Origin of the sequence: Streptomyces sp. NPDC090106 (assembly GCF_044747265.1) — a bacterium.
Lineage (GTDB): Bacteria > Actinomycetota > Actinomycetes > Streptomycetales > Streptomycetaceae > Streptomyces.
On the sequence record NZ_JBIVDS010000012.1, the window covers coordinates 1 to 368,888 of the forward strand.

General features: G+C 72.2%; 254 protein-coding genes and 8 pseudogenes. 133 read left to right on the forward strand and 129 right to left on the reverse strand.

The annotated features are described in order from the left end of the window. Together ACIPSE_RS33210 and ACIPSE_RS33215 are read left to right on the forward strand one after the other, a co-directional pair. Window positions 1–141: pseudogene (locus ACIPSE_RS33210) on the forward strand (esterase); the annotation flags it as partial. A 199-nt stretch (window positions 142–340) separates the two neighbouring features. After that, window positions 341–937 carry a carboxypeptidase-like regulatory domain-containing protein gene (locus ACIPSE_RS33215; protein WP_401669999.1) on the forward strand — a complete coding sequence of 199 codons (597 nt, stop codon included), beginning with the start codon at window positions 341–343 and terminating at the stop codon, window positions 935–937. A gap of 4 nt (window positions 938–941) precedes the next feature. On the opposite strand, the gene ACIPSE_RS33220 is transcribed toward ACIPSE_RS33215, so the two are convergent. Then, a complete protein-coding gene (locus ACIPSE_RS33220; RefSeq protein WP_401670002.1) occupies window positions 942–2,192 on the reverse strand; it encodes a hypothetical protein in 1,251 nt (416 codons plus the stop codon). Further along, the gene (locus ACIPSE_RS33225) at window positions 2,189–2,749 is read right to left on the reverse strand and encodes a hypothetical protein (RefSeq protein ID WP_401670004.1); all 561 of its coding nucleotides are present in this window, start codon (window positions 2,747–2,749) and stop codon (window positions 2,189–2,191) included. Before ACIPSE_RS33225 ends, ACIPSE_RS33220 begins: the two co-directional genes overlap by 4 nt. 185 nt (window positions 2,750–2,934) lie before the next feature. On the opposite strand from ACIPSE_RS33225, the pseudogene ACIPSE_RS33230 reads away from it, so the two are divergent. Then, window positions 2,935–3,096: pseudogene (locus ACIPSE_RS33230) on the forward strand (signal peptidase I); the annotation flags it as partial. Between the two features lie 43 nt (window positions 3,097–3,139). Here the strand turns inward: ACIPSE_RS33230 and ACIPSE_RS33235 are convergent. Beyond that, window positions 3,140–3,808 carry a TetR/AcrR family transcriptional regulator gene (locus ACIPSE_RS33235; protein ID WP_401670007.1) on the reverse strand — a complete coding sequence of 223 codons (669 nt, stop codon included), beginning with the start codon at window positions 3,806–3,808 and terminating at the stop codon, window positions 3,140–3,142. Window positions 3,809–3,909: 101 nt separating this feature from the next. Between ACIPSE_RS33235 and ACIPSE_RS33240 the strand changes: the two genes are divergently transcribed. Together ACIPSE_RS33240 and ACIPSE_RS33245 are read left to right on the forward strand one after the other, a co-directional pair. Beyond that, on the forward strand, window positions 3,910–4,872 hold the full coding sequence (locus tag ACIPSE_RS33240) for a zinc-binding dehydrogenase (RefSeq protein WP_401670009.1): 963 nt from the start codon (window positions 3,910–3,912) through the stop codon (window positions 4,870–4,872). A 192-nt stretch (window positions 4,873–5,064) separates the two neighbouring features. Beyond that, a complete protein-coding gene (locus ACIPSE_RS33245; protein WP_401670012.1) occupies window positions 5,065–6,051 on the forward strand; it encodes an alpha/beta fold hydrolase in 987 nt (328 codons plus the stop codon). Window positions 6,052–6,068: 17 nt separating this feature from the next. Here ACIPSE_RS33245 and ACIPSE_RS33250 read toward each other — a convergent pair whose 3' ends face one another. From ACIPSE_RS33250 to ACIPSE_RS33325, 16 genes are all read right to left on the reverse strand, one after another. Next, the gene (locus tag ACIPSE_RS33250) at window positions 6,069–8,981 is read right to left on the reverse strand and encodes a non-ribosomal peptide synthetase (RefSeq protein ID WP_401670014.1); all 2,913 of its coding nucleotides are present in this window, start codon (window positions 8,979–8,981) and stop codon (window positions 6,069–6,071) included. 94 nt (window positions 8,982–9,075) lie between these two features. After that, a complete protein-coding gene (locus tag ACIPSE_RS33255; protein WP_401670017.1) occupies window positions 9,076–9,900 on the reverse strand; it encodes an SDR family oxidoreductase in 825 nt (274 codons plus the stop codon). Further along, the gene (locus ACIPSE_RS33260) at window positions 9,897–10,631 is read right to left on the reverse strand and encodes a thioesterase II family protein (protein WP_401670020.1); all 735 of its coding nucleotides are present in this window, start codon (window positions 10,629–10,631) and stop codon (window positions 9,897–9,899) included. The genes ACIPSE_RS33255 and ACIPSE_RS33260 overlap by 4 nt, the downstream gene beginning before the upstream one ends. A 76-nt stretch (window positions 10,632–10,707) precedes the next feature. After that, window positions 10,708–11,502, reverse strand: coding sequence for a thioesterase II family protein (locus ACIPSE_RS33265; RefSeq protein ID WP_401670023.1), 795 nt, complete (start codon window positions 11,500–11,502; stop codon window positions 10,708–10,710). Beyond that, on the reverse strand, window positions 11,499–12,845 hold the full coding sequence (locus ACIPSE_RS33270) for a pyridoxal phosphate-dependent aminotransferase (RefSeq protein ID WP_401670026.1): 1,347 nt from the start codon (window positions 12,843–12,845) through the stop codon (window positions 11,499–11,501). Before ACIPSE_RS33270 ends, ACIPSE_RS33265 begins: the two co-directional genes overlap by 4 nt. Beyond that, window positions 12,842–14,308: a KamA family radical SAM protein gene (locus tag ACIPSE_RS33275; RefSeq protein ID WP_401670028.1), complete on the reverse strand. Its 1,467-nt coding sequence runs from the start codon at window positions 14,306–14,308 to the stop codon at window positions 12,842–12,844. The genes ACIPSE_RS33270 and ACIPSE_RS33275 overlap by 4 nt, the downstream gene beginning before the upstream one ends. Before the next feature lie 40 nt (window positions 14,309–14,348). Then, window positions 14,349–14,561 carry an MbtH family protein gene (locus ACIPSE_RS33280; protein WP_401670029.1) on the reverse strand — a complete coding sequence of 71 codons (213 nt, stop codon included), beginning with the start codon at window positions 14,559–14,561 and terminating at the stop codon, window positions 14,349–14,351. A 6-nt stretch (window positions 14,562–14,567) separates the two neighbouring features. Continuing rightward, window positions 14,568–19,580, reverse strand: coding sequence for an amino acid adenylation domain-containing protein (locus tag ACIPSE_RS33285; RefSeq protein ID WP_401670031.1), 5,013 nt, complete (start codon window positions 19,578–19,580; stop codon window positions 14,568–14,570). 14 nt (window positions 19,581–19,594) lie between these two features. Continuing rightward, complete coding sequence (locus ACIPSE_RS33290; RefSeq protein WP_401670033.1) at window positions 19,595–20,332, reverse strand: class I SAM-dependent methyltransferase; 738 nt, start codon at window positions 20,330–20,332, stop codon at window positions 19,595–19,597. A 65-nt stretch (window positions 20,333–20,397) separates the two neighbouring features. Beyond that, the gene (locus tag ACIPSE_RS33295; protein WP_401670036.1) at window positions 20,398–21,657 is read right to left on the reverse strand and encodes an MFS transporter; all 1,260 of its coding nucleotides are present in this window, start codon (window positions 21,655–21,657) and stop codon (window positions 20,398–20,400) included. Further along, window positions 21,654–22,100: a pyridoxamine 5'-phosphate oxidase family protein gene (locus ACIPSE_RS33300; RefSeq protein WP_401670039.1), complete on the reverse strand. Its 447-nt coding sequence runs from the start codon at window positions 22,098–22,100 to the stop codon at window positions 21,654–21,656. Before ACIPSE_RS33300 ends, ACIPSE_RS33295 begins: the two co-directional genes overlap by 4 nt. Before the next feature lie 53 nt (window positions 22,101–22,153). Next, window positions 22,154–23,386 carry a PLP-dependent aminotransferase family protein gene (locus tag ACIPSE_RS33305; protein WP_401670042.1) on the reverse strand — a complete coding sequence of 411 codons (1,233 nt, stop codon included), beginning with the start codon at window positions 23,384–23,386 and terminating at the stop codon, window positions 22,154–22,156. Between the two features lie 10 nt (window positions 23,387–23,396). Further along, entirely contained in the window at window positions 23,397–26,759 is a 3,363-nt protein-coding gene (locus tag ACIPSE_RS33310; RefSeq protein ID WP_401670044.1) for an AMP-binding protein, read from the reverse strand. Further along, entirely contained in the window at window positions 26,756–27,832 is a 1,077-nt protein-coding gene (locus ACIPSE_RS33315; RefSeq protein WP_401670046.1) for an LLM class flavin-dependent oxidoreductase, read from the reverse strand. The genes ACIPSE_RS33310 and ACIPSE_RS33315 overlap by 4 nt, the downstream gene beginning before the upstream one ends. Further along, window positions 27,829–28,563, reverse strand: coding sequence for a class II aldolase/adducin family protein (locus ACIPSE_RS33320; RefSeq protein WP_401670048.1), 735 nt, complete (start codon window positions 28,561–28,563; stop codon window positions 27,829–27,831). The genes ACIPSE_RS33315 and ACIPSE_RS33320 overlap by 4 nt, the downstream gene beginning before the upstream one ends. Next, window positions 28,556–29,920 (reverse strand): SUMF1/EgtB/PvdO family nonheme iron enzyme, encoded by a 1,365-nt coding sequence (locus ACIPSE_RS33325; protein ID WP_401670050.1) that lies wholly within the window; start codon window positions 29,918–29,920, stop codon window positions 28,556–28,558. Before ACIPSE_RS33325 ends, ACIPSE_RS33320 begins: the two co-directional genes overlap by 8 nt. A 1,638-nt stretch (window positions 29,921–31,558) precedes the next feature. Between ACIPSE_RS33325 and ACIPSE_RS33330 the strand changes: the two genes are divergently transcribed. Next, on the forward strand, window positions 31,559–32,608 hold the full coding sequence (locus tag ACIPSE_RS33330) for a LuxR C-terminal-related transcriptional regulator (RefSeq protein ID WP_401670052.1): 1,050 nt from the start codon (window positions 31,559–31,561) through the stop codon (window positions 32,606–32,608). A gap of 46 nt (window positions 32,609–32,654) precedes the next feature. On the opposite strand, the gene ACIPSE_RS33335 is transcribed toward ACIPSE_RS33330, so the two are convergent. The 4 genes from ACIPSE_RS33335 to ACIPSE_RS33350 all read right to left on the reverse strand — a co-directional run bounded on the left by ACIPSE_RS33335 (window position 32,655) and on the right by ACIPSE_RS33350 (window position 35,857). Next, on the reverse strand, window positions 32,655–33,209 hold the full coding sequence (locus ACIPSE_RS33335; RefSeq protein WP_401670055.1) for a hypothetical protein: 555 nt from the start codon (window positions 33,207–33,209) through the stop codon (window positions 32,655–32,657). Between the two features lie 286 nt (window positions 33,210–33,495). Then, the gene (locus tag ACIPSE_RS33340; protein ID WP_401670057.1) at window positions 33,496–33,768 is read right to left on the reverse strand and encodes a response regulator transcription factor; all 273 of its coding nucleotides are present in this window, start codon (window positions 33,766–33,768) and stop codon (window positions 33,496–33,498) included. A 142-nt stretch (window positions 33,769–33,910) separates the two neighbouring features. Continuing rightward, complete coding sequence (locus ACIPSE_RS33345) at window positions 33,911–34,114, reverse strand: hypothetical protein (protein ID WP_401670059.1); 204 nt, start codon at window positions 34,112–34,114, stop codon at window positions 33,911–33,913. Window positions 34,115–34,363: 249 nt separating this feature from the next. Beyond that, window positions 34,364–35,857: an amino acid adenylation domain-containing protein gene (locus ACIPSE_RS33350; protein WP_401670061.1), complete on the reverse strand. Its 1,494-nt coding sequence runs from the start codon at window positions 35,855–35,857 to the stop codon at window positions 34,364–34,366. Between the two features lie 515 nt (window positions 35,858–36,372). Between ACIPSE_RS33350 and ACIPSE_RS33355 the strand changes: the two genes are divergently transcribed. Further along, the gene (locus tag ACIPSE_RS33355; protein ID WP_401670063.1) at window positions 36,373–38,574 is read left to right on the forward strand and encodes a BTAD domain-containing putative transcriptional regulator; all 2,202 of its coding nucleotides are present in this window, start codon (window positions 36,373–36,375) and stop codon (window positions 38,572–38,574) included. A gap of 72 nt (window positions 38,575–38,646) precedes the next feature. Here the strand turns inward: ACIPSE_RS33355 and ACIPSE_RS33360 are convergent, their stop codons facing one another. The 7 genes from ACIPSE_RS33360 to ACIPSE_RS33390 form a co-directional block, all read right to left on the reverse strand. Beyond that, window positions 38,647–39,924, reverse strand: a complete 1,278-nt coding sequence (locus tag ACIPSE_RS33360; RefSeq protein ID WP_401670066.1) for an MFS transporter — start codon at window positions 39,922–39,924, stop codon at window positions 38,647–38,649. Next, complete coding sequence (locus tag ACIPSE_RS33365; protein WP_401670069.1) at window positions 39,921–46,745, reverse strand: amino acid adenylation domain-containing protein; 6,825 nt, start codon at window positions 46,743–46,745, stop codon at window positions 39,921–39,923. The genes ACIPSE_RS33360 and ACIPSE_RS33365 overlap by 4 nt, the downstream gene beginning before the upstream one ends. A gap of 102 nt (window positions 46,746–46,847) precedes the next feature. Then, window positions 46,848–47,591 (reverse strand): hypothetical protein, encoded by a 744-nt coding sequence (locus ACIPSE_RS33370; protein WP_401670072.1) that lies wholly within the window; start codon window positions 47,589–47,591, stop codon window positions 46,848–46,850. Continuing rightward, window positions 47,588–50,281: a type I polyketide synthase gene (locus ACIPSE_RS33375; RefSeq protein ID WP_401670074.1), complete on the reverse strand. Its 2,694-nt coding sequence runs from the start codon at window positions 50,279–50,281 to the stop codon at window positions 47,588–47,590. The genes ACIPSE_RS33370 and ACIPSE_RS33375 overlap by 4 nt, the downstream gene beginning before the upstream one ends. Continuing rightward, the gene (locus ACIPSE_RS33380) at window positions 50,278–54,669 is read right to left on the reverse strand and encodes a MupA/Atu3671 family FMN-dependent luciferase-like monooxygenase (RefSeq protein ID WP_401670077.1); all 4,392 of its coding nucleotides are present in this window, start codon (window positions 54,667–54,669) and stop codon (window positions 50,278–50,280) included. The genes ACIPSE_RS33375 and ACIPSE_RS33380 overlap by 4 nt, the downstream gene beginning before the upstream one ends. After that, window positions 54,666–55,439 carry a TylF/MycF family methyltransferase gene (locus ACIPSE_RS33385; RefSeq protein WP_401670080.1) on the reverse strand — a complete coding sequence of 258 codons (774 nt, stop codon included), beginning with the start codon at window positions 55,437–55,439 and terminating at the stop codon, window positions 54,666–54,668. Before ACIPSE_RS33385 ends, ACIPSE_RS33380 begins: the two co-directional genes overlap by 4 nt. Beyond that, window positions 55,436–57,142 carry a non-ribosomal peptide synthetase gene (locus ACIPSE_RS33390; RefSeq protein WP_401670082.1) on the reverse strand — a complete coding sequence of 569 codons (1,707 nt, stop codon included), beginning with the start codon at window positions 57,140–57,142 and terminating at the stop codon, window positions 55,436–55,438. Before ACIPSE_RS33390 ends, ACIPSE_RS33385 begins: the two co-directional genes overlap by 4 nt. A 341-nt stretch (window positions 57,143–57,483) precedes the next feature. Between ACIPSE_RS33390 and ACIPSE_RS33395 the strand changes: the two genes are divergently transcribed. From ACIPSE_RS33395 to ACIPSE_RS33445, 11 genes are all read left to right on the forward strand, one after another. Further along, a complete protein-coding gene (locus tag ACIPSE_RS33395; RefSeq protein ID WP_401670085.1) occupies window positions 57,484–59,340 on the forward strand; it encodes an asparagine synthetase B family protein in 1,857 nt (618 codons plus the stop codon). A 93-nt stretch (window positions 59,341–59,433) separates the two neighbouring features. Continuing rightward, entirely contained in the window at window positions 59,434–61,017 is a 1,584-nt protein-coding gene (locus tag ACIPSE_RS33400; protein WP_401670088.1) for a condensation domain-containing protein, read from the forward strand. After that, window positions 61,014–62,864: an MFS transporter gene (locus ACIPSE_RS33405; RefSeq protein WP_401670092.1), complete on the forward strand. Its 1,851-nt coding sequence runs from the start codon at window positions 61,014–61,016 to the stop codon at window positions 62,862–62,864. Before ACIPSE_RS33400 ends, ACIPSE_RS33405 begins: the two co-directional genes overlap by 4 nt. A gap of 242 nt (window positions 62,865–63,106) precedes the next feature. Further along, window positions 63,107–64,348, forward strand: a complete 1,242-nt coding sequence (locus ACIPSE_RS33410; RefSeq protein ID WP_401670094.1) for a condensation domain-containing protein — start codon at window positions 63,107–63,109, stop codon at window positions 64,346–64,348. A 278-nt stretch (window positions 64,349–64,626) separates the two neighbouring features. Then, window positions 64,627–65,643, forward strand: coding sequence for an amino acid--tRNA ligase-related protein (locus ACIPSE_RS33415; RefSeq protein ID WP_401670096.1), 1,017 nt, complete (start codon window positions 64,627–64,629; stop codon window positions 65,641–65,643). Between the two features lie 61 nt (window positions 65,644–65,704). Next, window positions 65,705–66,550 carry a methyltransferase domain-containing protein gene (locus tag ACIPSE_RS33420; RefSeq protein ID WP_401670099.1) on the forward strand — a complete coding sequence of 282 codons (846 nt, stop codon included), beginning with the start codon at window positions 65,705–65,707 and terminating at the stop codon, window positions 66,548–66,550. A gap of 66 nt (window positions 66,551–66,616) precedes the next feature. Beyond that, entirely contained in the window at window positions 66,617–67,501 is an 885-nt protein-coding gene (locus ACIPSE_RS33425) for an FAD binding domain-containing protein (protein WP_401670102.1), read from the forward strand. Further along, window positions 67,498–70,359 (forward strand): molybdopterin-dependent oxidoreductase, encoded by a 2,862-nt coding sequence (locus ACIPSE_RS33430; RefSeq protein WP_401670104.1) that lies wholly within the window; start codon window positions 67,498–67,500, stop codon window positions 70,357–70,359. The genes ACIPSE_RS33425 and ACIPSE_RS33430 overlap by 4 nt, the downstream gene beginning before the upstream one ends. Then, complete coding sequence (locus ACIPSE_RS33435) at window positions 70,356–71,612, forward strand: His/Gly/Thr/Pro-type tRNA ligase C-terminal domain-containing protein (RefSeq protein WP_401670106.1); 1,257 nt, start codon at window positions 70,356–70,358, stop codon at window positions 71,610–71,612. The genes ACIPSE_RS33430 and ACIPSE_RS33435 overlap by 4 nt, the downstream gene beginning before the upstream one ends. After that, complete coding sequence (locus ACIPSE_RS33440; RefSeq protein WP_401670108.1) at window positions 71,609–72,724, forward strand: LD-carboxypeptidase; 1,116 nt, start codon at window positions 71,609–71,611, stop codon at window positions 72,722–72,724. Before ACIPSE_RS33435 ends, ACIPSE_RS33440 begins: the two co-directional genes overlap by 4 nt. 57 nt (window positions 72,725–72,781) lie before the next feature. Then, entirely contained in the window at window positions 72,782–73,906 is a 1,125-nt protein-coding gene (locus ACIPSE_RS33445) for an XdhC family protein (RefSeq protein ID WP_401670110.1), read from the forward strand. On the opposite strand, the gene ACIPSE_RS33450 is transcribed toward ACIPSE_RS33445, so the two are convergent. From ACIPSE_RS33450 to ACIPSE_RS33505, 12 genes are all read right to left on the reverse strand, one after another. Continuing rightward, window positions 73,829–75,136, reverse strand: a complete 1,308-nt coding sequence (locus ACIPSE_RS33450) for an MFS transporter (protein WP_401670112.1) — start codon at window positions 75,134–75,136, stop codon at window positions 73,829–73,831. The genes ACIPSE_RS33445 and ACIPSE_RS33450 overlap by 78 nt on opposite strands. Further along, the gene (locus ACIPSE_RS33455) at window positions 75,133–76,203 is read right to left on the reverse strand and encodes a GntG family PLP-dependent aldolase (protein WP_401670115.1); all 1,071 of its coding nucleotides are present in this window, start codon (window positions 76,201–76,203) and stop codon (window positions 75,133–75,135) included. Before ACIPSE_RS33455 ends, ACIPSE_RS33450 begins: the two co-directional genes overlap by 4 nt. A gap of 13 nt (window positions 76,204–76,216) precedes the next feature. Further along, complete coding sequence (locus tag ACIPSE_RS33460; RefSeq protein ID WP_401670117.1) at window positions 76,217–77,692, reverse strand: lyase family protein; 1,476 nt, start codon at window positions 77,690–77,692, stop codon at window positions 76,217–76,219. Further along, window positions 77,689–78,927, reverse strand: a complete 1,239-nt coding sequence (locus tag ACIPSE_RS33465; RefSeq protein WP_401670120.1) for an ATP-grasp domain-containing protein — start codon at window positions 78,925–78,927, stop codon at window positions 77,689–77,691. The genes ACIPSE_RS33460 and ACIPSE_RS33465 overlap by 4 nt, the downstream gene beginning before the upstream one ends. After that, window positions 78,924–79,994 carry a pyridoxal-phosphate dependent enzyme gene (locus ACIPSE_RS33470; RefSeq protein ID WP_401670123.1) on the reverse strand — a complete coding sequence of 357 codons (1,071 nt, stop codon included), beginning with the start codon at window positions 79,992–79,994 and terminating at the stop codon, window positions 78,924–78,926. Before ACIPSE_RS33470 ends, ACIPSE_RS33465 begins: the two co-directional genes overlap by 4 nt. A 14-nt stretch (window positions 79,995–80,008) precedes the next feature. Beyond that, window positions 80,009–80,923, reverse strand: a complete 915-nt coding sequence (locus ACIPSE_RS33475) for a GHMP kinase (RefSeq protein ID WP_401670126.1) — start codon at window positions 80,921–80,923, stop codon at window positions 80,009–80,011. 52 nt (window positions 80,924–80,975) lie between these two features. Beyond that, complete coding sequence (locus tag ACIPSE_RS33480) at window positions 80,976–85,406, reverse strand: amino acid adenylation domain-containing protein (RefSeq protein WP_401670128.1); 4,431 nt, start codon at window positions 85,404–85,406, stop codon at window positions 80,976–80,978. Next, window positions 85,403–88,678 (reverse strand): amino acid adenylation domain-containing protein, encoded by a 3,276-nt coding sequence (locus ACIPSE_RS33485; RefSeq protein WP_401670131.1) that lies wholly within the window; start codon window positions 88,676–88,678, stop codon window positions 85,403–85,405. Before ACIPSE_RS33485 ends, ACIPSE_RS33480 begins: the two co-directional genes overlap by 4 nt. Before the next feature lie 6 nt (window positions 88,679–88,684). Then, the gene (locus ACIPSE_RS33490; protein ID WP_401670134.1) at window positions 88,685–90,250 is read right to left on the reverse strand and encodes an amino acid adenylation domain-containing protein; all 1,566 of its coding nucleotides are present in this window, start codon (window positions 90,248–90,250) and stop codon (window positions 88,685–88,687) included. After that, window positions 90,244–102,315 (reverse strand): amino acid adenylation domain-containing protein, encoded by a 12,072-nt coding sequence (locus ACIPSE_RS33495; protein ID WP_401670136.1) that lies wholly within the window; start codon window positions 102,313–102,315, stop codon window positions 90,244–90,246. The genes ACIPSE_RS33490 and ACIPSE_RS33495 overlap by 7 nt, the downstream gene beginning before the upstream one ends. Window positions 102,316–102,325: 10 nt before the next feature. Continuing rightward, window positions 102,326–102,511 carry an MbtH family protein gene (locus tag ACIPSE_RS33500; RefSeq protein WP_401670139.1) on the reverse strand — a complete coding sequence of 62 codons (186 nt, stop codon included), beginning with the start codon at window positions 102,509–102,511 and terminating at the stop codon, window positions 102,326–102,328. 157 nt (window positions 102,512–102,668) lie between these two features. Next, window positions 102,669–102,929: an acyl carrier protein gene (locus ACIPSE_RS33505; protein ID WP_401670141.1), complete on the reverse strand. Its 261-nt coding sequence runs from the start codon at window positions 102,927–102,929 to the stop codon at window positions 102,669–102,671. Between the two features lie 574 nt (window positions 102,930–103,503). Here ACIPSE_RS33505 and panD point away from each other — a divergent pair. Further along, window positions 103,504–103,923: an aspartate 1-decarboxylase gene (panD, locus tag ACIPSE_RS33510; protein WP_401670144.1), complete on the forward strand. Its 420-nt coding sequence runs from the start codon at window positions 103,504–103,506 to the stop codon at window positions 103,921–103,923. Window positions 103,924–104,054: 131 nt separating this feature from the next. Further along, complete coding sequence (locus ACIPSE_RS33515; protein ID WP_401670147.1) at window positions 104,055–104,720, forward strand: nitroreductase; 666 nt, start codon at window positions 104,055–104,057, stop codon at window positions 104,718–104,720. Window positions 104,721–104,866: 146 nt separating this feature from the next. Here ACIPSE_RS33515 and ACIPSE_RS33520 read toward each other — a convergent pair whose 3' ends face one another. Next, a complete protein-coding gene (locus ACIPSE_RS33520; RefSeq protein ID WP_401670149.1) occupies window positions 104,867–106,789 on the reverse strand; it encodes a lamin tail domain-containing protein in 1,923 nt (640 codons plus the stop codon). A gap of 323 nt (window positions 106,790–107,112) precedes the next feature. On the opposite strand from ACIPSE_RS33520, the gene ACIPSE_RS33525 reads away from it, so the two are divergent. Beyond that, window positions 107,113–107,931 (forward strand): SAM-dependent methyltransferase, encoded by an 819-nt coding sequence (locus ACIPSE_RS33525; RefSeq protein WP_401670151.1) that lies wholly within the window; start codon window positions 107,113–107,115, stop codon window positions 107,929–107,931. Between the two features lie 35 nt (window positions 107,932–107,966). On the opposite strand, the gene ACIPSE_RS33530 is transcribed toward ACIPSE_RS33525, so the two are convergent. Next, on the reverse strand, window positions 107,967–108,302 hold the full coding sequence (locus ACIPSE_RS33530) for a hypothetical protein (RefSeq protein WP_401670154.1): 336 nt from the start codon (window positions 108,300–108,302) through the stop codon (window positions 107,967–107,969). A gap of 95 nt (window positions 108,303–108,397) precedes the next feature. On the opposite strand from ACIPSE_RS33530, the gene ACIPSE_RS33535 reads away from it, so the two are divergent. Continuing rightward, window positions 108,398–109,375 carry a hypothetical protein gene (locus ACIPSE_RS33535; RefSeq protein WP_401670156.1) on the forward strand — a complete coding sequence of 326 codons (978 nt, stop codon included), beginning with the start codon at window positions 108,398–108,400 and terminating at the stop codon, window positions 109,373–109,375. Between the two features lie 31 nt (window positions 109,376–109,406). Here the strand turns inward: ACIPSE_RS33535 and ACIPSE_RS33540 are convergent, their stop codons facing one another. Continuing rightward, complete coding sequence (locus tag ACIPSE_RS33540; RefSeq protein WP_401670159.1) at window positions 109,407–109,907, reverse strand: MarR family winged helix-turn-helix transcriptional regulator; 501 nt, start codon at window positions 109,905–109,907, stop codon at window positions 109,407–109,409. Between the two features lie 213 nt (window positions 109,908–110,120). Between ACIPSE_RS33540 and ACIPSE_RS33545 the strand changes: the two genes are divergently transcribed. After that, window positions 110,121–111,551 (forward strand): DHA2 family efflux MFS transporter permease subunit, encoded by a 1,431-nt coding sequence (locus ACIPSE_RS33545; protein ID WP_401670161.1) that lies wholly within the window; start codon window positions 110,121–110,123, stop codon window positions 111,549–111,551. Between the two features lie 198 nt (window positions 111,552–111,749). Here ACIPSE_RS33545 and thpR read toward each other — a convergent pair whose 3' ends face one another. After that, window positions 111,750–112,346 carry an RNA 2',3'-cyclic phosphodiesterase gene (thpR, locus tag ACIPSE_RS33550; protein WP_401670163.1) on the reverse strand — a complete coding sequence of 199 codons (597 nt, stop codon included), beginning with the start codon at window positions 112,344–112,346 and terminating at the stop codon, window positions 111,750–111,752. 311 nt (window positions 112,347–112,657) lie between these two features. On the opposite strand from thpR, the gene ACIPSE_RS33555 reads away from it, so the two are divergent. Further along, the gene (locus tag ACIPSE_RS33555; RefSeq protein WP_401670600.1) at window positions 112,658–113,185 is read left to right on the forward strand and encodes a fluoride efflux transporter FluC; all 528 of its coding nucleotides are present in this window, start codon (window positions 112,658–112,660) and stop codon (window positions 113,183–113,185) included. Further along, on the forward strand, window positions 113,182–113,556 hold the full coding sequence (locus tag ACIPSE_RS33560) for a fluoride efflux transporter FluC (protein ID WP_401670166.1): 375 nt from the start codon (window positions 113,182–113,184) through the stop codon (window positions 113,554–113,556). The genes ACIPSE_RS33555 and ACIPSE_RS33560 overlap by 4 nt, the downstream gene beginning before the upstream one ends. A gap of 44 nt (window positions 113,557–113,600) precedes the next feature. Here the strand turns inward: ACIPSE_RS33560 and ACIPSE_RS33565 are convergent, their stop codons facing one another. The 10 genes from ACIPSE_RS33565 to ACIPSE_RS33610 all read right to left on the reverse strand — a co-directional run bounded on the left by ACIPSE_RS33565 (window position 113,601) and on the right by ACIPSE_RS33610 (window position 125,215). Beyond that, window positions 113,601–115,031, reverse strand: coding sequence for an SMI1/KNR4 family protein (locus ACIPSE_RS33565; RefSeq protein ID WP_401670169.1), 1,431 nt, complete (start codon window positions 115,029–115,031; stop codon window positions 113,601–113,603). Between the two features lie 250 nt (window positions 115,032–115,281). Further along, window positions 115,282–116,133: an LppX_LprAFG lipoprotein gene (locus ACIPSE_RS33570; protein WP_401670172.1), complete on the reverse strand. Its 852-nt coding sequence runs from the start codon at window positions 116,131–116,133 to the stop codon at window positions 115,282–115,284. A gap of 294 nt (window positions 116,134–116,427) precedes the next feature. Beyond that, window positions 116,428–116,940 carry a RidA family protein gene (locus tag ACIPSE_RS33575; protein ID WP_401670175.1) on the reverse strand — a complete coding sequence of 171 codons (513 nt, stop codon included), beginning with the start codon at window positions 116,938–116,940 and terminating at the stop codon, window positions 116,428–116,430. Then, window positions 116,937–117,953, reverse strand: coding sequence for a phosphotriesterase (locus tag ACIPSE_RS33580; protein WP_401670178.1), 1,017 nt, complete (start codon window positions 117,951–117,953; stop codon window positions 116,937–116,939). The genes ACIPSE_RS33575 and ACIPSE_RS33580 overlap by 4 nt, the downstream gene beginning before the upstream one ends. Window positions 117,954–117,986: 33 nt before the next feature. Then, the gene (locus tag ACIPSE_RS33585) at window positions 117,987–119,006 is read right to left on the reverse strand and encodes a hypothetical protein (protein WP_401670180.1); all 1,020 of its coding nucleotides are present in this window, start codon (window positions 119,004–119,006) and stop codon (window positions 117,987–117,989) included. A 28-nt stretch (window positions 119,007–119,034) separates the two neighbouring features. Beyond that, window positions 119,035–119,682: a cysteine hydrolase family protein gene (locus tag ACIPSE_RS33590; RefSeq protein WP_401670183.1), complete on the reverse strand. Its 648-nt coding sequence runs from the start codon at window positions 119,680–119,682 to the stop codon at window positions 119,035–119,037. 73 nt (window positions 119,683–119,755) lie between these two features. Further along, window positions 119,756–120,751, reverse strand: coding sequence for an ABC transporter permease (locus ACIPSE_RS33595; RefSeq protein ID WP_401670186.1), 996 nt, complete (start codon window positions 120,749–120,751; stop codon window positions 119,756–119,758). A gap of 49 nt (window positions 120,752–120,800) precedes the next feature. Next, entirely contained in the window at window positions 120,801–121,664 is an 864-nt protein-coding gene (locus ACIPSE_RS33600) for an ABC transporter permease (protein ID WP_401670188.1), read from the reverse strand. Between the two features lie 64 nt (window positions 121,665–121,728). Next, window positions 121,729–123,540 carry an ATP-binding cassette domain-containing protein gene (locus ACIPSE_RS33605; RefSeq protein ID WP_401670191.1) on the reverse strand — a complete coding sequence of 604 codons (1,812 nt, stop codon included), beginning with the start codon at window positions 123,538–123,540 and terminating at the stop codon, window positions 121,729–121,731. 58 nt (window positions 123,541–123,598) lie between these two features. Next, window positions 123,599–125,215, reverse strand: a complete 1,617-nt coding sequence (locus tag ACIPSE_RS33610; protein WP_401670193.1) for an ABC transporter substrate-binding protein — start codon at window positions 125,213–125,215, stop codon at window positions 123,599–123,601. 257 nt (window positions 125,216–125,472) lie between these two features. Here ACIPSE_RS33610 and ACIPSE_RS33615 point away from each other — a divergent pair, with 257 nt between their 5' ends. From ACIPSE_RS33615 to ACIPSE_RS33675, 13 genes are all read left to right on the forward strand, one after another. Then, a complete protein-coding gene (locus ACIPSE_RS33615) occupies window positions 125,473–126,813 on the forward strand; it encodes an amidohydrolase family protein (protein WP_401670194.1) in 1,341 nt (446 codons plus the stop codon). After that, window positions 126,810–127,565 (forward strand): TetR/AcrR family transcriptional regulator, encoded by a 756-nt coding sequence (locus tag ACIPSE_RS33620; RefSeq protein ID WP_401670196.1) that lies wholly within the window; start codon window positions 126,810–126,812, stop codon window positions 127,563–127,565. The genes ACIPSE_RS33615 and ACIPSE_RS33620 overlap by 4 nt, the downstream gene beginning before the upstream one ends. A 132-nt stretch (window positions 127,566–127,697) precedes the next feature. Beyond that, window positions 127,698–128,999, forward strand: coding sequence for an NtaA/DmoA family FMN-dependent monooxygenase (locus ACIPSE_RS33625; protein WP_401670198.1), 1,302 nt, complete (start codon window positions 127,698–127,700; stop codon window positions 128,997–128,999). 115 nt (window positions 129,000–129,114) lie between these two features. After that, complete coding sequence (locus ACIPSE_RS33630; RefSeq protein WP_401670201.1) at window positions 129,115–129,558, forward strand: GNAT family N-acetyltransferase; 444 nt, start codon at window positions 129,115–129,117, stop codon at window positions 129,556–129,558. A gap of 135 nt (window positions 129,559–129,693) precedes the next feature. Further along, window positions 129,694–130,485 (forward strand): IclR family transcriptional regulator, encoded by a 792-nt coding sequence (locus tag ACIPSE_RS33635; RefSeq protein WP_401670203.1) that lies wholly within the window; start codon window positions 129,694–129,696, stop codon window positions 130,483–130,485. A gap of 313 nt (window positions 130,486–130,798) precedes the next feature. After that, on the forward strand, window positions 130,799–132,520 hold the full coding sequence (locus tag ACIPSE_RS33640) for a hypothetical protein (RefSeq protein ID WP_401670206.1): 1,722 nt from the start codon (window positions 130,799–130,801) through the stop codon (window positions 132,518–132,520). Continuing rightward, window positions 132,517–133,203: a hypothetical protein gene (locus tag ACIPSE_RS33645; RefSeq protein WP_401670208.1), complete on the forward strand. Its 687-nt coding sequence runs from the start codon at window positions 132,517–132,519 to the stop codon at window positions 133,201–133,203. Before ACIPSE_RS33640 ends, ACIPSE_RS33645 begins: the two co-directional genes overlap by 4 nt. Next, window positions 133,200–134,216, forward strand: coding sequence for a dipeptidase (locus ACIPSE_RS33650; protein ID WP_401670210.1), 1,017 nt, complete (start codon window positions 133,200–133,202; stop codon window positions 134,214–134,216). Before ACIPSE_RS33645 ends, ACIPSE_RS33650 begins: the two co-directional genes overlap by 4 nt. Window positions 134,217–134,346: 130 nt before the next feature. Further along, entirely contained in the window at window positions 134,347–135,795 is a 1,449-nt protein-coding gene (locus tag ACIPSE_RS33655; RefSeq protein WP_401670212.1) for an MFS transporter, read from the forward strand. 159 nt (window positions 135,796–135,954) lie between these two features. After that, window positions 135,955–139,458 (forward strand): CHAT domain-containing protein, encoded by a 3,504-nt coding sequence (locus tag ACIPSE_RS33660; RefSeq protein ID WP_401670602.1) that lies wholly within the window; start codon window positions 135,955–135,957, stop codon window positions 139,456–139,458. A gap of 35 nt (window positions 139,459–139,493) precedes the next feature. Then, entirely contained in the window at window positions 139,494–140,147 is a 654-nt protein-coding gene (locus ACIPSE_RS33665; protein WP_401670214.1) for a DUF6338 family protein, read from the forward strand. A gap of 930 nt (window positions 140,148–141,077) precedes the next feature. Further along, window positions 141,078–141,500 carry a hypothetical protein gene (locus ACIPSE_RS33670; protein ID WP_401670216.1) on the forward strand — a complete coding sequence of 141 codons (423 nt, stop codon included), beginning with the start codon at window positions 141,078–141,080 and terminating at the stop codon, window positions 141,498–141,500. Window positions 141,501–141,912: 412 nt separating this feature from the next. Then, a complete protein-coding gene (locus ACIPSE_RS33675) occupies window positions 141,913–142,335 on the forward strand; it encodes a hypothetical protein (protein WP_401670219.1) in 423 nt (140 codons plus the stop codon). Window positions 142,336–142,440: 105 nt separating this feature from the next. Here ACIPSE_RS33675 and ACIPSE_RS33680 read toward each other — a convergent pair whose 3' ends face one another. The 5 genes from ACIPSE_RS33680 to ACIPSE_RS33700 are packed head-to-tail and all read right to left on the reverse strand — an operon-like array spanning window position 142,441 to window position 147,665. Next, window positions 142,441–143,361 carry an STM4011 family radical SAM protein gene (locus ACIPSE_RS33680; RefSeq protein WP_401670221.1) on the reverse strand — a complete coding sequence of 307 codons (921 nt, stop codon included), beginning with the start codon at window positions 143,359–143,361 and terminating at the stop codon, window positions 142,441–142,443. A gap of 9 nt (window positions 143,362–143,370) precedes the next feature. Further along, entirely contained in the window at window positions 143,371–144,708 is a 1,338-nt protein-coding gene (locus ACIPSE_RS33685) for an STM4012 family radical SAM protein (protein ID WP_401670224.1), read from the reverse strand. Continuing rightward, window positions 144,705–145,520, reverse strand: coding sequence for an STM4013/SEN3800 family hydrolase (locus ACIPSE_RS33690; protein WP_401670604.1), 816 nt, complete (start codon window positions 145,518–145,520; stop codon window positions 144,705–144,707). The genes ACIPSE_RS33685 and ACIPSE_RS33690 overlap by 4 nt, the downstream gene beginning before the upstream one ends. Window positions 145,521–145,527: 7 nt before the next feature. Then, window positions 145,528–146,709: an STM4014 family protein gene (locus ACIPSE_RS33695; RefSeq protein ID WP_401670226.1), complete on the reverse strand. Its 1,182-nt coding sequence runs from the start codon at window positions 146,707–146,709 to the stop codon at window positions 145,528–145,530. Beyond that, entirely contained in the window at window positions 146,706–147,665 is a 960-nt protein-coding gene (locus tag ACIPSE_RS33700) for an STM4015 family protein (protein WP_401670228.1), read from the reverse strand. Before ACIPSE_RS33700 ends, ACIPSE_RS33695 begins: the two co-directional genes overlap by 4 nt. A 163-nt stretch (window positions 147,666–147,828) precedes the next feature. On the opposite strand from ACIPSE_RS33700, the gene ACIPSE_RS33705 reads away from it, so the two are divergent. The 6 genes from ACIPSE_RS33705 (at window position 147,829) to ACIPSE_RS33730 (ending at window position 152,425) form a co-directional block, all read left to right on the forward strand. Beyond that, entirely contained in the window at window positions 147,829–148,155 is a 327-nt protein-coding gene (locus tag ACIPSE_RS33705; RefSeq protein WP_401670230.1) for a hypothetical protein, read from the forward strand. A gap of 57 nt (window positions 148,156–148,212) precedes the next feature. Continuing rightward, on the forward strand, window positions 148,213–149,388 hold the full coding sequence (locus ACIPSE_RS33710) for a DUF6745 domain-containing protein (RefSeq protein ID WP_401670233.1): 1,176 nt from the start codon (window positions 148,213–148,215) through the stop codon (window positions 149,386–149,388). Window positions 149,389–149,621: 233 nt separating this feature from the next. Then, on the forward strand, window positions 149,622–150,773 hold the full coding sequence (locus tag ACIPSE_RS33715) for an anion permease (protein WP_401670234.1): 1,152 nt from the start codon (window positions 149,622–149,624) through the stop codon (window positions 150,771–150,773). A gap of 16 nt (window positions 150,774–150,789) precedes the next feature. Continuing rightward, complete coding sequence (locus ACIPSE_RS33720; protein WP_401670237.1) at window positions 150,790–151,032, forward strand: hypothetical protein; 243 nt, start codon at window positions 150,790–150,792, stop codon at window positions 151,030–151,032. Between the two features lie 20 nt (window positions 151,033–151,052). Then, on the forward strand, window positions 151,053–151,955 hold the full coding sequence (gene ppk2 / locus ACIPSE_RS33725) for a polyphosphate kinase 2 (protein ID WP_401670240.1): 903 nt from the start codon (window positions 151,053–151,055) through the stop codon (window positions 151,953–151,955). Between the two features lie 92 nt (window positions 151,956–152,047). Further along, window positions 152,048–152,425 carry a nuclear transport factor 2 family protein gene (locus ACIPSE_RS33730; protein ID WP_401670243.1) on the forward strand — a complete coding sequence of 126 codons (378 nt, stop codon included), beginning with the start codon at window positions 152,048–152,050 and terminating at the stop codon, window positions 152,423–152,425. A gap of 254 nt (window positions 152,426–152,679) precedes the next feature. Here the strand turns inward: ACIPSE_RS33730 and ACIPSE_RS33735 are convergent, their stop codons facing one another. Continuing rightward, a complete protein-coding gene (locus tag ACIPSE_RS33735; RefSeq protein ID WP_401670620.1) occupies window positions 152,680–152,910 on the reverse strand; it encodes a hypothetical protein in 231 nt (76 codons plus the stop codon). On the opposite strand from ACIPSE_RS33735, the gene ACIPSE_RS33740 reads away from it, so the two are divergent. Then, on the forward strand, window positions 152,887–153,786 hold the full coding sequence (locus ACIPSE_RS33740; protein WP_401670606.1) for a helix-turn-helix transcriptional regulator: 900 nt from the start codon (window positions 152,887–152,889) through the stop codon (window positions 153,784–153,786). The two genes, ACIPSE_RS33735 and ACIPSE_RS33740, sit on opposite strands and share 24 nt — an antisense overlap. Window positions 153,787–153,860: 74 nt before the next feature. Here the strand turns inward: ACIPSE_RS33740 and ACIPSE_RS33745 are convergent, their stop codons facing one another. After that, a complete protein-coding gene (locus ACIPSE_RS33745; RefSeq protein WP_401670245.1) occupies window positions 153,861–154,295 on the reverse strand; it encodes a nuclear transport factor 2 family protein in 435 nt (144 codons plus the stop codon). Window positions 154,296–154,483: 188 nt separating this feature from the next. On the opposite strand from ACIPSE_RS33745, the gene ACIPSE_RS33750 reads away from it, so the two are divergent. Continuing rightward, a complete protein-coding gene (locus ACIPSE_RS33750) occupies window positions 154,484–155,377 on the forward strand; it encodes a helix-turn-helix transcriptional regulator (protein ID WP_401670247.1) in 894 nt (297 codons plus the stop codon). 84 nt (window positions 155,378–155,461) lie between these two features. Here the strand turns inward: ACIPSE_RS33750 and ACIPSE_RS33755 are convergent, their stop codons facing one another. After that, entirely contained in the window at window positions 155,462–158,707 is a 3,246-nt protein-coding gene (locus ACIPSE_RS33755) for an AfsR/SARP family transcriptional regulator (protein ID WP_401670250.1), read from the reverse strand. Window positions 158,708–159,051: 344 nt separating this feature from the next. Continuing rightward, a complete protein-coding gene (locus tag ACIPSE_RS33760; RefSeq protein ID WP_401670253.1) occupies window positions 159,052–160,068 on the reverse strand; it encodes a LacI family DNA-binding transcriptional regulator in 1,017 nt (338 codons plus the stop codon). A gap of 284 nt (window positions 160,069–160,352) precedes the next feature. Between ACIPSE_RS33760 and ACIPSE_RS33765 the strand changes: the two genes are divergently transcribed. The 4 genes from ACIPSE_RS33765 to ACIPSE_RS33780 all read left to right on the forward strand — a co-directional run bounded on the left by ACIPSE_RS33765 (window position 160,353) and on the right by ACIPSE_RS33780 (window position 165,243). Further along, on the forward strand, window positions 160,353–161,663 hold the full coding sequence (locus ACIPSE_RS33765) for an ABC transporter substrate-binding protein (protein ID WP_401670257.1): 1,311 nt from the start codon (window positions 160,353–160,355) through the stop codon (window positions 161,661–161,663). 101 nt (window positions 161,664–161,764) lie between these two features. After that, the gene (locus ACIPSE_RS33770) at window positions 161,765–162,736 is read left to right on the forward strand and encodes a carbohydrate ABC transporter permease (protein WP_401670259.1); all 972 of its coding nucleotides are present in this window, start codon (window positions 161,765–161,767) and stop codon (window positions 162,734–162,736) included. A 13-nt stretch (window positions 162,737–162,749) separates the two neighbouring features. Beyond that, complete coding sequence (locus ACIPSE_RS33775) at window positions 162,750–163,691, forward strand: carbohydrate ABC transporter permease (protein ID WP_401670261.1); 942 nt, start codon at window positions 162,750–162,752, stop codon at window positions 163,689–163,691. Window positions 163,692–163,782: 91 nt separating this feature from the next. Then, complete coding sequence (locus ACIPSE_RS33780; protein ID WP_401670264.1) at window positions 163,783–165,243, forward strand: GH1 family beta-glucosidase; 1,461 nt, start codon at window positions 163,783–163,785, stop codon at window positions 165,241–165,243. 163 nt (window positions 165,244–165,406) lie between these two features. Here ACIPSE_RS33780 and ACIPSE_RS33785 read toward each other — a convergent pair whose 3' ends face one another. From ACIPSE_RS33785 to ACIPSE_RS33800, 4 genes are all read right to left on the reverse strand, one after another. Continuing rightward, entirely contained in the window at window positions 165,407–166,051 is a 645-nt protein-coding gene (locus ACIPSE_RS33785) for a response regulator (RefSeq protein ID WP_401670266.1), read from the reverse strand. A gap of 4 nt (window positions 166,052–166,055) precedes the next feature. Continuing rightward, complete coding sequence (locus ACIPSE_RS33790; RefSeq protein WP_401670268.1) at window positions 166,056–167,378, reverse strand: sensor histidine kinase; 1,323 nt, start codon at window positions 167,376–167,378, stop codon at window positions 166,056–166,058. A 170-nt stretch (window positions 167,379–167,548) separates the two neighbouring features. After that, window positions 167,549–168,772 carry a hypothetical protein gene (locus ACIPSE_RS33795; RefSeq protein WP_401670271.1) on the reverse strand — a complete coding sequence of 408 codons (1,224 nt, stop codon included), beginning with the start codon at window positions 168,770–168,772 and terminating at the stop codon, window positions 167,549–167,551. Between the two features lie 188 nt (window positions 168,773–168,960). Beyond that, the gene (locus ACIPSE_RS33800; RefSeq protein WP_401670274.1) at window positions 168,961–169,191 is read right to left on the reverse strand and encodes a hypothetical protein; all 231 of its coding nucleotides are present in this window, start codon (window positions 169,189–169,191) and stop codon (window positions 168,961–168,963) included. A 269-nt stretch (window positions 169,192–169,460) separates the two neighbouring features. Between ACIPSE_RS33800 and ACIPSE_RS33805 the strand changes: the two are divergent. Beyond that, window positions 169,461–169,880 (forward strand): annotated as a pseudogene (locus ACIPSE_RS33805) (4-hydroxy-2-oxovalerate aldolase); the annotation flags it as partial. Between the two features lie 55 nt (window positions 169,881–169,935). Here the strand turns inward: ACIPSE_RS33805 and ACIPSE_RS33810 are convergent. Then, window positions 169,936–170,121 (reverse strand): hypothetical protein, encoded by a 186-nt coding sequence (locus tag ACIPSE_RS33810; RefSeq protein ID WP_401670277.1) that lies wholly within the window; start codon window positions 170,119–170,121, stop codon window positions 169,936–169,938. Between the two features lie 710 nt (window positions 170,122–170,831). On the opposite strand from ACIPSE_RS33810, the gene ACIPSE_RS33815 reads away from it, so the two are divergent. Then, entirely contained in the window at window positions 170,832–172,982 is a 2,151-nt protein-coding gene (locus tag ACIPSE_RS33815) for a LamG-like jellyroll fold domain-containing protein (protein WP_401670279.1), read from the forward strand. Between the two features lie 154 nt (window positions 172,983–173,136). On the opposite strand, the gene ACIPSE_RS33820 is transcribed toward ACIPSE_RS33815, so the two are convergent. Beyond that, window positions 173,137–173,817 (reverse strand): class I SAM-dependent methyltransferase, encoded by a 681-nt coding sequence (locus tag ACIPSE_RS33820; protein ID WP_401670282.1) that lies wholly within the window; start codon window positions 173,815–173,817, stop codon window positions 173,137–173,139. 278 nt (window positions 173,818–174,095) lie between these two features. On the opposite strand from ACIPSE_RS33820, the gene ACIPSE_RS33825 reads away from it, so the two are divergent. After that, window positions 174,096–174,509, forward strand: a complete 414-nt coding sequence (locus ACIPSE_RS33825) for a peptidase inhibitor family I36 protein (RefSeq protein WP_401670285.1) — start codon at window positions 174,096–174,098, stop codon at window positions 174,507–174,509. Window positions 174,510–174,731: 222 nt separating this feature from the next. On the opposite strand, the gene ACIPSE_RS33830 is transcribed toward ACIPSE_RS33825, so the two are convergent. From ACIPSE_RS33830 to ACIPSE_RS33870, 9 genes are all read right to left on the reverse strand, one after another. Further along, a complete protein-coding gene (locus ACIPSE_RS33830; protein ID WP_401670287.1) occupies window positions 174,732–175,490 on the reverse strand; it encodes a GntR family transcriptional regulator in 759 nt (252 codons plus the stop codon). Between the two features lie 101 nt (window positions 175,491–175,591). Next, a complete protein-coding gene (deoC, locus tag ACIPSE_RS33835) occupies window positions 175,592–176,254 on the reverse strand; it encodes a deoxyribose-phosphate aldolase (RefSeq protein ID WP_401670609.1) in 663 nt (220 codons plus the stop codon). A gap of 166 nt (window positions 176,255–176,420) precedes the next feature. Then, on the reverse strand, window positions 176,421–176,876 hold the full coding sequence (rbsD, locus tag ACIPSE_RS33840; RefSeq protein ID WP_401670289.1) for a D-ribose pyranase: 456 nt from the start codon (window positions 176,874–176,876) through the stop codon (window positions 176,421–176,423). A gap of 112 nt (window positions 176,877–176,988) precedes the next feature. Continuing rightward, window positions 176,989–178,581, reverse strand: a complete 1,593-nt coding sequence (locus tag ACIPSE_RS33845) for a sugar ABC transporter ATP-binding protein (RefSeq protein WP_401670292.1) — start codon at window positions 178,579–178,581, stop codon at window positions 176,989–176,991. Next, window positions 178,581–179,606, reverse strand: coding sequence for a sugar ABC transporter substrate-binding protein (locus tag ACIPSE_RS33850; protein WP_401670294.1), 1,026 nt, complete (start codon window positions 179,604–179,606; stop codon window positions 178,581–178,583). Before ACIPSE_RS33850 ends, ACIPSE_RS33845 begins: the two co-directional genes overlap by 1 nt. Before the next feature lie 242 nt (window positions 179,607–179,848). Next, the gene (locus ACIPSE_RS33855; protein ID WP_401670297.1) at window positions 179,849–180,886 is read right to left on the reverse strand and encodes an ABC transporter permease; all 1,038 of its coding nucleotides are present in this window, start codon (window positions 180,884–180,886) and stop codon (window positions 179,849–179,851) included. Further along, window positions 180,883–181,800, reverse strand: coding sequence for a ribokinase (locus tag ACIPSE_RS33860; RefSeq protein ID WP_401670300.1), 918 nt, complete (start codon window positions 181,798–181,800; stop codon window positions 180,883–180,885). Before ACIPSE_RS33860 ends, ACIPSE_RS33855 begins: the two co-directional genes overlap by 4 nt. Window positions 181,801–182,001: 201 nt before the next feature. Beyond that, on the reverse strand, window positions 182,002–182,691 hold the full coding sequence (locus tag ACIPSE_RS33865; RefSeq protein ID WP_401670303.1) for a hypothetical protein: 690 nt from the start codon (window positions 182,689–182,691) through the stop codon (window positions 182,002–182,004). Next, the gene (locus ACIPSE_RS33870; protein WP_401670306.1) at window positions 182,688–183,923 is read right to left on the reverse strand and encodes a 2-isopropylmalate synthase; all 1,236 of its coding nucleotides are present in this window, start codon (window positions 183,921–183,923) and stop codon (window positions 182,688–182,690) included. Before ACIPSE_RS33870 ends, ACIPSE_RS33865 begins: the two co-directional genes overlap by 4 nt. 355 nt (window positions 183,924–184,278) lie before the next feature. On the opposite strand from ACIPSE_RS33870, the gene ACIPSE_RS33875 reads away from it, so the two are divergent. Further along, the gene (locus tag ACIPSE_RS33875; protein WP_401670308.1) at window positions 184,279–186,120 is read left to right on the forward strand and encodes an APC family permease; all 1,842 of its coding nucleotides are present in this window, start codon (window positions 184,279–184,281) and stop codon (window positions 186,118–186,120) included. Between the two features lie 353 nt (window positions 186,121–186,473). Further along, the gene (locus tag ACIPSE_RS33880) at window positions 186,474–186,692 is read left to right on the forward strand and encodes a hypothetical protein (RefSeq protein ID WP_401670311.1); all 219 of its coding nucleotides are present in this window, start codon (window positions 186,474–186,476) and stop codon (window positions 186,690–186,692) included. Window positions 186,693–186,787: 95 nt separating this feature from the next. On the opposite strand, the gene ACIPSE_RS33885 is transcribed toward ACIPSE_RS33880, so the two are convergent. After that, a complete protein-coding gene (locus ACIPSE_RS33885) occupies window positions 186,788–187,792 on the reverse strand; it encodes an Lrp/AsnC family transcriptional regulator (RefSeq protein WP_401670314.1) in 1,005 nt (334 codons plus the stop codon). Window positions 187,793–187,898: 106 nt separating this feature from the next. Here ACIPSE_RS33885 and ACIPSE_RS33890 point away from each other — a divergent pair, with 106 nt between their 5' ends. The 4 genes and pseudogenes from ACIPSE_RS33890 to ACIPSE_RS33905 all read left to right on the forward strand — a co-directional run bounded on the left by ACIPSE_RS33890 (window position 187,899) and on the right by ACIPSE_RS33905 (window position 193,568). Continuing rightward, window positions 187,899–189,338, forward strand: a complete 1,440-nt coding sequence (locus tag ACIPSE_RS33890; protein ID WP_401670316.1) for an MFS transporter — start codon at window positions 187,899–187,901, stop codon at window positions 189,336–189,338. Window positions 189,339–189,376: 38 nt separating this feature from the next. Next, a pseudogene (locus ACIPSE_RS33895) lies at window positions 189,377–190,710 on the forward strand (L-serine ammonia-lyase). Between the two features lie 97 nt (window positions 190,711–190,807). Further along, window positions 190,808–192,046, forward strand: a complete 1,239-nt coding sequence (locus ACIPSE_RS33900) for an amidohydrolase (RefSeq protein WP_401670318.1) — start codon at window positions 190,808–190,810, stop codon at window positions 192,044–192,046. 79 nt (window positions 192,047–192,125) lie between these two features. Then, window positions 192,126–193,568: an amidohydrolase gene (locus tag ACIPSE_RS33905; protein WP_401670321.1), complete on the forward strand. Its 1,443-nt coding sequence runs from the start codon at window positions 192,126–192,128 to the stop codon at window positions 193,566–193,568. Between the two features lie 94 nt (window positions 193,569–193,662). Here the strand turns inward: ACIPSE_RS33905 and ACIPSE_RS33910 are convergent, their stop codons facing one another. Continuing rightward, complete coding sequence (locus tag ACIPSE_RS33910) at window positions 193,663–194,397, reverse strand: TetR/AcrR family transcriptional regulator (protein ID WP_401670323.1); 735 nt, start codon at window positions 194,395–194,397, stop codon at window positions 193,663–193,665. A 234-nt stretch (window positions 194,398–194,631) separates the two neighbouring features. Between ACIPSE_RS33910 and ACIPSE_RS33915 the strand changes: the two genes are divergently transcribed. Further along, window positions 194,632–195,720 carry a zinc-binding dehydrogenase gene (locus ACIPSE_RS33915; RefSeq protein WP_401670325.1) on the forward strand — a complete coding sequence of 363 codons (1,089 nt, stop codon included), beginning with the start codon at window positions 194,632–194,634 and terminating at the stop codon, window positions 195,718–195,720. Window positions 195,721–195,777: 57 nt separating this feature from the next. On the opposite strand, the gene ACIPSE_RS33920 is transcribed toward ACIPSE_RS33915, so the two are convergent. From ACIPSE_RS33920 to ACIPSE_RS33930, 3 genes are all read right to left on the reverse strand, one after another. Then, the gene (locus tag ACIPSE_RS33920; RefSeq protein ID WP_401670327.1) at window positions 195,778–196,350 is read right to left on the reverse strand and encodes a hypothetical protein; all 573 of its coding nucleotides are present in this window, start codon (window positions 196,348–196,350) and stop codon (window positions 195,778–195,780) included. A gap of 168 nt (window positions 196,351–196,518) precedes the next feature. Continuing rightward, complete coding sequence (locus ACIPSE_RS33925) at window positions 196,519–198,261, reverse strand: esterase (protein ID WP_401670330.1); 1,743 nt, start codon at window positions 198,259–198,261, stop codon at window positions 196,519–196,521. Between the two features lie 289 nt (window positions 198,262–198,550). Then, window positions 198,551–199,828: an oxygenase MpaB family protein gene (locus ACIPSE_RS33930; protein ID WP_401670332.1), complete on the reverse strand. Its 1,278-nt coding sequence runs from the start codon at window positions 199,826–199,828 to the stop codon at window positions 198,551–198,553. Window positions 199,829–199,968: 140 nt separating this feature from the next. Between ACIPSE_RS33930 and ACIPSE_RS33935 the strand changes: the two genes are divergently transcribed. Then, a complete protein-coding gene (locus tag ACIPSE_RS33935) occupies window positions 199,969–200,532 on the forward strand; it encodes a TetR/AcrR family transcriptional regulator (RefSeq protein WP_401670335.1) in 564 nt (187 codons plus the stop codon). Here ACIPSE_RS33935 and ACIPSE_RS33940 read toward each other — a convergent pair. Continuing rightward, the gene (locus ACIPSE_RS33940) at window positions 200,507–200,791 is read right to left on the reverse strand and encodes a helix-turn-helix domain-containing protein (protein ID WP_401670612.1); all 285 of its coding nucleotides are present in this window, start codon (window positions 200,789–200,791) and stop codon (window positions 200,507–200,509) included. The genes ACIPSE_RS33935 and ACIPSE_RS33940 overlap by 26 nt on opposite strands. After that, window positions 200,788–201,156 carry a VOC family protein gene (locus ACIPSE_RS33945; RefSeq protein WP_401670338.1) on the reverse strand — a complete coding sequence of 123 codons (369 nt, stop codon included), beginning with the start codon at window positions 201,154–201,156 and terminating at the stop codon, window positions 200,788–200,790. The genes ACIPSE_RS33940 and ACIPSE_RS33945 overlap by 4 nt, the downstream gene beginning before the upstream one ends. Before the next feature lie 63 nt (window positions 201,157–201,219). Here ACIPSE_RS33945 and ACIPSE_RS33950 point away from each other — a divergent pair, with 63 nt between their 5' ends. After that, the gene (locus ACIPSE_RS33950) at window positions 201,220–201,693 is read left to right on the forward strand and encodes a MarR family winged helix-turn-helix transcriptional regulator (protein ID WP_401670340.1); all 474 of its coding nucleotides are present in this window, start codon (window positions 201,220–201,222) and stop codon (window positions 201,691–201,693) included. Between the two features lie 88 nt (window positions 201,694–201,781). Here the strand turns inward: ACIPSE_RS33950 and ACIPSE_RS33955 are convergent, their stop codons facing one another. The 3 genes from ACIPSE_RS33955 to ACIPSE_RS33965 form a co-directional block, all read right to left on the reverse strand. Next, window positions 201,782–202,168 carry a hypothetical protein gene (locus ACIPSE_RS33955; RefSeq protein ID WP_401670342.1) on the reverse strand — a complete coding sequence of 129 codons (387 nt, stop codon included), beginning with the start codon at window positions 202,166–202,168 and terminating at the stop codon, window positions 201,782–201,784. A 303-nt stretch (window positions 202,169–202,471) separates the two neighbouring features. Then, window positions 202,472–203,143 (reverse strand): hypothetical protein, encoded by a 672-nt coding sequence (locus tag ACIPSE_RS33960; protein WP_401670344.1) that lies wholly within the window; start codon window positions 203,141–203,143, stop codon window positions 202,472–202,474. Between the two features lie 270 nt (window positions 203,144–203,413). Beyond that, window positions 203,414–204,274: an SDR family oxidoreductase gene (locus tag ACIPSE_RS33965; protein WP_401670347.1), complete on the reverse strand. Its 861-nt coding sequence runs from the start codon at window positions 204,272–204,274 to the stop codon at window positions 203,414–203,416. 88 nt (window positions 204,275–204,362) lie between these two features. On the opposite strand from ACIPSE_RS33965, the gene ACIPSE_RS33970 reads away from it, so the two are divergent. Beyond that, window positions 204,363–205,091 (forward strand): TetR/AcrR family transcriptional regulator, encoded by a 729-nt coding sequence (locus tag ACIPSE_RS33970; RefSeq protein WP_401670350.1) that lies wholly within the window; start codon window positions 204,363–204,365, stop codon window positions 205,089–205,091. Window positions 205,092–205,331: 240 nt separating this feature from the next. Continuing rightward, the gene (locus tag ACIPSE_RS33975) at window positions 205,332–206,213 is read left to right on the forward strand and encodes an alpha/beta fold hydrolase (protein ID WP_401670352.1); all 882 of its coding nucleotides are present in this window, start codon (window positions 205,332–205,334) and stop codon (window positions 206,211–206,213) included. 111 nt (window positions 206,214–206,324) lie between these two features. On the opposite strand, the gene ACIPSE_RS33980 is transcribed toward ACIPSE_RS33975, so the two are convergent. Further along, window positions 206,325–206,987 carry a hypothetical protein gene (locus tag ACIPSE_RS33980; RefSeq protein WP_401670355.1) on the reverse strand — a complete coding sequence of 221 codons (663 nt, stop codon included), beginning with the start codon at window positions 206,985–206,987 and terminating at the stop codon, window positions 206,325–206,327. Window positions 206,988–207,308: 321 nt separating this feature from the next. Between ACIPSE_RS33980 and ACIPSE_RS33985 the strand changes: the two genes are divergently transcribed. The 3 genes from ACIPSE_RS33985 (at window position 207,309) to ACIPSE_RS33995 (ending at window position 209,790) form a co-directional block, all read left to right on the forward strand. Further along, window positions 207,309–207,875, forward strand: a complete 567-nt coding sequence (locus ACIPSE_RS33985; protein WP_401670358.1) for a hypothetical protein — start codon at window positions 207,309–207,311, stop codon at window positions 207,873–207,875. A gap of 86 nt (window positions 207,876–207,961) precedes the next feature. Beyond that, complete coding sequence (locus ACIPSE_RS33990) at window positions 207,962–209,086, forward strand: sensor histidine kinase (RefSeq protein WP_401670361.1); 1,125 nt, start codon at window positions 207,962–207,964, stop codon at window positions 209,084–209,086. Between the two features lie 74 nt (window positions 209,087–209,160). Continuing rightward, window positions 209,161–209,790 carry a response regulator gene (locus ACIPSE_RS33995; protein WP_401670614.1) on the forward strand — a complete coding sequence of 210 codons (630 nt, stop codon included), beginning with the start codon at window positions 209,161–209,163 and terminating at the stop codon, window positions 209,788–209,790. Between the two features lie 44 nt (window positions 209,791–209,834). Here ACIPSE_RS33995 and ACIPSE_RS34000 read toward each other — a convergent pair whose 3' ends face one another. Together ACIPSE_RS34000 and ACIPSE_RS34005 are read right to left on the reverse strand one after the other, a co-directional pair. Further along, window positions 209,835–211,250, reverse strand: a complete 1,416-nt coding sequence (locus ACIPSE_RS34000; protein ID WP_401670363.1) for an amidase — start codon at window positions 211,248–211,250, stop codon at window positions 209,835–209,837. A gap of 145 nt (window positions 211,251–211,395) precedes the next feature. Next, entirely contained in the window at window positions 211,396–212,145 is a 750-nt protein-coding gene (locus ACIPSE_RS34005) for an SDR family NAD(P)-dependent oxidoreductase (RefSeq protein WP_401670366.1), read from the reverse strand. A gap of 380 nt (window positions 212,146–212,525) precedes the next feature. Between ACIPSE_RS34005 and ACIPSE_RS34010 the strand changes: the two genes are divergently transcribed. The 3 genes from ACIPSE_RS34010 to ACIPSE_RS34020 are packed head-to-tail and all read left to right on the forward strand — an operon-like array spanning window position 212,526 to window position 216,117. Next, on the forward strand, window positions 212,526–213,881 hold the full coding sequence (locus ACIPSE_RS34010; protein ID WP_401670368.1) for an aspartate aminotransferase family protein: 1,356 nt from the start codon (window positions 212,526–212,528) through the stop codon (window positions 213,879–213,881). After that, entirely contained in the window at window positions 213,878–214,600 is a 723-nt protein-coding gene (locus ACIPSE_RS34015) for a TSUP family transporter (RefSeq protein WP_401670370.1), read from the forward strand. Before ACIPSE_RS34010 ends, ACIPSE_RS34015 begins: the two co-directional genes overlap by 4 nt. Window positions 214,601–214,653: 53 nt before the next feature. Beyond that, window positions 214,654–216,117, forward strand: a complete 1,464-nt coding sequence (locus tag ACIPSE_RS34020; RefSeq protein ID WP_401670373.1) for a PLP-dependent aminotransferase family protein — start codon at window positions 214,654–214,656, stop codon at window positions 216,115–216,117. Window positions 216,118–216,175: 58 nt separating this feature from the next. Here the strand turns inward: ACIPSE_RS34020 and ACIPSE_RS34025 are convergent, their stop codons facing one another. Continuing rightward, on the reverse strand, window positions 216,176–217,651 hold the full coding sequence (locus ACIPSE_RS34025) for an MFS transporter (RefSeq protein WP_401670375.1): 1,476 nt from the start codon (window positions 217,649–217,651) through the stop codon (window positions 216,176–216,178). A 101-nt stretch (window positions 217,652–217,752) separates the two neighbouring features. Here ACIPSE_RS34025 and ACIPSE_RS34030 point away from each other — a divergent pair, with 101 nt between their 5' ends. Next, window positions 217,753–218,754 carry an Lrp/AsnC family transcriptional regulator gene (locus tag ACIPSE_RS34030; protein WP_401670378.1) on the forward strand — a complete coding sequence of 334 codons (1,002 nt, stop codon included), beginning with the start codon at window positions 217,753–217,755 and terminating at the stop codon, window positions 218,752–218,754. 60 nt (window positions 218,755–218,814) lie between these two features. On the opposite strand, the gene ACIPSE_RS34035 is transcribed toward ACIPSE_RS34030, so the two are convergent. Continuing rightward, window positions 218,815–219,723, reverse strand: a complete 909-nt coding sequence (locus ACIPSE_RS34035) for an alpha/beta fold hydrolase (RefSeq protein ID WP_401670381.1) — start codon at window positions 219,721–219,723, stop codon at window positions 218,815–218,817. A 70-nt stretch (window positions 219,724–219,793) separates the two neighbouring features. Continuing rightward, complete coding sequence (locus tag ACIPSE_RS34040) at window positions 219,794–221,116, reverse strand: MFS transporter (protein WP_401670384.1); 1,323 nt, start codon at window positions 221,114–221,116, stop codon at window positions 219,794–219,796. 427 nt (window positions 221,117–221,543) lie between these two features. On the opposite strand from ACIPSE_RS34040, the gene ACIPSE_RS34045 reads away from it, so the two are divergent. Continuing rightward, window positions 221,544–222,539, forward strand: a complete 996-nt coding sequence (locus tag ACIPSE_RS34045; protein WP_401670386.1) for a LacI family DNA-binding transcriptional regulator — start codon at window positions 221,544–221,546, stop codon at window positions 222,537–222,539. A gap of 195 nt (window positions 222,540–222,734) precedes the next feature. Here the strand turns inward: ACIPSE_RS34045 and ACIPSE_RS34050 are convergent, their stop codons facing one another. Further along, complete coding sequence (locus tag ACIPSE_RS34050; protein WP_401670388.1) at window positions 222,735–224,939, reverse strand: MMPL family transporter; 2,205 nt, start codon at window positions 224,937–224,939, stop codon at window positions 222,735–222,737. Window positions 224,940–225,060: 121 nt separating this feature from the next. Here ACIPSE_RS34050 and ACIPSE_RS34055 point away from each other — a divergent pair, with 121 nt between their 5' ends. Then, window positions 225,061–225,642: a TetR family transcriptional regulator gene (locus ACIPSE_RS34055; RefSeq protein WP_401670390.1), complete on the forward strand. Its 582-nt coding sequence runs from the start codon at window positions 225,061–225,063 to the stop codon at window positions 225,640–225,642. A 54-nt stretch (window positions 225,643–225,696) separates the two neighbouring features. Here ACIPSE_RS34055 and ACIPSE_RS34060 read toward each other — a convergent pair whose 3' ends face one another. Next, window positions 225,697–226,401, reverse strand: a complete 705-nt coding sequence (locus tag ACIPSE_RS34060) for a TetR/AcrR family transcriptional regulator C-terminal domain-containing protein (RefSeq protein ID WP_401670392.1) — start codon at window positions 226,399–226,401, stop codon at window positions 225,697–225,699. 93 nt (window positions 226,402–226,494) lie between these two features. Here ACIPSE_RS34060 and ACIPSE_RS34065 point away from each other — a divergent pair, with 93 nt between their 5' ends. The 5 genes from ACIPSE_RS34065 (at window position 226,495) to ACIPSE_RS34085 (ending at window position 231,256) form a co-directional block, all read left to right on the forward strand. Beyond that, a complete protein-coding gene (locus tag ACIPSE_RS34065) occupies window positions 226,495–227,607 on the forward strand; it encodes a hypothetical protein (RefSeq protein ID WP_401670395.1) in 1,113 nt (370 codons plus the stop codon). 12 nt (window positions 227,608–227,619) lie between these two features. After that, window positions 227,620–228,180, forward strand: coding sequence for an ester cyclase (locus ACIPSE_RS34070; protein WP_401670397.1), 561 nt, complete (start codon window positions 227,620–227,622; stop codon window positions 228,178–228,180). Between the two features lie 26 nt (window positions 228,181–228,206). Continuing rightward, the gene (locus tag ACIPSE_RS34075; protein WP_401670398.1) at window positions 228,207–229,832 is read left to right on the forward strand and encodes a zinc-binding dehydrogenase; all 1,626 of its coding nucleotides are present in this window, start codon (window positions 228,207–228,209) and stop codon (window positions 229,830–229,832) included. After that, complete coding sequence (locus ACIPSE_RS34080; RefSeq protein ID WP_401670401.1) at window positions 229,829–230,629, forward strand: MBL fold metallo-hydrolase; 801 nt, start codon at window positions 229,829–229,831, stop codon at window positions 230,627–230,629. Before ACIPSE_RS34075 ends, ACIPSE_RS34080 begins: the two co-directional genes overlap by 4 nt. Before the next feature lie 276 nt (window positions 230,630–230,905). Next, window positions 230,906–231,256: a hypothetical protein gene (locus ACIPSE_RS34085; RefSeq protein ID WP_401670402.1), complete on the forward strand. Its 351-nt coding sequence runs from the start codon at window positions 230,906–230,908 to the stop codon at window positions 231,254–231,256. A 27-nt stretch (window positions 231,257–231,283) separates the two neighbouring features. Here ACIPSE_RS34085 and ACIPSE_RS34090 read toward each other — a convergent pair whose 3' ends face one another. After that, window positions 231,284–232,231: a LysR family transcriptional regulator gene (locus tag ACIPSE_RS34090; protein ID WP_401670404.1), complete on the reverse strand. Its 948-nt coding sequence runs from the start codon at window positions 232,229–232,231 to the stop codon at window positions 231,284–231,286. Between the two features lie 168 nt (window positions 232,232–232,399). Here ACIPSE_RS34090 and ACIPSE_RS34095 point away from each other — a divergent pair, with 168 nt between their 5' ends. From ACIPSE_RS34095 to ACIPSE_RS34110, 4 genes are all read left to right on the forward strand, one after another. Next, window positions 232,400–232,915, forward strand: coding sequence for an SRPBCC domain-containing protein (locus ACIPSE_RS34095; RefSeq protein ID WP_401670406.1), 516 nt, complete (start codon window positions 232,400–232,402; stop codon window positions 232,913–232,915). Window positions 232,916–233,125: 210 nt separating this feature from the next. After that, on the forward strand, window positions 233,126–233,551 hold the full coding sequence (locus ACIPSE_RS34100) for a PPOX class F420-dependent oxidoreductase (protein ID WP_401670408.1): 426 nt from the start codon (window positions 233,126–233,128) through the stop codon (window positions 233,549–233,551). Window positions 233,552–233,655: 104 nt separating this feature from the next. Then, the gene (locus ACIPSE_RS34105) at window positions 233,656–234,378 is read left to right on the forward strand and encodes a hypothetical protein (protein ID WP_401670411.1); all 723 of its coding nucleotides are present in this window, start codon (window positions 233,656–233,658) and stop codon (window positions 234,376–234,378) included. A gap of 122 nt (window positions 234,379–234,500) precedes the next feature. Next, the gene (locus ACIPSE_RS34110; protein WP_401670414.1) at window positions 234,501–235,154 is read left to right on the forward strand and encodes a class I SAM-dependent methyltransferase; all 654 of its coding nucleotides are present in this window, start codon (window positions 234,501–234,503) and stop codon (window positions 235,152–235,154) included. Between the two features lie 59 nt (window positions 235,155–235,213). Here the strand turns inward: ACIPSE_RS34110 and ACIPSE_RS34115 are convergent. From ACIPSE_RS34115 to ACIPSE_RS34125, 3 genes and pseudogenes are all read right to left on the reverse strand, one after another. Then, window positions 235,214–235,327 (reverse strand): annotated as a pseudogene (locus ACIPSE_RS34115) (oxidoreductase); the annotation flags it as partial. Between the two features lie 229 nt (window positions 235,328–235,556). Continuing rightward, window positions 235,557–235,991: a DUF6924 domain-containing protein gene (locus ACIPSE_RS34120; RefSeq protein ID WP_401670417.1), complete on the reverse strand. Its 435-nt coding sequence runs from the start codon at window positions 235,989–235,991 to the stop codon at window positions 235,557–235,559. A 76-nt stretch (window positions 235,992–236,067) separates the two neighbouring features. Next, window positions 236,068–236,478, reverse strand: a complete 411-nt coding sequence (locus tag ACIPSE_RS34125) for a DUF6924 domain-containing protein (protein ID WP_401670419.1) — start codon at window positions 236,476–236,478, stop codon at window positions 236,068–236,070. 374 nt (window positions 236,479–236,852) lie between these two features. Between ACIPSE_RS34125 and ACIPSE_RS34130 the strand changes: the two genes are divergently transcribed. The 4 genes from ACIPSE_RS34130 to ACIPSE_RS34145 all read left to right on the forward strand — a co-directional run bounded on the left by ACIPSE_RS34130 (window position 236,853) and on the right by ACIPSE_RS34145 (window position 245,353). After that, window positions 236,853–240,152, forward strand: a complete 3,300-nt coding sequence (locus tag ACIPSE_RS34130) for a BTAD domain-containing putative transcriptional regulator (RefSeq protein WP_401670422.1) — start codon at window positions 236,853–236,855, stop codon at window positions 240,150–240,152. A gap of 148 nt (window positions 240,153–240,300) precedes the next feature. Further along, window positions 240,301–241,653 (forward strand): ricin-type beta-trefoil lectin domain protein, encoded by a 1,353-nt coding sequence (locus tag ACIPSE_RS34135; protein WP_401670425.1) that lies wholly within the window; start codon window positions 240,301–240,303, stop codon window positions 241,651–241,653. Window positions 241,654–241,672: 19 nt separating this feature from the next. Beyond that, window positions 241,673–244,027: a BTAD domain-containing putative transcriptional regulator gene (locus ACIPSE_RS34140; RefSeq protein ID WP_401670428.1), complete on the forward strand. Its 2,355-nt coding sequence runs from the start codon at window positions 241,673–241,675 to the stop codon at window positions 244,025–244,027. A gap of 51 nt (window positions 244,028–244,078) precedes the next feature. After that, window positions 244,079–245,353 carry a S8 family serine peptidase gene (locus ACIPSE_RS34145; protein WP_401670430.1) on the forward strand — a complete coding sequence of 425 codons (1,275 nt, stop codon included), beginning with the start codon at window positions 244,079–244,081 and terminating at the stop codon, window positions 245,351–245,353. A gap of 78 nt (window positions 245,354–245,431) precedes the next feature. Here ACIPSE_RS34145 and eccCa read toward each other — a convergent pair whose 3' ends face one another. Then, window positions 245,432–249,406, reverse strand: a complete 3,975-nt coding sequence (gene eccCa, locus ACIPSE_RS34150) for a type VII secretion protein EccCa (RefSeq protein WP_401670432.1) — start codon at window positions 249,404–249,406, stop codon at window positions 245,432–245,434. Window positions 249,407–249,843: 437 nt separating this feature from the next. Here eccCa and eccD point away from each other — a divergent pair, with 437 nt between their 5' ends. The 10 genes from eccD (at window position 249,844) to ACIPSE_RS34200 (ending at window position 270,338) form a co-directional block, all read left to right on the forward strand. Then, window positions 249,844–251,238, forward strand: coding sequence for a type VII secretion integral membrane protein EccD (eccD, locus tag ACIPSE_RS34155; protein WP_401670435.1), 1,395 nt, complete (start codon window positions 249,844–249,846; stop codon window positions 251,236–251,238). 98 nt (window positions 251,239–251,336) lie between these two features. Beyond that, the gene (eccB, locus tag ACIPSE_RS34160; protein WP_401670438.1) at window positions 251,337–252,884 is read left to right on the forward strand and encodes a type VII secretion protein EccB; all 1,548 of its coding nucleotides are present in this window, start codon (window positions 251,337–251,339) and stop codon (window positions 252,882–252,884) included. 120 nt (window positions 252,885–253,004) lie between these two features. Beyond that, window positions 253,005–253,349 carry a hypothetical protein gene (locus ACIPSE_RS34165; protein WP_401670441.1) on the forward strand — a complete coding sequence of 115 codons (345 nt, stop codon included), beginning with the start codon at window positions 253,005–253,007 and terminating at the stop codon, window positions 253,347–253,349. A 42-nt stretch (window positions 253,350–253,391) separates the two neighbouring features. Then, window positions 253,392–253,697: a WXG100 family type VII secretion target gene (locus ACIPSE_RS34170; protein ID WP_401670443.1), complete on the forward strand. Its 306-nt coding sequence runs from the start codon at window positions 253,392–253,394 to the stop codon at window positions 253,695–253,697. A gap of 91 nt (window positions 253,698–253,788) precedes the next feature. Continuing rightward, on the forward strand, window positions 253,789–254,220 hold the full coding sequence (locus ACIPSE_RS34175; RefSeq protein ID WP_401670445.1) for a type VII secretion system-associated protein: 432 nt from the start codon (window positions 253,789–253,791) through the stop codon (window positions 254,218–254,220). Between the two features lie 57 nt (window positions 254,221–254,277). Then, entirely contained in the window at window positions 254,278–256,914 is a 2,637-nt protein-coding gene (locus ACIPSE_RS34180; RefSeq protein WP_401670448.1) for an AAWKG family protein, read from the forward strand. Window positions 256,915–256,954: 40 nt separating this feature from the next. Continuing rightward, window positions 256,955–257,401, forward strand: a complete 447-nt coding sequence (locus ACIPSE_RS34185; protein ID WP_401670450.1) for a YbaB/EbfC family nucleoid-associated protein — start codon at window positions 256,955–256,957, stop codon at window positions 257,399–257,401. 59 nt (window positions 257,402–257,460) lie between these two features. Beyond that, the gene (locus ACIPSE_RS34190) at window positions 257,461–257,796 is read left to right on the forward strand and encodes a hypothetical protein (protein WP_401670453.1); all 336 of its coding nucleotides are present in this window, start codon (window positions 257,461–257,463) and stop codon (window positions 257,794–257,796) included. 16 nt (window positions 257,797–257,812) lie between these two features. Further along, complete coding sequence (locus tag ACIPSE_RS34195; protein ID WP_401670455.1) at window positions 257,813–269,113, forward strand: hypothetical protein; 11,301 nt, start codon at window positions 257,813–257,815, stop codon at window positions 269,111–269,113. A gap of 112 nt (window positions 269,114–269,225) precedes the next feature. Continuing rightward, complete coding sequence (locus ACIPSE_RS34200) at window positions 269,226–270,338, forward strand: type VII secretion system-associated protein (RefSeq protein ID WP_401670457.1); 1,113 nt, start codon at window positions 269,226–269,228, stop codon at window positions 270,336–270,338. 93 nt (window positions 270,339–270,431) lie between these two features. Here the strand turns inward: ACIPSE_RS34200 and ACIPSE_RS34205 are convergent, their stop codons facing one another. The 5 genes from ACIPSE_RS34205 to ACIPSE_RS34225 all read right to left on the reverse strand — a co-directional run bounded on the left by ACIPSE_RS34205 (window position 270,432) and on the right by ACIPSE_RS34225 (window position 281,711). Then, the gene (locus ACIPSE_RS34205) at window positions 270,432–273,848 is read right to left on the reverse strand and encodes a right-handed parallel beta-helix repeat-containing protein (protein ID WP_401670459.1); all 3,417 of its coding nucleotides are present in this window, start codon (window positions 273,846–273,848) and stop codon (window positions 270,432–270,434) included. Between the two features lie 212 nt (window positions 273,849–274,060). Next, window positions 274,061–277,348 carry a BTAD domain-containing putative transcriptional regulator gene (locus tag ACIPSE_RS34210; RefSeq protein ID WP_401670461.1) on the reverse strand — a complete coding sequence of 1,096 codons (3,288 nt, stop codon included), beginning with the start codon at window positions 277,346–277,348 and terminating at the stop codon, window positions 274,061–274,063. 1,329 nt (window positions 277,349–278,677) lie between these two features. Continuing rightward, window positions 278,678–278,962 carry a hypothetical protein gene (locus tag ACIPSE_RS34215; protein ID WP_401670464.1) on the reverse strand — a complete coding sequence of 95 codons (285 nt, stop codon included), beginning with the start codon at window positions 278,960–278,962 and terminating at the stop codon, window positions 278,678–278,680. Window positions 278,963–279,046: 84 nt separating this feature from the next. After that, entirely contained in the window at window positions 279,047–280,411 is a 1,365-nt protein-coding gene (locus ACIPSE_RS34220) for a cation:dicarboxylate symporter family transporter (protein WP_401670467.1), read from the reverse strand. Window positions 280,412–280,544: 133 nt separating this feature from the next. Further along, window positions 280,545–281,711 carry a mandelate racemase/muconate lactonizing enzyme family protein gene (locus ACIPSE_RS34225; protein WP_401670469.1) on the reverse strand — a complete coding sequence of 389 codons (1,167 nt, stop codon included), beginning with the start codon at window positions 281,709–281,711 and terminating at the stop codon, window positions 280,545–280,547. Window positions 281,712–281,829: 118 nt separating this feature from the next. Between ACIPSE_RS34225 and ACIPSE_RS34230 the strand changes: the two genes are divergently transcribed. Then, complete coding sequence (locus ACIPSE_RS34230) at window positions 281,830–282,513, forward strand: GntR family transcriptional regulator (protein ID WP_401670472.1); 684 nt, start codon at window positions 281,830–281,832, stop codon at window positions 282,511–282,513. A 28-nt stretch (window positions 282,514–282,541) separates the two neighbouring features. On the opposite strand, the gene ACIPSE_RS34235 is transcribed toward ACIPSE_RS34230, so the two are convergent. Then, entirely contained in the window at window positions 282,542–283,114 is a 573-nt protein-coding gene (locus ACIPSE_RS34235; protein WP_401670474.1) for a TetR/AcrR family transcriptional regulator, read from the reverse strand. Between the two features lie 145 nt (window positions 283,115–283,259). Here ACIPSE_RS34235 and ACIPSE_RS34240 point away from each other — a divergent pair, with 145 nt between their 5' ends. The 3 genes from ACIPSE_RS34240 to ACIPSE_RS34250 all read left to right on the forward strand — a co-directional run bounded on the left by ACIPSE_RS34240 (window position 283,260) and on the right by ACIPSE_RS34250 (window position 285,479). Continuing rightward, complete coding sequence (locus tag ACIPSE_RS34240) at window positions 283,260–284,186, forward strand: NmrA family NAD(P)-binding protein (protein ID WP_401670476.1); 927 nt, start codon at window positions 283,260–283,262, stop codon at window positions 284,184–284,186. Window positions 284,187–284,468: 282 nt separating this feature from the next. Next, a complete protein-coding gene (locus ACIPSE_RS34245) occupies window positions 284,469–285,062 on the forward strand; it encodes a hypothetical protein (protein WP_401670478.1) in 594 nt (197 codons plus the stop codon). A gap of 57 nt (window positions 285,063–285,119) precedes the next feature. After that, window positions 285,120–285,479, forward strand: coding sequence for a hypothetical protein (locus tag ACIPSE_RS34250; RefSeq protein WP_401670480.1), 360 nt, complete (start codon window positions 285,120–285,122; stop codon window positions 285,477–285,479). Between the two features lie 139 nt (window positions 285,480–285,618). On the opposite strand, the gene ACIPSE_RS34255 is transcribed toward ACIPSE_RS34250, so the two are convergent. Continuing rightward, window positions 285,619–286,446, reverse strand: a complete 828-nt coding sequence (locus ACIPSE_RS34255; RefSeq protein ID WP_401670482.1) for a hypothetical protein — start codon at window positions 286,444–286,446, stop codon at window positions 285,619–285,621. 558 nt (window positions 286,447–287,004) lie between these two features. On the opposite strand from ACIPSE_RS34255, the gene ACIPSE_RS34260 reads away from it, so the two are divergent. After that, the gene (locus ACIPSE_RS34260; RefSeq protein ID WP_401670484.1) at window positions 287,005–287,661 is read left to right on the forward strand and encodes an SMI1/KNR4 family protein; all 657 of its coding nucleotides are present in this window, start codon (window positions 287,005–287,007) and stop codon (window positions 287,659–287,661) included. Between the two features lie 106 nt (window positions 287,662–287,767). Here ACIPSE_RS34260 and ACIPSE_RS34265 read toward each other — a convergent pair whose 3' ends face one another. Together ACIPSE_RS34265 and ACIPSE_RS34270 are read right to left on the reverse strand one after the other, a co-directional pair. Further along, the gene (locus tag ACIPSE_RS34265; protein WP_401670487.1) at window positions 287,768–288,868 is read right to left on the reverse strand and encodes a saccharopine dehydrogenase NADP-binding domain-containing protein; all 1,101 of its coding nucleotides are present in this window, start codon (window positions 288,866–288,868) and stop codon (window positions 287,768–287,770) included. A 48-nt stretch (window positions 288,869–288,916) separates the two neighbouring features. Further along, window positions 288,917–289,876: an NADP-dependent oxidoreductase gene (locus ACIPSE_RS34270; protein ID WP_401670489.1), complete on the reverse strand. Its 960-nt coding sequence runs from the start codon at window positions 289,874–289,876 to the stop codon at window positions 288,917–288,919. A gap of 88 nt (window positions 289,877–289,964) precedes the next feature. Here ACIPSE_RS34270 and ACIPSE_RS34275 point away from each other — a divergent pair, with 88 nt between their 5' ends. The 3 genes from ACIPSE_RS34275 to ACIPSE_RS34285 all read left to right on the forward strand — a co-directional run bounded on the left by ACIPSE_RS34275 (window position 289,965) and on the right by ACIPSE_RS34285 (window position 292,478). Beyond that, window positions 289,965–290,531 carry a TetR/AcrR family transcriptional regulator gene (locus ACIPSE_RS34275; RefSeq protein WP_401670491.1) on the forward strand — a complete coding sequence of 189 codons (567 nt, stop codon included), beginning with the start codon at window positions 289,965–289,967 and terminating at the stop codon, window positions 290,529–290,531. Window positions 290,532–291,015: 484 nt separating this feature from the next. Then, window positions 291,016–291,864, forward strand: coding sequence for an oxidoreductase (locus ACIPSE_RS34280; protein WP_401670493.1), 849 nt, complete (start codon window positions 291,016–291,018; stop codon window positions 291,862–291,864). Continuing rightward, window positions 291,864–292,478, forward strand: a complete 615-nt coding sequence (locus ACIPSE_RS34285) for a TetR/AcrR family transcriptional regulator (protein ID WP_401670495.1) — start codon at window positions 291,864–291,866, stop codon at window positions 292,476–292,478. Before ACIPSE_RS34280 ends, ACIPSE_RS34285 begins: the two co-directional genes overlap by 1 nt. Window positions 292,479–292,570: 92 nt before the next feature. Here ACIPSE_RS34285 and ACIPSE_RS34290 read toward each other — a convergent pair whose 3' ends face one another. The 4 genes and pseudogenes from ACIPSE_RS34290 to ACIPSE_RS34305 all read right to left on the reverse strand — a co-directional run bounded on the left by ACIPSE_RS34290 (window position 292,571) and on the right by ACIPSE_RS34305 (window position 297,019). After that, on the reverse strand, window positions 292,571–294,046 hold the full coding sequence (locus ACIPSE_RS34290) for an oxygenase MpaB family protein (RefSeq protein ID WP_401670498.1): 1,476 nt from the start codon (window positions 294,044–294,046) through the stop codon (window positions 292,571–292,573). Further along, window positions 294,043–294,762 (reverse strand): polyprenyl diphosphate synthase, encoded by a 720-nt coding sequence (gene uppS, locus ACIPSE_RS34295; protein ID WP_401670616.1) that lies wholly within the window; start codon window positions 294,760–294,762, stop codon window positions 294,043–294,045. The genes ACIPSE_RS34290 and uppS overlap by 4 nt, the downstream gene beginning before the upstream one ends. Window positions 294,763–295,255: 493 nt before the next feature. After that, window positions 295,256–295,617 (reverse strand): annotated as a pseudogene (locus ACIPSE_RS34300) (IS5/IS1182 family transposase); the annotation flags it as partial. Window positions 295,618–296,419: 802 nt separating this feature from the next. Further along, the gene (locus tag ACIPSE_RS34305) at window positions 296,420–297,019 is read right to left on the reverse strand and encodes a hypothetical protein (protein ID WP_401670500.1); all 600 of its coding nucleotides are present in this window, start codon (window positions 297,017–297,019) and stop codon (window positions 296,420–296,422) included. Between the two features lie 875 nt (window positions 297,020–297,894). Here ACIPSE_RS34305 and ACIPSE_RS34310 point away from each other — a divergent pair. After that, window positions 297,895–298,086, forward strand: coding sequence for a DUF5133 domain-containing protein (locus tag ACIPSE_RS34310; protein ID WP_401670503.1), 192 nt, complete (start codon window positions 297,895–297,897; stop codon window positions 298,084–298,086). Between the two features lie 695 nt (window positions 298,087–298,781). Here the strand turns inward: ACIPSE_RS34310 and ACIPSE_RS34315 are convergent. Then, the gene (locus ACIPSE_RS34315) at window positions 298,782–299,411 is read right to left on the reverse strand and encodes a hypothetical protein (RefSeq protein ID WP_401670505.1); all 630 of its coding nucleotides are present in this window, start codon (window positions 299,409–299,411) and stop codon (window positions 298,782–298,784) included. 87 nt (window positions 299,412–299,498) lie between these two features. Here ACIPSE_RS34315 and ACIPSE_RS34320 point away from each other — a divergent pair, with 87 nt between their 5' ends. Beyond that, complete coding sequence (locus ACIPSE_RS34320) at window positions 299,499–300,089, forward strand: SMI1/KNR4 family protein (RefSeq protein WP_401670508.1); 591 nt, start codon at window positions 299,499–299,501, stop codon at window positions 300,087–300,089. Between the two features lie 166 nt (window positions 300,090–300,255). Here ACIPSE_RS34320 and ACIPSE_RS34325 read toward each other — a convergent pair whose 3' ends face one another. Continuing rightward, complete coding sequence (locus ACIPSE_RS34325; RefSeq protein ID WP_401670510.1) at window positions 300,256–301,116, reverse strand: YhjD/YihY/BrkB family envelope integrity protein; 861 nt, start codon at window positions 301,114–301,116, stop codon at window positions 300,256–300,258. A 307-nt stretch (window positions 301,117–301,423) separates the two neighbouring features. Here ACIPSE_RS34325 and ACIPSE_RS34330 point away from each other — a divergent pair, with 307 nt between their 5' ends. Then, on the forward strand, window positions 301,424–301,588 hold the full coding sequence (locus tag ACIPSE_RS34330; RefSeq protein ID WP_401670512.1) for a hypothetical protein: 165 nt from the start codon (window positions 301,424–301,426) through the stop codon (window positions 301,586–301,588). Window positions 301,589–301,705: 117 nt separating this feature from the next. On the opposite strand, the gene ACIPSE_RS34335 is transcribed toward ACIPSE_RS34330, so the two are convergent. After that, on the reverse strand, window positions 301,706–302,305 hold the full coding sequence (locus ACIPSE_RS34335; protein WP_401670513.1) for a TetR/AcrR family transcriptional regulator: 600 nt from the start codon (window positions 302,303–302,305) through the stop codon (window positions 301,706–301,708). 62 nt (window positions 302,306–302,367) lie between these two features. Here ACIPSE_RS34335 and ACIPSE_RS34340 point away from each other — a divergent pair, with 62 nt between their 5' ends. Beyond that, window positions 302,368–303,201, forward strand: coding sequence for an SDR family oxidoreductase (locus ACIPSE_RS34340; protein WP_401670515.1), 834 nt, complete (start codon window positions 302,368–302,370; stop codon window positions 303,199–303,201). Between the two features lie 276 nt (window positions 303,202–303,477). On the opposite strand, the gene tnpA is transcribed toward ACIPSE_RS34340, so the two are convergent. Beyond that, window positions 303,478–303,876: an IS200/IS605 family transposase gene (gene tnpA / locus ACIPSE_RS34345; protein ID WP_401670618.1), complete on the reverse strand. Its 399-nt coding sequence runs from the start codon at window positions 303,874–303,876 to the stop codon at window positions 303,478–303,480. A gap of 81 nt (window positions 303,877–303,957) precedes the next feature. On the opposite strand from tnpA, the gene ACIPSE_RS34350 reads away from it, so the two are divergent. Then, window positions 303,958–305,172 (forward strand): RNA-guided endonuclease InsQ/TnpB family protein, encoded by a 1,215-nt coding sequence (locus tag ACIPSE_RS34350; protein ID WP_401670518.1) that lies wholly within the window; start codon window positions 303,958–303,960, stop codon window positions 305,170–305,172. Between the two features lie 202 nt (window positions 305,173–305,374). Here the strand turns inward: ACIPSE_RS34350 and ACIPSE_RS34355 are convergent, their stop codons facing one another. Then, window positions 305,375–306,034 carry an NADPH-dependent F420 reductase gene (locus tag ACIPSE_RS34355; protein WP_401670521.1) on the reverse strand — a complete coding sequence of 220 codons (660 nt, stop codon included), beginning with the start codon at window positions 306,032–306,034 and terminating at the stop codon, window positions 305,375–305,377. Window positions 306,035–306,608: 574 nt separating this feature from the next. Between ACIPSE_RS34355 and ACIPSE_RS34360 the strand changes: the two genes are divergently transcribed. Further along, window positions 306,609–307,367, forward strand: a complete 759-nt coding sequence (locus ACIPSE_RS34360; RefSeq protein ID WP_401670523.1) for a DUF732 domain-containing protein — start codon at window positions 306,609–306,611, stop codon at window positions 307,365–307,367. Window positions 307,368–307,561: 194 nt separating this feature from the next. On the opposite strand, the gene ACIPSE_RS34365 is transcribed toward ACIPSE_RS34360, so the two are convergent. Next, a complete protein-coding gene (locus ACIPSE_RS34365; protein WP_401670526.1) occupies window positions 307,562–308,209 on the reverse strand; it encodes a hypothetical protein in 648 nt (215 codons plus the stop codon). 317 nt (window positions 308,210–308,526) lie between these two features. On the opposite strand from ACIPSE_RS34365, the gene ACIPSE_RS34370 reads away from it, so the two are divergent. Further along, window positions 308,527–309,999, forward strand: a complete 1,473-nt coding sequence (locus ACIPSE_RS34370) for a NucA/NucB deoxyribonuclease domain-containing protein (protein ID WP_401670528.1) — start codon at window positions 308,527–308,529, stop codon at window positions 309,997–309,999. Window positions 310,000–310,413: 414 nt separating this feature from the next. Here ACIPSE_RS34370 and ACIPSE_RS34375 read toward each other — a convergent pair whose 3' ends face one another. Then, a complete protein-coding gene (locus ACIPSE_RS34375) occupies window positions 310,414–310,950 on the reverse strand; it encodes an AAA family ATPase (protein ID WP_401670531.1) in 537 nt (178 codons plus the stop codon). A gap of 65 nt (window positions 310,951–311,015) precedes the next feature. Further along, window positions 311,016–311,356 (reverse strand): annotated as a pseudogene (locus ACIPSE_RS34380) (IS630 family transposase); the annotation flags it as partial. A gap of 575 nt (window positions 311,357–311,931) precedes the next feature. Here ACIPSE_RS34380 and ACIPSE_RS34385 point away from each other — a divergent pair. Next, window positions 311,932–312,585: a hypothetical protein gene (locus ACIPSE_RS34385; RefSeq protein ID WP_401670534.1), complete on the forward strand. Its 654-nt coding sequence runs from the start codon at window positions 311,932–311,934 to the stop codon at window positions 312,583–312,585. A gap of 181 nt (window positions 312,586–312,766) precedes the next feature. Here ACIPSE_RS34385 and ACIPSE_RS34390 read toward each other — a convergent pair whose 3' ends face one another. Beyond that, on the reverse strand, window positions 312,767–313,759 hold the full coding sequence (locus tag ACIPSE_RS34390) for a helix-turn-helix domain-containing protein (protein ID WP_401670535.1): 993 nt from the start codon (window positions 313,757–313,759) through the stop codon (window positions 312,767–312,769). A 136-nt stretch (window positions 313,760–313,895) separates the two neighbouring features. Between ACIPSE_RS34390 and ACIPSE_RS34395 the strand changes: the two genes are divergently transcribed. Continuing rightward, window positions 313,896–314,432 (forward strand): peptidoglycan-binding protein, encoded by a 537-nt coding sequence (locus ACIPSE_RS34395; protein WP_401670538.1) that lies wholly within the window; start codon window positions 313,896–313,898, stop codon window positions 314,430–314,432. Window positions 314,433–316,104: 1,672 nt separating this feature from the next. Continuing rightward, window positions 316,105–316,986, forward strand: a complete 882-nt coding sequence (locus ACIPSE_RS34400) for a calcium-binding protein (RefSeq protein ID WP_401670541.1) — start codon at window positions 316,105–316,107, stop codon at window positions 316,984–316,986. 247 nt (window positions 316,987–317,233) lie between these two features. Here the strand turns inward: ACIPSE_RS34400 and ACIPSE_RS34405 are convergent, their stop codons facing one another. The 4 genes from ACIPSE_RS34405 to ACIPSE_RS34420 all read right to left on the reverse strand — a co-directional run bounded on the left by ACIPSE_RS34405 (window position 317,234) and on the right by ACIPSE_RS34420 (window position 320,119). Continuing rightward, complete coding sequence (locus ACIPSE_RS34405; RefSeq protein WP_401670543.1) at window positions 317,234–318,271, reverse strand: aldo/keto reductase; 1,038 nt, start codon at window positions 318,269–318,271, stop codon at window positions 317,234–317,236. Between the two features lie 97 nt (window positions 318,272–318,368). Beyond that, window positions 318,369–319,250, reverse strand: a complete 882-nt coding sequence (locus ACIPSE_RS34410) for a sulfurtransferase (protein ID WP_401670546.1) — start codon at window positions 319,248–319,250, stop codon at window positions 318,369–318,371. Next, the gene (locus ACIPSE_RS34415) at window positions 319,247–319,681 is read right to left on the reverse strand and encodes an OsmC family protein (protein ID WP_401670548.1); all 435 of its coding nucleotides are present in this window, start codon (window positions 319,679–319,681) and stop codon (window positions 319,247–319,249) included. Before ACIPSE_RS34415 ends, ACIPSE_RS34410 begins: the two co-directional genes overlap by 4 nt. A 9-nt stretch (window positions 319,682–319,690) precedes the next feature. Beyond that, on the reverse strand, window positions 319,691–320,119 hold the full coding sequence (locus tag ACIPSE_RS34420; RefSeq protein WP_401670551.1) for a transposase: 429 nt from the start codon (window positions 320,117–320,119) through the stop codon (window positions 319,691–319,693). A gap of 201 nt (window positions 320,120–320,320) precedes the next feature. Between ACIPSE_RS34420 and ACIPSE_RS34425 the strand changes: the two genes are divergently transcribed. The 19 genes and pseudogenes from ACIPSE_RS34425 to ACIPSE_RS34515 all read left to right on the forward strand — a co-directional run. Then, complete coding sequence (locus tag ACIPSE_RS34425) at window positions 320,321–321,943, forward strand: ABC transporter substrate-binding protein (protein WP_401670553.1); 1,623 nt, start codon at window positions 320,321–320,323, stop codon at window positions 321,941–321,943. A 4-nt stretch (window positions 321,944–321,947) separates the two neighbouring features. Then, window positions 321,948–322,877, forward strand: coding sequence for an ABC transporter permease (locus ACIPSE_RS34430; protein ID WP_401670556.1), 930 nt, complete (start codon window positions 321,948–321,950; stop codon window positions 322,875–322,877). A gap of 1 nt (window position 322,878) precedes the next feature. Beyond that, window positions 322,879–323,787 carry an ABC transporter permease gene (locus ACIPSE_RS34435; RefSeq protein ID WP_401670558.1) on the forward strand — a complete coding sequence of 303 codons (909 nt, stop codon included), beginning with the start codon at window positions 322,879–322,881 and terminating at the stop codon, window positions 323,785–323,787. Then, window positions 323,774–325,447 (forward strand): dipeptide ABC transporter ATP-binding protein, encoded by a 1,674-nt coding sequence (locus ACIPSE_RS34440; protein ID WP_401670561.1) that lies wholly within the window; start codon window positions 323,774–323,776, stop codon window positions 325,445–325,447. The genes ACIPSE_RS34435 and ACIPSE_RS34440 overlap by 14 nt, the downstream gene beginning before the upstream one ends. A gap of 31 nt (window positions 325,448–325,478) precedes the next feature. Then, window positions 325,479–326,936 carry an NtaA/DmoA family FMN-dependent monooxygenase gene (locus ACIPSE_RS34445; protein ID WP_401670563.1) on the forward strand — a complete coding sequence of 486 codons (1,458 nt, stop codon included), beginning with the start codon at window positions 325,479–325,481 and terminating at the stop codon, window positions 326,934–326,936. Beyond that, entirely contained in the window at window positions 326,933–328,300 is a 1,368-nt protein-coding gene (locus ACIPSE_RS34450) for an NtaA/DmoA family FMN-dependent monooxygenase (RefSeq protein ID WP_401670565.1), read from the forward strand. Before ACIPSE_RS34445 ends, ACIPSE_RS34450 begins: the two co-directional genes overlap by 4 nt. A 10-nt stretch (window positions 328,301–328,310) precedes the next feature. Continuing rightward, the gene (locus ACIPSE_RS34455; protein ID WP_401670568.1) at window positions 328,311–329,324 is read left to right on the forward strand and encodes an aldo/keto reductase; all 1,014 of its coding nucleotides are present in this window, start codon (window positions 328,311–328,313) and stop codon (window positions 329,322–329,324) included. A 503-nt stretch (window positions 329,325–329,827) separates the two neighbouring features. Continuing rightward, window positions 329,828–332,539, forward strand: a complete 2,712-nt coding sequence (locus ACIPSE_RS34460; RefSeq protein ID WP_401670570.1) for an AAA family ATPase — start codon at window positions 329,828–329,830, stop codon at window positions 332,537–332,539. A 128-nt stretch (window positions 332,540–332,667) separates the two neighbouring features. Beyond that, window positions 332,668–342,006: a type I polyketide synthase gene (locus ACIPSE_RS34465; protein WP_401670573.1), complete on the forward strand. Its 9,339-nt coding sequence runs from the start codon at window positions 332,668–332,670 to the stop codon at window positions 342,004–342,006. Between the two features lie 14 nt (window positions 342,007–342,020). After that, window positions 342,021–355,043, forward strand: coding sequence for a type I polyketide synthase (locus ACIPSE_RS34470; protein WP_401670576.1), 13,023 nt, complete (start codon window positions 342,021–342,023; stop codon window positions 355,041–355,043). 184 nt (window positions 355,044–355,227) lie between these two features. Continuing rightward, a pseudogene (locus tag ACIPSE_RS34475) lies at window positions 355,228–361,323 on the forward strand (type I polyketide synthase); the annotation flags it as partial. A gap of 2 nt (window positions 361,324–361,325) precedes the next feature. Then, window positions 361,326–362,114: an SDR family NAD(P)-dependent oxidoreductase gene (locus ACIPSE_RS34480; RefSeq protein ID WP_401670579.1), complete on the forward strand. Its 789-nt coding sequence runs from the start codon at window positions 361,326–361,328 to the stop codon at window positions 362,112–362,114. Window positions 362,115–362,179: 65 nt separating this feature from the next. Beyond that, entirely contained in the window at window positions 362,180–362,614 is a 435-nt protein-coding gene (locus ACIPSE_RS34485) for an ester cyclase (protein WP_401670582.1), read from the forward strand. A 74-nt stretch (window positions 362,615–362,688) separates the two neighbouring features. Next, complete coding sequence (locus ACIPSE_RS34490; RefSeq protein WP_401670584.1) at window positions 362,689–363,105, forward strand: nuclear transport factor 2 family protein; 417 nt, start codon at window positions 362,689–362,691, stop codon at window positions 363,103–363,105. Between the two features lie 173 nt (window positions 363,106–363,278). Beyond that, entirely contained in the window at window positions 363,279–364,934 is a 1,656-nt protein-coding gene (locus tag ACIPSE_RS34495; protein ID WP_401670587.1) for an ABC transporter substrate-binding protein, read from the forward strand. Then, entirely contained in the window at window positions 364,931–365,869 is a 939-nt protein-coding gene (locus ACIPSE_RS34500) for an ABC transporter permease (protein WP_401670590.1), read from the forward strand. The genes ACIPSE_RS34495 and ACIPSE_RS34500 overlap by 4 nt, the downstream gene beginning before the upstream one ends. 2 nt (window positions 365,870–365,871) lie before the next feature. Further along, window positions 365,872–366,735, forward strand: coding sequence for an ABC transporter permease (locus ACIPSE_RS34505; RefSeq protein WP_401670593.1), 864 nt, complete (start codon window positions 365,872–365,874; stop codon window positions 366,733–366,735). After that, window positions 366,732–368,540 carry a dipeptide ABC transporter ATP-binding protein gene (locus ACIPSE_RS34510; RefSeq protein WP_401670595.1) on the forward strand — a complete coding sequence of 603 codons (1,809 nt, stop codon included), beginning with the start codon at window positions 366,732–366,734 and terminating at the stop codon, window positions 368,538–368,540. The genes ACIPSE_RS34505 and ACIPSE_RS34510 overlap by 4 nt, the downstream gene beginning before the upstream one ends. 28 nt (window positions 368,541–368,568) lie before the next feature. After that, the coding region (locus ACIPSE_RS34515) for a methylmalonyl-CoA mutase family protein (RefSeq protein ID WP_401670597.1) at window positions 368,569–368,888 on the forward strand (320 nt) is incomplete at its 3' end.

Consider the following 368,888-nt stretch of genomic DNA (forward strand, 5'->3'; position numbering starts at 1 on the left):
GTTGCGGTGACCGCGGTGCGGTTCCAGGGGATCATCCACGACTTCGTGATGCTCAACGCCCTGCGCGGGACCCACGCCGCCGAGGCCGCGATCGAGCTCGCCGTCCGCACCCTGCACGGCGCCCTCCACCCGGCGGCGTGACGCCCGTGTGACGGCCCCGGCGCCGGGGGTCCGGTACGCGACGGTGACGGCGCCGGGCCGACGGTACGCCGCTCGCCCCATCCTCCGGTCGGCCGACCCGAGGATGGGGCGAGCGGCGTATTCGTGGGCGAGGTCGTCCGCCGCGCATTGACCGCCGATGCGCGGCCGAGGAACGTGAGCCGCACACGCGGGGGGCGGTATGAAGCCGATACGCGGCAGGCCGACACGTCGGTGGGCGCTCGTCTGGACCTTGGTCGTCCTCATGTACGGCACCCTGTCGCTCCTCAGCGCCTGCGGGGGCTCGCCCGACGACGTCGCGACCCCGGCGGACCGGAGCTCGGGGCGGCAGGACACCGGCGGCGAGGACTTCGGCAGGGACGACCTGGACGGTGACCTCGGCGGGGCGGACGCGGGGGCGACCGGGGGATCCCCGGACGAGGGGGCGACGTCCGGCCAGGGCGAGGGGTTCGACGAGGAGGGAACCGACGGCGGGTACAACTCGGGCGTCGGGCAGAACACCGTCTCCGGTGTGGTCGTCGACGCTTCGGGCAACCCGGTCGAGGGCGTGCGGATCACCTTCTACACCGTGCCGCGCACCGGCTTCTACCAGACGTACACGGCGATCGACGGCTCGTACACGTACCGGCTTCCGGACGGCGTCTACCAGACCTTCGCGTTCTACGGCGACCCCGGCACGGAGACGGACAACTTCTACCCGGTGGGTCTCGGGGCCGGCAGCTCCTTCACCGTCCCGCCGAGTCAGGAGATCGACTTCGGGTGGGGGCCGCAGGACTGACGGTTCACCACCCGGCGGTCGCGGTGAGCACCAGGGACACCGCCGCCGCCGTCAACGGCCACAGCAGCCACCGTCGCCGTCCGGCCACCAGCGCCGACGCGGCCAGGACCTCGCCGACCACGGCGAACGCCGTCGCCACCGCGAGCAGCAGGCCTCGGTCGCCGCTCCGCTGCGCCAGGTCCACCTGGTGGTTCTGGTCGACCGTGAGCGCCTGCTCGTCCGAGGGATCGGCCCGCAACGCGCTCACGACCACCGCGTCGACCCCGTCATCGCCGGCGGGGAGGCGGGCCATGTACGCCGAGATGTCCCCGACGGTCGCCACGAGGCCGCGTTCCGCGTCCGCCAGCCGTGCCTCCTGGCCCGCGGTCACAGGATCCGGGGCATCGAGCGACGCCAGTTCCCGCGCCTCCGCCCGCAACGCGGTCGCGATGACCTCCTGCCGGGTCAGGAGCCGGAACGCCTGCCACTGTCCGCTCACCGCGATGTCCGTGCGCACCTGCACGGCGCGGCGCGCCGCCTCGGCCTGTGCCCGCTGCTCGCTGCCGGCCGCGTAGACCTGTCCGAGCGGCAGCAGGAACAGCAGCGCGACGATCAGCAGGTGCAGTCCCACGGCCGGCCGGGAGGCGGGTCGTGCCGTCGCGGGCTGCGGGATCAGTTCGAGCCGGCGCAGGACCCGGCGGGCACCGGGTACGGGAGGCCGCCGCCACGCCACGGGACGCAGGACGTTCGCCGCGACGAGCGCCGCCACCACGGCGGCGACGGCGACCAGCACGGACCCCAGTGCCCAGGCCGCCCAGCCGTCCCCCGATCCGAGCGCGGCGTCGGGGTCCAGGTCGTAGAGCCCGGGGGAGGCGGCCTGGCGGTCACCGAGCCGACGCGGCAGGTCGTAGCCGAGGCCCGGGCGGAAGGACGACTCGGTGAAACCGGTCGAGTTCCGCAGCACGAAGCCGGTCTCCGAGGCGATCGTGTACTGGGAGGCGGCCAGCCGTCCGTCGTTCTTCAGTGGCGTCAGCGCGTCGGTCTCGGCGCGGGCCACGGCCACGCGGAACGCCTGGGGGCCCTCGACGCCGTACACCTGCCGCACGTCCTCCTGCACCGCGGCCTGCCGTTTGATCTCCTGCCGTACGGCGTCCTGGTAGGCGCCCCCTGCCTGGCTGAACTGCCAGGTCGCCAGGAGCGTCGCCGCCGTCACGACGGTGATGAGGGCGATCTGTACCCGGATCCGAGGGCTGAAGCGCCCGGGGTCCGAGGTCACTGCGGCACCCGCTCGTACGTGACCGTGTTGCCGTTGCTGCCGGTCAGGCTCAGGGTGCCGTCCGAGACTCCCCATACGTACTGCTCGGGATCGAGCGAGGAGGGCTGATCGGTGTAGTCGTCCTGTGGGGAGCGCGGGTCCTCACGGGAGCGGGTGGCGGTGAGGGGCCGCAGGAGGAGGTTCCGGCCTTCGGCCCGGGCCGTTCCCTCCGCGATGAACGTGATCTTGAAGATGCCCTCGGGGATCGGCTGGGTGACCAGACCGGCGTACTTGTAGCGGCCGTCGGAGGTGAAGCGGTACGCGATGGTGGCGGTGTCGTTCTTCTCCTCGATACTGCGCCAGGACCCTACGAGGGCGCCGGGAAGCACCGCGCCCGGGACGGACGCGGTGGCCCCCGGGCCGCCGGGACCGGCGGAGGCCGTCGCCGTCGTGGCGGGAACCGGAGGCGAGCTGCGGTGAGGTGCGGGCCCGTCCCCGGTGGAGCAAGCCGTGCCGCCGAGTAAGGATGCGAGGACCGCGAGACCGAGAAGGGTGCTTGGAGCCGCTGTCTTCCCCACGGGTTCCCCCTGCCCGTACGGCCGTCGGCACGGGCGCGCCGACGTTGCCGCGAACGTAGCAGCGGGGGACACCGACGAGAGCGGCGACGGCCGGAGATGGGCTTCCCGGCGGAGGACCGGTCACGTCACCGGGCGCAGGCGGAGTACCGCCGGGGCGTGGAGCGGGCCACCGGGCGGCTGCTGGCGGTCGCTTTCGCGTCGAACTGCCCGGCCGTAGCGTCCTCTTGGCGGAGCAGGGCGACTACGTCGTATGGGGGCGCGGGGTCGATCACTCGTGGTTCGCCGAGGAGGAGTCGGTCGTACTGACCGTCCGGTGGCCCTCCGTGCCCGGATACGCGGCGACTTGACGGGGACGGACGGTCCGGCGGCCGTCCGTGAGGTCATCTCGTCCTACGACGCACCGGGCGTCGGCGCGAACCGGCCGCCCAGCCAGTCGGGTCGGGACGGCCTCGTCGCGTCCAGGAGAGGCGTGGGCGCCGTCGGGTCGGACGGGGTGCGGAACGCCTCGATGACGTAGGCGGCGAAGCGGCGGGAGGCCGCGAGCCGGGCGGCGGGCGGAGCGTCATGGAGGCCGCGGTGGGCCATGAGCACGAGGGTCAGGTCGTCGGCGACGAAGTCGGGGCGGAGCCGGCCGGACCGCTGCGCGCGGCGGGCCAGCTCGGCGACCGCGCGTGAGGTCCGTTCCCGGTCGGCGGCGAAGTCCATGGCGGCGGGGTAGCTCGTCATGAAGGCGTCGGCGAACCCCCTGCTGTGAGCGTGGAGTTCGCAGATCTGCTCGATCAGGACGCGGAAACCGCGCCATGGGTCGGGGTCCGCGAGGGCGTCCTGGACGGCGGTCCGGCAGGCGCGCCGCTGCTCGGCGAAGGTCTCCGCGATCAGCGCCTGCTTGGTCGGGAAGTGCCGGTACAGCGTGGCGGGGCCCACGCCCGCCTGCCGGGCGACCTCGCGCACGGGCGCGTCCAGACCCTGCTCGCCGAACACCGCGCGGGCGGCCTCCAGGATGCGGGCCCGGTTCTCGCGGGCGTCGGAGCGCACGGTGTGAGGCAGATCGGCGGTCATGGCATCTCACTTTAGCCAAACGGACGGGTGCGTCCGTTACGGTCCGGAAGCGCTGGCGCCACCCCGCGCACCCTTTCCCTTGGCCCATCTGAGGAGCAGTGATGAAGGCCGTCCTGATCAGGGAGTTCGGAGACCCCGATGGCCTGGAGGTCGTCGACGTGCCCGTACCTCCGCCCGCCCCGGGGCAGGTGCGCATCACCACCGAGGCGATCGGGGTGGGCGGCGTGGACGCCGTGATCCGCCGGGGAACGCTTGCCGCCTACGGCTTCAGGGAAGGCCACCTCCTCGGCAGCGAGGTGGCCGGAACCGTCAGCGCGCTGGGGGAGGGCGTGGACGCCTCCTGGAAGGGGCGGCGGGTGTGGGCGTTCACCGGCCTGTCCGGCGGATACGCCGAGCACGCCGTCGCCTCCGTCGCGGACGTCCTCGCGTTGCCCGACGGGCTGACCGGCGTGGACGCGGTGGCCCTCGGCGGCTCCGGAGTGGTCGCCCACTTCGCCCTGGACCGCGCCCGTCTCGCGCCCGGAGAGACGGTGCTCGTGCGGGGCGCCGCGGGCAGCATCGGGATCACGGCCGTCCAGCTCGCGGCCCGGGGCGGTGCGGGCGCGGTGGCGGTCACCACCTCCTCGGCGGAACGCGGCGCCCGCCTGCGCGACTTGGGCGCGACCCATGTCCTCGACCGCTCCGGTGACGGCGGCTCCGACGCGCTGCCGGGCTTCGACGTGGTGATCGACGTCGTCGCGGGTCCCGGCCTTCCCGGCTTCCTGGACAGGCTGAACCCCGGCGGGCGGTACGTGGCCGTCGGTGTCGTCGGCGGGCAGCCTCCCGCGGACTTCGGGATGCGGCTGATGGACGGCTTCCGCAGGTCGCTGTCGTTCGCCACCTTCAGCTCCGACACCGTGCCGGGACCCGACCGGCAGGCCGTGCGGGCGGCCCAGTTCGCCGAGGCGGCGAAGGGCGGGCTGCGCACGGTCGTCCACCGGACGCTGCCGCTCGACCAGGCGGCCCTCGCCCACCGTGACATGGATGAGGGGAGGGTGTTCGGCAGGGTGGTGCTGACTCCGTGACCGCGGCCTGCCGACGAAGGATCTCCTCGCGACGGCCGTCACTCCGCCCACTCCTCCGCCCACTCCTCCGCCCACCCCTCCTGCGACTTCCTCCTGCGTTGTTGCCGAATCGGCAAGCCCGATCGCGTCGGACCGTCGCCGCGCCGCATGATCGGGACGGACCCGCGTCCGCCCGCGACCCGAGGAGAGCCCATGCAGCCCGAGCCGACCGCCGTACTCCGCCACCGCACCGTGCCGTCCCCGGCCGGGCGCCTGCACCTGGTCGAACAGGGCACCGGCCCACTGGTCCTCCTCGTCCACGGCTTCCCCGAGTCCTGGTACTCCTGGCGGCGCCAGCTCCCGGCCCTCGCCGCCGCCGGATACCGGGCGGTGGCGATCGACGTGCGTGGCTACGGCCGTTCCTCCAAGCCCGCCGCGCTCGACGCCTACCGGATGCTCGACCTCGTCGAGGACAACGTCGCCGTCGTGCGCGCCCTGGGCGAGGAGAACGCGGTGGTCGTCGGTCACGACTGGGGCTCCAACATCGCCGCCACCTCCGCCCTGATCCATCCGGAGGTGTTCCGCGCGGTCGGCCTGCTGAGCGTTCCGTACGCGCCGCCCGGCGGTCCCCGTCCCACCGACGTCTTCGGCCTGATCGGCGGACCCGAGCAGGAGTTCTACGTCAGCTACTTCCAGGAGCCCGGCCGCGCCGAGGCGGAGATCGAGCCCGACGTCCGGGGCTGGCTCGCGGGCTTCTACGCGGCCCTGTCCGCCGACACCATGCCTGCCGAGGGCCGCCCCGACCCGCACTTCGTCGCCGCCGGCGGCTCGCTGCGCGACCGCTTTCCCGTCGACACGCTTCCGTCCTGGCTGAGCGAGGACGAACTCGACTTCTACGCCGGGGAGTTCGAGCGGAGCGGGATCACCGGCGCGCTCAACCGCTATCGCAGCATGGACCGCGACTGGGAGGACCTCGCCCCGTACCGCGGAGCCCCGATCCGCCAGCCCTCCTTGTTCGTCGGCGGCGCCCTGGATGCCTCGACCACCTGGATGTCCGACGCCATCGACGCCTACCCCGCCACCCTGCCCGGCCTGTCCGCCTCCCGTCTCCTGAAGGGCTGCGGCCACTGGATCCAGCAGGAGCGCCCCGACGAGGTCAACGAACTGCTCACGGAGTGGCTCGCCGCACTCGACGCGTGACGCCCCGCCCCGCCGACTCAGGTGGTCGCCCGCCGGTCGCTGACCAGGCGGATGAACTGGGCCGCGGTCGAGTGGTCGTAGAACTCCCGCACCGAGGGTTTCGGCAGCTGCCTCCTCTGCAGCTCGGAGAGGGCGCGCACCACCAGGAGCGAATTGCCGCCCAGCTCGAAGAAGTTGTCGTCGGGCCCCACGTCCGTCTTGAGGAGACGACTCCAGATGCCCAGGACGTCCTCCGCGACGGTGGTCGCGGGCGAAGGGTGTTGTGGGTCCGCCGGGGTGGGCTCCGCGCTGTGCGGGCGGGCTGCGGGGATCGGGGACAGGGGCACCGGCAGCCGTGAGGCGTCCAGCTTTCCGTTGGCGGTGAGCGGCATCGACGGCACCGGCGTGAACGTCGCCGGGACCATGTAGTCGGGCAGGAACCGGCCCGCCTCGGCCAGGACGTGACGGGGATCGGCGGACCCGGACAGCACGCCGTATGCGTCGATCCTGCTGCTCGCGGGATCGCCGGGGATCTCCTGCCGTACCAGCACGGCCGCCTCGTGCACCGAGGGGGCGGCGAGCAGGACGGCGCGGATCTCCTCCCGCTCGATCCGATGGCCCCGCAGTTTCACCTGGTGGTCGGAGCGGCCGAGGTGGTCGATCCGCCCGTCCGGGCGGAGCCGCCCCAGGTCGCCGCTGCGATAGGCGCGTTCCCCGGTGAGAGGGTCGGCGCCGAACCGGTCGGCCGTGAGGTCGGGCTGTCCCAGGTAGCGGTCCGCCAGCCCGGCTCCCGCCACCCAGAGCTCGCCGGTGGGACCCGGCGGCAGGAGCCGTCCCGAGCGGTCGCGGACCGACACGGACCAGCCCGGCAGGGCGCGGCCCACCGAACGGGAGTCGTCCAGGACGTCGCGCGGTGTCATCGTGTGCGCGGTCGTGTGCACCGTGGTCTCGGTGATGCCGTACATGTTCACCACCCGGCACCGGCTGGGGGAGTGCCGCGCGAACCAGGGCGCCAGCACGCGTGCGGGGAGCGTCTCCCCACCGAGGACGACCAGCCGCACGGACAGCTCGGGGGCCGGGCGGTCGGCCGATCGCAGATCGGCGCGGACGAGCGGACCGAACGCCGAGGGAGTCTGGTTCAGGACGGTGACGCGCCGGGTCGCCAGCAGCGTGTGGAACTCGTCGGGGTCGCGGGTGACCCAGTACGGCGCGACCACCAGGCGGCCCCCGGTCAGCAGACACCCCCAGATCTCCCAGACGGAGAAGTCGAAGGCGCTGGAGTGGAAGAGGCTCCAGACGTCGTCAGGGCACAGGCCGAAGTCCTCCACCGTCGCCCGCACCAGGGCGCCGACGGCACTGTGCGGCACGGCCACCCCCTTGGGGCGCCCGGTCGTCCCGGAGGTGTAGATCACGTACGCGTCCGAGCGCGCGTCCGCCGTGGACTCGACGGGACACGCGGCGCCCGGAGCCGGATCCGTACGAGCGGTGAGCAACTCGTCCGGGGTCACGGTCCGTACGCCGTCGACGTCCGGGAACCCCTCCGTCGTGGTCACCACGACCCGCAGGCCCGCGTCCCCGACGATGTGCCGCAGGCGCTCCGGCGGATACCGCACGTCCATGGGCACATAGGCGCAGCCGGCCTTGAGGACGGCGAGGAGAGTCGGGACGAGGGCGATCCCCGGATCGAGGCAGACACCCACCCGGTGTCCCGGGGCCACCCCGAGGGCGCGCAGCCCCGCCGCCAGTCGGTCGGCCCGGTCGTCGAGTCGGCGATACGTCAGTTCCGTGCCGTCAGCCTCCAGCGCGACGCCGTCCGGTCGGCGGCGGGCCATCGCCGCGAAGGCGTGGTCGATCCGCTCGCTCGTGCTGTGCGGGCCGCCGGCTCCGCCGAGTGCGAGGACGCGCCGGGTCTCGTCCGGCGCCAGGAACGGGACGTGCGACACCGGTTCCGGGGTGGGCAGTTCGGCGAACGAGGCCGTGAACTGCGTGACATGGGCGCAGAACTGCGCGGCGATCTCCGGGGCGATGCCGCCCTCGTCGTACCAGCAGGTCCCCGCGAGCGTTCCGTCCGGTCGCGGGGTGAGGTACAGGGAGAGCGGGAAGAGCGGTGCCAGACACGGGAGGTACGCCGCCGTCTCCTCGGCGTCGCCGAACACGACACCGACGACCGGCGTGCCGGAGGCGGGCACGGGCTCCGCGCCGCATTCCGCGAGGAGCCGGGACAGGGGCTGCTCCTCGTCGACGGTCACGCGGTGCACGAAGCCGCCGTCGTCCTCAGGGCCGCGGTACGGGCCGCCGTCCCGTGCCATGGTGCCGATCTCGACCAGGCCGTTCTGGCTGTAGCGGGCCAGTGTCAGGGCCAACGCGCCGAGCAGGTGCCGTCGTTCGGCTCCCGCGGTGAACGGCACGGCACCGATCGTCCCCGCGCGGCGAGGGTCGCCGAGACCCCATTCGGCACTCGCCGTGGACGGGACCGCCGAGGGGGCTCGTGGTGCGACGAGCGCGGGCGTCTCCGTAGCCGACGGCCCGAGCAGGAGCAGTGTCGCCAGCCGGCGCAGCGCCGGGTACGGCAGCTCCGAGCGGACGGCCACCAGGACGAGATCGGCCACGCCGTCGGCGTAGGCCAGCACCACGGCACGGACCGGAGGACGGCCGGGGCCGATGGGACGCCGTGCCTCGTCGTGCGCGCGCTGCCGGGCCAGGACGTCCGTGTGCCCTGTCGGCACCGGCGTGACCCAGAGGTGCGGATCGACCGGTACGGAGGTGCGGGCGGCCCCGACCGCGAGGTGGTGGCGCAGCCGGGCCACGTCGAGGGCGCCGGGCACGCGGACCACGAGGCTGTGGCAGGCCCGCCCGTGCGCGCGGGGGCGGTGTCCGAAGGGCTGCCGTTGTCCGGCCGCACGCGCTCCGTCGGTGAGCGGAGCGCGCGAACTGGTGACGTTCGTCGTCATGGCATGTCTCCGGTCGGTCGTGAACGGGCAGCGGTGGAGGGGCGGTCGGGACGCGGCGAGGCCGGTCCGGCGGGTCGGCGGCCGGTAACTCCGTTCAGCGCGCGGTGAAGCCGCCGTCGACGGTGAGGACGCTCCCCGTGACCTGGAGCGAGTCGTCCCCGGCCAGCCAGAGCGCCGCTCCCGCCACCGTCGCGGGGTCGATCAGGGCGTGCATCGGCTGGCCCTGGAGGAACGCCTCGGCGTGGTCCTCCGTCGGTACGTCGAGGGAGCGCGCGATCTCGGAGAGCATGCGGCCCTCGACCACGGGATCGTCACGCACCGAGCCCGGGCAGAGGGCGTTGACCCTCACCTGGTGGGGCGCGTAGTCGAGAGCGGCGGCCCTGGTCAGACCGATCAGGCCGTGCTTGGCGGCTACGTATCCGGCGAAGTGCCGGTACCCGACCAGGCCCGCGGTCGAGGACACGTTGATGATGCTGCCCCACCGCTGCTCCACCATCGCCGGTGCCACCGCCTTCGTCAGACGCCAGGCACCCGACAGGTCGACGTCCAGCATGAGCGACCACTCGGCCTCCTCGATCTCATGCACCGGACGGCCCGAAGGGGCGGCGATCCCGGCGTTGTTGAGGAGCACGTCCACCGCACCGAACCTGTCCAGTGCCCCGTCGACCACGGCCTGTACCCGTACGGCGTCACGGACGTCGACGTGTTCGACCACGACGGCGCTTCCGTGGAGTCGGCACAACGCGGCGGTGTGCTCCAACTGCCCGCCCGAGCCCAGCGGGTAGGGCACCTCGGCCAGGTCCCGGGCGATGTCGAGGAGCAGCAGATCGGCGCCCTCCCGCGCGAACCGGACCGCGCACTCACGTCCCAGCCCCCGCGCCGCGCCCGTGATGAGGGCGGTCCTGCCCTTGAGGGTCATGGCCCGTCTCCCTCGCCCCGGTTCACGGCTGGTGTGCCCGCGGCTGCGGCGTGCAGCACCGGGTCCGCGGTGTCCGCGAGGTACATGTGTCCGCCCGGCGGCTCCGTGTAGGTGAAGGGACCCGTGGTGACGTGACGCCACTCCTCGGCCTCCTCGCGGGAGACGAGGGTGTCCTCGGCGCCGCGCAGCACGGTCACGGGGACGGCCAGGGGCCGGCGGTCGGAGGGCCGGTAGCTCTCGTGCATCGTGACGTCGGCGCGCAGTGTGGGCAGGAGCAGTTCGCGCAGGTCGGGGTCGTCGAAGGCCTCGTGGCGGTAACCGGCGAAGTCCTGCACCCGTCGCAGGAACTCCTCGTCGTCGACGGCGACGGTCCGCTCCCGCCGTCCCGCCCAGGGCGGCGGGGAACCGCTGACGACGAGATGGCCGAAGGCGGGGTGCCCGCCGCGTTCGAGTTCGCGGGCCACCTCGTAGGCGAGGACCGCGCCGAGGCTGTGCCCGAACAGGGCGACCCGTGAGCTGTGCGCGGTCCGTTCGAGGACCTGGGGTGTCAGTTCCTTCACGGCGTCGGCGACATCGGTGAACGGACTCCGGTGGAACTGCTCCTCACGTCCCGGCAGTTGGAGGGGCGCGACCTCCACGCCGGGTGACGGCAGCTTCCGCCAGGCGCGGAAGAAGCTCGCTCCCGCTCCGGCGAAGGGGAGGCAGACGAGGGTGACGTGGTCGGACGGCATGGCTCCTCGCAAGGCGTTGGCGGGTCGTGGCGGGCCGGACGGTGTCGGTGCGCGGGGTGGAGGGGGAGGCCGCCGGTCATCCTGGGGCGTCCCCTCGGTCGGAGTCGAAAGGCCCGGTCAGCCGGCCGAGGGCCTTCGCCACCCGCGCGGTGACCTGGGTGCCGTGCGTGTTCACGAACAGATGTCCGCCCGAGACGGGCGCGTGGGTGAAGTCGCCGGTGGTGAACCGGCGCCAGGACGCCGTGCGCTCCGCGTCCGCGATCGGATCGTCCGTCCCGTACAGCGCCAGCACCGGGCTGTCGACGGCCCGTTCGCCCAGGTACTGCCGGTCCCCGGCGAGCATCGCGTCGGCCCGCAGGACGGGCATCACCACCTCGCGCAGTTCCCGGTCGTGCGACAGCGCGCTGTCGATGCCTCCGGCCCAGCGGAAGGAGGCGAGGACCTCGTCGTCCGTCCACGCCTCGGTCGGCCGCTCGTCCGTGGGGAAGGGCGCGGGATCCGCCCACGGCGGGACGCGGGCGGCCACCACGAGGAGCGACGGCGCGGACCTCGACGGGAAGACCTCCTGCGCCACGTGCGCGGCCAGGGTCGCCCCCAGACTGTGCCCGTACAGCACAAGAGGCCGGTCCGGTGCCAACACCGCAACCGCGCGGGTCAGTTCGGTGACCTGCTCCTTCAGATCGGTCGTCGGCGGGACGTGGAAGCGGCCTTCCCGTCCTGCCAGATGGGCCGCCCGGACGGTCCCCGCCGCGGACAGTGCGTCGGGCCACTGCCTGAACACGCTGGGCCCGCCTCCGGCATACGGGAAGCAGACGATGTCGGCGCCGGTCGCGCGCGGGCCGGAGAGACGGCGGAGCGGCGGCAGGCTCATGCCGGCCTCCGGTGCGGGGAGCGCGATCGGCCTCCGGGTGACGACAGGGCGGCGAACGCGGCGTCCAGGGCGCGCAGCTGTCCGGCGATCCACGGAAGCCGCAGCGGATCGGCCGAGTGGAGTGCGGCTGTCCGCTGCTCCGCGTCCTCGCCGTAGAGCATGCTCGTGGCGGCGCGGAAGCGCAGGGCCGTCGCGGTGTCTCCGAAGTGGTGGCCGCCGAGGACGGCGACTCCCGCCTGCTTGAGCAGGTGCTCCTGGAAGGATGCGGAGTCCCGCACGCCGTGCCGGGCGAGCTCCCCGCGCAACGGCTCGAAGTCCGGGTACACGTAGAAGCCCGCGTCGGGAGGACGGCACCGGGCGCCGTGCGCCACCAGGAGGGCGTGCACCGCGGCTGCGACGACACCGTGCAGACGTGCGGAGGCGGCCAACCGTGCCCGGACCGGGGGTGGTTCGGCCAGGGCGTACGCGGCCACCTCCTGCATCGGGCCGGGGGGTGTCGACCAGATCTCGCTGGCCACCGAGAGCACCCGGTCACGGAGGCGGCGCCCGCGGGAGCCGGCCGGGAAGCGGGCCAGCCCGATCCGCCAACCCCCCAGCGCCAGGCTCTTGCTGAGCCCGGTGAGGACCACCGTGTGCTCGGGGGCCACCGAGGCGGGGCTGAGAAAAGGCCGGTCCGGGGAGTGCGGGAGATCCCGGTAGATCTCGTCGGACAGGACGGTCACCCCCTCGTCCCCGGCGAGCTCGCACACCTCGCGGACCAGATCCGGAGCGGCGGTCGTGCCGGTGGGGTTGTCGGGGACCGTCAGGACCAACGCGCCCGCCCGGGTGCCTCCGTCCGCGCGGCGCAGACCGTGCAGCACCTGCCGCAGCGCCTCGGGTTCGGGCACGCCGCCGCACCGGTCGGGGATCGGGATCCGGTGGACCCGGCGGCCGAACAGCGTGGCCTGCGGCGCGTACGTCACCCAACTGGGGTTCGGCAGCAGGACATCGCCGTCGAGGGCGGCGAAGAGTGCCGCCAGCAGGGGTTTCGATCCCGGGGCGAGGACCACCTGTCCGGGCCTGGTGGGCAGCCCCCGGCGCGCGAAGTAGGCGGCCCCGCCGCGGCGGACGGCCGCGTCGCCCGCGACCTCGCCGTAGTGGGTGCGGGTGGCACCGGCCGTGAGGCGCTCCACGAGTTCGGGCAGTACGGGCAACCGGGCCTCGCCGAAGCCGAGGTGCACCAGCGGTTCCCCGGCGGCCCGCCGTTCGGCGACGACACGGTCCAGGGCCAGGTTGGGGGAGACCCGCCAGGTCCGGGCAGGTCCCGGATCCACCGGGGCCGTGGGGGTGGTCTCGCCGTTCATCGGCCCTCCAACGGTTCTACGGCGACGGGATGTGCCTGTGCGGCGGTGCCGAGGAGCGGGGCGGCTGCCGGACGGCCGGGCCGTGCGGGGCCGCCGCTCGCCGCCGGGGCGGTACGGAGCCCCGGGTCCTCGGGCGAGGCCGTGTCCGCGTGCAGTGCGGCGGCGATGTCCGCCGGTACCGTCGTCTTGTCCGGGCGGAGTCCGTCGATCCACGCGGCGCCGTCGTCGTGGTGGAGGAGGAACGGACGGCCCACCAGCCCTGGATCGCGGGCCTGCACCAGCCGGCACTGGAAGAACCGGCCGTGCGGAAGGGCGAGTTCGCCGTCCAGCACGATCTTCCCGGCGGACGTCGACATCACCGGTCCGCGAACCGTCCGGGCCAGACCCGGAAGCCGTTGGTAGGCCTGCCGGAACAGCTCCACGGCCCGCGCCAGCGGAACCTCGAAGTAGCGGTGCGGGCCCGTGTCACGGGCGACGAACATGTAGTACGGCACCGCACCCGCCGCGCTCTCCGCCCGCCACAACCGCGTCCACGCCTCCACGGTGTCGTTGACGTGCGCGACCAGGGGCGCCTGGCAGTGGACGACCGCCCCTGTGGACCGGATCCGCTCCAGCGCACGGCGCGCGAGGTCCGTCGTGAGTTCCCGCGCATGGCTGAAGTGCGCCATCACGGCCAGCGTCCGGCCGGTACGGGTCACCGCCTCGAACAGCCGCAGGACGTCGTCGCTGTCCCGGTCGGTGACGAACCGGGCGGGCCAGTACGCCGGCGCCTTCGTCCCGATCCGCACCGTACGGACGGTCCCCACGTCGAGGAGCGGCATCAGATGGCGGCGCAGCGGTTCGGCCGCCATCATCAGCGGATCGCCACCGGTCACCAGGACGTCACTGACCTCGGGGCGCTGCCGGAGATAGGACACCAGCCGCTCCGGGCCGGGAGCGGCGAACCGCAGCTCCGTGTCGTCCACGAACTGCGCCCACCGGAAGCAGTACGTGCAGTAGGCATGGCAACTCTGGCCCTGCGCCGGGAAGTAGAGCACCGTCTCGCGGTACTTGTGCTGGACGCCCGGCAGCCGCTCGCCCTCCGTGAGCGGGACGTTGAGCTCGCGCTGGCCCCCGGGGTGAGGGTTGAGGGCCGCCCGGATCCGGCGGACCGTGTCGAGGCGCAGCCGGTCCGACGGCGCCCGGGACGCGACCTCGGCCAGCGCGCGTTCCTGCGGGGCGGACAGCATTCCCGGCTGCGGGAAGACCAGTTGGAACAGGGGATCGGCCGGCACGTCGGACCAGTCGATGAGTTCGGACAGGACGTAGTCGTTCACCCGGAAGGGCAGGACCAGGGAGAAGCGCTCGACGGTCGCGCGCACGCTGTCGGACAGTCCGTAGCGGGCGGCCACCCGGTCGAGGTTCCTCGGCCCGTAGGCGCGGTACGGAGCGGGACCGGCCGGACGACTCGCTGCGGCTTCCATGTGCCTTCCTTCCCCCGGCAGACGCCGGTGGTCCGGCCGTTCACTCTCCGGCGCGCTCGCGCACACCGCGCGGACGCATGTCCGTCCACACCACGTCGATGTGGTCCACGCACTCCTGCCTGCTCCCTTCGAAGCCGGTGGGTGTCCAGCCCGCCGGCAGGTGTTTCGTGGTGGGCCACAGGGAGTACTGCTCCTCGTCGTTGACGACCACCGCGTAGCGGTCGAAGGGGTCGTCGTCGGTCGATGCGGTCATGTGCGATCACCTGTGCCTTCGCCGAGGTCCGGGGGCGGCTTCCGCTTCGGGCCCGTGGTCTCGTGCCGTCTCGATCCGGGCGGCGATGCCCGCGACGGTCGGCTCCTCGAAGAGCAGACGCAGCGGGATCTCCGCGCCGCCCAGCGCTTCTCGCATCGCCGCCACCACCCGGGGGGCCATCAGCGAATGCCCGCCCAGTTGGAAGAAGTCGTCGTGCGCGTCCACCTCCGCACGCCCCAGGGCGTCCGCCCAGATCCGGGCGACCGTCACCTGGACGGAGCCGCGCGGGGCGACGCGTCCCGTCCCGGGCCCGAGGGGCGCGGTGTCCGGTTCGGGCAGCGCGGACCGGTCCAGCTTGCCGTTGGCGTTCACGGGCAGCGCGTCCAGGACCGCGAACACCGACGGAACGGAGTGCTCGGGCAGCAGAGTCCGCAGATGCGCGCGCAACTCCCCGGAGCCGGGCGGCGGAGCGTCCGGCGCGGCGGTCACGTACGCGACGAGACGTGCGGCAGGTCCCTGCCCGCGCGCGACGACCACCGCACCCCGCACCGCCGGGTGCGCGAGCAGCGCCGTCTCGACCTCTCCGCACTCGACGCGCACCCCGCGCACCTTGACCTGGTGGTCGGCCCGCCCGGCGAACTCCAGCACCCCGCGCGCCGACCAGCGGGCACGGTCCCCGGTGCGGTACATGCGCGCCCCGGGCGCCCCGAACGGATCGGGGAGGAACCGGTCGGCGGTGAACCCCGGCCGTCCCAGATACCCCCGGGCCACCCCTGCGCCCGCCAGATACAGGTCACCCTCGGCGCCGGGCGGCAGCGGACGCAGCCTGCGGTCCAGGACATGGACGCGCGTGTTGTCCATGGGGCGCCCGATGGGCACGGCCCGCTCGTGGGGTCCGGTCACCGGCTGGAACACGCTGTCGCCGCTGACCTCGGTCGCCCCGTAGAAATTGACGAGCCGGGCACCGGGCAGGGTCCGCGCGAACCGCTCGGCCAGCGCGGGCGGGAGGACCTCGCCGTCGGCGATCCACAGCGTGCACGCGGCCAGACGCTCGGCCGGCGGACCGGCGTCGAGCAGCGCGGCGAGCATGCTCGGCACCATCATGACCCGCCCGACCCGCCGTTCGGCGAGGAGCTCGGTCAACCGGACGACATCCCCGGCCTGTTCGGCGTCGGCCAGCACGACGTGACCTCCGTGCGCCAGCATGCACAGGATCTCCGTCGAGCCGTCCACGAAGTTCATCGACGACTTGGCGCACATCACGTCACCGGTCCGGATCGGGAAGGCGCGCCCGAACCACAGCAACCGGTTGACCATCCCCAGATGCGTCCCGGCGACACCCTTCGGGGTGCCCGTCGAACCCGAGGTGTACAGGACGTAGGCCAGCTCCCACGGGTCGAGTCCCGCATGGTCCGGATCGGCCGAGGAGGCACCGTCCGTGAGCGCCGGATCGTCCACGACGACGGTGAGGGCGGGGGTGCCGAGGTCGCCCGGGCGGACCGTGTCGCGCTGCGAGCGCGTGGTGAGCAGCACCGCGGGGCGGGCGTCGGCGAGCATATGGGCGAGGCGCGCGGCCGGATAGTCCGGATCGAGCGGCAGATACGCGGCACCGGACTTCAGTACGGCGAGCAGCGCGACGACCGTGTCCAGGGAGCGGGGCAGTGCGAGCGCCACCAGCTCTCCCGGGCCCGCGCCGAGCGCGCGCAGGCGGTGGGCGAGCCGGTTGGCCCGGAGGTTGAGCTGCGCGTAGGTCAGCGTGGTGTCGTGGAAGGTGACCGCGGCGGCGTCCGGGGTGCGGGCCACCTGCTGTTCGAGCAGCTCCGGGAGCGTCGTGCGGGGGAGCGGGGCGTCGGTGTCGTTCCAGTGCCGGATGCGGGCGTGTTCGTCCGGCAGGCACAGGTCGAGGTCGGCCAGCCGGGTGTCGGGCCGCATGGCGACCGAGGACAGCAGGTGCTGGAAGCGGCGGGCCATCGCCTCGACGCGCTCGGGGGCGAACAGGTCGGTGCGGTAGACGAGATGGCCGGTGAGCGGGCCGTCCCGGTCGACCAGATGGCATTCGAGGTCGAACCGGGTGGTGGCGGAGGCGATGTCCAGCCTCTCCGCGCGCAGCCCCTTCAACCGCACCGTCTCGACCGGTGTGTTGAGGAGCTGGAACATGACCGGGGCGAGGGGGACGCGGCCCAGGTCGCGCTGCGGTGACAGCTCCTCCACCAGCCGTGCGTAGGGCAGGTCCTGGTGCGCGTACGCGTCCAGCGCGCTCTCCCGGGTGCGGCGCAGGAGTTCCGTGAAGGTCGGGTCGCCGGTGCAGTCGGCCCGCAGGACCAGCGTGTTGACGAAGAACCCTATGAGGTCTTCGAGTTCGGGCTCGGTCCGGCCGGCGATGGGGGTGGCGAGGGGGACGATGTTGCTCTGAGCGGTGTGCGACAGGAGGACGCCCATGGCGGCCAGCAGGGTCATGAACAGGGTGGCGTCGTGGGCGCGTCCCAGGTCGCGCAGCCGGTCGGCGATCGGTGCGGGGACCTCGAAGGCGACCGTCGCGCCGTGCTGTCCGGCGAGCGCGGGTCGCTCGTGATCGGTCGGCAGGTCCAGCGAGTCGGGCAGGTCCGCCAGCCGTGCGCGCCAGTACGCCGCCTGCTCCGTCAGGGGTCCGCTCTCCAGCCGTTGCCGCTGCCGGACGGCGAAGTCGGCGTACTGGAGGGGCAGAGGCGTCGGCTCGGGGGACTCGCCCGAGGCGAACGCCGCGTACAGGAAGCCGAGTTCACGCCACAGGACGCTGTCCGACCACGCGTCGAAGACGATGTGGTGCACCACCAGGCCCAGCACGTGGTCGTCCGGCCCGAGCCGGTACAGCGACACCCGCAGCAGCGGTCCCGAGCGCAGGCCGAACGGCCGCGCCCCGTCGGCCGTCACCGCCTCATGGGCGGCGCGGAGCGGATCGGGTGACGCGGACAGGTCGGTCACGGGCAGCTCGACGGGTCGAGGCGCCCGGACCTCCTGGCGGGGGCGTCCGCCCGTCGTGGGAAACACCGTGCGCAGGGCCTCGTGCCGGGCGACCAGCGCACTCAGCGCCGCGCACAGCGCCTCGGTGTCGAGGCCGCCGCGCAGACGCACCGCGCTCGGGATGTTGTACGTGGGGCGACCGGGCGTGAGCTGGTCCAGGAACCACAGCCGCTGCTGCGCGAAGGACAGCGGTACGTCATCGGCGCGAGGCCCGGACCCGGAGGAGGCGGCACGCGGAGCCGCCTCGGGCGAGGCCCGCCGGACGGCCCGGGCGAGGCCGCCGACCGTCGCCTGCTCGAACAGGGTCCGCACCGCGAGAGCGGTCCCGAAGGTCCTGTTGACGCGCGAGATCAGCCGGGTGGCCAGCAGGGAGTGTCCGCCGAGGACGAAGAAGTCGTCGTCACGACCGACCGACGGGACGTCGAGGACGGTGGCGAAGAGAGCGGCCAGGGTCTGTTCGTCCTCGTCGAGGCCGGACACCCCGTCGGATGCCGGACCGGGTGACGGGAGCGCCGGGCTCCGTGACGGAACCGCTGCCGCCGGGCCCCGCGACCGGGACACCGGACCGGACGGCCCCGCCCCGGCCTCGACGCCGGGCGCCCGCTCGCCGTCCGGCCGGTCCGGGCGCCCGGGCGTCGCGCGTCCCGGGAGGCCGACCTCCGCCAGCCGTAGACCCGGATCACCGACCGCACGGGTCAGGAACCGCTGCCAGCTCTCCGCCAGCAGCAGCGCGGTCGACCGGTCGAAGAGCTCGCGGGAGTACTGGAGCGCACCCGCCATGCCGGACGGGGCCCGCGGGCTCCCGCGCTCCCGCACGTGCAGGGCCAGGTCGAACTTGGCCTCCTCCAGCTCCACCGGCAGGGCCTCGTCCCGCAGCCCGTGCAGCTCCAGGCCGCCCTCGACGCCGTCGTTGAGCGTCACCATGGTCTGGAAGAGGGGATGCCTGCCGAGCACGCGGGGCGGGTTCAGCGCCTCCACCAGCCGCTCGAACGGCAGCTCCTGATGGTCCACGGCATCCAGGAGCACCTCACGCGCCCGCCCGAGCAGATCCCGGAACGTGGGGTCACCGGAGGTGTCCACGCGCAGGACGAGCGTGTTCACGAAGAAGCCGACGACCTCGTCGAGCGCGGTGTCGTTCCGGCCCGTGACCGGCGTGCCCACCGGGACGTCCGGGCCCGCGCCCAGCCCGGTCAGGGTGCCCGCCCACGCGGCGAGGGCGACCACGAGGAGACTCGTGCGCTGCTCCCGCGCCAGGTCCACGGCCCGCCGGTGCGTCGCGGCGTCGACGGTCACGGGCACCGACCCGCACCGAGCCGCCGCCCGGCCCGACCTCGGCCGGTCCACCGGGAGCGGTACCTCGTCGGGCAGACCGCGCAACGTCTTCTCCCAGAACGCCAGCTCCCGGGCTGCCGTGCTCGACGGGTCCGACTCCTCGCCCAGGCAGGCCCGTTGCCAGCGCGCGTAGTCCTGGTACCTGACCTGGACGTCCGCCCAGCCCGGCTCCGCTCCCTCGCACCGGGCCCGGTAGGCGTGGCGCAGGTCGCGCAGCAACGGGCCCAGGGACCAGCGGTCCACCGCGATGTGGTGGAACGAGAGCGCCAGCACGCTCTCCCCGGGCGCCACGGTGAACAGCCTCACCCGGACCGGCGCATCGGCCGCCAGGTCGAAGGGGACCCGGACGAACCCGCCCACATCGGCGGCCAGTCGGCTCTCCGTCGTGGCGGCCACCGAGAAGACGCTCGCGGGCGGAAGGACCCGCTGCCGCGGTACGCCGTCCACCGACGGGAAGACGGTCCGCAGACTCTCGTGCCGTTCCAGGACGTCCCCCACGGCGGACGCCAGGGCCGCGACGTCCACCGTGCCGCGCAGCCGCCAGACGAACGGTGAATGGTAGGCGCCGCCCTCACCGAGCTCCCCGGCGAACCACAGGCGCCGCTGCTGGGAGGAGAGCGGGGCCGTGTCCGACCGGGGCCGGCCGGCGAACCCGGCCAGTGAGGGGGGAGAGGACCTGTGCGCCATGAGAGCTCCCGCTGTCAGCCCGTGGGCTTCTGGTAGACGGACACGTGCATTCCGGCCCCGGTGAACCGCTCGCCCTGCCAGCCGCCCCAGCGGCCGGACAGGGGCAGCCCCGCCAGTTCGCCCATCAGGTCCAGCTCCGACGGCCACACATAGCGGTAGGCGAGGGGGTGAAGACGGTTGCCCGCCTCGGTCATGACGACCTGCTGACGGTCGACCCGCTGGTGCACCGGATCATGGGTGGCCGCGAACAGGACCAGCCGGTCCAGGCCCACGCTCAGCGTGTGCATCGACTGGCGGTCCGTCAGGAGATAGGGCTGGGGCACCGACAGCTGGAGCACGAACACCCCGCCCGGGGCGAGGACTTCGGCGGCGCGCCGGAAGCAGCGCACCTGCTGCTCCTGCGAGAGCAGCAGCAGGAAGGTGTTGAAGACGCAGTAGACCAGGTCGAACGGACCCTCGGCCGGGACGTCGGCGAAGTCCCCCACGACGACCCGCACTTCGCCCCCGGACAGCTTGCGCTCCAGCTGGTCCGCCATCGCCCGCGACCCCTCGATGCCCGTCGTGCGGACACCCCGGCCCGCCAGGGGGATCGCCACCCGCCCCGTCCCCACGCCGAGTTCGAGCGCGCTGCCGTCCTTGGCGTACCCGGCGAGGAACTCGGTGGCCTCCGCCTCGTCCGTCGCGACGGCCCAGTCCTGGAGGTCGTAGTCCGGCATGGTGTCGCCGAAGGTGGCCGCGTTCCAACCCCGCACGGTGTTCTCCCCTCACGTCGACGGGTCCTCCCCGTCGGCCCCCTCCCCGGTGGAGGGGGCCTCCTTCAGGTCCTGGGTGCCGGTACGGAACGGCGATCGCGCAGGCGGGCTCCGGCAAGCGGCACCAGCGCGAGAGTGAGCAGCGTCGACACCAGCAGGGCGCCCCGGGTACCGGCCGCCACCACCAGGGGCCCCGCCAGCAGCAGCCCCACCGGCCCGGCCAGCGCCGAGCCCGCCGCCCACAACGTGAGCACGGGCTGCTGCTCGGCCGGATCCAGCACCGACTGCACGAACGTGTAGACGACCGGCACGAACGGGGCGTACACGACACCCCCGACGAAGAAGACGACCGCCGCGACGGGCACCGACGGCGCGAGCGCCAGCAGACCGGGCACCAGCGCCCACAGCGCGATGACCCCCACCAGCAGCCGCTGCTGCGGAAGCGCCCGCAGCGCGTTCGTCGCCATAGCCCCCACCAGCGCGCCGACGCCGAAGCCGCCCCAGATCACGCCGAGGGCCGTGCCCGAGCCGCCGAGCCCGCCGTCCACCAGCAGCGGCAGCGCCACCTCCACCGGCATGTAGAACAGGTTGAAGCAGAACACCACGACGAACAGCCGGGCCGCGACGGGCACCCGGCCCAGCACGCTCCAGCCGGACGCCGGCAGCGTCGTCCCCTCCACGGACCCGGCGCGCGGCGGAACGGCCAGCCGCACCGCCCCCAGCAGCACGAGGAAACTGACCCCGTCGAACACGAGCGCCCAGCCCGGCTCGGTGGCCGCGGCCAGGACCCCGCCCAGGAAGGGGCCGGCGGCGTACAGCGCGAGATTGCTCGTCGTGCCCAGCAGGGAGTTCACCGCCAGCCGTCCCGCCGGGTCCACCTGCGCCGTCGCGATCAGCCGACGGCTGCTCAGCGCGGTCATCCGCAGGACCGAACCGCACAGCAGGGCGAGGACGAGCGGCACGAGCGTCAGCCGGTCGCACAGGGCCAGCACACCGAGGCCGGTGAACAGCGCCGACCGCAGCAGACAGTCACAGACGACCAGCGCCCGCGGCGGGATCCGCGCCTTGCTCAGCCCGACGGCGAAGGCGAACGCGGTCCCCAGGACGTACGGGGCGCTCTCGACGAGCGAGACGGCCACGGCCGCCGAGGTCTCGCCCCGCACACGCAGCGCCAGCAGCGGCAGCGCGCTCAGCAGCATGCCGTCGCCCAGGTTCGACACCAGGTCCCCGGCGAGGAACACCGGCAGCCGTCCGCCGCGCAGGACACGACGGTACGTCCATGCCTCCCCCGCCTCGCGCGTCGCCCGGTCCGCCGTCACCGTCACACCTCGACCGTTCGCACGTCGGGGATCTCCCGGGCCGGCGACGGCCGGAAGGACTGGTCCCTGACCGTCAGCCGGCGCGGAGTCAGCCGCGCCCAGCGGACACCCCGGTCGCCGGGGTCGCCCGCCATGCTGAACCGCGCGTCCCAGGACGCCTCGTCCGGTCCCAGATAGCGCCGCAGCTTGCGCCGCCCGCGCGCGGTGTCGAAGGGCAGCACCTCCCCGGTGCCGTCGGCGACGACCTGCCGGACCGTGCCGGTGACCAGGTCGCAGGTGTCGACGGTCAGCGCGAACGCCGGATCGGCCGCCAGGTGCCGCTCCAGACGCGACCAGGGCCCGGTCAGCACCCAGAACGCCTCCTGCTCCCACAGGAACCACACCGGCCGGACCACCGGCCCGGCCGTGGCCAGCCGGGCCACCAGGGGCCGCGCCAGGAACTCCGCCACGGGGAACGGGGCCTCCTCGAGCGACGGGAGCCTGTCGCCGAGGCGGACGACCCTCACCGCGGGGTCCGTTCCAGGGCCCGGGCCAGCCGGGACCCGGCGGTGGCCATGTCCTCGGGCGCGGCGCAGGAGAACGAGAGCCGCAGGGTGCTGTCGTCCGGGTCCCGCGCGAAGAACGTCCGGCCGGGAACGAACGAGACGTCCTCCCGCAGCGCCTCGCGCAGCAGCGCGGTGGCACTGGCGCCGTCGGCGAGTCGCGCCCACAGGAAGAAGCCGCCGTCCGGCACGTCGAAGCGGAGCCGCTCGCCCAGCGCCTCGCGCAGCGAACCGACCAGGACGTCACGCCGCCGCCGGTAGACCTCCCGGGTCACGGCGAGGCGCGCCGCCAAGGCCCCTGGTGGCCGGACCAGTTCGTGCACGATCCGTTCGAGGAAGGTGGAGTTCCCCAGGTCCGCCGCCTGCTTCACCTTGTTCAGCACGGAGACCAGTGCGGGCGGCGCGGTCAGGTGGCCCAGCCGCGCCGCCGGGAAGAGCGTCTTCGAGAAGCTGCCCATGCGGACCGTCGCGGCCGACAGCGCGGCCAGCGGCGGCAGCACGGGTCCGCCCTGCCCGTAGGCGAGTTCGGCGTAGGGGTCGTCCTCCACGAGCAGGAAGCCGAACCGGGACGCCAGGGCGACCAGCCGCTCGCGCTGCCTCATGGAGAGGCTGAGTCCGGTCGGGTTGGCGAAGTTCGGTACGACGTACAGCAGTTTGGGCCGCAGGCCCCCGCGCAGTGCCTCCTCCAGCGCGCTGAGGCCGTCGTCCGTCGCCAACGGGACCGCCACCACGTCGGCTTCGAAGAGCCGGAACACCTGGAGGGCGCCCACATAGCTGGGCCGGTCCACGACCACCACGTCCCCGGGGTCGAGAACGGCCTTGCACACCAGGTCGAGCGCCTGCTGCGAACCGTGGGCGAGGACGGTGGCGTCGGGTGCGACCGGGCGGCCCAGCAGCCGGCTCAGGTCGTCGGCGATCCACTCCCGCAGCGGCCACAGCCCTTCGGTGTCCCCGTACTGAAGGGCGTCGGGCTGCGCGAGGACCTGGGTGACGGCGTGCGCGACCTCGGCCGCGGGGAACGTCTCGGGAGCCGGGCTGCCCGCCGCCAGCGCGGTCATGCCGGGCGCGTCGGACAGACGCAGGACCGTTCCGACGGCCGAGGCCGCCAGGCCGCCGGTGCGCAGGGCCAGCCCCGCCGCGGCGGGCGCGGGCGCCGTCGACGACCGGGGGCGCAGGGTCGCGGGTTCGGACACGGGCTGCTCCTCATCCTTGGGCTGCGGGGCCGTCGAGGTGGTCCCGCCGCAGACGGGCCACGAACGCGGCGAGGGTGTCGGTGTCGAAGACGAGCCGGACCGGTACACGCACCGCGAACCGTGCGCGCAGGACGACCACGAGCCGTGCGGCGGCCATCGAACTCCCGCCCCGCTCGAAGAAGTTGTCCCGCGCGGCCACGGTGTCGACGCCGAGGACGTCGGCCCACACCGCGGCCACCTGCCGTTCCAGCGCGGTGGGTGGCGCGTCCGGGAGCGGAGCGTCGCGAGGCGCCTCGGGCAGCCGGGGCGCGGCAGCCGGGGGCAGGACGTGGTCCGGAAGGGTGGCGAGAGGAGCGTCGGGCTCCTCGACCAGGGTGCGCAGCGTGTCGAGCACGTCCTCGGACAGCCGGGCGGCAACGGCCGGTTCGAGCCGTGCGAGGTCGTGCTCGACACGCTGGACCCACCCACCGGGAGTCTCGTTCCAGTACACGATCAGATCGGCTTTCGGTGCCCTGCTGGGCAGTTGGCCGAGCCGCCAGCGCACCCCGTCGGCCGCCGTCGCCTCGCCCGGGAGCCGGTTGTGCAGGAACATGACCTGTGTGTACGGCGGATACGCCGACGGACCCCGCTGGACCGAGGTCGTGCGCCGGACGATGTCCTGGAAGGGCACCGACCGGTGCGGCCAGGTCTCCAGCGCGATCCGCCGCACCTCCGCCAGCAGGGCGCGTCCGGTCGTCCTCGCGTGCAGGGGGACCGTCAGGGGCAGCAGATTGACGAAGAACCCCATGCGGTCGGTCTCCTCGTCCGTGCGGACGGAGACCGGCGCGGTGATCGTCAGTTCGTCGTGGGCGTGCAGCGGTCGCAGGGCCACCGTGAGGCAGGCCGCGCCGACGACGAACGGGGTCACGCCCAGCGATCCGGCGAGCGCCCTCATCCCGGTGACCAGCGCGTCGGGCAGCTCGCGTTCGACGACCCCCAGACGCTCGGCCCCACCGGGCGCGGCGACGGGCTCGGGCCACACATGGGGGCGGGTCTGCGCCAGGGCGTCCAGCCACTTCCGCGTCGCCGGACCGCTCGCGGGTGCCCGGCCCCCCGTCTCGGGCGGCGGGCCGGGCACGGGCGCCGCGGGGCCGGAGGGGTGCGCCGCGGCGTCGTAGAGGGTGACGAGGTCGTGCAGGAAGATCTCCGCCGACCGTCCGTCCCACACGATGTGGTGCACGGCCACGGCCAGCACCGCCCCGGTCGGCGCGGCCTGGCTCCGGTACAGACGCATCCGCAGCAGCGGCGCCCGGGTGAGGTCGAAGGGTGCCAGCAGCCCGTTCGCGGCCAGGTCCGCCAGGAGTTCCTCGTCGGAGTCCCAGGTCCGTTCGGCCTCGGGGAGTCCGGTGTCCGCCTCGGGGAGCACCGTGCGCACGGGGCCGGTCCCGTCGACGCCGAAGACCGTGCGCAGTCCGGGAGTCCGGGCCACGAGGTCCTGCACGGCGGTCCGTAGCCGGCGGACGTCGACCGGCCCGCTCAGCCGAAGCGTCAGGACTTCCACATAGTGCGCGCCGGTGGGATCGAGCTGCTCCAGGAACCACATCCGTTCCTGCGTGCCCGTCATCGGCAGGCGTGCCGCGGTCCCGTCCGCGGCGGGTGGCCGTGCGGGGTGGACGGTGACGTCCTCGGACGTCCGGTCGATGCCGTCGTCGGGCCCGCCGTCCCGCAGCGCCGCCGCTATCGCGATCGGGGTGCGCTTCTCGAACAGCAGCCGCATGGGCAGGGAGACGTCGAAACGCCGGAGCAGCAGGGCCCGGACCCGGGACAGCCCCAGCGAGTCGCCGCCCAGGGCCAGGAAGTCGTCGTGTCCGCCGACCGGGCGGCCGGTCCCGAGCACCGTCCCGAAGGCGCCGGCCACTTCCCGCTCCGTCGCGTCCAGCGCGCGCTCGCCCTGTTCGGGCAGACGGTTGGCGGGCGTCGGCGCGGGGAGCCGTGCGCGGTCCAGCTTGCCGCTGGGCAGCAGCGGGAGAGCCGTCGCGCGCAGGTACGCGGTCGGCACCATCGCGCTGGGCAGGCGCAGCGCGAGATGGGAACGGAGCACGTGCGGGACCACCTCGCCGCCCGCGTGCGCCACGACGTGGCAGACCAGCCGGGCACGCCCCGAGGCGTCCCGCCACACCGACACGGCCGCCGCGGCCACCGACGGATGCGCCAGAGCGACCGCCTCGACCTCGGTGACGTCCACCCGCACCCCGTCGATCTTCGTCTCCCGGTCCCTGCGCCCCAGCGGGACGAGGTTCCCGTCCGGGTCCGTCCGGACCAGGTCGCCGGTGCGGTACATACGTCCGCCGCCGCCCGCGAACGGGTCGGGCAGGAACCGCTCGGCCGTCAGACCCGGCCTGCCCAGATACCCGTGCGCCAGCCCGGCCCCGCCCACGTACAGCTCGCCCTCGGCGCCGGGAGCGACCTGGCCGAGACGGTCGTCCAGTACGTACAGCCGGGTGTGCGCGATGGGTGTGCCGCAGGTCGGCAGGCCCGACGGGGGAGGGGTGCGGGGCAGCCGGGCCACGGCACGGACGCCGGTCGTCTCGGTGACGCCGTAGGAGTTGACGACGTCGAAGGGGAGTCCGCGAGGCCAGGCACGCAACTGCTCGCCGCCGGTGACCAGCAGCCGCAGGGCGCCGGTGGAAGGCCAGCGCAGGCCGAACAGCCGCTCGCCCAGGGAGGTCACGACGACGCTCCAGCCGACCTCCTGCTCCACCAGCCAGTCCCGTGTCGTCCCGGCGTCCCATTCGGTGCCCTCCGGGGCCACCCGGACGCAGACCCCGGCCGCCAGCGACGACCACAGCTCCCAGCGCGAGAGCGCGAAGCCCGGTGAGGAGAGCCAGCTGCCCCGGCCGAGGCCGCCGAGCCCGAAGGCGCGCGCCGTCCACCGTGCCTCGTTGACGATCCCGGAGTGCGGTGAGCCGACGGCCTTGGGGGTGCCGGTGGAGCCTGAGGTGAAGAAGACGTACGCGAGCCCCGTGTCGGTGCCGGCCTGCCGCCCGCCGAGCGACTCGACGTGCCCGCCGGGCCCGGCCAGGAGGTCGCAGCGGGCCGTCTCCATCATCCGCTCGGCCCGCAGCCGGGGCAGAGCGGGGTCGACGGGGACACAGACGGCACCCGCCTTCCAGCAGGCCAGGACGGTGACCACCTGCTCCACCGAACGGGGCATCCGCACCGCCACCACGTGCCCGCCCGACCCGTCGGGGCGCAGCCGGCGGGCGAGGTCCGTGGCCCGCCGCTCCAGCCCGGCGAAGTCGAGGTCGCCGTCCGCCCCGGACAGCGCCGGTCTGCCCGGATGACGGGCACCGGCGAGGGCCACCAGGTCCTCGACCCGGTGCGGCGCCGTCATGAGGGGTCCGGATTCGCCGACCCCAGCCGGGGCAGGACCTGGGAGCCGAGCAGGGTCACCGAGCGCAGCGCCTCCTCGTGACCGATGTCGCCGTAGCGGATGTGGAGGCTGGCCTCGGCGTCCGGATAGAGCTTCGCGACCTGGCGCAGGGCTTCCGTCACCTCGTCCACGTCTCCCGCGATGGCGGTGCCCGCGGCGAGCAGGTCCGCGAAACGGGTGTCGCGGGCGGCGGCTTCCATCTGCTCGTACCCCGGGTACTGCTCGGAGGTGACGCCCCGCCAGGCGGCGTACGCGGCGAGCTGTTTGGTCCGGTAGTGCTCGAAGTGCTCCTCGGCGCGCTGCCTGGCCTCCGTCGCGTCCTCGGCGACGTAGCACTGGTAGCTGACGTGCAGACGGGCCGTGCCGGGATGGCCGGCCTCCTCCCACGCGGCCCGGTGGATCCCCAGCAGCTCCACGAGCCGCTCGTGACGTGCCACGACCGGGATGACCATCAGGTGGTAGCCGCGCTCGCCCGCCCAGCGGAAGGAGTCCGGCGACACCGTCGCCGCCACGAAGACGGGGGGCCCGGGTCGCTGCACGGGTACCGGCAGCAGCCGCGGCAGCGGACCGAACCGGTGGAACGCGCCGTCCCAGCGGAAGGAGTCCTCCCGCCACAGCCGCTCCACCGCGGCCACCCCCTCCTGCATCCGGGCGCGGCTCTGCGACATCGGGATGCCGAAGGCCTCGAACTCCGAGGGCAGGAAGGCCCGGCCGAACCCCGCGTCCAGCCGCCCGCCGGAGAGGTTGTCCAGCATCGACAGCGAAGCGGCCAGCTTGACCGGATGCTGGAAGGCGGGCACGACCGCCCCCGTGACCAGCCGCACCCGGCGCGTCCTGGCGGCGACCGCGCCGAGGAACAGCACGGGGTCGGGGCTGTAGCCGCCCCACTCGTGGAAGTAGTGCTCCACGGCCCGGACATGGCTGAAGCCCAGCGCGTCCGCCGTCTCGCACACCTGGAGACACGACGCGTAGTAGTCCTGCGCGGGTTCCTCCGACGGGCCCACCGTGGGCAGGAAGGTCAGCCCCACCCTCATGGCCGCCGCCCCCCGGCCGCCGACTCGTACAGATTGCGGTACTGCAACTCGGCGTACTCCAGGCCGGCCAGCGTCGCCGCGGTCGGCTCGGCCACCTCGTGCGGCACGACCACCGGCTTCCCGGCCGCCTCCGCGAGGAGTTGGACCTGCGCGGCCCGCTCCATGGTCACGAACAGCCAGGCGGCCTCCGCGACGGAGCGCCCGCCGGTGATGAAGCCGTGGTTCTGGAGGATCACCGCGCTGCCCGAACCGAGCGTCGCGGCCACCGCCTTGCCCTCCTGACGGTCGTTGACGAGACCGTCGTACCGCGCGTACACGTGGTGCCGGCCGTACAGGGCGCACGCGTCCTGGGTGATCGGGTCGAGCACGCGGCCCAGGGCCGACCACGCCTTGCCGCAGGGCGAGTGCGTGTGCGCGAACGCTGTCAGGTCCGGCCGGGCGCGGTGCAGTTCGCCGTGGAGCGGGTCCACGGCCGGGTTGAGCGCGCCGCGTCCCCGGCTGACCTCGCCGTCCGGGTCGATCAGCAGCAGGTCCTTGGGCCGCACCTGATGGAAGTCGAGGCCGAAGGGATTGACCCAGTAGTGCCCCGGCCTGCCGGGGTCACCGACGCTGATGTGTCCGGCGATCCCCTCGCTGTACCCGAGGACGGCGAAGAGGCGGATCGCCTCGACGAGTTCCTGCTTCAGCTCCTCGGTCCGTACGGCGGCCTCGTCCGCCAGCCGCTCATCCATGACGCCGTGCCTCCTCCCCGGTCGCGTCGTACGCGCACCGGAATCCGACTTCGTTGTGCCGATCGGTCAGCAGGTCCTTGCCGCGGTAGAACGTGGTCAGACAGACGGGCGGCGAGGTCCAGGTCCCGCCGCGCAGCACGTGGAACGCCTCGGGCCGGTTCATGAACTCGCTGCTCCTGCGGCCCTTGAAGAAGGGGGCCATGTCCGACCGGCTGAAGAAGTTCGTACGGGTCAACTCCCAGACGTTCCCGGCCATGTTGAGCGTCCCGTAGGGCCCCGCCCCCTCGGGCAGCGCGTCGGCGGCGACGACGGGATGATCCGGCTGGTCCAGGCGCGTGCCGACCAGGAGCTCCTCCAGTGCCGCCAGGTCGGCCGGGGTGTCGCATTCGTAGGCCGAGGCGACGAACTGGGCCCTCTTGGGGTCCCAGGTGTCGCCCCACGGGTAGCGGCGGCCGTCGGTTCCGCGGGCGGCCTTCTCCCATTCGTCCTCGGACGGCAGCCGGCCCCCCGCCCATCGGGCGAACGCCCAGGCGTCGTACCAGTCGATGCCCACCACGGGGAACCCGGGTTCGTTGAAGCGCGGATCACGCCGGTGGGCGGGGGTGTGGTCCTTGTCCTCCGGCTGGTCGGGATGCGCGAACTCGCTCGTCCCCCGTGCGTCGGCCAGGAACTCGTCGTAGCGGGCGTTGGTGACCGTCGTGCGGTCGATCCAGAACGCGGGGAGCTCCACCGCGCGCAGCGGGTTGTCGCCGCTGTCCATCTGGAAGGGGCCGACCTCGGTGGAGTTCGCGCCGGCGACGAAGGGTCCGGCGGGCACGAGGACGGCGTCCCGCAGGTCGCGTTCGCGGACGGCGGCGGCCACACTCGCGTGCTTGTCCGCGAAGTGGGAGTCCTCAAGTGCCCGCAGTTCACCGGGATCCCTCGACCCGAAGAAGTCCAGCAGCGCCTTCTTGGTGAAGGCCGCCCCGCAGCCGACCGGTTTGCGGGCGTATCCGGGGCGCGTGAAATTGCTGGGCCACCCGGAGATCCTGATCATGTGCTCGACGGCTTCGGGCAACCGGTGACGGCCCGCCGCCCGGATCGCGGTGAACGCCACCCAGTCGACGTCGTCGTGGGTGGCGGAGCAGATCGCCTCACGGGCCGCCGCCGAGTCCGTGAAGCGCGCGGCGAGGGTCTCCACGGCGATCCTGCGGATGTTCCAGTCGCCGTGCCCGGTGCTCCACCCCACCAGCTCGCGCAGGAGTTCCTCGGAACCGGGCTGCCGGCCGAGCCGCTCCTCCAACTCGCCGAGCCGGGCCGCGTATGCACGGTCCTGGAGCCCGTCGAGATCCGCCTCGCCCACCAGATCCTCGAACACGCGCGTCTCCCCTCTCGTCGTGCGGCAGTGCCGGGTGGCGCAGTACCGGGCGGCTGTCTGCCGGCCACCCGGTACAGCGGGCATGTCACGCGGTGATCACCACTTGGTCGCGGCCTCGCCCGCTTCGCGGGAGCCGAGGAAGTCCTCGTTCGTCATGAGCTGCCTCCTTTCCGTGGATCGCCGTCCTGTCCGACCGCTGGGCGCGGTGGCTCATGGGGGAGGGGCGGAACCGCCCGCGGGAATCAGAATTTCTTCGGGCCTGCCCGGGACAACGGAATTCGCTCGTATTGGCGTCCGAAGCGACAGGGCGGTCGCTGCCCTGTGGAATCCGAGGGCCGTGTGAATGGCCCCCGCCGGCCGTCACCTCAAGATGCGCCGAAAGGGAAAGAGGAGGAAAACACTTCGGAATGGTTCATGCCGCTGTCGGACATCGCATCGCCCCCGTAGGTCGCGCTGAAGTGTTCGGCCGTCATGAACAGGCGGTCCCCGCTGGTCAATGCGGGGAGTGCAGCCGCAGGGAATCCAAAACAACTGTGCGGGAACCGAGTTGATCGTGTCGAATGCGCCCGTGAATGTCTTGCGATCCCGACGGTCTCGGTCGCCGATCTCAGCCGATCCAATTGTTTGCTGGACCCTACCCGTGCACAAGTTCGGGTGTCAATCAACGAGTTGAGCGTGTCCGGAATCGAACGAGGGCTGCCATTTGACTCGTGTCACACTCGGAACAATGGTTTCAGTGCGTCCGGCGAACCGGCTTTCTCGATCGTTTTCCCTCTTTCAGCACTTCGAATGGGGTGGGCGGTCCCCATGGGAAAGAAAGGTTAAAAGTTCGTGCCGGAATAAATCCGGGCAGGTCAGGTGACGTGCCAGTGGCACATCCACCCTCGGCGCACGGCTGCTCCGGGGACCCGCGCGCTCCCCTCGCGCGGCGTGCCGGATCCCGCCGCACGTCACGACCTCGGCGTCCGGATCGGCTGACTTCGGTCGGTCGCCCCGACGCTCCCCGCCGGGGTGGGGACGAGGTCGCGGGTGCCCGCCGCGCGGCGCGCCGGGCGGCGGCCATTGTCATGTCCGCTTGCCTACCAGGACGCTATGGTTGTCTCTGCCCAGCGAGGGACCGGTTGCGGCACGGGCGACCACCGGTGAGGGCCGGTGGCGGTGTGTCGACCGGGGGTGGGTTTGGCGACAAGTGAGGCTGGACCGGGCTGCGTTGGGGAAGTTTCCGATACGTCTCCAGTGCGGTCGGCTGTGTCGTGCGGTGCCGGGCCGGAGGGCTCTCGCCGACGACGCGGTGAACACTCGTCGGACTATCGGCCCGTCCGGTGCATGCGGGCCGACCTGGGGAACGGATGCGATGACCACACGACACCTTCTCGACCCCGACGGAGGAGACGCCTTGCCACCCATGACCGTCGCCGACCGGTTCGGCTCGACGCGAGTCGCCTCCTGTTCGCACAGAGGCCGCAGAGGTCACATGGTTCCCGAACGCGCCGGTCAGGACCGGGCGAATCGATTCCCCGGCCGCCGTTCGGACCGCCCGTCCTCCCTCGCGCCGCCACCGCCCCACGAGCCGGTCCCGGGAACAGGCGGCGGCGTGTGCGGCGTTCCCGCGTTACTCGTCACGGAGAGGGGACGGCGTTGAGGCAGGAGGCCAAGAGCCAGCCCTTCGATGTCGGTGACCGGCTCGGTGCCGAGGAGGTGGCCGTCTACCGATGGCTCGCCCTGCACCGGCAGTTCGACCTCTCCCGGATGGCCGCGGAACTCGCGCTCGGCGAAGCCTCGGTGCAGCGCGCCGTCGACTCGCTCCTCCAGATGGGCCTGCTCCAGCGGCACGCGGAGGACGACCAGGTGATGAGGGCGGTCGACCCGCATCTGGCCGCCGCCTTGGCCACCGCCCCGCTGGAGAGATCCATACGCGAGCAGCAGATCTCCCTGCGCGCCTTCCGCGACCAGTTCGCCCAGCTCTCCTCGCACTACGAGGAGGGACAGCGCGCCACCCCCGCTCCCCTCGACACCATTCCCGCGCTGCCCGAGGTCCGGGTCGCCCTGGACCGCGCGGCCGAACTGTGCCGCGAGGAGATGATCACCGTCCAGCCGGGCGGCACACGGGCACCCGAGGTGCTCAAGGACGCGCTGGCCAGAGACGGTGAGATGCTCGCCCGCGGCGTGCGGATCCGCACGCTCTACCACCACACCGCGCGGTTCAACAGCCCCAGCCAGGCGTACGTCGCCATGGCCAGCGCCCTCGGAGCGGAGTACCGCACCGCCCACCAACTCTTCGGCCGGATGATCGTGTTCGACCGGGAACTGGCCTTCCTGCCGGATCACAAGGGGACTTGGGGCGCGGTCGTCATCCGCGAGCCTTCGGTGGTGCACTTCCTGTGCGAGCTCTTCGAGCAGGCGTGGACGGAGGCTCAGCCGTTCTCCGACGCGGCCACCGACGGACTGGAGGCCGTGGCCAAGGACCTCGACCGCACCATCCTGCGGCTCCTCGCGACCGGGCGGAAGGACGAGACGATCGCGCGGCGCCTCGGCATGTCGCTGCGCACCACGCGCAAGCACATCGCCGACATCATGCAGACCCTGGGGGCGGAGAGCCGCTTCCAGGCCGGATTCGCCGTCGCGACACGGGGGTTGCTGGACGACGACGATCCCGACGGCGAGGACACCGGTCCGCAGGACGAGTAGCCACGTACGGCCAACAGGTTCTTGATGAGGTGTGCTTGATGGAGCGTCAGCCGGGCTCGCCCAGCAGGAGTTCCATCAGGACCGTCGGAGTGTGGACGTCCAGGAGGGCGTAGGCGTGGTCGCGGGGCACGAAGAGTGTCCCGCCCGCGCGAAGGCGCAGGTCCACGGTGCTTCCCGGAGTGCCGTCGGTGCGGGTGAGCCTGCATCGGCACGCGCCTTCGAGCACGGTCACGATGTACTCGACCGTGCTCGACGCCTGTTGTGCGCCGACCGACATGGAGCGCATGAACCGGAAGGAGGGGCGGACCCTCAGCTCCAGCAGCGATCCGAGCGCCGCGGCCAGCAGCAGCGGTTCCGTCTCCTCTCCCGGGGAGCCGGGCTCCTGTGGACAGGTGTCCGGCCGAGGCGGTGCAGCGTCGGAGGCGTAGGGCCAGCGCTCCTGGTGATAGGCGACTCGCGCGATGCGCAGCAGTTCCGGCAGCGTCTCGGAGTCCTCGGGCCACAGCAGTGCCGGTCCCCGGTCCCCGTTGGTCGCGACGCACAGCGCCAACTCCTGGACAAAGGACTCAAGCGGCTTCACCAGCCGTCTGGGCTCAGGCACAGCTCTGACTCTCCGATCTCGCGTCGGCCCGATCCCTTGCGAGGGGCTTGTGGGCACCGTCGAGTCGGCTTCGTCTTCGTTCGCTTCCTCCGGGACCCAGATGTCCCGCTGCCGTCCGACGGCGGTGTGAGAGGCATTGTGGCGTTCGCGTCACGAAACATGTAGTCACGTGTTCGCGCCACACAGCGGGTTGTGCGGGAGTTCGGGGCGGGCGGCACGCAACCGCCCGGTGGGGCCGACGGTCGGTCTCTGTCCGTGACCGTCGGCCCCACCGGGCGGTTGCTCCTCACGCCTGAGGAGGTGTCGTGCGGTTCTGGTCCTGATCCTGCTCATGGTGCTCGGCCGCGGCGATGGCGAGGCGCAGCAGATGGACCCGGCTCCGGGCTCCGGACTTCTCCCGGATCCTGCGTAGGTAGGTGTCGATGGTGTGGGGACTCAGGTCCATCCGGCGTGCGATGGACGTGTAGGTGAGGCCGTCGGCGAGGTGTCGCAGGACCTCACGCTCACGGACGCTCAGTGATGCGAGAGCTTCGGCGACCATCGTTCGACGTATGTCCATTCCGTGTTTCCTCGTCGCGGGGGAACCCTGACGCGGGCCGGCCCGCCCCCGGCGGAAGGGCGGACTGGTCCTTTCTCGGGAGGTGCGGGGAACCTGCGTGCCGGAGGTCTTCCGGATGTGCGCAGCACCCCGCGTGCCCGGCTCAGCCCCAGCCGCTGTCGTCCGTCGGGTTCGCCGTGCGCAGCTGGTCCAGTGCGACGGGGGGCTCCACACTGCCCCAGCCGCTGTCGCCGGCGACTACTACGGCGACGGCGGACTGAAGGGCTGAGCTCTGTGCGCCGGATATGGCGCCGAGGGCGAGCAGCGCGACTGCGATCACTGTGGTGACGGGACGGCTGACTTTCACTTTTGCTCCTGTGTTCTGGCGATAAGTGCGGAGGTTCCGGGTTGTGATCCCCGCTGACTCAAGGTTCTCCAGAGCGCGACTCGCAGACCATGGGGGAAGGTGCTCACCAACCTGTCCGACAGCAAAGACGAACGGGTAGCGAAAAGAGCGAAGTGGGCGAAACGGGTGTGAACGGACTGTGTGAGAGGCGTAGTTCGAAAGAATTCGAGCCGGAGAGGCGGCCCCGGAGAGGTGTGGCGGGCACTGGCGTCACCGGGTGCGGTGGCGGCGGGCGCCGGCGGTCTTCTCCAACGCGCCGCGGTCCAGCTTGCCGCTGAGGGTGAGCGGCAGCGTGGGCAGCGGCAGGAACCTGGCGGGCACCATGTGCGTCGGCAGGAACGCCGCCAACTCGGCGGGCAGGCGCTCGGCGAGCGTGTCGTCGGCCTCGTCGCGAGGGACGAAGCACGCGACCAGCATGGGTTCCCCGCGCGGGCTGGGCACCACCACCACGGCACCCGAGGACACCCCCGGGCAGGAGAGCAGCCGGCTCTCGATCTCTCCCAGCTCGACCCGCATGCCGCGCACCTTGACCTGGCCGTCGGCCCGGCCCAGACAGCGCAGGGTGCCGTCGGCCTCCCGGACGGCGAGATCCCCGGTCCGGTACCAGGTGCGGCCGTCGGTATCGCGGACGAACGCTCGCCCGGTCAGCTCGGGGCGCCCCAGATAGCCGTCCGCGATACCTCCGGCGAGGAAGATCTCTCCGGTCTCCCCGTCGGCCACCGGGCGTCCGTCGGCCCGCAGGTCGACGTCGACGTGCGGGAGGGCGCCGCCGATCGGGGTCCCCGGGGCGTCCCGCCGGGCCAGCGTCTGCGGGGTCAGCTCCTGCCAGGTCGCGTAGACCGTGCCCTCCGTCGGGCCGTACAGATTGTGGTACGTGGCGTCGGGGGAGAGCCCCAGCTCGGCCCAGCGGGAGACCACTGCCGGTTCCACCGGCTCGCCCGCCAGCAGCACACGGCGCAACGCGGGGAAGGACGCGCCGGTCCGCTCGGCGGCGTCGAGCAGATAGCGGAAGACGGTCGGCACCTGGCTCAGGACCGTCGCCCCCTCTTCGGCCAGCAGGGCGGCGAGACGGCGCGGATCCCGCAGCGCCTGCTCGGGCACCGCCAGCAGCCGGGCGCCGGTCACCAGCGGAGCCCACGACTCCGCCAGACTCACGTCGAAGCAGGGGGAAGTGGACTGGGCCCAGACCTCGTCGGCGCCGAGGCCGAACGACGACACGAAGCCGAGGAGGAAGGCCGCCAGGCTCTCGTGCGACATGACCACACCCTTCGGGCGGCCCGTGGAGCCCGAGGTGTGGATGACGTAGGCGGTTCCGCCGGGCGCGGCCGGTGCCGGTGGGTCCGCCGCCGGCCGCGTGCTCAGGGCGAAGCCCTCGCCGGGGCCGGGCTCGACCACGGTACGGGCCCCGGCGTCGGCGAGGACGAAGTCCTGGCGCGGCTGCGGATAGGACGGGTCCACCGGCACGTAGCCGCAGCCGTGCCGCCAGATGCCCAGCACCGCCGCGTAGACCCGCCAGCCGCGCGGCATGCGCATCCCCACCAGCTCGCCGGGCCGGACGCCCGCCTCCGCCAGCATCTGGCGTATCGTTTCGGCAGCCTCCCCCAGTTCGCCGTACGTGACATCCCGCGAGGAGTCCGTGACGGCGACCCTCTCCGGATGGCCGGCGATGCTCTTCTCTACCCAGACGTCGACCCGGTCGCCCATGCCGTCGGACCACCCTTCCCTTGTGTGACACCCGTGGTGCGCCAGGCACCGTCGGCGGGACGCTAGCCACCCGTCGGAGCCAGGTCAACACGTTCCGTAGTCGTTCCGGACAGGTGGCCGCGATGGGTGCGCCGGCGGGTGGGAGGCGCGAACGGCCTGGGAGCTGCCGAGTCGGGTTGCCGTGCCCGGCGAGGAGCCGCGCGGAACGAGAGGGTGGGGAGAGGTGCCGGAACCGGAAGGGAACCGGGGTGTCCTCCTGATGTCCCGTCACCGCCTGCCGGGTGTGCGGGAGGAGGCGGCCGGGGAACGGGTCCTCGCCCCGAAAGCCTGTCCGTGAAGCGGTACTTGTCACCGATCAGGGCTTTTCGCACCCCCGTTACCTTGCTGCCGTGCAGGTCGGTGAGGCGGCTGCGGCATGGCTCGGGCCGTCCGCCCCGGTGATCGTGGAGGACCGGCAACAGCCGGACACACCACGGCGACGCACGCCGGGGACGTACCAGAGGCCGGAGACGCCCATGCCCCAGCACGAACTCCCGAAGCCGGATCCCGAGGCCGCGCACGGACCGGTGTTCAAGGTGCTCGGCCCCTTGGAGGTGTGGGACGGGGATCGCCGGGTCAACCCGGGCGGCGTCAGACAGCGTCACGTGCTGGCGACACTGCTGATCCACGCGGACAGGGTCGTTCCCGTGAACCGTCTGATCCGCGCGGTATGGGACGAGGAAGCGCCGTACACGGCGGGCAACCAGGTCCGCAAGATGATCTGGAACCTGCGCCGCAGGCTTCCCGACTCCGTGCGCATCCTGACCGAACCACCCGGCTACCGGCTCGTGCTGAGCGAGGGCCAGCTCGACGCCCGTACCTTCGAGACCCTGCTGGTCCGTGCCGGGACGGACGTCACCGAGGGACGCGCCGACGAGGCCGTCGAACATCTCTCCCACGCCCTGGACCTGTGGCGCGGTCGTGCCCTGAGCGGACTGAGCGGCGCCGTCGTCGGCTCCGGCGGCCGGGACCTCGACGAACGGCGCCTCATCGCCACCGAGCGGCTGGTCGACCTGCGGCTGCTGCGCGGCGAGGCGCGCGCACTGGTGCCCGACCTGTACTCACTGGTCAGCGCCCATCCCCTGCACGAAGGGCTGCGGGAGCGGCTCATGCTGGCCCTCTACCGGATCGGGCGGCGCGCGGACGCGCTGACGGTGATGGCTCAAGGGCGCGCGGAACTGGTCGAGTTGGGCATCGAGCCGGGCACCGGCCTCTGCCGTCTCCAGGAACGCATCCTTCGGGACGATCCGAGCCTCACGCTTCCTGAACCGGAGCCGCGGGAGCCCCAGCAGGAGCGTGAGAGGGAGGAAGAGCCGCAGGCCGCATCGGAACCCGAGCCCGTACTCGGCTCCGCACCCGAGCCCGTATTCGGCTCCGGACCCCAGCCCCGGTTCCAGCCCCAGACCCGGTCCCCGCGCCGGTTCCGGTCCCCGTCCGGCGACGGGGCCGGGTCCGAACCCGCTCTCGTACCGGCGCCCGGCACTGCGGGAGACGTCCCACCCGCCGGGGGGACGACCTCCGTGAGGTCCGCCGGCCGAGGCCAGGACCACGGCAGTCTGCCCTACGACCTCAAGGACTTCACCGGACGCCGCCGGGAACTGGACGCCCTGCTCGCCCTCGGCGCCGCCGTCACCGACAGGGCCCCGACGATCGTGACCCTCACCGGGATGCCCGGTGTGGGCAAGACCGCCCTCGCCGTGCACGCCGCCCACCGCCTGGCCGCCGCCTTTCCCGACGGACGGCTCCACCTCGACCTCCAGGGGCTCACCCCGCACAGCGGACCCCCCACCCTCGCGGAGGCGTTGCGGCATCTGCTGCTCACCCTGGGCACACCCGCCGCGGACGTCCCCGACGACCTCGACGGACGGTTGATCGCCTGGCGGCGGGCCGTGGCGGGCCGGCGGGTGCTGATGATCCTGGACGGGGTCATGGACACCGCGACCGTACGCCCGCTGCTGCCCGGCACCGGCGGCTGTCTCGTGGTGGTGACCAGCCGTACCGTCATCGGCAACCTCGACGGTGCCGTCCCGATCCATCTCGGCCCGCTGTCCGAGGAGGAAGCCGTCGGGCTCCTCGGCAGCATCATCGGCACGCACCGGATCGCCGACACCGCCGAGGCCCGTGACCTCGCGGCCGTCTGCGGGCGGCTCCCGCTCGCGCTGCGGATCATGGGCACCCGGCTCAACAGCCGCCGCGCCTGGAGCCTCGCCCAGGCCGTCGGACGGCTGCGCCGCCACGACCTGCGGCTGCGAGAACTCACCCTCGCCGACCGCAGCGTGGCCACCGGGATCGGCCAGTGCTACCGGGGACTGAGCCCCGCCCAGCAGCGCATGCTGCTCGCCCTGCGCGCCGCGCCGACCGGCAGCATCGACGAACGGACCGCGGCCCGGCTCGCGGGTGTCAGCGCCGCCGAGGCGGAGGACGCGCTCGAAGGGCTCGTCGACGCCTGCCTGTTGCAGTCCCTCCCGCAGCCCGGCGGGTACGCCCTGCCCGAACTGGTCCGCAGTTTCGCCGTCCAGGAGTCGGCCAGGCCACGCCCGGGCGCGGCGCCCGCACAGGCGCAGCTCCCGCCCCGGCCCGGGCCCCGGCCGGCGGAGAGCCGTTCTACCTCGTCCGGAAACCGGCCCAGGTCCGACGGCGCACGGCGCCGCGGCGCGGCCAGGCGGTCCGCGGCCTGAGTCGTCGGTGCGCGGCCCCCGGGAACGAGGGTGGCCCGCACGGGCGTCGTCTGACCGGCCGTGGCATCAGGGTCAGGGCCTCACGGCCGTGGCGGTTCGCACCGTGTCCTGGCGTGGCAGCGCGGTGCGCAGCGGCAGCAGAAGGAGACACGCCCCCGCCATCCCGACGGCCCCGACGAGCATGGCCGTCGGGGCCCCGGCGCGGTGCCCGAGCCAGCCGCCGGCCAGTCCGCCGAGCGGCGCCACCCCCAGGACGACCGTGCGGATCGAGGCGTTGACCCGGCCGTACAGCTCCGCCGGGGTCAGCGTGGTGCGCAGGGTGCGCTGGGTGACGTTGAAGACGATGACGAGGGCGCTCGTCACGAAGTGGGAGCCCGCCACCAGGAACGGCACCGCCGGGCCGGGCGCGAGGACCGCGGCCGGCACCGCGAGTCCCGCGGCGCCGGCGAGGGCCAGCGTCGCCCACAGGGTCCTCGTCGTGCCCAGCCGCCGGGCCGCGCCGCCCGCCACCAGCGCGCCCGCGAAGGCACCGGCACCGGAGGCCGCGTAGACCGTGCCGATCCAGGACGCCGGGAGTTCGAGGTCGCGGGTGAGGAACACCAGAAGCGGCGGTTCGCCCACGAACAGGAACAGGTTGAAGACGGTGGTGGCGAGGGTGACGGCCCGCAGCGGACGGCTGCGGGCGACGAAGGCCGCGCCGATCCGCATCTCCTCCCACAGGGCCGTCCGAGCCCCGTCCTTCCGCCGTGGTCCCTCCGGCCGCCGCGCCGGCCCCTCCTCGGGAAGCCGCCGGGTGAACAGCGCGGACAGCATGTAGGCCCCCGCGTTGCACAGCAGCGCCCACGGCCCGGTGAGCAGCTGGACCGCCGCACCGCCCACCGAACCGCCCACGATCGTCGCCCCCGACGCCGTCAGCTCGAACCGGGCGTTGGCGCGGGCCAGGTCCTCGGGGGCGACCAGCGTGGGCAGACAGGCGCTGTACCCGACGTCCGACACCGCGCCCTGGGCGCCGATCAGCAGGGCCAGCACCGCCAGCAGGGGCAGCGAGAGCACCTGGCACACGGCCGCGACGGGCACCGCGAGGAGCAGTGCGGCACGCACGAGATCGGCGCCGATGAGCAGCCGCCGACGGGAGTGACGGTCCACCCACACCCCCGCGAAAGGGCTCACCACCAGGTGCGGCAGGGTCCCCGCCGCGCTCAGCAGCCCCAGTTCCATGGCGTCGGCGTGCAGGGTCAGCGCACCGACGAGCGGCAGGGCGACGACGGTGACGTTCGCGCCGAACTGGGACGCGGTCTGGGCCGCCCACAGATGGCGGAAGGCGGAGCCGCGCCGCGGAGGCGGGTTCATGAGCGGCTCGTCTCCTCGACCAGGTCCGCGAGCACGCGCGGATGCCGGACCAGGCCCTGGTGGTCGGTGTCGACCTCCCGCACCTCGAAGTCGCCCGTCACACGGTCGCGCCAGCGCCGTACGTCCGCGTCCGGGACGTCCCTGCTGCGGTGGAACAGCAGCCCGCCGTCGTACCGGGGCGGCCGGTACCGGCTCAGCGCCCGCAGGTGCGCCCGGAAGACCGCGAAGTCCGAGTCCGGCGCCTCGCGCGCATGGCGTTCGCGCGTCTCGGCCTCCGACGGCGGGTGCCCACCGGGGAAGGCGCTGTCGAGGACCGCCAGCAGCGTCACCTTCTCGCCCCTGGCCCGCAGGCGCGCCGCCAGCTCGAAGGCGACCACCCCGCCGAAGGACCAACCGCCCAGCCGGTAGGGGCCTTCGGGACGGACCCGCAGGATCTCCGCGAGGTGGACCTGCGCCACCTCCTCCACGGATCCCAGCGCGCGGGACATGCCGAGGGCGTGGAGGGGAACTCCCGAGGCCGCCAGTTCGCGGTAGCAGAGGATGGTCCCGCCGACCGGGTGCACCATGAACAGGGGGTCGCGCTCGCCGGTCCGGCCGTCCAGCAGCGCGGCCTGGAGGGCCGGCGTCGAGTGGTTCAGGACCGCGCCGACCGGCAGCCGCTCCCCGAACTCCTCCTGGAGCAGCCCGATCAGCCGCAGGGCCGCCAGCGAGTGCCCGCCCGCCATGAGGAAGTCGTCGTGCGCCCCGATCGGGCCACGGCGCAGGGCCCGCTCCCATACGGCCGCCACCCGCGCCTCCGTGGGAGTCCTGGGCGCCGTCCACGTGGCGCGGCCGGTGTCGGGGCGCGGCAGCGCGGCATGGTCCAGCTTGCCGTGGCGGGTCAGGGGCATCCGGTCCAGCGGGACGACGACCGAGGGGACCTGGTGCTCGGGCAGCAGGGTCCGGGCGAACCGGATCAACTCGCACGGCTCGGGCGGCGCTTGTCCCGCGACGCGGTCGGGCGCCTCCTGCTCGTCGCCGGATGCCCAGGTCACGTACGCGACCAGGCGGTCGCCGTCGGCCGTGACCGCGCAGTGGCGGACCGCCGGGTGCCGGGTCAGGGCGGCCTCCGTCTCACCCGGCTCCACCCGGAAGCCGCGGATCTTGACCTGCCGGTCCGCGCGGCCCACGAACTCCAGTGCGCCGCCGGGCAGTCGCCTCACCAGGTCGCCGGTCCGGTAGACCCGCCGCGTGGTCCCGTCGGGCAGGCGGATCAGCGGGAAGGAGCGCGCGGTCGCCTCGGCGTCACGGTGGTAGCCCAGCGCCAACTGGGGCCCCGCGATGTGCAGTTCACCCGCCACCCCGAAGGGGACGTCCCGGCCGTGCCGGTCCAGGACGTGCAGAGCGACGCCGTCGACCGCGCGGCCGATGGGCACGGCGTCCCCGTCCCCGGGGGCACAGCGCCACCAAGTGACCTCCACCGCCGCCTCGGTGGGGCCGTAGAGGTTGAACAGCGCGGTGTCGGGGAGAGCGGCCAGGAAACGGTCCCGGAGCGGGCGCGGGAGGACTTCGCCGGTGCACAGCACGCGGGTGAGGCTTGTCTCCTCGGCCGCGTCGGGGTCGTCGAGGAACGCGTCGAGCGCGGACGGCACGAAGACCGCGGCGGCGATCCGTTCCGCGCGCACCAGCCGGGACAGGGCGCCGGGAGTGCGAGGCACGTCCGGTCCGGCCACGACGACCGTGCCGCCCGAGGTCAGCGGCCAGAACAGCTCCATCACCGCGACGTCGAACGTGCACGCCGTCTGGTGCAGCACCCGTTCCCCGGGCGACAGCGCGAAGGTGCTCCGCAGCCACGACAGCAGGTTGCCCACGGCTCCGTGCGGCACGACGACCCCCTTGGGTTCGCCGGTCGAGCCGGAGGTGTGGATGAGATAGGCCGGGTCCTGCGCCGACACGGCCGGCCGAGGCGCCGGAGCGCCACCGGGTTCCGCCGCTGCCTCCGCCTCCAGCGCCCGCACGTCGTCCTCCGTCAACGTCAGGTGCAGACGGGCCCGTTCGGCGAGCGCGGCCCGGCGCGGGGGAGGATCGCGCGGGTCCAGCGGGACATGGGCCGCGCCCGCCTTGAGCACGGCGAGGAAGGCGACCGCCTGGAGCGCGGACCGCTGGAGCACCAGCCCGACGAACCGGCCCGGACCGCAGCCCCGCCGTACCAGCGCGGCGGCCAGCCGGTCCGAACGGGCGTCGAGCTCCCGGTAGGTGAGTGCGTGTCCCTCGTGCCGCAGCGCGGCCAGATCGGGGGTGCGCCGGGCCTGGTCCGCGAAGAGCGTGTGCAGCAGGGCGGGTTCGTGCCGCCCCGGGTTCTCCCCGCCCCGGTCCCGCCCCGGGTTTTCCCCGCCCCGGTCCCGCCCCGGGTTTTCCCCGCCCCGGTGTCGTGGCGGGTTCTTCCCGCCCCGGTGTCGTGCGGGGGAGCGCTCCTGCCGCGCCAGCGGGACATCGTCCGCGTACGGGGAGTCGGGCTGCCCGGTCATGGAGCGCAGGGCCGCGAGGTAGTGGTCGTGGGTGAGGGCGATCCGGTCCTCGGTGAAGCGGTCCGCGTCCCACCGGAGCCCCAGGCGCAGGGCGCCGTCGGCGCTGTCCAGCGAGAACTCCGCGCCGAAGGGGATGTCCGCGTCGGCGGACCCCTCCTCCGCCACGATCTCGGGGGTGCCGGGCGGGAGTTCGCGCTCGACGTGGAAGTGGGTGAAGTTGAAGAACGTGGTGAACAGGGCGGGGCGTCCGGTCACCCGCATGATCTCCGCCAGGGGGTAGTGGACGTGCCGCTGGACGCGGAGGTCGGCCTCGGCCGTGGCGCGGACGAGGTCCCTCCAGCTCCCTGCGCCGGTCAGGGCCAGGCGCAGCGGCAGGGTGTTGACGAACAGTCCGATGGCCCGGTCCCCGTCGGGCTCCGGCACCCGGCCCGGGCAGACCGTGCCGCTGACCACGTCGTCCGTTCCCGACAGCAGGCCCATGACCCGCAGATGGGCGGCGAGGAGCACCGTGCGCACCGGCACTCCGAGGCCGCGCGCGAGACGGGTGACCCCCTCGGAGAGGTCCGCGGCGACGGGCCGTTCCAGGTAACGCATCGTGATCCCGCCGCGCGCGGAACGCCGGCCGGGGAGTTCCGTCAGCGTCGTGCCCGCGAGCTCCCGGGTCCAGAACTCCCGCGGTTCCGCGTCGTCGAGCGCGGCCCGCTCCAGGGCGACGTAGGAGCGGAACCGGGCGACGGGCGGCGGGCGTACGCCGGTCCGGGCGTACCGGGCGAGGAGTTCCACGAGGAGGGAGCGTTCGCTCCAGCCGTCCATGACGGCGTGGTGTTCGGTGACGAACAGCCGGGTCAGGTCGTCGGTGAGCCGCTGGAGGTGGAAGCGGATCAGGGGTGGGCGCGACGGGTCGAACGGGGTGCCGCGTTCGGCCGCGAACCGGGCCGCCGAACGCTTCCGCCGGTCGGGCACGTCCCGCAGGTCCTCCATGGTCAACGGCAACGGCACGCGGTCATGGACGAGTTGGAGCGGTTCGCCGAACCCGGTCGGCTCGAACGAGGTGCGCAGCAGTTCGTGGTTCTCCGTCAGACCGGCCACGGCCTCCCGCCAGGCGTCCGCGTCGAAGGCGCCGCGCAGGGTGTACGCCTTGACGTTGTGGTAGAGCCCCGAGCGCTCGCTGTGGAAGAACATCCCGGACTGGAGCCGGGTCATCGGATACGCGTCCGTGACCCCGGGGCCGATCCGGTCCCTGTCCTCGGCCGGGAGCAGGGCGAACGGCTCGTGCGGGTCCGGTCCGGACACCGGCGCGCGGACGGCGACGGCCGCCAGCGCGCGCACCGTCTGATGCCGCAGCAGGTCGGCCACGTCGATGTGCAGCCCCGTCTCCCGGGCGCGGGCCACGATCCGCACCGTGCGCAGTGAATCCCCGCCCAGCGCGAAGTAGTTGTCGTCCACGCCGACGGCCGTCCGCTCCAGCACGTCCCGCCAGATCGCGGCGAGCGCCGCCTCGGCCCCGGTCGTCGGCTCCGCGTGCGGGCCCACGGCCCGCTCCAGGGGATCGGGCAGGGCGGAGCGGTCGACCTTCCCGTTGGCGTTGAGCGGCAACCGGTCCAGGACCACCAGATGGGCCGGGACCAGATGGCCGGGGAGCCGCTCGCCCAGGCGCCGCCGCAGGGTGTCGGCGCCGGTTCCGGCGTCGGCCGCGACGTACCCGACGAGCCGGCCGTCGCGGTGCGCCACGTACGCCTCCCGCACCCCGTCCAGCGCCGCGAGCGCCGCCCGCACCTCGCCCGGTTCGACGCGGAACCCGCGGATCTTGACCTGGTCGTCGATCCGCCCGTGGTACTCCAACTCCCCGTCGGGCAGCGTCCGTACCAGGTCACCGGTGCGGTACCGGCGGCCCTCGGGCCCTTCCACGAACCGTTCCGCGGTCGGCCCCGGCAGACCGAGGTAGCCGTCGGCCAGCCCGGCACCCTCCAGCCACAGTTCCCCCACGACGCCGCGCGGCACCGGGCGGCCCCGCCGGTCCAGGACATGGGCGCGCAGGTCCGGCAGGGTGACCCCGATCGGGCTGCCGGGACGGGTCAGGTCGGCGGCGGTCATCCGGCGGCACGTGGCGTGCACGGTGGTCTCCGTGATGCCGTACATGTTCATCACCCGGGGGCTGTCGTCGCCGTGCCGGGCGAACCAGCCGCGCAGCACCGCCGGGTCGAGCGCCTCCCCGCCCAGGACCACACGGCGCAGGGCCAGTCCGGACGGCGCGTCCGCGTCGTACCGGATGAACTGCGCGAACGCCGACGGCGTCTGGCTGAACACGGTGACCCGTTCCCGGCGGAGCAGGGCGTGCAGGCGTTCGGGCGACCGGGTGGTGTCCGCGTCGACGACGACCAGCCGTCCGCCGTGCAGCAGCGCGCCCCACAGCTCCCAGACCGAGTAGTCGAAGGCGTGGCTGTGGAACAGCGACCACACGTCGTCCTCGCCGAAGCCGAACCACCGGTCGGTCGCGGAGAACAGCCGCACGACGGCGCGGTGCGGCACCAGCGTGCCCTTGGGCGTGCCCGTCGACCCGGACGTGTGGATGACGTAGGCGAGATCGTCCGGGGTCACCCCGGTGTCCGGCGCGGTGTCCGGGTGCCGGGCGAGCGAGGGGTCGGCCACGGCGACGCTCTCCCCGGCGAATCCCGGCAGGGCGCTGTCGGTGACGACGACACCCAGGCCCGCGTCGGCCGCCAGACGCCGCAGCCGGGCCGGCGGGTGGGACGGGTCCAGCGGCAGATACGCACCGCCCGCCTTGAGCACCCCCAGGAGCCCCACGACCAGGTCGGCGGAGCGCGACACATGGAGACCCACCGGCGTCCCCGGGCCGATCCCGTGCTCGCGCAGCCGGTGCGCCAGCCGGTTCGCCCGCCGCTCCAGCTCCCCGTACGTCAGTGTGCGGTCGCCCGCGACGACGGCGACGGCCTCCGGACGCCGGGCGGCCCGATCGGCGAACATCTCGTGGGCGCACCGCGTCACCACGGGCGGGTCCAGGGCGGGCGCGGGTGGCGCCGCGACGATCTCCAGCCGGGAGAACGGGACGTCCGGGTGCTCGGCGACCTCGTGCAGCAGCCGTACGTAGTGCTCGGCGAACTGCCGTGCCGTCGCCTCGTCCAGGGTGTCGCCCCGGTACTCCAGGGTGCAGCGCACGCCTCGCCCCTCGTCCAGGACGTCGAGGAGCAGCGGGAACTTCACCTCCGTGACGGGTACGTCGATCTCCTCGACCCGCAGCCCGGGGCGCGGTGTTCTGGGCGGTTCGGCGTGGCGCAGGGTGAACGCGGCCCGCACCAGCGGGGAACCGTCCGTGCCGCGCTCCGGGCGGATCGCGGTCACGACCTCGTCGAACGGCAGCCGCTGGTGCTCCAGCGCGGCGAACACCTCGTCGCGCACCGCGACGCAGAAGGAGCGGAAGTCGCGGTCCGCGCCGACGTCGGCCCGCAGGGCGACGGTGTTGGCCAGCAGCCCCACCGTCCCGTCGAAGCGCGCCTCGGTCCGACCCGCCACCACCGTGCCGATCACCACGTCGTCGACGCCGGTGTACCGGCCGAGCAGCAGCGCGTACGCGGAGAGCAGCACCCCGAACAGGGTGGTGTCGGACGCGGCGGCGAGGGCGCGCAGCCGCTCGGCCACCTCGGTGGGCGGGGCGAACCCGTGGACGCCGCTCGGCGCGCCCCGCGTCAGGGGCGGCGGGAAGGCGAGCGGCGGCGGCCCGTCGCCGAGCCTGTCGCGCCAGTGGGCCCGTTCCCGCTCGGCGTCCGGTCCCGTCAGGAACGCGGTCTGGTCGGCGGTGAACACCCGGTAGGGCAGGGCGGGACGCGTCTGCGCGGTGAACAGTTCCTCCAGCAGCAGCCCCACCGACCAGCCGTCGCCGACGATGTGGTGCATGCACAGCAGGAGCAGCCACCGGCGAGGGCCCGTGCGCAGCAGCCGGACACGGAACAGGGGACCGGCCGTCAGGTCGAAGGGGCGGTCGCGCTCGGTCTCCGTCCACCGGCGCACCGCGTCGTCCGGGAGGGGCTCCCGCTCGGTTCCCGGTGGCTCGTCGCAGCGCCAGTCGACGGCCGCGGCCGTGTCCACGACCTGGGTGAGCCGTCCGTCGCGCAGGGCGAAACGGGTCCGCAGCGCCTCGTGCCGGTCCACCAGGCGCTGCGCGGCGGAGGCGAGGTCGTCCGGCCGCAGGTCGCCGCTGATCAGACGGGCCACCGGCAGGTGGTGGACGGTCGAGGCTCCGGTCGCCGCCTCCAGGTAGTACATCCGTTGCTGGGCGCTGGACGCCGCACATTCCATGGTGGTCTCCGCTGGGGATGTCGGGAAACGGCGTGTGGTGCCCGCGGTGTCCCGGCGCGCCGGAGGTGCCGAGGCGGTGGGGGAGCACGGTGCGGGCGCGGATCACACGGGGGCCCGCTCCTGGTCGGTGAGGGCGCCGTGCGCGGTCAGGAAGGAGACGACGGCCGCGGCGGTCCGTGGATCGCGCAGCAGGTCGGCGCGGTCGCAGCCGATCCGCAGGCCGTCTCCCGGGGTGCGGGCCGACAGGACCCGCAGGGTCGGGCCCGGGGCGCCGGGCGGTGGCGCGTGGTGGGCGGCCAGCAGATGCGCCAGCCACCGCAGCGCGGAGTCCGTCACCGCCGCGGCCAGGTCGTCGACCTCCTGCGACCCGGCCCCGTCGGCGCGCAGGGCCACGCCGACGTGCGCCGACAGCCTGCCCCGTGCCTCGGTGAGGAACGCCCCGGGATCCTCGACCCGCGCGGCCAGGTGCCGCACTTCCCGCGGGTCCGGCCGGATGCCGAGCTGGGCCAGCGTGGTGCCGTAGGAGGTCAGGACGGTCGCGGCGGTCACGGGTTCGGCGTCGAAGAGGACCAGCGGTGCCGTGCGGCCCCCGTGCCCCGCCCCGGCGGCGAGCACCGCGGCCAGCGGGGCCGCGGCGCAGTACGCCAGCACCGCCCCGGCCGGCCCCGGCGGCCCGCCGGCGCGCAGCGAGGCCAGATACCGGTCGGGCGGGACGGCCGGCGGCGGAACGCGGAGCAGGTCGCGCGCTCCGGGCAGGCCCAGCTCGGAGACACGGGCCTCCGGACGCTCCCCCGGGTAGTCGAGGACCAGCAGGCGCCCGACCCGCCCGGTGTCCGGCGGGCTCACCACGGGAACCTCCGGCGGGCGAACGGGTGGCCGGGCAGCATGGCGCGCGGGCCGGGGCCGTTGAGCGCGGCCCAGTCGAGCGGCGCGCCGCGCCGGTGCAGCGCGGCGAACCCCGCGGGGCCCCAGAGGTACCAGGAGCTGCCGGGCAGCACCCGGCGGCCGAAGTCCCGCAGCACCGGTGCCGGCGCGATCTCCACGAAGTCGCGTGTGCCGGCGGCGTGCAGGGTCCGCAGCGCGGGGTCGAAGAGCACCGGGTACCGGATCTGACGCACCAGACAGTCCGGCTCGGGGACCCTCCCCGCGAGGAGGTGCTCGCCGTCGGCCGCCGACGCCCACGGCAGGTGCAGCGGGCGCCAGTCGAGGTCCCGGGCGTGTTTGGCCAGCCGGTCCAGGACCGGTTCCATCAGGTGCGAGTGGTACGCGGTCGTCATCGGCAGCCGCCGGCAGGGCACGGCGTGCCGGTCGAGCCAGGACTCCGCCCGGTCCATCACGGCGTCCGGGCCGGACAGGGTGTGCGAGGTGGGCGCGTTGTGCGCCGCGAGGTCCGCCCCCGTCGAGGCCGCCGCGTCGAGCGCCACGTCCGTAGGAGCGCTGATCGCCAGCATCCGTCCCGGCTCGGTGGAGCGGGTCAGCTCCTCGCGCAGCAGCGCGAAGCGGACCGCCTCGGCCACCGGGAGGGCACCCGCCGTGCACAGCGCCGCCAGCTCGCCCAGGCTGTGGCCGACGACGGCCCCGGGCCGTACTCCGGCCGACTCCCACAACCGGGCGAGCGCGGTCTGGAACACGACCTGGGCCGCCTGGGGCCGGTCCAGGACCTCGTGGAACGGTTCCACGGCGGACCGGAAGACCGGCTCGTCGCGGAGCCCTTCGAAGTCCACCGCACCCGCGCCCTGGCCGCGGAACGCGAACGCCACCGGGCCGAAGGGGACGTGGTCGTGCCGCGGCTCGTCCTTCCGTGGCGCGGCGAGCGCGGCGTCCAGGGCGTCGGCCACCTCACGTGCCGTCCGCCCCGCCACCGCGAGCCGCGCCGCCGCGCGCGGCGGCCCGGCGTGCAGCCGTCTGGCCACGTCGCCCGCCGGGACGTCGTCGTGACCGCGCAGCCAGTCGCGGAGCTGCTCCGCCCGGCGCCGCAGCGACTCCTGGTCCGGCGCGGCCAGCGGCACCAGCACCTCCCGCCCCGGATCGCCCGCGACGGCGGGGGCGGGCGGCTGCTCCAGCACGACGTGCGCGTTGGTGCCGCCGAACCCCAGGGAACTGACGCCCGCACGGCGCGGCCCCGGCCCGGCCGGCCACTGCGCCCGCTCGGTGACGGGGAAGAACGGACCGTCGGACCAGGCCAGTCGGGGATCGGGGGCGGTCGTGTTCACCGTGGGCACCAGTTCGCCGTGGCGCAGCATCAGTACCGTCTTGATCAGACCGGCCATGCCCGCGCAGGTGTCCAGGTGGCCGACGGACGGCTTGACCGAGCCGAGCCCGGTCCGTCCGGCGGGACCCGGCCCGGCCGTCAGCGCCTCGGTCAGGGCGCGGAACTCGATCGGATCGCCGACGGCGGTACCGGTGCCGTGCGCCTCCAGGTAGCCGATCGTGTGCGGCTCGACGCCGGCGCGCTCCAGGGCGAGCCGGGCAGCCGCCGCGTGCCCGCGCACGGACGGGGCCGTGAAACCCGCCTTGGCCCGCCCGTCGTTGGTCACCGCTGACCCCAGGATCACCGCGTGCACGGTGTCGCCGTCGGCCAGCGCCCGCTCCAGCGGCTTGAGCAGGACCGCGGCCACCCCGTCCCCGCCCACCGTGCCGTCGGCGGCGGCGTCGAAGGCCCGCACGACCCCGCTGGGGGACAGGATGTACTCCGGGTCCGGCGGGCCGTCGGGCGCGGACGTACGGCGGACGGCCGCGGCACCCGCGAGCGCCAGGTCCGCGTCGCCCGTCAGCAGGGACTGGACCGCCAGGTGCACCGCGACCAGCGAGGTGGAGCACGCGCTCTGCACGGTCAGCGCCGGGCCGGTGAGCCCGAGGTGGTAGGCCACCCGGGTGGCCAGGAAGTCCCCCTGGCCGCCGATGAGTTCCGCGACCGCGTCGAGGGGGTCGCCGGTGGCGTCGGCCCGCAGGAAGAACGGCGGCTGCGGACCGTAGAGGTTCATGCCGGTCCCCGCGAAGACGCCGATCCGGGTCGCCTCGTCCGGGTCGGGGCACCCGCCGTCCTCCAGCGCGTGGTAGCAGGCCTCCAGCAGCAACCGGTGCGCCGGATCGGTCCGTTGCGCCTCGCGCGGGCTCATGCCGAAGAACGCCGCGTCGAAGCGGTCCGCGTCGGGCAGCGGCTCGCCCACCGAGCAGACCCCGTCCCGCAGGTTCCGCCAGAACGCGTCGAGGTCCGGCGCCCCGGGGAACCGGGCGGCCATGCCGATGACGGCCACCCGCCGGTCCGGGCCGTGCGGCCCGCCGGACCGGACCGGCGGTGGCGGCGCGGGCCGGTCGGCACCGTCGAGATACCGGGCCAGAGCGGTCACGGTGTAGTGCTCGGTCAGCGCGGCGGCGGGCACGGGCCTGTCCAGCTCCCGCTCCAGACGGACCCGTAGCCGGGTGCCGAGGAGCGAGGTCAGCCCGAGTGCGGGGAAGGGGACGTTCCGGTCGACCGGAGCGCCGCCGAGCAGAGCGGCGACGGCCGCCGCCACCCGCTCCTGGGTGCCGCTCATCGCACCCCCTCGAAGCGCCGGGCCAGAGCGCGGATCGTGGGCGCTCTCAGGAACTCGGCCATCGGCACCCGGTCACCCGTCTCGGAGCGGATCCGCTCCAGCATCCGCACGGCGTTCAGGGAGTTGCCGCCCACCTGGAAGAAGGACACCTCCGCGGGAAGGCTCTCCACCCCCAGCTCCAGACACCACAGCCGGTGCACGCGCTCCTCCTCCGAGGTGGTGGGAGGACCGCCCACGGGCAGCGTTCCGTCGCCGCCCGCGCTCCGCAGCCGCTCCCGGTCCAGCTTCCCGTTCGCGCCGACCGGGAGCCGGTCCACGGCGAACCAGACCGCCGGGACGAGATGACCGGGCAACGACTGCTCCAGCCCCGCCCGCAGGACGGAGACCCAGTCCTCCAGCGGTGCGCGCAGCACCACGTGCGCGACGAGCCGCGGTTCCGGTCCGTGCTCCGCGAGCACCGCCGCCCCGGCCACCTGGGGCAGCGCGGTGAGCGCCGCCTCCGCCTCGCCCGGCTCGACCCGGAACCCGCGGATCTTGACCTGGTCGTCGGTACGGCCGAGGTGCTCCAGCGAGCCGTCGCGGTTCCAGCGCACCAGGTCCCCGGTACGGAACCAGCGCCCCGCCCCGTCGGCCACGAAGCGCCGGGCGGTGAGGGCCGCGTCCCCCGGGTAGCCGTCGGTCACCTGTGCCCCGCCGACCAGCAGCTCGCCGGGCACCCCGGGCGGTACGGGACGGCCGTGACGGTCCTCCACGCGCAGCAGCGCACCGGTGACGGGGCGTCCGATCGGCGGACTCGGCCCGTCCGCCGGGGTTACCAGGTGCTCGGTGACGATGATCGAGGTCTCGGTCGGGCCGTACTGGTTGAACAGCCGTGTCCCCGGCTGCGCCGCCAGGAGACCGGTGAGCGGGGGCAGCATCCGCAGGGGCTCACCGGCGCAGAAGACCTCCCGCAGGGAGGGCATCGGTCCGGCGCCCTCCAGGAGTGCCGTCAGCGGTGTGCCGGGCAGGCAGAGGCGTTCCACTTCGTGCCGGCGCACGATCTCGCCCACGGCCGCCGGATCGAGGCGGTCGGCGTCGTCCAGGAGGACCAGTTCCGCCCCGACGGCCAGCGTCCCGAAGATCTCCTGCACGCTCACGTCGAAGCCGGGGGAGGTCCACTGGAGCGTGCGCAGCGCGGGGTGCGCCCGCGACTGCCAGCGCACCAGCGCGACCGGCCCCCGGTGCGGCACCGCGACCGCCCGGGCACCGCCCGTGGTACCGGAGGTGAAGATCAGGTACGCCGTCGCGTCGGCGTCGGCGGGCAGGCCCGGCGAGGTCGCCGGGAGGCCCGGACCGGCGTGCGCGTCGGTCAGCACGAGCACGGCCCCGCTGTCGCGGGCCATCGCGGCGCGCCGCGCCTCGGGCAGCGACGGGTCGATCGGGACGTACGCCGCCCCGCACTTGAGGACCGCCAGCACGGCGGTGATCAGGCCCGGTCCCCGGGGCAGGAGGATGCCCACGGTGCTGCCGGGGGCCACGCCCTCGCCGATCAGACGGTGGGCGAGGCGGTTGGCGTCCGCGTCCAGCTCGCCGTACCGGGTCGTTCCGTGCGGGCCCGACAGGGCGACCGCGTCGGGCGTGGCGGCTGCCGCCCGCTCGAACAGCCCGTGCAGACACGCCGGTTCGCCGTCTCCGCCGGTCAGCGGCTCCACGTCACCGGACCCGTCGTGCGCCGCGACGAACCGCGCGTCCGCATCCGTCAGTCCGGTCAGCGCGGACAGGGCGCCCGCCGAGTCGGCGAGTCCCCGCCCGAGCAGGTCCTCGGTGTAGCGCAGGAGCCGGGTGACGGTCTCCGCGTCGAAGAGGTGCTCGTCGTACTCCACCATGCACTCCAGGCCGTCCGGGCCTGAGGCGAAGTACAGGGTCAGGGCGAACGGCGCCTGCGCGCGCGGCACTTGCAGGAGACGGGCCGACAGGCCCCCGCCGCCCAGGTCCGCCTCGGCGGTCTCCTCGTACTCCACCAGCACGTCGAACAGCGGGTTGGCACCCGGGACCCGCTCCGGGTTGACCGCCTCCACCACCGCGTCGAGGGGCACGTCCCGGTGTTCCAGGGCGTCCATGACGGCGCCGCGCACCCGCCGCACCAGACCGGCGAACGACGGGTTGCCCGACAGGTCGAGACGCAGGGCCAGGGTCTCCACGTACATGCCGACGCGGTCCTCGGTGCCCGGCGGACGGTGGGAGACGGCGGTGCCGAGGACGACGTCGTCGGTGTTGCCGAACCGGCCGAGCACGGAGGCGACCGCGCTCAGCAGCGTCGTGAACGTCGTGGCCCCGACCGAGCGGCCGAAGGCGCGCACCCGCCGGGCGAGCGCGCCGTCGAACGCGTGCGTGAGGGTCGCGCCGCGCGCCGGGCGTGCGGCGTCGCGCGGCCGGTCCAGGGGCAGCCGCAGGACCGGGGCGCCGTCCAGCAGCCCCTTCCAGTACTCCGGACCGGTGCCGGCCGGGGACGCGGGGCCGGGCACCGGCGCCTCGGGGAGCGGGGGCAGCAGCGCGGCCTCGCCGCGATGGCACGCCGCGAGATCGCGGAGGAAGACCGTCGTCGACCGCGCGTCGAAGACGCTGTGGTGCGCCACCAGGTACAGCAGATGACGGCCGGGACCGAGCACCCCCAGCGCCACCCGCCACAGCGGACCGCGCGCCAGATCGAAGGGCGCCGCACCGTGCGCCGCGTGCAGGACGGCCACCGCCTCCTCGCGCGTGCGGCCGGTGAGGTCGGTGACGGGGCAGTCCGGCGTGAACGGCGGGCCGACGAGCTGCCGCAGGACACCGTCCCCGTCCTCCTGGAAGGTGGTGCGCAGAGCCTCCTGACGGTTCACGACCGCGCGGAGCGCGTGCAGGAGCCGGTCCCGGTCGAGCGGCCCCTCCAGTTCCACGGCCTTGGGCTCGTTGTGGACGGCGCGGCCCGGGTCCATGCGGTCCAGCAGCCACATCCGCCGCTGCTGCGGGGAGGCGGGCGGGGCCGGGGCGGGAGCCGGTGCGTCCAGCTCCCGTGCCCCTCCCGCGACGGCGGGAGCCGGCCGGTCCACGGCGGCTGCGTCCGGGGACGGTTCGTCCTTGAGCGCGGCCAGGTGGGGGAGACCCGCCAGCATGTCCGCGGCCGGAACACCGAAGTCCACGAAGGCGCCGACTTCGTCCACGCCCGCCCGCACCAGCGCGTCCAGCACCGGCCGCACCCCCTGCGGGGAGCCGATGAGGGCGCGGGTGGCGCAGTAGCGGTCGTAGGCGCGCTCCAGCAGGAACTCGACGTCGTCGGCCGGGGTCCGGGCCAGGTCCACCTCGACCCCGAGGCTGCGCACCGCGTTGTCGAACAGCGAGAGCGAGGACATCAGATAGGCGCGGAACGGCCCGTAGGCCTCCTGCCGGGCCCGTGCGCCGTCGCCGCGCAGATAGGTGTGGACCAGGACGGTGACCCGGCCCTCCCGCGGGTCCAGGCCGCACCGGGCGCGCGTCTCGCGGTACAGGGCGATGTTGCGCGCCAGGTCCTCGACGTCCTGCTGCATCAGGTTGGTCACCACGCCCACGTCCTCGCGCGCCGCCCGTTCCCAGCTCGCGGGACTGGACAGGACGGCCACGGACAGCGGCGGCATCGGCTGCACGGGCGCCGGGTAGAGCGTCACCTCCACGGTGTCGCCGTCGCCGGACACACCGGTGTGCGGCTCGCCCGACCACAGCCGGCGCACGGCGTCCAGGCGTGCGTACATCAGCTCGCGGCGGTCCTCGAAGTGCTCGGGCGCCAGCACGAAGTCGCCGGAGTGCCAGCCGGACGCCACACACAGTCCGGCCCGGCCCCCGGAGAGGTTGTCGACCATCGCCCACTCCTCGGCCACCCGCACGGGATGGTGCAGGGGCAGCACCACCGAGCCCGCGTTGATCCGGAGGGAACGGGTGCGCACCGCGAGCGCCGCGGCCAGCACCGCCGGGTTGGGGAACAGCCCGCCGAAGGAGTGGAAGTGGCGCTCGGGCACCCACAGGGAGCGGAAGCCGTTGCGGTCCCCGAACTCGGCCGCGGCGAGCAGCGCCTCGTAGCGGGCGGGGCCGTCGCCGTGGGGGTAGTCGCCGAAGAAGTAGAGACCGAAGTCGACGGTCCCGCAGGCCGCGGTGGTGGCGGGCGCGTCCGCGTCCGGGGCGAGCCGGGCGGTCACCGAGCGGACGGAGAGTTCGTCCTCGAAGAGCGTGCGGACCGGCAGCCGTACCCCGAACCGGTCGTGGACCTTCCGGGTCAGGGCGAGCAGCACCAGCGAGTCGGCCCCCAGCGCGACCAGCGGCAGGTCCGGGTCGACGGAGTCCACCGGCAGTCCGAACACCTCGGCGACGAGGGCGCGCACGGCGGGGAGCGTTGCGTTCACGGGGTGGTTCCTTCCGGGGGCGTCAGGCGCCAGAAGGCACCCAGTCCGTCGATGTCCTCGATCTCCTCGGTGACCCCGTTGCGCGCGCGCCAGTCGTGCACGGCGTCGCGGCAGGCCGGGATGTGGTAGTCGTCGACGATCACGAATCCGCCCGGGGACACCTTCGGATGCAGGAGGTCGAGGGTCTGGACCGTGGAGGTGTACAGGTCGCTGTCGAGCCGGAGCACCGCCAGCCTCCCGAGCGGCGCGCGGGGGAGCGTCTCGTGGAACCAGCCCGGCAGGAACACGACCTGGTCGTCGAGCAGTCCGTAGCGCTCGAAGTTGCCCCGCACGGTGTCCAGGTCGACGGCGATGACGTCGTTGTAGGTGTGCGCGGCCAGCGCGCGGTCGGCCGGGTGGGAGTCCGCGTCGGGGGTCGGCATGCCCTGGAAGGAGTCGGCGACCCACACCCTGCGGTCCGTCACACCGTGGGCGCGCAGCACCGCCCGCATGAGGATGCAGGCGCCGCCCCGCCAGACGCCCGTCTCGATCAGGTCGCCCGGCACGCCGTCCGCCAGCACCCGCTCCACGCAGTACTGGAGGTTGTCCAGCCGCCGTCGGCCGATCATCGTGTGGGCCTGGCTGGGCCAGTCCACGCCCAGCCGGCGGTTGAGGGGTTCGTAGACGGTGGAGGGCGCCCAGCCCGCGGGGATCGGCGGATCCTCGTAGATCGTGTTGGACAGCACCTCCTTCATCAGGTCGAGGTACAGGTCCAGTGTCCGCGGGCTCATGCGTTCCCCACCGTCCCGGGTGTCTGGGTCAGGTGCCGGGCCAGCTCGCGCACGGTGGGAGCGGCCAGGAAGTCCCGCAGGTCGACGCGGGCCGGGTAGCGGGCGCGGAGCCTGGCCAGGACCAGCGCGGCCGACAGGGAGGTGCCGCCCAGCGACGGGAACGACCGGTCCCGCCCGATGTCCGTGCGGCCCAGGACCGCCGACCACACCGACGCGACGTCGTGCTCGACGGGCCCGCGCGGCGGGTCGCCCGCCGGACCGGGGGCGGCCGGGGCGGGCAGCCGCGCGCGGTCGACCTTGCCGTGCGCGGTGAGCGGGAGCCGGTCCACGGACTCGAAGCGGGCGGGCACCAGATGGGCGGGAAGCTCCGCCGCGAGCCGGGCCCGCAGCCTCGCTGCCCGGTCACCCTCGCTCCCGTCCCCCTTTCCGTTCCCGGTCCAGGCGATGTGGGCCGCCAACTGCGTCTCTCCGGCGACCTGTTCGGCGGCCACCGCGCACTCGCCCACTCCGGGCAGGCCGCCGAGGACCGCCTCGACCTCCGCCGGGTCGACCAGATGGCCGCGGATCTTGACCTGGTGGTCGGCCCGCCCCAGGAAGCGCAGCAGGCCGTCCGGGTCCCGGCTGACGAGGTCGCCGGTGCGGTAGGCGGTTCCGGTCCGGCCTCCGTCCTCGGTGCCCGCCGGATCGTCGGCGGCCACGAAGCGGCGTGCGGTCGCCGCCGGGTCGTTGAGGTAGCCGTAGCCCACCCCCGGCCCCGTCAGCCACAGTTCACCGTCGACGATCCGCGCCCCGAAGCCCGGCAGCGGCGTGCCGATCGGCGGCAGGTCCGGCCAGGACGCGGGCGGACCCGTCAAGGTGTGCGCGACGGCCACATGGGTCTCGGACGGGCCGTAGTGATGGTGCAACCGGCATCCGGGCAGCTCCTCGAAGAAGCGCCTGAGCGCCGGCGTGATCCGCAACGCCTCGCCCGCCACGGCCACTTCCCGCAGCGAGCGCGGGACCGTACCGGTGTACGGGGTGAGCGCGGCGAGCCGGTCCAGCACGACCGGCGGCACGAACAGCCGCTCGATCCGCCACGCCTCCAGCAGCTCCGCCAGCCGCACCAGGTCCCGCCGCTCCTCCTCGGACGGCAGCCGCAGCACCCCGCCGCTGCACAGCGCCGTGAACACCTCCTGCACGAACACGTCGAAGCCCAGCGGGGCGAACTGGAGGGTGCGCAGGGGCCGGCGGGAGGTGCTGGCCAGGGTCCATTCGATCAGCGGGTCGACGGCCCGGTGCGGCATCCCCACCGCCTTCGGGCGTCCCGTGGAGCCGGAGGTGAACACCACGTACGCCAGCCCCTCCCGGGGCGCGGCGGGGTGTCCGGGGCGCAGGTCCAGCCCCGGGGCGACCACGAACCGGGCCCCGCTGTCGCGGTGGATCCGCCGGATGCGGGACGGCGGGTAGCCCGGGTCCACGACACAGAACGCGCCGCCCGCCCGCAGCGTCGCCAGGACGGCGACGAGCAGTTCCGCGGTGCGGCCCGTGCCGACGACCACCACCTCGCCGGGCCGCAGCCCTCTCGACGTCATACGGCCGGCCAGCCGGCCTGCCCGCTCCCACAGCGCACCGCGGGTCATGACACCGTCGGCCGTCTCCACCGCGGGGGCCTCGGGACGGGACCGTGCCCGCTCCTCCACCAGCTCAAGAACGCGTGATTCCACCTGCGTCTCCTCCAGGGACAGGACACCTCGGGCCGCTGCCGTGACCCCGGCGGGGCCAGGACCCCCCGCCGGCATCAGCAGTGCACCAGAGCCGGGTTCCGGGTCCCGGGCCGAGCGGGTTCCCGACCGGTGTCCGGCCGTTTCCGGACAGCCGGCGACGGCCCGGGAGCCGAGTGCGAGGGACCGGGGCGGCAGGGTTCCCTCCGCGTTCCGGGGCCCGCCGGGCACGGCCCCGCGGGGGAATCGCGACGGAGGGCCGCCCGGTACCGGCCCCACCTAGCGTGACGGCGTCAAGGCGACGCGGACCGGCCGGTCCGGGCCAGCGGGTCCGGGGGCCTCCCGTGGCGCGCAGCAGACGGCCGTGGGCGAGGTGGGACCGGGTGGCGGGCATCGCGGGATGGACCGACGGACAGCGTGATCTGACACGCGCGGACGCTGAGGTGACCGCGATGCTCACCCGCCTGCGGGCCCGCGCCCCGCACGACGGCGGCACCTGGAGCGAACCGCGTGCCGCGCTCGTCCAGCGCGGCGACCCCGTCCGGCGCGGCCCCGCCGCCCCGGCCGTCGTCCGCGAGGACGGGCGGACCGTCGCCGTCGCCGTGTGCGACGGCCATCTGCGCAACGCCTCCGCCCTGCGGGACGCCCTCGGCGCCGGCCGGCGCCCCGGCCCCCACCCGCCCTCCACCGCCGAGGTGATCGCGCGGGCCTATCTGCGCTGGGGCACAGGACTGGCCGAACGGCTCGACGGACTCTGCTCGTTCGCCGTCTGGGACCCCCGCTCCGGTGAACTCGTGCTCGGCCGGGACCGGTTCGGCGTCCGCCCCCTGAGCTGGATCCGCACACCCGGCGGCGTGGTCTTCGCCTCCGACGTCGCCGTCCTGACCGCACACCCCCTGGTCACCCCCGAGGCCGACGCCGACGCCCTGTGCGCCCTGCTCACCCTGATGCGCGAGGACGGCCGCGGCGCCCTGAGCGGCGTCCACGAGGTCCCGCCCGCCACCGTGCTGCGCCTCACCCCCGACGGCACGGTCCGCGCCCGCGCCTACTGGACCCTGGAGGCCCACGAACACGTCCTCGACGCGGACGCCACCGCCAAGGAGGCCGACCGGCTGCTGCGCGCCTCCGTCGCCGCCGACATCGAGGACGACGACACGGCCGTACTCCTCTCCGGCGGGCTCGACTCCAGCGTGCTCGCCGGACTGGTCGCCACCGGCACCCGGCGCCGGCCGGTCACCGGAACCGTGTCCTTCGCCCGCACCACCTCCCGCATCCCCGACCGCCCCTTCATCGAGGACGTCGTCCGCTTCTGGGACTGCGACCACGAGGACGTCGTCGTCGACATCGACCAGGTCCAGGACCCCGACGTCCGCGGCCGGGTGCTCGCCGCGAAGGACTACCCCACCCCCTGGGGCGACAAGAACGTCACCCCGTACCTGCTCAGCCGGTCCCTCGCCGCCCACTCGACGGTCGGGCTGTCCGGCGAGGCCGCCGACACCATGTTCGGCGGCCTGTACGGCGACCTCGACGGCGTACCCGAACTGACCACGTTCCCCTGGCTGGAACAGGCCCGGCGGTTCGGCGTCGCCCACGGCATCGGCACCGGACTGTTCCACCCCGGCCTGCTGCGCGACCTCGACGTCGACGGCTACCTGGACCGCGTGTTCCGCACCGCGCTCGACCGGGTCCCCGTCCTGCCCGACGACTCACCGGGCCGCCGCACCGTACGGCAGATCGACCAGCTGACCGTCACCCGGCTGCTGGAGCAGACGATGCTGCACACCGAACGCCTCGGCGCCGCCGCCGGGGTCCAGATGCGGTTCCCGTTCGCCGACCACGCGCTCTACACCTTCATGTACAACGTGCCGGTCGCCATGAAGTTCACCGGCGGACGTACCAAGAGCATCCTGCGCGACCTGGCCGGCGACCTCGTGCCGCCCTCCGTCCTGGAACGCCGCAAGTCCACCTTCCCCGCCCTCTACGACGACCGGTACAAGGCCTTCGTCACCCGCCGCCTGCGCGACCTGCTCGACGATCCCTCGGCACCCGTGCACGCCGTCACCGACCTCGACGCCGCCGCCCGGGTCGCGGAGGACCCGAGGCTCCTGGACCGGGGCGGCTGGTTCGGGCGCGCGGACGTGGAGATGCTCCTCCAGCTCGACGCCTGGCTGCGCCGCCACCAGGTACGGCTGCGGATCTGACCCCGCCGCACCTGCCCGCAGGCGAGGACGCCCCACGCGTCCGGCGCCCCCATCACGAGACCACCACGCGTGGAACCCGGGAGACGACCTTCGATGAACACCACCCCGCACAGCGTGCCCCTCTCCGTGGGGCAGGAGGCCATGAAGGTGGCCTGGCAGATCGATCCGCAGCAATGGACCAACATCATCCCCGTACCCCTCTCCGTCGACGGCGACCTCGACCCCGGCCGGCTGCGCCACGCGATCGACACCCTGGGCACGACGTTCCCGCAGCTCAGAGGACGGGTGACCGGCGGCCCCGGCAACCACCGGCTGGAATGGGGCGACGCCCCGCCGATCCCCGTCACCGAGATCACCTCGCCCCTCGCCCGCGACGAGGCCGTACGCCGGGCCTGGCAGACCCCGTTCGACCTGCGCACCGGCCCGCTGGCCCGGGTCCAGCTCCTCACCGGCCCCGACTGGCGGGTCCTGCTGCTGACGCTCCACCACCTCGTGGCCGACGGCGCCTCCGTACTGCTCCTGCTGGAGGCCCTGCGCCAGGCCTACGCCGGGGAACCGGTCGACGTGCCCGACGACCCCCACGTCCTCCGGGCGCACGCCCTGCGCTCGGCCCGGCTCGCCCAGGACACCGACGGCGAACGCCACCGCGCCCACTGGGCCGCCGAGCTGGGCACCGGGATCACCCCCCTCACCCTCCCGGCCGCCCCCGCCGACCCGCCCCGCCCCACCATGCTCGGCGACGTCCTGCCCGACGACCTGGTCGCCGGCCTGCGCCACCGCGCCGCGGCCTCCGGCGTCTCCTACGTCACCACCCTCATGGCGGGCTACTACGCCCTGCTGCGCCGCCACAGCGGCACCTCGGACGTCCTGTCCTTCCTGCCCTTCCACGGCCGCACCCTGGAGGAGACCCGGCAGCAGGTCGGCTACTTCGTCAACCTGCTCCCCGTACGCGCCCGCATCGACGCGGCCGACACCTACACCGACGTCATGCACCGGCTCCGCGGACAGGTCAAGAGCGCCCTCGCCCACGGGGACCTGCCGCTGCCCACGATCATGCGCAGTGCCGGACTGGTGGGCCCGCAGGCCCGCGAACTGACCCACCGCAGCATCTTCCAGTACTGGCACGCGGGCCTCCGCGACGGCGTCGACGTCATGAACCTGCGGCTCGACACGGCCGGTTCGCACGCCGTGCTCACCCTCCAGGACATCGAGAGCACCGCCGGATTCACCCTCGCCGTCATGGTCCGCGAGGACAGTGCCGGCACCCACGTCCTGTGGAAGGACCCCGTCGGGGCCCTGGGCGAACCCCTGCTCAAGGCGCTCGCCACCGACTACCAGGACATCCTCTGGACCGTCGCCGAGGACCCCGGCACCCCGGTGGCCGAGATCCTTGCGAGCCCGGCCACCGGCGCCGGACCCGGCACCGGCCCGGCGGACCCCGTCCACCGCGACGACGACTCCGTCGCCGTCATGATCGGGCTGTGGGAGGACGTCCTCGGCATCGACGACGTCCGCCCCGACGACAGCTTCTTCGAACTCGGCGGCCACTCGCTCCTCGCCGAGAGCCTGATCATCGAGGTGTCCCGCCGGTTCGGCCGCGAGGTTGACCTGAGCGTCCTGTTCAGCAGCCCCCGCCTGGCGGAGTTCACCGCACACGTCGTCGGACCACGCCCGTGAGCGGCACCGCCACCGCCCGGAGCGCCGCCCACGACACCGGCCTGTGGCGCCATCCGGCGCTGCGGGCCGTGCTCGCCGCGGAGTGCGTGTCGATGCTCGGCAGCTCGCTGACCGTCGTCGCCGTGCCGTGGCTGATGCTCACCCGGACCGGATCGGCCGGCGCCATGGGCCTGGTGATGGCCGCTCAGATGGCCGGCACCACCCTGTTCGGCACCCTGGGCGCCTCCTGGGCCGGCCGCGCCGGACCCCGCCGCGTGATGCTCGTCGGCGATGCCTGCCGCGGCGTCCTGATCGCGCTCGTACCGCTCCTGGCCTCCGCCGGAAGCCTCGCGGTGCCCCTGACCGCCGCCGCGATGTTCGTCTTCGGCGCCGTGATGGCGCCCTACTCCGCCGCCCAGCAGGCGACGCTCTCGGACGTCGTCGGCGAGGACGGGACCCTCCTGAGCCGGGCCACCGCCGCCCTCCAGGGCGCCATGCGGTTGAGCATGATGCTCGGACCGCCCCTCGCCGGCGTCCTCGTCGCCCTGTTCGGCACGGTCCCCGTGATCCTCGCCGACGCCGCCAGCTTCGCCCTGTCGCTGCTCGTGCTCAGCCGTCGCCTCCCCAAGACCCTCGCACCACCGCCCCCTCCCTCACGGCTGGGCGGGGCGGGCCTGCGCGCGCTGCTCGCCGACCCGCTCACCGCGACCTGGTCGCTGGCCCTCGTCTGCTCCGAGTTCGCCTGGCAGGGCCTGTTCGCGGCGCTGCCGGTGGTCGCCCTGGAGTTCGGCGACCGCGGGCCCACGATCGCCGGAGCGCTCTCCGGGGCCTTCGGCGCCGCCGCCCTCACCGGGACGCTCCTCGTCGGCCCCTTGCTGCGGCACCTCTCCGCGCCCGTCCTCGCGGTCGGCGGCCGGGTGCCGCTCGCGCTCTGCTTCCTCGTCCTGCCGCTGCCGCTCGGGATCACCGCCGTGTTCGGGTGCCTGGTCCTCGCCGGACTCTTCAACGGCGTCTCCAGCGCGCCGGTCGCCGCGGTGCGCGCGCTGCGCCTGCCGGCCGCCGTCCGGGCCGAGGCACTCACCGTCGCCACCGCCGTCTCCCTGGCGGGAGGCACCTGCGGACTGCTCGTCAGCGGCACGACGATCCGCGCGGAGGGAACCCGGACGCTCTTCGTGATCCTGGCCCTGGCCCAGCTGACGGCGGCGGCCCTGCACCTCGTCGGCTTCACGGCGGACCGCCGGTCGCCCGCTCCGGGGACGGGGCCCGACGCCGGAGCGGGGCGGGGCGCCGTTGAGTTGGCGTCGGCTTCGCATCCGGGGCGGGCTTCCGGCGCGGGGTTGGCTTCTCGTCCGGGGTCGGGTTCTGGCTCGGGGTCGGTTTCCCATGCGGGGCTGGCTGCTGAGGTGGGGTCGGCTTCCAACCCAGGGCGGGCTTCCAACCCGGGGTCGGGTTCTGGCTCGGGGTCGGTTTCCCATGCGGGGCTGGCTGCTGACGTGGGGTCGGCTTCCAACTCGGGGCCGGCTTTCAACCCGGGGTCGGGTTCTCATGCGGGGCCGGCTGCTGACGCGAGGTCGGCTTCCGGCGCCGGGGCGGGTTCCCATGCGGGACCGGCTTCTGAGGCGGGGTCGGGTTCCCATGCGGGGTCGGCTTCCAACCCGGGGTCAGCTTTCAACCCGGGGCCGGGTTCCGTCTCGGGGTCGGCCTTCCCTCCAGGGCCAGCTTCCGCCTCGGGGTCGGCTTCCTGTCCGGTGTCGGGCGGTGGCGGTGGCGGGTCGGTTCCGGAGCGGTCGCTGCCTGGGAGGGGGACGGGTTGGTCGGCGTTCGCGTCCCGTGACGCCGTGCCGCCCGGGCAGGCTCGTGACGCGTGAGGAGTCCCGTCGTGCCCTGACCTTCCCGCTTGCCCATCCCGTCTTCCGGCCCGGTGCCCGATCGGCCGCTTCCCGGGAGGGCGCCGGACCGGCCCGTGCTCGCGTCCCGTGACGCCGTGCCGCCTGCCCGGCCCCGCGATTCCTGAGGAGTTCCGATGACCGCCCCACCTGCCCGAGCCGTCCCGTCCGCTGTCCGACCCGCCGAAGCCCCGCCCCACCTGTGGCGTGGGGTCCCGCACCGGATGAGCATCGGGCTGCGCCACCAGCTCCGTGACGACGGATCACTGCCGTCCGAGAACCTGACCTGCTTCCTCTTCGCCTTCCCCGGCGTCGAGATCGACGTGCCGCGCCTCGAACGGGCGCTGGCGCGTGCCGTGGTGCTCAACGCCGCGTTCGGACACCGCTACCGGGTCGACCCCGACCACGGTCCCCAGTACCGGGAGACGGCCTGGCGTCCGCACGTGAAGGCCGTCCAACCGGCCGCCGCCGACTGGGAGTCCACCCGGGAGACGGCCCGCCGGCTCGCGGACGCCGAGATGTCCCGGCCCTTCGACCTGCGCGACGGACGCCTGCTGCGGGTCACCCTGGTACGGCACCCGGGCGGGGAGGGCTGCGTCCTGGTCGTCACCGCCGATCACACGGTCTGCGACGGGATCTCCTACGCCCGCTTCCTCGACGACCTGTCCGCCGCGTACCGGGACGACGGCACGGCTGGTGCGGACCGTGTCCGGCCCCGTGCCTCGCTCGCCCGGGTCGCCGCCGCCGAACGCCGCGCCCTGGCCGGCGCGGCCCGCGACGAACTCCGCGACGCGTGGCGCGGCCGACTGCCCGACGGCATCCCCGACATGGTGCTGGCCCGGCCCCTGTCCTGGACGGAGTGCACCCCGGAGGGCGAACAGGCCGCCACCCTCCTCACCGGCGCCGCCTACGAACGGCACGTCCGGCAGGCCGCCGGACTGTCGGTGTCCAGCTTCATGCTGGCCACGGCCAAGCTCCTGCACGCGATGCGCCCCAGCGTGCTGGGCCCGGGCATGTCGTTCTTCTCCCCGCTGCCCGGACGCTTCGTGCCCGCCGCCCGGGACGTGCTCGGCAACTTCGTCAGCGTCCTGCCCGTCACGGTGCCGGAACCGCGCTCCCCGGACCTGGCCGCCATGGCCGAGGCGGTCCGCGAGAGCGTGCTGTGGACGCTGCGCCACCAAGGTGTCCCCTTCGACGTGATCCGCGACGCCGTGGGCAACGGCACGGCCGGGAACGGGGAGTTCGCCTACGAACGCCGGTCCGTGTTCATCTCGGGAAACCCCGTCATGCGCCTGGAACTCGAAGGCGTGCGCGGCCAGTTGAGCGTGCCGACGCTGACCGACGCCATGTTCGACCTGAGCCTGTGGATCTCGGACACCGGTGAGGAACTCCGGTGCAGCGGCGTCTTCCGCAAGCAACTCCTCGACCGTTCCCTCGTGGAGAGCTGGCTCGGCGCCCTGGCCTGAGCCGGACCGGAACCGTCCGCAGGCGCGCCCGGGCACTCCGGGCGGGCCGCGCCCCCATGCCGTACCCATCCCTTTCCCCACGGCTCCCGCCCCCCGGCGGCGGCCACGGAACGAACGGCAACGGAACGGGAATCGCCGGGTGCCAGGCTGCGATCAGTCGAAAGGCCGCCGGAGCGAGGACCGACCGCACTGTCGAGGACCGACCGCCCGGTGGCCGACGGCCCCCTTCCCCGATCCCGTCCCCGACGGGCGTGCGCGAAAAACTGGAGGTCCACGGTATGTCGAAAGTCGATTCACGCCCGCCGCAGGGGCCCCTCACCGAGGCCCTGCCGCGTTTCCTGCGGATCCTGGACGACCCGCTGTACACCTCCCTGGTCGACCTCCAGGACCTGGTGAACTACGAGACCGCCGCGTTCTGGCGGGCCCGGCAGGTCAAGGCGCTCCACCTCCCCGTCACCACCTCCTCCATCTCCTCCCCGATGGGCCTGGGCAGCGACTCGCTCCCCGTCCAGGTGGACCTCTTCGGCGTCCCCACCTACCTCGCCGACTCCATGCAGTTCCTCCTGGAGTACGGCTGCCGGATCGCCGACCGGGGCTGCTACTACCTCATGCCGAGCTTCCGCGGCGAGGAGACCGACGCCACCCACCTCAGCCAGTTCTTCCACAGCGAGGCCGAGATCCCCGGCGGCCTCGACGACGTGATCACGGTCGCCGACGCCTATCTGCGCCACCTCACGGAAGCGGTCCTGCGCGAACTGGAGGGCCCCGTCGCCCGGATCGCCGGCGGTGTCGAGCACCTCACCGACCTCCTCGCCAAGCCGACCGCCCGGATCACCTTCGACGAGGCCGTGACCGCCCTCGACGGCGACCCGGAGTACTTCGAGTTCCACGACCAGTGGCGCACCATCACCAGGGCGGGCGAGCGCCGGCTCATGGAACTGCACGGTCCGGCCGTGTGGCTCACCCACTTCGACCACCTGTCCGTGCCCTTCTACCAGGCCACCGACGCCACCGGCCGCAAGGCCCTCAACGCCGACCTGCTCATCGGGCCCGGCGAGGTCATCGGCTGCGGCGAACGGCACACCGACGCCGCCCACGCCCTCGCCGCGCTCGCCGCGCACGGCGTCCCGGCCGAGGACTACGACTGGTACCTGCGGATGAAGCAGGAGAAGCCCCTGCACACCAGCGGCTTCGGCATGGGCGTGGAGCGGTTCTTCATGTGGGTCCTGCGCCACCCCGACGTCCGCGACCTCCAGCTCCTGGAGCGCGCCAACGGCCTCCCCGCCACCCCCTGACCCTGTCCGGTTCCGTCTCCCGGCCCCGGACCTCTCCCACCTCTCTCACAAGGAGCACCTCATGAACCTCGGCGACCTGACCGCCCAGCAGATCCGCGCGATGAACTACAACGAGCTGATCTCCGTCGTGCGCGAGACCAACCGCCCGCCCGGCGGTGTGAAGACCATCTCCCACCTGGCCGTCGGAGCCCACCTCGACAAGGACAGCCACGTCCTGGAGATCGGCACCAGCACCGGCATCACGGCCATCGAACTGGCCCGCCTGGTCGGCTGCCGCGTCACCGCCATCGACATCAACGAGCGCAGCATCGCCGAGGCCCGGCGCCGCGCCGAGAGCCTCGGCGTCGCCCACCTGATCACCTTCGAGGTCAACGACGCCACCGCGACCGGCTACCCGGACGACACCTTCGACCTCGTCTTCTGCGGCAACGTCACCTCCCTCATCCCGGACCGCGCCAAGGCGCTCGCCGAGTACTCCCGGGTCGTCAAGCCGGGCGGGTTCATCGCCGCCATCCCGATGTACTACGTCAAGCAGCCCTCCGAGCAGCTCCTCGCCGACGTCACCGCCGCCATCCAGGTCACCGTCGAGCCCCTGGAGGAGTCCTACTGGCTGGACTTCTTCCTCGGCGACGGGCGCATCCCGTTCTCCCGCGAGCAGTACACCTTCGACTGGATCTCCGACGAGGTCGTCGAGTCCTTCATCCAGGACATCCTCGCCCGCCCCCACCTCGACGAGCTGAGCGCCGAGGCCCGGGAGGTCCTGGCCGAGCAGTACGCCGTCTACATGCGGCTCTTCCGCGACAACCTCGCGCAGATGGGCTACACGGAGCTCCTGGTGCGCTGCGAGGCGGACGAGCTCGGCGAGCCGGAGCTGTTCGACTCCAGCCCGGTCCACCCGCGGCCCTGACCCCCGCCCCGCACCGGAACCCCCCGGCTCCGGTGCGGGCACCGTCCCCAGAGAGGGCGTCCGTCCGTGAAGCTCCCCCCGTTCGCCCACGTGGCGCCCCGGCGTCTCGGTGAGGCGGTGTCCCGGCTGGCCGAGGCCCCGCCGGGCCAGGCCCTGCCGCTCGCGGGCGGTCAGAGTCTCGTCCCGCTGCTGGCGTCCCGGGCCCGTACGCCCCGGCTGCTGGTGGACCTCCGCGACCTGGGGGAGCTGACCGGGGTGGGCGAGCACGGCGGCTTCCTCCGGATCGGCGCCATGACCCGTCAGCACACCCTCGCCACCCACACCCGCGTCGGCGCCGCCGCGCCCCTGGTCGCCGAGGCCGCCGCCCGTACGGGCCACGCCTCGGTCCGGCACCGCGGCACCTTCGGCGGCACGCTCGCGCACGCGGCGCACCCCGCCCAACTCGTCGTCGCCGCCTACGCCCTCGACGCGCGCCTCCTCGTCAGCGGCCCAGGCGGCACCCGTACGACCGCTCTCCGGTCCCTCCTCGACGGCCCGGGACTGCGGCACGACGAGATCCTCACCGCCGTCGAACTGCCCCTGCGCGCAACGGGCGGCGGTCACGCCTTCGGCCAGGTCTCCCATCCGGTCGGCGGCCGGCCGGTCGCCTCGGTCGCCGCGATCGCCGACACCGCGCCGGACGGCACCGTGCTGCGGGCCGAAGTCACCGTCGGCACACGGGCCTCCCCGCCCACGACGGTCGACGTCACCCACCGGCTCAGGGACGCGGGCGCCGCCGCGGCGGAGACCGTTCCGACGGGCCCGGGACAGCTGGAGCGGCAAGGGCCCCCCGCCGCCTACTGCCGGCACGTCGCACGGGTTCTGGCGGAGCGGGTGCTGAGCGAGGCGATCACCAGGGCACGCCGCTCCACCGACGGCGCGGCGCCCGCACCGACGCGGGAGACACGATGACCTGCACACCCGGCACGGCCGACGCACACCACTGCGGGACCCTCGCCGACCACCTGCGCGACTGCCTCGGACGGAAATCCGTCCGGCTGGGCTGCGAGGACGGCGTCTGCGGCTCCTGCACCGTGCTCCTCGACGGACGAACGGCCCGCGCCTGCACCGTCGTCGCGGCCCAGGCGGACGGGCTGCCCGTACGGACCGCCGAGGACCCGGGCGATCCGCTGACGCGGCACCTGCGCGAGGTGCTGTGGGCCGAGCACGCCTTCCAGTGCGGCTTCTGCGCCGCCGGATTCCTCATGGAGATCCACGCCCTGCTCACCGAACTCCCCGACCCCACCGAGGAACAGGTCCGCGACCGGCTCGCCGGCAACCTGTGCCGCTGCACCGGCTACGAGAGCATCGTCCGCGCCACCCTCACCGCGGCCCGCACGTGGACACCCGCTCCGCCGGACGCCACAGTCCCGGAGCCCTCCGCAGCCGGTGGCGTGTCCTCCGTCCGCGTAGCGACCACCGACCCCGCCCTCGGCACCAGCGCCCTGCGCGCCGAGGACCGTACCGTGCTCGACGGCCGTGCCCGCTTCATCGCCGACCTCGACCGGCCGGGCACCCTGCACGCGCGCTTCGTGCGCAGCACCCGCCCGCACGCCCGCATCACCGGGCTCGACCTCGAGGCGGCCCGCACCGCACCCGGGACGGTCGCCGTCCTCACCGCCGCCGACCTGCGCGGCAGCCTCGCCCCGATCACCATCGCCTGCCCCCTGGAGGGCTACACCGCCCCCGCGTTCACCCCGCTCGCCGAGGACCGCGTCCGCTTCGAGGGCGACCCCGTCGCCCTCGTCGTCGCCACCGGCCAGGGGGAGGCCGAGAACGCCGCCGCGCTCGTCCGCGTCGGCTACGACGACCTGCCGCCCGTCCTGGACGCGCGGGCCGGCGCCGACGGCGCGCACCCGCCCCTCTTCCCCGACCTGGACGGAAACGTCCTCTACACCGAGCGCCGCCACCACGGCGACGTGGCGGGCGCCTTCGCGCGGGCCGCCCGCGTGGTGCGCCACCGGCTGCGCCAGGAACGGGTGCAGAACGCGCCCCTCGAACCCCGCGGCGGACTCGCCTCCTACGACCCCGGCACCGGCCGGCTCACCTACGACGTGGCGTCCCAGTCGCCGACCTCCCACCGGCAGTACCTCTCCGACGTCCTCGGCCTGGACCTCGACCTGGTCCGGGTCCGTGTCCCCGCGAACATGGGCGGCTCCTTCGGCATCAAGGGCGGTGTGTTCCGCGAGGACATCGCCGTGTGCTGGGCTAGCCGCCACCTGGGCCGCCCCGTCCGCTGGATCGAGGACCGCCGTGAACACCTCACCGCCGCCGGACAGGCCCGGGGCGAGGAGATCGACGTCGAAGCGGCCCTCGGCGCCGACGGCGAACTGCTCGCCCTGCGCGCCGACCTGGTCGTCGACCAGGGCGCCTACCCCGTGCCGCCGGTCGCCAGCGCCGTCTTCGTCGCCATCGTCGGCTGTCTGGTCCCGAACGCCTACCGCGTGCCCGCCTACGAGTTCACCGGCCGCCTCACCCTGACCAACCGCACCCCGTACGTCGCCTACCGCGGCCCCTGGGAGATGGCGACGTTCGCCGCCGAGCGCACCATGGACCTCGTCGCCCGCGCGGTGGGCGAGGAGCCCGCCGACTACCGGCTGCGGCACCTCACTCCGGTCGACGGACCCGACCCGCGCATGATCACCGGCGCCCGTCTCACCGACGTTCCCGCCCTCGGCTCGACGCTGCGCCGCGCCCGGCAGGAGGCCGACGTGGAGGAGTTCCGCGCCCGGCAGAAGGCGGCCCGCGCGCGGGGCCGGCTCATCGGACTGGGCGTCGCGACCCTGCTGGAACCCGCGCCGGGACCGTGGAGTCTGCACGAGGCGATGGGCGCCCACATGGGGCCCGAACCCGTCCGGGTCCTCTTCGCCCCCGACGGCCGCCCGCAGATCAGGACCGGACAGATCCCGCACGGCCAGGGCCACGTCACCACGCTCGGGCAGATCGCCGCGACCACCCTGGGACTGCCGCTGGACGCGGTCGACGTCGTGCACGGGGACACCGACCTCGTGCCGTACAGCCTGGCCGGGACCGGCGCGAGCCGGGCCGCCGCGCTGGCCGGCGGGGGAGTGCTGCGCGCCTCCCGCACCCTGCGGGCCAACCTCCTGCTCGCCGTCGCGCGCCGCACCGGGCACCCGCCCCTGGACCTGGACGTCGTCCACGGGCAGGTCGTCGACCGGCGCGAGGGCCGTACGGTGGGCGGCGTCGCCGAGCTGGCCGCCGCCTGCCTCGCCGCGGAAGGGGAACGGGCGCGGCTCGACGTGAGTGAGGTCTTCGACAGCGAGGAGACCGGCTGGGCGGAGGCCACCCACTGCTGCTGGGTGGAGATCGACCCCGACCTGGGCACCGTCGCCGTCGACCGCTACCTCGTCGTCGCGGACAGCGGACGCATCATCAACCCGGCCGTCGCGGACGGACAACTGCGCGGCGGCGCCGTGCAGGGCATCGGCACCGTGCTCCACGAACGCTCGGGCTACGGCCCCGACGGCGCCCAGCTCTCCCGCGACCTCACCGAGTACCTCCTCCCCACCACCTGCACCGCCCCGGCGATCGACATCGTCCACCTGGAGTCCCGGCGGCCCGGCGACGTGCCCTTCCGCGGCCTGGGCGAGGGCGGCGCGGTCCTCGCCCCCTCGGCCGTCGTCGGCGCCGTCGAGGACGCCCTCGCGCACCTCGGCGTCCGCCTCACCGAGCGCCATCTGCCGCCCTGGCGCGTCCTGGACCTGCTGGCGGCCCACCGGATCCCTTCGCCCGTACCGGAGTACCGATGAGACTGAGCAGGATCCCGCACAGCGAACTGCTGGGCGCCCCGATGCCCGATCCCGGCGACACCGAGGCCGACCTCGCCCACCACCTCGGCCTGGCCCGCTTCACCGACGCCGGATTCCCCTGGTTCGCCCCGATCGGCCAGCGCCTGGTCACCCACATCCGGCAGGTCGTCCGCAAGGAGATGGAACGCGCCGGGTACGCCGAGTTCCGCGGGCCCGCCGTCCACCGCGTCGAGACCCTCGCCCCGGCCGGCTGGCTGGAGCGGTTCGGCGGTGAACTCATCGGTTTCAGCGCCCCGTTCGAGCAGTACACCCTCGCCGCGACCAGCGAGGAACCCCTGCTCAGCTGGATCGGCTCGGCCGGCCTCGCCTCCCACCGGCAGCTCCCCATGCGGCTGTTCGAGTTCCGGGAGATCTTCCGGTTCCGCGACCGGCCGCAGAGCATCTACAACTCCCGCCAGTTCCAGTGCTGTCTGTTCGCCAGCCTGGACACCGACCACGCCGCCTACCTCGCCAGCGCCGAGCACGCCCAGCGGACCGTCCGCGCGGTCCTGGACCGCCTGCGGCTGCGCGCCGAACTCGTCCGCGACGAGGCCACCGGCGGCTTCGAGTTCATCTTCCCCTACGCCCGCGGCGACCGTCCCCGCAGCCGCACCATCCCCTACCACCGCGACGCCGCCCGCCCCAGGACCGCCGAGGACGACCTCCCCCAGGGCGGAGTCGCCATGGGCTACGGCTACACCCACACCCCCGCCTTCGACGTCCGCTTCCGCGACGAGGACAACCAGCTGCGCACCCCGGTGATGGGCACCTACGGCATCGGTATCCAGCGCTGCGTGCTGGCCCTGCTGGAACAGCACCGCGTCGCCGAGGGCATCGCCCTGCCCGCCGTCGTGCGCCCGTTCGACGTCATGGTGACCGCCCAGGGCCGCGACCCGGGCACGACCGAGGCGGCCGAGCGGGTCTACCGGACCCTCCTCGACGCCGACGCCGGCGTGGTCCTCGACGACCGGCACGGTGCGTCCATGGGCGGAAGGATGCGCTTCGCCGACGCGGTGGGCGTGCCCTGGCGGGTCGTCGTGGGCCGCGACGGCGCCGAGAGCGGGACGGTCCGTCTGCGCGGCGCGCGCGGCGCGGGGGAACCCGAACGCGTCCTGACCGTCGACGGTCTCCTCGACCACCTGGCCCTGCGCGGCCACGAGGAGTGGGCCGCCGGAACCGACCACCGCGACCAGGAGATCGGAGCGACCGCATGACCACGACCACCGACACGAGCACCCACCCGGCCGGGCCCGCCGACGCGAGCACTCACCCGGCCGGGCCCGCAGACCCGGCAGCGGCGCGCTGGCCCGAGCCGCTCCCCGACGGCGCCAAGCTGGGCGTCTGGGCGCCGAGTTCACCTGCCCCCGTCGTCTTCCCGCGCCGCTTCGCCCGGGGCCTGGACGCGCTGCGCCGGCGCGGACACACCGTCGTCGTCGGCGACTCCTGCCGGTCCGCAGAGGGCCCGAGCACCCTGCCGCCCGCCGCGCTCGCCGAGGAACTCCACACGCTCCTGGAGGAGACCGACGGCGTGATCGCGGCCGTCGGCGGCTGGACCCTCACCCCCGTCCTCCCGTACCTGGACTTCGACCGCATCGGCCGCGCGGGCAAACCGCTCGTCGGCTACAGCGACCTCACCTCCCTGGTCAACCTGGTGCCCCACCGGTCCGGACTGGTCGCCTTCCACGGCCCCATGACCGTGTCCGAATGGGGCGAGGCGGACGGCCCCTGGGAAGCCACCGAGACCGAGTTCGACCAGCTGCTCGCCGCACGGCACCCCTGGACCGAGCGGACCGTGGCGACGGCGGGCGAGCGGTCGGACGAGTGGTCGGACGAGAACCTCTTCTGGGACCGCGAGGACGACCGCCGCCGGCACGGCCACGGCGGCGCCCAGCCGCCGCGCGTCCTGCGGACCGGCACGGCCCAGGGACCCCTGTGGGGCGGCTCCCTCCTCGTCCTCGGCCTGCTCCTCGGCACCCCCCTGTGGCCCGAACCCGCCCCCGGTTCGGTCCTGTTCCTGGAGGCCGACGGCATGGCCCCCGACGAGTTCTGGGCACGCCTGGAACAGTTCCGCCTGGCCGGAGTCCTCGACCGGGCCGCCGGGGTGGTCCTGAGCCGCGTCAGCGGCCCACGGCCGACGTCCACCGGGTTCGCCGGGTACGACGAGACCCTGCTGCGGGTCCTGCCGGACGGCCTGCCCGTGGCCGCGGGCCTCCCCCTCGGCCACGCCGACCCGATGCTCACCCTCCCCGTCGGCGGAACGGCCCGGCTCCAGTGCCAGGACCCCGCCGCCGCACCCCGGTTGACCCTGCTGCGCCCCCGGCCGTGACCGCCGCGGCCCACCGGCCCCGACACCCCTGAGCACCGCGTACGAGGAGAGCCTCCCGTGCTGAACATCGCCCACGCCCTCGCCGCCTGGTGCCGCGCCGACCTCCCCCTCGCGGTGGCCACGGTGATCGACGCCACCGGCAGCACACCGCTGCCGGTGGGCACGTCCATGGCCGTCGCCGCCGACGGGCGGGTCGCGGGGAGCGTCTCCGGCGGGTGCGTGGACGCGGCCGTCCACGAGCTGTGCCGACAGCAGACGGAGGAGGACGGGTTCCCGGAGGAGGCGCGCTTCGACTCCTCCGACACCGACGCCTGGGCGGCCGGCCTGATGTGCGGCGGCAGCATCCGCGTCCACGTCCAGCGCGTCCACCCGGCCGACCGGCCCCATCTGGCGACCACCCTCACCGAGGCCGCCGCCGGCCGGACCGTGGGCCTGCTCCAGATCACCGCGAGCGCCGACCCGGCGCTGACGGGCCGCCTCCTGCCGCTGTCCGACGACGGGGTCGCCGCGCCCGGGGTGCCGGTGCCGCGACGCCTGGCCGCCCTCGCCGCGGGCGTCCACCGCACCGGCGTCACCGGCCTCGTGCGCACCCCCGAGGGCGCCGACTGCCCGGCCGTCGAGGCCCTGGTGCACACCCGCCGCCCCGCACCGCGCATGCTCGTCTTCGGGGCCGTGGAGTTCGCCGACGCCCTCACCCGGGCCGGCCGGTTCCTCGGCTATCACGTCACCTTGTGCGACGCCCGTCCGGTCTTCGCCACCGCCGAACGCTTCCCGCACGCCCACGAGGTCGTCACCGACTGGCCGCACCGCTTCCTCGCCGCCACCGCCACCGACGAGCGCACCGCGGTGTGCGTGCTCACCCACGACAGCCGGTTCGACATCCCGCTGCTGCGCGACGCGCTCCGGCGCCCGCTCGGTTACGTCGGCGCCATGGGATCGCGCCGCACCCACGCGCGCCGCCTCGAACTCCTGCGTGCCGAAGGGCTCGGACCGGACGCCGTCGCCCGGCTGAACGCGCCGATCGGCCTCGACCTCGGCGCCGCCACCCCGCAGGAGACGGCGGTGTCCATCGTCGCCGAGATCCTCGCCCGCACCCGCGGCCGGTCAGGCGCCCCGCTCGGCGGCACCACCGGCCCCATCCACCCCCGCAGCGGCGAAGTCGCGCATCCCGCGCAGCGGTGAGCACACCACCCAGAGCGCGGCCAGACAGGTCCCCACGGCCGCGATCCACAGGGTGCCCCGGACGCCCGCCGCGGACTCCCCGAGCAGCCCTCCGGCCAGCGCGCCCACGGTCATCGCGCCGAACCCGACGAACCGCACCGAGGCGTTCACCCGCGCCAGCATCCCCTCGGGGCACACCACCTGCCGGTAGCTGACCTGGGCGACGTTGTACACGACGACGCCGTACCCGGTGACGAGGAGCCCGGCCAGGGCCGGCGCGAGCAGCACCCCGCGCCCCGCGAGCGGCACCGGCAGCAGCGCCGGGAAGGTGACCAGCGGCACCAGCCACACCGCCCGGGCCTGCCCGATGCGCCGCACGACGCGGTACGCCGACAGCGCCCCCAGCACCCCGCCCAGGCCCAGCACGCTCAGCACGGCCCCGACGGCGGACCCGGACAGACCGAGCACCCCGGTCAGGAAGAGGACCTGCACGGCGCTGAGCACACCGGCGAAGAAGTTCGCCGTCGCCGTGCAGCAGGTGATGGCCCACAGCGTGCGGCTGCGCACCAGGAACCGCAGTCCGGCGCGTATCTCCGCGAGCAGCCGCCGGTCGGCGCCCTCGGCGGGGTGCGCCGGGTCCGGCTCCCGCACCCGGCGCAGCAGCAGAGTCGACGTCAGATAGCCGGCGGCCGTGGCCAGGACGGGCAGGGCGGGCCCGGCGAGCTGGGCGAACGCGCCGCCCACGCCGGGCCCGGTGATCTGGGCGAGGGACTGGCTGGACTGGAGACGGGCGTTGCCCTCCAACAGACGGTCCCGGTCGACCAGGGCGGGCAGATGGGACTGGTAGGCGACGTCGAAGAGGACCGCGAGGACACCGCACAGCAGGGCCACGGCGATCAGCTGGCCGACCGTCAGCAGGCCCGCCCACCAGGCCGCCGGGATCGTGCACAGCAGCAGCGCCCGGCCCGTGTTCGCGCGCCGCATCAGCAGCCGCTGCCGGGCCCGCGCCACCCACACCCCCGCCGGGAGCCCGATCAGCAGGTAGCCGGTCGTCTCCGCGGCGCTGAGCAGGCCCATCTCCAGCGGGGTCGCCGCCAGTGTCGTGGCCGCCAGCAGCGGCAGCAGCGCGTTGCCGACGTACGTGCCGAACTGGCTGACCGACTCCGCCGCCCAGAACAGCCAGAACGCGGGGTGGGCGCCGAGCGGGGCGGGCGGGCGCGGGGGCGCTGGCGCGGTGGTCCGCTCGCTCACCACCCGGCCCCGGGCGCGGCGGCCATGACGTCCGCGAGGACCGTCACGGCCCGGTCGACGTCGGCGGCCGTGACCCCGGAGTGGGTGACCGCGCGGACACGGCCCCGTCCCAGTTCCGCCAGGTGCACACCGTGGGCCCGCGCCCCCTCGATGACGGAGCCGGTGGTGTGGGCGGTGAGGTCGCCGTCCACGGTGAAGAACACCATGTTGGTGCGCGGGGGTTCGGCGTCCAGGCGCAGTCCGGTGATCCCGGCGAGGCCGTCGGCGAGGCGCCGGGCGTGGGCGTGGTCGTCGGCGAGGCGGTCGGTCATCTCGGTGAGGGCGACGATCCCGCACGCCGCGATCATGCCCGCCTGCCGCATGCCGCCGCCGAGCATCTTGCGGTAGCGGCGGGCGCCGGCGATGGACTCCTCGTCGCCGACGAGCATCGACCCGATCGGGGCCGACAGCCCCTTGGACAGGCAGAACTGGACGGTGTCCGCCGGGGCGGCGACATCGGCGGCCGGCACCCCGAGGGCGAGGGCCGCGTTGAAGATCCGTGCCCCGTCCAGGTGCAGGGCGACACCGTGCGCGCGGGCCAGGGCGCCCGCCTCCGCGAGGTAGCCAATGCCGAGGGGGATGCCGCCGAGGCGGTTGTTCGGCGTCTCCAGGCAGAGCACCGCGGGCAGCGCGAACTGCGGGTCTTCCCGGTCGACCTCGAAGGCCTCCGCCACCGCGTCCAGCGGCAGCGTGCCGTCCGGGGCCGCGGGGACGGGCTCGTAGACGAGTCCGCCGAACACCGAGGCGCCGCCCGCCTCGTAGACGTAGATGTCGGACTCGGCGCCGACGACGGCTTTGCCGCCGCGCGGACCGTGGGTGAGCAGCGCGGCGAGGTTCGCCATCGTGCCGCTGGGCATCAGCACGCCGGCCGCCTTGCCCAGCAGCTTCGTCGACAGCTCCTCCAGCTCCCGTACGGTCGGGTCCTCGCCGTAGACGTCGTCGCCGAGGCGGGCCGACCTGGCGGCGTCGAGCATCCGGGGGCTGGGCAGGGTGAAGGTGTCACTGCGCAGTTCAACGACGTGGCTCATGGGTGGGGCTCCCTCACGGTCGGCGGATCAGGGCGGACACGGCGTCGGCGAGGCGGCGTTCGGCGCCCGCCCAGTGGGTGCGGCGGGCCTCGGCGGAGGCGGCGAGCCGGTCGAGTTCGCCGTCGGCGTCGTCCAGGGCGGCGGCCACCGACGCGGGCGCGGGACCGCCGCCGGCGCCCGCGGCGGCGGCGATCGACGCCGGGTCCAGGCCGTCGAGCAGGGCACCGGGACGGTCGGCGAGGTGCGCGGCGGCGGTGTCCTGGAAGCTGCGGCCGGTGGCGAGGGCCACGGTGCTGATCTCGCCCACCAGGTGGTGCGCCGTGCGGAACGGCACGCCCGCCACGACCAGGCGCTCGGCGAGCGCGGTGGCCGCCGTGTGCCCGTCCGTCGCGCGCCGCAGCATCAGGCCGGGGTCGGGCTCGGCGCCCTCGACCATGAGCCGCAGCAGCACCACGGCGTCGGTCGTGGCCTCCAGGGCCGACCACACATGACCGACCGCCTCGGTGCCCACCGCGATGGCGTTGGTGTAGCGGGCCGTCGACATCGCGGCGGTCGCCGCGGTGAGCGCGCCGAGCGCGCCGGCCGCCTTGCCCTGGACGTTCTCCAGCAGGAACGGGTTGCGCTTCTGCGGCATCATCGAGCTGCTGCCGACCAGGTCGTCGGGGAGCAGGAGCAGGGGGTTCTCGGCGCTCGTCCAGGACTGGAGATCGTGCGCGGTCCGGGTCAGGAGCACGCCCAGCACCGTGCAGGCGGCGAGGAGCCGCAGCACCACGTCCCGCGAGGCCACGGCGTGCAGGGAATTGGTCAACGGCGCCGTGAACCCGAGGAGTTCGGTGGTGCGCGCCGGGTCGACGGGCAGGGTGGTCCCCCCGGTGGCGCCCGCGCCGAGCGGGTTCTCGCCCACCTCGCGGCCCGCGTGCTCCAGATGGTCCAGGTCCCGGACGAGCGCGGCGGCGACCCCGGCGAGGTAGTGGCCGTAGGTGATGGGGACGGCGGGCTGGTGGTGGGTGTAGGCGGGCATGACGGTGCCGGCCCAGCGGCGGCCCCGGTCGACGAGGACCCGGCCCAGTGCGTCGGTCTCGGTGAGGAGCCGGTCGTAGGGGCGCCGCAGCTGGAGCCTGAGGACGGTGGCGTTGAGGTCGTTGCGGGACCGGCCGCTGTGCAGGACGCCGCCGGTCTCCTCGCCCAGGGTGTCCACCAGGTAGCCCTCGTAGGCGAGGTAGCGGCCCCGGGGCGCGGGCCGGTGGCGCAGGGGGGCGAAGTCGGCGGCGCGCAGCTCCTCGATGCCGGCGAGCAGCCGGGCGGCGGTCGCCCGGTCGATGATCCCCTGTTCGGTGAGCATGACGACGTGGGCGCGGTCCACGTCGCTGGTGGGCCTCAGTTCGGCGGCCACCGGGTCCGCGGGGGCGCGCAGGTGCCGGTCGAAGAGGATGTCCGCCGCCGCCGGTGTCACGGCGGAGGACAGACGTCCGGTGACGGAGACGGTCATGCCGGGACCTCCTGGGCGGTTCGGGCGCGCAGGCAGGCGCGCAGCAGGGTCAGGGCCGAGTCCGCGGCTCGTGCCGCGGTCGGGGCGTCGGGGGCGGTGGCGACGGCGTGGCCGACCCGGTCGCGGTGGTCGTGCCGCGGCGCGAGCGGCACGCCCTTGCGTCCGGTGAGGACCGCGGTCGTGACGTGGGGCGACGGATCGGCGGCAGCGGCGGGCGGATCGCCCAGCACCGAGGGCTCCTCGACCACGAGGAAGCGGAGACTGGAATGGCGCGCGGAGCGGGCCGTCAGGTCGGGGCGGTGCCCGAGGGCCGCGCCGACCTGGGCGCCGACGAGGTCGATCCCGAGCGCGGCCCGCACCAGTTCGGGGATCATGCCGCCCGCGAGCCGGGGATTGACCTCGATCACCACCGGACCCCGGGCGGCCAGGCGCAGTTCGACGTGGGCGGCGCCGTGGCCGAGGCCGAGCGCCTCGACCGCGGCCACCGCCGTCTCGGCCAGCGACCGTGCCGTGGCCTCCGGCACCGGGGCGGGGACGTCGTGCCCGGTCTCCACGAAGTACGGGGCGGCGCCGAGGTGTTTGCCCACGACGGTGACGGCGGTGTGCCCGAACACCTCGACGGAGAACTCCGGCCCGTCCACGTACTCCTCGACCAGCAGGCCGGGCACGGTCGGGATGCCGCGCTCGTTGTGCGTGCGGGCCAGGAGCAGCGCGGCGTGCCCCGCGGCCTCGGCGAGGCCGCGGCACAGCCGTACCCCGGTGCTGCCCGAGCCGTCGGCGGGCTTGAGGACCGCCGGCAGTCCGGTGCGCCGTACGGCGTCGAGCGCCGCGTCGGCGTCGGTCACCAGGCTCTGGGCGGCCACCGGCACGCCCCGCGCGGCGAGCGCGGCCCGCTGTCGGCCCTTGTGCCGGCATTGGATCGTGGCCCGCGGGTCCGGTCCCGGCAGGCCGAGGGCGCGCGCCGCCTCGGCGGCGACGGGGACGAAGTAGTCGGAACTGGTGGTCACTCCGGCCGGGGGACCCGCGTCGAGCGAGGCGATCGCGTCGAGCACCGACCGGGCGCTCGACGTGTCGGCCTCGACGACGTCGATGTCCTCGGCGCGGGCGTAGCCGTACCGGGCCGGGTCCTCGGCGAGCAGCACCGGCCGGACACCGAGGTCCCGGGCGCGCCGGGCGAACAGGGGTCCCGTGCCGGAGGTGTTGGACTCCACCAGGACCAGGAAGGGATCGGTCACAGCTCCTCCAGGGGTGCGGAGCGGGCGGCGCCCTCGCCGGTGGCGGCGCCGAGGGAGCGGCGGCGCCAGTGCATGCGCGCCCACCCTCCGACGGCGTCGTGCGGGTCGGTGACGGTGCGGGGCTCGGGGGCGGCCGGGGCGTCGAGCAGCCCCTGCCCCGCCAGCCACTCGTCCTGGTAGACCGTCTCCTGGTAGCGGTGCCCCTCGTCCGGAAGGAACGCGACGACCTGCGCGTCCGGGTGGCGTTCGGCGTACCAGCGGGCGACCAGGAAGGACGCGCCGCTGGTCGGGCCCATGTACAGGGCGTGCAGGGCGTGCAGTTCACGGGTGGCCCGGAAGACCTCCGCGGGGCCCGCCCAGTGCACCTCGTCGTAGGCGTCGTGGCTGACGTTGGGCGGCACCAGGCTGTTGCCGAGGCCGCGCACCACCCGGGGCCCGTCGAGCTGGCCGAAGATGGCGCTGGGCGAGGTGTCCACACCGATCAGGCGCATCTGCGGCTGGAGCAGCCGCAGGAAGGCCGCGGTGCCGCCGGTCGAGCCGCCCGAACCGACCGGGCCCACCAGGCAGTCCACGGCACCGACGGTCTCCGCGATCTGCTCGGCCACGGCGGCGTAGGCGTTGGGGTTGTCGGGGTTGTGGTACTGGCCGGGCACGTAGTGGTCGGGGTGCTCGGCCCGCAGCTCCTCCAGCCGGTCGAGGCGGGCCTGCTGGAAGCCGCCGTTGGGGCTGGGTTCGGCGCAGATCTCGACCCGCGCCCCCAGCTCGTGGAGCCTGCGGCGCAGCGCCGGGTCGATGGCGGGGTCGCCGACGATGACCAGGGGGTAGCCGCGCAGCCGGCACACCATCGCCAGGCCCAGGGCGAAGGTGCCCGAGGACGTCTCCAGGACCGTGGTGCCGGGGGCGAGTTCACCGCGCTGCTCGGCCCGGTCGATCATGAAGCGGGCCGGGAGCAGTTTCATCAGGGTGAACGCGGCCACGCACAGGTTGGGGCCGATCCGTATGAGCCGCGGCAGGACGGTCGCCTCGACGACCGACGCGCTGGCCGCGGGAAGGGTGGATGATCGCATGCTCTCCGTTCTCATCATGTCGTCGTGAAGTACCAGGTGTCGTCGATGCCCAGGGCGGCGAGCCGCTTGCGGGCACCGTCGGTGCGGGCGTCGAGGCCGGGCAGGGCGGGGTCGAAGAGGAGCCCGGCCACGTCCCCGCTGTGCGCGACCTGGAGGCCGGCCGCGCCCACCGCCTCGCTGACCCGCAGGAGGTCGCCGAGGCCGGGGACCGGGAGGTGGCGCTGGTTGATGCGGGCGCTGGCGGTGGCCACCCGGCCGAGCAGGGCCACGTCCCCGGAGCGGATGGCGCGGCGGACCGTGCCCAGCAGCGGGCGGAACGCCTCGATCTCCCAGACCGAGTACCGCGCGGGCGGCAGGGTGAGGGTGTCGGTGCCCAGACTGTCCGCGCTGGTGCCGAAGCCCAGCACGGCCAGCGGCATCAGCGGCCCGCCCATGTCCTCGATGACCTCGCCCTCGCGGTGCGCGAACAGGACGGTGCGGTGCGGGTACATGAGCGCGTCGGACGCGGTCTCGGCCGCGACGGCCAGCGCGGCGTACTGCGCGGGGCTCGGGCGGCGGCCGGCGGCCTCGTAGACGGCGCCGATGGTCGCCACGACGTCCGCGGTCGACGAGCCGAACCCGCGGCTGGGCGGGATGTTGCTGGTCAGGCTGAGGGTCCCGCCGGCGGGCACGCCGCCCAGGGACCGCAGGGTCAGCTCGGCCGCCCGGCGGGCCTTGGTGCGCCACGGGTCGGGCATGACGATCCCGGTCGCGGTGTCGGACGGCTCGAAGACGGCGTGGGACTCGTAGAGGGGGCAGGGCAGGGTGATCAGGGCGCGGCGCAGGCGTCCGTCGTACTCGAAGACGCCCTGGAGGATCTCTCCGTGGTGGCCGACGCTGTGGTGGGCTCCCCGGACACGGACCGCCGTCCCGGCCGGACCTGTGGACATGTCGTGCAGCATGGCTTCCCTCAGGGTTGGTGGATGGGGGCGCCGGTGCGGGTCACGCGCGGCCGGTGGGCTGCGACGCGAGGGGGCGGTCCGGCCGTACGGGCAGGGTGGGCACCGCCGTGAAGCGGGCGGGGATCTGGTAGTCGGGCAGGGACTCGGAGAGGAAGTCGATCAGTTCGTCGCCGTCGGGCACGGCGGCACCGGTGGGCGGGACGAGGTAGGCGTGGAGCTCGCCGTCGGCCGTGACGACCGCCGCCTCGGCGATCCGGCGGTGCGCGGTGAGGCGGGCGCGGGTCTCGTGGGGCGCGACGCGGAAGCCCGACACGGTCGGCCAGGAACCGGCCGAGCCCAGGATCTCGAAGCCGTCGCCGGTGGTCTGCCGGGCCCGGTGCCCGGTGGGGGTGAGCACGGCGGCGTCGCCGTGCGCCAGGTGGAGCACACCGGGGACCCCGGCCGGCAGCGGCTCCCCGCGGGAGTCGAGCACGGCGGCGGTGACACCGGGCACCGGGTGGCCGACCGGTACGACGACCGCGTCCGGCTCCGCGTCCTGGCCGAGCGCCCGGTACAGGGCCAGCGGCACTCCGCCGGTCCCGAACCCGGCGGCGAGACGGACGCCGACGGGGGCGCGCAGCGCGGTGGGGTCGAGGTCGGGGCCGAGGGCGAGGACCGCCTCGGCGCCGCGGGCCAGGGTGTCGCGGTGGTGGGCGAGCAGCGTGGTGACGGTGGTGTCGGGCAGGAGCAGCGCGGAGAACGGTTCCTGACGGCCGGCCAGGAGCTCCGCGAGCGCGGCGGGCGAGTGCGGCCGTGTCCCCGGGACGACGAGCGTGCCGCCGCGGGCCAGCGTGGTCCACACCTGGAGCGGGAGGAGCGCGCTGTCGGCCGGGGCGGTCAGGAGGACCTGCCCCGCCCCGAACCCCAGGTCGTCGAGGGCGGCGAGGGCGCTGGTGAGCGCGGTACGGGTGATGCCCGCCTCGCCCACCAGGGCCAGGACGTCGTCGCCGAACGACCGGAACCGCTTGGCCCCGTCTCCTGGCACGGCCGACGGGTCCGCCGCCGGGAGCTCGGTGAAGAGGGTCTCCGTGGCCGCCGGTTCGGTTCCGGGCGCCAGGACCCGGGCCGGGGCGCCGGTGCGGGCGGCGGCCAGCAGCGCGGCGACCAGGTCGGCGCCCGGGGCCGGCCGCAGGGCGACCGGCCGGCCGGGGCCGACTCCCCGCCGGGCCAGCGCCTCGGCCAAGTGGTCGGCACGCAGGCCGAGTTCGCGGTAGGAGACGGAGCCCGAGTCCGTCCGGACGGCCGGTGCGTCCGGGCGCTCCGTGATGGCCCGCTCGACCAGGTCCACGACCGTGGCCCCGGCGGACGCGGCCTCGGAGGTGCTCGCCGGGGCCGCCCCGGTGAGCGGGAACCGGGACACCGGCAGGTCGGGCTCGTCGAGCGCGGCGCTCAGCAGGTCGCGGTAGGCCCGGACCATGCTCCGCATGGTGTCCGCGTCGAAGAGGTCGGTGGCGTACTCCCAGATGATCGTCAGCGCGTCGTCCTCGCTGCTGGGGCGCTTGCCGACCCGCTGCTCGGCCCGCGGGATCGCGACGATGTTCAGGTCCGCCTTGGCCGACCCGTTGTGCTCCATGCGCACCTCGCCGCGCAGCCCGGCGAAGTCCAGGTCGGGGACGGCGGAGTCGTGGAAGCTGAACATCGCCGAGAACAGCGGGTTGCGGGAGAGGTCGCGCGCCGGGGCGATGGCCTTGACGAGCTTCTGGAGCGGCACGTCCTGCCAGGCGTAGCCCTCCACCGCCGTGTCGTGGACCCGGGTCAGGAGCTGCCGGAACGTCGGGTCGTCCGCCAGCCGCACCCGCAGCGGCACCGTGTTGACCATCATCCCGATCAGCCGCTCCGCCTCGGCGAGCCGGCGGTTGGCCACCCCGACGCCGAGCACGAAGTCGCTCTGGTCCGCGTAGCGCGACAGCAGGGCGGCGAACGCGGTCAGCATCGTCGAGTAGAGGGTGACCCCGAACTTCCTGGCCCCTTCCCGCAGCCGCTTGTACTCGTCCGGTTCGAGGGTGACCCGCACGATGTCGCCGCGGAAGGTGAACTCCGGCGGGCGGGGCCGGTCGGTGGGCAGTTCGAGGGCGGGCGGGGCGCCGTCCAGGACCTCGGCCCAGTGACCGACATAGCGGTCGATGACCGGGCCGTCCAGCCAGGACCGCTGCCAGGCCGCGAGGTCCGCGAACTGGAACCGCGGCTCCGGCGGCGCCTCCGTGCCCTCGGCGAACACGCTGTACAGCCGGGTCAGTTCACCGACGAACACCGCGAACGACCAGCCGTCGTGCACCAGATGGTGCTCCACATGCAGCAGCCGGTACGCCTCGTGGCCGTCCTTGGTGACGACCCAGCGGGCCAGCGGCGGCCTCTCCATGTCGAACGGCTGGGCCTGCTCCCGCGCCGACAACTCCCGCCACGCGCGCTCGCGTTCCTCCTCGGACAGACCGGACAGGTCCAGCAGCGGCACCTCGATGTCGATGGCGTCCATCCCCACCGGGCACTGCACGGGCACCCCGTCGACCTCGCGGAACGCGGTGCGCAGGATCTCGTGCCGGCGCACCAGCTCGGTGAGCGCGGCGCGCAGCGCGGTCATGTCCAGGGCGCCGCGCAGGGTGAGCGTGGCCTGCATGCGGTACGCCTGGTTGCTGGGCGAGAGCTGTTCGAGGAACCAGACCCGTTCCTGCGGGAAGGACAGCGGGAGGGGCCGGGACCGGTCCGCGTGCCGCATCGGGGGCGGCGCGGGCACCGACGCCCCCTCGTCGAGCGGGGCGCCGCTGTCGACGAGCGCGGCGATCTCGCGAGGGGTGGCGAGGCGGAAGAGGTGGGAGAGCGGGATGTCCGCGCCGAGGTCGGTGCGGATACGGGCGGCCAGACGCCCGACGAGCAGGGAGTGGCCGCCCAGTTGGAAGAAGTCGTCGGTGGCGCCCGCCGGGGTGCCGCCGAGCAGCTCCGACATCAGCGCGGCGACCGCGGCCTCGGTCGGCGTGGCCGGCTCGTCGCCCTGGCTCACCTCGGACCGGTACGGCGACGGCAGCGCCTCCCGGTCCACCTTGCCGCTCGGCGTCAACGGCAGGGCGGGCAGGGCGAGGATCGTGGAGGGCACCATGTGCGCGGGCAGGGTGCGCGCGCACCAGGCCCGCAGGTCGGCGGGGTGCGCCGGGTCGTCCGGTGCGGCCACGTAGCCGACCAGGACGGTGCCGCGTGCGACGACGACGGCGTCGGCGACCGCCGGGTGCGCGCGCAGCACCTCGGCGATCTCGCCCGGTTCGACGCGGAAGCCGCGGATCTTGACCTGGTGGTCGGCGCGCCCCGCGTAGAGGTAGCGGCCGTCGGGCAGTTCGCGGGCGAGGTCGCCGGTGCGGTAGGCGCGGCCGTCGGCGACCGGTCCATAGCGTTCGGCGGTCAGGGCGGGCCGGCCGAGGTAGCCGCGCGTGACGCCCGCACCGGAGACGACGAGTTCACCGACCTCGCCGGGCGCCACCGGCAGCCCCTCCTTGTCCAGCAGGTCGATGCGCACGCCCGGCAGCGGCCTGCCGATGTCGGGGGTCGCGGAGCCGGTCACCTCGCCGGTGGTGGCCACGATGGAGATCTCGGTCGGCCCGTACGCGTTGAAGACGCGGCGGCCCGGGCTCCAGCGGGCCACGATCTCCGCGGGCAGGGCCTCCCCGCCGCACACCAGGGTGCGCAGCGCGGGGAGTTCGGCCTCGGGGAGCGCGGCGACCACCGACGGCGGCAGCAGGGTGAAGGTCACTCCGAGGCGGTCCATCAGGTCCACCAGGTCCGGGCCCGGCACCACGCTCTCGGAGTCGGCCAGCACCAGCGTCGCGCCGCCCGTGAGGGCGACCCCGGTCTCCAGGACGGAGGCGTCGAAGCTGGAGGGGGCGAACTGCAGGACGCGGTCGCCCGGTCCCACCCCCCACTCGGCGCGCATCCCGGCGATCGTGGCGGCGACGCTCCCGTGCTCGACGAGGACGCCCTTGGGCCTGCCCGTCGAGCCGGAGGTGTAGATGACGTAGGCGAGATCGCCGGGCCCCGCGGAGTCCAGCGGGGCCGGCGCCGGGGAGTCGGCGGCGTGCGGGTCCAGCACGCGGACGTCACCGGGCAGCCGGCGTGCCGCGTTCTCGTCGGCGACGGCCAGGGACACACCGGAGTCGCGCAGCATGTACTCCAGCCGGTCCTGCGGATAGGACGGGTCCAGCGGCACCCAGGCGGCCCCGGCGCGCATCACGGCGAGCAGCGCGGTGGGCAGGGCGGGGCCGCGGCTCACGCAGACCCCGACGAGCGATCCGGGTCCGGCGCCGGCGGCGACCAGGCGGTGGGCCAGCAGGGCCGAGCGGCGCTCCAGGTCGCCGTAGCTCAGGGTGCCGTCCGCCCACAGCAGCGCCGGCTCGTCGGGGGTACGCAGGGCGTGCTCAAGGAACGCCTCGTACAGCAGAGGAGTCTTCATCGCGTCGTACCTCGTTCGTTGTCCGAGGGGCTGGTGGCCGGGGAGACGTCCGCGAGGAGCCGGTGCGCCTCGTCGTCGGACAGCGCCTCGATCTCGGCCAGGATCATGTCGTGGAGGTGCTCCGCCGTTCCGGCGACGGTCGGCCGCTCGAAGATCACGCTCAGCGGGAGCGGGACGTCGAAGACCTGCCGCATCCGGTTGACGGCCCGGGTGGCGATCAGCGAGTGGCCGCCGAAGGAGAAGAAGTCGTCGTGGACGCCGATGCGCGGCACGGACAGCACCTCGGCCCAGATGTCGGCGACGGCCTTCTCGGTCTCGTCGCGGGGCGCGACGTAAGCGTCGCTCTCGTGGTCGGCGGGGTCGGGGTCGGGCAGGAGCGAGGGGCTGAGCTTGCCGCTGGCCGAGCGGGGCAGCGCGGGCAGCACGGTGAGCGTGGTCGGGACGGCGTACCCGGGCAGGCGGGTGGACAGGTGCTCGCGCAGTTCGCGCACGGAGGGCCCGGTGTCGTCGAGGACGGCGTAGGCGGCCAGGCGCAGGTCGCCGGAGGCGGCACGGCGGGTCACCACCGCGGCGTCGGTCACCGACGGGTGCTCGCGCAGCGCGGCCTCCACCTCGCCGAGCTCCACCCGGACCCCGCGCACCTTGACCTGGCGGTCCATCCGCTCCAGGTAGGTGAAGGTGCCGTCCGGGTGCATCCGCCCCCGGTCCCCGGTGCGGTAGACGCGTTCGCCGGGCCGGTAGGGGTGGGGGACGAAGGCGCCGGCGGTCTTGGCGGGATCGCCGAGGTAGCCGCGGGCCAGTCCGGTCCCTGCGATGCACAGTTCGCCGGGGACACCGGGCGGCAGCGGGGCGAGGCGGTGGTCGAGGACCATGACCTCGTTGTTGTCCATGGGCCGGCCGAGGCTGACCGCGCCGCCGCCGTGGGTGTCGCGGGGGCCGCAGACGTGGAAGGTGGAGTCGATGGACACCTCGGTGGCGCCCCACGTGTTGTCGAGGCTGACCGAGTCGCCGAACGCGGCGCGGAAGCGTTCCACCAGGGCCGGGCGCAGGGCCTCGCCGCTGGACAGGACGCTGCGCAGGGTGCGGAGCAGCGCGGTGGTGTCGTCGGGGGTGAGTTCTTCGAGGAAGAGGTCCAGGACGCTGGGCACGAACTGGACGTGGACGGCGCGGTGGCGCACGGTCGCCTCGACCAGGGCGCGCGGGTCGCGGTGCAGTCCGGGCGGCAGCAGCGCCACCGTGCCGCCGGTGATGAGCGGCCAGAGGATCTCCACGGCGGCGTCGTCGAACGGCAGGGTCGTCTTGTGCAGGACCGTCTCGCCCGGACGCAGGCCGTGCCGGTGCTGCATCCACGCCATGCGGTTGACCCAGCCGCGGTGCGTGCAGGCCACGCCCTTGGGGCGGCCGGTGGAGCCGGAGGTGTAGTAGACCGCGCAGAGGTGGTCGGGGTGGACGGTCACGGTCGGGGGCGCCGCCGTCCGGCGGGGGTCGACGCGCAGCGGGACGGCGCCCGCGGCGGTGACCGTGTCGGCGTGCTCCGCGGTGACCGGGTCGGCCCGGTCGCCGCTGATCAGGCAGACCGGCGCGCCGGCGTCGGTGAGCAGGGTGACGATCCGGGCGGCGGGCGTGGCCGTCTCGATCGGCAGATAGGCGCCGCCCGCCTTGAGGATGCCGAGCAGCCCGACGACCATCGCCGGCGACCGGTCGATCAGCAGCCCCACCGGCACGTCGGGACCGACCCCGTGGGCGGTCAGGTCGCGGGCCACGGCGTTCGCCGCCGCCTCCAGGGCCGCGTAACCGGTGGTGCTGCCGTCGGCGTCGACCAGGGCGACCGCCTCGGGCCGGGTGGCGGCGCTGAGGGCCACCAGCTCGTGCAGCGTCTCCGCGGGCGTGTCGACGGCCGGGCGCAGCACCAGGGCGCGCAAGGCGTCCCGCTCGGGAGCGGACAGCAGCGGGATGTCGTCCAGGAGCGTGTCGGGTGCCTCGGCGACGTGCCGCAGCAGCCGTTCCAGCCAGGTGCCCAGCCGCTCCACGGTGGTGTCGTCGTACAGGTCGACGTCCCAGTTGACCCCGCACCACAACCCCGCGGGACCCTGCTCGAAACTGACGCACAGGTCGTACTTGGCGCCGTGGTAGGGCATCGGGAGGTCGGTCACGGTCAGGCCCGGCATCCGGGGCGAACGACGCCGTCCCGTACGGAAGTTGACGAGGATCTGGAACAACGGGGTGCGGGACGGGTCGCGTTCGGGGGCGCTCTCCTCCACCAGCCGGTCGAAGGGCACCTCCGCGTGCTCGAACGCGTCGAGCGACAGATCGCGGAACTCCTCGACGAACCGGCGGAACGTCAGCCGCGGGCCCGGACGGCCGCGCAGCGGAAGCATGTTGATGAGCAGGCCCAGCAGCCGCTCGGTCGCCGGGTCGTCGCGCCGCGCGTAGGTGGTGCCGGTGGTGACGTCCTGCCGCCCGGTGCAGCGGTACAGGACGGTCTGGACGGCGGCGCTCAGCAGCATCGCGGGCGTGGCTCCCGCGGAACGGGCCAGCGCGGTGAGCGGCTCGGCGACCTGCGGAGGCAGCACGAACGCCGTCCGTGTCGCCCCGCGGCCCGCCCGTACGGCCGGACGCGGGCGGTCGGCGGGCAGTTCGAAGGCGGTGTGGTCCGCCAGCGTCTCGCGCCAGTGGCCGAGCCCGGGCCCGCCGGGCCGCCCGGCCTCGGCGGCACGGGCGTCGAGACCGGCCGCCACGATCCGGTACGGCTCGGCGGGCGGGAGCACGGGGGAGGGGGCACCGGCGGTGAACGCCGTGTAGTCGGCGGCCAGTTCGTCGTAGACGAGGGCGCACGACCAGTCGTCGGCGGCGACGTGGTGCAGGGTGAGGACGAGGGTGTGCTCGCGCTCGCCGTGCCGGACGAGCAGGGCGCGCACGGGCAGTTCGGCGGCCAGGTCCATCGGGGTCGCCGCCTCCGCGGCGAGCGCGGCCTCCAGCGCCTCGGCGTCGCCCGCCTCCGTCTCCCGCAACGTGAACCGGTCGAGGGGGCGGACCACGCCCACCGGTCCCGACTCCGCGGCGATCACACCGGTGCGCAGCACCTCGTGCCGGGCCACCAGGGATTCCAGCGCGCGGCGCAGGGCGTCCCGGTCGAGGGGGCCGGCGAAGTGGAGGCGGAGCGGGATGAGGTAGTCGGACGGCGAACTGCTCAACTGGTCGACGAACCAGGTCCGTTCCTGGTCACGGCTGAGCGGCACCTGGACCCCGGCGGGTCCGGGGGTGGCAGACATGGGCGATCAGATCCTCTCGGGCAGGGCGGCCGGGGCGGCGGGAACGGGGACGACGTCGAGCACGGCGAGGCTGCCGCGCCCCCAGGCCGGCTCGGGCAGCCGGCGCCGGTCCTCCTTGCCGTTGGCGTCCAGGGGCAGCGCGTCCAGGGCGACGTACTCGGAGGGCAGCATGTGGCGCGGCAGCCGCCCGGCGAGGAACCGGTGCACGTCGGCGGCGCGCAGCGGCCCCGTGTCACGCGGGACGACGTAGGCGACGACCCGCTTGTCGCCGGGCGGCGCGATACGCGCGGTGACCAGGCAGGAACGGACCTCGGGCGCCTCGCCGAGCGTCGCCTCGATCTCGCCGGGCTCGATACGGAAGCCGCGGATCTTGACCTGGCTGTCGGCGCGGCCGACGAACTCCACCGTGCCGTCGGGGCGTTTGCGACCGAGATCGCCGCTGCGGTACGCGCGCCGTCCGGTCCCGGGGTCGGTGACGTAGCGCTCCGCGGTGAGTCCGGGACGGTCGTGGTAACCGCGGGAGACGGTCTCCCCGGCGATCCACAGCTCGCCGGTCGCGCCCGCCGGGAGGGGGCGCCCGCGCTCGTCCATGACGTGCATGCTCGCGCCGGGGATCGGGGCGCCCAGCGGCAGCGGGGACTCCACCTGGTCCGGGTGGGTGAGCAGCCGGCGGCAGATGGCCACGGTCGTCTCGGTCGGCCCGTAGATGTGCGCCACCGTCAGCCCGGGGTTGGTCTCCAGCACCCGCCGCACCCGCGCCGGGGACACCACGTCACCGCCGGTGATCACGGTGCGCAGCGGCGCCAGCGCCTCGGGCACGTCGTCGGCGATCCGGTGGAACAGGCCCGAGGACAGCCACAGGTCGGTCACCTCCTCCCGGGCCAGCACCTCGCCCAGTTCGGCGGAGGTCAGCAGGCCGTCCGGCGGGAAGACCAGGCAGGCGCCGCGCAGCAGCACCCCCCAGATCTCCAGCACCGACGCGTCGAACGAGAACGAGCTGCTCTGGAGCATGGACCGGCCGGGCCCGAGGTCCACGAAGTCCTGCCGCAGCGCGAACGCGGTGACGTTGCGCTGTTCGACCAGCACCGCCTTGGGCAGGCCCGTCGAGCCCGACGTGTACATCGCGTACGCCAGGTCCGCCGGCGCGGACAGCTCCGCCGCACCGGCGACGAAGGGGTCCTCACCGCCCGTGTCGGCGGCCGGGTCGAGGATCACGCAGTCCGCGAGGGCGGGCGGCAGGTCCGCCCCGTCGCCGGAGGAGACCAGCACGCGGATGCCGCTGTCCCGGCGCATGTGCGCCAGCCGCTCCTGCGGATACGTCAGGTCCATCGGCAGATAGGCGCAGCCCGCCTTGAGCACCGCGAGCGCCGACACCACGAAGCCCGGTGACGGGGTGGCGGCCACCCCCACCAGCTCCCCGGCCCGCACCCCGAGCCGGAGCAGACCGCGGGCGATCCGGGTCGCGGCCCGGTCCAGCTCGCCGTAGGTCATCCGGGTGCCGGGCGCGCGCAGCGCCACGGCGTCCGGGTCGCGCACCGCCCACATGCGGAACGCGGCGTCGATCGTCACCATCGTGCGTCCTCCAGTCCGACCCCGAGGTCGTGCAGCAGTTCTCGAAGGAAGTCCTCACCGGCGTCGGAGTTGGCGGTGACGACGAGGCCCAGGCCACGGTCCGGGTCGGCCCAGGTCAGCGAACGGAACCCGGGCACACCCCCGGTGTGGCCGAACCAGCGGCGCCCGCCGTACGGCTTGCCCGCGGTGCCCAGGCCCCCCGGCGTACCGGGGTGGGGGCGCAGCATCTCGGCCGCCGCGTCGGCGCCCAGGAAGGCCGCCGGGCCACCGGTGACCGCCCGCTGGATCTCCACGGCGACCCGCGCCAGGTCCCGCGGCGTGGACCACAGGCCGCCCGCGGCGGACTCCGGGTACAGGTGCCAGCCCTCCGGATAGGGCGCGCCCGACACCTGGTGGTTGCGGGCGATCGTGGTGCCGGGCAGATCCGGCACGCGTGGCGCGAAGTCGCTGTCCCGCATGTCCAGCGGGTCCAGGACGAGCGCCCGCATCAGCGGCGCGAACTCCCGCCCCGTCACGTCCTGGAGCACCTGCTGCACCACGGTGAAGTTGCTGCTCGAGTACAGGTACGGCGATCCGGGCGGGCCCACGGGCCTGACCGGCGGGGTCAGCGAGTGCGGGCCGCCGGCGAGGACCTGCACCGGGGTGGGCATCGGCAGGCCCGCGCGGTAGCCGTCGTAGGACTGCGCGCCCAGCCCCGCGGTGTGGGTGAGCAGATGGCGCAGGGTGACCCCGTCGCCGGGCAGCCGCCAGGAGGTGAGCATCCGGTTGACGTCGGTGTCGAGGTCGAGACGCCCCTCCTGGACCAGGGCCATCACACCCAGCGCGGTGACGTGCTTGCTGATCGAGCCGACCTGGAAGACGGTCCGCTCGTCGACCCCGGCGGGGTCGTCGGCCCCGAGGGTTCCGAAGCCCCAGGCGCCGCGCAGGTCGCCGTCGGCGATCAGCGCGACCGCCACGCCCGGTACCCGGTGCCGCAGCATCGGCAGCCTCGGAGCGGGCGCCCCGGCGAACAGCCGCCGCACGAACGGCTCGGCCGGCGCCCGGGTCCCCTCGGGCGGCGCGGCGGCCAGCCCGGTGAGGTGGTCCAGGTGCCGTTCGGCCAGCTCGCGCACGGTGCCGAGGTCGAAGCGGTCGGCGGCGTAACGCCATTCGAGGTGCAGTTCGCCGTCCAGGACCACCGCCTCGATCTCCACGAGGTGGGAGCGCCGCTGCTCCGGGTCGACGTGCTCGCCGAGCGACCGCGGCAGGGGCCGCAGCGGCGTGTCCGGGCCGGGACCGGTGTCCCGGCGGCCGTGGTAGTTGAAGGAGAGCTGCGCGCCGGGCGCGGTGCCCTCGTCCCCGCGCAGGTACCGGGCGAGCCCGTGGCCGATGCCGCGCCCGGCGGGGGTGCGGGTGTGCTCGGCGACCACGTCGATCCAGGCGTCCGCGGCGCCCGACCCGGGCCGGGTGACGAGCAGCGGCTGCACACTGGTGAACCAGCCGACCGTGCGGGTCAGGTCGACGTCGTCGAACAGCGGTTCACGGCCGTGCCGTTCCACGTCGATCGCGCAGGTGTCACCCCCGGTGGCCTCGGTGAGGGTGCGGGCCAGCGCCGCCAGCATCAGATGCTCCGGCTCGGCGCCGCGCCGCGCCGCGGCCTGCCGCAGCAGACCCGCCGTGGCCTCGGCCGCGAGCACGACCCGCGTCGAGCGGGCGCGGCCCTCGGTGTTGTCCCCGCCCTCGCGGTCCGCCGGAAGCGGCGCGACGGACGGTCGCGGCAGCGCCCAGTAGGCCGCCTCGGGTGCGAACTCCGCGCTGTGCGCGTGCTCGTGCAGCCGACGCGCCCAGTGCCGCACCGACGTCGTCTTGGCGGGCGGTTCGCCCCCGGTGCACAGGGTGGTGAGGTCCTCGACCAGGATCTGCCAGGACACGGTGTCGACGGCCACGTGGTGGGCGACCAGCAGGAGCTGCCCGCTGTGCCGCAGCAGCACGGCACGCAGCAACGGGCCCTCGGCCAGGCCGAGTCCGGTGTGCGCGGCCTCGACCGCGGCGTCGGCCTCGTGCGCGGAGTCCACGACCGTCAGCGGGTCGTACGGGCCGCCCGCCGGTGCCAGGTCCTGCCGCCAGTGGCCCTCCCGCCGGCTCCAGCGCAGCCGGAGCGCGTCGTGATGGTCGATCAGCGTCCGCAGCGCGGCCCGCAGGGCGTCGGGTCCGATCTCGGCAGCGACCTCCAGGAGCCGGCTCTGGTTGAAGCGGTCCCGGGGGCCGACGGCGGCGTACTGGTGCTGGATCGGCCCGAGGAGGACCTCACCGGTGACCGGGCCCTGCTCGGCGTGGACGGCCGTGGAGCGGCCCTCGGCTACCGCCTCGTCCGCGGCCGTGGCGAGCGCGGCGACCGTGGGGTGCTCGAAGACCATCTTCGGAGTGAGGGACAGACCCGCCTCGCGCGCCTTGGCGACGGTGTGGATCAGCAGGATGGAATCCCCGCCCAGCGCACGGAAGTTGTCGTGCACCCCCACGCGCGGCACCCCGAGGACGGCGCACCAGATCCGGGCGAGAGCCTCCTCGGTCGCGGTGCGCGGAGCCACCTGGACCTCCGCCGGCACCTCGCGGGCGGCCGGGTCCGGATCGGGCAGGGCGGCCCGCTCCACCTTGCCGTTGGAGTTGAGCGGCACGGACTCCAGGGCGACGAGGAACCGCGGCACCATGACGTCGGGCAGCTCCGCGCGCAGGGCGGCGAGCGTACGGTCCGGGTCGTCACCGCCCACGGTGTAGCCGACCAGGGTCCTGGAACCGGCCACGGTGCGTACGTCGGCGACCGCGTCCCGCACGCCGGGCGCCCGGCGCAACGCGTCCTCTATCTCACCGAGTTCGACGCGCACCCCGCCCAGCTTGACCTGATGGTCGGCGCGGCCCGCGAACTCCAGGACGCCGTCGGCCCGTCGCCGCCCCAGGTCACCGGTGCGGTAGAGCCGGGAGCCGGGCGGCCCGAACGGGTCCGGCACGAACCGCTCGGCGGTCAGCCGGAACCGGCCGTGGTAGCCGCGGGCCAACCCGGGCCCGCCGATGAACAGTTCACCGGTGACCCCGGTCGGCAGCGGTCGCATCGCCGCGTCGAGGACGTGGACCGTGTTGTTGTCGAGCGGCAGGCCCAGAGCCACCGCGCCCGTGTCGGGCACGGCGTCCTCGGCCGTGCACACACGGCAGGTCGAGTCGATGGACACCTCGGTGGCACCCCACGTGTTGTCGAGGCTCACCCGCTGCCCGAAGACCTCCAGGAAGCGGCGGACCAGGGCGGGGCGCAGCGCCTCACCGCTGGTCAGGACGGACCGCAGCCGGGACATCGACCGGGCCCGCTCAGGCGTGAGGACGTCCAGGAACACCTCCAGCACACTGGGCACGAACTGCACGTGCACCACGTCGTGTTCGGCGACGGCCTCGGCGATCGCGTGGGCGTCCCGGTGCGCACCCGGAGGCAGCAGCACGACCCGGCCCCCGGTGATCAGCGGCCACAGGATCTCCACCGCCGCGTCGTCGAACCCGAGGGTGGTCTTGTGCAGGACGCCCTCGCCGGGCCGCAGCCCGTGCCGGCGCTGCATCCACGCCATGCGGTTGACCCAGCCCGCGTGGTGCGAGGCCACCGCCTTGGGCGCCCCGGTCGAGCCCGAGGTGTAGTACAGCGAGCACAGGCCGGCGGGAAGAGCGTCCGGCCGGGGAGCGCGACCGGGGTCCTGCGGCCAGGCCGCGGGGTCGTCCAGCGCCAGCACACGGGCGGCGGTGTCCTCGGGCAGCGCCGGGATCAGCCGGGTCTGCGTGAGCACCACCCGGGCCCCGGAGTCGGCGAGCAGATACGCCTGACGCCGCGCGGGGTGGTCGGGGTCGACGGGCACGAACGCGGCACCCGCCTTCAGGATGCCGAGCAGACCCACCACGTGCTCGAAGGAACGCTCGGTGCACAGGGCGACCAGGTCACCGGGGCGCACGCCCTCCCGGTACAGCCGCTCGGCCACCCGGTCCGCCCGCGCGCCGAGTTCGGCGTACGTCCAGGTGTCGGTGCCGAGAGCGACGGCGACGGCGTCCGGGGCGGCGGCGGTCCGCGTCTCGATCAGGGAGTGCAGGGTGCGGTCGTCGGGGAAGGGGACGACGGTGTCGTTCCAGGTGCGGACGACCCGCTCGCGTTCCTCCGCCGACAGCATCGGGACGTCGGCGACCAGCACGGGCGCCGCGGCGGCGTCGATCCCGCCAGGCCCGCTCCGGTCCTCGGTGAGGCCGGTCAGCAGCCGGACGACCTGGGCGAGCAGCCGGTCGGCGGTGACCTGGTCGTAGTGGGAGCGCTCGCAGCTCAGGCTGAGGGTCAGCCGGTCGGCACGGGTGGCCTCCAGGACCAGGGGGTAGCCGGTGTCCCGGGCCTCGCCCTCGGCGACCGGGACGACGCCCTCGGGCAGCGAGCCGGGCCCGGTGTCGGTGTAGACGAGCAGGCTGTCGAACAGCCGCCGCCCCGGGGCGACTTCACTGGCCCGCTGGACGTCCGGAAGCGCGACATGGGCGCGCCCGGCGACCTCGGTGACCCGCTGCTGGACGTCACGCAGCAGCTCGGTGAGGGGCCTCGCGGGGTCGACGTCGACGCGCAGGGGCAGCGTGTTCATCAGCAGGCCGACCATCCGCTCGACCCCCTCGACGTCGCCGAAGCGGCCCGAGACGGTCGTGCCGAGGACGACGTCCCGTTCCCCGCTCGTCCGGCTCAGCAGCAGGGACCACGCGGTGTGGACGAGGGTGCCGACGGTGACGTGGTGCCGGCGGGCGGCCCGCTCCAACTCCTCGCCGAGAGCGGCCGTCACCGTGTGCCGTGCGTGCCACAGGCCCGTGGTGGCCGCAGTGGGACGGCTGCCGGGCAGGGGAGTGGGACGGGTGAAGCCCGCCAGCCGGGACCGCCAGTGCGCGCGCTCGCGCTCGGTCTCCTCGGGGGTGTCGTGCTCGGCGAGCCGGCGCAGGAACTCCCGGTACGGCGGCGGGTCGGCGAGGACGGGCAGCCGGCCCGTCTCGTGCCGGGCCCGGAAGACGGCGAACGCCTCGGACAGCAGGGTGTGCAGGCTCCAGCCGTCGAAGACGACATGGTGGGTGGTCCACACGAACCGGTGCCGGTCCTCGGCGACCCGGATCAGCAGGAAGCGGGACGGCGGGGCGTCGCCCAGGTCGAAGACGGTCGCCTCCTCCGCCGCGACCAGCCCGGCGAGCCGCCCGGCACGCTCCTCCTCCGGCAGAGCGGTGAGGTCGGCGTACCGGAAGCGCGGCGGGGCCGAGGCACGGACGACCTGGACCGGGCGGGGCAGCCGGGCCCAGTGGAAGGTGGACCGCAGGATCGCGTGCCGCTCCACGAGATGCGCCCAGGCGTCCTCGAAGGCGGCCCGGTCGAAGTCGCCCTCGATGTCGACGGCGAACACGCGCACGTAGTCGCCGGTCTCCGCCAGCGTGTCGAGGAACAGCCCGGTCTGGAGCGGGGACAGCGGCAGGACGTCCTCGGTCCCCTCCCTGCCCACGGTGTCCAGGAGCCCGTCCAGGGTCTCGGCGTCGAGGCCGGTGAACGCGAACGGCGGAGTCTCCGCCGCCGGCGGCGTGGACGCGGGCGCCTCGCCACCCAGTGCGGCGAGCGCGGCCACGGTGGGGTGGGCGAAGATCTGCCGGGTCGTCACGGCGAGCCCGGCCTCCCGGGCCAGCGCCGAGACCGTGACCGCCTTGAGCGAGTTGCCGCCCAGGGCGAAGAAGTCGTCGTCCACACCGATGTCCCCGGCGCCCAGCACCCGGGCCCAGATGTCCGCGAGGGCCCGCTCGACGGGTCCGCGGGGAGCGGTCCGCGCGGACGGGTTTGCCGTGGCCTCGCCCGGCGCGGGCAGCGCGGCACGGTCGATCTTGCCCGCCGGGCTGAGCGGCATCCTGTCCAGGACGACGAGCCGGTCGGGCACCATCGCCCGGGACACCTCGCCCCGCAGGAACCCCCGTACCCCGGCGGGGTCGGGCGCGTCGCCCGCCACGTAGCCGACGAGGAACTCCCCGCCCGCCGCGTCCCGGTGGACGGTGACGGCGGCGAGCCGCACGTCCGGGTGACGGGCCAACGCCTCCTCGATCTCGCCCAGTTCGATGCGATGGCCGCGGATCTTGACCTGGTGGTCGTCCCGGCCCAGGAAGCGGATACGGCCGTCCGCCCGCCGCGCGGCGAGGTCACCGGTGCGGTACAGCCGGGCACCGGGGGCACCGAACGGGTCGGGCACGAACTGCCGCGCCGTCAGCCCGGCACGCCCCAGATAGCCGCGGGCCACACCCGCGCCCCCGAGATACAGCTCGCCCGGCACACCGATCGGCACGGGGCGCATCGCCTCGTCCAGCACATGCGCGGAGGTGTTGGGCAGCGGGAGCCCGATGGTCACCTCGTCCTGGGCGGGGTCGACGTCGTCCCAGGTGGACCAGACGGTGGCCTCGGTCGGACCGTAGACGTTGACCAGCCGGGGCAGGCCCGCGCGCAGTTCGCCCGCCAGGGCGTGCGGCAGTGCCTCGCCGCCGACGAGCCCGACCTCCACGCCGTCCGCCGCGCCGAACCCGGCGGCCAGCAGCAGCCGCCAGCCGGACGGCGTGGCCTGGACGTGGCTGACCCGGTGGGCGCGGATCAGGTCCCGCTGGGCGGCGGCGTCCCAGCGGCCCTCCTCCGGGACCACCACGATCCGGCCGCCCGTGGTGAGCGGCACGAACATCTCCACGGTGGAGATGTCGAAGGACAGCGCGGTCAGCCCCAGCCACGTCCCGGGGCCGCTGGGCTCCAGCACGTGCGTCATGGCGGCCGTCAGGTGGGCCAGCGCCGCATGGGTGACCTCCACGCCCTTGGGACGGCCGGTGGAGCCGGAGGTGTACAGGACGTAGGCCACGTCGTCGCGGCCGGGACCCCCGCCGTCGGCCGGCGGATCGAACTCCTCGCGCACCTCCTCACCGGAGCCGACGCGTACGACGCTCACCCCGGCCGGGACGGACGCCGCGGGCGGCTCCTCGCTCGCGAGGAGGACCCGTACGCCCGAGTCCGACAGCACGAAGGCGGCCCGGGCGTCGGGGTACTCGGGGTCCAGCGGCACATAGGCGCCGCCGGCCCGCCACACCGCGAGCACCGCGGCGAGCATCGTCGCCGAGCGGTCCAGACGCAGACCGACCCGGTCACCCGGCCGCACCCCGGCGGCACGCAGCCGCCGCGCCAGCCGCGCGGCCTCCTCGTCCAGACGGCTGTACGTCCACTCCCGCGCGTCGTACACCACGGCCACCGCGTGCGGGGTGCGGGTGCGCTGCGCCTCGATCATCGCGGGCACGGTCGTGGCGGCGGGGAAGTCGTGCGCGGTGTCGTTCCAGCGGCGCACCACGGTGTCGTGGGCGGCGTCCGGAAGGATCGGCAACTCCCCGACCCTGGCGCCGGGCCGCTCCACGAAAGCGTCGAGGAGGCGGCCGAAGGACGCCAGCAGGCGCTCGGCGTCACCGGGGTCGACGCGGACGTCGTCGTGGATGAGCTGGAGCACGGCACCCGTCGGGGCGGTGCGGATGGTCAGCATCAGCGGATAGCCGCTGCTCTGATGGACGGGACCCATGCGCAGCGACAGCCCGCCCAGGTCGGCGCGCTCGGCCACCGCCAGGTTCTGCAGGACCAGGATGCTGTCGAACAGCTTCTTGTCACCGGGGACGTCCGACCAGTCGTGGATGTCGGTGAGCGCGGTGTGCTCGACGTCGCGCAGCCCGGCCGACTGCCCGGCCAGGCGCCCCAGCCAGTCGTCGAGCCGGTCGTCGTCCTCCCAGCGCATCCGCACCGGAAGGGTGTTGGAGAGCAGCCCCACGATCTGCTCCACCTGCGGAAGGTCGACCGAACGCCCGGAGACAGTCAGCCCGAAGAGCACGTCACGGCTGCGGCTCCAGCGGCCCAGCAGCAGTGCCCAGGCGCCCTGGAAGACGGTGCCGAGCGTGCACCCGCGCTCGCGGGCGAGCCGCGACAGCGCCTGGGTCAGGTCCGGGGTCAGGGCGAGTTCGACCGCGTGGGCGGCGCCCGCGGGTGTGTCCGGGGACGCCGCCCGCACCACCGGGAGGGAGGTGGGCTCGACGAAACCGGCGAGGGCGTCGCGCCAGTACCGTTCGACGGCTCGCGGGTCCTGCTCCGCCAGCCACTCCACATAGGCGCGGTGGGACACCGGCGGGGGCAGCTCGCTGACGGGACGGCCGGCCGCGCGGTGCGCGGTGGCGGTGACGGTCGCGAAGACCTCGTTGAGGAGCGGGCCGACGCTCCAGCCGTCGGTGAGGATGTGATGGTTGTGCCACACGAGGTGGTGGCGGTCGGGCCCGGTGCGGATGAGATGGAACCGGTGCGGCGGAACGCGGAACACGTCGAAACCGGCGTCGCGTTCCTCGGCGAGCAGCACCTCCAGGCGCCCGGCGAACGCGTCGGCGGGCACCTGGGACCAGTCCAGGACGGTGAAGTCCGCCCGCACGGCGCGGTGCACGATCTGGAGCGGGCGCTCCGGACCCTCCCAGCGGAAGGAGCAGCGCAGCGCGTCGTGCCGGTCCATTACGTGCTGCCAGGCGGCGATCAGGGCGCCCTGGTCGAGGTCGCCGTCGATCTCCCAGCGGTACTGGTTGAAGTAGGAGTCCCCGCCGCCGTCGTGAAGGCCGTGGAACAGCATGCCCGCCTGGAGCGGGGTGCAGGGGTAGATGTCCTGGACGTCCTCGGGGGAGAGCCCGGTCAGGACACGCTCCAGGCCCTCCCGGTCGAGACCGGCCAGCGGGAAGGCGTCCGGGTCCACCCCGCCGGCCGCCGGCCCGTCGTCCGACGCGACGGCCACGGCCGCCAGTTCGGACAGGGTCTGATGGGCGAAGACCTGGCGCGCGGTGAACACGTAGCCCGCCTCCCGGGCCCGTGACACGAGGAACACGGCGGTCACCGAGTCGCCGCCCAGGGTGAAGAAGTTGTCCTGCGCCGCCACCGACGGCACGTCCAGCAGCCGGCTCCAGATGCCGGCCAGGACCCGCTCGGCCCCGGCGGCGGGCGCCGTGCGCTCGGCGGGAGCGTCGCTCCGCGGCGCGGGCAGCCGCCGCCGGTCGACCTTGCCGTTCGGCGACAGCGGCAGGCTCTCCAGCCGTACGAACACGGCGGGCACCATCGCGACCGGCAGCGCGGCCGTGAGGTGGCGTTTCAGCGCGTCCTCCGCGACGTCCCCGACGACGTACCCCACGAGCCGGTCCCCGGCGGGAGCGCGGTCCACCACGACGACGGAGTGCGCCACGTCCGGGTGCGCGGTCAGCCGGGCCTCGATCTCGCCGAGTTCGATGCGGTGACCGCGGATCTTGACCTGGTGGTCGTCGCGGCCGAAGAAGCGGATACGGCCGTCGGGGCGTCGCGCGCCCACGTCGCCCGAGCGGTACAGGCGCGCCCCGGGCGGTCCGAACGGGTCGGGCACGAAGGCACCCGCCGTCAGCCCCGGCCGCGCGTGGTAACCGCGCCCGACCCCGGGTCCGCCCACGTACAGCTCACCCGGGACACCGACGGGCACCGGGCGCATCGCGGCGTCCAGGACATGGACGGCGACCTGGTCGACACCGGTTCCGACGGTGATGTCCGCGGCCGGATCGGTGACGTCGTCGTAGGTGGCCCACACCGTGGACTCGGTGGGCCCGTAGCAGTTGAGGACCCGTCCGGCCGTCAGCCGCAACTCGGCGGCCAGCGCGGGCGCCAGCGACTCGCCGCCGGTCATGGCGACCGCCAGCCGCGGCAGCCGCTGCGTCGAGGCGAGCAGGACCCGCCAGCCCGACGGCGTCGCCTGCACATGGGTGATCCCGTGCTCCCGGGCGGTGGCGACGGCCGCGTCACCGTCCTGCGCGGCCCCCTCCGGAGCCAGGACCACCCGGCCGCCGGTGATGAGCGGCAGGAACATCTCGACCAGCGAGATGTCGAACCCGATGCCGGTCAGGCCCAGCCACACGTCGTCCGCGCCGGAACCGAGACGGCGCGCGGTGCCGGCGAGGAAGTTGACGAGCCCCCGGTGCTCGATCGCCACGGCCTTGGGGCGGCCGGTGGAGCCCGAGGTGTACATCAGATAGGCCAGGTCACCGGCGCGCGGCGCGGCCCCGCCACCGATGGCGGGATCGTCGGGGCCGGAGTCGAGACGCAGGGTCGGAACCGTGCCGAACGGGGTGTCGCGTCCCGGTTCGGTGACCACGAGCGCGGCCCGCGCGTCCTCGACCATGCCCCGCAGACGGTCCGCCGGGTGGTCCAGCGGCAGCGGCAGGAACGCGCAACCGGCCTTCCACACCCCGAGCAGGGCGGCCACCAGCCGTTCCGAGCGGGGCAGATGGATCCCCACCAGCGCGCCGGGCCCCGGCACGGCGGCACGCAGCCGCGCGGCGGCGCGGTCCGACAGCTCGTCGATCTCCCGGTAGGTCAGGCGGGTCCCGCCGGACAGGACCGCGACGGCGTCGGGCGTGGCCGCGACGGCGGCGGCGAAGAGGTCCAGCACGGTCCCGTCGGGCGTCGCGGCCCCGGAGCCCAGCGAGCCGGCGACGACACGGGCGAGCTCCTGGTCGCCGAGCAGCCGCACCTCGCCGACCGTGGTGGTCGGCGCGGCCACCGCACGGGTCAGCACCTCCACCAGCGCGTCGAGCATCCGCTCCACCGTCGCCGGCTCGAACAGCGTGCTCTCACCCACCAGATCGAGCCGGACCCCCTCGTCGAGGTTCGCCGCGACCAGGGACAGATCCACCTTCGCGGACGCCATGCCGATGCGCTCGCGCTCCACCGTGATCCCCGGCAGCTCCCACACGTGCTCGCGCGACTCGATGCACTGGTACATGACCTGCGCGAGCGGATTGCGGGAGGCGTCCCGGGGAAGCCCGGAGTCGGCGACCAACTGCTCGAAGGTGACGTCCTGATGCTCCAGAGCCCCGAGGACCACGGAATTCATGCGCCGCACCAGCGTGGCGAATCCGGGATCGTCGCTGACGTCGACGGCCAGCGGCAGGGTGTTCGCCATCATCCCGATGAGCGGTTCGGTGTCACCGACGACCCGGCCCGAGACCGGCGTCAGCACCGAGAAGCGGTCCTGTCCGCCGCTCCACCGGTGCAGATAGCCCGCGAAGACCGACAACAGGGCGGTGAACAGGGTGACGTGGTGCTGCCGGGCGAAGTCCCGCACCGCGGAACTCGCTTCGGGGGACAGCAACCGGCGGGCGCCGTGCCCCCAGAACGACGGGGTCGGCGGACGCACATGGTCGGTGGGCAGCTCCAGGACCGGCGCCACACCCTCCAACGCCGAACGCCAGTAACCGAGTTGCCGCTCCAGCAGCTCACCGGAGAGCCGCTCCGACTGCCAGTGCGCGTAGTCCCGGTAGGAAACGGCGAGCTCCGGCAGCACCTGTGCGAGGTCGGTGACCCCCCGGGCGGACGCCGCGTACAGCGCGCCGAACTCGCGGCCCAGCACCCCGCACGACCATTCGTCGGCCACGCAGTGGTGCAGGTTCAGCACCAGGACATGGGTGTCGTCGTCGCAGGTGACCAGCACGGCCCGGAAGACGGGACCCTGCTCCAGGTCGAAGGGCCGCGCGATCTCCTCCTCGGCCGCCCGCACGGCCGCCGCCGACCGCGCGACCGGCGGAAGACCCGACAGATCGACCGTGCGCAGCGCGGCCGGCGCGGGCGGCAGCGGGATCTGGCGGGGCGGGCTGTCGTCCCGGAACACCATGCGCAGCGTCTCGTGCCGTTCCACCAGCGCGTCCAGCGCCCGGCGGACCGCGTCACGGTCCAGCGGTCCGGTCAGGCGCAGGACACGGTGGACGCTGAAGGTGGAGTTGTCGGACAACAGACGGTCCGCCACCCACACGTTGTGCTGGACGGGCGCCAACGGGGCACCCTCGGTGCCAGGACGGCGCGGTACGGCACTCGGCGCGCCCGCGGGCGCCGCAGCGGTCCGGGACCTCCCGAGCAGCCGCTGCTTGAGCAACTCGCGCTTTTCGGCGGTCAGTTCCCTCTTCATCGCGGCCGGCTCTTCCACACCGGCCGCTTCTCCGGTCCACGTCGTCATGGCGGTCAGGTCACCGGGCCTGGCGGAGGCTGAGCGGCCGCATGTCGGTCCAGACCCGCTCGACGTGGTCGAGGCAGTCCTCCTTGCTGCCGGAGGTGCCCTCGTCGTACCAGCCGTCGGGCAGATCCCGTCCCTCCGGCCAGATCGAGTACTGCTCCTCGCCGTTCACCACCACGCGATACGTCTGAGCCACCATGTCCTCACCTCTCGAAAAGTCATTGCGGACGTGCGATGGGACGACCGGCACCGTCACGGGCCGGCCCCCGGAGCCCGCCGTGCCGGATCGGCCGGACGGGTCCGCGTTCGTCGAACGGCCGGGCGGGTCGGTCCTGAGCGGCCGACCGCCCGGGCCGCTAGGAAGCCGGACGGCGCAGCGCCACCAGGGCGAGCGCGTCGGCGGTGCGCTCCCGGAACAGGTCGCGGACCGTGATCCGCACGCCCAGCCGCGAGCTGATGAGGGACACCGCGCGGGCCGCCGTCAGCGAGTCACCGCCGATGTCCAGGAACCCGCTGCCGGTGTCGGGCACCTCCGTCGCGCCCAGCACCTCCTGGAAGACCACGGCGATCCTCCCGGCGATCTCCTGGGCCTCCTGCGTCGTGATTTCCACCGTCACCCTCTGCTCCCTTCAGAGCCGATTCATTCGGCATTCCGAGAATCCGGGACCGCCTGCCGAGATTCCGCGACGCTGCGAATCCGTCGCAGCCGCCGGGCATCCGACACGGCGAATCCTTCGTGCCGCTGTCGAGGTCATTTCCACACCCTCGACGCTTCCTCACTGTGACCGCGGGACGGAGGCCGACTCCAGCCCCGCCCCCGCTCATCAACCTGCACGACATGAAAGTGAGCGGGCGACATACGGCACGTGGGGCATCGGCCAAAGGTGCCCTGAGCAGTAACAAAAGACGGCCGAGGAGACACCGCACCACCCGGGGAGAGATCTTCGGGAGATGTCACGGGAATTCGCCACTACCGAAACCGAATTACCGCTGGAATGCTCGATCATTGCCGCCCAGGATCCTCTGGAACGGGCTCACGTCGGTCGTGCACGGGCCGATTCCAACGGCTCGTATCGAAATTTCCCGAGCGCTCGTCCGGCGAGCCGAGGGAAAGCCTCGACAGTCGTCCCACCCGTCGCCGTCCGCTCGTGGTTGAAGACCAGAAGGCGCCCACCCCGAAAGGCGACAGCCATGTTCCGAACCATGCTCAAGTCGAAGATCCACCGGGCCACGATCACCCAGTGCGATCTGAACTACGTCGGCTCCCTGACCCTCGACGCCGACCTCATGGACGCCGCCGACCTGCTCCCCGGCGAGCTCATCCACCTCGTGGACATCAACAACGGCAGCCGGCTGGAGACCTACGTCATCGAGGGCCCCCGGGGCAGCGGCGTCATCGGCGTGAACGGCGCCGCGGCCCGCCTCGTCCAGAACGGCGACCTCGTGATCATCATCGCCTACGCGGCGGTGGCGGACTCCGACGCGGCCAAGGTCGAACCCCAGGTCGTCTTCGTGAACGAGCGCAACGAGATCATCGACGAGGGCGCCGCCCTCAGCACGGCCCCGTCCGGCCACGGCCTGCTCGACGGCAGCGCGGCGCACACGGTCTGACCCGCCCGACGGTTCTCCGCGGGCCGGTGCCGGCCCGCGGAGAACACCGTCGCCCGATCCGCCCGCCCGGTGCCATGGTCGTCCTCGTGTCCGTGCCGCGAGCCATGGACGGAGCGAGAGGGCGGAAAGACGTGGACGTGTACGAAGCCGTGGACAGCCGCAGGGCCGTGCGGGCGTTCAGCGACGAACCGGTGCCCAAGGAGGTCCTCGAACGCGTGCTGGCCGCGGCGACGCGGGCTCCGTCGAGCGGAAACCTCCAGCCGTGGCACGTGTACGTCGTGACCGGCGCCCCCCTGGCCGAACTGAAGAGCCGCGCCACGGCCCGGGCGCTGGCCGGGGACACGGGCGACGAGCGGGACTATCCGATGTACCCGGCGGACCTGGCCCCGCCGTATCTGGACCGCTTCTCCGCCGCGGCCGCCCAGCGGTACAAGGCGCTGGGCATCGAACGCGACGACCCCGGCAGACCCATGAAGATCGCCGCACTGAACACGGGAGCGTTCGGCGCACCGGTCGTGCTCTTCTGCTACCTCGACCGGAGCATGGGGCCCGGACAGTGGGCGGACGCCGGGATGTACCTCCAGACGGTCATGCTGCTGCTTAGGGCGGAAGGGCTGCATAGCTGCCCGCAGGTGATGTGGACGATGTACCGCAAGACCGTCGGCCGGACGGTCGGAGCCGATGACGGGCTCGCGCTGCTCTGCGGGGTCTCGGTGGGATACGAGAAGGACGGCGCGCCTCGACTGCGCACCGGCCGGGCGGACATGACGGAGACGGTGAGCTTCATCGGGGCGTGACCCGCGGCCGTGGCAGTCCGGGCGGCCATGATCGGCGCCCGGACCGCCAGGAGTTCACCGCTGCGCGCGTCCGCACGGGCGGCCCCGAAGGGCACGTCTGACGGGCGAGCGGGTTCCCCGTTGGGCGGGTTCCCCGTTGAGCCGGATCAGCAGGGGAAGGTTCCGCTGTAGAGGGCGTGGCCGGAGGAGGAGGTCCCGGAGCCGAAGCCGTAGATGCCGTCGTCGCTCCAGACCGCTTCGCGGAAGCCGCTGACGCAGGTCGAGGCCGGGGCGAGCGCGAAGCCCTCCAGGTTGTCGATCGGCATGACCGCCGGCGTCGTGTAGGTCACGTCCGGAACGATGGTGCCGCCGGCGCCGACCTTCATGAAGGTGTGCGTCTCGCCGCAGGTGTTGTCACAGGTCGCGACGAGGCGCTGGGTGCCGGCGTCGAACATCACGTCCATCACGGACGCCTTGCCGGTGGCGACGGTGCCGAAGGTGGTGAACGAGCCGTCCGAGTTCAGGCCGTAGACGTGCAGCGAGCCGTCCCACTCCAGACCTGCGAAGAACAGGCCCGCACCGTGCAGCGGGTAGTCCGCCGGGTCGTAGGCGGCGCCGGTGAGCGGGTCGACCCAGCCGTTCGCGGTCAGCCAGCTGTCCGGCACGTAACCGACGCCCTCGAAGCCGAGGTTGGCGTCGTCCTTGCTGCCCGTGTCGAGCTGCGGGAACTGCGAGGTCATGTCCCACTGGCGGATCGGCGTCAGCGTCGATCCGGTCGCGGCCGGATCGAACTCCATGATCGTGTCCTTGGGGACCGTCTTGTCGCTGTTGTCGCGCTCGGAGGTCACGTAGATGTGGCCGTTGCCGCCGACCGTCAGACCCTCGGAGTCCGGCTCACCGGAGCCGTCCGCGAAGCGGATCTGCTTGCCGGTGGCGCTCCAGGACGTGTCCGGGATCCACTTGCCGTCGCTCTTGACCAGCTTGTACAGCCAGTTCTTGTTCTTGGCGGCCCACAGCACCGACGGGTTCGACGGATCGAAGGCCAGACCGCTCACGTCCCGGCCCTCGGTGCCGGTGGAGGTGGTGAACGCGCAGACCTGGTCGGCGATGGTGACGTTCAGCCCGCCGGGCCATGCCAGGGTGCCCGTCGGCGTGGAGCCCGTACCGGAGGGCGCCTCGGGGGTGCAGCCGCTGGTCAGCGAGCCGCCACCGCCCAGCAGTTGGCCGGTCTCGCTTCCGCCGCCGCCTCCACCGTCACCTCCGCCGCTTCCGGAGCAGGAGTTCACGCTGCCCGGAGTCGCGGTCACGGCCGTCCGGAACGGGCCCGTGCCGTTGGCGCAGCGCTCGTCCGAGGGCTTCGCGCCGTCGGTCGCCCACGTCACCGAGTCGACGGTGTTCCCGTTGCCGTCCAGGACGAACACCGAGTCGCCGTCGCCCAGACCGAGGGCGGAGTCGAACGTGATGTAGCCGCCCGCGGGAATGCTGGTCGCGCTCGGAGAGGCGGCGGAGATCGAGACGGGGGAGTGGCCGGTGTCGGCGTCGACGTACTTCCACGCCGAGACGCCGACCGCGCTCGTACCGCCGTTGTACAGCTCCACGGTGTCGGAGCCGCTGGAGGTGACCTCGTTCAACCGTACCCGGCTCGCCGCGGGCAGGGAGGACGGGCATCCCGAGGCGTTGGCCGCGCCGAACGTGGCCGCGGAGGTGGCCGTCACCCACGCGCCGGTGCCGTCGCCACCGCAGCGCGCCATGGCGGGCTTCGCCCCGTTGGCGGCCCACTCGACGCGGTCGACCACGCTGCCGTCGGACGCGTAGATCACCAGCTTGTCCGAGTCGCCGAGCCCCTTGGGCGAGTTGAAGGTGACGAAGCCGCCGGCCGGGATACTGGCGGCGGACGGGCTGAACGACTGCTGCGAGAAGCTGTCGTCGGACATCTTCCAGCCGCTGATGCTCACCGCCGTCGTCCCGGTGTTGTACAGCTCCACCGTGTCGTTGTTCGACGACGTGACCTCGTTGATCCGGACGTTCTGATAGCCGGTCGCCGCCGCGGCCGCCGCAGGCTGAGCGGCGAGCACTCCGGCAACGGCCAACGACGACAACACCAAAGCCGCGGCGCTCGCGGAAGCGACGCCGGTACGCGCATGTGAAATAGGCACGAGGTCGAACTGTGATCACGCAACCTTGAGACAGCGTGTACTCCGTCTGAACACCACCTGCTGCCCACCCGAACGCCGCCCGATGAACCTCCCAACTGTGCGTGTCTGTCCCGTAATCGACGGCTCGCGGCCCGGCACCCTGTCGGGGCTCGGCGGCGCGAGCGAGACCGGTGCCCCTCCCGCCCTCAGGTCGCTTTGAGCAGAGGGAGGAGCTCAAGTGGGGTGCGCTGACGATGATGTTGGGGAGAATGACCGCCATGACGTACGAAGGCTCCTCCATCGACCCGGCCAAGCCGAGCATCGCCCGTGTCTACGACTACCTGCTCGGTGGCAAGGACAACTACGCGGTGGACCGTCAGATCGGCGACGTGTTCATGCGCGACCTGCCCGGGTCGGTGGCCATCGCCTACGCCAACCGCGCGGCCCTGACCCGGGCGGTCAGAGAGATCGCGAGGACCACCGGCATCCGGCAGTTCGTCGACCTGGGCAGTGGCCTGCCGACCGCGGACAACGTCCACCAGGTCGCCCAACGGCACGCTCCCGAGTCGCGGGTGATCTACGTCGACATCGATCCCCAGGTGCTGGTCCATGGCCGCGCACTGCTGGAGGACAACGACCGGACCCGTGTCGTCGCGGTCGATGTGCGCGACCCCGAGGGCGTCCGTACCCATCCCGACACCGTCGAGATGATCGACTTCGAGCAGCCGGTCGCCGTGATCTTCAGCGCCATCCTCCACCACGTCAACGACGACGAGGACCCGGCGGGCATCGTCCGCTACTGGCGCGACCACGTGCCCTCGGGAAGCTACTTCTTCATCAGCCACTTCCGCTCGGGCAACAACCCGGAGACCGTCGAGGCCGAGGCGGTGCTCCAGCAGACGTTCGGCCGCGGCCGTTGGCGCACCGACGCGGAGATCGCCGCCCTGCTCGACGGCCTGGAGATCCTCGACCCGGGGATCGTCCCCGCGTCCCTGTGGCGTCCCGACGAGGTCGACGGCGCGATGGACATCGGCGAGAAGCAGGAACTCACGGTCTGGGAACACCTCATCGCCGCCGGGCTGGCCCGGAAGGCGTAGCGCGCGTCTCTCGAAGCGGCTGCGGTGCCGCCGCCTCACAGATCCACGCGGGACTCCGTCTCCTGGCTCCCCTGTCGCAGCACGACATGGGCCGGTCTGAACGGCAGACCGCGAAGGGCGGGCTCCATCACCTTGAAGAGCGCCGCCGCATCGGGTCCGTACGCGTACAGGACGACCTCCCCTGCGCCGAACTCGTTCCCGTCCACGTCCCCGACTCCCGCCGCTTCGACGGCGGCCGACAGGGTGCGCTCGGCATCGAAGAACGCTTCCCGCTCGGCAGGGGAACCGTATGCGTCGTCGCTCAGCCGGTAGCGGGCGATGACGGCTTCTTCCGGTGCCTCCGACTCGGGGAGATCAAAGAGAGTGTCCATGAGGGCACGATGTCACCAGCCACTGACAACGCCTCCGCACCGGCAGGCCTCGCCCCGGGCGCCGGGCCGTCCGCCCCGGACGCTAGCCTCGGCGGATGATCCCCGTGCCGTCCCCCAAGGTCATCACACGCTGCCCTGACGAGCGGATCCTCGCCTACGTCGTGGAGGATGCCTGCGGGACGTTGGAGCCTGCCGCCGTCTTCCATCCGAGGCCGGGTGACGAGGTCGTGGAGTCCGTGGTCGGGCCCGATCTGGAGCGGGTCGTGTATACGACCCTGAACAGCGTCGTCTGTCTCACGCGTGCGGGCGACGTGCTGTGGAGCACGGACTTCGAGCCCCGTTCCGACGTACGCCATGGCCACCGGCCCGATTGTGCGCTGTCGCTGGACGGCCGGACGGTGTGGGTCTACCGGCCGGACGCGATGGCGGACCGGGGAGCGGCGGATCAGTGGGTCGTGCACGAGGCCGACAGCGGTGCGGTTCTCGCCCGCTGGGACGTGGGGACGGTCGGGCACGGCGCCGAACATCACCTGCACCCCACGGACGGCAGTGTCTATCTGGACATCGGCGAGGGCCAGGACGGCTCCGTGATCCTCCGGGGCGGGATCGGTGCCGATGGGGTGCCCGAGTTCATGACGTACCCGTGGCAGGACCGCTGTCTGATGGGCGTGGCGCCGTCAGGGCGGCAGTTCATGACCGTGGATCACGACCAGGCGGACGTGGCCTTCCATCAGCACCCCGGTGGCGAAGTGCTGTTCACCCTCCCGGTCGAGGCCTTCGGGTACGACCCGGACGAGTCCTTCGTGGAATGGACCGGCGGCTATCTGACGGACGACACGGCCGTCGTCGCCCTCGGCGGTGAGGACGAGGACGCGGACGACGACTGGTTCCGCTACCACCTCGTCGATGTCCGCACGGGCGCGGTCGGCGGCGAGCTCAAGGTGGAGGTGAGCAACCCCTACCGGCTGGTTCTCCTGGGCGACGGTTCATGGCTCACCGGTGAGCCCGATGGGCACCCCGTGCGCAGGTTCCGTGGGCCGAGCCCGTCCGAGAACGCGGATCCCGCCGCTTGACGGGTGATCAGGGCCGACTTCGAGCCGCTCGTCAACGACCGTCGACGGCGGCGGAGTCACCCCCGTCGACCCTCTGAGCCTGCGGGTGCTTCGGGGCGGCGGAGACCGTGTCGCGGATGCGGGCCAGCAGAGCGCGCAGTGCGGTGCGGTCCTCGGCGGTGAGCCCGCTCGTGGCGATGGCGAGTGCCTCCCGGTCCAGGTCCTCGGCCTCCTGGTGGCAGGTGACGCCGGCGTCGGTCAGGGCGAGCAGATGGGCGCGCCGGTCGGTGGGGTGGGGGAGCCGGACCACCAGGCCGTCCCGCTCCAGGGCGTCCACCAGCGCGGTGGCGGTGCGCGCGGCGATGCCGAGCATGTCGCTGAGGTCGCGCATCCGCATCGGCTCGGCGGCATGGGCGAGGAACCGCAGGGCGCGGAGCCGGGCGACGGTCGTGCCCTTCTCGGCCAGCCTGCCGTCGACGTAGGTCCGCAGCTTGTGGGTGGTGGCGAACATCTCGTCGACCAATGGGTCGCTGCTGCCCGGTACGTTCCTCACCCTGGCGCTCCTGTCCTCGTCGACATGCCTTCGCGCACCGCGGACGTCGTGGGTCGCGGGTCTTTTCCTACCGCAATCGGCACCGGCTGTTCGCACGGCGGGGGTCCGTGGCGCGGTGCCAGGACCCGGGCCCGTCGGATCCGGTCCCCGGTTTCCTGCGGCCCCCATTCTCCCGATTATGGTGAGAGTACTCAAACTGAGTATGCTCAGCATGTGTCCGTACGTCTCGACCAGCGCATCGTCGTCCCCATCGTCTGCGTGGTCACCGCCTTCATGTCCATCGTGGACGGAGCCGGAACCACCGTCGCCCTGCCCTCCATCGGCCGCGACTTCGGGCTGGCCACGGCCGGTCTCGACGCCGTCGTGGTCGTCTATCCCGTCTGTGTCGGTCTCGCCGTCCCCGTCTCGGCGTGGCTCGGCGACCGCTTCGGCGGGCGCGGCACGGTCCTCGTCTCGTTCGCCGTGTTCACCATCGCGTCCGGCCTGTGCGGCGCCGCCGGATCGCTCGGCGAACTGATCCTCTGGCGCGCCCTCCAGGGGCTGGCCGCCGGCATCCTGCTGCCGGTGACCGCCGCCCTGCTCTACCGCACCTTCAGCCTGTCCGAGCAGGTCAAGGTCTCCCGCTACATGATCATCCCGCAGCAGGTGGCACCCGCCCTGGCCCCCATGGGGGCCGGCTGGCTCGTCGACCACATGTCGTGGCGCTGGGTGTTCTACGCCAACCTCCCCATCGGCGCCGCCGTCCTCGTCTTCGGCCTGCTCTTCCTCGACCGGCACCGGGACCACGTCCCCGGCCGTCTCGACGTACCCGGCCTGGTCCTCACCGCGTTCGGTACCGGCGGACTGATGCTCGGCATCAGCGAGGGCGCGGAGATGGGCTGGGACAGCCCGGTCGTCCTGGCCGGACTCATCGGCGGCACGGTGCTGCTCGCGGCGGCCGTCACCGTCGAACTCCGGGTGCCCGAACCCGCCCTGAAGGTCCGGCTCTTCACCGACCGGCTGTTCCGCGACACCAACATCACGGCCTTCCTCGGCTTCGTCGGGTTCATGGGAGCGATGTTCATGGGCCCGCTCTTCCTCCAGGAGGGCCTCGGGCTGAGCGCCTGGGAGTCGGGGTCCAGCACCTTCGCCGAGGCGCTCGGCGTGCTGCTCACCGTCCAGCTCGTCGGACCGCTCTACGCACGGGTCGGCCCGCGCCGTATCGCCGGCTGCGGACTGCTGGGCGTCGCCCTGGTGCTGGTCGCCTTCTCCCGGCTGGACGCGGACTCCTCGCTGTGGGCGTTCCGCGGGCTCATGTTCCTGCTCGGCGCCGCCATGGGCGGGGTGTTCATGCCCACCACGGTCGCCTCGTTCACCGGCATAGCCAAGGCCGACGTCTCCCACGCCTCGACCCTCAACACCGTGGTGCGCCAGGCCGCGAACGCGGCGGCCCCCGCCGTCGTCACGGTCGTGCTGGCCTCGGCCGCGGCGGTCGGCACGGGCGCCGACGCCCATCCGCCGGTCTCCGCCTTCCAGCAGGCGTACCTGGTGCTCGCGGCTGTCTCCGCGGTCGCCGCGCTCTTCGCCTTCACCATGCCGGACCGGGCGGCCCGGATCGCGGCGTCGGCCAAGTCCGCCCCGCAGCGGGAGACGGTCGAGGCCTGACACGGGCGCCGGGCCGTGAGGCACCGGCGCCGTCCCACCGTCGGGCCTTCGTAGCTGTACGAGGGCCCGACGGGCACCCGGCGGCACGCGGTGCACGCTGGAAGCTGCGGGCAGACGCCCCGCTTCGCGTCCACGTCTCGCGACGCGTAGCCGAGCTGGATCCGCTCCCGGTCGTCATCCGACCAGACCTGCTCAGCCTCAGCTGCTGATCAGGGTCCAGGCGTCGACGTCCTGATAGCGCCGCGGGCCTGCATGGCCCCGTTCCGTGCTGCCCACCAGATGGAGGCGTTCGGTCTGCCACGCGCGCCCGGTGAAGCCGTCGAGGAGGGCGGCTGCCGCTGTGACGGAGGCGGTGTCGTAGCGGCGAGCGCGGGCCAGCGTGAGGTGGGGACGCAGCGGTCGCTCGACGAAGGCGACGCCACAGTCTCCGACCCGTTCCCGTACCGCACCCGCCAGTTCGTGCAGTCGGTCGAGGTCGCCCTCGATGCCGCTCCACAGCACTCGTTCGTCGAAGTGTCCGCCTCCGCGCAGGGCCAGTTCGAGCGGGGGACGGGCAGCCGCCAGGTCGGCGAGGGGCGAACGAAGCCGCTGGACGTCCCGCACCGGCAGCTCGCCCAGGAACGCGAGGGTGATGTGCCAGTCCTCGACGCGGTTCCAGCGCAGGTCGGGATAGGCGGTGTAGGCCGGGCTCAGCTCCCGCTCCAGCTCCTTCTTCGCGTCGTCGGGCGGTGCGAGGGCGACGAACGCGTACTGGGTGGCGGGGGTCTGCGGTGGCTCGGTCACGGACGTCTTCATACCTCATGCGCCGGGAGGGCCGAAGCCTGGCCGTGCCGGACAGCGAGGCTCGTGCGGAGAGGGGACGCCGGCCTCTCTCCCGCCCCGGGTCGCAGGGTGCCCACCCACCAGGGCCACCCATCAGGCCACTGGGCGACACCGGTACGATGACCATGCAGTCACCTCGCACGGGGCGGCTGTACGGCGGTGGGGCCCGCCGTACCCGAACCGCGACCTTGGTCGCCAACGGTCCCTACCTGACCCTTCCGCGCGCCCGCGCGGATTCGTGACGATCAGGTAGGAGCCACCACGTGCACCCCGATCACCACCACGTGCGTGCCGTCGACCGGCAGACCGAGCCTGCCGTCGACCGGCAGACCGAGCCCGCCGCCCCGGAGACGGCCGTCGAGCAGCGTCCGGCCGCACACGCCCCCACCCCGAAGCGTCGCCAGGCCGAGATCCTCGCGGTCATCGCCGCCGGAGGGGTTCTCGGCGCCTGCGTCCGCTACGGCGCCACCCTGATCTGGCCCACCGCACCCACCGCCTTCCCCTGGACGACGCTGTGGACCAACGTCACCGGCTGCGCCGCCATGGGCGTCCTCATGGTCCTGGTCACCGAACGGTTCACCGTCCACCCCCTGACCCGGCCCTTCCTCGGCACCGGCGTTCTGGGCGGCTATACCACCTTCTCCACCGCCACCCTCGACACCCAGCGCCTCCTGGACCACGGCCGTCCCGCCACCGGACTGCTCTACGCGGCCACAACCCTGCTCGCCGCGTGCACCGCGATCTGGGTCACCACCACCCTGACCCGCCTCGCCGTCCTCCCGCGCGCCCATGCGGAGCGGGGGCAGGCGTGAACTGGCTCATGGTCATCACCGGGGCCGTCATCGGTGCTCCGCTGCGCTATCTCACCGACCGCGCCGTCCAGGCCCGCCACGACACCGCCTTTCCCTGGGGAACCTTCAGCGTCAACATCGCCGCCTGCGCCGGTCTGGGCTTCCTCACCGCCGCAGCGACCGCCACCACCGTCCCCGCCGCGCTGCAACACCTGATCGGCCCCGGCCTGTGCGCCACCCTCAGCACCTACTCCACCTTCTCCTTCGAGAGCCTGCGCCTGGTCGAGAACGGTGCGAAGGGCTTCGCCGCCGCCAACGCCCTCATCAGCGTCGTCGCCGGCCTTGGCGCCGCCTACCTCACCACCGTCCTCGCTACCGCCGTACTGGGCTGATCCGCCTTCGCCGTCGGGTACCCGCGGAGGCCCAAGGCGCCAGGTCAGCCGCCGTCCGGTCCGTCGGCTGTCGGCTGCGCCACGGGGCCGAGGTCGCCTTCGAGGACGGTCTGGACGATCTGGGGCCGGTTCCACAGGGCCAGGATCTCGTTGGCGAGGGCCACGATCGGCAGGGGGTCCTGACGGCCCCACACCATGATGGCGGCGGCCGACAGGCTGCGTGGGACGGCTCCGGCGTCCAGCAGGACACGCCAGTCGTGCGGGCCGAGCTCAAGGAACTCCAGCCCGGTGAGCTTGGCGATCTCCAGAGGGTCGGCCAGCGTGCCGGGATAGGCGGACAGGGTACGAAGGCGGGGCAGCCCGGTGACGGGGGCGAGGCTGAGCGGCGCCCCGTCCCACACTCCGACGGACAAGACCTCCAGCCCGGGGTGCGCTGCTGCCTGGATGCTCTTGAGGCTCGCGACGTTGACCCTGGCCACGGCGTGTTCCCGCGCCGCCGGACTGACGCGTTCCGCGGTGCGGCGGCCCAGCACCAGGTCGGTCAGGGAGTCGGCGAGGAGCGAGGCGCCCGTGTCCTCCTCGTGGGAGAGCATGATGACCTGTCCCAGGTGTCCGCGGGGACCGGGGGTCAGATCGACGGCTATGCGGTCTCCGCCGCCGTTGTCGCCGAAGACGATCCAGCCGGGGGAGCCGACGAGTCCCTGCACCATGGCGTCGGGCGGAGTGTCGACCGCCTCCAGGGCGGCGAACTCCCAGCGGCAGTCACGGGAGGCGGCGTCGGCGACGGACAGACCTTCGAGCGGGAGCAGCTCACAGCCCACCGCCGCGAAGACACGCTCGGCCGCCTCGTAGTCGTCGCCCCAGTCCTCCCACCGCGCCCGCACCACCCGGTAGAGCACCTTGAGCTCGTCCGGCAGCGTGACGCCGAGGCGTGCCTGAGCCGCATCGATCTCCTCCTCCGTCGCGCCGATGGCGTCCGGCAACCGCTCGCGCAGCGTCCGGTCGAGCAGTGCCGGGTCCGCCGAGGGTGACGGGACCGCCGTGGGCACGGGATCCGGCAGACGGCGCCACGGCTCGGGAACGGAACCCTCGATCAGAAGGAGAGCCCCCGGATACGGGGTGCCGATGCCGGGCTCCACGGCCGGACTGGGACCGAGCAGTCGCAGCGAGGTCCGCCCGGTCGGTTGGATCTCGGCCGTGAAGGAGACGTCGTCGACCCCTGCGGCAGCGAGGGCGTTCTGCACACGTGTGACCGCGTCGACCTCCTCCTGCATGTCCTCCACCTGAGCGGCCCGTCCCGGCGGCGGCCTCCGTCGCGTCAGTGCCAGACTCCAGCCACCGCGACCGATACTCCCAGTCACACGTACCGGCGAGGCCGCAGGCCTGTGCTGTTGCTCGGCCAGCAGGAGCCGCAGCACGGGCTCCCAGGTGGCGAAGTCGGATATCCCTGCCTCAACAGGCCTCTGATCAACCATGCGCAGACGGTACGGGCAAGCACTGACATCCGAAGCCGCCGGGCTCGAGGCAGCCCTCAAGTAGCCCGCCCGTGCGCCCCGTTGCTCTTGTGCGGTAGTCGCCGGCGCCGTACGGGGCTATCGCCGCGGACGAGACGCCCATGCCCACCACCGTGACGCCCCGCTGTGGTGGGCGGCTCCTTACGTTGGCGGCCTGAGCAGATGTTCCGGTAGTTCAGGTCATCAGCGTCGCGCGGAGCGGCGGTGCGTCTCAGCCCTGACGTGCGTCCCCGAGGAATGTCGTGTCGTTCCGGGCGGGTGGCTTGATGGTCAGGGCCTGGTCAATGGAGTGGAAGGTGATGGTCAGGTCGAGCGGGCCGCCGGCGCCGGCGGGGACCGTGTTCGGGGCGTGTTCGCCTCGCAGGCGGTACTGCTTGAGGTGACCGCTGTCGTCGATCCACATGTCCGTCGTGAGCGTGCCGGTGACCCACAGCCCTACGAGCTGGTCGAGGCGGTCGCCCTCGACGGCGTCGGACACCACGGTTCCCGAGTAGCGGGTGGTGCTGGTGCCGTCGACCGTGGCCGTCCCTGTCCGCCGCAGGTCCTTCGACGCTGTCAGCAGAGTGGATTGCGTGATGGGGTTCATGGACAGTTCGCTGGGCAGCAGACCGAACGACCGGTTCTCCACGGCGCCGCGTCCCCACACTCCCGGGGCGGCGCTCGTCCAGCGCTTGCTGCTGTTCTGCCCCCGACGCGATGTGCCGTTCTTGACATACATGATGTCCTTGATGAACCGGAACTCCGTGGGACCCCGCCATGCGGTGCCACGCTCGGCGGTCACCTCCATGCTCATGGCCCAAGGCTGGGTGGTCATGGCGACTTCCGCGTCGACGTGCCCTGTGAGCACGACGGTGCCAGTGAGGCCATAGCGCAGCGAGGTCACGTCCTGCATGCTTTTGACAGCCTGTGCCGCTGCCGCGGCAGGCGATTTCTCGGCCGCCGCACCGACCTCAGGGGAGGCTGCCCGGGGCGTGGCGCCTTCGGAGCAGGCCGCAGCAGTCGCGGCGAGCAACATCGCCGCGCACACGAGACGTGACATTCCCGGCGGCAGCACGCCGCGCACCCCACCACTCACAAGTCCCCCCCCACAGGACGAAAGATCCAGAATCCGGCCGCAAGGGAACTCTCTCGTCGAAGGCGGGTTCCTCGGGCTGCGGAGCGTATGGTCACCTGAACCAAACACGCTGGTCAAGTGCGTTTCTACTGCCGCTGGTTACTTGTAGGCCCTGGCCGCATCGAGTGCGCGGGCGATGAAGGTCCAGTCACCGCCTGCCGGAAGCCCCTTGTCGATGTTCCGATAGAAGCCCGGGGAATCGTGCACCCATGCAGCGAGGGCCCCAGGAACGCGGCGAGTGTGTCACTCGGCGTCGTCCGTCTCCGCTGTCAGCCACAGTTCGAGGCAGTTGCGGCGGGCCAGTTGCATCACTCCGATCGTGGCGCGGCCTCCTGTGCCGGCGTCGGGGCCGAACACGTCGGTGAGGAGGTCGGTGGCGCCGGAGGCGACCTGGTGGACCTCGTCGAAGTCGGCGGTGCAGACGACGAAGCACAGTGCGCGGACCATGGAGGTGACGCGGTCGAGGGAGCCGAGGGCCAGCCGGATGCCTCCCAGAGCGTTGACCGCGGCGGCGCGGGCGGCTTCCCGGCCCTGCTCGATCGTGAGGTCGTGGCCGAGCCGGCCGGGGTGGAGGACGGTGCCGCTCCGGTCCTCCGGGGTGAACCCGCTGAGGAAGAGCAGGCGTCCGGTGCGGTGGAAGGCCTTGACGGTGCCGTAGCGGCCCCCGTAGGGAGGGTCGCGGTAGTCGGGGATCTGAAGGCCGAGCCGGGCCGCCCGGGTCTCGGCGCTCTCGTCGTACGTCCGCGGGGGGTTCATGGGCGGTCCAGGAGTCGGCGTGGGGTGGTGACGAGGACGCGGTGGACGGCCTCGGCGCCGACCCGGCGTTCCAGGGCGGGGGCGATGCGGCGGAAGAGGTGTTCGTAGCCGAAGCCTCCGTTGTGCAGGAGGTGTGTCTGCGTCCACACGTCGCAGCCGATCACGAGCTGGTCGGTGTGGCCCTCGGAGAGCAGCCACTCGGCCATGTCGAGTCGTTCGTGGTCGGCGGGCGAGCGCAGGTCGGGGCTGCCGTAGAAGAAGTCGGTGCCGAACGTGTCGTACTCCAGGACCGCGCCGGTCTGCGCGGCGTCGCGGTGGTAGGAGCGGTCGAGGACCTCGTCCATGTGGCTGAGCACGATCCGGTCGGCCGGCATGCCCTGGGCGAGCAGCAGGTCGACCAGCGCGAGGGCGTCCTGGCCACGGAACGAGACATGCACGTTGACGGTGCATCCGCGCGCGGCGGCAGCCTGTCCCGCGGCTTCCACCACGCGCAGTTCCGCCGTGGTGGGCGGGTGGCCGGTGCCCAGCTCGCCGATCAGGGCCGGTCGGATGCCGGTGCCGTCGATGCCGTCGTCCAGCTCGGCGAGCAGCCGTTCGGTGAGGGTGTCGGTGTCCGCGGTGCGGATGCTGTCGGGGTGGGTGGCCTCGACGTACCAGCCGGTGCCGACGCAGACGGCGACGCCGGTGCGACGGGACAGCGCGGGCAGTTCGGCGAGGCGTCGGCCCATGCCGTGCAGGGTCAGTTCCACGACGGCGGCTCCACCGGCGGCGTGCAGCGCGGTGAGTTCGGCCGCCGCGACCTCGGGGTCGTGCAGGACGAGGTTGTCGGGCACGGACAGGGCGTTCCAGCGCAGCCTCGCCATGTCGTGCGGGCGGAGGGGGCCGGTGAGCCGGGGCTCGTCGGGCGGTGCGGGCCTGGCCCACAGCCTGAGGTCGCTGAGGAGGTGCTCGTGCATGGAGGTCGGACCGAGTGTGCCGGCGTCGATCGGACCCAGCACCGTGTGCAGGGGCATGGGGATACGTGTCCTCGGGGGTCGGGAGGTGTGTCAGGCCCTGCTGCCGGGGCGGTCCAGCAGGCGGCGGGGGTTCTCCGTGAGGAGGGTGTCCAGCACGGACTGGGGCAGCCCTCGTCCGCGGAGGGCCGGGACGATCCGGCGCAGCAGGTGGTCGTAGCCCATGCCGCCCCAGCGGCGCAGCTGGGTCTTGGTCCACACCGAGCAGCCGAGGACCATGCGGTCGGCGAAGCCCTCGGCGAGGAACTCCGCGCAGGCGTCGAGGCGTTCGGCGTCCGTGGGGTCCTTGTAGCCGTCCCGGTAGTAGGCCTCGTTGCCGAAGCACCACTCCAACGTGGTTCCCGCGTCGGCGAGTTCACGCAGATAGGGCTTGTCGATGAACTCGTCGACGTTGGAGAGGATGACGCGTTCGGGCGGGAGCCCGGCTGCCGTGAGCAGTGCGAGCACGTCCGGGCCGAGGCGCGCGCCCGGGTCGAGGCGGACGGCGACCGCGGCACCGCAACGGGCCGCGGCCCGGGCCGCCGCGCGCAGGACGCGGCGCTCGGCGGGTTCCAGGGGCGCGCTGGTGCCGATGAGACCGAGGAGCCCGGCCCGGTGGTCCGTGCCGGGGATGTGGTCGGTCAACGCCGTGTGGAACAGGTCCTCCAGCCCGCGCTCGTCCAGGGCGCGCAGCCACGCGGGGTGGGAGCGGGCCAGATAGGCGCCGTATCCCGTCACGACGTGCAGGCCCGACGCCCGGGAGAGCGCGGGGAGTTCGCGGGGCCGGGGTCCGAGTCCGAACGTGGTGAGGTCCACCACGCAGGACTGGCCCAGCGCGACCGCGGGCGCGAGTTCCGCGGCCGTGACCGCCGGGTCGTCGAGGACGAGGTTGTCCTCCAGCGCGAGCAGGTTCCAGTGCAGGAAGCCCAGGTTCTCGATGCTCACCCGGGTGTCGTCGGGCAGCGGTTCGCGCGGCGGGCGGTGCAGGACGCGGGCGTCGGACAGGAGATGCTCGTGCATGGACGTCGGGCCGAGGGCGTGGGCGTCCACCGGGCCGAGGACGGTCTCGATCACGTCGGCCTCCCGGTGCGGTCGCGCTCGCTCATGCCGTGCGGCCCGCGAGGTGGGTGCGATCGGCGCGCTCGACCTCGGGGTTGGGCTCGACGGTGTCCAACCAGCGCAGTACGTCCCGCTGTTCGACGAGGGCGTCCCGCTGGAGGTAGTGGATGGCGCGCAGTGCCGCCTCGTGGGCCTCCCTGCTGGACCCGCCGACGCAGTCGGTGACCACGCGCACCCGGTAGTCGTGCTGGTGGGCGTCGACGGCGGTGTAGTGGACGCACACGTCGGTGAGTCCGCCGATCAGGATGAGGGTCTCGGCGCGGTAGGCCTTGAGCACGATCTCCAACTCGGTTCCGAAGAAGGCGGAGTAGCGGCGCTTGCGGATCAGGAATTCGTCGGGGCGCGGCTGAAGTCCCTTGGACAGTTCGGTCTCCGGCCAGCCCTCGATGCAGTGCGGGCCTTCCGCGCCGTCGAGCTCGCGCCCGATGTCGACGAGGTTCGGCTTGTGGACCTCCTGGATCCAGACGACCGGGATGCCTTGCTCACGGGTGCGCTCGATCAGCTCGTGCACCCTCGGCATGCGTTCGCCGCGGCCGTCCATGTGGGGTATCTCGGTGCGGGCGGCGGACGGTTCGACGTCGCCGCCCTGGATGTCGACGACGATCAGGACGGTGTTGCCGACTGTGTTCATGCGCGTGGTTCCTCTCGTGCGGGCAGGCCGGGACACGGCCCGCCCCAGGTGGGTGGGTGTGGGGAGGGAAGCCTCAGGTCAGGGCGAGGCGCCGGTCGGCGAGGACCTGGAGGGCGTCGACGACGGTGTTGAGGACGACGTAGACGATGCCCAGCAGCAGTGCGACGCCGGTGATCCCCGGAAGGTCGGCGGCGGCCACGGAGGCGTCCAGGTAGGAGCCGATCCCGGGCCAGCCGAAGATCTTCTCGACCACGACGAGACCGGCGAGCAGCGCGCCCGCCTGGATGCCGACCATGGACAGGGCGGGCCCGAGCGAGTTGCGTGCGGCGTGCCGCAGCAGCACCGCGCGTTCGGTGAGGCCGGCCGCACGGGCGGTCCGGGCGTGGTCGGCCTCCAGGTTGGCGGTGAGTCCGTCGACCAGGACCCGGCCGATGGCGACGGCGGGTGAGATCGCGGCGCACAGAGCGGGCAGCGCGAGGTGGGTGACGGCGTCGCCGAACACCTCGGGCCGTCCGGCCAGGAGGCTGTCGACGAGCAGGAACCCGGTCGGGCCGGTCGGCGCGTCCCGGTACGCGGTGCGTCCGCCGGCCGGGAGCCAGCCGAGCCGGCCGTAGAAGACGAGTACGGCGACCATGCCGAGCAGGAAGGTCGGGGCGGCGGCGCCCGAGAACAGGACCGCGCGCAGGAGCCCGGCGCCGCGTGCGCCGATCGCGGACACGTAGGCGAAGAGGGCGCCCAGCAGTACGGCCAGGAACAGCACGCACGCGGCGAGTTCGAGGCTCGCGGGCAGCACGGAGGCGAGGTCGGAGGCGACCGGTGTGCGGGTGCGCAGGGAGTTCTGGAGGTCGCCGTGCAGCAGGCCGGTCAGATAGTGCAGATAGCGGGAGGGTAGGGGATCGTCGAGTCCGAGCCGGGCGCGGGCGGCGTCGAGTGCGGCCTGAGAGGCGTTGGCGCCGACATAGGCCTTGGCGGGATCGGTGCCGGAGACCTGCTGAAGGGTGAACAGGGCGACGGTCAGGGCGATGAGCACGCCGAGCATCGCCGCGATGCGGCGCAGCGCGAAGGTCACGGGTTCGGTCCTCTCGGGTGCGGGTGCGAAACGGGCGTGGGCGTCGCGATCACCGGCGGCGCAGCAGGTCGCGTACGGCGTCACCGGCGTAGTTGGCGACCAGGGCGAGCAGCATCACCGCGACGCCGGGCGCGATCGGCACCCACCAGGAGGTCAGCAGGTACGGCATGCCCTGGGCGGCCATCGCGCCCAGCTCGGGGGCGGGGGCGGGGGAGCTGAGGCCGACGAAGGACAGCGCGGACAGGGCGACGACGAGTGCGCCGACGTCCAGGCTGGCGGCGACGACGATCGTGGAGCGGACGCCGGGCAGCAGGTGGCGCACGACGCGCCGGCCCCAGGGGGCACCGGCGAGCCGGGCCGCCTCCAGGTGCGGGCGCGCCGCCCAGGCGCGGATCTCCCCGCGGACGAGACGGGCGTACATCGGCCACCACACGACCGCGATCCCGATGAGCGCGCTGTGGTAGCTCGCGCCGAGCGAGGCGGCGACGGCCATCGCGATGACGAGTCCGGGCAGGGCCAGGAACAGGTCGGTCACCCGCATCAGCAGCGAGTCCGCCCAGCCGGGCAGGGCACCGGCGAGGACACCGACGAGTCCGCCGAGGAGAACCCCCGACGCGATGACGACGGCCGCCGCGAACAGACTGGCGCGCATCCCGTACAGCACCCGGGCCAGCAGGTCGTAGCCGAGGGCGTCGGTGCCGAGCGGATGGCCGGGGCTGCCGGGGGACAGGAAGGCGTCGCCGCTGCGCAGGACAGCGCTGTGCGGGCTGATCAGCGGTGCGAGCAGGGCCAGCGCCACGAGCAGACCGAGTGCTCCCAGCGCGATGCGGGCACCGGCCGGGGGAGGGGACCGTCGCGCGGCCGGGGCGACGGTGCGCCGGCGGACGCCGGTCAGCTGGCCGAGGGCGGTCATCGGGGACCTCCGGTCATCGGGGGCGGGCAGTGGCGGGTTCGGAGCGCGATGAGGGTGTCGTCGGTCATCCGGGATCGCTCCCCGTCGCACCTGCCGTCAGGCGCCGGCGCGGGCTCGGCACGGCGTCCAGAAGGGCGCGGGTGCGCGCGTCGGCGGGCTCGGCGCACACGCGCTCCGTGGGACCGGCCTCGACGACGCGGCCCGCGTGCATCACGGCGATCCGGTCGGCGACCAGACGCGCCGCGGCCAGGTCGTGCGTGACGAACAGGACGGACATGCCCAGTTCCCTGCGGAGCCGCCCGAGGAGGTCGAGCACGGTGGCGGCGAGCGTCACGTCCAGGGCGGACGTCGGCTCGTCGCAGAGCAGGACGCGGGGCGGGACGACGACCGCGCGGGCGATGGCCGCGCGCTGCCGCTGCCCGCCGGAGAGCTCGTCGCCCCGGGCGTCCGCGGTGTCGGCGGGCAGGCCCACGGTGGCGAGCACGTCGGTCACCGCGGCCCGGCGCCTGTCACGCCCCAGCGCCCCGGCGGCCAGCGCCAGCCGTTCCTCCAGCATCTCGCCGACGGTGAGCCAGGGGGTGAGGGAGGACCCCGCGTCCTGGAAGACCATCTGCGGGGTGCCGCCGGCCACCGACACCTCGCCGGAGGTGGCGCGTTCGAGGCCGGCGACGATGCGCAGCAGGGTGGACTTGCCGCAGCCGCTCTCGCCCACCAGGGCCACCGCCTCGCCCTGTGCGATGTCGAGGTCGACACCGCGTAGGGCGTGCGTCTCACGGCGGGCCCAGGGCGGTCCGGAGCGGAACACCCGGGCGGTGGCGCGCAGTCGTACGGCGAGGTCGTCGCCGATGACCGGTGCGGGCCAGCGTGCGGGCAGGTCCCGGTCGGCGGCCGGGGCCCGGCCCGAGGTCAGCACGCCGTCGGCGTCCACGGCCCGGCCCCGTCCGCCCCCGGCCAGTTCGACGACGGAGGGCGCGGGGGTGTCCTGCGGTTCGCCGGGGGCGCCGGCGCGCCGGGTCAGCGGCCGGTCCCTGGGGGTGTCCAGGTCGATGCGGGAGGCGAGCAGCCTGCGGGTGTAGGGGTGCCGGGGGTCGTCGAGGACCTGCTCGGTGGTGCCGTGCTCGACGAGGATTCCCCGGCGCATGACGGCGATCCGGTCGCTGATCCGCGCGGCCACACCCAGGTCGTGGGTGACGAAGACCATGGCGCAGCCGATGTCGTCGCGCAGGGCCAGGAGCAGGTCGAGGATCTGGGCCTGGACGGTGACGTCGAGTGCCGTGGTGGGTTCGTCGGCGATGAGCAGGGACGGGGTGCGGGCGATGGCCAGCGCGATCATCACGCGTTGGCGCAGCCCGCCGGAGAGCTGGTGCGGAAACGCCTTGAGGCGCTGTTCGGGGTCGGGTATGCCGACGGCCGTGAGCAGCCGGACGCGTTCGGCCCGGTCGGGCTGGACCTCGCCGAGCTGGGCGCCGACGGTCATGGTGGGGTCGAGCGAGGTCATCGGGTCCTGGAAGACGGCGCCGACGTGCCCGCGGCGCACCCGGCGCCGCGTCTCGTCGTCGGCGGTGAGCATGTCGGTGCCGTCGAGCAGGACCGTTCCGTGGGCGTGGGGCCGTGAGCGGCGGGGGAGCAGTCCCATGGCGGCGAGTCCCAGCACGCTCTTGCCGGAGCCGGACTCGCCGACCATGGCGACGATCTCCCCGGGGCGCACGTCCAGGCTGACGCCGCGTACGGCGTGGACGGGCTGTCCGCCTCGGGACAGGTGCACATGAAGGTCCCGCACGCGGAGCACGGGTCCGGGTCCGTCGGCGCCCGAAGCGGCGGTGACGTCCGAGCCGGTGGCGGCGGCCGTGACGTCCGAGCCGGTGGTGGCGGCCATGGCGTCCACCCCTTCCGTCCTTTCCGGCTTCTCCGGTGCCGTCCGGTGAGCCGCCATGTCAGGAACGGCCCAGGGCGGCGAAGTGGAGGACGTTGTACTCCAGGAGGTTCTGCGCGTCCCGGGTGCCGGTGATGCCGGGGACGGTGAGCAGGGTGGTGTTGAGGGAGCCGATGGAGAACCAGTAGCGGGAGTCGATCACCGAGCGGGCGACGGCGGTGTAGGCGGAGGTGCCGGTGGTGGTCAGGGCGTGGTCGAGGTCGGTCGTCAGACCGTCGACCTCGGCGCCGAAGAGGTCCAGGCCGCCCTTGGGGGTGTAGATGATGCGGGCCCAGGAGTCGGGGTGGCCGGCGTCCGGGAAGACGCCGAAGACGGCGAGGTCGGGGGCGGCGTCGAGGTCGTCGGTGAGCTTGTAGATGGAGCCCGCGGCGTAGGCGACGGCTTCGGCCTTGAGGCCGGCGCTGTTCATCCGGGAGGCGAGTTCCTCGGCGACGGCCTTGCCGTCGGAGCTGCTGGCCGGATAACCGATGCGCACCGTACGGCCCTTGGCGGGTGCGGTGCGGGCGAGGCCGGCGAGCGCGGTGTCGTCGTAGGTGATGCCCTGGTCGTCGGCGGAGGGGTCGAGCATGCTCTGGGGGAAGAGCTGGGCGGTGGGTTCCTCCAGGCTGCCCATCGCGGCGGACAGGATGCCCTTGGTGTCGATGCCCGAGAAGAGCCGCTCGCGCTGCGCCGCGGTCGTGAACGCCTTGGACCGCGGGTTCACATAGACCATCTGTGTGGTCATGTTGGGGAACGTGCTGGTCGTGACGGTCTTGCTGCCGGTGTAGGACTCGAAGGCGGACTTGTTGAGGTTGCCGAGGATGGCGTCGATCTCCCCCCGTTCCAGCTCCAGTTGGGCGGCGGAGGCGTTCTGCGAGATCTCCAGGTCCACGGTGGTGAAGCCGGGCTCGGATCCCCAGTAGTCCTCGTACGCGGTCAGTTCGTAGCTGGTGCCGGTCTTGGCCGCGGTCAGTTCGTAGGGGCCGGTGCCGGCGTCATGGGTGGTGAGCCAGGTCTGCGCGTGGTCCTTGCCCGCGTGGGCCTTGAGGGCCGTGGGGCTGATGAGCTTGAGGCCGAAGGGCGAGGCGAGGTAGTCGAGGAAGGCGGAGTCGCGGGACTTCAGGGTCAGTACCGCGGTGTGCTCGTCGGGCGTGGTGACCTTGCTGACGCCGGCGGTCATGTAGGCGGGGCCGCCGTCGACGGCCGCCCGGCGTGCGACGGCGGCGGCGACCGCGGCCGAGGTGAGCGGGGTCCCGTCGTGGAAGGTGACGCCGTCGCGCAGGGTGAAGGTGTAGGTGAGGCCGTCCTTCGAGACTTTCCAGGAGGACGCGAGGGAGGGGACGATCTTGGCGGTCTCGCTGCCGTCCTGGTACTTGACGAGGCCCTCGTAGGTGTTCTGGACGATGTTCAGACCGGGCCCGTCGTAGTTGACGTCGGGGTCCGGCGGGGTGGTGTAGGTCTGCACGACGGCCGCGGTGAACACGTCCGTCCCGCCGGCCGCGCCGGTCGCGGCGGCCGAACAGCCGGTGAGCGTCAGGCCGGTGGCCACCAGGGCGGCCAGGCCGGCCTGGGCGGTGCGGCGGGGTGCGGTGGGGAGGTTCCGGCCCGTCGGGGCGGCGGTCATGGCGCTGGTTCGCATCAGGACCCTCTCGGTGAGGAGATCCGGCGGACGGGCCGCACGGAGAGATCGGGGATTCCTGTCAGTGACCGAAAACTAGGCCTCGATCGGCCGGAAAGGGTTTCCCCGGCATTGCCCGGCGTTGCCGGACGGTAAATTCTGTCGCTGATAGAAATCGTGGCGGACGGTTGGTAGCGTGACGGCACCCGACGCCCAACCCCCCGTGCCCTCGGCGCGCCTTCGCGATCGGGCCCCATCGGACCGTGGAGAGGACCCAGGTGTCGCACGACGCACAGCAGACCGCTCCCGCACTGCTGCTCAGGAACGCGACCGTCGTCGACGGCGCGGTGAACCGACCGGAACCCGCGCAGGACGTTCTCGTCGCGGACGGCCGCATCCAGGCCGTGGCCCCCACCGGAACACTGCCCCTGCCCGAGGTGGCCGGGCCGCAGCGGCTGCGGGTGCTGGACTGCACCGGACACACCGTGCTGCCGGGCTTCTTCGACTGCCATGTGCACGTGAGCACCTGCCCGGACGCAGACCGGTTCGACACCCTGCTGGCTCCGGAGAGCCTGCTGACGCTCCGCTCCGTGCCCGTGCTCGCCTCGACGCTCGACGCGGGCATCACCACCGCCCGGGATCTGGCGGGCGCGGACTCCGGCTTCCGCACCGCCCTCGAAGCCGGCCATGTGCGCGGCCCGGCGCTCCAGATCGCGATCCGCATCCTCAGCATCACCGGCGGGCACGGCGACTGGCGGACCGTCAGAGGCACCCCGCTCGACTCCGGTCCCGGCGCGGGCGCCGTGGCCGACTCGCCCGCCGGATTCGTCCGCGCCACCCGCGAGGTCGTCCGCGAGGGCGCCGACTGGATCAAGGTGGCGGCCACCGGAGGCATGTCGAGCCCGCGCAGCGCACCCGAGGCGGGCGGCCTGACGGAGGCCGAACTGCGCGCGGTCGTCCAGGAAGCCGAACGCCAGGGCGCCGTGGGCGTCGCCGCACACGCCCAGGGTGCCGCCGGCATCGCGGCCGCGGTGCGCGCCGGTGTGCGCAGCGTCGAACACGGCTACCTGGTCGACGACGCGACACTCCAGGAGATGGGCGAACGCGGCACGTACCTCGTACCCACGCTGTCGACACTCACCCGGCCCGCGGCCGAGGGCCCGCCCCACGACAAGGAACGACGCCACCGCATCCGCGAGACAGCGCTGGAACGGCTCTCGGCCGCCCTCACCAGCGGCGTCCCCGTCGCCCTGGGCACCGACGCCGGCATCGCCCCGCACGGGCGCAACCTGCGCGAACTCGCCCTGATGGTACGCCTGGGCCTCTCCCCGGCCGCCGCCATCGCCGCCGGCACCTCGGTCGCCGCCCGCATGTGCCGACTCGACGGCGAAGTGGGCACGGTCCGCGCCGGGATGCGCGCCGACCTCGTCGTCACCGACGTGGACCCGCTCACCGACATCGAGGCACTCGGTGACCCCCGTACGATCAGGACGGTGATCCGGGCCGGGCGGATCGCCACACACAGGGACGCGTCCACACACACGGACGAGTCCACACACACGGACGAGTCCACACACACGGACGCGTCCACGCGAACCGGACGGGAGACGGCGGCATGACACACGACGTCCCACGGACGGAGGCCGAACCCGTCCCGCCGCAGCCCCGCGAGGGCAGACCCGGCAGACCCCGCTCCGCGCCCAAGAAGCACAACGGGCTGAGCACCCGCGAGGAGATCCTCAGGGCCGCCTCACGGCTGTTCGGCGAACAGGGCTACGCCAAGACGACCACACGGCAGATCGCCGACCTCGTCGGGATCAAACAGTCCACGATGTACTACCACTTCGCCGACAAGCGGGCCCTGCTCGCCTCCCTGCTCTCCAGCACCGTCACCCCCGCCCTGGAGTGCGCGGGATGGTTGCGGGAACAGGACCTCGACCCCACCGTGCGGCTGTGCGCGCTGGTCGCCTTCGACCTGGAGACGCTCCTGAAGGACCGGCACAACCTCCATGTCGTCTACCACCTCCCGGAGTTGGAGGAGGACGACTTCGCCTCCACCCGCTCCGCCCAGACCACCCTGCGGGACGTCTACCGGGAGTTCGGCCACGCGGCCCTCACCTCGATGCACCCGCCCCGGGAGGCGGAGCAACTGGCCGAGGACCTCGACCTGTTGTTCGCCCTCGTCGAGGCATCGGTGTCCCAGCGGCACTGGGGCGGCGAGCAGAACCGGGCCCGGTACGCCCAGTCCGCCCTGCGCGGCTCGCTGAGACTGCTCGGCGTCCCCGGCCACCGCATCCCGCAGACCGTGGCCCGCGCCGAACAGGCCCTGACCGCCTACCGGCCCACCCCGGGGCCGCCGGGTCCTCGCTGAACGGCCCCGGCCGACCGGCCGTACCGCTTCACACACCTGACAAACAACTGCAACGCCCACCAGGAATGTTCGTTCTCGCCTCACACGCTGACCCAGTGAGATGCCGTCAGCGGGCGCGAGAGAGGAATACGTGTGAGCGTGCAGCAGCCCAGGACGTTGAGGACGGTCACGGGGGCCGGTGGTACCTCGGAGACCTACGATCTGGCGATCGACCCGACACGGTCCACCCTCGACACGGCCGTGCGCGTCGCACGGTCGGCGGAGGCCGCGCGGATCGACGCGCTCTTCACGGCGGACCTCCTGCGGTTCGACGCCCAGGGACCCATCGGTTCGCAGGAACCCCTGGTCTTCGTGTCCGCGCTGAGCCAGGTCACCTCACGCATCGGGCTGATCGCCACTGTCTCCACCACCTTCCACCACCCCTTCAACCTGGCCCGGCTGTTCGGCACGCTCGACCACGTGAGCAACGGGCGCTCCGCCTGGAACCTGGTGACCTCGGCGACGGGGGAGGAGAACTTCGGTTCCGGGGAACTTCCGCCGCCCGAGGAGCGGTACGCCCGCGCGGCCGAGGCCCTCGACGTCGTCAATGCCCTGTGGGACAGCTGGGAGGACGGCGCTCTCGTCGCCGACGCCGACGGGCGGGCGGTGCTCGACCGGACCAAGGTGCGGCCCATCCGGCACTCCGGCCGCTTCTTCTCCGTGGCGGGCCCCCTCAACATCCCGCCGCTGCCACAGGGGCGCCCGGTGCAGATACAGGCCGGGCAGTCCGAGCAGGGCATCGCCCTCGGCGCCCGCTACGCCGAGATCGTCTTCACCTCCCTGCCGACCCTGGACCACGCGCTCCGGTTCACCCGGAAGATCCGCAGCCAAGCCGAACTGCTGGGGCGCGCACCGGGGTTGCCGCTGATCTTCAGCTCCCTGCACGCCACGTTCGGCGCCGACGAGGCCGAGGCGCGACGGCTGCTGCGCGAGCGGCGTGAGGCGATCGACTTCGAGCGCGGTCGTGCGCAGGTGGCCGACATGCTCGGCGGGGGAGTCGACCTCTCGGAACTCCCGCTCGACGCGAAACTTCCGGACAGCCACATCCCCGAGGTCACGTCGGTGAACCGCCGCAGGGGCCGGGTCGAGATCTTCGCCGCATACGCCCGGCAGGGACGGACGCTGCGGGAACTGATCGTCGCGGCCCAGGACACCGGTCACTGGGCCGTCGTGGGAACGCCCGAACAGGTCGCCGACGCCGTGGAGGAGCGGTTCCGCGCCGGCGCGCTCGACGTGATCTCCCTCCTCGGCCTCGCCGACCCCCGGCAGCACGACTTCGTCGTCAACGGCCTGCTGCACGAGCTGCGACAGAGGAAGATCGTGGCGGCCGACTACACGGGACCCACGCTCCGCGAGAACCTCGGCCTGCCCCTTCCCACCCGGCGCGCCACGTAGAGGGGACCTCCCCGTGGCCGTGCCGCTCCGTGCCGCCGTTCATGGAGACTGGCCCCCAGCCCGTCGGTGAACTCCAGGGGGCCGACCTCCCACCGCGGACGACACACGATCGGAAGTGACCAAAGTGAACGACCCGTACGAGCTGCGTGCCGGTGTGCCCTCCGTCGACGTCTTCCGCCGCCTGCGCACCGACGCCGGCCTCTCCGACAAGAGCCCCGAAGCGGTCGCGCTCGCCCTGCCCAACACCTGGCACGGTGTGCTGCTCCTCCACGACGGGCAGCCCATCGGCATGGGACGGATCGTCGGGGACGGCGGCACCGCCTTCCAGATCGTCGACATGTGCGTCCACCCCGCCCACCAGGGCCGCGGCCTCGGCAGACGCATCATGGCGGCGCTCACCGAGGAACTGGAACGCCGCGCGCCCGCCACCGCCTACGTCTCCCTGATCGCCGACGGCCCCGCCCGCCACCTCTACGAGAAGTTCGGCTTCGCGGACACCGCCGACCACGACTCCATCGGCATGTACCGCGTCATCGGCACACCCTTCGGAACCCGCTGACCTCCGACGCGGCCCGGCCCGCGGCCCCGTGGCGGGCGAGGTGAACTCCCGGTGACGCGGAATTTACTCCCGGGCTCTTGCCGGGCCGTCGGGCGCCGCCTAAGGTTCCGCCGTCTCTCAGAGAAGGACGGTGTCATGCATAGTGTGACAACAGACGACGGGGCCGCGGCGGACGAGCCGCGCCGTGCCACACGGCCCCTCAGCACGGCCGTGAAGCTGCTGGCGCTGCTCGACGTCCTCGCCGACGTCGACGAGCCCGTCCGGGTCTCCTCCCTCGCCCGCGTCATCGGCGCCTCGCGCGCCGAAGTCCACCGCCAGCTGGTCACGCTGGAGGCGGCGGGCTGGATGGAGCAGCTGCCCGACGACAGCTACCGGCTCACGCTCCGGCCCGCGCACCTGGGCCACACCGCGCTGCGCCAGGCCGGCATCGGCGAGCGCACCGCCCCGATGCTCGCCGACACGGCGCGGGCCTGCGGGGACGTGGTGAGCATCGCCGTACTGGACGCGGCGACGGCCCGAGTGGTGCAGCGGGCCGAACCGGGGCGCGGCCTGTACGCCACGCTCCTGCTCGGCGACCGCCTCGACCTGGCCAGCAGCGCCACCGGACGCCTGCTGTGCGCGCTCGCCGACGCCAGGACCGCCGCGGAACTCGAACAGGCGGGCGTTGCCCTCCCGGGCCCCGAGGAGCGAGCGCTGATCCGGGCGACCGGATGGGCGACCTCCACCGACGACGACGCCGACGGCATCGCCGCGGTAGCCGTCCCCCTGTGCCGTGAGGACGGCCCGCCCGTGGCCGCGCTGAGCCTGCACGGCCCGCGGGAACGGATCACCGCCACCGGCGCACTCGCCGTCCTGCGACCGCTGGCCCACCGCATCGAACCCCTGCTGCGCCTGGACAGCGGCGCTCCGTTCGGACTCCACGGCTGACCTCGCCCCACCCTTGCGCGGCCACCGCCGCCGACCGCGCATCGCGCACCCCGCACGCGCACCCCATGCACCCCGGCCCGCGGTCCTGACGTCACCTTCCGACGTCGGCGCCCTCACCCGGCCCTGGCGCCCTCCGCTCGTGCCTGATCCGGCCGACGGCCGGGAACCCACCTTCCTCCGCCACCCGTCACCCCTCTTCCTCCGGTGCCACGGGTCGGCCCGTCACACCCTGCGACGCCCGGCGCGAGCCCTCGCGCCGCAGGCACCGCCCATGCCCGCCGGATCCCCCTCCGGCACGACCAGAGAGCCCTTCATGACCATCACCCCGACGGTGCCCGGCACCGCCGCCCCCACCGAGCCGCGTCCCGTGGACCGGCTCCTCGCCCCCGACCGGCTGGCCCTCCTCCCGCCCACCCGGCTCAGCGCCGGCCGGGCCCTCGTGAACCGGATGGTCCGCGAGCACTGGCGGATCGAGTGCCTGGAGTTCGACGTGGACCCGGACTCCCGGGGCCGCGTCCGCTACCGGGTGCACACCCCGTCCGGTCCGCTCGACTTCGTCGCCTTCTCCTCCACCCCCAAGCTGGAGGGCCGCACCAGCCGTATCGTCGGCACCGACTGGGACATGACCGGCGCCCTGTTCGACGGGACCGCCGACGACACCGACCTCGAGACCACCCGCACCGAACTGCCCAAGCTGTACGGCGGGCGGGCCACCGCCCACACCCTGGTGTGGTGCCGGTCCAACCGCAGCCTGCGCCTGTTCGAGCACGTCGTCGACAGCCTCGCCGCGGGACACCAGCCCGACGCCGAGCGCCTGTGGGACGTCGGCTATCTCATGCGCAACACCGGCCTCGACGGCAACGGCACCTTCGGCACCCGCTCCTACGCCGCCCTCCCCGACCGGCATCCGCTCGCCGCCCCGCTGCACGCCCAGATGCTGGCCGCCTACCTGATGCGGGAGTTCGCCGCCGACCTGGCCGAGCACCTGGCCCGGCACCGCGACCCGCGCGCCGCCCGCCTGGAACCGGAACTGCGCCGCCGCCTCGGCCTCGGCAACGCCTCCGCGCTCGGCCTGGTGTTCTTCACCAACAACCACCCCCGGCTCATCGACCGCTGGCTGGAACTGCGCGAACAGGCCCTGACCCGGGCCCTGGACGCCCGACGCGGCGCAGGCCACCTCACGGCGATCCGTGAACGGCTGCTGCGCACCATCCGCTTCCACGAGCAGGACCCGACGGTCTACGGCGTGTTCGACTCCCCGCAACGGCTCGCCGGATCGCTACGACGCGCCCTCGACCTCCTCGACGAGACACCCGACCCGCAGCTGGACGACGCGCTGCCGCGACTGTGGACCCGCTGGAACGCGGAACTGGACGCCACCGCGGTCGAGGCACTGGCCGCCGTCCTCATCGACAGCGTGCCGGACCTCACCGACCCGCTCGTGGACGAGCAGCGCGTCGACGAGCATCTGCGCACCCGGCCCGACGAGACGACCGGTGAACTCCTGGAGTATCTGCGCACCGCATACGCCTGGGCCCTGGACGTCGACCTGACGGCCCCGGACGCCCTGCGGCACGTCTGGTACAAGTCGCGTGCGGCCGAGGAACCCCGGCGCGGCCCCCGTGAAGAGGTCGCCGAAGGGCTGGACTGGCAGGTCAACGTCCCCCGGTCCGTGCAGGCCCTGGCCCGCGACCTCGCCGCGGCCGGTGATCCCGGACTCCCCGTGGGCGTCTTCTGCGTGGCCCACCCCGAACACCGCGACACCGTCGCCCGGGTCCAGGGACTGGCGGACCTCTCCCTGCACAGCCCGCACATGAACATCGCCGACGACCGGTTCGTGCCCGTGCACATCGTGCGGTTCATGAACTCGGCCGTGCACGGCCTCGACAAGACCGCCGACTCGGCCGGCCGCAACGTCCTCGGCCTGCTCTTCCACGGCGCCCCCAGCCGCCACACCGTCCATGAGCACGGCGACCAGGACTGGGCGCTGCCCGCCCGCCCCGCCGCCGTCCAGCACGAAGAGGAACGCGCATGACCCGTCACCCCGACCCCGCTCCCAGCATGCCCGTCGACGTCATCCGGGTCTCCGTCCGAGAACTGCGGCTGATGACCGGCCGGGTGCTGCTCACCACGGCGGTGCCGTTCGGCAGCGTGGCCGCCACCCGCGATGTCGTGGTCGCCGCCGAGACCCACGGCCTGTCCGGTCTGGCGGGCCTCCTCGACGCCCTGCCCGCCCTGCGCGCCCGGCACCTGCGCCCCACCCTGCGCGGCGACACGGCCGCCGTCCTGCCCGATCCCCGCGAGCAGCCGCCGCTCGCCACCGCGGCCGACCTCCTCGACCTCGCGGTCGCCGCGGCCCGCCGCCACGGCGAGGCGACCCTGCCCGCCCCCGGCCAGGACTGGTCGGTGCAGGCGCTGCGCTCCCTGGCCCGGCGGCTCGGCGTCACTCTCACCTGCACGCCCGACACGGTCACGGCCCGCCGCCTCCCGGATGCGGAAGCGGGGGCTGACGGCCCGGACGCGGCCGACCTCCGCGCCCTGACGTACGGCCTGCCCGTCCCGCTCGCGCTGTGGCGGCGGATCGTCGCCGAGGCCGAGACGGCCCTGACCCCCGACAGCCCGCTGTCGCGGACCCACGCCGGAGACTCCCTCTACGGCCCCGGCGGCGAGATCCTCGCCGAGGCGGGCGAGGACGAGCCGATGGAGGTCCCCGCATGACCGCCCCCGCCCCCGTCCTAGCGCCGCCGATCGTCGACGGCCTCCAGTGCGGCCCCTACGACCGCGAGGTCTTCCTCCAGCTCCGGGCCGGGGGAGTGACCTGCGCGACCGCCACGGTGGCGTTCTGGGAGGACGCGGTCGAGACGATGGACGCGCTCGCCGCCTGGCACGACCTGCTCGCCGCCAACGCCGACCTTGTGGTGCAGGCCAGGACGGCCGCCGACATCGAACGGGCCCGCCTGGAAGGCCGTACGGCGATCCTGCTCGGCGCGCAGAACGCCAGCCCGTTGCAGGGCCGACTCGGATTCGTCCGTCTGTTCCACGCGATGGGGCTGCGGGTGATGCAGCTGACGTACAACAACAACAACGAGTTCGGCGGCTCCTGCTACGAGGAGACGGACCCGGGACTGACCCGGTTCGGCGCGGAGACCGTGCGGGAGATGAACGCGGCCGGGATGCTGGTCGATCTCTCCCACTCCGGGGACCGCACCCGCCGCGAGGCCATCGACCGCTCCGCCGCACCCGTCGCCATCACCCACGCCAACCCGCGCTCCCTGTACGACCATCCGCGCAACGCCGACGACGCGACACTGCGCGCGCTGGCCGAACGCGACGGAGTCGTGGGGCTGGCCACCTACCGGTCGATCTCCGGCCGGTACGCGGCCTCCCTGGACGACTGGTGCGCCATGCTGGCCCGCACCGTGGAGCTGATCGGCGTACGGCACGTCGCGATCGGCACCGATCTCAGCCCCAAGGCGGGACCGGCCGAGTTCGCGTGGATGCGCAAGGGGCGCTGGACCCGGGGCGAACAGCGCGGCGCCGACCTGGGTGGCACGAGCACCGGCACCGGCACCGTGGAGGGCGAGTGGCTCACCGACGCCTCCGGGCTGGCGCGGGTCGCGGGCCGGCTCACCCAGCGCTTCGGATTCTCCGCCGAGGAGGCGCGGGCCGTCGTGGGCGGCAACTGGCTGCGGCTGTACGAAACGGTTCTGACCGGCGACGGCACCGCGTGACGCGGGTCGGGCGGTCCGCGGCGACGGACCGCCCGACCGCACACCTCGACCAGCACTCCCGACCAGCAGTGGCGGCCCCGTACCGTGGAGGGTCAGCGGGACCGCCCGTGAACCGAAAGGCCGACGGGCCATGACATACAAGCAGACCGAAGCGGGCTCGCGCACATCGCCGGCGGGCGTCGCCGGACCTCCGACCACCGACCGTACGACGGCGGCGGCGCGCGAACGGGCCGCACGGCTCACCGCCCGCATCGACCGTCTCCCGATGACCTGGGTGCAGGGCCGCATCCTCACCCAGGGCGGCATCAGCACCACCCTGGACGGCCTCGACCTCGGGATCATGTCCTTCCTGCTGCCGCTCATCACGGCGGCGTTCGCCCTGACCGGAGCCCAGCAGGGCCTGGTCGCCAGCGCCACCCTGGCGGGCGCCTTCGCCGGCGACCTCTCCCTCGCCGTGCTCGGCAACCGGATCGGCCGCAAGCCGCTGCTGCTGTGGTCCCTGGTGCTGTTCAGCGGCTGCACCCTGCTGTCGGCGGCGGCACCCGACTTCGGGATGCTGCTCGCGCTGCGGTTCCTGGCCGGTGTCGGGGTCGGGATCAACGTCAACATCGTGATCCCCTACCTCGCCGAGTTCGCGCCCCGCGACGCCCGGTCCGCGTACGTGGGCTCGCTGGCCGGGTTCTTCGGCCTCGGCTATGTGCTCGCCGCGCTCATCGGCACCTTCGTGGTCGCGCGCGTCGACAACGGATGGCGCTGGGGCCTGGTCCTGGTCGGGCTGCCCGTGGCGCTGGGACTGTGGTGGCGCCGCAATCTGCCGGAGTCACCGCGCTATCTGCTCCTGAAGGGCCGCGACGAGGAGGCCGAGGCCGTCGTCGCCGCCCTGGAGGACGCCGTCCGGCTGCGCACGGGCAAGCCGCTCCCCGAGCCGGAGCCGCCCGCCCCGGCGGACCGCGACGAGGACCTGGGCGTGCTGCGCCAGTTCGCGGGCCTGTGGCAAGGGCCGTACCTGCGGCAGACCGTCGTGGTCTGGACGATGTTCTTCGTCGCGAGCTTCGCCTACTACGGGTTCCTGACGTTCCTGCCGAGCATGCTGCTCGACCGGGGCCTGTCCATCACGGACAGCTTCGGATACGCCCTGCTGGTCGAGGTGGCCCAGGTGGCCGGCTACTACCCGGCGGCATGGCTCGCGGACCGCACCGACCGCAAGTGGAGCATCGTGGCCTGTCTCGCCGGTTCGACGGTGTGCGCCTGGGCCCTGTCCCAGGTCGACGGCAACGGCCTCGTCCTGCTGCTGAGCATCCTGCTCGGCTTCTTCCTCAACGGCCTGTACGCCCCGCTCTACACGTACCTTCCCGAGGTCTACCCGACCCGCCTGCGCTCCATGGCCGCCGCCACCTCGGACGCCTTCAGCCGCGTCGGCGGCATCGTCGCCCCGATGATCATCGGCACGGCGTACGCGTCGCTCCGGTTCGGCGGAGTCTTCACCCTGATCTGCGCCGTCCTGGCCGCGGGGTGTGTCCTCACGCTGCTGCTGTGCACGCCGACGAAGGGGCGGTCCTTGGAGAACCTGGGGTATTGAGCGGGGCTTTACAAGGAGGTGGGGCGCGGTGGATCCTGCCGCGGCTCACTCCGACCTCGATCAGGATCCGAACGTCGGTCCCTGCCACGTCTGCTCCGGAAGACGATGCAGTGCTCGTTGTAAAACGGAACAAATCTCGGAACATCGCACTTTGTGCTGATGCTGTCGCTACAGTCGAGCACTGTGCGCGATCCTGAATCAGAGCACCACGATGGGCTGTTGGCCTTGGCTCGGGAGTTGTTGCAGCGTATTGCCGCGAGCGACGCCCCGACACTCGCTCTGAGTACATCCGCCGGAAATCTGCTTCAACGGCTCACCGCGCCAGGCCACGGAGCCGGTGCGGACATCTGCTTCGTATCAGGTTGGCTTCGCTGGTACCGCTACCTGGCTCTGCCCGCCGGCGAGAACGAGGTGGAGTTCGAGGCAGCTGTCGCGGCACTTGAGCCGTGTTTCCTCGCGGGTCTCGAACCTCTGCCGGATCCGCTCCTCTCTCGCCTTGCGCGGGCGGCGGTTACCCACGCGTTCGAGCAATCCCGGCAAGCGCGGGAAATACCGACGAGGGAACCACTGACCGCGACCGCCGACCTTTGGAATCGTATGGCTTCCGCCACCGAGGACGGTTTCGAGCGCTCCGCATACTGGGGACTCTTCGCCGTGACACTCTACGAGCGCTTCGCAGCCATGCATGATCCGCTGGATCTGGACTGGAGTGTCGAATACTTCCAGAAGGCGTGGAACGCGGAACCAGCCGGCGATCCGCGTCGCTTGACGGAAGGGTGCGGTCTTGCCTTCATGGTCGCGCTGAACCTGCGTTTCGCCACCCGTGCCACTGTTGCGGACCTGGACCGTTCGATCGCTGTCGGAGAGGACCTGCTCACCGTTGCGACCGGTGAGTCGCTTGGGCCCCCGGAGCTTCTCGCGACGCTCAGCATGGTCCTCCAGATGAGATTCGATCTGCACGGAATTCAGGACGACTTGAACCGCTCCATAGCCTTGTCCGAACAGGCAGTACTGACGCCGGCCGACGATCCGATCATGCGCGCTGCCGGTCTGTTGGCCCTGGCGGAAGCGCTGCAGACGCGGTTCGGCCACCTGCGAGATCCTGCGGACCTCGATCGCGCCATCCAGGTGGCGGAGGACGCAATCGCGAGCGCGCCCGCAGATCACCTGCAGCACGGCTTGTGCACGGCAGGCCTCGGCGTGGCCCGACTTCTCGAGTTCGAATACCGCGGCTTGCCGAACGCGCTGGACCAGAGCATCGTTCTCCTCCAAGAGGCTCTGCGGAGCACGCCATCGGCGCACTCCTCGCGCTCGGTGCTCCAAGCCAACCTCGCTCTGGCCCTGTTGACCCGGTTCGAAGCCATCGGTGCGGCCACGGATCTCGATGGGAGCATCCGAATGCTGGACGAGGTCGCCATGGCGACCGAGACTCCCGCACACACCGACCGCGCAAAGGCTCTGACCAACCTCTGCCTCGCCTTGCAGCTGCGATTTGAACGCACCCGGGATCCGGTCGACCTGGACCGCGCGATCGACGCAGGAGTGAACGCGCTGGACACGATGCCTGTCGGCCAACCAGACCGCCCACGGAGCCTGGCCACTGTCGCAAGTGCCTTCGACGCGCGGTACGTGTACGCGAAGACGTCAGCTGATCTGGACCAGTGCATCGCCAGATCGGAGGAAGCGGTTGAAGCGCTTCCTGCGGATGCTGCCGAGCGGCCCAGATTCATGGACAACCTGGCCGTCGCTCTGTGCAGAAGGTTCAGGCGCGACGGTACAGAGACCGACCTGGACCGGGCCATCGATCTGGGGCAGCAGGCTTTGTCGGCCGCGCACCGTGCTGATCCCGCACGCCTCAAGCACCTGTGCAACCTTGCCACCTCTTTACGTACGCGGTTCGACAGCAGGGGCGCTCGAACAGATCTGGAGACCGCTGCCGCTCTCTGCCGAGAGGCGTCCGAGGTGACTTCAGCGGCCCCTTCCCTCCGCATTCGCGCGGCGCGGGTCGCTGCGGAGCTCTGGGCACAGGCCGGTTCGGTCGATTTGGCGGCAGATGCGGCGGAGTCGGCGATCCTGCTGTTGCCGTACGTGGCGCCGCGACGCTTGGAGCATCACGACCAGCAGCACATGGTGGGTGAGTTCGCCGGACTGGCAGGAGAAGCCGCGGCACTGGCTCTCGCCGTGCCGAACGAGAGCGCGCCTTGCCGTGCGGAACGTGCTCTGCGACTACTGGAGTCGGGGCGGGCTGTGCTGCACGGCCTTGCCCTGGAGAGCCGCAGCGATGTCACCGATCTTCGAGCCCATCACCCGGCGCTGGCCCTGCGATTCGCCGATCTGCGCGAACGGCTAGATCGCTCCGGGTACTTCCTCGACTCGTCCGATCACATCGACACCGCTGCCGCTCACACCGATGGCCTTTCCACGTCGGCATCGGGGTCGGTCCGAGTGCACGAGTTCCGACGTCAGCTTTCCGAGCAGTTCGCCACGCTGCTTGCCGAGATTCGAGCCCTCGATGGCTTCGCCGCCTTTGCCCTGCCTCCGGATACGTCCGAGCTGCTCGCTGCGGCGGCCGACGGCCCACTTGTCCTTCTGAACGTAGCTCGGAAGCGCGGCGACGCCCTGATCGTGCGGTCCGACGGCATCGAGACGCTGCCTCTGTCAGGTATCACCACACAGAGTGTCGCCGAGCAGGCTGCCGCGTTCCACGCGGCTCTGGGCCGCCGCACGAGCAAAGAGGAGGTGTTGCAGGCACAGCGTGACATCGACCGTGTTCTGAAGTGGCTGTGGGACACGGCCGCGGGACCGGTCATCGATGCCCTGGGAATCACGGACAAGGGCCGAGGGGACGGTTCAACGCCCAGGATCTGGTGGGTGCCCTGCGGCAGGCTCGCTCTGCTGCCCGTGCACGCGGCGGGCCATCACGCAGATCCGTCCGACACCTCTTGTCGGCGTACGGTGCTGGATCGCGCTGTCTCCTCCTACACTCCGACCATCCGGGCTCTGCGACACGCGAGGCAACGTGCCGCCGCGGCCGGCACGTCGTCGGGCTCCGCCCTGGTGGTGGCGATGCCCACAACGCCGGGACTGCCTTCGGAGAGGAACCTCGACGGAGTGTGGGAGGAAGTGGCCGCGGTCCGCTCGCTGTGGCCCGACGCCGAAGTCCTCGTCGAAGCGGCGGCGGATGCGACGGGGGCGGGCACGCCACCGACCCGGCACACCGTGCTCGAACGACTGCCCCATCACACGGTCGCCCACTTCGCCTGCCATGGCGACAGCGATCCCACCGACCCCTCGCAGAGCGGCCTGCTGCTTCTCGATCACGACACGGGCAGACTCACCGTCGCGGCCCTGCGCCCGGTCAACCTCGACAAGGCGCAACTGGCCTATCTGTCTGCGTGTCGTACAGCGGCCATCGAGGCGTTCGATCTGACCGATGAGTCCATCCATTTGGTGTCGGCCATGCAGCTAGCCGGGTTCCCTCAGGTCATCGGCACCTTGTGGCAGGTCAATGACACTGTCGCGGCGGCTATGGCCTCCGAGTTCTACGGAACGCTGACCCCTGGCCGTTCCGCGGTGGCCCTGCATCGCGCGACCCAACAGATGCGTGTCCGCTACCCACGGCTCCCCTATCTGTGGGCAGCGTATGTGCACAGCGGAAGCTGAGATGTCGTCCGACGCGTATCGAGGGGGTCCTGGTCGTGCAACCACCCACCACGGTCGAGCAGTTGCTTCTGCTGATCATCCTGGTGCTGCCGGGCGTCACCTATCAGTACCTCAGAGAGAGTCGGCGGGGGCCAGTCGCCGCTGAGCAGGTGTTCGCCGACCGGGTGCTGCGCGCCATGACGGCGAGTGTCGCCCTCGATGCCGTGTACGCCGTGATCATCGGCCCCTTCGTTGTCGATGCCGTCCGCCGTGCGGGCTCCGGATTCCAGGCGGTGGGTGATCATCCGCGAGCGGTGGGGCTGTGGGCGCTGGTTCTCTTCCTCGGTGTACCCGGGGCTGCTGCCTTCTCGGTGTCCTGGTGGGAGCGCAGGGGCGCCCGCGTCTCCTACCGGCCGACACCCACGGCCTGGGACCATGTGTTCAGCAATCTCACCCGACCGCGGTTCGTACGCGCCCGACTGAAGGACGGGGCCTGGGTGGGCGGTTGGTTCGACGCGCGCTCGTACGCGTCCGGCTACCCGCACGGTGGGGACCTCTTCCTTCAATGGAGCTACCAGATGAACCCGGATGGTGCCTTCGGCCCTCCGGTGGCGGGAACTGCGGGTCTGTACATACGCGTGGAGAACATCGACATCCTGGAACTGGTGGACGCCGCACAAGCCGACAACCCGAGGACACTCCATGACTGACACCGGTACACCGGAAGAGGCTCTGACCCCGCACGAGCGAGCCGTTCTGGCCGACCTCGACGGCGACCGCGGGTGGAGGCTCTCCTCACCGGAGGCGGAGACGCCACCCTCACCGCCTCCTGGCCGTGCCGGTGCCTCGGCCCCGCGACCGACACGGACACGAGTGGGGAGAATCCGCCTGCCGGGAATGAATGAACACCCCGAAGTCGGCTGTATGAGCGAGCGGGTTCCTGCGTGGTGTGTTCGGCTCGATGAGTCGCAGAACGTCGCACACCAAGTCGCCGGCGCGGTGGTGAGCGCTCCACTGAATGGAGCCATGAGCAGGCCGCTCGCCCGGCTCGGACTCCGGCCCCTGAGCGCATCGGTGCGGTCTGCTTCAGCACGGCACTGCGAGCACTTCAGATCGCCGGACGGCGAGGCCGGCTTCCCGGTCGACGCCCGCATGGAAGAGCGAACTGACACGTTGTTGTCCCAACGGGGGATGAGCGCTCCTCGCTGCCGTGGCCCTCGGCCATGAGGGGCGGATATTTGTCGGCGGATCCACAATTCTGCCCGCTCTCGACCCGCCTGCCGAGAGATCGAACATCGCACTCTGCGTCCCATGGCCTGGACTCCAGCGGGACGTCATTGACTCGCAACCGGAGCCGTGCACGTGGCACGCCGGTGCCCTCGAACATCTCACACATCAGGAGGGAGGACAGGAGGCCGTGGGCCGGTTTGCTCTTTCCGTCTTGGCCGAGCGAGCGCGGTCAGCACTACACGATGTGACTCCCTGTCTTGTCAGCGGTAAGGGCAGGGTGTATCGCTGGAGTACTCAATTTCGGTTCGAGTGGCGAAATACGGCATCATCGTCCGTGCCACCAGCGGGCCTGGATTCTTTATTCGCGTGATAGCAGTGACGAGGGCGAGTCACGCGCCGGGGGGTATTACGTGAGCAACGAAGTGAGACTCGTGCGGCTGTTCGTCTCCAGCGTCGCCAACGGCATACAGGACGACACTCCCAACGAGGTCGGTGGTAACGCGACTTCGCCCTTTTATTTGATGATCGAGGCGGCCGCAGGTACCACGGCAGGGAACAACAAGGTGGGTTACACCCTTGTCATCAGAGCCTGCTCCACATCTGGCACCAACACCACCTTCGCCCCGGTGGTGCGCCATGAGCAGGCAGGAGACCCCAACTCCCACTGGAACTTGACGACGCCGGGTGTCAGCAACGGCTACGTCAAGTCAAGCGTTCTGACAGTGGACGCGGCGAGCTTCGAACCCGATGGGCTGTACGAATTCGTCGGCATGTTGCGTTTGGGCGACAACACGGCTTCCTGGGTTCGGAGCAACGAGTTCCTGATCATCTGATCGACCTGACCTCTCGAAGTGACGTGAGTGCACGTGTTCGAATCTGGGCTGTCTGCGACGTACTCAGTACCGGCCCGTGCGCCCGCGACCGCAAAATACGCAAGCCTGAATTCCTCCCTTGCCAAGAGGGGATGCCGGATGTACCACTGGAATGCGCCTCACTCACTACGGGCGGTGGGGTGCGCGCCCGGCCTCTGTGACCCGACTGGACGGTTTTGTGCAGAAGCATGGAGCCGAGGCAGGCAGGGGAAATCCCAGAAGCTCGATCGGTTCATTTCTGAACCACCTTGAGGTCCGCTCGATGTGAATGCGGACCGAGATGCCTGGGGGCTGGAACGGCGATGGCGGGCTCGACCCTGCCTGACATCGGAGCGCATATGAGGCGGCGCTGTAGCCCGGGGGGAGGCATCACATGGCGAATGACGTCAAACTTGTGCGGCTGTACGTCTCCAGCGTTGCCAACGGCACCCTGGACGACACTCCCAACGAGGTGGGAGGCAACCCGAAGTCGCCGTTCTATCTCATGATCGAGGCTGACGCGAGCGACCCGGCCGGCGACAACAAGTACGCGTATACCCTCATCATCAGCGCCCGTTCCACATCGGGCAACAACACCACCTTCGCTCAGGTGATCCGCAACGAGCAGGCCGGCGACCCCAGCGCCGGGTGGAGCCAGGTGACGCCGGCCGCCAACGACGGCTACGTCAAGGAGACCACCCAGTCGATCAATGCGGCGGACTTCGAAGCCAACGGATCGTACGAGTTCATCGGAGTGCTGCGCCTCGGCGACGGCACGATCTCGCGCGTCCGCAGCAACGAGTTCTTCATCATCTGAATCTGACGGTCCGAGGGCGGCGGGCCTCTCCCGGCCCGCCGCCCTCGCCGACCGTCCAGCGACATCCGGAGAGTGGGGGTCGGAGCGGTTGGCGGAACTGCCGGGTCAGCTCCCCGAACCGCTCCCGCCCCCAGCGGACACCGACACCACGGTCAACGGCAGGCCGCGGCCCGTGCCCTGTACGGGAAGGACGGACGGCACCCGTTCCAGGACGCCGCCCGCGAAGACGTCGTACAACGGCAGCGACTCCAGGTGGACATAGCCGATGTGGCAGTCGCAGACGGCCAGTGGACACGCGCGCGGGCGCAGCGCCGCCCGGTAGGAGCCGTCGTACAGGTTCCCCAACTCGTCGCGGACGAAGTGGCAGCGGCGGACCGTGCCGTCGCCGTCGACCGAGATCACCGACTCACCGGTGCGGCAGGGGAGCCCGGCGCTGCGGTGCGGGTGGCGGCTGTAGGGGAACAGGGGGTCGAGCGCGGTCCAGTCGTCGGCCTCGGTGTCCTCGTAGGTGTGCCCCTCGGCGGCGTTGATCCAGAGGTAGACGTGCTCGGGGAGGTCGTCGCGGAGCCGGCGAGCCGCCTCCAGGTGGCCGGGCAGGCCGACCACGCCGACGCTGAAGCGCACCCCGCGGTCGGCCAGTTCACGGCACTTGGTAAGGAAACGGTCGTAGGGGGTCTGGCCCGGGTGGTACGTGCACCACAAGGCCAGCGTGTCGAGGTCGGCCTCGGCCAGCCAGCCGGTGCGGCAGCTGAGGTTGGTCTGGATGGCGACCCGGCGTATGTGCGGCAGGTGGGAGAGTTCGGTGAGGGTGCGGCGGTACCAGGAGCGGACCAGCCCTTCGCCCCACGGCGTGAACAGGAGCGACAGATCGTCCTCGCTGTTCGCCGCCCACTGAGCGAACCGCTCCAACGCGACTCGGTCGGCACGGAGTTGGGCGGTCGAGTCGCGCCGCTTGGCGAACGGGCAGTAAGGGCAGTCGTAGTCGCAGGACGCGAGCGGCCCCCGGTACAGGACGGTGAGATCCATGGCGGCCCGTCACTTCCGCTCGTAGGCGGCCATGGCGGACCGCACCTCTGGGGAGAACAACTCCGGCCCCACGGCGTCGGAGTGCGCCAGCCCTTCCGGGGACAGCACCAGCCGCTCGCCCGAGGCGTCGCTCAGCCAGCCGCGTCCGGCCAGCGCGTCGAGCTCCGTTCCGAAGTCGCCGTCGGGCGAACTCCCGAAGCGGGCGCGGTAGTCGGCGACGGACAGTCCCTCGGCCTGGAGGAGCGACTGGAGCAGATGACGGCGACGCGCCTCATGTCCGTCCACGCGGTAGCCGACCTCCGCATGCGCGAAGTCGGTCGTCGTGACGTAGTCGTCGATGATGCCGCGGATCTCGTGCATGCCGACCGCGTAGTCGAAGGAGTAGTGCAGCGACGACGTGTACGAGCGTGCCCCGCAGCCGAGACCGATCATGCCGTCCGTCTGGCAGGCGTAGTCGTCGGCGCCCTGGGGCGGGGCGTCGGCGCGGCGGAACATCCGCATCGACTGCTGGACGTAGCCCCGCGCGAGAAGGTGGTCACGTCCCGCCCGGTACAGCCGCAGCCGCTGCTCGTCCCATTCCGGGTCGTTTCCGGTGCGCTCCTGATGGCGGCCGAGGCCGGTCAGCGGCCGGACGTAGAGCGGATACAGGTACAGCTCCTCGGGGCGCCAGGCCAGGGCGGTGTCCAGGGAGTGCAGCCAGGTCCGCTCGGTCTGGCCGTCGATGCCGTAGATGAGGTCGATGTTCAGAACAGGGATGCCGGCGTCCCGGATCCGGCCGAGCGCCGCCTCCACGTCGGCGCGGTGCTGCGGGCGTACCGCGGCTCTGGCCTCGGAGTCGACGAAGCTCTGCACGCCCAGGCTCAGGCGGGTGGCACCGCGGTCCGCGAGGACGGCGAGCCGGTCCGCGGTGGCCGTGGCGGGCGAGGCCTCCACGGAGAGCGGGACCGCGCGCAGGTCGGCGCCCATGCTCCGCTCGGCGATGTCGCACAGGCGCTCCAGCTCGCCCGCGGTGAGGAAGGTGGGGGTGCCGCCGCCGAACGCCGCCGTGGCGAAACGCACCGGCTCCGCGTCGCCGAGCGCCGCCCGGACCGCGTTCGCCTGTCGCTCCAGGGCGTCGAGATAGGCGCCGGTCAGACCGTCGGGGGCGCCGATGCGGGTGAAGAGGTTGCAGAAGCCGCAGCGGACCTCGCAGAAGGGTATGTGGAGATAGAGGGAGAGGGCGCTGCGGTCCTGGTCCTCCCACAGCTCCCGCAGTGCGGGCCGGTCGGGCAGACGCCGGTAGGCCGTCTTGTGCGGGTAGGCGTACACGTAGTGCTGGTAGGGGCTGGTCTGCTGGGCGGTGGTCATCGGACGGCCTCGGCGGGGTCGAGCAGGAAGTGGGCGTACGGCACGGTCCACACGGACTCGTGGCCCAGGCGGTGGCCGGTGTAGCCGTCGTCGCCGTAGGCGGTGCCGTGGTCGGAGCAGACGATGGCGAAGCAGGGGCGCCGGGAACTCGCCGCGGTGAACAGCCGCCCGATGTGCCGGTCGACGTACTCCAGTGCGGCGGCGTGCGTCTGCCGGGTGTCTCCCGCCTCGCGGGTCGCGCCCGGCAGGTGGAACCAGTTGGGCTGGTGCAGAGCCGAAACGTTGACGAACAGGAACAGACGCTGTTCGGCGGGCAGTTCGGCCACGACCTTCTCCACGCGGGCGACCTGGTTCTCGAAGGAGTGAGGTGAGGTGACGCCGAACTCCTCCTCCCAGTGCGCTTCCTGGAACAGGCCGGGCAGGACCGACCCGAGCGGGCCGCGCCGGTTGAAGAACCCCACGCCGCCGACACAGACGGTGCGGTAGCCGGCCGCCGCGAGTCCGGACACCAGGTCGGGGGTGTCGTAGACGAACGTGCCCTCGGCGGTGGTCTCGCTGCCGGGGAAGCTCGCCGCGAACAGCCGCGGATGCGGGCCGGCTTCGGCCGGAGTGGGCAGGAACCCGGCGAAGATCGCCTGGTGCGAGGCGTACGTGAAGCTGCCCGGGGCGTGCCTCTTCTCCCAGCGTCCGCCGGGCAGATGGCGGGCGAGATGCGGGATGCGCCCCTTCGCCGCCAGCTCGGCGGCCACGTCGTACCGCAGTGTGTCGAGGGTGATCAGCAGGATGTCGTGGTCGCCGACGATCGCGTTCATGTCGGTCTCAGGCATGGGCTGTTCCTGTTCTGTACGGGTGGTGCGGGCCGTCTCCGGCCGGTGCGCGCAGGACGGCCGCGACCTGCGCGCCGTAGGTGTCCAGGCCCTCCGCGCCGCTGCCGGGCAGCCCGGTCAGCCGGGGCAGGAGGTCGCCGAAGGCGTTGACCTCGCCGACGAAGGCGCGCCGCCAGTCCACGGTCGGCAGCAGGTCCACCCCCACGCAGAGGGTGCGGGGGAAGCAGGACGCGGCGCGCTCGCACACGTCCAGGAAGTCCGACCAGCGGGCGCCCGCGGCGGTGACGGCCCGCTGGACGGCGCCGAGGTCGCCGCGGCTGCCTCCCAGATGCAGATTGGTCATCGGACGGCGGCTGCTGCGCACCACGGCGTGGGTGACCCGGCCGGCCACGACGACCACCCGGAGGTCCGTGGCGCGGCCCGCCTGGGAGGCCTTCGGCACCCAGCGCTCGATGTGCAGCCCGTCCGGTGCCAGCGCGTCCACGATCCGTGCCACGTCCCGCTCGTCGTGATAGCGCCGCACCCGCAGGGAGTTGTGCAGTGCGCCGCCCGGACCGGTCTCGACGGAGGTGGTGGCCCTGATCCGGCCGCCGCCCGCCGTCTCGACCGCGAGGACACCCGACGCCGACGACCCGTGGGCCGGCTTGACGAACACCCGGGGCATCCGGTGCTCGCGCATCAGCGCCCGGACGTCGTCCCAGCCGTGCACGCGCGCGGCGAGCCGACCGGACGTGGGCGACTCCGGGACGGGCACACCGGCCGCGTCCAGCACGCCGTGACAGGCGCGTTTGTCGAACAGCACGGCCACGTCGTCCGGATCGGCGAGAGGGACACCGCCGCGCAGGGTGCGCAGCGCGGCGGTGAACCCCGTGTACCAGCGGGCCGAACCCTCCACCCGGGTCGTGTCCGTGGCACCCCGCAGCAGCCGGTCGACCTCGGGGTTCTCACCGGGGGAGTCGACCCGGAGGAACTCGTCGGCGCCGAAGTCCGCCCCACCGGCGCGCAGGACGTCCGTCCAGGCGACGACCCGGGGCGCGGGCAGCCCGGCCGCGCGCACGGCGTCCTCGAAGAGGGACACCCTGCGGTTCTCGGGATTGCCCACCACGGCGAACCGGGGGCCGGTACGGGCGGGCCCCGTGACGGCGCCCGCCCCGGCTGCTGCGGACACGGTCACTCCCCGACGGCGACGTAGCGCCAGACGGTGCCGTCGTCCTCGGTGTCCTCGTCGGCGTCGTCACGGTCCAGGTCGACGTCCACACCCGCCGGCACCAGCGTCTGCCGCACTCGCTCCGCGACGCTCTCACTGAGGTAGTGGTGGTGCAGGTCCAGCTTCTTGAGATGCGTCAGCGGCTGCCCGCTCAGCAGCGCGACGGCGCCCTCGTCGGTCAGCACGCCCATCGACAGGTCCAGCACCTCCAGGCGCTCCACCACCGGGGCGGCGGCGACCGCGGCGGCCACCGCGTCCTGCATCTCGCTGTTGCGCAGGGCGAGATGGGTCAGGCGCGGCAGGCGGGCACCGGACAGGATCGGCTCCAGGTCGGCGGCCTCGCTGTCGCCGCCGTAGTCCGGCGTACCGAGCCACAGGTCCAGGTGCTCCAGGGCGGGCAGGTCGCTGGCGCCGATGCCCCGCACCACCTCGACGGGAAGGCCGCCCGTCTCCACCACCAGCCGGCGCAGTCCGTCGTGCCGCAGCGCGGTGAAACCCAGCTCGGTGCCGCCGCGCACCCCGAACTCCTCAAGCGCCGGGAAGGCCTTGAGCAGCGGGGTGACGTCGGTCTGATGGATCCAGGAGATCTCGCACTCCTCCATCACCATGTCGCCGAGGAACACCGCGCGCAGCGCCGGGAAGGCGTCCCGGGCCTCTATGAGCGCCTCGACGATCGGCGTGGGCGCGGAGTCGTAGGCGTCCTCCCAGCCGCCGATGATCAGAGCCTTCACCCGGGTCGTGTCGACGGAGGCGCGGAACCGGGTAAACGCGGAGGTCCACGCCTCGTCGGCGTCGTACACGCCGCCGATCATGCGCCAGGCGACCGACTCCGGCTCGGGCAGGTCATCGGCCGGGGCGTCCGGTCCGGGGAAGGTGAACGAGGGCAGCCCGTGCAGCGCGTCGAGGTGCTCACCGATGGTCATGCGGCGCTCCTGAGAAGAGTGCGTGGTGTGTGGTGCCGTATTTCTACCAACGAGCACTGACAGCGCTCGTCGGCGGGGCGGCCTGAGGGCGTTGTCAGTGGTGGCACCTAACGTCTTGGGCATGAGGCCGGTGCACGACGCACCTGGCGGTGAGGGGACAGTCATGTACCGACAGGGAGACGTGCTGATCGTGCCGATCGCGCAGGACGCGGTGCCCGCCCACGCGGAGCACGCGCCCCGCGAGCGGCGTGACGGACGCGGGCGGCTCGTGCTGGCGCTGGGCGAGGTGACGGGCCACGCGCACGCGGTCGTGGGACCGGGGGAGTTGGTGCGCGAGCCGGGTCCCTACGGCCCGCTGCTGCTGCATCTGCCCCAGGGCGGGCGGGTGGTGCACGAGGAACACGCGACGATCGCCCTGCCCAAGGGCTGGTTCCGCGTCATCCGGCAGCGGGAGTACGTGCCCGGGTCCGTACGGATCGTGGCCGACTGAGCGAGCGGGACGCACCGGTGACGCGAACGAGCCGGGCAAGGGTGTGAAGGAGGGGTCATGGGCGGCACGGACAGGGGAGCGGGCAAGTCGATGGACGGGAAGTCGGACGGTGCACCGGACGCAGGAGCGGGAAGCGTGACGACGATCGCCGGGGGTGTGGCGGTGGCCGAGGGACCGGACCTCGACGAGGCACGACTCGACGTGGGCGGAGCACCTTTCGGGCTCTCCGTCGACCTCGCGCAGTGGCGGGCCTGGTCGATGGCGACGGGTGCCGCCGACCGGGCGAGCGCCGAGGCAGGGGTCCGCGCCGCCTACCGCCTGGCGGGACTCGCGGAACCGGAACGTGTGGTGTGGGCGGGCTCCCCGCGCGAGGCGGTCGCCCTCGTCCGCGAGCTGACGGACCTGGGCCCCTGCGTTCGGGACGCGGTCCGCAGCAGGCCCTGGGCGGCGGCGAGGCGGCGACTGCACGCCGAGTTGGGCCCCGCGGGCTGGCCCGCTCACTGGGCGGCCACCGGTGGGATGCTGTGGCCGTCCACGCAGGCTCTGGTGGACCGGATCCGTACGGGAGTGGTCGACGACCTCGCCGGAAGCGACACCGGCAAGGAGGCAGCGGAGATCCGGGTGATCCTCCTGGACGCCGTGCTCGGGCAGCACGACGCCCCGTGGCTCGCGGCGTTCCCCGCCGACGGCGGCCCGATCGACGCGCTGTCCGCGGTGTGCCGCAGCGCCGGCTGGTGGTGGCCGTTCGCCCGGGTCGCCGTACTGACCGAACGCCCCACGGCCCTCCACCGCGACGAGGCAGGACGCCTCGACCACGGGGACGGCCCGGCCCTCTCCTACCCCGACGGATTCGCCCTCCACGCCTGGCGCGGCATGCCCGTCCCGGCAGCCTTCCTGGCCGAACTGCCCACGCTGACCCCCGAACGCATCCGCGCCGAGGAGAACGCGGAACTGCGCCGCGTGATGCTCGAGTACTACGGCTACGACCGCTACCTCACCGACTCGGGCGCCCGCCCCCTGCACCACGACGAGACGGGCACCCTGTGGCGCATCGACCTGCCGGACGACGAGCCCGTGGTCATGGTGGAGGTCCTCAACTCCACACCGGAACCCGACGGCACCCACCGCACGTACTGGCTGCGCGTCCCTCCGACGACACGCACGGCGAAGGCGGGGGTGGCTTGGACGTTCGGTCTGGACGCGGGGACGTATGCACCTGAGCGGGAGACCTGAGCGGGAGGCCTGGGCAGGAGACCTGGACGGGAGACCCGGGGACGGTTCCAGGTCCCGGACCAGTCGGGCCGGGTACGGAGGTCCGCCCGCGTGAGGCCTTCGCGCGGGCGCACCCGGTCCTCACGACCGGCCACCTGAGGACCACAGGATGATCACCGGCCGGGCGTGTGGACCTGGAACGTCTTTTGCCCTGAGTTCGCCTTCCGTACGAAAGCGCTTGATCCCATGGAGGAATGGACCACATCACGTTCCTCGTGGCGGTCGTCATCGTCACGGCCCTGGCCTTCGACTTCACCAACGGATTCCACGACACCGCGAACGCGATGGCGACGTCCATCGCCACCGGTGCGCTCAAGCCGAGAGTCGCCGTGCTGATCAGCGGGGTGCTCAACGTCGTGGGCGCCTTCCTGTCCACGGAGGTGGCCAAGACGGTCTCCGGCGGCATCGTGGACGACACCCTCGTCACACCGGGGATGATCTTCGCCGGGCTGATCGGCGCGATCCTGTGGAATCTCATGACCTGGCTGGTCGGGCTGCCGTCCAGCTCGTCGCACGCCCTCTTCGGCGGGCTGATCGGCGCGGTGTGGGTCGGCGCCGGGAGCGCCGGCGTGCACTTCGACAAGGTCGTCGAGAAGATCCTGATCCCCGCGGTGGCCTCCCCGATCGTCGCCGGTGTCGCGGCCCTGATCGCCACCTTCCTCGCCTACAAGATCACTGCCCGGGCCCGCAAGAAGTCCGTCACCAAGGGCTTCCGGGCCGGGCAGATCGCCTCCGCGTCGCTGGTCTCCCTCGCGCACGGCACGAACGACGCCCAGAAGACCATGGGCATCATCACCCTCACCCTCATCTCCGCCGGTGCCCTCGGCCACGACGCCGGCCCGCCGGTGTGGGTCATCGCCTCGGCCGGTCTCGCCATCGGCCTGGGCACCTACCTCGGCGGCTGGCGGATCATCCGCACGATGGGCAAGGGCCTCACCGAGATCGAGTCCCCGCAGGGCTTCGCCGCCGAGACAGGCTCCACGGCCGTCATCCTCACCTCCGCCCACCTCGGCTTCGCCCTGTCGACCACGCAGGTCGCCTCGGGCTCGATCCTCGGCGCCGGACTGGGCCGGCGCCTCGCCGAGGTCCGCTGGGGCATCGCCGGCAAGATGGCCGCCGCCTGGCTGATCACCCTGCCCTCGGCGGCGCTGGTCGGCGGCGTCGCCGCGTACGCCGTCAAGCACGGCGGCAACCTCGGCACGACCGTCGTCGCGCTGACCGGCGCCGCGCTCGCCGCGGGCATCGTCTTCCTCGCCCGCCGCAACCCGGTGCACGCCGACAACGTCAACGACCACCACGAGGTCCCCGTCCGCACCGCTGCCCCGGCCGTCGGCGCAGCGGCCTGAGACAAGGAGAGATTCGATGGATCTGGACTGGAGCGCACTCGGTCAGGTGACCGCGGTGAGCATCGGAGTCACGGTCGCCGTGGTCGTCGTCTTCGCCCTCGGAATCCTCGGCCTGGCCCGCTACGAGGGCGCCCGCCCGGAAGACGGCGGCCGGAGCGGCGCCTCGGCCGCCGGCCTGGCGCAGACCGGCCTGTGCTTCCTGGCCTGCGCGGCCGTGGTGGCGTACGGGATCTACCTCATCGTGCCGCAGTTCCACTGAGCCGGGAGTCAGGAGCAGAAATGACGACGCCGCCCTCGCTGTCCGAACTGGCCGACCTGAAGGTCGACTACAGCGACCCCGACGACCCCGTACTCATCCGCCCGGACGGCTCGCCGATCGACACCTGGCGCGAGAACTACCCCTACGCGCACCGCATGGAGCGCAAGGAGTACGACTGGCACAAGCGGCTCCAGCAGATCGAACTGCTGAAGCTGCAGAGCTGGATCAAGGAGACCGGGCGCCGTCTCGTCATCGTCTTCGAGGGACGGGACGCGGCGGGCAAGGGCGGCACCATCAAACGGTTCACCGAACACCTCAACCCCCGGGGCGCGCGGGTGGTCGCCCTGGAGAAGCCCACGGAGCGCGAGAGCGGCCAGTGGTACTTCCAGCGGTACGTCGGGCACCTCCCCACCGAGGGCGAGATCGTGCTGTTCGACCGGTCCTGGTACAACCGGGCCGGCGTCGAGCGTGTGATGGGCTTCTGCTCGGACGACCAGTACCGGCGCTTCATGCGCCAGGCGCCGCTGTTCGAGCGGATGCTCGCGGACGACGGCGTGGACCTGATCAAGTTCTGGTTCTCGGTCTCCCAGGGCGAACAGCGCACCCGCTTCACGATCCGGCAGGTCGACCCGGTGCGGCAGTGGAAGCTCAGCCCGATGGACCTCGCCTCCCTCGACCGCTGGGACGACTACACCGCCGCCAAGGTCGCCATGTTCCGCGAGACGGACACCGACCACGCTCCGTGGACCGTGGTGAAGAGCAACGACAAGAAGCGCGCCCGTGTCGAGGCCATGCGCAGCGTGCTGGCCCGCTTCGACTACGACGACAAGGACGAGGAGGTCGTCGGCAGCCCCGACCCGCGGATCGTGGGAGCGGCGGCGGGTCTCCTGGAAGCCGGCGAGGACGATCACCGAGGCCGTTAGCTCGTGCGACCCGAGAGCGTGCAGCCCAGTGGTGCGTCGGCGGGCGCGGTGAGCGAGGGGGTGTTGTCAGTGGCGCCTGTCAGGATGCGGTCGTGGAGTCTTCGAGGGTCGTTGAAGCGTTGTGGGATCGGATGCAGGCCCGGGACTGGGCGGGGCTGGGTGAGTTGCTGGCCGACGACCTGGTCGTGGAGTGGCCGGTCAGCGGCGAGCGGATCGTGGGCCGCGCGAACTTCGTGAGCGTGAACGCGGAGTATCCGGAGGGGTGGTCGATCCGGGTGCTGCGGATCGTGGCGGAGGGCGAGTCGGTGGTCTCCGAGGTGGAGGTTCCCCATGAGGACATGGGCGTTCACCGGGTGGCGTCCTTCTGGACCGTCAGGGACGGCAGGATCGTGAGCGGGCGCGAGTACTGGAGCGAGCTGGGTGCGGATCCGTCGCCGGAATGGCGGGCTGTGTACGTGCAGCGGATGTAGCCGCTCGAACCCGATCCGCGAACTGCGGACTGCGCACTGCGGACTTCAGCCCGGCCGTCCAGCTTGTCGGCTACTGCGGCCAGGGGCTGCCGCGCGGGCGGTTCCGCGGGCGGGCAGCCGCCTTTCCCTGGCCCCGCGCAGGCGCGCACGCGGACACGGGCGTCGGCCCGCCAGTGCCTCCGCCGCGCGACGGAGGCACAAGGCGGGCCGGGCGCCGGCCGCGGGGCCTGGAGCCGAGCGAGATCGAGTCCGGGTCAGTCCCGCTCGGACGTCTGGTGTTCGCTGACCCAGCGAGCGAGGGCGATGAGGGTCTGTTCCGCGCTGGTGGCCATGTGGTCGCGCAGTCCTTCGACGTCCTCACGCGTCGTTCCCAGGACCGGCTGAAGCCGCAGCAGCTGCCAGGACTGCTCGACGACGGTTCCGGCTCCCTCCGCCCGGAACGTCCAGCGCCATCGGACGAGATCGTCCACGACGAAGGCGAACACGCTGCCGGGGACGCTCTCGACGACCTGCGAGCCCGGCTGCGCCCGGAGGACGTCGGGCTGCCGGACTACGGGGACCGGCGCCGGGTGCCGGGGCTCCGACGTGAGGAACTGGCGCTGCTGGCCGGAGTCAGCTCCTCCTACTACACGCGTCTCGAGCAGGGGCAGTCCGTGGGAGCGTCCCCCGAGGTGCTGGACGCTCTGGCCCAGGCCCTGCGGCTGGACGACGCCGAGCGCCGTCATCTGCATGACCTGGCCGGGAGCGTGAGACGGCGACCGGCCGTGCGCCGGCCGCCCGAGGAACACGTCGACGCCGCCACGCTCGAACTGCTGGAGGCGCTCGGTGACGTCCCGGCCCTGCTGAGCGGACGCCGGGGCGATGTGCTGGCGTGGAACCCCGTGGGTCACGCCCTCTTCGCCTCCCACCTCGACCCCTCGAGCCCGCAGGATCCCGGAAGCCGCCCCAACCTGGCCAGGCTGGTGTTCCTCGACGCCCACATCCGCGCGCTGTACACCGACTGGCCGGACAAGGCCAGGGCGGTCGTCCAGAACCTGCGCATGGTGGCCGGACGCCATCCCGACGACGGCCGGCTCACCTCACTGATCGGCGAACTGGCCATGGCCAGCAGCGACTTCGCCTCGATGTGGGCCGACCACGGGGTGCGTCCCTGCGACTCGGACGTGTACGACATGCACCACCCCCTGGTCGGTGCCCTCACCGTCACGCAGCAGAGCCTGCGGCCACCGCAGAACGGCGAGTTCCATCTGGTGCTCGCCACGGCTCCCCGCGACTCCGCCTCCCAGAGCGCCCTGCGCCTGCTCGCCCAGGTCGTGTCCGACGGCCGAGGCCCGCGACCGAAGCACACGACACGGAGCTGACGGCACGGGGCTGACGGTACGGAGATGACGGCACGGGGCTGACGGCATCGACCGTCCTGCGCGGGGCGTCGTGGTCAGCGGGTGCCCGCCTCGGCGCGCGAGTAGAACGCGGCGAGGTCGTGGGGGTTCTTGGTGTAGACGTCGATCTCGTGGACCGTGCCGTCCTGGACCTGGTGGATCTCGACCATGGTCAGCGGGAACTGTTCTCCTGTGCTGTGTGCCGTGAGCGTCCCGGTGAGCTTCCCGACGACGCCCGTGGGACCCTCGAAGACCTCGGCGTCGGTGAGGGCGACGCTCGCGTGGCCCATCATCGCGCCCAGCACCGACTGCACGAACACCTCGCGACCCTGGTGCACGCCTCCGTAGGGGAGCCCGCTCGGCTCGTCGACGATCACATCGGGGGCCAGCCGGGCCAGGACACCTGGCACGTCGCCCTTGCCCAGCGCGTCGTACAGCCCTCGTACGACATCCGCCGGGCTCTGCGTCACCGTCTCGGTCCGGTCACTCATGGTGTGTGCCCCTTTCAGGCTTGTCCAGGTACGCGGGCCCCTGCGGGACTCGGTACGTGAACGGTCGGGCCCCGAGTGGAACGGGGCAGGCACCATGCAACGGGAGACGGCCGTGACGGGGGAGTGCCTGCCGTGAGGGGTACTGGCAGGGACCCCCACGCGGCGCACGGCCTGCCTACCCTGTCCTCATGGACAACAGGGACGCGGTCAGCGCCTTCCTCCGCTCGCGGCGCGAGCGCATCACCCCCGAGCAGGCGGGTCTGCCCGTGTACGGACAGCGACGGGTGCCCGGACTGCGCAGGGGCGAGGTCGCCACGCTCGCCGGGGTGAGCGTCGAGTACTACACACGCCTGGAGCGCGGCAACCTCCAAGGGGTCTCCGACAGCGTCCTGGACGCCCTCGGCCGGGCTCTGCGGCTCGACGTCACCGAACGCATGTACCTCTACGACCTCGCCCGTGCCGCGGGACCGGCACCCCGGGCGCGGACCCGGCAGAAAGCGGCCCGGCCCACGGTGCGGCCGAGCGTGACGCGGATCGTCGAAGGCATGCCGCACCTGCCGGCGTACGTGATGAACAACCGCCTCGACGCACTGGCCGCCAACCCGCTGGGCCGGGCCCTGTACGCCCAGATGTACGCCGACCCGACCTGCGAGGCCAACGTCGCCCGGTTCGCGTTCCTCAACCCGGTAGCCCGAGCGTTCTACACCGACTGGGACCGCATGGCCCGCTTCGCCGTGGGCGCGCTGCGCGTGGAGGCGGGCAAGAACCCGTACGACCGGGAACTGTCGAACCTCATCGGTGAACTGTCCACCCGCAGCGACGCCTTCCGCGTGATGTGGGGATCCCACGACGTGCACGTCTTCCGCGACACCACCAAACGCCTCCACCACCCGCTCGTCGGCGACCTGGAACTCGACCAGGAGACCATGAGCCTGCCGGACGAGAGCGGTCTGAGCGTGGTCGTCTACAGCGCACCTCCGCGCACCGCCTCCGAGGACGGCCTGAAACTGCTCGCCAACTGGTCCGCCGGGCAGGAGCAGGACGCGGAATCCGTCGAGGAGCCCCCGGCCCGGCAGATCTGACGGTGGGCACGGGGCCCGGTGGGACGCAGGCCGTGCTGTGGCACGGCGCCCAGTGAGACAGAGGCCGCCGGGCGCACCGGCCCGTCACCGTGAAGTGTCCGCCTCCACCCCTGTCCCTCGCTCCGCCTCCCTCGTCGAGGCGAGCTTCCTCCTGACGTTCTCCGCGTCCGGCATCCCCAGCTCGGTGAAGAGCGTGAGCGCCCGCTCGTAGTGGCCGACGGCTGATCCGCTCGCGCCGAGCGCCCCATGCGCGTCGCCGAGTCCGCTGTGCGCACGGGCCTGGACGCCCCGGATGCCGGTGTCCTCGGCGATGCTCAGGGCGTCGGCGTAGTGGGTGAGGGCCTCCTCGGGCAGCCCGCAGGAGTTCACGGCCTCCCCGAGCCCGACGAGCGCCCGCGCCTCACCGTCCCGGTCGCCGTTCTGGCCGTAGATGGCGAGAGCCTCCCGGTGGAGCCCGGCGGCCCGTGTGTGCTCGCCCCGTCGGGTCAGCACCGTGCCCAGTCCGAGCAGCGCGCCCGCCTCGCCGTACCGGTCGCCGATCTCCCGGAACAGGTCCAGCGCCTGCTCCTGACGGGATCCGGCGGAGTCCAGCAGTCCGAGGCGCGTCTCGACCGTGCCGAGGTCGTTCAACGAGTGGGCGAGCAGGTACTGGTTGCCGATCCGGCGCAGCAACTCCAGCGCGTGCCGCAGGTGTTCGGCCGCCTGGACGTAACGCCCGCGCTGCCCCTCCACGCTGGCGAGGTTCTTCAGGACCATTGCCTCGCCCGACCGGTCGCCGACACCCCGGTACAGCACCAGCGCCTGTTCCAGGTACTCCACCGCCGACCGGAAACGGCCCAGCCGCTCCTCCACCAGGCTCAGGTTCACCAGCGCGCGGGCCTGTCCCACCGGGTCGTCGGCCTTCTGGAACAGGGCCAGAGCGGCCTGGAGATGGTCGCGGGCGGGCTCGTGCCGTGACAACTGCCAGTAGGCGGTGCCCAGTCCGAGCAGCGCGCGTGCCTCGCTCGCCAGGTCGCCGAGGGTCCGGGCGGCGTCCCGGGCGTGGCCGTGGATGGTGAGGCCGTCGGTGTGGTGGCTGCTGCTGAGGTAGCGGTACAGCACGGAGGAGAGAAGTACGGCGTGCCGGGGCCGGCCGTGCGCCACGGCGAACGCGGACATCGCCGTCAGACAGGTCCGTTCGGTGTTCAGCCACTCGCGCGCCGTGCCCGGGTCGGGCAGGTCCGGGAGCGTGGTGGGTGACTCCCTCACGGTGGGCCGCAGATGGGCTTCCGCCGGGTGCAGCCGGTCCATCGCCGCTGAGGCCGTGGCGAGGTAGTGGTCGAACAGCCGGTCCAGCGCGGCCTGGCAGGCGCCGGGTCCGTCCTCGGCCGCGGCGAGCCGGGCGGCGTAGGCGCGCAGCAGGTCGTGCATCCCGAACCGCGCCCGGCCCGTGGGCCCCGCCAGGTGCGCGCGGGTGAGCAGGTCGAGGGCGCGGCGGGCGTCGGCGGGAGTGGAGTCGGTCAGCGCCGCGGCGGCGTGGGCGTCGAGATCCAGGCCGGGATGCAGACCGATCAGCCGGAAGATGTGACGGGCGCCCTCCGGCAGCTGCCGCAGCGACCAGGAGAACACCGAGGCGACCGCCGCGCGCGGATCGCCGTCCGCGTCCAGCAGCTCCAACCTCCTTTGCTGGTCGGCGAGTTCGGCGACCAGGTCGGTGAGCGGGTCGGTGGGCCGGGAGGCGGCGAGTTCCGCGGCGACCCGCAGCGCCAGCGGCAGCCGGGCGCACTGCGCGGCGAGCAGGTCCACCGCCTCGGGCTCCGCCTCGGCGCGGGCACCGATCAGACGGCGCAGCAGGGCCGCGGCGGCCTCGGCGGGCAGCAGCTCCAGATGGAGACGCCGGGCGCCCTCCCGCGCGACCAGGCCCGCGAGCCGGTCCCTGCTGGTCACGAGCACCGCGCAGGAGGGTGTGCCGGGCAGCAGCGGGCGGACCTGCTCGACGGTGGCGGCGTTGTCCAGCACGATCAGCATGCGGCGGTCCGTGACCTCGGTGCGGTAGCGCGCGGCGCGGTCGTCGGTGTCCACCGGCACGTCCTGCGCCGGTACGCCGAGCGCGCTGAGGAACCGGGCCAGCGCGTCGGCGGCGGTCAGCGGCTGGTCGGGGTCGTAGCCGCGCAGGTTCACATACAACTGCCCGTCGGGGAACCGGTCCCGGACCCGGTGTGCCCAGTGCACGGCCAGTGCCGTCTTGCCCACCCCGGCCGTCCCGGACACGGCCGACACGACCACGGCGGAGGGCCGCTCCCCACCGGAGACCAGCAGGTTGTCCAGGTCGGCGAGTTCCGTCATGCGCCCGGTGAAATCGGCGATGTTCATCGGGAGTTGGGCGGGGACAACACGGGGTCTCGGCGGCGGTGCGGTGTCGAGGAGGCTGAGCGTGCCGGCCGTGGAGTCCGTTGCCGCGCCGGAGTCAGGGGTCTTGGCCGCCGGGACAGTGACCTGCCGACCTGGCCGTGCGGCGGAGTTCGTGGCGGGTCGCGGCTGCGGGGGAGTGGACCGGCCGCCCAGGAGGGCCAGATGTTCCTGGCGTGCCTCCGCCCCGGGCCGGGTCCCCAGCTCCTCGGCGAGCCGCTGACGTAACGCCGCGTAGCAGGTCAGCGCCTCGGGTGCGCGCCCGGCAGCCCGCAGTGCCCGCATCAGGGTGACGGTGAGAGGTTCGACCAGCGGATGCTCGGCGACCAGCACGGTGAGGGTGTCGACGACCGCCAGCGGTCCGCCGACCTCGAGTTCGGCCTCCGCCCATGCCGTCACGGCGTCCAGCCGCTGCCGTTGCCAGGCCTCGCGGGTGCGGGCCACCCAGTCCCCGGAGAGTCCGGCGAGCGGCTCGCCGTGCCACAGCCCCATCGCCTCACGCAGCGCCTCGAGCGCGAGCGCGCCGGTCTCCGAACCGCTGTCCGCCGTCGACTTCCTTGCCCGCGCGACCAGTTGCCGGAACCGGTGCACATCGACGAGGTGCGCCGGCACGTCGAGCCGGTAGCCGCCCGAACCCCGCAACAACGAGGGCGAGTTGCCATCCGTCGGGCTGCCACCCGCCGCCCCCGCGTTCACCAGCAGCGCGGGCCAGGCCTCCGCGACGACACGACGGATCCGGGCGACGTGCGCGTAGAGCGAGGCACGCACCCGGGCCGGGGGATCCTCCCCCCACACCCGGTCGATCAGCGTCTCGGCGGTGACCCACCGTCCCGCGTCCGCCAACAGCGCTGCCAGCACGGTCCGTTGCTTCGCCGGACCCAGATCCACCGATCGGCCCGACACCCATAACTCCACGGGTCCAAGCAGCCGAAAGCCCGTCACACCCGCACCCCTTAAGACCTCTCCCCGCACATCACCCAATCACCCACCCGGCCTCCCGAGCAAGATTTCCGCAAGGTTCCCGACCACCTCACAGGTGCAGAGTGATCACACCGGGCCACCAGGCAGCGCGGCTGCCGCGACGAACCGCCACCAACCGTCGCCCCACAGGCCCAGAGACGGACCGCACGCCCGTGAGCGACAGGGGTGCTCACGGACGTGCGGTCGATCGTCCCCTCGGTGCGGCAAGGCCCCGTGTGTCATCGACCGCGCGGCGGGGCCGGCGCCAACTCGGCAGGCCGGACAGCTCGGTTCACCGCCCTCACACCGGCAGCCCCCTCATCGACTCACGACGATTCGCGCACGACGAGCTCAGTAGGCAGCCTGACGCGCCTGCGCGCCGTCTCGGGGTCGTCGATCTCCTCCAGGAGGATGCGGGCGATCATGGCGCCGATCTCCTCGACGGGCTGGCGCACGGTGGTGAGGGGCGGATTGGTGTGCCGGGCGATGAAGGAGTCGTCGAACCCGACCACGGCCACGTCGTCGGGGACGCGCCTGCCCTGCCTGCGCAGCTCCGCCAGGGCCCCCGCCGCCATGACGTCCGAGGCGACGAACAAGGCGTCCAGCTCGGGGACCCGTTCAAGGAGTGAACGCATAGCCGCCTCGCCGCCCTCCTCGGTGAAGTCGGCCGAGGCCACGAGTCGGTCCGCGGCCTGGTGGCCCGCCTTCTCCAGGGCCTCACGCCAGCCCTGGAGGCGGCTGCGCCCCACCTCCATGTCGAGGGGTCCGCTGATCGTGGCGATGGTGCGCCGGCCCCTCGCGAGGAGGTGGTCGACGGCCGTCGCGGCCCCGCCCGAGTTGTCGGAGTGGACGTGACTGAGCGACTCGTCGGGGGAGCGGCGTCCGGCGAGCACCGTGGGCAGCCCCATGTCCTCCAGCAGCCCCGGCAGCGGGTCGTGCTCGTGCACGGAGACGAGGAGCACTCCGTCGACACGCCGTTCCGCGACCGACTTGGTGAGCTGGTCCCGCTCGGACTGGTCGCGGATCAGGACCAGTTGGAGCTGTGTGCGGGTCTCCGCGAGGGCGGTGCTGACACCGCGGATGACCGCCGAGAAGTAGGGCTCCGAGCCCAGTCTGCTCTCCGACTCGGGGATCACGAGGGCCACGGAGTTCGTCCGGCTCGTCACCAGCCCCCGGGCGACCGAGTTCGGGACGTAGTCCAGCTCGGCGATGGCGGCGAGGACGGCGGCCCTCGCCTTCTCGCTGACGAGCTCGGAGCCGTTGATGACTCGTGAAACCGTGGTGCGTCCGACGCCCGCGCGCGCGGCCACGGTGATGATGGTCGGGCGTTGCCTTTCCCCCATGACGCCTCCCTCGCTCGGCGATGCCTGGACGGCTTCCACCTGCGCATTGTGCCAGACCTGAGGAGAGCTCCCGCCGGCCCCGGGCAGGGGGCCGCGACATCTTTCCGCAACGAAGTGGATTCAACTTCTTGACAGAGGCCTTTCGTGGCGGCCAGGCTGCGGGCTCCCGGGTGGGTACGTTCCCATCGCCGATTGGGAACGTACCCACCGAACAAATCGTGCCTTGTGGAGCGGACCGCAGGGTGCGAACTCCGGTGCGTCAGCGCCGCCGCTAGGAGGATGAAATGGACAAGTTCCGAAGCGCCTTGCGTACGAAAGTCGTGGCCGCCGTGTCGGTCGCCTCGGCTCTCGGACTGATCGTGGGCTGCGGTGGCAGCGACGGGGGGACCGGTGGGGGCAAGAAGGACGGCAAGGTCACCATCACCATGGGGCTCTTCGGTGTCATGGGCTTCAAGGAGACCGGCCTGCTCGACAAGTACATGAAGGAGCACCCGAACGTCGTCATCAAGGCGGACGTCGCGGGCGACGAACAGACCTACTACACCGCCCTCCAGACCCACTTGGCCGCGGGCAGCGGACTCAAGGACATCCAGGGCATAGAGATTGGTAGGGCCAAGGAACTGTCCGACACCCAGCAGGACAAGTTCGTCGACCTCGCCGGAGTGGCCGGCACCGACCACTTCCTGCCGTGGAAGCAGAGCCAGGTCACCACCGCCGACAAGAAGGTCATCGGCCTCGGCACCGACATCGGCCCCATGGCGGTCTGTTACCGCAAGGACCTCTTCGAGCAGGCCGGCCTGCCCACCGACCGCGACGAGGTCGCCAAGCTGTGGGAGGGGGACTGGTCGAAGTACGTCGACGCGGGCAAGCGCTTCAAGAAGGACTCGAAGGACGACAAGGTCGCCTTCATGGACAGCTCCAGCGGGCTCTTCAACGCCATGATCTACGGCAGCTCCCAGCAGTTCTACGACAAGCAGGGCAAGCTGATCTACGCCACCAACCCCGTCGTGACGGACGCGTGGAAGCTGGCCTCCGAAGCCGCCACCTCCGATCTGACCGCCAAGCTCCGCCAGTTCCAGCCCGGTTGGGACCCCGGCCTGGCCAACAGCACCTTCGCCAGCACCGTCTGCCCGGCGTGGATGCTCGCGCACATCAGCGAGAAGGCCGGACCGGCGAACAAGGGCAAGTGGGATGTCGCCAAGGCGCCGAAGGGTGCCAACTGGGGCGGGTCCTTCCTCGGGGTGATGGAGAAGAGCCCCGTGAAGAAGGAGGCACAGGACCTCGTCGCCTGGCTCACCGCCCCCGAGCAGCAGGCCTACCTCTTCGAGAAGATCGGCAACTTCCCCTCGTCGCAGACCGCGTTGGAGATGCCCGAAGTCGTCGACGCCACTTCCGACTACTTCAACGGCGCGCCCATCGGCCAGATCTTCGGCGCCGCGGCCAAGGAGATCCCCGACGAGCAGGTGCTGGGCCGCAAGGACGGCACCATCAAGGACATCTTCTCCCAGGGCCTGACCTTGATCGAGGCGCAGAACAAGAGCCCGAACGAGGCCTGGAAGACCACTGACGAGCGCATCGAGAAGGCCGCCGGCTGACCTGGAGTCCCTGTCCGCCGTAGCCCGGCGACCCGCGCGTGGCCCGTACGGGTCGCCGGGCCCCTGCCCCCTCTCCACCTCTCCAGGAAGGACGCCTTCCGGTGGCCATCTCCACCTCCACACCCCCCGAAGGCGCGCCCGGCATCGGAGCGGAGCGCCAGCGGCGCCGTACGCTGCTGCACCGCCTCGACGTCCGGGGCGCCCCGTACGCCTTCGTCGCCCCGTTCTTCGTCGTGTTCGCCGCCTTCAGCTTCTACCCGCTCGTCTACACGTCGTGGATCTCGCTGCACCGCGTCGAACTGTCGACCCTGAGCCTCATGGAGTGGGTCGGCTTCGACAACTACACGGCGCTGTGGGAGGACGACCGGTTCTGGAACGCGCTGCTCAACACCTTCACCATCGGCGTCCTGTCGACCGTGCCGCAGCTGCTGATGGCGCTCGGGCTGGCGCACCTGCTCAACTACCGGATGCGCGGCTCGACGTTCTTCCGTGTCGCCGCGCTGACGCCGTACGCCACGTCGGTCGGTGCCGCGGCCCTCGTGTTCACGATGCTCTTCGAGCGCGACTTCGGCATGATCAACTGGGTGCTGAGCCTCTTCGGTGTCGACAACCTCGATTGGGAGAACAACAAGTGGGCCGCCCAGACGGCGATCTCCTCGATCGTGATCTGGCGCTGGACCGGCTACAACGCACTGCTCTACCTCGCCGCCATGCAGGCGATCCCGCGCGACCGCTACGAGGCCGCGGCGATCGACGGCGCCTCGCGGTGGCAGCAGTTCCTCAAGGTCACCGTCCCCGGCATCCGTTCCACCATCGTGTTCACCATCGTCCTGTCCACGATCGGCGCCACGCAGCTCTTCGGTGAGCCCCTGATCTTCGGCCAGGGGCCGAACGGCATCACCGGGGGAGCCGACAACCAGTACCAGACGCTGGGTCTGCTGCTGTACGAGGAGGGCTGGAAGAACTACCAGATGGGGCGGGCCGCCACGGTCGCCTGGGCGATGTTCCTGCTGCTCATCATCATGTTCGTCGTCCAACGAATCGTCAGGCGCTTCCTCGCGCGCAGGACCTGACCGGGAGATCCCCATGACCACAGACAGCATCCCGGTCCGGGCGACGGACACCCGCTCCGGCACCGCGCGCACGACCCGCAAGGCCACCCCGCCCGGTCAACGGCGCACCCGGCTGTTCCGGCACCCGGGCGCCGGACGCCAGCACCACGCGGGACCCCTCGCCTACATTCTGCTGGGGCTCGCCGCGCTGGTCTCACTGTTCCCGCTGTACTGGACGATGGTGGCGGCCTCGACCGACAACACGCGCGTCACCCAGACACCCCCGCCCTTCCTGCCGGGACCCCATCTGCTGGAGAACCTCGGCAAGGCATGGCAGGACGCCGCGCTCGGCAAGGCCATGCTCAACAGCCTGATCGTGGCCGGAGCGATCGCCCTGTCCACCGTCCTGTTCGCCACCCTCGCCGGCTTCGCGTTCGCCAAACTCCGCTTCAAGGGCCGCAACATCCTGCTGATGCTCGTGATCGGCACGATGATGGTGCCGCCCCAACTGGGCGTCGTACCGCTGTTCATGATGATGACGGAACTGGGCTGGGGCCAGAAGCTGCCCGCCGTCATCTTCCCCACCCTCGTCAGCGCCGTCGGCGTGTTCTTCATGCGGCAGTATCTGTCCGAGGCGTTGCCCGACGAACTCGTCGAGGCCGGACGGGTGGACGGTGCGCACTCGCTGCGCATCTTCTGGAGCATCGTGCTGCCGATCGCCCGGCCGCCCATGGCCGTCCTCTTCATGATCACGTTCGTGCACGCCTGGAACGACTTCTTCTGGCCCTTCATCGTGCTCGACATGACCAACCCGACGGTGCCCGTCGCCCTCACCCAGCTCAGCGCGGGCTACGTACGCGACCAGTCGCTGATCATGGCGGGCGCACTGCTCGGCACCCTGCCCCTGCTCGCCCTCTTCGTCGTCTTCGGCCGGCAGATCGTCGGCGGCATCATGCAGGGGGCGGTCAAGGGATGAACGCCGCGCCGTCGCCCCGTTGCCGCGGTCCGTCAACTCCCGTGCCCCACCGTACTTTCGACTTCCCCGAACATGATCTGGAAGGACCCACGTGAGCACCGCAATCCGACGCGTCGCGCCCGCTCCGCAGCACATCGACGCCCGCACCTTTCCGCCGGGATTCACCTGGGGCACCGCGACCGCCGCATACCAGATCGAGGGTGCCGCCTCCCTCGACGGACGCACTCCCTCGATCTGGGACACCTACTCGCACACGCCCGGCAAGGTGCGCAACGGTGACACCGGTGACGTCGCCACCGACCACTACCACCGCTGGCGCGAGGACGTCGAGATCATGGCGGACCTCGGAGTGAGCGCGTACCGGTTCTCGCTGTCCTGGTCGCGCGTCCAGCCCACCGGCCGCGGCCCGGCCGTCGAAAGGGGGCTCGACTTCTACCGAGCGCTGACCGACGCACTGCTGGAGAAGGGCATCGAACCGGTGGTCACCCTCTACCACTGGGACCTGCCGCAGGAGTTGGAGGACGCCGGCGGCTGGCCGGAGCGCGCCACCGCCGACCGGTTCGCCGACTACGCGACCCTCGCGGCCCGGGCCCTGGGAGACCGGGTGAAGACCTGGATCACCCTCAACGAGCCCTGGTGCAGCGCCTTCCTCGGATACGGCTCAGGTGTCCACGCGCCCGGCCGCACCGACCCGGTCGCCGCCCTGCGCGCGGCCCACCACCTCAACCTCGCCCACGGCAAGGCCGTACAGGCACTGCGCGCCGAACTGCCCGCCCGCGCGGAGACGTCCATCACGCTCAACATCCACCACGTCCGCCCGCTGACCGAGTCGGCCGAGGACCTCGACGCGGCACGGCGGATCGACGCGCTGGCCAACCGCGTCTTCACCGGCCCCCTGCTCCAAGGCCAGTACCCCCAGGACCTCCTCCAGGACACGGCGAGCCTCACCGACTGGTCCTTCGTGCGGGACGGCGACACCGCCACCATCCACCAGCCGCTCGACTTCCTGGGCGTCAACTACTACACGCCCACGGTCGTCTCCGCGGCCACCGGCGAGGCCAGCCACGGCTCCGACGGTCACGGCGCGAGCGAGCACAGCCCCTGGCCCGGCGCCGACGCCGTCGCCTTCCACCGCCCGCCGGGCAGCACCACCGCGATGGGCTGGGCGGTCGACCCCACCGGTCTGTACGACCTGCTCACCCGTCTCAAGGCCGATTTCCCCGCGCTGCCCCTGATGATCACCGAGAACGGGGCCGCGTTCGACGACTACGTGAACCCGGAGGGCGAGGTCGCCGACCCCGAACGCATCGCCTACCTCCACGGCCACCTGTCCGCCGTGCACCAGGCGATCAAGGCCGGCGTCGACGTCCGGGGCTACTTCCTGTGGTCCCTGCTGGACAACTTCGAGTGGGGGTACGGCTACAGCAAGCGCTTCGGAGCGGTCTACGTCGACTACCCGACCGGCAAGCGCATCCCCAAGTCCAGCGCGCGCTGGTACGCCGACGTGACCCGGACGGGCAGTCTGCCGGAGGAGGGCGGCTGGAAGCGGTGAGCGGGGGAGGCCGTGCGGCCTCCTGATGCGACCAAGGCCGCCTCGTCATCGGATCACGATGACGGCCCCGTGCCCCGGGCCCTGCGTCTGGGGCCGGGGCCGGGCCGGGGAAGGCGATGGGTCAGAGGCCCGCACGGTGCGACTGCGAGTGTCCGGTCGTACGTCAGTCGAGCAGCCCCGCCGTCTGTGCCAGTACCGCCGCCTGGACGCGGTTGGTGCAGTCGGTACGGGTGAGGATGCTGCTGATGTGGGCCTTGACCGTGCCGGAGCTCAGGTGGAGCCGGGTGGCGATCTCGGCGTTGGAGAGGCCGGTGCCCAGCAGCCGCAGGACGTCCCGTTCTGTCGGTGTGAGGTTCGCGATCCGACGTGAGGCGACGTCGCTGCCCTGCCCCGACTTGGCCCGGAAGTCGACGAGTTGGCGGGTGACCTGCGGGGCGAGCACGGGTTCTCCGGCTGCGGCGCGGCGTACGGCGTCGATGAGGTCGTGGGGGCCGGTGTCCTTGAGGAGGTAGCCGTGGGCTCCGGCGCGCAGGGCGCTGGTGACGGTCGCCTCCTCGCCGAAGGCCGTCAGCATGACCGCTCGGGTGCGGGGCGAGTGACGGGCGATCTCGGTGACCGCGCTGATGCCGTTGCCGGGCATACGGATGTCGAGGAGGGCGACGTCGACGGTATGGACGCGGCAGGCCTCGACGGCCTCGCGGGCGTTCTGCGCCTCGGCGACGATACGGATCTCGTCGTCGTTCTCCAGGATCAGACGGACCCCGGCGCGCATCAGCGCCTCGTTGTCGGCGATCAGGACTCGGATCATCGGCTCAGTGTAGAAGCGCCAAGATCAGCAGGGCGACGCTGCCGCCGATCGTCGGCAGCAGCACCAGCAGCGCCGCGCAGCCGCCTCCCAGCAGGCGGGGCCAGGTGAGGACCTCCGTGGACAGCGGTGGCCGGGAGCCCGCCCCGTCGGACAGCGGCTTGGGCGAAGTGGCGTACGCGGACGGCGCGTCGGGCCGGACGGGTATGCGGGCGCAGAGGGCGAAGCCCCCTTCCGGGCGTGGTCCGGCGTGGAGGGAACCCCCGAGCAGGCCGATCCTCTCCTGGAGGCCGACGAGCCCACTGCGGTTCCCGTCCCCGGGTGAACAGGGCACGGGCGGGGCGTCGTTGACGACCGAGACCACCACCGTGTCCCCTTCGCCGTGGAGCGTCACACGGACCGGTGCGCCGGGCGCGTGCTTCAGCGCGTTGGCCAGCCCTTCGCGGGTCACCCGGTGGACGGCCTGCCGGGTACGGGCGTCCGCCTCCATCGACTCGGTCGCGTTCCAGTGGAGTTCGGCGTCGGCCCCCGCGTTCCGGGAATCCGCGACCAGGGCCGCGAGGTCCTCGCGGGTTCCCCGCTCGCCGCTGTCCTTGTCGGACCGGTGACGGAGGACGCCGAGGATGCCGCGCAGTTCGTCCATGGCCGTTCCGGCGGTGGTGTGCAGCAGTTCGGCCTGGGCGGCCAGTTGGGGTGCCTGTCGCTCGGCGGCTAGCTGAAGGGCGCCCGCGTGCACGGATATGAGGCCGATGCGGTGCCCGAGCAGATCGTGCATCTCGGCGGCGATGCGCGCCCGTTCCTCCATGCGGGCCGCCTCGTCGTTGAGGAGACGAGCCTGTTCGAGGTAGGCGTTGCGTTCCCGCAGCAGCCTCGTCAGCGGGCGGCGACGCCCCATCATCACGCCGGACAGCGCGGGCAGCAGGATGAACAGCGCGGTCGCGCCGGCTCCGACGACCAGGTACCGCATGGCCGGGAGCCCGCTGAGGGACTGGGCGGCGATCGACAGGAGCACCGCTCCGGCACCGCTCGCCCCGATCACACCCCAGGCGCGACGCAGGGGAGCGACGCGACGCATCGCGGACCACACGACGCACGGCACCACCACCATCGCCCACACGTTGTCCCCGGCGATCACCGGCACGCAGCCGAGCACCGTGAGGGCCGGGTACATCCGCCGCGCGGGCACGAGCAGTGCCGTCCACACCCCGAGCAGCGTCACCACGACCGGATGCGCGGGCGGAATCAGCGGAACCGGCGCCAGCGAGCACAGCAGGACCAGACAGGCGAGTACGGACTCGGTCACGACCGTGCGCCGGGGTGCGGCGCGCACCGCCCTCCGGATCGCGTCGGCCTCGCGGCGCGCGCCTGTGTGCAGTAGTGCTGCCGGATTCACGTTTCCTCTCTCTGGACGCCGTTCTCAAGGGCGTCTCTCGTCATACGTGTCGGCGGACCGCGGTGGACACAGGTACGGGTGCGGACACAGGCACGGGTGCAGGTGTGTCAGGGTGTCGGTGCCGCTCCGCCCGGGAACCGGAGCACCGGCTCCGCCCGCAGCCCGGCGATGTCCGCTCCGCTCTCGGTCAGCACGCGTTCGATCTCCGCCGCGGACTCCGCATCCGTCCCCTTGTCCAGCAGCGCGGCCAGCAGGTGGGTCGTACCGACCGTGGGCGAGCCCTGAGCGGCGGCGGTGAACTGGGCGACGTGCAGGAGCCGTCGCTCGAAGTCGGCGTGGGCGTGCACCTCCTGGGGCTCCTTCCGCGTCACCCCGGCGGTCGGAAGCAGTACCTGGGCGACAGCATCCTGTCGTACGCCGTGCCGACGCAGGAGCGCGGCCCCCTGGTTCGCCTCCGTCAGCGTCGCGGGCAGCTCACGGCCCGCGACGGTCAACGACCGCTCCAGCGCCAGAATGCCCAGCAGCACATCGACGGGCTCGACCTCCGACGCCCCCCGCCGCGCCGCCCCCCGTGGTGCCTCGATCCGCACCGCACCCACGACCGCGGAACCGAACCCGGCGCCGCCCCCGAATATCCAGGCGGTGAACTTCCGGGTCAGCGGATTGCCGCTCTTGCCGAACGTCCCCGCCTTGCGCAGGATCATCACCGAGTTGGGCTCGGGGACTTCGTCGCCGCCCCGCAGCGCGTCGAGCGCCGTAGAGGCAGCCGGGACATCGACCCTCTCCAGCACCATGGCCTCGCGGGCCCGTGTATCGGGCAGCCCGACCAGTGCGCGCGCCACATGCCGGACGCGCACGGAGACGGTGCCCTCCTCCCGCGCGGCCTCCAGGGCCTTGCGCAGGCAGGCCCGCAACGCCCCCGTCATCGGCGGCAGTTCACGGTGTTCGGGCTCCTGCCCCGGTTCCTCCTTCTGTCTCTTCCCGCGCAGCCTCTTGAGTTCCTCCAGCCGGACCTCCCGCAGGAACGCGTCGATCTCCTGCTCGTCGGCCGGGCTGCCCGTCGTGCCGTCCCCCGCGTCCTCGCTGACCCACACGGATGTGCCCCGGGAGCCGATCGCACCACCGAGCGAGCCGGAGGCCCTCATCCCGGGTGCGATCGCGGAACCCGCGGCCCAGTCACCCGACACGAGCGCGTACAGCAGGCTCTCCGTACCGACGTCCTCGCGTTCCTGCCTGTCGACCGTGCGCATCGCCTCCAGCACGAGCTTGACGACGTCCTTCTCGAACTCGGTGGTCATGCCGGTGTCGTGGTCGGACATTCGCTGATCCATCGGGGTGTCTCCCTCTCGGTGGTGTCACCTGCCGAGAAGGACGCTAGCCCGCGATCTCCGGCCTGCCGTCTGCCGACCGGCCATACCTCCCGGCCGACTGGCCATGCCTCGGGTCCGACCTGCCATGCCGCCCGGCCGATCGGTCATGCCTCACGTCCGATCGGCCCGGATCTTCCGTGCCGCGGTCCTCAGTCCGTTCCGGGCTGGACGAGTTTGAACGCCACTCTCGCGGCGGCACTGGAGGAGAGGGCGGTGTCGATGCAGAAGGAGCGGAAGTCGTCCAGGACGTCCAACGGGCTGCGACCGGCGTCGGCGGCGATGGTGATGGCCATCCGGTGGGAGGCGTACGGCACGAATCCACCGGCGTGACCGAGGATGAACCTGATGCGGGGGAACCGCCGGATCACGCCGTTGCGCACCAGGAGATAGGCGGCGCGGGTGGTGTCGAGGAGGAAGTCGGCGGCGAAGGGCGGTATGCGTCGACCGCGGGAACCGGGAGTTCGGCGGGGTGGACGAACACCACCGCGCCGCGTTCGTCCAGCGTGTGCCACAACTCGTCCTGGCCGGAAGCTCCCAGGTACCCGCCCGCGTTGTTGGCGAGGAGGGTGACGCCGTCGGCGCCCGCTGGGTCCAAGGCATGCGCCGCTTCTCGGGCCGCTGCCGCGCTGTCCGGGAGTGGCACGGTGGCGACCTCGGCCTGGGCGTCGCCAACTCCGTCGTCGCCGTGGAGAACGGCGTCACCCGGGTCGACGCCTCCCTCGCGGGCCAGGGCGCGGGCGCCCGCAACTGCCCCCTGGAGGCGTTCATCGCGGTCGCCGACCTGATGGGCTGGGAGCACGGCTGCGAGCTGTTCCCCCTCATGGACGCCGCCGACGACATCGTGCGCCCGCTCCAGGACCGCGAGGTCCGCGTCGACCGGGAGACCCTCACCCTCGGCTACGCGGGCGTCTACTCCAGCTTCCTGCGCCATGCCGAGGCCGCCGCACGACGGCACGGGGTCGACACCCGGACGATCCTGGTGGAGGCGGGCCGACGCGGCATGGTCGGCGGCCAGGAGGACGTGATCATCGACATCGCCCTCGACCTGGCGACGGGGGCCACGACCTGACCGGGCCTCGGGGCATCGGGTCCCGAGGCCAAGGGCGTGGACACGAGGAGCGCTTCTATTCCAGGTCGGCGCCGGGCCTGGAGACCTCGTAGCCGGTCGGCGCGAGCTTCATGACCACGTGCTCCAGGTGGCCGGGCTCCACGGCCAGGCGTACGCCGCCCTCGCCGGAGACGCACTCCACGATCAACATGCGGTAGTGCATCCGGTTCCGCTCCCGGCCCTCGGTCTTACGGATTCTCACTATGCGTGCGTCCGCGGGCAGGTTCCGGCCGCGGGAGTTGGACGGATGGGGCTCCCACGACCAAGTGCCCCTCTCGATCACGAAGGTGCCACGCTCCCAGCGATCGGATCCCTCCGGACAGATCCGGCAAGTGATCGTGACGCGCCGGCCATCGATGAAACGGGCGGTGAGTCTGTCCTGCCGACCGTGCAGAATCCAGGCGGACATCACGACACCGAAGGAGAACCAGATGACGATCAGCAAGGCGCTTGGCATGGACGCATTCAAACAGTGACGCCGGGAGAAGGGCCAGCCCGGGCGCAGGAGCCGGAGGGATTCCGGGATTCACCCTGGCGCCTAGCGCACCCGCGGCAGCGGGACGTGTGCTCCCGGGCGACGCAAGGTGTGCCGGGACCCGCCTCGCGGTGTGCCGCCGACCGGCCGGGGGGGGGACTCCCCAAGAGGGTGCGACAAGTGCGCTCAGAGGGCCTGCCGTTGGCCTGTCGCATCCGAGACATCCGGCGAGGAGCCGCAGGGGCGGACCACCGCCGGGGTGTGAACACCTTCACCTGTATGCGAAAGAGTCATCGCGGGCGCGACCGGCCCCTGCCCCGGTTCCCGGCCAGGCCGGTCGCGCGCGGGAAAACCCTTTCGGCGCTGTCGGTGCCCCCTGTTAGCTTCTGGTGGCTCAAGTGATCAACGAGCCTCAATCGCTCACAGGGGAGGGCAACTTGAACGACGTCGGGAAGACCGTCAGGAAAAGATGGCTGGCGGTGGGAGCGTGCGTGGTCGCACTGGCTGCCTCAGCCGTCGGCACCGCGCACGCAGTGGAGAATCTGCCGCCGGAACAACCGCTCATCGCGGATCTCCAGTCGGGGGACAAGCCCTGCGCGACGGGTGACGACACCGTGTACGTGCCGACCGCGCCCAGGCTGAGCGCCGTGCTGTACGACCCGGAAGAGGACAACCAGCCCAGCGAGTCCAGCCCGCTGTCAGGCGAGTTCGAGGCGTGGTGGACGGACGCCGACGGCGTCGAGCAGCGTCGCACCTACACCACCATCACCCTCTCCTCGGGGTCGCGTCAGTACTGGACGACGCCCAGCGATCTGCCCGCGAACACCGTCGTCTCCTGGCACGTCCGCGCGAACGACGGTCAGGCCGTCTCCTCCTGGAGCGACGAGGGCGACGGGTCGGCCTGTTCGTTCGTCGTCGACGACACGAACCCCGATGCCCCGACGGTCGATTCGCCCGAGTACCCCACCCCCGACGAGGTCTTCTGGGTCGACGGGGTCGGCGTCTACGGTCACTTCACGGTCGACTCGCCGTCCGACGACGTGGTGTCGTACAGGTACAGCTTCCTGGGCGGCCCCAGTGGGACAGCCACCGCCGACCGGCTCGGTGGGGCCGTGACCCTGTCCTACCTCCCGCTCTCGTCAGGTCCCAAGAACCTGACGGTCCGCGCCATCGACCGCTCCGGACGCGGCAGCACGCAGGTCCGTTACGAGTTCAACGTGCAGGAGGGCCGTGCCCCTGTCGCGCGGTGGAAGCTGGACGACGCGGCGGGGTCCCGTACGGCCGCCGCCGAGACCGGCGCGCCCGCCCGGGCCGGCACCGGCGTCACCTTCGGCGGCCCGGCCCCCGCGGGCACCTCGACCAGTTCCACGGTCGCCCTCGACGGCAGCGGCCACGGTTTCCTCACTCCGGACGCCCCGGCCACCGACATCCGTGAGACCTTCGCCGTCAGTGCCTGGGTACGGCCGGCCGAGACCGGCCGCACCATGATCGTGGCCAGCCAGGACGCGGCCTCGGGACCCGGATTCACCCTCGGGCTGCGCGCCCAGGAGTCCGGTCCCCTCTGGTCGTTCGCCATCGCGGGGGCCCGGGTCTCCGGCGGTGCCCCCGAGACGGGGGAGTGGGCCCACCTCCTGGGCCTCTACGACGCCGAGACCGGACTGGCACACCTGTACGTCAACGGACAGGAGACGGGAGAGACGGTGGCGGCGACGCCCGCCGAGGCCGCCGGTGCCTTCCAGGTCGGACGTGCGCGCGGAACCGCCGGCTATCGCGACCGCTGGCACGGCGACGTCGCCGACGTACGCGTCCACGACCGTGTCGTGGTGCCCGGTGAGGTGACCGAGCAGGCATGGCGCAAGCCGAGTCTGGTCGGTCACTGGTCGCTGACGGACGCCACGGACGGCGTGAGCCCCGAGCAGTCGGGCGGCACACCCCTGCGGCTCGGCGGCGGTGCGTCGATCTACCGGGCCTCGGACGACTCCTGCCTGCCGGAGCTGGACCCGGACTGCCCCTACGTACCTCCGCCGCTGGTCGGTGACGGGCATCTGGCCCTGGACGGGGAGAGCGGATACGCCACCGCCGAGGCACCTGTGGTCGACACCGCGGACAGCTTCACCGTCGGCGTCGTCGTACGCCTCACGGACGCCGTCCCCGCCCACCCGATGACCGTGCTCTCCCAGGCCGGCGAGCACACGGACGCCTTCAAGGTCCGTTACGACCCCTCCACCTACAGCTGGCAGCTGGTCGTGCCCGAGCGCGACGAGGCCGGCGCGCCGGAGAAGGTGGTCTCGCAGATCACCGGCGCCGACGGGGGCGAAGGCCAGGGCCACCGGCTCGTCGTGGTCTACGACGACGCCACGGACTCCGTCAAGCTCTACGCGGACGGCTACACCAACGCCGGGGCCACCGCGACCCTGCCCAACGGCTGGCACAGTTCCGGTGCCCTCCAGATCGGCCGGGGCACGGCCGGTGACGGCTGGGGCGAGTATCTGCACGGTGACGTCGACGAACTGCAGGTCTACTCCGGCGCCCTGCGCGACCAGGACGTCTTGGCGCTCGGCCACGAGACCGACCCGTGCCTGTGCTGACCGCGTGACGCCCAACTGACGACGGCCCTCCGGAACCCGGTTCCGGAGGGCCGTCGCTTGTCCTGGCCTCGCGTCCCGCAGGTGATCGCGGCGCTGCGCGTCCTGCTCCCGGCCGTCCTCGCCGTGGCCGACGCGTGCACGGCGGTCCCGTGCTTCAGCGCAGTCGGCGGGCGCGCAGCACGAGGTCGTCGGTGTGGTGTGCGCCGGCTCCGCCGTCGGGTGCCACGCGTGGGCGTCGTTCGTCGACCTCGATCCGCCAGTCGTCGTCGAGGAGTTCCGCGACCGTGGAGGGCCAGACGTAGTCGGCGGGATCGAAGCCGTTCTCCAGCGCCTGCCGGGTGTCGATTCCCGCGTGGTGCACGAGCAGGAGCACACCGCCGGGTGCCACGGCCGCGAGGAGGGCGCGCTCGGCCGAGACGTCGGGGGTGCGCAGCAGGGCCGGGTACTGCGCGGAGACCAGGTCGAAGCCGGCCTCGGGGAGCGTGGCGTCGGTGAGACCGGCGTGCACCCAGTGAACCGTGGCTCCGGCGTCCTGCGCGTGCTGGGCGGCTCGGTCCAGAGCGACGCCGGAGACATCGAGGGCGGTGACGTCCCAGCCGCGGCGCGCGAGCCAGATGGCGTCGGCGCCCTCGCCGCACCCGACGTCCAGTACGCGGCCGGGAGGCAGCTCGGAGGCCTCGGCCACGAGAGCGCCATTGGCGTCGCCGCTCCACAGTTGCTGCCGGACGGCGTACCGGTCGTCCCACTCCGCCTGGACCGCCGGGTCGCCGAGGTATCCGTCGGTGGGCGATGCCTTGCCGGGGGCGGGCGGTCCCGCTGCGCTGTTGTCGGTCACGGACCCACCCTCGCCGACCGTGCCACCGGTGCGCCATCACTGTTGCCGGTTCGGCAAAAGAGCACGGGCACGACACGGGCACGACACGGGCACGACACGGGCGCGGGACGGGCGCGGCGCGGGCACGACACGGGCATGGCAGGCGCCGCTCCAGTCGGACAAGGTTTCGGCAAGGTCGCGGCAAGACCCGCATTCCACCATCGGTCCACGCACCGCCGAGGGGCCGGCGCGGGACGTGTTCTCCGCCGGAAGGTCGACTCATGGGAAAGGGACCTTGAATGAACGTCACATCACGCGCAGTCCGTGGAGCTCTCAGCGCGAGCGTCGTCGCCGCCACGGTGGCGGCGGTGAGCCTGTTGGCGCCGAGCCCGGCCGAAGCCGCCGCGAGCGACTGCCCGTCCGGCAGCCTGTGCGTCTGGGACGCGATCAACTACACGGGCAACCGGTGTAGTTGGAGCAGCGCCGACAGCGACTGGACCAGCGGGTCCGTGACGTGTTCATGGGCGGACGACCGCAACATCATGTCGGTCTACAACCACGGGACCTCCTCCTCGTACGAGGGGGTCGGCCTCTACTCCGCAGCGGGCTACTCGGGGTACCTCGGTTGTGTGGGACAGGGCGAGAAGGCTCCAGGCGTCAGCGGTGGCCCCGGAGTCAAGGTGCGGTCCCACAAGTGGCTCGCCAGCTGCTGAGTCCGGATACCGGACAGGGGTGAGTGCGGCACGGGCCGAGCGCCCGGCAGCGCCGTCAGGGGGCACACGCCCCACCGTCGCCGATGCGGTCCATGACGGCCCCGCGCGCCCGGCCACAACCCCTCGGCCGACTCACCCGTCCACAGCAGCACGAGCCACCGCACCCCGGCCCCGCCTCTCGGGCCGGGGTGCGGTGTGTGGCGCGAGGTTTCGACGGTCGTCTCAGCGGCGCACCAGCAGGGAGGTGACGCGGAGCCGGCCGCTGTGGATCCAGACGTCGGAGTACTCCACGGGGCGGTCGTCGGCCAGGTAGGTGACCTGCTGGAGGTACTGCACGGGTGCGCCCTCGTCGAGGGCGAGCGCGTCGGCCACCTCGGAGGTGGCCGCCTCCGCGCTGAAGGTACGCCGGGCCGTGGCGATCTTGAGGCCGTAGGTGCCCTCCAGGACGCCGAAGAGGCTGGCAGAGGTGAAGTCGACCTTCTCGATGCCGGGCGTGAGGTCGGTGCGGACGAAGTTGTGGAGCAGCGCGACCGGGCCTTGGTCGGTGCTGCGCACCCGCACCAGGCTCAGCACCGGGGTGGCGGGGGCGAGGTCCAGCAGGGCGGCGACGGGACGGGGCGGGACGATCAGCGAGCACGCGCGCACGGTGGTCGCGGTGACGATGCCCTGGCTGGCGAAGTCCTCGGAGAGCGTGCTGAGTTTCTGGGCGATGGCGGGTTCGATCGTCGTCGAGGTGACGAAGGTGCCGCGCCCGCGGACCTGACGCAGCAGGCCCTCCTCGATCAGCGTGGTCAGGGCCCGCCGGAGGGTGCCCCGGCTGACACCGAACTCCTGGGCCAGCTCCGGCTCGCTCTTGAGGCGGTAGTGCGCCGGCCAGTCGCCGCTGGCGATCCGCAGTCGGATGTGCTCCGAGATCTGGACATGGATCGCCGTGGGAACGTCACGCTGGATGTCCGGAAGTTCCCGTTTGTCGGCCGTCACGGTCGTTGCTTCTCCTTTTCCGGTGGGCCGGAGGACGGCTGTCGCTCCGGCCGTGGGGTGCCGTGCCCCGGCGGCTGCCGGGACACGGCGGTGGTGGCGGGTCAGTAGCTGGCCGTCGTGTCGTCCCCGGTGTCGGTGATGATGGACAGACCGGCGCTGGTGCCGAGCAGCGATGCGCCGGCCCGCAGGAGGGCCAGCCCCTGCCGGTAGGTCTTGATGGAGCCGGACGCCTTGACCCGGACCCCGTCGCGCGCCCGTTCGACAAGGTACGCCACGCTCGCCGGGTTCGCCGTCTCGATCTGACCGCTGCTGGCGTTCTTCAGGAAGGCGGCGCCGGCCTCCATCGACAGCTCGACGGCGGCCTCCTTCTCGGCGTCGGTGAGCAGGGGGAGTTCCAGCATCACCTTGACGGGTATGCCGCTGGCCCGGACGACACCGGCGATGTCCTCACGGAAGTCGTCGTAGCGGCCGCTCTTGAGCCAGCCGATCTGGACGCCGATGTCCAGCTGGTCGGCGCCGAGGCGGGCGATCTCGGCGGCTTCGGCGGCCTTGCCGGAGCTGGTCATCACGCCGACGGTCGGGAAGTCGAGGGCGGAGGCGACCTCGACACCGGTGCCGCGGAGCTCTCCGACGACCAGGGGCAGCCAGGAGGCGGGGACCATGGCGGCGTTGAAGCCGTGCGTGACGGCCTCGCGGGCGTGGGCGATCATCTCGTCGCGCGTGGCGTCCGGGTCGATCTTGGTGTGCTGGATGTACGGCGCCATCTCGGCCGGGGTGAGGTCGAGTTCGACGGCGCTGACGGTGGTTTCGGACACGGGGTGGTCTCCCTGGGATCGGATGCGGCCGGCCTGTCGGCGAAAGGACCGCCGGCGACGGACCGCGCGGTGGCGGTGACGGTGACTGTGGCGGTGGCAGCGGCGGTGGCGGTGGTCAGAGCCGGGACGCGTAGGTGTCGGGTACGACGACGCCCTCGCCGCCGAACCAGCGCGGCGCGTCCACTCCGCAGAACAGGCCGATGTTGCCCCAGGGCTCGAAGGCCCCGGTGCGCACGACGACCTTGGCGCTGCGGGCGAGGTCGCCGAGGACCTCGGCGTGCGGGCGGGTGGTGAACTCGGCGTCGGCGAAGCGTTCGTGCAGCCAGGCGTCGAGACGGGGGTTGTGGGTGGGGACGTCCTCGGCCCGCACCACGCCCTCCACGACGAGTTCGTCGGCGATCAGGCCGAGGACCGTGCGCAGGTCGGGCAGGTTCTCGGCGAGCGCGAGGTCGATGCGGTGCGCGTCGGCCGGTACGGGGAAGCCCGCGTCCACGACGAGCAGCAGGTCGGTGTGGCCGAGTGTGGCGAGGGCTCCGCTCAGTTCGGCGTTGAGGATGCCGGAGCGCTTCATGGTGGTCCCTTTCGTGGGTCGTGCTTGGCGGGTCGAGCGGGTCGAGCGGGTCGAGCGGGCCGGGGCGGTCAGGCGCCGGGGTGCCGGGGACGGACTGCGGGGTGCGGACCGGTCAGGCGGCGGCCTGCTTGGTTCCGGTGGCCAGGGCCATGACGGACTCCTCGGTGGCGTCCTCGGTGTCGACGACGGCCACCAGGCGCCCCTCGCTCATGACCGCGATCCGGTCGGTGAGGGTGAGGAGTTCGGGCAGGTCGGAGGAGGAGCAGAGGATGGCGAGCCCTTCCTCGGCGAGCGCGAACAGCCGGCCGTAGATCTCCGCCTTGGCGCCGATGTCGACGCCGCGGGTGGGCTCGTCGAGGATGAGCACACCGGGGTCGATGGCGAGCCACCGGCCGAGGACGGCCTTCTGCTGGTTGCCGCCGGACAGGCTGGTGATGGGCTGGCCCAGGGTGGCCGTCTTCACCCGCAGCCGTTGGGCCTGCTCGCCGGCCGCCGCGTCGAAGGCGCGGCGCCGCAGCAGCCCGAGGCGGCTGAAGGTACGGGTGGTGAGGGCGCCGATGTTCTCGCCGACGCTCATGGTGGTCAGCAGGCCCTGCGCGCGGCGTTCACCGGGGACGAAGGCGAGCCGGCGCTCGACGCTGGCGATCGGGTTGCGGCGCTCATAGGGGCTGCCCAGGAGTTCGACGCTGCCGCCGGTGCCGCGGTCGCCGCCGAAGAGGTTGTGCAGCAGTTCGACCCGGCCCGAGTCGGGCAGCCCCGCCACGCCCAGGATCTCGCCGGGGCGCAGCTCGAAGGAGACGTCCCGGTGGCGCCGTCCGCTCAGCTCCCGCACCTTCAGCACCGGTTCCGCGGTGGGTTCGGCGGGGACCGTCTCCCGGCGGGTGAACTGGCCCAGCTCACGGCCGACCATGGCGGCGACGGCGCGGTCGGGGGTGGTGTCGGCGCCACGCCAGGAGGCGACGTGGGCGCCGTCGCGCAGGACCTGGATGTGGTCGGCGAGACGGAACACCTCGGGCATCCGGTGGGAGACGTAGAGCATGGTGGTGCCCGCGCTCTTGAGCCGGTCCATGAGGGCGAACAGGCGGTCGGCCTCGGCCGGGGTGAGCATGGCGGTGGGTTCGTCCAGGATCAGCACCCGGCAGCCCCGGGCCACGGAGCGGGCCACGACGACGAGTTGCTGGGTGGCCAGGTCCAGGCTGCGCACGGCCGCGCCGGGATCGACGGCGAGGTCGAGCTGGTCGAGGAGCTCGGCGGTGCGCTCGGCCATCCGGCGCCGGTTCGGGAACCAGCGGCTGCCGGGCTCGACACCGCTGAGCACGTTCTCGGCGACGGTCCGGTCGGGCAGCAGCGACAGCTCCTGCGGGACGATGGCGACGCCGTGCCGGCCGAGCATGGCGCCGGGGTCGAAGGAGGTGACCTCCTCGCCGAACACGGTCACCGATCCCTCGCTGGGCGGCTGGAGGCCGGCCAGGATCTTCAGGAGGGTCGACTTGCCGGCGCCGTTCTCGCCCAGCAGGGCGGTGATCTCGCCGGCCGGGACGTCGAAGCTGACGTCGCGCAGGGCACGGACCGGGCCGAAGCTGCGGGAGAGGCCGGTGACGCGGACGGCGGGGGCGGAGTCCCCGTTCGCCGCCGGGGCGGTGGACTCGACCGGGCCCGGCTCGGGGGCCGAGGCCGCGACGGGACGTTCCGGGGTGGCGGACATCAGTCCTCCACCGTGGCGTCGCTCAGGTTGGCGCGGGTGATGAACTGGGCGCCGGTGTCCACCCCGCTGATCTTCGTCCCCTTGGTCAGGAAGTCGTTGAGCACCTTGACGGCCTGGTAGCCCTGCTCGGAGGGGTTCTGGCTGATGGTGAAGTCCAGGACGCCCCGGTCGACGTACTCGGCGGTCTGCGTCAGCAGGTCGAAGCCGCCCATGGCGATGGTGTCGGAGTGCTTGGACTGCGCGACCCACTTGGCGGCGGCGGTGGTCGAGCAGCAGTCCAGACCCGCGACGGCGACCACGCCGGACTGCCCGGACATCGTCGACTCGACGGTGTTGTAGGCGGCGTTGGGCTCGTTGCCCACGTTGACCGGACCGACGATCTTCAGCCCGCTGCCCTTCATGCCCTCCTCGAACCCGGAGAAGCGGTCGTGCGACCAGCCGGCGCCGGTGTCCACGGAGAACACCACGACGGACTTGCCGTTGACGTCACCCTTGAGGTGCTTGCGCAGCTCCTCGGCCTGGGACTTGCCGGAGCCCTTCAGGTCCTGGCCGACGAAGCCCATCTGCTCGGAGTCGGGGTTGTCGGTGTTGAAGGAGATGATCGGGATGCCCGCCTTGTAGGCCTGGCTGATGACCGGCTTCAGGGCGTCGCTGGACGCGGAGGAGACGGCGAGACCGTCGACGGCCTTCTGCTGGATGAGGGTCTGTATCTCGGAGACCTGCTTGGCCGCGTCACCGCCGGTGGGGCCGATCAGGGCGACGTCGGCGCCGAGTTCCTTGCCGGCCTTCTTCATGCCCGCGGAGATCGGGGTGGCGAAGGCGAGCGACGGGTCGTGGTAGCTCAGCTTGATCCGCATCGGCTTGTCGTCGTCGATCCGCTGCTGGATGTACGAGGCGAGCTTGAAGGATCCGTCGGAGGAACCGCCCGAGTCGGCGGCGGTGACGGCGCCGCACCCGGTGAGGGCGAGGGCTGCCGTGCCGGCCGTCGCGGCGGCCAGCGATCTGAGGAGGGAACGCGGGGACATGGTGACTCCTTTGTCGTGTCCGGCGGTGGGGCGGGGACGGGATGCGGGTGTGTGGCTGTGAGGTGCTCCGGGAGGGGCGGGCGGCGCGGCTCGGCGGCCCGTCCGGTTCCGTCAGGAGCGGGCGTGTGGGGCGCGGTGGTCGGCGGTGTGGGCACGCCGGGTGAGGGGTTCTGAGCCCGCGCCCGGGGGCGCAGGGAGACCGAGGAGGCTCAGGGGGCGGGCGAGAGGGCCCGGCGGAGCGCTCAGGCGCGGCTCTTGCGCTTGCGCTGCCAGGTGTCGGCCGCGACCGCGGCGACGATGACGAGGCCGGTGACGACGGTCTGCCAGAAGGACGAGATGCCCTTGATGTTGAGGATGTTCTGGAGGAGGCCGATGAAGGCCACGCCGATGACGGTGCCCCACATCGTGCCCGAGCCGCCGAAGAGGGCGGCGCCGCCGATGATGACCGCCGAGATGACGGTGAGTTCCAGGCCCTGACCGGTCACGCCCTGCACGTAGGAGAGGAAGGACAGGCCGAGGACGCCCGCGAGGCCGGCGGTGAACCCGGACAGGACGAACGCGGTGAGCTTGACCCGCTTGACGTTCACGCCGACGAGCCGTGCGGCCTCCTGGTTGCCGCCCACCGCGTAGGTGTTGAAGCCGAAGCGGGAACGGGCCAGCAGGACCACGCCGATGGCGGCGACGGCCGCGAAGAAGACGAACTGCATCGGCACCACGCCGAACAGCCGTCCCTGGCCGAGGAGGTTGAACTCGGCGACGCCCGGCTGGGAGGAGCTCAGGGAGATCGGGGCGCCGTCGGAGATGAGCAGCGCGACACCGCGGAAGACGCTGAGCGTGCCGAGGGTGACGATGAAGGAGGGGACGCCGAGGACCACGACGGCCAGCCCGTTGACGAGCCCGGCGACGACACCCACGGCGAGTCCGACGACCATCGCGGCCGGCCAGCTCCAGCCGTCCGATATGAGCATGCCGGTGGAGATGGCGGACAGGGCGTAGGTGGATCCCACCGAGAGGTCGATCTCGCCGTTGAGGATCACGAAGGTCACGCCGACGGCCATGATGCCGATCTGCGCGATCTGCTGGCCCACCGAGAGCAGGTTGTCGGACTGGGCGAAGGTCGGCGAGAGGACGGTGCCGAGCAGGAACAGCAGGACCAGCGCGGCGAACACACCGGCCTCGCGGGCGTGCAGGAGCTTGCGCAGCGTCGCGGGGAGCTGCCGGGCGGACGCGGGGCCCGGTGAGGCCGCCGGGGCCGGTGGGGTGGAGGTGGTCAGGGTCACGAGGCGTTTCCAATCCGGGCGTTCAGCTGGTCTCTGGTGGGAAGGGCGGGGATGACGCCCGCGACGGAGACGGTGTGGGAGCCCGCCGCCGCGGCGAAGCCGGCCGCTCGCTCGACGGGCAGCCCTTCGGCCAGGGCAACGGCGAGGGCGGCGGTGAAGGAGTCGCCCGCGCCGGTGGTGTCGACGACGGCGTCCGCCGGGTGCGGGGGCACCGCGGTGACGCCCGACTCCTGGGCGACGAGGGCTCCTTCGCCGCCCCGGGTCAGGAGCGCGATCCCGCCGGTGCGCCGCCGCAGGGCGCGGACGAGGTCCTCGTCGCCGAGTCCGTGGTCGGGGCCGAGTCCGAGGAGGACCGGTGCCTCGGTCTGGTTGGGCGTGATCACGTCGATCAGCGGCCAGCACGTGTCGGGGAGCGGGCGGGCGGGGGCGGGGTTGAGCAGGGTGCGGGTACCGGTCTCGCGCCCGAGGCGGAGCGCGGCGGTGACGGCGTCCTCGGGGATCTCCATCGAGACGACGAGGACGTCGGCGGAGGCGATCTCCGGGCGGAAGCGCTCCACGGCCGCGGCGTCCAGCTCGTCCAGGGCGCCGGGGGCGATGGCGATGCGGTTCTCTCCCGACGGCTCGACCAGGATGAACCCGACCATGGTGGGGGCCAGCCCGGTGACGACGTGGGCGGCGTCGACGCCCTCGGCACGCCACAGCTCCCGGGCCGCCCGGCCGAAGTCGTCGTCTCCCACGGCGGTCAGGAGCGCGACGTCGGCGCCCAGCCGGGCGGCGGCCACGGCCTGGTTGCTGCCCTTGCCGCCGGGCCCCGGGGCGAAGGTCCCGCCGGAGACCGTCTCTCCCGCAGCGGGCGCCTTGGGGACCCGCATGGTCAGGCCGGCACCGTAACTTCCGACAACCGCGATCTTCATCGACACACCACTTTGTGTATGGACAACCATGGACATGCGAGAGCGTAGGTACAGGGATGTCCATAGTCAACGGTTGTGCGAGAAATGATGTCCGGGGCGTCGACGGCCCCACAGGGCGCTCAGTGACCCGCGGCCCCCGGGTGCTGCGGGGGTCGCGGGTTCGGCGCCTCCCGGGCGAGGTCGGGCGGAAGGCGCCCCTGGTCAGGAGGTCGGGCGGTCCGGCGCCGCGTAGCGCGAACGCAGGCTCTCCAGGTACTCCTCCGGTCCGGTGGCGGCGTCCTGGGCGCCGTGGCGGTGCAGTTCGGTCAGGCCGTCCGGGTGGAGGCGCACGGTGGTGGTCGCCCGGCGGGGAGCGGCACGATCGGCTCCCGGCGTGACGGACTCCGTTTGGTGGCGCGGGAGTTCGAGGACGCACACGGTGGCGGGGAACATCTCCAGCGCCTCGGCGGTGGTGGCCGCGGGCGAGCCGCCGGTGCGGTTGGCGCTGCTGACGTAGAGCACCGGATGGGCGTCCAGGAGAGGGCGCAGCGGCTGCCAGCGGGCGCCGAACAGCAGCATCCAGCCGTCCTTGACGGCGGGGCCGAAGCGGTCGGAGGCCGCCGGGGAGACCGGGACGAGCACCGTCAGCCGCTCCTCCGCCAGGAGTCGGCACGCCAACCGGGCCGCGTCGGGCTTGAGTTCCCACACCTCGTGCAGTGCGGCGAGGGTGTCGGGATGGTGGGCCCAGAGGGCGACGGCCTGGTCCGCGGGGCGGCCCTTGGCCTCGTTGACGGCGCGGGCCCGGGTGGCCGTGACCACATGGGTGAGCGGGGCGGGGTTCGGCAGAACCACCGCGGAGCCCTCCCCGATCGCCCGCGTCGCGTGGGAGAGGGTGACGGCGGCGCAGTTCATCGGGCGCTCCGAACGGGGAGGGAGGCGAGTCCGTCGAGGTAGGCGGCGAAGACGTCGTCGTCGATCACGGCCTGTCCGGTGCGGAAGGCGCGTCTCTTGGCCCAGTCCATGGCGGCCGTGGTCTGCTCGCGTTCCAGCGTGTGCCCGAGCCGTGCGGCCACCGCCGTGACCACCCGTGCGCTGGCCAACTGGGTGAGAAGCACCTGGGGTCGGGTCCCGAGCACCTCGGCCGGGTCGTAGGGCTGGAAGAGCTGCGGGTGGACGAAGGGCGTGCCGGTGGAGATGGTTCCCACGCCGGTGCCGACGACCGGGGTGGTCACGGTGAGCGGCACTCCCGTCTCGCGCGAGACGTCGGCGGCGATCCCGGGGACGTGGGTCAGGTCGGGTGCCGTCCACCACAAATCCGCTTCGGGGCGCAGTAGTTCGCGGTGGTGGAGAGCGAGGAGCAGCAGAAGCTGTTCGGTGGCGACCATCCCGGCGCGTTCGGCGATGCCGAGCCACGCAGCGGACAGCACGCGCACCCCGGCGCGCAGCGCCTGGAGGGAGTTGGCGAGGCCGAGGCCGAGGTCGTTGTGGAGGTGCGACGCCAGCACGGTGTCCGCTCCGGCCGCCGCGGCCACCTCGCGGAACATCGTGCCGCAGGCGTCGGGCAGTTGACCGCCCACGGTGTCCGCGAGGACCACCAGACCCGCCCCGGCCGCGGTCATCGCCCCCGCGTGCGTCCCGGCGAGCGCGTTGTCCGCGCGGGCGGCGTCGGCGAGGCACACGTCCACCGCGACGGAATCGTCCAGATCGCGGGCCCGCTTGACCAGCTCGGTGCCGATGGTGAGGGCTTCCGCGGCCGTCCGGTGCGTCATCACCCGGGCCATCGCCTCGGAGGCCGGGACCACGATCATGATCCTCGGGTGGGCGGCGCCCCGCACGGAGGCGACGGCCTGCTCGACGTCCCGGACGGCGCCCCGGCAGACGGCGGCGACGCTCACCGAGTCACCGGCCTCGTCGGTGACCTGCCGTACGGCCTCGTACTCCTCGGCGCAGACCGCGGGAAAGCCCGCCGCGAACACCACGTGCCGGGCGCCGTCGGCTCCGAACATCCCGCCCGTCCGCCGGGCCAGCCGTACCCGGAAGTCGGCCGACATCAGGGTCTTGGCCTGTGCGCCGTCCCGTGCGGACTCTTCCCACAGCACCACTCGTCCGGCCTCGGCCGACTCCCGTACTACGTCCACGGACACGCTGTTCACCCCTTCTCGCCGGTCGCACTGATGATCTTCAGCTTTCCTGGGAAAGCGGGGCAGGATCGAATGAAGGACCGCATGTTCACCTGATCAAGTGGAAAAGGTTCCCGTCGGCTCCTTTGTGGGCTATGGGCGACGTCACCCTGTCCGGCCTCAGTCATGGGCGCTGCTCCGGAGGGATCCGGGGGCGCACCGGGGAGTCCCGTCAAGGTCCCGTCAATGCCGCCCGTTCCGGCGTGAAGAAGCCGCCAAGAGCGGTCGGCCGCCCCGGGACACGGACCCACCCTTGATGCACCGTGCACACCTCAGCCCTGGTGCGCGGCGGCCCTGTGAACACAAGGAGCGCGCACCGATGTCCGTCCTCACCATCGAGCCGGGGTCGGCCCCCGCCGGCGAAGAGCCGCCCGATACCGGCGAACGCCACCGGCTCACCGCGGTCACGGGCCTGGCCGCCCTGTCCCTGGACGCGATGGCGTCGGTGGCGTACGGGCCCGAGGCGATCGTCCTGGTGCTGGCGGCGGCCGGGGCGCACGGCCTCGGCTTCACCCTGCCGGTGACGCTGGCCATCGCGGGCCTGCTCGCGGTGCTGGTCGCCTCCTACCGGCAGGTGATCGCGGCCTTCCCGGACGGCGGCGGGTCGTACGCCGTCGCCAGGACGCACCTGGGCGCGCGCACCAGCCTGGTCGCGGCGGCTTCCCTGGTCCTGGACTACGTCCTGAACGTCGCCGTCGCGGTCACGGCCGGCGTGGCCGCGCTGACCTCCGCCTTCCCGGCCCTCTACGACGACCGGCTGTGGCTGTGCCTCGGTGTGCTCGTGCTGATCACCGCGGTGAACCTGCGGGGCATCGTCGAGTCGGCCAGGGTCTTCATCGTGCCGACCGCGGTGTTCGTCGGCTCGGTCCTCGTGCTCATAGCGGTCGGCCTGTTCCGGTCCGGGCCGCTCAGCACGGTCACCGCGGACGGGCACGCCTCCGCGCTCGCCGGCAACGCCACCACCGTGGGCGCCCTGCTGCTCCTGAAGGCCTTCGCCTCCGGGTGCGCCGCCCTCACCGGTGTCGAGGCCATCGCCAACGCCGTCCGCTCCTTCCGCGTGCCGCGCGTCAAGCGTGCTCAGCGGGCGGAGGTCGCCCTCGGCGCCGTCCTCGGCGTGATGCTGATCGGCCTGTCGGTCCTGATCGGCCGTTTCCACCTCCAGCCGGTCGACGGCGTCACCGTCCTCGCCCAGCTCGCGGACGCCTCCCTCGGCCACAACTGGGCCTTCTACGTCATCCAGTTCGCGACGACGACCCTGCTCGCGCTCTCGGCCAACACGTCCTTCGGCGGGCTGCCGGTGCTGCTGAAACTGCTCGCCCGCGACAACTACCTGCCCCATGTGTTCGCCTTGAAGGCCGACCGCCAGGTCCACCGGCACGGGGTGCTCGCTCTCGCCCTCGTCTCGGCCGCGCTGCTGGTGTTCTCCGGCGGCGACACCAACACCCTCGTGCCGCTGTTCGCCATCGGTGTCTTCGTCGGCTTCACCGTCGCCCAGGTCGGGATGGTCCGGCACTGGCGCCTGGAACGCGGGCCGCGTTGGCGGGGCAAGACGCTCCTGAACGGCTTCGGCGCCGGGCTCACCGGCGTCGCGACGGTCGTCGTCACTCTGGAGAAGTTCCAGGAGGGCGCCTGGCTGATCGTGGTCATGCTGCCGCTGCTCGTGGTGGCCTTCGTCGCCGTCCACCGGGCCTACGACCGGATCGGCGAGCGGCTCGGCCTGGGGCGTGTGCCCGAGCCCCCGCATCGCCAGCGCTCCCTGGTGATCGTCCCCGTCTCGACCCTGTCCCGGCTGACGTCGGAGGCCCTGACGGCGGCGGCCTCCCTCGGCGACGAGGTGCGTGCGGTCACCGTCTGCCACCCCGACGCCGAGGACCGGGCCGCCCTGCACGCCCTGGAACGCTCCTGGGCCGACTGGGACCCGGGCGTCCGGCTGGTCCGGCTGCCGTGCGAGCGGCGCTCCCTGGGCCGCCCCATCGCCGCCTACGTCCAGGAGGTCACGGCCGCGGAACCCGATACCCGCGTGACGGTGCTGATCCCGGAGGCCGAGCCGGACCGGCTGTGGCAGCGGCTGCTCCAGAACCAGCGGGGCGCGGTGGTCGCACACGCCGTACGGCGTGAGACGGACGCCGTCATCTGCCGACTGCGCTTCCGCGTCCGGTGAGGGCCCGTACAGGTGGGTGTATGCCGGTGGCCGCCCCGGCGCATAGAGTGGCGGCAGCTCATCGCGCAGTCAGGCGTGAGTGGTGTGCCGGGAAGCCTGGTCGGCGACGTGTCCGTCGTGCCCGGAAGGCTTCCCATGCAGCTCAGACACCCTCCCCGTCACGATGCTCTCGCCCTGAGGGGCGCGGGTCATCGCCGGCGGTCGCGCCGTGCGCCCGCCGCCGCGCCACGCGACTCGTCGTCAGCCGTGCCTCGCCCTCAGCCCGCTTGCCTCCGATGAACCGGACACGCGGCGCCTGACGGAAACGCCTCCCTTTCCCACCCGTAGCGGTGCGACGAGACAAGAAGCCTGCGATGACATCCCTGAACACCCCACCCTCTGAACCGACGGCGCAGGAACTCGCGATCCGCCAGGTCCTCATCCGCTTCGACGCCTATGCGCGCATCCGTGCCGCGCGGGACAGCGTCCTTGCCGCCTCCCGTGCGGGCCCGCGTGACGAGGAACGCGCCTTCGACGAATTGGAGCAGGCCATGGCCCGACTCCGTGACGTCCCCGGCGCGGACCGCTCGTGAGACCTGGTCGGTGGCCTTGCCGTCGGCCACTCACGCCACCGGGACGGACGCCGCCCGTGCCGCCCGCCGTCAGTGGCCCGGTCGCGGCATGTGGATCATGCGTGCATGGGGACGGTGTGTAGTTTGCGGCCGGTGGGGTCGAGGGCGACGCCGATGCGTTTGGTGGCTCTGAGGACGACCGACCGGTCGACGATCTCCACGTCCCGGAGCTGGCTCTCGATCGCCGCCTCCAGCCTGCTGACGTCGGTGAGCTCCCTGAGCCACACGGCCATGATCACGTTGCTCGGGCCCGCGATCTGCAACACGGTCCGGACCTCTGGCAGCGCGCCCAGGCGAGGGCTGATGGTGTTCGAGGCCGCCGCCGGCACCCGCAGGAAGAACCAGGCGTAGACGGGCCATCCGCTGGCCTCGGCCTGGAGCTCCGTGCGCAGGGTGAGGCGCTCGGACCGGAGCATGTCGCGGACCAGATCCCGTACTCGGCGTGGGCTCAGGCCGGTCCGTTCGGCCAGCTTCGCGGTGGGCGCCCTGCCATCGGTGACCAGTTCGGCGAGAATCGCTCGCTCGTCCTCGGTGAGCGCGCGCGGATGGGCGTGGGCCGTGGCGCTGGTGCTCTCGCGCAGCCGGGACTGTTCGGCCTCGGTCAGGGAGCTGAGCCGCCAGCCCGCGCCCTCGGCGATGACCCGGGTGACCAGGTGGGTGCGGACGGCTCTGACGCGGTCGAGGGTGCCGAGACGCTGGAGCAGGTACTCGGTCAGCGAGGCCCGGTCGCCCGCGGTCACGGTGAGCAGCAGGTCGCGTCCGCCGGAGGTGATGTCGATGGTGGCGCACTCGGGATCGTCGACGAGCCGGGTGGCGATCTCCAGGGACTGGCCCGCGCTGTCGATCTCGACGAGTGCCGCGGGCCCCTGGTCGCCGACCGGGGTGGCGTAGGCGGTGATCCAGGCGATGCCCTCGTCGCGCAGCCGCTCCCATCGGCGGGCGGCGGTGACGGGGTCGACGCCCAGGACCGCCCCGACCTGGGCCCATGACGCCCGTGGGTTGATCTGGAGGGCGTGGACAACTCGCCGGTCCAGGTCGTCCAGCGGAGTCATATCGTGCATGAAGTCAGGATATCGCTGCCGAATCCTGCATGACCACGAGTGTCTGGCGTGAAAAGGCCGATGGTTCCCCCGTCCCCGTCGTCAGATCCCCTCGGAGCGTGTCGGGATGTCCACCAGTCCACCCTCCTCCACAGCCGTCGCCGCGCCCGCCCCGGCGCGTATCGCCTCGATCGTCGGCTTCCTCGTCGTCATGGAACTGGCCTCGGGTATCACCCAGGGCTGGATCTCGCCGCTGCTGCCCAGCTTCGTCGAGCGGTACGGCCTCTCCTCGGCCGACGCCAACTGGATCACCGCCTCCGCCCTGCTCTCCACGGCGGTGTGCGTACCGCTGCTGTCCAAGCTGGGCGACGTGTACGGCCACAAGCGGCTGCTGGCCGTGGCGGCGTCACTGGTCGCCCTGGGGTCGGTGATCGTCGCCCTCGCGCCCTCGTTCACCCTGCTGCTGGTCGGCCGGGTGCTCCAGGGAGCCATCTCCGCCTTCCTGCCGCTGGAGTTCGCGATCGTGCGGGAACGGGCGGGGGAGCGCGCCGACCGCGCGATCGGACTGCTGGTCGGATCGCTCACGGTGGGTGCCAGCCTCGGCATGCTGCTGGCGGGTGTCGCCCGCCAGTACCTGAGCCTGTCCACGACGCTGTGGCTGCCCGCCGTCATGATGATCGCGGTCGTGCCCCTGCTGGTGCGCCTGGTCCCGGAGACGGTCGTCCGCCGGCCCGGCGGCATCGACTGGCAGGGCGCCGTACTGCTCGGGGCGGGCCTGGTCCTGTTCCTCGGAGCCGTCGGCAACGGCAGCCGCTGGGGATGGACCGACCCGCTGACCCTCGGCGGCCTGCTCGGCGGCGCCGCCCTTCTGCTGGTGTGGGTGCGCGTGGAGAACCGCGTCGAGCACCCACTGGTGTCCCTCGACGTGATCCGCCGGGGCGGACAGGGCCTGCCGCTGCTGACCGCGTTCGTCTTCGGCGCGTACCTCTTCGGCAGCGCCACCCCCAACGCCCTGTTCCTCGGCACGCCCGCGGAGGCGACCGGCTACGGCCTGGGGATGACCGGCACGGCTCTCGGCGCCGCGCTGCTGGTCCTCGGCGGCGCCATGTTCGTCGGCACGGCCCTGGCGGCCCGCCTGGCCGACCGGATCGGCGACCTCGGCACGCTGGTCACCGGCGCACTGGTGTCCGCCGCCTCCTTCCTGGCCACCGCCGCCTTCCACCAGCAGCTCGCCGTGTTCCTGGTCTGGCAGGCCGGGCTGGGCATCGGCGGCGGGATCGTGGCGGCCAAGCTGCCTACGATCGTCGTGGCCCGCGCGCCCCGCGACTCGGTGGGCATCGTCTCCGGGCTCTACAACACCTCCCGCACGGTCGCCGGTTCGGTGGCGGGCGCGGTGTTCGCCGCCGTCATGTCGGCCCTGGTGATGGGCGGCGGGACGGCGGCCACGATCGCCTCGGAGACCTCCTACGTCGTGGTCTGGTCGATCTGTGCCGGACTGGCCCTGCTCGTCGCGGTCCTGGCGTTCGGTGTGACCCGCGGGTCCGCCCCGGCGGAGGTGGCCGAGTGAGCGCGACGGACACCCTGCTTCCCACCGCGGCCACCCCACTGCGCTCCGCCCTGGACCTCTTCTCGGTGGGCATCGGCCCCTCGTCCTCGCACACCGTGGGACCGATGCGCGCGGCAGCGGCCTTCGCCCGCTCCCTGCACGGACAACCGATCGACCGTCTGGAGATCGAACTCCTCGGCTCCCTGGGCTCCACGGGCATCGGACACGGCACCCCCGACGCGGTGATCGCCGGATTGCGCGGACTGGACGCCGCGACCTGCGACCCCGCCGAGATCCTCGGCGGATGGCGGAACCTGGGAGAGGGCGGCGAACTGCTCCTGGCCGCAGGAACACGGGTGCGGGTGCGCACGGACGACGTCCGTCTCGTCCCCGGCGTCCGGCTGCCCGGACACCCCAACGCCCTGCGGATGCGGGCCTGGCGCGCCGACACCGTCCTCACCGAGCGGGTCTACTACTCGGTGGGCGGCGGCGCGATCGTCGAAGAAGGCGCTCCGCCCGCTCCCGCTCCCACGCACACCCTGCCGTATCGGTACACCTCGGCCGACGAACTCCTCGGCTGGTGCGCGCAGGAGCGGTGCGGGATCGCGACGATCGCCCGCCGCAACGAGGAGGCCCGCCACGGCGCCGCCGTCCTCGACCAGGGTCTGACCGACCGCTGGACCGCGATGCGCGCCTGCGTCACCGCCGGGCTCGCCGCCCACGGCGAACTGCCCGGCGGCCTCGGCACCCGCGGCGGGCGGGCGCGCTGGCAGCGTCCCTGCGCGCCGACCGGACCCCGCCCGGCTCTCCGGAGTGGCTCCAGGCGTACGCGATGGCCGTGAACGAGGAGAACGCCGCCGGGCACCGGGTCGTCACCGCCCCCACCAACGGCGCCGCCGGCATCATCCCGGCCGTCCTGCACCACCACCTCACGGCGTCCGGCGCACCCGAGACGGACACCGTCGCGGAGTTCCTGCTCACCGCGTCGGCGATCGGCGGACTGCTGGCCCGCAACGCGTCGATCTCCGGCGCGGACGTCGGCTGCCAGGGCGAGGTGGGCTCCGCCGCCGCGATGGCCGCGGCCGGCTGCTGCGCCGTCCTCGGCGGAACACCCGCGGTCGTCGAGAACGCCGCCGAGATCGCCCTCGAACACCACCTCGGTCTCACCTGCGACCCCGTGGCCGGTCTGGTCCAGATCCCGTGCATCGAACGCAACGCGATCGCCGCCGGTACGGCCGTGTCGGCGGCCCGGCTGGCACTGCGCGGCACCGGCGAGCACCGGGTCTCCCTCGACGTCGCCGTCGAGACCATGCGGCAGACCGGCCGCGACATGTCCCACCGCTACAAGGAGACCTCGGACGGCGGCCTCGCCGTCACCGTCCCCTACTGCTGACCAGGACCCGCCCCTCGGCTGGTCCCGCCCCGGTCCCACCAGATCTCCCCTGCGCCGACCGGTTCCCTCCCTGTCCCCTCACCCACCAGGAGTCCCTATGACCACCGCACCCGCCCGCGCCCGCACCGCCCGCGCCGAAGAACTGCGCGCCCGCGTCCTGGACGCGATCGACGAACGGGCCGGAGAACTGCTCGCGTTGAGCCACGCGATCCACGCCGACCCCGAACTCTCCTACCAGGAGCACGCCGCGGCCGCACTCGTCGCCCGAGCCGCCGAGAACGCCGGATTCACCACCGAGGTCGGCGCCTACGGCCTGGCCACCGCCGTCGAGGCCGTGACCGGAGACGGCGAACTCACCGTCGCCGTGTGCGCCGAGTACGACGCGCTGCCCGACATCGGACACGCCTGCGGCCACAACATGATCGCCGCGATGGGCGTCGGCGCCTCGCTGGCCCTGGCGCAGGTGACCGAGGAACTCGGCCTGCGCGTCAAGCTCCTCGGCACGCCCGCCGAGGAGCACGGCGGCGGCAAGGTCGACCTGCTCCTGGCCGGAGCGTGGGAGGACGTCGCCTTCTCCCTGATGGCCCACGGCAGCACCGGCCCCGACGCACCCTGCGACGCCATGCGCAGCACGGCCGTGGAGCGACTGGAGATCGAGTACACCGGCCGGGCCGCCCACGCCGCCGGCGCCCCCACCAAGGGCGTCAACGCGGGCGCCGCGGCCACCATCGGACTCACCGCGCTCGGCCTGCTGCGCCAGCAGCTCAGCCCCGAGGTCAACGTCAACGCCTTCGTCTCGCACGGCGGCGAGGCCACCAACATCATCCCCGAGCGGGCCGTCGTCCAACTGGAGGTCCGCGCCTACGACCTGGACGAATGGCGTGACCTGCGGAGGCGCGTCCTCGCCTGCTTCGAGGCGGGCGCCGTGGCCACCGGTTGCACCTGGACCCACCGCCGTACCGAGCACCCCTATGCGCCGCTGGCCCCGCACGCCGGGCTCGCCGAGCTGTGGAACCGCAACCTGACCGGACTGGGCCGCGTGCTCGACCCCGGACACACCGTCGGCGGCGGCTCCACCGACATGGGCAACGTCTCCCAGGTCGTGCCCTCCATCCACCCTCTGGTGTCCGTGCTGGGCCACGAAGCGGTCGGCCACCACGCCGACTTCACCGCCGCCGCGGCCAGCCCCGAGGCCGACGCGGCCGTCCTCGACGGAGCCAAGGCCCTCGCGCTCACCGTCGTCGACGCCGCCCTCGACGAGGACCTGCGCGCCGAACTGCTGCGCCTGCGGAACGCCCGCCCGGAAGGCGCGACCCGCACCACCCTCGACGCCTGACACCCCTCCGCCCTCACCACCCCCTCTGCCCTCACCACCCTCTCCGCCCTCTCCGCCCGAGCAAAGGAGTCGCCCCGTCATGACGTCCGTACAGGCCCTCACACCCCTGATCGCCGAACTCGCCCCCACCTACCACCGGCTCAGCGACGCCGTCTGGGACCACCCGCAACTGCGCTGGGAGGAACATGACGCCGTCACCCGCCACATCGAACTCGCCGAGAGCGAAGGCTTCACCGTCACCCGTGACATCGGCGGCATCCCGACCGCCTTCCAGGCGGAGAAGGGCAGTGGCGGCCCGCTCATCGCGTTCCTCGGCGAGTACGACGCGCTGGCCGGCCTCAGCCAGGAATCCGGCGCCGCGGCCTGCCGCCCCGACCCGGACAACAGCACCGGACACGGGCACGGCTGCGGCCACCACCTGCTGGGCGCCGGTTCCCTCCTGGCCGCGGTCGCCCTCGCCCGCCACCTGGAGACCGAGGGCCTGCCCGGCCGCGTCCGCTACTACGGCTGCCCCGCAGAGGAGGCCGCCGCCGGGAAGTCGTTCATGGCCGCCGCAGGTGCCTTCGACGACGTCGACGCCGCCCTCACCTGGCATCCCGCCGGCGGCACCGGCACCCACTCCACCCAGACCCGCTGTCTGGCCTACGCCCAGGCACGCTTCCGCTTCACCGGCGTCGCCAGCCACGCCGGAGTCTCCCCGCACCTGGGACGCAGTGCTCTGGACGCCGCCGAGCTCATGAACGTCGGCGTCAACTTCCTGCGCGAGCACATGCCCGACAGCGCCCGCATCCACTACGCCTTCACCGACGCGGGCGGCACCTCGCCCAACGTCGTCCCCGCCCGGGCCGAGGTCTACTACCTGGTGCGGGCCGAGACGGTCCCGCAGATGCAGGCGCTCTACGACCGCGTCGTGGCCATCGCGGACGGCGCCGCCCTGATGACCTCCACGACCGTGGACGTACGCCTCGACGGCGCCAGCGCGGAGATCCTGCCCAACCGCGTACTGGAGGAGGCCCTGCACGCCACGCTCACCGAGGTGGGCGGAGTCCCCTTCGACCAGGAGGACCAGGAGCGGGCCGCGGCCTTCACCGACGCCTTCGCCCCCGAGGACATCCGCGCGGTGCGGACGGCGTGCGGCATGGCCCCGGACGACCCGCGCTGTCTGCACGACGGTGTGCCCGAACTCGGCGCCCCCGAGCACCGCCCCCTCAATTCCGGCTCCAGCGACGTCGGGGACGTCAGCTGGATCACCCCCACCGTCCAGATCCTCAGCAGCGCCGTCGCCTTCGGCACCCCCTGGCACACCTGGCAGTACGTCGCCCAGGGCAAACTGCCCGCGGCCCACAAGGCGGTCACCCATGCCGCGACCGTCATCGCCGCGACAGGCCTCGAACTGATCACCCGGCCCGACCTGCTCGCCGCGGCCCGCGCCGAACACGCGGCGACCACCGCCGTCACGCCCTACGTCTGCCCCATCCCGAAGGGCCTTCTGGCACCGCCGGCGCGGACTCCGGCAGGCTGAAGGCTCCACTGCGACGGCTTCGGCGGATCCCTGTCCGCCGAAGCCCTCACGGTGTCGCGGCCGGATTCAGCGGAGGCGTCGCGCTCCGAGGACCTCAGCGGTCGGCGGGTCCTGCGGCGCCCGTGCTGGACAGCCAGTCCGGGAGCATCGTCTCCGCGGCGGAGACGAACAGATGGGGGTCGCGGGGGGACGGCAGGGCCAGCCAGGCCTCGACGATGCCGACCTCCCCGTAGGCGACGAAGCGGCTGTAGGCCTCCCGTCGCCAGGCGACCGGCCCGCCGGGCTCCTCCGAGGCCGGGGCCGAGTCCGGGGTGGGGGAGTCGCTCCGTGGAGCGGGACCGAGGGGGAGCATGCCCGGCTCGCGGTCCAGCAGGGCACGGACCGAAGCCGTGAAGTGCTCGACCAGCAGCCGGTGGAGCGCGGGGCTGCGCTGACCGACGAGCCCGGTGGTGTAGACGGCGTCGTAGCGTTCGAGGTGGTCGATCAGGGCTTCCGACGCCCGCTTCCAGACCTCGTCGGCCGGCCGCCGGGCCTCCAGCGTGTCCTCGATCCAGTCCGCCCGCAGCTGGTCCAGCTCCTCGTACAGCACCTGCTCCAGCACCGCGGCCGGGGTGGCGACGTGGTTGTAGAAGGTGGTCCGGTTGACGCGGGCATCGCGCACCAGGTCGGCGACCGCGATCTCCTCCACCGGCCGCTCCCGCGCCAGTCGCAGCACGGCCTCACGCAGCCGGGTGCGGGTGCGCTGCGCGCGGACGTCGAGGACCGCCTCCTGCCCGTCGCCCGGTACGGATGCCGTCGCACTCGACGGTGACGCTGTTGATCCGGACATGCGGAAAGCCTAGCCCACACACATGACGTGCACTAATCGACAGGTGTCTCTTTACTTTCTCGGTGTACGGAGCAACAATCGGCATGTGGGGCAAAGCGGCCCGAGATGCACCGGGACGCGCCCACGACCGCGTCTCGCGCCGGCACTCGCCGAGTCCACGGGCGCCACGCGGCCTACCTCCCGGCACTCCGCACAGGGCGGGCCGGCGGCACGTGAACCGAAAGAAGCAACGCCATGAAGGCATCCGTCACCAAGGGTCTGGGCCAGGGATTCGTCGTCGAGGAGGTCGACCTGGCCGACCCCGTCGCGCACGAAGTACGGGTCCAGGTCCAGGCATCCGGCCTCTGCCACTCCGATCTCAGCGTCGCGACCTTCATCGGCGAGGATTTCCCCGTCGTGCTCGGTCACGAGGTCGCGGGGGTGGTCACCGAGACCGGCTCCCAGGTGACCCAGGTCAAGGTCGGCGACCATGTCGTCGGCAGCCTCATCCAGTACTGCGGCGCCTGTGTGAACTGCCTCAGCGGACGCACCCACATCTGCCTCGACCCGGGCTCCACGTTGCGTGCTCCGGGCGAGCCCTCCCGGATCACCTGGAACGGCGAGCCGGTCGCCCAGGGAATGGGCCTGGGCGGTTTCGCGCAGGAGATCCTCGTCCACGAGAACCAGCTTGCCGTGGTGCCCGACGCGATGCCCTGGGCCCCGGCTGCCCTCATAGGCTGCGGCGTCCTCACCGGCGCGGGAGCGGTCCTCAACAGTGCCGAGGTCCGGCACGGGGAGACGGTGGTCGTCATCGGGGCCGGCGGTGTCGGCATGAACGCCGTCAGCGGGGCCCGGATCGCCGGAGCCTCCCAGATCATCGTCACCGACATCGAGGACGCCAAGCTGGAGCGCGCCAAGGCGTTCGGAGCCACCCACGTGGTCAACTCCCGCACCACCGACCCCGTCGAGGCCGTCCGCGACATCACCGGGCACGGGGCCGACCATGTCTTCGACTTCGTCGGAGCCCGCACCGTGACCGCCCAGGGCCTTCAGATGCTCGGCAAGGGCGGAGGCCTCTACCTCATCGGCGTCAGCGCCAACGACGCCGGCGTCGAGGTCAACTCGATCGCCACCCTCAGCGCCTCACAGAAGGTGCAGGGCGTCTACATGGGCTCCTCGAACCTCAATCGCGACATCCCCCTCTACGCGTCCCTCTACCTCCAGGGCCGCATGAACCTCGACGACCTCGTCTCCAAGGAGATCGGCCTCGGCGACATCGACGCCGGCTACGAAGCACTGAAGGACGGCGCCACGGCCCGAGTCGTCATCACCGACTTCTCCTGACCACCACTCGCCGTAGCCCCGGACACCGTCCTGGGGCTACGGCTCGGCGCACCGGGCTCAGAGTGCGAACGCCTCGGTCAGGCGTACCCGGTAGCCGTCCTCCTCCATCAGTACGACGGTGACGCCGAACGGTGACGGGTGGTCGAGCTCGAGGGGGACGAAGGAGTAGTTCACCGCGGCCTGGATCGGCGTCGGCAGCGGGCCGCCCGGCTGGGGCGCCGGAGGCGGTGCCCAGTCGGGGGCGACCGACGCCGTGCCCTCGGAGGTGAGGGCCAGGAGCTGCTCGGTGTACGGGAACTGGTGCAGGACGTGTCCGTCACGGGTGGCGACGACCATGTTCAGGCACGGCGTCGGGCCGACGGCCGGCGTCTCGCAGACGGTGGCCGTGTCGTGGGTCTCCCAGACCAGGACCACTTCGTCCGCGCCCGCCGCCGCGGCGATGTTCGAGAGTTCCGCGATCCCGGTGAGCGCGTCCTGGCCGCTTTTCAGGGGGCGGGCCCAGACCATCCCGACCAGCTCGCCTCCCACCAGCGGCATGATGAGCGGGCGCGGAACCGTGCCCTCGGCCAGCCCGGTCGTGTGGGCGCTCCTCGCCACATCGACCAGCGCGTCCCACACCTGTGCTTCCACCAGATCCCCTCCACCCTCGATACCGGATCACTGCACCCTGACACGGGGTTCGAGGCCGTGTCAGCGAAATGATCAGCCCGTCGCCGAAAGTGGTGGCCGGAGGAGGAACCGGGCAGGGCGCCCGACCGATGCCGCTCGGTCGGACGCCCGTGCCGTTCCGCGGAGTTGTCACTTCCCGGTGATGGACTCCACCCAGGCGATGAAGTTGGTCGTGGAGTCGCCGGTGCGCTCCGCCTGCGTGTGCCCCTGGGCCCAGACGGTGGCGAAGTCGACGTCGTGGACGCCGTAGTTCCGCAGGGCCAGCAGGAGGTTGATCTCGGTGGTGTTGCCGGTGTCGCCCTGCATGATGCCGGTGCGGATGCGCCAGTGGCGTGCCACCTGCGACCGGCGGTAGCCGGCGAAGGCGGGGGAGAGGTAGTACATGGGGTCGTACGCGTCGGCCCGCCAGGCCATGTCCTTGCCGACGCTGTCCTTCTTGGCGAAGTCGCTGTCATAGGCGGCGGAGCCGTAGTCGGCGTTCCAGTCGGGGTACGTCGCGTACACCGTCTCGTTCGCCTTGATCACGTCACGGGTGAGCGGCGCGAAGTGCGACGGGGCGTTGAGGCCCATCGCGAAGACGTTGTTCTCGGTCTGCGCGCGGGAGACCCCGTCGAACGCCCCGACCGGCTTGCTCGCCGTCTTCTGGCTCCGGGCGAAGCCCTCCAGGCCGGAGACCGTCGCGGTGTTGGTCGTGGCGTCGTAAGTGACCCAGGTGCTCTGGGTGTTGAGGTAGGCGATGTAGTCGGCGACCGTCTCGTAGGTGACGCTGGTTTCCGAGCCGGATCCGGGCGGGCCGCTCCTGGTCGTGACGGTGTAGGGGAAGGTCGTGTCGGCCAGGAAGTTGTTCAGCGAGGTGGTGATCACCTCGATCAGGTGGTCGTAGTAGCTGCCAGCCAGGTGGATGCCGCTGCTGGACTCGGTCAGCCGCAGGCGCCTGCCGTGTTCGTCGCGCAGGGCCAGGCGGTTGATGTAGGCGGGCCAGGCCTTGGCGAGGTCCGTGGAGTAGGCGCTGGTCCAGGTGCCGGAAGCGCGGGTGCCGGTCGACGCGAACTGCCCCATGTTCCACTCGTAGGACAGATTGGACTCCTGCAGATTGGTGATCGGGCACCAGGCCATGACACCGGCGACGGCGTCGCTGAGCGGTCGCCCCTTGGCGTCCCGCATCGCCGCGCCGATCGAGCGCAGGTAGGGCTCGTACAGGGCGCTGTCACCGGACGCGCCCGCCACGGTGTCCTGGGCGCCGCCGCCGCTCATGCCGAACAGGACGATGTCGTCGGTGCTGCCGGGCAGGACACCGCGGTTGTACCGAAGGAAGCGGACCGCGGCCTTGAGGTCGGTCACGCCCCAGGGGGCGGCGTCGGACCGGGTGGTGGTGGAGCTGTCACGGCCGCGCAGCCCGGGCCACACGTAGATGTGCCCGGCCTCCAGGTACTTCGACACGCTGCTGTAACTGTAGGACGTGGCCGGCTTCTGCCCCGCGTAGCCAGGGGTGTTGACCGGGATGACGAGGGGCGCGGTGCGTCCCGTGTAGGCGCCGGCGATGCCCTTCGGGTTGAGGGTCGCGGTGTACGTCGTCCCGTCGCTGTTCGCGGTGGCCTTGAGGTAGGCGCCCGGCACGTAGATCGACAGGTGCTCGTAGTCCGCCGCGGCCGGGTCGGTGACGTACACCTTTCCTATCTGGTAGTACACGTCGTTCGTCGCGTCGTACGACCAGGCGGTGGTGTCGAAGGCCAGGGCGTCGGCGGAGGACGTGTTCGAAGCGCCGCTCGACGTCGTGGTACTGGCGAAGGCGTTGCCTGCCGCGCCCTCGGCGACTCCGAATGCGGCTGCTGCCGCGGCCCCCCGGATGACGGTTCTGCGGTTGATGTCCACCCGTAGATCTCCTTGCGCAGCGGGATACGTGGTCACAGCCGTACCCGCGCGCCCGGTGGCACCGGGGCGGGCCGTGCTGTGCGGCTCGATCGCGCTCCAGACTGTAGGCAAGGAGGCATTAGATTGTTGACAATATCGATGATAATTCTGTTAGAAGGTGGGTGGGGGGATTGGATTCGGACAGTCCCCTCGTGTGGATGGAGGGGGGAGGGGGGCGCCTGGCCGCCGCGAGGTTCACAAGATCGGCAGGACTTGCAAGCGTGAGCTCAGCGAGGCGTACGCCTGCTGTTCATGGGCGCATCTCGCCGACATCCGGCTTCCGGTCCCCGAAGTACCGTTCCAGATGACGCTGGTTGAACCGGTCGCCGCGACGCAGCAGATAACCCTTCCCCGTCGCCGTGCGGCCGAGCAGGTGGTGGCGCAGGATGTTCGCCGCCATCAGAGGAGGGACGGCCCAGGGGAGGGCCACGGGCAGACCCAGGTCGCGTACGCCTCGGCGGCCGAGGAAATAGCGCAACATGCTGAGCAGGCGTGCTCTCGTGTAGGCGCGTCGCAGTCCGGCGAAGCGCGCGAAGTGCAGAGCGCCCTGGGCCTCCACTATGGCGGTGGCCAACGACGGTCCCGCGGCGCCTCCGTAGCTCTGGGTCAGCAACAGGTGGTAGTTGAGGCGGTGTTGGTCGCGCTCGCTGTCGCACAGCCAGTCCTCGTCCACGCCGATCAGCCAGCCGATGTACTTCCACAGGTGCATCAGGGCACGTGACTCGGCGCGCGTCACACGGACGCCGAGCAGGCGCACACCGAGCAGTTGGACGGCGTTGAACAGACCGAGGGTCGCGGCCATGTCGGACCGGTTCACGGGCAGGCCCAGGCGCGCCGTGTCCCACTGCCCGTCCGCCTCCACCTGGTGGTTGACGAGTGCGTGCATGAGGCGCACATGCACCGTCAGCCGGAATCCCGCGCCGTCGCGCCGCATGGCGTCGTGGCCGTTGACCGCGATGGCCCACTGCTGGGTCTCGGCGAGCCGCCGCAGCGCGGAGTCCCCCGCCAGACCGCCGGTCCGGACCAGGACATCGGTCGCACCCCTGAAACGGTAGGAGCCGATCAGCGCCAACTCCATCAGCGCGTCAGCTGCGTTGGGGCCGAACCTCCGTGAGACCTCGCCGCCCTCGTTGAGCAGATCGAAGTCCACCCAGTCCGGTACCGGGTCGACGGTGGCGAAGAACTCCCGCAGCGGCGCGGGGGCTTGGGGCACCGCCTCGATGCCGTGGGCGAGGGCGTGCCGGAACTGCCGCATCGTCACCCGGTCGGGATGCGTGGTGTCAGCCATCCGCAGGGCCCGGGCCAGAGCGGCCCCGGCCTCGTCGCGGGTCATGAGCCGGTTCCCGATCGTGTCCAGCAGCGAGGAGTCCACCGTGCCCCGCCGCCCCAGCAACAGACGCAGCGGACGCCCCAGGCGAAGATTGACGTCCTCGGTCTCGCGGAAGCGGACCGGATGCCCGACCGGGCTCGTGGTGCGGGCACTTGGCTCGACGCGGCCGTGTGGGAGTGGTGCCTCCTGTGCAACCATGAGCCGATGCTGACAGCCCCTCGTACTCGCGTTCAATTCGCGTTCTGAAGGCCATGCCACCGCCGCGACGCAGCACGCCGAAGAGCACGGTCGCTCGCGTTTCACCACGCCGGACTCCGCGCCAGGAGCGCTCCCGGGCGATGCTGGAGCGCCTGCTGGAAGCGGGGCGCGAGACGCTGGCCGTCCATGGCTACGAGGGCGCGTCGACCAGCCGCATCGCCGCGACCGCCGGGGTCAGTCCTGGCTCGCTGTACCAGTACTTCCCGCACAAGGACGCCATCGTCTCGGCCGTCATCCAGCGGCACAGCGACGCTCTCGTCTCCCGCGTGGCCGCGCAGTTGTCGGGCCAGTTCGACCAGCCGGCGCCGGTGGTCGTGCGCACCACCTTCGCCGTGCTGCTCGACGGACTCGACGTCGAACCGCCCTTCCTGCGCGCCGCGGTCGAACACGGCCCACGGCTCGACGACGGCCGCACGCTGCGCGCCTTCGAGCACCGCATCGGCGAGCTGGTGCTCGCCTATCTGACGACGCGACGGGAGGGCCTTCGGTCCGACGTCCCCCTGGAGAGCGCCGTGTGGATGCTGGTACGCACGGTCGAGCACCTCACCGTGCGCTACCTGCTCGACCGGCCACCCATCTCACGCGACCAGTTCCTCGACGAACTCGGCCGCATGGCCCTCAACTACCTTCGACCGCCCGGGTAGTCGACGGCTGTCTCCTCGCGTACTCGCCCGGCGCGCTACCGGTCCACCGCTTGAACGCGTGACTGAACGCGGACGGGTCGGCGTAGCCGAGAGCGTCCGCGACGGACTCCACCGTGCGCCCCGAAGCCGGCAGACCGGCGGCGAACCCGCTCGCCACGTCGATGGCCGGCACGCTGAACGAGGTCCCCTCCCCACGCAGGGCACGTCTCAAGGAACGCTCGCTGAGCCTGAGTTCGGCGGGAGGTGTCTGACCGGTCAGGTGCGGTCGTGGAGTGTGACCTGGTAGCCGTCGGGGTCGGCGAAGGTGAAGGTCCGGCCGAAGGGGCCGTCGATCGGTGCGGAGGTGATGGTGTGACCGTCGTCGGCGAGTGCGTCGTGGATGGCCTGGACGTCGGTGGCGTGGAGCCAGATCGCGGCCCCGATGCCCGGCTGGGGGACGGATGCGAGGTCGGTGCCGGGGACGATGTCGCGGAGCGCGAACGCGATCGGCTTGGTCTCGAAGACGACGGCGTGCGGAGGGCCGGCCGGCGAGCGGACGAGGCCGAGGTACTGCTCGTAGAACGCCTGTGAGGCGTCGAGGTCGCGTACTTGGAACGAGACGAAGTCGGGGCCGGTGGCGGGCATGGTGACGCTCCTCATTTCCGTGTCAGTTTTCTGACATGCAGGAACCTATGTCAGAATGCTGACATGAGTCAAGAAGGTGTCGGCGTCGACCTGGAGACGTCACTGGGCTACCTGCTCAAAGAGGCGTCGAGCGCTCTTCGCGCGGCCATGGAGGAAGTGCTGCGGCCGCTCGGGATGAGCGTGACGCACTACTCCTGCCTTGAGCTGCTGGCGCAACGGCCGGGTCTGTCGAACTCCGAGCTCGCGCGGGGCGCGTTCGTGACACGGCAGACCATGAACGTGCTGCTCCAGGCCCTGGAGCGGGACGGCTACGTGACCAGGCCCGCCCAGGCGCCCGTCGGGAAGGTGCTTCCCGCGCAGCTCACGCCCAGCGGCCGGCGAAGTCTGGAGAAGGCGAGCGCGGCCGTCCGGTCCGTGGAGGCCAGGATGCTGGCCGGCCTGACCGAGACCGAACAGTCGGGTGCGTTCCGGATCCTGCGGAGCATGATCGGTTCTCTGCATGGCGGCAGCGGCACCCCGGACCCCGTCGTGCCGTAGCGGCGGACCCATGAATTCAGGGCCCCTTCCGAAGGGAAGGGGCCCGCGGCGAGGCGTCCCGTGCTCAGGTCCTCTCTCGGCCTGCTCCTTACCTTGCGCGCGCGCCTTCTGCGGTGCGGGCCACGCCGCGGGCCCACAGGACGAGCGGCACTTGCAGGGGTAGACGGCCCAGCGCGGCGGCCTTCTGCGCTGCGGGCCGATGGCGCCAGTCGTAGGCCATCTTCACGTTGGCGGGGAAGACCCCGACGAACAGGGCGGCACTCGCCAGGGCGGCCGTGCGGCGGGTGCGGGGAAGGGCGACCCCGGCGGCGAGCGCGAGTTCGGCCACTCCGCTGGCCTTCGTCCAGGCGCGCGGCGAGCCCGGCAGCGAGCGAGGCACCATCGCGTCGAATTGCCGCGGGACGGCGAAATGCGCGGCACCTGCCAAGGCCAGAAGGCCGGCCAGCATCAGCGGGGAACGGTCTGACCGGGACACGGTGCCTCCTGCGATGATCTGCCGAGTGATGTTACCGGACGGTACAGCGAGTCGTTCCTCGGTTCCATACCGGGGTTGACCATCCCGCGACCGGCGACCGGCGACCGGCGACCGGCGACCGGCGACCGGCGACCGGCGACCGGCGGCCCGCGACTGGCGGAGGGCGGCGGGGTTATCTGGGAGGTGCCGGCCCCGCACCGGTCGGGCTGATCGACGGCAGCGGCATCTCAAGCGCATATCGGGTGCCGACGCCCGAACGCCCGGCGGACGCAGGAGCGACCGCCGGGTGCCAAGGGCGACGTCTCACGCACTCACCGCGGGCTGAGCCATGCCCCTCCTGGGAGCCTTCCGCGCGCTGCGGTACGTGGTGATCCCGACGGCGAGCAGCCAGTAGCTGAGGATCGCCCCCATGAGGGCGGTCGTGCCCCAGCCGTTGGCCGCGTAGAAGTGCGCCGGGGTGTTGCCGAAGAAGAGCGACGGCATGAAGGCCAGGTTGATCGCCGCGAGGGCGTATCCCGTGCGGTACGTCCAGCGGGGCAGCAGGCCGGAACGGCTGACCGCGTGGGCGAAGGCCGCCAGGAACATCGCGAGCAGCATGCGCGAGACGGTGCCGTACAGGATGTAGGTGCCGTCGACCGTGATGGTGGGGTCGATGGAGTGGTCGGTGGCGATGACGGCTCCGGCCTCCAACCCGCTGGAGACGAGGGTGATCGTGGCGTAGGCCAGGCCCGCGGCGAAGGCGAGGGAGCCCGCCCACTCCTGCTCGGGCGCCGCTGTTTTCACGAGTTCACGGAAGGCGGTGGCGAAGACCAGCACGCAGCCGAGCGCGATGATCCCGATGAGGAGCCTGGCCAGCACGTTGGAGTCCGGCGGGGGCCCTGAGTAGACGAAGTAGAGCGGCACTTCGAGGATGAGTCCCGCTGCCGCGGTGATGCCTGCGACTCCGGTGAAACGCCGTGCGCCGGTCTCGTTCATGAGGTCCCCCTTCGGGCAGGTTCCGCGCTGTCACGCGGACTGTCGATGAAAGAGATCCTCGTCCGATCGCGGCCGACTGTCCCTGGCCCTGGTGCCCGTAACGCGGGTGGACCTGACGACACCCCTGCCGGTGTCGCGGGGAGCCCGCTGGGTGCCGATCGGTCGGATCCGGACGGGCCGGGTCCTCGTGGTGCCGGGCCTGCGCGTGCTCGTGGCCTCGTGCCGACGAGTCGGGCACCGGGTGGCCGCGGTGTCCGCGCGGGACGGGTGTCATCGCTGCCAGGCCTGCTCCAGTTGGGTACGGAAGGCGGCGGGCGGTCGTCCGAGCAGATCGGCCAGTGTGGGATCGACGGTGCTGAACTCGCCGTGCCGTGACGCGTCGAAAATGCTCAGCAACAGATCGGCGATCGGGGCGGGGGTGCCGTGTGACAGCGCCTGATCGCGGAAGGCGCCGTCGGGGACGACCGCGCGGTTGAAGGGGCGTCCGGTGGTCCGGGACGCGATCACGGCGAGGGCGTCGAAGTCGAGGGCGGCCGGTCCGGTGAGCGGTGGGGTGGGCCCGTCGAAGCTGTGCTCCTGGGCGAGGATCGCGGCGGTGGCCTCGGCGAGGTCGTCGTGAGCGGTCCAGGCGACGGGGCCGTCCGCGGGCAGGTGGACGTCGCCGCTGTGGCGTGAGGGCTCCAGGAACTGCAGGGCGCTGGAGGCGTAGAAGCCGTTGCGCAAGGCGGTCCAGGGCAGGCCGGTGGCCCGCAACAGGTCCTCGGTGTGGGCGTGGTCGCGGCATGCCTGGAAACGGGAGTCGTGGGCGGCGCCCATCTGGCTGGTGTAGAGGATGCGGGCGGCCCCGGCTTTCACGGCGGCGTCGATGGCGGTGCGGTGGCCGTCGACGCACTCCTTGCCGGTGCGGTCGAGGGAGACGAGGAGCAGGTGCTCGGCGTCCTCGAAGGAGTGCGCGAGCGAGCCTGGATCGTCGAAGCTGCCCGGCCTGACGCGGACGCCGAGATCGGCGAGGTCCTGGGCCCGGCGTGGATCGCGGACGCTCACGCCGACGCGGTCGGCCGGCACACGCCGCAGGAGGCGTTCGACCACGCTTCGGCCCAGCTTGCCGGTGGCTCCGGTCACGATGATCATGGGTTCCCCCAAGGTTGATATCGATGGAATCAGTGGAACGGTATCATCGATATTAACGCTGGAACCAGATTCCCGATAACATTGATCCATGGCCCTAGGTGACACCACTGACAGCGCCCGCCGACGCATTGTCACGGCGGCGGTCGAACTGCTGGAGAACGGCGGACCGGACGCGGTGAGCACGCGCGCGGTCGCTGCCGCGGCCGGGATGCAGCCGCCGGCGATCTACCGCCTCTTCGGCGACAAGGAAGGGCTGCTGGAGGCGGTCGCCGAGCACGGGTACGCACAGTTCCTGGAGAGCAAGCGCTCCCAGCTCGAATCGACCCCCACGGACCCGGTGGAGGAACTCCGCTGCGGCTGGGACCTGGTCGTGGAATTCGGCGTCACGCGCCCCGAGCTGTTCGCGGTGATGAACCGGGCCACCGGGCGGGCATCGGAGGCGGCGCATCGCGCGGGCCTGGAGATCCTCCACGCCCGGGTGCGACGGCTGGCAGCCGCGGGGTGGCTGCGGGTCGACGAGGAACTGGCCGCCCAGATCATCCAGGCCACCGGCCAGGGCGCGGTCACCACCTGGCACTCCACCCCTGTTGAGCGCCGCAATCCCGCACTCATGGCCATTCTGCGCGAATCCATGGTCGCCGCCGTCACCCTGGCCGAGCCGACCCTCCCCGCAGCGGAGAGCGGACCCGCCCCCGCGGCCCGCGCCCTGCGTGCCGTGCTGTCCGAGGGGGCAGGCGTGCTGAGCGACGCGGAACAGCGCCTGATGACGGAGTGGCTCACGCGCCTGACCGGGGACGACCGAGTGCCGCGTTCATGACCGCTGCATTCGCTTCGCACCCCTACGGCACAGCTCCCGCGAACCGCTGAAGCGGCCCGAGGGGGCGGGAACACGTGCTCTCGGTGGCCCCACCTGCCGGCTCTGGTCGGGCGTCATGACGTATCGGTGGCCGATTCCCGAGGAGGGGCCCGGTGGATCACGGCGGGCTTCAGCGGAGACCGCAGGTCACGTGGGGATATTCGGGTGCGCGCGGGTGTGGGCCGTGGCACGCTCCCCTTCATGTCGATCATTGACGTGTCTCCTGAGGTGTCCCTGGCGTACGAGAGCTTCGGGGATCCCGGAGACCCTCCCGTCCTGCTCGTGATGGGCTTCGGAGCGCAGATGCTCGCCTGGCACGAGGACTTCTGCCGGATGCTGGCGGATCGGGGCCGCTATGTGATCCGGTTCGACAACCGCGACTGCGGCCTGTCGACCAAGTTCGAGGACCACCCCGTCGACATGGGTGAGTTCATCGCCGCGGTGAGCTCCGGGGACCTCCCCACCGCTCTCGCGATGATTCCCTACCGGCTCGTGGACATGGCCGATGACGCCTTCGGCCTGCTCACCGCGCTCGGTGTCGACCGCGCTCACGTCGTCGGCGCCTCCATGGGCGGAATGATCGCTCAGACCATGGCCCTCTCCCGGCCGGAGCGGGTGCTGACCCTGACGTCGATGATGTCCTCGACCGGCGAGGAGGCATACGGCAGGCCCAGCCCCGAAGCGCAAGCGGTGCTGTTCCGGCCCAAGCCCGCGGGACGTGAGGAGTACATCGCGGCGTCCGAGAGGGAACTGGTGTGGGCCTCCCGGCGCTACGGCGACGCCGCCGTGGTGCGCGAGCTGGCAGCCGCGAGCTACGACCGCGCCTTCTACCCCGCCGGAGTCGGCCGACAGCTGGGCGCCATGATCCTCAGCGGGTCACGCGCGGACGCCCTCCGCGAGCTGCGGGTGCCCACGCTCGTGATCCACGGCCTGGACGACAGGCTCATCGACCCGAGCGGGGGACAGCGCACCGCGGACCTCGTTCCCGGCGCCGACCTCCTCCTGGTCCCTGACATGGGCCACGACCGCCCGCGCGAACTCTGGCCCATGCTCGTCGATGCACTGGTGGCCCACACCGGCTGATCCGGAGCGGGGTTCGCCGATGGCGAGGGGCAAGACCGAACGGGCCGTGACGCCGGGAAGGCTCTCCGGATCGGCTGAGTCGGGCCGGTGCGCCCTGGCGAAAGCGCAGCGCTATCCGACGGACCAAGTGGTCACCTCCATGACGAGACTGCCGTCATCGCTGGTGTCGACCACATGGACCCAGGCCACGTTGTTGTCATTGGTGTACTGGCACCAGTCCAGATCTTTTCGGAGCTGGAACGGCGAGTTGGCGGGCGAGGACCGGATGCCTTCCTCGCAGCCCGCCGCATCCAGGGATTCCATATTCGTGGTGGTGTCCAGGGCATTGCTCAGCCACGCATTGTGAGTGCCTTCAATGCAGGGTCCGCCATCAATGCGACCGGATTCCGCGTTCACCCTGGGTTCATCCAGGTCGACAAACATGAAGTTCCCATTGCACACCCCGCTCTGAGGTGGAATCGAGACCTTCGAAGCGGCGAGGATGGGTGTGTACGCATCTTCGGTCGCCGCAGGCGAAGTTGAGGCGCGTGTCGATGAACTGCCGTCCGACGCCTGGGGCTCGGTGGTGACTGTGGTCGTGACGGTAGCCGTCACGGTCTGGGTCACCGGAGTCCCGGCAGGCGAATGAACGCCCGCCGCCGGCAAGGCGATGAAACCGAGCAGGAAGGTCAGGGCCGAGGCGATGGCTCCGATGACGGAAGCCAGGGCATTCCAGTGCTCCGGAGTCTTACGTCCTTGTGGCGGTCGATGATTTGACGGCGTGAAATAGGTCATGGTCCCCCCGAACGGAATGAGTCCAGATCGTCTCACTCAGGCGAAACCGACGCACCCGTTCCGTGAAATTGTCACCTACGGTGAATTCCTGGCCATGAACAATCGGGACACGTCGACTAGTCGGGTTCCCGACCAGAAATCGCCAGTATCCGTCAGGAGTCATCCGCGTCCGTCAAGAGCCGTCGAGAGCCGTCACGGCCGGCGAGACGGGCGTCCGTTCCCGGTCCGGTGAGTCCGGTGGAGTTCCGGCTGCTCGGACTCCACCCGGAGTTCCACCCATGGGTCCAGGTGCATACGGGCTCCCGGGAACAGTCTTGAGGCATGACAACGACCGACTGGATCACCGACATCGCCCTCCTCCTCGTCGTCTTCCGGCAGCTGCGGGAGGGGCGGCTCGACGCCAAGTCGTATCTGATCCCTCTGGGGATCGTGGCCTTCGTCGCGCACAGCTACCTGAACACCGTGCCCACGGCCGGCAACGACCTGGTCCTGATCGGGACGCTCGTCGCCGTCGGCGCGGCCCTCGGCATCGCGGGCGGCGTCTACACCCGGATACGCAAGAACGGTACGCACCTCTTCATCAAGGCGGGCGCGGTCTCCGCGGCCCTGTGGGTGCTGGGCATGGGAGCGCGGATGGGCTTCCAGCTGTGGGTCGACCACGGCGGCGCCGACGACGTGGGCCGTTTCAGCGTGGCTCACCAGATCACCACGCAGGACGCGTGGGTGGCCGCCTTCGTTCTGATGGCGCTCACCGAGGTGGTGACACGGCTGGGCACCATCTACCTCCGTGGCCGCATCGCCCTCCGGGAGCGGCAGGGACAGGAGCAGGAGCAGGAGCCGACGCTGGACGGGCGGGGCGCGGCGGTCGCCGCGGACCGGACCGTCTGATCACGGGATATCGTCGCGCGGTGTCCGCTTCCGACAATCCTCCAGCCCCCGGGCCGGCCCCCTCGCAAGGGCCCGGCCCTCGGGTCGTGACCCGGCACGACGCCGGCCTCCAGTGGGCCGTCACCCTGCTGATCATCGCCATCGCGGTCTCCACCGTCCGGCCGGTGGGCCTCAGCGGCCGGGGCCTGGTCGTGGTCGCCCTGCTGGTGGTCAACTCCCTTGCCCTGATGGCGAGACATCTGCCGGCCGACTTCCCGCCCCGGGCCGCGCTGGCCTGGCTGACCACCGGTGTCGTGGCGGCAGCCGCCCTGCTGGAGGCGAGCAACCGCGGCTCCGGATACCTCTTCGCCTACTTCCTGGTCGGCCACGCGGGCTACCGCCTGGCCCTCAAGCAGGCCCTTGCGGTCGCAGCGCTGTCCAGTCTGCTGTGCGGGGCCGTCTTCTACTTCTACGTCGGTCCCGATCACCAGGTGCTCACCTGGACCTTCGGCCTCAGCACCGGCGTCCCGGTGGTCGCCGGAATCCTGGGCCGCAGCAAGCAACAGGCGGTGGAGGCGCGGCTCGACGCGGCCGAGTCCGCCGAGCGGGCCGCGCGGGCCGAGGCACGTACGGCCGTGCTCACCGAACGGGGCCGCATCGCTCGCGACGTCCACGATGTGCTGGCTCATTCGCTGGCCGGGATCAACATGCACCTGGAACTGGCGGACGCCCTGATGGACACCGGGGACATGGAGAAGGTCCGCGCGGCGCACAACAAGGCGCAGGGCCTCGTCAAGGAGAGCCTCAAGCAGGCGCAGTGGACCGTGCACGCATTGCGCGAGGACTCCCTTCCGCTGGTGGAGAGCCTGACCGCGATGATCGAGTCGTCCGGCCACCGCGAGGTGCTCACCGTCACCGGAACGGTCCGAGAGCTGCCCGCACAGGTCACCCAGAACGTGCTGCGTATCGCCCAGGAGGCGCTGACCAACGCGGCCCGGCACGCTCCCGGGGCCGAGGTGGAGGTGGCTCTGGCCTTCGACGCGGACTCCACCCGCCTCGCCGTCCGCAACGGGCCCGCGACCGGCGAGGCCGCCGCGGGTGTCGGCAGCGGCATGGGGCTGATAGGAATGCGTGAACGCGTCGCCCTGCTGGGCGGCACCCTCACCGCGGGTCCCCTCACCGAGGGACAGGGCCGGGGCGGCTGGCAGGTGGAGGCAGTGATCCCAGGATGACGACGAACGAGTCGGCCCACGAGCCTCGGAACCCGAGGAACCCGCAGGATCCGGCGACCGAGCGCGCGCTGAAGGTGGTCGTCGCCGACGACCAGGCCGCGGTCCGCGAGCCGTTGGCCGCTGTCCTCGACCTGACCGAGGGAATCGACGTCGTGGCCGGCGCCGCGGACGGCACCGAAGTGCTCGCCGCCGTGGCCGCCGGACCGGTCGACGTCGTCCTGATGGACCTCCGCATGCCGGTCATGGACGGCACCGAGGCGACCCGCCGGCTGAGCGAGGAGCACCCGGAAACGGCCGTGGTCGTCCTGACGACCTTCGCCGACGACGACTCGATCCTGGCCGCCCTGAGTGCCGGAGCCCGCGGCTACCTCACGAAGAACGCGGGCCGACAGGACATCGTCCGTGCCATCCGCGCCGCCGCCGCTGGACAGGCGGTACTCGACCACGAGGTGCAGAACCGCCTCCTCGCCACCGTCCGTACCCGCCCACCGGCCGGCGTCCAGCCGCTTCCCCCGGACCTCACGCGCCGCGAACGCGAAGTTCTCACGCTCATCGGCCAGGGCCTTCCCAACCGGGCCATCGCCGAAAAACTCTTCATCAGCGAGGCCACGGTGAAGACCCACATCAACAACCTGTTCGCCAAGGCCGGCATCCAGGACCGCGCCGACGCCGTCCGCCGCGCCCTCGCCGCCGGCCTGGCCTGACCCGAGGCCGAGTTCCGGCCGGGGGCCGTCCGCCTCCGCCGCCCTCAGCCCAGATCGCCCGTTCCCGCCCGCACGGGCCAGGGTGCCGTCCGCTCCAGCTGTGTGGCCAGCGCGAGCAGGATGGCCTCCCCGCCGAGGTCCGCGGCGAACTGGACGCCGGCCGGCAGACCGTCGGAGTCGAACCCGAAGGGGACGGACATGGCGGGCATGCCGGTGACGTTGTAGACACTGGTGAACGCGGAGTACGCGGGGCCGTGCTCGTACATGGTCTCCGGCCTGCGGGTGTCCAGCAGGCCCAGGCGCGGTGTCGGCCTGGCCAGGACCGGGCTCAGCAGCACGTCGTACCGCGTGAACGCGGCACCGACCTGCCAGCCGATCTCCTGCGCGCCCCGCAGCGCCCGGTTCACGTCCGCGCCGGTGAGCGAGCGGTTCATCTCGTAGACGATCCTGGTCAGGGGTTCCACGTCGTCGTCCGCCAGCGGCCGGCCGAGCCGTTCCAGACGCTGGTCGATCTGCGTCACCAGGTCGACGCCCATCAGCACGGACGAGACCGCGGCCACCTCGGCCGCCCGGTGGACCGCCTCGGTCTCCACCACCTCGTGTCCCAGCCCCTCGCACACCCGGGCCGCCTCCCGCACTGCCGCCGCCATGTCCGGATGCACGTCGGGGCCGTCGGGAAGGGACGTGACCAGTCCGATCCGCAGGCGGTCCGGGTCACGCCGGGCGAGTTCGGTGAAGGAGGCGGACGCGGTGGGCGCGGCGTAGGCGTCGCCGGGGCGGGGCCCGCCCGCGATGTCCAGGAGCAGCGCGCTGTCGCGGACCGTCGTGGTGAGGGCGTGGTGGTGCGACAGCAGTCCGGCGAGGGTGGTGGGACGCGGTGCGGGCGAGACCCGGCCTCGACTGGGCTTGAGGCCGAACAGCCCGCAGGCGGCGGCCGGGATGCGGATGGACCCGCCGCCGTCGCTCGCGTGCGCGACCGGAACCATTCCGGCGATCACGGCCGCGGCCGAACCACCACTCGATCCGCCGGGCGACCGGGACGCGTTCCAGGGGTTGCGCGTCGGGCCGTACGACGTCGGTTCGGTGCTGGCGTTGAACCCGAACTCCGGGGTGTTGGTGGTGCCCAGTACGACCATCCCGGCGCGCCGGTAGCGGCGGACGAGTTCGCTGTCCCGGGCCGGGACCTGGTCGGCGAACAGGCGGCTGCCGCCGCTCGCGGGCAGCCCGGCGACATCCATCCCGAGGTCCTTGACCAGGACGGGGACGCCGCGCAGCGGGCCGTCGGGCAGACCGGCATCGACTTCGGCCAGCGCCTCCTCGAAGCGTGTGTGAATGACGGCGTTCAGCTGCGGGTCGAGCTTCTCGATCCGGTCGACGGCGCTCTCCACCACGGCGCGTTCGTCGAGCTCGCCGCTCCTGATCGCCTCCGCCGTGGCTGTGGCATCCCGTTGGTCGCGCAACTGTCTCTCCTTGGTGCGGGCCCGCCGGCGGGCCGTCAAATGGGGTGTACCGGAAGGGGGTTGGGGGCGATCGGCTGCCTGGAGGAGCCGGGCGCGGGATGGGAGGCCTGGGCGAGAAGGACCCGGCTCACCGGTCGTGCCGGGTCTAGGAGCGGTGCACGACCTGCGCCGACGTCTGGTCCCGCGCCAGGACGAGCATGGAGTCGATGTTCACGTGGGCGGGCCGCTCCACGACCCAGGTGACCGCCTCGGCGATGTCGTCCGCCGTCAGCGGGGTCATCCCCGCGTACACGCGGGCCGCCGCGTCGGTGTCGCCCGCGAACCGGTTGACGCTGAACTCCGTCTCGACCAGGCCGGGATCGATCTGCGACACCCGCACCGGGGCACCCAGCAGCTCGATGCGCAGGACACGGGTCAGCGCGGCCACCGCGTGCTTGGCCGCGTTGTACCCGCCGCCGCCCCGGTAGGGCTCGCGGGCCGCGATCGAGCCGATCGTCACCACCTGCCCGTCACCCGAGGCGATCAGGGCAGGCAGCAGCGCCTTGGTGAGCCGCAGCACCCCGAGGACGTTCACGTCGAACATGGCCTGCCACGCCGCGATGTCGGCGTCGGCGACCGCGTCGGTTCCGATGGCGCCGCCCGCGTTGTTGACGAGCACGTCACAGCGGTCGACGGCCTCGGTGAACCGGTCGACGGACGTCTGGTCCGTGACGTCGAGGGGGACGCAGACGATGCCGGGTGTGCGGGCGAGTTCCGCGAGCCGGTCCGTGCGGCGTGCTCCGGCGATCACACGGTGTCCGGCGGCTGCCAGGCGCAGCGCGGTCGCGCGTCCGATGCCGCTGGACGCACCGGTGACCACGGCCGTGCGGGTGCCGGTGCGGGGTGTCTGGCTCATGTGGGCCTGTTCTCTCTCGTCGTACGGAAAGGCCCGGTCGAGGGGGTTCCGGGCGGGGGCGGTGCCACTCTTTCCCGGCGGTCCTGCCGCTCCCAGCGCCACCGGCCGGTGCGTTGACAGGTCCAGTCGTCACCCGCGTGAAACGTGTGCGGCGGGCGGACCTGCGCACCGCCGGGCGGGACGACGGCGCAGGTCGACGGGTGCGCGCTGCGGCCCGGCGGATCGGGGCGGCGACGATGCCGTCGCCGGGGTGGGGGAGCGGGGGAGACACGTGTCGCCGAGGTGACCACTGGCACCGTCCAGTGGGGGTCCCACTGGCTCTGGAGCGGATCCAGTGCCCGTCGCACGATCGAGACCTCGAAGCGACAAGGAGCTTGACGATGCCGATTCCCCAGTCCGACCGTGGCCGCAGGATCTACGACGACGACCGCCGCTATGTGTTCCACTCCTGGTCGGCCCAGGCCGGACTCGACCCGTTGGTGATCACCGACGCCGAGGGGGTGCGGGTCGAGGACGCCGACGGGCGCAGCTACCTCGACTTCTCCTCGCAGCTCGTCTACACCAACCTCGGACACCGGCATCCCGCGGTCGTCGAGGCGATCCGCCGGCAGGCCGCGGAACTCGCCACGATCGCGCCCGCGCACGCCAACGAGGCACGTTCGCAGGCCGCCCGGCTGATCATCGAGCGGGCGCCCGCCTCGATGGAGAAGGTCTTCTTCACCAACGGCGGCGCCGAGGCCGTCGAGAACGCCATACGGATGGCACGTCTGTACACGGGCCGGTACAAGGTCCTCTCCCAGTACCGCTCCTACCACGGCTCGACGGCCATGGCGATCAACACCACCGGGGACCACCGGCGTTGGGCCAACGACTACGGCACGTCCGGCGCCGTCCACTTCTTCGGCCCGTTCCTCTACCGCAGCGTCTTCCACGCGCGCGACGAGAAGGAGGAGTGCGAGCGCGCGCTCGCCCACCTCGAACAGGTCATCGCGTTCGAGGGTCCGCAGGCCTTCGCCGCGATCGTCCTGGAGACCGTGCCGGGCACGGCGGGCGTGATGCCGCCGCCGGCCGGCTATCTGCGCGGAGTGCGCGAACTGTGCGACCGGTACGGCATCGTCCTCGTGCTGGACGAGGTCATGGTCGGCTTCGGCCGCACGGGCACCTGGTTCGCCAGCGAGCACTACGACGTCGAGCCCGATCTGATGACCTTCGCCAAGGGCGTCAACTCCGGGTACGTACCGCTGGGCGGCGTCCTGCTGAACGGCCCCGTCGCCCACTTCTTCGACGACCGGCCCTACCCCGGCGGCATGACCTACTCCGGGCACCCCCTTGCGTGCGCCGCGGCCGTCGCCACGATCCGGACGATGGCCGAGGAGGACGTGCCCCGGCAGGCCGCCGACCTGGGACGGCAGGTGCTGGGACCCGGGCTCGCCGAACTCGCGCAACGGCACCCGAGCATCGGCGAGGTGCGCGGACTGGGCGCCTTCTGGGCCCTCGACCTCGTCAGCGACCGGGAGACCCGCGAACCCATCGCCCCGTACGGCGGGTCCAGCGAGGCCGTCACCCGCACCCTGGCCGCGGGACGGGAGGCCGGACTGCTGCTGTTCAACCAGTACCACCGGATTCATCTGGCACCTCCCTTGACGATGAGCGCCGAGGACGCCCGCGAGGGGCTCCGGCTGCTCGACGGGGTTCTCGACGTCACCGACGCGTACACGACGGCCGCCCGGGTGTGAGCGGCCTCGTCATGGCCGGTGCCGTGGCGTCGGGTGTCGTGGCCGGCGCGGTCGCCCAGTCGGCGACCGGCGTCGGCTTCGGACTCCTCGCGGGCCCCTGCCTGCTCCTCGCCGCACCGGCGGCCGGACCCCTGCCGGTCCTGGTCGCCGGTGCCGCGGTGCTCGGTGTCACCCTGAAGGAGAACCGCGCGGGGTGGCGGGGCCGGGTCGTCCTGCGGATCGTCCTGGCCGCGCTGCCGGGCGCGTTGCTCGGCACCGCCCTGTTGCGTGTGGCGGACCCGCGGACCCTGCACGCCCTGGTGGGGGCCGTGGTCGCGGTGTCCGGAGTGCTCGGCCTGTGCGGATGGCGGCCCGCCGCCTCCCCGCGGAAGCTGGCGTTCGCGAGCCTGCTCGGCGGGATGCTGAACTCGCTCGCGGCGATGCCCGGACCCCCGCTGGCGCTGGCGTACCGGCCCGAGGACACGGCACAGTTCCGCGCCAACCTGTCGGGGGCGTTCCTCGCCATGACGGCGGTGTCCCTGACCGCCACGGTGCTCAGCCGTCCGCCGTCCCACGGCGAGCTGACCCTGGCCCTCGCCGTGTCGGTGACCGCCCTCGCCGGGCAGCTCGCCGGGCGGCGCTGGGCCAGGCGCCTGCCGGCACCGGCCGTCCGCACCGGGGCCGTCTCGTTGAGTATTCTCGCCGGAGTCGTGCTCTTCGTCCGGTCCGTGACCGGATGACCGCGTGGGCACCACCGGCGGGACCGTCCGCCAGCCACCCGGGAGACCCGCACATGACCGAGCACGAGAACCTCGCGCCGCTCCGTCACGACAGCTCCGAGCCGCTCTACCAACAGGTGCGCCGGCGCATCGAGAGCATCCTCGTCGCGCGCTCCACCGCGGCGAGGCCGCTGCCCTCGTCGCGCTACCTCGCCGCCGCGCTCGGCGTCTCCCGCAACACGGTGAACGTCGCCTACGACGAGCTGATCGCCCTCGGACTCGTCGAGGCCCGCCCGCGCAGCGGGCTGTACCCGAGCGCCGTCGCCCGGGAGTTCGCCGCCCGCGCCGAGCGCACACCGGACAACGGCCCCGGCACCCTCGACTGGACGCGGCGGGCCCGCAGACGCGCCTCGCCGATCGACGCACCCCGCGTACACCCCGACTGGACGCGCTACCCCTACCCGTTCCTGCCGGGCCAGCCCGAGCTGAAGGCGTTCCCCGCCAGGGGATGGGCCCGTGCCGTCGCCGAAGCGCTGCACGGACCGCACCTCGCCCACAGCATCCGCGACAGCTCCGACCGGGACGACCCGCTGCTGGTCGAGATGATCCGCTCGGAGATCCTCGTCCCCCGCGGGGTGGTCACGGAAGCGGACACGGTCCTCGTCACCCATGGCGCCCAGGAAGCCCTGTCCCTGGTCGCGGACGTCATGTTCGGCCCCGGAGTGACCGTCGCTGTCGAGAACCCCGGCTACCGCGACGCCGCGCACATCGTCGCCGAGTCGGGCGCGACGCTGGACCTGGTGCCGGTCGACCGCGAAGGGGCCCGGGTACCGCGTTCCGCACGCTTCGACTACCTGTATCTGACGCCCAGTCACCAACATCCCACCTCCGTCACGCTCAGCTATCTCAGGCGGCTGGACATCCTCCGGCGCGCCCAGCGCGAGGACTTCGTCGTCATCGAGGACGACTACGACTCCGAGATGCGCTTCCGCGGCCGGCCCACGCCCTCGCTCAAGTCGCTCGACACCGAGGGCCGCGTCATCTACGTGGGCACGTTCTCCAAGTTCGTCGCGCCCGGCATCCGCCTCGGGTTCGTCGTCGCCCCGCCCGAACTCATCGCCCTGCTGCGCCGCCGCAGGCGCTACGCCAACCGCCATCCCAGCGGGCACACCCAGCGCGCCCTGGCCCTGTTCATCCAATCCGGCGACTACCACCGGGCACTGCGCCGCCACCGCAACCACCTCCTCGACAAATGGGGCGTGCTCACCGAGTCGCTGGCCGCGCACCTGCCCTGGCCCCTGGAGACCCCCACGGCCGGCGGCACGAGCCTGTGGGTCACCGGCGACGCCGCGTTCGACGGCACCGCCGTCGCCCACGCCGCCGAGAAGCGCGGCGTCCTCATCGACCCGGGCTCCGCCTTCCACCTCGGCGACGACGGACCGCGCAACCACATCCGCCTCGGCTTCAACGCCATCCCGCTGGCCGCGATCCGGCCCGGCGTGGCCCTGCTCGGCGAGGTGATCCGTGACCTGGAGTGAGGCGTGCGCGCACCGTCCCGGCCGGGTACGGCGCGCGGCCCGACGCCGTCGCCGCGGGTCAGGCTCCCTGGACACCGGCCTCGTCCAAGGGGGCCTCCGCGCCGGGCTGCCGTGCCTCCCGCTCGGCGGCCCGGCGTCCGATGAGACGGGCCAGCAGCACGACGACGGCGCTCACCACCGCCGCCGTCAGCCACACGGCGTGGAACGACGTACGGGTGGAGAGGGAACCGCCGTGGCCGTCGGCTGTGGCGAACAACGACATCAGCAGGGCGAACAGGGCACCGGCCGCCGCGCCCGCCGCGGTTCGGGAGGTGTTGTAGAGCGCGGAGGAGACACCCACGGCGTCGGGAGCGGCCCGGTCGACCACCACCGCCGGAAGGACCGCCACTACCAGCCCGTTGCCCACCGCGCCCAGCGTGTTGGCCGTGACGAACAGCAGCGGATCGTCGCCGGCGGCGACCATGCCCAGGAAGCAGAGCGAGGTGAGCGAACCGCCGAGGGCGATGGTGCGGGCCGCGCCGATCCCGCGCGAGAGCCGGTCACCCGCCAGCGACGCCGCCACCATGACGAGCGTCGGCAGCAGCAGCACCAGGCCCGCGGCGCTCGCCGAGAGGCCGAGCCCGTACCCGTAGGTGTCCGGGCCGGCCAGGTAGAAGAAGGACGAGGCGGTGGAACTCCCGTAGAACTGCGCGCCGAAGCACACGGCCGCCAGCAGCGGCAGACCGATGCCGCCCGCGGTGAGCGCGGACAGATCGACGAGGGGATGCGGGGTGCGGCGGCTCGTCGTCAGCCAAGCGGCCAGCAGCGCCGGTCCGCCGAGGAGCCCCGCGAGCGTCGCGGGATCGGTCCAGCCCCAGGTGGCGCCGTTGGACAGGGCGCCCAGCAACAGCAGCAGCCCCAGGCCCAGCAGGACGGCACCGGTGACGTCCACCCGGCCCGCGCTGCGCCGCCGGGTCTCGGGAACGGCGTACACCACGATCGGGACACACGAGGCCATGAAGAGGACCGGCACCCACAGCGTGACGGCGAGGCTCCCGACGACGCCGTACAGCGTCCCGGACAGGACGCCGCCGACCGCGGCACCGAACGTCAGCGCGCCGATGAGCCGCGCGATGCTGCGCCCGGCCTGCTCGGGGCGGCGCTCGCGGACGATGGCGAACTCCAGTGGCAGGAAGCCGGCCAGCGGGGCCTGCAACGCCCGGCCCAGGAGGAACAACTCGTAGCTGGGGGCGAGCGCCACGACGACCGAACCGACCGTCACGGCCGCGGCGGTGACGGCGAGCATCCGCTGGTGCCCGTAGGTGTCACCGAGCTTCCCGATGACCGGTACGAAGACCACCGTCATCAGCATGTACATCGCCGTCACCCAGTTGAGCTGGGCGGTGTCCACCTGCCAGCGGGTCCCGATCGCCTCCAGCAGCGGAGTGAACCACCCTTGGAGGAATCCGCTGGCCAGCTCGGTCACCACGAGGAAGCCGACGACTCCCCGCCCTTTGCCGGCTCTCCCGGACTTCTCCACGGCGCGTGTGCTCATCTCGCGATCCCTTCGTTCCTCGCAGCGAGTACGCGCACGCTAGGAACGGTTTGTTGCCCGTCTGTTTCTCCTGGGCCGAATCACGACGCGAGGGCCGGGCGATGAGCGATATCGAAATCGACGGACTCGATCGTGCGCTGATCGAGGCGCTCGCCCTCAGCCCCCGAGCGAGCTGGGCGTCGCTCGCCGGGATCCTCGGATCCGACGCGGGAACCCTGGCCCGGCGCTGGCGGCGGCTGCGCGAGCACCGGCTCGCCGCCCTCGCGGTCGAGCCCGGCCCCGCAGCGGTGCGGGCCGTCGCCGTCATCGAGGTCGACTGCGCGCCCCGCGCGGTGGCCCGGGTGGCCGGCCTCATGGCGGCCGAGCCGGTGGTCCTGTGCGTGGACGTCACCACGGGCGGACGCGACATCGTCGCCGTCGCCGGGGCGGTGGACACGGACGCCGTGCCCGACTTCGTGATGGGGCGCCTGATGCGGCTGCCCGGAGTGCGCGGAGTACGCGTGGCCTTCGGGGACTCCAGGGTCCGGTCGGGCAGCGAGTCGTTCGACGCCCTGGACGAGCGACGGCGAGCCCAGGTCACCGCCTTGTCGCAGACACCGGCTGGGGCGGTCCCCGTCGGCCCCGACACCGAGCGCGTGATCATGGCCGTGCTCCGGGCGGACCCCCGGGCCTCCTGGAAGGACCTCGCCGACCGGACCGGCCTCTCGCCCTACCGCGTACGCCAGGCCCTGGGCACCTTGCTGCGGGGGGAACGGCTGCGGTTCGAGATGCGCCTGTCCCCGGAGATCTCCCGCAAGGCCGTGATCGCCTGGTTCTTCGGGAAGGCGGACCCCATGCGCCTGGAGCAGGCTCTGGACGAGATCGGCCGCCACTTCAGCGTGCGCTTCGCCGGAGCCCTGCACGCCCAGTACGACCTCGCCGTGTGCGTACGTCTGGAGGACATGGACGACGTGGCCGACTTCCTCAGACGCGCGGCCCGGCTCACTCCCGGTGTGCGGTACGTCGACCGGTCGATCGTGATGCGGTCCGTTTCCGTTCTGCCCGAGGCCGCCGAGGTCCGTACGCCGACACGACCTGGTGGGGCCCGCTCCGCGGGGCGGTGAGGCCGTGGTGGTCGGGGAGCGGTACCGATCGATGTACCGCTCCCGGCCGTCAAGGGGGTGTCAGCGTCCCGCGGGCTCCGTCTCCCGTTCCCGCGCCTGGGACTGGACCCGCAGGATGACCTCGGCGTACTCCCTCCACAGGGGGCGCACGACGGAGTGGCCCATGCCCGCGTACAGATGCAGTTCGCTGTGCGGCACGGCCTCGGCTATGGCGAGGGAGGCCTCGGGGCGGATGAGACGGTCGTCGCGGCCGTGGACGACCGCGGTCGGGACCCGGATCTCCTTGAGCCGGTCCGCCCAGGGTTCGCTGCGCAGGATGGCGTCCATCTGCCGTTCGACGCCTGCCTGGCTGTGCCCGCGCCGGTGGTAGCGGTCGCCCAGTTCGCGCAGCCACGACTCGTCGTGGACATAGCGGCTACCGCCCCCGGACGCGCGTTCCGAGGCGGCGAAGTGGGCCGCGAACTCGGCCCGGCCGGTGGGCGGTTGTGCGTCGCGCAGGGCACGCAACTCCGGGTCGTCGACGAAGTGCTCCGTCCCGGCCGGGGTGGGGGAGGTGTAGAAGAGCGTGAGGCTGCGGACGCGGTCGGGGTGGTTGAGGGCGAGGGCCTGGGCGATCATGCCGCCCATGGACTGGCCGACGATGTGGGCGCTGGTCAGGCCGAGGGCGTCGAGCACACGGACGGTGTCGTCGGCCATGTCGGCCAGGAGGTAGCCGTCGGCCGCCGGGGTGCCGTCGTCCGAGGGGGCGGGGTCGAACCGCTGTGACAGACCGACGTCACGGTTGTCGTGGCGGACGACGAAGCGTCCCTGGTCGGTGAAGAGCTTGCAGAAGTCCTCGTGCCAGGCGATGAGCTGGGCGCTGAGACCCTCGACGAAGACCACCGGTTCGCCCCGCGGGTCACCGAGGGTCTCGTAGTAGATGTTCGCTCCGGAGTCGGAGGCGCCGGAGGCGTCGGAGGTGAAGGGCATGGGGACAGAGTCCTTCCAGGAGGATGGGTGGGGTGCGGGCCACGGTGCGCAGGGTCGCCGGAGGCGGAGGTCAGCGGACGGACTTGATGGGGATCATGACGAGGCCCCCGAGGACGGCCAGGACCGCGCCGAAGACGAACAGCCCGGTGTAGCCGCCGAGGAGCGTGATGATGCCGGCGCCGATGAAGGACGACAGGATCTGCGGCCCTGAGGTGGCGACGGCCAGGACGCCCATGTCCCGTCCGGCGTCCTCGCTGCTGGGCAGGACGAGGGACATCAGGGCCAGGTCGACGGTCATGTAGGTGCCGAAGAAGAGGCCGGTCAGCGCGGAGTAGACGAGCATGCCGGTCCAGGACGTGAGGACGACGGGAACCAGCATCGACAGGCCCAGCCCGATGGAGCAGGCGATCACGAAGGGCTTGCGGCGGCCGATCCGGTCGGAGATCCAGCCCGCGGTCAGCACACTGAGCACCATGGCGACGTTGGTGACCGTGCTGATGATGCTGACGGCGACCGCCGTGCTGCCGCCGGGCAGGTTCTCCACGCCGATCCGGTCCTGCAACAGGTAGTACGTGTAGCCGCTGACCGTGAAGAAGGCGAGGAACAGCAGGGCGCGCCCCGTGAAGGCGAGCGTGAAGTCGCGCGAGCGGAACCCGGCGAAGAAGTCCGCCACGGCCCTTCTGCGCCGGGCGCCCCTGCTCATGGTCGCGGCGGCCGGGTCGGGTGCGGCCGGGGGCGCGTCCTCGACGTCGGGCATCGGGCGCAGGGAGGAGCGGTCCCGGGCGACGGTCACGAAGAGCGCCGTGCAGACCACGAGCAGCAGCGCCAGCAGGAGGTATCCCTGGACACGCGCGGTGTGGGCGACGAGGTTGACGCCGACCACGATGCCCACCGGAAGCCCGATCCCGATGACGGAGGAGGCGGTGCCGCGCTTGTCCTCCGGGAAGCGGTCCGGCATCACCGCGGTCAGGACGGCCTGGTAGTAGTTCATGAAGAACCACAGCGCGGCGTAGACGAGCCCGAGGAGCACGATGCCGTTCGCGGAGCCCATGAGCGCGAGCAGGACCGCCGATATCGCGGCGGTGGCGACGAGCCAGGGTGCGCGGCGGCCCCACCTGCTGCGTGTCCGGTCCGACAGCGCGCCCCCGACAGGCAGCGCGACGGCGGCGGTGATCGAGGAGACGAGGGTCAGCCAGGCGAGGTTGCTGATCTTGTTGGCCGCGTCGATCTGCTCGACCTGCGCGGGCAGCAGCACTTGCTGGATGCCCTGGTAGACCGCGTACATGGCGGCCGTGGTCGGGAACAGGACGCCGAGGGTGCGCCAGGTGGGGATCGCCGTGGCGGACCGGGCGCCCCGGTGCTGCCGTGCGGCGGTGCCGGAGGGCAGGCTCATCGGCGGACCCCGTCCGTGAGGCGCTGGTCAGCGGGCTGCCGCAGGCGATGAGTCATGGCCGCGGGGCCGGACGGGCGGTTGTCACTCATACCGTTGCTTCCTTCTTCGATGGGCATGGCGACGGCGGGGGAAGCCGTCGAGAAGGCGCTGCCGGTACCCGGGACGGGCAGGGCAGGTCCTTGCCGCCGGGGACACGCGTCCCCGGAGCGGCAGTGGCAGGTGTTGAGTGCGGACGGGGCGAGCGGTTCCTGTGTCCGCGTGCTCCCAGCGAAGACACAGGATGCGATCAGTGGCCGATGTCGGGCGTGCGAGACCGCTCGGGCTCAGGGGTACGAGCTCCTAATACGTTTTACTAATACGTCGTAGTATCAGAATCGAGTGGCTGTGGCGCAATACGTTCGACATGACGAGTTTTCGTGGGGGTCATATGCGTCGGGTGACGAGCAAGGACGTCGCCAAGGCCGCCGGGGTCTCCCAGACCACGGTCAGCTTCGTCCTCAACGGCAAGCACCTGGAGTCGATCTCGGAGGCGACCCGGCGTCTGGTCCTCGCGACCGCGGACGAACTCGGCTACATCCCGTCCGCGGCGGCCCGCTCGCTGCGTACCGGACGCAGCGACGTCGTCCTGTGCCTCATCCCGGACTGGCCGGTCACCGACGCGATGAGCCGTCTGAAGCTGGCGCTCAGCGACCGTCTGGCCGACGCGGGAGTCGCCTGCGTGTACTTCTACTACAAGGGCCAGGTCCAGACGCTGTCCGCGCTGTGGCGCAACCTCCAGCCGTCCCTCGTCATCGCCTTCGGCGCCATCGACGAGACGGAGGCGCACGCCATGCGCGGCGCCGGCATCCCGTTCCTGAACGGGCTGTTCGACATCCCGGGCGGCCCGTCCTCGCCGCAGTACATCTCCCAGGAGAGCATCGGCCGGACGCAGATCGAGCACCTGGCCGAACGCGGTCACCGGCACATCGCGTACGCCGGCATCGGTGACGACCGGGAGGACGTCTTCGCCCTGCCCCGCATCCGGGGTGCCGAGCAGGCGTGCCGGGACCTCGGCCTGCCCCGTCCGGACGTCGTCGCCATCGAGCCCGACCGTGCCGCCGCCGGGCGGGCGCTCGACCGCTGGCGGGGAATGCCGAAACCCGTGACCGCCGTCGCGGCCTTCAACGACGTCATCGCCGCCGCGGTCCTCGCCGCCGCCTGGGACCGGGGGGTGGACGTGCCCGGCGGCCTGGCCGTCATCGGCGTCGACGATCTGGCGCTCGCACGCCTCACGTCGCCGCCGCTCACGACCGTCACCATCGATCTGGACACGGCGGCCCGGCATCTGTGCGACCACGCGCTGACCGTCATGGGCATCGCCGAGGCCCGCCCGGCTCCCGACTCCGGCACGGCCCTGCGCATCGTGCGGCGCGCCTCGTCCTGACCGGCGCCCGGCGGGGGACCGCCTGGCCGAAGGCGACCCCGCACAGGTGGACGCCTCGGCGCGGGCCCTGCCCGAAGGCAACGCCCGCGCCGAGACGCCGTAACGGTCCGGTCCTCGTTCGACCAGGATTTGTGTCCCCGGGTGCGCTCCTCGTGATCGTCTTCGGCCGGGGACGTCCTTGCCGGTGTGGGGTGTTCAGCCCGCGGTGACCCGGTGCCTGGGCTCCTCGCCGGTGGTCGCCGTGGTGCGCGGCGGAAGGCCGGCGCCCTCGATGTCGACGTCGGGGGTGACGCGGTCGAGCCAGGTCGGGAGGCTCCAGGCGCGGCGTCCGAGCAGGGCCATCGCGGCCGGTACGAGGGTCATGCGGACGACGAAGGCGTCGATGAAGACACCGAAGGCCAGGGCGAAGCCGATCGACTTGATGATGGGGTCGTGGTTGAAGACGAACCCGCCGAAGACCGCGACCATGATCAGTGCCGCCGCGCTGACGACGCGTCCGCTGCGGGCCATGCCGTGGGTGATGGCCTCGCCCGGGTTCTTGGTGTGTTCGAAGTGCTCGCGCATGCGGCTGACGAGGAAGACCTCGTAGTCCATGGCGAGCCCGAACAGGACACCGATGAGCAGGACGGGCAGGAAGCTGGTCACGGGTCCCGCGGACGGGATGTCGAGGACGCCGTTGAGGTGGCCGTTCTGGAAGACCCACACGGTGACACCGAGGCTCGCGGCGACCGACAGCAGGAAGCCGAGGACCGCCTTGAGCGGGACGAGCAGGGACCGGAAGGCGATGGTCAGCAGGATCAGCGCCAACAGCACGATCACGCCGATGAACAGGGGCAGCGCGTTCGAGAGCTTCCCGGAGATGTCGATCGCGGCCGCGGTGGCACCGGCGATGTAGAGGGTTCCGCCTGCCTTGTCGACGTTCGCCGCCTGATCACGCAGCCGGTGGACCAGGTCCGTGGTGGCCTCGTCGTCGGGTCCGGTGCTCGGCACCAGGGTGATGACACTGAGGGTCGAGGCGGCGTTGGCGACGGGTGCGGTGGCCGCTGCCACGCCGGTGTCGCGGGCCAGCGCCGACCGCAGATCGGTGACGACCGTGGAACGGTCCGCGGCGGGGATGCCGCTGGTGTCCACGACGGCGACGAGGGTGGCGTTGAATCCGGGTCCGAAGCCTTCGGTCAGCAGGTCGTAGCTCTTGTGCTGGGTGCTGTCGACGGGCTGGGACGCGTTGCCGGGCAGACCCAACCGCAGCTCGCGCGCGGGCAGAGCGAGGGCCAGGAGAGCGATGACCCCGGTGAGGAGCACGATCAGCGGCTTGCGGGTGACCAGGCGCCCCCAGGCCAGGCCCCACGCGCCGGGTGCGCGCTCGCCGGCTCCGGGGCGCGGGGCACGCGCACGCGGCCGCAGCCGTTCCCCGAGCAGGCTCAGGGCGGCGGGTACGAGGCTCAGTGCGATGAGCACGGCGAGCAGGACGGTGACGGCTGCGGCGAGGCCCATCACGGTGAGGAACGGGATGCCGGTGACGGCCAGGGCCGCCAGCGCGATGACCACCGTGGCACCGGCGAAGACGACCGCGCTGCCCGCGGTGGCGACGGCCCGGGCGATGGAGTCGTCGACGTCCGCGTCGGGTTCGCTGAGCAGTTCACGGTGACGGGCGACGATGAACAGCGCGTAGTCGATACCGACCGCGAGGCCGATCATGAGGGCCAGCGTGGTCGCGGTGCTGGTCATGTCGATGAAGCGGGACACGAACTCGACGCCCAGGACACCGATGGCGACCCCCACGGCCGCGGTCAGCAGCGGCAGACCGGCCGCCACGAGTGAGCCGAGCGCGAGCGCGAGGATGACGAAGGCGAGCACGACCCCGACGATCTCCGCGGGCCCCCCGACCTCGGTCTGCGGCTGCATGACGGGACCGCCGAACTCCACCTGGAGGCCCGCCTCCTCGGCGGGGGACATGGCCTGGGCCAGCGCGTCCTTGGCCTTCTGCGGCACGTCGGCGGCCGGTTCGCCGAACCGGACGTCCGCGTAGGCGATCCGCTGGTCGGCGGAGAGGGCCCCCGTCGTCATCGGGTCGGAGACGCCCGACACGTCCGCCACCCGCGAGGCCTGCTTGAGGCTCGCCGTGATGGCCGCCCGGGCGTCGGCCGCGGTGAGGGTTGCGCCGTCGTCGGCCGCGAACACCACCCGGGCGGTTCCCGCCGCCGCTTCCGGGAACTCCGCCTGGAGCAGGTCCTGGGCCTTCTGCGACTCGATCCCCGGCACGGAGAACTCCGTCGACGTCTTGCCGTGCAGAGTCACTCCGAGCCCGCCGACCACTGCGAGCAGCAGCAGCCACGCGGCGATGACCCGCCCGCGGCGCCGTACCGCCCAGCGTGCCCAGGCGTACAGGCGAGATGCCATGTGCCTTCTTCCTCCCTCTCGGTCGGCGCAGGCATCCGTGAGTCCTGCCGCCCTCCTTCGCTGCACCCTATGGCAAAATTACTACGGGATGTAAATATGCCCCTAGCGGTAAGCTGCGGGCATGGGTGCTGAGGGACTACGGGAGCGGAGCAAGGCGCGCCGCAGGGAAGTGATCATCCGCAGGGCGTACGAGCTGTTCGCCGAGCGGGGTTTCGAAGCGACCACGATCGCCGACATCGCCGAGGCGGCCGAGGTGTCGCCTCGTACGGTGACGTTGTACTTCCCGTCCAAGTTCGAGCTGGCCCTGGAGCAGTTCGAGGCCACCCGTGAGCGGCTCGCGGTGGCGCTGCGGCAGAAGGATCCGGGCGTGCCGATCGTGGACGCCCTGGAGGTGTGGCTGCGCGACGAACTCGCTCAGCGGAGCGACCTCGACGCGCTCTCCGACCGCATGCTGGAACTGAACCCCCAGCTCAAGGCCGTCAGCAATGCGCGCTTCTGCGACATCGTCCAGGAAGGCGCGGACCTCCTCGCCGAGGAGCAGGGCAGTTCGCCGGGCTCGCTGGGGCCGCGGATGGCGGCGGCGGCAGCGGCGGCCGTCATCAACGAACTCTGCTCGGCGCACCCCGAGGAGGCGGACATCGCCCTCGCGATGGCCTTCCTGCGCGCGGGAACGGCCGTACTGCCGTCCAAGGGCGGCAACTGACCCCGGGCGTGCGGGCGTTGGCGCCGGCCGTGCCCTCTGCCGGCCGGGCCGAGGTCAGGCGCCGCCGGTTTCGGCAGCGCCTCCGCCGATGCTCAGGCGGGTCGTGAGCGCGTCCAGGGCGAGTTCGACGGTGTAGGCGAACTCGGCGTCGCTGTCGAAGCGTGAGAGGTCGGCGGCGGCCTCGGTGACGTGGGGGAGGCCCGAGCGCTCCAGGTCGGCCCGGCGCTGTGCGAGGGCGGCCGGGTCGGTGGTGCCGTAGGTGGGGCCCGCCTGCGCTTCGCGGAGCAGGGCGCCGATCACCGCGGCGACCAGGGCGCGGAGCAGCGGGACGGCCTCGCCGGGAGGGCAGCCCGCGGAACGGAGCACGGCGAGGACCGCTTCGACCGGTGCCAGCGCCTCGAACGAGGCGAGTTGCCGGGTGAGGACGAGCGAGGCCGCCTGAGGGTGAGCCAGGGTGCAGCGACGGAACGCGTGGGCGATGGCGCGCAGGTCGGCGCGGACGTCCCCGGTGCGCTCGGGCAGCGGCACGGACCCGAGGATGTGTTCGGCGACGGCGTCGAGGAGACCGTCCTTGCCGTCGACGTGGTTGTAGAGGCTCTTCGGGTCGACGCCCAGGACCCGGGCGACCGAGCGCATGGAGACCGCGTCGATGCCGTCGGCGTCGATGACCTTCAGGGTGGCCTCGACGATCGCCGGGCGGTTCAGCCGGGAGGCGCCCTTGGGCGGACGGCCTCGGCGGCCTTCTTGTGTCGCGGTCATGGCCTCATGATGCCCTCCGTTGCATTAATCCACAACGTGGGTATAGTGGCGGCCCTCAATACCCACGATGTGGGTAAAGCGGAAGGAGCGACGATGCGTTTTCCGTGGGGCCCCGGGGAAGTGGCCGACCTGCCGACGATCGGCACCGGCATCGACACGCTGCCCGACCTGTCGAGATCGGACGAGCCACCAGGCGCCCGGCTGCGCACGGCCCGCACCCAGGCAGAGGCGTTCCGCGCCGAGTTCGCCCTCACCGGCACACCCGACAGCATCCGCACCTGCGACCTGGTCACGCTGCCGTACCCGACACGGTTCGGCCTGTTCCGGGCCTCGCGTGCGATCGCGCCGTTCCTGTCGATCACCAACCGCATGCTGGTGATCCGCTGGCGGGACAGCGACGGCCGCCCCCGGGTGCTGCTCTTCGAACCCAGCGACGTCGAACTCGGCCGCTACACGCCGTACTTCGACGATCTCGCCCACAAGACACCGGACGTCCTCGCGCGGCGGATGGTCCGCGAACACGACACCGTCCTCGGTCACCTCGCGCGCCTGCGCATCCGGCCCGACGAGGTCGACTATCTGCTCTTCGACCATCTGCACACCCAGGACCTGCGCCGCTGGGTGGGGACGAGCACGCACCAGGACGATCTCGGTTCCCGCCCCCGCGCCGCGTTCCCCAACGCCAAGGTCGTCGTCCAGCGCGACGAACTGGCGGGCATGGCGGAGCTGCACCCGCTGCAGAGGCCCTGGTACCAGCCCCGCACCTACCGTGACGTCCCGCCGGAGGCGTTCCTGCCGATCCACGGTTCGGTCCTGCTCGGACCGGGCGTGGCCGTCGTCAAGACGCCCGGCCACGTCTTCGGCAACCAGAGCCTCGTCGTGAACACCTCGACCGGCATCTGGGTCAGCAGCGAGAACGTCATCGCCACCGAGGCCCTCACCCCGGAGCACTCGCGGCTGCCCGGCCTCGCCAAGTGGGCGCGGCAATGGCAGCAGGAGGTCGTGCTCAACGCCAACACCATCGAGACGACCGCCGACCAGTACAACTCGGTCGTCCTGGAGAAGACTCTCGCCGACCGCAGCCAGGTCGATCCGCGCTTCCTGCAGTTCTTCCCGTCCAGCGAGCTCACGGGGGCCTGGACGAACCCCGGCACCGCTCCCACCTTCAGCCACGGTCACATCACGCACGGCGCACAGCCGGTCTGAGGAGGCACCACCATGTCACGCTTCGTCCTGCCGCCCGAGGACGTCCTGCGGGCCCGCGAGAAGCTCGTGCTCGACCACTTCCACGACGAGGTCGCCCAGGACTGGGACGCCACCCTGTCCACCTTCCCGCACCCGCACTACGAACTGATCGCGCAGATGACCGTCCACGACGGAGACGACGAGGTGCGCGGCTATTACGCCGACACCCGAGTGGCGTTCCCCGACCAGGACCACGAGATCATCGCGTTCCGGCACAGCGTCGACGCCGTGATCGTGGAGTTCTGGCTGCTGGGCACCCACAAGGGTCCGCTCGGCCCGATACCCGCGACCGGAGCGGCCCACCGGACCCGGATGACGGCGTACTTCGTCTTCGACGAGAACGAGCGACTCGTCACCGAGCGGATCTACTTCGACCAGCTCACCATCCTGAAACAGCTCGTCGCCGGGATCGACAGGCGCAGCCCGCGCGGCCTGCTGAAGCTCGCCCGCGTCCTCAGAGGACTGCTCACGATGTCCGGCGGCACGCCTGATCCCCGGCTCCTCGCCACCACCCCACCCGACTTCGTCCGCTGACGGCCCGCGACCATCGGAGGCACCCCGTGAACTCGACCACCGGCACGACGACTTCGGCCACCATGCGAGCACTCGTCGGCGGCAAAGGCGCCGACTGGATCCTGGAGGAGACCGAACGCCCCGTACAGCTCGGGGCCGTTCGCGTCCAGGTCCACGCCGCGGGCCTCAACCGCGCCGACCTGTACGCCCTCCAGGGCACCTACACCGCCAACTCGCAGGGCCAAGGACCCTTCACCGCCGGAATGGAGGTGGCCGGAGTCGTCGAGACCGGGAGTCCACTGGCACCCCATCTGCCCGCGGGGACCCGGGTCATGGGGATCACCGTCGGCGCGTTCGCCGACTACGCCCTGTGCCACCCGCGCCTGTTCGTCCCGATCCCGGACCGGCTCGGATTCGAGGAGGCCGCGACCCTGCCCGTCGGGCTCGTCACCGAACACGACGCGCTCGTCACCCAGGCCGGCTTCACCGCCGGCCAGTCCGTCCTCATAGTCGGCGGCACGAGCGCGATCGGACTGATCGGCGTCCAGCTGGCCAAGGCGCTCGGCGCCGCCACCGTCATCGCCACCACGACCAGCGACGCCAAACGCGCCGCACTGCTGGACGCGGGCGCGGACATCGCGGTGAACACCACGACCGACGACCTCGCCGCAGCAGTCCTCGCCGCCACTGACGGGCGAGGCGCCGACGTCACCCTCGACCACGTCGGCGGCGCGTCGTTCGCCGAACTCCCGCGGGCCACCGCGATCGGCGGCACCGTCGTCAGCATCGGACGTCTCGCCGGATCCGCGACCACCCTCGACCTGGACACGATCGCCTTCCGCCGCCAGAGGCTGATCGGCACCACCTTCAGCATCCGCACCCGAGCCGAACTCGGCGACGTCGTCACCGCGTTGGGCGAGCACGTACTGCCCGCTGTCGCGGACGGACGCATCGGCCCCCGCCTCGACTCCGTCCACCCGGTGTCCCAAGCCGCACGAGCCGCCCAGCGGCTCCGGGACAACGCCGCCACCGGCAAGGTCGTCCTCTCCTTCGCCGACGCCCACACCGGACCGCCGCCCGCGGCCGACCCGGTCGCCGCCATGTTCGGCAGCGTCGCGCAGATCGGCTACGTCGTCCGCGACATCAGGACGTCGATGGAGAACTTCGCCCGCGCCGGAATCGGCCCCTGGTTCCACCTGGAGGGAGTCAGGCCCGAGAACTTCACCTACCGGGGTGAGCCCTCCGACATGGTCATGGACGTGGCCGTCGCCAACAGCGGCGACATCCAGATCGAACTCATCACCCCCGTCAACGACGCGCCCTCGATGTACCGCGACTTCCTCGCGGCCGGGCACGAAGGCGTCCAGCACCTCGCCTACTGGAGCGAGGACTACCAGACCCTCTACGACCGTGCCCTGGCCGCCGGATTCACCGTCGGGCAGGAGGGCCGGATCGGCGGGGCCGACGGCAGGTTCGCCTACCTGGAGACCGAACACCATCCCGGCACCGTCATCGAGATCTCCGACATCGGGGGGAGCAAGAAGCTCGTCTTCGACCTCATCAGGCTGGCCGCCGCCAACTGGGACGGCACCCGGCCCGTGCAGCGGATCGACGCCCGCCTCGTCGGCGGCGACTCCACCGCCCTGGCCGCACTGATGGAGGACTTCGGATGAGGGTCCACCATCTCAACTGCGGCACCATGCGCCCCTGGGGCGCCCCCGAGGGTCTCGTCTGCCACGTCCTGCTCGTCGAGACCGCCACCGGCCTCGTCCTCGTCGACAGCGGCCTCGGCCTCAAGGACCGTGCCGCTCCCGGCGCCAGGTTCGGCCCGGCCCGGCACTTCGTCCGCCCCGCGTTCGACGCTGCCGAGACCGCCGTACGCCAGATCGAGGGACTCGGCCACGACCCCAGGGACGTACGGGACATCGTCCTCACCCACTTCGACGCCGACCACGTGGGAGGAGCCGCCGACTTCCCCTGGGCACGCGTCCACCTCACCGGCGACGAGGCGACCGCGGCGCTCCACCCGGCCACCCGCACCGAGAAGGCCCGCTACCGGCCGGCCCAACGCGACCACCGCCCGACGCTGATCAGCCACACACCCCGGAACGGCGAGTCGTGGCGCGGCTTCCCCGCCGCCACGGAACTAGCCGCGCTCTCGCCCGGGATCGTGCTGATCGGCCTGCCCGGCCACACCCGAGGACACGCCGCGGTCGCCGTGGACTCCGGCGACCGCTGGATCCTCCACGCGGGCGACGCCTTCTACCACCGCGGCCAGATCGGCGACACCGCCCCACCGCCGAGAGCCCTGCTCGCCATGGAACGCGCCGTCGCCCACGACTGGCGCAGAGTTCGGGCCAACCACGAACGCCTCACCGAACTCAGGCGCGCCGAGGAACCAGACCTCCTGATCGTCAACGCCCACGATCCGGGCCTCTTGGCGGCGGCTCGGGCTGGAACCTGGGTGTAGCCACGGCCTCGTGCCGGCGAACCGGTGAGCGCAGGGGATTGTCGTACGGGCTGGCTCTCTGTTCGGTGTTCTGTGTCGCCACCCGGAGGCGGTCGCGGTCGCGCTGCCCCATATGTGGCACGGCGTGGTGCTGTTCCGTGCCGAGGAGCCCATCGGCATGTATCGCCTCGTTGGCACACCCTCCGGGACCGACTGAGTCCGGCGCGATCGCGGGGATGTGGCGTGCGGCATGCGTCTGGTCCGCTTCAATGACGTTCTGGTACTGGGGAGGCAAGTGTGTCGGCGTACGGCCCAGCAGTGTTCGTCGCCCGCAAGGACGGCGCGGATCTGTCGGACGAGGAGCAGGCCTCGGTGATGCGGCTGGTGAGAGATGCCTGCCGCGGATTGAACATGACCGGCGCCGACGGCGATCCGGTCGCACCGTCAGATCGTGGCTACGACGAGGAAGAGCAGAGGGCGTTGGGCATCCTGCTCCACTCCTCCTACGGCTACCACGCCGACCTGCCTGAGGAAGTGCGGGTCGACCAGGAGAAGGCCTGGGAACGCGAGGGCGCGAGAGTCGCGGGCTGGGTCGAGAGGGAGGCCCCCGGGACCTACGTCTTCACGGCGTACGGAGTTGAGGACTGACAGGAGCGGCGAAACACCCCCGCCGTCCTACCAGCCCCGCGCGGACTCCCGAAGAAGGTCGCGGACGCGCACGACGTCGGGGTTGGCCTCGCTCCCGGGCCGTTGGACGAGGAAGAGGGTGTTCAGCGGCGGCTCCTGAGGGTCGTGGAGGAGCGAGAGACGGCCTGAGTCGAGATACTCCTGGCACAGCGAACGCGGGAGGACGCTGTACCCGGCGCCGGAGTTCACGGCTGACAGCACCGCGTACAGGTTGGGCACGGTGACCGCGGCACGAGTGGTGAGCTGCTTGCCGAAGACGTTGCGCCAGTAGCGGCGCACGATCGGTAGGTCCTCGGCATACGTCACCATCGGTACCTCGCGGAGGGCGGCGCAGACGTCATCGGCTTCGGCGTGTCCAGTGACGTGCCGCGCCCAGTCCGGGTTCGCGACCAGGAGGTACTCCTCGTCGGTGAGCGGCACGGACTCCACGGCGCGGCCACGGGGGCGCCGGGTGGCGATGACGAGGTCGTGCCGACCGGCGCGCATCTCCTCCAGGAGCGGTTCGGGCAGCCCTTGGGCGACGCGTAGCTGGACACCGTCGGCGACGAGCGACGCGAGGGCGGGCAGGACGCGTACGCAGAGCAGCTCCGAGGGCCCGGCCAGGTGTACGGGGGCGGCCACCTCTCCGGCCTCCTCCAGCCCGGCCAGTGCGTCGAGCGGCCCGGCGATCTGCCCGGCCAGCTCGTGCGCGTACGGCGTGGGTTCCACCCCGCGCGGCAGCCGGGTGAACAGTTCCCGGCCGACCTGACGTTCCAGGGTGCGGATCTGCGCGGTCACGGTGGGCTGCGACAGGCCCAGACGCGGTGCCGCTGCGGTGAACGACCCCGAGCGGTGGACGGCCAGGAACGTGCGCAGCAGGTTCAGATCCGCGTGGGGCGGGAGCTGGGTACCGCCGGTCGCCGCGGGCGTCTCCACGGCAGGCGTCGGATTCTTCACACGATCCAGCGTACCCATCCCTCATATCGGAGTTCCGATAGCAGGGATCGGCATCTCTATTGGTATTCGGATGGCGTTCCGACCTAGTTTCGATGGGTCGCCGGTTGGCGGCGGACACCGTGGGTGGCGACACCACGGGCGTACATCTCAAGCCTCAGGACACCTCCCATGACCACACAGAACGCGATCAACTGGCCTCAGCACCACCTCCCCGGCACCGGCGACAACTTCGTCTCCAACGAGGTGATCGTCCAGGGCATCACCGCCGCCCGGATCTGGCACTTCCTGACCGACACATCCGAGTGGGAGGGCTACTACGACAACGTCGCAGACATCTCCTTCCCGGAGGGCGGCGGCCCCGGTCTCAAGGACGACGTGGCCTTCAGCTTCGGAACCTTCGGCTTCCCGCCGCTGGCCGCCCACGTCGTCGAGTTCCAGGCACCGGCCGACGGCGTCCCCGGCCGCCTGTCGTGGACGGCCAGGCAGGACGGCACGCCCGAGGAGCGCCTGGACGTGCTGCACGCCTGGCTGGTCGAGGACCTGGACGGCGGCCGGGTCCGCATCCTGACCCAGGAGAACCAGATCGGCCAGCCCGCCGCGGCCCTCGCGAACGAGCGCCCCAACCCGATGCTCAACGGCCACCAGGCCTGGCTCGACGGACTCGTCTTTGCCGCCTCCAAGTAGCGGCACGTCTGCCACGCGGCCCGCCTGATGGTCGAGGGGGCACCGACAACGGCGTACGCCTGCACACGAGGCCGCCGGACGCCCGTACCGACTGGAGCGCGCAGCGGCGCGGGGTGATGCTGTTGAGGGCATGGCCACCACGTGTGTCGCAGGCTTCGAAGAGCCGCACTGAGACATCACCAACCCTGCAACCCTGAGGAAGGATCCGACATGTCCAAGCCGCCCCTGCCGCCCGAGGCCGTCGACCTGCTGCGCCGCCCCAACCCGGCCGTCATGGCCACCCTCCGCTCCGACGGCGCCCCGGTGTCCACGCCCACCTGGTATCTCTGGGACGACGGCCGGGCCCTGATCAGCCTGGACGAGGGCCGCGTCCGCCTGAAGCACCTGCGCCGTGACCCGCGCATCACCCTCACCGTCCTCGACGGCGACGACTGGTACAACCACGTCACCCTCATCGGTCGGGTCGCGGAGACGTACGAGGACGAGGGCCTGACCGACATCGACCGCATCGCCACCCACTACACCGGCAGGCCCTACCCCGACCGCGTCCGGACCCGCGTCAGCGCCCGGATCGAGGTCGAACGCTGGCACGGCTGGGGCGCCCACCGCGACAGCGACCAGGCGTTCACGGGCTGATCCACGCGGACGGCTCTCGTCGCGTCCCGCGCGCTCGATGCGAGACGGTGCGGGACGGGGCCCGGCCTCATGCCCTCGCGATCGGGGAGGGCATGATGTCCACCGTGACGAACAGCGCGGATCTGCATCCTGATCGGATACCCGGGTACGACGGCGGTCCCCTCACACACCAGACCCAACTCCTCGACGAGCCCTTGTTCTGGCTGGGGCACCTCGCCTCGTGCGTCCAGAGCGAGGAGGCCGAAGAACTGCTGTTCGGCGCTGACCACGAGGCGGCCGGCGACTTCCAACAGCGGTTGTGGGGACGGGCCGAGTGGCCGACCTTCACCGTTCCGCTCGCTGCCGACGGACAACTGCACGTGGTCTACCGCACGTTCGTCGACGACTCCGGCACCGATTACCTACTCCACCATCCCGACTGGGACCACGCCGAACTCCTCGCCCGCGACGACGGGCACTTCATGGGACCAGGCCTGTCCTGGCCCGAACTCGTTGCGGCTGCGGACAACGGGATACCCGGCGGGAGCACCATGGATCCCCACGCCCGTCTGCTGCTCCTGCTGCCGTCCTTCGGTGACGACGAGGTACCCGACGATGCCGTTGTCCGCCTGACCGACGCGCTGCGCGCCCACACCGGCGTGGACGATCCCGAGTCCCTCGCCGCTGTGCTCCTGGAGGACCAAGGGGCTCCCGGTCCCGCGCGCTGGACCACGGCCGGCCGAGGCTTCCGCGTCAACGACGGCGCGTACTCCTACCGCAACCCCGTCAACCACTTCGCGCTGTCGGCCGATCGGCTGGCCCAGGTGGCCGCCGCGCTGGCACCGTGACCCGTGCACGTCTTCCCGTGTACGTCTCTCCGTGTACGGCGAGTGGCCGGCCTCGAGTTGAGGATCAATTCACGGACAAGTCCTGACGTGGTTCCGTGGCGATACTTTCTCACCTCCACCGTTTGAACCAGCGGCACCCCTGGAGCCACAACGACCACTACGCTCCCTGGATCGCCGACCAGGTATGCGCGTCTAGCGCTCGCCATGTCCTCGAAGTCGGCTGCGGCACGGGGAACTTGGTAGCCCTGCTCCGCCACCGGGGCCTCATCGTCACGGCGCTCGAACCCGCCCCTCGGATGGCACACGCCGCGGCGAAGCGCTTTGCCGACGATCCGGCGGTCACCATTGTCGAAGCCGGTTTTGCCGCGCGTGAACTGCGGCGGCGCTTCGATGCCGTCACGCTGGTCGCGGTCCTGCATCACCTGCCGTTGACATCGACTCTGCGGGAGCTCCGTGGCTGCCTGCATCCGGGCGGGCGGCTCGTGGTGGTCGGCTGCTACCGGGAAGCCGGGCGTCTCGATCGCCTTGTTTCCCTGCTGTCCCTGCTGTTGAACCCGGTCATGGGGCTGGCCAGGCAACCCGCTCGCGTCAATGAGCTGCCCCTGCACATGACGGCGCCCACCGTCGACCCACAGGAAACGTTGAATGAGATCCAGGTCGCGGCGGCACAGGAACTGCCTGGCGCACGGATCAGGCGCCGCCTGTTCTGGCGCTACAGCCTGGTCTACGACCTTCCCGCCACGGTCCTTCCCGACTGCAGCGAGGGTCTCTCCTGAACATGCCAGATCCGCCTGGACGGCCCATGGACCCCGCACGGGGGCCCAGAGGCAGTGGACTACGCGGGGAGCATGGCTCGGCATCCTGGGGCGGCTGAGGACTGCATGGTCATGCCGCCGTCCACGACCAGGAGTTGGCCGGTGAGGTGGCGGGACTCGTCCGAGGCCAGGAAGAACGCGGCCGAGGCGGCCCGCGACCGTCCTGGTCGGTTCGGCCCCGGAGTAAGCGCTGCGAGTGCCCGACGAGGCCGTCGACGCCTGGTGTTCCGAGAAGGCGAGTACATGATCGCTCGGCTCGGTGTACCGGCGTGGGCGAGTTCTCCCAGCGGACAGCGGACAGCGGACAGCGGCCTCGGTTGCGTTCGTAGGAGCGCTGTGGTCCCGGGCGGAACCGCGTCGGGATCACATGCCGTCAAGCCCTTCGTAGACGCCCTCGGGGCCCACGCCTTCCACGTAGTCAGCGAAGTCGGTGTTCGCCAGGACCAGATTGGCGTCGATCTCCGCGAGTGACGACACCACGGCCCGGAACACCTCGCCCGGCCCCTCTTCGTCCACATCGACCACCAGGAGCGTACGGTCGCGGGCGGGGAGGCTGGCTGCGAAGGTGCTGGAGTCCGCCACCGCGAAGTAGGGGTACTCCGCACCGTCGGGCACGAGCGAACGCAGTTGCTCCTCGGTCATGCCCGCATGGCGCGGATCGTCCACGGTGCGCAGGTCCACCAGCAGGCCCTCGGAGGTGTACGAGGCCAAGCGGGCGCGGAGTTGCTCCCAGGCCTGCTCGTCGGTGAAGTCGGTCCTGACCAGGACGGCACCGCCGCCCTCCGGAAACCTGTCCACGAAGATGCCTTCCGTACGGTTCGAATGGGGTGTGCGGTTCGTATCGTTCGAATCGCCTGTGGGGTGTGGGTTCGCTTCAGAACCCGCGGAACACCCCGTCCTCGTCCACGGCGTCGGTGAACTCCGCCCAGTCCATGTTGGCCCAGGTGATGTTGTTCTCGACCGACCACAACTCCGCAGCGACGACGCGTAGTTCGTCATGCGGTCCGGCACCCGTGCGGATGACGAGGAGAGGTCTGTCGGACACGGCGAGCGTGACCTTGTCCGCGAGGACCAGAAGGGCCGTCCCCGGTGGTGTCAGGGACGCCATCTCCTGGGCGGACAGCCCCTGGTAGGTGATGTCGTCGACGATGTCGACGTTCGCCAGGAAGTCGTCCTCGTTGGGTGTGGAGACCTCGACGAGCAGCGACTGCCAGGACTCCTCGTCCGAGAAGCAGGTGCGTACCAGGGGAGTCGTGTGCTCGGCGCACGACAGGGACTTGGGCATGGCTGTGATCCTTGGGACGGGGAATCGGTCTGCGGAACTGCCGTGGCTCACGCAGCACTCTCCTGCGGGCCTTGCGGCTGTGGTGTTCCCGGGACGCGACAGGAGCATAGGCGGGACTTTGTGTGCAGGGAGTGACCGTGCCGCGCGGTCCCGGCTGCCCTCTTCCTCCAAGTGGACGCCAAGAAGCGTGACTTCGAGGGGCGGCGCGGCGGCCCGCGCCCCCAAGGGGACAGGCTGGGAACACCGTCCGGTCAGCCCGCCAGGCCACTTCCAAGTGAACGCCAAGCGGCTCGCTCTAGCGTTCGGGCGAGAGTGTGATCGGGGTGCGGGGCGATCGTGGACGACGTCGGTGCCGGAACGGGAAGGCCAGGGACATGCCGACGGGCGTCACCAAGGAGAGCGGGACCCCACCGGAGCGGGGCAAGCTGTGGTTCTCCGTCCTTGGCCCGGTCCGTGCCTCGCGCGACGGGGCGGCCCTGGAACTCGGCCCGCCCCAGCAGCGCGGCCTGCTGGCCCTGCTGCTCGCCCGTCCCGGACAGCCCCTGGAGGTCGAGCAGATCGTCGACGCCCTGTGGGGCGAGGAACCCCCGGTCAGCGCCCTCACCCTGGTCTACCGGTACATAGGCCTGCTGCGCCGCGTCCTGGAACCCGACCTCCCCGCCCGGGCGCCCGGCGGCTGGCTCCTGCGCGGAGCGGGCGGCTACCGCATCGAGGCCGACGCGGACTCCCTCGACCTGCTGCGCTTCCGCCGGCTGGCCCACGAGGCCCGACGGGTACGGGACGACGGCGCCATCCGGCAGAGCGTGGCGATGTACGTCGAGGCCCTGGCCCTGTGGACCGGTCACCCCCTCGACGGGCTGCCACCGTCCATGCACACCGCCCCCGCCTTCAAGGCGCTGGACCGGGAGCGCCACGCCGTCGTCAAGGAGGCCGCCGACGCCGCCCTGCACTGCGGCCTCGCGGGCGAGGTGCTCGGCCCGCTGCGCCGCTGCGCCGCCGAACGCCCCTTCGACGAGCCGCTGCACTCCCGTCTGCTGTACGCCCTCATGGCCTCGGACCGGACGCAGGAGGCGCTGCGAACGTACCGAGCGGTGAAGGCGAGGCTCGCCGACGAGCTGGGAATCGAACCGGGCCAGGAACTGCGGGCCGCGGCCCGGCACGTGCTCGGCCCGCCCGCCGCCGTACCGAAGTCCGCCACTGAGCCGGCGCCCGTTGCGCGGAAGCCCGTTGCGCGGAAGCCCGTTGGGCTGCCCGTCGGCGCACCGACACCGGGACCGGTGGCCTCCGCCCCTGCGGGCCCCGCCCTCTCGCCGATCGGCCCCCGCCCGACTGCCGGTTCAGCCGTCGCCTCCTCCGCTCCCGCCCAACTCCCGCCGGGGCTGCCGGTGTTCGTCGGCCGGAGGAGAGAACTCGCGCTCCTGACCAAACCGGCCACAGCACACGGACCCGCGGCGGTGACCGTCCTCAGCGGACCGCCCGGCGTGGGCAAGACCGCGCTCGCGGGCCGCTGGGCGCATCGCGCCGCATCCGGCTTCCCCGACGGACAGTTGTACGCGGACCTGCGCGGCCACGCTCCCGGGGCGCCCCCGGCCGACCCGGCCGTGATCCTGAGCGGATTCCTGCGCGCGCTGAGCACGGCGCCGGAGGCGACACCCGAGGAGGAACGCCCGCGGCGCTATCAGGAGGCCCTGGCCGGCCGCCGGGTCCTGGTCTTCCTCGACGACGCCCGCGACGCCGCACAGATACGGGATCTCCTCCCGGACGTCCCCGGCTGCCTCGCGGTCGTCACCAGCCGCGCCCCTCTGCGTGAACTCGCGAACGGAGAGCGGGACAGCCGCTTCCTCGACCTGGCTCCCTTCGGTACCGACGAGGCCCGCGACTGCCTCGTCGCCCGGCTCGGCGGCGAGAAGGTGGCCGCGGAGGAGGAAGCGGTCCGCGCGCTCACCGTGTCGACCGGGGGACTGCCCCTGGCTCTGGCCGCCGTTGCTGCCCGGGCCTCCGCGGGACCGGCCTTCTCCCTGGCCCCGCTCGCCGAGGAGATCCGCTCGGCGAGCGGGGGACTGGACGCCGTGCCCGAGGTGCGGACGGCACTCGACGCCTCCTGCCGCACGCTCACCCCGCCCGCGGCGCGCGTCTTCCGGCTCCTCGCCGCCTGCCCGGGCACGACGATCTCCACGGCCGCCGCCGCGAGCGCCGCCGCACTGCCCGTGGAGCGGGTGCGGGAACAACTCGCCGAACTGGTCCGCGCGGGACTGCTCATGGAACGTCTCGGCGACGTGTACCACCGGCCACGGCTCGTCGGGGTGTACGCGCGGGAACTCTCCCGCCCCGAGGAGCACGACACCGAGGAGCACGACACCGAGGAGCACTGCACCGAGGAGCAGGACACCGCGGTCCCGGTACCGGGTCCCGCGGCGCACAGTCAGGGGTACGGCCGTGGCGGCGCAGCGGGTGTGCCATGGGAGGACATCCAACCCGACGCCGAGGCGTCGCGACTGGCCCTGCGACGGGTGCTCGACCACCATCTGCACACGGCCCACAACGCCCTCGCCCGCCTTTCCCCGGACCGGATCGTCCCCGAGCCGCCGCCTGCCCTGCCCGGAGTCAGCACGATCGAGCACGCGACCGCCGCGCAGGCCCTTGCCTGGTGCGGCGCGGAGACGCGGGGCCTGGCCGGTCTGGTGGGCCTGGCCTCCCGCCATGGATTCCACGGCCACACCTGGCGGCTCGCCCTGCTGGTCGAACTCCTCTTCGCCCAGCAGGGGTTGCGCCACGACGCCGTCGAGCCCCGGCAGGCCGCTCTCGACGCGGCCCGGCACCTGTGCGACCCGGTCGCGCTCGCCCATGCGTACAGCTCCCTCGGAGAACTCACCGGACGCCTGGGGCGTACCGGGGACGCACACCTCCATCTGCGCCGGGCCCACGAGCTCTTCGGCGAACTGGGCGACCTGCCGGGACAGGGCGACGTGCACCGTCGGCTCGGCCGGCTGTACGAGGATCAGGGCCGCCTCGACGAGGCCCTCGGCCATGCGGAACGGGCCGTGGCGCGATACCGGGGCGCCGGCGACCGGGTGGGGGAGTCCGGCTCGCTGCTCGCCCTCGCCAGGATCCGTTCCCGGCGTGGCGGGGACCGTGGAGCGTTCGCCGCCGCCTGCCGGGCCCTCGAAGTCCTGCAAGGTCTCGCCGAGCCGCAAGCCGAGGCCGCTGCCCACGCCGTGCTCGGTCACTGTCACGCCGTGGGCGGCGACCACCGTCGCGCGCTCCTCGCCCACCAGCGTGCCTTGGCGCTGTACCGGGAGATCGGGGACCGGCGTCACGAATTCCGCTGTCTGGTCCGCATCGGAGAGGCGCACCGGGCCGCCGGTGAAGCGGGAGCGGCCCGGACGGCGTGGACGCGCGCGCTCGCCGTACGCGACACCCTGGACCACGAAACTCTGGACCACGAGACTCTGGACCACGTGACCCCGGAGGCGGGAGAGGCGGCCGCCGCCCTGCTCCGGAACCGGATAAGGGACCTGAGCCGACAGGACGGCACCGGTGAGGAGCCCACCGCGCGCCCGTCTCTGCGGCTGGTGCCGGATGCCGTCGCACCCTGCGAATGGCCCCTGCCGGAACCTGACGTTCCGTACGTTCCGGCAGGGTCAGTTTCCTGTCACTGGACCGACCTACGCTGACCCGCGGGGGCACGGTCCCCACCGTCGCCCGGTCACCCGGCGAGCGGGTGCGGCGCCGCGCCGAAGCGTGGGCGGGCACGGGTACGGATACGGGTACGAACACAGCCGGTCACACGCTTGATCCAGGCTTGATCCAGGGAAGTGGACTATGACGCGCGGGGGAACGGCACGCACCGGGGACACGACGGTGTCCTCGCCCAGCGGCCTCGCGGTGGCGGCGGAGCCGCCCGAGACGGACAGCGTCACGGAGCCGGGATCGCCGGAGCCGGATTCCCCTGAGGCGGTCACAGCCCTCACCCCGAGCCCTGACCCGGCGGGAGACGCTCCGGACGGGGAGCCCACGGTCGCGACGGGCGCCTCGACGCCGACTCCGGTCACCTCGTCCACCGTGACACCTGCGGGCGGATCCCTTCGGTCGACCGCCGACGAGGACGACGACACCGACGCCGGGACCCCGGATGTCGACACAGACACCGACACCGATGCCGACTCCGATGCCGACTCCCCGGACGCGGACGCGGACGCGCAGGCCGGCACGGTGGTGCCGACTGCCGTGCCGGACTCCGCCGAGGGCCGTCCGGAAGCACCCGGAGCCACGGCTGAAGGCTCCACCGCCGGCGCCGACGAGACGGTGGCGCTGATCTCGGACACCGGCCGCGAAGGCGACGACGGCGACGCCGAGACCGGAGGGCGCCGCATCTCCCGCGAGTCGGTCATCGGCGTCTCCGTGCTGGCCCTGCTCGTGGCGGGGAGTTCGTTCCTGCTGCTCGGCTCCGGGGACGGCTCGTCCGCGTCCGACACCGTCGAGTCCGCGCGCGGCGGCTTCTCGCAGGACGACGAGGGCGGCGCCGGCGGCGTTCCCGGCGCCGCCGCGTCCACCGCTCCGTCCGCCTCGCCCCGAACCGGTGCCCGGCCGAGCGCGGGAGCCTCCACCTCGCCGCGCAGTGCGGCGGTCGGGCCCGTGTCGGCGACCGGCAAGGGCTCCGGGCACAGCGGACCGGGCGCCACCACGGGCAAGGCCGCCACGGGTGCCGGCGCGGCGGCGGCGGCCGACGACCAGCCCGCCAAGTCCACCGCCGCGACACCGACCGCGGGACAGACCGCCGCGGCTGCCTCCGCGCAGTCCACGGGTTCCCTCGTCGGCGCGGCCTCCGGTCGCTGCGTGGACGTCACCGACGGCACCGCCGGCGCCGGCACGGCCCTCCAGATCTGGGACTGCACCGGCGCCACATGGCAGCGCTGGTCCTTCTACTCGGACGGCACGGTGCGCTCGCTCGGACTGTGCATGGAGGTCGCCTCGGCCGGCGATGGCGCCGCGATGCGGCTCGCGAAGTGCAACGCCGGATCCGGCCAGCGGTTCCAGCTCAACTCCGCCGGAGACCTGGTCAACCTCAAAGCCGACAAGTGCGTGGACGTCAAGGACCAGCTGAGCGACAACGGCACCCGGCTCCAGCTGTGGACGTGCACCGGGGCGCAGAACCAGAAGTGGAGCATGGGGTGAGGACGCGGTGGGAGAGCCTGTGACGGACCAGGACCTCACGGCGCCGTCGTTCTCCGTGCTGGGGCCGATGCGCGCCTGGCGCGACGGCATCGAGCTGGACCTCGGCCCCCCGCAACAGCGCGCCACCCTGGCCGTGCTCCTGGTCCGCGTGAAACGGCCCGTCCCGGTCGGGGAGATCGCCGACGTGCTGTGGGGCCAGGAACGGCCGGTGAGCGCGGTCAACGTGATCCATCGTCACATCGGCATGCTCCGCCGGGTCCTGGAGCCGGAGCTGCCGCACCGGACCGAGGGACAGCGGCTGGTCCGTGGCAGTGGCGGCTACCGGCTGCGCACCGCCCCGGACGACGTCGACCTGACCCGCTTCCGCCTCCTGCGCGAGCGGGCACAGGAGGCTGCCCGGGAAGGGGACGGCGAGGAGGCCGTGCAGCGGTTCAACGAGGCCTTCGCCCTGTGGCGGGGGCCGGTCGCCGCCGGAATCCCGGCCGTCGCTCGCGCTCACCGCCTCTTCACCGCCCTCGACGACGAGTACGTGACGGCCGTGCGCGAAGCCGCGGACACGGCGCTGCGCGACGGCCTGGCGGACCGTGTCCTCCCGGCGATCGAACGCTGTGCCGCCCGGCATCCCTTCGACGAGGGAGTCCACGCGAAACTGGCGCTGGCGCTCGCCGCCACCGGCCACCAGGCCGAGGCACTCGACGTGTGCCAGGGCGCCCGGACCCGGCTCGCCGAGGAACTGGGCGTCGCCCCGGGCGCCGAACTGCGCGCCGCCCACGAGCGGGTGCTCGGCGGCGACTTGAACAGCCCCCCGCTCGCCGCCCGGCCGAAGCTCCCGGAGGCGGCGACACATTCCCGCGGCGCGTTACTGGGACGGCACTCGGAAAGCGCGGAACCGGCACAGCACCCGGAAGGCGCGGAACCGGCACGGCACCCGGAGCGCCCTGCGGGACCGGCACACCGGCACACCGGCCCGGCGTCACCCCACGCACCCGGTCCCACGCCTACGACCCCTCCGCCCGTCCCGGCGCCGAGCGGCACGGGCGAGCCGCGACCCGTTCCTGAACCGACCGCGGAACCGACCGCGGAACCGACAGCCGTGTCGCTGGCCGTGTCGCTGACGTTCGGTGGGGACGCGCCCGCGCCCCCACCCGCGTTCGTCGGGCGCCGCACCGAGACGGCGAGGCTGCTCGCCGAGGCCTCGCCCGCCCGGCCCGGGGACGAGACCGTGAAACTCGCCGCGGTCTGCGGCCCGGCCGGGTCCGGGAAGACCGCTCTCGCGGCCGAGACCGCCCGCCACCTGGCCGGCCGTTTTCCCGACGGGCTGATCCGCGTCGCCCTGCGGGGCTACGCCCCGGACGCTGAGCCGGTCGAGCCGGTCGACGTGATCCGGGCGCTCCTCGCGCAACTGGACGTCCCCCCGGACCGGCTGCCCGCCGACCCCGGCGACAGGGACGCGCACACCGTCCTGTGGCGCAGCGTGCTCTCCCGGCGGCGCTTCCTGCTGCTGCTCGACGACGCCCGGGACACCGCGCAGATCCGGCCGCTGCTGCCCGCCACGCCCGGCTGCATGGTGCTGGCGACCAGCCGTGACCAGCTCTCCGGCCTGGTCGCCGCGGAGGGCGCCCACCGCGTCGTGCTGGGCCCGCTCACCCCCGACGAGTCCCGGGACCTCCTGGCGACACGTGTCGAACCCGAGAGGCTCGCCGCCGACCCCGAGCGGACCGAACGGGCCGTGGAACAGTGCGCCGGACTGCCGTTCGCCCTCCATCTGGCCGCCGGGCGGCTCATGGGCGCTCCGGAGCCGGACGAGCCAGCGCAGACACCGGGGACACCGGCGCCAGCGCAGACACCGGCGCCAGCGGAGACACCGAAGCCGGCGGAGAAACCGGAAGCGTCGACCGCCGCATCCGGCGTCTTGGCGGCGAGCGACCGGACCGCCGTACGGCGGAGCCTGGAGGGTTCCTACCGGACGCTCGAGCACGACGCGGCCCGGCTGTTCCGGCTGCTCGCGCTGCACCCGGAGCCCGAGGCGGATGTCGCGCAGGCCGCGGCCCTGGCCGGCACCGGAGCCCGGCAGGCCCGCGTCCTGCTGTCCGCGCTCACCGGGGTGCACCTCCTGGACGAGTGCGGGCCCGGCCGCTTCACCCTGCGGCCCTTCGAACGCTCCTACGCCCAGGAACTGGTGCACACGGTCGACGGTCCGCCGGCCCGTGCCGCCGCCGTGCGCCGCCTGTTCGGCCACCTCGTCCGCCACGCCCTGCCCGACGACGGACCGTGGAGCCTGTGGCCCCAGGGCGCCCGATCCGCCGACGCACCCGTCCGGTTGCCGCGCACCGGCCCACGACTCCCCGTGGAGCCGGAGATGTTCCCGCTCTGACCGGCTCGCCCCGACCGGCGGCCGTCCCATCACCGAAGGACCCCACCGCACATGCCCCTCTCCCGGCCGTCGCCCGCAACGGCCCGGCCCGCCGCGTCCCCGCGCCGTACCCGGTACGTCGTCCCCGCCGGACTGTGCGCCCTCGCGCTCAGCGTCTGTCCCGTGCCGGTCGCGCTGGCCGACGACGCGTCACCGGCCCCGGCCGCCAGCGGCTCGACCGTGAAGCTGCCCGTCATCCCCGGTTCCCTGGGCACCGGAGCCGCCTGCACCCGGTCCTCGCCGACCACGATGACGGTCGTCCCGTGGACCCACGCCGTCCTCGGACTGTCCGGTGCCCGGGCCTACTCCCGGGGCGCGGGAGTCACCGTCGCCGTGGTGGACACGGGGGTCGCGACGGGCACCCACGGCCTCAAGGGCCGGGTCGAGGCGGTGGGGGACGCGGCCGAGGACTGTGTGGGACACGGCAGCTTCGTCGCGGGTCTCATCGCCGCCGCATACGACGGAACCGGCACCGACTTCGGCGGCCTGGCCCCCGACGCCGGCATTCTGGCCGTACGCGGCACCGACGCCCGTGGTGTGGCCGACGCCGCGAGCGTCGCCGCCGGCATCCGTGCGGCCGCCGATGCCCGGGCCGGGGTCGTCGCGGTCCCGCTGGCACTGTCCCGGGGCAGCGAGGAGCTGACGGCGGCCGTCCGTTACGCCGTGTCCCGTGACTGCCTGGTGGTCGCCGCGGCCGTGCCCGACTCGACAGGGGACGTCACCGGCACGTCCGGCGCGACGGCCCAGGCGGCTCCCGCCGCGCGCTACTGGCCCGCCTCCGACGAAGGCGTGCTGTCCGTCCTGGACTTCGGCCCTGACGGCGCCCGCCCCGACGGCGCGCTCCGACCGCTCCGGGCCGACCTGGCCGCACCGGGCGACAAGGTCGTCGGCACCGGGCCGCGGGGCACCGGCAACTTCACCGGCACCGGCGCCTCCTTCGCCACCGCTCACGTCGCCGGGGCCGCCGCGCTCGTCCGGTCGCGGTACCCGGACCTCAGCGCCGAGGAGGCCGCGCGGAGACTGACCGGCACCGCCTACCCGGCGGACGTGCCGCGCCTGGACACCTACGCCGCCCTGACCGTCGTACCGCACGACGCGGGGACCGCCGCCTCGCGTCCCGGGCCGGCGGGGCGGGTGGTGCTGTCGCTGCCCGATGACGACCCGGGCCCGCGCCGGATCGCCGTGGCCGTGGGCTCGGTGGGTCTGCTGGCCCTGCTGGCGGCGGCGTCCGCGCGCGGCGTGATCCGAGCCCGGCGTGGCCGCCGCGGTGCCACCGAGGAAGCCTGAACACCACGCCGAAATAAGAGAGTTGGAGGGGCCCGGTCCGTGGACCGGGCCCCTCCGCCGTGTCCGTCCTGTTCCAGGTCAGTCCTGTTCCAGCAGGGCCGTCTGTACCTGGAACGACTTGCGGCGGGTGATGCGCAGTGCCCGGCCCGGCGGGAGGACACGGGGCTTGACGCTGCCGAACAGATATCCCTCGGACGGCGGGCACGACATCAGCAGGCCCGGGGAGTTCATCTCCAGCATCCGGCGCAGGACCGGGTCGCCCAGGCCGCGTCCGGCACCCGCGGCGGAGCGCGTCACCACCAGATGGAAGCCGACCTCGTAGCCGAGCGCCAGGAACTCCAGCAGCGGTTCGAACGGGCTGCGCCCGAGCGGCGAGTTGATGAGGTCGTAGTCGTCGACCAGGACGAACAGGGTCGGCCCCTGCCACCAGTCCCGCAGCCGCATCCGGGACGGCGCGATGTCCGAGCCCGGCATGCGGCTGCGCAGCGCGCGGGCCGCGCCCTCGCACAGTTCCCGCAGCTGGTCCACGGAGACCGCGTGCCCGAGCCGGTACTCCTCCGGCACCGCCTCGACCAGCTCCCTGCGGTAGTCGACCACCAGGACCAGTGCCTCGTCAGCGGTGTAGCGCTCGACGATGCCCTTGGCCACCAGCCGCAGCAGGTTGGTCTTGCCGGTCTCGGAGTCGCCGACGACGACCAGGTGGGGGTGTTCGGAGAAGTCGTGCCAGGCCGGGGCCAGTTGGTCCTCCTCCACACCGAGAGCGACCCGCAGATCGCCCTCGGCGGGCGGCAGTCCGGCGGACGTGAGCTGGACCGGCAGCATCCGCACCGGGGGCGCCGGCGGGCCCGCCCAGTGCTCGGCGACGGACCCGACGAGCTGTGCGACGCCCTCCGCCAGGTCCTCCTGGTCCTGGACGCCGTCCAGCCGGGGGAGCGCGGCGAGGAAGTGCAGCTTGGTCTCGGGGCTCAGGCCGCGGCCCGGGACACGGGGCACCGAGCGGGCCCGCCGGATGTCGATCACCGACTCCATCGGGTCGCCCATCTTCAGCTCCAGGCGGGTGCCCACCTGATCCCGCACCTGAGCGGCCAGTTCGACCCACCGGGCGGTGGTGACGATGAGGTGCACCCCGTAGTTCAGACCGCGCAGGGCGAACTGCGACAGGGTGGTCACGTGGTCGAGGAAGTCCTGCCGCAGGGTGCCCCAGCCGTCCACGACGAGGAACACGTCGCCGTACGGCTCGTCGGGGAACTCCCCGGCGGCCCGCCTCTTGCGGTAGGTCGCCATGGAGTCGATGCCGTGCTCCAGGAAGAACCGTTCGCGTTCGGCGAGGAGCGAGGCCACCGTCGCGACGGTCCGGCCGATCCGTTCCCCGTCGACATGGGCCGCGACCCCGCCGACATGGGGGAGTCCGGTGAGCCCGGTGAGGCTGCCGCCGCCGAAGTCCAGGCAGTAGAACTGGACTTCGCGGGGGGTGTGGGTCAGGGCCAGAGCGGTGATCAGCGTGCGCACCAGGGTCGACTTGCCGCTCTGAGGGCCGCCCGCGATCGCCACATGGCCGCCCGCTCCGGACAGATCCACCACGAGGGGGTCCCGGCGCTGGTCGAACGGCCGGTCCACGATGCCGACCGGGACCCGCAGACCGCCTCGCGCCACGGGTCCGCCGGCCGGGACCGTCAGGCCGCGTTCGGTGTCGGGCGCCGTCGACGGCAGCAACCGGTCCAGGGTCGGTGGCAGTCCGAGCGGCGGCAGCCACACCTCGCGGGCGGCGGGACCGGAGTCGCGCAGCCGGTCCACCGCGGTGGCCAGCAGGCTCCGCGCGTTCGCCTCCTCCGCCGCGGCTGCCTCCGCCTCCGCCCGCAGCACCGACTCGGGCAGTTGCCGCGGCGCGATCCAGCCGACGCTCCACGGGGTGACCTGCCCGGCCACCTGCGCGCGGGCCAGGGTGCCGCGCCGCCGCCGGTAGGTGCCGGAGACGTACGCGGCCCGGAACCGGGTCAGTGCCTCCACCCCGCTCTTGAGGTAGCCGGCGCCGGGCTGGGAGGGGAGCTGATAGGCGTCGGGCACGCCGAGCACACCCCGGCTCTCCATGGCGGAGAACGTGCGCAGCCCGATCCGGTAGGAGAGATGGCTCTCCAGCTGGTGCATCCGTCCTTCGTCCAGACGCTGGGAGGCGAGCAGCAGATGGACGCCCAGGGAGCGGCCGAGACGGCCGATCATCACGAACAGCTCCATGAACTCGCCGTGTGCGGCGAGCAGTTCGCTGAACTCGTCCACGACGACGAACAGGCTCGGCAGCGGCTCCAGCGGGGTGCCCGAGGCGCGTGCCTTCTCGTACTCCAGGGCCGAGGTGTAGTTGCCCGCGGCCCGCAACAGCTCCTGGCGGCGGATCAGTTCGCCGTGCAGGGCGTCCTGCATACGGGAGACGAGCGCGACCTCGTCCGCCAGGTTGGTGATGACGGCGGAGGTGTGCGGGAGTTCCTCCAGGCCCAGGAAGGTCGCGCCGCCCTTGAAGTCGACGAGGACGAAGTTCAGGGTCTGCGGTGAGTGGGTCAGCGCCAGGCCGAGGACCAGGGTGCGCAGCAGTTCGCTCTTGCCGGAGCCGGTGGCGCCGATGAGCATGCCGTGCGGGCCCATGCCGCCCTGCGCCGACTCCTTGATGTCGAGTTCGACGGGCGCCCCGTCCGCGCCGACCGCGATCGGCACCCGCAGCCGCTCGGCGGCCCCGGTGCGGGAGGTCCAGTAGCCCGCGGGATCGTGCCGGTGCAGGTCGGCAATGCCCAGGAGCGCGGTCAACTGGATGTCGGAGGCGAGGGGTTCGGTGCTGTCGGTGGCCAGGCTCAGCCGGTAGCGGGCGAGCATCGCGGCCAGCGTGCGGGCCGCCGAGGTGCCCATCCGGTCGGGGCGGCCGAGCGTGGTGGTCTGCTCCTGACGGCTGCGGTCGGTCCGCACCAGGCGCAGTTCGGGCTCGCCGAAGTCCAGGCGCAGCGTCGTGCGGCCGGGCCGCCAGCTCAGCGCGCCCGACAGGTCGACGGTGACGCTGTTGCGGAAGCCCTGCCCGTCCAGCCGGTGCCCGGCCGGGATCCGGCCGCCGTCCACGAGGATCACGGTGAACGGCTCCTCGCGCCCCGGCACCGCGTCCGGGTCGAAGGCGGGCCGCTCCAGGAACTCCGCGCCGAGCAGGTTCTCCAGCTCCGTGACCGACGGGGCGACGAGGCGCGCCGGACCGGCGCCGTCACGGTCGTGCTGGTGCTGGGCGTGCGGCAGCCACTTCAGCCACTCCCAGTCGGCCCTGCGTTCGTCGGACACGCACACCGCCACCCACAGGTCCTCCGGGGCGTGGAACGTGGCCAGTTGGGCGACCAGGGCGCGGGCGGCCGGCCTGATCCGGTGTTCGTCGCCCCGGGTCAGCACCTTCGACCAGGCCCGCAGATAGACCGCGACGGGCTGGTCGGGGACGGTCGAGTAGGCGCGGATGAACCGCCGCAGCGCGTGCGCGCTCAGCGGCTCCAGGTCCTCGACGGGCTTGGTGGAGACCGGGCTGAGCCGCACCCCGAGCCGCTGGTCGCCCTCGGCGATCCGTACCTCCGCGAAGTCGTCGTCGGCGGGGCGGCGTTCCCACAGACGCGTGGTGCGCACCATCGACCAGAGCACGGAGGGGTCGGGATGGCGCCAGACCAGGGCCTCGCGCTGCTCGGTCACCGCTCGCCGGACCTTCTTGCGCACCTGCGCCAGGTACCGCAGATAGTCGCGGCGTTCGCCCTTCGTACGGCGCTTGCGCTCACCGCGTCCGCGCATCATCTGGCCGACCAGCATGGCCACCATGGACAGCATCATCATGCCCATCGCGATATAGCTGAGGACGGAGTTCTCGCCCGGCCGCAGGAACATCACCAGCATCGACGCGGACATCATGCCCATGGGCAGGAAGGTCCAGACGGCGGACGAGTCCGCCTGCGTCTCCGGCAGGGTCGGCGGCTCCTGGAGCGCCAGTTCGCCCTGGGGCATGTCGGGACCGCGACGGCGGGCCGGCCTGTGGAAGAGTTCAACGGACAACGGGATGACGCTCCTTCGGTGGGGATCCGCAAGGGTTCGGGTCCCTCACGCGCCCCCGCCCGCGCACGGAGCCCGCGGATGCGGGGCGGACACAGCGTCACCACGAACCTCACCGGGGATGCTAGGCAGCCCCGAGTGCGTAAAAAATGTTCGCCCCCGCAGGGCGTACTTCGTCCCCGCAGGGTGTACGAGGCCGCCGTGGCCGCCAGTTGGGTGCGGGTGCCGGAGGCGGGTGCCGACGATCCCGGCCCCGCGGCGCACGGTCCGCGCGCGCCGCCCCCGAAGGCGTCGGCGGTCAGTTTTCCCTCACACACCCCTGCCTACGATCGCCCCGGTTCTTGAGGGGCGAACGGACCGGAACGTCCGGACCGCACCCCTGAAGAGCCCGGAAAAGCCGAAGAGCTGCTGAACAAGCGCCGAAGAAGGAAGGCAGGAGCGTGAGCGACAACGCGCTGGCCGGTCTCTGCCGCGTGCACATACGGACGGCCGAGCGGTCCGTCGATCTCGCCGTGCCCTCGGACGTCCCGATCTCCGATCTGCTGCCCGTCGTGATCGGATACGCGGGAGACGACCTGGAGGAGTCCGGGCTCGACCACGGCGGCTGGGTGCTCCAGCGGCTCGGCGGCACCCCGCTGGACCTGGAGGCCACCGCCCAGTCCCTCGAACTGCGCGACGGCGACACCCTCTACCTGCGGCCACGGGTCGAGACCCTGCCCGAGGCCCACTTCGACGACCTGGTGGACGGCATGGCCGGCACCCTGCGCGAGCGCCCGCACCAGTGGTCCGAGGACGCGACCCGCTGGCTGCTGCGCACCCTGCTGGTGTCCTTGGTGGCCGTCGCCCTCGCGCTCCTCGTCCCGGCCGGCGCCCCCGTCGCCGCACGCGCGGCCACGGCGGGCCTGATGGGCGTGCTCCTGCTCGCCGGAGCCGCCGCGGCCAGCCGAGCCATGGCCGACAACGGCACCGCGACCGCACTGGCCCTGATGGCGGGCCCCTGCCTGGGGATCACCGGCTGGCTGCTGCCCGTGCTGGGCGCGGGAGACGGTCCCGCGTCGACCGGCAGCAGACTGCTGTCCGCCGCCGCGGCGTCGGCCGCGGGCGCGGGACTTGCCCTGATCCTGATCTCCGGCCCGGCCCGCTTCTTCCTCGCCTCGGCCGTGGTCGCCGTCGCCGTCTGGCTGGCCGGACTGCTCATGGTCCTCGCCGGGCTGACGGCCGCGCACGCCGCCGCGCTCGTCGCCGTCGTCGCCACCCTGCTCGGAGCGAGCGTCCCGGCCGTCTCGTTCTGGCTCGCGGGCCTGCGCATGCCCCCGCTGCCCACCAACGCCGGGCAGCTCCAGCAGGGCATCGACCCCGAACCCGGCGAACGCCTCGTCGTGCGCACCATCCGCGCGGAGGGCTGGATGACCGCCCTGTACGGAGCGGTGGGCGTGATCTGCGCGGGCGCCCTCACCTCCCTGGGCCAGGAGCCCACCACCCCGGCCCGCGTCACCACCTTCGTCCTCGCCCTGCTGCTCACCCTGCACAGCCGGGGCATCGGCAACGCCGTCCAGCGCGTGTCGGTGCTGCTGCCCGGTCTGTGGGGCGCGGCCGTCCTGCTCGTGTCCCTCGGCCTGCGCTCGGGCACCGCGGACCGGCTGCTGCTCGTCGTGCTGCTCTGCGGCCTGGCCGGTGTGCTGGCCGTGCTGTGCTGGGCGCTGCCGGGCCGCCGCCTCGTCCCGCACTGGGGGAGAGCGGCCGAACTGCTGCACTCGGCCTCGGCGATCGCCCTGCTGCCGCTGGTCCTGTGGGTGCTCGGCGTCTACGGCCGGATGCGCGGCGTCTTCGGCTGACCGGGCGCGGGGACGGTCACCCCCTGGTACGCGCGACGGACGGTACGCGCGGCAGGTGACCACGACAGAGCCAGCAACGAGAAAGAAGGGAGGATCCGGTGCAGTCCAAGCGCGACCAGGTCGAGGCGCACGTCTTCATGATGAGCCGCCTCACCTCCGGCATGCTGCTCACCGATCCGGACGCGCCGGAGAGCCCGATGGGCCGCACCAGCCGCGGCGCCGCCTGGGGGCTGCTGCTGGGGGCACTGGGCGCGGCGGGCTGTGTCCTGTTCGGCGTGCTGTCACCCGGCGGTGACGACTCCTGGAAGGGCGCCGACGCCGTCATCGTCCGCAAGGACACCGGCACCCGGTACATCTACCAGGACGGTGTCCTGCACCCGATCCGCAACTACGCCTCGGCGCGGCTGATCGGCGGCTCGGACCTCGCCACCCGCCTGGTCTCCGCCGCCTCCCTGGACGGCGTCCCGCGCGGAACCCCCGTGGGCATCCCCGGCGCCCCGGACGACTTGCCCGCCGCCTCGGACGTCAACGCGGGCCCCTGGCTGGTGTGTTCCGGCACCTACACGTCCGACCACGGCAAACGGTCGGCCACCACCACCCTCGTCATCGGCTCCGAACCGCCCGAGGGCGACGGACTCACCACGGCACAGGCCCTTCTGGTCGCCTCCGCCGACAAGGAGCTGTTCCTGGTGTGGCACGGCCGCCGGCTGCCGCTCGACACCGAGCACGGAGCCCAACGCGCCCTCGGCTACGGTGACGCCACCGCGCGCACCGTGTCGGCCGAGTTCCTCAACAGCCTCCCTCTGGGCCCCGAACTGACCCCCCTGGACGTGCCCGGCCGCGGCACGTCCGGCCCGTCGCTCGACGGGCGGCCCACCCGCGTGGGCCAGGTGTTCACCGTGCAGGTCCCGGACGGCCCGGTCCGCTACTACCTGCTGACCGAGCAGGGCCTGCGCCCCCTCGACGCCACCCGGGCCGCGCTCGTGCTCGGCGATCCCCGCACCCGGCAGGACAGTTACGACGGTGACCCGCCGGCCGCGGTGGCGCTGGCCACCGACACCCTCGCCGCACACCTCGTCCGCTCCGGCACCGCGGACACCGGCTCCGTGAGCTGGCCCTCGGGCCCGCCCCGGCTGGTGGAACCCGACGGGAAACAGGACCTCTGTGTCGACGTGGAACCCTCGGACGGCAGCCCCGTGACCAGCGTCGCCGTCGTCTCCACCCTGGACGCCGCGCCGGCCGTGGCCCCCGAACAGGCCCAGGCGGCCTGTTCCCCCGTGGACGCCATCGGGGTCCGGCCGGGCGCCGGATCCGTGGTGCGCGCTCTGGGCGCGGGGGGCGGGGAACTGGGCGACACCACGTACCTGGTCACCGACATGGGCGTGAAGTACCGCATGCCCTCGGCGCAGGCCGTCGCGGACCTCGGCTACGGCGGGACCGAACCGGCGGCCCTGCCCTCGACACTCCTGGAGATGCTGCCCACCGGCCCCGACCTCGATCCCGACGCGGCTTCCGGGGCCATCGCCGCCCACACCACGCCGGCCGGGGACTGCGCCGGCGGCCCGGCACGCGACGGCACGGCCGGATCGACGGGGGCACCTGCCGACGGCACCGCCGCCGCACCCGCGGACGGCCGACAGGACTGACCCCCCCGGAGAGGCGTCCGAGGACCCCCTCGATCAGTCCTGGGCCGCCAGGCACAAGCGCGACCGGGAGACATCAGAACCCGAGACCACCCCAACGCACCGAGTCGAATGAGGTAACCCGTGAGCACACCGATCCAGCAGTCGTCACAGTCGTCCACGCTCCTCGGCATCAACGCCCTCACCACCGCCCACGCCGCCATCCAGCGCTCCAAGACCGACGTGGACACCACCGCGGGCGCCCTGGCGACCAGTTACAGCGCCGCCTCCGAGGACGGCCGGGAGTTCCAGAAGCTGCTCCAGCAGTGGGACACCCAGGCGCAGATCATCCTCAACAAGCTCCAGGGCCTGATCAACAACCTGAACACGACGATGCAGCACCACAACGCCACCCAGTCGGCCAACACCGACATGGTGCGCAGCTCGCAGAGCACGGCGGACACCGCCTACAGCCGGCTGACCGGCTGACCTTCCGAGCGCGAAACCACCCTTACGACCTGAGGAGTTGCCATGAGTGCCGACGGTGTCATCCACGTCGAGTACAACCACGTCGATCAGGGCGTGGAGGACATGATCCAGCAGACCAGGGCCATCGAGACCACGCTGGACAACCTGGAGGCCGAGCTGACCGAGCTGAAGGCGACCTGGCAGGGCACCGACGCCCAGTCCTACACCGACGCGCAGAAGGACTGGAACGACGCGGTCATCGCCATGGAGCAGCTGCTGATGTCGCATGCCTCCCTGCTCGGCGAGGTGTCGAACAACTACCGGCAGACCGAGAACAGCCTCACCCAGATGTGGAGCGAGCTGTCCTGACCATGGTCAGCCCCGCACCCGCCGGTGGCCGTGCCGCACGACACCCGTGCCGCACGGCCGCCCCGGCACCCCCTCGGAGAGGAGAAGACACATGGCAGACCTCACGCACCTCGACGCGAGCCAGCTGACCTCGTTCGTCGACCACGAACTGACGGCCTTCGGCGGAGACCTCACGAGGATCCGCAACGACACCGCCGACCAGCCGCCCATCGAGTCGCTGTTCACCATTCACTCGGCACTCAGCGCCACGCCCGACAAGCAGCTGGCCATCGGACCCATGGGCGCCGCCGGCACGGTCCACGGTGACGCCCTGCGCACCAACACGGTCGCGCTGATGAAGAACGTCGACCAGGTGTTCGTCAAGCAGAAGAAGCTGTTCAACGACATGGAGCGGGACCTCAGGGACACCGTGACGACCCTGCTCAACGCCTCCGGGTCCTCGTTGCAGGCCGTGGCCACCGACCGGTTCATCTCGTCCATGGCCGACGTCGGCCAGGACCTCGGCGGCACCAGCATCACCTGACCCGCCGTCGGCGGCACCAGCGTCACCTGACCCCCACCACCAGGAGTTCCCGGCACCATGGCAGACGAAGGCAAGTGGGAGCAGGCGGTCTACCTGATGACCGGATGGAAGGTCCCGGCCAGGGGCTCCGTCACCAGCGACCTCCAGGGCAAGTCGAGCCGCAACGGCGGCAGCAGCGACGAAGCGGTCGACACCCCCTGGTTCTCGGTGACCATCAGCAACGTCGGGAAGTCCGACGCGACCGCCGCCGCCCAGCGGCTGGTCGCGCTCGGCGGGAACTACGTGCTGTTCTTCGCGGGCACCGGCGACGCCGGCCCGATGGAGAACGCCAAGGCACTCAACCTGTACGTCGCGAAGATCACGTACGCGTGGCAGACCGGCAGCGGGGTCAGCGGGACCAACTTCCACAAGTACGCCAACGGCGTCGCGTCGGCCCTCGACCAGCTCCAGGCGTCCCCGTGGAAGACCGCCGGCTTCTCCTTCGACGGACTGGCCGTGACGGAGACCGACTCCGTCGACCTGGGCACCTTCTCCCACCGGGCCAAGTCCCTGGACCGGGCCAAACTCTTCTTCGAGGAGCACGAGACCCGGCTCGACGGCTGGGTCAACGCCATGGGACGCGACAACGCGGCCTGGCAGGGCAACGCGGCCGGAGTCTTCGTCAACCTCCTCGACACCCTGCGCAAGCAGTACAAGCACTACCACGAGCAACTGGCGCCCGACGGCTTCAGCACCCAGACCGCCAGCGTGGTGGACGGCTATCTCAGCAAGACCTTCCAGGGCAACGGACTGATCGAGGCGGAACACGCCCTGAGCGCGGCCGTCAAGACGCTCAGGGACGCCTGGACCAAGTGGCACGGCGACCAGAACGGCCCCGTCACGGGAAAGGCGCCGGACGGCTCCGCCAACACCCCCGGCGGCCACTGGAACCCGGAGGACGTGATGCGCGAGGTCCTCACCGAGCTGAAGCAGTGGATCGACACCCACAACGCCGGCAAGGTCGTCACCCACTCCAACACCTACGGCACCGCCTACGGGGGCACCGAGTACTGGTACGACCTCCTGGAGGGCTTCAAGGAGAACGTGCCGGCGTACGGCAGCCTCACCGACCCCGCCAACTGGGCGAAGATCGGCCAGGAGGCGGTGGCCCGCTGGAACAACGGCGTCACCGCGTTCCTCGACCCCGCGGCCGACACCGCGACGACGACCCTCAGCGCCTCCTGGTCGCAACTGATGAACACCGACTGGGACCCCGCCTACGGCTTCGAGCAGGCCCCGTCCGCGACCCTCACCACGACCGGCGGCAGCGGCACCGACGGCAACAGCGACTCGAACTTCGACGTCAGCGACATCGCGAACATGCTCAACAACCAGAACTCCTCGGTCAACAGCGCCCTCAACGACATCGCCTCGTCCACGAACGACGCCCTGAACGGCATGGGCTCCTCCACCAACGACGCGCTCAACGACATCCTGTCCGGCGGGAGTTCGAGCGGTACGGACACCGGCGCCATCAGCAGCGACCTCAACAGCGATCTCAACGACATCCTCGGCACCGACGGCCTCACGGGCGACGGAACGGGAACCGGCACCGACCTCGGCACCTCGCCCACCTACACCTCACTGCTCAACAACGCGCTGAACGGCATCGGTTCGTCCGGCTCCACCAACACGAAGATCAACCCGGACGGCAGCATCACCGTCACCAACCCCGACGGCAGCACGACGACCACCAGCCCCGACGGCACCGAGGTCACCAAGTACCCGGACGGCAGCACCCTCACCACCGACCCCGACGGCCGGACCACCCTGGTCAACGCCGACGGCAGCACCTCCGTGCAGAACTCCGACGGCTCCGTGACCACCACCTATCCGGACGGCAGCGAGGTCACCCTCGACCCCGACGGCTCCTACACCGTCCAGAGCGCCGACGGCACGGTCAGCGACCTCGACCTCAAGCCCGGCCAGACCGTCACCAACCCCGACGGCAGCACCACCACCCTCAACTCCGACGGCAGCGTCACCACGACCTACCCCGACGGCCTGATCAGCACCCTCGAAGCGGACGGCACCTACACCGTCGACGCACCCGGCGTCACAGGGGTCGACACCTCCTCGCTCGCCCCGGACACCTCGGGCACGACGACGAGTTCGGGCACCTCGACCAGCGGCGGCGGCCTGAACAGCACCCTCGACGACCTCCTCAACGGCACCGCGTCCACCACCGAGTCCCTCAACTCCACCGCACAGGACGGGGACTTCCTCTACGACGACGTCCCCTACACCTCGTCGCTCTCCGGCGCGCTCGGCGGCACGGTCGCCTCGGGCGACGGTCTCACCGGCTCGACCGGGCTCAACCCCGGAGCGCTCGCCGCCGCCTCCCGCATGGGCGGCATGGGTGGCATGGGCGGCGACATGACCGCGGCCGAACGCCTCCGCTCCGGCTACGCGGACACCGACGGCGTCGGCAGCACGGCGCGCACCTCCGCCGCCCGTTCGGTGGCGAGCGCCGAGCAGGCGGCCACCCGGGCCAGCACCAGTTCGGGGATGCCGTTCATGCCTCCTGGCGCCGGACAGGGCAGTCAGGCCACCCAGAGCGAGGGCCGCACCCGCACCACCTGGCTGTCCGAGGACGAGGAGATCTGGGGCACCGACGAGGACGCCGCCCCCGCGGTCCTGGGCCGCGACGACTGAGCGCCCACCCGGACGCGGAACGCAAGGAGACAGACACACCATGGAATCCGTCGAGGAACGCCTCGCCAAGGCCATGCAGGCCCTGGAGACCACCAGAGCGGCGGTCGCCGACGCCGAGCAGAGACTGCGCGAGGCAACCGTCACCGTGACGTCCAGGGACCGTTCGGTGGAGGTCACCGTGGGCGCCCAGGGGGACCTGAAGGCCCTGCGGTTCCACGACGGCAGGTACCGCTCGATGGCCCCGGCCCAGCTCTCCGCCGTCGTGATGGAGACGATCGGCCAGGCCCGTGCCCGGATGTCCCGCCAGGTCGTCGAGACCTACCGGCCGATCTCCGAGAGCGTGCCCGCGCTGCCGGGGCTGCCGGGTGCGGAGATCGACTGGGAGCGGCTGTTCGGCTCGGACGAGGACGAGAGCGCCGCTGCCGCCCGACGCAAGCAGGCGGCCAGGCTGCGCGACGAGATCGTGGAGGACCCGGCCCAGCCGTGAAGCGCCGACCGGGAAGCCCCGGCACACCGTGAAGTCCCCAGAACCCGAGGAGATCCACCGTGGCCAGTTCGTTCGAAGCCAACCCCTATCTCACCCGCAGAGGCGCCCAGGTGCTGGCGGACATCGCCGACCACGCCAACGCCCTCGTCAACGCCCTTGAGCACCACCGCACCACCCTCACCGGCTGGGCGGGCGTCGACGACGACTACGCCCGGGAGGTCGGCCCGCAGATCAAGCGCAACTACCGGCAGACCCTCGACTCCGGCCGGCAGGTCGCCGAGGCCATCGTCTCCGTCGTCGGCAACACCGTCGGCACCGCGAAGCAGGTCGAGCGCGCGCAGAACGAGGCGTACGACGGCATCGCGGCCGAAGAGGCCCAGTACGGCAGGCACTGAGGGCGGGAAGTGAACCATGGGTGATCTGAGAGCATCGGAGGCGCTGAACGGTCTTCTGATCGCGTTGATCGGCACAGGACTGCCGCAGGCCAGCGAGACGGGGGCACGGGTCTCGCACGAGGAGCTGAACCGGTTCGGCGGTCTGATGCGGGCCCTGGAAGAGGACATCCGGTACTCGGTGGCGCACATCGGCGACTCGCTGCCGGGTGACGCCGGCCGCGAGTACGTACGGGCGATGTCGGTGCTGACGGGGGCGGACGGCGGGACGAACTACCTGCGGGAGTACGAGCGGAGCCTGCGCAGTGTCGCGGCGGGCCACCGCGACCAGTCCCTCAACATCCAGGAGAGCAAGTGGCAGATCATCGCCGAACTGATCCGGCTGGTGATCGAGCTGACGATCCTGGCGGCCACCGCGTGGATCAATCCGGCGGCGGCGGGCCAGGCGGCGCAGGCGAAGGCCCGGAGCACGACGATCTTCCTGACCACCCTGGACCTGTTCCTGCGGCGCACGCACCTGATGCCGAGCCTGAGCGAGGCACTGGAGGAGGCCTTCCAGACGCTGGTCGTGCGGCTGGGTCTGATGGCGTTCAACGACCCGGACATGCGGCCGTCGGGAGTCGACTGGCGGGCCGTGTGGCAGAGCGCCGCCTTCGGCGGTGCGGCGGGCTGGCTGTCGGGCCCCCTGCGCAACCTCGCGGACCGTTTCAACGGGCTGTTCGCGAAGAGCCAGAGCCGGGGGCTCTTCAAGGACCTGTCGGGGGACGTCACGTCGAAGTCCGGGCGGGATCTGCCGAACGGCACAGGCGGCACGGGCAATTCGCCGCAGTCGTTCGGTGACTGGCTGGCGTCGTCGCCGCGCCGGATGTCGGAGTTCGTGGCCGACGGTCTGACGGAAGCGTTGCCGGAGACGCTGCTGGCGATGGCGTTCTTCGGGACACCCTTCTCGTGGAGCGCGTTCGCGACGACGTTCTGGACCTCGGCCGTCAGCGAGCAGACGTCGGATCTCCTGGGCGAGGGCGTGACCCGTGGAGTGGGGAACGTCCGCGAGGTCTATGACGACTCGGCACTCCAGGCGAAGAGCACGGACAGTGTGGTCGGCGGGGTGCCCCCGACCACCGCGCGCGGGACCACGAGCGGCTCCGGCCCGACCGGTATCGGCGGCGGAGGTGCCAAGACCCGAGCCTCCCTGGGCACCGACGTCAACGCCCTGGACGTGCTCGACCGGATCGGCGCACCCGGCGTGACGGCACCCACCACCGAGCCCGCCCCCGGCACCGGCCGCACCGCTTCGACGGACACCGAGTCGGCCCAGCCCTCTCGGACGACGGCGAGCACGGGCAACCGGCCCGTGACGGAGCGGTCCGTACCCGACGAGATCCTGGGGACGGACCGGCCCGACCTCGCGGAAGAGCCGACGACCGGGGACGCCACGTCACCCGGCACGACCGCGCCGACCGCCATGGCCACGGCGACGGGGGCGGCATCGACCCTCGCCTCGCCCCCGTCGGCCGCCGCTCCAGCGACCGGCTCCTCGCCGACGACGGCCGCGCAGCCGTCGTCCTCGCCCCCTTCGGCAGGTACCGCCCGCGGCGCCGACCTGCCCGCGGCCGAGGTGAACCGCGCCAACGCGACGCCGGCCTCTGCCAGGCCCGCCACGGGCCCCGAGGCAGCCCGTACAACCGGCACACCGCCCGCCGGCACGAGCCGACCGGCCACGACGTCCTCCTCAGCCACCACGTCTTCCGCCGCCGCCACGTCCTCCTCAGCCACCACGTCTTCCGCCGCCGCCACGTCCTCCTCGACCACCACCACGTCGTCCGCTGCCACCGACGACCAGGCAGCACAGGGGACACAGCCCACCCGAGGCGCAGAGCCCTCGAAGCCGGTGCAGACCGCTGGGACCACCGCGCGCACGGCGACGGACGCCGATCCCGCCGAGCCGCGCTTCTGGGACGCGCTGCGTGACGACCTCGCCGCGTCCTGGGCGAGCGGCGCACCTGACCGGGGCGACCTCAGCACGGCCCTCAACATCGTCCGCACCCATCAGAAACTGACGACGTTCCAACCCGCCGACCAGCCATCCTTCGCGGATCTGGACCCCGGCCATCTGGCCGTGTACGCCGTCGCGGCGGACCTGAGGGACCACAACGACGTCGACTGGGCCGAGGCGCTCTCCCGACGGCTCGCCCAGGGGCGGCCGAGAGCGGAACGGGGCTACCTTCCCGGCGGCTCCGGACGGGGCAGGCCCGGACGGCCGGGCGAGGACACGTCCGGCGGCTCGAACTCGTCCGATCGCAGATTCGGCCCCCGGGCTCCCCGCTCGGCGTCGAGTTCCAGCGGCACCGGCTCCCTCGACACCGCCCGACGCCCCGCTACGACGAGCACGGCATCGACGGCCGTCCCCCCGGCCCCGGCCCCCACCACGACCTCGACCTCGCCCTCGACGTCGATGGACCAGGCGCAGCCGCGCTCCCGTCGTCTCCCCGCGCCCCCAGCATCCGGCACGGACCAGCCGGCCTCCCGGTCGGCCGATCCCGTGCGCCCGGACCGTTCCGTGGAACCCTCGCGGAGCGGCGAGCGCCAGGACGCGACGGCGACCCCGGCACTCTCCTCCACGCCTGGATCCCGCACCGGTGCCTCGACCGGTGCCTCGACAGACCAGCCGGTCGGCGGACGGCCCCGGCCGAGGCAGCCGATGGGGGCCCGCGCCCCCCGGGCGCCGCGAGACCGAAGCGTGCCCGCGAACATCACCACGCCCAGGCCGGACCCCGCACTGCCCGGCCACGCCCCCCGCGTGGCGTTCCGCACGGTCGATGTCGACGACCGCCCGTTCGAAGTACTGCGGGTGGAGCCCGACGGCGACTGCTTCATGACCTCGATGCTCGCGGGCCTGTCCCGCCAACTGCCCGGATCGCCGATGGCCGGCCTGACCGTACGGCAGCTGCGCGATCACGTGGGCGACTGGCTCGCCGGCGACAGTCCGGCGGCGGTGGCGCGGCGCGCGGAGCTCGACTCCGGCCCGTCTCCCCTCCAGGTGCTCATCAACGACCTCAGGCTCGCACAGCTGGAGGACCTGCTCGGCAGCAGAGCCCCGGAACCGACCGCGGAACAACTGGCCGCGATCGACCGTGACCTGAGCAGGCCGCAGTTCGTGCGGGAACTGCTGCGCCGGTTCCCGGACCCCGCCGACCGGTCGGTCATCGGTGACTTCACCGCGGGCATGGCCGCCGCCCTGCTGCCCGACTTCGCCCCGGACCCCTCCCAGATCCGTCCGGCGGACCGGCAAAGACTCGTCGCGGAGCTCCAGTTGGCGATCCTGCGTGAGGAGGCGACCCGTGAACTCGCCGCGGACACCGCACGCAGCCAGGAGCTCTACGCAACACTGATCCGCCCTCACCGGGGCCTCACGCGGATGTTCCCCCTGCTCCAGGACATGCGGCGGCTCACCCCGAGCGCCGCCGTCGAGAGCGCCGTACGCAACGTCGACATGTGGACGACTCCGTTCTACGACCAGGTGCCGCAACTCACCGCCGTGGCGCTGGATCTGAACATCACGCCGGTACAGCCGATCGAGGACATGGGCGACCTCGGCTTCGCCAACCCGCTGAACCCGTCCGCCACGCGCTCCTTGCACGTCTTCTACGAGGGAGGCAATCACTACTCGGCGATGAACCCGGTCGGCGGGGCGGTCCAGGTGCCACCACCGGTGTCGATCACCGAGGGCCTGCTGACCGGTGACAGTCCGGTGGACGGCATGCCCCCCGAGGCCCCCTGGTCGGACCTTCCCCCGCGCCCCGAACTGGCCGCGCTCACCGCCGTGCTGCGCGCCAGGGGAGCCAGCGACAACCTGCTCGCCCGGCTGCACGACCTCTCACCTGAGGCCGCCGACCGGCTCGCCGGAATGGCTGCGCGGACACAGACGACCCCCGCCCTTTCCACGACCCCGGCTTCCGACCAGGACCCGCCCGCGCCGCCCGGGTCGGTACTGGGCGCCGGTGACTTCGCGCGCTCGCGCCGGGACGCCGCCAGGAGCCGCACGAACCCCGTCGAGGCAGACCCCGTGGTCGTCACCTTCCCCGACCGCGCGACCGACCTCGGGCAGGCCCAACGGCGGACGCTCGACACCATGGTCGAACTGTTCGCGGAACAGGCACTGGGCAACGCGAGGATCGGAAGACCGCTGCCCGTGCTCAGCATCGACACGACCCCGGCGCCCCGGTCCCGGTTCGCGGTGCCCGGTACCCGCTCGCGGGACGAGGGCGCCGTACGGGAGCGGGCCGTCGAACGCTATGTCCGTGACCGTCTCGCCGAGGTCCTGCGGGACGGTCAGGCCGCGTATCGCACGCACCCCGTCACCGTCGACGATGTCCTCGTCGAGACGGGCGCCGCCGCCCGGAACAGGGCGGAGGCGGCGGCACTCTCCCGGAACGAGCGGTCACGGCCCCGGCCTGCCAACGCCGTTCGCGTCACGGTCGGCAGCCCGCCGCCCAACTCGGCTCAGGAGGAGCTCACTTCGACGGTCCTGGAGGACGAATGGTCCTTCGAGGTGAACAGGGCGGGGAACCCAGGACGCGGGACGGCAGCCTTGCAGATGGCCCTGACCATCGTGCGCGCCCACCAGCGGATCGCCGGTTTCCAGGTGGAGCTCGCCCCCGAGTTCGGGGACCTGCCGCTCTCCCACCGCGCGGTGTACGCCGTGGCCGCCGCCATCCTCCGGAACCCGAAGGAGCCCGACCATGCCGTAGAACTGTCCCGGACGCTGGCGGAGAACCAGCCTCCGCCACAGGACGTGCCCCGGCAGAACCCGCGGACGGGGGGCCGTCGGACGTTCGGGCGGCCGTCCGGCGACCGGTCGCAGCTGCCCGCCCCACCGCCCGTGACCGGCGGCACCACGTTCGTCACCACCGGACAGCAGCACGTGGCGTCGCCCGTCGACGTGCCCGTCCGGACCAGGCCCTACGGGCAGCCCCGTGTCCAGGTCCTGCCTCTCGTGGTGATGACACCCACGGAACGGGACGCGGCTCTGCTCGCCCTGACCGCCGACGAGCGGTCCTGGATCGCCAGGGACAGGAGGGTGGTCCAGGGGCTGCGGGACTCGCTGAGCCGGGAGGAGTTCGCACGGACCGCCGCGGTCCTGATGGTCGACGTGGCGCCCGGCGTGGACCAGCCGGTCTCCGCCCGCCGGGAGGCGCACCGCCTGTTCGCCGCCCTGCTCCAGGACCCGGACACCGCGGAACGCGTGCTGACCAGCGGCGCCCGTGTCACGGTGATCCCGAAGGACGTCCGGCTGACCGACGTGGAACCGTTCACCTCCCTGGCCGGACGGGCGCTGTCCGGAGGCCGGGTCTGGGACGACGTACGCGGCACCTCCGGGACGGTCACCGCGATCAGCGAGGAGAACCTCCTCGGTGAGATCTCCGCCCTCGTGAACAGCGAGTACGCCGACGGCTATTCGACGGCCGCGCACGAACTGGCCCACGTCGTCCACAAATACGGGCTCTCCGACGAGGACCGCAGGGCGATCGACCAGGCCTTCGAGAACAAGCTCCAGCTCGGCTCCCGGGCCGAATGGCCGGACGGCATACGCCTCGACCTGCACGGCACCCCCACCGACAACTACTCGGCCACCGACCCCTTCGAGTACTTCGCCCAGCTCACCAACGCCTACTTCCAGATCAACAAGGGAACCGACCCGGCCACCGGGCGCCCCCGCAACAACGGCCTCACGTACGTGCACACCCATGAGCGCCCGCTGAGAGTCCTCCTGGAACGCCTCTACGGCCCTCGTCCCACGCTGCTGCGGACAGGCCCCGTCAACCCGGTCGAGGCGACCCGCGAGGAGAACGAGACCTACGACGCCGTCCGCCGCCTCTTCCCCGACCTGCCCCCGCTGCACGACAACCCCCCGCCGGACGACACCCCCGTCGGTGACCTGGTGCGCTGGAACGGCCCGCTGACCCTGGCGCAGACCCATTCCGTGACGGAACGGGTACGCGAACTGGGCAACACCGCCCGACTGAGTGCCATCCGCATCATCCAGGACCGGCTGCGCAAGCGCGCGGCCCGCCTGGAGGGCACGAGGTTCCAGGACAGCGCTCAAAGTCTGGAGACGTGGGTCACCGGAGAACTCGACCTGGTTCAGCGAGCGCCGGGGATGGACGCCCCGCCCAAGGTCATCAACTTCTTCTGGGTCGGCCGCCCGCTGTCGCCCGCCGGCGTCGCCAACGTACTGGCCTGGGCCGAGGTGGCCCGCACCCATGGCTGGACCGTGCAGATGTGGACGGACACCACCCCGGTCACCATGGACGGCAGTGGCCGGCAGCAGCCGTCGCTGAGCGAATGGAGCCCCGGGACCGAAGAGTTGTTCAAACAGGAGGGGATAAGGTTCCGCTCGGCCCGGGAGCTGTTCCCGCTCGACCGGCCCCCCGCCGCCGGCGACGAGGGCTTCACCCTCGAGGACCAGCAACTGCTGAAACTCCGCACCATCTACGACCGGGCGCGCACCAATCCCACGGCGTTCCCGGTCGCCTCGGACGTGGCGCGGCTGGCCATCATGCTGTACGACGGCGGCACCTACGCGGACGTCGACCTGGAACCCGGCACCGCCGAATTCAGCTCGCCCCCGCGCAAGATGGGCCGCTCCGACATCCCGCTCATCGGCCCCATGTTCCGCGACCAGTCGAGTTTCCGGCAGCAGCGCGCGGAGTTCGCCCAGGAACTGGGCCTGCGCCCCGAAGACATGACCATGGTGGACGTCGCCGCGCACGCCATGACCCACGGACGGTTCGGCAACGCCCTGATGTCGACCGTGCCCCAAACGGCCTTCTTCCGGCAGGTCATCAACGCGATCGACGGCAAAATCCTCACGTGGAACGCGGAGGAACTGGCCTTGGGCGGTGCCTTCCTGACCGGCCCGCTTACCTTCACCAGGGCTGTCGCCGCCCAGATCGGCACCTACGGCCTCGGCGAGATCGACGGGGCCGAGCACGGCGTCGCCGTCGACCCCCACGAGGTGAGGCGCTGGGCACACGCCGGCTGGCTCACGGAGGAGAGCGAGAACCAGGTCGAACGCGTCGCGGCCGGCCCCGCGGTGCCGGGCCAACTCCCGCCCCCACAGGCGATGAGCAACGTCTCCACGGTGTCCGGCGGAGCCGCGTTCACCGGTTCGCCCAGCCGGACACGGACCACCGGCCTCCCGGTCGGCCGGGCACCGGGAGACACCGCGCCGATCACCTCCGGTTCCGAGGGGCACCGTGCCGATGGCGTCCCGCCGACATCCTTCACCGCAACGGCGACGCCCGCGGCGAACGTCTCCGGGGGCACCGTTTTCGTCAGCCCCCGGGCGACCCCGGTCGCCCGGAACCTCGGCCCGGACACCGGGAAGGACCTGCCCGCGCTTCCGCCCGTCGACCGGAGCACGGACGAGCGCGAACTCGCGTCCGAGGAGCCGGAGTCCGCGTCGAGGAAGCGGGAACTGACCGTGGCCGACGAGGAATCGGTCTCCGCCTCCACGTCTCCGGAGGACAAACCTCTCACCGTCCGCTTCCCGAAGGGCTCGCGCACGATGGCCGACAGCGCGCACGAGTCACTGCGCGACCTGGCCCGGCAGGTGGCGCGAGAGGCGCTGCGCGACCACGCCGCCGGACGGACCCCGCGGCCGATCCGGGTACGCGGCCGGGGCAACGACGCATACAACGCCGGATACACCGCGAAGGCGCGGGCGAAGAACACCGCTCGGGTTCTGGAGGCCTATCTGGCGGTCGAGTTGCGGAGCCTCCAGACAGACGCCCGCTCCCCGCTGACCACAGGTGACATCGCGATCCTCCACGGCTACGAGGACACCGCCGGGCAACACCGCACGGACCCCTACGAGCGCCGCACCGCGATCGTCACCCTCGGCGACGAGGGCCCCGACGGCGTCACATGGACGCGGTTGCGGGAGGCCGGGCACCGGGACACGCGCGAACTCGCCGAGACCCCGACGCGCATCCTGTTCGCCCGCGGCGACAAGGCGGTGCCCGACCAGGGCCGGCAGGTCATCGAGGACCTGGTGGACCGGATCGCCGTACGGGCCCTGCGCGAGCGGACGCCGGGGGACGGACCGACCGTGATCCGGGTCGCGGGCCGCGGCAACGGTCGGAACACGGCCGAGGCCACCGGAACGCTGCGGGCGACGAACACGGGGGCCGCGGTGGAACAGGCGCTGGCCCGCAGGCTGGCGGAACTCCAGAGCGGGGCGACCGACCCGCTGACGATCGACGACTTCACGGTCGAGACCGTCTACGACGACGCTCCCAGGGCGATCTACGAGGACCCACTGACCCATCGCCAGGCGATCATCACGGTCGACTGGCCGCCCCGGAAGGCTGATGCCGAACGGGGCCAGAACACGGCCCTGTCCGACGATGCCGGGCGCGGTCCGACCGTCGAGGTCATCCCCATTGAAGGCTCCCTCCTCGCCCTGCGGTCCCCGTCCGTCCCCGGTAACGGCTTCGTCGAGGCCGTGCTGATCGCCCACCGCGACTCGATCCGGGAGACGACGCCCGACTGGTACCTCGACGACGGCACCCCCGACCCGGAGACCGTCCTCTGGCTCCGCAAGGAGATGGTCACCGACCTGATCGGTTCCGATGTACGGGGCCCGCTCCCGCCGTTCCCGACCGACGGATTGACCGTCTCCTCGGAGGAGCTGGACCTGATCGGCGCCGAGGAGACACTGGGCCGGGAGAGGGAGGACGGGAGCCGCGAACTGGGTCCCGACGACCTCACCCCGCTCCAGTACACCCGGCTCCTGCTGCTCCGCTCCGACGGCTGGAACTCGCAGATCGCGGAACTGGCAGTGGAGCGCATCAGTTCCCTTCTCACGCACGACCTCACGCTCTTCGACCTGGACAACGGCACAACGCACGCGGCCGGCCCGGGCATCGGATCCGGAAGACTGGTCCTGACCGACGGCCGCTTCCACTGGACACAGCCCCATGACCGGGTCGGCCAGGACACCACCATCGGCTTCGCGGCCATGCGCAAGCAGCTCGCCGCGCGGTGGTCTCAGGGCGTCCCGGCCGGGGACGACATCACCCTGGCGCACAACGTCGTCCGCACCCACCAGCGACTGACGTCGTTCGAACCGGACGCCGAGCCCGACTTCGCCACCCTGGACCCCGCCCATCTCGCGGTCTACGCAGTCGCCCTCGACCTCAGGACACACGGCGACGAGGAACACGCCGAGGACCTCTCCAGGCAACTGGCCCAGGGCCGGGACAGAGCCGTACGCGGCTACATGCCCGGTGGCAGCGGCAAGGGGAAGGGGAGGAAGCCCAGACCGGTCGTCATCTATGCCGGTGAGGACGCGGGGGGCACGGTGGGCGGATCCGGCGGCCACGGCACGGGCCGGGGACAGGCGGCGGTGTACTCGCAGTACGGAATGGCGGCAGTGGGTTCCTCTGGTGACAACCCGGCGCCAGTTGACTGGCATGGAATGACCGCGCACGAGGCGCTCAGGCAGCTCAGGGCTGCACCGAAGCGATTCCTCGACAACAACGTGCTGATGTCGCGCATGGACGAGGGAATCGTGGCCCGGTTCGGCGTTTCCCAATTCGTCGCGTTTGAATTTATGGACTGGATGAACAGTCAGAACCAGCATTGGTTTGCGCTGACCAAGGATACGAGTCGAACTGCGGCAAATCGCCAGCCGGTTTACCTTTTGACCCCAGCGGTCGAAAAGTATGTGGAAATGTTCGGGCGGCATGAGCTGCGGCTTCAGTCCATAGTGAAGAAGATGCACCTTCCCTCGCCTGCCGTTGATGACTCTTATGTGAGAGCTCACTTCATTCCTTATCTGACTGGAGGAACTGCGAACCCCGACGACAACGTCGGCCACACCGAGATACCGGTGGATGGGGGCATGGGTTCCTTTGGAAGCTTCGATTTCGTCTTCACTCCTGGGATGAACGGTTGTGCCCTGGTGGTGACGATGAGCAGGGTGTCGGATCACAACTTCACGGCCTGGCACTATCAGTCGCCGGGCGGCCGCAGCAATGTGGAGGACGCTCAGCAGTTCCGTGTGGAGAGAAGTCCCTTCGAGTGGTTCGGGCACGAGCAGTACATGACGTCGGTCCCAGGCATGAGGCCGGAGGCCACGAACTTCATGTGGCGTCCTCCGGAGGGTGGTTGGCGGATCCTGAGTCAGGACAATCATGTTCCGTTTAAGGAGACCAACTGGGTGACCACCACCAAAGTCATGGAAAAGCAGCTCGGCACCGGACGTCAGACGATCGACGTCCACGCGATCTACAAGGCGATGGCAGATGAGCGGTACGCCGCACTCCTGAAAGGGGACAGGGAAAAGGTTCAAGGTCTGAAGAAGAATGGCAGGAACAAGAATGTCGCCCGCGCCTACGAAATCGTGTTGACGCAGGCCAGGATCGATGCGGCGAGCCTGGCTCGCGCCGTTCTTCCACGGGATCTGGTCAATGCGGGCCAGACGATTCGGCAGGCTCATGCGGCGATGGATATCAAAGTCCGGGCTCTTCTCGCGAAGCAGGATGACGTCGATGAACGGCCGTTGACGGGACTATGGGGTAATCCGAAGACGGATGACGACGAGTTGGCCCGCAACGGTGCGCGGAGCATCATCGCCGACGTCTCTGACCCCAGGTGGTTCCAGTGCCTTGAGCGAGAGTCCGCTGTCCTTGCGGGTCGGTCTTTCGCATTGTCTTCCCCGGGCACCGGCCCGCATGACTCGTACGCTCCCACGCCTGGTGCGACCGGAAGAGTCTCTTTCTCGCCCCTGCCCGCGCCCTCACAAGGCTATGCGTCGTACGGGGCGACGGGGCAGGGGTGGTCCTCGCCTTCCGGCACCCAGGTCCAGGGCGGCTGGCCGACAGCAGGTGGCGGCAGTGGTCTGCCGCAGGTCCCCCGGAGCGTGGCAAGCCCGGCAGTACCCGTCCCGGGAGGTACGGCGTACGTGACCTATCCGAGTTACTCGATTCCCCTTGCCACGGGCCTCGCGCTTGCCCCCGCTTCGGGCGGTTCGGCCGGTCAGGGCTCAAGTGTGCCGATGTACCCGGCATACACCACGGACGTGCCCTCGGGAAGCGCGACATCCTCGTCGTACGGCTATGGCTACTACCCGACGTCCGTTCCGGGAAGCACAGCTGTTCCGGCCCCCGGTGGCACCGCATTCACGGGGTACCCCAGCGCGGCGCCGCGTGCCGGGTTCCGCCTCGCTCCACCGCCGCCGGATGAGTACTACGGGGACGCGGACTACGGGGACTTCGAGGGACAGCCGCCCGTGTGGCCATCCGGCCAACGCTGAGAGCACGGCCTGCCAGGCCGCCGAGAGGCCCGCAGCCCGGCGTTCCGCCTTCGCGTCGGCCCGGCGCACACGACCGACTCCAACCACGACGATCACTGTGAGGACCCGACCCATGACGAACGACGCCCCCGCGGCCGAGGACGAAGCCGCGCCGCAGGACGGCCTTCCGGCGCTGCCCACCTCCCTCAGCCTCGTCCCGCAGGACCTGTCTCCAGGCCCGGCCGAGGAGCCCGAACAACCCGAGGACGCCCGGCCGCCGGTGCTCAGCCGTCCGGTGGCCCCCGAGGACCTCACCCCGGCCGATATCGGGACCAGCGACGACCCCGGGTCCGCCGAGGCCATGCCCGCACCGCCGCGCCATGTCGTCGAGGCCGCCGAGGAGACACCCGGGCACTGGTTCGCTCTGCCCGACCCCGCCTGGACCGGGACCTGGCCGCCACCGGCATGGACCGTGGTGGGGGAGTGGCGGGCGGACGACCTCGGACAGCTCGTCGAGTGGCGGCACAACCCGGACTACGTGCGTTCCCCGGCGGCCCGCGGCTGGCCAGGGCCGACCGACGCGATCGACGCCGCCGTCCAGCGCGCCGCCGCGGGCTACGGCCAGGACGACGAAGTGCCCGAACTGCTCGCCGGGGCGGAGGTGGCCGTCTTCGTCACCCCCGGCGGGGAACCGGTGGCCGCGGTCGCCCCGGACGGCACCCCGGTGGTCCTCGCGTTCACCTCCGAGGCCCATCTGGCGAACGCGGGCCGCCTCACCTACGCGATCCACGACGTGCCCGCGCTCGCCGACCTGCTGCCCGAGGATCACCAGATCTATCTGAACGCCTCGGCGCCGGTGTCCATGTGCGTGGACCCGGCGGCCCTCGCGAGGGCGATCGAGCGCGCCCGGCAGGAGACGGACGCTCGCGAAGCCGGTGAGGACGAGCCCTCCTCCGAGCCGGACGACGAGGTGCCCGACCCGGCGCCCGATCCGCAGGAGATGCCGGAGACCGAGCCCGACGAAATCATCCCGGCGGCCGTCCGCGTGGACACCAGTGGAACCACCGAGGTGCCCGGCGTGGCCTCCGGGACCACGGTCACGGAGGCCGACGAGGACTCCCGCACCGATCAGCCCTCTGAGCCCTCCGGCACTCCCGCTGCTGTCCCGCCGTCTGCCCCGGCCGCCGGCAGCGCGACGCTCGCGGAGAGCGCGGCGGCGGCGCTGATGCCCGCCGCGGATCGCTGACTGCCCAGGCCCGCCCGCCCGTCCGCCGCACGATGAACGCCGTGGCCCCCGAGAAGGGGTGGCCACGGCGTTCATCGTGCGGCGGGGTTCAGTTCACTGCCCGGGCAGTGCTCCGGCATGCAGGTGCGCCCCGGCGGAGGGCGACAGCGCCGTCCCGGCCGTCGTCTCGCCCCCTCCCACGGACCGCGTCTCCGGCAGATCCTCCGGCAGCAGCGCCTGAAGGTCCTCCATCCCCGGCGAGGCCATCACGGCGAGGCGACGGGCCTGGCTCGTGGTCATCGTCTGGAGCAACTGACGTGCCGTACGGGCGTTGCCGAAGGAGCGGTCACGGGGGAGCGCGCCGAGATACCCGCGCAGGGCCTCGACGGTCTCGGGTCCGCAGGCGTAGCCCGCGTCGGACGCCTGGGCGCGGACGATGGTGACCAGTTCCTCCGTCGTGTAGTCCTCGAACCGCACGTGCCGGGAGAACCGTGAGCCCAGACCGGGGTTGGAGGCCAGGAAGCGGTGCATCTCCGCGGTGTATCCGGCGACGATGACGACCACGTCGTCGCGGTGGTCCTCCATCAGCTTGAGCAGGGTGTCGACGGCTTCCCGGCCGAAGTCGGAGGGCGAGTTCTCGGGCGTGAGCGTGTACGCCTCGTCGATGAACAGCACACCGCCCAGGGCGCGTTCGAAGGTCTCCCGGGTCAACTGGGCCGTGTGGCCGACGTATCGGCCGACCAGATCGGCGCGGGCCACCTCGACCAACTGGCCGCGCGGCAGTACGCCGAGGGAGTGCATCAGGTCCGCGTAGAGCCGGGCGACGGTGGTCTTGCCGGTGCCGGGCGGGCCCGCGAACACCAGATGATGGCTGAGCCTGGGGGCCGGCAGGCCGACGGCCTCCCGTTGCCGGGCCGCCGCCAGCACGCTCACCAGGTCGCCGACCTCCTGCTTGACCGCGTGCAGCCCCACCATGGCGTCCAGCCGTGCGAGCAGCGTCCGCGGATCGGGCGCCGCACCCTGCGCCGCTGCGGAGGTGTCCGGGCTCACGTCGGCGGGGAGCAGCAGCGCCAGGTCGCTCTCCGCGGGATCCACCATCGCCGCGAGTCGTACGGCCTGCCGGTCGATCATCTCCTCGAACACCCGGCGTGCCTCGCGGCCGTTGCCGAAGGAGGCGTCGCGGGGCATCCGCCGGTAGAGCTGTGCGAGGGCCTCCCGGGTGCCCGGGTGCAGCTCGTAGCGGTGGGCCGCGCACATGTTCTCCGTGATGGTGACCATGTCGTCGTCGGAGTAGTCGGCGAATTCGATGCTGCGGGTGAAACGCGAGGCCAGACCGGGGTTGGAGGCGAGGAACGCCTCCATCTCCGCGGTGTATCCGGCGACGATGACGACCACGTCGTCGCGGTGGTCCTCCATCAGCTTGAGCAGGGTGTCGACCGCCTCCCGGCCGAAGTCGGCACCGGACCCCTTGCCGTCGGAGAGCAGCGTGTACGCCTCGTCGACGAAGAGCACCCCGCCGAGCGCCTCCTTGAACGCCTCCGTGGTCTTGATGGCCGTACCGCCGATGACCTGGGCCACCAGGTCGGCCCGCGAGACCTCGATCAGGTGGCCGGAGCGGAGGACGCCGAGCGAGGCGAGGATGCCGCCGTAGAGCCTGGCCACGGTGGTCTTGCCGGTGCCGGGCGGTCCGGCGAAGACGAGGTGCCGGCTCATCGGGGGCACCGGCATGCCCAGTTTCGCGCGCCGCTGGGCCAGTTGGTTGAGGTGGACGAGGGTGGAGACCTGCTGCTTGACGCCCTCCAGGCCGACCAGCGCCTCCAGTTCGGCCAACGGACCTGAGACGGTGGCGCCCTTGGCGGTCCCGTCCGGTGGACTTCCGGCGTCGGGGCCCGCCGGGGTCTCCCGGCCGTTCCGTTCCGGCAGTTGCGTGCCCCAGGCGTCCGGGGTGGCGTTGCCGGGGCTGGAGAGGTCCTCGACGGTGAGCCGGTCGCCCGCGCGGGTCTGGCGCAGTCCGGCGCCCCGGTTGTCGCGGACGACGCAGCCGGTCACGGAGACCGCCTCCGCCGTGTCGACCCTGATGCCGTCGCCGAGGCCGCCGGACGCCTCGCACTGCCCGATGACCGCTCTGGAGCCGGGGGACAGCAGGATTCCGTGGGCGCCCGCGCCGGTGATCCGGCATCGGGCGGCGGCCAGTTCGCCCCTTTCGGACACGACGATCCCGGAGCCGGAACTGTCCTCCACGACGGTGTCCCGTAGGGTCACCCGGCCGCCGGGTGCGACGGTCACGCCCGCATCGCCCGGCTTGAGGAGCCTGCCGTCGGCGAGGTGGAGGCTGCCGCCCTCGGAGACGAGCACGGCGGATCCCTTGGCGCCCTCGATCCGGGAGCCCTCCAGCCGGCCGCGTCCCCCGTCTGCCACCTCCACACCGTGTCCGCCCGGGGCGGAGATCAGAGCCCGGTGCAGCAACGGGTTGGCGTTCGAGCTGATGACGACGGCGATCCCTGCCGTGTCCGCCACGTCCAGACGGTCGAACTCGGGCGCGGAGTCCTCCGTGATCAGTACGGCTGCCCTCGGGTCCCCGCAGTCGCGCACCACGGCCCCGTCGAACACCGGGGCGGCGCCGCCGCTCACCCGGATCGCCGGTCCGGCCGCGGACTGGAACGCGCACTCCTCGTACGTCCCCCGCGACCGCTCGTGCACCATGAGCCCGGCCGAAGCGGTCCGGTCCGTACGGCAGCGGCGCAGGGTGGGGTCGGCGCCTGAGGACACGACGATGCCGGCCTCCGAGGCGCCGGTGACGGCGACGTCCTCCAGGACGTTGCGCGCGCCCGAGGTGATGAACACGCCGGTGGTGACGTCCCGCACGGTGGTGCGGAGCACCGTGGTGCAGCTGAGCGCCTCCAGGGCGATGCCGGGCTTGTCGGTGCCGGAGATCTCGCAGTCCTCGACCGAGCCCCTCGCCTCGCCGTTGGCCAGGACGCCATTGCCCCGTGCGTCCCGCATCCGGCAGCCCCGGACGGTGGTGCGCGAGCGCTCGCCCACAACGACCGCCGAGGACCCCAGATGCTCGATCTGACAGTCCTCGACGACACTCCCGCCCGGCGCGAGGTCGACCACTCCGGCGCCCGCCGGATTGGTCACGCGGCAGCCCCGCATCGCCAGCGAACCCGACAACCGGGCCAGCACGGCGGCCCAGCCGGAGCCGACCACCGTGCAGCGTTCCATCGCCACTTGACCGCGAGGCGCGTCGACCACGGGCACGTCCTCGTCGCCGCCGCGCAGCAGGAGGCCGGTGAGCATCACTTCCTCGGCCATGAGGGTCACCGCGCTTCCACGGCGCGGACAGATCTCCACGCTGTCCCGCTCGCGCTCGGCGACGATCGTCACCCTGGTCCGGATGAGGAGGTTCTCGGCATAGCGTCCGGGGGCCACACTGATGACGGCACCCGTGCGCGCCTGCGCCAGGGCCTCGCCGATCGTACGGTAGCCGTCCGGACGTTCCGGGCAGACCATGAGCACCTGCCGTGACACTGTCCAACCTCTCTGAGCCACGTACGCGCGTGCGCGGACGCCGCGGCACCGACGACCGTGGTTCACATCCCCGGACCGGTGGCGGCGCCGGGCTGTCGGATCGTAGGCAGAGAGGTGTGCGTAAGAACTGACCTTGAACGGCGGCGTCGGTGGCCGAGCCGGTCGACGCGGTCCGCAGCGGCGGGACCGGAGCGGTGCACGCGCCCGGACGGCTACGGCACTGTCGGGTCTCTGAGGTCTCCGAGCTCGGCGGCGCGACTGACGCCCAGGGTGGACAGGGCCTGTTCGAGGTGGAGCGCGACCGTGCGATGCGACAGCAGCAGGCGCGCCCCGATCTCGGTGTGGCTGAGGCCCTCGGTCACGAGCTGGACGATCTGACGCTGAAGGGCCGACAAGGAGCCGAGAGCCGCCGCACGCCCCCGGCTGACCTGGACGCCTGTGCCCCTGAGCGCCTGTCTGGTCTGTTCGGCCCAGGGCAGGGCACCCACCTGCTCGTAGATGTCCAGGGCGATGGTCAGCTGGACCCGGGCCTCGTGGACGCGCTGCCGGGCGACCAGCCAGCGTCCGTAATCCGCACGTGCCGCGGCGCGTTCGAGAGGCCACTGCTCGCCCAGCGGGTCGCTGAGGGCGCTCTGGTAATGCTCCTCCGCCGCTGCCGGACTGTCCGACAGCAGGGCGTGTGCACGGGCCAGCAACTGGGCCACCCGCGCGGAGACCGCGCCGGCGAGGTGCTCCTCGGCTTGACGCACGATGCGGCGAACAGAGGTGACGTGCCCGGCACGCCCGGTGTGCCGGGCCGCCGCGGCCAAATCCGCCAGACCGTAGTAGGACTGCTGGAAATGGACCGGCCGCCCGTCCTCGGTGAACAGACGACGGAAGCACTGATAGGCCTCCGTGTGATCGCCGTCCGCACCGGCGGCCACCCCCAGTGCCCAGCGAGCCCGCACCGCCACGACTCCGGTGCGGCTGATGTCGGACGCGAGAGCACGATGGAGCGCCGCCCGCGCGGTCGTGGTCTCGCCCCGCACCGCGCAGACGGCTCCGGATACGGCGAGTGAGTGCCCGACGGCCAGGTTGGTCCCCTCTCCGGGGGCGGTCGTCTCCATGGTGCGCGTGGCGGACTCCTCGGCTGCGGGCAGCCGTCCCTGGTGCAGGGCGATCCAGCCCAGCGAGCTCACGATGAGGGTGCCACCGACACCCTCGGCCTCAGGATTCAACGGGTCGGTCATCTGGGGCATCAGCTGATGGGTGAGCTCCGGCTCGTCGAACACATCGGCTGCGGCCCCCAGTTGGGTGTCCGTCCGCATGTCCGGGCCGAACCGCGCGACGAGTTCGCGCAAGGTGCGCAGGTGGGAACCGCGCCGGCCGTACGGCGCGCACATGGTCTCCGTGTAGAACCGGGCCACTTCGGTCGCCGGGTCCTGCGCGGAGAACAGCGGCAGAATGCGCAGCACCTCCTCGCAGCGCCCGGGGTCGCCCAGGAAGTAGGCGGCCGAGGCGGCGGTGGTGAGGGAGGCACGAGCCGCCTCGGGGGCCACGACGGCCAGAGTGGCGGCCGTCGGCAGCAGGAAGTCGAGGGCGTCCTGCTGCCGATTGCGCGTGAAGGCGGCCCAGCCACGCAGCATGGACACCTGCGTGAGGATCTTCGGGTCGTCGGTGAGCCCCATGACCTGGGTGGACAGCGCGGAGACGTACGCCGCACGGTCCTCGTACGTCGCGATGTAGGCCGCGCGGACCAGCCTGCGTGCCCGCGCGTCAGGGCCGGAACTCAGCTGCGCCGCGCGTTCGAGCGTGGTGGTCACCTCGACACTGGCACTGCGTCTCAGTGCCCGGTCCGCGGCGGCCTCCAGAGCCAGCGCCGCCTCCTCGTCCGGGCCCTCGGCGGCTGCGGCGAGATGCCAGGCCCGCTGGTCGGCCGTGCGGTGCGACGAGACGGCCAGGGCACGGTGTGTGTCACGCCGCAGGGCCAGCGAGGCGCTCTGGTGGACGGCCGAGCGCACCAGCGGATGCCGGAACTGGATCTCGCCGTCCGCCAAGTGCACCAGCCCGGCCTGCTCGGCCCCTGCCCAGCACGCCTCGTCGGTGAACTCTGCCGGCATGGCGGCGAGCTTCGCCGTACCGGAAGCGGCGGCGAACATGAGGGCCCGTTGGGTGAGCTGCGGCAGTTCGGTGAACCGGACGCCGAACATTTTGGTCAAGCGAGCGGTCAGCGGCACCCCCGAGGCCTGCCAGGCGGAACTCCTGGGGGAGCCCTGGGCGGCCACCTTGGTCAGTTCGATCAGCGCGAGCGGGTTTCCCGTGGCGAGGTCCAGCACTTCCCGGCGTACCGCATCCGGCAGCCGAAAGGGCTGACGGTCCAGCAGTTCCTCCGCAGCCTCCTCGATGAGAGGCTCGAGCGTCCAGTACGGCACATCCCTGTCGAGCCCCGCAGGGGGTACGGAGCCGCGAGCAGCCACCAGCATGCAGATGGGTTCGCCCTCGAGTCGCCTGGCCAGAAACCCGAGGACATCCAGCGAGGCCCGGTCGATCCAGTGCCCGTCGTCCACGAGAACGGCCAGCGGACCTTCGTCCGCCAGCATGGAGAGGAGGTTGAGGGTGGCGAGGGACACCAGAAGCCGCTGAGTGGTGTCCGGTTCGCCGTGCGGCTCGTCGAGACCGAACGCGCTGAGCAGGGCGTTGCTGTGTTTGGCGGGGAGCCGATCCACCTCCGGCATGACGGTCCGCAGGAGTTGGTGCAGTCCGGCGAAGGCCAGGTCCTGCTCGCTCTGGGCTCCCCGCAGCCGCAGAATCCGGATGCTCCGTGACGTCGCGATTCGGGTCGCCTCATCCAGCAAGGCGCTTTTGCCCAGGCCCGGCTCGCCCAGCACGATGGCTATGTGTGCCGCATCGGGGGAGGGAGAGAACAGGGCCAGGACCCGAGCCAGGTCCCGTTCCCGGCCCACGCACCGGGACTGTTCGAAGTCCTGGGCCCGCACGGCGGTCTCGACCGTTGTGCTGTCGCCGGTCGCGGAGGACGTGGGTGGTGCTTCGTGCCCGGGTCCTACGGCCTTGTGCAGGACCTCTGTGCGTTGTTCGAGGATCGCCTGTTCCAGCTCCTTGAGGACGTGGCTGGGGTCCAGTCCGACTTCCTGGCCGAGGAGTTGCCGACAACGGCGCAGAGCGCTGAGGGCGTCCACCTGATTGCCGGATGCCCACAGAGCGACGGCCAGAAGCCGCCAGCCCTCCTCGCGCATGGGGTATTCGCGGGTCAGTGCGGTGGCGGGCAGGATCGCGGCCCGTGCCGGACCGGAGCGCAGGGTGGCTGCGGCCAGCAGTTCCTGTGCGGTCGCCCGCAACTCGTTCACTCTGAAGCGCTCGGCCTCGGACCATGGCTCGTCCGCGAACTCGCCGTAGGCGGCCCCGCGCCACCAACCCAGTGCCTCCTCCAGCAACTGCTGTGCCCGACGCGGTTGTTCGGCGTGCGCCAGGCGCAGCGCGTTCTCGAAGCGCCATGCGTCCACCGCCTCCTCGGGCAGCCGCAGTGCGTATCCTCCGGCGGAACTGACCAGGACGGTCGCGGGGCTACGGGGCAGCCGATCCGGTTCCAGAACTCTGCGAAGGTTCGACACGTACGCGTGCAGTGAGGCCAGAGGCTGTGGCGGAGGGTGTCCGAGCCACATGTCATCGATCACGCGGTCCGCCGACAGGGTGCTGCCGTGAAGGGAGACCAGAAGGGCCAGCAGCGAACGTTGGCGACGACTGCCCAGGTTGACTCTCTCGCCGTCCACTTCGGCTTCGATCGGCCCCAGGACGCTAATGCGCAGCATAGTCCGACCATCGTAGAGCCACGACGGAGCGTGATCGCTCAGCTTGGCTCTGGAACTGGTCATCAATGACTGTGATGTCGCTTTCGGTGACGGGCCGTTGATCCTGTGCGCCGGCGGGCACCGGCATTTCCTCCCGGGCTCTCCGCAGACAACGGTGTTCCGGGTTCGAGGTCCACGGTGATCTGAGTGAGGGTGGCTTGAACGCCCGGCAGAGCCGTTTCAGTTGGTCTGGCCTGCGCATACTCAGGCGCTTCGATCGCCCGGTGCGGCTGGGTGGGACGTCGTCCGATCGCCGGTAAGCGCCTGCTGCCGCACAACGCCCACGACGTCCTGCGGATGAGCCTCGTCGAGACCGCCTCGCTCGTGATCGCGTGACCCTTTGAAGCCGAGGGCCTGGTCGGCGCAAGCCCCAACCTGTCCCCGACAAAGGGCTGGGAGGTGGCGGTGTGTGATCAGGCGACCGGACCTGGTCGAGCACGCCCTGAGACGCGTCCTGGCAGGCGTTGCGTTCTGCGGAGGCAGGCCGTCGGCCAAGTGGAGACGCGCCGGTGACATCGGCGGCGGGCTGATCAGGGTGAGGCCCTGGTGTACCGGGCCTCACCCTGTCCCGAGGGGGCACCGCGGGGTTGAGCCGGCGGCTGCGTTGGCGGGCGTGAGGGCGCGAACGCGGTCGTCGACCTCAAGCTGTTCCGTCACCGCGACGCCACCGTGGCCGGTGTGCTCAGCTTCGTCTCAGGCGTCCCCCCTACGGGGCGATGCTCCTGCTCCCGCTGTACGTCCAGCAGGTCCAGGGACGCGATGCCCTCGCCGCCGGCCTCCTGCACACCCTGACCGGCGTCGGTGACCCCACGGCGCCGGCCGACGGTTTCGGTACCGCCTTCACCGCCGTAGGCATCCCTATGACCCTCCTCCTGCCCGGGCGGGTCAAGCCGTCCGAGGCCTATGGCGAGGAGGCTGCGATGAGCGGTGCCGGCACAACGGGCGAAGCGAAGGCGATCGCCAGCGGACTGTCCGTGGAACGCGTCATGGGCTGCTTACGGGCAGTGTGTCGGCCAGGACATTGTCGACGCCGATGGTGACGCCCTCGATGCCGTGCAGTTCTCCGACGATCTCGTCGGCGTGACTTGTGGAGGCGGCGCTGAGGGTGACGTCGATGTCCAGGCGGTCGGAGTCGCAGGAGACGACGTCGAGAGCGGTCACCGCGCTGCCCAACGCCGCCAGGGCACTGCTCAGTTGTGAAACGACGCTGCCTTCTGCCGGGACTCCCAGCCGGATGGTGATCGCGTCGGAGGCACTGGGTGCGCTCATCGGGAGTGTTCTCTCCGGAGTTCTCGGTGGTGTCCGGCAGCGCAGCGGACTGTGCCCGCCGCCGGAAGCCGACGGGTGAACGGATCAGTTGTTGGCGTTGAGTTCGGCTCGGCCCGGGACGGCGCCGGTGGCCGGTGAGGGTGCCGGTCGAGATCCCGCACGGCCGGATCGCAGGGTCTCGCGTGCCTTGTCGAGGTCGATGTCCTTCTCCCACTTGCCGACGACGATGGTGGCGACGGCGTTGCCCAGCACGTTGATGAAGACGCGGCCCTCGTTGAGGATCCGGTCGATACCGACGATCAGGGAGAGGGCGGCGAGCGGCACATGGCCGACGGCGGTGACGGTGCTGGCGAGCACGATGAACGCGCCGCCCGCGATGCCCGCTGTGCCTTTGCTGGTGAGCATCATGACGCCGACCATGGCGAGTTGCTGCTGCCAGGACAGGTCGATGCCCACGGCCTGGGCCAGGAACAGCGAGGCCATCGTCAGGTAGACGGCGGAGCCGTCCAGGTTGAAGGAGAACCCGGAGGGGATGACGATGCCGACGACAGGACGGCCGACGCCCATGATCTCCAACTTGCGGACCAGTTGCGGTAGGACGGCCTCGCTGGAACACGTGCTCAGTGCCACGAACAGTTCGGTCTTGAGGAAGCGCGTCAGGCCGAACAGGCTCAGCCGGCAGGCGCGCATGATCGCGCCGAGGACGACGAGGACGTAGAGCACGCAGGTCGCGGTGAACAGGACGATCAGATAGGCGAGTTGCTTGAGGCTCTCGGCACCGTAGGTGGCGACCACGGTGGCCAGGGCGCCGAAGGTGCCCAGTGGCGCCAGGCGCATCACCCAGCCCACGATGCGGAACACCACGTCCGAGAGGGCCTTGATGCCACGGGCCAGCGGGGCACCGTCCGCACCTGCCATGTGGAGGGCCGCACCGAAGACGATCGACACCACGAGCGCGGCCAGGATCGCGTCGCCGGTGATCGCCCCCAGCAGTGATGAGGGGATCAGGGAGGAGACGAACCCGGTGAACGTGGCGTGCTCGGTCGCGGTCTCCGGTACGTCGTCGGCGTTGAGCGACGACGGGTCGACGTGCAGGCCGGAGCCGGGCTGGAAGACGTTGGCGACCACCAGGCCGATCAGCATCGAGACCAGGGACAGGACGAGGAAGTAGCCGATCGCCTTCACGCCGATCCGGCCGGCCTTGCGCAGGTTGTCCATCGAGGCGATGCCGGTGGTCACCACGCAGAAGACGACCGGGATCACGATCATCTTCACCAGGGCGATGAACCAGTCGTTGAGCGGCTTGAGTTCCTCGCCGGCATCCGGCGCCAGGACACCGACGGCGATGCCGAGTACGGCGGCCAGGACGACCTGGAACCACAGTTCACGTATCAGGCGGCTCAGCCGTGACCGCTGCGGGCGGCTGACGGCGGTGGAGGTGGATGTCATCGTTGGTGCTCCCTTGCACGACGATCGTGGACAGCCCTGTCCCGTGGGGTTGTGCGCCGGGGGGGGCTTGATGCGGCTCACATCCCCCGGGGCGTATGCGGTGATCGGCAACCAGGCACGGCGACGGGGCCGCTCAGCCGTGCAGTGCGCGCAGCACCTCGTAGAAGGCGGCCTTGCTCTCGAAACCGATGCCGGGGGTGTCGGTCAGGCCTACCCGGCTCTTCTCCACGACGGCGTCGTCGGCGAAGCCGCCGGTGGGCTGGAACTCGCCGGGGTAGGACTCGTTGCCGCCGAGCTTGAGCGCCGCGGCGATGTGCAGGGAGAACTGGTGGCCGCCGTGCGGGATGCAGCGGCGTGAGGACCAGCCGTGCTGCTGGAGCATCTCCTGGATCCGCAGGTACTCCACCAGGCCGTAGGAGAGGGCGGGGTCGAACTGGAGGATGTCGCGGTCGGGGCGCAGACCGCCGTAGCGGATCAGGTTGCGGGCGTCCTGGAGGGAGAAGAGGTTCTCGCCGGTGGCGACGGGCCCGGCGTAGTGCTCGGCGACGGTGGCGTTGAGGTGGTAGTCGAGCGGGTCGCCGATCTCCTCGTACCAGAACAGTCCGTAGGGCTCGATCGCCCGGCCGTACTCCAGGGCCGTGGCCAGGTCGAAGCGGCCGTTGACGTCGACGGCCAGACGGGAGCCGTCGCCGCCCAGGACCTCGATGACGGCCTCGATGCGGCGCAGGTCCTCGGCGAGGCCGGCGCCGCCGATCTTCATCTTGACGACGTCGTAGCCCAGGTCGAGGAAGCCGCGCATTTCGTCCTGGAGGTCGGTGAGGGTCTTGCCGGGGGCGTAGTAGCCGCCGGCCGCGTAGACGAAGACGGAGTCGTCGGGCCGGCCGTCGCCGTAGCGGTCGGAGAGGTAGCGGTAGAGGGGCTTGCCCTCGATCTTGGAGGCCAGGTCGAACAGGGCCATGTCCACGACGCCGACGGCGACCGAGCGCTCGCCGTGTCCGCCGGGCTTCTCGTTGGTCATCATCACGTCCCACGCCCTGGCGTGGTCGAGGCCGCCCCGCTCGTCCAGCAGGCTGTCGGGCTCGGCCTCCAGCAGACGGGGCAGGATGCGGCGGCGCAGGATCTCGCCCGCGCTGTAGCGGCCGTTGGAGTTGAAGCCGTAGCCGACGACCGGCTTCCCGTCGCGGACGACGTCGCTCTCGATCGCCACGATCGAGCAGTCCATGGAGCGGAAGTCGATCCAGGCGTTGCGGATCGAGGAGCTGATCGGGACGACGCCCTCGTACACCTTGGTGATCTTCACTACGAGCCTTTCTCATATCTTATAAGATGTGACGGCTGTTAGAGTGAGTCGGTCCCCGGCGCGATGTCAAGGGGGTACGGAAGCGGCAGGAGCGTCAGGAAAGGAACGGCCCCGAGCCATGGCAGGCCAGAACCTGTTCCTCAGCAAGAGCGATCTCGCCTACGCGGAGCTCCGCGACCGGATCCTCTTCGGCACCCTCCCCGCCGGGTCGCGGCTCGCGCAGTACGACCTCGCCGAGTCGCTCAACATGAGCATCACCCCCCTGCGCGAGGCCATCCGCCGGCTCAGCAGCGAAGGGCTCCTGACCGTCGAGACCCATCGCGACGTACGGGTCTCGTCCATGACCTCGGACGAGGCCCGCCAGCTGTTCGAGGTGCGCCTCTCCCTGGACCCGACCGCGGCCGAACTCGCGGCCCGGCGACGGACCGACCACGACATCGCCGCCATGCGCGAGGCCGTCGGCAGACTCCTCCCCGTCACCCGCGAATGGGGGGAGGAAGCGCTCACCGCCCACCGGGCCTTCCATCAGGCGCTCTACCGGGCCTCGCACAACGACGCCCTCATCCGGCTCCTGGACGACCTGTGGGACAAGTCCGACCGATACCGCCGCCTCGGCCTCGAACTCCCGCCCGGCGAAGAACCCCGGACCCGGGACTTCCAGGAACACCACCGGCTCGTCGACCTCGTCGAGGAGGGCCTGGCCACCGAGGCGTGGCAGCTCATGCGCGACCACATCACCCACAGCCTCACGGCCACGGCCATCAGCGCCCTCGCGGACCGCGAAGGCGCTGCCACAGCCTGAAGCACCGACGGACGAACGTCGGCTGAAGCTAGTCCTCGCGGTCCGAGGCAGGACCAAGACCTGACAGGGCGAGCCGGAAGGCCCGGTCGGCCGGAACGGCCGGGTCGGTGAAGTTCTCGGTCGCGAGCGCGATTCCGACGATCAGGGTGAGCAGATCGTCGATGGTGACGTCCGCGCGGATGGCGCGCGCGTCGATCGCGCTCTGGACCAGTGGGGCGCCGGCTTTCGCGATGGCGGTGGAGCAGGAACTGTCGGGGACGTCGTCCTGAAGCGGCTGGTAGGAGAGGGCGTCGGCCAGGCCGCGCGCGGCGAGTGAGTAGGCGAGGAGCTCGCGTAGCCACTGTGTGAGCGCTGACCGGCTGTCGGGCTCGCCGCGCAGCGTTCCGGCTCGCTCGCACAGCGCGAGGATCCGCTGTTGGAAAACGGCCTCGAGCAGCGCCTTGCGGGTGGGGAAGTGCCGCCGAACGGTGGCCGATCCGACGCCCGCCGTACGGGCGATCTGCTCCAGGGAGGCCTGTGCACCTCGGGCCGCGACCTCGGCCTCGGCTACGGCGAGGATGCGCGTGTAGTTGCGCCGGGCGTCCGATCGATGGCCGGTCATGTGCTCCCTCAACATTGATAAGCGGCGGGCCCCGCCATATTCTAGCGACTGCGAAACGGCGGGCCCCGCCGTTTCGTGCTGAGTCGTCGCGCGCCCCGGCCTCCGGTCGTGCCCGAGCCCTTGTCACACAAGCGAAGAGGAACCCATGACCACTGAGTCGACTGCCCCCGTCCTCGTCGTAGGCGCGACCGGCCGCCAGGGCGGCGCCACCGCGCGAGCTCTGCTCGCACAGAAGACGCCCGTGCGTGCCCTGGTCCGTGACCCGGACACACCGGGTGCGCGCGCCCTGGAAGAGCGGGGTGCCGGCCTGGTCGTAGGCGATCTCACCGAACCGGCCACCCTCGAGGCCGCGGTGGACGGTGTCCGGGCCGTGTTCTCCGTCCAGATGCCCGCGTACACGGGGGAAGGCTTCGACTTCGCGGGCGAGGTGAGCCAGGCAGACAACCTCATGACGGTCGCACGGGCCGCGGGCGTGGAGCAGTTCGTCCAGTCCTCCACCAGCGGCGTCGGGCAGCACACCGAGGCGCCCGGCTGGGCCGAGGGCCGCTGGGCGGTGATGCACGCCCCGCTGGGCACGAAGGCTGCGATCCAGAACCGGCTGCGCGAACTCGACGTCCCCTACTGGACGTTGCTGAAGCCCTCTTTCTTCATGGAGAACTTCGAGCCGTCCATGCGCTTCTACTTCCCACGCGGTGTCGAGGGAGGGTTGGTCACGATCGTCAAACCGGAGACCCGCCTGGCGCTCGTGGCGGCGAAGGACGTGGGCCGCGCTGCGGCGGCCGCCCTCTCCGCCCCCGCCGCATGGAACCGCGTGGAACTGGAGCTCGCGAGCGACTACTTGAGCATGACCGAGATCGCGGACGTTCTCTCCCGCGCCCTGGGCGTGCCCCTCGCGGCACCGGACATGACCGAGGCGCAGGCCCGCGCCGCCGGTATGGGGGACATGGGCGCGACCCACGAGTTCATGGACGTCGTAGGCCAGCCGGCCCGCCCGGAGTTCGCGCGAGCGAGGGGTATCACCCTGACCAGCTTCCAGGAGTGGGCCGCGGAGCGTCTGGCGTCAACGAGCTGACGCGGCAGGCGGATCGCCGTGCGCCTTGTCCCGGTTCGGCACCACTCATCGCAACGGCACTCACGGCGGCGCGTTCCCCGCGACGGATCTCACCGCCCGCCCCCCGGGGCACCGGCGAGGTGCTGCTCACCGTGAAATCCAAGATGCAGAGCCTCTCCACCGCCGAACCCCGCCGTGGCCTCCAGGGCGTGCCCCGGCCTACGCCGGACTGCGCGCCGCCGAGGCCAAGGAGCAACGGCGGACGCCGCGCGCCCGTTGGTGTCGGCTCTAGGCTGCTGCCTCATGGATGCGGGACTTGCCGCGCTGCTCGGCGCGGCTGTGGGGGCGTTGGGTACGGGCTGTGCCGCTGTGGTGACGGGCTTTCTGGGCCGGGGGCAGGTCCGGACACAACTGCGCGCCGAGCACCTGCGGTTGCTGCGCGAGCCGCGGCGAGCTGCGTATGTGGCGTTCGCCCAGTGCTTTCAGGAAGTGCACGCTCTCCATTCGGAGGCAGCGCAGTCAGCGGCCGGGTCGACGGACGCGGACGAACGGGACCGAGGTGGGCTGCTGGACGCCGCGGAGCGGGCGTACGCGCAGGCCGGTGAACGGCTGCACGGCGAGCTTCAGCTGCGGCAGGCGGCGGTGACGGTGGAAGGCCCGCCGACACTGACGGCGGCCGCATTCGAGGCGGCAGGCGCACTGCTCGTTTCGCGGGGCGAGGTGTATCGCTGGATCCGGCTTCTGCGGCAGGGCAGCGCCACGCAGGAACACGAACGCGCGGCAGAGGATGCTCTGTTGGCCGTGCACCATCCCCTCGTGTCGTTTCTCAACGCGGCCTCGGACGCGTTGGCCGACGTCGGCCTCGGCCCTGACAGAAGGAAGCGACGTCACGACTGAGCAGTCCGAGTTCATAGGGACCTCAACTCCTCGCGTACCCCCCGCTGCCCGGGCTGGATGTCGACGTTCCACGCCTGGTGGTGGCGCAAGGATGCTCTGCGCGAGAGATCGAAAAGACGGCATCCGCAGGCTGCGGTGGAACGGCTCGCCCACCGTCTCCACCGTGACGGCCCCGACAGCGGATACGTCGTCGCGGTGGGCGATGTCGTCACCTCCGTCAGCGAGGTCCGCGGTGTCCTCCTAGCCGCCATGCAGGTCGCCGACGCCGCAGCCCGGCTGGGGGAGCGCGGCCTCTACTACCGCCTGCCGGACCTCCGGCTGCGCGGACTGCTCCAGCTGATGCGCGACAATGCCCGGCTCCAGAGCTTCGCCGAGCGGGAGCCGGGAGCTGCGCCCGCTCCTGCTGCACGACGGTGACCCGTCGCAGCGAGAGTCCCCTCCCGCCCATACCGCCGCCGGAGACGTGCCGACCGGGCGACTGTCGACCTCAACGGTCGCCTGAAGTGACGACGTCACGTCCCGAACCGACGGCAACGGGCTGGCCCCGGCGAGCGGTTCACCGGCCAGCGGGATCGTTCCGCAGCGTCACACCGTGGCGTTCGCGCAGCCTGCGCAGTTCCCACCAGGCCAGCGCGGTCACCGAGGCCGGGCCGCCGAGCACGGTCAGATACTGGACGACCGGCGGCCCCGGTGGCAGACCGCCGCCCGTCATGAAGCCGAGCACCGCGAACTCCCACACCAGCAGGACGGTCAGGAGCGCGGGCAACACGGCATGCACATCGGCCGTGTTGAAGCCGCTCCGGATCGCGGAGCCGGTGGCGAAGACCACGAAGAACAGCAGCCACAGCAGCGGCAGCACGATCAGCTGCGGTATCCACGCCGGTACCTCGCTCCGGCCGGAGCCCTCAGAGCTGTCCGAGACCCAGAACAGGAGCGTCACCAGGAGCGGTACGCCCATGACGGCGCCGATGTACCAGAGGGCCGACCGGCCGGCCACCCGCAGCGGTGGTCCCATCCGGGCCCGGGTGGGTGGCGTGGCCCACCGGAACAGCAGGCCGATGACCACCGGCGCGCTCAGCAGCAGGAGCACCGGCGTCACGAAGAGGCGGACCGCGAACTGGTGCTCGGCGTCGGCGAGATCGTCCGCCGTTCCGTAGACGGCGAGCAGGAGCAGCGCCAAGGCCGTCGCGGTCCAGGTCCTCCACGTCTGGATGCGGATCACCTGCGGGTCCTGGATGCGGCGTATCGCTCGTGGCGGGAAGAGGGTGTGTGCCCTTCTACGTGCGGAATGTGCGAGCGCGTAGCCGACCAGCAGCGGGATCGTCAGGCACCAGGTGCAGGGCACCAACAGCACCACGCGCAAGGGGACATATGTCCAGGCCATCCGCAACACGTCGGTCGGCGAAGCCCATTCGGCACCCCGGAGCCCGTTCAACCGCCGCCACCACACGACGTCCGGCGTCGGCGGAGGAGGCGGAGGAGGTGGAGTCCAAGGGCCGCCCCTGCCGCCCGGCGGCCACGGCTGCCGGTACGGATTACCCTCCGGGGTACCTAAGCTCACAAGTTCGCCCTTCCCAAGTTCCCGCGAACGCTGACACGAGCAGTCGGCCCCTCATGCGTCGATCGGTGTTCACCAACCACCCGCACTCCCGGGACGACGCTCCGCACACCAGCCCCCTCGTTTCGCAGAGATCTTGTCAGAGATCTCAAGTCCCCTTTGCCAGAAGGCTGTTAGCGCGTGCATCCTTCGTGCGTGAGTGGACTTGGCCCGTCGTGACTCCCTGCCGGTTCTGCCGTGGTCGCTGCGGCGATATGCCGGGATCGCCGGTGCCCCGGGCGGTGTCGTCACATGCCACGTCCGTGTCGGAGGCGGCGACTACGAGCTGGCCCTCGCACTCCGTACGGTCGGAAGCCGCAGGCATTGTCATAGCCACCCGGCATCATGACCGGCATGAGTGAGACAACTGAGCCTGAAGAGAACGAAGTTGCCGGTGTTCTGACCACGCCGGAGGAGTGGCGTGCCTTTCTGGAGAGATACGGCGAGCTGTACGTGAAGGTCCGTGCCGATGGTGACGAGTTGGTCGACCTGCTGGACGACGATCAGTTGGAGGCCTGGGACCGAGGGGAGCGGGTTGAGCCGTGGTTGGGTGAAGCCCCTGCTCGGGAGGAGGCTCTGGTGTCCTCCGAGGAGCGGCTCGGAGTGCGGTTCCCGCCCGGCGTGCGGGGATTCTTCCTGGCGAGTGACGGGTGGACGCGGCTGGACGGCTGGGTGGACGGTGTCCATCCGTGCGGCGATGTCGTGTGGATGCGGGACAGCGACGCCGGCAGTCGCGTGACCGAGATCTACGACTCGATTCCCGGCAACGAGGACGACGTTCAGTTGTTTCGCCGGTCCATCGAGATCGCCCGAGGAGAGGACTTCTGGTTGCTCGATCCGACCGACGTCGGGCCGGACGGGGAGTGGGCCGCCTATGAGTTCGCACCGAAGTACGGCGCCCCGACGAAGTACTCCAGCTTCTCCGCGCTCATCCACTCCGGGTACGAGAGCATGGAGGAAGACGCGGACGAAGAGGGCACGAACGAAGAGGACACGGACTGAGTTGTTCGTCAGTCTTCACGTCCACCTCAGGAGTGGATCCGGCGGGCGCCGTGCAGCTCGAGGTGGCGTACGTGGTGTTGGCGCCGAACCGGCAGTCAACGACAGGTCAGTGCGTCGGGTCGGAGCCGTACTCGTGGCGTTGCCGGCCGGGCTCGGGCAACAGGTACTGGCCGCCGCACGATTCGGCCAGGGAAGGACCGAAGAGGGCGGCCGGGGTGTACACGCCCGGTCGACCCTCACGGGCCAGCAGTCGGCGGGTGATCTCCGCGGCCACCGCCCCGGTGAACGCCTGTGCGTCCCCCAGGCGTAGCCATCCCTCTCGGGTCTCGCCGTCCGCCCAGGTGACGACGGCGTGCCCCCAGGAGTGCTCACGCGGGCGTTCCTTCGCCTTGACGCGTACCTTCGCGAGGCGGCGCGTGGTGAACGATCGCAGCCGCTCCCACCGCATGAGCGTGCTCAAGGCCGGCATCATCGCCCGGATCACGGGCGAGGACGGTGTCTCGCTGGACGCCGAGAGGACGTGCTGGGCGCCGCTCGCCCGGTGAGCCGCGAGAAGTTCGCCCAACGGCATGCTTGCCGTGGTCACCTGCGATCCGTCAGGCAAGGTGAGACGCACCGCGGCGCTGAGAATCCGGGCGGGCGCCAGATGGCCGTCCGCGATCTGATGGCCTACGAGGCCTCCCAAGAGGGTGCCGATCAATGCTTCACCGGCAGTGCCTTCTTCCAGGGCCATCGAGGGCACCATGTCGACCCGGACACGAAGCGGCGCGGGGCGGTCCTCACACAGCTTCACCACGACGCTCTCGGTGGCGGTCACGCCGAAGCCCGCGCCGGTGACGAGCGTGTGACCTGCCTGGGTGGCCGCGTCGTGCCTCTCGAACGCGGCGGATAGCGCTGCGACATCGTTCGCCAGGTCGAGGTAATGGCTGCCGACGGCACGGCAGGCGTGAACGACTTCAGGGGCCGTTGCCGTGAACGGTCCGACCGTGTTGATGACCACGACGGGTCGTCGGCGCCGTATTTCCGAGGCGGCGGTGGCCAGGGAAGGAGCCTGCAGCGTTTCGCTGTCGGTCCGCTCCGCCGCGGCGCGCAGGCGGCCCGCGTCCCTGCCGACCAGGACGGGCGTCAGGCCGCGCTCGGCAAGGTGTGCCGCGATGGTGCGACCGCTCCGCCCGGTGCCGCCGAGTATCCAGATCTGTGCCCTCATGCGAAGAGCTCCTGTAGGGGGAAGCCGACGGTCTGCCGGCGGTGATCGTCAGGCGGTCGTGATGATGAGCTTGCCGCCTTTGGGTGTGCCATCGCGCTCGAGTTCGGTGAGCGCCTCGATGGCGTGAGTGAGCGGTACTGTGCGAGCGATCGGCACCCGCAGGAGGCCCTGTGCGGCGGCGCGCGCGACCTCCTGGAGATCCTCTGGCGAGGCCTGGGCGACCAGGACGCGGAAGGGGCCCGGCAGAGCAGCCCTCACGAACGTTGCGGGCGTGGGGTGGAGGCCGACGATGCGTCCGCCCGGCTTGAGCAGTTGCTTCGCTCCTTCGCCGGACAGCGTGTGGGCGGTGTCGAGGACGATGTCGAACCGCCGGCCGAGCGTGTCCGGGGCGAAGCCGAACTCGACGATCGGGTCGATACCGAGGTCACGGGCGTCCTGCGTGGCGGTGGCGCGGCAACTGCCTCCCACCGAGGCGCCGTGCGCCAGGGCGATCTGAGCGGCGGCTCGACCGACTCCACCGAGGCAGCCGTTGATGAACACGGCTTGACCAGGTTGCAGCTTGCCTTTTCTGGTCAGGGCCTGGAAGGCGGTGAGCCCGACGGTCGGAAGGGCGGCGGCCTCCTCGAAGGAGAGATGCGCGGGCTTCTTCACGACTGCCTTCTCGTCGGCGACGACCATGTCACCGAAGGCCCCCGAGGCCTTGATCGATGCTCCGCCGAGTACCGCGTCACCGAGGGCGAGTCGGGTGACGCCCGGTCCGACCGCCTCGACGACGCCTGCGAAGTCATGGCCCAGCCCGCGGGGGAAGGCCCGCCCGGTCGCCATCTTCAAGGCGCCGCTGCGGAGACCCCAGTCCATCGGATTGGCTGCCGCGGCCCGCACCCGGACCAGGACCTGGCCACTGCCGGGCCGGGCCGGCTCGAACTCCTCGAGTCGCATGACTTCGGGTCCGCCGTACTGGTGGTACTGGATCCGCTCCATGGCCGCCTCCTCAAGTGATGTCATCATGTGACATCACTCTAACACCCCTGATGTCATGAGCTGACATCACTCGGGCGGAGGCATGTCACCGGATGACTTCACCTACACTCGTGGCATGGGACGGTGGGAACCTGGGGCCAGAGAGCGACTTCGTGAGGCCGCGCTGGAACTGTTCATGGAGCGCGGATTCGAGCAGACGATGGTGGCCGACATCGCCCAGCGCGCCGGCGTCACCGCCCGCACCTTCTTCCGGCACTTCGCCGACAAGCGCGAGGTGCTCTTCGACGGTTCGGCCGACCTGGCGCAGCAGGTCCAGGACATCGTGGAGAAGATGCCCCCCACCACGTCGGCGCTGGAAGTCGTCGCCGCCGTCCTCGACGCCGTCGCCGAGCTCGCGGGCGACAATCGTGAGCGCGCACAGGCACGTCAGGCAGTCATCGCGGCCAACACCGATCTCCGCGAACGCGAGCTGATCAAGCAGGCCGCCCTGACGGCCGCGCTGACCGACGCACTGCGACGGCGAGGTGTCGACACCCTCGAAGCGGGCCTGGCTGCCGAGACCGGCACAGCGGTGTTCCGCGTCGCCTTCAGCCAGTGGGGCGACGCCACCGAAAGCCGTGACCTGCGGGACGTCATGCGGGAGACCCTGGACCGCCTTCGAGTCCTCGCCGCCGCTCAATAGCCCGCAGTCCGCAGGGACTTCGATCAGGCCGACGGGCTGCGCCGGGGCGGAGGCCTCCTTGTTGGCGGTCTGGTCGGGAAAGCCGGCGGCGATGGCCGTGCGGATCACGCCGCCGTTGACGCCGTGGCCACGTACCAGGGCGGGCGCCGGAGCGGCCCATCGCATACACCGTGCGTACGGTGCCAGTCTTCGTCGCGGTGACGGCCGGGCGGCGTCCGACTTCGCTGCCCGTGGCCTTGGTGCTGAACACCGCCGACTCCTCTGCTCTGGCCTCGCGAGGGACGAGGCTGGGCCCGGCAGCGGGCCGCTGTTCGGCCGAGACCCGCATGGGGACCAGGTTCGTCACCGCGGTGCCCCTTCCGTGCGCGGGGGTGGACCGGAGCCGTCATCCGGAATCGACGCAGCAACGATAAAAATCGACACTGTGTAGACTTTCTGCTGGAGGGAGCGTGCCGGCTCCTCGCAAGACCCTGCTGGAGGAACAGTGCAGAAGCAGAACTGGCTCATCACCGGCGTGAGCACGGGTCTGGGACGCGCCTTCGCGCAAGCCGCCCTGGACGCCGGGCACACCGTGGTCGGTACCGTCCGCTCCGAGAACGACCGGCTGGCCTTCGAAGAACTCGGGCCCGGCCACGCTCACGGCCGCATCCTGGACGTGACGGACGCTGACGCCGTTTCCGCCGCGGTCGCGGAGGTGGAGCGGAACGTGGGCCCCTTGGACGTCGTCGTCGCCAACGCCGGCTACGGCCTGGAGGGCACCTTCGAGGAAACCCCCCTGGCCGAGGTGCGGCGGCAGTTCGAGGTGAACGTGTTCGGGGCCGTAGCCACGTTGCAGGCCGCGCTGCCCCACATGCGCGCGCGGCGCCGCGGACACCTGATGGCCGTCACTTCCATGGGCGGGCTCATGGCCGTACCCGGCATGTCCGCCTACTGCGGCAGCAAGTTCGCCCTCGAAGGCATCCTGGAGGCGCTGAGCAAGGAGGTCGCTCAGTTCGGAATCCATGTGACGGCGATCGAACCCGGCTCCTTCCGCACCGACTGGGCCGGACGCTCCATGACCCGCGCCCCGCGGACCATCGACGACTACGACGAACTGTTCGCCCCCATCCGCGCAGCGCGGCAGAAGGCCAGCGGGAACCAGCTGGGCAATCCGGCCAAGGCCGGCCAGGCGGTCGTACACATCGCCTCGGTCGACCAGCCCCCGGTCCACCTCGTGCTGGGCTCGGACGCGCTGCGACTGGTCACCGCCGCGCGCACGGCGGTGGACGAAGACATCCGTACGTGGGAGGCGCTCTCGCGTACGACGGACCACGCCGAGGGCGCGCAGCTCTGATGCCCGGTCAGCCTGGCGCGCGGGGCCGTCGCACCACCGAGCGCAAGGGGGATGTCCGGGAGCGGGCCATCCTCGACACCTGCGAGGACTTGCTGGCGCACAAGGGATACGACGCCATGACCGTCGGCGACGTGGCCCAGGGCGCCGGCATCACACGTGGCGCCCTGTATTTCTACTTCGGCTCCAAGCAGGAAGTGGTCACGGCACTCGTCGCCCGGACCGTCGAGCATCTGTGGGAACGGTCCCGGGCCACCGCTGAGACGGACGAGCCACATCAGGCCATCGCGGCGGCCATGCGGCGCACGGTCGAGCTCTGGAACGAGCACGGTCTGGTCATGCGCACGGCGATCGACCTGTCGTTGACCGTGCCGGAGATCGGCGAGCTGTGGAACCACACAGCCGACCTGTTCATCACGGCCATCACGGCAGTCCTGGAACGGGCCGGTATCCCGCCCGGCGCCCGCCCGGAGCAGGCCTCAGCGATGGCACGTGTCCTGTGCTGGATGATCGAGCGGACCTTCTACCACGCCTCGCAGGAGTCCCGCGAGAAGCTTCAGGAGGCAGCAGCGACATGCGAACACATCTGGCTGACCAGCGCCGGACTGACCACCTGAGACAGCTCGCCCGCGGCGGACCGTACAGCCAGGTACGGTGCGCCGCGACGGCATCGCGACCTGGCTGCGGACAACTCGCCCCTCGCACGGTCTCAGGCGTCGGCGAGGAGGGGGTCGTAGGCGGAGTTCCTGCGGCGGCCTGACATGAAGGAGAGGAACTCGCTCACGAAGACGCTGCGGCTGTAGGTGCCGTCGGTGGTGGTGAGGTCGCGGTGGAAGGCCGTGCGGAAGAGCGCCCGGTGTTCGTCCGCGTCGATGGTCCCGCTGTCGTCCTTGTCGGTGGCGTCGAAGAGGACTTCCGCGACGCGGATGAGCGCGGGTCCGGAGAGGGAGGGGACGGCGGCGGCGTACTCGTCGGCGCTGACACGGCCGTCGCCGTCCGTGTCGAGAGCGGCCTGGAGCTCGCGCCACCAGGCGGCGAAGGCGTCGTAGAGCCGGGTCTCCTCGGGTTCGTCCAGGTCGAGGCGGGTGGCGAGTTCGCGGGCCATGGCGGCGAGGTCGGGCCAGTCGAGGTAGCCGTCGCCGGTCTGGTCCAGCACCTGACGGAAGAACTCCTCCGCCGAGCGCCGGACCTCTCCCGTGTCCGCCGAGGCATCGGGGGAGGGGGAGGGGTAGGGGCCGGGGTCACCGCTCAGCGGAGTGAGGAGGCGGAGCAGGGCCGATGCCCGTTTCATGCGGGCACGCAGCGCGGTGACCGCTCGGGAGCGGGGATCGTCGCTGTCGGGCGCGAGTGAGAGGCCCTCGATGATGGTTTCGGCATTGATCCAGCCCTTGGGCAGGAAACGTGTGAGCCCGCCGGCGAGATAGGCGCCCTGCATGAGCGTCGGGGCGCCCGGCATCTCGGGCAGGCCGGCCCGGCGCCGGTAGGGCTCCGGGAGCGAGGCAACGGTGATCGCGCCGATCAGCGGACCGACAACGGCCCGGCCGGCCGCCCACAGTGTCGGCGCGCCGTCGAGCAGCGCCGGCGCGGGCAGGTGATCGAAGAGCCGGTAGAGGATGATGCGGGCGGCCTCGGTGTTCTCCAACTCGTTCTCGACGACCCGGTCGAAGTACTGCCAGAAGTCCTTCAGGTCCTCGGGGAGTTCCCCGGCGTCGCCGTCGAGCGCCGCGAGGAACGCGCGGTACTCGGCATACATGCGCTCCATGGTGTCCTGGTCGAGCGGCTGACCGCTCAGCCGGCACATGGTGACGGCGCTCTCGTAGAGGCTGGCGACCACCCAGGCGCGGGTCGCGCGGTCCATGGCGTCGTACGCCCGGCCGCGGGAGTCGGAACCGCTCATGCGGGCATGCAGCCTGTTGAGCCGGGCGGCCTCCCGTTCGCGTACCGCCGGGTCGGCGTCGAGCATGCGCCGCATACTGAGGAAGGTGTTGCGCAGTCGACGCCACGGATGGGCGACGAAGGTGGAGTTGTCGGCGAGGGCGGCGCCGATCTGCGGGTGGGCGGCTTCGAGCACGGTGGCGCGGATGATGGCCAGTGCCCAGCGAGGATCGTCGAACATGGCGCGGAACTGCGAGTCCGGGCCGAGCAGGGGTGCCTCGTCGGCCGTTCCCGCTGTTCCAGTCGTCATGGAGAGTCTCCGTTCGTCCGGGGCGCCACACCGCCGAAGCGGCGGTCACGGTGCCGGTAGGTGTGCAGGCAGGTGAGGAAGTCCGGGGCCCGGAAGTCCGGCCAGAGCACCTCGGGGAAGACCCACTCGGCGTAAGCGACCTGCCAGAGCATGAAGTTGGAGATGCGCTGCTCGCCGGAGGTGCGGATGACGAGGTCGACGTCGGGGGTGTCGGGGAACGGCAGGTGGTCCGCGAAGAGCCGCTCGGTCACATCGTGGGCGGGCGTTCCCTTGCGGATCAGCGACCTGGCGGCCTCGACGATGTCCTGGCGTCCGCCGTGGTCGAAGGCGACGGTGAGCGTCATCCCCTTGCTGCCGGCGGTCAGCGTCGCCAGATCGGCGAAGTCCCGGGCCAGTTCACGGGGGATGCGCGGATCCGCGGCTCCGAGGAAACGGCAGCGGATGCCGCGGGCGAGCAGTAACGGCGCGTGCTTGCGCACCATCCGGCGGACCAGACGCATCAGGTAGTCGACCTCGGTGCCGGGACGGCTCCAGTTCTCGGTGGAGAAGGCGTACAGGCTGAGCCACTCGACTCCGGCCGCACGGGCCGCCTCGATGATGTCGATGACGGTGGTTTCGGCGGCCTGATGACCCGCCGTCCGTGGAAGTGAACGCCGTTGAGCCCAGCGGCCGTTGCCGTCCATCACACAGGCCACGTGCCGCGGCACCACACGCACCGGACGATTGCTGCGCCGCTGCTCGTTGCCGTACTGCCGCACATCCGGTCCGTCACCCGCTGCCACGTGTGAGCGATGGACGCTCTGATCCGTCACACCCAGCCCCGTCTCGCCCGGACGGCACGGTCGCCGGCCCTGCCGCGCTCGGTCACACCCACTCCGTATCGCTCACACGCACGCCCCACCAGCGCGTTCCCTCCCAGGAGTCTGACGGCGTGAAAGGCCCCTGACCTGCCAAACGGCGGGCCGCCACCCTTGGCTCGTTTGACCGATTCCCTTCGGTATCGGCAGCCTTCGCCGGTTGACCCGATCGGCTACCTCATCTGCCTTCGCCCCGTCCTGGATGGGACGCTGAACAGATCACGGCGCTCACCCTCCCGCTCGTTGGTACCCAGTGCGTCGACCTGTACCTGCTCTTCGAGTACGCGTCGGTTCGCGACAACGAACAGTGGACCTGACGGTCTGCTCGCGGCGGAGCCCTCTTTCGTGTCGAGCGTTGCCGCTCCGGGGTGAGGATGGCGGCGGCGATTGGCGTCGTTCGATTCGGGCTGCAGCGGGTTCTGTGGAAGTTGCGTCAGGACTTCAGGCGTGTGTTAGCGCGTTCGACCGGGGCTCGTGCCGAGAGCAGTGCGCGGTTGACGGTCTCTGTTGGGTGAGCGTCAGTTGGCCTCCTACGGGCCGTCTGGCCGGTGTGGCCACCCACGTGCAGGCAGGGCCGGAAGCAACCACAGCGCCTCGCCTTGGGGGTCGGTGACCACTTGCACGTTCACCCCCGTGCCGGCGGTGCTCGGCCGAGTAGTCGACCGGGCCGTCACCGAGGCGGTCGCACTCGGCCATGGTGCCGTCCAGGAGAACTCGGGGTCTGCCCCACGAAGAGCACGCAAGGCCACGCCGTCGAACGGGAATCACCAGGCAGGACAGCCGGGGAAGGCTGCCCCGAAACCAGTTGACCGGTAGAACCTAGTCATTGTTGTCTCGGGCCTGGCGGTCTAGGTACTCAATCAGCCGTATTTCCGAACGCCCGATTCTTTCCCGTTGTTCGAGGGGAAGCGAAGCGAGCGCGTCGATCAGGACCCGCTTCCACGGGACGTGCACCATGTTGCCGCTGTAGATCCTGCAGCTGGAACACCAAGCGAGTCCGATGCACCGCTCGAACATGTCGGACTCGGGCGGATGAAATCGGTACTGATTCGAGCGGACGGGCGTGCCGCAAGCGGAACATATGCGACGGGACGCGCTAAAGACCGAGTCCCAGGTCCCGACCTTGCGCCAGCGCTGTTGTCCAGTTGGTGCTCTTCAAGTAGTCATGCCCAGCATCCTCTCTCACAACGATTCACCCCGCCATGCCGGTGAAGTCGAGGCCGAGGCGGACCGGAGGGCAACTTCAAGTGGCAGGCATCGCCGCAGCATCCTCGTCGTGGAGGTAATCCGACAGAGCCCAAGCCCGTTGCCACGGCTGCGCACCGGGCCGGTCCGCCACGTCCCTCACGCCAAAGCCGGTTTCCCCATGAGACATGCCCCTATGAGGTCATCGCTGCGGTTCACCGACCACTCCTCGTACACCCACCGATTTCAGATAAGCCTCGCAGCCCGGGAAATCGGAGTCTGTTGACATCTCAAGGTGATTGTCGCGATCGAACTCACGGCTGGCGAGACGTCACTTCCAGGCGCGCTCGACCGTGACGGAGTTTGAGACCGTCTCGACCCCGGATGGAAGTTCGAAAGCGCAGTCGTCCTGCAAGTTGGCCAGCAGTTCCTGCTCTTGATCGTTGGTTACCTTCAGGTAATACATGGTTCGCTTGGAGTGGAGTTCCGACTTCGAGATGTCGCGCGTCGCGGTGTAAGTCCGCGCCGGTTGGCCCGCCTTGATCGGATCCTTCGGGCAGTAGATGGTGTGCTCGGTACCCGGGTCCCCGAAGTTGTCCAGTTGGGCGACCAAGTAGTACTTCGTCCCTGCCGGCGGAGAACAGTTGAGTTTGGCCGTAGTCTGGAACGTACTGCCTGCCTGTTCCGGTGCACTCAACTCGACTGCCGGAAACTCGCAACCAAGGGTGTTGGTCCGCGTCTGGGTGGGAGTCTGAGACATCGTTGGAAAGGCAGATGTAGCTGGCGTCTGCCCTTCAGGACCGCCACCAGCAGCGAGGAAGGCAGTAACCACGGCTGCGAAAGCCGTGATCACTGCGGCGATCACTGTCTGCCACGGGCGCAGATGAAAGCGTCGGCGGCGCGGTTGTTGCTGCTGCGACTCTGGATCCATGGTTCCCCCTGTGCTGGCGCAGTTGCAGAAGGAAGGACGACTAGGCCACCTATCCGCGTTCCTCGCAAAAGGAATGGCATTTCCACCCATGTTAGCGAGTGTCACCTGGCAGTCCCTGCGCGTAGCCCACGTAGTACAGCCACAGCCCGGAGTCTTCCGTTTGCCGTAGCAGCGCTCAGCCAGCTCTGGCCAATCATTACCTAAGCCTTACCAGGCAGGTCTTTCAGTTTTGACGGTCCAGAGTGAGGAGGGCGGCGGAGTTTGGCGTCATTCGATTTGGACTGCATTGGGCTCTGCGGAAGATGCTCAGGACTTCGGGCGTGCGATGCCGCGTTCGGCAGGGGTTCGTGCAGCGGACAGTGCGCGGCTGGCGGTCTGCTGGGTGAGCGTCAGTTGGCTTCCTGCGGGCCGTCTGACTGGTGTGGTCATCCACGCGCAGGCAGGGCCGGAGGTAACACGGTCCTGCCAGAACAGACTCCTCAAGAGCTCCGCGATACCCGCTCGCCCTGGTAGACCTCGGACCTGACGAGCCCGGTATCGGTGCGTGCGGGACGTCACTGTTGGCTGATCGGCACCAGGGTTCGTGGCATGTGGGTGACGGTGAGAGTCGCCCCCGGGACCTCTCGATTCGATCACCGCACGATTTCCACGTCCCTGGCGGGCAGGTCGCCGGTGGTGGTGGCGGAGAGGCCGGGACGTGGCGTCTTCCGGCCTGGTCGCGTCACTGGTGTGAGGGCATGGATCTGGCGGGGTGGGGCACCGGGGATGTGTTCGGCGCGCCCGGTTGCGGGCCGTGGTGGCTGTGGGTGGATGCAGCTGGTTCCTTGCGGTGCGGTGGTCGTTCTGCGGGAGGGCTGTGAGAGAGGGGTATCGCCGTGATCGTTCCTGCGGAGAAGGAACTGCGGGCTGTTCTGGCCAGGTTCGCTCAGGCGAGGATCGAACATGACGTACGTCCCACGGGCCGTACGAGCAGGGACCTTGAGGACGCGACGTACACGCTGTGCGTGATGACCGGGGCCGGCAACGTCAAGCAGGCACTGCCGGCGGCCGATGCGCTGCTGGAGTAGTACCGTGCGAGCCGGGCGAGCGTCCGTCAGGATGACGAGACGCTGGCTGCGTAGCGGGAGAGTCCGGGCATCGGGGACGGGACCGGCATCGGCATCGGTGAGGGCAGCGGCGGCCATGTCGAGGCTCGGGGCGCCAGCCTTGGCCCGACGCGGCACGTCCGAGGAAACCGATCCTCGGAGCGGCGCCCCGCAGGATCAATGACGACCGCGCACCGTCGGATCAGGCCTGCTGAGGATGGTCACCAGGCCACCAGGCAGCCCTCGCGCAGGAGTTGCGCCGCCCGGGCTGCGAGCGGTGGGCGTCGAAGCGCTTGGTGCGGATCTCGGCACGCGGGGGATGGCGCAGGCGGTCTACCACCGGAAGAACCTGGAGCAGCGCGGCGGTCTGGTTCGCGACGGCCGTGGGTGGCGTACCTTCCGGTTCGCTGGCTGAGGGCGGCTTTTCTGGTGGTGTTGTGAGGCAGTGGCAGAGCCATGACCACCCGGACCCGCTACGAGCGTCGATGTCAGTGGCGGGGGATACGGTGCGGGGTGTTGGGCCGGACGGAGATCGTGAGGGACTCGCGGCCATGGGGGGTGGGTCGAACAGACCCCGGCCGACGGCTCGGGTCTGCTGTTATTGCCGTGCCCCGCCCCCACCTCCGTCATCCGTCAACCTGGTTGTCTTCCTCGAACCCGTTGCATGCCGACGTGGTTTACCTCCGGTTGTTCCAGAGCGGGGATTTGATGGCGAGGTCCTTCTCGAGTTTCGCGACCAAGGCGTCGGTGAGGAGCGGGGTGTACCGGGTGGCCCACTCTCCGATGGCGGTCAGGAAAGCAATGAGCTGGGTTTGTACGGAGCTCAGGAGTTCGGGTATCCGGGCCAGGGGCAGTTCGATGGGGAGGCCGACCGGGTGTTCGCTGTCAGGACACAGTCTGACGGTCTCCCCGGCGAGTTCGGCGCGTGGTGTGGGGTCGTGGCCGAGCCAAGGGATTCTGCCGTTCATGAGATCCATCCAGTTTCGCCAGTTCTCCAGGCCGAAGCAGCAGCCAGGCGGAGCGATTGTTCCGGTCGAGGTGTCCCGGACCCGGATGCCACCGGGAGCGATGACCTGGTCAGTGGTCAGCAACATGCTGACCTGCTCCGCGCTGTCCTCGGGGTCGCGGGCCTGGGCTTTGTGATCGCTCTTGTTGTAGCTGGTCAGGACTGCCATGGCGGTGCCGATTTCACGCGGGGACAACCGACCGGACAGAGCCAGGAGGTGGTCTGTGGTCGGATCGGCGACGGGCCACGGCGTGAACTCGGTCGGGTTGTAGGTCTCCAGCACGGCATCCATGATCAGCACAGCGCCAGTGTCGCTCGTCAGACGGTTCGAGCGCCGCGCCTTTTCTGGGCACGCCGGTCGTTTGCACGACACGGTTAGGCTCGTCCCATGAAGGAGTTGCCCCTCACCCAAGTTGAGATCGCCGAGGCCGAACGGGAACTCGGTGTGTCTTTTCCCGAGGAGTACCGGTCGTATCTGCGCGAGGTGAGTGCGGGCGGGGCGCTTTTCAGGCTTGAGCGGACCGGGCGTGGTTGGTGGTGGGCCGGGAACGATGCGTGGCGGCGAGAGCTGTTGACCCTTCCCTTTCCGCATCCCGACTCCTACGCCGATGCCGACGACGAACTGATGGACCGTCAACCAGAGGTTGAGGCGTTCGAGGACGACTCCGCGTATCAGACGGCTCTGCATGCCTGGGCCGACGAGGCCGAGAGGTTCGAGGAACTGAAGACGGCCGGTGCAGTCGTCATCCAGGAGCACGGCTGCGGCTTTTCCACCCTGTTGGCCCTGACAGGTTCGCTGGCCGGCACGGTCTGGTGGGACGGGCGGGCTACCTGTGACCTGATCGTCCCGCTGTCCTTGGATCACGTCAGTGGTTCCCGCCCCGTCCAGTTCGGGGAGTGGCTGGATCACGGTTCGTGGGCTCTGTTGCCGCCGGGCTGGGGGTCGTCTCTTCCGTCAGCCCCTGTAGTTCAGCGTTGACGGCCAGCAAGGTGGGAACCTTCGCGGCGCCCGTGGCCAAGGAACGTGTCACGGCGCACGGTGCATGAGGTGAACTTCCCGGCGCCCGGGGTGGGGACACGGTGATACCGCTGTGTCCCCACCCCGGGCGGGAAGGAACACGGGAGGCGGCCTCGGCAACCGCCGATCAGTCGCTTGGGGCCCCCGTCGATCGCGTCACCGTCTCCCCGCCCAGCCACCGATTCAGCGGCGGCTCGGCCGCGAGCACCGCCCCGATGGTGACCGCGAAGGTGATGGCCGCGCAGAGCACGATCAGCCACGACAGGGCGGTCAGGACCAGGCCGAGGGAGCCGTACTCGGCGAGGGTGCGGTTGAGCGCGCCGGGCATGTAGATGCGGGCGGTCAGTCCGAGCGCGCTGGAGGCGGCCGAGGCGAGGATCGCGCCCGGCAGCAGCAGGAGCCAGCCGACGCGGCCCGCCAGGAGAAGGTGCTGCGTCCAGAGCCATACGCCTGTGCCGACCAGGAACAGCAGCGGGGTGCCCAGCCAGAGTCCCGCGCCGAATCCGTCGCGGATCGGGGCCTGGAACAGCAGCACCACCAGCAGGGCGAGCAGCCAGACGATCCAGCGCCAGGCCGCGATGCGGGTGCCCGCCTTGGGAAGTTTCCAGGCCCGTTCGCAGACGCGGGCCATCGCGCGGCTGAAGCTGGTCGCGGAGACCAGCGCGATGACCACGCCGATGGCGCCGCTGGTCTCGCGCAGTGTCTTGGCGGCGGGATCCTTCAGTACCTGTCGCACCTGGTCGGAGGCTTCGCCGTCGAGGCCGAAGATCGCGTTCAGGGAGCTGAGGATCTGCTCGCGCACGGTCTGCGGCGCGAAGGCGGCGAAGGCGAACAGCAGAGGGACAGCGGCCAGGAACGCCTGGGCCGCCAGTCGGGTGCCCGCGTCCAGCAGGTTCGCCGACAGCAGCCGCTCCGTCAGCTCGGTGAGGACGGGAAACCGCTGTTCTGCGGTGTCGCGCAGACGCCGTGCCCTCGCCGCCCACGTCATCCCGCCTCCCGCCCCTGTGTGCCGTCGCCACCTGTCAGCCAACCGGTGCGGAACCCGCCGCGCGAGGCGGGCTGGGCCGACCGGGCAGACCCGACGGAACCCGCACACGGCCGATGGGACAACGGAGTCCTGAACTGGTCCGTCGATCACCGCCCCGATGCCGTGGTGGCGTTCGCCAAGGCGGCTCACCTCGACAGGCGGCTATGCCGTCGCATACCCGTTGGTCGTACTGGCCGGAGTCGTCGCCGGCCGCTCGACCAAGCCGCCGTTGGCGAGGCGGTGCTCTGCTCGCCTTGGTCGGCGGAGCATGGGGTGCGGCCGTGGACTCACCCGCTGCTACCTCGAAGCGCACTGGTTCACCGACGTCGTCGGTGGACGGACGCTCTCCCTCGGATGGCTCGGCCTGTGGAACGGTGCGCCGGCGCTGTGGCTGCCGACGCGCTGGGCGCGGCGCACCACATCGCCGTACTGAGAACGGCTCGCCCTCATTGCTCCGACACCGGGATCCACCGTGCGCCGGTGGGCCTCCTGACCCTCCGCCGTGGGGGCCTGCCCAGCTGTGCTGGAACAGCGGCTCGCTTCGGGCCCGTCAGGGTCGCAATCCGTCGAGCAGGACGCGCACCAGTCCTGCGGCCCGCTTCGGCGCTGTCTCCCCGCGGCAGGTGAGCAGGAGGTAGAGAAGGGACCCGAAGAGGGCGTCCACCACCGCGTCGACGTCTGTGCCGGCACGGAACTCCCCGCTCGACACCGCTGTGCGCATCAGGTCGGCGAGGGCGATGTGCTGGTCGCGGGTGTGGTGGAGGTAGAGGGACTCGGCGTCCATCGGGCTCTCCGCGGCCGCCGCGGTGAGAGCCAGGATGAGGGCCGCGTGGTCCGGATCGGCCGCCGCGTCCGCGGTGCGGCAGAACCACGTGCTGATGGCCTCTGCCACGTGCTGGGGTGCAGCTGCCGGAATGTCGCCGCCGGGGGCCACGGCGAGAAAGGCGCGCCGGGTGACATCGCCGACCAGGGCCGCCTTGGAGGGCCACCGCCGGTACACCGTCGGCTTGCCCACCCCTGCTTGCGCGGCGACCTTCTCCATGGACAGCCCCGCGTAGCCGTCCCGGAGCAGCACCTCTTGCGCGGCGTCCAGGATCACCTCGTCCGTCCCCGTGCTCCGGGGCCTGCCGCGTCGCCGTACCTCTGTCATGCGGCCATTCTAGGAGCGCTACCCTTATTTACGTAACGACACGTAATGTTATTGGAGGCGTGATGAGTTCGCAGGTCATCGTTGTCATCGGAGTCGGTGGGATGGGGCGGGCCATCGCCCGACGTCAAGGCCCCGGCAGCACCCTCCTGCTGGCCGACTTCGACGAGAAGGCGCTCGCCTCCGTCGCGGACGAACTGCGCGGCACCGGACACACCATCACCACCCGTGCCGTGGACGTCTCGTCGCGTACGTCGGTCGCGGCGCTGGCGGACACGGCCGCCGAACTGGGAGCAGTGACCCAGGTCGTGCACACCGCGGGACTCTCTCCGGCCCAGGCGCCGGCCGCCGCGATCCTCAAGGTCGACCTGCTCGGCACCGCGCTGGTCCTGGAAGAGTTCGGCCGGGTGGTCGCTCCCGGCGGAGCGGGCGTCGTCATCGCCAGCATGGCCGGGCACATGCTCCCTGCCGCGGCGCTCACCGCCGAGCAGGAACACGCGCTCGCTCACGCCCTCGCCGACGAGTTGCTCGCCCTGCCCTTCGCCGACGCCGACACGCTGGGCGCTCGGGGCGCCTATCCGCTCGCGAAGTACGCCAACCGCCTCCGGGTACAGGCGGCCAGCGCGGACTGGGGCAAGCGCGGCGCGCGGATCAACTCCATCAGCCCCGGCGCCGTCATCACCCCCATGGGGCAGCAGGAGTTGGCCGGTGAGAGCGGCCACCACATACGCGCCATGGTCGACGCCTCCGGCACGGGGCGCTTCGGCACCCCCGAGGACATCGCCGCGGCGGCGGCCTTCCTCCTGGGCCCCGATGCCTCCTTCGTGACCGGCAACGACCTCTTGGTCGACGGCGGCGTCATCGCGGCCCTGCGCTCGGGCCGCTTGCAGCAGGCCTGAACGACCCGGATCGCACAGCCCCTTCGCCGCCTGGCGCCAAGTGGAGGGGAAGCGTGAGGGGGCACGGAACCCTCAGCGCCCAGCCCCCCCGGCGGGCCCGGAGAATCATGCGGCCCGCCGCTTCCTCGCGGCGGCGGGCCCACCCGTGTCGGCTTCTCGCTCGCGCCGCCATCCCTGATCTTGCGTGGGTATCCCCGGCTTCAGCCGCGGAGGGAAACGCATCCCTACCCCGGAGGCGAGAAGCGCCGGAGTTCTCTGCGCCTTCAGGGGTGACGGTCAGACAGGCCGCTTCTGGCCTTCGATGTACTGACGGATCACGGTGAGCGGCGCTCCGCCGCAGGAACCCGCGAAGTAGGAGCGGGACCAGAAGACCGGGCCCATGCCGATGCGGTTGATCCGGCCAGTGTACTCGGCCCGCAGATAGCGGGAACTGACGCCCTTGAGGCTGTTGATCAGCTTCGACAGGGCGACCTTCGGCGGGTAGTGCACGAGAAGGTGCACATGGTCCTGTTCGCCGTTGAACTCCCGCAGCTCCGCATCGAAGCCGGCGCACACCTCGCGCATGATCTCCTCGCACCGTTCGAGCATGGCGTCATCGAAGATGCCACGCCGGTACTTCGTGACAAACACCAAATGAGCGTGAAGGTGGTGGGAGACCTGACGGCCTCTGCGGATATCGGGGTCTGATTCCCAGCGCGGTGACGTACACCAAGCGTCGTAGGATCACGGAAAACGACTCGGAAGGGGGGTGGGCCGGTGATTCGTGCGTACACGTTCCTCCTGCGGCCCACCGTGGGCCAGACGATCGCGCTCGGCGAGATGCTGCGCGATCACTGCTCCCTCTACAACGGGGCATTGCAGGAGCGCCGTGACGCCTACCGGCACGTGTCGAAGACGAGCATCAAGTACGGTCAGCAGTCGGCGCAGCTCAAGGAGATCCGCGCCTTCGACCCGGAGCGTCAGGGCCGGTGGTCATTCTCCAGCCAGCAGGCCACGTTGCGCCGTCTCGACAGAGCGTTCGCCGCGTTCTTCCGCCGGGTCAGGTCCGGCGATACTCCCGGTTACCCGCGCTTTCGGGGCGTGAACTGGTTCGACACGGTGGATTTCCCCAAGGACGGCGACGGCTGCCGCTGGGACTCCACCCCGCACGACCGGGTGACCCGCGTGCGGTTCCAGGGTGTCGGGCATGTCAAGGTCAACCAGCACCGGCCGGTGGCCGGCGAGGTCAAGACCGTGTCCGTCAAGCGCGAGGGCAAGCGCTGGTACGTAGTGCTCACTGCCGAGCAGGCACAGCCCGAGCCGCTGCCCAGGACGGGCAGTGCGGTCGGCGTCGACATGGGCATCGCCAACTTCCTTGCCGATTCCAACGGCGGGTTCGTTCCCAACCCGCGTCACGGGCGCAGGGCTGCCGGGAAGCTGGAAGCCGCACAGCAAGCCCTTGCCCGGTTCCCGCGGGTCCGGCGCGACCAGCGGACCGCCAACCACCGCCGTGCCGTCCACAAGGTTGCCGACCTGCACCGCAAGGTCCGCCGTCAGCGGCTCGACCACGCACACAAGACCGCCTTGGGCCTGGTCCGCGAACATGATGTCATCGCGCACGAAGACCTCAGCATCCGCAACATGGTCAAGGCCCCCGAGCCGAAGCCCGACCCCGAACAGCCGGGCGCGTTCCTGCCGAACGGGGCCGCCGCGAAAGCCAGACTCAACCACTCGATCTCGGATGCCGGATGGGGGGTGTTCCTGACGATCCTGCACGCCAAGGCTGAAAGCGCCGGACGAGAAGTGATCGCCGTGGACCCCCGCAACACCTCCCGGACCTGCCCCGAATGCGGGCACGTCTCAGTGGAGAACCGGCCCACCCAGGAGAAGTTCCACTGCGTCTCGTGCGGCCACTCGGCGCACGCGGACACCGTGGGCGCCCGCAACGTTCTACGGGCCGGGCTGGTCCGTCGCGACGCCAACCCGGCATAGCGAGAAGCCCTCGCACTCACGCGGGGGAGGAGTCACGAAGGTCATCTCTCGACCCGTGGCAGGGATCTGACGGACGAGGAGTGGGATCGGTACCTCCCGCTCCGCACTCCTCACCGTCCTCAGAAGACGTCCGGTCTCTCCCCTCCCGGGTGGGTCGCACCCTCCTGCGGAGCGACCCGCCCCTGCGACGGTCTCCTGCTCGTCAGCCGCGGAAGTCCGCCGGCCGCTCGGGAGACGCTTCCGCCAAGGCCTTCGTGACAGCCTCGACGTCGGCGCGCAGGCCGTAGACCGGGGTGCCGGGCTGCTGGCGCCAGGAGTCGTCGAGACCGCCGGCGTCGACGGTGTCGAAGCCGAGTTCGTCGATGAGTGCCCGTACCTTCGTCTTGGCGGCCTGGTCGTCGCCCGCGACGGGGAGCGCCTGGCGGTCGGGAGTACCGGCGGGGAGCGGGCGGTCGAGGATGTCCTGGGCGTAGGTGCCGTTGAAGGCCTTGATCACGGGGTGGCCGATGTGGCCTTCGGTCCAGCGGCTCTCGGTGAGGCCGTCGTCCTCGATGGCGTCGATACGGCCGTCGCGCTGCGGGTAGTAGTTGCCGGTGTCGATGACGGCGAAGCCGTCGGCCGCCCCGTCCAGCAGCCCGGACGGCAGGCCCGGCACCGCCTTGAGGGGGACGGTGACGACGACGACCTCGGCCCCGCGCGCCGCTTCCTGGACGGTCACGGGTGTCGCGCCGGTCTCCTCGGCCAGCGCGGTGAGTGTCTGGGGACCGCGGGAGTTGGCGACGGAGACGTCGTGCCCGAGGGTGGTGAGTCGCCGGGTGAGGTTGCCGCCGATGTTGCCCGCGCCGATGATGCCGATCTTCATGACAGGCCCTTCCCTGGATCAATGCACATGCATGCGTTTTGCCTACGGCGGGGCCAACCATGCGGGTGGCGGGGGTATTCCGGGTGTTACGCCAATCAGGGAAGCGAGGGCTCCCGGCGGGTCGGCTGCGGCCCGGTCGGGCCCTCGCTACGCGTGAGCAGTGCTGGGGCGAGCACGGAGGTGATCAGCGCGGTCTGCGCGAGTGGTTCGTGCAGGGCCGCAGCCGGTGGGCCGGGCCGGAGGGCGTTGCCTGCGCGGCTGGCGACCGGGCCCAGGCGACTGACAGACGTCAGGCCATAGGATGATCGTCTTCAGCCGGTGGGGGCCGGCAAGGTGACAGGGGGAGAGGCCGACCATGTCTGAGGTGCGACCGAGACCGGACGACACGGAATCATCCCGGAGCGTTCCCCGCGCGGACGAGTCGGTGGTGACTACTGGCGCCAGGCGCCGCAGCCGATGGGTTGTAGGGGCCGGAGCGGCTGTTCTCGCCCTCGTCGTCGGCGCTGCCGTCCTCATCGACCGGCACGCCGATGACACTCGGCCGCAGACCGTGCCCGCCCCACCGAGCACCTTCATGCCGAAGAGCAGTGCCTCGCCGACTGACGGGCCGCCGTACGTCTCGGTGCCCCAGTTCACTTCTACGACCGCCCGGGACACGGCGTTCGTCGGCGATGTCGCACAGTTCTCCACCTGGCCCAGCGGCACCGTCTCCTACGGCGTCATGTCGTCCCTGCCCGGCGGCAGCGACGTGTCCGACTTCCGTACAGCCGTCATCGAGGACGCGAAAGCGGTGTGCGGGGCTCTTGCCGGCGACACCGACATGAACGACGTGCCCGACACCGTCGGGCTCGCCCTGACCGATCCGATCGACCAGGCCGGGTTCATCGTGGAGGCGGCCACGTTCTACTGCCCCGACCAGATGGCCGCGGTGACCGACGGCGTCTACAGCAAGCCGGTGCCGACCAAGCAGCGCGAAGACTGTCCGGCAGCCACCGCCCTGGAGGTGACGACCTCGCTGGGCGACGAGTCGGGCGACGACGTGATCCGCACGGTCCCGTACAGCGTCGAGATCCACAACACCTCGTCGTACGCGGTGCGCGCTCAGTTGGAGCAGCGCTGGTTCGCGGACGGTTACGAGGACGAGTGGGAGCCCTTCGGGGACGTAACAGCCGATCCGGTCGTGACCATCGAGGCCGGGGACACTTTCACGTATGAGGAAGAGCAGAGCGGTATCTACCACTGGAAGCGCACCGAAGTACGTATCCAGCCTGGGCAGTTCGCGTTCCTCGGGTGCGGATACCAGCCTGGCCCGGGCCCGGCGGCAAACGAGTGAGGGAAGACCGTTGAGCGACTCGGCGCTCGAAGACCTGCGACACCGGGCGAGGCTCAAGTAGGTAGTTCTGTCTGGGGATCGAGGCGAGTCTTCATGTCGTGACCCGGCTTCGCGACAGATGCGGTGCCGCCCGTCCCTGACGTCCCCCGGGTTCCATGACACCAGTGAGGCCCGTGCGTGCCGTTGGGCGGTGCTCAGCCGCGCGGTGGTGTCCAATGCCCCACCGCAATGGTCACGGTTGCGTTCGTGTCGAGGGACTGGAGTCGGTCGGCCACGTCGGTCAGCATCTCCGTGATCCCGGTCCAGCGGGGCGCCCGTTCGTGTCCGGTACGGGTGAAGGGGACGACACAGCCGTGGAGTTGGCCCGGCCGCAGGTCGGTGAACAGGCCGCCGCCTCCGCCGTCGACGGCCACGGGCAGCCACTGCGGCAGCCATACGGGGACTGCTTCGGTGGGGTACAGCGTGCCCGCGGGATCGGCGCTGCGGGCGTGGATGTGCTGTTCCCAGGCTGCCGTGAGCGGTGGCGGCACGATGTCCTGTGCCACCTGGAGGTGAACCGTCCGACGCTCGTCGGCCTCGGCCGCGCCGCAGGGATCGTAGAAGTCGGGAATCAAGTGGCCGCCCGGGGGCGGTGATTGAGATGTCGGCGCACGGTCGAGGCCGTCCGCCCTGGCCCACCAGTCCAGCAGGTCCGGAGGCAGTTCGGCGCCCGCGGAACGCTCCACGACCCGGCGCAGCACCTCGCCTTCGGCGGGCGGGCGCAGGCGGGCGCGGTATCCAGGGGCATGGTCGGACAGCCAGTGGTCGATCCTGTCCCAGGCGTCAGCCGGTGCACGCTCCATGGGCACCGCCTCCTCTCACATCGCAGTTGTGACCGCAGGGCTCACAGGTAGGTCACAACATCTCCCCGCCCGTTTCGGGGGTTTCGGCCAGTGCGTCCCAGTGCGTCGTCGCAGGTGCCTCTTGGAGATCTGGTGAACCGTATGGTCACAGCGGTCACGCGCCCTGCCTTGTAACCGCGGGTACCCCTGGCGGCCCAGCCGTAATGATGGCCGCGTTCGGTCAAAAACGGGGGCCGCTCCATGCGTCACATCTGTACGCGAGTGCACAGCCTTGCCCTGACGGGGTGGCCCCGCTTCCACCGAGGGGGAACACCCGCATGTCGTTGTCACGCATCAGGAGGCGGTTGCGCTGGTTCGCGACCGGTCTGCTGATACCGCTGGCCGTCGGTCTGTCCGGCCCTGCGGCACACGCGCAGGACGCCAGGACCGCAACCACGGCCTCCACCGCCGACGCGAAACTGATCGGCGAACCCGTCCTCCTGCCGTACAAGCTCGGCAAGATCCGCCCGGGAGAGAAGGCGGGCAGGCCCGCGCCCGCCGCGCAGCCCGACCGTATGTCCGCGCTGTCCGCGAAGACCGTCGCGAACGCGCTGCTCAACGCGGGCAAACACGAACAGCACAGCTACTCCGACACCTCCGAGGTGCCCCTGACCAAGGCCGCCACGGTGCCGAGCTCCGAGGCGACCGCGACGGCGGCACCGCCGACCGGCTGGGGTGACGAGCCGCCCCCGGACAGCGCGGCGTGCCTGGACCGGGACGCTTCCGAGACGGCCGCGGGGGAGACGTACAACCGCTGGCTGTGGTGCAAGAAGGGCCGGCTCGGCATCGACTACTACACCGTCAACAGTGACGGCACCCGCGAGTTCCACGGCACCGCCAGCGTCGCGTACGACGCGGTGACCGTGGGCAACGGCAAAGAGCGCGCGGTACGCACCTACTTCCAGGCACAGTACGGCTCCGTCTCCTACGACGGCTGGAACCCCCTGGACGGCTGGATCTGGGAGGTCGACGACCTGTCGATGTACGTCCTGTCCGACTGCACCCAGGACGCGTCGTTCTGCTACGGCACTGGCAGCGGGATCGAGCACACCTGGGACGAGTGGGACTACCACGACGAGTGGCTGCACTGGGACATCTACTCCGACGAGACCGCCTCCACCGCCGCCGACAAGGTCCTGTACCACCAGTGGCACTTCCGCTTCGGCGGCAGCGGCGGCGACTACGTCTACACCACCGGCACCACCGACAACCACACCATCCGCTGCGACTCGGCCAACTACTTCACGTTCTTCCAGGACTACCCGAAGGCGTGCGTGAACTACGACGTCATCCCGCATCTCCAGTACAGCGTCGGCGACAGCCGGGTCACCTCGGTCGCCCAGCACATCCGGTTCGCCCAGAACGATCCCACGCGCACCTACCCGATCGAGATCGAACCCAAGGACATCCCGGGCAAGTACACCGGCTCCCGCGATGAACGCGGACTGCACCGGGTGCCCGCCGGGCCGATCACCAGCACCAACAGGTACTACAAGGACGCGGCCTGCAACCGCACCACCCCGTACAACGACCAGACAGGCCTGCCCGCCTACGACACGGCGACGCGTGACTGCGACGAGTACCCGTTCCAGTCCACCGACGAAGGCGCGGGCAGCCCGGTGTGGGACTTCTCGGTACGCGCCGTGCCGCGAGCCGAGAACCAAGCCGCGGGCGGACTGCTGATCTGGTACTACTTCAGCGATCGCATCCTGCACAACACGGACGAGTTCTGGGTCGACATCACCGGCTGACCGCCGACTCACTCGGCCCACGCGGACAGATCCGATGAACAGGCCGTGCCCGTCCGGCACTTCACGGTCCCGGACGGGCACGGCGCCGACTCGACGGGTGAGCGACTTGCCTTCTATGACAGCTACGGCGAACAGGGGGATCGACTCGCCCACAGAGAGATCATGGAAGGCATCCGCCAAGCCAACGAGCGGCGGCCTGCGCACCCTGCCCGATGGCTCTGCCTTCGGTACGTCCGGTTGTCGGCAGAGGAAGAAGGATCTACGTCATGCCGCTGAGTGCCTGCCACCAGTGTCGGTGCATCACGCTGATTGAGCCGACCCGTCTGTAGAGTGCTTTGGCCACATAAGTTCGCCGGGTCGAGGGGCGTGACGGTCAAGCTGCCAATGAGCGGTGCGGTGGAGTACTCCTTCTGCTTACCAGGCGGACTCTGTCAGCCCCTGAACCGCGTTGATCACGCTGTCCGCCACCGCGGTCACCGGCATGGATGCGTCCATGACTGTCGCGCCGCGGCTTTCGTAGATGGATCGCATCTGAGGGTTCCACTTCAGGGCCGCTGCGAGCTCTTCGGGGTGCTGCCCGAATGTGTTCGTCGTGCGGGTTGCGAGCCGGTGGCGGAGGGTGTTGTCGTCGATCACCAGGCACACGATGTGGTCGAACAGGTCGCGGACGTCTGCCTCGTTCTCCACCGACCCGCACAGGAAAGCGATTTGGGAGCGAGAGGTCTCGACGAGGGTCTCGACGCGCTCACGAACGATTGCCCACCCGTATCGGTCGAGCCAGCCTTCGGGAACCGGGTCCGGAGGATCTACCGCAACTTCGCCCGTGGCTCTGTCGACCCAGCGGCTGAAGCCCTCGTCGGCATCGAGCGCGACGTAGCCACGCGCTCGCAGCGCCGCGCAGAGCGTGGACTTCCCCGTCCCTGAGTTGCCCGTCACCCACACCAATGCCATGCCGCCAGCGTAGACATGACCACCCCGGGGTGGTGCTGTGACCACGTAGGTTCGCCGGGTTGTGGTCAGGCTGCGGCTTTGAGGGGGCGTCCGCCCCAGTGGATGCCCTTCTCGCTTCGGATGCGGGCGCGGTCTTTGCGTTCGGCAGCCAGGACATCGCGGTGTCGGGCGTTGGCGTGGCGCCAGCGGCGGTACTTGTGGGCGGACAAGTTGTCCATGACCAGGTAGATCGGTGCGCTGTCGGGCCGGGCGGCACGGATCGACTTCAGCCCGGCCAGAGTGTTCGCGGCGCCCTTCCCTTCCTTCGGCGGTTGACACCCCACAGGCGGTCGTCGCCTATCGAGTAGCAGCCGTGGAAGCGCCGGACTCCGTGCGTACCTCGGTCGGGGCGGAGCGTTCCGGTCCAGGCGAGCGACACGTACTGAAGTGTGTCCCTGTACCCGTGGCGGCGGGTTCCGGCCCGGCCGTCGCCACTGCTCTCGGCCGGGCAATAGGCACTCGACCCAAGGTGGCTGGAACAGTCAGCCGTATGAGGGGCAGCGCCGCTCTCGTCGACGTGGGCGCCCTGAGGCCCGCGGAGGGCGGCACGCTCGTCCCCGTGCGGGCTTCCCGCCCGCCGTCTGGTGCGCGCATCGGAGCCGGAGCCTCAGCCGGGCTTGGTCGTGGTTCTCCGACGGGCCCCTGTCGAGGCAGGGTGTCGCTGTCGGGGAGGTCTAGCGGTCCCCGCTCGCAAACCCTGGTGGTCACCGCGGGAAGCCAACGATCTGGGCGGATACCAAGAATCCGCCCCAACCTCTCTTTCCCGCTCCTACACTGACAGCCCGGTCGGTCGGCAGCAGTTGTCGGGAGTCCGTCGGGGGACATGCGCCACGCCACGTGCAACGCACGTGTGGAGGCGCTGACATGGGGGTTCGGATGACGCCGGAGGACTCTTCGCATGCCAGATGGGCGACTCGGGCGGCCTGGGCCACCTGTGTGGGGGTGCTGATCGCCGCGATCGCGCTGATCCCCGCGTTCTGGACCGCCTTCGTGGACGGTGACGACGAGGAGAGCGGTCGCAGCTCGCAGCAAGGCGCCGTGGCCTCCGCCTCTTCGGATGCCGCGGGGGATTCCACTCGATCCGACAGCCCGATCCCATCCTCGACCCCGCCTGTCGTGGACAACCCCGCCTCGACGACTTCGCAGCCGGATCAGCCGGATCAGCCGGATCAGCAGGCCGTCGCCGACCCGACCGACGTCGACGTTCCCGGGCAGGAGGAGGGGGCAGCGGGCGCTGGGGACACCTCAAGTGACAGGGCCTCGGGGCCTCTTCGAGTCACCATCGACATGGGTGACGGAGGCAAGATCGGTGTCGCCACCTACAAACGCGGATCCACCCCGGGTGCGAACACCGAGGTCTACGACCAGGCCGGACGGATCGACACCGGCTGTTACGTGCAGTGGACCCTCACGCGTGGCACGACCGTGGTCCACACCCACCGCAGCGGACGCTGCCGCCCGCCCGGTATCACGCTCTTCAACTTCGGCGACAGCCTGGACGAGGTGGGCAGCTACCGCCTCACGGCCGACGTCAGCACGGACTGGGGAAAGCAGGCGACCGCCTCGGTCGACTTCGACGTGGTCGCCGGCGACTGACGCAGGTCTCGTCGCGACCCTTGCGTGCGGCGCCAGCTGGGACCAGAGCTGATCTGGACGACCCTGGACTTCCCACTGGCCGGCAGCACGCTCTGCGCGCTCCTGATATTCGTCATGGCCACCGTCGCCGCCACCGAGGAGATCGGCCCCTTGGCCGGCCTCGACCAGATCGAAGCGATGGTCAAGCGCCAGGCATTCGCGGGGCCTTTCGCAGGAGTGCGGCTCCGAGCGGGGTGAGCGTGTGCAGCACGGTCGGCCCGATGTGACGGCTGGTGGTCAGTCCGGCGTCGCGCAGTACCGAGGTGTGCCGGCTGGCGGCGGACAGCGAGACCCCGACGGCCTGGGCGAGTTCTCCCGTGGTCAGCCCGTCCGCGACGCACCGCAGGACCCGCGCGCGGGTGTTCCCCAGCAGGGCGCTCAGCGGAACGTTTTCCGCCGGGAGTGCTTCCTCGGGGGCCGTGGAATGGTGGAGCGGGCAGGAGAGCACGGGCGGCAGGCCGGGGTCGGCCAGGGCGACCGGCGTTCCCCAGGAGAAGTACGTCGGCACGATTCTGATGCCGCGTCCGCGCAGATGGAGATCACGGTCCGTCCGGTAGTCCACCTCCAGGACGGGCGGTTGCCAGCGGAACCTGGGTCCCAGGCTCGTCAACAGCCCTTGTACGCCGTGGGTCAGCAGGGCGCGGGCGAGGAGGGCGCGGTGCGCGACGATCCCGCCGGCCATGTGCTCGGTGAAAGGGGCGACTGCCACGTCGTGGTACCGGCGGATGAGCTCGGTGAACTCCCGCCGCTCGGCCCCCTGGTCCAGGCGCCGGGCCCAGGAAGGCACAGGGGAGACGGTGTCGAGAAGCCGCAACTGGGCCAGGACGTCGCGACGCGGCAAGCCCAGGATGGCGTCGAGGGCCGCCGTGATGCCGCCCTCGGACTCCGGTGGGGTCAGGAAGTCGGGCAGGTAGGGCCCGAGGGCGTACAGCGGGAACAGCCCCTGGCGCACCTGCTGCGCCAGGCCGGACGCGTTGAGGTCGGCCCGGACGGTCCGGTGCCAGGCGGCGAACTGCCAACGGCCACCCCGAGATTGCAGCCGGTGGAGCGTGGAGAGGACCTCCCACATGGGGTCCGGCTCCGCGGCCACGCGGACGCGGGCGAGATCGGCCTCGGTGAAGTGAATGCGGAGCATGCGATTCCCCCCTCGGAGCATCACATTTGCGCTGAGACGCAAGAGTGTGTCGCCGATGTCGGGGTCCTGCCAAGGTGCGGCCAGGCCCTGAGATTCCAGGGCCGATTCTGATGTCCGACCGACCGAACCAGGAGGAATGCGAGTGTTCACGAAGAGAGCCAAGGCGACCGCCGGCGCCGTCGCGGCCCTGACCGCCGGCGTCCTCGCCCTGAGCGCCAGTCCCGCGTCCGCGAGCGGTACCTACAGCGGCCTGGCCTACGTCTACGGTGGTGGGCCCTTCATCGACGACTGGAACAACGAAGGCATCGTGGACCAGAGCCACAACCGCACGTCGAACGCGACCTGCCTGTGGCAGAAGATCCTGTGGGCCGACGGCATCCTCGAAGCCGGCGAGATCGACGGCGACTTCGGCCCGGTGACCGCCGCCGCGACGGAGATCTGGCAGGACCGGTACACCACCGACACCCCGGACGGCTCCGCCGGAAAGATCACCTGGACCGCGGCCGGCAGGAGCCTGTACAACTCCGACGGCTTCCAGAGCGGCAACTCCCCGAGCTACTACCAGGGCGTCGCCCACTACTTCTACGTCAGCCGGGACAGCAACGGGTACTACCACTTCCCGGACTACTGGGGCGACGACCGGATCGCCGGCTACAACTACCGGACCTGCTAGGCATCCAGACGAGAGCACGGTCGGACCACGGCCCCATCTGACCCGGTGGTGGCGGCAAGCGTGTGCGTACGACCGCACAGCGCCGTCGAGAACAGGTCCGCCACCTGTTCCAGCGCTGCGCCGCGGCAGGTGTCACCGGTGCGGCGCTGTCCCCTTTTGCTGATGTCCTTGTCGACCAGGGAGACGGTTCGCGGACGCGCCACCGATCAGAATCTTGCCGGAGCCGGTGGCTGCGATCACCTGCGCGAGCAGTCCCTGGGACGGGACGCCGGCGCCGGGTTCCTGAGACAGGTTCGGGGCGGTCGTAGCCTGGCAGCGGAAGGCCGCCCCGTCAGACCACGCACCCCGGGGCGCGACAGCGGCCGGCGTTGGATCGGCGGGGTATGAGGGTCGCTCGCGTCGCGGCGCGTGGCTGGCCGGGTTCTGGTCAGATACGCAGCACCACGTCTTCGTCGACCGGGTCCGGTCCGCCGCGGTGGACGAGGACGGGCTGGCTGTCGGGGCACCGGCCTCCGCCCGCGCAGGATCGCGCGGGCGGAGGCGAGCAGGTGCCGGTCGGTATCGGTCACCCCGCCCGCGTCCAGACGGCGGGCACCCGACAGGTACGCCTCGCTCATCCACCGCAGGACGTGCACGTCGAGGACGACCAGGAAGCCGGCGCCCAGCAGCCGGGGCAGCTCGGTGTTCCCGTCCGCCCACCTGGTCCGCCCCCGTGCCGATCGTGCCGCCGTATCGAAATCTCTCAAAGGAATGGGAAGCGCATCCCGGATGATCTCGCCCCTCGATCCGAGGGCTGCCGAGAGAGTCGGCCAGAGCGTGAACGCCTACGAGGAGCGCGCCGCGCCGCCGCCCTCGATGCCGGCCGCCAGCCGGCCGCGCTCGGCCTCGGTGACGACCTGGCGGGCGGGAGGGCGGCACTCTGTGCTGAACCGCGGTGAGAGCTGGACGCTGACCTACGACCGCATCCCCGTGCTACGTCCAGCCTCGATTTCGCTCTGCGTCCGAGTTTGACGAACTGAGGGTCCGAGACCCGTCCCATGTCGACTTCCCGAAAGGGCGTTATCGTTTTGTTCTTGAATGTGCGGTTCCTTCGATCTGCCGTACCTGGACGCAGTCTTCTTGAACGACGGCTGATCGCGGAGGCCACCGTGTCACGGCTGCGCCAGGACTCCAGATGCCGGGCGACGCCGATGCGTCCGGTGGCTCTGAGGACGACCGACCGGTCGGCGAACTCCACGTCCCGGAGCAGGCTCTCGATCCCCACCCCCACCCCGCTCACGGACCGTGAACAAGAGGCCGCCTTGCGCGCTGCGGCCCGCAGCACCACCAAGGAGAGCGCCCACACCAGGAGGGCAGTCTTATCGCCGGCCGGGGTTCGCAACGCGTCCTGCTGTGCGGCAGACGGATGTGAGTAACGCCTACTCATGCTCTGGGACGCCACGACGGTCATGCTCTTCATCGGTGAATTGACCGTTCACCCAAGGCAAGGAAACGGTCGTCACGAGCGGCTCCGCGCGAGAGGTCCACGTCGTGCGCTGTGCAGCCCGGCCACCGCGTGCACGCCAGGTGCTGAGCAACAGCACTGCTCGACACGGTGGTTCGTGAATCCGGCCGTGTTCCGGCAACCGAAATGGGGGAGTCGATGGAGAGAAGAGCATTAGCCCGTGTCACCGTGGTCGCCGCGATGGTGGGTTCTGCCGTGGTGATCGCGGGAGGACAGGCGAACGCGGCCACAGGTGTCGCGCGAAGCGGGGCGGACGTGATCGTGAATGCGGCAGCCGGCCGAGCGAACAACATCACGATCAGCCTGTCGGGAACCACCCTCATCATTCAGGACACGGCGGACACCCTCGCCGCCGGCACCGGTTGCAGTCCGCTGAGCAACGGCACCGTGGCCTGCCCGATCGACGTCGTCAACGCCTCCGTCGTCGTCAACGCCGGAGACGGGAACGACATCATCAACAAGACCGCCCCCATACGCGGAGAGCTCAACGGGGGAACGGGCAGGGACATCATCAACGGTGGCTCCACGCAGGGTAATACCAACGTTCTCAACGGCGGACCGGACAACGACACCGTGAACGGTGGTCCCGTCTCTGACGTGGTCATCGGAGGAACCGGCGCCGACACACTCAGCGGTGGCGGCGGCACCGACATCGCCAGCTACCTGGACAGCACCACGGGCGTGGTCGTCGACATCGACAACGCCGCCGACGACGGGGTGGGCGGAGAGGGCGACAACGTCCTGACCGACGTGGAGTTCATCTACGGCAGCCAGTTCAGCGACACGATCACCGGAAGTGCGGGAAACAACGCCCTTCTGGGCTTCGGCGGCAGTGACCGTCTCGACGGCGGCGCGGGCAACGACAGTCTCGTGGGCGACCTGATCGGGCAGATCGGCAGCTTCGGCTCCGACACCCTGATCGGCGGCCCCGGAAACGACACACTGGACAGCAAGGACAACATCTCCGGCAACGACACACTCGACGGAGGCGCGAACACCGACACATGCCAGTTCGACACCGGTGACCGCGTGGGTCTCTGCGAAGGATAGGTACCGGAAGTCCGCGGCCGGCCGGCTCCTGGGGGAGCGGCGAGCGGCGAGCGGCGTGCGGCCGAAGCCCGACAGGGCGACGGGTTCGGGGCAGGGCGTCGCAGCGCCTTGCCCCGATTGCCGATCCGGGAGTCCTGCAGCGCACTGCTTCGAGCCGGGACCGGGATAGCCGCCCGCAACGGGTGATGCGCTGTGTCATCCACACGCAAGGACATACCGTGGGCGGCCGGTCTCGACGTCCCGAACGTCAGAGCTTGAGAGCCGTCCCGTGCACGGCGTGTTTGTCGATGAGCAGCAGTTCCGCCTCGGTCAGAGCGGGGAACTCCAGGGCCCGTGTGTTGTGTTCGAGTTGGGCGACCGAGCTGGCGCCTATCAGGGCGCTGGTCACCTCGGGGCGCCGCAGGACCCACTGGAGTGCCAGCTGCGCGAGCGACTGCCCGCGTTCGAGGGCGATCTGGTTGAGGGCCCCGGCGCGCTCGCGGTAGGTGTCGTCGATGGTGTCGGGGGAGAGGAACGCGCTGTCCAGCGCGCGGGCTCCGGCCGGGATCGTGGCTCCCAGATACTTGTCCGTGAGGAGTCCCTGGGCCAGAGGGCTGTACACGACGAGCCCGAAGCCGTCCTGTGCCGCCAGGTCGAGGAGCCCGTCCAGCTCGGGGCGACGGTCGAAGAGGGAGTAACGCGGCTGGTGCACCAGCAGGGGTACGCCGGCGGCCTGGAGGAGTTCCACCGCCCGATGGGCGAGCTCGGGCGGATAGTTCGACAGCCCCACGTACAGGGCCTTGCCCGACGTCACCGCGGAGACCAGAGCGCCGACCGTCTCCTCCAGCGGAGTCTCGGGGTCGGGACTGTGGCTGTAGAAGATGTCGACGCGGTCGGTGCGGAGGTCGCGCAGGCTGTGGTCGAGGGAGGCGAGCAGGGACTTGCGGGAGGCGCCGCGCTGGTAGGGGCTCGGGCCGATCGGGTTGCCGGCCTTGGTCGAAAGGATGAGTTCGTCGCGGTAGGGGGCGAGATCCCGGCTCAGGACCGTGCCGAAGAACTTCTCGGCCGCGCGGTGCGGAGGGCCGTAGCGGTTGGCGTTGTCGAAGTGGGTGATGCCGAGGTCGAAGGCGCGCAGCACGATGTCGCGCTGGGTCGCGTAGGGGTGGGCGGTGCCGAACTTCTGCCACAGGCCGAAGGAGAAGGCGGGCAGGCGCAGCCCGGACGTGCCGGTACGGCGGTAGGGGAGCCGTTCGTAGCGGTCGGGGGCCGCGGTGTGCGGGGTGTTCGGCGGGATGGGGCTCGGCATGAGGGTTCCGTTCGTCGCGCTGTGCGGGAAGTCGAAGGTGCCGGCGGGAGGGGGGAAGGGGGGTGGACGGCGGCCGTACGTCAGGCGTCCGGTCGGGTCACGCGCAGTCCACGTCCACCGCCCCGGACCGCGTGAGGTGCGCTCCCTGTTCCACCGGCAGTGACGCATCCCGTCCCCACGCCGACCACGAGTCGACGTACAGCCCCACCTGCTGGTCCAGCAGCGCGCCCACGAAGACGAGGAGGGCGCTGGACACTCCGCCGCCGCAGTACGCGCCGACCTCGTGGGCGCCGATCGCCCGGCGGGACAGGAACCATCTCCTCAGGTCCGGGAGGGGGCGCAACAGCCCGTCGGGTGCGACGAGTTCACTGGACAGGGCGTGGACGGCGTGCGGAACGTGGCCGGTTCTCGGTTCGCCCTCGGTGCCGTTGTAGGAGGCGGCGGGCCGGGAGTCGAGGAGGGTTCCGTAGCGGGCGATGTCCAGGACGTCCCTGGCGTCGAGTACCCGTCGTCCGCCGCTCTGGCCTGCGGGGGGCGGGATCGGCGCGTCCACCGCGGTCGCGGACGGGCCCGGCTCACGAGGTGCTCCGGTCGGGCCGCCCGCTCTGACCCAGGCGGGCAGCCCGCCGTCCAGGACGCGCACCGAGGTGAATCCCGCCCAGGTCAGCACGAACCACGCGCGCGCCGCCGACGACAGTTCCTCGATGCGGCGGGTGTGGACGACGATGTCGTCGTCCGGGAGCACACCGTGCGCCCGCATTCCGGCGTGCACGGCGTCCCGGGCGGGTAGCGGCAGGTGTCCGCTGGTGTCGGTGGGGATGCCGGCGAAGTCGGCGCGGACGGAGGTGCGGACGGCGCCGGGGATGCTCCCGGTGATCGGGTCCGGACCCTCCGCCATGACGCGCCACGGCGCCACTTCGACGAACACGAGGTCCTCGCGCTCGGCGTGTGCCGTGTGCGCGTCGATGAGCCCGGTCATGGCAGGGGACCTGAGGCGTGGGGGACGAAGACCACCGGGAGGCTCTCCTTGAGGGCGTTGTAGATACGGCACCGCTTCTTGTACTCGGTGACGAGCTGTTCGGGTGTCACATGGTCGACCTGATCGATGAAGCACTCCATGACGAGGGTGCCCAGGTAGTCGCCCTCGACCTTGCGCTCGATGCGCGCGAAGATCTCGACCTTCCGCTCGGGCTGGCCGCTGCGGACGAAGTCGGTGCGGAACGCGTTGAGTGCGCAGGAGACGAGGGAGGCGACGAGGAGGTCGAGGGAGCTCGCCTCCTCGCCCGGGCCTCCGCTCCGTACCGAGCCGTCCGAGACGAGCTCGAACCCGGGTCCGGCGATGGTGTACCGGCCGCGGACGTCGGTGGTCCGGCCATGGAGATTGCTGGTCACGGTTACTTTGTCGCTCACCTCTGGAGTCTAGGTCCGTGCGTTGTGCTCGCCTGCCGGGTCCGCGGTGGGCACATGGGCCGTGGTCGCCTGGCGCAGTTCGTCGGCGAGCAGCGCCACCACCCGGGTCAGCGAGCGGTTGTCCTCCTGGAGCACTCCCACGCGGTGTTCCAACTCGCTTATCCGCGCGAGGAGTTCGGTGCGGTTCGCGCCTCGGTACCGGGCGGGCGCGGGGGAGTCGACGGCCTCGGGGGTGTGGTCGTCGGATTCGTCGTCGTAGTCGTAACTGCCGTCGTCGTAGCGGTTCAGCCACTTGCGCAGGGACTGAGGGCCCACCTCGTACTCCTCGGCGACCTCCCGGACGATCGACCGGTTCTCCGGCTCGTCCCGCCGTCTCTCCAGCACTCGTTCGACCGCGAGGCGGCGGACTTCGTCACTGTACTTCCTATCGAACACCACGCCGGTTCTCCGTTCAGGAGACTGCAACATTACTGACACGCTACATATCGCGCCCTCGTGCAAACATATCGGCTACGAGGGACCCGTACCCAGCAGATATCACGTCGTATCACTTGTCCAGTGTGGCTTTCACTCACGACACCTCTGGCGGCGCGGCAGCTCCCCGCTCAACTCTGAGCCGAACGAGAGGAATGACACCCCGTGTCCAGATCGCGATCGACGCGTCGGCTGGCCTCCGGCTTCGCCCTCCTGTCGCTCCTCGCCACCGCCGCGTGCACAGGCAGCGCCGGGCAGGGCGGGTCCGGGGCCGACGTACCGGAGAAGGAACGCTACGGCGGCACCCTGAACATCGGACTGAGCGCCGATCCGGGAGGTGTCGACGCCGCGGTGGTCAACCAGGTGTGGCGCACCGTCGCCCGGTCGCTCGCCGACTCCCTGGTCTTCTACAACCCCGACACCAAGAAGGTCGAGCCGTGGCTCGCCACCGACTGGACGGTCAGTGACGACGCCCGGACATACACCTTCGACCTGCGTGACGACGTCACCTTCCACGACGGCACCAAGCTCACCGCGAAGGTCGTCAAGGCCAACCTGGAGAGCCTGGACCGGCCCGGCATCCACTCCAGCGCCAAGACCATCGTCCAGGGCATCAGCAAGATCACCACGCCGTCGGAGCACAAGGTCACCGTCGAGTTCGCCGAACCGAACGCCTCCTTCCTCACCTCACTGTCGCGGGCGTACGTGGGAATCGTCTCGGAGAAGACGGCGAAGCTCCCGGTGGAGAAGCGGCAGAACTGGCTGGACGGGTCCGGCCCCTACTACCTGGACGAGTACACGCCCAACCAGCGCATCGTGCTGAAGAAGCGCAAGGACTACGACTGGGCGCCGGCGTACTTCGACCACAAGGGGTCGGCCTACCTCGACACCGTCGTCTACAAGATCATTCCCGAGGACTCGGTCCGCAACGGCGCCGTCATCGGTGACGACGAACTCCAGTTCATCTACTGGGTCAACGCCAAGTACGTCTCCCAGTTCGAGAGCGCCGGCCTGACCATCTCCAAGACGCTCAACCCCGCCACCGGCACCGAACTGCCCCTGAACACCTCCTCGACGTTCCTCAAGGACGTCCGGGTCCGCCAGGCGCTCCAGATCGGCTTCGACCGCGAGCAGTTCGTCAAGATCGACTCCGGCGGCGTCGACGAGCCCGCCACCGGCCCCCTCAGCAAGGACAACCCCTACTACTCCGATCAGAGCGCCCTGCTCAAGTACGACCCGGCGAAGGCCAAGTCGCTTCTGGAGAAGGCCGGTTGGACCAAGACAGGCTCCGACGGCATCCGGGTCGACGCCAAGGGCCGGCGGCTGTCGCTGCGCGCCCCGCAGGACGACGCGGGCTGGCAGGTCCTCCAGGACCAGTGGAAGAAGATCGGCGTCGAGCTGGTCCTCGACCCGCCGCTCGCGGCGGAGGCCAACGAGAAACTGCTCAGCGGCGAGTACGACATCGCCTACTGGTACGCCTCCTCGCCCGACCCCGACGTCCTGCGCGCCAACTACGGCAGGACCACCGGCTCCAACCGCAGCTTCATCGCCGACGGCGACAAGGCCGGTGCCGAACTCGACAAGCTGCTCCAGGAACAGAACCAGACCATCGACCCGGACAAGCGGCAGAAGCTCGTCGACCAGGCCTCCGAGATCCTCGTGGACCAGGCGTACGAGATACCCGTCGCCAACGACACCGACATCTGGGCGTACTCGCCCCGCCTCCACGACATCGAGGCGGTGGGTCTGGACCAGTACCTGATCAACGCCTGGCTCGAGAAGAAGTAGCCCGATGGCACGACTGGGTCTCCGGCTCCTGTACGGCGTGATCGTCGTGTGGGGCGCCTTCACCGGAGCGTTCTTCCTCCTGTACATCGTGCCCGGCGACGCGGCCGGCGGTCTCACCGCCGGCGCGGACGGCGCCGATGTGAAGCAACTCCTCGCCGAGCAGCGCGAACTGCTCGGCCTGGACCGGCCCGTGTACGTGCAGTACTGGGACGCGCTCACCGGCGCGCTGAGGGGCGACTTCGGCGACAGCATCTACCAGCGGCGCCCCGCCGTCGACGTGTACTTCGAGTCCTTCCCCGAGACGCTGAAACTGGCCCTGCTCGGTCTGCTCCTCGCGGTGGTCCTCGGTGTCACGCTGTCCGTGGTGATCGAGCTGGTCGACTGGTCCTGGGCCCGGGAACTGCTCCTCACCCTCCCGCCGATCGCGGTGTCGCTGCCGCCCTTCCTGGTCGGCCTGCTCCTGCTCCAGGTGTGCGCCTTCCAGCTCCACTGGATCAAAGCGGTCAGCGATCCGAGCTTCCCCGGACTGCTCGTCGCCTCGCTGGCTCTGGCGGTGGCCGGGGGCGGCAGCATCTCCCAGCTCCTGACGGCCAATCTGCGCGGCGCGCTCACCTCCCCGTACATCGAGACCGCCCGCAACTGGGGACTCAGCCGCTTCGACATCGTCGTGCGGCACGCCCTGAAGAACGCGGCGCTGCCCGTCGTCACCTCGCTGGGCACCACCGTCGGCGTGATGGTCGGCGGCACGGTGCTCACCGAGACGGTGTTCTCCCGGCTCGGCGTGGGCCGGCTCGTCGTCGACGCGGTGGACGGACGGGACATGCCCCTGGTCCTCGTCGCCGTCACCATCAGCGCCGTCATCTTCGTGGTCGTCAACCTCGCCGTCGACGCCCTCTACCCGCTCCTCGACAAGCGCATCCGATGGGAGGGATGACATGACGCTCCTCGAAGCGAAACCGGACCGGCCCGACGGGCCCGCCCGACCCGACCGTCCGTCCTCCGCACGCCTGCGCCCGCCCCTGCGCGCGCTCACCGGACCGCTGCGCACCCCCGGGCTCCTCGTGGCCTATCTGTGGGTGGCGGTGATCCTGCTCGCCGCGATCCACCCGGCCCTGTTCACCTCCGGGGACCCGCTGCGCCAGGACGCCTCCGCCATGCTCCTCCCGCCCGGCGGCGAACACCTCTTCGGCACCGACGACTTCGGGCGCGACGAGTTCACCCGCACCGTGTACGGCACCCGGCTGTCCCTCCAGGCGGCGGTCATCGCCGTCGCCATCGGCCTGGTCAGCGGCTCCCTGATCGGGCTGGTCGCCGGAGCCCTGCGCGGCCGGGTCGACAGCGTCGTCATGCGGATCGTCGACATCATGCTGGCGGTGCCCAGCCTCATCGTGTCGCTGGCGATCATTTCGGCGCTCGGACGCGGCACCCTCAACATCGCCGTTGCCATCGGCATCAACAGCACGGCCGGCTTCGCCCGTCTGATGCGCTCCGAGGTCCTCAAGGTGGGCAACGCCACCTACGTCGAGGCGTCCGTGTTCGCCGGACACGGCTATGTGCGGCGGCTCTTCAAGCACGTGGTGCCGAACGCGTCCCGGTCGGTGCTCGCCGCGGCGACCATGGACATCGGCACCGCCGTTCTCACCGTGGCCGCGCTGAGCTTCCTCGGGCTCGGGGCGCCACCGCCAACTCCCGAGTGGGGCCTTCTCGTTGCCGAAGGACGCACCTTCATCGGCGTCCAGTGGTGGCTGAGCCTGCTGCCCGGACTGGTCATCGTCCTGACCGTGCTCGCCGTGTACCGCATCGGCCGGTCGTTCAACCGAGGGAGGACCCGTGTCGTCGCCTGACCTCACCGGCCCGCTGCTGCAAGTCCATGATGTCAGCGTGGAGTTCACCCTCCCGGGCCGCCCCGCCACCCCCGTCCTCCAAGGCGTCGGCCTGGACGTGGCGGCCGGCACGGTGCGCGCCGTCGTCGGAGAGTCCGGCTCGGGCAAGTCCACCCTCGGCCGGGTCGTCACCGGGACGCTCGCCGGCAACGGCCGCGTCACCGGCGGCGCCGTCGTCCTCGGCGGGCGGACCCTCACCGGGCTGTCCGATCGGCAGTACCGCTCCGTGCGCGGCAAGGAGATCGGCTACATCCCGCAGGACGCCCTCCTCGGCCTCAACCCGCTCCTGCCCGTCGGAGTCCAGGCCGCGGAGCCCCTGCGCGCCCACGGCATCGGCTCCCGTGCCGAGCGCCGCGCACGTGTCCTCGACCTGTTCGCCGAGGTCGGACTGCGCGACCCGCTGCGCGTGTACGGCCGCCACCCGCACGAGCTGTCGGGCGGAATGTGCCAGCGCGTGCTGATCGCCGCGGCGATGAGCACCCGGCCGCGGCTGCTCATCGCCGACGAACCCACCACCGCCCTCGACGTCACCGTGCAGAAGACCATCCTGGACCTGCTCACCGGCCTGGTGCGCACCGAGGACCTCGGCATCCTCCTCATCACCCACGACCTGGGGGTGGCCGCGGAACGCGCCGACGACATCGCCGTCGTCAAGGACGGCCGGGTCGTACGCGCCGGCCGCACCGCCGACGTCATCGCCGACCCCGGGGACGCCTACACGGAGGAACTGCTGCGCTCCTCCTCGCTCGGCTTCTCCGGCCGCCGGGCCGCCGAGACGCGGCGCGAGTACACCCGCACGATCCCCGCCGACGCACCCGTGGTCGTGCGGGCCGACGGAGTCGGCAAGACGTTCCGGTCCCGGAACCGGCGCGACGACGACTCCGTCACCGCGGTCGCCGACGCCACGTTCGACGTCCGCGAGGGCACCACCCTGGGCATCGTCGGCGAGTCCGGTTCGGGCAAGACGACCCTGGTCCGCATCCTGGCGGGCCTCACACCCGCCGACACCGGCACGGTCGAGATCGCCGGGCGGCCGGTCGTCCACCACCGGCGCGGCGCCGGACAGGCCGAGCTGTACCGCACCGTGCAGATGGTCTACCAGGACCCCTTCGCGTCCCTGAACCCGCGCTCCACCGTCCGCGCGATCCTCGACGAACCCCTCAAGGGCCACCGTCAGGGAAACGCGGCCGAACGCGCCGCGCGCATCGACGAGTTGCTGGAGGCGACCGGCCTGCCCGCCGCCCTCGCCGACCGGTACACGGCCGAACTCTCCGGCGGCCAGCGCCAGCGCGTGGCCATCGCCCGCGCCCTCGCGCCGCGGCCCGAGGTCGTCGTCCTGGACGAACCCGTCTCCGCGCTCGACGTGACCGTGCAGCGGCAGATCCTCGACCTGCTCACCCGCCTCCAGCGGGAGCTGTCCCTGACCTACGTGTTCATCTCCCACGACCTCGGTGTGATCGCCGAGGTGGCCGACGACATCGCCGTCCTGCGCCACGGCCACATCGTCGAACGCGGCAGCGCCGCAGAGGTCCTCACCGACCCGCGCACCGACTACGTCCGCGAACTCCTCGCCTCGATCCCCGGCGCCGCCACCGCACCCCGCACGGCGCTGTCCTCCTAGACGCCCCCCAACGGAAGGAATCCCACGCACCATGCCCGAGCGACAGCTCCATCTGGGCTACATGCACTGGCTGAACGGCACCCACTGGGGCGGCTGGCGGCACCCCGACGCGCCCACGGCGGACGCCTTCGGACTGGAGTACGCGACGAGGGCGCTGCGCATCGTCGAGGACGCGAAGTTCGACTTCTTCTTCCTCGGCGACACCCTGCCCGGTGACCTCGCCGCCGAGCAGTGGATCACCACGCACAACACCGGCCGCCTCGAACCGTTCACGCTGGCCTCCCAACTCGCCCTGAACTCCTCGAAGATCGGGCTGGTGGTGACGGCCCACCCCACGTTCTACGAGCCGTACATCCTGGCCCGGCTCACCGCGTCCCTGGACCATCTCAGCGGCGGCCGGGCCGCGTGGAACGTGGTGCTGGGCGCCTCCGACCTGGCCGCCCGCAACTTCAGCCTGCCCGACCTGGGAGGCGCGAGCCGTTACGAGCGCGCCGACGAGTTCATCCACGTCATCCGTCGGCTGTGGGACTCCGTCGAGCAGGGCGCCTACCTCCAGGACAAGAAGACCGGACGCTACATCGACGACAGCAAGTTCCACCGGCTCGACTGGCAGGGCAAGCACTTCCAGGTCGCCGGCACACTGCCGCTGGAGCGCCCGCCGCAGGGGCAGTTGCCGCTGCTGTACGCGGGCGCCTCCGAACAGTCCCGTGAACTCACCGCCAAGTGGGCCGACATCAACTTCACGGGCCCGGCCACCCCCGAGGAGTCCGCCGCCTTCAACACCGACGTGCGGCGGCGCGCCGAGCGGCTGCGCGGACGCGTCGACCCGATCTTCTTCCTGCCCGGCATCACCCCGCTCGTCGCGGACACCCGGGCCGAGGCGGTCGAACTGTACGAGGAACTGAACACGTTGCTGCCCTACGACGACGACATCGTGGAGGGCGACCAGGACGAGACGTACTGGACGAGCCCGGAGTGGGCGCGTGTCGCGGGCGCGCGGTTCGCCCTGCCCAAGGGTGTGCGCAGCGTCCGCTCCCTGTCCGAGCGGATCGGCGCCGACCTGCGCCCGCTGGGGATCGACGGCACGGTCGACGCGGACGCCGCCGCCCGCTTCAACGGCTACGGCCAGGGCCTGCTGCGGGTGCTCGCCGAGCGCACGGGCCGCTCCGTGTCCAACGGCGGGGTACGCGTGCGGGACCTGCTCGCCGCGGCCATCGCCGGGAACTTCCCGCTCGTCATCGGCACCGCCGAGCAGGTCGCGGACACCCTCGTCGACTGGTTCGACCAGGGCGCGGCCGAAGGCTTCAATATCAGCGTCCCCTACCTGTGGGAGCCGCTGGAGCGGTTCGCGGGCGAGGTCGTCCCGATCCTCCAGGAACGCGGCGTGTACCGCGCCGAGTACACCAGTGACACCTTCCGCGGCCACTTCGGCCTGGACATCCCCCCGAACAGCTTCACCACCGAAGAAGAGGAGGCGACCGCCGTATGAGCGAGCGACGCAAACTGCGCCTTGGCCTCGCCGCGTACGGCACCGGCTGGGATCTCGACGCCTGGCGGCTGCCCGAGGCGAACAACGGCGGGCTGACCGACCCGAGCGTCATCCTCGACATCGCCCGCACCGCCGAACGCGGCTTGCTGGACTACGTGTTCGCGGGCAGCGCGCTGGGCAGTGAACCCGATCGCCTCAACCGGGTGTTCCGCTGGGACAACTTCGTGTACGCGGGCCACGCCGCCGCCCTCACCAAGAACCTCGGCTTCGTGATGTCGGTGAACTCCTCCTTCGAGCACCCCTACGCCGTGGCACGCCAGTTGGCGACCTTGGACAACTTCAACGGCGGTCGCACCGCCCTGAACGTCGTCTTCGGTATCGACCGCGACGGCGACCCCATCGGCAACTACGGCAAGAACCCGGTACCCACCGAGGACACCAAGTACGACCGGGCACGGGAGTTCACCACGGTCGTCAACCGGCTGCTGCACGACAGCTGGGACGGCGACCTCCTCCTCGACGACAAGGCCGGCGGCACCCTGGTCCGGCCCGGCTCCTGGCACCGGATCGACTTCCACGGCGAGCACTTCGACGTACGCGGACCCCTCAACGTGCCGCCGCCCGCGCAGCGCCACATCCCCATCGTGCAGGTCGGCCTCTCCGACGAATCCCTGCGCTACGGTGCCGACTTCGGGCAGCTGCGGTTCTCCCCGTACTTCGGGATCAGCCGCGGCAAGGAGGAGTACCGCAAGGTCAAGCAACTCGTCGCGGCGAACGGCCGGGACCCCGACAAGTTCAAGATCATTCCGGGGATCACCTTCTACCTGGGCGGAACCGCCCGGGAAGCCCGCGCGAAGTACAACGAGATCAGCGCCTTCCAGCTCGACGAGGCCCTGCCCGCCGCGTTCTCCAAGGCCCTCGGCATCGACCTGTCCGGAGTACGGGACAACGAACGCGTCCTGGACGTCGTCGACGTGGACGCCCTCGCCGACGACGCCCTGAAGCCCCTGATCGCCGACCGGGCCCGTGACTCCACCGACGACCGCGACCTGCTCCGGCACATCCTCACCGACAGGATCGGCGAGGACGCCACGCTGCGGGAGCTGTACCGGTACGTGCAGCGCTCCCGCCACGAACAGCAGCCCGCGGTCGTCGGCGACGCGAGGACCATCTCCGACTGGCTGGAGGAGAACCTGGAGGAAGAAGTCCTCGACGGCGTCCAGCTCTTCCCGCCCTACCACCGCGGCCCCGCCGACCTCTTCGTCGACCTCGTCGTCCCCGAACTCCAGCGGCGCGGCATCTTCCGCACCGAGTACGAGGCCTCGACCCTCCAAGGCCTGCTCGACACCGACGACCACCACTGAGGAGACACCCGTGCCCGCGAGCAGACACCTGCCCACCGGTCACCGCCAGTTGGGCACCTCGGGACTGCTGCTGTCGGAGATCGGCATCGGCGCCAGCACCTTCGGCCGCTCCGGCATGCGGGCCGCCGGTCAGGAGACGGTGACCGCGATCGTCGACCGGGCGCTCGATCTGGGCGTGACCTACTTCGACCTCGCCGAGGGGTACGGGGACCGGCCCGGCCGGAGCGAGGAACTGTTCGCCACCGCCCTGGGCCGCCGCCGCGAACAGGTCGTCATCGGAACCAAGTTCGGGCTGAACCTGTACAAGGAGCGCGGCCCCGCCTACGGGCTGCCCGGCGCCCGCAAGTACATCCTGGCCGCCGTCGAGGAGTCCCTGCGCCGGCTGCGCACCGACTACATCGACCTCTACCAGATCCACTTCCCGGACCCCTTCACCCCCGTCGAGGAGACCCTCTCCGCCCTGGACGACCTGGTCCGTTCCGGCAAGGTCCGCTACATCGGCGCCTCCAACTTCACCGCGTGGCAGATCGTGGAGGCCCAGCACGTCGCCAGGGCGGCGGGGCTCTCCCGGTTCGTCTCCACCACCGACGAGTACAGCCTTCTGTGGCGCCGGCCCGAGGAGGAACTGATCCCGGCCCTGCGCCACCACGGCCTCGGGTTCATCCCGTACTTCCCGCTCCAGAACGGGCTGCTCACCGGCAAGTACTCGGCGGAGCGCGCCCCGGACGACGCGAAGATCACCAACCTGAAGCGGTACCTGCTGCGGTCGGCCCCCTGGGAGGCGCTGGCATGCTTCGAACGGTTCGCCCGCGACCGGGGGATCGCACCGAGCACCGCGGCCCTGGGATGGCTGCTCGCGCAGCCGACGGTCACCAGTGTCATCGCGGGCGTCACCGTCCCCGCCCAGCTCGACGAGAACGTGCTGGGCTCCCGCTGGGTCCCCACGGCGGAGGAAGAGGCCGAATTGCGGGGCCTGTTCACCGGGGACCTTTCGGGCGGGCCGGGGGTGGTCGACGCACGGTGAGGAGGGCCGGTCCGGTCGCGTGGGCATCAGGCGGTGAGGGCCGGTTCTGTGGCCATGGGAACAGGCCCCGTCCGAAGGGGAATTCGTGAGGCGAGTCGAACGTCCGTATGGCGGGCGCTCGTTGACGTATAAAACAGGGTGTTCCTACACTCCGTCCTACGACAAAAGTCGGCCTACGCGTCACAGGCCGACCGCGCACCCCGCCTTCGCAGGGGTGCGGACGGGCCAAGGGATGGGGACGGTCATGCAGCGCGTGCACAGCGGTGCCGCCCCGCTTCGACTGGTGGCCAGGCTCGATGTCGACCTGCGCCGCCTCGCGAGTTCTCTCTGTCGTTGAAACCCGGGATGTGAACCGCCGGAACACCGGCCGGTCGCAAACCCGTTCACGCGCCCCGGCGGCTCGCCGCAGGGCGCGTTTTCGCACCCGGTCCGAACCTTCACACGATGGGGACAGCACCGCAGCGCAACGCGATCATGTGGCCGCGCCCCAGGAGAGCGCTTCCATGTACCTGGCGCATCAACACCTCACCGTTTCCCCCGTCACCTCCGCCTCCTCCCACCGGATCAGTGGACGTCACCACGAGACCAGCCGGCTCCGAGCGGCCTGGGAACGCTGCCGCGACGGCAGGGGAGGAGTGCTGACCCTGCACGGTCCCGTCGGCAGCGGACGCACCGAACTGCTGCACACCGTGGGCGAGTTCACCGAGGCGGACGGCGCACACGTACTGTCCGCGGCCGGTTCCCCGCTGGAGCGGGACTTCCCGCTCGGCGTGGTGCGACAGCTCTTCCAGAGCCCTCTCCTGCCCGACGACATCGCCTCGGAAGCGGCCCGGCTCATCGAGAACGGGCTCGCTCCCGCCCCGTCACCGGCCTGGCCGGACCCGACGGGCGAGGACGTCGAGACGCCACTGCGGCCCACCCCGCACCTCCTGCACCGGCTGAGCAGCCTTCTGCTGGCATACGCCCGGGACGTCCCCGTGCTGCTCGCCGTCGACGACCGGCAGGACGCAGACATCCAGTCCCTGGAATTCCTCCTCTATCTGACCCGGCGCACCCGCGGCGCCCAGATCCTGACCGTGCTCTGCTCCCGCGAGAACATGACGCCCCGGGACCCGTTCTTCGAGGTGGAACTGGCGAGCCGCCCCGACCACGAGCGTGTCAGGCTCCGGATGTTCACCCCCGAGGTCATCGCCGACCTGCTGCGCGAACGGCTCGGCGCGGACGCCGCGCGACGCCATGTCGACGAGGTGCTGGACCTCACCGGAGGCAACCCCCTGCTGGTGCGGGCGGTCATAGAGGACCAGGAAGCCGGTGCCGCCGCGGCGGACCTGGTCATCGGCGAGAACTACCGGCGCGGCGTCATGAACTGCCTGCACCGCATCGACCCCTTCGCGCTGCGAGTGGCCCGGGGCGTGGCCGCCCTCGGCCGCCCGGCGGACGTACCGCTGCTCGCCGAACTCCTCCTTCTCGCCAACGACTCACCGCCCCGCGCCCTGTATCTGCTGCACGCGGCAGGGCTGTTCAAGGACGGCGACTTCCGTCACTCCAGCGGCGGAGGAGACCTGCTCGCGGCCATGAGGCCGCCCGAACTCGCCGCACTGCACCGCCGCGCCGCCGAACTGCTCCTCGTGGCCGGCGCCTCCGCGCAACACGTAGCCGAGCAGCACCGCGCCGCCGACGGGCAGGTGAGAGCCCCCTGGACGGCCGGGCGGGCGCCCGCGGCCCCGACCCCGCCGACGTCGATCCGGGAAACGCGACCGGAGACCCACCAAGAGCCCGCCCGGGAGGAGGGCCCGGCCGACGACGTCGTCATCCAGTGCGTCCCCGTGCTGCCAGGGTCCGGTGCCGACGCGCAGCCCACCGCGGGACGCCGACGGGCAGCCGTACGGCACCTGTTCTGGGAGGGCCGCGTGGACGACGGTGTCGAAGCACTCGCTCGTCACGCGGCCGAGCATCCGGGGGAACCGGAGTCCGTGAACGGGCTGCACACCTGGCTCGGCTACTGGTACCCCACGCTCCTGCCGGACAGCGGCCCCGCCCGCCACCGTCACGGCGCGGACTCCGGCGGAACGTTCCTCGACGGCATGGGCGTCCTGACCGGGCTCCTCTCCGGCCTGCCCCACCGGGAGGCGGTCTCCCGCGCCGAACACATCCTGCGCGAGAGCCGGATCACCGACATCCCCACCCGCTCCCTGACCGCCGCGCTCACCGTGCTGCTCTACACCGACCAGCCGGGCCGCGCCGCACACTGGTGCGCCGCGCTCACCGACCGGCCCGGCCGGGGCCCCGACAGCACGGAGAGCGCACTGCTCGCCGCACTCACCGCCGAGGCCGCGCTGCGCCAGGGCGACATCAGGATCGCCGACGAGTTCGCCCGCGCCGCCTTCCAGGAGATCACCCCTCAGCAGTGGGGCGTCGGCGCCGGATTCCCCCTGGCCACGATGGTCGGCGCGCGGACCGCGCTCGGCCGGTACGAGGACGCCGAACGCTACCTGGCCGTGCCCGTGCCGCAGGCGATGTTCCGTACCCCGGCCGGACTGCACTACCTCCATGCCCGGGCCGGGTACCGTCTCGCCGTCGGCGACGCCGAGGCCGCGCTCGGCGACTACCGAGAGGTGGGGAAGACCATGGCCCGCTGGGGCGTGGACCACCTGCCGGCCCTCGTGCCCTGGCGCATCGGCGCCGCCCGGGCCCAACTCGCCCTGGGGCAGCCCCGCATCGCCCGGTCCCTGATCGAACGGCAACTGGAGGGCCTGGGCGGCGGGCAGTCACGTACCCGCGGGATGGCGCTGCGCACCGGTGCCGCCGCGGCGGACCCGACCGACCGCACGGGCCTGCTGGAACAGGCGGTCCGGGCCCTGGAGGACTCCGGTGACCAGTTCGAACTGTCCGCCGCACTCGGTGAACTCAGCGCCGCGCACGACGCGTCCGGCGACGCGCAGCAGGCGAGAAGCACGGACCGCAGGGCCCGCCACCTCTCCCAGGTCTCCGGAACCGCCCCGGCACACATCCCCGACGACGAACTCAGCGAGGCCGAACGGCGGGTCGCCGAGCTCGCCGCGGGCGGCCTCACCAACCGCGAGATCGGAAAGAGACTTTTCATCACCGTAAGTACCGTGGAACAGCATTTGACGAAGGTGTATCGAAAACTCGGGGTGCGGCGGAGAATGGACCTCGCGCATTTGCTGGGAACCCGCCCGGGACTCGTCGGGTGACGAATACCGGAAGGCGCACAACGGCGTGTGCCCGGTTGCCCCGAACAGAGATAGGGGTCGGCTGCTAGGGGGGCGGCAGGGGGGCTCTAGGGGTCATCGGTGGCACTCGGTGCCTCAGGCTGAGACGCATGTCTGCACCGGTGAACGAAGCCACAGCCGTCGTCGGGATCGCCTGCCGGCTCCCCGGCGCCCCCGACCCCGACGCTTTCTGGAAACTCCTCGACGAAGGCCGGAACGCCGTCGGCGAGGTGCCGTCCGGGCGTTTTCCCCATTCACCGGAGAACGCGGACGTCAGGCCCGGCGGATTCCTCGACCACGTCGATCTGTTCGACCCTGAATTCTTCGGGATGTCCCCGGCGGAAGCCGCCGCGACGGACCCCCAGCAACGACTGGTCCTCGAACTGGCCTGGGAGGCGCTGGAGAACGCGGGACTGCGGCCGGGCACGCTCGGCGGGTCCCGCACCGGAGTCTTCGTCGGGGCGATGGCGGGCGACTTCACCACCCTCGTGCACCAGCACGGCACCGACGCGCTCACCCGGCACACCCTCACCGGCCTCACCCGGGGAATCATCGCCAACCGGGTGTCGTACGCACTCGATCTGCGCGGCCCCAGCCTCACCGTGGACGGGGCGCAGTCGTCCTCCCTGGTCGCCGTGCACCTCGCGCTGGAGAGCCTGCGCACGGGGGAGTCGGAGGTGGCGCTGGCCGCCGGTGTCAACCTCAACCTCGCTCCCGACAGCACCCTCGTCGTGGACCGCTTCGGAGCCCTCTCGCCCGATCACGCCTGCCACACCTTCGACGCCCGGGCCAACGGCTACGCCCGCGGGGAGGGCGCGGTCCTGCTCGTCCTCAAGCCCCTCGCGCGCGCCCTCGCCGACGGCGACCCCGTACACGCCGTCCTCCTGGGCAGCGCCGTCGGCAACGACGGAGCCACCGACGGACTGACCGTCCCGGGCGCCGCGTCCCAGGCGGACGTCATCCGGCGCGCCCTGGACCGTGCCGGAGTGGACGCGGGCGACGTGCAGTACGTCGAACTCCACGGCACCGGAACCCGCGTCGGCGACCCGATCGAGGCGTCAGCCCTCGGGGAGGTCTTCGCCGAGAGCCGCCCCGCCGACGCACCGCTCCTGGTGGGCTCCGCTAAGACCAACATCGGCCACCTCGAAGGCGCCTCCGGCATCGTCGGGCTCCTGAAGACCGTCCTCAGCGTCCACCACGGACGACTGCCCGCCAGCCTCAACTTCGCCGAACCCAACCCGGACATCGACTTCGACCGGCTCCGGCTGCGCGTCCGCACCGCAACCGGCGCCTGGCCGCGACCCGACCGGCCCCTCACCGCCGGAGTCAGCTCCTTCGGCGTCGGCGGCACCAACGCGCACGTCCTGGTCGGCGAGGCGCCACGCGCGACAGGCACCGGGCGCGCGAACCCGCCCCGCGAGGAACCCGCGGCCGGACCCCTCCTGTGGCCCCTGTCCGCGCACAGCCCCCAGGCCCTGCGCGCCCAAGCGGCGAAGCTGCGCGCCCACGTCACCGAACACCCCGAACTCGCCCCGCACGACATCGGGTTCACCCTCGCCACCACCCGCGCCGCGCTCCCGCACCGCGCCGTGGTGAGCGGCGACGACCGAGCCGCGCTGCTCGCCGGAGTCGAAGCCCTGGAGAACGGCACCCAGACGGCCGCCCTCAGCACCGCCCGGGCCGGCGAGCACGGCGGCACCGTGTTCGTCTTCCCCGGCCAGGGCTCCCAATGGCCCGCCATGGCCCGTGAACTCCTCGCCACGGACACCGACTTCGCCACGAGCGTCGACGCCGTCGCGGACGCCCTCGCCCCGCACATCGACTGGTCCCTGCACGACCTGCTCCTCGGCTCACCCGACGCCCCGCCGCTGCAACGCGCCGACGTCGTCCAGCCCGCCCTGTTCGCCGTGATGGTCTCCCTCGCCGCGCTGTGGCAGGCACACGGGGTACGCCCCGACGCGGTGATCGGACACTCGCAGGGAGAGATCGCCGCCGCACACGTCGCCGGCGCGCTCAGCCTCGACGACGCCGCCGCGCTCGTGGCCCTGCGCTCCCGGGCCATCACCGAACTCGCCGCGACCGTGACCGGCGGGGGCATGGCGTCCGTGCCACTGCCGGAGGCCGACGTACGGGGGCGGCTCGGCACGTTCGGCGGCGCACTCAACATCGCCGCCGTCAACGGTCCGTCCGTCACGGTGGTGTCCGGGGACCGCGACGCCGTCGAGGCACTCGTCGCCGCGTACGAGGCGGACGGCGTGCGCGCCAAGGCCATCCCGGTCGACTACGCGTCCCACTCCGCCCAGGTCGAACCGCTCAGCGCCAGCCTGCCCGCGCTCCTCACCGCGATCCGCCCGCGCCGCACCCGGACCGCCCTCTACTCCACCGTCACCGGCGACCTCCTCGACGGCACGGAACTCGGCCCCGAGTACTGGTACCGCAACCTCCGCTCGACCGTCCGCTTCCGGCAGGCCGTCGAGGCCGCACACGTCGCCGGCCACCGCGCCTTCGTCGAGGTCAGCCCGCACCCCGTGCTCACCCTCGGCCTCGCCGACCTGCCCGGCACCGCCGTCACCGGCACCCTGCGCCGCGACGACGGAGGCCGGCGGCGCTTCCTCACCTCCCTCGCCGACCTGCACGTACGCGGCGGCAGCGTCGAGTGGACCGGGCTGCACGGTCCCGGGGCCCGCCGGGTGCCGCTGCCGACGTACGCCTTCCAGCGCCGCCGGATCTGGCCCGACACGCTGCCCGGCCCCGAGGCGCCTTCGCGCGGGGGAGCGGTCGTCGCCGCCCCGCCGGTGACCGGCCGCACGCCCCTCGCCGAACCCGTCACGCCCGTCGCCCCGCCGTCCGGTATCGACCCGTTGCGGGCGGTCCTGTCCAGCGCCGCCCTGGTCCTGGGGCAGGCGACGCCCGACGCGGTCGACCCCGATCTGCCGTTCAAGGAACTCGGCTTCGACTCCGTGTCCGCCGTCGAGTTCCGCGACCGGCTCGCCACCGCCACCGGCCTCGACCTGCCGTCCACCCTCACCTTCGACCGGCCCACCGCCCGCGCCGTCGCCGAGCACGTCCGCGCCCGCCTGACAGGCGTCGACACAGCGGACGCCGCGACCGGCCACGAGCCGACCGCCGCGCCGGACGACGACCCCATCGCGATCGTCTCCCTCGCGGGCCGCTGGCCGGGGGAGGCCCGCACACCCGAAGAGCTGTGGGACCTGCTGCGCGAAGGCCGCGACGCCGTCGGAGGCTTCCCCACCGACCGGGGCTGGGACCTCGACGCCCTCTACGACCCCGACGGACACCGCCCCGGCACCTCCTACACCCGCGAGGGCGGCTTCCTCCACGACGCGGACCGGTTCGACGGGACCTTCTTCGGCCTCGGGCCCCGTGAGGCGGCGGCCATGGACCCGCAGCAGCGCCTGCTGCTGGAGTCCTCCTGGGAGCTGCTCGAACGCGCCGGGATCGTGCCCGCCACCCTCCGGTCCAGCCGTACCGGCGTGTTCGTCGGCGTGATGCCGCAGGACTACGGGCCCCGCCTGCACGAGACACCGGAAGGCCACCAGGGGCACGCCCTGACCGGTGCGCTGACCAGCGTCGCGTCCGGGCGCATCGCCTACACCCTGGGGCTCGAAGGACCCGCTGTCACCGTCGACACCGCCTGCTCGTCCTCGCTGGTCGCCCTGCATCTGGCCGTCCAGTCACTGCGGACGGGCGAGTCGGACCTCGTCCTCGCCGGAGGCGCCACGGTCATGGCCGGGCCCGGCATGTTCACCGAGTTCAGCCGGCAGGGCGGCCTCGCGCCCGACGGCCGCTGCAAGCCCTTCGCGGCAGCCGCCGACGGCACCGCCTGGTCCGAGGGCGTCGGACTGGTCCTGCTGGAACGCCTCTCCGACGCCCGCCGCAACGGCCACCCCGTGCTCGCCCTGATCCGCGGGTCCGCCGTCAACCAGGACGGCGCCTCCAACGGCCTCACCGCACCCAACGGACCCGCACAGGAACGCGTCATCCGCCAGGCCCTCGCCTCGGCGGGACTGAGCCCCGCCGACATCGACGCCGTCGAGGCCCACGGCACGGGCACCACGCTCGGCGACCCCATCGAGGCGCAGGCACTGATCGCCGTGTACGGCGCGGACCGCGACCCGAGCCGCCCGCTTCTCGTCGGCTCCGCGAAGTCCAACCTCGGCCACACCCAGGCCGCGGCCGGCGTCACGGGCGTGATCAAGCTCGTCCAGGCCCTGGCGCACGGCGAACTGCCCGGCACCCTGCACGTCGACGAGCCCACACGCCACGTCGACTGGTCCGCCGGGACGGTCACCCTGCTCACCGGCACCACCGCCTGGCCCGACCACGCGGAGCGGGAGCTCCCCCGCAGGGCCGCGGTGTCCTCCTTCGGCATCAGCGGCACCAACGCCCATCTGATCCTGGAGGCGGCCCCACGGCCCGTCCCCGCCGGAGACGGCGACGCGCCCACCACGGTGGCGGAGCCGAGCGAGCTTCCCCAGCCATGGCTCCTCTCCGCCCGGGACGACGACGCCCTCGGCGCCCAGGCCCGGCGCCTGATCGACCACCTGGAGTCCGCGGACGGCCCGCAGCCCGCCGACGACCCCTCCGTCGGCTGGTCCCTGGCCACCAGCAGGGCCCTGCACGACCACCGTGCCGTCATCACCGGCGACTCCCGCGCCGACCGCCTCACCGCACTGCGCGCCCTCGCCGACGGCACGGAGGCACCCGGCCTGCTCCGCGGCACCCGCCACGGCCGCACCCTGCGCGTCGCCGCCCAGTTCCCCGGACAGGGCAGCCAACGCCCCGGCGCGGGAGCCGAGTTGTACGCGGCCCACCCCGTCTTCGCGACCGCGCTGGACGAGGTCACCGACCTCTTCGACGCCGAACTCGACACACCCCTGCGCGACGTGCTGTTCGCCGAGCGCGGCACCCCCGGCGCCGCGCTGCTCGACACGACCGCCTACACCCAGCCCGCCCTGTTCGCGCTCGGGGTCGCCCTGCACCGGCTCGCCGAGTCGTACGGCTTCCGGGCCGACGCCCTCATCGGCCACTCCATCGGTGAACTGACCGCAGCGCACCTGGCGGGCGTGCTGTCCCTGTCCGACGCGGTACGTCTGGTCGCCGCACGCGGACGTGTGATGCAGGCCCTTCCGGAGGGCGGGGCCATGGCGGCGCTCCAGGCCACCGAGGACGAGGCCGCCCCGCTGATCGCCTCCGCCGAGGGCCGGGTGAGCATCGCGGCCGTCAACGGACCCGCCTCCGTGGTCGTCTCGGGAGACGCCGACGAGGTGCGTCGCATCGCCGACGCCTGGCGCGGAACAGGGCGCCGGACCAAGCGTCTGACGGTCAGTCACGCCTTCCATTCGCCACACATGAACGCCGCGCTCGTCGACTTCCGGGCCGTCGCCGCCACCGTCGAACTCGCCGAACCACGCGTGCCGGTGGTCTCCAACCTCACCGGACAGCTCGCCGTACCGGGGGAGTTGACCGACCCGGAGTACTGGGTGCGGCACATCCGCGAAGCGGTGCGCTTCCACGACGGGACGCGCGCGCTGCGCGACCTCGGCGTGACGGCGTTCCTGGAACTCGGCCCCGACGCGGTCCTCACCGCACTCACTGCCATGAGTCTCGACGACGGCTCCTCCCCGGACACCGAAGAGCACGACACGCCCCGTACCGTCGTCTCCGCCCTGCGGTCGGACCGCGAGGAGACACGGACCTTCACCGAGGCGCTGGCCCGGCTGCACGTCCACGGTGTCCCCGTCGACTGGCGGCCCGCCTTCGACGGTCGTCCCGTGCGCCGCCTGGACCTGCCCACCTACCCCTTCCAGCGGAGCAGGCACTGGCTCGACGCGCCCGCCGCGACCGCGCCCTCCCGGGCCGGACTCGACCCCGCCGGACACCCCCTGCTCGCGGCGGCACTGGATCTGCCCGACGGAGCGGGCACCCTCTACACCGGACGCCTCACCACGGACGGACACCCCTGGCTGGCCGACCACACCATCGCCGGACGCGTCCTGCTGCCCGGGGCAGCGCTTCTCGACCTCGCCCTGCACGCCGGCGGACGGGTCGACGAACTGACCCTGGAGAGCCCGCTCGACCTGACCGACACCGGCGCCGTCCGCCTCCAGGTCGCCCTGGGCGCACCGGACGACTCCGGCAGGCGCCCGCTCACCGTCCACTCCCGCCCGGACCACCCGGACAGTTCCTGGACACGGCACGCCAGCGGTGTGGCCTCCGATGCGGAGCAAGCCACGACGACCGCCGATGCCGCCTGGCCGCCGGCCGGAGCCGAACCTGTCGCACTGGGCGGGTTCTACGACCGTCTCGCCGACGACGGCTACCAGTACGGCCCCGCGTTCCGGCTGCTCACCGCGGCGTGGCGGCACGGCGACGAGATCCACGCCGAAGTCGGCCCGGTCACCACGACAGCGGGCACGGCGGGAGCCGGTCACGTGCTCCACCCCGCACTGCTCGACGCCGCCCTGCATGCCGTCGTAGGCCTGGTCCCGGGCCCGGCACGGCTGCGGTTGCCGTTCACCTGGGAAGGCGTCACGGTGCACCGGCGGGCCGCGTCCACGCTGCGCGTCACCGTCCGGCCCACCGGGACCGACACCGTCGCCGTGCGTCTCGCCGACGCGACCGGCGAGCCGGTGGCGGACATCGCCGCGCTCACCCTGCGCGCCGCACCCCGCGCGGCCGTACCGGCGGGCCATGTCCTCGGGTGGACATCCGTGGCCGCCACGGACCTGCCCGACGAGCCGGCACGCGCGTGGACCGTCCTCGGCGCGGAGGGCGACCCCCTGCGACAGGACCTGTCCACGGTCACGGGGCGGCCGGTGGGGACTCTCGCGGCCCTGACCGGCACCGCGCCGCACGGCCCCGTGGCCGCCGCCGCACCGGACGCCGACACCGCCCTCGCCCTCCTCCAGCGCTGGCTCGACGAACCGGAGGCTGAGAACGCGCAGTTGGTGATCGTCACCAGGGGAGCCGTCGCCACCCGCGCCGACGAGGACGTCTCGGGCACGGCCGCGGCTGTCTGGGGGCTGGTCCGTGCCGCCCAGGCCGAGCACCCGGGCCGCTTCGCCCTGCTCGACCTCCCTGGCGACGCCGAACCCGCCGTCGCCGCCACCCTCACCGCGCTCCTCGCTTCGGGCGAGGACCAGATCGCCGTACGCGGAAGCGAGTTGCTGACGGCCCGGCTGCGTCCTGCGGGCGGCGCGCTGACCCCGCCCGCGGACACCGATGCGTGGCGCCTGGACGCCGAACCGCGCGGGAGCCTCGACGGACTCGCCCTGCTCCCGGCGCCGGAGGCCGAGGCCCCGCTGGGCCCCGGACAGGTCCGCCTCGCGCTGCGCGCCACCGGACTCAACTTCCGTGACGTCCTCATCGCGCTCGGCATGTACCCGGGCCGGGCAAGCATCGGCGCCGAGGGCGCGGGCGTGGTCCTGGAGACGGGCCCCGGCGTCAGCGGACTGAAGGCCGGAGACCGGGTCACCGGACTCGTCCAGGGCACCCTGGGCCCCGTCGCCGTCACCGACCACCGACTGCTCGCCAGGATCCCCGACAACTGGGGCTTCGCCCAGGCGGCGGGCGTCCCCGTCGTGTTCCTCACCGCCTACCACGGCCTCGTCGACCTGGCCGAACTCCGGCCCGGGGAAAGGGTGCTGATCCACTCGGCGGCAGGCGGCGTCGGACAGGCCGCCGTCCAGATCGCCCGGCACCTCGGCGCCGACGTCTACGCCACCGCCCACCCCGACAAGTGGGACACTCTGCGCGGGCTCGGCCTGCCCGACACGCACATCGCCTCCAGCCGCACCCTCGACTTCGAGACCGCCTTCCGCGCGGACACACCCGAGGGGCGGGGCGTGGACGTCGTACTGAACTCCCTCGCCCGGGAGTTCACCGACGCCTCGCTGCGCCTGCTCGCCCCCGACGGCCGGTTCGTGGAGATGGGCAAGACCGACCTGCGGGACGCCGCGGCCGTGGCCGCCGAGTACGACGGCGCCGCCTACCTCGACTTCGACCTCTTCGACGTCGACCCGGGGCGCGTCGGCGAGATCCTCGGTCACCTGATCCGCCTCTTGGGCCAAGGAGCCCTGCGGCCCCTGCCGTTCGTCGCCGACGACGTCCGTCACGCGCCCCGCGCCCTGCGCCGCCTCAGCCAGGCCCGGCACACCGGAAAGCTGGTCCTCACCTCCCCGCCCCGCCCGCTCGACCCGGACGGCACGGTCCTGGTCACCGGCGGCACCGGCGCCCTGGGCCGGCTCGTCGCCCACCGTCTGGTCACCCACCACGGGGTGCGGCACCTGCTCCTCACCGGCCGTCGGGGACCTGACGCACCCGGAGTGGGCGAGCTGGTCGGGGAACTGGCCGCGCTGGGCGCCGAGGTGACCGTCGCGGCCCTCGACACCGGTGACGCGGACGCCGTCGCGTCGCTCGTCGCCGCCGTACCCTCCGAGCGACCGCTGACCGCGGTCGTCCACGCGGCCGGTGTCCTGGACGACGCGGTGCTGACCTCGCTCACCCCCCAGCGGCTGGCTGGCGTCGCCCGGCCCAAGGCGGACGGCGCCCGGCATCTGCACCGCGCCACCGCACACCTCGATCTGTCGGCGTTCGTGCTGTTCTCCTCCGCGGTCGGCGTCCTGGGCAATCCCGGACAGGGCAACTACGCGGCGGCCAACGCCCAGTTGGACGCCCTCGCCCAACACCGCCGGGTGCGCGGCCTGCCCGCCGTGTCGCTCGCCTGGGGCCACTGGGCGCAGGCCGGAGGCATGGCGGCCGGGCTCGACACGGCCCAGGCCGAACGGCTCGCCCGCACCGGCCTCGCGCCGATGACCAACGAGACCGCGCTCGCCCTCTTCGACGCCGCCCTGACCACACCGGAAGCGGCCCTGGTGGCTGCGGAGATCGGCCCGGGCCCCTCCACCGTGCTGCGCGACCTCGCCGCGGCACGGCCCCGCACGGCACCGGCCGCACCCCGCGCCACCGACCCCGCCGAGGTCCTGCGCCGCGATCTCGCCGCGGCCTCCGAGACCGACCGCCGGCGGCTGCTCCTCACGCTCGTCAGCGAGACCGCCGCCGAAGTGCTCGGCCACACCGACGCCACCGCCGTACGGCCCGGCCGGGGCTTCATGGAGAGCGGCTTCGACTCCCTGGGCGTCATCGAGCTGCGCAACCGGCTCACCAGCGCCACCGGGCTGCGGCTGCCCACCGTCGTGGTCCTGGACCATCCGACACCGGCCGCCCTCGCCGCCCATCTGCACGACCTCCTCGCCCCGTCCGCACCGAGGCCCGACGGCAGCGTCGCCGGGGCCACCGAACCCGAAGTCACCGTCACCGGGGCACCGGAGCAGTCCGTGCCGCCCGTCGATGTGGCAGCCCTGCTCACGGCCGCCGACGACGACGAGATCTTCGCCCTCATCGACCAGCAGCTCGGCACTTCGTAGGAGAGGCACCCCACATGACCACGCACGAGGCGAAGCTGCGCGACTACCTCAACCGCGTCGCCGGCGAACTGCACCGCACCCGGCAGCGGCTGGAGGAGGCGGAGGCCAAGGCCGCGGGCGGCCACGACGAACCGATCGCCCTCATCGGCATGGCCTGCCGGTTCCCCGGCGGCGCCGACACCCCCGACGCCCTGTGGCGGCTCGTCAGCGAGGAACACGACGTGATCGGCGCGTTCCCCGCCGACCGGGGCTGGGACCTGGACCACCTCTACGACCCCGACCCCGACGCGGCCGGCCGCACCTACGCCCGCGAGGGCGGATTCCTCTACGACGCCGGAGAGTTCGACGCCGCGTTCTTCGGCATCTCGCCGCGCGAGGCGCTGGCCGCCGACCCCCAGCAGCGGCTCCTGCTGGAGACGTCCTGGGAGGCTCTGGAGAACGCGGCCATCGACCCGGCCACCCTGCGCGGCAGCAAGACCGGCGTCTTCGCGGGTGTCATCGCCCAGGAGTACGGGCCGAGCCTGCACCACCGGCCCGCCGAGCAGACCGACGGCTACGTCCTGACCGGCAACACCACCAGCGTCGCCTCCGGCCGGATCGCCTTCACCCTCGGCCTGGAAGGACCGGCCGTCACCATCGACACCGCCTGCTCCTCCTCGCTGGTCGCGCTGCACCTGGCCGCCCAGTCCCTGCGACGCGGCGAGTGCGACCTCGCGCTCGCCGGCGGGGCGACCGTGATGGCGGCGCCCGGCATGTTCATCGAGTTCAGCAGGCAGCGCGGACTGGCGCCCGACGGCCGTTGCAAGCCGTTCGCCGCCGCCGCGGACGGCACCGGCTGGGGTGAGGGCGTCGGCGTGATCGCGCTGGCCAGGCTCTCCGACGCCCAGCGCCTGGGCCGGCCCGTGCTCGCCGTGCTGCGCGGCTCCGCGGTCAACCAGGACGGCCGCAGCAGCCAGCTCACCGCGCCCAACGGCCCGTCCCAGCAGCGCGTCATCCGTGACGCCCTCAAGGCCGCCGGACTCGGCCCCGGCGACGTCGACGCCGTCGAGGCGCACGGCACCGGCACCCGCCTCGGCGACCCGATCGAGGCCCAGGCCCTCATCGCCACCTACGGCAGGGGCCGCACCGCCGACCGGCCGCTGCTGCTCGGCTCCCTGAAGTCCAACATCGGCCACACCCAGGCCGCCGCGGGCGTCGCCGGCGTCATCAAGATGGTGCAGGCCATGCGGCACGGCGTCCTGCCCAAGTCGCTGCACGTGGACGAGCCGTCCCCGCACGTCGACTGGTCCGAGGGCACCGTCCGGCTGCTCACCGAGGCACACGAGTGGACGGCCCTGGACCGGCCGCGCCGCGCCGCGGTGTCCGCGTTCGGCGTCAGCGGCACCAACGCCCACGTCATCCTCGAAGCCCCGCCCGCGCCCGTGCCCGTCCCGGTCCCCGACACCGCCGACGAGGCGGCCCTGGCGACCGGCGTCCTGCCCTGGGTGATCTACGCCCGCACCCACGACGCCCTGCGCGCCCAGGCCGCCCGCCTCGCCGACCGCTTCGGGGCCACCGCCCAGGCGGCGGCAGCCGTGACGTCCGCGCCGGTCCCCGCCGACGTGGCCTACTCCCTGGCCACCACCCGTACCGCGTTCGACGAGCGGGCCGTCGTCCTGGCCGCCGACCCCGACGCGGCGCTGCGCGCCCTGGCCCGCGGCGAGGAACCCGCCGACGCCGTACGCGGCACCGTCGACGCCGAGGCCGCCGACGGCAAGCTCGTGTTCGTCTTCCCCGGCCAGGGCTCCCAGTGGCGCGGCATGGCCGCCGAACTCCTCGACACGGAACCGGTGTTCGCCGCGAAGATCGACGCATGCGCGGCGGCGTTCGCCCCCTACACGGACTGGTCCCTGACCGACGTCCTGCGCGGGGTCGAGGGCACCCCCGACCCCGACCGCACGGACGTCCTCCAGAGCGCCCTGTTCTCGGTGATGGTCGCCCTCGCGGACCTGTGGCGCTCCTACGGCGTCACCCCCGACGCCGTCGTCGGGCACAGCCAGGGCGAGGTCGCCGCCGCCCACGTGGCGGGCGGGCTCGGTCTGGAGGACGCCGCCCGGATCGTCGCCCTGCGCGCCCGCGCCCTGGAGAGCATCTCCGGCCGGGGCGGCATGGTCGCCGTCGCCCGCCCCGAGGCCGAGGTCGCCGCCCGGCTCGCCGAGCGCTGGCCGGGACGCCTGTCCATCGGCGTCGTCAACGGGCCGTCCGCCGTCGCCGTCTCCGGTGACCTGGACGCCCTGGAGGAACTGCGCGCCGCCTACGCGCAGGACGGGGTGCGCACCAGCGTCATCCCGATCGCCTACGCCTCGCACTCCCCGCAGACCGACGCCCTGCGCGAGCGGCTCCTCGACACCCTCGCCGACCTCGCTCCGCGCACCGGCACGGTCCCCCTGCTGTCCACGGTCACCGCCGACTGGCAGGACACCGCCGGGCTCGACGCCGCCTACTGGGCGGACAACCTGCGCCGCACCGTCCGCTTCGACGAGACCACCCGGCGCCTCGCCGACACCGGGCACACGGTCTTCGTCGAGGTCAGCCCGCACCCCGTCCTGACCGGCGCGATCCAGGAGACGCTGGAGAGCCGCGACGCGGCCACCCGCTCCATCGTCACCGGCACCCTCCGCCGCGACCAGGGCGGACGCGAACGCTGGCTGCGCTCGGCCGCCGAACTGCACACCCAGGGCGTCCCGGTCGACTGGACGGCGGCCTTCGGGCCCGCGCCGCGCCGCACGGACCTGCCCACCTACGCCTTCCAGCACGAGCGGTACTGGCTGGACGCCACCCGCTCGCCCGAACTCGCCGCCGCCGCGCCCGCCGCGGCCACCGACGACGCCTTCTGGGGCCTGGTCGACGACCGTGACCAGGACCGGCTGGCCGACGCCCTCGGCCTCACCGCCCCCGAACTCGCGCCGGTCCTGCCCGCGCTGACGTCCTGGCGGGAGAAGCAGCTCGCCGCGTCCGCCTTCGACCGCTGGCGGCACCGCGTGGTCTGGCGCCCGGTACGTTCGGCCCGCGCGGACGGCCGCCCCGGCGGCGACTGGCTCGTCGCCGTCCCCGACACCCACGTCGACGACCCGACCGTCCAAGGCCTGACCACCGCGCTGGAGACCGCCGGAGCCCACCCCGTGCTCGTCCTGGTCCCGGCCGACGCCGACCGCGCCACCCTGGCCGCGCTCCTCCCGGCCTCCGCCACCGCCGTGGTCTCGCTGCTCGGCCTCGCCGAGGGGCACATCGACGGCCGCACCGCCCTGCCGCGCTCGTACGCGCCCCAGGTCGCCCTCACCCAGGCCCTCGACGACGCCGGAGTACAGGCACCGCTGTGGTTCCTGACCCAGGGCGCGGTCTCCACCGGCCCCGGCGACCCCGTCACCGACCCCGAGCAGGCCCTGGTGTGGGGCTTCGGAGCGATCCTCGCCGCGGAGAACCCCGCTCGGGCCGGCGGCCTGGTCGACCTGCCCGCCGCCCCCGACACCCGGACCTGGAAGCGGGTCGTCGACCTGCTCGCCGACACCCGCCCCGACCGGGAGCGCGAGACCGCCGTCCGCGCCTCCGGGCTCCTCGCCCGCCGCCTCGTGCCCGCCGGACCCCTCCCGGCCGCCTCCGACGAGTGGCGCCCGACCGGCACCACCCTGATCACCGGCGGCTCCGGAGCCCTCGGCGGCCACCTCGCCCGCTGGCTCGCCGCCCGCGGCGCCGACCACCTCATCCTGGTCAGCCGCCGCGGCCTGGACGCCCCCGGCGCCACCGAACTCGCCACGGAACTCGCGGAGTCCGGCACCCGCGTCACCTTCGCCGCGGCCGACGTCGCCGACCGCGACCAGCTCGCCGCCGCCCTCGCGCTCACCCCGCCGGACCAGCCCCTGACCGCCGTCTTCCACACGGCCGCCGCCCTGCACGACGCCCTCATCGGCGAGCTGACCCCCGACCACCTCGACCTGGCCCTGCGCGCCAAGGCGGCCGGCGCCCGCACCCTGCACGAACTGACCCGGGACGCCGACCTGTCGGCATTCGTCCTGTTCTCCTCCGTCGCCGGACTGTGCGGCATCCCCGGCCAGGCCAACTACGCCCCCGGCAACGCCTACCTGGACGCGCTCGCCGACGAGCGCCGCGCTGCCGGACTGCCCGCCACCTCAGTGGCCTGGGGCCACTGGGCGGGCGACGGGATCGCCGCCGACGGAGCCGAGGAGGCCCTGCTGCGGCACGGCCTGGTCTCCCTGCCGCCGGACGGCGCCCTCACCGTCCTCGGCCAGATCCTCGACCGCGACGACCCCCACCTCGTGATCGCCGACGCCGACTGGCCCGCGTTCTTCCGCCGCCGCCCGCACCCCCTCGCCACCGAACTCCCCGGCGTCCAGGGCCCGTCCGGCGACACGACGGACACCGAGGTCCGCCCCGGCCGCTGGGCCGGACTCGGCGCGGCCGAACTGCGCCGCGAACTCCTCACCGTCGTACGGTCCCAGGCCGCCGCCGTCCAGGGCCACGCCACCCCCGACGTCATCGACCCCGCCCGCGCGTTCCGCGCCCACGGCTTCGACTCGCTGATGTCGGTCGAGCTGCGCAACCGGCTCACCGCCGCCACCGGCCGCCAACTGCCCGCCACCCTCGTCTACGACCACCCCACGCCCGCCGCCCTCGCCGACCGGCTCGCGGCCGAACTCTCCGACCAGGCGGCCGAGTCCGGTGCCACGGCTGCCGTGGTGAGCGCGCCGCTCGACGACGACCCGATCGTCGTCGTCGGCATGGCCTGCCGCTTCCCCGGCGGGGTGGCCTCGCCGGAGGACCTGTGGCGCCTGGTCGAGGACGGCACCGACGCCCTGACCGAGTTCCCCACCGACCGCGGCTGGGACCTGGACCGTCTCTACAGCGCCGACCCCGACCGGCCCGGCACCTCCTACTCCCGCCACGGCGGCTTCCTCGACTCCGTCGCCGACTTCGACCCGGAGTTCTTCGGCATCTCCGCACGCGAGGTCCCCGCCATCGACCCGCAGCAGCGCCTGCTCCTGGAGACCACCTGGGAACTGCTGGAGCGGGCGGGCATCGACCCGAACGGTCTGCGCGGCAGCCGCACCGGCGTCTTCGCCGGGATCTCCGGCCGCGACTACGCCGGCCGCGCCCAGGACGTGCCCGACGAACTGGAGGCCTACCTCGGCATCGGCAACGCCGGAAGCGTCGCCTCCGGACGCATCTCCTACACCTTCGGTTTCGAGGGTCCGGCCGTCACCGTCGACACCGCCTGCTCCTCCTCGCTGGTCGCCCTGCACCTGGCCGCGCAGTCGCTGCGCGCAGGGGAGGCCGACCTCGCGATCGCCGGCGGGGTGCTGGTGATGTCCACCCCGACGATCTTCGTCGAGTTCAGCCGCCAGCGCGCCATGTCCGCCGACGGCCGCTGCAAGGCGTACGCGGCGGGCGCCGACGGCACCGGCTGGGCCGAGGGCGTCGGGCTGCTCCTCGTCGAGCGGCTCTCCGACGCCCGGCGCAACGGCCACGAGGTCCTCGCCGTCGTCCGGGGCTCCGCGGTGAACCAGGACGGCGCCTCCAACGGCCTCACGGCGCCCAGCGGACCCTCCCAGCAGCGCGTCATCCGCCAGGCCCTGGCCGCGAGCGGACTCGGCCCCGCCGACGTCGACGCCGTCGAGGGCCACGGAACCGGCACCACCCTCGGCGACCCCATCGAGGCCCACGCGCTCATCGAGACGTACGGCAAGGACCGGCCCGCCGAACGGCCGCTGTGGATCGGCTCGGTGAAGTCGAACATCGGCCACACCCAGGCCGCCGCCGGCGCCGCCGGGGTCATCAAGATGATCCAGGCCATCCGCCACGGCATCCTGCCCAAGACCCTCCACGTGGACGAGCCGTCCCCGCACGTCGACTGGTCGTCGGGGGCGGTGGAGGTGCTCGCCGAGGCACAGGAATGGCCCTCGGTCGACCGGCCGCGCCGCGCCGCGGTCTCCGCGTTCGGCGTGAGCGGCACCAACGCCCACGTCATCCTCGAAGCCCCGCCCGCCGCACCCGCCGAGCCCGTGCCCGCGTACACCCCCGCCGAACTGCCGCTGCTGCTCTCCGCCCGCACCCCCGACGCCCTGCGCGCCCAGGCCGAACGCCTCACCGCGCACCTCGACAGCGGCACGCACACCGCCCTGGACACCGCCTACTCCCTCGCCGCCACCCGCGCGGCCCTGGAGGAACGCGCCGTGGTCGTCGGCGACCCGTCCGCCCTGCTGGCCCTCGCCGACGGCACCGCCTCACCCGCGCTGATCACCGGCACCGCGGCCCGGACCGGCGGCCTCGCCCTCCTGTTCACCGGACAGGGCAGCCAGCGGGCGGCCATGGGACGGGAGCTGTACGCCGCCCACCCCGCGTTCGCCGAGGCCTTCGACGAGGTCGCCGCGGCCCTCGACCCGCACCTGGAACGCCCTCTCGCCGACGTCATCGCCTCCGGCGACGGACTCGACGACACCACGTACACCCAGCCCGCGCTGTTCGCCGTCGAGGTCGCCCTGTTCCGCCTGTACGCCTCCTGGGGCGTACGCCCGGACTTCGTCGCGGGACACTCCGTCGGCGAGATCAGCGCCGCCCACGTCGCCGGTGTCCTCTCCCTGCCGGACGCGGCGGCCCTCGTCACCGCGCGGGCCCGCCTGATCGGCGCGCTGCCCTCCCGGGGCGCCATGGCCGCCGTGGAGGCGACCGAGGAGGAGGTCCGCGCCGAACTGGGCGACGGAGTCGACATCGCCGCCGTCAACGGCCCCCGCGCCGTCGTCGTCTCCGGTGACACCGAGCCCGTCCACGCGCTCGCCGCGGCCTTCGCCGAGCGAGGCCGCCGCACCCGGCACCTGACCGTCAGCCACGCCTTCCACTCCGCGCACATGGACGCCGCCCTCGACGACTTCCGCGCCGTCGTCTCCACCCTCACCCTCGACCGCCCGGACATCCCCGTGGTCTCCGCGCTCACAGGGCGCCTCGCCGCCGAAGGGGACCTGACCACCGCCGAGTTCTGGGTACGGCACATCCGCGCCACGGTCCGCTGGTCCGACGCGGTGAGCGCCCTCCACGCGGCCGGCGTCACCACCTACCTGGAACTCGGGCCGGACGGCACCCTGTCCGCCCTGATCGAGCAGACCGTCGGCGAGGACGCCGACGTGACCGCCGTCCCCGCGCTGCGCCGGGACCGGCCCGAGGCCGCGACCGCCCTCACCGCGCTCGCCCACGCCCATGTGCGGGGCCACCACGTCGACTGGGCCGCCTTCTTCACCGGCACCGGCGCCCGCCGCGTCGACCTGCCCACCTACGCCTTCCAGCGCCGCCGGTTCTGGCTGGAGCCCGGCCGCGGCGCCGACGCGGACGCCCTGGGCCTCGGCACCGTCGACCACCCCGTCCTCGCGGCGGCCGTCCCGCTGCCCGGCAGCGACGGCCTCGTCCTCAGCGGCTCGCTGTCGCCGCGCACCCACCCCTGGCTCACCGACCACGTCGTCCGGGGCACCGCCGTGCTGCCCGGTGCCGCCCTGGTCGAACTCGCCCTGACCGCCGGTGACGCGGTCGGCGCCGGCCACCTCGTCGAACTCGTCGTGGAGACCCCCTTCGCCCTGCCGTCCCAGGGCGCCGTGAAGGTTCAGGTGGCCGTCGAGGCACCCGACCCGGCGGGCGACCGCCCGGTGACCGTCCGCTCCCAGGCGCCCGGCGCCGACTGGGTGCGTCACGCCACCGGCATCCTCGGCACCGGACCACGCCCGGACGCCGGCCGTCTCGACGCGTGGCCGCCCACCGGAGCCGAACCCGTCCCCGTGGACGAGGTGTACGCGGCGCTCGCCGCGACCGGCCTGGAGTACGGGCCCGCCTTCCGCGGCGTGCGCGAGGCCTGGCGCGACGGCGACACCTACCTCGCCGAGGTCGTCCTGCCCGAGGAGCGGCGCGCCGAGGCGTCCCGCTTCGGCATCCACCCCGCGCTCCTGGACGCCGCCCTGCAACTCCCCGGCCTGCACGCCCCGTCCGAGGGCCCCACCCGCCTCCCGTTCGCCTACCGGGGCGTCGCCCTGCACGCCACCGACGCCACCGCCCTGCGGGTGAGGCTCACCGCCACCGCCGACGACACCTTCACCCTCCTGGCCACCGACCCGACCGGGGCACCCGTGGTGACGGTGGACACCCTCACCACCCGCCCCGTCCGGACCAGCACCGAGGGCCTGTACGCCCTCACCTGGCCGCTCCTCGCCCCGGGCCGGGAGGGCGCCGACACCACCGGCTCCGCCCGGTGGACCGAGGTCCGGCTCGGCGAGGCACCCGGCACCACCGGCACCCCCGAACGACTGCGCGCCGCCCTGGACCACGCCCTGACGACCGTGCAGGACCGGCTCGCCGACCCCGCCTCCGACCCGCTCGTCGCCGTCACCCACCACGCCGTCGCCGTCCACCCCGAGGAGACACCCGACCCCGTCGCCGCCGCCGTGTGGGGGCTGCTGCGCTCCGCGCAGACCGAGAACCCCGACCGGATCGTCCTCGTCGACACCGACGGCAGCCCCGAGTCCGCCGCCGCGCTCGCCGAGGCCGTGACGGGCGGGGAATCCCAGTTCGCCCTGCGCGCCGGTCAGGTCCACGTACCGCGGCTGACCCCGGCCGGTTCGGACGGCGCCCCCGTGCGGGACTGGAACCCCGACGGGACCGTCCTGATCACCGGCGGCACCGGCACCCTCGGCGCGCTCATCGCCCGCCACCTGGTCACCCGGCGCGGTGTCAGGCACCTGCTGCTCGCCTCCCGGGGCGGAGCGGACGCGCCCGGCGCCACCGCGCTGCGCGACGACCTCACCGCCGCGGGCGCCGAGGTCGCCTTCGCCACCATCGACACCTCCGACCGCGACGCCCTCGCCGCCGCGCTCGCCGCGATACCGGCCGCGCATCCGCTGACCGCCGTGGTGCACACCGCGGGCGTCGTCGACGACGGGATCACCACCGCCCTCACCGCCGACCGCCTCGACACGGTGCTGCGCCCGAAGGCGGACGGTGCCTGGCATCTGCACGAACTGACCGCGGACCTGCCGCTGGAGGCGTTCGTCCTGTACTCCTCGGTCGCCGGTGTCCTCGGCTCGCCGGGCCAGGGCTCCTACGCCGCCGCCAACACCTTCCTCGACGCGCTCGCCGCGCACCGCCGCGCCGAGGGCCTGCCCGCGCAGTCCCTGGCCTGGGGCCAGTGGGAGCAGGCCAGCGGCATCACCGGCCATCTCACCGCCGCGGACCTCGCCCGGCTCGTCCGGCTCGGCGTCCGGCCGCTGCGGGACGCCGAGGGCGCCGCCCTCTTCGACGCCGCCGAGGCGACGGGCGGCACCCTGCTGGTGCCCTCGCCGTTCGACCTCACCGCCCTCGCGAGCAGCGCCTCGGTCGCGCCCCCGCTGCGCGGACTGCTGCCCCGCGAGCACCGGCCGGTCCGCCGGGACACGGCCGCCCGCACCCGGGGAGCGGCGGCCGGAGGGCTCGCGCAACGGCTCGCCGCGCTGCCGGACGCCGCCGCACGCGAGGCGGCCCTCCTGGACCTGGTCCGGGCCGAGACCGCGACCGTCCTCGCCACCGCCCCCGCCTCCGTGGGCGTCCGCAAGTCGTTCACCGGCCTCGGGGTCGACTCCCTGACCGCGGTGGAGCTGCGCAACCGGCTCACCGCCGTCACCGGCGTCACCCTGTCCGCCGCGCTGGTCTTCGACCACCCGACCCCCGCCGACGTCGCCGTGCACCTGCGCGACCGGGTCCTCGGGGCCGGGCAGCCGGTGCCCGCGACCCAGGAGAAGGCCGCGGCGGCGGAGGACGACCCGGTCGTCATCGTCGGCATGGCCTGCCGGCTGCCCGGCGGCGTGGTCTCCCCGGACGACCTGTGGGACCTGGTCCGCGACGGCGTGGACGCGGTCGGCGAGTTCCCCGACGACCGCGGCTGGGACATCGACGCCCTCTACTCCGAGGACGCCGAACGCCCCGGCACCTCCTACACCCGCCACGGCGGATTCCTCGACCGGGCCGCCGACTTCGACGCCGCCTTCTTCGGGATCTCCCCCCGCGAGGCCCTCGCCACCGACCCCCAGCAGCGACTCCTCCTGGAGACTGCGTGGGAGGCGCTGGAGAGCGCGGGCGTCGACCCGCAGGCCCTGCGCGGCAGCCGGACCGGCGTGTTCGCCGGCGTGATGTACCACGACTACGCGCCCCGGGTCCGTGACGTGCCCGCCGAACTGGAGGGCTGGCTGAGCAACGGCACCGCCGGGAGCGTCGCCTCCGGACGCATCTCCTACACCTTCGGTTTCGAGGGCCCGGCCGTCACCGTCGACACCGCGTGCTCCTCCTCGCTGGTGGCCCTGCACCTGGCCGCGCAGTCGCTGCGTGCGGGGGAGTGCGACCTGGCTCTCGCGGGCGGTGTCGCCGTGATGTCGACGCCGACCACGTTCGTCGAGTTCAGCCGCCAGCGCGCCCTGTCCGCCGATGGCCGCTGCAAGGCGTACGCGGCGGGTGCCGACGGCACCGGCTGGGCCGAGGGTGTGGGCCTGCTCCTCGTCGAACGCCTCTCCGATGCCCGGCGCCTCGGACACGAGGTGCTCGCGGTCGTGCGCGGCTCCGCGGTGAACCAGGACGGGGCCTCCAACGGTCTGACCGCGCCCAGCGGACCGGCCCAGCAGCGCGTCATCCGCCAGGCCCTGGCCGCGAGCGGACTCGGTCCCGCCGACGTCGACGCCGTCGAGGGCCACGGCACCGGCACCACCCTCGGCGACCCCATCGAGGCGGAGGCACTGCTCGCCGTCTACGGACAGCGGTCCGACACCGCGCGGCCCCTGTGGCTGGGCTCCCTGAAGTCGAACATCGGGCACACCCAGGCCGCCGCCGGTGCCGCCGGGGTCATCAAGATGGTCCAGGCGATCCGCCACGGCATCCTGCCCAAGACCCTCCACGTGGACGAGCCGTCCCCGCACGTCGACTGGGCCTCGGGCGCCGTCGAACTCCTCACCGAGGCACAGGAATGGCCCGCGGCCGGCCGGCCGCGCCGCGCCGCGGTCTCCTCCTTCGGCGTGAGCGGCACCAACGCCCACGTCATCCTCGAAGCCCCGCCCGCCGCACCCGCCGTTCCCGAGCGCGGGGACACCCCCGCCGAACTGCCCTGGGTGCTCTCCGCCCGCGGCTCCACCGCGCTGCGCGGCCAGGCCGAACGGCTCGCCGCCCATCTCGACGGCACCGGACACGACCCGGTCGACGTCGCGCACTCCCTGGCCGTCACCCGTGCGGCCCTGGACGAGCGGGCCGTCGTGATCGGCGACCCCGGTCCGGCACTCGCCGCCCTCGCGGCCGGTGAGTCCGCACCGGGCCTGGTCCGTGGCCGCGCCGACACCGACGGCCGGACCGTGTTCGTCTTCCCCGGCCAGGGCTCCCAGTGGGCCGGCATGGCCGTCGAACTCCTCGACACCGCACCGGCGTTCGCCGACCGCATCGAGGAGTGCGCGCAGGCCCTCGCCCCCCACACCGACTGGAACCTGCTCGACGTGCTGCGCGGCACCGAGGGCGCACCCGGCCTCGACCGGGTCGACGTCGTCCAGCCCGTGCTGTGGGCGGTGATGGTGTCCCTCGCCGAGCTGTGGGCCTCCCTCGGGGTGCGCCCCGACGCGGTGGTCGGCCACAGCCAGGGCGAGATCGCCGCCGCCACCGTCGCCGGCGGCCTCACCCTGGACGACGGCGCCCGTGTCGTCGCCCTGCGCAGCCGCGCCCTGACCGCCCTGTCCGGGCGAGGTGGCATGGCGTCGGTCACCCTGCCCGCCGAGAAGGTCGCCGAACACATCGCCGAGCGCTGGCCCGAGCAGCTGTCGGTTGCCGTCGTCAACGGCCCCGGCTCGGTGGTCGTCTCCGGCGACACCGACGCCCTGGACGAACTCGTCGCCGCCTACCAGGCACAGGACGTCCGGGCCCGGCTCATCCGCGTCGACTACGCCTCGCACTGCGCCCACGTCGACGCGCTGCGCGACGAACTCCTCGACCTGCTCGGCCCGGTACGGCCCCGCACCGGCACCGTGCCGCTGCTGTCCACCGTGACCGGCGAGTGGCAGGACACCGCCGGGCTCGACGCCGCCTACTGGGTCGCCAACCTGCGGCGGACGGTCCGCTTCGAGGAGGCCACCCGCGCCCTCGCCGACACCGGGCACACCACGTTCGTCGAGATCAGCCCGCACCCGGTGCTCACCGTTCCGCTCCAGGAGACCCTGGAGTCCGCGGGCGTCGCCCGCACCACGGTCACCAGCGGCACCCTGCGCCGCGACGAGGGCGGCCTGCGCCGCTTCCTCACCTCGGCCGCCGAACTGTACGTGCGCGGCACGGCCGTCGACTGGGCGGAGGCCCTCGCGCCCGCCGCACCGCGCCGGGTCCAGCTGCCGACGTACGCCTTCCAGCGGCGGCGGTACTGGCTGGACGCGGAGGTCACCAACACCACGGTGGTCAGCGTGGCCGCCGCGGCCGATCCGCTGGCGGAGGAGGCCCAGGAGCCCGCCTGGACCCGGCGGCTCGCCGCGCTGCGGGGAGAGGAGCGGGTCGCGGCCCTCGCCGAACTGATCCGCGCCGAGGCCGCCGTCGTCCTCGGGCACACCGACGGCACCGCTGGCGTGGAGGCCGACCGTGCCTTCCGTGACCTCGGGTTCAGCTCCCTGTCCGCCGTCGAGCTCCGCAACCGGATCGGTGCGGCGGTCGGCCTGGACATCCCCGCCACCCTCGTCTTCGACTACCCGACCCCGGCCGACATCGCCACCCATCTGGCCGGACAGCTCCCGGTGGACGACGGGCACGCCCCCACGGTCGAGGCCTCGCTCGCCGCACTGGAGGAGGCGCTCACCACCGGCGCCGACCCGGACGGGGTCCTGGCCCGGTTGCTCTCGCTGGTCGGCCGCTTCGACGCGGGCGCACCGGCCGGCGGCGCCGTCGCCGACGGTCTGGACATCGACCTCGACTCGGCCAGCGACGAGGAGCTGTTCCGCCTCGTCGACGACAACGCCGGATCGCACTGAGCCGGATCGCACTGAGCCGGGTGGTGCCGGCCGGCGGGGGGAACCGCCGGCACCACCCTCCCGGCCCGCCCCTGCCGTCCGGCTCCGCCCTAGCCCCCTCCACCCCAGTCCACCGAGTTCCAGCAGACGGGAAGGTACGACCCCGATGGCCACCGAGCAGCAGCTCCGCGACTATCTGAAGCGCGCGCTCACCGACGTCAGGCAGGCCAACCAGCGGCTGAAGGACATCGAGGAGAGCCGACGCGAACCCATCGCCGTCATCGGCATGGCCTGCCGGCTGCCCGGCGGCATCGCCTCCCCCGAGGACCTGTGGGACCTCGTCCGCGACGGCGGGGACGCCATCAGCGAGTTCCCCGACGACCGGGGCTGGGACCTCGACGCCGTCTACGACCCCGACCCCGAACGCACCGGCACCTCCTACACCCGGCACGGTGGGTTCCTCGACACCGTCGGCGACTTCGACGCCGAGTTCTTCGGCATCTCCCCGCGCGAGGCCCTCGCCACCGACCCGCAGCACCGGCTGCTGCTGGAGTCCGCCTGGGAGGCCTTCGAACGTGCCGGGATCGACCCGCGCGCCCTCAAGGGAAGCCGCACCGCCGTCTTCGCGGGCATCGCGGGCGGCGACTACACCCCCCGCCACCTGGACGCGCCCGCCGAGCTGGAGGGATACCTCGGCATCGGCGGCCTGGACAGCGTCGCCTCCGGCCGGATCTCGTACACCTTCGGCTTCGAGGGCCCCGCGGTGACCGTGGACACCGCCTGCTCCTCCTCCCTGGTCGCCCTGCACCTCGCCGCCCAGTCGCTGCGCTCCGGCGAGTCGGACCTGGCGCTGGCCGGCGGCGTCAGCGTGATGTCCACCCCGCAGGCGTTCGTGGAGTTCGCCCGCCAGCGCGGGCTGTCCGCGGACGGCCGCTGCAAGGCCTTCGGCGCCGGGGCGGACGGCACCGGCTGGGCGGAGGGGGTGGCCCTGCTCCTCGTCGAGCGGTTGTCCGACGCCCGGCGGCTCGGCCACCCCGTGCTCGCCGTGCTGCGCGGCTCCGCCGTCAACCAGGACGGTGCCTCCAACGGCCTCACCGCACCCAACGGCCCGTCCCAGCAGCGGGTCATCCGGCAGGCCCTCGACGCCGCCGGGCTCCAGCCGTCGGACATCGACGCCGTCGAGGCGCACGGAACTGGGACCTCCCTGGGCGACCCCATCGAGGCGCAGGCCATCCTGGCGACGTACGGGCAGCAGCGCGACGCCGACCGGCCGCTGTGGCTGGGCTCCCTGAAGTCGAACATCGGCCACACCCAGGCCGCCGCCGGCGCCGCGGGCGTGATCAAGGTGATCCAGGCGATCCGGCACGGCGTCCTGCCCCGCACGCTTCACGCCGACGAGCCCACCCCGTTCGTCGACTGGAACGCGGGCGCCGTCCGGCTGCTGACCGAGCCGCGGCCCTGGCCCGACACCCCGGACGGCGCCGACGGCTCCGAGGACGCCCAGGACACCGCTCACCGTCCGCGCCGCGCCGGGGTCTCCGCGTTCGGCGCGAGCGGCACCAACGCCCACGTCATCATCGAGGCAGCGCCCTCCGTCGAACCGGTCGTCGAACCGGCCACCGAACGGGCTGCCGAACGGGCCGCCGAACCGGTCACCGTGGCCGGCGGGCCCCTCCCGTTCGTCCTCACCGCGCACACCCCCGACGCCCTGCGCGGCCAGGCCGCCCGGCTCGCCGACCATCTGACGCGCCATCCGGCCCGCCCCGTCGACACCGCCCTGTCCCTGCTCACCACCCGAGCCCCGCTCAAGGAACGCGCCGTGGTCGTCGCCGAGGAGCACGACGAACTCGTCGCCGCGCTGCGGGAGATCGCCGACCCCGCCGCCACCCCCGACACCGTCACGGCGGGCGGCGGCACCCTCGCCGTCCTGTTCACCGGCCAGGGGAGTCAACGCGCGGGCATGGGAAGGCAGTTGTACGCCACCTACCCGGCCTTCGCGGACGCCTACGACGCCGTTGCCGCCGCCCTGGACCCGCAGCTGGAGCGGCCCATCGCCGAGGTGACCGCCACCGGCACCCGGCTGGACGACACCGAGTACACCCAGCCCGCCCTCTTCGCCCTCGAAGTGGCCCTGTTCCGGCTCTACGAGTCCTGGGGCATACGCCCCGACCATGTCGCCGGGCACTCCATCGGCGAGCTGGCCGCAGCCCACGTCGCCGGAGTGCTCGAACTCCCGGACGCAGCCGCGCTCGTCGCCGCCCGCGCCCGGCTGATGCAGCAACTCCCCGGCGGCGGAGCCATGGTGGCCGTCTCCGCCACCGAGGAAGAGGTGCGCGCCGAACTCGCCCACCTCACCGGCCAGGTGGACATCGCCGCCGTCAACGGCCCCACCTCCGTGGTCATCTCGGGCGACACCGCCCCGGCCCTCGCCGTCGCCGCCCGCTTCGCCAACCAGGGCCGGCGCACCCGCCGACTCACGGTCAGCCACGCCTTCCACTCCCCGCACATGGACGACATGCTCACCGACTTCGCGCGGGTGGCGAAGGGCCTCACCTACCACCCGCCGCGCATCCCGGTCATCTCGGACACGACCGGCCGCGTCGCCACCACCGAGGAGATCACCAGCGCCGAGTACTGGGTCGGCCACGTCCGAGGAGCCGTCCGCTTCGCCGACGTCGTCCGCACCCTGGACTCCCTCGGCACGGGCACCTACCTCGAACTCGGCCCGGACAGCACCCTCACCACCCTCGTCCGCGGCACCCTCCCGGACGCGTTCGCGCTGCCCGCGCTGCGCCGCGACCACGACGAGGCGCGGACCACGATCGCCGCGCTCGGGCAGCTGCACGGCCGGGGCCGCCCCGTCGACTGGCCCGTCCTCTTCGCCGGCCGGGACGCCCACCGCACCGACCTGCCCACCTACGCCTTCCAGCACCGCCGCTACTGGCTGGAACCCGGTACGGGCGGCCGGCCCACCGGCCTGGGCCTGGAGCCGGTCGCCCACCCGCTGCTCGCCGCCGCCGTCCCCCTGCCCGACACCGACGCCGTCCTGCTCACCGGCAGCCTGTCGCTGCGCACCCACCCCTGGCTCTCCGGGCACGCCGTCCAGGGCACCGTCATCGTCCCCGGCACCGCGCTCCTCGAACTCGCCCGCCGGGCGGGGCAGGAGACCGGCACCGAGACCGTCGCCGAACTCGTCGTCGAGGCACCGCTGGTGCTCCCGGCGCACGGCGCCGTACGCCTCCAGGTCGAGGTCGGCGCGGCAGCGGCGGACGGCGCCCGCGAGGCCGTCATCCGCTCCCTGGCACCGGGAGCCGACTGGACCCGGCACGCCACCGCGACCCTCGCCGCCCAGGCACCCGGCACCCCCGCCGACCTCACCGCGTGGCCGCCGCCCGGCGCCGCCCCGCTCCCGGTGGACGGCGTCTACGCCGAACTGGCCGCTTCCGGCCTGGAGTACGGCCCGGCGTTCCGCGGGCTGCGTGCCGCCTGGAAGGACGGCGACACCTTCTACGCGGAGGTCGAACTGCCCGAGCCGCAGCACGCCGACGCCGCTCGGTTCGGCCTCCACCCGGCACTGCTGGACGCCGCCGTGCACCTCACCGCGTACGACGACCTGACCGCCGTGCCGGAGGGCTTCAGCAGGCTGCCCTTCGCCTACTCGGACGTCCAGCTGCACGCGGACGGCGCGACCGCCCTGCGGGTCCGCCTCTCCCGCACCGGCCCCGACACCCTCGCCGCCGACCTCGCCGACGGGTCCGGCGCCCCTGTCGCCACCGTCGGCGCGCTGCACGCCCGGCTGGTCTCCGCCGCCCAGCTCGCCGCCGCCCGCAGTGCCCACCCGGACTCCCTGTTCCACGAGGTGTGGCGGGAACTGCCCGTCACCGCCGCCGCACCGGTGCCCGCACCGGAGGTCGTGGACCTGCCGGTCGCGGACGGCGGTGACACACCCGCCCGGCTGCGCACCGCGCTGGCCGCCGCACTGGACACGCTGCGCGAGCGGGAGCAGGCCCCCGGACCGCTGGCGGTCGTGGTGCGCGGCGCCCGGTCCGTGCGCGACACGGACCGGATCGACCCGGTCGCCGCAGCCGTATGGGGGCTGCTGCGCTCCGCGCAGGCGGAACAGCCCGACCGGTTCCTGCTGGTCGACACCGATTCCGCCGTCCCGGAGCAGGCCCTGACCGCGGCCCTCGCCGCCGGTGAGACCCAACTCGCCCTGCGCGACGGCACCGCCTACGTCCCCCGCCTCGACCGCGTGACCGAGAGCGGGTCAGAGGACGAGGCCGGAACCGTCTGGAACCCCGAGGGCACCGTCCTCATCACCGGCGGCACCGGCACCCTGGGCGGCGCGCTCGCCCGCCACCTGGTCACCCGGCACGGCGTCCGCCACCTCCTGCTGCTCTCCCGGGCCGGACAACACGCCGAAGGGGTGGCCGAGCTGACGGCCGCCCTCACCGCGGAGGGCGCCGAGGTCACCGTGGCCGCCGCCGACACCGGGGACCGCGAAGCCCTCGCGGCGGTCATCGCCGGCATCGACCCCGCCCACCCGCTGACCGCCGTGGCGCACACCGCGGGCGTCGTCGACGACGCACTCGTCGGCGACCTCACCCCCGAGCGCCTCGACACCGTGCTGCGCCCCAAGGCGGACGGCGCCTGGCATCTGCACGAACTGACCGCGGACCTCCCGCTCGACGCCTTCGTGCTGTACTCGTCGGTCGCCGCCCTGTTCGGCGGCCCCGGCCAGGGCTCCTACGCCGCCGCCAACACCTTCCTTGACGCGCTCGCCGCCCACCGACGGGCCCAGGGACTGCCCGCCCACTCCCTGGCCTGGGGCCAGTGGGAACAGCCCAGCGGCATCACCGGCCACCTCACCGACGCCGACCTGGCCCGAGCCCGCCGCGCCGGCCTGCGCCTCATCCCCACCGACCGGGGCACCGAACTCCTCGACCGCGCCCTCGGCCTGTCGGCCGCCCACCTCGTGCCCGCGCCCCTGGACCTGCGGGCACTGGGCGCGGCCCAGCCGGTCCCCGCGCTGCTGCGGGGCCTGGTGCGCCCCGCACGCCGCACCGCCCGCTCCGGCGCCGAGGGACCCACCCTCGCCGCGCGGATCGCCGGCCACGAGGGCGATGCACGCCGTGCGATCCTCGTCGACCTCGTCCGGGAGGAGGCCGCCGCCGTCCTGTCGGCCCGGCCCGACGGGGTCACCGCGGGAGCGCACTTCAACGACCTGGGACTGGACTCCCTGGCCGCCGTGGAACTGCGCAACCGCCTCACGGCCGTCTCCGGACTGCGGCTGTCCGCCACCGTCACCTTCGACCACCCCACCCCCGCCGACCTGGCCGCCCACGTCGACGACCTGCTCGGCACGGCCCCCGAGCAGCAGACCACCGCCGCGCCCGCGCCCCGCGAGGACGCCGACGACCCGCTGTCCGCCCTGTACCGGCGGTTCGCCGCCGAGGGGAAGTTCCTCGACGCCTCCGCGCTCATCGGCGTCGCGTCCGCACTGCGCCACCGGTTCACCGCCGAGGAACGCGACCGCCACCGCCCGGTGCCGCTGCACCTGGCCCAGGGCGACGGCGAGACGGCACTGGTCTGCTTCCCCGCGCTCAGCGCGATCTCCGGACCCCACGAATACGCCCGCTTCGCCCGGGAGTTCCAGGGCGAACGCGACCTGTTCGTGCTGCCCTCACCCGGCTGGAACCCCGACGACCCGCTGCCCGACAGCCTCGACACGTTCCTCGCCCTGCACGCCGAGACGGTCCGCGAGACCGTCGGCGAGGACCGGCCGTACGTCATCCTCGGCCGCTCCATGGGCGGCTGCCTCGCCAACGCCGTCGCCGCCCGCCTGGAAGCGGAGGGACGCGGCCCCACCGGGCTCGTCCTCGTCGACGCCTACCCCATCGACAGCGCCCTGCGCGAGGGCATGGGGGACTGGTGGATGACCGCCATGCTCACCGGCATGGTCGACCGCATCGAGGCGTACGACATGGTCTGGAGCGACGCCAGCCTCACCGCGATGGGCGGCTACAACAACCTCTTCGCGCCCTGGCAGCCCGAGGCCCTGACCGCGCCCACCCTCGCCCTGCGCGCCGACACCCCGCTCAGGCACACCGTCATCGACCCGACCGGACGGCACGACTGGCGTGCCTACTGGCCGGTGCCCCACGAGACCGAGGACATCCCCGGCGACCACTTCACCCTCCTGGAGGACCACACACCCACCACCGCGGCCGCCGTACGGCGCCACCTGCACACGCTCGACCTGGAACACCGCACCAAGACCACCACCCTGAAGGGGAACTGACGATGACGTCCGACAGCACAACCGGGGCACCGGTAGCCCTGGTCACCGGCGCCGCCTCCGGCATCGGAGCGGCCACCGCCCGACTGTTCGCCGAACGGGGGCACCGGGTGGTCGCCGTGGATGTGGACAAGGCGGGCCTCGTCGCACTGGAGGACCTGGAGGGCGTGGCCACCCTCCTCGGCGACGTCGCCGAGGAGTCCACCAACACCGCCGCGGTACGCCTCGCCCTCGACCGCTTCGGGCGCCTCGACGCGGCGGTGCTCAACGCGGGCATCGGCGGCGCCGGGCCGCTGGAGTCACCCGGCGCGATCGACCGCTTCGACCGCCTCTTCGCCGTCAACGTCCGCTCCGTCGCGCTCGGCATCCGCGCGGCGGTACCCGCCCTGCGCGCGGCCGGCGGCGGCTCCGTCGTCGCCACCTCGTCCGTGTCAGGGCTGCGCGGCGATCCCGGCACCTGGGGCTACAACGCCACCAAGGCAGCCGTCATCAACCTGGTGCGCGCCACCGCCGTCGACTACGCCGCCGAGAACATCCGGATCAACGCCATCGCACCCGGCGGCACCGACACCGCGCTCACCGCCGCACAGATCGCCGACCCGGACTTCTCGGCGCTCATCACCGGCAGGATCCCCGCCCACCGCTGGGCCGACCCGCGGGAACAGGCCGAGGTCATCTGGTTCCTGACCTCACCGGCCGCCTCCTACGTCACCGGGGTGACCGTCCCCGTCGACGGCGGACTCAGCGCCAACGGAGGCATCCTGCCCCCGCCGCCGGGCCGCGCCACCAGGTGAGCCGCACCCACCCCCGTACCCCCGTGGACCACCCGCACCCCAACCCGCAGAGAACAGGATCAGAGATGAGCAGCAGCGAGCACGGCATCGAGGCCAACAAGGCGGTCGCCCGGCGCTACTTCGAGGAGTTCGTCAACGACCGCAGACTCGACGTCCTGGAGGAGATCGTCGCCACGGACGCCGCCGACGAGACCCGTGTCGGCACCGGCGGCAGCGGTACCCGCGAGGACTTCCGCGAGCACGCCCAGTGGGTGTGGGAGAACGTCAAGGACCTGCGCGTCGCCGTCACCGACCTCGTCGCAGAGGGCGACAGGGTGATCGTCTTCTGGACGATCGAGGGCATCCACGCCGGGAACATCTTCGGTGTCCCCGCCACCGGGAAACCCTTCACCGGCCGCAGCATCAGCACCCTGACCGTCCGCGACGGCCAGGTCGTGCGCTACACCGTCCTGCCCGACCGGCTCGGCATCATCCAGCAACTCGTCGACAGCCACCTGTGATCCGCACCGCCGCCCGGCGTCGACCCCCGCGCGGGGCTCGCCGCCGGGCGGCGGCATTCCCCGAGGAGCCCCGCATGTCCCTGCCCGCCGCCCTCACCCCCGCCGACATCGAGGAACTGCGCCACCTGCTGGCCCGGTTCGCGCACGTCTTCGACAACGGCGACACCGCGGCCCTGGAGGAGGTGTTCACCGAGGACGGCGTGATCGTCCTGGCCGGACCCGGCCGCGAGTTCCAAGGACTCGCCGCCATCAGGGAGTTCAACACCTCCCTCGGGGAGCGGTCACCCGACCACCACACCCTGGACACCGTCTTCCGCGTCGACCCGCAGGACCCGCACGGCACGGTCCGCGCCCACAGCCGCTACCTCGCCGTCCTGCCCGACGGCAGCGTCCACAACGGCGACTACCTCGACGTCCTCGTCCGCACCCCCAAGGGCTGGCGGATCGCGCACCGCCGCTCCGTGCCCCGCTACCCCGTACGGGTCCGCTAGGGGTTCGGTAGGGGCGTGCGGACCGGGCCGCCACGGCTACGTTCGTCGACATCCCCCCTCGCGTCACCCCGCGTCACCCCGTGTCACCGCGCGCCCGCCGCGCGACCCCCACGCCGTCACAGCGAGCCGGCAGTCCGCCGCGCGTTCCTTCCGCGACCCACCGGAGTTCCCTCATGCCCCTCGACCGCTCCCGAGCACTGGTCCTCACCGCCGTCGGCTCGCTCTTCCTCGCCGCCTGCTCCTCGGCCGCCGACACCGGCGACGCGAAGGACACGGCGGCCTCCGCCAAGCCGGTGAGCGGCGGCTCGCTCACCTACGCCGTGGACACCGAGCCGGTCTCCTTCGACATCCACGCCAGCCCGCAGGACATCACCGGCAACATCCAGCGCAACGTCTTCGACTCGCTCGTGTACCAGGACGCCAAGGGCACCTTCCACCCCTGGCTCGCCAAGAAGTGGACCGTCTCGGACGACCTGAAGACGTTCACCTTCGACCTGCGCGACGACGTCACCTTCCACGACGGCACGGCCTTCGACGCGGCGGCCGTCAAGGCCAACTTCGACCGCATCGCCGACCCGGCCACCAAGTCCCAGTACGCCTCCAGCCTCCTGGGCCCCTACAAGGGGACCACGGTCGTCGACGCCCACACCGTCAAGGTCACCTTCACCTCCCCGGTGGCCTCCTTCCTCCAGGCCGCCAGCACCCCCTACCTCGGCTTCTACTCGCCCGCCGCCATCAAGAAATACGGCGGCAAGCTCAGCGCCGGCGGAGCCGCCGACGTCGGCACCGGCCCCTTCGAGTTCACTGCCTACACCAAGGGCCAGAGCGTCACCCTCACCCGCAACGCCGACTACAAGTGGGCCCCGGACACCGCCTCCCACCAGGGCGCCGCATACCTCCAGACGCTCACCGTCCGCTTCCTCAGCCAGGACGCCACCCGCGTCGGCGCGCTCACCAGCGGCCAGGTCCAGGTCGCCGACCCCATCCCGCCCGCCGACGTGAAGACCCTGAAGGCCAACGCCGCCCTCCAGTCCCTCACCACCGACGCACCCGGAGCCAACTACGCCCTGGTCCTCAACACCACCCAGAAGCCCCTCGACGACATCAACGTCCGCCGCGCCATCCAGGCCGGCATCGACATCGACACCGCCGTCAAGAGCGTCTACTTCGGCGTCTACAAGCGGGCCTGGAGCCCGATCAGCCCCACCACCCCCTACTACGACAAGTCCACCGAGAACTCCTGGGGTTACGACCCCGACAAGGCAGACAGCTACCTCGACGAGGCCGGCTGGACCACCCGTGACGCGGACGGCTACCGCACCAAGAACGGCAAGCGCCTCAGCATCGAATGGCCGCTCATGCCGCAGCAGTACATCCGCGAACAGCGCGACACCCTCGGGCAGGCCATCCAGGCCGACCTGAAGAAGATCGGCATCGAGATCAAGCGCCCCCGCCTCGACATCGGCACCTACATCGAGAAGGTCTACGGCGGCAAGGAAGGCATCGCCGACTACAGCTGGGCCCGCTTCGACCCGGACGTGCTGCGCCTGTACTTCAACAGCGCCAGCTCCCCGCTCAAGGGCGGCCAGAACGCGACCTTCTACAAGGACGCCGACCTCGACAAGTGGACCGAGGACGCCCAGACCACCCTCGACGGACCCACCCGGGCGAACCTGTACGCCCGGACCCAGCAGAAGGTCATCGACCTCGCCACCGAGATCCCGCTGTACGTCCGCACCGCGACGGTCGGCGCCTCCGCCAAGGTCCACGGACTGAAGACCGACCCGAACACCTGGGTGAACTTCTACGACGCCTGGCTCGCCAAGTGAGCCCGACCCGCCTGCTGCGCGCGGTCGCGGGGCGCCTGGCAGCCGCACTCGCCGTGCTGCTGGGCGCCGCCACCCTCGCCTTCCTCACCCTCCAGCTCATCCCCGGCGACCCCGTGTCGGTGATGCTGGGGCCCGGGACGGCGGCCACCCCCGAGGTACGGGAGGAGATCACCCGCACCTACGGACTGGACCGGCCCGTGGCCGAGCAGTACCTCCACTACCTGGGCCGGCTGCTCGGCGGCGACCTCGGCGAGTCGTACCAACTCCAGCGCCCCGTCGCCGGACTCATCGGCGAACAACTGTGGCCCACCGTCCAACTCGCCCTGTTCGCCCTGCTGCTGGCCGTCACCGGTGCCGTCGCCCTCGCGGTGGCGACGGCCGGCCGCAACCGCGCGCTGCGCGCCCTCGCTTCCTTCGCCGAACTCCTCGCCGTCTCCACCCCCGCGTACTGGACCGGGATCCTGCTGCTCACGGCGTTCTCCTTCCGCCTCCAGCTGTTCCCCGTCGCGGGCGCCCAGGACTTCGCCTCCCTGGTCCTGCCCGCCGTCACCCTCGCGCTGTCCCTGGCCGGAGTCCTCGCCCAGGTCCTGCGCGAGGGCCTGGAGACCGCGCTGGGCCAGCCGTTCGCGGTGACCGCCCGCTCCCGGGGCCTCAGCCTCACCGCCGTACGACTGCGGCACGCGCTGCGGCACGCGGCGGTACCGCTGGTCACCCTCACCGGCTGGCTCACCGGATCGCTCCTCGGCGGCGCCGTCCTCGTCGAGACGGTGTTCGGGCGGCCCGGCATCGGCGCCCTCACCCTCCAGGCCGCCACCAACAAGGACATCCCGCTGGTCATCGGACTCGTCCTGCTGTCCGCGTCCGTGTTCGTCGTGCTGTCCCTCGCCATCGACCTGCTCTACCTCGTCATCGACCCCCGGCTCAGGACCCGCTGACCATGACCTCGACCACCGCCGCCCTCACCACCGCCGTCCGCCGCGTCCGCGCGCCCCGCCTCCCGCGGCCCGCGCCCCTGCTGGCCGGCACGGCCCTGCTCCTCATCGCGCTCGTCGCGGCCTTCCCGTCCCTGTTCACATCGGCCTCACCCATCGAGATCGACCCCGCGCACGCCCTGGCCGCCCCCGGGCCCGGCCACTGGTTCGGCACCGACCAACTGGGCCGGGACATCCTGACCCGGGTCCTGTACGGCGCCCGCGACTCCGTCCTGCTGGGTGTCGGATCCACCGCCCTCGCCATCCTCGGCGGCGCCCTCCTCGGCCTGGCCGCGGCCCTCGGCGGCCGATGGGCCGACCACGCCCTGACCCGGTTCGCCGACATCCTGCTCGCCCTGCCGCCGATCCTGCTCGCCCTGCTCACCGTCACCGTCCTCGGACCCGGCTCCGTCAACGTCACGATCGCCATCGCCGTGGCCTTCTCACCCGGCTACGCGAGGATCGTGCGCGCCGAGACCCTCGTCGTGCGCCGCGCCGGATACGTCGAGTCCGCGACCGTCCTCGGCCTGCCCCGCCCGCTGCTGGTCCTGCGGCACATCGTGCCCAACGCCCTCGGACCGATGCTGGTCCTCGCCACCGTCGGCTTCGGCTCCGCCCTGATCGCCGCCTCCGGCCTCAGCTTCCTCGGCCTCGGCCCGCAACCACCCTCACCCGAATGGGGAACCATGCTGTCCGAAGGCCGCAACTTCCTCGCCACCGCCTGGTGGATCGGGGTCTTCCCCGGCGCGGCCATCACCGTCACCGCCCTCGCCGTCAACGTCGTGGGCCGCCGCGCGCAGGCCCGCTTCACCCGGAGGACCGACGGATGAGTCTGCTCGACATCGACGGACTCGACGTCTCCTTCGGCCCCTTGCGCGCCGTACGGGACGTCTCCCTCACCCTCGACCGCGGCGAATGCCTCGCCCTGGTGGGCGAGTCGGGCTCCGGCAAGAGCGTCACCGCGCGCACCCTGGCCGGCCTCGCGGGCCGGGGAGCGGCCGTCACCGCCCGCCGCCTCGACTTCGACGGCACCGACCTGCTCACCCTGAAAGAACCCGGCTGGAGGTCCGTCCGGGGCCGCCGTATCGGCCTGGTCCTCCAGGACGCCCTGTCCTCCCTCGACCCGCTGCGCCGCGTCGGCGCCGAGATCGCCGAACCCCTGCGCACCCACCGGCTGCTGCCCCGACCCGAACTCCGCCCCCGCGTCCTGTCGCTGCTGGACGACGTGGGCGTGCCGGAAGCCGCCCGCCGCTCCCGCCAGTACCCCCACGAACTGTCCGGCGGGCTGCGCCAGCGCGCCCTCATCGCCTCCGCCGTCGCCGCGGGCCCCGATCTCCTGATCGCCGACGAGCCCACCACCGCGCTCGACGTCACCGTGCAGGCCCAAGTGCTCGCCCTGCTGAACAAGCTGCGCGGCGACGGCACCGCCCTGCTGCTCATCAGCCACGACTTGTCGGTCGTCGCGGGCATAGCCGACCGGGTCGCGGTCATGTACGGAGGCCGGATCGTCGAACAGGGGCCGGTGGGCCAGGTGCTGTCCGACCCACGGCACCCCTACACCCGCGCCCTCCTCGACGCGGTCCCCGCCACCCACGCCAAGGGCACCCGGCTCTCCACGCCCCTGCCGCCCCGCACCCCCGCCGGCCCCGACGGCTGCGCCTACGCCACCCGCTGCGCCCGGGCCGACGACACCTGCCGCGCCGCCCTCCCCGAACGCGACACGGACGGCAGCCTCTGCCACCACCCGCTCACCGGCCCGACCCCGCTGCCCGCCCCCACGACGCCCGCCGTCGCCGCACCCCGCGCCGCCACCGCCCCGCACCCCGGCGTGGCAGGGCGGCCCCTCATCGAGGCCGAGCACCTCACCAAGACCTACCGCGCCCCCGACGGCAGCACCTATCACGCCGTCCATGACGTCTCTCTCACCCTCGACCGGGGCGAGACCCTCGGCATCGTCGGAGAATCCGGTTCCGGCAAGACCACGGTCGCCCGCATCCTGCTCGGCCTCACCGAGCCCGACGAGGGCACCGTCCACTTCGACGGCACCCCCTGGACCCGGGTCCCCGAACGCGCCCGCCGCCCCCTGCGCCGCCGCGTGCAGGCGGTCCAGCAGGACCCCCTGGGCTCCTTCGACCCCCGTTACGACGTGGAACGGGTCATCGGCGAGGCGGTGGCCCTCACCGGCGACCGCGGCACCCGGGACCGCCGAGCCCGCGTCACCGCCCTGCTCGACCAGGTGGGCCTGCCCGCCTCGGTCCTGCACCGGCGCACCCGCGACCTCTCCGGTGGCCAGCGCCAGCGCGTCGCCATCGCCCGCGCCCTGGCCCCCGCACCCGACCTCGTCGTCTGCGACGAACCGGTCTCCGCGCTCGACGTCTCCGTCCAGGCCCAGATCCTCGACCTGCTGGACGACCTCCGCGCCGAGACCGGCGTCGCCCTGCTCTTCATCTCCCACGACCTCGGCGTGGTGCACCACATCAGCGACCGCGTGCTCGTCATGCACCACGGCCGGGTCGTCGAGTCCGGCGACGTCCGCAGCGTCTTCCACCAACCCGCCGACCCCTACACCCGCCAGCTCCTCGCCGCAGTACCCGGAGGCGACTTCGCCCCGGCCCCGGCTCCGGTCCGCAACTGACCGGGCTCCACCCACCAGGGAGTCATCCGTGCCCACCGCACCGCCCGACACCCCACTGCCCCTGGCCGCCGAGTTCCCGGTCGCGACCCACACCCAGTGGCGGCGCCTGGCAGCAGGCGTGCTGCGGGCGAAGGGACGGCACGTCACCGACGACACAGCCGAGGACGCCCTGTCCACCGCGCTGGAGGACGGGCTGCGCACCCGGCCTCTGTACACCGCGGACGATGCCGCGCCCGAGCCCGGTCTGCCCGGCTTCGCCCCGTTCGTGCGGGGTGGCAGGGCGGAGGGGAGCACGGTCGGCGGCTGGGACGTGCGCCAGCGGCACCAGGTGGCGGACCGGGACGCGGT

What these genes read in the sequence shown, in the direction of transcription:
- ACIPSE_RS33215 (WP_401669999.1), top strand. Translation starts at nt 341, where the DNA reads ATGAAGCCGATACGCGGCAGGCCGACACGTCGGTGGGCGCTCGTCTGG.
- ACIPSE_RS33235 (WP_401670007.1), bottom strand. Translation starts at nt 3,808, where the DNA reads ATGACCGCCGATCTGCCTCACACCGTGCGCTCCGACGCCCGCGAGAAC.
- ACIPSE_RS33240 (WP_401670009.1), top strand. Translation starts at nt 3,910, where the DNA reads ATGAAGGCCGTCCTGATCAGGGAGTTCGGAGACCCCGATGGCCTGGAG.
- ACIPSE_RS33245 (WP_401670012.1), top strand. Translation starts at nt 5,065, where the DNA reads ATGCAGCCCGAGCCGACCGCCGTACTCCGCCACCGCACCGTGCCGTCC.
- ACIPSE_RS33250 (WP_401670014.1), bottom strand. Translation starts at nt 8,981, where the DNA reads ATGACGACGAACGTCACCAGTTCGCGCGCTCCGCTCACCGACGGAGCG.
- ACIPSE_RS33255 (WP_401670017.1), bottom strand. Translation starts at nt 9,900, where the DNA reads ATGACCCTCAAGGGCAGGACCGCCCTCATCACGGGCGCGGCGCGGGGG.
- ACIPSE_RS33260 (WP_401670020.1), bottom strand. Translation starts at nt 10,631, where the DNA reads ATGCCGTCCGACCACGTCACCCTCGTCTGCCTCCCCTTCGCCGGAGCG.
- ACIPSE_RS33265 (WP_401670023.1), bottom strand. Translation starts at nt 11,502, where the DNA reads ATGAGCCTGCCGCCGCTCCGCCGTCTCTCCGGCCCGCGCGCGACCGGC.
- ACIPSE_RS33270 (WP_401670026.1), bottom strand. Translation starts at nt 12,845, where the DNA reads ATGAACGGCGAGACCACCCCCACGGCCCCGGTGGATCCGGGACCTGCC.
- ACIPSE_RS33275 (WP_401670028.1), bottom strand. Translation starts at nt 14,308, where the DNA reads ATGGAAGCCGCAGCGAGTCGTCCGGCCGGTCCCGCTCCGTACCGCGCC.
- ACIPSE_RS33280 (WP_401670029.1), bottom strand. Translation starts at nt 14,561, where the DNA reads ATGACCGCATCGACCGACGACGACCCCTTCGACCGCTACGCGGTGGTC.
- ACIPSE_RS33285 (WP_401670031.1), bottom strand. Translation starts at nt 19,580, where the DNA reads ATGGCGCACAGGTCCTCTCCCCCCTCACTGGCCGGGTTCGCCGGCCGG.
- ACIPSE_RS33310 (WP_401670044.1), bottom strand. Translation starts at nt 26,759, where the DNA reads ATGACGGCGCCGCACCGGGTCGAGGACCTGGTGGCCCTCGCCGGTGCC.
- ACIPSE_RS33315 (WP_401670046.1), bottom strand. Translation starts at nt 27,832, where the DNA reads ATGAGGGTGGGGCTGACCTTCCTGCCCACGGTGGGCCCGTCGGAGGAA.
- ACIPSE_RS33320 (WP_401670048.1), bottom strand. Translation starts at nt 28,563, where the DNA reads ATGGATGAGCGGCTGGCGGACGAGGCCGCCGTACGGACCGAGGAGCTG.
- ACIPSE_RS33340 (WP_401670057.1), bottom strand. Translation starts at nt 33,768, where the DNA reads ATGGACATACGTCGAACGATGGTCGCCGAAGCTCTCGCATCACTGAGC.
- ACIPSE_RS33350 (WP_401670061.1), bottom strand. Translation starts at nt 35,857, where the DNA reads ATGGGCGACCGGGTCGACGTCTGGGTAGAGAAGAGCATCGCCGGCCAT.
- ACIPSE_RS33355 (WP_401670063.1), top strand. Translation starts at nt 36,373, where the DNA reads ATGCCCCAGCACGAACTCCCGAAGCCGGATCCCGAGGCCGCGCACGGA.
- ACIPSE_RS33360 (WP_401670066.1), bottom strand. Translation starts at nt 39,924, where the DNA reads ATGAACCCGCCTCCGCGGCGCGGCTCCGCCTTCCGCCATCTGTGGGCG.
- ACIPSE_RS33365 (WP_401670069.1), bottom strand. Translation starts at nt 46,745, where the DNA reads ATGGAATGTGCGGCGTCCAGCGCCCAGCAACGGATGTACTACCTGGAG.
- ACIPSE_RS33375 (WP_401670074.1), bottom strand. Translation starts at nt 50,281, where the DNA reads ATGAGCGGCACCCAGGAGCGGGTGGCGGCGGCCGTCGCCGCTCTGCTC.
- ACIPSE_RS33385 (WP_401670080.1), bottom strand. Translation starts at nt 55,439, where the DNA reads ATGAGCCCGCGGACACTGGACCTGTACCTCGACCTGATGAAGGAGGTG.
- ACIPSE_RS33400 (WP_401670088.1), top strand. Translation starts at nt 59,434, where the DNA reads ATGAACACCACCCCGCACAGCGTGCCCCTCTCCGTGGGGCAGGAGGCC.
- ACIPSE_RS33410 (WP_401670094.1), top strand. Translation starts at nt 63,107, where the DNA reads ATGAGCATCGGGCTGCGCCACCAGCTCCGTGACGACGGATCACTGCCG.
- ACIPSE_RS33415 (WP_401670096.1), top strand. Translation starts at nt 64,627, where the DNA reads ATGTCGAAAGTCGATTCACGCCCGCCGCAGGGGCCCCTCACCGAGGCC.
- ACIPSE_RS33420 (WP_401670099.1), top strand. Translation starts at nt 65,705, where the DNA reads ATGAACCTCGGCGACCTGACCGCCCAGCAGATCCGCGCGATGAACTAC.
- ACIPSE_RS33430 (WP_401670104.1), top strand. Translation starts at nt 67,498, where the DNA reads ATGACCTGCACACCCGGCACGGCCGACGCACACCACTGCGGGACCCTC.
- ACIPSE_RS33435 (WP_401670106.1), top strand. Translation starts at nt 70,356, where the DNA reads ATGAGACTGAGCAGGATCCCGCACAGCGAACTGCTGGGCGCCCCGATG.
- ACIPSE_RS33440 (WP_401670108.1), top strand. Translation starts at nt 71,609, where the DNA reads ATGACCACGACCACCGACACGAGCACCCACCCGGCCGGGCCCGCCGAC.
- ACIPSE_RS33455 (WP_401670115.1), bottom strand. Translation starts at nt 76,203, where the DNA reads ATGAGCCACGTCGTTGAACTGCGCAGTGACACCTTCACCCTGCCCAGC.
- ACIPSE_RS33460 (WP_401670117.1), bottom strand. Translation starts at nt 77,692, where the DNA reads ATGACCGTCTCCGTCACCGGACGTCTGTCCTCCGCCGTGACACCGGCG.
- ACIPSE_RS33470 (WP_401670123.1), bottom strand. Translation starts at nt 79,994, where the DNA reads ATGCGATCATCCACCCTTCCCGCGGCCAGCGCGTCGGTCGTCGAGGCG.
- ACIPSE_RS33475 (WP_401670126.1), bottom strand. Translation starts at nt 80,923, where the DNA reads ATGTCCACAGGTCCGGCCGGGACGGCGGTCCGTGTCCGGGGAGCCCAC.
- ACIPSE_RS33480 (WP_401670128.1), bottom strand. Translation starts at nt 85,406, where the DNA reads ATGAAGACTCCTCTGCTGTACGAGGCGTTCCTTGAGCACGCCCTGCGT.
- ACIPSE_RS33485 (WP_401670131.1), bottom strand. Translation starts at nt 88,678, where the DNA reads ATGTCTGCCACCCCCGGACCCGCCGGGGTCCAGGTGCCGCTCAGCCGT.
- ACIPSE_RS33490 (WP_401670134.1), bottom strand. Translation starts at nt 90,250, where the DNA reads ATGGTGACGATCGACGCCGCGTTCCGCATGTGGGCGGTGCGCGACCCG.
- ACIPSE_RS33495 (WP_401670136.1), bottom strand. Translation starts at nt 102,315, where the DNA reads ATGACGACGTGGACCGGAGAAGCGGCCGGTGTGGAAGAGCCGGCCGCG.
- ACIPSE_RS33500 (WP_401670139.1), bottom strand. Translation starts at nt 102,511, where the DNA reads ATGGTGGCTCAGACGTATCGCGTGGTGGTGAACGGCGAGGAGCAGTAC.
- panD (WP_401670144.1), top strand. Translation starts at nt 103,504, where the DNA reads ATGTTCCGAACCATGCTCAAGTCGAAGATCCACCGGGCCACGATCACC.
- ACIPSE_RS33525 (WP_401670151.1), top strand. Translation starts at nt 107,113, where the DNA reads ATGACGTACGAAGGCTCCTCCATCGACCCGGCCAAGCCGAGCATCGCC.
- ACIPSE_RS33530 (WP_401670154.1), bottom strand. Translation starts at nt 108,302, where the DNA reads ATGGACACTCTCTTTGATCTCCCCGAGTCGGAGGCACCGGAAGAAGCC.
- ACIPSE_RS33535 (WP_401670156.1), top strand. Translation starts at nt 108,398, where the DNA reads ATGATCCCCGTGCCGTCCCCCAAGGTCATCACACGCTGCCCTGACGAG.
- thpR (WP_401670163.1), bottom strand. Translation starts at nt 112,346, where the DNA reads ATGAAGACGTCCGTGACCGAGCCACCGCAGACCCCCGCCACCCAGTAC.
- ACIPSE_RS33565 (WP_401670169.1), bottom strand. Translation starts at nt 115,031, where the DNA reads ATGGTTGATCAGAGGCCTGTTGAGGCAGGGATATCCGACTTCGCCACC.
- ACIPSE_RS33575 (WP_401670175.1), bottom strand. Translation starts at nt 116,940, where the DNA reads ATGAACCCCCCGCGGACGTACGACGAGAGCGCCGAGACCCGGGCGGCC.
- ACIPSE_RS33580 (WP_401670178.1), bottom strand. Translation starts at nt 117,953, where the DNA reads ATGCCCCTGCACACGGTGCTGGGTCCGATCGACGCCGGCACACTCGGT.
- ACIPSE_RS33590 (WP_401670183.1), bottom strand. Translation starts at nt 119,682, where the DNA reads ATGAACACAGTCGGCAACACCGTCCTGATCGTCGTCGACATCCAGGGC.
- ACIPSE_RS33600 (WP_401670188.1), bottom strand. Translation starts at nt 121,664, where the DNA reads ATGACCGCCCTCGGCCAGCTGACCGGCGTCCGCCGGCGCACCGTCGCC.
- ACIPSE_RS33605 (WP_401670191.1), bottom strand. Translation starts at nt 123,540, where the DNA reads ATGGCCGCCACCACCGGCTCGGACGTCACGGCCGCCGCCACCGGCTCG.
- ACIPSE_RS33610 (WP_401670193.1), bottom strand. Translation starts at nt 125,215, where the DNA reads ATGCGAACCAGCGCCATGACCGCCGCCCCGACGGGCCGGAACCTCCCC.
- ACIPSE_RS33620 (WP_401670196.1), top strand. Translation starts at nt 126,810, where the DNA reads ATGACACACGACGTCCCACGGACGGAGGCCGAACCCGTCCCGCCGCAG.
- ACIPSE_RS33635 (WP_401670203.1), top strand. Translation starts at nt 129,694, where the DNA reads ATGCATAGTGTGACAACAGACGACGGGGCCGCGGCGGACGAGCCGCGC.
- ACIPSE_RS33640 (WP_401670206.1), top strand. Translation starts at nt 130,799, where the DNA reads ATGACCATCACCCCGACGGTGCCCGGCACCGCCGCCCCCACCGAGCCG.
- ACIPSE_RS33645 (WP_401670208.1), top strand. Translation starts at nt 132,517, where the DNA reads ATGACCCGTCACCCCGACCCCGCTCCCAGCATGCCCGTCGACGTCATC.
- ACIPSE_RS33650 (WP_401670210.1), top strand. Translation starts at nt 133,200, where the DNA reads ATGACCGCCCCCGCCCCCGTCCTAGCGCCGCCGATCGTCGACGGCCTC.
- ACIPSE_RS33655 (WP_401670212.1), top strand. Translation starts at nt 134,347, where the DNA reads ATGACATACAAGCAGACCGAAGCGGGCTCGCGCACATCGCCGGCGGGC.
- ACIPSE_RS33660 (WP_401670602.1), top strand. Translation starts at nt 135,955, where the DNA reads ATGCTGTCGCTACAGTCGAGCACTGTGCGCGATCCTGAATCAGAGCAC.
- ACIPSE_RS33675 (WP_401670219.1), top strand. Translation starts at nt 141,913, where the DNA reads ATGGCGAATGACGTCAAACTTGTGCGGCTGTACGTCTCCAGCGTTGCC.
- ACIPSE_RS33680 (WP_401670221.1), bottom strand. Translation starts at nt 143,361, where the DNA reads ATGGATCTCACCGTCCTGTACCGGGGGCCGCTCGCGTCCTGCGACTAC.
- ACIPSE_RS33685 (WP_401670224.1), bottom strand. Translation starts at nt 144,708, where the DNA reads ATGACCACCGCCCAGCAGACCAGCCCCTACCAGCACTACGTGTACGCC.
- ACIPSE_RS33690 (WP_401670604.1), bottom strand. Translation starts at nt 145,520, where the DNA reads ATGAACGCGATCGTCGGCGACCACGACATCCTGCTGATCACCCTCGAC.
- ACIPSE_RS33700 (WP_401670228.1), bottom strand. Translation starts at nt 147,665, where the DNA reads ATGACCATCGGTGAGCACCTCGACGCGCTGCACGGGCTGCCCTCGTTC.
- ACIPSE_RS33705 (WP_401670230.1), top strand. Translation starts at nt 147,829, where the DNA reads ATGTACCGACAGGGAGACGTGCTGATCGTGCCGATCGCGCAGGACGCG.
- ACIPSE_RS33710 (WP_401670233.1), top strand. Translation starts at nt 148,213, where the DNA reads ATGGGCGGCACGGACAGGGGAGCGGGCAAGTCGATGGACGGGAAGTCG.
- ACIPSE_RS33715 (WP_401670234.1), top strand. Translation starts at nt 149,622, where the DNA reads ATGGACCACATCACGTTCCTCGTGGCGGTCGTCATCGTCACGGCCCTG.
- ACIPSE_RS33720 (WP_401670237.1), top strand. Translation starts at nt 150,790, where the DNA reads ATGGATCTGGACTGGAGCGCACTCGGTCAGGTGACCGCGGTGAGCATC.
- ppk2 (WP_401670240.1), top strand. Translation starts at nt 151,053, where the DNA reads ATGACGACGCCGCCCTCGCTGTCCGAACTGGCCGACCTGAAGGTCGAC.
- ACIPSE_RS33745 (WP_401670245.1), bottom strand. Translation starts at nt 154,295, where the DNA reads ATGAGTGACCGGACCGAGACGGTGACGCAGAGCCCGGCGGATGTCGTA.
- ACIPSE_RS33750 (WP_401670247.1), top strand. Translation starts at nt 154,484, where the DNA reads ATGGACAACAGGGACGCGGTCAGCGCCTTCCTCCGCTCGCGGCGCGAG.
- ACIPSE_RS33760 (WP_401670253.1), bottom strand. Translation starts at nt 160,068, where the DNA reads ATGGGGGAAAGGCAACGCCCGACCATCATCACCGTGGCCGCGCGCGCG.
- ACIPSE_RS33765 (WP_401670257.1), top strand. Translation starts at nt 160,353, where the DNA reads ATGGACAAGTTCCGAAGCGCCTTGCGTACGAAAGTCGTGGCCGCCGTG.
- ACIPSE_RS33775 (WP_401670261.1), top strand. Translation starts at nt 162,750, where the DNA reads ATGACCACAGACAGCATCCCGGTCCGGGCGACGGACACCCGCTCCGGC.
- ACIPSE_RS33785 (WP_401670266.1), bottom strand. Translation starts at nt 166,051, where the DNA reads ATGATCCGAGTCCTGATCGCCGACAACGAGGCGCTGATGCGCGCCGGG.
- ACIPSE_RS33795 (WP_401670271.1), bottom strand. Translation starts at nt 168,772, where the DNA reads ATGGATCAGCGAATGTCCGACCACGACACCGGCATGACCACCGAGTTC.
- ACIPSE_RS33825 (WP_401670285.1), top strand. Translation starts at nt 174,096, where the DNA reads ATGAACGTCACATCACGCGCAGTCCGTGGAGCTCTCAGCGCGAGCGTC.
- deoC (WP_401670609.1), bottom strand. Translation starts at nt 176,254, where the DNA reads ATGGCGCCGTACATCCAGCACACCAAGATCGACCCGGACGCCACGCGC.
- rbsD (WP_401670289.1), bottom strand. Translation starts at nt 176,876, where the DNA reads ATGAAGCGCTCCGGCATCCTCAACGCCGAACTGAGCGGAGCCCTCGCC.
- ACIPSE_RS33845 (WP_401670292.1), bottom strand. Translation starts at nt 178,581, where the DNA reads ATGTCCGCCACCCCGGAACGTCCCGTCGCGGCCTCGGCCCCCGAGCCG.
- ACIPSE_RS33850 (WP_401670294.1), bottom strand. Translation starts at nt 179,606, where the DNA reads ATGTCCCCGCGTTCCCTCCTCAGATCGCTGGCCGCCGCGACGGCCGGC.
- ACIPSE_RS33860 (WP_401670300.1), bottom strand. Translation starts at nt 181,800, where the DNA reads ATGAAGATCGCGGTTGTCGGAAGTTACGGTGCCGGCCTGACCATGCGG.
- ACIPSE_RS33865 (WP_401670303.1), bottom strand. Translation starts at nt 182,691, where the DNA reads ATGAACTGCGCCGCCGTCACCCTCTCCCACGCGACGCGGGCGATCGGG.
- ACIPSE_RS33875 (WP_401670308.1), top strand. Translation starts at nt 184,279, where the DNA reads ATGTCCGTCCTCACCATCGAGCCGGGGTCGGCCCCCGCCGGCGAAGAG.
- ACIPSE_RS33880 (WP_401670311.1), top strand. Translation starts at nt 186,474, where the DNA reads ATGACATCCCTGAACACCCCACCCTCTGAACCGACGGCGCAGGAACTC.
- ACIPSE_RS33885 (WP_401670314.1), bottom strand. Translation starts at nt 187,792, where the DNA reads ATGCACGATATGACTCCGCTGGACGACCTGGACCGGCGAGTTGTCCAC.
- ACIPSE_RS33890 (WP_401670316.1), top strand. Translation starts at nt 187,899, where the DNA reads ATGTCCACCAGTCCACCCTCCTCCACAGCCGTCGCCGCGCCCGCCCCG.
- ACIPSE_RS33900 (WP_401670318.1), top strand. Translation starts at nt 190,808, where the DNA reads ATGACCACCGCACCCGCCCGCGCCCGCACCGCCCGCGCCGAAGAACTG.
- ACIPSE_RS33905 (WP_401670321.1), top strand. Translation starts at nt 192,126, where the DNA reads ATGACGTCCGTACAGGCCCTCACACCCCTGATCGCCGAACTCGCCCCC.
- ACIPSE_RS33910 (WP_401670323.1), bottom strand. Translation starts at nt 194,397, where the DNA reads ATGTCCGGATCAACAGCGTCACCGTCGAGTGCGACGGCATCCGTACCG.
- ACIPSE_RS33915 (WP_401670325.1), top strand. Translation starts at nt 194,632, where the DNA reads ATGAAGGCATCCGTCACCAAGGGTCTGGGCCAGGGATTCGTCGTCGAG.
- ACIPSE_RS33930 (WP_401670332.1), bottom strand. Translation starts at nt 199,828, where the DNA reads ATGGTTGCACAGGAGGCACCACTCCCACACGGCCGCGTCGAGCCAAGT.
- ACIPSE_RS33935 (WP_401670335.1), top strand. Translation starts at nt 199,969, where the DNA reads ATGCTGGAGCGCCTGCTGGAAGCGGGGCGCGAGACGCTGGCCGTCCAT.
- ACIPSE_RS33945 (WP_401670338.1), bottom strand. Translation starts at nt 201,156, where the DNA reads ATGCCCGCCACCGGCCCCGACTTCGTCTCGTTCCAAGTACGCGACCTC.
- ACIPSE_RS33950 (WP_401670340.1), top strand. Translation starts at nt 201,220, where the DNA reads ATGAGTCAAGAAGGTGTCGGCGTCGACCTGGAGACGTCACTGGGCTAC.
- ACIPSE_RS33960 (WP_401670344.1), bottom strand. Translation starts at nt 203,143, where the DNA reads ATGAACGAGACCGGCGCACGGCGTTTCACCGGAGTCGCAGGCATCACC.
- ACIPSE_RS33965 (WP_401670347.1), bottom strand. Translation starts at nt 204,274, where the DNA reads ATGATCATCGTGACCGGAGCCACCGGCAAGCTGGGCCGAAGCGTGGTC.
- ACIPSE_RS33970 (WP_401670350.1), top strand. Translation starts at nt 204,363, where the DNA reads ATGGCCCTAGGTGACACCACTGACAGCGCCCGCCGACGCATTGTCACG.
- ACIPSE_RS33975 (WP_401670352.1), top strand. Translation starts at nt 205,332, where the DNA reads ATGTCGATCATTGACGTGTCTCCTGAGGTGTCCCTGGCGTACGAGAGC.
- ACIPSE_RS33980 (WP_401670355.1), bottom strand. Translation starts at nt 206,987, where the DNA reads ATGACCTATTTCACGCCGTCAAATCATCGACCGCCACAAGGACGTAAG.
- ACIPSE_RS33985 (WP_401670358.1), top strand. Translation starts at nt 207,309, where the DNA reads ATGACAACGACCGACTGGATCACCGACATCGCCCTCCTCCTCGTCGTC.
- ACIPSE_RS34005 (WP_401670366.1), bottom strand. Translation starts at nt 212,145, where the DNA reads ATGAGCCAGACACCCCGCACCGGCACCCGCACGGCCGTGGTCACCGGT.
- ACIPSE_RS34010 (WP_401670368.1), top strand. Translation starts at nt 212,526, where the DNA reads ATGCCGATTCCCCAGTCCGACCGTGGCCGCAGGATCTACGACGACGAC.
- ACIPSE_RS34020 (WP_401670373.1), top strand. Translation starts at nt 214,654, where the DNA reads ATGACCGAGCACGAGAACCTCGCGCCGCTCCGTCACGACAGCTCCGAG.
- ACIPSE_RS34025 (WP_401670375.1), bottom strand. Translation starts at nt 217,651, where the DNA reads ATGAGCACACGCGCCGTGGAGAAGTCCGGGAGAGCCGGCAAAGGGCGG.
- ACIPSE_RS34030 (WP_401670378.1), top strand. Translation starts at nt 217,753, where the DNA reads ATGAGCGATATCGAAATCGACGGACTCGATCGTGCGCTGATCGAGGCG.
- ACIPSE_RS34035 (WP_401670381.1), bottom strand. Translation starts at nt 219,723, where the DNA reads ATGCCCTTCACCTCCGACGCCTCCGGCGCCTCCGACTCCGGAGCGAAC.
- ACIPSE_RS34040 (WP_401670384.1), bottom strand. Translation starts at nt 221,116, where the DNA reads ATGAGCCTGCCCTCCGGCACCGCCGCACGGCAGCACCGGGGCGCCCGG.
- ACIPSE_RS34045 (WP_401670386.1), top strand. Translation starts at nt 221,544, where the DNA reads ATGCGTCGGGTGACGAGCAAGGACGTCGCCAAGGCCGCCGGGGTCTCC.
- ACIPSE_RS34050 (WP_401670388.1), bottom strand. Translation starts at nt 224,939, where the DNA reads ATGGCATCTCGCCTGTACGCCTGGGCACGCTGGGCGGTACGGCGCCGC.
- ACIPSE_RS34055 (WP_401670390.1), top strand. Translation starts at nt 225,061, where the DNA reads ATGGGTGCTGAGGGACTACGGGAGCGGAGCAAGGCGCGCCGCAGGGAA.
- ACIPSE_RS34060 (WP_401670392.1), bottom strand. Translation starts at nt 226,401, where the DNA reads ATGACCGCGACACAAGAAGGCCGCCGAGGCCGTCCGCCCAAGGGCGCC.
- ACIPSE_RS34065 (WP_401670395.1), top strand. Translation starts at nt 226,495, where the DNA reads ATGCGTTTTCCGTGGGGCCCCGGGGAAGTGGCCGACCTGCCGACGATC.
- ACIPSE_RS34070 (WP_401670397.1), top strand. Translation starts at nt 227,620, where the DNA reads ATGTCACGCTTCGTCCTGCCGCCCGAGGACGTCCTGCGGGCCCGCGAG.
- ACIPSE_RS34080 (WP_401670401.1), top strand. Translation starts at nt 229,829, where the DNA reads ATGAGGGTCCACCATCTCAACTGCGGCACCATGCGCCCCTGGGGCGCC.
- ACIPSE_RS34095 (WP_401670406.1), top strand. Translation starts at nt 232,400, where the DNA reads ATGACCACACAGAACGCGATCAACTGGCCTCAGCACCACCTCCCCGGC.
- ACIPSE_RS34100 (WP_401670408.1), top strand. Translation starts at nt 233,126, where the DNA reads ATGTCCAAGCCGCCCCTGCCGCCCGAGGCCGTCGACCTGCTGCGCCGC.
- ACIPSE_RS34125 (WP_401670419.1), bottom strand. Translation starts at nt 236,478, where the DNA reads ATGCCCAAGTCCCTGTCGTGCGCCGAGCACACGACTCCCCTGGTACGC.
- ACIPSE_RS34130 (WP_401670422.1), top strand. Translation starts at nt 236,853, where the DNA reads ATGCCGACGGGCGTCACCAAGGAGAGCGGGACCCCACCGGAGCGGGGC.
- ACIPSE_RS34135 (WP_401670425.1), top strand. Translation starts at nt 240,301, where the DNA reads ATGACGCGCGGGGGAACGGCACGCACCGGGGACACGACGGTGTCCTCG.
- ACIPSE_RS34145 (WP_401670430.1), top strand. Translation starts at nt 244,079, where the DNA reads ATGCCCCTCTCCCGGCCGTCGCCCGCAACGGCCCGGCCCGCCGCGTCC.
- ACIPSE_RS34170 (WP_401670443.1), top strand. Translation starts at nt 253,392, where the DNA reads ATGAGTGCCGACGGTGTCATCCACGTCGAGTACAACCACGTCGATCAG.
- ACIPSE_RS34175 (WP_401670445.1), top strand. Translation starts at nt 253,789, where the DNA reads ATGGCAGACCTCACGCACCTCGACGCGAGCCAGCTGACCTCGTTCGTC.
- ACIPSE_RS34180 (WP_401670448.1), top strand. Translation starts at nt 254,278, where the DNA reads ATGGCAGACGAAGGCAAGTGGGAGCAGGCGGTCTACCTGATGACCGGA.
- ACIPSE_RS34185 (WP_401670450.1), top strand. Translation starts at nt 256,955, where the DNA reads ATGGAATCCGTCGAGGAACGCCTCGCCAAGGCCATGCAGGCCCTGGAG.
- ACIPSE_RS34195 (WP_401670455.1), top strand. Translation starts at nt 257,813, where the DNA reads ATGGGTGATCTGAGAGCATCGGAGGCGCTGAACGGTCTTCTGATCGCG.
- ACIPSE_RS34200 (WP_401670457.1), top strand. Translation starts at nt 269,226, where the DNA reads ATGACGAACGACGCCCCCGCGGCCGAGGACGAAGCCGCGCCGCAGGAC.
- ACIPSE_RS34215 (WP_401670464.1), bottom strand. Translation starts at nt 278,962, where the DNA reads ATGAGCGCACCCAGTGCCTCCGACGCGATCACCATCCGGCTGGGAGTC.
- ACIPSE_RS34220 (WP_401670467.1), bottom strand. Translation starts at nt 280,411, where the DNA reads ATGACATCCACCTCCACCGCCGTCAGCCGCCCGCAGCGGTCACGGCTG.
- ACIPSE_RS34230 (WP_401670472.1), top strand. Translation starts at nt 281,830, where the DNA reads ATGGCAGGCCAGAACCTGTTCCTCAGCAAGAGCGATCTCGCCTACGCG.
- ACIPSE_RS34235 (WP_401670474.1), bottom strand. Translation starts at nt 283,114, where the DNA reads ATGACCGGCCATCGATCGGACGCCCGGCGCAACTACACGCGCATCCTC.
- ACIPSE_RS34240 (WP_401670476.1), top strand. Translation starts at nt 283,260, where the DNA reads ATGACCACTGAGTCGACTGCCCCCGTCCTCGTCGTAGGCGCGACCGGC.
- ACIPSE_RS34245 (WP_401670478.1), top strand. Translation starts at nt 284,469, where the DNA reads ATGGATGCGGGACTTGCCGCGCTGCTCGGCGCGGCTGTGGGGGCGTTG.
- ACIPSE_RS34250 (WP_401670480.1), top strand. Translation starts at nt 285,120, where the DNA reads ATGTCGACGTTCCACGCCTGGTGGTGGCGCAAGGATGCTCTGCGCGAG.
- ACIPSE_RS34255 (WP_401670482.1), bottom strand. Translation starts at nt 286,446, where the DNA reads ATGGCCTGGACATATGTCCCCTTGCGCGTGGTGCTGTTGGTGCCCTGC.
- ACIPSE_RS34260 (WP_401670484.1), top strand. Translation starts at nt 287,005, where the DNA reads ATGACCGGCATGAGTGAGACAACTGAGCCTGAAGAGAACGAAGTTGCC.
- ACIPSE_RS34265 (WP_401670487.1), bottom strand. Translation starts at nt 288,868, where the DNA reads ATGAGGGCACAGATCTGGATACTCGGCGGCACCGGGCGGAGCGGTCGC.
- ACIPSE_RS34270 (WP_401670489.1), bottom strand. Translation starts at nt 289,876, where the DNA reads ATGATGACATCACTTGAGGAGGCGGCCATGGAGCGGATCCAGTACCAC.
- ACIPSE_RS34275 (WP_401670491.1), top strand. Translation starts at nt 289,965, where the DNA reads ATGGGACGGTGGGAACCTGGGGCCAGAGAGCGACTTCGTGAGGCCGCG.
- ACIPSE_RS34285 (WP_401670495.1), top strand. Translation starts at nt 291,864, where the DNA reads ATGCCCGGTCAGCCTGGCGCGCGGGGCCGTCGCACCACCGAGCGCAAG.
- ACIPSE_RS34290 (WP_401670498.1), bottom strand. Translation starts at nt 294,046, where the DNA reads ATGACGACTGGAACAGCGGGAACGGCCGACGAGGCACCCCTGCTCGGC.
- ACIPSE_RS34305 (WP_401670500.1), bottom strand. Translation starts at nt 297,019, where the DNA reads ATGGATCCAGAGTCGCAGCAGCAACAACCGCGCCGCCGACGCTTTCAT.
- ACIPSE_RS34320 (WP_401670508.1), top strand. Translation starts at nt 299,499, where the DNA reads ATGAAGGAGTTGCCCCTCACCCAAGTTGAGATCGCCGAGGCCGAACGG.
- ACIPSE_RS34325 (WP_401670510.1), bottom strand. Translation starts at nt 301,116, where the DNA reads ATGACGTGGGCGGCGAGGGCACGGCGTCTGCGCGACACCGCAGAACAG.
- ACIPSE_RS34330 (WP_401670512.1), top strand. Translation starts at nt 301,424, where the DNA reads ATGGGGTGCGGCCGTGGACTCACCCGCTGCTACCTCGAAGCGCACTGG.
- ACIPSE_RS34335 (WP_401670513.1), bottom strand. Translation starts at nt 302,305, where the DNA reads ATGACAGAGGTACGGCGACGCGGCAGGCCCCGGAGCACGGGGACGGAC.
- ACIPSE_RS34340 (WP_401670515.1), top strand. Translation starts at nt 302,368, where the DNA reads ATGAGTTCGCAGGTCATCGTTGTCATCGGAGTCGGTGGGATGGGGCGG.
- ACIPSE_RS34355 (WP_401670521.1), bottom strand. Translation starts at nt 306,034, where the DNA reads ATGAAGATCGGCATCATCGGCGCGGGCAACATCGGCGGCAACCTCACC.
- ACIPSE_RS34360 (WP_401670523.1), top strand. Translation starts at nt 306,609, where the DNA reads ATGCCGAAGAGCAGTGCCTCGCCGACTGACGGGCCGCCGTACGTCTCG.
- ACIPSE_RS34365 (WP_401670526.1), bottom strand. Translation starts at nt 308,209, where the DNA reads ATGGAGCGTGCACCGGCTGACGCCTGGGACAGGATCGACCACTGGCTG.
- ACIPSE_RS34370 (WP_401670528.1), top strand. Translation starts at nt 308,527, where the DNA reads ATGTCGTTGTCACGCATCAGGAGGCGGTTGCGCTGGTTCGCGACCGGT.
- ACIPSE_RS34375 (WP_401670531.1), bottom strand. Translation starts at nt 310,950, where the DNA reads ATGGCATTGGTGTGGGTGACGGGCAACTCAGGGACGGGGAAGTCCACG.
- ACIPSE_RS34390 (WP_401670535.1), bottom strand. Translation starts at nt 313,759, where the DNA reads ATGCTCCGCATTCACTTCACCGAGGCCGATCTCGCCCGCGTCCGCGTG.
- ACIPSE_RS34395 (WP_401670538.1), top strand. Translation starts at nt 313,896, where the DNA reads ATGCGAGTGTTCACGAAGAGAGCCAAGGCGACCGCCGGCGCCGTCGCG.
- ACIPSE_RS34405 (WP_401670543.1), bottom strand. Translation starts at nt 318,271, where the DNA reads ATGCCGAGCCCCATCCCGCCGAACACCCCGCACACCGCGGCCCCCGAC.
- ACIPSE_RS34410 (WP_401670546.1), bottom strand. Translation starts at nt 319,250, where the DNA reads ATGACCGGGCTCATCGACGCGCACACGGCACACGCCGAGCGCGAGGAC.
- ACIPSE_RS34430 (WP_401670556.1), top strand. Translation starts at nt 321,948, where the DNA reads ATGGCACGACTGGGTCTCCGGCTCCTGTACGGCGTGATCGTCGTGTGG.
- ACIPSE_RS34435 (WP_401670558.1), top strand. Translation starts at nt 322,879, where the DNA reads ATGACGCTCCTCGAAGCGAAACCGGACCGGCCCGACGGGCCCGCCCGA.
- ACIPSE_RS34445 (WP_401670563.1), top strand. Translation starts at nt 325,479, where the DNA reads ATGCCCGAGCGACAGCTCCATCTGGGCTACATGCACTGGCTGAACGGC.
- ACIPSE_RS34450 (WP_401670565.1), top strand. Translation starts at nt 326,933, where the DNA reads ATGAGCGAGCGACGCAAACTGCGCCTTGGCCTCGCCGCGTACGGCACC.
- ACIPSE_RS34460 (WP_401670570.1), top strand. Translation starts at nt 329,828, where the DNA reads ATGTACCTGGCGCATCAACACCTCACCGTTTCCCCCGTCACCTCCGCC.
- ACIPSE_RS34465 (WP_401670573.1), top strand. Translation starts at nt 332,668, where the DNA reads ATGTCTGCACCGGTGAACGAAGCCACAGCCGTCGTCGGGATCGCCTGC.
- ACIPSE_RS34470 (WP_401670576.1), top strand. Translation starts at nt 342,021, where the DNA reads ATGACCACGCACGAGGCGAAGCTGCGCGACTACCTCAACCGCGTCGCC.
- ACIPSE_RS34480 (WP_401670579.1), top strand. Translation starts at nt 361,326, where the DNA reads ATGACGTCCGACAGCACAACCGGGGCACCGGTAGCCCTGGTCACCGGC.
- ACIPSE_RS34485 (WP_401670582.1), top strand. Translation starts at nt 362,180, where the DNA reads ATGAGCAGCAGCGAGCACGGCATCGAGGCCAACAAGGCGGTCGCCCGG.
- ACIPSE_RS34490 (WP_401670584.1), top strand. Translation starts at nt 362,689, where the DNA reads ATGTCCCTGCCCGCCGCCCTCACCCCCGCCGACATCGAGGAACTGCGC.
- ACIPSE_RS34495 (WP_401670587.1), top strand. Translation starts at nt 363,279, where the DNA reads ATGCCCCTCGACCGCTCCCGAGCACTGGTCCTCACCGCCGTCGGCTCG.
- ACIPSE_RS34505 (WP_401670593.1), top strand. Translation starts at nt 365,872, where the DNA reads ATGACCTCGACCACCGCCGCCCTCACCACCGCCGTCCGCCGCGTCCGC.
- ACIPSE_RS34510 (WP_401670595.1), top strand. Translation starts at nt 366,732, where the DNA reads ATGAGTCTGCTCGACATCGACGGACTCGACGTCTCCTTCGGCCCCTTG.